Annotated in this window: 446 protein-coding genes, 4 tRNA genes, 2 rRNA genes, 2 pseudogenes and 2 riboswitches (2 of these 456 cut by a window edge); of the genes and pseudogenes, 152 read left to right on the top strand and 302 right to left on the bottom strand. The window is 71.4% G+C overall.

Translation table 11 applies throughout. The annotated features are described in order from the left end of the window. Positions 1-64: the start of an IS110 family RNA-guided transposase gene (locus BAY60_RS16230; protein ID WP_112281755.1), read on the bottom strand. The gene continues 1163 nt to the left of window position 1, outside the view; 64 of the gene's 1227 nt are visible here — the first part of the coding sequence; it begins with the start codon at positions 62-64; the stop codon falls past the left edge of the window. Positions 65-313: 249 nt separating this feature from the next. Here BAY60_RS16230 and BAY60_RS16225 point away from each other — a divergent pair, with 249 nt between their 5' ends. The 5 genes from BAY60_RS16225 to BAY60_RS16205 all read left to right on the top strand — a co-directional run bounded on the left by BAY60_RS16225 (position 314) and on the right by BAY60_RS16205 (position 6599). After that, positions 314-1099 (top strand): MOSC domain-containing protein, encoded by a 786-nt coding sequence (locus BAY60_RS16225; RefSeq protein ID WP_112281754.1) that lies wholly within the window; start codon positions 314-316, stop codon positions 1097-1099. Beyond that, complete coding sequence (locus BAY60_RS16220) at positions 1096-2046, top strand: PDR/VanB family oxidoreductase (protein ID WP_112281753.1); 951 nt, start codon at positions 1096-1098, stop codon at positions 2044-2046. Before BAY60_RS16225 ends, BAY60_RS16220 begins: the two co-directional genes overlap by 4 nt. Before the next feature lie 41 nt (positions 2047-2087). Beyond that, a complete protein-coding gene (locus BAY60_RS16215) occupies positions 2088-2771 on the top strand; it encodes an IclR family transcriptional regulator (protein WP_112281752.1) in 684 nt (227 codons plus the stop codon). A 143-nt stretch (positions 2772-2914) separates the two neighbouring features. Then, positions 2915-5218: a cytochrome P450/oxidoreductase gene (locus BAY60_RS16210; protein ID WP_112281751.1), complete on the top strand. Its 2304-nt coding sequence runs from the start codon at positions 2915-2917 to the stop codon at positions 5216-5218. A gap of 16 nt (positions 5219-5234) precedes the next feature. Then, a complete protein-coding gene (locus BAY60_RS16205; RefSeq protein ID WP_112281750.1) occupies positions 5235-6599 on the top strand; it encodes an MFS transporter in 1365 nt (454 codons plus the stop codon). A 33-nt stretch (positions 6600-6632) separates the two neighbouring features. Here BAY60_RS16205 and BAY60_RS16200 read toward each other — a convergent pair whose 3' ends face one another. After that, positions 6633-8732, bottom strand: coding sequence for an acyltransferase family protein (locus BAY60_RS16200; protein WP_112281749.1), 2100 nt, complete (start codon positions 8730-8732; stop codon positions 6633-6635). A 222-nt stretch (positions 8733-8954) separates the two neighbouring features. Between BAY60_RS16200 and BAY60_RS16195 the strand changes: the two genes are divergently transcribed. After that, positions 8955-10667, top strand: a complete 1713-nt coding sequence (locus BAY60_RS16195; protein ID WP_112281748.1) for an IlvD/Edd family dehydratase — start codon at positions 8955-8957, stop codon at positions 10665-10667. Positions 10668-10718: 51 nt separating this feature from the next. On the opposite strand, the gene BAY60_RS16190 is transcribed toward BAY60_RS16195, so the two are convergent. Continuing rightward, entirely contained in the window at positions 10719-11711 is a 993-nt protein-coding gene (locus tag BAY60_RS16190; protein WP_146771017.1) for a hypothetical protein, read from the bottom strand. Beyond that, positions 11711-12082 (bottom strand): hypothetical protein, encoded by a 372-nt coding sequence (locus BAY60_RS16185; protein ID WP_112281746.1) that lies wholly within the window; start codon positions 12080-12082, stop codon positions 11711-11713. Before BAY60_RS16185 ends, BAY60_RS16190 begins: the two co-directional genes overlap by 1 nt. Before the next feature lie 262 nt (positions 12083-12344). On the opposite strand from BAY60_RS16185, the gene BAY60_RS16180 reads away from it, so the two are divergent. After that, positions 12345-13478: an acyltransferase family protein gene (locus BAY60_RS16180; protein ID WP_146771016.1), complete on the top strand. Its 1134-nt coding sequence runs from the start codon at positions 12345-12347 to the stop codon at positions 13476-13478. 11 nt (positions 13479-13489) lie between these two features. Here BAY60_RS16180 and BAY60_RS16175 read toward each other — a convergent pair whose 3' ends face one another. After that, positions 13490-14488 (bottom strand): YihY/virulence factor BrkB family protein, encoded by a 999-nt coding sequence (locus tag BAY60_RS16175; protein ID WP_112281744.1) that lies wholly within the window; start codon positions 14486-14488, stop codon positions 13490-13492. Positions 14489-14626: 138 nt separating this feature from the next. Between BAY60_RS16175 and BAY60_RS38330 the strand changes: the two genes are divergently transcribed. Both BAY60_RS38330 and BAY60_RS16165 read left to right on the top strand, forming a co-directional pair. After that, on the top strand, positions 14627-14755 hold the full coding sequence (locus BAY60_RS38330) for a hypothetical protein (protein ID WP_281272724.1): 129 nt from the start codon (positions 14627-14629) through the stop codon (positions 14753-14755). Continuing rightward, the gene (locus tag BAY60_RS16165) at positions 14752-15369 is read left to right on the top strand and encodes a maleylpyruvate isomerase family mycothiol-dependent enzyme (RefSeq protein WP_245992531.1); all 618 of its coding nucleotides are present in this window, start codon (positions 14752-14754) and stop codon (positions 15367-15369) included. The genes BAY60_RS38330 and BAY60_RS16165 overlap by 4 nt, the downstream gene beginning before the upstream one ends. Before the next feature lie 25 nt (positions 15370-15394). Here BAY60_RS16165 and BAY60_RS16160 read toward each other — a convergent pair whose 3' ends face one another. From BAY60_RS16160 to BAY60_RS16145, 4 genes are all read right to left on the bottom strand, one after another. Then, positions 15395-15838 (bottom strand): SRPBCC family protein, encoded by a 444-nt coding sequence (locus BAY60_RS16160; RefSeq protein ID WP_112281742.1) that lies wholly within the window; start codon positions 15836-15838, stop codon positions 15395-15397. Positions 15839-15916: 78 nt separating this feature from the next. Next, entirely contained in the window at positions 15917-16270 is a 354-nt protein-coding gene (locus tag BAY60_RS16155) for an ArsR/SmtB family transcription factor (RefSeq protein ID WP_112281741.1), read from the bottom strand. Next, positions 16267-16719, bottom strand: coding sequence for an SRPBCC domain-containing protein (locus BAY60_RS16150; protein ID WP_112281740.1), 453 nt, complete (start codon positions 16717-16719; stop codon positions 16267-16269). Before BAY60_RS16150 ends, BAY60_RS16155 begins: the two co-directional genes overlap by 4 nt. 85 nt (positions 16720-16804) lie before the next feature. Further along, entirely contained in the window at positions 16805-17989 is a 1185-nt protein-coding gene (locus tag BAY60_RS16145; protein ID WP_112281739.1) for an ROK family transcriptional regulator, read from the bottom strand. 191 nt (positions 17990-18180) lie between these two features. Between BAY60_RS16145 and BAY60_RS16140 the strand changes: the two genes are divergently transcribed. The 5 genes from BAY60_RS16140 to BAY60_RS16120 all read left to right on the top strand — a co-directional run bounded on the left by BAY60_RS16140 (position 18181) and on the right by BAY60_RS16120 (position 25753). Beyond that, complete coding sequence (locus BAY60_RS16140) at positions 18181-19140, top strand: sugar phosphate isomerase/epimerase family protein (protein ID WP_112281738.1); 960 nt, start codon at positions 18181-18183, stop codon at positions 19138-19140. Positions 19141-19275: 135 nt separating this feature from the next. Then, complete coding sequence (locus BAY60_RS16135; protein WP_112281737.1) at positions 19276-22605, top strand: PQQ-dependent sugar dehydrogenase; 3330 nt, start codon at positions 19276-19278, stop codon at positions 22603-22605. A gap of 70 nt (positions 22606-22675) precedes the next feature. After that, the gene (locus tag BAY60_RS16130) at positions 22676-23440 is read left to right on the top strand and encodes an IclR family transcriptional regulator (RefSeq protein ID WP_112281736.1); all 765 of its coding nucleotides are present in this window, start codon (positions 22676-22678) and stop codon (positions 23438-23440) included. Between the two features lie 135 nt (positions 23441-23575). Then, positions 23576-24523 carry a PDR/VanB family oxidoreductase gene (locus tag BAY60_RS16125; RefSeq protein ID WP_245992653.1) on the top strand — a complete coding sequence of 316 codons (948 nt, stop codon included), beginning with the start codon at positions 23576-23578 and terminating at the stop codon, positions 24521-24523. A gap of 21 nt (positions 24524-24544) precedes the next feature. Beyond that, entirely contained in the window at positions 24545-25753 is a 1209-nt protein-coding gene (locus BAY60_RS16120) for a cytochrome P450 (RefSeq protein WP_112281734.1), read from the top strand. Position 25754: 1 nt separating this feature from the next. On the opposite strand, the gene BAY60_RS37905 is transcribed toward BAY60_RS16120, so the two are convergent. Continuing rightward, positions 25755-26171 carry a hypothetical protein gene (locus BAY60_RS37905; protein WP_245992530.1) on the bottom strand — a complete coding sequence of 139 codons (417 nt, stop codon included), beginning with the start codon at positions 26169-26171 and terminating at the stop codon, positions 25755-25757. 254 nt (positions 26172-26425) lie between these two features. On the opposite strand from BAY60_RS37905, the gene BAY60_RS16110 reads away from it, so the two are divergent. Then, positions 26426-28057: a serine/threonine-protein kinase gene (locus BAY60_RS16110; RefSeq protein WP_112281733.1), complete on the top strand. Its 1632-nt coding sequence runs from the start codon at positions 26426-26428 to the stop codon at positions 28055-28057. A 20-nt stretch (positions 28058-28077) separates the two neighbouring features. Here the strand turns inward: BAY60_RS16110 and BAY60_RS16105 are convergent, their stop codons facing one another. After that, positions 28078-28383, bottom strand: coding sequence for a J domain-containing protein (locus tag BAY60_RS16105; protein ID WP_112282417.1), 306 nt, complete (start codon positions 28381-28383; stop codon positions 28078-28080). A gap of 157 nt (positions 28384-28540) precedes the next feature. Next, positions 28541-28864 (bottom strand): hypothetical protein, encoded by a 324-nt coding sequence (locus BAY60_RS16100; protein WP_146771015.1) that lies wholly within the window; start codon positions 28862-28864, stop codon positions 28541-28543. Between the two features lie 178 nt (positions 28865-29042). Here BAY60_RS16100 and BAY60_RS16095 point away from each other — a divergent pair, with 178 nt between their 5' ends. Then, a complete protein-coding gene (locus tag BAY60_RS16095) occupies positions 29043-29456 on the top strand; it encodes a DUF4383 domain-containing protein (RefSeq protein ID WP_112281731.1) in 414 nt (137 codons plus the stop codon). A 125-nt stretch (positions 29457-29581) separates the two neighbouring features. Here the strand turns inward: BAY60_RS16095 and hxlB are convergent, their stop codons facing one another. From hxlB to BAY60_RS16080, 3 genes are read right to left on the bottom strand one after another with little or no spacing between them, the layout of a single operon-like run. Then, positions 29582-30121, bottom strand: coding sequence for a 6-phospho-3-hexuloisomerase (hxlB, locus tag BAY60_RS16090; RefSeq protein ID WP_112281730.1), 540 nt, complete (start codon positions 30119-30121; stop codon positions 29582-29584). Further along, the gene (locus BAY60_RS16085) at positions 30118-30780 is read right to left on the bottom strand and encodes an orotidine 5'-phosphate decarboxylase / HUMPS family protein (protein ID WP_112281729.1); all 663 of its coding nucleotides are present in this window, start codon (positions 30778-30780) and stop codon (positions 30118-30120) included. The genes hxlB and BAY60_RS16085 overlap by 4 nt, the downstream gene beginning before the upstream one ends. Next, the gene (locus tag BAY60_RS16080) at positions 30777-31742 is read right to left on the bottom strand and encodes a sugar kinase (RefSeq protein WP_211330339.1); all 966 of its coding nucleotides are present in this window, start codon (positions 31740-31742) and stop codon (positions 30777-30779) included. Before BAY60_RS16080 ends, BAY60_RS16085 begins: the two co-directional genes overlap by 4 nt. A 35-nt stretch (positions 31743-31777) precedes the next feature. Between BAY60_RS16080 and BAY60_RS16075 the strand changes: the two genes are divergently transcribed. Further along, positions 31778-32539: an IclR family transcriptional regulator gene (locus BAY60_RS16075; RefSeq protein WP_112281727.1), complete on the top strand. Its 762-nt coding sequence runs from the start codon at positions 31778-31780 to the stop codon at positions 32537-32539. Between the two features lie 11 nt (positions 32540-32550). Here BAY60_RS16075 and BAY60_RS16070 read toward each other — a convergent pair whose 3' ends face one another. Continuing rightward, positions 32551-33918, bottom strand: coding sequence for an MFS transporter (locus tag BAY60_RS16070; protein ID WP_112281726.1), 1368 nt, complete (start codon positions 33916-33918; stop codon positions 32551-32553). A gap of 366 nt (positions 33919-34284) precedes the next feature. On the opposite strand from BAY60_RS16070, the gene BAY60_RS16065 reads away from it, so the two are divergent. Together BAY60_RS16065 and BAY60_RS16060 are read left to right on the top strand one after the other, a co-directional pair. Continuing rightward, positions 34285-36657: a molybdopterin cofactor-binding domain-containing protein gene (locus tag BAY60_RS16065; protein ID WP_112281725.1), complete on the top strand. Its 2373-nt coding sequence runs from the start codon at positions 34285-34287 to the stop codon at positions 36655-36657. An 11-nt stretch (positions 36658-36668) separates the two neighbouring features. Continuing rightward, positions 36669-37145, top strand: a complete 477-nt coding sequence (locus BAY60_RS16060; protein ID WP_112281724.1) for a (2Fe-2S)-binding protein — start codon at positions 36669-36671, stop codon at positions 37143-37145. A 40-nt stretch (positions 37146-37185) separates the two neighbouring features. Here the strand turns inward: BAY60_RS16060 and BAY60_RS16055 are convergent, their stop codons facing one another. The 5 genes from BAY60_RS16055 to BAY60_RS16035 all read right to left on the bottom strand — a co-directional run bounded on the left by BAY60_RS16055 (position 37186) and on the right by BAY60_RS16035 (position 44231). Beyond that, complete coding sequence (locus BAY60_RS16055; RefSeq protein WP_112281723.1) at positions 37186-38013, bottom strand: maleylpyruvate isomerase family mycothiol-dependent enzyme; 828 nt, start codon at positions 38011-38013, stop codon at positions 37186-37188. Further along, positions 38010-38723 (bottom strand): mycothiol-dependent nitroreductase Rv2466c family protein, encoded by a 714-nt coding sequence (locus BAY60_RS16050; protein WP_112281722.1) that lies wholly within the window; start codon positions 38721-38723, stop codon positions 38010-38012. The genes BAY60_RS16055 and BAY60_RS16050 overlap by 4 nt, the downstream gene beginning before the upstream one ends. Continuing rightward, on the bottom strand, positions 38720-39322 hold the full coding sequence (locus BAY60_RS16045; RefSeq protein WP_112281721.1) for a TetR/AcrR family transcriptional regulator: 603 nt from the start codon (positions 39320-39322) through the stop codon (positions 38720-38722). Before BAY60_RS16045 ends, BAY60_RS16050 begins: the two co-directional genes overlap by 4 nt. 208 nt (positions 39323-39530) lie before the next feature. Continuing rightward, a 23S ribosomal RNA gene (locus BAY60_RS16040) occupies positions 39531-42523 on the bottom strand. Positions 42524-42683: 160 nt separating this feature from the next. Then, positions 42684-44231 (bottom strand): 16S ribosomal RNA (locus BAY60_RS16035). The 16S and 23S rRNA genes sit together here, the layout of an rRNA operon. A 559-nt stretch (positions 44232-44790) precedes the next feature. On the opposite strand from BAY60_RS16035, the gene BAY60_RS37165 reads away from it, so the two are divergent. Genes BAY60_RS37165 through BAY60_RS37160 form a run of 3 tightly spaced genes read left to right on the top strand, consistent with a single transcriptional unit; the run spans position 44791 to position 46144 of the window. Continuing rightward, positions 44791-45339 carry a hypothetical protein gene (locus BAY60_RS37165; RefSeq protein WP_170160424.1) on the top strand — a complete coding sequence of 183 codons (549 nt, stop codon included), beginning with the start codon at positions 44791-44793 and terminating at the stop codon, positions 45337-45339. A gap of 14 nt (positions 45340-45353) precedes the next feature. Then, the gene (locus tag BAY60_RS16025; protein WP_245992529.1) at positions 45354-45986 is read left to right on the top strand and encodes a class F sortase; all 633 of its coding nucleotides are present in this window, start codon (positions 45354-45356) and stop codon (positions 45984-45986) included. After that, on the top strand, positions 45983-46144 hold the full coding sequence (locus tag BAY60_RS37160; RefSeq protein WP_170160423.1) for a hypothetical protein: 162 nt from the start codon (positions 45983-45985) through the stop codon (positions 46142-46144). The genes BAY60_RS16025 and BAY60_RS37160 overlap by 4 nt, the downstream gene beginning before the upstream one ends. A gap of 20 nt (positions 46145-46164) precedes the next feature. Here the strand turns inward: BAY60_RS37160 and BAY60_RS16020 are convergent, their stop codons facing one another. Continuing rightward, entirely contained in the window at positions 46165-46815 is a 651-nt protein-coding gene (locus BAY60_RS16020; protein ID WP_112281720.1) for a LysE family translocator, read from the bottom strand. 76 nt (positions 46816-46891) lie between these two features. Continuing rightward, positions 46892-48808, bottom strand: a complete 1917-nt coding sequence (locus BAY60_RS16015; RefSeq protein ID WP_170160422.1) for a C69 family dipeptidase — start codon at positions 48806-48808, stop codon at positions 46892-46894. A gap of 268 nt (positions 48809-49076) precedes the next feature. Between BAY60_RS16015 and BAY60_RS16010 the strand changes: the two genes are divergently transcribed. Then, positions 49077-49649, top strand: a complete 573-nt coding sequence (locus BAY60_RS16010; RefSeq protein WP_112281718.1) for a YceI family protein — start codon at positions 49077-49079, stop codon at positions 49647-49649. Here the strand turns inward: BAY60_RS16010 and BAY60_RS16005 are convergent. Both BAY60_RS16005 and BAY60_RS16000 read right to left on the bottom strand, forming a co-directional pair. After that, positions 49646-50659, bottom strand: a complete 1014-nt coding sequence (locus BAY60_RS16005; protein ID WP_112281717.1) for a GlxA family transcriptional regulator — start codon at positions 50657-50659, stop codon at positions 49646-49648. The genes BAY60_RS16010 and BAY60_RS16005 overlap by 4 nt on opposite strands. Positions 50660-50672: 13 nt before the next feature. Further along, positions 50673-51236, bottom strand: coding sequence for an SDR family oxidoreductase (locus tag BAY60_RS16000; RefSeq protein ID WP_112281716.1), 564 nt, complete (start codon positions 51234-51236; stop codon positions 50673-50675). Between the two features lie 150 nt (positions 51237-51386). Between BAY60_RS16000 and BAY60_RS15995 the strand changes: the two genes are divergently transcribed. Next, complete coding sequence (locus tag BAY60_RS15995; protein ID WP_170160421.1) at positions 51387-54104, top strand: helix-turn-helix transcriptional regulator; 2718 nt, start codon at positions 51387-51389, stop codon at positions 54102-54104. 85 nt (positions 54105-54189) lie between these two features. Next, entirely contained in the window at positions 54190-56019 is a 1830-nt protein-coding gene (locus BAY60_RS15990) for a DJ-1/PfpI family protein (protein ID WP_112281714.1), read from the top strand. A gap of 92 nt (positions 56020-56111) precedes the next feature. On the opposite strand, the gene BAY60_RS15985 is transcribed toward BAY60_RS15990, so the two are convergent. Then, on the bottom strand, positions 56112-56660 hold the full coding sequence (locus tag BAY60_RS15985; protein ID WP_112281713.1) for a dihydrofolate reductase family protein: 549 nt from the start codon (positions 56658-56660) through the stop codon (positions 56112-56114). 106 nt (positions 56661-56766) lie between these two features. On the opposite strand from BAY60_RS15985, the gene BAY60_RS15980 reads away from it, so the two are divergent. Then, a complete protein-coding gene (locus BAY60_RS15980) occupies positions 56767-57546 on the top strand; it encodes a LysR family transcriptional regulator (protein ID WP_112281712.1) in 780 nt (259 codons plus the stop codon). Positions 57547-57767: 221 nt separating this feature from the next. Here BAY60_RS15980 and BAY60_RS15975 read toward each other — a convergent pair whose 3' ends face one another. Further along, a complete protein-coding gene (locus BAY60_RS15975; RefSeq protein ID WP_112281711.1) occupies positions 57768-59096 on the bottom strand; it encodes an MFS transporter in 1329 nt (442 codons plus the stop codon). Positions 59097-59323: 227 nt separating this feature from the next. Between BAY60_RS15975 and BAY60_RS15970 the strand changes: the two genes are divergently transcribed. Next, positions 59324-60073 carry a GntR family transcriptional regulator gene (locus BAY60_RS15970; RefSeq protein ID WP_112281710.1) on the top strand — a complete coding sequence of 250 codons (750 nt, stop codon included), beginning with the start codon at positions 59324-59326 and terminating at the stop codon, positions 60071-60073. Positions 60074-60117: 44 nt separating this feature from the next. Here BAY60_RS15970 and BAY60_RS15965 read toward each other — a convergent pair whose 3' ends face one another. From BAY60_RS15965 to BAY60_RS15920, 10 genes are all read right to left on the bottom strand, one after another. Next, positions 60118-61269 carry a thiolase family protein gene (locus tag BAY60_RS15965; protein WP_112281709.1) on the bottom strand — a complete coding sequence of 384 codons (1152 nt, stop codon included), beginning with the start codon at positions 61267-61269 and terminating at the stop codon, positions 60118-60120. Beyond that, positions 61266-61670, bottom strand: a complete 405-nt coding sequence (locus tag BAY60_RS15960; protein ID WP_112281708.1) for a Zn-ribbon domain-containing OB-fold protein — start codon at positions 61668-61670, stop codon at positions 61266-61268. The genes BAY60_RS15965 and BAY60_RS15960 overlap by 4 nt, the downstream gene beginning before the upstream one ends. Positions 61671-61681: 11 nt before the next feature. Further along, positions 61682-62884: a CaiB/BaiF CoA transferase family protein gene (locus tag BAY60_RS15955; RefSeq protein WP_112281707.1), complete on the bottom strand. Its 1203-nt coding sequence runs from the start codon at positions 62882-62884 to the stop codon at positions 61682-61684. Next, entirely contained in the window at positions 62881-64038 is a 1158-nt protein-coding gene (locus BAY60_RS15950; protein ID WP_112281706.1) for a zinc-binding dehydrogenase, read from the bottom strand. The genes BAY60_RS15955 and BAY60_RS15950 overlap by 4 nt, the downstream gene beginning before the upstream one ends. Before the next feature lie 21 nt (positions 64039-64059). Continuing rightward, positions 64060-65562 (bottom strand): aldehyde dehydrogenase, encoded by a 1503-nt coding sequence (locus BAY60_RS15945; RefSeq protein ID WP_112281705.1) that lies wholly within the window; start codon positions 65560-65562, stop codon positions 64060-64062. A 95-nt stretch (positions 65563-65657) separates the two neighbouring features. Beyond that, a complete protein-coding gene (locus BAY60_RS15940; protein WP_112281704.1) occupies positions 65658-67019 on the bottom strand; it encodes an MmgE/PrpD family protein in 1362 nt (453 codons plus the stop codon). An 82-nt stretch (positions 67020-67101) separates the two neighbouring features. Beyond that, on the bottom strand, positions 67102-68595 hold the full coding sequence (locus BAY60_RS15935; RefSeq protein ID WP_112281703.1) for a TRAP transporter large permease: 1494 nt from the start codon (positions 68593-68595) through the stop codon (positions 67102-67104). After that, positions 68570-69085, bottom strand: coding sequence for a TRAP transporter small permease (locus tag BAY60_RS15930; protein ID WP_170160420.1), 516 nt, complete (start codon positions 69083-69085; stop codon positions 68570-68572). Before BAY60_RS15930 ends, BAY60_RS15935 begins: the two co-directional genes overlap by 26 nt. Positions 69086-69102: 17 nt before the next feature. Further along, complete coding sequence (locus BAY60_RS15925) at positions 69103-70365, bottom strand: C4-dicarboxylate TRAP transporter substrate-binding protein (RefSeq protein WP_170160419.1); 1263 nt, start codon at positions 70363-70365, stop codon at positions 69103-69105. Between the two features lie 206 nt (positions 70366-70571). Further along, a complete protein-coding gene (locus BAY60_RS15920; RefSeq protein ID WP_245992526.1) occupies positions 70572-71513 on the bottom strand; it encodes a LysR family transcriptional regulator in 942 nt (313 codons plus the stop codon). Positions 71514-71616: 103 nt separating this feature from the next. On the opposite strand from BAY60_RS15920, the gene BAY60_RS15915 reads away from it, so the two are divergent. From BAY60_RS15915 to BAY60_RS15900, 4 genes are read left to right on the top strand one after another with little or no spacing between them, the layout of a single operon-like run. After that, positions 71617-72783: an acyl-CoA dehydrogenase family protein gene (locus BAY60_RS15915; protein WP_112281700.1), complete on the top strand. Its 1167-nt coding sequence runs from the start codon at positions 71617-71619 to the stop codon at positions 72781-72783. A 23-nt stretch (positions 72784-72806) separates the two neighbouring features. Next, complete coding sequence (locus BAY60_RS15910) at positions 72807-73961, top strand: CaiB/BaiF CoA transferase family protein (RefSeq protein WP_112281699.1); 1155 nt, start codon at positions 72807-72809, stop codon at positions 73959-73961. After that, positions 73958-74785, top strand: a complete 828-nt coding sequence (locus tag BAY60_RS15905) for an HTD2 family dehydratase (RefSeq protein ID WP_112281698.1) — start codon at positions 73958-73960, stop codon at positions 74783-74785. Before BAY60_RS15910 ends, BAY60_RS15905 begins: the two co-directional genes overlap by 4 nt. After that, the gene (locus BAY60_RS15900) at positions 74782-75612 is read left to right on the top strand and encodes an HpcH/HpaI aldolase/citrate lyase family protein (RefSeq protein ID WP_112281697.1); all 831 of its coding nucleotides are present in this window, start codon (positions 74782-74784) and stop codon (positions 75610-75612) included. The genes BAY60_RS15905 and BAY60_RS15900 overlap by 4 nt, the downstream gene beginning before the upstream one ends. Before the next feature lie 38 nt (positions 75613-75650). Here BAY60_RS15900 and BAY60_RS15895 read toward each other — a convergent pair whose 3' ends face one another. Together BAY60_RS15895 and BAY60_RS15890 are read right to left on the bottom strand one after the other, a co-directional pair. Then, entirely contained in the window at positions 75651-76484 is an 834-nt protein-coding gene (locus tag BAY60_RS15895; protein ID WP_112281696.1) for an SDR family NAD(P)-dependent oxidoreductase, read from the bottom strand. Positions 76485-76640: 156 nt separating this feature from the next. Next, positions 76641-77510, bottom strand: a complete 870-nt coding sequence (locus tag BAY60_RS15890; protein ID WP_112281695.1) for a helix-turn-helix transcriptional regulator — start codon at positions 77508-77510, stop codon at positions 76641-76643. 598 nt (positions 77511-78108) lie between these two features. Between BAY60_RS15890 and BAY60_RS15885 the strand changes: the two genes are divergently transcribed. From BAY60_RS15885 to BAY60_RS15865, 5 genes are read left to right on the top strand one after another with little or no spacing between them, the layout of a single operon-like run. Next, entirely contained in the window at positions 78109-79419 is a 1311-nt protein-coding gene (locus tag BAY60_RS15885) for an ABC transporter substrate-binding protein (RefSeq protein WP_112281694.1), read from the top strand. A gap of 18 nt (positions 79420-79437) precedes the next feature. Continuing rightward, entirely contained in the window at positions 79438-80463 is a 1026-nt protein-coding gene (locus tag BAY60_RS15880; RefSeq protein WP_112281693.1) for a carbohydrate ABC transporter permease, read from the top strand. Further along, positions 80460-81290, top strand: a complete 831-nt coding sequence (locus BAY60_RS15875) for a carbohydrate ABC transporter permease (protein WP_112281692.1) — start codon at positions 80460-80462, stop codon at positions 81288-81290. Before BAY60_RS15880 ends, BAY60_RS15875 begins: the two co-directional genes overlap by 4 nt. Continuing rightward, complete coding sequence (locus tag BAY60_RS15870) at positions 81287-82747, top strand: glycoside hydrolase family 1 protein (protein WP_112281691.1); 1461 nt, start codon at positions 81287-81289, stop codon at positions 82745-82747. Before BAY60_RS15875 ends, BAY60_RS15870 begins: the two co-directional genes overlap by 4 nt. Positions 82748-82788: 41 nt before the next feature. Continuing rightward, positions 82789-83769 (top strand): LacI family DNA-binding transcriptional regulator, encoded by a 981-nt coding sequence (locus BAY60_RS15865; protein ID WP_245992525.1) that lies wholly within the window; start codon positions 82789-82791, stop codon positions 83767-83769. A 128-nt stretch (positions 83770-83897) separates the two neighbouring features. On the opposite strand, the gene BAY60_RS15860 is transcribed toward BAY60_RS15865, so the two are convergent. Beyond that, positions 83898-86090 carry a 2Fe-2S iron-sulfur cluster-binding protein gene (locus BAY60_RS15860; RefSeq protein WP_245992523.1) on the bottom strand — a complete coding sequence of 731 codons (2193 nt, stop codon included), beginning with the start codon at positions 86088-86090 and terminating at the stop codon, positions 83898-83900. A gap of 172 nt (positions 86091-86262) precedes the next feature. On the opposite strand from BAY60_RS15860, the gene BAY60_RS15855 reads away from it, so the two are divergent. Continuing rightward, on the top strand, positions 86263-86883 hold the full coding sequence (locus tag BAY60_RS15855) for a TetR/AcrR family transcriptional regulator (RefSeq protein WP_112281688.1): 621 nt from the start codon (positions 86263-86265) through the stop codon (positions 86881-86883). Between the two features lie 26 nt (positions 86884-86909). On the opposite strand, the gene BAY60_RS15850 is transcribed toward BAY60_RS15855, so the two are convergent. Next, positions 86910-87770, bottom strand: a complete 861-nt coding sequence (locus BAY60_RS15850) for a zinc-binding alcohol dehydrogenase family protein (protein WP_211330338.1) — start codon at positions 87768-87770, stop codon at positions 86910-86912. A gap of 69 nt (positions 87771-87839) precedes the next feature. Between BAY60_RS15850 and BAY60_RS15845 the strand changes: the two genes are divergently transcribed. Beyond that, positions 87840-88469, top strand: a complete 630-nt coding sequence (locus BAY60_RS15845; RefSeq protein ID WP_112281687.1) for a TetR/AcrR family transcriptional regulator C-terminal domain-containing protein — start codon at positions 87840-87842, stop codon at positions 88467-88469. Positions 88470-88533: 64 nt separating this feature from the next. On the opposite strand, the gene BAY60_RS15840 is transcribed toward BAY60_RS15845, so the two are convergent. Further along, positions 88534-89436, bottom strand: a complete 903-nt coding sequence (locus BAY60_RS15840) for an MBL fold metallo-hydrolase (protein WP_112281686.1) — start codon at positions 89434-89436, stop codon at positions 88534-88536. A gap of 89 nt (positions 89437-89525) precedes the next feature. Between BAY60_RS15840 and BAY60_RS15835 the strand changes: the two genes are divergently transcribed. The 4 genes and pseudogenes from BAY60_RS15835 to BAY60_RS15825 all read left to right on the top strand — a co-directional run bounded on the left by BAY60_RS15835 (position 89526) and on the right by BAY60_RS15825 (position 93777). After that, positions 89526-90512, top strand: coding sequence for a DUF5937 family protein (locus tag BAY60_RS15835; RefSeq protein WP_112281685.1), 987 nt, complete (start codon positions 89526-89528; stop codon positions 90510-90512). Positions 90513-90554: 42 nt separating this feature from the next. Then, positions 90555-90947, top strand: a pseudogene (locus tag BAY60_RS37900) (AAA family ATPase); the annotation flags it as partial. 1756 nt (positions 90948-92703) lie between these two features. Beyond that, entirely contained in the window at positions 92704-93327 is a 624-nt protein-coding gene (locus BAY60_RS37895; protein WP_245992522.1) for a helix-turn-helix transcriptional regulator, read from the top strand. Between the two features lie 81 nt (positions 93328-93408). Then, entirely contained in the window at positions 93409-93777 is a 369-nt protein-coding gene (locus BAY60_RS15825) for a YciI family protein (RefSeq protein WP_112281684.1), read from the top strand. A 265-nt stretch (positions 93778-94042) separates the two neighbouring features. Here BAY60_RS15825 and BAY60_RS15820 read toward each other — a convergent pair whose 3' ends face one another. After that, positions 94043-94732, bottom strand: coding sequence for an HAD-IA family hydrolase (locus BAY60_RS15820; protein ID WP_112281683.1), 690 nt, complete (start codon positions 94730-94732; stop codon positions 94043-94045). Between the two features lie 262 nt (positions 94733-94994). Here BAY60_RS15820 and BAY60_RS38595 point away from each other — a divergent pair, with 262 nt between their 5' ends. After that, entirely contained in the window at positions 94995-95501 is a 507-nt protein-coding gene (locus tag BAY60_RS38595) for a DUF6281 family protein (RefSeq protein WP_425466471.1), read from the top strand. 43 nt (positions 95502-95544) lie between these two features. On the opposite strand, the gene BAY60_RS15815 is transcribed toward BAY60_RS38595, so the two are convergent. The 13 genes from BAY60_RS15815 to BAY60_RS15755 all read right to left on the bottom strand — a co-directional run bounded on the left by BAY60_RS15815 (position 95545) and on the right by BAY60_RS15755 (position 108160). Further along, positions 95545-96396 (bottom strand): SMP-30/gluconolactonase/LRE family protein, encoded by an 852-nt coding sequence (locus tag BAY60_RS15815; RefSeq protein ID WP_211330336.1) that lies wholly within the window; start codon positions 96394-96396, stop codon positions 95545-95547. 12 nt (positions 96397-96408) lie between these two features. Beyond that, the gene (locus tag BAY60_RS15810) at positions 96409-97437 is read right to left on the bottom strand and encodes a zinc-dependent alcohol dehydrogenase (RefSeq protein WP_211330335.1); all 1029 of its coding nucleotides are present in this window, start codon (positions 97435-97437) and stop codon (positions 96409-96411) included. Next, positions 97422-98459: a galactofuranose ABC transporter, permease protein YjfF gene (gene yjfF, locus BAY60_RS15805; RefSeq protein ID WP_112281682.1), complete on the bottom strand. Its 1038-nt coding sequence runs from the start codon at positions 98457-98459 to the stop codon at positions 97422-97424. The genes BAY60_RS15810 and yjfF overlap by 16 nt, the downstream gene beginning before the upstream one ends. Then, complete coding sequence (locus BAY60_RS15800) at positions 98456-99523, bottom strand: ABC transporter permease (protein WP_112281681.1); 1068 nt, start codon at positions 99521-99523, stop codon at positions 98456-98458. Before BAY60_RS15800 ends, yjfF begins: the two co-directional genes overlap by 4 nt. Then, positions 99520-101028, bottom strand: coding sequence for a sugar ABC transporter ATP-binding protein (locus BAY60_RS15795; protein WP_245992521.1), 1509 nt, complete (start codon positions 101026-101028; stop codon positions 99520-99522). Before BAY60_RS15795 ends, BAY60_RS15800 begins: the two co-directional genes overlap by 4 nt. A 110-nt stretch (positions 101029-101138) precedes the next feature. Further along, positions 101139-102095 carry an ABC transporter substrate-binding protein gene (locus BAY60_RS15790; RefSeq protein WP_112281680.1) on the bottom strand — a complete coding sequence of 319 codons (957 nt, stop codon included), beginning with the start codon at positions 102093-102095 and terminating at the stop codon, positions 101139-101141. Positions 102096-102202: 107 nt separating this feature from the next. Beyond that, the gene (locus tag BAY60_RS15785) at positions 102203-103204 is read right to left on the bottom strand and encodes a LacI family DNA-binding transcriptional regulator (protein ID WP_281272723.1); all 1002 of its coding nucleotides are present in this window, start codon (positions 103202-103204) and stop codon (positions 102203-102205) included. A gap of 429 nt (positions 103205-103633) precedes the next feature. Further along, positions 103634-103969, bottom strand: coding sequence for a ferredoxin (gene fdxA / locus BAY60_RS15780; RefSeq protein ID WP_112281679.1), 336 nt, complete (start codon positions 103967-103969; stop codon positions 103634-103636). A gap of 12 nt (positions 103970-103981) precedes the next feature. After that, the gene (locus BAY60_RS15775) at positions 103982-104278 is read right to left on the bottom strand and encodes an EthD family reductase (protein WP_112281678.1); all 297 of its coding nucleotides are present in this window, start codon (positions 104276-104278) and stop codon (positions 103982-103984) included. Then, positions 104266-105600 carry an FAD-dependent oxidoreductase gene (locus BAY60_RS15770; RefSeq protein WP_112281677.1) on the bottom strand — a complete coding sequence of 445 codons (1335 nt, stop codon included), beginning with the start codon at positions 105598-105600 and terminating at the stop codon, positions 104266-104268. The genes BAY60_RS15775 and BAY60_RS15770 overlap by 13 nt, the downstream gene beginning before the upstream one ends. Beyond that, the gene (locus BAY60_RS15765; RefSeq protein WP_112281676.1) at positions 105597-106838 is read right to left on the bottom strand and encodes a cytochrome P450; all 1242 of its coding nucleotides are present in this window, start codon (positions 106836-106838) and stop codon (positions 105597-105599) included. The genes BAY60_RS15770 and BAY60_RS15765 overlap by 4 nt, the downstream gene beginning before the upstream one ends. Before the next feature lie 102 nt (positions 106839-106940). Next, the gene (locus BAY60_RS15760) at positions 106941-107903 is read right to left on the bottom strand and encodes an AraC family transcriptional regulator (RefSeq protein WP_112281675.1); all 963 of its coding nucleotides are present in this window, start codon (positions 107901-107903) and stop codon (positions 106941-106943) included. Between the two features lie 95 nt (positions 107904-107998). Further along, positions 107999-108160, bottom strand: coding sequence for a hypothetical protein (locus BAY60_RS15755; protein WP_112281674.1), 162 nt, complete (start codon positions 108158-108160; stop codon positions 107999-108001). A gap of 96 nt (positions 108161-108256) precedes the next feature. On the opposite strand from BAY60_RS15755, the gene BAY60_RS15750 reads away from it, so the two are divergent. From BAY60_RS15750 to BAY60_RS15735, 4 genes are all read left to right on the top strand, one after another. Further along, on the top strand, positions 108257-108640 hold the full coding sequence (locus BAY60_RS15750) for a hypothetical protein (RefSeq protein WP_112281673.1): 384 nt from the start codon (positions 108257-108259) through the stop codon (positions 108638-108640). A gap of 9 nt (positions 108641-108649) precedes the next feature. Then, positions 108650-109519 (top strand): methylenetetrahydrofolate reductase, encoded by an 870-nt coding sequence (locus tag BAY60_RS15745; protein ID WP_112281672.1) that lies wholly within the window; start codon positions 108650-108652, stop codon positions 109517-109519. Next, positions 109516-110373, top strand: coding sequence for a formyltetrahydrofolate deformylase (purU, locus tag BAY60_RS15740; protein WP_112281671.1), 858 nt, complete (start codon positions 109516-109518; stop codon positions 110371-110373). The genes BAY60_RS15745 and purU overlap by 4 nt, the downstream gene beginning before the upstream one ends. A 549-nt stretch (positions 110374-110922) precedes the next feature. After that, a complete protein-coding gene (locus BAY60_RS15735) occupies positions 110923-111744 on the top strand; it encodes a histidine phosphatase family protein (protein WP_112281670.1) in 822 nt (273 codons plus the stop codon). 531 nt (positions 111745-112275) lie between these two features. Here BAY60_RS15735 and BAY60_RS15725 read toward each other — a convergent pair. Continuing rightward, positions 112276-112348: transfer RNA gene (locus tag BAY60_RS15725), tRNA-Asn, on the bottom strand. Positions 112349-112508: 160 nt separating this feature from the next. On the opposite strand from BAY60_RS15725, the gene BAY60_RS15720 reads away from it, so the two are divergent. Further along, complete coding sequence (locus BAY60_RS15720) at positions 112509-112760, top strand: hypothetical protein (RefSeq protein ID WP_112281669.1); 252 nt, start codon at positions 112509-112511, stop codon at positions 112758-112760. Between the two features lie 7 nt (positions 112761-112767). On the opposite strand, the gene BAY60_RS15715 is transcribed toward BAY60_RS15720, so the two are convergent. From BAY60_RS15715 to dnaG, 3 genes are read right to left on the bottom strand one after another with little or no spacing between them, the layout of a single operon-like run. Beyond that, positions 112768-113532, bottom strand: coding sequence for a trans-aconitate 2-methyltransferase (locus BAY60_RS15715; RefSeq protein WP_112281668.1), 765 nt, complete (start codon positions 113530-113532; stop codon positions 112768-112770). Between the two features lie 25 nt (positions 113533-113557). Then, the gene (locus BAY60_RS15710; protein WP_112281667.1) at positions 113558-114079 is read right to left on the bottom strand and encodes a hypothetical protein; all 522 of its coding nucleotides are present in this window, start codon (positions 114077-114079) and stop codon (positions 113558-113560) included. Continuing rightward, complete coding sequence (dnaG, locus tag BAY60_RS15705) at positions 114076-116013, bottom strand: DNA primase (RefSeq protein WP_112281666.1); 1938 nt, start codon at positions 116011-116013, stop codon at positions 114076-114078. Before dnaG ends, BAY60_RS15710 begins: the two co-directional genes overlap by 4 nt. A gap of 9 nt (positions 116014-116022) precedes the next feature. Here dnaG and BAY60_RS15700 point away from each other — a divergent pair, with 9 nt between their 5' ends. Next, complete coding sequence (locus BAY60_RS15700; RefSeq protein WP_112281665.1) at positions 116023-116952, top strand: sigma-70 family RNA polymerase sigma factor; 930 nt, start codon at positions 116023-116025, stop codon at positions 116950-116952. Here the strand turns inward: BAY60_RS15700 and BAY60_RS15695 are convergent. The 8 genes from BAY60_RS15695 to BAY60_RS15660 form a co-directional block, all read right to left on the bottom strand. Further along, positions 116930-117526 carry a carboxymuconolactone decarboxylase family protein gene (locus tag BAY60_RS15695; protein WP_112281664.1) on the bottom strand — a complete coding sequence of 199 codons (597 nt, stop codon included), beginning with the start codon at positions 117524-117526 and terminating at the stop codon, positions 116930-116932. The two genes, BAY60_RS15700 and BAY60_RS15695, sit on opposite strands and share 23 nt — an antisense overlap. A gap of 63 nt (positions 117527-117589) precedes the next feature. Next, positions 117590-119377 (bottom strand): glycosyl transferase, encoded by a 1788-nt coding sequence (locus BAY60_RS15690; RefSeq protein WP_245992650.1) that lies wholly within the window; start codon positions 119375-119377, stop codon positions 117590-117592. A 2-nt stretch (positions 119378-119379) separates the two neighbouring features. Next, positions 119380-120495, bottom strand: coding sequence for a serpin family protein (locus tag BAY60_RS15685; RefSeq protein ID WP_112281663.1), 1116 nt, complete (start codon positions 120493-120495; stop codon positions 119380-119382). 49 nt (positions 120496-120544) lie between these two features. After that, entirely contained in the window at positions 120545-121816 is a 1272-nt protein-coding gene (locus BAY60_RS15680) for a deoxyguanosinetriphosphate triphosphohydrolase (RefSeq protein WP_112281662.1), read from the bottom strand. A 168-nt stretch (positions 121817-121984) separates the two neighbouring features. After that, entirely contained in the window at positions 121985-122641 is a 657-nt protein-coding gene (locus tag BAY60_RS15675) for a YdcF family protein (protein ID WP_112282409.1), read from the bottom strand. Between the two features lie 48 nt (positions 122642-122689). Next, positions 122690-124078: a glycine--tRNA ligase gene (locus BAY60_RS15670; protein WP_112281661.1), complete on the bottom strand. Its 1389-nt coding sequence runs from the start codon at positions 124076-124078 to the stop codon at positions 122690-122692. Between the two features lie 90 nt (positions 124079-124168). Further along, entirely contained in the window at positions 124169-124840 is a 672-nt protein-coding gene (locus BAY60_RS15665; protein ID WP_245992519.1) for a class F sortase, read from the bottom strand. 5 nt (positions 124841-124845) lie between these two features. Further along, positions 124846-125928: a hypothetical protein gene (locus BAY60_RS15660; protein ID WP_112281660.1), complete on the bottom strand. Its 1083-nt coding sequence runs from the start codon at positions 125926-125928 to the stop codon at positions 124846-124848. Between the two features lie 196 nt (positions 125929-126124). On the opposite strand from BAY60_RS15660, the gene BAY60_RS15655 reads away from it, so the two are divergent. Then, on the top strand, positions 126125-126523 hold the full coding sequence (locus BAY60_RS15655) for an ArsR/SmtB family transcription factor (protein ID WP_112281659.1): 399 nt from the start codon (positions 126125-126127) through the stop codon (positions 126521-126523). Beyond that, positions 126520-126954: a Fur family transcriptional regulator gene (locus BAY60_RS15650; RefSeq protein ID WP_211330334.1), complete on the top strand. Its 435-nt coding sequence runs from the start codon at positions 126520-126522 to the stop codon at positions 126952-126954. The genes BAY60_RS15655 and BAY60_RS15650 overlap by 4 nt, the downstream gene beginning before the upstream one ends. A gap of 6 nt (positions 126955-126960) precedes the next feature. On the opposite strand, the gene BAY60_RS15645 is transcribed toward BAY60_RS15650, so the two are convergent. From BAY60_RS15645 to BAY60_RS15560, 19 genes are all read right to left on the bottom strand, one after another. Next, complete coding sequence (locus BAY60_RS15645; RefSeq protein WP_112281657.1) at positions 126961-127683, bottom strand: TIGR03943 family putative permease subunit; 723 nt, start codon at positions 127681-127683, stop codon at positions 126961-126963. After that, positions 127680-128705 carry a permease gene (locus BAY60_RS15640; RefSeq protein ID WP_112281656.1) on the bottom strand — a complete coding sequence of 342 codons (1026 nt, stop codon included), beginning with the start codon at positions 128703-128705 and terminating at the stop codon, positions 127680-127682. Before BAY60_RS15640 ends, BAY60_RS15645 begins: the two co-directional genes overlap by 4 nt. Before the next feature lie 37 nt (positions 128706-128742). Beyond that, positions 128743-129156, bottom strand: a complete 414-nt coding sequence (locus BAY60_RS15635; RefSeq protein ID WP_112281655.1) for a hypothetical protein — start codon at positions 129154-129156, stop codon at positions 128743-128745. Further along, positions 129153-129998 (bottom strand): isoprenyl transferase, encoded by an 846-nt coding sequence (locus BAY60_RS15630; RefSeq protein WP_112281654.1) that lies wholly within the window; start codon positions 129996-129998, stop codon positions 129153-129155. Before BAY60_RS15630 ends, BAY60_RS15635 begins: the two co-directional genes overlap by 4 nt. Beyond that, entirely contained in the window at positions 129931-130794 is an 864-nt protein-coding gene (recO, locus tag BAY60_RS15625) for a DNA repair protein RecO (protein ID WP_112281653.1), read from the bottom strand. Before recO ends, BAY60_RS15630 begins: the two co-directional genes overlap by 68 nt. 58 nt (positions 130795-130852) lie before the next feature. Next, positions 130853-131071 (bottom strand): type II toxin-antitoxin system VapC family toxin, encoded by a 219-nt coding sequence (locus BAY60_RS15620; RefSeq protein ID WP_245992646.1) that lies wholly within the window; start codon positions 131069-131071, stop codon positions 130853-130855. 23 nt (positions 131072-131094) lie between these two features. Further along, the gene (locus BAY60_RS38325; RefSeq protein WP_281272722.1) at positions 131095-131226 is read right to left on the bottom strand and encodes a hypothetical protein; all 132 of its coding nucleotides are present in this window, start codon (positions 131224-131226) and stop codon (positions 131095-131097) included. Beyond that, a complete protein-coding gene (locus BAY60_RS15615) occupies positions 131223-131480 on the bottom strand; it encodes a type II toxin-antitoxin system Phd/YefM family antitoxin (protein ID WP_112281652.1) in 258 nt (85 codons plus the stop codon). Before BAY60_RS15615 ends, BAY60_RS38325 begins: the two co-directional genes overlap by 4 nt. A gap of 39 nt (positions 131481-131519) precedes the next feature. Beyond that, positions 131520-132419 (bottom strand): GTPase Era, encoded by a 900-nt coding sequence (gene era, locus BAY60_RS15610; RefSeq protein ID WP_112281651.1) that lies wholly within the window; start codon positions 132417-132419, stop codon positions 131520-131522. Next, on the bottom strand, positions 132416-132751 hold the full coding sequence (locus BAY60_RS15605) for a cytidine deaminase (protein ID WP_112281650.1): 336 nt from the start codon (positions 132749-132751) through the stop codon (positions 132416-132418). The genes era and BAY60_RS15605 overlap by 4 nt, the downstream gene beginning before the upstream one ends. Further along, entirely contained in the window at positions 132744-134072 is a 1329-nt protein-coding gene (locus BAY60_RS15600; RefSeq protein ID WP_112281649.1) for a hemolysin family protein, read from the bottom strand. The genes BAY60_RS15605 and BAY60_RS15600 overlap by 8 nt, the downstream gene beginning before the upstream one ends. Beyond that, entirely contained in the window at positions 134069-134620 is a 552-nt protein-coding gene (gene ybeY, locus BAY60_RS15595; RefSeq protein ID WP_112281648.1) for an rRNA maturation RNase YbeY, read from the bottom strand. Before ybeY ends, BAY60_RS15600 begins: the two co-directional genes overlap by 4 nt. Next, complete coding sequence (locus BAY60_RS15590) at positions 134617-135669, bottom strand: PhoH family protein (RefSeq protein WP_112281647.1); 1053 nt, start codon at positions 135667-135669, stop codon at positions 134617-134619. The genes ybeY and BAY60_RS15590 overlap by 4 nt, the downstream gene beginning before the upstream one ends. A gap of 95 nt (positions 135670-135764) precedes the next feature. Beyond that, positions 135765-136133, bottom strand: coding sequence for a histidine triad nucleotide-binding protein (locus tag BAY60_RS15585; RefSeq protein WP_112281646.1), 369 nt, complete (start codon positions 136131-136133; stop codon positions 135765-135767). A gap of 534 nt (positions 136134-136667) precedes the next feature. Then, complete coding sequence (locus BAY60_RS15580; protein ID WP_112281645.1) at positions 136668-137417, bottom strand: 16S rRNA (uracil(1498)-N(3))-methyltransferase; 750 nt, start codon at positions 137415-137417, stop codon at positions 136668-136670. Beyond that, entirely contained in the window at positions 137414-138574 is a 1161-nt protein-coding gene (gene dnaJ / locus BAY60_RS15575; protein WP_112281644.1) for a molecular chaperone DnaJ, read from the bottom strand. Before dnaJ ends, BAY60_RS15580 begins: the two co-directional genes overlap by 4 nt. 39 nt (positions 138575-138613) lie before the next feature. Beyond that, positions 138614-139639 carry a heat-inducible transcriptional repressor HrcA gene (hrcA, locus tag BAY60_RS15570; protein WP_112281643.1) on the bottom strand — a complete coding sequence of 342 codons (1026 nt, stop codon included), beginning with the start codon at positions 139637-139639 and terminating at the stop codon, positions 138614-138616. A 60-nt stretch (positions 139640-139699) separates the two neighbouring features. Beyond that, positions 139700-141190, bottom strand: a complete 1491-nt coding sequence (locus BAY60_RS15565; protein WP_112281642.1) for a CoA-acylating methylmalonate-semialdehyde dehydrogenase — start codon at positions 141188-141190, stop codon at positions 139700-139702. Beyond that, a complete protein-coding gene (locus tag BAY60_RS15560; RefSeq protein WP_112281641.1) occupies positions 141187-142488 on the bottom strand; it encodes an aspartate aminotransferase family protein in 1302 nt (433 codons plus the stop codon). Before BAY60_RS15560 ends, BAY60_RS15565 begins: the two co-directional genes overlap by 4 nt. Positions 142489-142615: 127 nt before the next feature. On the opposite strand from BAY60_RS15560, the gene BAY60_RS15555 reads away from it, so the two are divergent. The 6 genes from BAY60_RS15555 to BAY60_RS15530 all read left to right on the top strand — a co-directional run bounded on the left by BAY60_RS15555 (position 142616) and on the right by BAY60_RS15530 (position 149652). Then, the gene (locus BAY60_RS15555; RefSeq protein ID WP_112281640.1) at positions 142616-144262 is read left to right on the top strand and encodes a PucR family transcriptional regulator; all 1647 of its coding nucleotides are present in this window, start codon (positions 142616-142618) and stop codon (positions 144260-144262) included. A 36-nt stretch (positions 144263-144298) separates the two neighbouring features. Continuing rightward, complete coding sequence (locus tag BAY60_RS15550; protein ID WP_112281639.1) at positions 144299-144673, top strand: SSI family serine proteinase inhibitor; 375 nt, start codon at positions 144299-144301, stop codon at positions 144671-144673. Positions 144674-144866: 193 nt separating this feature from the next. Beyond that, a complete protein-coding gene (locus BAY60_RS15545) occupies positions 144867-146450 on the top strand; it encodes an NCS1 family nucleobase:cation symporter-1 (protein ID WP_112281638.1) in 1584 nt (527 codons plus the stop codon). Continuing rightward, entirely contained in the window at positions 146401-147243 is an 843-nt protein-coding gene (locus tag BAY60_RS15540) for a nitrilase-related carbon-nitrogen hydrolase (RefSeq protein ID WP_112281637.1), read from the top strand. The genes BAY60_RS15545 and BAY60_RS15540 overlap by 50 nt, the downstream gene beginning before the upstream one ends. 12 nt (positions 147244-147255) lie before the next feature. After that, the gene (gene hydA / locus BAY60_RS15535) at positions 147256-148641 is read left to right on the top strand and encodes a dihydropyrimidinase (protein WP_112281636.1); all 1386 of its coding nucleotides are present in this window, start codon (positions 147256-147258) and stop codon (positions 148639-148641) included. 12 nt (positions 148642-148653) lie between these two features. Further along, the gene (locus BAY60_RS15530) at positions 148654-149652 is read left to right on the top strand and encodes a TIGR03842 family LLM class F420-dependent oxidoreductase (protein WP_112281635.1); all 999 of its coding nucleotides are present in this window, start codon (positions 148654-148656) and stop codon (positions 149650-149652) included. Positions 149653-149864: 212 nt separating this feature from the next. Here BAY60_RS15530 and BAY60_RS15525 read toward each other — a convergent pair whose 3' ends face one another. The 4 genes from BAY60_RS15525 to BAY60_RS15510 form a co-directional block, all read right to left on the bottom strand. Then, positions 149865-151094 carry a serine hydrolase domain-containing protein gene (locus BAY60_RS15525; RefSeq protein ID WP_112281634.1) on the bottom strand — a complete coding sequence of 410 codons (1230 nt, stop codon included), beginning with the start codon at positions 151092-151094 and terminating at the stop codon, positions 149865-149867. A 25-nt stretch (positions 151095-151119) separates the two neighbouring features. Continuing rightward, the gene (locus BAY60_RS15520; RefSeq protein ID WP_112281633.1) at positions 151120-151926 is read right to left on the bottom strand and encodes a siderophore-interacting protein; all 807 of its coding nucleotides are present in this window, start codon (positions 151924-151926) and stop codon (positions 151120-151122) included. Positions 151927-152129: 203 nt separating this feature from the next. Further along, positions 152130-154001: an FtsX-like permease family protein gene (locus tag BAY60_RS15515; protein ID WP_112281632.1), complete on the bottom strand. Its 1872-nt coding sequence runs from the start codon at positions 153999-154001 to the stop codon at positions 152130-152132. A 3-nt stretch (positions 154002-154004) separates the two neighbouring features. Beyond that, a complete protein-coding gene (locus tag BAY60_RS15510; RefSeq protein ID WP_112281631.1) occupies positions 154005-154775 on the bottom strand; it encodes an ABC transporter ATP-binding protein in 771 nt (256 codons plus the stop codon). A 126-nt stretch (positions 154776-154901) separates the two neighbouring features. Between BAY60_RS15510 and BAY60_RS15505 the strand changes: the two genes are divergently transcribed. After that, positions 154902-156614 carry a GMC oxidoreductase gene (locus BAY60_RS15505; protein ID WP_112281630.1) on the top strand — a complete coding sequence of 571 codons (1713 nt, stop codon included), beginning with the start codon at positions 154902-154904 and terminating at the stop codon, positions 156612-156614. 13 nt (positions 156615-156627) lie between these two features. Further along, positions 156628-157263 carry a TetR/AcrR family transcriptional regulator gene (locus tag BAY60_RS15500; protein WP_112281629.1) on the top strand — a complete coding sequence of 212 codons (636 nt, stop codon included), beginning with the start codon at positions 156628-156630 and terminating at the stop codon, positions 157261-157263. Between the two features lie 46 nt (positions 157264-157309). Here BAY60_RS15500 and BAY60_RS15495 read toward each other — a convergent pair whose 3' ends face one another. The 3 genes from BAY60_RS15495 to BAY60_RS15485 form a co-directional block, all read right to left on the bottom strand. Beyond that, positions 157310-158848: a DHA2 family efflux MFS transporter permease subunit gene (locus BAY60_RS15495; protein WP_112281628.1), complete on the bottom strand. Its 1539-nt coding sequence runs from the start codon at positions 158846-158848 to the stop codon at positions 157310-157312. A gap of 137 nt (positions 158849-158985) precedes the next feature. Continuing rightward, a complete protein-coding gene (locus BAY60_RS15490; protein ID WP_112281627.1) occupies positions 158986-159732 on the bottom strand; it encodes an SDR family oxidoreductase in 747 nt (248 codons plus the stop codon). A gap of 89 nt (positions 159733-159821) precedes the next feature. Then, entirely contained in the window at positions 159822-161021 is a 1200-nt protein-coding gene (locus tag BAY60_RS15485) for a S8 family peptidase (RefSeq protein ID WP_112281626.1), read from the bottom strand. Positions 161022-161219: 198 nt separating this feature from the next. Between BAY60_RS15485 and BAY60_RS15480 the strand changes: the two genes are divergently transcribed. Then, positions 161220-162089: a hypothetical protein gene (locus BAY60_RS15480; RefSeq protein ID WP_245992518.1), complete on the top strand. Its 870-nt coding sequence runs from the start codon at positions 161220-161222 to the stop codon at positions 162087-162089. A 23-nt stretch (positions 162090-162112) separates the two neighbouring features. On the opposite strand, the gene BAY60_RS15475 is transcribed toward BAY60_RS15480, so the two are convergent. Then, on the bottom strand, positions 162113-163738 hold the full coding sequence (locus tag BAY60_RS15475; RefSeq protein ID WP_112281624.1) for an acyl-CoA synthetase: 1626 nt from the start codon (positions 163736-163738) through the stop codon (positions 162113-162115). A 92-nt stretch (positions 163739-163830) separates the two neighbouring features. Between BAY60_RS15475 and BAY60_RS15470 the strand changes: the two genes are divergently transcribed. Further along, positions 163831-165510, top strand: a complete 1680-nt coding sequence (locus BAY60_RS15470) for a bifunctional 3'-5' exonuclease/DNA polymerase (protein WP_112281623.1) — start codon at positions 163831-163833, stop codon at positions 165508-165510. Between the two features lie 97 nt (positions 165511-165607). Here the strand turns inward: BAY60_RS15470 and hrpA are convergent, their stop codons facing one another. Both hrpA and BAY60_RS15460 read right to left on the bottom strand, forming a co-directional pair. After that, a complete protein-coding gene (gene hrpA, locus BAY60_RS15465; protein ID WP_112281622.1) occupies positions 165608-169480 on the bottom strand; it encodes an ATP-dependent RNA helicase HrpA in 3873 nt (1290 codons plus the stop codon). A 41-nt stretch (positions 169481-169521) separates the two neighbouring features. Further along, positions 169522-170688 (bottom strand): lactate 2-monooxygenase, encoded by a 1167-nt coding sequence (locus BAY60_RS15460; RefSeq protein ID WP_112281621.1) that lies wholly within the window; start codon positions 170686-170688, stop codon positions 169522-169524. Between the two features lie 100 nt (positions 170689-170788). Between BAY60_RS15460 and BAY60_RS15455 the strand changes: the two genes are divergently transcribed. Together BAY60_RS15455 and BAY60_RS15450 are read left to right on the top strand one after the other, a co-directional pair. Then, positions 170789-171823 carry a DNA polymerase III subunit beta family protein gene (locus BAY60_RS15455; protein ID WP_112281620.1) on the top strand — a complete coding sequence of 345 codons (1035 nt, stop codon included), beginning with the start codon at positions 170789-170791 and terminating at the stop codon, positions 171821-171823. Next, the gene (locus tag BAY60_RS15450; protein WP_245992517.1) at positions 171817-172173 is read left to right on the top strand and encodes a hypothetical protein; all 357 of its coding nucleotides are present in this window, start codon (positions 171817-171819) and stop codon (positions 172171-172173) included. Before BAY60_RS15455 ends, BAY60_RS15450 begins: the two co-directional genes overlap by 7 nt. Positions 172174-172286: 113 nt before the next feature. Here the strand turns inward: BAY60_RS15450 and BAY60_RS37155 are convergent, their stop codons facing one another. The 4 genes from BAY60_RS37155 to BAY60_RS15435 all read right to left on the bottom strand — a co-directional run bounded on the left by BAY60_RS37155 (position 172287) and on the right by BAY60_RS15435 (position 176578). Further along, a complete protein-coding gene (locus tag BAY60_RS37155; RefSeq protein WP_170160417.1) occupies positions 172287-172445 on the bottom strand; it encodes a hypothetical protein in 159 nt (52 codons plus the stop codon). 140 nt (positions 172446-172585) lie between these two features. Then, positions 172586-174361 (bottom strand): GMC family oxidoreductase N-terminal domain-containing protein, encoded by a 1776-nt coding sequence (locus BAY60_RS15445; RefSeq protein ID WP_112281619.1) that lies wholly within the window; start codon positions 174359-174361, stop codon positions 172586-172588. Further along, the gene (locus BAY60_RS15440; RefSeq protein ID WP_112281618.1) at positions 174361-175257 is read right to left on the bottom strand and encodes a hypothetical protein; all 897 of its coding nucleotides are present in this window, start codon (positions 175255-175257) and stop codon (positions 174361-174363) included. Before BAY60_RS15440 ends, BAY60_RS15445 begins: the two co-directional genes overlap by 1 nt. A gap of 121 nt (positions 175258-175378) precedes the next feature. Beyond that, entirely contained in the window at positions 175379-176578 is a 1200-nt protein-coding gene (locus tag BAY60_RS15435) for a PucR family transcriptional regulator (RefSeq protein WP_112281617.1), read from the bottom strand. A gap of 411 nt (positions 176579-176989) precedes the next feature. On the opposite strand from BAY60_RS15435, the gene BAY60_RS15430 reads away from it, so the two are divergent. Then, a complete protein-coding gene (locus tag BAY60_RS15430; protein WP_211330379.1) occupies positions 176990-178234 on the top strand; it encodes a multidrug effflux MFS transporter in 1245 nt (414 codons plus the stop codon). 15 nt (positions 178235-178249) lie between these two features. On the opposite strand, the gene BAY60_RS15425 is transcribed toward BAY60_RS15430, so the two are convergent. Further along, entirely contained in the window at positions 178250-179476 is a 1227-nt protein-coding gene (locus BAY60_RS15425) for an NAD(P)/FAD-dependent oxidoreductase (protein WP_112281615.1), read from the bottom strand. Between the two features lie 186 nt (positions 179477-179662). Here BAY60_RS15425 and BAY60_RS15420 point away from each other — a divergent pair, with 186 nt between their 5' ends. Both BAY60_RS15420 and BAY60_RS15415 read left to right on the top strand, forming a co-directional pair. Further along, entirely contained in the window at positions 179663-179887 is a 225-nt protein-coding gene (locus BAY60_RS15420) for a hypothetical protein (protein ID WP_112281614.1), read from the top strand. 108 nt (positions 179888-179995) lie between these two features. Continuing rightward, the gene (locus tag BAY60_RS15415) at positions 179996-180658 is read left to right on the top strand and encodes an O-methyltransferase (protein WP_112281613.1); all 663 of its coding nucleotides are present in this window, start codon (positions 179996-179998) and stop codon (positions 180656-180658) included. On the opposite strand, the gene BAY60_RS15410 is transcribed toward BAY60_RS15415, so the two are convergent. The 13 genes from BAY60_RS15410 to BAY60_RS15350 form a co-directional block, all read right to left on the bottom strand. Continuing rightward, positions 180622-181677 carry an ABC transporter ATP-binding protein gene (locus BAY60_RS15410; protein WP_112281612.1) on the bottom strand — a complete coding sequence of 352 codons (1056 nt, stop codon included), beginning with the start codon at positions 181675-181677 and terminating at the stop codon, positions 180622-180624. The two genes, BAY60_RS15415 and BAY60_RS15410, sit on opposite strands and share 37 nt — an antisense overlap. Continuing rightward, entirely contained in the window at positions 181674-183200 is a 1527-nt protein-coding gene (locus BAY60_RS15405) for an ABC transporter permease (protein ID WP_245992516.1), read from the bottom strand. Before BAY60_RS15405 ends, BAY60_RS15410 begins: the two co-directional genes overlap by 4 nt. A 41-nt stretch (positions 183201-183241) precedes the next feature. Next, the gene (locus BAY60_RS15400) at positions 183242-184264 is read right to left on the bottom strand and encodes an iron ABC transporter substrate-binding protein (RefSeq protein ID WP_112281610.1); all 1023 of its coding nucleotides are present in this window, start codon (positions 184262-184264) and stop codon (positions 183242-183244) included. Positions 184265-184278: 14 nt separating this feature from the next. Continuing rightward, positions 184279-186741: an AMP-binding protein gene (locus BAY60_RS15395; protein WP_112281609.1), complete on the bottom strand. Its 2463-nt coding sequence runs from the start codon at positions 186739-186741 to the stop codon at positions 184279-184281. A 257-nt stretch (positions 186742-186998) separates the two neighbouring features. Further along, positions 186999-187700 carry a FadR/GntR family transcriptional regulator gene (locus tag BAY60_RS15390; protein WP_112282407.1) on the bottom strand — a complete coding sequence of 234 codons (702 nt, stop codon included), beginning with the start codon at positions 187698-187700 and terminating at the stop codon, positions 186999-187001. A gap of 110 nt (positions 187701-187810) precedes the next feature. Further along, entirely contained in the window at positions 187811-189085 is a 1275-nt protein-coding gene (locus BAY60_RS15385; RefSeq protein ID WP_112281608.1) for a serine hydroxymethyltransferase, read from the bottom strand. Between the two features lies 1 nt (position 189086). Further along, positions 189087-189461, bottom strand: coding sequence for a glycine cleavage system protein GcvH (gene gcvH / locus BAY60_RS15380; RefSeq protein WP_112281607.1), 375 nt, complete (start codon positions 189459-189461; stop codon positions 189087-189089). A 10-nt stretch (positions 189462-189471) separates the two neighbouring features. Then, positions 189472-190554, bottom strand: coding sequence for a glycine cleavage system aminomethyltransferase GcvT (gcvT, locus tag BAY60_RS15375; protein ID WP_112281606.1), 1083 nt, complete (start codon positions 190552-190554; stop codon positions 189472-189474). A gap of 3 nt (positions 190555-190557) precedes the next feature. Continuing rightward, positions 190558-193422, bottom strand: coding sequence for an aminomethyl-transferring glycine dehydrogenase (gcvP, locus tag BAY60_RS15370; protein WP_112281605.1), 2865 nt, complete (start codon positions 193420-193422; stop codon positions 190558-190560). 48 nt (positions 193423-193470) lie between these two features. Beyond that, positions 193471-193570, bottom strand: a riboswitch (glycine riboswitch). 111 nt (positions 193571-193681) lie between these two features. Further along, the gene (locus BAY60_RS15365) at positions 193682-194449 is read right to left on the bottom strand and encodes a 3-oxoacyl-ACP reductase (protein WP_112281604.1); all 768 of its coding nucleotides are present in this window, start codon (positions 194447-194449) and stop codon (positions 193682-193684) included. A 5-nt stretch (positions 194450-194454) separates the two neighbouring features. Next, on the bottom strand, positions 194455-195819 hold the full coding sequence (locus BAY60_RS15360; protein ID WP_112281603.1) for an aldehyde dehydrogenase family protein: 1365 nt from the start codon (positions 195817-195819) through the stop codon (positions 194455-194457). Then, positions 195816-196526: a gamma-glutamyl-gamma-aminobutyrate hydrolase family protein gene (locus BAY60_RS15355; protein WP_112281602.1), complete on the bottom strand. Its 711-nt coding sequence runs from the start codon at positions 196524-196526 to the stop codon at positions 195816-195818. The genes BAY60_RS15360 and BAY60_RS15355 overlap by 4 nt, the downstream gene beginning before the upstream one ends. Next, on the bottom strand, positions 196507-197871 hold the full coding sequence (locus BAY60_RS15350) for a glutamine synthetase family protein (protein WP_211330333.1): 1365 nt from the start codon (positions 197869-197871) through the stop codon (positions 196507-196509). The genes BAY60_RS15355 and BAY60_RS15350 overlap by 20 nt, the downstream gene beginning before the upstream one ends. Before the next feature lie 191 nt (positions 197872-198062). Between BAY60_RS15350 and eat the strand changes: the two genes are divergently transcribed. Then, positions 198063-199502, top strand: coding sequence for an ethanolamine permease (eat, locus tag BAY60_RS15345; protein WP_112281600.1), 1440 nt, complete (start codon positions 198063-198065; stop codon positions 199500-199502). Between the two features lie 63 nt (positions 199503-199565). Further along, positions 199566-199994, top strand: a complete 429-nt coding sequence (locus BAY60_RS15340; RefSeq protein WP_211330332.1) for a DUF6098 family protein — start codon at positions 199566-199568, stop codon at positions 199992-199994. A gap of 14 nt (positions 199995-200008) precedes the next feature. Here BAY60_RS15340 and BAY60_RS15335 read toward each other — a convergent pair whose 3' ends face one another. Both BAY60_RS15335 and BAY60_RS15330 read right to left on the bottom strand, forming a co-directional pair. Continuing rightward, on the bottom strand, positions 200009-200932 hold the full coding sequence (locus tag BAY60_RS15335; RefSeq protein WP_112281599.1) for an NADP-dependent oxidoreductase: 924 nt from the start codon (positions 200930-200932) through the stop codon (positions 200009-200011). 62 nt (positions 200933-200994) lie between these two features. Continuing rightward, the gene (locus BAY60_RS15330) at positions 200995-202170 is read right to left on the bottom strand and encodes a cytochrome P450 (RefSeq protein WP_112281598.1); all 1176 of its coding nucleotides are present in this window, start codon (positions 202168-202170) and stop codon (positions 200995-200997) included. Between the two features lie 88 nt (positions 202171-202258). Here BAY60_RS15330 and BAY60_RS15325 point away from each other — a divergent pair, with 88 nt between their 5' ends. After that, a complete protein-coding gene (locus BAY60_RS15325; RefSeq protein WP_112282405.1) occupies positions 202259-202849 on the top strand; it encodes a TetR/AcrR family transcriptional regulator in 591 nt (196 codons plus the stop codon). A gap of 12 nt (positions 202850-202861) precedes the next feature. Here the strand turns inward: BAY60_RS15325 and BAY60_RS38320 are convergent, their stop codons facing one another. The 20 genes from BAY60_RS38320 to BAY60_RS15225 all read right to left on the bottom strand — a co-directional run bounded on the left by BAY60_RS38320 (position 202862) and on the right by BAY60_RS15225 (position 224224). Continuing rightward, the gene (locus tag BAY60_RS38320) at positions 202862-202996 is read right to left on the bottom strand and encodes a hypothetical protein (protein WP_281272721.1); all 135 of its coding nucleotides are present in this window, start codon (positions 202994-202996) and stop codon (positions 202862-202864) included. A 4-nt stretch (positions 202997-203000) separates the two neighbouring features. Then, positions 203001-204071 carry an NAD(P)-binding domain-containing protein gene (locus BAY60_RS15315; protein WP_112281597.1) on the bottom strand — a complete coding sequence of 357 codons (1071 nt, stop codon included), beginning with the start codon at positions 204069-204071 and terminating at the stop codon, positions 203001-203003. Positions 204072-204219: 148 nt separating this feature from the next. After that, on the bottom strand, positions 204220-204930 hold the full coding sequence (locus tag BAY60_RS15310; protein WP_112281596.1) for an SRPBCC family protein: 711 nt from the start codon (positions 204928-204930) through the stop codon (positions 204220-204222). A gap of 115 nt (positions 204931-205045) precedes the next feature. Then, positions 205046-205900: an FAD binding domain-containing protein gene (locus BAY60_RS15305; protein ID WP_112281595.1), complete on the bottom strand. Its 855-nt coding sequence runs from the start codon at positions 205898-205900 to the stop codon at positions 205046-205048. Beyond that, positions 205897-208338, bottom strand: coding sequence for a xanthine dehydrogenase family protein molybdopterin-binding subunit (locus BAY60_RS15300; protein ID WP_112281594.1), 2442 nt, complete (start codon positions 208336-208338; stop codon positions 205897-205899). Before BAY60_RS15300 ends, BAY60_RS15305 begins: the two co-directional genes overlap by 4 nt. Continuing rightward, positions 208338-208880 (bottom strand): (2Fe-2S)-binding protein, encoded by a 543-nt coding sequence (locus tag BAY60_RS15295; RefSeq protein ID WP_112281593.1) that lies wholly within the window; start codon positions 208878-208880, stop codon positions 208338-208340. The genes BAY60_RS15300 and BAY60_RS15295 overlap by 1 nt, the downstream gene beginning before the upstream one ends. A gap of 255 nt (positions 208881-209135) precedes the next feature. Further along, entirely contained in the window at positions 209136-210260 is a 1125-nt protein-coding gene (locus tag BAY60_RS15290) for an XdhC family protein (protein WP_112281592.1), read from the bottom strand. Then, complete coding sequence (locus tag BAY60_RS15285; protein WP_112281591.1) at positions 210253-211374, bottom strand: vWA domain-containing protein; 1122 nt, start codon at positions 211372-211374, stop codon at positions 210253-210255. Before BAY60_RS15285 ends, BAY60_RS15290 begins: the two co-directional genes overlap by 8 nt. Before the next feature lie 111 nt (positions 211375-211485). After that, positions 211486-212361, bottom strand: a complete 876-nt coding sequence (locus BAY60_RS15280; RefSeq protein WP_112281590.1) for an AAA family ATPase — start codon at positions 212359-212361, stop codon at positions 211486-211488. A 106-nt stretch (positions 212362-212467) separates the two neighbouring features. Beyond that, positions 212468-215869, bottom strand: a complete 3402-nt coding sequence (locus BAY60_RS15275) for a glycosyl hydrolase family 95 catalytic domain-containing protein (RefSeq protein ID WP_112281589.1) — start codon at positions 215867-215869, stop codon at positions 212468-212470. Positions 215870-216026: 157 nt separating this feature from the next. Next, entirely contained in the window at positions 216027-216608 is a 582-nt protein-coding gene (locus BAY60_RS15270; protein WP_112281588.1) for a nucleotidyltransferase family protein, read from the bottom strand. Then, positions 216605-217408 carry an IclR family transcriptional regulator domain-containing protein gene (locus BAY60_RS15265; protein ID WP_112281587.1) on the bottom strand — a complete coding sequence of 268 codons (804 nt, stop codon included), beginning with the start codon at positions 217406-217408 and terminating at the stop codon, positions 216605-216607. The genes BAY60_RS15270 and BAY60_RS15265 overlap by 4 nt, the downstream gene beginning before the upstream one ends. Positions 217409-217413: 5 nt before the next feature. Further along, positions 217414-217800: a 4-carboxymuconolactone decarboxylase gene (pcaC, locus tag BAY60_RS15260; protein ID WP_112281586.1), complete on the bottom strand. Its 387-nt coding sequence runs from the start codon at positions 217798-217800 to the stop codon at positions 217414-217416. Further along, positions 217797-218567, bottom strand: coding sequence for a 3-oxoadipate enol-lactonase (gene pcaD, locus BAY60_RS15255; protein ID WP_112281585.1), 771 nt, complete (start codon positions 218565-218567; stop codon positions 217797-217799). The genes pcaC and pcaD overlap by 4 nt, the downstream gene beginning before the upstream one ends. Then, the gene (pcaB, locus tag BAY60_RS15250) at positions 218564-219901 is read right to left on the bottom strand and encodes a 3-carboxy-cis,cis-muconate cycloisomerase (RefSeq protein ID WP_112281584.1); all 1338 of its coding nucleotides are present in this window, start codon (positions 219899-219901) and stop codon (positions 218564-218566) included. Before pcaB ends, pcaD begins: the two co-directional genes overlap by 4 nt. Positions 219902-219960: 59 nt before the next feature. Further along, entirely contained in the window at positions 219961-220500 is a 540-nt protein-coding gene (pcaG, locus tag BAY60_RS15245; RefSeq protein ID WP_112281583.1) for a protocatechuate 3,4-dioxygenase subunit alpha, read from the bottom strand. Positions 220501-220576: 76 nt separating this feature from the next. After that, positions 220577-221323, bottom strand: coding sequence for a protocatechuate 3,4-dioxygenase subunit beta (gene pcaH, locus BAY60_RS15240; protein ID WP_112281582.1), 747 nt, complete (start codon positions 221321-221323; stop codon positions 220577-220579). A gap of 18 nt (positions 221324-221341) precedes the next feature. After that, on the bottom strand, positions 221342-222517 hold the full coding sequence (locus BAY60_RS15235) for a thiolase family protein (RefSeq protein WP_112281581.1): 1176 nt from the start codon (positions 222515-222517) through the stop codon (positions 221342-221344). A 115-nt stretch (positions 222518-222632) separates the two neighbouring features. Further along, a complete protein-coding gene (locus tag BAY60_RS15230; protein ID WP_112282404.1) occupies positions 222633-223364 on the bottom strand; it encodes a CoA-transferase subunit beta in 732 nt (243 codons plus the stop codon). 41 nt (positions 223365-223405) lie between these two features. After that, positions 223406-224224: a CoA transferase subunit A gene (locus tag BAY60_RS15225; RefSeq protein WP_112282403.1), complete on the bottom strand. Its 819-nt coding sequence runs from the start codon at positions 224222-224224 to the stop codon at positions 223406-223408. A 146-nt stretch (positions 224225-224370) separates the two neighbouring features. Here BAY60_RS15225 and BAY60_RS15220 point away from each other — a divergent pair, with 146 nt between their 5' ends. After that, complete coding sequence (locus BAY60_RS15220) at positions 224371-225348, top strand: 2-hydroxyacid dehydrogenase (RefSeq protein WP_112281580.1); 978 nt, start codon at positions 224371-224373, stop codon at positions 225346-225348. 2 nt (positions 225349-225350) lie between these two features. Beyond that, complete coding sequence (locus tag BAY60_RS15215; RefSeq protein ID WP_112281579.1) at positions 225351-226478, top strand: glycerate kinase; 1128 nt, start codon at positions 225351-225353, stop codon at positions 226476-226478. Between the two features lie 4 nt (positions 226479-226482). Here the strand turns inward: BAY60_RS15215 and BAY60_RS15210 are convergent, their stop codons facing one another. The 5 genes from BAY60_RS15210 to BAY60_RS15190 all read right to left on the bottom strand — a co-directional run bounded on the left by BAY60_RS15210 (position 226483) and on the right by BAY60_RS15190 (position 229764). Beyond that, entirely contained in the window at positions 226483-227667 is a 1185-nt protein-coding gene (locus tag BAY60_RS15210) for a zinc-dependent alcohol dehydrogenase (protein WP_112281578.1), read from the bottom strand. Positions 227668-227826: 159 nt separating this feature from the next. Beyond that, positions 227827-228123, bottom strand: a complete 297-nt coding sequence (locus BAY60_RS15205) for a HesB/IscA family protein (RefSeq protein ID WP_112281577.1) — start codon at positions 228121-228123, stop codon at positions 227827-227829. 90 nt (positions 228124-228213) lie between these two features. Beyond that, the gene (locus tag BAY60_RS15200) at positions 228214-228870 is read right to left on the bottom strand and encodes a UdgX family uracil-DNA binding protein (protein ID WP_245992513.1); all 657 of its coding nucleotides are present in this window, start codon (positions 228868-228870) and stop codon (positions 228214-228216) included. Continuing rightward, positions 228857-229303 carry a hypothetical protein gene (locus tag BAY60_RS15195; protein WP_112281575.1) on the bottom strand — a complete coding sequence of 149 codons (447 nt, stop codon included), beginning with the start codon at positions 229301-229303 and terminating at the stop codon, positions 228857-228859. Before BAY60_RS15195 ends, BAY60_RS15200 begins: the two co-directional genes overlap by 14 nt. Beyond that, on the bottom strand, positions 229300-229764 hold the full coding sequence (locus BAY60_RS15190; protein WP_112281574.1) for a hypothetical protein: 465 nt from the start codon (positions 229762-229764) through the stop codon (positions 229300-229302). Before BAY60_RS15190 ends, BAY60_RS15195 begins: the two co-directional genes overlap by 4 nt. Positions 229765-230154: 390 nt before the next feature. Here BAY60_RS15190 and BAY60_RS15185 point away from each other — a divergent pair, with 390 nt between their 5' ends. The 6 genes from BAY60_RS15185 to BAY60_RS15160 all read left to right on the top strand — a co-directional run bounded on the left by BAY60_RS15185 (position 230155) and on the right by BAY60_RS15160 (position 233380). After that, positions 230155-230499: an STAS domain-containing protein gene (locus BAY60_RS15185; protein WP_112281573.1), complete on the top strand. Its 345-nt coding sequence runs from the start codon at positions 230155-230157 to the stop codon at positions 230497-230499. A 74-nt stretch (positions 230500-230573) separates the two neighbouring features. Continuing rightward, positions 230574-231038, top strand: a complete 465-nt coding sequence (locus BAY60_RS15180) for a GtrA family protein (protein ID WP_112281572.1) — start codon at positions 230574-230576, stop codon at positions 231036-231038. Beyond that, a complete protein-coding gene (locus BAY60_RS15175) occupies positions 231035-231394 on the top strand; it encodes a YidH family protein (RefSeq protein WP_112281571.1) in 360 nt (119 codons plus the stop codon). The genes BAY60_RS15180 and BAY60_RS15175 overlap by 4 nt, the downstream gene beginning before the upstream one ends. Beyond that, on the top strand, positions 231391-231711 hold the full coding sequence (locus BAY60_RS15170) for a DUF202 domain-containing protein (protein ID WP_245992512.1): 321 nt from the start codon (positions 231391-231393) through the stop codon (positions 231709-231711). The genes BAY60_RS15175 and BAY60_RS15170 overlap by 4 nt, the downstream gene beginning before the upstream one ends. 190 nt (positions 231712-231901) lie before the next feature. Then, a complete protein-coding gene (gene shbA, locus BAY60_RS15165) occupies positions 231902-232540 on the top strand; it encodes an RNA polymerase sigma factor ShbA (RefSeq protein ID WP_112281569.1) in 639 nt (212 codons plus the stop codon). 327 nt (positions 232541-232867) lie between these two features. Next, complete coding sequence (locus BAY60_RS15160) at positions 232868-233380, top strand: ANTAR domain-containing protein (protein ID WP_112281568.1); 513 nt, start codon at positions 232868-232870, stop codon at positions 233378-233380. A 78-nt stretch (positions 233381-233458) separates the two neighbouring features. Here BAY60_RS15160 and BAY60_RS15155 read toward each other — a convergent pair whose 3' ends face one another. The 3 genes from BAY60_RS15155 to BAY60_RS15145 form a co-directional block, all read right to left on the bottom strand. Beyond that, on the bottom strand, positions 233459-234439 hold the full coding sequence (locus tag BAY60_RS15155) for a TIGR03557 family F420-dependent LLM class oxidoreductase (protein ID WP_112281567.1): 981 nt from the start codon (positions 234437-234439) through the stop codon (positions 233459-233461). A gap of 13 nt (positions 234440-234452) precedes the next feature. Next, a complete protein-coding gene (locus tag BAY60_RS15150; protein WP_112281566.1) occupies positions 234453-234761 on the bottom strand; it encodes a WhiB family transcriptional regulator in 309 nt (102 codons plus the stop codon). Positions 234762-234833: 72 nt separating this feature from the next. Then, the gene (locus BAY60_RS15145) at positions 234834-235016 is read right to left on the bottom strand and encodes a hypothetical protein (protein WP_112281565.1); all 183 of its coding nucleotides are present in this window, start codon (positions 235014-235016) and stop codon (positions 234834-234836) included. A 100-nt stretch (positions 235017-235116) separates the two neighbouring features. Here BAY60_RS15145 and BAY60_RS15140 point away from each other — a divergent pair, with 100 nt between their 5' ends. Both BAY60_RS15140 and BAY60_RS15135 read left to right on the top strand, forming a co-directional pair. Then, positions 235117-235797: a TetR/AcrR family transcriptional regulator gene (locus BAY60_RS15140; protein WP_170160416.1), complete on the top strand. Its 681-nt coding sequence runs from the start codon at positions 235117-235119 to the stop codon at positions 235795-235797. Beyond that, positions 235772-236953, top strand: coding sequence for a saccharopine dehydrogenase family protein (locus tag BAY60_RS15135; protein ID WP_112281563.1), 1182 nt, complete (start codon positions 235772-235774; stop codon positions 236951-236953). Before BAY60_RS15140 ends, BAY60_RS15135 begins: the two co-directional genes overlap by 26 nt. A gap of 115 nt (positions 236954-237068) precedes the next feature. Here the strand turns inward: BAY60_RS15135 and hemW are convergent, their stop codons facing one another. From hemW to BAY60_RS15115, 4 genes are read right to left on the bottom strand one after another with little or no spacing between them, the layout of a single operon-like run. Then, complete coding sequence (gene hemW / locus BAY60_RS15130) at positions 237069-238256, bottom strand: radical SAM family heme chaperone HemW (RefSeq protein WP_112281562.1); 1188 nt, start codon at positions 238254-238256, stop codon at positions 237069-237071. After that, positions 238253-239170 carry an ArsA family ATPase gene (locus tag BAY60_RS15125; protein WP_112281561.1) on the bottom strand — a complete coding sequence of 306 codons (918 nt, stop codon included), beginning with the start codon at positions 239168-239170 and terminating at the stop codon, positions 238253-238255. The genes hemW and BAY60_RS15125 overlap by 4 nt, the downstream gene beginning before the upstream one ends. After that, entirely contained in the window at positions 239167-239439 is a 273-nt protein-coding gene (locus BAY60_RS15120) for a cory-CC-star protein (protein ID WP_112281560.1), read from the bottom strand. Before BAY60_RS15120 ends, BAY60_RS15125 begins: the two co-directional genes overlap by 4 nt. Then, complete coding sequence (locus tag BAY60_RS15115; protein WP_112281559.1) at positions 239436-241157, bottom strand: carbon starvation CstA family protein; 1722 nt, start codon at positions 241155-241157, stop codon at positions 239436-239438. The genes BAY60_RS15120 and BAY60_RS15115 overlap by 4 nt, the downstream gene beginning before the upstream one ends. Before the next feature lie 88 nt (positions 241158-241245). Between BAY60_RS15115 and BAY60_RS15110 the strand changes: the two genes are divergently transcribed. The 8 genes from BAY60_RS15110 to BAY60_RS15075 all read left to right on the top strand — a co-directional run bounded on the left by BAY60_RS15110 (position 241246) and on the right by BAY60_RS15075 (position 248789). Next, positions 241246-242052, top strand: a complete 807-nt coding sequence (locus BAY60_RS15110; protein WP_112281558.1) for a hypothetical protein — start codon at positions 241246-241248, stop codon at positions 242050-242052. A 314-nt stretch (positions 242053-242366) separates the two neighbouring features. Beyond that, the gene (locus tag BAY60_RS15105) at positions 242367-244049 is read left to right on the top strand and encodes a nitrite/sulfite reductase (RefSeq protein WP_112281557.1); all 1683 of its coding nucleotides are present in this window, start codon (positions 242367-242369) and stop codon (positions 244047-244049) included. After that, positions 244046-244216: an Insertion element protein gene (locus tag BAY60_RS37890; RefSeq protein WP_112281556.1), complete on the top strand. Its 171-nt coding sequence runs from the start codon at positions 244046-244048 to the stop codon at positions 244214-244216. The genes BAY60_RS15105 and BAY60_RS37890 overlap by 4 nt, the downstream gene beginning before the upstream one ends. After that, complete coding sequence (locus BAY60_RS15095) at positions 244213-244917, top strand: phosphoadenylyl-sulfate reductase (protein ID WP_112281555.1); 705 nt, start codon at positions 244213-244215, stop codon at positions 244915-244917. Before BAY60_RS37890 ends, BAY60_RS15095 begins: the two co-directional genes overlap by 4 nt. A gap of 11 nt (positions 244918-244928) precedes the next feature. Then, positions 244929-245867 (top strand): sulfate adenylyltransferase subunit CysD, encoded by a 939-nt coding sequence (gene cysD / locus BAY60_RS15090; RefSeq protein WP_112281554.1) that lies wholly within the window; start codon positions 244929-244931, stop codon positions 245865-245867. A gap of 58 nt (positions 245868-245925) precedes the next feature. Further along, on the top strand, positions 245926-247212 hold the full coding sequence (locus tag BAY60_RS15085) for a sulfate adenylyltransferase subunit 1 (RefSeq protein WP_112281553.1): 1287 nt from the start codon (positions 245926-245928) through the stop codon (positions 247210-247212). Then, positions 247209-247970, top strand: a complete 762-nt coding sequence (locus BAY60_RS15080) for a sirohydrochlorin chelatase (protein WP_112281552.1) — start codon at positions 247209-247211, stop codon at positions 247968-247970. The genes BAY60_RS15085 and BAY60_RS15080 overlap by 4 nt, the downstream gene beginning before the upstream one ends. A 51-nt stretch (positions 247971-248021) precedes the next feature. Continuing rightward, positions 248022-248789 (top strand): enoyl-CoA hydratase family protein, encoded by a 768-nt coding sequence (locus BAY60_RS15075; RefSeq protein ID WP_112281551.1) that lies wholly within the window; start codon positions 248022-248024, stop codon positions 248787-248789. 54 nt (positions 248790-248843) lie between these two features. Here BAY60_RS15075 and BAY60_RS15070 read toward each other — a convergent pair whose 3' ends face one another. Genes BAY60_RS15070 through BAY60_RS15060 form a run of 3 tightly spaced genes read right to left on the bottom strand, consistent with a single transcriptional unit; the run spans position 248844 to position 249850 of the window. Beyond that, the gene (locus BAY60_RS15070) at positions 248844-249215 is read right to left on the bottom strand and encodes a barstar family protein (RefSeq protein WP_112281550.1); all 372 of its coding nucleotides are present in this window, start codon (positions 249213-249215) and stop codon (positions 248844-248846) included. Further along, positions 249212-249634, bottom strand: coding sequence for a guanyl-specific ribonuclease (locus BAY60_RS15065; protein ID WP_112281549.1), 423 nt, complete (start codon positions 249632-249634; stop codon positions 249212-249214). Before BAY60_RS15065 ends, BAY60_RS15070 begins: the two co-directional genes overlap by 4 nt. A gap of 9 nt (positions 249635-249643) precedes the next feature. Then, positions 249644-249850 carry a hypothetical protein gene (locus BAY60_RS15060; RefSeq protein ID WP_112281548.1) on the bottom strand — a complete coding sequence of 69 codons (207 nt, stop codon included), beginning with the start codon at positions 249848-249850 and terminating at the stop codon, positions 249644-249646. A 32-nt stretch (positions 249851-249882) separates the two neighbouring features. Here BAY60_RS15060 and BAY60_RS15055 point away from each other — a divergent pair, with 32 nt between their 5' ends. Both BAY60_RS15055 and BAY60_RS15050 read left to right on the top strand, forming a co-directional pair. After that, complete coding sequence (locus tag BAY60_RS15055; protein ID WP_112281547.1) at positions 249883-250848, top strand: zinc-binding dehydrogenase; 966 nt, start codon at positions 249883-249885, stop codon at positions 250846-250848. Between the two features lie 111 nt (positions 250849-250959). Continuing rightward, positions 250960-251967 (top strand): alpha/beta hydrolase, encoded by a 1008-nt coding sequence (locus BAY60_RS15050; RefSeq protein ID WP_112281546.1) that lies wholly within the window; start codon positions 250960-250962, stop codon positions 251965-251967. Between the two features lie 14 nt (positions 251968-251981). On the opposite strand, the gene BAY60_RS15045 is transcribed toward BAY60_RS15050, so the two are convergent. Next, positions 251982-253034 carry an NAD(P)H-dependent flavin oxidoreductase gene (locus tag BAY60_RS15045; RefSeq protein ID WP_112281545.1) on the bottom strand — a complete coding sequence of 351 codons (1053 nt, stop codon included), beginning with the start codon at positions 253032-253034 and terminating at the stop codon, positions 251982-251984. A gap of 147 nt (positions 253035-253181) precedes the next feature. On the opposite strand from BAY60_RS15045, the gene BAY60_RS15040 reads away from it, so the two are divergent. Beyond that, positions 253182-253628, top strand: coding sequence for a pyridoxamine 5'-phosphate oxidase family protein (locus BAY60_RS15040; protein ID WP_112281544.1), 447 nt, complete (start codon positions 253182-253184; stop codon positions 253626-253628). Position 253629: 1 nt separating this feature from the next. Here the strand turns inward: BAY60_RS15040 and BAY60_RS15035 are convergent, their stop codons facing one another. Together BAY60_RS15035 and lepA are read right to left on the bottom strand one after the other, a co-directional pair. Then, positions 253630-254205, bottom strand: a complete 576-nt coding sequence (locus BAY60_RS15035; protein WP_112281543.1) for a Uma2 family endonuclease — start codon at positions 254203-254205, stop codon at positions 253630-253632. A 54-nt stretch (positions 254206-254259) separates the two neighbouring features. Beyond that, a complete protein-coding gene (gene lepA / locus BAY60_RS15030; RefSeq protein WP_112281542.1) occupies positions 254260-256128 on the bottom strand; it encodes a translation elongation factor 4 in 1869 nt (622 codons plus the stop codon). Between the two features lie 114 nt (positions 256129-256242). Here lepA and BAY60_RS15025 point away from each other — a divergent pair, with 114 nt between their 5' ends. Next, positions 256243-256842 carry a class I SAM-dependent methyltransferase gene (locus tag BAY60_RS15025; protein WP_112281541.1) on the top strand — a complete coding sequence of 200 codons (600 nt, stop codon included), beginning with the start codon at positions 256243-256245 and terminating at the stop codon, positions 256840-256842. Between the two features lie 24 nt (positions 256843-256866). Here the strand turns inward: BAY60_RS15025 and BAY60_RS15020 are convergent, their stop codons facing one another. From BAY60_RS15020 to BAY60_RS14995, 6 genes are read right to left on the bottom strand one after another with little or no spacing between them, the layout of a single operon-like run. Beyond that, positions 256867-257886 carry a WXG100 family type VII secretion target gene (locus BAY60_RS15020; RefSeq protein ID WP_112281540.1) on the bottom strand — a complete coding sequence of 340 codons (1020 nt, stop codon included), beginning with the start codon at positions 257884-257886 and terminating at the stop codon, positions 256867-256869. Beyond that, a complete protein-coding gene (locus BAY60_RS15015) occupies positions 257886-258203 on the bottom strand; it encodes a hypothetical protein (RefSeq protein ID WP_112281539.1) in 318 nt (105 codons plus the stop codon). Before BAY60_RS15015 ends, BAY60_RS15020 begins: the two co-directional genes overlap by 1 nt. 3 nt (positions 258204-258206) lie before the next feature. Further along, on the bottom strand, positions 258207-258734 hold the full coding sequence (locus tag BAY60_RS15010) for a YbaB/EbfC family nucleoid-associated protein (RefSeq protein WP_245992510.1): 528 nt from the start codon (positions 258732-258734) through the stop codon (positions 258207-258209). A gap of 24 nt (positions 258735-258758) precedes the next feature. Next, on the bottom strand, positions 258759-259940 hold the full coding sequence (locus BAY60_RS15005; protein WP_112281537.1) for a DUF6346 domain-containing protein: 1182 nt from the start codon (positions 259938-259940) through the stop codon (positions 258759-258761). Then, positions 259924-260304: a VOC family protein gene (locus tag BAY60_RS15000; RefSeq protein WP_112281536.1), complete on the bottom strand. Its 381-nt coding sequence runs from the start codon at positions 260302-260304 to the stop codon at positions 259924-259926. The genes BAY60_RS15005 and BAY60_RS15000 overlap by 17 nt, the downstream gene beginning before the upstream one ends. 12 nt (positions 260305-260316) lie before the next feature. Further along, positions 260317-261174: a DMT family transporter gene (locus BAY60_RS14995; RefSeq protein ID WP_112281535.1), complete on the bottom strand. Its 858-nt coding sequence runs from the start codon at positions 261172-261174 to the stop codon at positions 260317-260319. Positions 261175-261377: 203 nt separating this feature from the next. On the opposite strand from BAY60_RS14995, the gene rpsT reads away from it, so the two are divergent. Further along, positions 261378-261638 carry a 30S ribosomal protein S20 gene (gene rpsT, locus BAY60_RS14990; RefSeq protein WP_112281534.1) on the top strand — a complete coding sequence of 87 codons (261 nt, stop codon included), beginning with the start codon at positions 261378-261380 and terminating at the stop codon, positions 261636-261638. A 75-nt stretch (positions 261639-261713) separates the two neighbouring features. On the opposite strand, the gene holA is transcribed toward rpsT, so the two are convergent. Continuing rightward, positions 261714-262694, bottom strand: coding sequence for a DNA polymerase III subunit delta (holA, locus tag BAY60_RS14985; protein ID WP_112281533.1), 981 nt, complete (start codon positions 262692-262694; stop codon positions 261714-261716). A 179-nt stretch (positions 262695-262873) separates the two neighbouring features. Beyond that, positions 262874-263006: riboswitch (SAM riboswitch) on the top strand. 13 nt (positions 263007-263019) lie between these two features. Between holA and thrC the strand changes: the two genes are divergently transcribed. Then, entirely contained in the window at positions 263020-264282 is a 1263-nt protein-coding gene (gene thrC, locus BAY60_RS14980) for a threonine synthase (RefSeq protein WP_112281532.1), read from the top strand. An 11-nt stretch (positions 264283-264293) separates the two neighbouring features. Here thrC and BAY60_RS14975 read toward each other — a convergent pair whose 3' ends face one another. From BAY60_RS14975 to nadD, 7 genes are all read right to left on the bottom strand, one after another. Then, a complete protein-coding gene (locus tag BAY60_RS14975) occupies positions 264294-266684 on the bottom strand; it encodes a ComEC/Rec2 family competence protein (protein ID WP_425466470.1) in 2391 nt (796 codons plus the stop codon). After that, positions 266681-267508: a ComEA family DNA-binding protein gene (locus tag BAY60_RS14970; protein WP_245992509.1), complete on the bottom strand. Its 828-nt coding sequence runs from the start codon at positions 267506-267508 to the stop codon at positions 266681-266683. The genes BAY60_RS14975 and BAY60_RS14970 overlap by 4 nt, the downstream gene beginning before the upstream one ends. Positions 267509-267606: 98 nt before the next feature. Then, a complete protein-coding gene (locus tag BAY60_RS14965) occupies positions 267607-268452 on the bottom strand; it encodes a DegV family protein (protein WP_112282400.1) in 846 nt (281 codons plus the stop codon). 10 nt (positions 268453-268462) lie between these two features. After that, the gene (octT, locus tag BAY60_RS14960; protein ID WP_112281531.1) at positions 268463-269224 is read right to left on the bottom strand and encodes a diglucosylglycerate octanoyltransferase; all 762 of its coding nucleotides are present in this window, start codon (positions 269222-269224) and stop codon (positions 268463-268465) included. A 2-nt stretch (positions 269225-269226) separates the two neighbouring features. Then, entirely contained in the window at positions 269227-269838 is a 612-nt protein-coding gene (locus tag BAY60_RS14955; protein ID WP_112281530.1) for a histidine phosphatase family protein, read from the bottom strand. Then, positions 269835-270260, bottom strand: coding sequence for a ribosome silencing factor (rsfS, locus tag BAY60_RS14950; protein ID WP_112281529.1), 426 nt, complete (start codon positions 270258-270260; stop codon positions 269835-269837). The genes BAY60_RS14955 and rsfS overlap by 4 nt, the downstream gene beginning before the upstream one ends. Before the next feature lie 187 nt (positions 270261-270447). Then, on the bottom strand, positions 270448-271050 hold the full coding sequence (gene nadD / locus BAY60_RS14945) for a nicotinate-nucleotide adenylyltransferase (RefSeq protein WP_112281528.1): 603 nt from the start codon (positions 271048-271050) through the stop codon (positions 270448-270450). A 394-nt stretch (positions 271051-271444) separates the two neighbouring features. Between nadD and BAY60_RS14940 the strand changes: the two genes are divergently transcribed. Both BAY60_RS14940 and BAY60_RS14935 read left to right on the top strand, forming a co-directional pair. After that, positions 271445-273568, top strand: coding sequence for a RecQ family ATP-dependent DNA helicase (locus BAY60_RS14940; protein WP_112281527.1), 2124 nt, complete (start codon positions 271445-271447; stop codon positions 273566-273568). 90 nt (positions 273569-273658) lie between these two features. Next, positions 273659-274939: an MFS transporter gene (locus BAY60_RS14935; RefSeq protein WP_112281526.1), complete on the top strand. Its 1281-nt coding sequence runs from the start codon at positions 273659-273661 to the stop codon at positions 274937-274939. Between the two features lie 13 nt (positions 274940-274952). Here the strand turns inward: BAY60_RS14935 and proB are convergent, their stop codons facing one another. From proB to BAY60_RS14910, 5 genes are all read right to left on the bottom strand, one after another. Beyond that, entirely contained in the window at positions 274953-276062 is a 1110-nt protein-coding gene (proB, locus tag BAY60_RS14930; protein WP_112281525.1) for a glutamate 5-kinase, read from the bottom strand. After that, on the bottom strand, positions 276055-277509 hold the full coding sequence (gene obgE / locus BAY60_RS14925) for a GTPase ObgE (protein WP_112281524.1): 1455 nt from the start codon (positions 277507-277509) through the stop codon (positions 276055-276057). Before obgE ends, proB begins: the two co-directional genes overlap by 8 nt. 121 nt (positions 277510-277630) lie before the next feature. Beyond that, positions 277631-277888, bottom strand: a complete 258-nt coding sequence (gene rpmA / locus BAY60_RS14920; RefSeq protein ID WP_112281523.1) for a 50S ribosomal protein L27 — start codon at positions 277886-277888, stop codon at positions 277631-277633. Between the two features lie 35 nt (positions 277889-277923). After that, on the bottom strand, positions 277924-278241 hold the full coding sequence (gene rplU, locus BAY60_RS14915) for a 50S ribosomal protein L21 (RefSeq protein ID WP_112281522.1): 318 nt from the start codon (positions 278239-278241) through the stop codon (positions 277924-277926). 151 nt (positions 278242-278392) lie between these two features. Beyond that, on the bottom strand, positions 278393-281590 hold the full coding sequence (locus BAY60_RS14910; protein ID WP_112281521.1) for an Rne/Rng family ribonuclease: 3198 nt from the start codon (positions 281588-281590) through the stop codon (positions 278393-278395). 607 nt (positions 281591-282197) lie between these two features. Here BAY60_RS14910 and BAY60_RS14905 point away from each other — a divergent pair. Then, a pseudogene (locus tag BAY60_RS14905) lies at positions 282198-283625 on the top strand (S8 family peptidase); the annotation flags it as partial. Here the strand turns inward: BAY60_RS14905 and BAY60_RS14900 are convergent. From BAY60_RS14900 to BAY60_RS14880, 5 genes are all read right to left on the bottom strand, one after another. After that, the gene (locus BAY60_RS14900) at positions 283593-284420 is read right to left on the bottom strand and encodes an ABC transporter permease (RefSeq protein ID WP_112281520.1); all 828 of its coding nucleotides are present in this window, start codon (positions 284418-284420) and stop codon (positions 283593-283595) included. The pseudogene BAY60_RS14905 and the gene BAY60_RS14900 overlap by 33 nt on opposite strands. Positions 284421-284422: 2 nt before the next feature. Then, positions 284423-285253, bottom strand: coding sequence for an ABC transporter permease (locus BAY60_RS14895; protein ID WP_112281519.1), 831 nt, complete (start codon positions 285251-285253; stop codon positions 284423-284425). After that, entirely contained in the window at positions 285250-286164 is a 915-nt protein-coding gene (locus BAY60_RS14890) for an ABC transporter ATP-binding protein (protein WP_211330376.1), read from the bottom strand. The genes BAY60_RS14895 and BAY60_RS14890 overlap by 4 nt, the downstream gene beginning before the upstream one ends. 73 nt (positions 286165-286237) lie before the next feature. Then, on the bottom strand, positions 286238-289621 hold the full coding sequence (locus BAY60_RS14885; protein WP_112281517.1) for a phosphodiester glycosidase family protein: 3384 nt from the start codon (positions 289619-289621) through the stop codon (positions 286238-286240). A gap of 94 nt (positions 289622-289715) precedes the next feature. Further along, positions 289716-290429 (bottom strand): FadR/GntR family transcriptional regulator, encoded by a 714-nt coding sequence (locus BAY60_RS14880; RefSeq protein WP_425466469.1) that lies wholly within the window; start codon positions 290427-290429, stop codon positions 289716-289718. Positions 290430-290563: 134 nt separating this feature from the next. Between BAY60_RS14880 and BAY60_RS14875 the strand changes: the two genes are divergently transcribed. Both BAY60_RS14875 and BAY60_RS14870 read left to right on the top strand, forming a co-directional pair. Next, complete coding sequence (locus BAY60_RS14875; RefSeq protein ID WP_112281515.1) at positions 290564-292018, top strand: MFS transporter; 1455 nt, start codon at positions 290564-290566, stop codon at positions 292016-292018. Next, positions 292011-292931, top strand: coding sequence for a dihydrodipicolinate synthase family protein (locus BAY60_RS14870; protein ID WP_211330330.1), 921 nt, complete (start codon positions 292011-292013; stop codon positions 292929-292931). The genes BAY60_RS14875 and BAY60_RS14870 overlap by 8 nt, the downstream gene beginning before the upstream one ends. Positions 292932-292940: 9 nt before the next feature. Here the strand turns inward: BAY60_RS14870 and ndk are convergent, their stop codons facing one another. Together ndk and BAY60_RS14860 are read right to left on the bottom strand one after the other, a co-directional pair. After that, entirely contained in the window at positions 292941-293351 is a 411-nt protein-coding gene (gene ndk, locus BAY60_RS14865; protein ID WP_112281513.1) for a nucleoside-diphosphate kinase, read from the bottom strand. Between the two features lie 80 nt (positions 293352-293431). Continuing rightward, on the bottom strand, positions 293432-294967 hold the full coding sequence (locus tag BAY60_RS14860; protein ID WP_112281512.1) for an alkaline phosphatase D family protein: 1536 nt from the start codon (positions 294965-294967) through the stop codon (positions 293432-293434). Between the two features lie 129 nt (positions 294968-295096). Here BAY60_RS14860 and BAY60_RS14855 point away from each other — a divergent pair, with 129 nt between their 5' ends. Then, positions 295097-297508: a penicillin acylase family protein gene (locus BAY60_RS14855; protein WP_245992506.1), complete on the top strand. Its 2412-nt coding sequence runs from the start codon at positions 295097-295099 to the stop codon at positions 297506-297508. Between the two features lie 89 nt (positions 297509-297597). Here the strand turns inward: BAY60_RS14855 and BAY60_RS14850 are convergent, their stop codons facing one another. The 4 genes from BAY60_RS14850 to BAY60_RS14830 form a co-directional block, all read right to left on the bottom strand. Beyond that, positions 297598-297990: a DUF4233 domain-containing protein gene (locus BAY60_RS14850; protein ID WP_112281511.1), complete on the bottom strand. Its 393-nt coding sequence runs from the start codon at positions 297988-297990 to the stop codon at positions 297598-297600. Further along, positions 297987-299462: a bifunctional tetrahydrofolate synthase/dihydrofolate synthase gene (gene folC / locus BAY60_RS14845; protein WP_112281510.1), complete on the bottom strand. Its 1476-nt coding sequence runs from the start codon at positions 299460-299462 to the stop codon at positions 297987-297989. Before folC ends, BAY60_RS14850 begins: the two co-directional genes overlap by 4 nt. Before the next feature lie 240 nt (positions 299463-299702). Next, the gene (locus BAY60_RS14835) at positions 299703-299897 is read right to left on the bottom strand and encodes a ferredoxin (protein WP_112281509.1); all 195 of its coding nucleotides are present in this window, start codon (positions 299895-299897) and stop codon (positions 299703-299705) included. A 10-nt stretch (positions 299898-299907) separates the two neighbouring features. After that, positions 299908-301089 (bottom strand): cytochrome P450, encoded by a 1182-nt coding sequence (locus BAY60_RS14830; RefSeq protein ID WP_112281508.1) that lies wholly within the window; start codon positions 301087-301089, stop codon positions 299908-299910. Between the two features lie 258 nt (positions 301090-301347). Here BAY60_RS14830 and BAY60_RS14825 point away from each other — a divergent pair, with 258 nt between their 5' ends. After that, complete coding sequence (locus BAY60_RS14825; RefSeq protein ID WP_112281507.1) at positions 301348-302232, top strand: SGNH/GDSL hydrolase family protein; 885 nt, start codon at positions 301348-301350, stop codon at positions 302230-302232. On the opposite strand, the gene BAY60_RS14820 is transcribed toward BAY60_RS14825, so the two are convergent. The 3 genes from BAY60_RS14820 to BAY60_RS14810 all read right to left on the bottom strand — a co-directional run bounded on the left by BAY60_RS14820 (position 302227) and on the right by BAY60_RS14810 (position 305677). After that, the gene (locus tag BAY60_RS14820) at positions 302227-304863 is read right to left on the bottom strand and encodes a valine--tRNA ligase (RefSeq protein ID WP_112281506.1); all 2637 of its coding nucleotides are present in this window, start codon (positions 304861-304863) and stop codon (positions 302227-302229) included. The genes BAY60_RS14825 and BAY60_RS14820 overlap by 6 nt on opposite strands. Positions 304864-304927: 64 nt before the next feature. Next, positions 304928-305275, bottom strand: a complete 348-nt coding sequence (gene trxA, locus BAY60_RS14815; protein WP_112281505.1) for a thioredoxin — start codon at positions 305273-305275, stop codon at positions 304928-304930. Between the two features lie 9 nt (positions 305276-305284). Next, complete coding sequence (locus tag BAY60_RS14810) at positions 305285-305677, bottom strand: MerR family transcriptional regulator (protein WP_112281504.1); 393 nt, start codon at positions 305675-305677, stop codon at positions 305285-305287. Positions 305678-305769: 92 nt separating this feature from the next. Between BAY60_RS14810 and BAY60_RS14805 the strand changes: the two genes are divergently transcribed. From BAY60_RS14805 to BAY60_RS14795, 3 genes are all read left to right on the top strand, one after another. Then, a complete protein-coding gene (locus BAY60_RS14805) occupies positions 305770-306210 on the top strand; it encodes a MarR family winged helix-turn-helix transcriptional regulator (protein WP_112281503.1) in 441 nt (146 codons plus the stop codon). Between the two features lie 98 nt (positions 306211-306308). Beyond that, positions 306309-307466 (top strand): MFS transporter, encoded by a 1158-nt coding sequence (locus tag BAY60_RS14800; protein ID WP_112282398.1) that lies wholly within the window; start codon positions 306309-306311, stop codon positions 307464-307466. Beyond that, on the top strand, positions 307456-309762 hold the full coding sequence (locus BAY60_RS14795; RefSeq protein WP_112282397.1) for an FdhF/YdeP family oxidoreductase: 2307 nt from the start codon (positions 307456-307458) through the stop codon (positions 309760-309762). The genes BAY60_RS14800 and BAY60_RS14795 overlap by 11 nt, the downstream gene beginning before the upstream one ends. Before the next feature lie 68 nt (positions 309763-309830). Here BAY60_RS14795 and BAY60_RS14790 read toward each other — a convergent pair whose 3' ends face one another. From BAY60_RS14790 to BAY60_RS14775, 5 genes are all read right to left on the bottom strand, one after another. Then, a complete protein-coding gene (locus BAY60_RS14790; RefSeq protein ID WP_112281502.1) occupies positions 309831-310505 on the bottom strand; it encodes a GOLPH3/VPS74 family protein in 675 nt (224 codons plus the stop codon). Positions 310506-310659: 154 nt separating this feature from the next. Then, on the bottom strand, positions 310660-311091 hold the full coding sequence (locus BAY60_RS14785) for a VOC family protein (RefSeq protein WP_112281501.1): 432 nt from the start codon (positions 311089-311091) through the stop codon (positions 310660-310662). 5 nt (positions 311092-311096) lie between these two features. Beyond that, positions 311097-313631, bottom strand: a complete 2535-nt coding sequence (locus BAY60_RS14780) for a M14 family zinc carboxypeptidase (RefSeq protein WP_211330328.1) — start codon at positions 313629-313631, stop codon at positions 311097-311099. 81 nt (positions 313632-313712) lie between these two features. Further along, positions 313713-313838: an MFS transporter small subunit gene (locus BAY60_RS38315; RefSeq protein WP_281272719.1), complete on the bottom strand. Its 126-nt coding sequence runs from the start codon at positions 313836-313838 to the stop codon at positions 313713-313715. Further along, positions 313835-315199, bottom strand: a complete 1365-nt coding sequence (locus BAY60_RS14775) for an L-lactate MFS transporter (RefSeq protein WP_112282395.1) — start codon at positions 315197-315199, stop codon at positions 313835-313837. Before BAY60_RS14775 ends, BAY60_RS38315 begins: the two co-directional genes overlap by 4 nt. A 136-nt stretch (positions 315200-315335) precedes the next feature. Here BAY60_RS14775 and fdhD point away from each other — a divergent pair, with 136 nt between their 5' ends. Then, the gene (gene fdhD / locus BAY60_RS14770; protein ID WP_112281500.1) at positions 315336-316163 is read left to right on the top strand and encodes a formate dehydrogenase accessory sulfurtransferase FdhD; all 828 of its coding nucleotides are present in this window, start codon (positions 315336-315338) and stop codon (positions 316161-316163) included. Between the two features lie 56 nt (positions 316164-316219). Beyond that, on the top strand, positions 316220-317182 hold the full coding sequence (locus BAY60_RS14765) for an alpha/beta hydrolase (RefSeq protein WP_425466468.1): 963 nt from the start codon (positions 316220-316222) through the stop codon (positions 317180-317182). A 14-nt stretch (positions 317183-317196) separates the two neighbouring features. On the opposite strand, the gene BAY60_RS14760 is transcribed toward BAY60_RS14765, so the two are convergent. The 8 genes from BAY60_RS14760 to BAY60_RS14725 form a co-directional block, all read right to left on the bottom strand. Continuing rightward, on the bottom strand, positions 317197-318132 hold the full coding sequence (locus tag BAY60_RS14760) for a sensor histidine kinase (RefSeq protein ID WP_112281498.1): 936 nt from the start codon (positions 318130-318132) through the stop codon (positions 317197-317199). Between the two features lie 74 nt (positions 318133-318206). Continuing rightward, entirely contained in the window at positions 318207-318557 is a 351-nt protein-coding gene (locus tag BAY60_RS14755) for a hypothetical protein (RefSeq protein WP_112281497.1), read from the bottom strand. A 28-nt stretch (positions 318558-318585) separates the two neighbouring features. Beyond that, complete coding sequence (clpX, locus tag BAY60_RS14750) at positions 318586-319881, bottom strand: ATP-dependent Clp protease ATP-binding subunit ClpX (protein WP_112281496.1); 1296 nt, start codon at positions 319879-319881, stop codon at positions 318586-318588. 218 nt (positions 319882-320099) lie between these two features. Further along, positions 320100-320729: an ATP-dependent Clp protease proteolytic subunit gene (locus BAY60_RS14745; RefSeq protein WP_112281495.1), complete on the bottom strand. Its 630-nt coding sequence runs from the start codon at positions 320727-320729 to the stop codon at positions 320100-320102. A gap of 28 nt (positions 320730-320757) precedes the next feature. Beyond that, the gene (locus BAY60_RS14740; RefSeq protein WP_112281494.1) at positions 320758-321363 is read right to left on the bottom strand and encodes an ATP-dependent Clp protease proteolytic subunit; all 606 of its coding nucleotides are present in this window, start codon (positions 321361-321363) and stop codon (positions 320758-320760) included. A gap of 110 nt (positions 321364-321473) precedes the next feature. Beyond that, positions 321474-322916, bottom strand: coding sequence for a trigger factor (gene tig / locus BAY60_RS14735; protein ID WP_112281493.1), 1443 nt, complete (start codon positions 322914-322916; stop codon positions 321474-321476). Between the two features lie 206 nt (positions 322917-323122). Next, a complete protein-coding gene (nhaA, locus tag BAY60_RS14730) occupies positions 323123-324535 on the bottom strand; it encodes a Na+/H+ antiporter NhaA (protein WP_112281492.1) in 1413 nt (470 codons plus the stop codon). A 115-nt stretch (positions 324536-324650) separates the two neighbouring features. Further along, positions 324651-324935 carry a DUF3040 domain-containing protein gene (locus BAY60_RS14725; RefSeq protein WP_112281491.1) on the bottom strand — a complete coding sequence of 95 codons (285 nt, stop codon included), beginning with the start codon at positions 324933-324935 and terminating at the stop codon, positions 324651-324653. A 134-nt stretch (positions 324936-325069) separates the two neighbouring features. Between BAY60_RS14725 and BAY60_RS14720 the strand changes: the two genes are divergently transcribed. The 8 genes from BAY60_RS14720 to BAY60_RS14685 all read left to right on the top strand — a co-directional run bounded on the left by BAY60_RS14720 (position 325070) and on the right by BAY60_RS14685 (position 332986). Continuing rightward, complete coding sequence (locus BAY60_RS14720; protein ID WP_112281490.1) at positions 325070-326140, top strand: sensor histidine kinase; 1071 nt, start codon at positions 325070-325072, stop codon at positions 326138-326140. Beyond that, positions 326137-326919 (top strand): LytR/AlgR family response regulator transcription factor, encoded by a 783-nt coding sequence (locus BAY60_RS14715; RefSeq protein ID WP_281272718.1) that lies wholly within the window; start codon positions 326137-326139, stop codon positions 326917-326919. Before BAY60_RS14720 ends, BAY60_RS14715 begins: the two co-directional genes overlap by 4 nt. Positions 326920-326921: 2 nt before the next feature. Further along, entirely contained in the window at positions 326922-327272 is a 351-nt protein-coding gene (locus BAY60_RS14710; RefSeq protein ID WP_112281488.1) for a hypothetical protein, read from the top strand. Continuing rightward, complete coding sequence (locus tag BAY60_RS14705) at positions 327269-329044, top strand: sodium/solute symporter (protein WP_112281487.1); 1776 nt, start codon at positions 327269-327271, stop codon at positions 329042-329044. The genes BAY60_RS14710 and BAY60_RS14705 overlap by 4 nt, the downstream gene beginning before the upstream one ends. A 75-nt stretch (positions 329045-329119) precedes the next feature. Then, on the top strand, positions 329120-329464 hold the full coding sequence (locus BAY60_RS14700) for a DUF485 domain-containing protein (RefSeq protein WP_112281486.1): 345 nt from the start codon (positions 329120-329122) through the stop codon (positions 329462-329464). Then, positions 329461-331068, top strand: a complete 1608-nt coding sequence (locus BAY60_RS14695; RefSeq protein WP_112281485.1) for a solute symporter family protein — start codon at positions 329461-329463, stop codon at positions 331066-331068. Before BAY60_RS14700 ends, BAY60_RS14695 begins: the two co-directional genes overlap by 4 nt. A 113-nt stretch (positions 331069-331181) precedes the next feature. Continuing rightward, entirely contained in the window at positions 331182-331748 is a 567-nt protein-coding gene (locus BAY60_RS14690; RefSeq protein WP_112281484.1) for a hypothetical protein, read from the top strand. A 35-nt stretch (positions 331749-331783) separates the two neighbouring features. Beyond that, positions 331784-332986 (top strand): cysteine desulfurase-like protein, encoded by a 1203-nt coding sequence (locus BAY60_RS14685; RefSeq protein WP_112281483.1) that lies wholly within the window; start codon positions 331784-331786, stop codon positions 332984-332986. A gap of 161 nt (positions 332987-333147) precedes the next feature. On the opposite strand, the gene BAY60_RS14680 is transcribed toward BAY60_RS14685, so the two are convergent. Then, positions 333148-333221, bottom strand: a tRNA-Pro gene (locus BAY60_RS14680). Between the two features lie 80 nt (positions 333222-333301). On the opposite strand from BAY60_RS14680, the gene BAY60_RS14675 reads away from it, so the two are divergent. Beyond that, positions 333302-333375 (top strand) — tRNA-Gly (locus BAY60_RS14675). A 377-nt stretch (positions 333376-333752) separates the two neighbouring features. On the opposite strand, the gene BAY60_RS14670 is transcribed toward BAY60_RS14675, so the two are convergent. The 3 genes from BAY60_RS14670 to BAY60_RS14660 all read right to left on the bottom strand — a co-directional run bounded on the left by BAY60_RS14670 (position 333753) and on the right by BAY60_RS14660 (position 335018). After that, the gene (locus BAY60_RS14670) at positions 333753-334196 is read right to left on the bottom strand and encodes a PIN domain-containing protein (RefSeq protein ID WP_112281482.1); all 444 of its coding nucleotides are present in this window, start codon (positions 334194-334196) and stop codon (positions 333753-333755) included. Next, complete coding sequence (locus BAY60_RS37150; RefSeq protein ID WP_170160415.1) at positions 334193-334423, bottom strand: ribbon-helix-helix domain-containing protein; 231 nt, start codon at positions 334421-334423, stop codon at positions 334193-334195. Before BAY60_RS37150 ends, BAY60_RS14670 begins: the two co-directional genes overlap by 4 nt. Before the next feature lie 235 nt (positions 334424-334658). Then, positions 334659-335018 (bottom strand): hypothetical protein, encoded by a 360-nt coding sequence (locus tag BAY60_RS14660; protein WP_245992503.1) that lies wholly within the window; start codon positions 335016-335018, stop codon positions 334659-334661. Between BAY60_RS14660 and BAY60_RS37885 the strand changes: the two genes are divergently transcribed. The 3 genes from BAY60_RS37885 to BAY60_RS14645 are packed head-to-tail and all read left to right on the top strand — an operon-like array spanning position 334995 to position 336733. Further along, positions 334995-335627 (top strand): type VII secretion target, encoded by a 633-nt coding sequence (locus tag BAY60_RS37885; RefSeq protein WP_245992502.1) that lies wholly within the window; start codon positions 334995-334997, stop codon positions 335625-335627. The two genes, BAY60_RS14660 and BAY60_RS37885, sit on opposite strands and share 24 nt — an antisense overlap. A 1-nt stretch (position 335628) precedes the next feature. Then, entirely contained in the window at positions 335629-336348 is a 720-nt protein-coding gene (locus tag BAY60_RS14650) for a WXG100 family type VII secretion target (RefSeq protein WP_112281478.1), read from the top strand. A gap of 1 nt (position 336349) precedes the next feature. Then, positions 336350-336733, top strand: coding sequence for a hypothetical protein (locus BAY60_RS14645; protein ID WP_112281477.1), 384 nt, complete (start codon positions 336350-336352; stop codon positions 336731-336733). 26 nt (positions 336734-336759) lie between these two features. Here the strand turns inward: BAY60_RS14645 and BAY60_RS14640 are convergent, their stop codons facing one another. Beyond that, on the bottom strand, positions 336760-337368 hold the full coding sequence (locus BAY60_RS14640) for a TetR/AcrR family transcriptional regulator (RefSeq protein ID WP_112281476.1): 609 nt from the start codon (positions 337366-337368) through the stop codon (positions 336760-336762). A gap of 104 nt (positions 337369-337472) precedes the next feature. Between BAY60_RS14640 and BAY60_RS14635 the strand changes: the two genes are divergently transcribed. Further along, complete coding sequence (locus BAY60_RS14635; RefSeq protein WP_112281475.1) at positions 337473-338342, top strand: alpha/beta fold hydrolase; 870 nt, start codon at positions 337473-337475, stop codon at positions 338340-338342. 3 nt (positions 338343-338345) lie between these two features. Here BAY60_RS14635 and BAY60_RS14630 read toward each other — a convergent pair whose 3' ends face one another. Together BAY60_RS14630 and BAY60_RS14625 are read right to left on the bottom strand one after the other, a co-directional pair. Further along, positions 338346-339566 (bottom strand): RNA polymerase sigma factor, encoded by a 1221-nt coding sequence (locus BAY60_RS14630; protein ID WP_112281474.1) that lies wholly within the window; start codon positions 339564-339566, stop codon positions 338346-338348. Then, entirely contained in the window at positions 339563-339934 is a 372-nt protein-coding gene (locus BAY60_RS14625; protein ID WP_112281473.1) for a YciI family protein, read from the bottom strand. Before BAY60_RS14625 ends, BAY60_RS14630 begins: the two co-directional genes overlap by 4 nt. Positions 339935-340025: 91 nt before the next feature. Between BAY60_RS14625 and BAY60_RS14620 the strand changes: the two genes are divergently transcribed. Next, complete coding sequence (locus BAY60_RS14620; protein ID WP_170160414.1) at positions 340026-340601, top strand: DUF4287 domain-containing protein; 576 nt, start codon at positions 340026-340028, stop codon at positions 340599-340601. Positions 340602-340603: 2 nt separating this feature from the next. After that, positions 340604-341011, top strand: a complete 408-nt coding sequence (locus tag BAY60_RS14615) for a VOC family protein (protein WP_211330327.1) — start codon at positions 340604-340606, stop codon at positions 341009-341011. A 25-nt stretch (positions 341012-341036) separates the two neighbouring features. Here BAY60_RS14615 and BAY60_RS14610 read toward each other — a convergent pair whose 3' ends face one another. Next, a complete protein-coding gene (locus tag BAY60_RS14610) occupies positions 341037-341483 on the bottom strand; it encodes a nuclear transport factor 2 family protein (protein ID WP_170160413.1) in 447 nt (148 codons plus the stop codon). Beyond that, the gene (locus BAY60_RS14605) at positions 341480-342364 is read right to left on the bottom strand and encodes a TIGR03619 family F420-dependent LLM class oxidoreductase (protein WP_112281471.1); all 885 of its coding nucleotides are present in this window, start codon (positions 342362-342364) and stop codon (positions 341480-341482) included. The genes BAY60_RS14610 and BAY60_RS14605 overlap by 4 nt, the downstream gene beginning before the upstream one ends. Before the next feature lie 319 nt (positions 342365-342683). Between BAY60_RS14605 and BAY60_RS38590 the strand changes: the two genes are divergently transcribed. Both BAY60_RS38590 and BAY60_RS14595 read left to right on the top strand, forming a co-directional pair. Further along, positions 342684-343448 (top strand): NlpC/P60 family protein, encoded by a 765-nt coding sequence (locus tag BAY60_RS38590; RefSeq protein WP_425466467.1) that lies wholly within the window; start codon positions 342684-342686, stop codon positions 343446-343448. 71 nt (positions 343449-343519) lie between these two features. Further along, positions 343520-344329, top strand: a complete 810-nt coding sequence (locus BAY60_RS14595) for a hypothetical protein (protein WP_112281470.1) — start codon at positions 343520-343522, stop codon at positions 344327-344329. A gap of 15 nt (positions 344330-344344) precedes the next feature. Here the strand turns inward: BAY60_RS14595 and BAY60_RS14590 are convergent, their stop codons facing one another. Continuing rightward, positions 344345-345154, bottom strand: coding sequence for an Fpg/Nei family DNA glycosylase (locus BAY60_RS14590; protein ID WP_112281469.1), 810 nt, complete (start codon positions 345152-345154; stop codon positions 344345-344347). Between the two features lie 6 nt (positions 345155-345160). Next, positions 345161-345634 carry a ribose-5-phosphate isomerase gene (locus BAY60_RS14585; RefSeq protein WP_211330326.1) on the bottom strand — a complete coding sequence of 158 codons (474 nt, stop codon included), beginning with the start codon at positions 345632-345634 and terminating at the stop codon, positions 345161-345163. Between the two features lie 62 nt (positions 345635-345696). On the opposite strand from BAY60_RS14585, the gene BAY60_RS14580 reads away from it, so the two are divergent. Beyond that, entirely contained in the window at positions 345697-346374 is a 678-nt protein-coding gene (locus BAY60_RS14580) for a 2-phosphosulfolactate phosphatase (RefSeq protein WP_112281467.1), read from the top strand. Next, positions 346367-347185: an MBL fold metallo-hydrolase gene (locus BAY60_RS14575; protein ID WP_112281466.1), complete on the top strand. Its 819-nt coding sequence runs from the start codon at positions 346367-346369 to the stop codon at positions 347183-347185. The genes BAY60_RS14580 and BAY60_RS14575 overlap by 8 nt, the downstream gene beginning before the upstream one ends. Positions 347186-347259: 74 nt before the next feature. Here the strand turns inward: BAY60_RS14575 and BAY60_RS14570 are convergent, their stop codons facing one another. Then, positions 347260-347883 carry a mycothiol-dependent nitroreductase Rv2466c family protein gene (locus BAY60_RS14570; protein ID WP_112281465.1) on the bottom strand — a complete coding sequence of 208 codons (624 nt, stop codon included), beginning with the start codon at positions 347881-347883 and terminating at the stop codon, positions 347260-347262. A gap of 157 nt (positions 347884-348040) precedes the next feature. Between BAY60_RS14570 and pepN the strand changes: the two genes are divergently transcribed. Beyond that, positions 348041-350605, top strand: a complete 2565-nt coding sequence (pepN, locus tag BAY60_RS14565; RefSeq protein ID WP_112281464.1) for an aminopeptidase N — start codon at positions 348041-348043, stop codon at positions 350603-350605. 70 nt (positions 350606-350675) lie between these two features. Here pepN and BAY60_RS14560 read toward each other — a convergent pair whose 3' ends face one another. From BAY60_RS14560 to BAY60_RS14545, 3 genes are all read right to left on the bottom strand, one after another. Next, positions 350676-351191, bottom strand: a complete 516-nt coding sequence (locus tag BAY60_RS14560; protein ID WP_112282390.1) for a DUF5130 family protein — start codon at positions 351189-351191, stop codon at positions 350676-350678. Beyond that, on the bottom strand, positions 351178-351417 hold the full coding sequence (gene ctaJ, locus BAY60_RS14555; protein WP_112282391.1) for an aa3-type cytochrome oxidase subunit CtaJ: 240 nt from the start codon (positions 351415-351417) through the stop codon (positions 351178-351180). The genes BAY60_RS14560 and ctaJ overlap by 14 nt, the downstream gene beginning before the upstream one ends. A 717-nt stretch (positions 351418-352134) precedes the next feature. Further along, the gene (locus tag BAY60_RS14545; protein ID WP_245992501.1) at positions 352135-352869 is read right to left on the bottom strand and encodes an HNH endonuclease; all 735 of its coding nucleotides are present in this window, start codon (positions 352867-352869) and stop codon (positions 352135-352137) included. A 287-nt stretch (positions 352870-353156) separates the two neighbouring features. Between BAY60_RS14545 and BAY60_RS14540 the strand changes: the two genes are divergently transcribed. From BAY60_RS14540 to BAY60_RS14530, 3 genes are read left to right on the top strand one after another with little or no spacing between them, the layout of a single operon-like run. Further along, positions 353157-354152 carry a mechanosensitive ion channel family protein gene (locus BAY60_RS14540; RefSeq protein ID WP_112281462.1) on the top strand — a complete coding sequence of 332 codons (996 nt, stop codon included), beginning with the start codon at positions 353157-353159 and terminating at the stop codon, positions 354150-354152. Positions 354153-354195: 43 nt separating this feature from the next. Continuing rightward, positions 354196-354597 (top strand): globin, encoded by a 402-nt coding sequence (locus tag BAY60_RS14535; RefSeq protein WP_112281461.1) that lies wholly within the window; start codon positions 354196-354198, stop codon positions 354595-354597. A 4-nt stretch (positions 354598-354601) separates the two neighbouring features. Further along, positions 354602-356125 (top strand): alpha-amylase family glycosyl hydrolase, encoded by a 1524-nt coding sequence (locus tag BAY60_RS14530; RefSeq protein ID WP_112281460.1) that lies wholly within the window; start codon positions 354602-354604, stop codon positions 356123-356125. Positions 356126-356129: 4 nt separating this feature from the next. Here BAY60_RS14530 and BAY60_RS14525 read toward each other — a convergent pair whose 3' ends face one another. Further along, positions 356130-357551, bottom strand: coding sequence for an LVIVD repeat-containing protein (locus BAY60_RS14525; protein WP_112281459.1), 1422 nt, complete (start codon positions 357549-357551; stop codon positions 356130-356132). 153 nt (positions 357552-357704) lie between these two features. On the opposite strand from BAY60_RS14525, the gene BAY60_RS14520 reads away from it, so the two are divergent. After that, complete coding sequence (locus BAY60_RS14520; protein WP_112282388.1) at positions 357705-358334, top strand: DUF305 domain-containing protein; 630 nt, start codon at positions 357705-357707, stop codon at positions 358332-358334. Positions 358335-358372: 38 nt separating this feature from the next. On the opposite strand, the gene BAY60_RS14515 is transcribed toward BAY60_RS14520, so the two are convergent. From BAY60_RS14515 to BAY60_RS14475, 9 genes are all read right to left on the bottom strand, one after another. Next, complete coding sequence (locus BAY60_RS14515; RefSeq protein ID WP_112281458.1) at positions 358373-358675, bottom strand: hypothetical protein; 303 nt, start codon at positions 358673-358675, stop codon at positions 358373-358375. A gap of 50 nt (positions 358676-358725) precedes the next feature. Beyond that, positions 358726-359367: a DUF8010 domain-containing protein gene (locus BAY60_RS14510; RefSeq protein WP_112281457.1), complete on the bottom strand. Its 642-nt coding sequence runs from the start codon at positions 359365-359367 to the stop codon at positions 358726-358728. After that, positions 359364-359753 carry an acyl-CoA thioesterase gene (locus BAY60_RS14505; protein ID WP_112282387.1) on the bottom strand — a complete coding sequence of 130 codons (390 nt, stop codon included), beginning with the start codon at positions 359751-359753 and terminating at the stop codon, positions 359364-359366. The genes BAY60_RS14510 and BAY60_RS14505 overlap by 4 nt, the downstream gene beginning before the upstream one ends. A gap of 59 nt (positions 359754-359812) precedes the next feature. Further along, positions 359813-364786, bottom strand: coding sequence for an NAD-glutamate dehydrogenase (locus BAY60_RS14500; protein ID WP_112281456.1), 4974 nt, complete (start codon positions 364784-364786; stop codon positions 359813-359815). A 117-nt stretch (positions 364787-364903) separates the two neighbouring features. Beyond that, positions 364904-367069 carry a hypothetical protein gene (locus tag BAY60_RS14495; protein ID WP_112281455.1) on the bottom strand — a complete coding sequence of 722 codons (2166 nt, stop codon included), beginning with the start codon at positions 367067-367069 and terminating at the stop codon, positions 364904-364906. A 124-nt stretch (positions 367070-367193) separates the two neighbouring features. Further along, positions 367194-368870: an energy-dependent translational throttle protein EttA gene (gene ettA, locus BAY60_RS14490; RefSeq protein ID WP_112282386.1), complete on the bottom strand. Its 1677-nt coding sequence runs from the start codon at positions 368868-368870 to the stop codon at positions 367194-367196. 126 nt (positions 368871-368996) lie between these two features. Further along, positions 368997-369473, bottom strand: coding sequence for a single-stranded DNA-binding protein (gene ssb, locus BAY60_RS14485; RefSeq protein ID WP_112281454.1), 477 nt, complete (start codon positions 369471-369473; stop codon positions 368997-368999). A gap of 177 nt (positions 369474-369650) precedes the next feature. Then, positions 369651-371669 (bottom strand): bifunctional copper resistance protein CopD/cytochrome c oxidase assembly protein, encoded by a 2019-nt coding sequence (locus tag BAY60_RS14480; RefSeq protein WP_112281453.1) that lies wholly within the window; start codon positions 371667-371669, stop codon positions 369651-369653. A 34-nt stretch (positions 371670-371703) separates the two neighbouring features. Next, positions 371704-372900: an MFS transporter gene (locus BAY60_RS14475; protein ID WP_112281452.1), complete on the bottom strand. Its 1197-nt coding sequence runs from the start codon at positions 372898-372900 to the stop codon at positions 371704-371706. Positions 372901-372990: 90 nt separating this feature from the next. On the opposite strand from BAY60_RS14475, the gene BAY60_RS14470 reads away from it, so the two are divergent. From BAY60_RS14470 to BAY60_RS14440, 7 genes are all read left to right on the top strand, one after another. Continuing rightward, entirely contained in the window at positions 372991-374073 is a 1083-nt protein-coding gene (locus BAY60_RS14470) for a LacI family DNA-binding transcriptional regulator (protein ID WP_112281451.1), read from the top strand. A gap of 173 nt (positions 374074-374246) precedes the next feature. Further along, a complete protein-coding gene (locus BAY60_RS14465) occupies positions 374247-374654 on the top strand; it encodes a peptidase inhibitor family I36 protein (RefSeq protein WP_112281450.1) in 408 nt (135 codons plus the stop codon). A gap of 285 nt (positions 374655-374939) precedes the next feature. Next, positions 374940-375013, top strand: a tRNA-Arg gene (locus BAY60_RS14460). Between the two features lie 348 nt (positions 375014-375361). Beyond that, positions 375362-375598, top strand: coding sequence for a hypothetical protein (locus BAY60_RS14455; protein WP_112281449.1), 237 nt, complete (start codon positions 375362-375364; stop codon positions 375596-375598). Beyond that, positions 375595-376113, top strand: a complete 519-nt coding sequence (locus tag BAY60_RS14450; protein WP_112281448.1) for a hypothetical protein — start codon at positions 375595-375597, stop codon at positions 376111-376113. The genes BAY60_RS14455 and BAY60_RS14450 overlap by 4 nt, the downstream gene beginning before the upstream one ends. After that, positions 376106-376291 carry a hypothetical protein gene (locus BAY60_RS14445; RefSeq protein WP_112281447.1) on the top strand — a complete coding sequence of 62 codons (186 nt, stop codon included), beginning with the start codon at positions 376106-376108 and terminating at the stop codon, positions 376289-376291. Before BAY60_RS14450 ends, BAY60_RS14445 begins: the two co-directional genes overlap by 8 nt. 78 nt (positions 376292-376369) lie before the next feature. Then, positions 376370-376792: an MFS transporter gene (locus BAY60_RS14440; protein ID WP_112281446.1), complete on the top strand. Its 423-nt coding sequence runs from the start codon at positions 376370-376372 to the stop codon at positions 376790-376792. Between the two features lie 73 nt (positions 376793-376865). Here BAY60_RS14440 and BAY60_RS14435 read toward each other — a convergent pair whose 3' ends face one another. Beyond that, positions 376866-377624 (bottom strand): GntR family transcriptional regulator, encoded by a 759-nt coding sequence (locus BAY60_RS14435; RefSeq protein WP_112281445.1) that lies wholly within the window; start codon positions 377622-377624, stop codon positions 376866-376868. Between the two features lie 170 nt (positions 377625-377794). Here BAY60_RS14435 and BAY60_RS37560 point away from each other — a divergent pair, with 170 nt between their 5' ends. Continuing rightward, on the top strand, positions 377795-378145 hold the full coding sequence (locus tag BAY60_RS37560) for a hypothetical protein (RefSeq protein WP_211330325.1): 351 nt from the start codon (positions 377795-377797) through the stop codon (positions 378143-378145). A gap of 7 nt (positions 378146-378152) precedes the next feature. Next, the gene (locus BAY60_RS37145; protein WP_170160412.1) at positions 378153-378290 is read left to right on the top strand and encodes a hypothetical protein; all 138 of its coding nucleotides are present in this window, start codon (positions 378153-378155) and stop codon (positions 378288-378290) included. Here BAY60_RS37145 and BAY60_RS14425 read toward each other — a convergent pair. From BAY60_RS14425 to BAY60_RS14320, 22 genes are all read right to left on the bottom strand, one after another. Then, positions 378287-378478: a MerR family DNA-binding transcriptional regulator gene (locus BAY60_RS14425; protein WP_112281444.1), complete on the bottom strand. Its 192-nt coding sequence runs from the start codon at positions 378476-378478 to the stop codon at positions 378287-378289. The two genes, BAY60_RS37145 and BAY60_RS14425, sit on opposite strands and share 4 nt — an antisense overlap. Before the next feature lie 264 nt (positions 378479-378742). Continuing rightward, the gene (locus BAY60_RS14420; protein WP_112281443.1) at positions 378743-378988 is read right to left on the bottom strand and encodes a hypothetical protein; all 246 of its coding nucleotides are present in this window, start codon (positions 378986-378988) and stop codon (positions 378743-378745) included. 127 nt (positions 378989-379115) lie between these two features. Further along, complete coding sequence (locus BAY60_RS14415; RefSeq protein WP_112281442.1) at positions 379116-379367, bottom strand: holin; 252 nt, start codon at positions 379365-379367, stop codon at positions 379116-379118. A 2-nt stretch (positions 379368-379369) separates the two neighbouring features. Further along, positions 379370-380719 (bottom strand): N-acetylmuramoyl-L-alanine amidase, encoded by a 1350-nt coding sequence (locus tag BAY60_RS14410; protein WP_245992499.1) that lies wholly within the window; start codon positions 380717-380719, stop codon positions 379370-379372. Then, positions 380716-381147, bottom strand: coding sequence for a hypothetical protein (locus BAY60_RS14405; protein WP_146771013.1), 432 nt, complete (start codon positions 381145-381147; stop codon positions 380716-380718). The genes BAY60_RS14410 and BAY60_RS14405 overlap by 4 nt, the downstream gene beginning before the upstream one ends. Positions 381148-381162: 15 nt before the next feature. Next, a complete protein-coding gene (locus BAY60_RS14400) occupies positions 381163-381609 on the bottom strand; it encodes a hypothetical protein (RefSeq protein ID WP_112281440.1) in 447 nt (148 codons plus the stop codon). Positions 381610-381619: 10 nt separating this feature from the next. Next, positions 381620-385150 carry a hypothetical protein gene (locus BAY60_RS14395; protein WP_112281439.1) on the bottom strand — a complete coding sequence of 1177 codons (3531 nt, stop codon included), beginning with the start codon at positions 385148-385150 and terminating at the stop codon, positions 381620-381622. Beyond that, complete coding sequence (locus BAY60_RS14390; RefSeq protein ID WP_112281438.1) at positions 385150-387732, bottom strand: GumC domain-containing protein; 2583 nt, start codon at positions 387730-387732, stop codon at positions 385150-385152. The genes BAY60_RS14395 and BAY60_RS14390 overlap by 1 nt, the downstream gene beginning before the upstream one ends. Before the next feature lie 129 nt (positions 387733-387861). Then, the gene (locus BAY60_RS14385) at positions 387862-388299 is read right to left on the bottom strand and encodes a hypothetical protein (RefSeq protein ID WP_112281437.1); all 438 of its coding nucleotides are present in this window, start codon (positions 388297-388299) and stop codon (positions 387862-387864) included. A gap of 3 nt (positions 388300-388302) precedes the next feature. Continuing rightward, positions 388303-388710, bottom strand: coding sequence for a hypothetical protein (locus tag BAY60_RS14380; RefSeq protein WP_211330324.1), 408 nt, complete (start codon positions 388708-388710; stop codon positions 388303-388305). Between the two features lie 20 nt (positions 388711-388730). Continuing rightward, entirely contained in the window at positions 388731-389180 is a 450-nt protein-coding gene (locus BAY60_RS14375) for a hypothetical protein (protein ID WP_112281436.1), read from the bottom strand. Further along, positions 389180-389959, bottom strand: coding sequence for a hypothetical protein (locus BAY60_RS14370; protein WP_112281435.1), 780 nt, complete (start codon positions 389957-389959; stop codon positions 389180-389182). Before BAY60_RS14370 ends, BAY60_RS14375 begins: the two co-directional genes overlap by 1 nt. Continuing rightward, positions 389956-390429: a hypothetical protein gene (locus BAY60_RS14365; protein WP_112281434.1), complete on the bottom strand. Its 474-nt coding sequence runs from the start codon at positions 390427-390429 to the stop codon at positions 389956-389958. Before BAY60_RS14365 ends, BAY60_RS14370 begins: the two co-directional genes overlap by 4 nt. A gap of 4 nt (positions 390430-390433) precedes the next feature. Further along, complete coding sequence (locus BAY60_RS14360) at positions 390434-390817, bottom strand: hypothetical protein (protein WP_112281433.1); 384 nt, start codon at positions 390815-390817, stop codon at positions 390434-390436. A 2-nt stretch (positions 390818-390819) separates the two neighbouring features. Next, positions 390820-391863, bottom strand: a complete 1044-nt coding sequence (locus BAY60_RS14355) for a hypothetical protein (RefSeq protein WP_112281432.1) — start codon at positions 391861-391863, stop codon at positions 390820-390822. A 75-nt stretch (positions 391864-391938) separates the two neighbouring features. Continuing rightward, positions 391939-392121: a hypothetical protein gene (locus BAY60_RS14350; protein ID WP_112281431.1), complete on the bottom strand. Its 183-nt coding sequence runs from the start codon at positions 392119-392121 to the stop codon at positions 391939-391941. Between the two features lie 6 nt (positions 392122-392127). Then, the gene (locus BAY60_RS14345) at positions 392128-392490 is read right to left on the bottom strand and encodes an SAP domain-containing protein (RefSeq protein WP_112281430.1); all 363 of its coding nucleotides are present in this window, start codon (positions 392488-392490) and stop codon (positions 392128-392130) included. Beyond that, positions 392490-392903: a hypothetical protein gene (locus BAY60_RS14340; RefSeq protein WP_112281429.1), complete on the bottom strand. Its 414-nt coding sequence runs from the start codon at positions 392901-392903 to the stop codon at positions 392490-392492. The genes BAY60_RS14345 and BAY60_RS14340 overlap by 1 nt, the downstream gene beginning before the upstream one ends. Positions 392904-392991: 88 nt before the next feature. Beyond that, the gene (locus BAY60_RS14335; protein ID WP_170160411.1) at positions 392992-394329 is read right to left on the bottom strand and encodes a phage major capsid protein; all 1338 of its coding nucleotides are present in this window, start codon (positions 394327-394329) and stop codon (positions 392992-392994) included. Beyond that, positions 394326-395117, bottom strand: coding sequence for a head maturation protease, ClpP-related (locus tag BAY60_RS14330; RefSeq protein ID WP_112281427.1), 792 nt, complete (start codon positions 395115-395117; stop codon positions 394326-394328). The genes BAY60_RS14335 and BAY60_RS14330 overlap by 4 nt, the downstream gene beginning before the upstream one ends. Beyond that, complete coding sequence (locus BAY60_RS14325; protein ID WP_146771012.1) at positions 395117-397213, bottom strand: phage portal protein; 2097 nt, start codon at positions 397211-397213, stop codon at positions 395117-395119. Before BAY60_RS14325 ends, BAY60_RS14330 begins: the two co-directional genes overlap by 1 nt. A 20-nt stretch (positions 397214-397233) precedes the next feature. Next, positions 397234-397434, bottom strand: coding sequence for a hypothetical protein (locus tag BAY60_RS14320; RefSeq protein ID WP_146771011.1), 201 nt, complete (start codon positions 397432-397434; stop codon positions 397234-397236). Between the two features lie 98 nt (positions 397435-397532). Between BAY60_RS14320 and BAY60_RS14315 the strand changes: the two genes are divergently transcribed. Then, a complete protein-coding gene (locus BAY60_RS14315; protein WP_112281424.1) occupies positions 397533-397814 on the top strand; it encodes a hypothetical protein in 282 nt (93 codons plus the stop codon). A 70-nt stretch (positions 397815-397884) separates the two neighbouring features. Here BAY60_RS14315 and BAY60_RS14310 read toward each other — a convergent pair whose 3' ends face one another. Continuing rightward, entirely contained in the window at positions 397885-398070 is a 186-nt protein-coding gene (locus BAY60_RS14310; RefSeq protein ID WP_112281423.1) for a hypothetical protein, read from the bottom strand. Positions 398071-398194: 124 nt separating this feature from the next. Between BAY60_RS14310 and BAY60_RS14305 the strand changes: the two genes are divergently transcribed. Continuing rightward, on the top strand, positions 398195-398518 hold the full coding sequence (locus BAY60_RS14305; protein ID WP_112281422.1) for a hypothetical protein: 324 nt from the start codon (positions 398195-398197) through the stop codon (positions 398516-398518). Positions 398519-398591: 73 nt separating this feature from the next. On the opposite strand, the gene BAY60_RS14300 is transcribed toward BAY60_RS14305, so the two are convergent. The 25 genes from BAY60_RS14300 to BAY60_RS14205 all read right to left on the bottom strand — a co-directional run bounded on the left by BAY60_RS14300 (position 398592) and on the right by BAY60_RS14205 (position 412097). Beyond that, entirely contained in the window at positions 398592-399917 is a 1326-nt protein-coding gene (locus BAY60_RS14300; protein ID WP_112281421.1) for a phage terminase large subunit, read from the bottom strand. A gap of 94 nt (positions 399918-400011) precedes the next feature. After that, complete coding sequence (locus BAY60_RS14295) at positions 400012-400644, bottom strand: hypothetical protein (protein ID WP_112281420.1); 633 nt, start codon at positions 400642-400644, stop codon at positions 400012-400014. Further along, entirely contained in the window at positions 400637-400777 is a 141-nt protein-coding gene (locus tag BAY60_RS37140; RefSeq protein WP_170160410.1) for a hypothetical protein, read from the bottom strand. Before BAY60_RS37140 ends, BAY60_RS14295 begins: the two co-directional genes overlap by 8 nt. Then, a complete protein-coding gene (locus BAY60_RS14290; protein ID WP_112281419.1) occupies positions 400774-401067 on the bottom strand; it encodes a hypothetical protein in 294 nt (97 codons plus the stop codon). Before BAY60_RS14290 ends, BAY60_RS37140 begins: the two co-directional genes overlap by 4 nt. After that, complete coding sequence (locus BAY60_RS14285) at positions 401064-401543, bottom strand: hypothetical protein (RefSeq protein ID WP_112281418.1); 480 nt, start codon at positions 401541-401543, stop codon at positions 401064-401066. Before BAY60_RS14285 ends, BAY60_RS14290 begins: the two co-directional genes overlap by 4 nt. Before the next feature lie 241 nt (positions 401544-401784). Continuing rightward, the gene (locus tag BAY60_RS14280; protein WP_112281417.1) at positions 401785-401994 is read right to left on the bottom strand and encodes a hypothetical protein; all 210 of its coding nucleotides are present in this window, start codon (positions 401992-401994) and stop codon (positions 401785-401787) included. Beyond that, entirely contained in the window at positions 401991-402812 is an 822-nt protein-coding gene (locus tag BAY60_RS14275) for a DNA adenine methylase (RefSeq protein ID WP_112281416.1), read from the bottom strand. Before BAY60_RS14275 ends, BAY60_RS14280 begins: the two co-directional genes overlap by 4 nt. Next, positions 402809-403633, bottom strand: coding sequence for a hypothetical protein (locus tag BAY60_RS14270; protein WP_112281415.1), 825 nt, complete (start codon positions 403631-403633; stop codon positions 402809-402811). The genes BAY60_RS14275 and BAY60_RS14270 overlap by 4 nt, the downstream gene beginning before the upstream one ends. Beyond that, complete coding sequence (locus BAY60_RS14265) at positions 403633-403908, bottom strand: hypothetical protein (RefSeq protein WP_112281414.1); 276 nt, start codon at positions 403906-403908, stop codon at positions 403633-403635. Before BAY60_RS14265 ends, BAY60_RS14270 begins: the two co-directional genes overlap by 1 nt. Beyond that, positions 403893-405089: a DNA cytosine methyltransferase gene (locus tag BAY60_RS14260; RefSeq protein ID WP_112281413.1), complete on the bottom strand. Its 1197-nt coding sequence runs from the start codon at positions 405087-405089 to the stop codon at positions 403893-403895. Before BAY60_RS14260 ends, BAY60_RS14265 begins: the two co-directional genes overlap by 16 nt. A gap of 200 nt (positions 405090-405289) precedes the next feature. Beyond that, positions 405290-406174, bottom strand: a complete 885-nt coding sequence (locus tag BAY60_RS37135; RefSeq protein ID WP_170160409.1) for a DUF2303 family protein — start codon at positions 406172-406174, stop codon at positions 405290-405292. After that, positions 406171-406524: a hypothetical protein gene (locus BAY60_RS37130; protein WP_170160408.1), complete on the bottom strand. Its 354-nt coding sequence runs from the start codon at positions 406522-406524 to the stop codon at positions 406171-406173. Before BAY60_RS37130 ends, BAY60_RS37135 begins: the two co-directional genes overlap by 4 nt. After that, positions 406521-406667: a hypothetical protein gene (locus BAY60_RS37125; RefSeq protein WP_170160407.1), complete on the bottom strand. Its 147-nt coding sequence runs from the start codon at positions 406665-406667 to the stop codon at positions 406521-406523. The genes BAY60_RS37130 and BAY60_RS37125 overlap by 4 nt, the downstream gene beginning before the upstream one ends. 4 nt (positions 406668-406671) lie before the next feature. Continuing rightward, on the bottom strand, positions 406672-406980 hold the full coding sequence (locus BAY60_RS37120; RefSeq protein ID WP_170160406.1) for a helix-turn-helix transcriptional regulator: 309 nt from the start codon (positions 406978-406980) through the stop codon (positions 406672-406674). Further along, complete coding sequence (locus BAY60_RS37115; RefSeq protein ID WP_170160405.1) at positions 406977-407336, bottom strand: hypothetical protein; 360 nt, start codon at positions 407334-407336, stop codon at positions 406977-406979. Before BAY60_RS37115 ends, BAY60_RS37120 begins: the two co-directional genes overlap by 4 nt. Next, positions 407333-407548, bottom strand: a complete 216-nt coding sequence (locus BAY60_RS14245) for a hypothetical protein (RefSeq protein WP_112281411.1) — start codon at positions 407546-407548, stop codon at positions 407333-407335. Before BAY60_RS14245 ends, BAY60_RS37115 begins: the two co-directional genes overlap by 4 nt. Next, a complete protein-coding gene (locus BAY60_RS38310; RefSeq protein WP_112281410.1) occupies positions 407545-407946 on the bottom strand; it encodes a response regulator transcription factor in 402 nt (133 codons plus the stop codon). Before BAY60_RS38310 ends, BAY60_RS14245 begins: the two co-directional genes overlap by 4 nt. Continuing rightward, positions 407931-408215: a hypothetical protein gene (locus tag BAY60_RS14235; RefSeq protein ID WP_112281409.1), complete on the bottom strand. Its 285-nt coding sequence runs from the start codon at positions 408213-408215 to the stop codon at positions 407931-407933. The genes BAY60_RS38310 and BAY60_RS14235 overlap by 16 nt, the downstream gene beginning before the upstream one ends. Next, complete coding sequence (locus tag BAY60_RS37110) at positions 408215-408379, bottom strand: hypothetical protein (RefSeq protein WP_170160404.1); 165 nt, start codon at positions 408377-408379, stop codon at positions 408215-408217. The genes BAY60_RS14235 and BAY60_RS37110 overlap by 1 nt, the downstream gene beginning before the upstream one ends. Beyond that, positions 408376-409665 carry a hypothetical protein gene (locus tag BAY60_RS37555; protein ID WP_211330323.1) on the bottom strand — a complete coding sequence of 430 codons (1290 nt, stop codon included), beginning with the start codon at positions 409663-409665 and terminating at the stop codon, positions 408376-408378. The genes BAY60_RS37110 and BAY60_RS37555 overlap by 4 nt, the downstream gene beginning before the upstream one ends. Then, positions 409662-410585, bottom strand: a complete 924-nt coding sequence (locus BAY60_RS14225) for a PD-(D/E)XK nuclease-like domain-containing protein (protein ID WP_112281408.1) — start codon at positions 410583-410585, stop codon at positions 409662-409664. Before BAY60_RS14225 ends, BAY60_RS37555 begins: the two co-directional genes overlap by 4 nt. Further along, on the bottom strand, positions 410582-410953 hold the full coding sequence (locus BAY60_RS14220; RefSeq protein WP_112281407.1) for a hypothetical protein: 372 nt from the start codon (positions 410951-410953) through the stop codon (positions 410582-410584). Before BAY60_RS14220 ends, BAY60_RS14225 begins: the two co-directional genes overlap by 4 nt. Next, positions 410946-411434, bottom strand: a complete 489-nt coding sequence (locus tag BAY60_RS14215; RefSeq protein ID WP_112281406.1) for a hypothetical protein — start codon at positions 411432-411434, stop codon at positions 410946-410948. Before BAY60_RS14215 ends, BAY60_RS14220 begins: the two co-directional genes overlap by 8 nt. Before the next feature lie 70 nt (positions 411435-411504). Beyond that, complete coding sequence (locus BAY60_RS14210; protein ID WP_112281405.1) at positions 411505-411759, bottom strand: excisionase family DNA-binding protein; 255 nt, start codon at positions 411757-411759, stop codon at positions 411505-411507. Continuing rightward, positions 411759-412097: a helix-turn-helix domain-containing protein gene (locus BAY60_RS14205; RefSeq protein WP_112281404.1), complete on the bottom strand. Its 339-nt coding sequence runs from the start codon at positions 412095-412097 to the stop codon at positions 411759-411761. Before BAY60_RS14205 ends, BAY60_RS14210 begins: the two co-directional genes overlap by 1 nt. A gap of 187 nt (positions 412098-412284) precedes the next feature. On the opposite strand from BAY60_RS14205, the gene BAY60_RS14200 reads away from it, so the two are divergent. From BAY60_RS14200 to BAY60_RS14190, 3 genes are read left to right on the top strand one after another with little or no spacing between them, the layout of a single operon-like run. Next, positions 412285-412749, top strand: coding sequence for a hypothetical protein (locus BAY60_RS14200; protein WP_146771010.1), 465 nt, complete (start codon positions 412285-412287; stop codon positions 412747-412749). A gap of 48 nt (positions 412750-412797) precedes the next feature. Further along, the gene (locus tag BAY60_RS14195; RefSeq protein ID WP_112281402.1) at positions 412798-413499 is read left to right on the top strand and encodes a hypothetical protein; all 702 of its coding nucleotides are present in this window, start codon (positions 412798-412800) and stop codon (positions 413497-413499) included. 15 nt (positions 413500-413514) lie between these two features. Then, positions 413515-414747, top strand: coding sequence for a tyrosine-type recombinase/integrase (locus BAY60_RS14190; RefSeq protein WP_112281401.1), 1233 nt, complete (start codon positions 413515-413517; stop codon positions 414745-414747). 295 nt (positions 414748-415042) lie between these two features. Here the strand turns inward: BAY60_RS14190 and BAY60_RS36755 are convergent, their stop codons facing one another. Then, the gene (locus tag BAY60_RS36755; protein WP_146771009.1) at positions 415043-415642 is read right to left on the bottom strand and encodes a hypothetical protein; all 600 of its coding nucleotides are present in this window, start codon (positions 415640-415642) and stop codon (positions 415043-415045) included. Between the two features lie 15 nt (positions 415643-415657). Here BAY60_RS36755 and BAY60_RS37105 point away from each other — a divergent pair, with 15 nt between their 5' ends. From BAY60_RS37105 to BAY60_RS36750, 4 genes are all read left to right on the top strand, one after another. Next, positions 415658-415807, top strand: coding sequence for a hypothetical protein (locus tag BAY60_RS37105; protein ID WP_170160403.1), 150 nt, complete (start codon positions 415658-415660; stop codon positions 415805-415807). 163 nt (positions 415808-415970) lie between these two features. Then, a complete protein-coding gene (locus BAY60_RS14180) occupies positions 415971-416285 on the top strand; it encodes a WXG100 family type VII secretion target (RefSeq protein ID WP_112281399.1) in 315 nt (104 codons plus the stop codon). Then, positions 416285-417529 carry a putative T7SS-secreted protein gene (locus BAY60_RS14175; protein WP_112281398.1) on the top strand — a complete coding sequence of 415 codons (1245 nt, stop codon included), beginning with the start codon at positions 416285-416287 and terminating at the stop codon, positions 417527-417529. Before BAY60_RS14180 ends, BAY60_RS14175 begins: the two co-directional genes overlap by 1 nt. Before the next feature lie 2 nt (positions 417530-417531). Next, positions 417532-417867: a hypothetical protein gene (locus tag BAY60_RS36750; protein WP_146771008.1), complete on the top strand. Its 336-nt coding sequence runs from the start codon at positions 417532-417534 to the stop codon at positions 417865-417867. Between the two features lie 646 nt (positions 417868-418513). Here BAY60_RS36750 and BAY60_RS14170 read toward each other — a convergent pair. From BAY60_RS14170 to BAY60_RS14100, 14 genes are all read right to left on the bottom strand, one after another. Further along, on the bottom strand, positions 418514-418810 hold the full coding sequence (locus BAY60_RS14170; protein ID WP_112281397.1) for a hypothetical protein: 297 nt from the start codon (positions 418808-418810) through the stop codon (positions 418514-418516). Positions 418811-418963: 153 nt separating this feature from the next. Further along, positions 418964-421288, bottom strand: coding sequence for a PQQ-dependent sugar dehydrogenase (locus BAY60_RS14160; protein WP_245992497.1), 2325 nt, complete (start codon positions 421286-421288; stop codon positions 418964-418966). 62 nt (positions 421289-421350) lie between these two features. After that, entirely contained in the window at positions 421351-422244 is an 894-nt protein-coding gene (locus tag BAY60_RS14155; RefSeq protein WP_112281396.1) for a sugar phosphate isomerase/epimerase family protein, read from the bottom strand. Next, positions 422241-423407 carry a dihydrodipicolinate synthase family protein gene (locus tag BAY60_RS14150; protein ID WP_112281395.1) on the bottom strand — a complete coding sequence of 389 codons (1167 nt, stop codon included), beginning with the start codon at positions 423405-423407 and terminating at the stop codon, positions 422241-422243. Before BAY60_RS14150 ends, BAY60_RS14155 begins: the two co-directional genes overlap by 4 nt. Then, positions 423404-424564 carry a Gfo/Idh/MocA family protein gene (locus tag BAY60_RS14145; protein ID WP_245992495.1) on the bottom strand — a complete coding sequence of 387 codons (1161 nt, stop codon included), beginning with the start codon at positions 424562-424564 and terminating at the stop codon, positions 423404-423406. Before BAY60_RS14145 ends, BAY60_RS14150 begins: the two co-directional genes overlap by 4 nt. Positions 424565-424570: 6 nt before the next feature. Then, positions 424571-425320 (bottom strand): ABC transporter ATP-binding protein, encoded by a 750-nt coding sequence (locus BAY60_RS14140; protein WP_112281393.1) that lies wholly within the window; start codon positions 425318-425320, stop codon positions 424571-424573. Then, the gene (locus BAY60_RS14135) at positions 425310-426056 is read right to left on the bottom strand and encodes an ABC transporter ATP-binding protein (protein ID WP_112281392.1); all 747 of its coding nucleotides are present in this window, start codon (positions 426054-426056) and stop codon (positions 425310-425312) included. Before BAY60_RS14135 ends, BAY60_RS14140 begins: the two co-directional genes overlap by 11 nt. Next, positions 426053-427120 carry a branched-chain amino acid ABC transporter permease gene (locus BAY60_RS14130; RefSeq protein ID WP_245992493.1) on the bottom strand — a complete coding sequence of 356 codons (1068 nt, stop codon included), beginning with the start codon at positions 427118-427120 and terminating at the stop codon, positions 426053-426055. Before BAY60_RS14130 ends, BAY60_RS14135 begins: the two co-directional genes overlap by 4 nt. After that, positions 427104-427988, bottom strand: coding sequence for a branched-chain amino acid ABC transporter permease (locus BAY60_RS14125; protein WP_112281391.1), 885 nt, complete (start codon positions 427986-427988; stop codon positions 427104-427106). The genes BAY60_RS14130 and BAY60_RS14125 overlap by 17 nt, the downstream gene beginning before the upstream one ends. A 6-nt stretch (positions 427989-427994) precedes the next feature. After that, positions 427995-429188, bottom strand: coding sequence for an amino acid ABC transporter substrate-binding protein (locus BAY60_RS14120; RefSeq protein WP_112282380.1), 1194 nt, complete (start codon positions 429186-429188; stop codon positions 427995-427997). Positions 429189-429382: 194 nt separating this feature from the next. Beyond that, positions 429383-430111 carry a GntR family transcriptional regulator gene (locus tag BAY60_RS14115; RefSeq protein ID WP_112282379.1) on the bottom strand — a complete coding sequence of 243 codons (729 nt, stop codon included), beginning with the start codon at positions 430109-430111 and terminating at the stop codon, positions 429383-429385. After that, positions 430108-431235: a cation diffusion facilitator family transporter gene (locus tag BAY60_RS14110; RefSeq protein ID WP_112281390.1), complete on the bottom strand. Its 1128-nt coding sequence runs from the start codon at positions 431233-431235 to the stop codon at positions 430108-430110. Before BAY60_RS14110 ends, BAY60_RS14115 begins: the two co-directional genes overlap by 4 nt. A 110-nt stretch (positions 431236-431345) precedes the next feature. Then, positions 431346-432056, bottom strand: a complete 711-nt coding sequence (locus BAY60_RS14105) for a hypothetical protein (RefSeq protein ID WP_146771006.1) — start codon at positions 432054-432056, stop codon at positions 431346-431348. Positions 432057-432061: 5 nt separating this feature from the next. Beyond that, positions 432062-433303 carry an amidohydrolase family protein gene (locus tag BAY60_RS14100; RefSeq protein ID WP_112281388.1) on the bottom strand — a complete coding sequence of 414 codons (1242 nt, stop codon included), beginning with the start codon at positions 433301-433303 and terminating at the stop codon, positions 432062-432064. A gap of 398 nt (positions 433304-433701) precedes the next feature. Between BAY60_RS14100 and BAY60_RS14095 the strand changes: the two genes are divergently transcribed. The 3 genes from BAY60_RS14095 to BAY60_RS14085 all read left to right on the top strand — a co-directional run bounded on the left by BAY60_RS14095 (position 433702) and on the right by BAY60_RS14085 (position 439268). Then, entirely contained in the window at positions 433702-436533 is a 2832-nt protein-coding gene (locus tag BAY60_RS14095) for an ATP-binding protein (RefSeq protein ID WP_281272736.1), read from the top strand. 102 nt (positions 436534-436635) lie between these two features. Next, on the top strand, positions 436636-437622 hold the full coding sequence (locus BAY60_RS14090) for an RNA polymerase sigma factor (protein WP_112281386.1): 987 nt from the start codon (positions 436636-436638) through the stop codon (positions 437620-437622). 320 nt (positions 437623-437942) lie between these two features. Next, positions 437943-439268 carry a cellulose binding domain-containing protein gene (locus BAY60_RS14085; protein WP_112281385.1) on the top strand — a complete coding sequence of 442 codons (1326 nt, stop codon included), beginning with the start codon at positions 437943-437945 and terminating at the stop codon, positions 439266-439268. A gap of 22 nt (positions 439269-439290) precedes the next feature. Here the strand turns inward: BAY60_RS14085 and BAY60_RS14080 are convergent, their stop codons facing one another. The 11 genes from BAY60_RS14080 to BAY60_RS14030 form a co-directional block, all read right to left on the bottom strand. Beyond that, positions 439291-439740 (bottom strand): DUF6010 family protein, encoded by a 450-nt coding sequence (locus tag BAY60_RS14080; protein ID WP_112281384.1) that lies wholly within the window; start codon positions 439738-439740, stop codon positions 439291-439293. Between the two features lie 88 nt (positions 439741-439828). Further along, entirely contained in the window at positions 439829-440698 is an 870-nt protein-coding gene (locus tag BAY60_RS14075; RefSeq protein ID WP_112281383.1) for an SMP-30/gluconolactonase/LRE family protein, read from the bottom strand. 15 nt (positions 440699-440713) lie between these two features. Next, positions 440714-441859, bottom strand: a complete 1146-nt coding sequence (dgoD, locus tag BAY60_RS14070) for a galactonate dehydratase (RefSeq protein WP_112281382.1) — start codon at positions 441857-441859, stop codon at positions 440714-440716. Beyond that, positions 441856-442581, bottom strand: a complete 726-nt coding sequence (locus BAY60_RS14065; protein ID WP_112281381.1) for a FadR/GntR family transcriptional regulator — start codon at positions 442579-442581, stop codon at positions 441856-441858. Before BAY60_RS14065 ends, dgoD begins: the two co-directional genes overlap by 4 nt. A gap of 37 nt (positions 442582-442618) precedes the next feature. Then, positions 442619-443374 carry an SDR family NAD(P)-dependent oxidoreductase gene (locus BAY60_RS14060; protein WP_112281380.1) on the bottom strand — a complete coding sequence of 252 codons (756 nt, stop codon included), beginning with the start codon at positions 443372-443374 and terminating at the stop codon, positions 442619-442621. Next, a complete protein-coding gene (locus tag BAY60_RS14055; RefSeq protein WP_112281379.1) occupies positions 443371-444576 on the bottom strand; it encodes a DUF4380 domain-containing protein in 1206 nt (401 codons plus the stop codon). The genes BAY60_RS14060 and BAY60_RS14055 overlap by 4 nt, the downstream gene beginning before the upstream one ends. Further along, positions 444573-445655 (bottom strand): zinc-dependent alcohol dehydrogenase family protein, encoded by a 1083-nt coding sequence (locus BAY60_RS14050; RefSeq protein ID WP_245992491.1) that lies wholly within the window; start codon positions 445653-445655, stop codon positions 444573-444575. The genes BAY60_RS14055 and BAY60_RS14050 overlap by 4 nt, the downstream gene beginning before the upstream one ends. 17 nt (positions 445656-445672) lie before the next feature. Continuing rightward, a complete protein-coding gene (locus tag BAY60_RS14045) occupies positions 445673-446677 on the bottom strand; it encodes an ABC transporter permease (protein ID WP_112281378.1) in 1005 nt (334 codons plus the stop codon). Positions 446678-446696: 19 nt separating this feature from the next. Next, complete coding sequence (locus BAY60_RS14040) at positions 446697-448208, bottom strand: sugar ABC transporter ATP-binding protein (protein ID WP_245992490.1); 1512 nt, start codon at positions 448206-448208, stop codon at positions 446697-446699. Positions 448209-448265: 57 nt separating this feature from the next. Beyond that, the gene (locus BAY60_RS14035; protein WP_112281377.1) at positions 448266-449258 is read right to left on the bottom strand and encodes a substrate-binding domain-containing protein; all 993 of its coding nucleotides are present in this window, start codon (positions 449256-449258) and stop codon (positions 448266-448268) included. Between the two features lie 95 nt (positions 449259-449353). Beyond that, complete coding sequence (locus BAY60_RS14030; RefSeq protein ID WP_211330322.1) at positions 449354-449785, bottom strand: winged helix-turn-helix transcriptional regulator; 432 nt, start codon at positions 449783-449785, stop codon at positions 449354-449356. A gap of 109 nt (positions 449786-449894) precedes the next feature. On the opposite strand from BAY60_RS14030, the gene BAY60_RS14025 reads away from it, so the two are divergent. After that, complete coding sequence (locus BAY60_RS14025; RefSeq protein ID WP_112281375.1) at positions 449895-451331, top strand: MFS transporter; 1437 nt, start codon at positions 449895-449897, stop codon at positions 451329-451331. A gap of 55 nt (positions 451332-451386) precedes the next feature. On the opposite strand, the gene BAY60_RS14020 is transcribed toward BAY60_RS14025, so the two are convergent. Further along, the gene (locus BAY60_RS14020) at positions 451387-452004 is read right to left on the bottom strand and encodes a DUF4190 domain-containing protein (RefSeq protein ID WP_112281374.1); all 618 of its coding nucleotides are present in this window, start codon (positions 452002-452004) and stop codon (positions 451387-451389) included. Between the two features lie 284 nt (positions 452005-452288). Here BAY60_RS14020 and BAY60_RS14015 point away from each other — a divergent pair, with 284 nt between their 5' ends. Beyond that, on the top strand, positions 452289-452313 hold the 5' end (the start) of the coding sequence (locus tag BAY60_RS14015; RefSeq protein ID WP_112281373.1) for a LacI family DNA-binding transcriptional regulator. The gene runs 1028 nt beyond the window's last position; the window shows 25 of its 1053 coding nt (coding positions 1-25); its start codon is at positions 452289-452291; the stop codon falls past the right edge of the window.

Genomic DNA, 452313 nt, shown 5'->3' with positions numbered 1-452313 from the left:
AGGCGTCCATCAACTCGATGTCGTGATGGTCCTCGGCCCAGTCATCTCCCACGAGCAGCCGCAACGATCCTCCCGCATTCGAAATCGATCACCGTGCGCAGCCAGCGGGAGAACCATCAGCGACCTAATCACGCAGTGCTCACACCACACGGATCGGCACGACATCCCAGCAGCGATCACTTCTCCCGACCTACCCGCAGGGGCACTGTCTTTCGTCAGGACTCGAAGTCCAGGACACCAGAGTGCTCACCTGCCGGCCGGCTACCACCAGGAGTGTGCCGGATGGCTCACTCCCAGAACTGATTAGGACGCCATGACCGGACACGTCGACAGCCTCTACGTGTACCCGATCAAGGGGCTGAGCCCGCAACGACTGGAGTCGGTGCCGCTCGAACCCGGCCGCGGGGTGCCGCACGACCGGACGTTCGCGCTGGCCCGCCCCGAGGGCCGCTACGAGCACGGCATGGCCGCACCGCTGCCGAAGGACCAGTTTTTCATGCTCGCCCGCGACGAACGGCTGGCGGGGCTGGCCACCCGGCTGGACCCGGCCACCGGCGGGCTCACGATCTCCGTGCGCGAGCACCCGGTGCTCACCGCCCGGCTGACCACCGCCGACGGCGCGCGGGCCGTGTCGGCGTTCTTCGCCAGGACCCTCGACTGCGCCGAAGGCCAGGCGCCCCTCCTCGCCCACGCTCCGGGACGGCGCTTCACCGACGTGTCGGTGGTCAGCGACGCGATGATGAACGCCGTCTCCGTCATCAACCTCGCCTCCGTGCGCGATCTGGAACGGCGCGTCGGCGCGCCCGTCGATCCCCTGCGCTTCCGCGCCAACCTCTACGTCGACGGGCTGCCGCCGTTCAGCGAGCTCGACCTCGTCGGCAAGGACATCCGCATCGGAGCCGTGCGCCTGCGGGCGGTGCTCAACACCAAGCGCTGCGCCGCCACGGAGGTCAACCCCACGACGGCCCGCCGCGACCTGAGCGTGCCCCGGCTGCTGATGCGGGAGTACGGGCACGCCGAGATGGGCGTCTACGCCGAGGTGGTCACCGGCGGCGAGATCCGGCCCGGCGACGCGGTGCGGTTCGGGGCGGCGCCGTGAGCGGCACGCTGACCGTCCGGATCGCCGCCAAGCGGATGCTCACGCCCCGGATCCGCGAGTTCACGCTGGCCGCCGCCGACGGCACGGCGCTGCCCGCCTTCACGGCAGGCGCGCACGTCAACGTCGACACGCCCGGCGGCGCCACGCGCAGCTACTCCCTCACCGGCGACCCCCGCCGGCGCGACCGCTACGTCATCGCCGTGGCGCGCGAGGCCGACGGCCGCGGCGGCTCGGCGAGCCTCGTCGACGGCGCCGAGCCCGGCGACCACCTCCGCATCTCCCCGCCGGTCAACACCTTCCCGCTCCACCGCGCCGCCCGCTACCTGCTCGTCGCGGGCGGCGTCGGCATCACGCCACTGCGCGCCATGTACCACGACCTGGTCCGGCGCGGGGCCGACGTGCGCCTGCTGTACCTGACCCGCACACCCGGTGACACGGCCTACCGCGACGAACTGGCCGCGGACGAGGCCGTGCGGCTGCACCACAGCGCGCACGCGGGGCGGCTCGACCTCTGGCCCTATCTCGCCGAACCCGACGACGACGCCCGGATCTACTGCTGCGGCCCGCCGTCGCTGATGGACGAGGTGCACGCGCTGACCATGCACTGGCGGCCCAGCCGCGTCCACTTCGAGGACTTCGCGGGCGTCTCCGGCACCGACGGCACGAGCGAGCCGTTCCGGGCGCTCTGGCGGCCCACCGGCCAGGTGGTCGACGTGCCCGCGACGGCGACCCTGCTGCAGGCGTTGCGGGACACCGGAGTCGAGGTGCCCAGCTCCTGCGAGAGCGGCACGTGCGGCACGTGCAGGCTGCACCGGCACGGCGGTGAGGCCGAGCACCGCGACCTCGTGCTGGAGCCGCACGAGCGGGAGCGTTACCTGATGCCGTGCGTGTCCAGGGCGCCGGGCGGCGCGACCATCGAAGTCGGGCCGGTCGCGCAGGCACAGTAGGGTCGCGGGTGACGATCCGTGCGGACCGGGCGGGAGGGCCGATGAGCACGCTGCAGACGCTCGACCGTGGGCTGCGGGCGCTCGAGCTCATCTCCCACTCCCCCGGCGGCGTCTCCATCGCCGAGCTGTCCCGCCGGCTCGATGTGCACAGGGCGATCTGCTATCGCATCGTCGCCACGCTCGAGCAACACCTGCTGGTCGCCCGCACCGACGACGGGCGGGTGCGGCTGGCCGTCGGGGTGGCCGTGCTCGCCTCCCGGTTCGAGCCGCAGTTCACTGTGGACGCCAAGCCGCTGCTGCACGCGCTCGCCAACGAGACGCACGCGACCGCGTTCATCTCCGCCGCCGAGGGCCAGGACTGCGTGGCGGTGCTGGTCGCCGAACCCGACGACACGGTGCTCACCGTCGGCTACCGCGTGGGCAGCAGGCACCCGCTGACGAAGGGCGCGGCCGGCATCGCGATCCTGGCGACCCGGCCCGAACGGCCCGACGATCCCGAGGCGGTCCGGCAGGCGCGCCGCGACGGCTACAGCCTCACCAGGGGTGAGCTGGAACGCGGCGCCGTCGGGGTGGCCGCGGGCATCCGCGTGCCGACCGCCGTCGGCGCGAGCATGCCCGTGGAGCGTTGTGTCGGCGTCGTCGCCATCGAAGGGCTCGACACCGAACTGGCCGCACGCGCCGTGTGCCGCACCGCGCGGCGGCTGGAGGACCTGCTCAGCGCGTGACCGTGGCCGGGCGGTCTCCCGCTGCCCAGCCAGGTTTTCCCTTGACTCGCACCGGGTCCCGCCATACTCTCAGCGCTGTTCGCTCACAGAACAACTTGTGCGTTATCAGTAAAATCGCAGCTCATCAGCGCGGAGGAGCACGAATGACCAGCGGGGCCTGCCCGATCGACCACTCCGCGGCGGGCGGCCGGCCCGTCTCGGCGAACGCGGCGGCGTTCAACCCGTTCGGCGAGGCCTACCAGGCCGACCCGCCCGAGTCGCTGCGCTGGTCGCGGGACGAGGAGCCGGTGTTCTACAGTCCCGAGATCGGCTACTGGGTCGTCACCCGCTACGACGACGTCAAGGCCGTCTTCCGCGACAACGTGACGTTCTCGCCGTCGATCGCGCTGGAGAAGATCACGCCCGTCTCCGAGGAGGCAACGGCGACGCTGGCCCGCTACGGCTACGCGATGAACCGCACGCTGGTCAACGAGGACGAGCCCGCCCACATGCCGCGGCGGCGCGCGCTGCTCGACCCGTTCACCCCCGCCCGTCTCGCCGAGCACGAGCCGATGGTGCGCAGGCTGGCCAGGGACTACGTCGACCGGTTCGTCGACGCGGGCGAGGCCGACCTGGTCGACGAGATGTTGTGGGAGGTGCCGCTCACCGTCGCCCTGCACTTCCTCGGCGTACCCGAGGAGGACATGGCCACGCTGCGGCAGTACTCGATCGCCCACACCGTCAATACCTGGGGCCGCCCCTCACCGGAGGAGCAGGTCGCGGTCGCCGAGGCGGTGGGCCGGTTCTGGCAGTACGCGGGCGAGGTGCTGGAGAAGATCCGCCGCGACCCGTCCGGGCCCGGCTGGATCCCGTTCAGCATCCGCGCGCAGCGGCAGCAGCCGGAGGTGATCACCGACTCCTACCTGCACTCGATCATGATGGCCGGCATCGTCGCCGCCCACGAGACCACCGCCAACGCCGCTGCCAACGCGATCAAGCTGCTGCTGGAGAACCGTGCGGTGTGGCGGGAACTGTGTGCCGAGCCGAGCCTGATCCCCAACGCCGTCGAGGAGTGCCTGCGCCACTCGGGCTCGGTGGCCGCGTGGCGGCGCCTGGTCACCGAGGACACCACCATCGGCGGCGTGCCCATCCCCCGGGGCGCCAAGCTGCTCATCGTCAACTCCTCGGCCAACCGCGACGAGCGGCACTTCGACAACCCCGACGACTTCGACATCCGCAGGGAGAACACCACCGACCATCTGACATTCGGCTACGGCAGCCACCAGTGCATGGGCAAGAACCTGGCCCGCATGGAACTGCAGGTGTTCCTCGGCGAGCTGACCACCCGCCTCCCGCACCTGGAACTGGTGCCGGGGCAGCGGTTCACCTACCTGCCCAACACCTCCTTCCGCGGACCGGAGCACCTGTGGGTGCGGTGGGACCCGGCGGCCAACCCGGAACGCGCCGATCCGGCCGTCCTGCGACGCCTCACCCCCGTCCGCATCGGAGAGCCGTCGGCGCGCGCCATCACCCGCACGGTCACGGTCCAGTCGGTGGAACCGGCCGCCGACGGCATCGTCACCCTCACCCTCGCCGACCCGTCCGGCCGCCCGCTGCCCGCGTGGTCGCCGGGCGCGCACGTCGATCTCCACCTCGACGGGCTGTCGCGGCAGTACTCGCTGTGCGGCGAGGCCGGCGAGGCCGGCGTCTACCGCATCGCCGTGCTACGCGAACCCGAGAGCCGCGGCGGCTCGCGCTACGTCCACGAACGCCTGCGGCCGGGTGCGCGGCTCAGCATGCGCGGGCCGCGCAACCATTTCCGGCTCGCGACCGGCGCGCGGCACTACGTTCTCGTCGCGGGCGGCATCGGGATCACGCCGATCATCGCGATGGCCGACGCGGTCAGGGCCGCGGGCGCGAGCTACGAGGTGCACTACTGCGGCCGCGACCGGGCCACGATGGCCTTCCTCGACCGGCTGCACCGCGACCACGGCGACCGGCTCCACTTGTACCCGGGCAGTGAGGGCGCCCGGCTCGACGTGTCCACACTGGCCGGTGCCGACGATGGCACCCAGGTGTACGCGTGCGGACCGAAACGTCTGCTCACCGCGCTGGAGCGGCAGGCGCGGTCCTGGCCGGAGGACACCCTCCACATCGAACACTTCACGACCACGCGCCAGGAGCTCGATCCGGCCGTGGAGCACGGCTTCGACGTCGAGCTCGCCGACTCCGGGCTCACCGTGCACGTCGCTCCGGACCAGACGGTGCTGGCCGCGCTGAGGGCCGCCAACATCGACATTCCCAGCGACTGTGAGGAAGGACTCTGCGGCACGTGTGAGGCCCCGGTGCTCGACGGCGAGGTCGACCACCGCGACCGGGTGCTCACCACAGCCGAACGCGCCGCCAACTCGATGATGCTCACCTGTTGTTCCCGGGCCTGCGGCAGCACGCTCACGCTCGGCCTCTGACGCGAAAGGACAGACAATGACGTCTCCGGTGGAACCGGCCGAACACCACACCCCGCGGGCCGGGCAGGCCGGGAATCCCGCGACGGGAGCGGTGCCGCGGACCGGCTTCCGGCGCGTGCTGGCCGGCAGCATGGCGGGCGCCGTGCTGGAGTGGTACGACTTCGCCATCTACGGCATCCTCGCCGCCACCGTGCTGGGCCCGCTGTTCTTCCCCGGCGACAGCGGCATCGTCAAGCTGCTGCTGGCGCTGGCCACCCAGGGGCTGGGCTTCGTGGCCCGCCCGCTCGGGGGCATCGTGTTCGGTCACCTCGGCGACAAGTTCGGCCGCCAGCCCATGCTCGTCACCACCTTCCTGCTGCTGGGTCTGTCCACGGCCTGCATCGGGCTGCTGCCCACCTACGGCCAGATCGGCATCTGGGCCACCGTCCTGCTCGTCGTGCTGCGGATGATCCAGGGCTTCGCCCTCGGCGGCGAGTTCGGCGCCGCGGTGCTCATGGTCAGCGAGTACGGCGAACCGAGGCGACGCGGGTTCTGGGCGGCGTGGCCGCAGGCGGGCGCGCCGCTGGGCACGGTGCTGGCCACCGCGCTCGTCACCGTGGTCGCCTTCCTGTTCCCCGGCGAGGCGTTCGACCAGTGGGGCTGGCGGGTGGTGTTCCTGGTGGCCATCCCGCTGCTGGTGATCGGGTTCTGGATCCGCCGCAGCGTCGAGGAGTCGCCGGTGTTCCAGGCCGCTCAGGCCAGCGCCGAGGCCCGCGCCGCGCGCGCGGAGCGCTCGAGCGTGCTGGAGGCGCTGTCGCGGCCCCGGCCGGTGCTGCACGGGCTGGGCATGCGGCTCGGCGAGAACATCGCCTTCTACATCTACACGGTCTTCGTCATCGCCTACGCCGCCAACTCCTTCGACTACGCCCGCGGGGACGTCATCCTGGCGGTGACGTTCGCCTCGCTGTTCCAGTTCTTCGGGATGCTCGGCGGCGGGGCGTGGTCCGACCGGGTGGGCCGCAAGACCGCGATGCTCGTGCCCGCGGTCGTGCTCGTGGCGTGGGCACCCGCGTTCTTCTGGCTGATCCACCTGGAGACCCTGCCCGGCCTGTGGCTCGGGGTGTGCGTCGGCGCGTTCTTCCACGGCATGCTCGCCGGCACCGAGGCGGCCTGGATCACCGAGCTGTTCCCCACCCGCCACCGCTACGCGGGCGCGTCACTGGTGTTCCAGGGTTCGTCGATCATCGCGGGAGCGCCCGCGCCGCTCATCGCGGTCTGGCTGATCGACAGCTTCGGCGTGGGCACGGTGATCGGCTACCTGGTGCTGACGATGGCCGTGACGGTCGTCGCCGTGGCCACCAGCAAGGAGACCCGCGGAGCGCGGCTGGACGCCCTCGACTGAGCCCGCCCGGAGCCGCCGCACTGGCCACGCGGGTCAGCGCGGCGGCTCGACGGCGACGACGGGCGTGGCGTGCCAGCCGAGCGCCTCGGTCAGCCGGTCGCCCACCGCGCGGGACATGGTCTGCAGGTAGGCGGCGGTCACGTGGTTGTCGTCCAGATAGACCAGCACGTTGCCGATCACCGGAGGGCAGACCTCGGACGTGCAGTAGTAGTCGCTGAAGTCGACGAACGAGACGTTCGGCGGCACGTCCGGCAGCGCCGTGTACGGCGGCTCGGCGGCCAGGTACCGCGCGCGCGGCGGCGCGCACCGGGGCGCGTCGAGCCCGTGCTTCTGCACGCACTCCGAGGGCTCGTAGGAGTAGCGGGGGCTGTCGCGGACCGCCACCACCGGGATCCCCGCCTCGTCCATCGTCCGCCACTGCTCGACGAAGCCCGGCGGCGTCCATTCCTTCAGCCCGGCCCGCACGTCCCTGCTGGCCATGGTGAGCACCGCGTCCGGCCTGGTGGCGACGATCTCCTCCACGACGGCGGAATTCCACGTGGTGCACGCCTCGCGCTCCACCGGGTCGGCATGGTGGGAACGGGCCGTGAACGGGCAGCCGCCGCGGCCCATGGAGATGACCTGCCACCCGCGCTCCTCGACGAGCGGGCGCAGCGCCGCGATGTACTGCTGCGAGTGCGAGTCCCCCGCGACCACCAGCCGCCTGCTCGGCGGCCCGTCCGGGTCGACGGTGCAGATCCGCAGTTCGGCGTGCCGGGGCGAGATCGTGCACTCCTCGTCGGGGAACGTGTCGAACTGGTCGGGCAGCGCCGCGAACGGTGGCAGCACGTTCACCCGTGGGTCGAGCAGCGGCGCCCCGGCCTCGATCGCGTGCGCGCCGGGATGGCCGGGGTCGTCGAGCTCCAGGGCGAAGGATGCGCGCTGGGTGCTCACCAGCTGCCAGGTGCCGGCCGCCACCAGCACGGGCAGCAGCGCGAGCACGGCGAAGCGGTAGGCGCCCCACCGCGTGGTGACGCCGATCCGGGACTCGCGCACCGGCTTCTCCACCAGGTGGTGGGTCGCGGCGGCCAGCAGCAGCGACACGGCGATCACCACGGCGCCGCCGCGCGGGCCGACGGCGGGCTGGTCCCTGCCGATCAGGTAGAACAGCAGCACCGGCCAGTGCCACAGGTACAGCGCGTAGCTGAGGTCGCCCAGGTAGGTCAGCGGGCGCGACGAGAGGAAGCGGTCGGCCCCGGCGCGGCTGCCGGTGGCGCCCGCCAGCAGCACGAGCGCCGCCGAGAGGGTCGGCCAGAGCGCCACGTACCCCGGGAAGACGGTGCCCACCTGGAGCACGAGCCCGCAGGAGACGAGGCCGGCCACGCCCGCCCAGCCGAGCAGCACCCGCAGCGGCCTCGGCAGCCGGATCGCGTCGATCACCAGTGCCAGCAGGCCGCCGAGCGCGAACTCCCACACGCGGGTCAGCGACGAGAAGTACGCCAGCGGCTGGTCGAGCGCCGTCAGCCACACCGAGTAGGCCAGCGACACCGCCAGCGTGGTGCCCAGTGCCGCCAGCAGCGCCGGCCGCAGCCCCCAGCCCGCGCGCCGCGCCACGAGCGCCACGAGTGCCACCAGCAGGGGCCACACGACGTAGAACTGGCCCTGAATCGACAGCGACCAGAAATGCTGGACGACGCTGGCCGTGTCGTGCTGGGCGAAGTAGTCGACCGAGTCGGCGGCGAGCCGCCAGTTCTCCAGGTACAGCGCGGAGGCGACGACCTCGCTGATCGTCTGGAACCACCGGTGTTCGGGCAGCAGCAGCACCCCGGCGCCCATCGTGACCAGCAGCACGGTCAACGCCGCGGGAAACAGCCGCTTGATCATCCGGCCCCACATGGGCCGGAACTCGATCCGCCCACGCGCGCAGGCCCGGAACAGCTGACCGGTGATGAGGAAGCCGGAGAGCAGGAAGAACACGTCCACGCCGCCGGAGACGCGGTCCAGCCACACGTGGTAGGCCACCACGAGTCCGGCGGCGAGCGCACGCAGCCCCTGCTGTTCCGGCCGGAATCGGCGCGGCGACGGCTTCGCGGCGTCCGAGGCAGCTCCGGCATCGGAGCTTTCCGCGCGCGCCCGCGCTCGCAGCAACGTCATCGGTGCCTGCCCTCCCCTTCCAGCACGGCCGTGGAGTATTGCCGAGCCCACGGGCCGGTGCGCACAGGGGTCCACACCACTGTGCCGCCGGCCACCCGGGGCAACGCCCGGCGACCTCCGTGCGTACCGGCGGCCCTGGACCCGGAGTCATCGGATGACCTACCGTCGCGAGCGGTGCGGGGCCGACGGGGCTCTCGCGGGTGCGGCAGAAAGGGAGACGCGATGCGCAGCGCCGCGTGGTTCGGTGCGACAGGCCGTTCCGGCATGATCTACCGGTCCTGGATGCGCAACCAGGGCTTCGGACCCGAGGTGTTCGACGGGCGGCCGGTCATCGGCATCGCCACCAGCGCCTCCGAACTGGCCCCCTGCAACGCGCACCTGCACCGGGTCGCCGAGGCGGTCAAGCGCGGCGTGTGGCAGGCGGGCGGCTTCCCGCTGGAGTTTCCCACCATGGCCACCGGGGAGACGCTGATGCGCCCCACCGCCATGCTCTACCGGAACCTGATGGCGATGGAGGTCGAGGAGCTCATCAGGGCCAATCCGCTCGACGGCGTCGTCCTGCTCTCCGGCTGCGACAAGACCACGCCCGCCATGCTGATGGCCGCCGCGAGCGTCGACGTGCCCGCGATCATGGTGACCGGCGGGCCCATGCTCAACGGCAAGTACCGGGGCCGCGACGTCGGGTCCGGCACGGGGGTGTGGCGGTTCGAGGAGGACCTCAAGACCGGGCGGATCACGCAGGAGGAGTGCTTCTTCGCCGAGGGCTGCATGGCGCGCTCCAACGGGCACTGCATGACCATGGGCACCGCCTCCACCATGGCCTGCATGGCCGAGGCCCTCGGCATGCAGCTGCCCGGCTCGGCCACGTGGCCCGCCGTCGACGCCCGCCGGTTCGAGACGGCACAGCGTGCCGGGCAGCGCATCGTCGGGCTCGTGCACGACGAGGTCCGGCCGTCGGCGATCCTCACCAGGCAGGCGTTCGAGAACGCCATCCGCACCAACGCCGCCATCGGCGGGTCCACCAACGCGATCGTCCACCTGCTCGCGCTGGCGGGCCGCGCGGGCGTCCCGCTCGAGCTCGGCGACTTCGACACCCTCGCCCGGCCCGTGCCCACGCTGCTGGACCTGATGCCCAGCGGGCGGTTCCTCATGGAGGACTTCTGCTCCGCGGGCGGCCTGCCGGTGGTGCTGCGGCGGCTCGCCGAGGCGGGGCTGCTGCACGGCGACCAGCTCACCGTCACCGGCGCGAGCATCGGGGCCAACGTCGCCGACGCCGAGTGCTTCAACGACGAGGTCATCACCCCCGTCGAGCGGCCCTTCCAGCCCGCGGGTGCGGGCACGGCCGTGCTGCGCGGCAACCTGTGCCCCGACGGCGCGGTGATCAAGCAGTCGGCCGCCTCGCCGGAGCTGATGACCCACCGGGGGCGGGCGCTGGTGTTCGACTCCGTCGAGGACTACCACCGCGTGTGCGACGACCCGGAGCTCGACGTCGACGCCGACACCGTGCTCGTCATCCGCGGCGCGGGCCCGATCGGCTACCCCGGCATGCCCGAGGTGTCCAACGTGCCGCTGCCGAAGAAGCTGCTGGAGGCCGGTGTCACCGACATGGTACGGATCTGCGACGGCCGCATGAGCGGCACCGGCTACGGAACCGTGGTGCTGCACACCGCGCCCGAGTCGGCGGTCGGTGGCCCGCTGGCGCTGGTGCGCACGGGCGACTGGATCAGCCTCGACGTGCCGTCCCGGGCACTGACCCTGGAGGTCGGCGAGGAGGAACTGGCCCGCCGCAAGACGCAGTGGCAGCCCGATGCTCCCCGGCACACCAGCGGCTACGCCTGGCTCTACACCCAGCACGTGCTGCAGGCCGACCGGGGCGCGGACTTCGACTTCCTGGTGGGCTGCCGCGGCCACGAGGTGCCCCGCGAGTCGCACTAGCGCCCGGCCCGTGGTGGGTCACCGGCTCGTTCGCGCGCGCCGACCCTTCTCCTAGGACCAGGTGGGGGCCGGTACCCAGTTGCGCCGCACGAACAGCAGGCCCTTTTCCGCGTCCGTGATCAGCCGGGTGACGGCTTCGGTGGCTGCCCAGCAGACGGCGTCGCCGGCGCGGATGAAGGATTCGAAGCATCGGTAGTAGCCGAGGTGGATGTCGTTCAGGTCGAGCCCGAACCCGGTGTCGGTTTCCGACTTCGTGGCGAGGTCGAAGGCCTTCTTGACCCCGCTGACCACGGTCAGGGTGGCGTCTTTGAGCGTCTTCGGGAAGTTGAGGGTCAGGTTCAGCACCTCTTCCAGCGCCGAAAGGAAGAACGCGATCCCTTCGATCGGGTTCGAGGCGACCGACTTGTTCAGCGCGTCCACCAGCTTGCCCATCAGTTCGTTGATGTCACTCCTGGCCTTCATCAGGATGCCCGCATAGGCGACCAGGAACTTGTTCATCTCCGCCAACGCCGGGTCGCGGTGGTTCTCGTACCACTGCTTCAGCTGGACGAATCGGGCGCGGGGCTTGCCCTCGGCCCACTTCTCGTTCAGCGCGAAACCGAGGTTCTCGGTGAGGCTCGTCCACACGTCGGCGGTCTGGTCGGGAACCGTCAGGTCGATCTCCCGCCCGAGGCGCACCTCTTCGAGCAGGTCGAACGTCGCGCCCAGAACCTGCGTGTTCGACACCTCGCCGTGCTCGTTCAGGCTGCCGATCTTCTGGCCGGACAGCACGTCCGCGTGCGCGAAGAACCGGTCGATGCCCAGGTCGCGGAGTACGGACCGCTCGTTGACGATCTCGTACTCGTCCCAGGGCAGCTTGCGCGTGGTCTCCCAGGCCGCGCCGTTGCGGAACTCGGTCACCCGAGGGCCCTGGTTCTCCTCCGGATGAGCCAGATACTCGATCCAGCCCGCCAGCGCGGGCGCGTGCCCACCCGGCCCGGTGAACATCGGGTCAAGGCCCACGACCAGCGGGTGGTCCGGGTTGGGCCCTGGCGCGGCGGCCATCACTTCACCCCACCCTGATCCAGGGTGCGGCCGATCTCGTCGAGCAGGCCCACATGATTCGACTCGGCCTCCAGGTAGAGAGTGTGCGAATTCTGGAGCCGCTCGGACATTCCTTTCAGAAACTCGACGAAGGCGCGTTCCTCGGCAACGAACTGATCCATCTGGGCCAGCCATTCCCGGCCGAACTCACCGAGCAGACCCTGAAACATCCCGGTCACCCCGAACCCCCCGGACAGGGCCTCCTGCTCCCGCAGCGAGCCGATGTTCTGCTCGAGTGCCGTCGCCAGCGCACCGTAGTGCGCGACGGCGGCGTCGACCGCCTCTTTCGCGGTGCTGAAGGCCGCCAGATCGACCTGAAACCCCGAAGCCATCCCGTCCGTCCCCTCGTTGGCCAGCTGTGTGGCTGCGAACGAAGGTAGCAACGGCGGGTCCGCCGAGTAGGCATTTTCCGCTATCCCTGGAAACGCCTTGGCCGTTTTCCTGGGATTGTCGGCCGCCGTGCAGGGCCCCGGCCGACGAGGGCGTTCGTCCGCTGTCGCGGGGACTTTCGGCCGTAGGCGGCACCCGGCGCCGGCGCGCACACTGGGGGACGCACGCCGCCGCGGGCGGCCGGAACGAGAACGGGTTCCCTCCATGACAGCCATGCCCGGGACCGGGGTCGCGCAACGGGTGTCGTCCGTGGACAGCCTGCGCGCGGTGCTGGTCGCCTGGATCATCGGCGGCCACGCACTGCTCGGCTACGCCGCCATCGGCGGCTGGGCCTACGACGAAGTCAACGAGGTGACGTTCGCCCCCGCCGTCGAGCTGGTGCTGATCGCGATCCTGGGACCCTCGGCGCTGTTCATCCTGGGCACGTTCTTCCTCATCTCCGGGCTGTTCACCCCGGCCTCGCTCGCCAAACGCGGCAGGCAGAGCTTTCTGACGCAGCGAACCCTGCGGCTGGGCGTGCCCTGGGTGGCGAGCATCCTCGCGCTCTGGCCCGCCTCACTGTGGCTGGCCTACCACGCCGCGGGACGGCCCGTCGGCTACCCCTGGCTGCTGGTGGGGCGTGAGCGCCTGCTGGACTCCGGCGCGCTGTGGTTCGCGGGCGTGCTGCTGATCTTCTCCGTCGCCTACGCGCTGCTCCCCCGGCGCGGCGGCGCGTCGTCCGTGGTCACCGGGCGCGGGCTGCTGGCGCTGGCCGTGGCGCTGGCGCTCGTGACCTTCGTCGTGCGGCTCGCGGTCACCGCGCGCGGCACCGAGGTGCTCGACCTGCACCTGTGGCAGTGGCCGCAGCTGGCCGCGATGTTCTGGCTCGGCATCGGCCAGGCCCGCACCGGCTTCGCCCAGTGGGTGCCACCTGCGCTGTATCGCCGGTGCGGCCTCGTCGTCGTGGCGACGCTGGCGTCGCTGCCGGTGCTGGCACTCGCGGCCGGCATCACGGACGTGGCGGCCAGCGCCGAGGCGTTCCTCGGCGGCTGGCACTGGCAGGCGCTGCTGCTCGCCACCATCGAGGCGGTCCTCGTGGTGGCCGGGTCGGTGTGGCTGCTCGGCTTCGCGCAGCGCGCCTTCACCACCCCGGGGCCGCTGGCGCGCGCCGCCACGCGCAGCTCGTTCGCCGCGTTCGTGCTGCAGGGCCCCGTGCTGCTCGCGCTGGCCGTGGCGGCGCGCCCGCTGCCCTGGCCTGCCGAGGTGAAGGCTCCGCTGCTGCTGGTGTGCGGCATCGTCGGCTGCTTCGCCCTCGGCAGGCTGCTGGTCACGCGGACGCCGCTGCGCTCGCTGCTGTGACGGGGTCGTGGTCAACCACGCCGCTGAGCCAGAGCAGGGTTGCGTGCCTCGGGCGCCTGCGTGTCGGCGCTGTGGGCGTCGCGCTCGCCCTGTGGCAGCGGCTCACCGGTCGTGGTGTCGGCCGAGGTCTGCCGCTCCGACTCGGCGTTGATCTCGGCGCCGAGCAGCACCAGGTAGCTGGTGAGGTAGAGCCACAGCATCAGCACCACCACGCCCGCCAACGCGCCGTAGGTCTTGTTGTAGTTGCCGAAGAAGCCCACGTAGAGGCTGAACGCGACACTGGCCAGGATCCACAGCACCGTGGCGATGCCCGCACCCGGGCTCACCCAGCGCCACCGCGGCGCTGCCCGGTCGGGCGCCACCCGGTAGACGACGGCCAGCGCGACGGTGAACACGCCGAGCAGCAGCACCCAGCGCACCGCCTCGCCGACGATCCGGCCGGCGATGCCGAGGTTCAGCGCACTGAACACCGCGGGCACCACGGCCACCAGCGCCAGTGTCACCAGTGCGAACACGATGACACCCAGCGTCAGCAGCAGCGCGATGCCGCGCAGCTTGACGAAACCCCGCTCCTCGGTCTCGTCATAGGCGACGTTCACGGCGCTCATCAGGTTGCTGACGCCGCTGGACGCACTCCACAGCGCGGCAAGCAGAGCCACGACCAGGCCCACCGTCAGCGCTCCACCACCCGCGTTCGCCGCGGCGCTGAGCTGGTCGGTGACCAGCGAGCGCGCCGACTCCGGCAGGGCCGACGCCAGGTTCTGGGTCTGGCGCGCGACCTGCTGCGGGTCGGCGATCAGGCCGTAGAGCGTCAGTGCGGCGATCAGCGCCGGGAACAGCGCGAGGAACCCGAAGAAGGCCACGCCTCCCGCGAGGATCGAGAGGTTGTCGGCCTTGCCGTCCTTGACCCCCCTGCGCAGTACCTGCCACCAGCCACGGGGCGGCACCTCGCCGGGGCCACGCGCACGTTGCCCGTACGGGCCGCCCTCCGTCCGTTTCTTCGCGGTCATGGCCCGGGGATTCCCGCTGTACGGGATTCCACACGGCCCCGACCGGATCAGGCGAACGCGGAGACGGTGCGTGCGGTCGCGCTCGGCCACCGCACGCGGGTCCGCCATGGGCCGGCCCCGCGCCGCTATCATCCCGAGGTGCCTCCACGCGCCGAATGCGAGAGCAGTGAGCTGGACCGCCCCCCGGCGCCGGTGTTCGCCGCGTCAGCGCGCCGGGCCCGCGTCGAGCAGGTCCGGCCCGCATACGACGTGGCGAGCCGGTCGTGAGGGACCTCGCCGCGGAGGAGCGGGCGGAGTTCGCCGCGCTGCTCGACACACTGTCGCCGGAACAGTGGGACGCACCCACCCTCTGCGAGGACTGGCGGGTCCGCGACGTCGTGGCCCACGTCATCAGCTACGACGAACTGAGCGTTCGCGGCCTGCTGCGCCGCCTCGCCGGTGGCCGCTTCGCTCTTCCGCGGGTCAACGCGCTGGGTGTCGCCGAGTACGCGACCCGGGAGCCGGACGAGCTGGTGGCACTGCTGCGCGAACACCAGCGGCCGAGCGGACTGCCCTCGGCGTTCGGCGGCCGTATCGCCCTGGTGGACGCGATGATCCACCAGCAGGACATCCGGCGCCCGCTCGGCCTGCCACGCGACATCCCGGCTCGGCGGCTGCGGCCCGCCCTGTCGTTCGCGATGCTGGCGCCGCCTCTGCGGGCGCTGCCGCGTATCCGGGGGCTGCGCCTGGTCGCCACCGACCTCGACTGGACGTGGGGCCGCGGCCCCGAGGTGCGCGGACCGGGCGAGGCGCTGCTGCTGGCCGCCGCCGGACGCCACGGCGTCGCCCGGGAACTCACCGGGCCGGGGCAGCCGGTGCTCGCCCGCCGCGTCGATGGCTGAGCCGGCGCCGAGGTCAGCCGCGACGCTAGTTCCAGTTGTCGATCTTGACGTCGCGGGGATCGGGAGCACCGGTTCCGGTTTCGAGCAGCGACTTCAGGCTCATCAGGAACACCGCCCACTTCGTGCTGCAGTGGTGCATGAACTCCACCGGCTCCTTCCACCCCTGGTGTGTGAAGAGCACGATCGTGTAGTCACCGGCCTGCTCGAGGTCCCAGGCCACTTCGGTGCCGATCCATTCCTCGGGCCCGTCGATCACTTCCCACAGCACGCGCTTGCCGGGGACGGTGTCGAGCACCTTCATGTCGAAACCGCCCGCCCCGAACCGGAACTGGAGCACGCCACCGACCTGGTCGGCCTTGCCGTGGGTGCCGGTCGTGTACCAGCCGGAGAGCCCCTCCACGGTGGTCAGGGCCTCGTAGACCTTGGCCACCGGTGAGGTGATTCCGACTCTGTGCAGGATGTCCACCATGATGACTTCTCTCTCGGGTTGATTGTCGACTGCGTTGGTTCATGGCCGGGGTCGTTCCGGCCCGGGCCGGGAACGACGTCACCGCTGTGGGCCGCGCTCGTCCTTGCCGCGCTGGATGGCCTCGGCGATGCGCTTGATACGCCGGAGCCGGGCATCCCAGGCCGAGCCCACCGAGGACAGCTGAGCGACGGCGCGGGCGAGCTGCGCCTCGTCCACGCGGTACCGCTTCTCCCGTCCCGTGGGTGTGGCGCGCACCAGGCCGACCCGGTCGAGCACGCCGAGATGCTTCGCGATGGCCTGCCGCGTCACGGGCAGCCGCTCGCTGAGGCTGGTGGCCGTGCCGTCGCCGTCGGCCAGAAGCAGGTCGAGCATCCGCCGACGGGTCGGATCACCGACCGCGGACCACAGGTCGTCGTCGACGGCGACGCTCACGGGGCCGCCACCAGCCTGGCGACGTACTCACCGAGCCGGGGCACGAAGGTGTCCCAGCCGACACTGTGCTCGCGGTACTGCTCGGCGAGCTTCGCGGCCTCCCAGCCCATCTCCCGGAACCCGGTCTCGGTGAGCCGGATCGTGGTGCCCGCACCCGACGGCGTGAGCTCGAAGGTCACCAACAGCGAGTTCGCCGCGTCGTCGACCCTGCCCTCGGGATAGGACCAGCGGAAGGCGAACAACCGGGGCGGCTCCACTGTCACCACCGTGATCGGGACGACCTGTGCCCGCTCGCCCCACACCAGCTCGCCGACCGCGCCGGGAGTCGCCTCGACGTCGGCGTCGTCGGTCCACCATCCGGAGATGTGCTCCGGGCTGCTGACGACCTCGAAGACCACCTCGGGTGAGGCGTCGACGTGAATCTCGCGTTCGATGCTGCCGTACTCCATGCCTGCCGCCTTAAGTGCAACGTTTGGTTGCGTGTAACGCTAGCCGACAGCACGCCAACGCGCAACCATCAGTTGCACATCTGTCTCACCCGGCGAGCAGAGCGTCCAGCTCCTGCGGCGACAGCGCGTGGTCGATGACCATCGCGGCGGCGCCGAGCACCCCGGCCTGGTCCCCCGCGCGCGACTGCACGATGCGCAGCTCCTCGGTCGCCAGGGGCAGCGAGCGCCGGTAGACCACCTCGCGCACGCCCGCGATGAGATGCTCGCCCGCCTGCGACAGGGCGCCCCCGACGACGATCACCGACGGGTTGAACAGGCTGACCGCCGCCGCCAGCACCTCGCCGATGTCCCTGCCCGCCTGCCGCAGCGCGCGCAGTGCGTCCACCGAGCCGTTCCTGGCCAGCGCCACCACGTCCACACCGGACTCGACGGGCAGGCCCCGCGCCTTGAGCCGGGCCGCGACCGCCGCGCCGCTCGCCACAGCCTCCAGGCAGCCGAGGTTGCCACACCGGCACGGCACATCCTCGCCATGGGGCGCCTGCACGTGGCCGAGGTCGCCCGCCGCACCCCGGGAACCGCGATGCAGCCTGCCGTCGCTCACCAGCCCGCTGCCGATACCCGTCGCCACCTTGACGAACATCATGTTCGGTGATTCCGGCCAGTGGGTCCGGTGCTCCCCCAACGCCATCAGGTTCACGTCGTTGTCCACAAGCGACACCACACCGAGGCGCTCGTGCAGGTAGGTCCTGACGTCGAACCCGTCCCAGCCCGGCATGATCGGCGGGCGAACCGGCCTTCCGGTGGCGTGCTCGACCGGCCCCGGCAGGCCGACGCCGATGCCCAGCAGCTCCTGCCGTCGGCGGCCCGCCTCCGTCAGCAGCGCGCAGGCGTTGGCGACGACGTCGCCCAGCACCGCCTCCGGGCCGTCGGCGATGTCGATGGCATGCTCGCGTTCCGCGATCACCGAGCCGCCCAGGTCGGCGACGGCGACCGTGACATGGGTGGCGCCGACGTCGGCGGCCAGCACCACGCGGGCCGCCGGGTTGAACGCGAACATGCTCGGCGGACGCCCACCCGTCGAGCCCGCCTTGTCGGCGTAGCGGAGCAGCCCGGCGGCGAGCAGCCGGTCGATCCGGTCGGCGATGGTCGACCGGGCGAGCCCCGTCTCGGCCGAGAGCTCGGCCCTGGTCCGGGGTCTGCCGTCGCGGAGCAACTGGAACAGCGCGCCCCTGCCCGGCACCCCTTCGGCCGGTCCTGCGTTCGCCGTCATCACGCGCCGTTCCCTCTCGTCTCGGCTCCCGGCTTCTGTCGGAAAAAGTCTAGAACCACGTCAATTGTGGTGCCTGGCAACGCAATAGTTGTTTCGCTCTCCGACATCTTTTGCTTGACCCTAGCGCAAAAGTCTTCTTTACTTCTCGATCGATGGGGGATCCGCAATTCTTCATCCGACAAGGGAGTCACATGTCCTCGAATGAGCTCAACAGGCGCGGGTTCCTCCGTGTCGCCGCGGCAGGCACCACGGTCGCGGTCAGCGCGGGCACCCTCGCCGGCGCGCTCGCCACCTCGGCAGGCGCCGCGGAGGCACAGCTCATCCCGCCGGGCAAGATCGGCATTCAGCTGTTCACCATCCGCGACAAGGTATCGCAGCTCGGCTTCCGCCGGGTCTTCGAAGAGCTGTCCAGAATGGGCTACCAGGAGATCGAGTTCGCCGGGTACTCGCAGAACCAGGTCGGCCCGATCACCGTGCCGGAGATCCGGCAGCTGCTCGACGACTTCGGCCTGCGGGCCGTGGGCAGCCACATCGGACTCAACGGCTTCCGCAACAACATGGAGCTGGAGCTCGACCGCGCGGAGATCCTCGGCACGAAACACATCGGCACCGCCAACGAGCCGGTCACCCCGGCCAACCGCACCGTCGCCGGCTACCAGGCGGCCGCCGCGGAGTTCAACGCCTTCGGCGCGGCCGCCGCGGCGCGCGGGCTGCGCTGGTACCACCACAACCACGCCAACGAGTTCGGTTTCGCCAGCGACGACCCGAACGTCCGGCTCTACGACGTGCTCCTCGCCGAGACCGACCCGAAGCTCGTCTACCTGGAGCTGGACATCTACTGGGCCTTCGTCGGCCAGTACCGGTTCCCCGGATTCGACCCGATCGACTACGTCAACGCCCAGCCGCACCGCTACCCGCTGTTCCACGTCAAGGACGGCGACAGCAACACCGCCAACCCCAACGGCTACGACATCGTGGAGTTCGGCGCGGGTGACCTGCCCTACCGCGAGTTCTTCTCGGCGCTGCGCTCGCGCGGCATGCACCACGGCATCTGGGAGCAGGACACCGCTCCCAACACCCAGCCCAACCCGCCCGGCTCGCTCGGCGCCGCCGAGCGCAGCTACCAGGCGCTGCGCAACCTGCGCGCCTGAGAACTTCCGCTCTTCCCCACTTCTGGCCAAACGGGTGGCCGGCCACCCACCTGCTCCCCGCCGTGGCACCGGCACGGGAGCGGCGACCGGCCACCCGCCGAGGACACCTGCCCGGAAACCACGAGAGGCATCCCCATGCCAAGACCCTACCCGCGGCTGCGCGGCGCGGCGGTCACGCTGCTGGCGGCAGCCGCGGCCGCCCTGCCGCTCACCGCGCTCACCGCGGCACCCGCCGCGGCGCAGGCCGCCGACCCGGCCGTCGAATGGTCGAACTACGAAAAGATCACCCTCACCAAGAACGTCGGCGAACCCGTGGACCTCGCCGTGCTGCCCGACAGGCGCGTGCTGCACACCGCCCGCAACGGCGACGTCCGGCTCACCGACCCGGCCACCGGCGTCACCCGCGTGGTCAACTCCCTGCCCGTCTACGCCAACTCCGAGGACGGCCTGCAGACCATCGCGATCGACCCCGAGTTCGCCGAGAACCGGTGGGTCTACGTCTACTACGCACCCCGCACCATGACGGCGCCGTACCCGGAGACGACACCGGCCGGGTCGGCGCCGAACTCGCTGCCCGCCGGAGCCGACGAATCCTACTGGGACCAGTGGAAGGGCTACAACCAGCTGTCCCGGTTCAAGTGGACGGGTGACGCGCTCGACCTCGGCACCGAGCAGGTGATCCTCAAGGTCGAGGTGCAGCGCGGACAGTGCTGCCACGTCGCCGGCGACATCGACTGGGACGCCGACGGCAACCTGTATCTGTCCACAGGAGACAACACGCCCGCGGGAACGCCCGGCGCCAACGGCTACGCGCCCAACAACGACGCGCCCGGCATGAACCCCGGTTTCGACGCGCGCCGCGGCTCGGGCAACACCAACGACCTGCGCGGCAAGATCCTGCGCATCACGGTCGCCGAGGACGGCTCGTACACGGTGCCCGAGGGCAACCTGTTCGCGCCCGGCACCACCGGAACGCGCCCGGAGATCTACGTGATGGGCCTGCGCAACCCGTTCCGGATCGACGTGGACCCGGCCAGCGGCGCCGTGATGTGGGGCGACTACGGCCCCGACGCGGGCACCGCCAACCCGCAGCGCGGCCCGATGGGCTATGTGGAGTGGCAGAGCACCACCCGCGCGATCAACGCGGGCTGGCCGTACTGCCACGGCCCCAACGCCAACTACAACAACTGGGACTTCGCCACGGCCACGCCGCGCGAGTGGTTCGACTGCACCCAGCCCCGCAACACCTCGCGCTGGAACACCGGCCTGACCGACCTGCCGCCCGCGACGGCGCCGCAGCTCTACTACGGCGACCAGGACTCCCACCAGCCGTGGCCGGAGCTGACCGCGTTCGGCGCGGGCACCGGCCAGGGCCCGATGGGCGGGCCGCTGTACCGCTTCGACGCGGAGAACCCCTCGCCGACGAAGTTCCCCTCCCACTGGGACGGCAAGGCGTTCTTCGGCGAGTTCTCGCAGGACTACGTGGCCGCTTTCACCATCCCGGACCCGGACGGCGACGTCACCGCGATCGAGGACGTCCTGCCCAACGCGGCGCTGACCACGCTCGCCCAGCCGCTGTGGGACAACCCGATGGACCTGGAGTTCGGTCCGGACGGCTCGCTCTACGTGCTCGACTACGGTGACGGCTTCTTCCGGCAGAACCCGGACTCCGGGCTCTACCGCGTCGACTACGCCGAGGGCAACAAGACGCCGACCGCGCGGATCTCGGCGACCCCGACGTCGGGCCACTCGCCGCTGGAGGTCAGCTTCTCCGGCGCCGAGTCGAGCGACCCGGAAGGCTCCGCGCTGACCTACGAGTGGGACTTCGACGGCGACGGCACCTTCGACGCCACGGGCGTGCAGGCACAGCACACCTATGTGGACAACGGCCAGTTCGCGGCGCGGCTGCGGGTCACCGACCCCAGCGGCAAGGTGGGACTGAGCTCGGTCGAGATCACCGTGGGCAACACCGCGCCGACGGTCGAGATCTCCGTGCCCGACGGCGGGTTCTTCGACTGGGGCGACGCGATCCCCTACGAGGTGACCGTGACCGACCCGGAGGACGGCACCAGCATCGTCTGCTCACGGGTGTCGTGGACGTTCGGCCTCGGCCACAACCAGCACGCCCACCCGGTGAACAGCGGCACCGGCTGTTCCGGCGGCGTGCCCACACCGGCCGATGCGGGCCACGGCGAGACCGAGAACGTCTTCGGTGTGCTTGGCGTGTCCTACCGCGACGGCGGGGCGAACGGCGTTCCGGGTGCGACGGGCAGCACGCAGGTGGTGCTCAACCCGAAGCTGCTGGAGGCCGAGCACGCCGACGACAGCAGCGGCACCGAGGTCACCGACGACGGCTCGGCGTCGGGGCTGCGCGCGGTGACGTCGCTGGACGCCGGGGACTGGCTGGCCTACGACCCGGTGAACCTGACCGGCATCGGCGGCCTGGCCGTCCGCGCCTCCGGTGAGGGCACCCTGTCACTGCGCTGGAACTCGCCCGGCGCGGAGCCGTTCGCCACGGCGGCCATCCCGGCCGGGACGGGCTGGCAGCACGTGAACCTCGCGCTCGGCGCACCCCCGCAGGGCACGGGCACGCTGTACGTCACCTCGAGTGGCGGGGTGGTGCTGGACTCGCTCACCTTCGCGGGCGACGGCGTCGCCGACGTCACGCCACCCGCGGTGTCGGCCACGCTCAACCCGGCGCAGCCGAACGGCGAGAACGGCTGGTACCGCACCGGCAACGTCACCCTCGCGGTCACGGCCACCGACAACGGCACGGTGTCGAGCAGGCAGTACTCGCTCAACGGCGGCGCGACGTGGACCAACACCAACAACCAGGGCGTGGCCACGATCAGCGCCGAAGGCGACCACACCGTGCTGTACCGGGCGATCGACAACGGCGGCAACGTCTCCGAGCCCGGGCAGGTCGGCGTCCGCATCGACCGCACCGAGCCTGCGGTGACGCTCGGCGGCGTCGAGCAGACCGCCTACGGTGACTCGGCGACGATCACCCCGGCCTTCTCGGCCACCGACGGCCTTTCCGGCGTCGGCTCGGTGTCGGCCACGCTCGACGGCGCACCCGTGACCTCGGGTGCCGAGATCGGGCTGTGGCGGCTGCCCCTCGGCGAGCACACGCTCGTCGTGACCGCGAAGGACAGGGCGGGCAACACCGCCTCGACGTCGGTCACCTTCAGCACGGGCACGTCGTTCGCCGACGTCTCGGCGCTGCTGGGCCGGTTCACCGCGGAGGGGTCCGTCACGAAGGCGAGTGCCGTCACGCTCGACCGGCAGCTGAGTTCGGCGCAGCGGCATGCCGAGGCGGGCCGCATCGCCGACGCGGCCGACGCGCTGCAGCGGTTCGCGGCCCAGGCGGCCGACCCGAAGCGGGTGGTCACCGCCGAGGCACGCGAGGTGCTGGTGCGCGACGCGGAGGCACTGATCGCCGCGCTCTCCGCGCCGGCCGGATAACCGAACCCTTCCCCCGCACGCCCCGCGCAGCCGGGTCGTGCGGGGGAAGTTCCATGTCAGAATCCCTGTCATGGCCACGTCCGCGCCGACGCGAGACTCCGTGCTGACCCGGGCGGTCCGCATCTTCGACACGTTCACCCCGGACGATCCGGTGCTGACCGTCTCGGAGATCGCGCGCCGCTCGGGCCTGCATCTGGCCACCGCCTCGCGGCTCGTGGCCGAACTCGTCGAGCACGGGCTGCTGGCCCGTGACGACGACCGGCGGGTGCGCATGGGCGTGCGGATGTGGGAGCTGGCCCTGCGGGCCTCCCCCGCGCTGACCCTGCGGGACACGGCGATGCCGTTCCTGGAGGACGCGCACTACGTCGTCAAGCACCATGTGCAGCTCGGCGTGCTCGACGGCACCGAGGTGATCTTCCTGGAGCGGCTGTCGGCGCCGGGTGCCGTCATCAACTACACCCGCATCGCGGGCAGGCTCCCGTTGCACGTGTCGTCGTCGGGCCTGGTGCTGCTGGCCTTCGGCGGGCCCGCCCTGCAGGAGCACGTGCTGAGCGGGCCGTTGCCCGCCTACACCGACAACACGATCACGACCCCCGCCCGGCTCCGCGCGGAACTGGCCGAGGTCCGCAAGCAGGGCTTCGCCTGGTGTCCCGGCTACGTGCACCCGGACGCGCTCGGCATCGCCGTGCCCGTGCGCGGCGCACGCGGGGCCGTCGTGGCCGCCGTGTCGGCGATCGTGCCCAACCACCCGGACAACCGCGCGGTGATCGGCGTGCTCACCGCCGCGGCCCGCGGCATCGGCCGCAGCCTCACCGGCCCGCCTCTCACTCACTGAGAACCCCCTCGCGACGTGCCTGTGCGCGTTCGCATGCTGACGGCACCCGAACGCAAGGAGGCGTCAGTGCCGTCAACGGCGTCAGCGACATCAGTGGCATCAGGGGCCGGCATCGAATCCCGTCCCGCGAGCGGCATCGCCGCGGCCGTCGAAACCGTCGAGGTGTCGGCGAAACGCCGCCGCGCCGACGGCGTGGTGGAGCTGCTCCTGAGCCGGCCCTCGGGTGCCCGGCTGCCGGACTGGACCCCCGGCTCGCACGTCGACCTCGTGCTGCCGAATGGGCTGACCAGGCAGTACTCACTGTGTGGCGACCGCTGGGACGCCCACACCTACCGCATCGCGGTGCTGCGCGAACCGGACGGCCGGGGCGGGTCGGCGTTCGTGCACGACGAGCTCCGCCCCGGCGACCGCGTCGGACTCGGCGGGCCGAGGAACCACTTCCCGCTCGTGCCCTCCGAGGCCTATCTGTTCATCGCGGGCGGGATCGGAATCACCCCGCTGCTGCCGATGATTCACCAGGCCGACCTGCTCGGCGCCGACTGGCGGCTGCTCTACGGCGGCAGGCGGCTGGCGACGATGGCCTTCCGCGACGAGCTCGAGCGCCACGGCGAGCGCGTGCACGTGGCGCCCGAGGACACCCACGGCCTGCTGGATCTGCGCGCCTGGCTCGGCGAGCCACGCACGGGAGTGCGGGTGTACTGCTGCGGTCCCGCTCCGCTGCTGACCGCCGTGGAGCGGGCCTGCCGGCACTGGCCCGCCCACACGCTGCACACCGAGCGGTTCACCGCCACCGAGCCGCCCGCGCCCGCCCGCGACGAGCCGTTCGAGGTCGAGCTGCGCCGTTCCGGCACGACCGTGACCGTCACGCCGGACGTCTCCGTGCTGCACGCGGTGCGGCAGGCGGGCGTCGAGGCGCTCTCGTCCTGCCGTCAGGGCACCTGCGGGACCTGCGAGACCACGGTGCTCGGCGGCCTGCCCGACCACCGCGACGCGATCCTCGCCGACCACGAGCGCGAGGCGGGTGACTGCATGTTCATCTGCGTGTCCCGCTCCCGCACCGACCGGCTGGTGCTCGACCTCTAGCAGCCGACGAAAGGACACGTGATGACCGAGACACTCCACCGCGCGGGAACGCTGCCGGTGAACGACGCCGACCCGTTCGCCCCCGAGCACCTGGAGACGCCCGAACCGCTGCACGCGGCGCTGCGGGACGCCGGGCCCGTGGTGTACCTGGCACGCTATGACGTCTACGCGCTGGCCCGGTACGAGCAGGTGCACGCGGCGCTGGTGAACTGGCAGGACTTCCAGTCCGGGGCGGGCGTGGGGCTGAGCAACTTCCGCTACGAGAAGCCGTGGCGGCCGCCGAGCCTGCTGCTGGAGGCCGACCCTCCCCGGCACGACGCGCCCCGCAGGGTGCTCGCGGCCATCCTCGGGCCTCGCGCGCTGCGGCGGCTGCGGCAGACCTGGTTCGCCGAGGCTGAGGCCCTGGTGGAGCGCGTGCTCGGCGAGCGGGAGCTGGACGGGGTGCCCGCGCTGGCCGAGGCGTTCCCGTTGCGCGTGTTCCCCGACGCCGTGGGGCTGCAGCGGGAGGGCAGGCAGAACCTGCTGCCGTACGGCAACTTCGCGTTCAACGCCTTCGGCCCGGCCAACAGCCTGGTGACCGACGCCGCGCCGCACGTGCCGGAGTGGGCGGCCTGGGTGGACGCGCAGTGCGCCAGGGATCGGCTCGGCCCGGACGGGTTCGGCGGGCGCATCTGGGCCGCCGCCGACCGGGGTGAGCTGACCCACGAGCAGGCGCCGCTGGTGGTCCGCTCGCTGCTCACCGCGGGCGTCGACACGACCGTGCACGGGCTGGCCGCCGTGCTGCACGCCTTCGCCACCCACCCCGGGCAGTGGCAGCGGGTCCGGGACAACCCCGCGGCGGCCAGGGTGGCCTTCGACGAGGCGGTGCGCTGGGCCTCGCCCGTACAGACGTTCTTCCGCACCGCCACCACCGACACCCTCGTCGGCGGCACCACCATCCCGGAGGGCCGCAAGATCCTGATGTTCCTCGCCGCCGCCAACCGCGACCCCCGGCGGTGGGAACGGCCGGACACCTTCGACCTCGGCCGCGACCCGTCCGGCCACGTCGGCTTCGGCATGGGCCTGCACCAGTGCGTCGGCCAGCATGTCGCCCGGCTGGAGGCCGAAGCCCTGCTGACCGCGCTGGCCCGCCGCGTTCGCCGCCTCGAACTCACCGGCGAGCCGGTTCGGCAGCACAACAACACACTGCGGGCACTGCGGTCACTCCCGCTGCGCCTGCACCCGGCCTGAGTTACGGCCTGCGCAGCGCCTTGATGACGAGGTGGCCGATCACGAGGTAGACCAGGGCGGCCAGCCCGTAGTTCATCACCACGCCGAGCACGGCGTCCTCCGGCGTGAACACGTCGCCCATGCCGAGCACGAACGTCTTCGCCAGGGTGTACACGGTGGACACGAAGCCGTTGCCCTGGTTGGCGTCCAGCACGACGAACAGCACGTGCAGCGCGAAGATCGTGACGACCAGTCCCACCACGACCCAGACGATGCTGGCGACGGTGCTGGCGCCGTCGCCCCGCCGCCGCTCCGGCGGGTAGCCGTACCCCTGTCCCTGCGGCGGCTGCCCCGGATACGGCGGCTGCTGCGCGGGGTAGGGCGGCTGCCCCGGATGCGGCGAGTAGGGGTCCGACTGGTGATACGGCCCGTAAGTCATGGCCGCGAATTCTGACAACCGCGTTGGTCAATCACAACCCTTGGCCCGGCATTTCTACCCACAGCATGACCGCGAGCCGGCGAGGCGAACGTGAGGATCCTTGCAGGAGTGGCTCTACCAGCGCTTTTCGCCGTCCACATCGGCCGGCCCGAGACATGGCCAACACCGGAGCAACCCTCGCGCGGCCGGGTTGTGCGGCATGCCCGCACCGCGAGGACTTAACCTGACCGGGTGACACACGGGACGAGAACGCGGTGAGCGAGATCGGCGACCTGCTGGCGGGCCGCTACCGGCTGCGGCGCCGCCTGGGCAGTGGTGCGATGGGCGTGGTGTGGAAGGCCATCGACCAGCGGCTGCAGCGCCCCGTCGCGGTCAAGCAGCTGCTGCAGCAGCCCGGCCTGACCCCGGAGCGTGCCGAAGAGGCGCGTCAGCGGGCGATGCGCGAAGGGCGCATCGCCGCCCGGCTGCACCACGCGAACGCGATCGCCGTGCACGACGTCGACGAGCACGACGGCCTGCCGTTGCTGGTGATGGAGTACTTCCCGGCGCGCAGCCTCGCCGAGATCCTCGTCGAGGACGGGCTGCTGACACCCATGGACACGGCGACGGTCGGCGCGCAGGTCGCCGCGGCGCTGGCGGAGGCCCACGACGCGGGCATCGTGCACCGCGACGTCAAGCCCGGCAACATCCTCATCTCCTCCGACAGCGTCGTGAAGATCGGCGACTTCGGCATCTCGCACGCCACCGGCGACGTGTCGGTGACGCAGTCCGGGGTCGTCGCGGGGACCCCCGCCTACTTCGCTCCCGAGATCGCGCGCGGCCGCCCGCCCGCGCCCAGCTCCGACGTGTTCTCGCTCGGCGCCACCCTCTACGCCGCACTGGAGGGCGTGCCGCCGTTCGGCGAGGACGAGGACAACTCGCTGGCGGTGCTGCACCGCGTCGCGGCAGGTGAGGTCGCTCCGCCCCAGCACGCGGGCCCGCTGACCGAGCTGCTGCTGGCCATGCTGGCGCCCGACCCCGCCCAGCGGCCGACGGCCCGGCAGGCCGAACGTGCACTGCGCGCGGTGGCAGGCGGGGAACCCGCGCTGGTGGCGGCGGGCGCACTGGCCGAGGCCGAGACGGAACCGGCTGCCGGCGTGGGCGCGCAGACCGTGCCCGTGCGCCCGTTGCCGGACGCCTCCGGCACCCGGCTCGACGTGCGTCCGGTCCCCGACGTGCCCGCCGCTGTCTCCGCGCCGACCGGCACCGCGACGCCGCCGCCCCACCGGCGGTGGGGCTGGCTGGCCATGGGCATCGTCCTGCTGCTCGCGGCCGTGGGTGGCATCATCGCCGCGACGAGCTCCGGCGGCGACAACGCGGCCCCGCCGTTGACGTCCACCCCGAACAGCACTCGCCCGGTCACACCCGCGGACCTGCGGTCGGTGGTGTCGGACTACTACGCGCTGCTGCCCGAGCGGCCCGGCAGGGCGTGGGAACACCTCGGCCCGGGTCTGCGGGCACAGGGACGCGAGGCGTTCACGCGGTACTGGCGCACGGTCGCGTCCGTCACGGTGGTCTCGGCGCCGCGTAACACCGGGGACCGCACCGTCCAGATCGGCGTGGAACTGGTCATGAAGGACGGTGCCAGGGTCACCGAGACCCACCAGCTCGGGCTCGTCGATGCCGACGGCCGCCCGCTCATCGACTCCGACACGGTGCTGCACCGCGAGCGCACCGAGCCCGCGCCCCCGCCGCCTCCACCTGGCAGCGACGAGAAGGCCGACGAGCCCAAGGACCGCAAGGACGACGGCCAGGGCGACGACGAAGGCCCGGGCCGGGGCGATGACGAGGGCAAGGGCAACGGCGACAACAAGGACGAGAAAGGCAACAAGGGCAAAGGAAACTGATCGTCGGGAGCCGGCGCGCGTCACGCGGGCCCGTGGTAGCGCACCGGCCCGGCGACCAGATCCGGGCCGCGCGGGCGGGCAGGCCGGACGGCGACCGGGACGTCGGTGCCGGTCCGGGCGGGCTCCCGCGGGCTCTCGCGCCTGCGCCGCTGTCGCAGCACCCGATACGCGGCGACCACGGCGGCGAGCCGCTCCGGCTCGGCCCCACCGGCGTCGGGATGTGCCGTGCGAACCAGCCGGTGATAGGCGTCGGTGATCTCCTCGTCGCCTGCCTGCGGCGACACGCCCAGCACCCCGTACGGATCGTCCTCGCGTGCAGGTCCCATGCCGGGCACCCCCGGTCCTCTCTGCGTGTCTTCCCGCGTGTTGCCCGCACCCGTGCCCGCCGGGGCGCCCTGTCCCACCGGGTGTGCGTCACGAGACGCGGTCGGCCGGATGTCGAGCCGCCGCGGCGTTCCCGGGAGGGCGCCGCCGGCAGGCGGGTCAGGTGTGCCGGGCCGTCGGCCGGGCATCGTGGTCTCCGAGCCCGGCGACCGGAGGTGAGCGTTGCCGAGCCGGGTGCGTCCGTGACGGACCGGCCAGGGCCGGAAGTCCGCGCGTCGCCGGGGCGGGTGGATCGCCCGGACGGGACCGCCGCGCCGGGGACGCCGCTGTGCCGAGCCCGGTCGCCGGAGGCAGGGCGGCCGGGCACTCCCGGCCGAAGCTCGCCGCCACGATGGCGTCGAACTCGGCGCGCACCCACTGCCGGTCCGCGCACACCAGGTCGGCGAACGCGGCGTCGGTCCGCAGAGGAACGAGGTGTCGCATCGCGATCACACTCCCGCTACCCAACCGCCTTTCCCTCGCAACGAGCTCTACTTTTTTGTAGTCTCCGATGGAGATTTGGTCAATACCCAAGTGGAGGGTTCATGTGAGCCGGGATACCGGTTCGTGCTATACATCGAGGTGAGATCGGCCGTCGCCGAACGATCCCGAAGGAGGTCACGTGACCCGCGCTCTCGCTCCCGACCGTGCGCGGGCCCGCAGGCTCCGCACGACCGCGGGACTGACCGCGCTCGTGCTGCTCGCCGCGGGCCTTCTCGGCCTGCTCGCCCTGCTGGTGCCGTGGCTGCCCGGCTTCTCGCTGCTGCAGAGTGTGCTCTACGTGGCCGCGGGTGCGTGGGGGTGGAACCTCGCGCGCAGCACCCCGGGCGCACAGCGCTTCCTGATCGCCACCGGTTGTGGCGCGCTCGTGCTGTGGCTGCTCGGCGTGTTCGTTCCGGGCCCCGGCGCCGAGAACCTGCTCGGGCTCGACGGCGTGGACAACCTCCTGCACCTGGGCCTGGGCATCGCGTTGCTGCTCATCGGCAGCGGCGCCTTCAGCTCCGCCCGCGACGACGAGCCGACCCCGAACCCCTGAGCCGCGGCGCCGATCCCGTGGTGGTTCCCCAATGTGGCATTGGTGCCGTTGAACGGACCCAATGCCGCATTGGGGAAGTTGAGCGCTACGAATGCCACATTGGGGAGATCGACGGGGTGTGGCGCCTACTCGGTGTTGGCGTGCCGGGCCAGCGCCTCGTCGCCACCCGGAGCCAGGCGCAGGCACACGACGTCGAGCAACACGTGTGTGGCCTGGTCGAACAGGCTCGACAGCGGCTGCACGCTCGCCGCCTCCCCTGCCCGGCGATGCTTGGTCGCGGCGGGCACCACCAGCGTGTGCACGGCCTGCTCCGCGAGCGGCGACCCGGCCGCGGTGGTCACGGCCAGCACGCCGGCACCGGCACGCCGTGCCTGCTCGGCGACGCGCACGGTCGCCGCCGTCGTCCCCGAACCGGAGACGGCGACGAGCGTGTCGCCGCCGGCGACGGCCGGCGTCGTCGTCTCCCCCACCACATGTACCGTCCACCCGAGATGCATCAGCCGCATGGCGAACGCCTTCGCCATGAAGCCCGACCGTCCCTCGCCCGTGACGAACACCCGCCGCGCCCCGGCGAGTCGGCTCGTGAGCCCCGCGAGCTGCTCTTCGTCCACTGTGGTCAGTACTCCGCGGAGCTCGCCGAGCACGGTGTCCACGAGGTCGTTCATCTGGCATTCCTTCCTGTCGGATCCGTCGAGTCCGGCTGACGACGGGCCGCGTCGAGTGCGGCCACGGCGGCCGCAGGGTCGGCGGCGCGGGTGACGGCCGAGCCGACGATCAAGCGCAGCCCGTCGTACCCGCGCAGGGCGGGCACGTCGGCCACACCCAGCCCTCCGGCGACGGCCAGCCGCCTGCCCCGCGCCCAGGTACCGAGCTGTCCGAGCGGGCCCGCGGCGGCGGCCTGGTCGTCCTTGCCGACGTGCGCGGCGAGGACGACGTCCGCCCCGGTGCGGGCGGCGACATCCGCTCGCTGCCGCTCACCCAGCAGCATCAGGTCCACCACCGCCTCCCGGCCGCGCTCGGCGGCGAGCCTCGTCGCCGCCTCGACCGTGGCCGGGGACGCCACCCCGAGCACCGTCGCCGCGCGGGCGCCCGCGTCGAAGGCGAGTCCGAACTCGTACTCGGCGTCGTCGGCGGTCTTGAGGTCGGCGAGCACCCAGGCCTGCTCGCCCACCGCTGCGGCGACCGCCTCGACCGCGGCCATGCCGTACCGCTTGACCAGAGACGTACCCACCTCGACGCCGTCCACCGCGGCGGCGACGGCGGCGGCGATCGCGACCGCGCGCTCCAGCTCCATCCGGTCGAGGGCGATCTGCAGTTCGATCATCGCGGCACTCCTTCGCCGACGAGCGCGGCCAGCGCGGCCCGGTCGGGCAGGCCGTCCTGGTCGCCGGTACTGGTGGTGGCCAGCGCGCCGACCGCGCTCGCCCTGGCGAGCCACGCCTCCCGCGGTTCGCCGTCGAGGCTCGCGCTGATGAGGCCCGCGGCGAAGCCGTCGCCCGCGCCGACGGTGTCGACGGCCTCCACCGCGAACGGCGGGCAGCTCCATCGCTCACCGTCGGCGGTGTACAGCTCGGCCCCCTGGGCGCCGCGCTTGACCGCGACGAGCCGGACACCGCGCTCCAGATACCACGCGGCGATCCCCTCCGGCTCTCGCCTGCCGGTCAGCACCTCCCCCTCGGCGACGCCCGGCAGCACCCAGTCGGCCCGCAGCGCCAGGTCGTTGACGGCGCGGACCATCGTGCGGCGGTCCGGCCACAGGGCGGGCCGCAGGTTCGGGTCCACGCTCACGGTGGCGCCCACGCCTCTGGCCACCGTCACGGCCCGGTGCGCGAACGCGCGCAGCTCCGCCGACAGGGCGAGCGGGATTCCGGTGGCGTGCAGATGCCGCGCGCCCGCCACACGGGCGTCGGCGGCGGCCGACGGCGCGAGCCTGCTGCCCGCCGAGTGCGCGCGGAAGTAGACGACCCTCGGTTCGCCGCCCGGCGCACTGCTCTTGATCTGGAAGGCGGTCGGCGCGGCTGGGTCCACGGTGACCAGCGAGGCGTCGATGCCGTGCCGCGCCAGTTCCGCCAGGGCGTAGTGCCCGAACGGGTCGTCGCCGACCCGGCCGATCCAGCCGGTGCGGTGCCCGAGCCTGGCGAGCCCGACCGCGACGTTGTACTCGGCGCCCGCCAGCGCCCGCCGGTACTGCTCCACCTGCTCCAGCGGCCCGGCCTGGCCCGCCACGAACATGGCCATCACCTCGCCGAACGTCACCGCGTCCAGGGCGTGGTCCGGCTCGTTCACACCGCCTCCTTCCGGCATTCGGATAGGCTTTTCATATGACGGATGGCGAGCTGGACACGGTCGGGAAGGCGTCGCGGCTGCTGGTGCACCTGGGCACGGTGCCCGAAGGAGCGACCCTGTCCGAGCTGTCGCGGGCCACCGGCTTCCCGATGTCGTCGGCACACCGGCTGCTCGCCTCCCTGCGCAGGCAGGACTTCGTCACCTTCGACGCCGAGTCCAAGCGCTACTCCCTCGGGCTGCGGCTGTTCCAGCTCGGCGCCGCCGTGTCGTCGGCGCGCGGCTTCACCGGCATCGCCCTTCCGGTGATGAAGCAGCTGTCGGAAACGACCGGTGAGGCGACGCTGATGTCGGTGCGCGACGGCCACCACCAGCTCTACATCCATCACGTCGAGGCCCGGCACAACGTGGGCGTCAAGGGCGAGACGGGCAAGCTGGGCCCGCTGCACTGCACCTCGATGGGCAAGGTGCTGATCGCCTTCGCCGACTACGACACCCGCGAGGAGCTGATCGAGAACGTCGAGCTGAAGCCGTTCACGCCTCGGACGATCGTCGACCGCGCCACGTTCCGGCATGAGATCGGGCGCGTGCGGGCGCAGGGCTTCGCGGTGGCCGACGAGGAGCACGAGACCGGCATCCGCGCGATCGGCGTGCCGGTGCTCGGCCCGCTGGGCACCGTGGTCGCGGCGCTGTCGGTGCCCTCGCCCGCCTACCGGACCACCCTGGCCGCGGCCATGCAGTTCCTGCCGCCGCTGCGCGAGGCGGCGGAGCGGCTGACGGTGCTGCTGCCGCATCCCTGACCGGGGCCGGCTCACCGCACCTCCCCCGGCACGGCGTCGGTCTCGGCGTCGAGGTCGCGGCCCCGGGTCTCGGGGGTGACGAACGTGGTGAGCAGGGTGATGACGGTCAGCACGACGACGTAGAGGGCCAGCGGCACCCAGCTGTCATGGAACGCGCTGAGCAGCACGGCGCCGACGAGCGGCGCCAGCCCGCCCGCCACCACGGCGGAGAACTCGCGTGCCACCGACACGCCCGCGTAGCGGTGTGCGGCGCCGAACAGCTCGGGCAGCAGGGCGCCCTGCGCGCCGAACATGCCCCACACGCCCACACCGAGGCAGACCGACAGCACGGCCACGGTCGCGACGACGTGCCCGGTGCTCATCACCCACCACGCGGGCACGGCCAGCACCAGCTGCAGCACGGCGAACCCCCGGTAGACCGGCAGGCGGCCGAAGCGGTCGGTGAGCAGCCCGGCGACCGGCACGGTCACCGCGCCCACGGCGGCGGCGAACACGAGCGAGATGGCCCCGATCGGGCCGGGCGAGTCGACCTCGCTCAGCGCCACCGTGACGACGTAGCTGACGGCGAGCGTCTGGTAGATCGACGACCCGCCGTTCTCGGCCATGCGCAGGCCGATGCCGATCAGCAGGCTGCGGCGCGACCTCCGCAGCAGCGTGCGCAGCGGCTTGTCCTCCACCTTCTCGCGAGCCTCCAGCGTGCGAAACGACGGTGACTCCCTCATGCCGAGCCGCATCCAGATCGCGACACCGATGAGCACGACGCTGAGCAGGAACGGCACCCGCCACAGCCAGCCGTGCACGATGTCCTCGCTGGGGATGAGCAGCAGGAAGAACACGAGCGCGGCGGTGACCATCCCCAGCTGGATGCCCAGGAAGGGCAGGGAGGCGAAGAACCCGCGCCTGCGCCGCGGCGCGTACTCGGTCATCAGGGTCGCGGCGCCGGCCTGCTCGGCGCCCGCGCCGAAGCCCTGCACCATGCGCAGCAGCACCAGCAGCAACGGCGCCCACACGCCCGCGCTGTCGTAGGTGGGCAGCACGCCGATGAGCGCGCTGGCGCAGCCCATGAGCAGGATGGTGATGAGCAGGACCTGCTTGCGGCCGATCCGGTCGCCGAGCGAGCCGAAGAACAGCCCGCCGAGCGGGCGCACGGCGAAGCCGATGAAGTAGGTGGCGAACGCGAGGATGCGCCCCACCGCGGGGTCGGCGTCGGTGAAGAACAGCTCGCTGAAGATGAGCGCCGAGGCGAGGCTGTACAGGGCGAAGTCGTAGTACTCCAGCGCGCTGCCCAGCGAGCTCGCCCACGCGGCGCGGCGCAGGTCGGTCTCGGTGACGGGCTCCGGGCGGGCGGGCCCGGGAGGGGATTCGGTCTCGGCGGGCATGGTCCGCGACCTCCGTTGGTCGACACGTGCGGTTGGCGGGCCGAACCGTAGCCGCCGGCATCTACTCTCCGGAAGCAGCTTCCATTATTCGGAAGATCAATTGACCCAATGTTGCGCGGCAAAACCGGCAAAGTTAGCACCACACCCGTTTGAGTGCACGGCGAGATTGCGTAGAACGCTCGACCGGGTGACAGGTGTGGCACCGTGCACAACCGGCCCCCAGGATTACTGGGCGCTCTGCCCTCGATATGCCGGTTGACCAGCACCATCATGGGCCGGGTATCGCCTGCCGGACATGGCCGTCCGGCGGGTCTCGATCGCCGGACCCGGGCCGCTCCCTCCCCGGGTCATTGGAGAGGACAGTTGATGGAACAGCGTCGTTCACCCCGATCCGGGCCGTCCGGATCGGACAGCCCGCCGGACCCGGCCGGCCCGGACCTCGGCCGCCGCCGCTTTCTCGGTTACCTGCTCGCGGCGCCCACCCTGGCCGCCGCCGCCCACCTCGGCGGGTCGCTCGCCGCGCCCCGCCACGCGGGCGCCGCCATCCCGTCCGCGCCGGAGGTGCAGGAGGTCTTCGACCTCAACGATCTGCTCACGCTGGCGACCAAGCCGACCGCCAACCTCATCGCGGTGGTGCTCAACCCGGACGGCACGGCCTCCTTCGACATGCCCAGGGCCGAGAGCGGCCAGGGGGTGACCACGATGGCGGCCATGCTGATCGCCGAGGAGCTGGAGCTTCCCCTCGACAAGATCAATGTGACGCTGGCCGACGCGCGCCCCGAGCTGGTGTTCAACCAGTTCACGGCGGGCTCGAACACCGCGATCTCGATGTACAACCCGATCCGCGTTGCCGCCGCGATCGCCCGCAAGCAGCTGCTCAAGGCGGCGGCGATCCAGCTCGGCGACACGGTCACCGCGCTCACCCCGCACCTCGGCTTCATCGAGGCCGCCGACGGCCGCCGCATCGGCTACGGCGAGCTGGCCGAGCTGGCGGCGGCGCAGAAGACCGAGCAGGTCGAGGTGGAGCTGAAGGAGCGTTCGCAGTTCCGGATCGTCGGGACACCGCAGAACCGCATCGACGCGCTGGACGCGGTGACCGGGCGCAAGACGTTCGCGATGGACCTCGACGTGCCCGGCGCGCTGCCGACGATGATCTGCCGCCCGCCGACGATCAAGGGCACCCCCGCGTCGGTGGCCAACCTCGACGCCGTGCGGCAGCTGCCGGGCGTCACCGACGTCGTGCCCATCGCCACCGGCGTGGCCGTGCGCGCGAGGACGTTCGGCCAGTGCATCGACGCCGTCAACGCGCTCGACGTGGCATGGAACCCGGGCACCGTGGACGGCGAGTCGGACGACACCGTGCTCGCCAAGCTCAAGGAGGCCGAGCTGCCGCTGGCGGTGCCCCCGCTCAAACCGCTGACGGGCGTCGTCGAGGGCGAGTTCACCTTCTACTGGCGCAACAACGCCGCGCTGGAGCCGAACACGGCGGTCGCCGACGTGCGCGCCGACCGGGCCGAGATCTGGGCTCCGTTGCAGTCACCGATCCTCTGCCAGGAGCAGGTGGCCGCCCAGCTGGGGCTGCCACTGAACGCGGTGACGGTGCACGTCATGCAGGCGGGCGGCGCGTTCGGGCGACGGATGTTCAACGACGTCGTGCTGGAGGCCACGGAGGCCTCGAAGAAGATGGGCAAGCCGGTGAAGCTCATGTGGCACCGCACCGACGAGTGCAGGCAGGGCCGCATGCACCCGATGTGCACCTCGCGCATCCGCGCCACCTACGCCGCGGGCAACGTGCTGACCTTCGAGCAGCGGCACACCAGCGTCGCCACCGACTACACGCAGGGCTTCGGCGAGATCATCACCTCGCTCGGCGCCAAGATTCCCCCGCTGGGGCAGGGCAACGAGCTCGGCTTCTCGGTGCCGGTGTTCCACCTCACGGTCAACGTGCCGTACAACTTCGGCGCCGTCACCCAGCTGCTCAACGAGGTCTACACCTACGACACGTTCCCGACCAGCAGCGTGCGCAACCTGGTGAACCCGGACGTGCGCACCGCGCAGGAGCTGATCGTCGACCAGCTCGCGGCGAAGATGGGCAAGGACCCGTACACCTTCCGCAGGGAGTTCGTCGACGACGACCGCGTGCGCGCCGTGCTGGACAAGGCCGCCGAGGTCGGCCAGTGGGGCCGCGAGATGGAGCCCGGCACGGCGCAGGCGATCACCGTGCACAAGGAGTACAAGGGCGCCACCGCCACGCTGATCGAGATCGACTGCAGGCCCGAGACGGTCAACCGCAGGGTCCGCAACGCGGTGACCGGCCCGCGCGTCACCAAGGCCGTCATGGCCGTCGACACCGGGCTGCCGATCAACCCGCGCGGGCTGGAAGCGCAGATGCAAGGCGGCATCATGGACGGCATCGCCCAGACGCTGACGTCGAGCCTGCACCTGCGCGACGGCACGTTGCTGGAAGGCAGCTGGGACGACTACTTCTACACGCGGCACTGGAACGCTCCGCTGGAAACCACGATCATCGTCATGCCACCGACCACGGGCGAGCCGGGCGGCGCCGGCGAGTTCGGCGTGCCGTCGGCGATGGCGGCGGTGGCCTGCGCCTACGCCAGGGCCACCGGAACCATCCCGACCAGCTTCCCCATCAACCACGGCACGCTCTCCTTCACCCCGAAGGCCACCGTGCCGCCGCTGCCGCCGTCGCCGACCAACGGCCTCGAGTTCGCGTTCTGAGGAGCAATCCCGTGCCCACACACACTCTCACCGTCAACGGCAAACAGGTCACGGTGGACGTCGAGGACGACGTCCGGTTGCTCTGGGTGCTGCGCGACCTGCTCGGCATCACCGGCCCGAAGTACGGCTGCGGCATCAACGTGTGCAAGGCCTGCACGTGCCACATCAACGGCAAGGCGTTCAACCCCTGCTCGGTGCGGGTGGCCGACGTCAAGCCCGACGACGAGATCACCACGATCGAAGGCCTGCCCGCCACGGTCGGCGCGGACCTGCACCCCATGCAGCAGGCGTGGCTCGAGCGCGACGTGGCGCAGTGCGGGTACTGCCAGCCCGGCCAGATCATGGCGGCCGTCGCCAAGGTCCGCCAGGCCAGGGAGGCGGGCCACGAGGTCGGCGACGCCGACATCGACGAGATCCGCAACATCTGCCGCTGCGGCACCTACGCCCGCATCCGCGAGGCGATCAAGGACGGCGCGAAGAACATGTGAAGTCCCGGACGCCGGGGCCGCATCCGGCCCCGGCGTCCGGTCAGATCGTGAAGGCCAGGTGCCGCACGATACGCTCCCCGAGCGCGGTGTCGCCTTGGATGTCCACAGCGGAGAGACTCTCCTCGGCGGTGACGCGGCCACCGGCCAGGCGCGCGAAGAGCCCGGAGCTCAGCCGCAGCGTGGCCGTGGCGGGGCCGGGCAGCTCCGGCACCACGGAGGCCCGGCCGTCGACGGCGACGTGCACCGTGCGCCGCAGCGGCCCGGTCAGCTCCAGGGTGACGCGGGAGCCGTCCGGCGCGGCGGCCCGCTTGCCGATGACGAAACCGAGCGACTCGGCGAACTCGTCGAACGCCTGCTCGACGCACGGCCCGGCCTCGTGGCCGGGCAGGCAGGCCACGTCGCGGATGTCCTGCTCGTGCAGCCAGGTGTCGAACAAGCGGATGCGCATGAACCGCCCGTAGGTGCGCTGCCCCACCGGGGTCCACGACGGCGCGTCGAAGTCGTCCTGGGTCATGGTCTCCAGCGCGGCCCGCCGCCGGGCGACGACGTCGCGGAACCGGGCGAGCATCCGCTGCGGACTCCAGTCCCGCATGGACAGTACCCAGCGCTCGTTGAAGGCCGCGATCTCGTTGCGCACGTGGGGCAGTTCGGTGACGTCGACGCCGGGTTCCGGGGGCTGCTCGCCCAGCAACGAGGCCTCCGTGCCGATCACGTGTGCCACGATGTCGCGCACGCTCCAGCCGGGCAGCCTGCTCGGCTCGTTCCACGCCGCCTCGGGCAGTGAGGCGAGCAGCGCGTCCAGCGACTCCCACTGCGCGGCGAGCGCGCCGGTGATGACGTCCTTGTCGAAGCCGGTTGTCGTGGTCACGAGGTGGCCTCCTCCTGTTCGGTGCGGAAGTCGATGATCTGTCCCCTGTCGACGCTGACCCAGTCCCTGCCGCGCAGGTACGGCGCCAGTGCGTCCGCGATGACCTGCTCGTCGCGCGCCGCCTTGGGCCGCTGCAGCTCGTAGACGTGCGGGAACTCGAGCATGCCGGTGACCAGGTCCCACAGCCGCACGGCGGCCTCGCCAGAGGGCGGGTCGACCAGCACGGGCCCGAACAGGCACTGGCCGCCGGGGAAGAACAGGGTGGGCACGCCGAAGCCGCCTGCGTCGAGGACACGCTGATGGTCGGCCCGGATGTCGTCGTGCGTCGTGGGGTCGTCCAGTGCTTGGTCCAGCAGTGACTCCTCGGCGCCGATCTCGGTGAGCAGGCGCCGTGCCGTGCCGGGTTCGTGCGGCTTGCCGCCGTCGACGTGCAGCTCCCGCCCCACCCTGGCGTACCAGGCGTCGAGCAGGGCTGGGTCGCGGCGGCGCAGCAGCGCGGCGACGCGCAGCTGCGACCAGCCGTACGACCACGCGCGTTCCCACGGATGCTTCTTGCCCTCGAACCGGTTGACCTCCTCCAGGCTGAAGAACCGCCAGTTGACCGTCAGCCCGGTGTGCGCGCGGACCTCCCGGATCCAGCACGAGGTGTGGTAGGCGAACGGGCACATGGGGTCGAAGTGGAAGTCGACCTCGGTGGGTTTGCCGGTCATGCCACCCCTTCCCGCAGATGCACGTCGATGTGCTCGCGCAGTGCCGCCGAGATGCTCGCCGCGGACAGGTTCGCGACCTTGGCCAGCAGGATCTGCCCCTGGGCGAGCGCGAGCAGGGAGTGCGCGAGCCGGTCGGGGTCCACGCCTTCACGCAGTGCGCCGTCGGCGCGCGCCTGGTGGCAGACCACGGCGAACTCGCGTTCCCACCGGGCGAACGTCGATGCCAGGTGCTCGCGCAGTTCGTCATCCACAGTAGACAACTCGGCGGCGAGGTTGCCGAAGGGACAGCCGACGATGCGCCCGTACTTCGACTCGAACCGAGTCTGGATCGCGCCCACCGCGTCGGCCACGCCGCGCAGCCGCTCGGCCGCCGACGCGCCCGGGGCCGCGGAAAGCTGGGCGAACAGGCCGTCGGTGTGCAGGTCGATGACGGCCTTGGCCAGCTCGGCCTTGGAGGGGAAGAAGTAGTAGAAGCTGCCCTTGCGGACGTCCGCGGCCGCGCACAGCTCGTCGACGCTCACCGCACCGTAGCTGCGGGACAGGAACAGCCGGGCCGACGCACGCACGATCCGCTCGCGGGAGTCGCTGGTCCGGCCCATGACGGCACACCGTAGCCGATAGTTGACCAGTCAGTCAACTCCCAGCCACGTCGCCGCAAGCTCCCCAATGTGGCATTCGCTCCACTGGATGGAGCCAATGCGGCATTCGCTCCATCCAGTGGAACAAATGTGGCATTGGGGAGCTTCTGGCGAGTGGTGAGGTGTGCTGCTTGAGAACCCCACGGTGGACGCCGCGCACCGACGCGGTGAAGGCAAGCCCTCGGCCTGTTAGTACCGGTCGGCTCCACACGTTGCCGTGCTTCCACCTCCGGCCTATCAACCCAGTTGTCTGCTGGGGGCCTTACCCGGTTGTCCCGGTGGGAGACCTCATCTTGGGGCGAGCTTCCCGCTTAGATGCCTTCAGCGGTTATCCCATCCGAACGTGGCCAACCAGCAGTGCTCCTGGCGGAACAACTGGCGCACCAGAGGTTCGTCCGCCCCGGTCCTCTCGTACTAGGGGCGGCCCCCCTCAGGTCTCCGGCGCGTGCGGCGGATAGGGACCGAACTGTCTCACGACGTTCTAAACCCAGCTCGCGTGCCGCTTTAATGGGCGAACAGCCCAACCCTTGGGACCTACTCCAGCCCCAGGATGCGACGAGCCGACATCGAGGTGCCAAACCATGCCGTCGATATGGACTCTTGGGCAAGATCAGCCTGTTATCCCCGGGGTACCTTTTATCCGTTGAGCGACGGCGCTTCCACCTGCCACCGCCGGATCACTAGTCCCTGCTTTCGCACCTGCTCGACCCGTCAGTCTCGCAGTCAAGCCCCCTTGTGCACTTACACTCGACGCCTGATTTCCAACCAGGCTGAGGGAACCTTTGGGCGCCTCCGTTACCCTTTGGGAGGCAACCGCCCCAGTTGAACTGCCCACCAGGCACTGTTCCTGATCCGGGTCACGGACCGAGGTTAGGCACCCAAGACGGCCAGAGTGGTATTTCACCAATGGCTCCACCAGGACTGGCGTCCCGGCTTCACAGCCTCCCACCTATCCTACACAAGCCGCCCCAAGCACCAATACCAAGCTGCAGTAAAGGTCCCGGGGTCTTTCCGTCCTGCCGCACGTAGCGAGCATCTTTACTCGCACTGCAATTTCGCCGGGTCCGCGGTCGAGACAGCGACCAAGTCGTTACGCCATTCGTGCAGGTCGGAACTTACCCGACAAGGAATTTCGCTACCTTAGGATGGTTATAGTTACCACCGCCGTTTACCGGCGCTTAGGTTTCCAGCTTCGCCCCGAGGGGCTAACCGGTCCCCTTAACGTTCCGGCACCGGGCAGGCGTCAGTCCGTATACCTCGTCTTGCGACTTCGCACGGACCTGTGTTTTTAGTAAACAGTCGCTTGGCCTGATTCTCTGCGACCGGCCGGAGCTCCCGCCGCGTGGGCGTTCACCCCGCCCGGCTCCCCTTCTCCCGAAGTTACGGGGACATTTTGCCGAGTTCCTTGACCGCGGTTTGCCCGCTCGCCTCGGTATTCTCTACCTGACCACCTGTGTCGGTTTGGGGTACGGGCCGCCGTAGCGCTCACTAGAGGCTTTTCTCGTCAGTACGGGATCACCCACTTGGCCTCGTCGGCTCGGCATCCGGTCTCAGGCTCGTGGTGCACGGATTTTCCTGCGCACCGCCCTACACCGTTACCCCGGGACAACCAACGCCCGGGCTGGGCTACCCCTCTGCGTCACCCCATCGCTGCACGCGCGCTGCGGCGGGTACGGGAATATCAACCCGTTGTCCATCGGCTACGCCTGTCGGCCTCGCCTTAGGTCCCGACTTACCCTGGGCGGATGAGCCTGGCCCAGGAACCCTTGGTCATCCGGCGGAGGAGATTCTCACTCCTCTTTCGCTACTCATGCCTCCATTCTCACTCGCACGGCGTCCACGACTGGGTTGCCCCGCCGCTTCTGCCGCCGCGCGACGCTCCCCTACCGACCCACGCGTGCGCGTGAGTCCCACGGCTTCGGCGGTGTGCTTGAGCCCCGCTACATTGTCGGCGCCGAGCCACTCGACCAGTGAGCTATTACGCACTCTTTCAAGGATGGCTGCTTCTAAGCCAACCTCCTGGCTGTCTCTGCAGCTTGACATCCTTTCCCACTAAGCACACACTTCGGGGCCTTAGCCGGCGATCTGGGCTGTTTCCCTCTCGACCACGAAGCTTATCCCCCGCAGTCTCACTGCCGGCGCTGCCGCTTCCCGGCATTCGGAGTTTGGCTGACTTCGGTAAGCCGGTGAGCCCCCTCGGCCATCCAGTAGCTCTACCTCCGGGAAGTGAACGCGCGACGCTGCACCTAAATGCATTTCGGGGAGAACCAGCTATCACCGAGTTTGATTGGCCTTTCACCCCTACCCGCAGGTCATCCCCCAGGTTTTCAACCCTGGTGGGTTCGGGCCTCCACTCGGTCTTACCCGAGCTTCACCCTGCCCACGGGTAGATCACCCGGCTTCGGGTCTTACGCCCGCGACTGCCGACGCCCAGTTGGGACTCGCTTTCGCTACGGCTACCCCGCACGGGTTAACCTCGCCACGGACGTAAACTCGGAGGCTCATTCTTCAAAAGGCACGCCATCACCCGTGACGGGCTCTGACGGTTTGTAGGCACACGGTTTCAGGTGCTCTTTCACTCCCCTCCCGGGGTACTTTTCACCTTTCCCTCACGGTACTCATCCGCTATCGGTCACCAGGGAGTATTCAGGCTTGGGAGGTGGTCCTCCGTGATTCACGCGGGATTCCACGTGCCCCGCGCTACTTGGGAAGCACATCCGGGAGTCGCCTCGATTTCGCCTACCGGGGTGTCACCGTCTGCGCCGGCCCTTTCCAGAGACCTTCGGCTATCTCGGCGATTTCTCACTCCCCGCCGGAGCGGTGGCTCCGGCCGGATGGTCCCGCTACCCCGGCCACGCAACGCCCACCGGCTTGGCACGTGACCGGTTTGGCCTCTTCCCCGTTCGCTCGCCACTACTGGGGGAATCGCGGTTGCTTTCTCTTCCTGCGGCTACTGAGATGTTTCACTTCGCCGCGTTTCCACCCACTGCCCTATGTGTTCGCGGCAGGGGCGACCGGACATGATTCCGGCCGGGTTTCCCCATTCGGAGATCCTCGGATCACTGCCTGGTTGCCGGCTCCCCGAGGCTTATCGCAGGCTCCCACGTCCTTCGTCGGCTCCTGGTGCCAAGGCATCCACCATGTGCCCTTCATCGCTTGCCTTGCGCGATGTCGATGCTCGCGGCGTCCACTGTGCAGTTCTCAAGCTCCGGAGCTCCACGGCGCGTACGTGGCGCCCTCAGAGCCCAACAGCGTGTCGCCTCTGCCCCTGCCGCCCGGCGGCATCGTGCCTTGTTGTTCTTCGAGCGGAAACGCTCCTTAGAAAGGAGGTGATCCAGCCGCACCTTCCGGTACGGCTACCTTGTTACGACTTCGTCCCAATCGCCGACCCCACCTTCGCCGGCTCCCTCCCCGTGCGGGGTTGGGCCACCGTCTTCGGGTGTTGCCGACTTTCAGGACGTGACGGGCGGTGTGTACAAGGCCCGGGAACGTATTCACCGCAGCGTTGCTGATCTGCGATTACTAGCGACTCCGACTTCACGCAGTCGAGTTGCAGACTGCGATCCGAACTGAGATCGGTTTTCCGGGATTCGCTCCACCTCGCGGTATCGCAGCCCTTTGTACCGACCATTGTAGCATGTGTGAAGCCCTGGACATCAGGGGCATGATGACTTGACGTCATCCCCACCTTCCTCCGAGTTGGCCCCGGCAGTCTCCCACGAGTCCCCGGCATGACCCGCTGGCAACATGGGACAGGGGTTGCGCTCGTTGCGGGACTTAACCCAACATCTCACGACACGAGCTGACGACAGCCATGCACCACCTGTGCCGGGCGCCCGAAGGCAGCCCGTGTCTCCACGGGTTTTCCCGGCATGTCAAGCCCAGGTAAGGTTCTTCGCGTTGCATCGAATTAATCCACATGCTCCGCCGCTTGTGCGGGCCCCCGTCAATTCCTTTGAGTTTTAGCCTTGCGGCCGTACTCCCCAGGCGGGGCGCTTAATGCGTTGGCTTCGGCACGGAGCCTGTGAGTAGGCCCCACACCTAGCGCCCACCGTTTACGGCGTGGACTACCAGGGTATCTAATCCTGTTCGCTCCCCACGCTTTCGCTCCTCAGCGTCAGGATCGGTCCAGGGAGCCGCCTTCGCCACTGGTGTTCCTCCCGATATCTGCGCATTCCACCGCTACACCGGGAATTCCGCTCCCCCCTACCGTCCTCAAGCCTGCCCGTATCGACTGCGGGTCCAGGGTTGAGCCCTGGATTTTCACAGCCGACGCGACAGGCCGCCTACGAGCTCTTTACGCCCAATGATTCCGGACAACGCTCGCACCCTACGTGTTACCGCGGCTGCTGGCACGTAGTTGGCCGGTGCCTCTTCTCCGCCTAGCGTCACCCCGAAGGGCTTCGTCGGCGGCGAAAGAGGTTTACAACCCGAAGGCCGTCATCCCTCACGCGGCGTCGCTGCGTCAGGCTTACGCCCATTGCGCAAGATTCCCCACTGCTGCCTCCCGTAGGAGTCTGGGCCGTGTCTCAGTCCCAGTGTGGCCGATCACCCTCTCAGGCCGGCTACCCGTCGTCGCCTTGGTGAGCCGTTACCTCACCAACAAGCTGATGGGCCGCGAGCCCGTCTCCGGCCGGCGCCGCTCCTCGCGGAACGAAACCTTTGCATCCCGGTGGATGTCCGCCGGAATGGTCATCCGGTATCAGCCCCGGTTTCCCAGGGTTGTCCCGGTGCCGGAGGTTGATTGCTCACGTGTTACTCACCCGTTCGCCGCTCGGCTCTCTCCCCGGAGGAAGAGTCCTCGCTCGACTTGCATGTGTTAGGCGCGCCGCCAGCGTTCGTCCTGAGCCAGGATCAAACTCTCCGTTCAGGCGTTACAGGAGTCCGCCAGGCATAGGCATTACGGGGTTTCGACACGCTGTTGAGTTCTCAAGGTGCCACGCGTGCCCTCAGGCCAGCGGGCCCTCAGGGCACGCACCGAGATGTCAACATGTCAGACGGTCCAGGTCTTCCCGGCTCCCGTCTCGCGGGTCCGTCAGCCGAACCGCCACCAGAATAACGCACCGTTCCTTGCGCTTTCACACCCCTCCCCCTGTGGCCGCACGGCCGGACGGCGGCCTCGTCGTCCGCGGCCCAGGCGGTCAGCTTCGCCGCTCGGCCGCGGAGAAGCCGGGATCCAGGCCCATGGTGGTGTGGAAGCTGCGGACCTCCGCACACACCGCGTCGGGATCTCACCGGTGGATACCACCTGCGCGCCCGCTCACACCGGCGCACGGCGCGGCCGTGGATGAGCGGTCCTTCATGTCCGCTTCATCCGGACGACCGGGCCCGGCTGTGAGGCTTCCCCTTGCCGGGGTCCACGTTGGCGTTCCCCGGCCGGCGAGCCGGTGTGGCCCGCCGACGGACTCACCCGGAAAGGACTGTCCACCATGGTGACTCACAGCGCGAGGATCGTGGCGGCGGCGCTGCTGGCAGGCGGAGTCCTGCTCGGCGCGGCGGCACCGGCCCTGGCTCACCCGCTGCTGCCCGCACCCGCGAGCGTGCAGGACGACGACGGCGGGCGCGACGACGATGGCGGGCGCGACGACGACCACCGCGATGACGACGGGCGCGACGACGGCAGGCACGACGACGACCCCCAGGACGACGGGCGTGACGACGGGGCTGACGACGGGGCTGACGACGGGACCGCCGACGGGCGGGCGGCGCCCGGTGCCGCGAGCCCCGCCCACGGCGACGACAGGGACGACGACACCGACGACGGCCGTCCGGCACGGCAGCCTGCTCCGGCCGCACCGGTCGCCGCGGATGACGACGACAGCGGCCCGGCACCCAGCGGCGGTGTCGAGACCGGGCTGGGTGCAACGGCCGACGACAGCGACCTGGCACTGCCGATCGGCGTCGCGGGCGGCGCCGCCGCACTGGCGGCGGGTGGAGCGCTGCTCGCGCGCAAGCGCCTCAGCGGCGACCGCGGCTGAGGCAGGCCCCTCTCGTGCCCGGATCACCCCGGTGCGGCGGCCGTCCCCTCGGGCGGGCGGCCGCCGCCCTGTGCCTGCTGTTCGCCACGGTCCTCGCCGGCTGCGAGCCGGTGGCCACTCCCCCGGCGCCGGATCCACCACCGCCGGCGCCGTCCGGGTCCCCGTCCTCGGCCACGCCGTCAGGCGAGGCGCAGGCCGCCGCACCGGTGCGCGTGCGCATTCCCGCGATCCGGGTCGACGCACCGGTCGGCCCGCTCGACGTCGACGCGCGGAACGTGCTGCCGCCACCGGACACCAACGACGGCACCGGGTGGTGGCGCGCCGGTCCCGAACCGGGGGAACGCGGGCCCGCGGTGATCGCCGGCCACGTCGACTCCTACCGGGGACCGGCCGTCTTCTACCGGCTGCGCGAGCTGCGTGCCGGGCACCTCGTCCACGTCGACCGCGCGGACGGCAGCACCGTGACCTTCGCCGTCACGCAGGTGGAACGGCACGCCAAGGACGCCTTCCCCACCGGCCGGGTCTACGGCGACACGTCCGGGCCGGAGCTCCGGTTGATCACGTGCGGCGGCGAGTTCGACAGCCGGGACCGGCGCTACCTCGACAACGTGATCGTCTACGCGCGAGTCCAGGACGGCACTCCGTGAGCGCCGGGCAGGCCGGGGCGGACGACCGCAGGCCCGTAACCGGCCGGATCACCCTGGACCTCGCCCTGCGCGACGTCCTCTTCCTGGCTGGCCTGCACGATGTGCTCGTGTCCGATGGCATCAACCCGGCCAGCTGCACCGCGCTCGCCGAGGCGTGACCGCGGCCGGCCCGAGACGCTCAGCGGGCGTCCGTGGCCATCCGGATGCCGAGGGCGACGAGCACGGTACCGCTGATCGCGTCCAGCCGGCGGCGGATCGCCGGCCTGCGGAACCACGCGCCTGCCCGCCCGACCACGGCCGCGAGCGTGAGATAGACGGCGATCTCGATGCCCACCTGCAGCAACGCGAGCACCGCGGTGGTGGCGAACAGCGGCCGGTCGGCGGGTACGAACTGCGGGTAGAAGGCGACCATGAACGCGGCGGCCTTCAGGTTCGCCAGCATCACCACGGCGCCCTCACCGAACGCCTTCGCCCAGCCCCGGCGGGACACCGTGCCCGGCGGTTCCTCGGGTTCGGCCGCCACACCGGCGCGGCGGCTGCGCCACGCCGACCGCCACATCCGCACGCCGAGATAGAGCAGGAAGCCCGCACCGACGACGCGCAGGACCAGGAACGCGACCTCGGACGCGGCCACCAGGGCTGCCAGCCCCGCCGCGGCGCACAACGCCCACAGATACAGGCCGGCCTCCAGCCCGAGCACGGTCGGCACCGCACCCGAGAACCCTCGCAGCGCCGCCCGGCGCAGGATCAACGCCATCGCCGGGCCGGGAGAGGCCGAGATCAGCACGACCGCGGCGACGAAGGCGGGCAGGGAGGCGACGAGGTCCATCACCGGATCCTGCCCGCACCGGCCGTGAGCCTCAAGGACATGGCGAGCAGCTCGCCTGTTGCGGTGCGCCGTCCGGTCACCGCCTGCCGTCGGCGCGGCGCTGGGCCTCGCGCCAGGCGGCCTCGGCGAACGCGCGCCAGTCGCGGTGCGGGTCGTAGCGCCCGCGCACGGCCGCCATGGCGTCCAGGAACTCACGTTTCGACATGGTGCGCCGATCCGGCGACAACTGCCCGGCCAGGTCCCGGTAGGAGCCGTGCTCGCGTGGGTAGTCGTCCAGGCCCTTCCGGTAGCAGAACACGATCGCGTCGGCGGGGCCGCTGAGCCCGGTCCCGCGGTTCATGCTCTGGCTCTCCGGCCGCGCCGTCTCGCCCGGCAGGTCACGTCCTGCGGGCATGCGGACACCGAACCGCTGGCGGGTCTGCCGCTCCACCGCGTTCACCAGTCGCTCGCCGAGGTCGAGGCCGCCGAGCAGCCGCCTGCCGACGTAGCCGGTGAGGAACTCGCGCGCCTCGGCGTCCCTGCCCGCCTCGAACAGCCGGCGTGCTCGGCCGGCGACCGCGTGCTGCTCGTCCAGCAGCCGGCGCTCGAACCGTTCGAGCTCCGCCGTGACGGGCTTGAGGAACGTCTCGGGGTGCTCGCACGTGTGGTACATGAGCCGCTTGAACGTGCGGGTCGCGTAGCGGGTGGCCTCCAGCGGGGCGTAGTCGGCCGCGACGTGCGTGGCCGCGGCGCCGCTGGTCAGGTAGCGGTGCTGCTTGTACTCCGGCGGCACGTCCTCCGCGCCCACGTAGACCGGGACGTACGGCGTGGTCACCGCGCCGGTCACGGCCGTCCACAGGGCGTTGAGGCCGGGGTGCTCGACGGTGTTCAGCCGCGCCACCTGCCCATACCCCGAGCGGTCGTGCGACCACCGCGGATCCCGGACGTAGGCCAGCATGTCCTCCAGCGACACCGGGCCGAGGTTCTCGCGCAGCTCCCTCTCCAACTGGGCCTGGACGTTGTTGCCCCACGGGTGGGTGGGAGTCACCTGCCGCTCGTTGGGCTGCCAGCCCGCGTACACCTCCTGCGGGTCGAAGACCTCATGCTCGCTCGGGTCGAACCAGCCCCGCTCGACGGCGAAGTCGATGAAGTGCTCCGAGGCCAGGTACTCGCCGGGGCGGTCCTGGTAGTCGAGCGGGAAGGGGTTGAGATAGCCGGGGTAGGAAACGCGGGTCTCGTTCGGCCCGAGCCGCTCCGCGGCCCACAGGCCCTGGCTGCCGCCGTAGTTGACGAGGACCCAGCCCTCGTTCTTGTCCGCGAACAGGTGCGAGTTGCCGCCGTAGGTGGAGTAGCCGTACCTGTCGATCAGCGAGCCGACGATCTGCACGGCCTCCCGCGCGGTCCGGGCACGTTCCATCGCGATCCGCGACAGGTCGCTGTAGTTCGGCCCGTGCTGCGGGTTCGCGGTCATCGCCAGCAGCCGCTCGCTCGTCGGCGACCAGATGTCGCGGGCGGCGACGCCGTGCTCGTTGAGCCCGCCGTTGGTGAGCGGCGCGGGAAAACCCTCGAACTCCGAGTAGTTGGAGGTGATGTAGCGGCTGGTCTGCCGTGCCTGCGGGATCTCGGTCAGCCTGCCGGGGTAGGAGGCGTCCTCGGTGACGCCGACCGTGGTGGTCGCGCCCTCCGGAAACTGCCGGCGCGGCACGATCTCGAGCCAGTGGCTGGAAGGCTCGTGCCCGAATCCGCCGAGCAGGACCGATCCGTCCTCGGTCAGGTTCTTCCCCACGTAGAAGCCGATGCTCTTCGTCGGACCATCCCGCTCCGGCAGTGCCGGCGCCGACGGCCGCGCCCCGGACTCACCCGGCTCGGCCGCACCGGTGGGGACGACGAGCATGGCCGCCGCCACCGTGACCAGCAGAACACCCTTGACGCCGCGCGCGAACACTCCCCAGCCTCCCGTCGTTCTCGACCGCGGCGCAACGTACTCGCGCTCACCTCGTGCGGTCAAGGTCACCGGGTCACCTCTGTACACTGTGGACATCAAACCGACGTACCGAGGAACCTGGCTCACCACCGGCGGCAGGGCCGTTCGATACGGACACGTGCCCCAGAAACCCGGACCGATCCGCCGGGCACGCTGGACGGCGCCGGCCGCGGTGCCCATCGTCATCTCCCAGGCGCAGGCTCGCCGAGAAGGCCGCCAGGCCTGCGCGACGGCGCACACGCCGCAACAGGCCCGGATGCCTCACCGGCGCCGGCCCCATACGGGAAGGAAACCAACCATGACCGGCACGGTGCTGACGATCGACGCTCTCGACATCCGGGTTCCGGTGGGCACGTGGACCATCGACACCGCGCACAGCTGTGTCTCGTTCTCGGTCCGTCACCTGATGACCAGGGTCCGCGGAACGTTCGACGAGTTCACCGGCCAGGTGACCACTGCCGAGGACCCGGCGGGCTGCTCCGCCACCGCGACGATCGCCATGGGCTCGGTCAACACCGGCAACCGCATGCGGGACGACGACCTGCGGTCGGGCGCCTTCTTCGACGTCGACCGTCATCCGGAGATGACCTTCGAGGGCTCCGGTCTCACCGCGGCGGACGGCGGGCTCGTGGTGCCGGGGACGCTGACGATCCGGGGCATCGCCCGTGCCGTCGCCCTGGAGGCCGAGTTCCTCGGCTTCGACGAGACCGGGCTGCAGGGCGAGTCACGGATCGGGTTCTCCGCCGCCACGACGATCCGCCGCTCGGACTACGGCGTGGGCGCCGCTGCCGCCGAGGGCCAGAAGATCGTCGTGAGTGACAGGGTCGACATCCGGCTGGACGTCCAGGCCGTGCTCCAATCCCGCTCCTAGCCCGGGTGGCCCCCATCGCCCGCTGCGGGGGCGGCAATGGCCATCGCCTCCGCCCGCCGGGTGCGAAACGCCCTCGGGTTGGTGCCGTAGCGGGCGAAGAACGCCTGGCGAAGGCTCTCGGCGGAACCGAACCCGCATCGGCGGGCGATCCGGGACACGGTCAGATCGCTCGTGGTGATGAGATGAGCCGCGATCTCGAGCCGGATGCGCCGGACAGCACGGCCGGGAGACTCGCCGAGATGTGCCCGGAACAGGCGGTTCAGCTGACGCGTGCTGAGGCCCACCAGAGCGGCCAGCGCGTCGGCGTGCAGATCCTGCTCCGGATGGGCGAGCGCGTAGTCGAGCACGGTGCGCACGGCGGCGTGCGCGGAACGGCGAGCGTGGGTGAAGGCACTGATCTGCGCCTGGCTTCCCGGCCGCTGCAGATAGGTCACCATCCCCATGGCGACGGCGCGCGCGAGTTCGCAACCGTGATCCTCCTCGATGAAGGCCAAGGTCAGGTCCAGCGACGCGGTGACGCCGCCGGAAGTGGCGAACCTGCCGTCCCGCAGGAAGATCGGGTCCGCGTCCACCCTCACCGCGGGATACGTCCTGGCCAGGTCCGCGGCGTAGTGCCAGTGCGTGGTCACGCGGCGCCCGTCCAGCAGCCCCGTGCCGGCCAGCACTGTCGCACCGGTACAGACCGACGCGACACGGCGTGCCCGCTCGGCGAGCCGCCGCACCTGGCGGACGAGTTCGGGATTCCGCGCGGCCGCGACATGACCCTGCCCACCGGAGACGATCAGCGTGTCCGTGGTGCGCAGCTGTGGCAGCGCCAGATGGACACTGAGCAGCAGGCCGCCCTCGGCCGCGATGGCCTTTCCGTCCACAGTCGCCAGCAGCACCCGGTACGGCCGTGCCGCGCCGAGCTCGTTGGCCATGCGCAGCGCGGTGGTCACACAGGCGATGTCGACCAGTTCCGCGCCGTCGTACCCGACGACCACGACGCTGCGTGGCGCCGTTGCGTCCATGGTGCTCCTCCGATCACGGTGCCGGCACCCGCAACGTCTCGCCCGTGGCGAGAGCCGCGTCGTCCGAGCACAGCCACACGATGGTGTCGGCGACCTGCCCTGCGTGAGCGTGGGCCGCGGCCGACACGGCGTTGATCCGGACGTTCGACATCGCCAGGTCGGGCGCCGCTGTGCGCGTCAGCGCGATCACGGCGGGCTGCAGTGCCACGTCCGGGGCCACGTTCACGATCCGCCCGCCACCCGCGCGCCACATCGACGGGATCTGGTACCGCATCGCGAGCGCGATGTCGTGGGCGGACCCGTTGTTGAGGGCGGCGTCGAGGTGCCCGAACGCGCCGAGCGTCTGCTCGACAAGCCGCCGCACCGACACCGGGCTGGCGAGGTCCGTCGGGACCGCCACCGCGTGTCCGCCCTCCGCCGTGATCTCCGCGGCCAGCGCGTCGAGGGCCCCCGCGTCACGGGAGGCGAGGACGACACTGGCTCCGGCCCGGCTCAGCGCGTGGGCCGCCGCCGCGGCGAGCGCACCACCCACGCCGGTGATGATGGCGGTGCGCTCGCTCAGGACTCCGCTGATCATGATGGCCTCGCCGTCGCTCGTCGTGCGGCCTCGTCGTAACGGGACCGACGCTAGAAGCTCCGGCGGATCGTCCGCATCCGCAAAGTCGCCGGTCCTGCCCGCCTGTCGGTGTCGTTGCCACCGGCCCCCGCGCTTTCTATGCTCGGCGGTGTGCTGGGGCGGGACACCGAGGTCGCGATGCTCGCCTCCATGCTGCGAAACGCCGCCCAGGGGCGGGGTGGTGCGATCGTGCTGCACGGCGAGCCCGGTATCGGCAAGACCGCGCTGCTGAGCCAGGCCGAGCAGCAGGCAACCGGGTTCCGGCTGCTGCGCGCGACGGGTGTCGCCGCGGAAGCCGACCTGGCCTACGCGACGCTGCACCAGCTCCTGCTCCCCGTTCTCGGGATGGTCGAGCAGCTGCCGGGTCCGCAGGCGCAGGCCCTGGACATCGTGTTCGGGCGCGCACACGGCGCCGCGCCCGATCCCTTCCTGGTGGGGCTGTCGACGCTGTCGCTGCTGTCCGTGCTGGCCGGGGAGAGCCCCGTGCTCTGCGTCGTCGACGACGCCCACTGGGCGGACCAGCCGACGCTCACGGTCCTGGCGTTCGTCGCCCGCCGCCTCGCCGACGAGCCGGTCGCGCTGGCACTGGCCGCTCGCGCCGACGAGGGCCACGGCACCGACCTGCCCGGGGTGCGCCGCATCCCGCTGGTGGGCCTCGGCCCGGAGGCGGCCACGGCACTGCTGGCCCAGCACACAGGCGAGCGGCGCCTCACCGACAGCGAGCGACACCAGCTGCTGGCCGTGACCGGCGGCAACCCGCTCGCCCTGATCGAGCTCGCCGGAGCCCGGCTGCCTCCGGAGGGGACGCCGGAGCCGGTGGCCGCCACGGACGAGCTGCGGCGCTCGTTCCTCGCCAAGGTCCGGGCGCGGCACGCGGAGTCGCTGCCACTGCTGCAGCTGATCGCCGCCGACGGCTCCGGCAGGGCCGACGTCATCGAGAAGGCGGCGGCGTCGCTGGGCATCGCGACCGGCCCGCTGCGCCGCGCGGAGTTAGACGACCTGCTGACGTACGAGGGGGCGCGGCTGGTCTTCCGGCACGCGCTGATCCGCTCGGCGATCTATCACAGCGCCACGTTCGACCGGCGTGGCGCGCTCCACCGCGCACTGGCGTCGGCCTTCGACACCCCGGCCGATCAGCATCGCCGCGCGTGGCACCTCGGGCAGGCCGCCGTCGGGCACGACGAGCAGGCGGCCGAGGAGCTCGAACGCTCGGCGGAACAGGCGGCCGCACGCGGCGGTCCGGCGGCGGCGATGGCGGCGCTGTGCCGGGCGGCCGAGCTCACCGCGGACGGTCCGCGCCGGGGACGCCGGCTGCGGAACGCCGCGATCGCCGCGGTGCAGGGCGGGTTCACCGGGACCGCCACGGATCTGCTCGACCAGGCCGAGCGCGAGCCGGACCTCGCCGAGCTCGACCGCGTCGCCGTGGCCGCCATGCGCGCGACCGTCGCCGAGTTCGCGGGCTCGCCCGACGATGCGATGGACCTCATCGAGGAATGGGTTCCGCGCGCGCTGCGGATCGACCGGCGGCTCTTCGCACCGACCATCGCGATGTACGCCGACCTGGGCCTGCGGACCAACCGGCCCCGGGCCTGGGCCGACCTCGCCCGCTGGCTGGCCGAGATCACGCTGGGCGCGGACACGCCGGAAGACGTGATGCTGCGGCTGCTGCACCGGCTCTGCCTGGTGCGCTCCGGCCGGGAGCCGGGGCCGGACGTGCCGGACGGCACGGCGGCCGAGTCGCTGACCCATCCGGTGACGATGACGATGGCGGGCGCGACCGTCCGCGGGCTGGGCGACTACGAATTGAGCAGGCGGCTGTACCGCCAGGCCGGGCACGTGGCGCGCAGCCGCGGATCGCTCGGCGCGCTGGCCTGGAACCTCGAGTACCAGGCGGTCGACGAGATCGGGCGCGGCAGGCTCGGACTCGCCGAAGCCTACGCGGTGGAGGGATCCCAGTTCGCCGCCGAGGTCGGTCAGCCGAACACCGCGTGCAGGCACCGGGGGCTGCTGGCGTTGTGCGCGGCCATCCGGAACCGGCCCGATGCCCGCGACCAGGCGGACGCCGTGGTGGCCGAGGCCGGTGAGCGCGGGCTGGCCGACGCGATGTCCTACGCCAGGCGGGCGTTCGGGCTCCTCGACCTGGCCGCGGGCAGGGCCCGCGAGGCCGTGCAGCACCTGGAGATGGTCGGCGACTGGGACGCCGACGAGCCCGCGGATCTGGCCATGGAGGTGCTGCCCGACCTGGTGGAGGCGCTCGCTCGCAGCGGCGAGCGCGACAGGGCCGCAGTGGCGGCCCGGCGCTACGGCCAGTGGGTCGCGCACAACCCCGCACCGGAGGTCGGTGCGCTGCTGGCCCGCTGCCGGGCGCTGGTCCGCGCCGACGACGGCGCCGAGGCGCAGTACGCCGAGAGCCTGCGCCTGCATGCGCTCGCCGATGCCCCGCTGGAGGCCGCGCGGACCGAGCTGCTGTTCGGTGAGCAGCTACGCAGGGACCGGCGACGGTCGGAGGCGCAGCGGCGGCTGCGCAGCGCGGCCGAGCAGTTCCGCCGGCTCGGTGCGTCCGCCTGGGCGGACCGGGCACTGGGCGAGCTGCGCGCCACCGGGGAGTCGCCGGGGGCCGCGGAGCAGGGACGGCTGAGCGGGCTCACGCCGCAGGAGCTTCGGATCGCGCTGGCCGTGGGCGAGGGGCTGACCAGCCGCGAGATCGCCGGGCAGCTGTTTCTGAGCCCGCGCACGGTGGACTACCACCTGCGCAAGGTCTTTCAGAAGGTGGGCATCACGTCCCGGGGTGAGCTCATGCGGCTGGTCCTCACCGAGCGGGCGGGCTGAAACGACCGGCGACTTCGCTGATTCGCCCGGCAACCACGGGTTCCTAGTGTTCCTCGCACCACGTCGTTCACGTGAGGAGCCCACCATGACAACCCACGTTTCACGCCCGAGCAGGAAGCGGCTCGCGGCTCGCTGTGCCGGGCACTACCTCGAGATGGTGGCGGCGATGGTCGCCGGGATGTTCCTGCTCGCCGTGCCGTGGTCGTGGGCCTGGCCCGCCTACTCCGGCAACACCGTGGTGCACACCCTGGTGATGGCGGCGAACATGACCATCGGCATGGCCGCCTGGATGCGGGTGCGGAGGCACAGCTGGCCCCGCATCGCCGAGATGAGCGCGGCGATGGTCGCGCCGTTCGTCCTGCTGCTCCTTCCCTACTGGTTCGGCGTCCTGCCGGGTGGCCTGCTGTCCTCACTCGGGCACGGGCTGATGTTCGTGTCGATGGCGCTGGCCATGTGGTGGCGGCGCGACGAGTACGCACACCACCACCGGCCGGCCATCCCGCGGCGCGTGCTCCGCGGGGCGGTCGTCGTCCTGGCCGCGCTGCTGGTGCCGGGTGCGGTGTCCGCCGTGAACACCGTCGGCAAGTTCGGTGACCGGTACGAGGCACGCCCGGACCAGGTGGCGATCGAACCGGCGCCGCGCTCCGCCGGGCACGACCCGGCCAAGCCGACCGTGGCGCTGCTGGCCGCGAGCTCGGGCACCAACGCGGCCGACCTGCTCGGACCGTACGAGACCCTGGCGAGCACCGGGAGGATGAACACCTACGTCGTGTCCGCGGGCGCCAGGACGGTCCCGCTGACCGGTGGTCTGGATCTCGTGCCGGACCTGACGTTCGACGCGCTCGCGCGGCTGCTGCGCGGGCACGGCGACCGGCTCGACGCGGTGGTGATCCCGGCCCTGCAGGAGCCGGACGCCGCCGAGCAGGACTCGATCACCGCGTGGCTGCGGCAGCAGGCCGCCGCCGGTGCGCTGACCGTCAGCGTCTGCAACGGGGCGCGCACGCTCGCGGCGACCGGGCTGCTGGACGGCCGGTCCGCGACGTCGCACTGGTGGCGGCTGCCCGGGCTGCGCGACGACTTCGGCGACGTCGACTGGGTCAGCGGGCGCCGCTACGTCGAGGACGGCACCACGATCACCACCGCCGGAGTGCTGTCCGGAATCGACGGGAGCCTGCGCATCCTCGAGCGTCTGGTCGGCGCCGATGTCGCCGCCGAGGCGGCGCGCCACGTCGGTTGGCGTCACTACTCCCCCGGTGCGGCCGGGCCGATCCCGGTGTCCTCGTGGGAGCCGCAGGATCTCGCCGTCGTCGCACTCAACTCGTCCTACCAGACCGGCCCTTCCACCATCGGCGTGCGGCTGACGGAGGGCGTCGGCGAGCTGGAGCTGGCATCGGCCTTCGTCCCCTACACCGAGCAGTCGATGATCGGCCGGACGGTCGCGGTCGGCGACGGCCCGATCCGCTCGGAACACGGCCTGACGTTCGTGCCCCGCTCGACGCCGGGGGCGGCCGCAGGCGAGCTCGACCGGCTCCTCGTGCCGGGCCACGCCGCCGCGCGAAACCGCGCCGCGGGCACCGAGCCGGCCGAAGGAACCCCGGCGCCGGTGTACCTCCACGTCGCCGACGAGTTCCCGTTCGACCCCGTGCTGCGGGACATCGCACGGACCTACGACGTGCCCACGGCCCGCTTCGCCGCCAAGACACTGGAGTACCCGGTGCTCGACGTGGAGCTGAGCGGCAGCGGCTGGCCCTGGCAGGAGACGATCGTCGCGCTGCTGCTGGCGCTCCTCGGCGCCGCCGCGGCCACCGTCACCGGAGTCCTCCTCCGGCGGCGTCGCGCCCGGTCCCGGCCGGGACAGGACGCGCAACCCCTGCCGTCGCCGGGCACGGGCCGGGAGCTGATCGCGAGTCCGTGAGTGTGCGAGGCGCGGTCCCCGAGCCGGCGTGGCTCGGGGACCGCGGCAGGAGTTGGCAGCATCACCGGGGGCGACCTGTCATCACGGGGCCTTCACTCCACTGCGGACCTCACCTGGTAGCGCATCAGGACCGGTCCGGACCCGAACGCTCGGGACTCGATGTGATCGAGCTTGGCGTGGCTGCCGTCCTCGAACAGCTTCTGCCCCGAGGGCGGCACCACCGGGTAGACGATCAGCGTCAGCTCGTCGATCAGTCCCTTCGCCAGCAGGCCGTTCACCAGCCGACCACTCCCGTTGATCATGATGTCTCCGGGAACCCGTTCCTTCAGCTTGGCGACCTGGCCGGCGACGTCGGCATCGATCACCGTGGTGTTGTGCCACGGCGCGTCGTCGCTGGAGGAGACGACGTACTTCGGCATCGTGTTGATTCTGTCCGCGAAACCGGTCTCATCGGTGCGGCCCGGCCAGGCCGCCGCGAAGGCGTCATACGTCGTGCGGCCCAGCAACAGGGCCTCGCTTCCCCGCAGCTCGGCCAGCTTGAAATCCGCGATGTCGCCGCCGAAGTAGTCCAGTGACCAGTTCTCGGGCGCCTCGATGACTCCGTTGAGAGCCATGAACTCCGACACCACCAGCTTCCCCATGTCGCATCACCTCCGTCGTTGGGTGTTCCTTGCCGCGGGTGACGCTATGGGCGGCAGCAACGATAAGTCCAAGACCGGCTTTTTCTGCACGTGAGAAGATCTCCTTATGGAACTACGTCAGCTCGGCTACTTCGTCGCGGTCGCGGAGGAAGGTCACTTCACCCGGGCCGCCGAGCGGGCCCGCGTGGCCCAGCCGGCGATCAGCCAGCAGATCCGGCGCCTCGAAAGCGAACTGGGCGAACGGCTGTTTCGCCGCGAAGGCCGGTCGATCTCGCTGACCGCTGCGGGCGAAACCCTGCTCCCCCACGCCCGGGCCATGCTCAACCAGGCGGCCGACGCCAAGGAGTCGATCGCCGCGCTCTCCGGCCTGCTCACCGGCAGCCTCGCCATCGGCCTCATCCAGGACCTGCCCGACCGGCGCGTCCTCGAACTGATCGGCGCGTTCCATCGCCGGCATCCGCGCATCCGGCTCACACTGCTCGAGGAGGAGACCGACGCCCTGCTCGACGCACTGGCCGGCGGCGAACTCGACGTGGCCGTGGTGGGCCAGGGCCTCGCGGACGCGCCGCTACCCGACGACATGAGCCCGCACGTCATCGCGTCCGAGGGAGTCGGCGTCGCCGTGCACCCCGAGCACCCCCTCGCGGCCCGCAGGTCGCTCACGCTCGCGTCGCTGCGCGACCAGCCGATCGTCACGGCCCCACGCACCAGCAAGCTGCGCACGAACTTCGAGTTCGCCTGCCAGCAAGCCGGATTCACCCCTAACGTCGTCGCCGAGACCCGCGATCTGAGCCTGATCCGCCAGCTCGTGCTCCAGCGCATCGGCGTCGCGGTACTGCCCGACTCCGCCTTCACCAAGGCACCACGGTCACCCGCATCCGCCTGACCAGACCGGTCATGCAACGTCGCGTCGTCATCGCCGCCCAGCACAGGCATCTGGGACCCGCGGGCCGGGCCTTCCTGGCCATGGCCCACACCCAGCTACCACCCGTCTGAGCCGTCGCCCGGCCGAGAGCCGGCGGCGTGGATGCGGCAGGTGAGCAGTCGACGACCGTGCCGGGTGATCCAAGCCGCCGCGTGGCCATGTCCGGCCGGAGAGCGCCCGCGCTACGAGATCGTCGCGGTCTCCTCGTCGGTCCGGGATCGCGCGGCCGGGCTCTCGCCATCGAGGAGGCTCGACCCTGCCGTCTCCGGCAGGTACCGCCACAACACGCCGGTGGCCAGTAGCGCCACCACGACGACGTAGAACGCGGGGGCCACAGCCAGCCCTAGCCCCGCCGCGAGCGCCGCCGCGACGAGCGGACCCGGCCCGCCGACGAGCGCCTGCGCCAGGTTGAAGCCGATCGCGCTGCCGCTGACCCGGGTCTGCGCCGGGAACAGCTCGACGAGCAGCACCCCGAGCATCACGTTGACGAGCGCTTCGAAGATGGCAAACAAAACGATCCCCGACAGCGACACCGCGAGGTTGCCCGATCCGATGAGCAGGAAACACGGCACCGCGACCAGCGCCAGACCGAACCCGCCGATCAGCGTCGTGCGCCTGCGGCCGATGCGGTCCCCGATCATCCCGGCGAACGGGCACAGCAGCGAGTACACGGCCAGGCCGACGATGGCGATCGCCAGCGCCGTCTGCTTGTCCAGTCCGACGACCGTGGTCAGGTGGGTCACGACGTACGTCGCGAGGTAGTAGAAGCCCAGCCCCGCAATCGCGGTGACGGCGAAGACCAGCGCGACCCGGATCAGGCTGTGCCTGGCGAGCCTGCGCAAGGGGTCGCCTGCGACCTGGTCGGTCCGCTCGAGCTCCCGATAGACAGGCGTGTCGTCGAGCTTGAGCCGCAGGTAGAGGCCGACCAGGGCGAGCGGCGCCGCCAGCAGGAACGGCATCCGCCAGCCCCACGTGGTGAGCTGTTCCTCGGACAGACTCGCCGTGATTCCCAGTGCCGCGATGCCCGCCGTCAGCACCCCGAGGGCCGCGGTCGCCGAGATGACGCTGCTCCAGAGCCCGCGCTTCGACCGGGGAGCGTATTCGATCAGGTACGTCGCCGCGCCGGCATACTCACCGCCTGCCGAGAAGCCCTGAAGACAACGGAGCAGGACCAGCACGATCGGCGCGAGCACGCCGATCGAGGCATAAGACGGCACGCACGCGATCAGAGCCGTCGAGAGGCCCATCAGCAGCACCGAGAAAGTCAACGCGGGCCTGCGCCCCGTCCGGTCCGCGAACCGCCCGAGCACGAATCCGCCGAGAGGGCGCATCACGAACGCGACACCGAACACCGCGAGCGCGGCCAGCAGGGAGGTGGTCGGATTGCCTGACGGGAAGTAGAGCCGGCCGATGACGACGGCGAAGAAGCCGTAGATGGCGAAGTCGAACCATTCCAGCAGGTTGCCGGCGGCCGCGGCCAGCACGACCGACCGGGTTGAGGTGGATTTCATCGTCGAAGACCCTTCCGCCGCGCCTTTCGTCAGCCCTCGCAGCGGCCATAATTTGTGCGTACAAAATGTGAAACGGAGGCTACGGGCTCGCTCAGTGGGTGTCAACACACGCACGCAACGAGAGACGACATGCGAGACAACAGGCTGACGACGATGAGGTAGATTGGTCCGTACAAAGACTGCCCGCCCCCCGGTACCATCGGACACACCGCGATCGGAAGAGCACCGTGAAAGACGAACCCGCCGCCAGGACCGTGCGTGCCCCCGCCTACCGCCAGCTCGCCGACCGGCTCCGCGCCGACATCGAGACCGGCGTCTACGCCGAGGGACGCAAGATGCCCACGGAACAGGACCTGCAGACCCAGCACGGAGTCAGCAGGCACACCGTCCGGCAGGCGCTGCAGAAGCTGCTGTCGGACGGGCTGATCTATCGCGTGCAGGGCAGCGGCACCTACGTCAGCGGCAGGCAGTCGTCCGGCAGGTACCTGCGTTCGATCGGCTCGCTCGACGAGATCGTCGTGTGGCCGGACACCGAGACCGAGGTCGTCGAGCCCTTCCGCACCGAGGTCGAGCCTTCGATCGCCGCCCGGCTCGAGCTGCCCTACATCGAGGTCAGCCGTGCTCTGGTCCGGCGGATGTTCCAGCGGGTGCCGTTCGTCCTCACCCGTCACTACGTGGCGCCGGAGCTCGGCGACAAGCTGCGCGACAACGGGATACCGGCTCGGGGCGAGGGGACCGTGATCGGCTCCGCCGAGCCGTTCCTGGCCCGGCCGGTGGCCGGGGCGCGCCAGGACATCACCGCGATGAACGCGCCCGCCGAGGAAGCCGAGCTCATCGGCTGCCAGCCCGGTGACGCGATCCTGCTCATCGAACGCCTCTACTACGACACGGCGGGCCAGTTCGTGGAGTTCACGGCGTCGCATTTCAACCCGAGGCGCTACGCGTACCGGATGGAGCTGCGCCGCCGAAGCGAGTGAGGGTGAGGCGGTGGCCCTCGGGGCGGCGGGCCACCACCTTTCCCTCACGTGGTCAGGATGACCGTCGTGACCGACGCACCGTCGGTGCCGCTGACCGAGCCGCCCTTGCAGTAGGCCAGCCCGGTGGTGGCGCCCTCGACCTGCCGTCCGCCTGCCCTGCCGGTCAACTGCCAGAACAGTTCGCACACCTGCGCGGCCCCGGTCGCGCCGACCGGGTGACCCCGGGAGAGCAGGCCACCGCTCGGATTCACCGGCAGCGCGCCGCCCAGACTGGTGTAGCCGGCCTCGGTGAGCCGCGCCCCCTCGCCGCGCGGAAGCACGCCGAGGCCTTCCAACCGGACGATCTCGGCGATCGTGAAGCAGTCGTGCATCTCGACGACGTCGATCTCGTCGGCGGCGACACCGGCGATGCGGTAGGCCTCCGCGCCGGCCCTGCGGGAGATGTCCTCCTCGTTGACGTCGCCGAGGCCCGCCTGCACGGTTCCACTGACCAGCGCGCATGCCGCGACCCTCGGCGCGGACCTGATCCCGAGCCTGCGCAGCCCGGCGCGACTGGCGACCACCACCGCGGCGGCACCGTCGCTGATCGGTGAGCAGTCGAGCAGCCCGAGCGGCTCGGCGATCGGGCGAGCGCCGAGCACCTCGCCGAGGGAGACCGGTTTCTGGTACTGCGCATACGGGTTGGCGACGGAATGCGCGTGGTTCTTCACCGCGACGGCCGCGATCTGTTCACGCGTCGCCCCGTAGTCGGCCATGTACCGGCGCGCACTCAGGGCGTGTCCGGCCGCGAAGAGGAAGCCGATCGAAGCGTCGAGGTCGTTCGGATCCGGCTGGACTCCACCCTTGACCCGGTCGGTCATCTTCTCGACACCGACCACGAGCACCAGGTCGTACAGGCCCGCGCCGACAGCGATCCACGCCTCCCGCAGCGCCGTCGCGCCGCTGGAGCAGTAGTTCTCGTGGTTGCTGACCGGCTTGCCCGCCAGCCCGATCCGGGCACCGATCCGCTGGCCCGCGACAGGACCTCCGAAAACGTGGCCCACATACAATGCCTCGACGTCGGCGGCCCGGACGCCCGCGTCGCGCATCGCCGCGGTCGCGGCCTGCGCCCCCATCGTCTCCAGTGTCGTCTCGGCGGGGTGCTTGCCGAAGCGGATCATGCCCGCTCCGGCCACGTGCACGGGGTCCAGGATCATGCCGGTTCTCCTCCGGTTCGAAAGACGAACATCCGTTTCGGCTCGGGCTGGCCGGGGTCCTCGCGCGCGTCCAGCGCGACCGGTGCTCCGATCCGCACATCACCGTCACGCACGCTCTCGATCCTGGACATCACCCGGACACCGTCGTCCGGAAGATCGACGTAGCCGAGGACATAGGGGGTGCTCAGTCCCGGCGGGGCCTGCCGCACCACGGTGTAGGAGTAGATCCGTCCCTGCCGGGAGAGTTCGACGGGGTCGCCCAGGCTGGGCTCACCACACGACGGGCAGACCTCCCGCGGAGGAAAGGCCTTGCGACCGCAGGATCCGCAGTGCGACCCCAGCAGCGTCGGAGGTTCGGCTCGGAAGACGTCCGGCCGAAACGAGTTGTCTGACATCGACATGTGCCTTCCGGTCAGATGATCGCGGACTCGCGCCAGCGCTCGAGCTCGTCCGGCCGCGCACCGGCCAGCTCGCGCAGGACCACGTCGTTGTCGGCGCCCAGCTGCGGTGCGGAGCCGGGCCGGGCCTGCTCGTAGTCCTCGAGCAGCGCCGGGGTGCGGATCATCCTGCGCCGGCCGGCGTAGGGGTCGGCGATGCTCAGGAACATGCCCCGCGCGGCGAGGTGCGGGCACGCGTAAAGTTCCTCCACGGTCTGCACCTCGCCCGCTGGCAGTCCGGCCTCGGCGAACCGGGTCACGACCTCGCGCCGCGTGCGGGTCCGCGTCCACTGCTCGGCCTCCGGCCGGATGACGGAGGCGAAGTTCTCCGCCCTGGACAGCACGGAGTCGAGCTTGGGATGCTCCAGCAGGTCCTCCCGCTCGATGGCCGTGCACATCCGTCGCCACATCTCGTCGGTGGGGATGATGAGCGCGACATGCCCGTCGCTCGCCTCGAGCGCGCCGAGCGGCGCGTAGCGGTCGACCCCGCGTCGCCGCTCCTGGTGAGTGAAGTCCCAGAGCATCAGTTCCCGTTCGAGCAGCGACGCGGTGGAGTCGTACATGCTCTGGTCGACGAACGTTCCGCGCCCGGTCGCCGCCCGGCCGTGCACGGCGGCGAGTATCGACACGGCGGCGTGCACGGCGGTGAACACGTCCGCGAAGCCCGTCACCGTCGGCAGCGGTGGGCCGTCCGGCTCCCCCGTGACCGCCATGACGCCGCTCATGGCCTGGATGGCCGTGTCGAAGGCGGGCCGGTCCGCGTATTCGGCACGGTAGCGGGCAGAACGTCCGTAGCCGCTGATCGCGCAGTAGATCAGCCGCTCGTTGAGCGCCCGCAACGCCTCGAAACCGACGCCGAGCCGGTCCACCGCGCCCGGCCGGAGGTTCTCCACCACGATGTCGGCACGCGCGGCCAGCCTGCGGTACAGCTCGCGCCCCTGCTCACTCGTCAGGTCGAGCGTGACCGAGCGCTTGTTCCTGTTGTAGCTGAGGAAACCTCCGCTGAGCCTGCCGTCCTCCGCCTCGATCAGCGGATCGTAGGAGCGCCGCGGGTCGCCGGTTCGCGGCCGTTCGATCTTGATGACCTCCGCGCCGAGATCGGCCAGCATCATCGCGCAGTAGGGCGCGGCGATGTACTGGCCCATCTCCAGCACGACGAGCCCGTCGAGTGGTCTCATGCGGACACTCCGGCCGGGGTGGCGTGGGGAACGAGGACCGGCTTGATGTCCTCCTGTGCCCGCATGCGCGCGAGCGCGTCGGTGGCGTTGTCGAGGGTGTACCTGTGGGGCACGAGCGCACCGAAGTCGTAGCGATCGCGCGTGTTCCGCACGAACTGCAGGGCCTTGTAGTACTCGGCGATGTGTCCCGACCAGGTCCCCATGATCGTGAGCTGCTGCCGGGTGATGAAGCCCGGCCGTACCGGGACCTCCTTGCCCGGCCCGTCGATCTGGCCGGTCACCATGTAGCGTCCGCCCTCTCTGATCATGCCGAGCCCCTCGGTGAAGGCGGTTCGCGCCCCGGAGAACTCGAAGACCACATCTGCTCCGCGCCCACCGAGCAGGTCCCGTACCGCATCGATCCGGTCCTGCGGCTCCGGCGCTGCGGAGAGGGAGACCACATCGGTGGCCCCGAAGCTGGTCGCGATCTTGAGCCGGTCGTCGGGTGCCCCGATGGTGACGATCCTGCCGGCGCCGAGGTGGTCGGCGAGTGCCGTCGCGAACAGGCCGAGCGGCCCCGCACCCTGGATCACGACGGTGTCCCACGGGTTGAGTCTGCCGATCCGGTCGAACGAGTGCACCACCGTTCGCAGGGCACAGCTGGCCGCCGAGGCCCATTCGGTGCGCACCTCCTCCGGTACCTTCACCCGGCCGGAATTCGGGAAGACGTAGCAGTACTCCGCGAATCCGCCCACGAGGTACGGGGGTTTCGCGCACGAGGTGAACATGTAGTACTGCCGGTTGGTGCACAGCGTGGGCTGGTTGTCCAGCCTGCAGTGCTCGCACTGGTTGCACGAGGCGTGGGTGAAGCAGATCCGGTCACCGGGATGCAGCGGCGCCCCGAAGGTGTCCCGTTCCGCACCGGGACCGATTCGCACGACGCTGCCGACCATCTCGTGGCCGGGAATGACCGGAAGCGTCAGGGCCTGGCTGCCCGCGAGCGAGCCGTCCCAGAGATGCAGATCGGACCCGCAGACGGTGGCGGCCTCGATACGCACGAGCAGCGCGCCCGGCTCGAGCTCGGCGGGCACCGGAAGTTCGCGGATTTCCAGTGGCGCCCCGTGCTCGGTGAGCACGGCCGCACGGCAGGTCTCCGGGATACTGGTGGTCGACATGGTGTTGCGCCTCCCTTGGCGTCAGCCGAGTGTGAACGGGTCGCGGCTCGCGCCGGTGAGCTCGACCCAGACGGATTTGGTCTGCAGGTACGCGTCCAGCCCTTCGAGGCCGTTCTCCCGGCCGATACCGCTCTGCCGGTAGCCGCCGTAGGGCACGTTGTAGGCGAGGACGCGATACGAGTTGATCCACACCGATCCCGCGTTCAGCACGTGCGCCACGCGGTGCGCGCGTTGCACGTCCCGAGTCCACACCGCGGCGGCGAGCCCGTAGGTCGTGTCGTTGGCGATCCGCACGGCCTCGTCCTCGGTGTCGAAGGGAATCACGGACAGCACGGGCCCGAAGATCTCCTCGCGTGCCACGCGCATGTCGTTGCGGACGCCGGTCAGGATCGTGGGCTCGAAGAAGTAGCCCTGGCGCAGTCCCTCCGACTCGGGCCGGGTGCCGCCGCACACGAGGGTCGCCCCATCGCGGACTCCGATGTCGACATAGGACCTCACCTTGTCAAGCTGCTCGGCGAAGGCGATCGGCCCGACCTCGGTGGCCGTGTCGAGTGGGTCACCGAGCCGGATCGTCGCGATCCGCTCCGCCAGCCGGGAGACCAGCTGGTCGTGGAGCTCCCTGGCGACGAGCAACCTGCTGCCCGCGATGCAGGTCTGGCCGGTGGCGGCGAAGATGCCGGCCAGGACGCCGTTCATGGCGGCGTCGAAGTCACAGTCGGCGAAGACGATGTTGGGCGATTTCCCGCCGAGTTCCAGTGTCACGTCGGCGATGTGGTCCGCGGCGGACTTCATGACGGCCGTGCCCGTCGCGGTGGACCCGGTGAAGGTCACCTTGACCACCCCGGGATCGGCGGCGAGCGCCGCGCCGGTCTCTCCCGCCCCTGTGACGACGTTGAAGACACCGTCGGGGAACCCGGCCTCGGCCACGAGCTCCGCGAACTTGAGCGTCGACATGGGAGTCTGCTCGGCGGGCTTGGCCACGAACGTGCACCCCGCGGCGAGTGCGGGCGCCAGTTTGCTCGCGAGCAGGTACAGCGGGCTGTTCCACGGCAGGATCGCGGCCACGACACCGACCGGCTCCCGCCGGGTGTAGGTGAAGAAGTTGGTGTTCGGCGACGGGATCGTGGAGCCCTGGATCTTGTCGGCGGCGCCGGCGAAGTACTCGTAGGTGGCGGGCAGGCCGGCCATCTGACCCCGGGTCTCGCGGATGACCTTGCCGTTGTCCGTGGTCTCGATGCTCGCCAGGTCCTCGGCGTGCTCGCCGATCAGCTGCGCGAGGCGACGGATCAGGTTGCCGCGCGCGGTCGCCGACATCGTGCCCCAGGGTCCGTGCAGCGCGTCCTCCGCCGCCTGCACGGCCTTGCGCACGTCGGCGGCACCCGCCAACGGTGCGCGGGCCCAGACCTGGCCGGTATACGGGTCCACCGTCTCGAACGTCTCGCCCGCTTCGGCGTCGACCCACTTGCCACCGATGTACATCTGCCGGTACGCCGGCTCCGTGGCGGTCATCGCGCTGCGCGTCATGGCGGCATCCCACCCTCCTGCGGCATGGCCGCGTGTCCTGATATCTCTCAATTTGTACGTACAATTTGTCACGCTAGGCTGCTGCTGCGGCGAAGTCAACGTCCCGGTGCCGGCACGGCCGGGTCCAGGACGGCCCCGAGCAGCCCCGTGAGATCGGGAGCCGAGCGCAGCTCGCCCACCACCGCGAACAGGGACTCCAGCCGCTCGGGGGTCCAGGGCGTCTCCGGCCTCAGCCGTCGCGCGTTGTCCCGTACCGCGGTGGAATCCCAGCTCAGTTCCTTCGCCGAGTCGTCGATCGCGAGCTCGTACGCTCGGCCGTCGTGTGTCGTGAGGCTCGCCGACGCGGTCTTGGGCGGCCGTGCCGGCTCGGGAACGACCTCGATGCGCTCGACGAGCCCGGTGATGACGGGATCGTCGAAGCGGCGCAGGCCCTGGTAGTCGATGTGCCCGTGCGCGAGCGCCGTGGCGACGCAGAACCGCACGCTCATCAGCGTCTGCGCCACCTCCCGGAAGGGGCCCGCGAACCCGACACCCGGATAGGTCGCCTCCCGCTCGTTCATCCGCACGACGACGGTGCGCACGTCGGCCGCCGTGATGCCGCCCTCGGCGGCCAGCCTCGCGGCCACGAGCGCGGGCACCTGGTTGAACGCGCAGATCGGGTATGGCTTGAACGTCACGTCCAGGATCCGCCAGCGCCTGCCCAGCTCGGCAGCCAGCGCATCGGCATCCGGCGCCGCCCCCTGAACGAAACAGTCGAGGAAACCGGCCTGCCCCTCGATGGCGCGGGCCGAGCCACAGGCACCCGCCCGCGCCAGCTGCGCGGCCAGCACACCGGCCGACGCGGCCGCGCCGCTCTGGTAGTGCCACTCGTCGGTACCGGCAGCGAAGGTCTCGCTGCTGCCGCCCGCGAACGCGGCCGCCAGTCCGAGCGCCGACGTCATACGGTCCGCGTCGAGGCCGAACGCCCTGCCCGCGGCCGCGGCCGCGGCGAGCGGGCCGAACACGCCCGTCGCCCGGAACGGCGGCGTGGTGAGCTCGGTCAACGGGTCCGAGATCGCCGTGCCCACCTCGTAGCCGGCGATCACCGCGGCCAGGAAGGTCGCGCCGTCCCCGCCGGCGCTTTCGGTCGCTGCGAGGGCCGCCGGGATCGTGGCGACGCCCGGATGGAATGTGCCATGCGTGTCCTCCTGAGCGCGCGCGTGGAGCAGGACGCTGTTGGCGAAGGCCGCGAGCTGGGCCGGTGCGCGATCCCCGGAGGCCAGCAGGTGGGCACCACCGGCGCCCTTGACGTCGAGGGCCTGCCGCGCGATCTCCCCGAAGCCGGCCGCGTCCCCGGCCCCGCCCACCACGAGGCCGTGGATGAGGCAGTCCTGCGCTCGCGCCCGGACGGCCTCCGGCACTGCCGCAACGTCGACCCCCGCCGCGAACTCCGCCAGCCGCTCACACACCGTGCTCATGACGCACCGCCCATCACCGTTCTCCTTTGCGTCTCGGAGGGCAACCGAACACCCCACACCCGATATTCGTCCGTATCTTTCGTCAGGTCACCAGGATCTCGACGAGCTGAGGGAAGAACACCAGCACAAGCAGCACCGCCAGCGCCACCGGCAGCACCCACACAGCGGCCGTGAAGACGTCCTTCAGCCGGATCGAGACGTCGCCCCGGACCTCGGGATCCTGGGCGAGCCGGTGCACCACATAGGACAGGATCCCCACCGGCGGAGTCACCATGGACAGCTCGGCGAGCAGTACGACGAACACCCCGAACCACAGGGGGCTCACGGCGTACCCCTCGGCGATCGGCAGCAGGACCGGGACCGTCAGCAGGATCATCGCGATCGGGTCGAGGAAAGCACCCATCACCAGGTAGACCAGGATCAGCAGCAACAGGAACTCGATCCTCGTGATCCCGAGCTCGTCGAATGTGGACACCAGCCAGCCCGGCAGGCCGCTCAGGGCGATGAACCGGCCCATGAAGGCCGTGCCGAGGAGCAGGAACATGATCTGGCCGACCCCGGAGACGGTCATCCTGAGCGCGGAGCTCAGCGCTCGCCCCAGTTCGCGCGGGCGCAGGGTGACCGCCGCGATGAGCACCGCGCCCAGCGCGCCGAACGCCCCCGCCTCGGTGGCGGTGAACACGCCTGCCAGCAGGCCGCCCACCACCAGACCCGACAACAGCGGCACAGGCGCCATTCCCGCCACCGACGAGAACCGTTCGGACCAGCTCGCCGTGCCCGATCGCGCGCGGGGCGCGAGCCGTGGCCGCACCACCGCGACGGCGACCAGCAGGCCCGCGGACGCCACCGCCACGAGCAGGCCGGGAATCACGCCGGCCAGCAACTGCGGCCCGACCGCCACCTGGGCGACGCCGGCGTAGACGACCAGCAGCACGCTGGGTGGGATCAGCTGCCCGCTCATTCCGGCCAGGAGAACCGAGCCCAGCGCGAGGCGCTTGTCGTAGCCGGCGCGCAGCATCTCCGGGATGCCGATACGCCCGAGCGCGTGCGTGATGCCGACCGTGGAGCCACTCGCCGCGGCGAGTCCGGCTCCCGCCACGTTGGTCGTCACCGCGAGGCCGCCCGGCAACCAGCCGAGCCACAGCCCGGCGCCACGGTACAGGCGGGTCGTAGCCCCCGAGCTCCACAGCATCAGGCCCATGAAGACGAACATCGGCAGCACACTGAGCGACCAGCTCGCCACACTGCTGAACGGAACGTCCATGAGGGTGCGCTGTAGCGGGATCTCGCCCGCCAGCGCGTAGATCCCGGCGATCGCGGGCACGGCCATCGCGACGGCCACGGGCACCTTGAGAAACAGCAGGACGAGCATCATCAGCAGCGCCGCGGCGCCCTTGGCCTCGTTGCCGAACGGCTGGAACATCGCCCAGCCCAGGACGATCAGCACGAGCAGACCGGCCGCGGGCACCGCCCAGTACCAGCCGGAACCCGGGGCGGCGCCGCCGCTGCCCGCGTTCGGGCTCGCCGCGTCCCGTGCCGCGACCCGCGCGTCAAGAGTCTCGTTCGGCACGGTCATCACCCGCCTTCCGGCTCGTGAACGTGCGCAGCAGGTCGTCGGCCACCTGCAGCGCGAGCACCGCCATGGCCACCGGAACCACCAGGCGCGTTGGTGCGATGTCGGTGCCGCTGGCCCCGGTCGTCTCACCGTCGGCCAGCCGCTCGAGCGCGCTGAACAGGCCGTACCAGAAGACCGTCACCGCGAACGCGAGCAGCAGGCATTCCGAGAAGACCGTGCAGGCCTTCCGTACGCCGGGTGGCATGCGGTCGACCACGAGCGGAACGTCGATGTGATCGCCCCTGCGCTTGGCCAGGGAGAAGCCCGCGAACGCGATGGGGACCATCAGCCAGAAGCTGACGTATTCGATCGTGCCGGGGATCGTCTGCCCGAGCAGCGACCGCAGGGCCACGTCCGCGACCACGAGAAGCATCATCCCCGCCACCGCGACGGACCCGGCGAACGCCAGCCCGTGCACGCATCGCCCCACGGACCGGGACAGGGTGTTCATCACGATCACTCCGGAGTTCACTGTGGACGATGAGGAGCGAGGATCCGCTCGCGGATGCGCTCGATCCACGGACCCAGGTCGATCTCGGTGTCGCCGCCCCGCGCCCATTCGGCCCAGGTGGTGCCCCGCGGTTCGTAGCCGAGCTCGCCGGTGACGATGCCCAGCCAGCGGTCGTGCGCCGCGGAGTAGGCGTCGAGGAACTCGCCGGGCGCCGAGACTCCCTCGGGCGCACGCCGCTGCGCCGTGCCGAGGACCCTCTGGTGGAACTTCTCCAGGGCGCCCCGCATCGATTCGTCGGGCTCGTGGAACTGAACGCCCCGCTTCTGGCCCTGGACGACGAACTCCCGCATGCCTTCGATCCAGCCGCGGTGCCAGGACTCGAGGTACACGGTGGACTGGTCGAAGAGCACCTGGCGGACGATGAGCGGCAGCCTCTCCCAGGTCGTCTTGCCGACCATCAGCCCGCCGCTGGACCACCCACTGAGGCCCAGCTCCGTGTAATGCTTGCCGACATCCCACAGCCCCGTCGCCACCATGTCGGGTCCGGAACCGACGTAGCAGTCGATGATGCCGCGCTGGAACCCCTCGTAGATCTCGCCGCCCGCAAGCGAGACGGAGGTCATGCCGAGCGCCTCGATCTCCTTGGCCCAGTTGGGGCCGCCCACCCGGCCGCGCATGCCCCGCGCCTCACGCAGGGACGTGACGGGCTTGGTGCACAACAGGTTGTAGGAGACGTGGCCGGTGAAGCGGGGCAGCAACGGAACAAGCCCCAGCCGGTCGTACTCGGCCAGCATCTCCGGCTGGTTGAACGACCAGTCGAGCACGGCGGCGGTGGACTGCAGCGCCCCGACCACGGGGCGGGACGAGGACTGGAACGCGAGATCCGACGTCCAGACGTCGATCGGGAAGTCGGACGGCGTGTATCCCGGGACGACCAGTGACACGTCCACGATGCCGTCGGCGAGCGCCTTGGTGGTGTCCGCGGGCTCGACAAGGCTGTCAAGGTAGAAGAACTCGAAGCTGACCTTGCCGTCGCTGGCCTTCTCGACAGCGGCGCCGTACTCCTCGAGCGCCCTCGTCTGGTAGTGGCCGGGACCGTACAGCGTGGGCACGCGCAGGACGATGGGGTCGAGCTCGGCGAAGCTCGTCGCCGAGGCGTTGCCCCCGCCGCTTGCCGAGCTGATGCACGCGCTGGCGCCCAGCACGGACGCACACAGCGCCGCGACAAGCCGCCCTCGTCTCCCCCGTGGTCGTTGTCCGGGCGCTGAGGCCTTGGTCATCGCTGCACCTTCAATCGTCGTTGATCGTATTGCACAGTTACGCCTTGTCATCCGTACCAATTCACAGCCACGGCCGCACGCACCGTAGATATCAGCCAAAGAGGAGCCAGAGCGGCCGCAAATTTGTACGTACGTTTCGACGGATCGTAAGCGCGTTCGCCGGGGAGGTCAACCGGCGGAGCGGATTCGGACGCGTTGCCCGCGAGCTACGGCAGCTGCGCTGACGGCCAGCGGCCTTCCCGCACCGCGGCACGGACCTGGCTCACCAGTTCGCGGGCGACGGCGTCGGCCGCCGGCGACACCCGGCCGGCCCGGGGAGTGCCGAGCACGATCGAGCGCCACACCTCGGGCGCGCACAACGGCGCGGCGCTGAGCGTGCCCTGGGCGATGTCCGCGGCGATGCCGACACCGGGCAGGACGGTCCAGCCGTGACCGCTTCTCACCAGCTGCTTCTGCAGCGCCATGGAGTTCGTCTGCACGGCCGCGTGCAGCGGGGTCTCAGCACGGTGTGCCGCCTGATCGAGCAGGCTGCGCAGACCGTGCCCGGGCGCGGGCATCACGACAGCGTGCTCGGCCAGCTCCCGCAGCCCGACCGGCGTGTCGGGGCGCAGCTTCGCGGACAGGGGCGCGACGGCCCACAGTCGCTCGCTGACGAGCGGCCGCACGTTCAGCGATGGGGTGCTGGTGAGGTTGTACAGCAGGCTCACCTCGAGGTCGCCGTCATCGAGCCAGCGCTGGAGATGGCCGGAGTAGGCGGTGAGCAGCCGCAGCTCGATTCCCGGGTGGTGCCGGGCGAGCCCGGCGACCAGCGGGGCGGCCAGCAGGTCGGCCGTGCTCTCGAGCAGACCGACGGCGACGATCCCGGTGAGCTCCCCCTTCGCCGGCGCGAGCTCGGCCCGGGCCCGGTCGAGCTCGGTCAGTGCGCGGCGAGCCCGCTCGACCAACGTGGCCCCCGGCGCGGTGAGGCGCATGCCATGCCGGGTCCGCTCGAACAGTGGCACGCCCAGCTCCTGCTCCAGCGCACGGATCTGCCGGGTCACCGCGGGCTGCACGAGGTGCAGCAGCTCCGCGGCCCGGGTCACGCTGCCCACCTCCGCGACCGTGACCAGGGCCTTGAGCTGCTTGACGTCCACGTCCGCTCCCGCCATCTCACCGGAACATGCTGATATAGCAAAACAGCATTTTACATTTCGAGAAATCAAAGCCGATGATGTCGAGGACAAGGTCCGGGACCGGAGAGGAACGCAGGGCATGGACGGGCTCACCGAGGAGGAAAGCGCCATCGTCTCGCTGGTGGGCGAGTTCGTCGACAGGGAGGTCAGGCCGGTCGCGCGGGAACTGGAGCACGCCGACACCTATCCCGAGAAGCTCATCACGCAGATGAAGGCGATGGGCATTTTCGGCATGGCCATTCCCGAGCCGTGGGGCGAGGCGCACGTGTCCACTCCGTGCTACGCGGCGGTCACCGAGGAGCTGGCCCGCGGCTGGATGAGCCTGGCAGGCGCGATGGGCGGGCACACCGTGGTGGCCAAGCTCCTGCTCGCCTTCGGCACCCGCGCCCAGCAGGACGCCTACCTGCCCAGGATGGCCACGGGCGAGATCCGGGCCACGATGGCGCTCACCGAGCCCGGCGGTGGGTCGGACCTGCAGGCCCTGCGCACCACGGCCCGCCGCGACGGCGACCACTACCGCGTCACCGGTTCCAAGACCTGGATCACCAACGCCCGCCGTTCGCAGCTCATCGCGCTGCTGTGCAAGACCGACCCCACCGCCACCCCGGCCCACAGCGGCATCAGCATCCTGCTCGTCGACACCACCCAGCGACCGCCGGGCTTTCAGGTGTCACGGGATCTGCCCAAACTCGGCTACAAGGGCGTCGAGAGCTGCGAGCTCAGCTTCGACGACGTCGTCGTGCCCGCCTCCGCGCTGCTCGGCGAGCACGAGGGGCAGGGTTTCGCCCAGATGATGCGCGGGCTGGAGATCGGCCGCATCCAGGTCGCCGGCCGCGCGCTGGGCGTCGGGCGGGCCGCGCTGGAGGACTCCCTGCGCTACGCCCAGGAGCGCGAGAGCTTCGGCAAGCCCATCTGGCAGCACCAATCCATCGGCAACTACCTCGCCGACATGGCCACCAGCCTGGAAGCCGCCCGCCAGCTCGTACACCACGCCGCCCGCCGCTACGACTCCGGACAGCGAGCCGACCTCGAGGCCGGCATGGCCAAGCTGTTCGCCTCCGAGACCGCCATGACGATCGCGCTCAACGCCGTACGCATCCACGGCGGCTACGGCTACTCCACCGAGTTCGACGTCGAACGCTACTTCCGCGACGCCCCACTGATGATCGTCGGCGAGGGCACCAACGAGATCCAGCGCGACGTCATCACCCGCCAGCTCGTCAAGCGGCACCGCCTCACGTCCTGACCACCGCAGCAAGGGAGGCCACCATGCCCCACCCCTTCGACGGCATCACGGTCGTCGCGCTCGAACAGGCCGTCGCCGCTCCCTTCGCCACCCGCCAGCTCGCCGACCTCGGCGCGCGGGTCATCAAGATCGAGCGTCCCGGCGTCGGCGACTTCGCCCGCGGCTACGACACCACCGTCCACGGGCAGTCCAGCTACTTCGTCTGGCTCAACCGCGGCAAGCAGAGTGTCGAGCTCGATCTGAAGAACCCGCGGGAGCGCGGGCTGCTCGATGCGCTGATCGACCGCGCGGACGTGCTCGTGCAGAACCTCGTGCCCGGCGCCGTCGAGCGTCTCGGCCTGGACGCGGACACGCTGCGCGCGACGCGGCCGCGCCTGGTGCACTGCTCGATCTCCGGCTACGGCCCCGACGGCCCCTACCGCACGCGGAAGGCCTACGACCTGCTCGTGCAATGCGAGACGGGCCTGGTGATGTCGACGGGCACCCCGGACGCGCCCGCCAAGGCAGGGATCTCGATCGCCGACATCGCCACCGGCATGTACGCCTACTGCGGCATCCTCACCGCGCTCTACGACCGCGAACGGACCGGGCGCGGAGCAAGCCTGCACGTCGCCATGATCGACGCGCTGGCCGAGTGGATGAGCCAGCCGGCGTACTTCTCCCGCTACGGCGGAGAACCCGCGCGGCGCAGCGGAGCACGGCATCCGTCGATCTCCCCGTACGGCCCCTACCGCACCGGCGACGGCGACGTGTTCCTCGGGGTCCAGAACGACCGCGAATGGCAGGCGCTGTGCCGGGAGGTGCTCGGCAGGCCCGGCCTGGCGGACGACCCCCGCTTCCGCACCAACACCGACCGCGTCGCCAACGACGGTGAGCTCACCCCGATCGTCGAGGGCGCGTTCGCCGGGCACAGCGCCGAGCAGGTGGCGCGACGACTGGAGGACGCGGGAATCGCCAACGCCCGGCTGCGCACGCCCGAACAGCTCACCCGGCACCCGCAGCTGCACGCCCGCGACCGCTGGCGTCCGGTCGAGACCCCGGGAGGGACGATGAGTTCGCTCCTGCCTCCGGTCGTCGCGGCCGGGTACGAGCCGGCGATGGGCGCGGTGCCTGCGCTCGGCGCCCACAACGAGACGATCAGGGCCGAGTTCGCCGCGTGGAAGGATGTGCCCGCATGAGTGAGGTCGTGGAGCGCACGGAGTTGCTGCTGCCGGAGCCCGCGCTGGCGCTGGGCGCCCTGCTGGAGGTGCCGGTGCCGGATCTCGAGCGGGGTGAGGGGCTGCCGTTGCTGTGGCACTGGGTGTACCTGCTCGACCGGCCGCGGCAGAGCGACCTGGGCGCCGACGGTCATCCCGTGCGCGGCGGAGTGCCCGCACCGCCCGCGCAGGGCCGCCGCCGCATGTGGGCCGGGGGCCGTGTGCGCACCCCCGGGGTCCTGCGCTGCGGCGAACCGGCCACCAGGCGTTCGGAGGTGGCCTCGGTCCGGGACAAGCACGGCCGCTCCGGGCGGCTCACGTTCGTGACCGTGCGCCACCGCATCGAGCAGCACGGCCGGGTGGTGGTCGAGGAGGAACAGGACATCGTCTACCGCGACGCCGCATCCGCCACGCCCGCACCGGCCACGGCCGACGAGGCCGCCGTGAGCCCACCCGGAGGCGACGAGTGGGCGCTCGACATCACCCCCACGCTGCTGTTCCGGTTCTCCGCCCTGACCTACAACGCCCACCGCATCCACTACGACCGCGACTACGCCACGCAGGTCGAGGGCTATCCCGGACTGCTCACCCACGGGCCGCTGCAGGCGCTCGCGATGGCCGAGGCCGCCCGCGCCACCGGGCACACCGGCGGTGCCGCCTTCGAGTACCGACTCACCGCCCCGCTGTTCGACCACCAGGGCCTGATCGCCCGGGCGCAGCCCGGGAACGGGACGAGCACGACCGCCGTCCGCGACCTCCACGGACGCCGGACCGCCCACGGCACCCTCTCCAGGTTCGACCGATGACCGAGACGATCGCGACAGCGCGCAGCTTCCTGTTCGTCCCCGGCGACCGGCCCGAGCGCTTCGCCAAGGCCGCGGCCAGCGGCGCGGACGTCGTCGTGCTCGACCTGGAGGACGCCGTCGCCCCCGCGGACAAGCCCGCTGCCCGCGAGCACGTCCGCGCGTGGCTCGATCGGGGCAACCAGGCGGCCGTGCGCGTCAACGCCCACGGCACGCCCTGGTACGACGACGACCTCGCTGTGGTCGGCGGGGGCGCTGTCGCCGTCATGGTGCCCAAGGCCGGCGATCCGGCCACGCTCGAGACGCTCGCCCGATCCCTGCGCGGCGGTACCGGGATCGTCCCGCTCATCGAGACCGCGGCGGGTGTCGTCGGCGCCACCGCCGTGTGCGCGGCGACGGGCGTGATCCGGCCCGCGTTCGGCAGCGTCGACCTCGCCGCCCAGCTCGGCGTGGACCACCGGTCGTTCGACGCCCTCGCCGCGGCCCGCTCGGCACTGGTCCTGGCGGCCGCCGCCACCGGCCGTGCCGCCCCGATCGACGGGGTCACCACCACGCTCACCGACGACACGGCGCTGCAGTCCGACATCGGCAGAGCCGCCGCGCTGGGCTTCACCGCCAAACTCTGCATCCACCCCAGGCAGGTTTCCGCCGTCAACACCGGCTTCTCCCCGACCGCCGAGGACATCGCCTGGGCGCGGGCCGTCGTCGAGGGCGCCGAGGACGGTTCGGTCACCGTCCACAACGGCCAGATGGTCGACCGGCCGGTGCTGCTGCGCGCGCACGCCATCCTCGCCCGCGCACGCCGCGAGGACGGGGCCCGGCAGGGCTGACCGCGGCTCGGGCCACCCTGCCGGGCTCGGACCGGTCCTCAGCTCTCGTGGGCGGTGGCGAGGGACTTCTCCCGCCACGGCTCGGTGTCGTCGGCGAGCTGGGCGGTCTTGACCTGCCAGCGGTCGATGGCGTCACGGCCGAGCAGCAGGTGGGTGGGCAGCTTGTCTGCGCACGTGACCTCGTGGATCAGTGCCGCGCCCTTGACCGGGTCGCCCAGCTGGGTGTGGTTGGCGTCGTCCACCCAGTCCAGCGTCACGTGCGCCGGGGTGCCGTCGTAGTCGGCGATCCGGCCGGCAGGCAGCGACAGCGAACTGCGGTCGAGGAAGTCGGTGCGGAACACGCCCGGTTCCACGACCATGCTCTGGATGCCGAACGGAGCCAGCTCCGCCGACAGCGCTTCGCTGATCCCGGCCACCGCGAACTTCGACGCGCTGTACATGCTCACCCCCGGCTCGCCCTCGAACCCGGACCGCGAGCCGATGTGGACGAGCTTGCCGCCGCCCGCGGCTCGCATGTGCGGCAGCACCGCGCGCGTCACGTTCACCAGCCCGAAGACGTTGAGGTCGAACAGCGACCGCGCCTCGGCGTCGCTCAGTTCCTCCAGCGCGCCCAGCAAACCGCGGCCCGCGTTGTTGACGAGCACGTCGATCCGCCCGAAACGCTCCACAACGGACTCGACGGCCGGGCCGATCGCGCCCGTGTCGGTGACGTCCAGTGCGACGGGCAGCACCCGCTCGGCCGAGCGGAGGTCCTCCGGCAGCCGCTCGGGATCGCGCACCGCCGCCGCCACCGCATCGCCACCGGCCAGGGCCGCCCTCGCGATCTCGGCTCCCAGGCCACGGGACGCGCCGGTGATCAACCACGTTGCCATTGCTCAGTCACTCCTTCTGTCGTGGCTTGTCGCCGTACCCCGAACTCAACCAGCTCGGCACGGCGATCGGGGCGCCGAAAGCGGCCACGGGTGTCCGGGGACAAACTGGGCCACCCAACGACAACCGGTGCGGCGATGGGGCCGCGAAGGACGTGCTCACCGCGCGTGCGGTGCGCCCTCGCGCTGGGCCTCGCTCTTCCAGTCGGCCAGCAGCCTGATCGACGTGTGCGAGGCGGTGCCCGGCTCGGTGCTGTAGACGAACAGGGTCTGGTCGGGGTCCCCGGCCGGATGCAGCGCCTGGTACTGCACGGTCAGGTCCCCCACGAGCGGATGGTGGTAACCCTTGGTGCCGGTCGTCCGCCGGTGCACCTTGTGATCCGACCACCACTTCCGGAACTGTTCCGAATGGATGGACAACTCCCCGATCAGCGCCGAGAGCTGTGGATCGTCCGGATAGCGCCCGGCATCCAACCGCAGCATCGCCACCGTGTCCGCCGCGACCGCCTCCCAGTCCTGGTAGAGCGCCCGGGCGTGCGGGTCGAAGAACACGAAGCGCGCCTGGTTGCGCTCCGCCGCGGGCAACGCCCGGAACTCCGTGATGAGCGCACCCGCGAGCCGGTTGTGCGCCAGGACATCGAGCCGCCTCCCCAGTACGAACGCCGGCGAGTACGACTCGTCCAGCAGCTCCATCAGCCGCAGCGTCGCCGGATCCACCCGCTGCGGCCGCGCCCGGCGCTTCCGCTGCGCGGGCCCCGGCCTGCCCAGGTCCATCAGGTGCTGGCGCTCGGCGTCGGTCAACCGCAACGCGGTCGCCAGCGCGTCCAGCACCTCCGCCGACGCGCTCCGGCTCCGGCCCTGCTCGAGCCGCGTGTAGTAGTCGACGCTCACCCCGGCCAGCTGGGCAAGCTCCTCCCGGCGAAGGCCGGGAACCCGGCGCCGGGGCGACTCCCCGTCCAGCCCCAGCTCCTCCGGGCTCACCCGGCCCCGGCACCTCCGCAGAAACTCCGCCAGTTCCGCACCCTTCATGGCCCCGATTGTCCCCCGCTCGCACACCAGGACCAGCAACGAAGGTGGCACACTCTGGCCCCCTTCGCGGCCGCGGATCACGTGCCTCGTCACCGGCGGACGGTCCCACCCCCGGCTTCGTGGCGCTGACCGGTAGCCGGCCACCACACGCAAGGCGATCGGCGTTCTCGCAGCTCACGGCCGCTCCGGCGGTGATGGGCACCGCCGGACCAGGCGCCCGCGACAGGGCTGTCCAAGACCGGGATCCACGCCTTCACCAGCCAGCCGTTCCAGAACTGTCGCGACCCGGGTTGTGAGAGCGCTCCCACGGCCACGAGTGCCCCAAGTGCCCGTCTTCCCCGGCCGGGCGGCCTGCGCTTGCTGGCCCGCAGCGTGCTCAGCCTGCGCCGAAACCCTTGACCCTCCGGCAATGCCGACGTCCGCCCTGGTCCAGCCAGGTAACTGATAGGTCTCGTCACCTTGACGCCGTGAACGACCGCGGTCCATAGTGTCACCCACGAGAGTGGAAGCGCTCTCACCAGTCCGGCGGGTGCCGGGAGGCGAACTGCCGACGCCCGCCATACCCAACGATGTGTGAAAATGGCGGGAGTGTTACACCGTGCGTAAGTTCTCCCGAGAGTCGACCAACCGGTTCGCCCTCTCCTGGCGCAGGGCCATCGCCCTCGGCGCCGTCGCGACCCTTGTCACCGGCATGTCCTCCGCATGTGGCGGCGGCGGTGACGACGAGCAGACCGCGCTCGGCAAGAACGACACCCTGACGATCACGACGTTCAGCAATTTCGGCTACACCGACCTCATCAAGGAGTGGAACGCCGATCCCAACCGGCCGTTCAAGGTCGAGCAGACCGTCGTATCCGAGTGGGACACCTGGAAGCAGAACCTCACCATCAACCTCCAAGCGGGCACCGGTCTGACCGACATCGTCGCGATCGAGGGTGACGCGATGCCGCAGTTCCTCGCACCGGGCGCGTCCGACCAGTTCGTCGACCTCAGCGACCCGTCGCTCGACGACCGCTGGGTCGAGTACAAGTACAAGGCCGGCCAGACCGCCGACGGCAAGCAGATCGGCTACCCGACCGACGCGGGCCCCGAGGCCATCTGCTACCGGGCGGACCTCTTCCGGAAGGCCGGCCTTCCCACCCAGCGCGACGAGGTCGCGAAGCTCTTCGACACCTGGGACGAGTACTTCAAGACCGGCCAGGAGTTCGTCGACAAGGTGCCCGGCACGAAGTGGTACGACTCGAGCGGTTCGATCGCCCAGGCAATGCTGAACCAGACGCGGTACCCCTTCCAGACCAAGGACAACACGGTCAACGTCGACAACCCGGAACTGAAGGAGGTCTACGACACCGTCACCACGCACGCCCAGAAGCTCTCGACGAAGGTCGTGCAGTGGGGCGACGACTGGACGGCCAACTTCACCAACGACGGCTTCGCCACGATGCCGTGTCCCGGCTGGATGTTCGCCAACATCAAGGACTCGGCCCCGAACGTCAAGGGCTGGGACATCGCCGACGCGTTCCCGGGCGGCGGCGGAAACTGGGGCGGCTCCTTCCTGGCCGTGCCGACGCAGTCGCAGCACCCTGCCGAGGCCAAGCGGTTCGCCAACTGGCTGACCGACGCCGACCAGCAGGTCGCCGCGTTCGAGGCGGCCGGCAACTACCCGGCCAACACCGCGGCCCAGCAGGAGCTGTCCTCGCGCAACGCCAAGGACCCGTACTTCAACAACGCTCCGACCGCGAAGATCCTGGAAAACCGCGCGGAAGCCGTCGAGCCCGATCTGCCGTACAAGGGTGACAAGTACTCCGACATCCTCGGCCTGCTGCAGACGGCGATCCAGCGAGTCGACGAAGGCGATTCGCCCGAGTCGTCCTGGAAGACGTTCACCAACGCCGTCGGCCGACTCTGACCAAGGTAAGCATCTCTCGTGACTGACAAGGTTTCGGCCACCGTCGGCGCCGCCGGCCATCCGGCGGCGCCGGCGGTGGCCCCCACTCCGCAGCCAAGCGAGAACGGGCGCAGCGCGAGCCGGGTGCCGCTCCGCCGGCGGCTCGACCGGTGGGATCGGAAGGTCTCGCCGTATCTGTACGTCCTGCCGTTCTTCCTCGTGTTCGGGCTCATCGGGTTCTTCCCGATGGCCTACACCGGATACCTGTCGTTCTTCTCGTGGCCGCGCTTCAGCGCGGAACACGGCGAATCGGTCGGCTGGGCGAACTACATTCATGTGCTGCAGGATCCGGTCTTCGCCAAGGCGCTCGTCAACACGCTCGGGATCTTCCTGCTGTCGTCGTCGACGCAGATCATCGTGGCGACGGTCATCGCCGCGCTGCTCAACACCGGCCTCCGCGGCCGGACCTGGTGGCGGATGGGCGTCATCCTGCCGTTCGTGGTCGCCCCCGCGGCGGCCGCGCTGATCTTCGGCTCGCTGTTCGCCGACAACGCGGGCCTGCTCAACGAGATGCTGAACGCCGTCGGACTATCCGGCGTCGACTGGCACGCCAACCGGCCCGCGAGCTGGCTGGCCATCGCCACGATGGTCAACTGGCGCTGGACCGGCTACAACACGCTCATCCTGCTCGCGGCCATGGTCGCCATCCCCCGCGCCCTCTACGAGGCCTCCGTGATCGACGGCGCCGGTCCGGTGCGGCAGTTCTTCAGCGTCACGCTGCCGTCGATCCGGCCGACGATGCTGTTCGTCATCATCACCTCGACGATCGGTGGCCTGCAGATCTTCACCGAGCCGCGGCTGTTCGACACCAACCTGCAGCACCAGGGCGGCGCCGACTACCAGTACCTGACTCTCACGATGTACATCTTCAACACGGCCAACAGCAGCACCGACCCGTACCCGAGGGCCGCGGCGGCGTCCTGGATCCTCGTCCTGATCATCGTGGCGTTCGCTCTGCTCAACTTCCTCGTCACCCGCGCCGTGCACCGGAGGAACCAGATATGACACGCCGGCCCGGTTTCCTCGTATACGGCCTGCTGGCCGCCTTCCTCGCCGGCTCGGCCTTCCCGTTGTACTGGTCGTTCGTGATCGGCTCCGTCACGCGGCAGCGCACGGTCCAGACACCGCTGCCGCTCGTTCCCGGAGGTCATTTCCTCGAGAACGCCGGCAAGGTGTTCGACCGGATCGACTTCTGGTCCGCCCTGGCGAACTCGGTCATCATCTCGGGGGTCTCCGCCCTGTCGGTGGTGCTGTTCTGCACGCTCGCCGGGTACGCCTTCGCCAAGCTGCGGTTCCGCGGCAGCAACGCGTTGCTGGTCGTCGTCATCATCACGATGGCCGTGCCTCCCCAGCTGGCGTTGATCCCGCTGCTGCGTCAGTTCAGCAACCTCGGCCTGACCGGCACGCATTTCGCTGTCGCGTTGCCATGGCTGGTCACCGCGTTCGGGGTGTTCTTCATGCGGCAGTACCTCGTCGACGCGATTCCTGACGAGTTGCTCGAGGCGGCGCGGGTCGACGGCTGCTCGATGATCCGCACCTTCTGGACCGTGGCCGTACCCGCCGCGCGCCCGGCGATGGCGATCCTCGCCTTGTTCACCTTCATGCAGGCCTGGACCGACTTCATGTGGCCGTTGGTCATCCTGCAGGGCTCGGACGTGCAGACCCTGCAGACCGCCCTCGACCAGCTCAAGATCGCCTCGGGGCAGGGCTACTCCGACATGGCGCTGCTCCAGGCGGGCACCATCCTGGCCACCGTCCCCCTTCTTCTTCTGTTCATCGCAACCGGCCGGCAGCTCGTGTCCGGCATCATGCAAGGAGCCGTCAAAGGATGACCACGCAGACCTCCACCACGACGTCCGAGACCGTGACGTTCCCGGACCGTTTCCTGTGGGGCGCGGCCACGGCGGCGTACCAGATCGAGGGTGCCGTCGACGAGGACGGCCGTACGCCGTCCATCTGGGACTCCTACGTCAGGATTCCCGGCGCCGTTCTCAACGGCGACACAGGCGACGTGGCCTGCGATCACTACCACCGCATGCCCGAGGACGTCGCGCTGATGAAGCGGCTCAACCTGGCGTCGTACCGCTTCTCCACCGCCTGGCCGCGGGTTCGGCCCGACGGCGGCGACGTCAACCAGAAGGGCGTCGACTTCTACGACGCTCTGGTCGACGAGCTGCTCTCGGCCGGTATCGAGCCGTGGGTGACGCTCTATCACTGGGATCTCCCCCAGGCCCTGGAGGACCAGGGCGGGTGGCTCAACCGCGACACGGCGCAGCGCTTCGTCGAGTACGCGTTGACGATGTACGACGCGCTCGGCGACCGGGTCCGGCACTGGACCACGCTGAACGAGCCGTACTGCTCTTCCCTGCTCGGGTACACCTCCGGCCGGAAGGCACCCGGACGGCAGGAGGGCGTGGCCGGCCTCGTCGCCGCCCACCACCTGCTGCTCGCCCACGGCATGACGGTCGACGAGCTGCGTCGCCGTGGCGCCACTCCCGGTAACGACCGGCAGGTGGGCATCACACTGAACCTGACCACCGTCGATCCGTTCGACGCCGCCGAGCCTGCCGATCGGGAAGCGGCACGGCGTGTCGACGGGTTCTTCAACCGGCTCTTCCTCGATCCCCTGTTCAAGGGCCGGTACCCCGAAGACCTCGCCGACGACACCAAGGGCCTGACCTACCGGGACCGGCCCTGGCAGGACTGTGTCCGCGACAGCGACCTGAACCTGATCAGCACGCCGCTGGACACCCTCGGCATCAACTACTACAACCCGCAGGCCGCGAGCGGGCGCTCCCACGACGACCTCCTCGGCGCCGGCGTCCCGCACGCACCGCGCCCGGCCGCTCCGCCCTTCCCGGGCGGCGGCGACATCGTGTTCCCGCGCCGCGGGCTGCCGACGACGGCGATGGACTGGGAGGTGCAGCCGGAGGCCCTCACGCGGCTGCTCCTGCGAGTGCATGACGACTACGCCGTGCCGCCGATCTACATCACCGAGAACGGTGCAGCCTACGACGACCTGGTGACACCGGAGGGCGCGGTCCACGACGCCGACCGGACCCGTTACCTCGATCTCCATCTGCGCGCGGTCCACGACGCGATCGGCAAGGGCGTCGACGTCCGCGGCTACTTCGTCTGGTCCCTGCTCGACAACTTCGAGTGGGCGTTCGGCTATCTTCGCAGGTTCGGCATCATTCATGTCGACTACGACACCCAGGTCCGCACCGTGAAGGACAGTGGTCTGTGGTATGCCGGAGTCGCCGCCACCAACCAACTGCCGGAGGCCTGACAATCGACGACGTCATCAAGGGTTCGCCGACCCTCGAGGCCGTGGCCCGGCTGGCCGGAGTCAGCCGGGCCACAGCCTCGCGCGCCATCAACGGTGGCTCCCGGGTCAGCGCACGCGCCCAGCAGGCGGTCAACGACGCCGTCCGGCAGCTGGGCTACACCCCGAACTCGGCGGCCCGCTCCCTGGTCACTCGGCGTACCGACTCGGTGGCGCTCATCGTGCCCGAACCCGACGAGCGTGTCTTCTCCGATCCGTTCTTCGCCCGCACGCTCCACGTCGTCACCAACGTCCTCTCAGAGCGCGACCTGCAGGTCGTGCTGCTGATCGCACGCCCGAACGACGACAAGCAACGGATACTGCGCTACCTGCACCGGCGAACCGTCGACGGCGCCATCGTCGTGTCCCACCACCGCGACGACGGGCTGTCCGACGAGGTCGCCACCCTCAAGCTGCCGAGCACGTTCGTCGGCCGCCCATGGACCAGCGCGGACCAGGTGTCGTGGGTCAGCACCGACAACATCGACGGCAGCCACAAGGCCACCCGCCTGCTCATCGAGCGTGGCTGTCGCCGGATCGGCACCATCGCGGGCCCCGCCGACATGACCGTCGGGCAGGACCGCCTCGTCGGCTGGCGGCGTGCGCTGGCCGAGGCCGAGCTCCCCGACGACGCCGTCGTGCACAGCGACTTCACCGAAGCAGGCGGCATCGAGGCGGGCAGAAGTATCATGCGGGCCCATCCCGATCTCGACGGCCTCGTCGTCGCATCGGACCTGATGGCGGCCGGTGCGCTGCGCGCGCTCGCGGCGGCGGGCAAGCGGGTGCCCGACGACGTCGCCGTGACCGGCTACGACGATCTCGGCATCAGCGAGCACACGGACCCTCCCCTCACAACCCTGCGCAACCCGATCACCGAGATGGCTGACCAGGCCGCCCGGCTGCTGCTCGAGCAGCTGGACGGCAGCGCCACTGCCCCGAGGCGGGTGATCTTCACGCCCACCCTCGTCCGGAGGCTCAGCGCGTGATGGCGGAAACGTGCCGGTCCGCTGACGTCACGCGTTGTGGCTGGTCCCAGCTCGTAGGCGGACGTGAAGCGGCACGGCGCCACCGGCAGCGGCCCGCTCTTCCCAGGCCGGTGATCACGGGCCGGTGATCACGGGCCGGTGATGTCGAGCGTGACCCTTGACAGTGGACAGCCCACGCACGTCAGCACGTAGCCGTCGGCTTTGTGCTGCGGCGTGAGGCAGTTCGGCTCGGGCTGCGCGACCTCACCGGCACGGAGCTTCACCATGCACTCACCACAGTTGCCGATGGTGCAGGAGTAAGGCATCGGCAACCCCGCCGCGAGTCCCGCGTCGAGGAGTGTCTGGCCGGGCTCGACCGTCACCACGCCGACCGGGCGCCCTTCCTCCACGATGGTCATCTCCTGCGGTGCGGTCGTCCCGGTCCCTGCGTCCACACCGCTGGTGAAGTGCTCGTCATGAACGCGTGGGGCGGGGATTCCGAGGTCCGCCACGACGCCACGGACGACCTCCATCAGCGGCTCGGGACCGCACACGTAGTAGTGGGCGTCACGGGACGGCGACAGACCCGTGACCCAGCGCCGGATCCCGGTCGCGTCGAGCCGCCCGTCCCGGCGGGTCAGCACATGGGTGACCGACAGCAGGCCCGGATTGTCCTTCTCCAGTCTGGCCAGCTCGTCGGCGAAGATGATCTCGTCCTCGCTGCGGCTGCTGTACAGGAGCGCGATCCGGCCGTGGCCCGTTCGCTCGGCGAGCCACGCGCGGATCATGCTCATCATCGGCGTCACGCCGCTGCCCGCGGCGATCATCACCATTTCGGCAGGAAGGTGGCGTCCGGTATGGAAGGAGCCGGAGGGGCCCCGGACCGCGAGCCGGTCTCCCGCGCGGAGTGTGCGGTGCACGTGGGTGGAGAACCGCCCGCCCTGCACGTGCTTGACGGTGACCTCCAGCCGGGCGGCCCCGGGCGGCGACGAGGCCGAGTAGGCTCGCCGCACCGGCCGGCCGCCGACATCGGCGACGAGCGTGAAGTACTGGCCAGGCACGAAGTCGAACGGACGCCGGTGGTCTCCGGCGTCCTCCAGCACGAGGGTGACCGCGCTTGGCGTCTGCCTGCGGACCTCGGCGATCCGGACTTCTCGCACGGGGTTTCCCGTCGTGCGGTCGGGGGAAGTGTGCCGGAGCAGACGGCGCAAGATCCCACGGCGCTCATGGCTTGCGACGTGCTCGATGCCCTCGTAGCCCTCCTTGCGCAGTGTCCGGCCGTAGACACGGTTCATGACCAGCCGCAACAACCGCGTCAGTCCCGGGATCGCCCCGACGACCTTCAGCAGGGACCCGGGCGGACCACCCTGGGCGCCGGACGAGTTCGCGGCGAGATGCTCACCCGCCAGCGCCATCAGATCCGGCACCGCGCCGGGGACGAGATGCGCGCCCGGGGTCCACAACTGTGCGCGGGCCACGGCGTCGTTGCCGGTCACCTCGGCGTGCTCGACGTCGATGAGCAGCGCCGCATGCGGGGGCATCCCGCGCAGCGCCATCGTCTCCAGCAGCGCTGGATCGTCGGTGATCGAGCCGCGGCCACGGACGTGCAGGACGCCACTGCGCCCCGGGACCAGCGCCGCGAACGAGAGCCGGTCGTCCTGCAGCAGGTTGTGCAGCGTGTCGGCGCGCTTGTTGCCCTTCCGGTCCGGGATGACGAGCGTGCGGCTGTCCAGGATCCGCGCTACCGCCTGCTGGTCTCCACGCGGACTCGTGTCACTCCCGCCGGAGGAGTCCCATGTGGACAGGGCGAGAAACGGCGCCGAGGCCAGGAACTGGGCGACACCAGGGCGCCCCAGGGGACCATCGCCCGCAACCTCGGCGGCCGGCCGCGGCGGGGTGGGTGGCTGCCACAAACGCGACCGGAGAACGGCTTGTGCGCAATGCACGTACGCCTCGTGGATGTCGACGGTCGTCTCCGCGCCGTCGTCCGGGACGACCGCGCCGTTGACGCGCAGGATCTCCCCCAAACCCGGCAGCAGGAAGAAGAGCGACACCGGGCCACGCGGGTCGCCGGGCTCAGGCAGGGAGAACGAGATCCGCGTTGGTGAGTGGACGCGCGCGAACCCGCGCATACCGCCGATGAAGGTCGTCCTGCTGGCGCCGTCGGCGTGCCGGTAGCCGAAGGCCGCTATCGGGCACTGAGCGAGGACAGCCTGGCAGCCGCTGTCGAGGGCGCTGATCTGCTTGAGCATGATCATGGCCGGCGGCCGCCCCACGGTCCTCTCGACCTCGTCCACCGTGGTCAGCCGGTGTGGAGTGTTCGACTGGTTCTCGTGCTGCACGAGGGATCCTTCCAGCGGGAGCGGACTGTCGAGGGTTCCCGAGCGTCGTCGGTACACCGTGCGCCTCGCACCCGCCTGACGGACGAGCTTGTTTGCGCAGGTCATTCCACTATTGTGAGCAAAAGCTCAACTCTCTGGCTACTCGCTTTTCCTGCTTGAGGAGGATCTCCCGATGCCCTCGGCCGACCGCCGTCTCCAGCCACGTCGCAAGCCCCGTCAGGTGCGCGCCGAGCTCACCCGGGAGCGCATCCTCACCGCCGCTGCTCACGTTTTCGCCGAGCACGGCTACGCCGCCGGCACGACCAACCGCATCGCCGAACGCGCCAGGGTGTCCATCGGCTCGCTGTACCAGTACTTCCCGAACAAGGACTCGATCCTCGCCGAACTGCTGGTGCTGCACATCGACCGCGGCAGATGGACGCAGGCCGACCAGCTCGACCTCTCCCCCGGAAGCCTGGAGCCGACAGTGCGGGCCCTGGTCCGCGATGCGATCGACAACCACGGCGACGATCCGCAGCTGCTGCGGATCATGATCGAGGAGGCGCCGTTCTCACAGAACCTGCGCGACACGATCGACCGGCACGGGCGGGCTCGCGTCGCTCAGGTGCGCGATCTCCTCGCCCGGCACCCGGACGTCCACGTACGCGACCTCGACACCGCGGCGGACCTGATCGTGTTCACCGTGGAGACGAACACACACAAGTTCATGGCCGGGCCGCGGGCCCGCCCGATCGAGACGTTCGAGAACGAACTGGTGGCTATGGTGACCCGGTACCTGCGCGGCGATGCCTGACCGCCCAGCGGGCCGCCTTCGTCAGCTCACCGAACCACCCCCGCGGTAGGCCCGCCTTGTCCGGCCTGACGGGGGCGGCGGCCAGTTCGGCCTGCACTGCCGCTGATCCGGATGCGCCGGGCGCGCAGCAACGCCGCGGGCAGTGCCGCCTCGGGTCCCGCGAGCGAGCCGATCTGCACGTAGTCGATGGCTGCGCTGTCGTTGTCCGTGCGGGCCGCTCCCAGCGCGGCGAAAACGGCCTCGGCGACGGGACCCCACACGAAGTCGAGCACCAGGGTGGGCGGCGACTCGGCGAGGACCGGGTCGAGGGCGGCCGCCCGGGCGTCGGGCGTGGCGTCGGCCAGCGCAACGGTGACGGCACCGAGGTCTCGCAGCCGCTCGAGCGCCTCGTGGTCGCGCCCGGCCGCGATGACCCGTTTCGCGCCGAGGGACAGCGCCGCACGCACGGCCAGGCCGCCCGACATGCCCGTCGCGCCGAGTACCAGCACGGTGCCGAGCTCCCCGGCCTCGTCGCGACGGGCGGTGAGCGGCATCCACCCAGCCATGGCGGCGTTCATGCCGGCGGCGACCGCGAGTGGATCGGCACCGGTGGGCACCTCCACCTCGAACGGTGTGACCAGCCGCTCGGCCGTCGTGCCCCACGGCGACCGCGCGAGGCCGGTGTAGACCAGCCGCCCGTCATCGGTTCGAGCGACGGCGTCGACGCCCGGCACCAGGGGATACACCTGGTCACTGGCGTAGTGGCGGCCGGAGGCCAGCCCGCGGACCACGTGGTGCACACCCGCACCCACGAGTCGCAGCGGCGCCTGCCCCGGCCGCCCTTCCGGTTCCGGGAAGGCCGCACAGACAGGGACGGCTTCCGGTGAGTTGACGACTGCAGCACGCACGACACCCTCCTGAACAAAGTTCAATTCACCTGTCACCCACCGTGCCTGAACTTTGTTAAGGTCTCAACCGTGGCGAAGGGAATCACGCGAGAGCGCATCGTGGCGGCGGCACTCGACCTGCTCGACGACAAGGGCATGGACGGGCTCACCGTCCGCGCGCTGGCTTCCCGGCTCGGCGTGGGCGCACCCGCGCTGTACTGGCACGTCCGCAACAAGCAGGAACTGCTCGACGAGATGAGCACGGTCGTGTTGCGCCGCGTCGCCGACGCGCTCGCGGCGATCACTCCGGGCTCGGACTGGCGTGAGGACGTCGCCAACTACGCCCGCGTACTGCGCGCGGAATACCTTCGCCACCGCGATGGCGCGCGCATCTTCAGCGGCACCCGCGTCTCCGACCCCGAGGTGGTGAAAGCGAAGGAGCCCTGGCTCGCCCGGTTGACGGGGGCTGGGTTCTCGCTGACCGAGGCGGACGACACCATCGACGTGGTCACCGCGTTCGTGGTCGGCTTCGTCATCGAAGAACAGGAACGCGGCCAGTCAGGCGCCCCCGAGCGTTACTCCGTCATCGAGCGCGACGCCTGGCTGGGCGAGAGCGCCGAACTGGTCAAGGCCGCAGGCCACGTCCGCGACGACGGCGACGACAGGTTCGAACGACAGCTCGGCGTCGTGCTCGCCGGGCTCGCGGCCCGGCTGCAGTGACGACCGAGCAGCAGGCGACCGGCACGAGCGAACCGCCCATGCCGTCGGGTCGTCGCAGTGCACGTCAGGCTCGGAGGAACGGCGTGTTGAGGTGTGCCGTGGCCAGCCACGTCGGGCGGCACCCGGCCTCGTCGAGCATCGCCCGCCTGGTCCGGCGGGCGGTGTCCTGGTCGGCCTCGAACCGGTAGGCCACGCCGGGGTCGGCGAGCTGCACCGCGTGGACAAGGACGTCACCGGTGATCACGACCTGCCTGCCGTGTCCACGGACGACAACCGACTGATGCCCCGGCGTGTGGCCGGGCGTCGGCAACACCGAGACGCCGTCACCGCGATGGCCAGCCACGCACACCCTTCCGTCCACAGTGTTCAGTTGCCCCGTGGCCAGAAGGGGATCGATCACGGCGGTGTGCACGACGCTGTCGCCGCCCAGGGCGTCGATCTCGGTCCGCTGGATGACGTAGCGGGCGTTGGGGAAGTTCGGCACGCCGCCGGGCGAGACCGACCAGCCGAAGTGGTCCTCGTGGAGGTGGGTGAGGACGACGAGCCGGACGTCGCGCCGGTCGATGCCGGCCTGCGCGAGCCGTTCGAGGAGGTGGCCGGGCACCGGAGCCCACGACGACGCCGGGCTGTCCGCAGGCCCGATCCCGGCGTCCACGAGCGCGTACCCGCCGCGTGGCAGGTGGATCGCGAAGCAACGGAAAGCGAGGTTCCAGGTGTCGTCGGGCCCGAAGGCCTCCGGGTCGATCCGCGCCGCGCGGGCCCAGTCGTCGTCGGTGGCACCGGAGAACGCGGCGCCGGCGGGCAGGAAGAAGGGGCCCGACGCGTCGAGCAGCGCGGTGATCCGCCACGGCCCGGCCTGCATGGCCGCGGAGCCCGCGAAGGTCGTGGTGGCGGCGGCGGTGCCGGCTCCGGCGACGGTCAGCCCGGCGGCCACGCCACCGATGAGAAAGCTGCGCCTGCTGGTCATGGGTGGGTCTCCCCTCGTTCTGCGACACTGCGGGACAGTCGAGCAGGGGGTGACCGCCCGGTGCGAGCCATTCGAGGGATGTCGAATCCATGCTGACCGTGTGGGTCGACGCGGAACGGCTGGTCAACTCCCGGTTCGCCCTGTCCCGGCTCGCGGAGCTGTCCTGCGCGCTGGAGGTCCTCGCCCACCCCGGCCGGGCCCCGTTCGCCCGCGGCTGGGTCGATGCCACCCGCCCCCGCCTCGACATCGAGGCCGTGGCCCTCGTGCACGCACTCGTGGAGCACGACTCCCCTTACGTGCCGGACTTCCTGGTACCGCTGCCCGTCGCCTACGAGTCGTCCCTCGACGCCGAGCTGGACGCCGTCGCGGCCACCGCGCCGGAGACCGTGCGGGCCCAGCTGGCCCGGGCCTTCCCCGAGAAACCGCCGTCCGCGATCACCCGCGTGCGTGACCGCGGCGGGTACCGCGCGGTCGCCGAACTGGCGGCGGCACAGCTGCGCCACTGCTGGGACGTGACGCTCGCCGACTCGTGGCCTGCCCTGCGCCGGGTGCTGGACGAGGACGTCCGGCACCGCGCCACCGAGGCCGCTCGGTCGGGCTTCGCGACCATCCTGGCCGGTCTCCACCCGGACCTGCGCTGGGACGGCACCCACCTGGCTCGGGACGCCGCGTTCGAGCTGGCCCTGGATCCGGTGCCCGGCCTGGTGCTGACGCCGTCGGTGTTCCTGCCGTCGGCGGCCGTGTGGAACGCCGCGCCAGGCGAGGTGCTGCTCGGCTACCCGGCCCGCGGGCGCGGCGCGGCCTGGTCGTCGCCGTCGCCCGTGCTCGGTCCGGCCCCGGCGCTGGGCGCCCGGCGGGTGGCGCTCCTGGCGGATCTGCACACCCCGAGGTCGACCTCCGAGCTGGCGACGCGCCACCGCCTCAGCCCGGCCACCGTGTCCTACCACCTGACGCGCCTGTGCGCCGACGGCCTGGTCACCCGCCGCCAGGACGGCCACAGCGTCCTCTACTCGGCCACGGAGGGCGCCCGTTGCCTGCTCGAGACTCTTCACTCGGTCCGGGAAGCCGCGACGTAGGGCGGATTCGGCGTCCCCGCCCATCTAAGGTGACCGCATGTCGTGGTGGGGAGGGACGTCGAGCTGGCGCGGATTCAGCGCCTGCTGACGGAGGCGCGCGACGCGCGCGGCGGCGTACTGGGGCTGCGGGGCGCAGCGGGTATCGGGAAGTCGGTGCTTCTCGACCACGCTGTGTCGATCGCCGAAGCCGAGGGGATACAGGTGGTCCGCGGGGCAGGGGTCGAGTCCGACTCCGAACTGGCCTACGGCGGTCTGCACCAGCTCTTGTTTCCGCACCTGGATCGGCTGGACGCCCTGCCCGCTCCCCAGGCGAGGGCACTGCGGTGTGCTTTCGGTCTCGCCGAGGGAGACGAAGCCAACCGGTTCCTGATCTCCGCGGGCACCCTGTCGTTGCTCGCCGATCTGGCCGAGGACGCGCCGCTGCTGTGCGTGGTCGACGACCTGCAATGGCTCGACCAGGGCTCCGTGGAGGCGCTGTTGTTCGCGGCCCGCCGCTTCGTGGCCGACCCGATCGCGGTGCTGTTCGCGGTACGCGAGACGTCGGTGCCGTTCGTGATCGCGGGCGTCGAGGTCGTGGAGCTGTCCGGCCTCGCCGCGCCCGATGCCGCCCGGCTGCTCGACGACCACGCACCGGAACTCGCCGAACGGGTGCGGGCGAGGGTTCTCGCGGAGTCCGGCGGCGATCCCCTGGCGATCATCGAGCTCGGGTCGTCGCGGCTCGCGGCCCGCGATGTCGACGAGTCCGACCCGGCCGAGCAGGTCGGCCCGCTGCCGGTGGCCCGCCGCGTGCAGGAGGCGTTTCGCCACCAGATCGTGGACCTTCCCGACTCTGCCCAGCGCGCGCTTCTGGTGGCGGCGGCCGACCCGGCTGCGCCCCTTGCGACGGTCCTGCACGTGATCGAATCCCTCGGTGGCGCCGCAGGCGACCTGGCGCCCGCCGAACGTGACCGGCTGGTCCGGATCGACAGCCGGATCACGTTCCGCCATCCCCTGGTCCGGGCCGCCGCCTACCAGGACGCGCCGCTGCACCGGCGGATCGAGGTACATCGCGCGTACGCCGAGGCGCTGCACGCGGACGCCGATGCCGACCGCCGGGCCTGGCACCTCGCTGCCGCCACCACCAAACCCGACGAGGCGGTGGCCGCCGAACTCGAAGGCGTGGCGGAGCGGGCCTGGCACCGAGGCGGAGCGATGGCCGTGTGCGCTGCCTACGAGCGCGCCGGTCGACTCAGTGCCGACCGGGAGCTGAAGGCCCGGCGTATCGCCCGGGCGAGCCAGGCCGCGTTCGACGCGGGCAAGGCCGACCGCGCCGCCCGGCTGGCGGCCGAAGCGCTCGCGCTCACCGCCGACATCGGCGTGCGGGCCGATGCCATCTACACCCGCGGCGCCGTGGAGTACGAACGCACCTCGCCGCGGGCCGACGCGGAGCTGACGCTCGAGGCCGCCGCGTTGGTGCGCGACGCCGATCCGGAGCGCGCCGCGCTCACGCTCTACGAGGCCGCGCACGCCGCCCGGCACGGGGCGGCGCACGACGTCCTGCAGCGTGCGGCGGATCTGATGCGCGGGCTCACCCCGCCGGAGCACTGGGCGCCCGTTGTCGCCGCCCTCCTCGGGTGGGCGGAGCTTTTCGCCGGACGGCCGGAGCTGGCCGTGGGCCCGATGCGCGAGCTGCACGCCGCCGCCCGCGGCGGCGGGCACGACCTGATGCAGCGCATCACCGCCGGGTTCGGTGGGCTCATGATCGCCGACGACGACGGCGTCATCGCCGGGACCGAGGACATGCTGGCCGTGGTACGGGCTACCGGGGCGCTGGGGTGGCTCCCGTACACCCTGAACGTGCTCGCCGTGGCGCGGCTGTTGCGCGGCGAGTTCGCGGACGCCCGCGCGTGTGTGGCGGAAGGCGTCTCCGTGAGCGACGAACTCGGGAACACGACCGAGAGCCTGGCCCACCGGTCGGTCGAGGTGTGGTTGCACGCCGTGTCGGGTGACGAGGCACGCTGCCGGGCTCTTGCCGAGGAGGTGCTCCCGCGAGCCCGGGCCCGGCACCGGGTCAATGCCGAGATCGCGGCGTGGGGTCTCGGGATGCTCGACCTCTCCGCCCGGCGGTTCGGGGACGCGTTCGACCGGCTCGAACAGGTGTCCCGGGGACCTGCCGGCCGCGATCTCCTGGTGCGGGGCGGTGCCGGATCTGGTGGAAGCAGCCGTGCGCGGCGGCATGCCGGATCGCGCCCACGGACCACTGGCGGCCTTGCGGCACTGGGCCGAACACGTCGACCGCCCGGTCGCCACCGGGCTCGTCCTGCGGTGCCGGGCCTTGCTGGCCGACGATGGCGACGCCGACGCGCTGTACGCCGAGGCGCTGCGGCTCCACGAGCGGCACGGCGGCCCCTACGAGCGGGCCCGCACCCAGCTGGTCTACGGCGAGTGGCTGCGGCGCCGTCGCCGCCGGGCCGAGGCCCGCGGTCATCTCGCGGCGGCGGTGTCCGCGTTCGAGCGCCTCGGCGCGCAGCTCTGGGCCGAGCGTGCGCGCGGCGAGCTGGCCGCCTTCGGCGAACGGGGCGGCGAGCCTCAGCGCAGCGGCCCGCTCACCCTGTTGACCCCGCAGGAGCTGCAGGTCGTACGGCTGGCCGCCCACGGTCACACCAACAAGGAGATCGCCGCACAGCTCTTCCTCAGCCCACGGACCGTCGGCCACCACCTCTACAAGGCGTACCCGAAGCTCGGCGTCACCGGGCGCGCCGAGCTGGCTGACCTGGTTCTCACGGCCGACGCCGGTCATCGCCGGTCATCGGCTCCCGGACACCAGTCACGATGACTGATGCGCCACCGGGGAGCCCCCGCCTAACGTTTCCGACATCAAGGCAGCGGCCCTCGGCCGCACGACAAGGAGACGACAATGACGAAGTACTTCCTGAGCCTCCCGCACGACTCCACCGAGGAGCCGACGATGGAGAACATGGACCCCGCGGAGCTGCAGGAGATCATGGCCGCGGTCGGTGCGTTCAACACCGCTGTTCAGGAGGCGGGTGCGTTCGTCACCGCCGGAGGCCTGCAGCCACCCTCGACCGCGACGACGGTGGACTACTCCGGAGACAGCCCCGTCCTCACACCCGGCCCGTTCGTCGAGGCCGACGAGTACCTCGGCGGCTTCTGGATCATCGAAGCCGAAAACGACGACGTCGCGATCGAATGGACCAAGCAGGCCTCGAAGGCGCTGCGATGCAGGATCGAGGTACGCGCCCTCCAGGAGGAACCCGCGGCCTGACCCGCGGTTGACGGTGACACGGCCTCGCTCACCGAGCTTTCGGTAGTCGTGTCCGGGTCCGCGCACTGCGGGAGGCACCGCCGGGCCGAATGGTCAGTCTTCCCAGCCGCAGGTGTTGGCGCGGATTCGGTATCTGCACCGGCGCCAACACATCGGCCTTCCCCTCGGCGTGAAGCACGAACCGCGGCACATGCGGGCGCGTGGGACCGGTGCGACGTCACGTGGTCGTCGCTCGGCGGCCTCGTCGACAACCCGGGCTGGGTGCCTACGCGAAACCCGACGTCGCGGCGGCGAGTTCCCGCAGCGTGGTGAAATGGTGGTCCGGAGTGGTCAGCTTCCGGGGCTCGGGCGTGGCACCGAAACCGCTCCGCCCATGGCGGCGTTCGATCCAGCAGGTGCGGTAGCCGAGCTCGGCGGCGATGCCGATGTCGTGGTACTGGCTCTGGGCGACGTGCAGGCAGTCGTCGCGGGTGTAGCCGTGCACGCTCTGCCGCCCGAGACAGTAGGCGAACATCTGTGGATCCGGCTTGTTGACGCCGACGTCCTCGGCGGTGACCGTGTCGTCGAAGGGTGAGCCGAGCGTGGTGTTCATCCGCGCCAGCGCCCAGTTGTCGGTGTTGGTGAGGGCGACGAGGCGGAAGCGGCGGCCCAGGTCGCGCAGTGCCTGCGGTGCGTCGGGAAAGGCGGGCCAGCGTGGGATCGACTCCCGGAGCCCGGCGTGTTCGGGGAGGTCGAGTTCCTCGGCCATGCGGCCGTAGATGGGTGCCAGCATCTGCGTGAAGGGCAGCTCCGGGGTCAGGCTTGCCTGGGCGGCCTCGGCCCGGGCGAAGGACTCCAGCAACGCGGTGTCGTCGACGCGGGTGAGCGGGCGGAGGCAGTCCAGTATTCCGGTCTCGAAGTCGATGAGGGTTCCGACCACGTCGAAGGTCAGGACCCGGATGCCGTCGAAGGGCATGGCTGCTCCCCAGGGTCACGGCGAGTGTGCCGAAAAAGATGTTCGGTTGTATACCGACCGGTATGGTTACATCGGGCGTCGTGCTCTGTCAACCGGCCGCGAGACGCAATGGCTCCGGCTGGACGCCATTGGCGAGCCCTGGGCATCGGTGACGTGAACGGACGTCCGGTCGCTACGGACTGCGCCAGGCCCGAACCGGGGTGGCCGAGGTTTACCTGTCTGGTGTTGACCGACTCCCTCACCGATCTGGGAATTCGAGTCGGTGCAACCGCAGCAGCCTCCGGAGCCGTCGTGGTGTCGAAAGCCGTACGCTCATCTTTGTGGAGGTCTGGCCGTGGCCATCACACTGCGAGGCACCGCCCTACTGGTAGCTGGGTCGTTTCTGGCGGTCCTTACCGGCTGTACCAGAACGACCAGTGGGGCCGCAGCCTGCCCGGCAAGAATCGTCTACCAGGGGCAATCGTATCTGCCTTGGACCTTGAGAAACGCCGGCTCGGGGGAGATCGGGGTGATACCTTCGTCGCGTTTGCATCCACTGGGGACGGCGAGAGTTCCGGAATGCGATGACGTAGACAGCGATCCTCGCCGCGGTACCGGCGAAACCAGTGCCGGGACGCCAGTCGAGGTGGCACGAATAGCCGGTGTAGATCCCGACGTAGCAGTGGCTACCTCTGGTGAGCGCATCTTCGTCAACCGTTCGGCTCCGCCTCCTGTCACGCTGGACGAAGCGAGCTGGATTCGGTGGGCAACACCGGATTCACCCGGCTGAACCCAGGCGGCGCCCACCGCCGGCAACGCCGTGCCCTCCGCGTTCAGCGCGGGCTGAACGGCAGGGTCGGCAGGCCGCGTACCCCGGGGACGGTGGTGAACAGCGCTCCGGCATCCGGCTGGCGCCAGGTGATGCCCAGCCGGGAGGTCGTGAGGTAGAGCCGGTCCAGCGCCGGGCCGCCGAAGGCGCAGGCCGTGACCTGGCTGACCGGCAGCTCCAGCACCCCGTCGAGTGCGCCTGCCGGGCTGTACCGGCGAACCGCGGAGCCACCCCAGAGCGCGACCCACAGGTATCCTTCGGCGTCGACGGTCAGCCCGTCCGGCACTCCTGGCGGGTCGACGGTGACCACCCTGCGCCGCCCGGTGAGCCCGCGTTCGCGGTCGTAGTCGAAGGCGTCGATGCCGCCGGTCGGCGTGTCCACGTAGTACGCCGTGCCGCCGTCGGGACTGAACGCGAAGCCGTTCGAGACGGTCACCCCCGTCAATACACAGTGTATGGACCGGTCGGGATCCAGCCGGTAGAGCGCACCGGCGCCGGCTCGCTCGTCGTAGGCCATCGAACCGCAGTAGAACCGCCCGTCGGGGTCGCATCCGCCCTCGTTCATCCGCACCGTCGAGTCCGTCCATACCGGAGGGAGGGTCCGCACGGGGCCGCCCACGCGATCGGCGAGGGCGAACCCGCGTTCCACCGCGAGCACGACCCCGCCGCCTCCGGCCGGACGCAAGGCGGCGGCCACGTCGCCGACGTGCCAGCGGTCGGGACTTCGCAGGGTCAGCACGTCTCCGGCGAGCATGTCCACCCACGCGAGTGTCTCCAGGCCGGGCAGCCACACAGGTCCCTCGCCGTGTTCGGCGACCGGCGCGTCCGCGACCCTTTCCACCTCGGCATCACCCATGGCTACCTCTCACTAGGGTGCGAGCAGCACCTTGACCGCCTTGCCGCGCTCCTGCTCGAGAATACGGAACGCCTCGTGGGCCTCGTCCAGGCCGACCTCGTGCGTCACGAGCAAGCCCGGGTCGATCGCGCCGGAGGCCAGGGCGCGCACCGCGTGCGTCCACGCGCGTGGCGGCGCGCCGAAGACGGTGTGCACGCTCACCTCACGCAGCACCAGCGAAGCCGGGTCGAGCGGGCGGTCGTCGTCGGCGGCGATCCCGGTCAGCGCGAGCAGCCCGCCCCTGCGAACCAACTCGGCCGCCATGCTCGCGGTGCCGGGTGCACCGGCGGCCTCGATCACCGCGTCGAACCGGCCGGCCAGTCGGCGCACGTCGGCAGGCGAGACCAGGGACGTGGCACCGCACTGCTCGGCCAGCCGGGCACGGTCCGGACTCGTGTGCACCACCAGGACCTCGGCGGCGCCCGCGGCACGCAGGAACTGCACCGCCAGCAGGCCAAGAGTGCCAGCACCCACCACAGCGCAGCGTTCGCCCGGCTGCACCGCCAGCTTCAGGCAGGCGGCGGCAACGCACGCGGCCGGCTCCAGCCCCGCGGCCGCCCGCAGGTCCGCTCCCGCCGGAAGGCGGTGCAGCAGGTCGGCAGGCACCACCAGGTGGTCCGACCATGCGCCGGGCAGGGTGAACCCGGTCTCGTCGTAGGGACCCTCGCAGAGGTTGGTGTCCCCGCGACGGCAGGAGGCGCAGGTGCGGCACGGCCGGATGCCCTCGCCGACGACGGCGGCGCCGATCAGGGACTCGGGGGTGTCCTCGCCCACGGCCACCACGGTGCCGGACCACTCGTGCCCCGGCACCACCGGATAGCGCACGTAGGCAGCCGGCCGGGTTCCGTTCAGCAGTTCCCGGTCGGAACCGCAGATTCCCGACCACGCGACCCTGACCAGTGCCTCGCCGGGGCCGGGCTCACCCGGCCCTCCGGGCCGCACCACCAACTCACCGGGAGCATCGATCCACACCGACCGCCCGCCGTTCACCTGGCCCGCCACACGATCAGCCGCTGCAGCAGGATGAACAGCAGCAACATCACCCCGATCGCGATCCTGGTCCACCACGAGCTCAGCGTGCCCTCGAAGATGATCAGCGTCTGGATGAGCCCGAGCACGAAAACACCCAGCACGGTGCCGAGAACGAATCCGAACCCGCCCATGAGCACGGTGCCCCCGATCACCACCGCCGCGATCGCGTCCAGTTCGAGACCCACGGCGTTCAGCGAGTTGCCGGAGAGCGTGTAGAAGGTCAGCAGCACACCGCCGAGCGCGGCGCAGAAGCCGCTGATCGTGTACACCGTCACCCGGGTGCGTGCCACGGGAAGGCCCATCAGGAACGCCGACCGCTTGTTGCCCCCGATCGCGTACACGGTGCGGCCGAGCCGGGTGTAGTGCAGGAGGTATGCCGCCACCAGCACGACACACACCGCGATCGTCGCGCTGATCGACAGGTGCAGGCCGCCGGGCAGCGGAACCGGGGTCTGCGCGATCGCGGTGAACACCCCGTCGTCCATGGAGATCGACTCGGTGCTCAGGGTGTAGGCCAGCCCCCTGGCCAGGAACATCCCCGCCAGCGTGACGACGAACGGCTGGATCTCGAAGTAGTGGATCACCGATCCCATGCCGAGCCCGAGCAGCGCGCCGGTCGCCAGCACGATCGGGATCACCAGCACGGCAGGCAGCCCAGCCTGTTCGGTGAGCACCGCGCACATCACGGTGGCCAGCGCGACCACGGAACCGACCGAGAGGTCGATGCCACCGGTGAGGATCACGAACGTCATGCCGACGGCGACGACGAGCAGGAACGCGTTGTCCACGAGGATGTTCAACAGCACCTGGCCGTCGCTGAACGCGTCGTAGCGGCCGACGCCGAAGACGTACGCGGCCAGCAGGATGGCCACGGTCGCCGCGATCGGCAGGTAGCGCGGATCAAGCGGGGACAGCCGGGATCGCCGCTGCCCCGGGGTGGTGCCGCGTCGCGACGCCGCTTCGGTGCCCGGAGACGTGGTGGGCGTGCTCATGCGGTCACCTCGGCTTCAGTCGCGGCGTCCCGCTGGGACCGCCCCGCCGTGGGTGCCGGTGGGCGACGTCGGCGCGAGAGCCGTGCCCGGAACGCGGGCGACTGGATGAGGCACACCGCCGTGACCACCAGTGCCTTGAACAGCAGCGTCGACTCCGGCGGGATGCCGAGGGTGTAGACGGTGGTGGTGAGCGTCTGGATCAGCAGCGCACCGAGCACCGTTCCTCCGAGGGAGAACCGGCCGCCGGAGAGCAGCGTGCCGCCGAGCACCACCGCGAGGATGGCGTCCAGTTCGATCCAGAGCCCCGCGTTGTTGCCGTCGGCGCTCGACACGTTCGAACTGATCATCAGGCCGGCGAGCCCCGCGCACAGAGCACACCAGGCGTAGACCACGACGAGGATCCGGCGGGACCGGATCCCGGCGAGCCGGCTGGCCTCGGGGTTGCCACCCACCGACTCGACGAGCATGCCGAGAGCGGACCGGCGTACCAGCAGCGCGGCCGCGGCGACCATGCCCAGTGCGACGATGATGGACGCGGGAAGGCCGAACCAGTAGCCACCGCCGAGCAGCCGGTACGGCCCCGAGTTGACGGTGATGATCTGCCCGCCGGTGACCAGCTGCGCGAGGCCCCGCCCGGCGACCATCAGGATGAGGGTGGCGATGATGGGCTGGATCCCGATCACCGAGACCAGGAAGCCGTTCCACAGGCCCAGTACGAGCGCGACGCCCAGTGCGATGCCGAGCGCGGCCAGCACACCGGCCACGCTGTTCTGCTCGGGCAGTTCGCTGATCCACAGGCAGGCGACGGCACCGCTGATGGCCACGACCGAGCCGACGGAGAGATCGATGCCCCGGGTGGCGACCACCAGCGTCATGCCGAGCGCCACTAGGATCAGCGGCGCGCCGAAGCGGAGGATGTCGATCAGGCTGCCGTAGAGGTGGCCGTCGCGCACCTGGATGCTGAAGAAGGACGGGGTCAGCGCCACGTTCAGCGCCAGGAGCACGGCCATCACCGCGGCGGGCCAGAACAGCCGGTGCCGGGCGAGGCTGCGAAGGACTGTCATGCCGCCTCCCCCTTCGCGATGGTGTGCAGGACCATGTCCGGGGTGAGCCCCTCGTTCGGCATCCGGTCCACCACGGCGCGGTCGCGCAGCACGGCCACCTGATGGCTGACCCGGAGCACCTCCTCCAGTTCGGCGGAGACGAACAGCACCGCCATGCCGTCCTCGGCGAGCTCGGCGATGAGTTTCTGGATCTCGGCCTTCGCACCGATGTCGATACCGCGGGTCGGCTCGTCGAGGATCAGCAGCCGCGGCTCGGTGAGCAACCACCTGGCCAGCAGCACCTTCTGCTGGTTCCCGCCGCTGAGATTGCCGACCAGCGCTTCCGGATCGGCGGGCCGGATCCGGAGCCGGTCGATGAAGCTCCGGGCGAGCTCCTCCTGGCGTCGCCGAGGCAGCGGCCGTGCCCACCCCCGCCGCGCTTGCAGCGCGAGCACGATGTTCTCCCGCACGGTCAGGTCCTCGACCAGACCGTCCGCCTTGCGGTTCTCCGGACAGAACGCCACGCCACGAGCGATCGCGGCCCGGGGAGAGCGCAGGTGCACGGTGCTCTCCCCGAGCCGCAGCGAGCCCTGATCCGCCCTGTCCGCACCGAAGAGCAGCCTGACCAGCTCAGTGCGTCCGGAGCCGAGCAGCCCGGCGAGGCCGACGACCTCGCCTTCGCGGATGTCGAGCGTGAAGGGCTCGATGTTGCCCTTGCGGCCGAGATCGACGGTGGCCGCGAACACGGGCGCCTGCCCCGCGCCGGACCGCCGGCGTGGGGGTTCCAGCTCGTCCAACGTGGCCAGCTCCCTGCCGATCATCGCGCGGACCAGATCGACCGGGGTGATCTCACTGGCCCGGTACTCCCCGACCAGCTTTCCGTTGCGCAGCACCGTCATCCGGTCGGAAATGGCGAAGACCTGCTCGATGAAGTGCGAGACGAACAGGATCGCCATCCCCTGGTCACGCAGCGTGCGGACGACGCCGAACAGCGTGGCCACCTCGTCGGCGTCGAGGCTCGATGTCGGTTCGTCGAGCACCAGCACCCGCGCCGACACGTCGACGGCACGCGCGATCGCGACGAGTTGCTGTACCGCGATCGAACAGGACCCGAGTTCCCTGCCCGGATCGATGTCCAGGTCCAGCCTGCGCAACAACTCCGCGCTGCGGTTCTTCATCGCCGTCCAGTGGATCCGGCCGAGTCGGCGCGGCTCCCTGCCGATGAAGATGTTCTCCGCCACCGAGAGATTCGGGCACAGGTTCACCTCCTGGTACACGGTGCTGATGCCGGCCTGCTGTGCCTGCAGCGGCCCGGCGAAGCGGACCGCGGAGCCGTTCAGCGAGATGTTCCCCGCATCCACGTGGTAGGCGCCGGTGAGCACTTTGATCAGGGTGGACTTACCGGCCCCGTTCTCCCCCATCAGCGCGTGTACCTCGCCGGGGAACATCCGGAAGGCCACGTCGTCGAGGGCGACGACACCGGGGAACTCCTTGCGGATACCGGTCATGCTCAGAATCGGGTCCATGGGCTACGCCGTTCCGGTCGGCTCAGTGAGCGGTTTCGACTGCTGCTGTGCTGCGCGAAGGGACCCACCGGGGGCATCCGGGCACGATCGCGGCGGCGGGTTGACAAGGCTCAGTACTTGCGGTCCGGCAGGGCCTTCTCCGCGGCCTGCTGGTCGAAGGCGGTCTCCTCGACCTCGACCCGCTTGGGCACCTGCTCACCAGCGGCGACCTTCTTCACGAGGTCCATCAGCTGCGGTCCGAGCAGCGGGTTACACTCCACCACGTAGTTGATCTCTCCGTCGGCGGCGGCTTGCAGCGCGTCCTTCACCCCGTCCACCGACACGATCTTGATGTCCTCACCCGGCTTCAGTCCCGCACCTTCGATCGCCTCGATGGCGCCGAGCGCCATGTCGTCGTTGTGCGCGTAGAGCACGTCGATCTCGCCTGCCGACTTCAGGAAGGCCTCCATGACCTCTTTGCCCTTGGCCCGGGTGAAGTCGCCGGTCTGCGAAGCGACGATCTTGTACTTGGCGTCGTTGCCGATCACCTCGGCGAAGCCCTGCTTGCGGTCGTTGGCCGGCGCCGAGCCGGTGGTGCCCTGCAGTTCGGCGATCCGCACGGTGCCCTCGGCGTCACCGAACTCCTCGGTCACCCAGCGCCCTGCCTTGCGTCCCTCCTCGACGAAGTCCGAGCCGAGGAAGGTCTCGTAGAGGGAGGTGTCCGGCGAGTCGATGGCCCTGTCGGTGAGCACCACGGGGATGTCGGCCCGCTGCGCCTCCTTGAGCACGGTGTCCCAGCCGGACTCGACCACCGGGGAGAAGGCGATGACGTCGACCCGCTGCTGGATGAACGAGCGGATGGCCTTGATCTGGTTCTCCTGCTTCTGCTGGGCGTCGGAGAACTTCAGCTCGATTCCGGCGTCCCGGGCGGCCTGCCGGACCGACTTGGTGTTCGCTGTCCGCCAGCCACTTTCGGCACCCACCTGGGCGAACCCGAGGGTGATGCTGTCACCGCCGCCCGAGCCTCCGGCACTGCCACATCCCGCGGCGACCATGAGTGCGGCGGCACCCGCCGCCAGTGCGGCCATTCTCCTGCGCAACACGGCATTCACTCCTTGATCCACATTGATCCGGATATTTTGTTACCGCTAACATCATTGCCGGGAACCGTTGCCGGGGAGGGTCGTTCGCACGTTCAGACCCGGCGCGGTCCCGTGCTCTCCCGCACGATCAACTCCGCTGGCACGATCGACCGCGAAGCCGGCTTCTCACCCTCGATCTGCCGGGACAACTGGCCGAACGTCGTGCGCCCCAGTGCGATGAAGTCCTGGCGGACCGTGGTCAGCGGCGGCGAGAAGTACGCCGCCTCCGGGACGTCGTCGTAGCCGGCGACGTGCACGTCCCCGGGTACGGAGACGCCCGCTTCGGAGAACGCGCGCAGCACGCCGAGCGCCATCTGGTCGTTGGCGACGAACACCGCCGTCACCCCGCCGTGGTCGAGCAGCTCCCGGCCGGCCTCGTAGCCGGAGCGTGGACTCCAGTCGCCGCGCGACACCGGCGGCAGCTCCGCTCCCCATTCGGTCAGCGTCGTCCGCCATGCGCGTTCGCGGGCTGTCGCATCCAGCCAGTCCTCGGGGCCCGCGACATGCCACACGGTCTCGTGCCCGAGGGCGAGCAGGTGCTCGGTGACCCTGCGCGCACCGTCACCCTGATCCACGGCCACCACCGGAACCGGCGCCTGGTCGGTGTCGGCGACAGCCACGAGGGGCAGGTCTCGCGGGATGCCCTCCAGCACCTTGCCGGTCGCGACGTGCGGCGCGATCACCACGATGCCCTCGACGCCCTGCAACCGCAGGTCCTCGACCGCGCCCGCGATGGAGGAGCCGTCCGGCTGGCCGACGCTCGCGATCGAGATCCCGTACCCGGACTCCCGAGCGGCGTTCTCGATGCCGAAGAGCGTGCTCGCCGGGCCGTAGAGCACCGAGTCCAGCGCGACGACGCCGAGCGCTCGCGAGCGGCCGGTCGCCAGCGCCCGTGCGAGCGAGTTCGGCCGGTAGCCCAGTTCCTCGACGGCGGCGAGCACACGACGTCGCGTCTCCGCGCGCACCGAGCCGTTGCCGTTGATGACGCGCGACACCGTCATGTGGGACACCCCCGCCAGCGCGGCGACGTCGGTGAGCGCGGGCTGCCTCGCCACGTCGTCTCCTCTCGTCGCGAGCCTTGAATGTTAGCGATAACACTCCTGGAGTCAAGGGGCCTGAGGAAGTGGGCGCTCGCTGACGGCCGAAGTCTGGGCGCTGCGGGCCCGGCCGATCACCGTCACCCCGACGGGCCTCCCCCAGACCCGCCGCTGCCCCGGCCTCGGACGCGGTTCCCCTCGCATCGGGACACCCGCGAGCCCCGGCACCGAGCGAGGTCGCTCATGCATCGTCGACATCGACGGCACCGCCGGAACCATCACCGCATCAGCGAACGCCTGTCCGTCCCGGCCGTCGAGATCGACGGAGACCTCCTCGCCACCCTGGCACGCTGACGGAGATGCACCCGGCAGGGCAGAAGAACGAGGAGCTCCTGAAGGCCTCCCGCCGCGCCCCTCTCGACCTCGGCTGTCGCGGTTGACGACCGCTCATCCGGCACGGGCCCCTGGTGGGCGTGGAGCAAGGCTCTTGATCCATTCGGGGTCGTTCGCGGTCTTTCCGACGGCGGTTGCGCCGCCGGGAGACCCGAGGTTCTCGAAGAAGGCGCGGCTGGCGTCGATGTGGTCGCGCCACTGGTCGGGCAGGACGGACTCGTGCCGGATGGCCTCCATCGGGCAGGCGGGTTCGCAGGCCCCGCAGTCGATGCACTCGTCGGGATGGATGTACAGCATCCGCTCGCCCTCGTAGATGCAGTCGACAGGGCATTGTTCGACGCAGCTCTTGTCGAGCACGTCCAGGCACGGCTCGGAGATCACGTAGGGCATCTCGTCTCCACGTCAGTCGTGCTGGACGAACAGCGTCACGCCGCCGTCGGCGAAGTTGTCGATGTCGGCGGCCGCGGCCTGCCCCTCCGGTGAGCCGAGCGCTTCGGCGAGCTTCTCCGCTGTGGGGAAGGCAAGCTCGGCAATCAGGTAGTACGGGGGCTCGCCGTCGCCCACTGCCGCGCAGCGGCGCGCGGTAAAGGTCGCCACGCCCGGTACCTTCTCGGCGAGTCGCCGGTGCGTGTTCTCGTAGTAGCTGTCGAACGTCGCGGGATCCTGTGGATGTCCATAGGCGACGGTCAGGATGTGCATAGCCGTGCTCCTTCCGCAATCGCAAGAGAGATCATCGTGTGCCGGTCGCCGACCTTGACCCGTTCGGCACCACGGCGGCGGCCCAGCTCCTGTTCGGCTGCGTCAATCCGCAGCCACCCTGACCAGTCGGTGTGCCGGGCTCCGCGCTCGTCCAGTACCCGGCGCAGCCGCTCCGTGCTGGGATGGGCGGGAGCGGGCAGCCGCGGGAGGTCTTCGAGCACGGCGGCTGCGGTTTCCGCGCCATCGGCCTTGTTCGTACCGATCACACCGCTGGGGCCACGCTTGAGCCAGCCGGCGACGTACAGCCCAGGTGAGACTCGCCCGTGCTCGTGGGAGACCGTGCCGGTGGCGGGGTCGAACGGGAGCCCGTCGACCGGCTCGCTCCGGTAGCCGACGGCGCGGACGACGAGCCCCGCGCCGATGGTGTGCCACTCGCCGGTCGGGGAGATACGGCCGCGCTCCACGGTGTTGCGCTCGGCCACGACCTGCCGGACCCGGTCGTCACCACGCAACGCCACGGGGCTGCGCTGGAACCACAGGTGGACGCCGCGCTCGCCGGCACCACGCTCGCGGGCTGCCCATTCGCGCAGGATCCCCAGGTTCTGTCGCCGGCGGAGATCAAGGTCCTCGTCGTCAGGCCGGTCCAGCGTTCCGTCGTCGTGCACCACCACCCGGGTGTCGTCCAGCTCGCCGAGCTGCCGCAGCTCGGCCGGGGTGAACCTGGCGTCCCGCGGTCCTCTGCGGACCAGGATGTGGATGTCGCGGACGCGACTGGCCGCGAGCGCGGCGAGCACCCGATCGGGAACATCGGTGCCTCGCAGCCGATCGGCCCTCGTGGCAAGGACACGCGCCACGTCCAGTGCGACGTTGCCGGCACCGATCACGACGGCCCCCGGCTGATCCAGCGGAGGCGCGAAGTCCGCCAGATCCGGGTGCCCGCAGTACCAACCGACGAGGCGGCTCGAACCGATGCTGCCGGCGAGACCTTCACCCGGGATGTCCAGTGATCTGTCGAGCGGGCAGCCGGTGGCGTAAACGACGGCGTGGTAGTGCTCGCGGAGCTGTGCCAACGACACGTCCCGGCCGACCGTGACGTTGCCGATGAACCCGGCACCCGTGGCGAACGGCTTCCGCAACACACCGACGACGGACTTCATCCGCACGTGGTCGGGAGCGACGCCGTAACGCACGAGACCGTACGGTGCCGCGAGGCGATCGATGACATCGACCTCCGCGCCGCCATCCAGCAGGCACTGGGCCGTGTACAGGCCCGCGGGACCCGCTCCGACGACCACGACCCTGCCGGTGTCTGACCGCGTCACCAGACCACCCGCAGGGACTCCAGCCCTCGGAAGAAGTAACTGGCGATGTAGGTGGGCTCGTAGTCCTCGGCCAGGCGCAACCCGGGCAGCTGGTCGAACAGCGTCTGCAGGGCCACCCTGATCTCGGCACGAGCAAGCGGTGCGCCGGGGCAGGTGTGCAGGCCCTTGCCGAACGCGACGTGGTCGTGGGTGTTCGGCCGGTCCAGGTCGACGGCGTCCGGGTCCGGGAACACGGTCTCGTCGCGGTTCGCCGATCCGAACAGCAGTAGCAGGACGGCGCCCTGGGGCAGCACGGTGCCTCCGAGCTCGACCTCCCGGGTCGTGATCCGGAACAACCCGCGGTGCGGGGCGTCGCGGCGCAGGGCTTCTTCGGTCACCTTCATGATCGTCCGGTTGGGATCCTCGGCGATCCGGTCGCGGACGGCCGGGTCCTGCAATGCCACGAGTACGGTCGCGGTGATCGCGTCGCGGGTCGTGTCGAAGCCGGCGACCCGTGCGGCACCGCGGATGATGTTGTGGATGTAGTCGTCGGAGAGGCCGGGGAAACCGTTCGCGCCGTGCACGAGCGCGGAGATCATGTCCTCGCGTGGGCGAGCCCTGCGATCGTCGATCTGCTCCTGCAGGTAGCGGGTGTAGTCACCCATCCGGCGCGCGGCGGCGACCCGGTCGCCGACGGGAGCGAGCGGGTTCCACAGCATGGCGACGTCGTCGGTCCACGCCTGGATGCGGTCGGTGTCCTCGGGCGGGAATCCGATCACCGCGTTGATGATCGTCTGCACGTACGGAATGGCGTACTCGCTGACGAGATCGGCGGCGCCACCGGTGAAACCGTCGACGAGTTCGCCCGCACGCTGCTTCATCAGCGGTAACAGCGCGCGGACGCGGGCGCCGCTGACACCGGCGTCGAACAGCGCGCGCATCTGCCGGTGCCGGGGTTCGTCCTCGTTGACGACCATGGTCGTCTCCGGCACGTTGCCGGCCTCCAGCTCGGCGACGACCTCGGGCGGGTTGTCGTAGATCATCGGCAGGGCCGCTGCCGAGGAGAAGGTGTCCGGGTCGTCGAGCACGGTCTTGATGTCGGCGTAACGGCTGACCATGTAGGCGCCGATCGACGGGCTCAACGTGATCGGCCGTTCGCGTGCGGCCCGGTAGAACAGGTGTGGGTCTTCGCGATGCGGACTGACCATGGGATTGAAGTCGAACGCGGCATCGGCGTCGGCTGTGTCGGTGCTGGTCATCAGACCCTCCTTTGCGTCTGGTGTGTCCAGAACGTTAGGAGGGCGACTGACGGAGGGCGATCCGCTGTGCGCGGCCCGGCTGGCCGATTCGCGCAGGCCGGCCTAGTCGGCCCGCAGTGTCTCTGAGGGCGCGCTCCCATAGCGCTCCCGGTACACGGCGGCGAACCGTCCCAGGTGGACGAATCCCCATCGGCCCGCGATCTCGGCGACCGTGTGCCGCGCCGGGTCTGCCGCTCGCAGGTCGTCGTGCACGTGGCGGAGCCGCACCCGACGCAGGTACGCCGTCGGCGACTGCCCCATGTGCCGCAGGAACCCCTCCTGCAGGGCCCGCGCGCTCAGGCCGATGCGCTTGGCCAGGTCGACCACCGTCCACGGCAGTTCCGGGTGGGCATCCAGCAGCTCCACGGCACGACGGACCGACTCGGGAGTGGGTTGCCGCGGACGCGTGGCCAGCCTGTCCCGGTAAGGGTGGTTCACCGCGTGCAGCAACGCGGTGATCACACTCTGTGTCAGGGGGCGGGACACCATGGGCTGGGACAGCGGCCCGTCCGGTTCACGCGCCAGTTCGATCAGCGACTGGACGAGCGTCCACCACTGGTGGCCGGGACCGCGCCGCAGGTCGATCGACCCGCCGAGGCGGACAACCGACGTCACGGGCGCGTCGATGAGCTCCGCCAGCTGCGACTCCAGTGCCCTGCGCTCGATCTTCAGTCCGAACAGGCTGCCGCCGCCCACCCAGCCGTGCAGCGTCGCGGGACTGTCCGGCCAGTAGACGGCGGCCAGCCCAGGCCCGGCGCACACCTCGCCGTAGGCGGTACGGGTATGCAGCAGCCCTCCGAGCGGGACGTTGATCTCGTATCCGGTCTCCAGCTCGCCGGTGGTCAGCCGCACCTCACCGGCGTAGGACAGCAGTCCGGCGGACACCGGCCCCACCTTCGTCGCCGAGAGCGACATGCCGAACCGGGCCGGATCGTGCAGCACCGTGAGCCGGTGCGGGAAATACACCTCCCCGCAGCGGCTGCTCGCCTCATCCGGGTCGGAGGTCCGGATGCGGGTAGCCGACATGACACCTCCACGTGCCCGGTTCACCGTACCCAAGGATGAACGGCCGCGCCGGAATGTCAATCGTGGCGTTCCGCTGTCACGTACGGCGTCGCGGGTCAGCTGTCGACGTCCACGCGGGAGAGCGTCGAGGAGAGCTTCCGGGTCGCCCTCAGCACGCTCGCCACGACGGCGTCCTTGCGCCCACCGAGCACGCGGGAGGTGGGACCCGCGATGGAGATGGCGCCAACCGAACGCGTGATCCCGTTACGGCTGACCATGATCGGCGCGGCGACCGAAGACAGTCCGACCTCGAACTATACGAGCACCTGATCAAGTTCAACCACGACTTCGTCGGGCGCGAGGCGCTGGAGCGCATGGCCGGAGACAACCACCGTCGCAAAGTAACGTTGGAGTGGAACGCCGAGGACTTCGGCCGCGCCTGCGCGTCCTACTTCACCGCCGCCGAGACCCCGGCGAAATTCATCGACCTCCCTCGCGCCAACTACTCCACGTGGCAGTACGACGCCGTGCTGGACGGTCACGGTCGCACCGTCGGAGTCGCGAACTACACCTGCGCAAGCTGGAACGAGCGCGCCATGCTGTCAGTGGCCGTCGTCGAGCCGGAGTTCGCCGAGCCGGGCAAGCAGCTGACCCTGCTCTGGGGCGAGCCCGACGGCGGAGCCAAGAGCACGCCGTGGCTGGAGCCGCACAGCCAGGTGGAGATCCGCGCCACCGTCGTCAAGAGCTACGCAGACTGAGAACGCACTATGTTCCTCACGCCACGCGAAGGTACGACGTCGCGCCTCGACCTCTTGCGCGACTTCTCGCTCGAGATGACCGGCAAGGACGTCAACTCGTTGCACGAAGCCAGCTCTGGGATCCCCACCGGCACCCGGGTCAACGTGACCTACCTTGCCCACGAGGACCTCCGGCTGCGGGTGACGGCTGCCCGGAGTGTGCGCGATCTCGGGCTGGTGCCAGTGCCGCACGTGTCCGCACGCCGCCTGCGCAGCCGTGGGGCGCTCGACGAGTTCCTCGGCGCTCTGCGGGCGGACGGCAACACCGATCGTCTGTTCCTGGTGGCGGGTGACCCGCGGACTCCCGAGGGGCCGTACACCGACACCCTGGCGATCATCGAGTCGGGCGTGCTCGAGGAGAACGGCGTCCGAGAGGTGGGGATCTCAGGGTATCCGGAGGGACACCCCGAGATCCCTGACGACACGCTCTGGCGCTCCCTGGAAGACAAGGTGTTCGCGCTGCACGAGCGCGCCATCGACGCCACGGTGACGACGCAGTTCGGGTTCGACGCCGACACGGTGCTGCACTGGGTGGAGAAGGTGCGGGGTCGCGGTGTCACCGTTCCCGTCAGAGTCGGGGTGCCGGGGCCCGCTGGCGCCAAACGACTACTCACCTACGCCAGCCGGTTCGGAGTCGGCACCAGCGCGGGCATCGCCAAGAAGTACGGGCTCTCACTCACCAACCTGATGAGCAAGACCGGGCCCGACCGCTTCATCAACACGCTGGGTGAGCGTTACAACGAGCAGCGCCACGGTGAGTTGCACCTGCACTTCTACACTTTCGGCGGCATCCAAGCGACCGCCGAGTGGGTTCTGCAGTACAAGGAGTCCACACCATGAGCCCCCAAGCCTGCCTGGTCGTGCATGGCACCGACCGGCCCGGCATCGTCGGTGCCGTCGGAACGGTGCTGCGCAAGCACGACGCCAACATCGTGTCCCTCGACCAGTACTCCGACAACCCGCACGGCGGCGCCTACTTCCAACGCACGATCTTCGGTCACGAGAACCTGACGGCCGTGCTGCCTGCCATCGAGGAGAGCCTCGACGAGGCCTTCGCCGACGGCTTTCAGCTGTCATTCACCCTGCGTGACATCTCCGTGCCCAAGCGGGTGGCGATCTTCGCCTCCAAGTCCGACCACTGCCTGCTGGACCTGCTGTGGCGCCAGCGACGCGGAGAGCTCCCGATCACCATCTCGATGGTCATCTCGAATCACCCCGACCTCGCCGACGAGACTCGCAGCTTCGGCATCCCCTTCTTCCACGTGCCGGTCGCGCGCGAGAACAAGTCAGACGCCGAAAAGGAACAACTCAAACTGGTCGCCGGCAACGTCGACTTTGTCGTGCTGGCTCGCTACATGCAGATCTTGTCGCCAGATTTCATCGACGAGGTCGCGGTGCCGATCATCAACATCCACCACTCGTTCCTGCCGGCCTTCATCGGCGCCGGGCCCTACGCGAAGGCCAAGGCCCGTGGTGTCAAGCTGATCGGCGCGACGGCACACTACGTGACCGAGGACCTCGACGAAGGTCCGATCATCGAGCAGGACGTCGTCCGAGTCACGCATGCGCACACCACGCAGGATCTGCAGCTGCGCGGGGCGGACGTCGAGCGTGCCGTTCTCTCGCGCGCGGTGCTCTGGCACAGCCAGGACCGCGTCATCCGTCACGGGAACCAGACGGTCGTCTTTGCGTGAAGTGGTGAGCGCACACAACATGCCGTCGCCTCATGGGCAACGTCGTCATCGGCAACCCGATGCAGACACCGGCGTCCACGGATCTCGAATCCGGTGTGGACGGTCGGCTTCTGGTCGTCGATCCGTCATCGTGGGAACGCCGTGCTGGCCGACCACGATGGCGGCGTGCGACGGCCTTCGGTCCCGGCCGCCTGTACAGGCCTGGAGGAATGGGCGTTCCGGCCGGGAATCCCCGATGAGGCCGGGCTGGCACGGCCTCGGGCACCGCTGCGAGCACCTGGGGGATGCTCGACCGCGTCTCACACCATTGGTCGACGTACCGGCGGCGGTCCTTGATGATCTCGCGGAACCGGTCGAACTACTTCTTGCCACCTCACGCTCCTTGATCTCGCGGCGTCGAGGTGACGAACGTCGCGGGGACACCGCCGTCACTCGAGCCGGCTGTTCGGCCGAGACGAACGTTCGCGAGGTCCGAACACGGGCCTTTTCGCTCACGCGCCTTGTTTCTACGGTCGCCGTGACGACAACCCTGAAAGGGCAGCATTGAATATGGCGACGATCAGCGAAGACAAGGATCCTAATCCGCCGAACGCTGGGGAGATGGTCGAGATCCGGCTGATCAGGCACGGCCAGACCATCGGCTACCACGCCGATCTGGGACTCACCGACCTTGGACGGCAGCAAGCGGCCGCGAAGGCGGCCGAGCTGGCGGGCACGTTACGACCGGGCGAGCCGGTCCGGATCGTCCACGCCCCCCTGGTCCGTGCCGCGGAAACGGCAGGCGAGATCGCGCGCGGCCTCGTGGCGGCCGGCTTCGGCCTGGCGGGGACAGACCCCACCGTCGACCGACGGTTCGACAACTTCCGGCTGTGGTGCGGCAACAGGGCACTCGACCCGACCGAGGCCTATGCGGTCTATGCCGAGGCACTCGAGGGTGACCGGTCCTCGCGGCCGCCCTGGTTCGACGAGATGGACCAGTTCTGGAAGATCTTGGCCGCGGGAGAGGACCCGATCACTTACTGGCTCACCCAGCCGACCCAGCACTGGGAACCAGCTGCCCTTGCTGTCCGCAGGTTCTGGCACGGCATGGTCGGCTCTGCCCGCGACGCCGTGCCCGGTCTCCGGCTGCTGGTGGCGACCCACTCGGGCTGCATCCGCGCGGTCGCGGCGGCCGCATTCGGCTACGACCCCGGAGAACCGGAGAACACCGAAGACGTTCGCATCGTTCTGCCCGTCGGCGGCGAGCGAGGTCGGCTCACCTACCGAGGCCGGACGGTCGAGGTCGTCGCGCCGACCACCGCGGCCCCTCCTTGGGTTTCCGATGTGACGAGTCACCACCAGGCCGAGGAACCCACACCCGCTCGACTTTGACAGGAGTGCAAGCCTGAGCCGCGCATCGGCGCGGGCACGTCGAGCGGTGAGACGCCATACCCGGTCGTTGATCGCGATCAACGACCGCGCACATCAGCTTCACCTGGCCGCAGCGGGCGCTGAGCCTGGCCGAGGGACTTGGCCTCGAGCTCGTGACGGGCGGTGCCCTGTTCCCGTCGTTCACCGGCGAGCACCTCGACCCGTCCAAGGTGATCAACCGGGTCAGGGAGGCGATGGCCGCTGTCGACTATGACTGGGTGACCTCACACGTGTTCCGCAAGACGGTGGCGACCATGCTCGACGAGGCGGGCTTGCCCACCACCGCAATCGCCGACCAGCTCGACAACACCCGGGCAGTCGCGGAGCGCCATACCGCAAGCCCCGCATCGCCAACCAAGCCAACGCCGACGCACTCGAAGACGTCCTGTGAGAGGACCACCATGATCCCCGAGTCTTTCGCCTCTTTTTCGCCCCTGAGCCGGACGAAGGCCCCTCAGAAGGGCCAGCGCGAGCCGCTGACCTGCGGCGAAGCTCCCCCGGTTGGACTCGAACCAACAACCCTTCGGTTAACAGCCGAATGCTCTGCCAATTGAGCTACAGGGGATCGCTCGGTGTCGGCCGGATCCCTCCAGCCAACGATGTAACACTCTAACCCATCCCCGATCACCGCCGTGCACCACCCCCGGACGTCGGCGCGAGCGCGCGGGGCGGTCCTGCGGGACAATGAAAACACCAGGTCACCAGCGACGAGGAGGCATCAGGGTATGAAGACGTTCCTGCTTGGCGCGGCGGTGGGCTACGTGCTGGGCGCACGGGCGGGGCGTGCGCGCTACGAGCAGATCGTGCGCACCTACCGCAAGATCGCGGACCACCCGGCCGTGCAGGGTGCCGCAGGCGTGGCGAGGGCGAAGGTCGGCGAGAAGGTGGGCGATCGCCTGCCGTTCACCCACCGCGGCGGGGCAGCGCACGGCAGCAACGGCCAGCACTCGAGCGAACCCCGCGCCGCGCAAGCCTGACCAGCGGCTACCCGGCCCGCGCGACGGCGAACACCCGGCGGAAGGGAAACCAGGTGGTGCCGTCGTCGCGCGGCGGGTAGGCCTCGTCGAGCAGCGGGGCCAGTTGTGTACGGAAGCGCTGCCAGGCCTGCTCGTCCAGGGCCGCCTTCACCGGCCGCAGTGCCGTGCCGGTGATCCACTCCAGCACGGCGTTCTCCCCGGTCAGCCGCTGCAGGTAGGTCGTCTCCCACACGTCGACGGCGCAGCCGGCGTCGGCGAGCAGCGTCGCGTACTCCAGCGGCGCGTGCACGGCGTCGTCCTCCCGCAGCACCACGTCCGCCAGCCGCGGCGCCCACTCGGGGCTCTCGGCGAGCGTGCGGGTCAGCACGTGCGAAGGCGCGTCGAAGTTGCCGGGCACCTGCACGGCGAGCCAGGCACCGGGCCGCAGGCGTTCCGCCCAGCGGCGCAGCAGGCCGGCGTGGCCGGGCACCCACTGCAGCACCGCGTTGGACACCACGACGTCAGTGTCCGGACCCGGCTCCCAGTCCCGCACGTCGGCGACCCTGGCGTCCACCCCGGCCTCCCGCGCGGCGGCCACCATGTCGGGTGAGCTGTCGAGCGCCTCCACCGTGGCGTTCGGCCAGCGTTTCCGCAGGGTGAGCGTGAGGTTGCCAGGACCGCAGCCCAGGTCGACCACCCGCTCGGGTGACTCGGCGCCGATCCGGCCGACCAGGTCGTGAAACGGCCGGGCGCGCAGGTCACCGTAGTCGAGGTACTTCGCCGGATCCCACATGTCGCCTCCCAGTACAAGCGTACTGCTAAGGCGTGCCCCCGGCCAGCTTCCGGGCGGCCTCCTCGGCGATCTCGGCGACGACGTCGAGATCGGTGCCGGGGTCGGGCCGCACCTGCAGCACCGAACCATCGGTGCCCGGCACCTTCCGCACCACGAACCACGCTCCCCCGCTCGCGAGGTCCTTGCGGTACCGCGACCGGATGGCACCCTCGACCCGCTGCCGCACCAGATGTGGCAGCTTGCCGGGCCGGGCCAGCACGTACCGGGCCGGTGGCCGGTCCGCGAGCAGCACGGCACGCCCCGCGTACCCGGTCTCCTCGGCCTCCGTCACGGTCAGCGCGTCGCCCTGCCAGACGGCCTTGCTGATCAGGTGCCAGCCGACGCGCCGGGGCCCTTCGGAGCCGGGCAGCCACAGCCCGAGCGCCGTCACGGCGACGTGCCCTCCGGTGCCCACGGCGGCCGCGGCCAGGACGTGCTCGTTCTCGGCCAGCGCCCCGCGCAGTTCGTCCGGCACCGGCTCGCCGAAGAGGCGGCGCAGCCAGCTCATCCGTCCATCCCGCCGATCGCCTGCTCCCGCAACGCCTTGCGGTACTGCTCCAGCGCAACCAGGTCGCCGAACAACGCCCGGTACTCGTCGGCGGCCTCCACCGGCGACAGCCGCTGCAGCTTCGACTTCAGCTCCCCGATCTGCCTGCCCACCAGGTTCTCCTGCACGGCGGCGAGCATCCCGCCGACATAGCGCACGTCGACCTCGCCCTTGGCCTGCAACGGTTCCACGGCCAGCTCGGACAGCAGCGACGCGATCGTCCCCTGTGGAGCGTGCTCGGTCGCCGCGTCGATCAGCGCGGGGCCGGTGAGCCCGGAGCTGGCACCGCCCGCGGCCAGCACCGCCCGGTGCACGGCGACATACGCGGGATGGGTGAACGCGTCCTCGGGCAGCGCGTCGTACTCGGGCCCCGCCAGCGACGGCTCCTGCAGCGCCGCCTTGAGCACCTCGCGCTGCGCCCGCAGCCCGGGATGCCGGGGGTCCGGACGCTCCACATCGGTCTCGCCTGCCGCGGCCGAACCGTTGCGGGAAGGGGCGCGGCGGGCAGCCGCCTTCACCGGCGCGCCCGCGCTCTCGCGCACCCGGCGCACCACCATGGCCTCGTCCTGCCAGCCGACCCACCACGCCAGCTTGGTGGCGTAGCCGTCGCGCTTGGCCCTGTCCTTGATCTGCGCCACCAGCGGCACCGTGCGCTGGAGCGCGGCGACCTGCCCGTCCACCGAGTCGAGGTCGTAGTCGGCGAGCAGGCTGCGGATGGCGAACTCGAACAGCGGGATGCGCCGCGCCACCAGGTCGCGTACCGCCGCGTCGCCCTTGGCCAGGCGCAGCTCGCACGGGTCCATGCCGTCCGGCGCCACCGCGATGTAGGTCTGCCCGGCGAAGGTCTGGTCGCCCTCGAACGCCTTGAGCGCGGCCTTCTGCCCCGCCGCGTCGCCGTCGAAGGTGAAGATCACCTCACCGCGGAACGCGTCGTCGTCCATCATCAGCTGGCGCAGCACCCGCATGTGGTCCTCGCCGAAGGCGGTACCCGACGACGCCACCGCGGTGGGCACCCCGGCCTCGTGCATGGCCATCACGTCGGTGTAGCCCTCGACGACCACCACCTGGTGGCGTCGCGCGATCTCCCGCTTGGCCAGGTCGAGCCCGAACAGCACCTGCGACTTCTTGTAGATCGGGCTCTCGCTGGTGTTGAGGTACTTGGCCTGAATGGGATCGTCGTCGAACAGCCTGCGCGCGCCGAAGCCGACGATGTCGCCGCCCCGGTCCTTGATCGGCCAGACGAGCCGCCGGTGGAACCGGTCGATCGGCCCCTGCCTGCCCTCCTTGGAGATCTGCGACTTGTACAGTTCCGCCAGCTCGAAGCCGTTGTTGAGCAGGTGCTTGGTGAGCTTGTCCCAGCCGCCGGGCGCGAATCCGCAGCCGAACCTCGCCGCGGCGGCCTGGTCGAAACCACGCGCGGTGAGGAATTCGCGCGCGGCCTTGGCCTCCGGGGTGGCCAGCTGCTCGGCGTAGAACGCCTGCGCTGCCTTGTGCACCTCCACCAGCCGCATGCGGGTGCCGCGGTCGCGGCGGACGCTGCCGCCCCCGCCCTCGTAGGTCAGGTGCAGCCCGATCCGGTCGGCGAGCCGCTCCACCGCCTCCACGAACGGCAGGTGCTCGATCTGCATCACGAACTTGATGACGTCGCCGCCCTCGCCGCAGCCGAAGCAGTGGAACGTGCCGTGCGTGGGGCGCACGTTGAGCGACGGCGTCTTCTCCTCGTGGAAGGGGCACAGGCCCTTGAGCGCACCGCCGCCCGCCCTGCGCAAGGCGACGTACTCGCCGACGACGTCGTCGATCCGATTGCGCTCGCGCACCTGCGCGATGTCGCTCTCCCGGATCCTTCCCGCCACGAACCCCACTCTAGGCCACCGCCGTCCGCCGGTTTCGGCCATACTCACGCTATGCCGGTCACCGACGACACGCTCGCCGAGGAGTTCTCGACCCACCGTTCCCACCTGATCGCGGTGGCCTATCGCCTCACCGGATCGCTCGCCGACTCCGAGGACGCCGTGCAGGAGGCGTGGCTGCGGCTGAGCACGCTTCCGGAGGCCAAGCGGGCCGCCATCGCCGAGCCGCGCGCGTGGCTGACCACGGTGGTGAGCCGCCTCTGCCTCGACCGGCTGCGCTCGGCCGCGGCGCGCAGGGAGCGCTACGTCGGTGACTGGCTGCCGGAGCCGATCGTGACCCCGCTGGGCCCCCCGCCCGCCGAGGACCCGTTGGAAACCGTGGTCCGCGACGACGGCGTGCGCATGGCCGCCATGGTGGTGCTCGACACGCTGCCTGCCGAGCAGCGCGTGGCCTTCGTGCTGCACGACGCCTTCTCGGTGCCCTTCGCCGAGATCGCCGGCATCCTCGGCTGCACGGTCCAGGCCGCCCGCCAGCACGCCTCGCGCGGGCGGCGCGCCGTGGCGCAGGCCGAGCCGCCGTCGCGCGCCAGCCTCGACGAGCAGCGCGAGGTGCTGGAGCGGTTCATGACCGCCGTGCTCTCCGGCGACGTGCGCGCCGTCGCCGAGGTGCTGCACCCGGACGCCGTGCTCGTCGGCGACGCCGACGGCAAGGCCAGGACCACGCGCCGGACCATGGTCGGTGCCGACAAGATCGCCCGGTTCTTCCAGGGCCTGCTCCGCGTCTACCGGCCGGGCGCCTTCGCCAGCGCCCAGCCCGTGCTGGTCAACGGCGACCTCGGCGTCTACACGCCCCCGGCACCGGGCGGCGACGGCTACCGCGACCTCGACGCCCACGTGCAGACCCTGGCCCTGCGCGACGGCCGGATCGTGGCGATCTACGACATGGCGAACCCGGACAAGCTCACCCGGCTGCCGGTGTCCTGACCGCGTCGGCGGGTACCGGAACGCGGCAGGCCTCGCCCGAGGTGAAGCCCTGGTCGGTGATGTCCAGGGCGCTGTTGATCCTGGCGCGCATGTTCTCCAGCCCGATCTGGTAGGTGAGCTCGAGCACGCCCTTGGTGCCGAGCTCGCGTTCCAGCTCGGCGACCTGCTCGTCGGTCACCTCGACCGGGCTGGCCGTCATCGCGTCGGCGTAGGCGATGGCGAGCCGCTCCGGCCGCGTGAACAGCGGTGAGGTCGCGTAGTCGTCGATCGCCTTGAGCCGCTCGACGTCCAGCCCCTCGTGCTTCTGCAGCATCGTGCCGAAGTCGACGCACCACGAGCAGCCCAGCCGCACCGCGGTGCGGTAGACGGCGAGCTCGCGCACGCTGACGGGCAGTGTGCGCGAGGCGCGCTCGGCCATCAGCTCGTGCGTGGCCGAGGCCCGCAGCAGCGGCGGGTGGTGCGCCACCACGGTGAACGGTTCGGGTACCGCCCCGTAGCGCCTGCGGGCGAACCGGTAGGCGAGGCGCATGAGCAGGCCGCCGTCCTTGGTGGCGACTCCGGGAATGCGTGGCATGGTGTCCTCCTGCCGATCGTGCCTTCGCCGGATGGACGACGCGGCGGCCGGAAACGTGACCGGTCAGCGGGTGAGCCCCCGCACGTCCCACACCCACGTGTCGCCGACGACCCGGCCCGGGTCACCCAGCAGGGCTTCGACGGTCTCGCGCAGCGCCACCCGCTCCCCCGCGTCGTCCCCGGTGGCCGGCAGCACCACCACGTCGGCGTTCCAGTAGCGCAGGTCGGCCACCACGTTCGCCCTGTCCTCGGGGGTCACCGGGGCCGGTTCGCCCGACTCGGCGACCTCGTCCAGCAGCTCCGACGTGGGCCTGCGCACGGCGCCGTAGGTGCCGTTGCCATCGGCCGTCGGCCCGACGAAATAGCCTTCGGCCAGCGGGAACCCGAACTTCGCCTCGATCTGCCACCGCAGGGCCCTGGCGTCGCCCGCGTCGGGCAGCGGCACCGCCACCACCGTGCCGCCCGCCACGTGGTCGCGCCACAGGCCCTCGGCGAAGAACGCCGGCGTCGGCTCCCGCTGCTCCACCGGCAGCGTCGTCGGCGCGATCGGCACCAGCGCGACGGCGAGCGCCGACCACCAGCACACCTGCGCGGTGTAGCGCCAGTCGCGCGACACCCGCAGGTGCCGCACCCGCTCGGTGGCCAGCGCCAGCAGCACACCGATCACGGGCACGCAGCCGAGCGCGAACCGCGACTCCAGCACCGACTCGTACAGCGGCAGGTCGAACAGCAGCAGCCACGGCCCCGGGATCGACGTGGCGGTGCCGTCGACCACCAGCAGCACACCCATGGAGATCCAGGCGAGCACGAGCATCGCCACCGCGAGTGCCCTGGCCAGCACCACCCGCCACAGCGCCACCGTCACCCCGAGCATGAGCACCACGAGCGGCCAGCCGAAGAACGCGTTCTCCTCGGTGCGGTTGATCGACAGCTCCCTGGCGATCTCGGCGTTGCCTGCCACCGACTCGGTGGCGAACGCGGTGAACGCCGCCGCGTCGTTGCCGAGCAAGCCGTGCTCGATGCCGGTGTAGCTCTGCGGCCCCGCGAACTGCCACCACAGCGGGAACGCCACGAGCGTCAGCGCCACCGCCGCGCCCACCCCGATGCCGATGCCGAGCGGCCGCGCCATGTCCAGCGCGGCCTCGGGCCGTGACAGCGCGTACACGGCGCCGAACACCAGCAGCGTCGTCGCCATGATGAGCAGCGGCTCCTCGCCGAGAAACACCTGGTAGGCGGCGAGCAGGCCGAGCAGGACACCGTTGCGGACGGGGTGCTCGCCCCGCGCCAGCCTGATGAGCCGCAGCACCATCAGCGGCAGCACGAACAGCACCACGAAGTTCGGGTGCGCGTTGGCGTGCGAGATGATCGGCGGCGCGAACGCGCAGACGGCGCCGCCGACGGCCGCGCCAGCCCTGCTGCCGACGACGTGCCGCGACAGCACCCAGTACCAGGCGAACGCGGTGGCGGCGAGCCCGCCGGTGAGGGTGAGCGCCCAGGTGACCGTGGGCCCGAACAGCAGCGTGACCGGCGTCAGCGGCACGCCGATGCCGAGCATGGCCGTGTTGGCCATCAGGTTCACGCCGAGCGGGTGGTTCTGCAGGGTCGTGAACAACGGGTTCTCCAGCTGCACCACCGAGTGCGCGGTGACCGCGAAGAACCATTCCCACATGTTCTGGTCCTGCACGCTGCTGGACAGGTACCCCTGCGACAAATCCATCCACAGTGGACGGTAGAGCAGGAATGCGGCCAGCACGAAACCGGCCAGCACGGCGGCGTCGGCGATACGCCCGCCCGTCAGGCGCCGCGCACGCGGCGGCCGGGCCGTGCGGGTGCGCGGCGCGTCGCTGAGCATCGTCACGGCTCGACGACCCTCGCCACGAAGTAGCAGGCCCCGGTGGCGGCGTGGCGCACCAGCAGCAGGAACGGCCGGTCGACCGCCACCCGCACCGGCTCGCCCAGCGGCATCGCCACCAGCCGGAACGCCACCGCCGTGGCGGCCGCACCCTCCAGGCCGCTCTCGTCGAGCCGCAGCACCGTCTGGTGCAGCACGTCCGACACCGCCAGCCTGGCGTCCGGCGTGAGCGGGGAGAAGTCGGCGCGGGAGGTGAACATCGTGCGCACGCCCAGGTCCTGCAGCACGGTCGTGAGGCCGGAGCGCACGTCCAGCGACAACGTGGGCAGCGACAGCTCGACCCTCGTGCGGGTGCGGGCGGCCAGCAGCTCACGCAACCGTGTCTCGTCCAGTGTGGACTCCTGCTCGGCGAGGTCGCCGTCGGGCAGCAGCACCACGGCCTCCACCCCGCCGACGGCGGGCAGCGACACGACCTGCCAGCCGGGCAGGGCGGCGTGCCCGAGTTCGGTGGTCTGGTGCATCGTCGGCACGGCGCGGTCACCGGAGGGCGCGTGGAACACCGCCTGGTCCGTCTCGGCCTCGGCGAACGGCGAGGTCCAGGCCACCCGCAGGTAGAGGGCGTTGACCAGGCAGGCCACCGTGTCCGGGTGGATGGTGCCCGGGGGCAGCAGCTCGGGGATCAGCTCGCGGGTGGTCTCGGCGACGTCGGCGTTGATGGCCGACCGCGCGCCGTCGGGGTCGGTGCGAAACGGCGCGGACGCCACCGTGCCCGTCGGCCAGCCTGCCAGCTCCGCCGTGAAACCGGGGTTCAGGGTGAGCTCGTCCCACGCCCACAGCGTGTTGGAGACCGCGAGCACCGGCTCCTCGGCGTTACCCGCGGCGCCGAGCACGGCGGCCTTGGCGAGCAGGTCGGCCTGCGCGGAGACGCCGCCCGGGGAGCCGGCGACGAGTGTGGCGGGCTCGTCGGCGGTGGGGCCGCGGCCCGCGCGCGCGGTGAGGCACAGGGCGCTGGCCACGGAGTACGGCGAGAGGCAGGAGTCGCCACCGTGGCCTGCGACGGCGCGGTGCGCGGCGAGCGCGAAGCGCAGGTGGGCCGTTTCCGGGTCGCTGGCGGGCATTCCCCGACGTTACCGCGAGCCGTCCGTCGGCAGGGCGGGACCGGGTGGATTACCGGCGCCCGCCCAGATGCGCGGCGTGCCAGGCGTGGGCCTGCGCGTCGGTGAGCGAGGCGACCTGGTCGACGATCACGCGCAGCCGGTGGGCGTCGTCCCGCGCGGCGTCCCAGGCGGGCCGGAACAGCGGATCCAGGGCCTCGGGCGCCCGCCGGGTGAGCACCTCGACCAGCTCGCCGAGCAGCTCGCGCTGCCGCCGCTGCACGGCGAGCCTGCGCCGGTCGCTCATCACGTACCGCAACGCCAGCCCCTTGAGCAGCGCCACCTCGGCGCCCACCTGCTCGGGCACGGCCAGGTCGGCGCCGTACCGGCACAACGGGCCCTCCCCGTGCACGGCCCTGGTCTCGGTGACCGCCGCCGAGGCGAACCGGCCCACCAGCTCGCTGGTGAGCCGTTTGAGGGCCACCTGGGCGGCGGGCGAGGAGTCGTAGCCGGGATCGGCGACGTCGGCCACGGCGCGCAACGCGAGCAGTTCCTTCGCCGCGGCCTCCAAAGTGGAGACCGAACTGGCGGAGAAGTGCGTGGCCGCCAGTTCGGCGACCGCCGCCCGCTCGTCCGGGTCGCCGAGCACGCTCAGCGCGATCCGCCCGGCGAGCACGCCGTCCTCCACGTCGTGGACGGAGTAGGCCACGTCGTCGGACCAGTCCATGATCTGGGCCTCCAGGCAGCGCCTGCGTGGCGGCGCGCCCTCGCGCATCCAGGTGAACACGTCCAGGTCGTCGGCGTAGACGCCGAACTTCGGGTTGCCCTCCTCGCGTGGCCACGGGTACTTCGTGGCGGCGTCGAGGCAGGCACGGGTGAGGTTCAGGCCGTGCCCGGCGCCGTCGTCGAGCACCTTCGGCTCCAGCCGGGTGAGGATGCGCAGGGTCTGCGCGTTGCCCTCGAAGCCGCCGCACGCCTGGGCCGCGTCGTTGAGCGCTCGCTCGCCGTTGTGCCCGAACGGGGGGTGGCCGATGTCGTGCGCGAGGCCCGCCGTGTCGACGAGGTCGGGATCGGCGCCGAGGTCCTCGGCGATGCCGCGGCCGATCTGGGCGACCTCCAGCGAGTGCGTGAGCCGGGTGCGGGGCACGCCGCTGACCTCGGCGCCCTCCCCTGGGCCGACGACCTGCGTCTTGCCCGCGAGCCGCCGCAGCGCCGCCGAGTGCAGCACGCGGGCGCGGTCGCGGGCGAAGGCGCTACGTCTGTCGCCCGCGGAGCCGGGCAGCGCCGCCTGCTTCGGCGGCTCGGTCAGCCTGCGCGCGCGATCGTGCTCGGTGTAGCCGTCCACCCTGCCCACCCTATGGCGTCGGTGGTTCCCCAATGCGGCATTGGTGGCGTTGAACCGGCACAGCGACGCGGAGCGTCTCCGTTTGGGCGGTGGTGGGAGACGGGCGGGCGCTACGAATGCCGCATTGGGGAAGTTGAACGCTACGAATGTGGCATTGGGGAGCTTGGGTCAACGCAGGCCGGTTCCGCCGATGTAGTCGGCCGGGTTCTTCGACAGCCGGTAGTACAGCAGGGCGGCGGTCTCGCGCAGGATGTAGCGCGCCTGGGTCTCGCGGGTCTGCACGATCGGGCCGCTGTGGGTCGGCGACGCCCACGCCTCCATCCCGGCGTCCTCGGCCATCGTCCTGGCCCGCAACGAGTGCCACGGGTCGCTCACGATCACCACGGAGTTCCAGCCGCCGCCGCGCAGCCGGTCCGCCACCGCCGAGAGCGAACGCAGCGTGTCGTTGCCCTCGCCGACGGCGAGCACACTCTGCGCGGGAACGCCGGACGCGACGAGCCAGTTCTTGCCCGCCTCAGCCTCGGTGTAGGCGTCGCCCTCCCGGCTGCCGCCGGAGGTGACGATGCGCGGAGCCACGCCCTCGTCGAACAGGTCCTTGGCATGGGAGAGCCGCGCCTCGAAGATCTTCGAGGGCGTGCCGTTGTACTGGGCGGCACCGAGCACCACGATCGCGTCGACGGCGGGTCGCTCGTCGGCCCGCGCGACGTGCCACACCCGGAACGCCGTGCCACCCACCACCAGCACGGCGACCAGCACCAGGCCGAAGGCGGCACGGCGAGCCCAGCGCCACGCGCCGGGCCGATGGGGGGCGGGAAGGGTGCTCACGCGGTCCACTTCTACCAAAATCGGGGGCCGGGACGCGGCCGCAGGCTCTCAGCAGCCGAGGAGACGGGCCGCCAGGTACGACTCCAGCTTGTCGATCGCGATGCGCTCCTGGGACATCGAGTCGCGCTCGCGCACGGTGACCGCGTGGTCGTCGAGCGAGTCGAAGTCCACGGTCACGCAGTACGGCGTGCCGATCTCCTCCTGACGCCGGTAACGCTTGCCGATGGAGCCCGCGTCGTCGAAGTCGACGTTCCAGTGCTTGCGCAGCAGCGCCGCGATGTCGCGCGCCTTCGGCGTGAGATCCGCGTTGCGCGACAACGGAAGCACCGCCACCTTGTAGGGCGCGAGCCGCGGGTCGAGCTTGAGCACCGTGCGCTTGTCCACGCCGCCCTTGGCGTTGGGCACCTCGTCCTCGGTGAAGGCGTCGAGCAAGAACGCCATCATCGGACGGCCGACACCGGCCGCCGGCTCGATGACGAACGGCCGGTACCGCTGGCCGGAAGCCTGGTCGAAGTAGGACAGGTCCACGCCCGAGTGGTTGGAGTGCGTGGTGAGGTCGAAGTCGGTGCGGTTGGCGATGCCTTCCAGCTCACCCCACTCCTGCCCCGCGGAGAACTCGAACCGGTACTCGATGTCCACCGTGCGCTTGGCGTAGTGGGACAGCTTCTCCTTCGGGTGCTCGTAGTGGCGCAGGTTCTCCCTCCGGATGCCGAGGTCGACGTACCAGTCGGTGCGCAGGTCGATCCAGTACTGGTGCCACTTCTCGTCCTCGCCGGGCTCGACGAAGAACTCCATCTCCATCTGCTCGAACTCGCGGGTGCGGAAGATGAAGTTGCCCGGCGTGATCTCGTTGCGGAACGACTTGCCGATCTGGCCGATGCCGAACGGCGGCTTCTTGCGTGACGTGGTGAGCACGTTGAGGAAGTTCACGAAGATGCCCTGCGCCGTCTCGGGCCGCAGGTAGTGCAGGCCCTCCTCCGACTCCACCGGGCCGAGGAACGTCTTGAGCATCATGTTGAACTCACGAGGCTCGGTGTACTGGCCGCGGTTGCCGCAGTTCGGGCACGGCACGTCCGAGAGGTCGTCCTCGTTCAGCGGCGTGCCGGTGCGCTCGGCGTACTCCTCGGCGAGCTGGTCGGATCGGAACCGGCGATGGCAGGAAAGGCACTCCACCAGCGGGTCGTGGAAGGCGTTGACGTGGCCGGAGGCCACCCACACCTGACGCGGCAGGATCACCGACGAGTCCAGGCCCACGACGTCGTCGCGGTTCTGCACCATGGCCTTCCACCACTGGCGCTTGATGTTGTCCTTCAGCTCGACACCGAGCGGTCCGTAGTCCCACGCCGACCGGGTACCGCCGTAGATCTCCCCCGACGGGAAGACGAAGCCACGACGCTTGCACAAGCTGACGACGGTCTCAATGGTGTTGGCGGGCACTCCACGCTCCGGGGGATGCGGAATCGGCTATGACTGTGAGCTACCAGCGTATCCGGCGTGCCCCGGTCTGCTTTCCCGGGGAGTGACCCTTCACGGACGGGTGACGAGCGCCGCCGTGACGATCCGGTTGTCCTCGTAGCCGTCGGTGCCGCCGACGTAGTCGCCGCCACACGTCACCAGCACGAGCCGATGGGGCCCGTCCTGCGCGAACAGCCGTTGCGCGTGGGCGGGCAGCCGGGTCTTGTGCACCGTGAGCACGTCGGTGACGCGGTACACCCAGCGCCCGCCGCGCGCGTCGACGACGGTGACGCTCTGTCCACGCCGCGCCCGCCACAGCTCCTCGAACGGACCAGTCCGCCCCGCCCAGTTCACGTGTCCCGCCAGCAGCGCGGCCCCGCGTGCGGCGCCGAGCTTGGCGCCCCACCAGGTGGCCTCCTCCAGCCCGTCGGGAATGGGCAGGGTGCCGTCGGCGGTCACCTCGCGCCGCACCAGCTGCGCCGTGCCGCCCTCCGGCAGCCGGACCGTGCCGGGCGGCTGCGCGGCCGGGCGCCGGGTCACCTCCGGTGGCCGCGCGATGACGCTCCCGGCCCGGTCCGCCGGAACCAGGGACATGCTCGGTGTCGGCTGCGCGCTCGCGACGACGGTCCGCGACGGCGGTGGGGAGCCGGGCTCGTCCTCCCGCTGCAGCAGCAGGACCCCGCCGGCCACGGTGGCGGTGACGGAGAGCCCCCCGAGCGCCGCCACCACACGCTGACGCCGCACGAGCGCTAGTCCGTCCCGCCGGAGGCCACCGGCCTGCGCCGGGCCACGACAGCCACGAGCACGGCGGCCGCGCCGAGCAGGAGACCGCCGCCGAGCAGCCCGGCACCCCACGCGGAGGCCGGGCCCGGCTCCGCGGAGGGGTGCGCACCGGCCGGGATCCTCACCGGAACCGGCGGCGTCGTGGTGGTGGGGACGTCGGCGCGCCCCCGGTCCTGCGCGACCGGCGTGAAGCCCTGCGGCACCGAGCAGCTGACACCGCCGAGCACCAGCGTGGTCAGCACGTCACGGATGTCGTTGCCGTCGGCGTCCTTGACGTGGGTGACGATCTCGACCCGCCAGCCCGCGGCGGTGGTGTGGTCGCCGTCGCGCCAGCGGTCCTGCCGCAGCAGCTGGTCGTAGGCGGTGATCCGGCTGACGACGACGTCGGAGACGGTCCGGTCCGGATCGGCGTCCGGCACGTCGCCGGGCGGGCCGAACGGCAGGTTCAGCCGGGTCAGCCGGGTGCCCGCCGCGGGCAGGTCCGCGGGACGCAGCTCACCACCGGCGTCGAGCAGCCAGAGCCGGTCCGCCGTGGTCTCGCCGGTGAGCCGGTCGGGCCCGGCGCACGTGACGGTGCTCTCGGCGCCCTGGAAAGCGAGGACGGTGGCGTCGCTCGCCAGGTCGCGCAGCGCGTAGTTGGCCTTCGCGGTGGCGGTGGGCACCGTGTCGTCGCGCAGGGTCGCGGTGACCGCGTGGGGCGTGCTGGGCACGCCGGCGGGGAACGGGCTCCGGCCCGCGGCGAACGTGCCGAGGTTGAGCCGGTAGTGCGGCCCCGCCGCGTCGCGCTCGCCGGGCGTGCCGGGCAGCAGCGCGCGGCTCTGCGCGAGCGTGGACGTCCCGGGCAGCAGCGGTGAACGCTGGGTCTCGCTGATCACCGAGCCACCCCGGTGGTCGGGACCGATCGCCAGCGCGGCGATGTTGGCATAGGCCACGGGGCCGTCCCGCTCGTCGACGGGTGCGCGGCTCTCCTGCGCGCTCGCGGTGGTGGGCACGGCCAGCAGTGCGAGCACCGCGGCGCAGGTGGCCAGCTTCGGCAGCGAACGGATCATGGTCCCCTCAGCGGTGTGACGCGACAGCTTTTCACTTTTGCTCACGACGCGGGGCACCGCGGGGCGGAATGACCAAACTCACTCGAATGGAGCAGCGCCGGGCGGCGTGATCGCGAAACCGGGATCACCGCAGTCGGCGCACTAGGATGGTAGGACACGGTTCGCTCACGCTTCCCGACCAAGGCTGGAGATCGACATGCCGACGGCGAGTTCCGACGCGTCGCCCTCGGGGCTGGCGGGCGAGGCGGAGAGCCACGAGCACTCCCCCGCCCCGCAGCCGCGGCCGGTGGCCCCGCCACCTCCCGCGTCCACCCTCGCCGACGCCGGGGAGCTGCTGCGCGCGCTCGCCGCACCGGTACGCATCGCCATCGTGCTGCAGCTTCGCTCCGGCGACCGCTGCGTGCACGAGCTGGTCGACGCCCTCGACGTCGCCCAGCCGCTGATCAGCCAGCACCTGCGGGTGCTGAAGGCCGCCGGTGTGGTACATGGTGAGCGGCGCGGCCGCGAGGTGGCCTACCGGCTCGTGGACGACCACCTGGCGCATATCGTCGTCGACGCCGTCGCACACGTGCAGGAGGAGGACGCCCAGCCATGAGCGCATCAGCGACCCGGGGCCGTGCGCCCATGCCGGGCCGGAGGGCCACCCGGCAACGGGCCGCCGTCGTCGAGCTGCTGGCCGAGATCGACGACTTCCGGTCGGCGCAGGAACTGCACGACGAGCTGCGCCGCCGTGGCGAGGGCGTCGGCCTGACCACGGTCTACCGGACGCTGCAGTCGCTGGCCGAGGCCGACGAGGTGGACGTGCTGCGCACCAGCACCGGGGAGGCGCTCTACCGGCGCTGCTCCGAGCATCATCACCACCACCTGGTGTGCCGCCGCTGCGGCTACACCGTCGAGGTCGAGGGTCCCGCCGTGGAGCGCTGGGCGGAGCGCATCGCCACCGGCAACGGCTTCTCCGACATCAGCCACACCGTGGAGATCCTCGGCACCTGCGCCACCTGCACCAAGAACGGCGCGGCAGGCTGAACCGGCTCAGTACTCGTAGGGGTCACGCGGCTGCGGGATCTCGCGCAGCGTCGCCACGTCGAGCTGCGGTGTGTAGCTGAACTCGGACCTGCCCTTGCCGGGCACCCACTGCCCTGTCACGCGCACCCACGTGTCGTCGGGCAACGGGTCGGCCTGCCCGCCGATGAGCTGGACGCGCACGGGAAACGCGTCGGCGGCGCAGCAGCCGATCACCATGCGGGCCAGCAGCGTCCGCCCGCGGGAGTGCACCACGAAACCGGTGAGCGACACGGTGCGGCCCCGCAGCGAGTCCGTGGAGTCCCAGCCCGCCCTGCTGACGAAGTCGGCCACCGCCAGCGGCACGACCTGCCCCGCGGGCAGCGGCGGGAACGTCGCCTGGCCGGACGGTGCGTACCCGGCGGGCGCGCTCGCGCTGGTGCGCGTCACGGAGTCCGAGCCGAGCGCGGGCGGGGCCACGAGGAAGACCGCCAGCACGGGCACCAGCAGCAGCCATGTGGACCGGGTCGAGTGGTCGTGCTCGTGGTCGGGGCCACCGCTCCCCTTGTGGCGCCCCGCGAGCACGTCCCGGCCGATCGCGACCACGCCGAGCAGCACCATCACCGCTCCGCCGCCGATGATCCACGGCTGCTGGCTCGGCTTGACATAACGCAGGTAGTCGCCGGTGATCGCGATCTTGAGCAGCGCCCCGCCGAGCAGGACGAGCAGGATGTTCTGCGTCTCGCGCCTCATCGCACCCCGCCGAGGAAGATCAGTCCGGCCACGACGGCGCAGCCGGTGGCCACGACGAACGTCGCCGGGGCGAAGCGGATCGCGAACGACCGGCCGAACGTCCCCGCCTGGAGGGCGAACAGCTTGGCGTCGATGGCGGGCCCGACGACGAGGAACACCAGCCTCGGCAGCAGCGGCAGCGCCGACAGCGACGCGGCGACGAACGCGTCGGCCTCGCTGCACAGCGACAGCACCACCGCCAGCACGGCCATCACGACGATGCCGAGCACGATCTGCTCGCCCAGCGCGCCGAACCACTCGTCCGGCACGAGCACGCCCAGTGCGGCGGACACGAGCGCACCGAGCACCAGGAACCCGCCCGCGTCCACCAGGTCGCCGCGGGCGGTCTCGGCGAACGTGCGCCACCGGTCGCGGCCGCCCTCGGCGTCCGGCAGCCTGCGCAGCGCGCGTTCGGCGATCCACTCGAGCTTGCCCCAGCGGATCCACAACCAGCCCATGACCATCGCCGTGGCCAGCGAGCCGGCGAAGCGCGCCAGCACCATGCCCGGCTCCCCGGGGAAGGCGACGGCGGTCGCGACGAGCACCACGGGATTCACGGCGGGCGCGGCGAGCAGGAAGGTCAGCGCGGCGGCAGGGGCCACGCCCTGGCCGATGAGCCTGCGGGCCACCGGCACCGACGCGCACTCGCATCCGGCCAGCGCGATGCCCGACACCCCGGCCACACCGACGGCGGCGCTCTCGTTGCGCGGCAGCACCCTGCGCAGGACGCGGGCGGGCACGAACGCCGCGATGGCACCGCTGATGAGCACCCCGAGCACGAGGAAGGGCAGCGCCTGCACGCACACGGCCACGAACACCGTGGCACCGGTGCGCAACGCGGGCACGTCGAGCACCGCCCGCAGCCACGACTGGCCGGCGATCGCCAGCAGCAGCACGACGCACAGCACCTCGACCGAGGTGATGCGGCCCTTGCGCGGGCGTCCGGGCGCCTCACCTGCCGCGCTGTCGGAAACGGTTGCCATTTGCGTGATGATGCCACGGCGGCGCGCGCCGCCGGGCTCAGCCCGTCCGCAGCAGGTCGCCCCGCACCTGCGACGCCGTGGACACCACGAGCATCAGCAACGTGCCCAGCGGCGTGGTGTCCAGGCCGTGCGCCGGGAACGCGTAGCGCAGCGTCAGGTCCATGCCGCGTTCGGTGCGCACGACGCCGAGCGTGCCGAACAGCCCCTGGCCCGCGCGCTCGGCGACGGCGGAGGACAGGTCCGGGTCGTCGGGCAGGTCCCACGCCACGACGCACGTCAGGCTCAGCACCACCAGCCCCTCGGCCAGCGTCATCGCCTGCACCACGCACGGCACCTCGCCGTGCGAGAACGTGAGCGTGCCGTCGTCGTCGACGTTCACCTCGAGATAGGTCTCCAGCGCCTGCTGCGCCGAGGCGAGCAGTTCCGCCGTGTCGGCGGCCTCCGAGGTCATGCCGTGCCTCCCTCCTTCATGCCGCCCGCGGCATCGATGGCGGCGCCGAAGCGCCGGTCGCGCTTGGCGAACTCCACGCACGCCGCCCACAGCTGCCGCCGGTCGAAGTCGGGGAACAGCGTGTCCTGGAACACGAACTCGGCGTAGGCGGACTGCCACAGCATGAAGTTCGACGTGCGCAGCTCGCCGGAGGGCCGCAGGAACAGGTCCACGTCGGGCATCTCCGGCTGGTACAGGTACCTGGCGATGGTGCGCTCGTCCACCTTGTCGGGGTTGATCCTGCCCTCGGCGGCGAGGCGGGCGATGCGCCGGGCCGCGTCGCCGATCTCGGCCCTGCCGCCGTAGTTGACGCACATGGTCATGTTGAGCAGCGTGTTGTGCTTGGTCTTCTCCTCGGCGTCCTGCAGCTCCTTGATGACGCTGCGCCAGAGCTTCGGCCTGCGGCCGGCCCAGCGGATGCGCACGCCGATGGAGCCGAGGTAGTCGACCTGGCGGCGGATCGTGTCGCGGTTGAAGCCCATCAGGAAGCGCACCTCGTCGGGGCTGCGCTTCCAGTTCTCCGTCGAGAAGGCGTACACCGAGAGCCACTTGATGCCGAGCTCGACCGCGCCGCTGGCGACGTCGATCATCACGGCCTCGCCGCGCTTGTGTCCCTCGATGCGGGGCAGCCCGCGCTGGTTGGCCCAGCGGCCGTTGCCGTCCATGACCAGCGCGACGTGGTTGGGCACCAGTTCCGCGGGCAACTCGGGCGGACGCGCACCGGACGGGTGCGGGTCAGGCGCCCTGACCTGTCCCGGCAACGCCCTCGCTGCTGTCGCGGCCTCGCGTGCCCTGCGCCGCACCTGCTACCTCCGTATCGCCGGAAACCCCGTCCGACCCTAGCCTGCCGGTGATCGGAGCCTCGCGGGCACGGCGCTCGACGAAGGGCAGCGAGCGCAGCTGCCGTTCCAGATGCCACTGCAGATGCGCGGCCACCAGGCCACTGACGTCGCGCCGCACGGCGAACGTGGTGTCCTCGGCCGTCGTCCAGTCGCCGTGCAGGAGCGCGGCGAGCAGCACGACGACCTCGGGCGCGGGGTGCACCGACCCGGGCACGCGGCAGCGCCCGCACAGCGAGCCGCCCGCCTGCACGTTGAACGCCGGATGCGGGCCGGGCTCGCCGCAGCGGGCGCACTCGGTGATGGCGGGTGCCCAGCCGGCGAAGGCCATCGCGCGCAGCAGAAAGGCGTCCAGCACGAGCGAGGCGTCGCGCTGCCCTTCGGCCAGCGCCCGCAGCGCGCCGGTGACCAGCAGGTACAACTTCAGCGCCGGCTCGCCCTCCTCGGCGGTGAGCCGGTCGGCGGTCTCGGTGATGGCGCTGGCGGCGGTGTAGCGCTGGTAGTCGCCCACGATGGGCAGCGCGAACGCGTCCACGGTCTCCACCTGCGTGATCACGTCGAGCGTGCGGCCGGTGTAGAACTGCGCGTCGACGTGCCCGAACGGCTCCAGCCGCGCGCCGAAGCGGGAGGTGGTGCGGCGCACGCCCTTGGCGACGGCGCGCACCTTGCCGTGCCGCCGGGTCAGCAGCGTGATGATGCGGTCGGCCTCGCCGAGCTTGTGCACCCGCAGCACCACGCCGGTGTCCCGATACAGACTCACGTCTCCATGGTCCCACGCGGTTGACCCGCGCAGGCCCCACGCCACGGGCCTGCCTCGGTCAGACGACGTGGACCGGCACGTCGTACTTCCTGATCTCCGGATCTCGAGTCATGAGGGTGAGGCCCGCGCACCGCGCCTGTACGACGAGCATCCGGTCGAACGGGTCCCGGTGGATGAGCGGAAGGCGGCCGGCGGCGATCGCGTGCTCGGCGCTGATCGGCAACTCGCCGAACCCGGCGCCACGAATACGTTCGGGCAGGTCCGCGGGCTGGCTGATCTTGCCCAGCGCCTGCTTGATCGCTATTTCCCACAGTGTCGCGCCACTGCATAGACGTCCGGCTCGTCATCGATGAGCCGCTTGTCCTGTTCATCCAGGGTCGGTTCGTCCACCAGCCACCAGAGCACGACGTGAGTGTCGAGCAGCAGCCTCATGTGGCCATGCCGAAATCACGAGCGACCTCGTCATTGACCTGCGCCGAGTCCCAGTCGGGTTCGAGCACCAGTTCGTCCCGCAAAGAGCCCCGGGCAGTGCGATGCACCGTCCGGGAAAGCGGCACCACCTTGGCCACAGGATGTCCGGCACGGCTGAGGATGATCTCCTCACCACGCTCGACCCGGTCGACGATCCGCGACAGCTGCGTCTTGGCGTCGTGGATGTTGAACCGTGCTGCCGTCTCCTCGGACATGACCAACCCCCTTAGCTAAGAGGCTAGCCCAGCTCGGGGTCAGAAGCCGAGCTTGCGGAGCTGCTTCGGGTCGCGCTGCCAGTCCTTGGCCACCTTGACGTGCAGGTCGAGATACACCTTGGAGCCGAGCAGCGCCTCGATGTGCCTGCGGGCGTTGGCGCCGACCTCCTTGAGCCTGCCGCCCTTGTGGCCGAGCACGATGCCCTTCTGGCTGGTCCGCTCGACATACAGCAGCGCATAGATGTCGAGGAGGTCGTCGCGGCCCTCGCGGGGCATCATCTCCTCGATGGTCACGGCGATCGAGTGCGGCAGCTCGTCGCGCACGCCCTCCAGCGCGGCCTCCCTGATCAGCTCGGCGATCAGGGTCTGCTCCGGCTCGTCGGTGAGATCGCCGTCGGGGTACAGCTGCGGTCCCTCGGGCAGCTGGGCGACGAGCACGTCGGCCAGCGTGCCCACCTGGAAGCCGTCGACGGCCGACACCGGCACGAGGTCGGCGAAGTCCATGACCTCCTGCAGGGCCACGAGCTGCTCGGCGACCCGTTCGCGCGGCACCAGGTCGGTCTTGGTGACGACGCCGATCACCGGCGTGCGGCGCGCGATCTTGCGCAGCTCGTTGGCGATGAACCGGTCGCCAGGGCCGATCTTCTCGTCGGCGGGCACGCAGAACCCGACGACGTCCACTTCGGACCACGTCTCGCGCACCACGTCGTTGAGCCGTTGGCCGAGCAGTGTCCTCGGCCGGTGCAGCCCTGGCGTGTCGACGATGATGAGCTGGGCGTCCTCGCGGTGCACGATGCCCCGGATGGCGTGCCGGGTGGTCTGTGGCTTGCTCGACGTGATGGCGATCTTGGTGCCGACGAGCGCGTTGGTCAGTGTCGACTTGCCGGCATTGGGCCTGCCGACGAAGCACGCGAACCCCGAACGGTGCTCCTGGCTCACTCCACGATCTCCTGCACCGCACCCGACGGGTCGGCGCGCAGGATCGGCGCGTGCTCCGTGAGGTCGCGCACGGCCTGCACGGACGCTCCGGCGACGAGCGGGTCGGCGGTCACCACGGCCGCCGCCTCCAGTCCCTCGGCCCCGCTCGACACGGCCGCGGCCACCGCGGCCTGGACGGCCGTCAGCTTCAGCGACGGCAGGTCGATGGTCGCCGCGGCGTAGGTCCGCCCGTCGGTGTCGCGGACGGCGGCGCCCTCGGCGGCCTGGATCCGGGCCCTGGTCGAGCGGGCCAGGATGATGAGCTTTTCGTCCTCGGGGTCGAGGTCAGGCATGTTCGACGCTCCTATCGCGTTCGTCGGTACCGTTCGGCCGGGGCGGGACGCGGTCGGTGTCGGCCGCGCGCACCACCACCGTGGTGATGCGCATGCGGCCACGGCGGTCCTTGCCGCCCTCCGCACGCAGGCGGAGACCCTCGATCTCCGCCTCGGCGCCGGGCAGCGGGACCCGGCCCAGCCGCTGGGCCAGCAGCCCGCCCACGGTCTCCACATCATGATCGGACAGGTCGACGCCGAACAGCTCACCGAGGTCGTCGATCCCGAGCCGGGCCGACACGCGCACCACATGGTCCTCGAGGTGCTCGACGGGCGGGCGCTCGCCGGTGTCGGACTCGTCGGTGATCTCGCCGACGATCTCCTCCAGGATGTCCTCGATGGTGAGCAACCCGGCGGTGCCACCGTACTCGTCCACCGCGATGGCCATGTGATGGCGCGACACCTGCATCTCCTTGAGCAGGCTGTCGAGGCGCTTGGAGTCGGGCACGAACTCGGCCGGGCTCATCAGCTCGCCCACCTGCCGCGCGGTGCCGCCCTCGGCCATCGACGCGCGCACCAGGTCCTTCAGGTTCACCACGCCCACGATGTCGTCCACGGACTCGCCGATGACGGGCAGGCGGGTGAAGCCGGTGCGCATCGACAGCGCCAGCGCCTGGCGCACGGTCTTGCTCTGCTCGATCCAGATGATCTCGGTGCGTGGCACCATGACCTCGCGGGCGACCGTGTCGCCCAGTTCGAACACGGAGTGGATCATCTCGCGCTCGTCGGTGCCCACGACGCCGCGCTCACCGGCGAGGTCAACCAGCTCCCGCAGCTCGGCCTCGGTGGTGAACGGTCCCTCGCGAAAGCCCTTCCCCGGCGTGATCGCGTTGCCGAGCACGATCAGCAGTCTGCTCAGCGGGCCCAGCACCGTACCGAGTACGCGCACCGGCCCGGCGACGATCAACCCGACGCGGTAGGGGTGCTGCCTGCCGATCGTGCGCGGGCCCACGCCCACCAGCACGTAGCTGGTGAGCACCATGATGAGCCCGGCGACGACGACGGCCAGCCACACCGGGTCGAACCAGCGCACGCTCACCACGGTCACCAGCACGGTGGCGGTGACCTCGCAGCCCATCCGCAACAGCAGCAGCAGGTTGATGTGCCTGCTGCGCTCGGACAGCACGGCGACGAGCTGGCGGGAGCCGACCCTGCCCAGGCGCACCATGCCCTCGGCGCGGGCCGACGACGCCGTGCTCACCGCGGCGTCGGCCGCCGCGAAGACCCCGCCGAGCAGCACCAGCAACGCGGCGCTGATCAGCAGTACGGCCGAACTGGTCACGACGGCTCCGGTCCCGGCCCTCCGTCGAGACCGGCGGCGCCGAGCAGCCGGTCGTCGTTGGTGCGCTGGGCATCCCTGCGCTGCGCGGCCACCATGGCGGAGCGGAAGTCGGCGAGGATGCGTTTCTGCAGCGCGAACATCTCGCGCTCCTCCTCCGGCTCGGCGTGGTCGTAGCCGAGCAGGTGCAGCACACCGTGCACGGTGAGCAGGTGCAGCTCGTCCATCAGCGAGTGGCCCGCGGTGCGCGCCTGGTCCTTGGCGAAGGCCGGGCACAGCAGGATGTCACCGAGCAGCGCGGGCGAGGCCTCGGCGGCGTCGGGCCTGCGCGTGGAGTCGAGCTCGTCCATGGGGAAGGCCATCACGTCGGTGGGGCCGGGCAGATCCATCCACCGCTCGTGGAAGTCCTCCATGACGTCGAGCGTGACGAGCAGGATCGACAGCTCGGCGAGCGGGCTGACCTCCATGCGGTCGAGCGCGAACCGCGCGGCCGACACGATGGAGGCCTCGTCGACCTTCACGCCCGACTCGTTGGCGACCTCGATGCTCACCGCCGGCCCCCGACAGCGCGCCCGCCGTTGCCGGAGCCTGCGGCATCCTGGGTGGCCTGCCACTTCTCGTAGGCGTCCACGATGTCGCCGACCAGCTTGTGCCGCACCACGTCGTGGCTGGTGAGGGTGGCAAAGTGCAGGTCGTCGACGCCCTCGAGGATCTCGCGCACGATGCGCAGCCCGCTGCGCTGCCCGCTGGGCAGGTCGACCTGCGTGATGTCGCCGGTGACCACGACCTTCGAGCCGAATCCAAGCCGGGTGAGGAACATCTTCATCTGCTCGGGCGTGGTGTTCTGCGCCTCGTCGAGGATGATGAACGCGTCGTTGAGCGTGCGCCCGCGCATGTAGGCCAGCGGGGCGATCTCGATGGTGCCCGCCTGCATGAGCCGGGGGATCGACTCGGGGTCGACCATGTCGTGCAGCGCGTCGTACAGCGGCCGCAGGTACGGGTCGATCTTCTCGTACAGCGTGCCCGGCAGGTAGCCGAGCCGCTCGCCCGCCTCGACGGCGGGGCGGGTGAGGATGATCCGGTTGACCTGCTTGGCCTGCAGCGCCTGCACGGCCTTGGCCATGGCCAGGTAGGTCTTGCCGGTGCCCGCGGGTCCGATGCCGAACACGACGGTGTGCTTGTCGATCGCGTCGACATAGCGCTTCTGGTTCAGCGTCTTGGGCCGGATGGTGCGGCCCCTGCGGGACAGGATGTCCATGCTGAGCACTTCGGCGGGCGATTCGGAGCCCCCCGCGGACAGCATCGACACCGTGCGGCGGACGGTGTCGGGACCGACCTGCTGACCGCGGCCGGCGAGCGTGGCCAGTTCGGCGAACACGCGTTCGGCGAACGCCACCTCGGCCGGCGTACCGGTGAGGGTGACCTCGTTGCCCCTGACGTGCACATCGGCATCGAGCAGCTCTTCGGCAGCGCGGAGGTTCTCGTCACGCGAGCCGAGGAGCACGAGCGCGGCGGCGTCGGGGATCGGGAACTTCGACTGCGCCGACTGCGCGCCCTGCGATGCGGCTTCTGTCGGTTGCTGCGGAACGGTTCCGGCCACGTGGCCTCTGGCCTGCTTTCTGCACGTAGGTGCCAAGTCGCGGTTGGTTTCGGTGGAGTCGATGCTAGCGGCATCGACTCGTCAGGGCAGGTAGATTACCCGGCCTCGCCGGTATAACGCCCGAAGAAGCCGAGCTGTTCCCCGCCGAGGACGTGCGCGTGCACGTGGAACACCGTCTGACCTGCGTGGACGTCGGTGTTGAACACCACGCGGTAACCGTTCTCGGTGAGGCCCTCCAGCTCGGCGACCTTGTGCGCGGAGGTGATGACGTCGGCGAGCAGCCGCGGGTCGGCCGCGGCCAGCTCGGCCACGTTGCGGTAGCGCTGCTTCGGCACCACGAGCACGTGCGTCTTGGCCTGTGGCTTGATGTCCCGGAACGCGAGCGTGGTGTCGGTCTCGTACACGATGTCGGCAGGGATTTCCCTGGCGATGATCCGCTCGAACAGCGTGTCCGCGTCGTTCATGGCCCCGACCTTAGCGACCAAGGCTCCCCAATGCGGCATTGGTGGCGTTGAACTTCCCCAATGCGGCATTGGTGGCGTTGAGCGCTACGAATGCCACATTGGGGAACTCGCCGCAGAACGGCTCCGCCGCCGACTAGAGCGCCGCGGGGCGGTCCGGGGGGCCTGGGGGGTGTCCCCCCAGAAAACACAGCGGAACCGCCGAGAGGGAGCAAGCTCGCTTGCGACTAAAGCGCCGCGGGGCGGTCCGGGGGGCCTGGGGGGTGTCCCCCCAGAAAACACAGCGGAACCGCCGAGAGGGAGCAAGCGCGCTTGCGACTAAAGCGCCGCGGGGCGGTGAAGCCTGGGGGTCGCTCCACGCGCCGCCGCGGCTCCGCCGGACCGAGGGGGGAGGTGTCCGGCGGGGTCGTGGGCACACGCACACGTGTGTGTCCAATCGTTAACAAGCGTAACGGCGTCCCCCGGTCGGCGCCAGGATTTCGCCCCGAAAACCGGCCGAATCGGCCGCGGGCTCCCTACCGCGGACCTCCGTTCGGGCTACCGCCACCGGGCAGTCAGGGCACCGAGCGCGCCCAGCGCCACCGCACCTGCCGTGGACGTACGCAATACGGTTTGTCCAAGGCGGACGGTCGTGGCACCCGCGGCGGCGAAAGCGGCGAACTCCTCGGCGGTGATGCCACCTTCGGGGCCGACGACGAGCACCAGCTCGCCACGCTCGGGAAGATCCACTTCCGTGATCACCGGCCCCGTCGCGTCGAGTACCAGCGCCCGGTCGGCCTTGGCCAGCACCTCCGCCAGCTGCGTGGTGGTCACCGGTTCACCGACGTCGGGAAGCCGGCCGCGCCGGGCCTGCTTGGCGGCGGCGCGGGCGGTGGCCCGCCACTTGCCGAGTGCCTTGGCGCCGCGCGGGCCCTCGTCCCAGCGGGCGATGCTGCGCGCAGCCCGCCACGGGAGCACGGCGTCGGCCCCGGCCTCGGTGGCGAGTTCCACCGCCAGCTCGCCCCGGTCGCCCTTGGCGAGCGCCTGGGCGATCGTGACGCGCAGCACGGGCTCGGGTTCGTGGCGGCGGGCCCGGATACGCACGTCGAGCCGCGCGTCCCGGCCCGGGTGCACGGCCTCGACCTCGCACTCGGCGAGGCCCCCGGCACCGTCGGACAACGTCAGCAGCTCGCCGGGCCGGGTGCGCCGCACGGTGACCGCGTGGTGTGCCTCCTCGCCGTCGAGCACGGCGCGCTCCCCGGAGGGCAGCGCCGCCACCAGGAACACCGGAGGCGTGCTGGCGGTCACCGGCTCTTGGCGCGCAGTTTCGAGAACAGGCCGCCGTGCTTGCTGCCGTTGCCCGCGAGCGTGGGCGCTTCCTCGCCGCGCAGCTGGGCGAGCTCCCGCAGCAGGGTGGACTGCTCGTCGTCGAGCTTGGTCGGCACGACCACCTCGATGTGCACGTGCAGGTCGCCCCGGCCGTCGACCCGGCCGGAGGAGCGCAGGCGCGGCATGCCCTTGCCGGTGAGCACCAGTTCGGTGGCGGGCTGCGTGCCGGGTTCGATCTCCAGCTCCTGCTCGCCGTCGATGAGGGTCTCCAGCGGCACGACGGCGCCGAGCGCGGCGCTGGTCATCGGGATCCGCAGGTGGCAGTGCAGGTCGTTGCCCTCCCGCACGAACACCTCGTGGGGCTGCTCGTCCACCTCGACGTACAGGTCGCCCGCGGGTCCGCCGCCGGGCCCGACCTCGCCCTGGCCGGAGAGGCGGATGCGCATGCCGTCGCCGACGCCGGGCGGGATCTTGGCGGTCACGTCCCGGCGCGCGCGCACGCGGCCGTCGCCGCCGCACTGCTGGCACGGGTCGGTGATGACCTCGCCGAAGCCCCGGCACACCGGGCACGGCCGCGCCGTGACCACCTGGCCGAGGAACGAGCGCTGCACCGACTGGATCTCGCCCTGCCCGCCGCACGTGTCGCAGGTCTTGACGGTGCCGCCCTCGGCGGTGCCTCCGCCCCGGCACCGGTCGCACAGGATCGCGGTGTCCACCGTGATGTCCTTGTCGATGCCGGTGGCGCACTCCTCCAGCGTGAGGCTGAGCCGGATCAGCGCGTCGGAGCCGGGCTGCACCCGGCTGCGCGGCCCGCGTCCCCGGCCGCCCCCGGTCGCGGCACCGAAGAAGGCGTCCATGATGTCGCCGAGGCCCCCGAAGCCGGCGAACGGATCGCCGCCGCCCCGCGCGCCCGCGCCGTTGTCCAGCGGGTCGCCGCCGAGGTCGACGATCTTGCGCTTCTGCGGGTCGGAAAGAACCTCGTAGGCGGTGGTGACCTCGCTGAACTGGTGCTGCGCGTCCTCGGAAGGGTTCACGTCCGGGTGCAGCTCGCGTGCGAGCTTGCGGTAGGCGCGCTTGATCTCCTGGTCGCTCGCGTTCTTCGGAACGCCCAGGATGCCGTAGTAGTCCCTCGCCACCGTCTTCGCCGTCCTCCTCGTAGGCCTGTCTGTCGCCGGCTACTTGCCGGACAGGATCTGACCGACGTAGTTGGCCACCGCGCGCACCGCGGCGATCGTCCCCGGATAGTCCATCCTGGTCGGGCCGACCACGCCCATGCCCCCCAACAGGAGATCGTCCGCGCCGTACCCGATGGACACGACCGACGTGCTCCGCATCTGCTCGTCCTCATTCTCCTCGCCGATGCGCACCGCGATGGCACCGGGGTTGCGGGCCGCGGCCAGCAGTTTGAGCACCACGACCTGCTCCTCCAGCGCCTCCAACACCTGCCGCAGCGAGCCGGGGAAGTCGGCGACGTTGCGGGTCAGGTTGGCGGTGCCGCCGAGCACCAGCCGTTCCTCCGGGTGCTCGACCAGCGACTCGACCAGCACCGTACAGACCCGGGTCATCATGTCGCGCAACTCGGGGGGTGCCTCGTCGGGCAGTTCGGCGACCTTGGCCGCCGCGTCGGAGAGCCGGTGGCCCGCGAGGGCGGCGTTGAGCTGGTCACGCAGCCTGGACACACCGTCCTCGGACATCACGTCGCCGAGGTCGACCGTGCGCTGGTCGACCCTGCCGGTGTCGGTGATGAGCACCAGCATCAGCCGGGCCGAGGTGAGCGGGACCACCTCGAGGTGGCGCACCGTGGAGTTGGTCAGCGTCGGGTACTGCACCACCGCCACCTGGCGGGTGAGCTGTGCGAGCAGCCGCACCGAGCGGCGCAGCACGTCGTCGAGGTCGACGGCCCCTTCCAGGAAGCCTCGGATGGCCTTGCGCTCGGCGGCCGAGAGCGGCTTGATCTCCGAGAGCCGGTCGACGAAGAGCCGGTAGCCCTTGTCGGTGGGGATCCGGCCCGCGCTGGTGTGCGGCTGCGTGATGTAGCCGTCCTCCTCGAGCGCGGCCATGTCGTTGCGCACGGTGGCACTTGACACGCCGAGATTGTGCCGGTCGACGAGTGCCTTCGATCCCACCGGTTCCTGGTTCGACACGTAGTCGGCAACAATGGCCCGCAGCACCTCGAAACGGCGCTCGTCCGCGCTGGCCACCGGCACCTCCTCTCGTCGCCTTCGTGACAACGAGTTTACGGTGCGCCGGGTGCCCTGCGGTCACATGTTGCGCGGGAAGCCCAGGTTGACGCCGCCATGGGACGGGTCCAGCCAGCGCGAGGTGACGACCTTGGTCCGGGTGAAGAAGTGGAAGCCCTCCGGGCCGTAGGCGTGGCTGTCGCCGAACAGCGAGTCCTTCCAGCCGCCGAACGAGTAGTAGCCGACCGGAACCGGGATGGGCACGTTGACGCCCACCATGCCGACCTCGATCTCGTTCTGGAACCGCCGCGCCGCGCCGCCGTCGTTGGTGAAGATCGCGGTGCCGTTGCCGTAGGGGTTGGCGTTGACCAGCTCCAGCGCCTCGTCGTAGCTGCTCACGCGCACCACCGACAGCACGGGGCCGAAGATCTCGTCGCTGTGCACCGACATGCCGGGGCGGACGTGGTCGAACAGGGTCGGGCCGAGCCAGAACCCGCCGCCGCCCACGTCGAGCCGCCTGCCGTCGACGACCAGTTCGGCGCCCTCGGCCACCCCGGCGTCGAGGTAGGAGGCCACCCGCTCGCGATGGGCGGCCGTCACCAGCGGGCCCATCTCGGAGCCGGGGTCGCGCCCGTCGCCCACCCGCAGCGCCTGCATGCGCTCTGTGACCTTGCTCACCAGCTCGTCGCCGACCGGGTCGACGGCCACCACCACCGACACCGCCATGCACCGCTCCCCCGCCGAGCCGAACCCGGCGGACACGGCCGCGTCGGCCGCGAGGTCCAGGTCCGCGTCGGGCAGCACCACCATGTGGTTCTTGGCCCCGCCCAGCGCCTGCACGCGTTTGCCCTCCGCCGTGCCGGTCTCGTAGACGTGGCGCGCCACCGGCGTGGAGCCGACGAACGAGATCGCCTTGACGGTGGGGTGCCTCAGCAGCCCGTCGACGGCCACGGCGTCCCCGTGCAGCACGTTGAGCACGCCGTCGGGAAGTCCCGCCTCGGCGAACAGCTCCGCGATGAGGTTCGCCGCGGAGGGGTCCTTCTCGCTGGGCTTGAGCACGACCGTGTTGCCGCAGGCGAGGGCGTTGGGCACGAACCACAGCGGCACCATGGCCGGGAAGTTGAACGGCGAGATCACGCCGACCACGCCGAGCGGCTGCGCGATCGAGTACACGTCCACCCCGCGGGAGGCGTTCTCGCTGAAGCCGCCCTTGAGCAGCTGCGGCGCCCCGCACGCGTACTCGACGTTCTCGATGGCGCGCTGCACCTCGCCCGCGGCGTCGGAGAGCACCTTGCCGTGCTCGTCGGTGATGACGCGCGCCAGCTCGTCCCTGCGCGCGACGAGCAGCTCCCGGAAGGCGAACAGCACGCGGGTGCGCCCCGCCAGGGACGTGTCCCGCCAGCCGGGGAACGCCGCCGCGGCCGCCTCGACGGCCTCGGCGAGCTGCCCGGCACCGGCGAGGTCCACGCGGGCGCGGACCTCGCCGGTGGCGGGATCGAACACCTCCCCGGTCCGTTCGGGTTCCCCCGTCCACGGCTTGCCGCCGATCCAGTGGCTGATCCGCCTGGTCACGAGTGCTCCCCCTCCGCCACGGCGACGGCCGCGCCCAGGATGCCCAGCGCCTCGTCGGCCTCCTCGCGGGTCAGCGTCATCGGCGGCGCCAGCCGGATCACGTTGTTGTGCAGGCCGCCCTTGCCCACCAGCAGGCCGCGGGCCTTGGTCTCCTCCAGCACGGTCGTGGCGGCGTGCGGGCTCGGCGTCGTGCCTCCCGGCTCCACCAGCTCGACGCCGATCATGAGGCCCTTGCCGCGCACGTCGCCGACCACGCCGTGCGCGTCGCCGATGTCGCGCAGCCCGGAGAGCAGGTGCTCGCCGAGCTTGGCGGCGTTGCCCTGCAGGTCGTTGTCGAGCAGGTAGTCGAGCGTGGCCTTCGCTCCCGCGGTGGCCACGGGGTTGCCGCCGAAGGTGGAGATCGAGTTGGCGCGCAGGCAGTCCATGATCTCGCCGCGGGCGATGACGCCGCCGATGGCCAGTCCGTTGCCGATGCCCTTGGCGAAGGTCATCACGTCGGCCGTCACGCCGTGCGCCTCGATGCCCCAGAAGTGCTCGCCGGTGCGGCCCCAGCCGGTCTGCACCTCGTCGGAGATGAGCAGGATGCCGTGTTCGTCGAGGATCTCCTTGAAGGCGGCGAACAACCCGTCCGGCGGGGTGGCGAAGCCGCCGACGCCCTGGATCGGCTCGGCGATCAGCGCGGCGACGTCGCCGGAGGTGGTGGTGGCGAGCACGTCGCGCAGGTCGTCGGCGCAGGCGGCGACGTAGTCGGCGTCGGAGTACCCGGCGAACGGGCCGCGGTAGCGGTAGCCGCCGTGCACGTAGCTGACCTTCACCGGCGACAGCGCGCTGGCCGACCAGCCACGGTTGCCGGTGACGCCGACCGTGCCGAACGCCCTGCCGTGGTAGGAGTTGCGCAGCGCCAGGACCTGGTTGCTGCGCCGGTACTGCGTGGCCAGCATCAGCGCGGTCTCGTTGGCCTCGGTGCCGGAGTTGGTGAAGAACACCTTGGCGTCGGCGATGCCGGACAGCTCGGCGATCTGCTCGGCGAGCTCCACCTGCTTGCGGATGAGGTACAGGGTCGACGTGTGCAGCACGCCGGTGTCGAGCTGCGCCCGGATGGCGTCGGAGATCTCGGCGACGTCGTAGCCGATGGCGTTGGTGAGGATGCCCGCGAAGAAGTCGAGGTAGGTGCGGCCCTGCGCGTCGGTGACGTGGCGGCCCTGCGCGCGCACGATCTCGATGGGCTCGGTGTAGTAGAGAGCAAGCCAGTCGGGGAGCACGGCCCGGTGCCGGGCAAGCAGGTCGGCGTCCGTCATGGCTTCGAGTCTCGACGCGCGCGTGGCGGCGGCGCCACGGACAATATGTACTGACTCCCGCTTCCGGCCGTACAGTCTGCTTTTCGGGCAGGACACGACTGACAGACCACAGGGCGCAGGAGTGCGGATGTATCCGACCGTCGCGGACGTGCTGGCGTTGCCGGTGGTGCGCGGCGGCGGCCCGAGGGTGGTCGCGGGCGCCGAGGGGCTCGACGGCCGGGTGCGCTGGGTCCACGTCGCCGAGGTGGCCGACATCGCGCATCTGCTCAAGGGCGGCGAGCTGGTCCTGACCACCGGCATCGCGCTGCCCGACGACGATGAGGCGCTCGCCCGCTACGTCGAGGAGCTGGCCGGGGTCGGGGTCACCGGCCTCGTCGTGGAACTGGTGCGGCACTGGAGCCGCGAGGTGCCCCGCGCGCTCGCCGAGGCCGCGGCCAAGCATGGGCTGCCGCTCATCACGCTGTCCCGCGAGACGCGGTACGTGGCGGTGACGGAGGCCGTCAACGGCCTCATCGTCGACGCGCAGGTGGCGGAGCTGCGGGCGGCCGAGCAGGTGCACGAGACGTTCACCGCGCTGACCGTGTCGGGCGCCGAACCCGACACGGTGCTGCGCGAGGTCACCCGGCTGACCGGGCAGCCGGTGCTGCTGGAGACGCTGTCGCACGAGGTGCTGGCCTACGACGCCGGCAGCGCCGACGCCGGGGAGCTGCTGCGGGACTGGCAGGCGCGCTCACGTGCGGTGCGCACCGGCGAGCGCACCGGCTACGACCCGGCCTCCGGCTGGCTGGTGACGATCGTCGGGGCCCGCGGTCACGACTGGGGCAGGCTGATCCTGGTGTGCGGGGAGCCGCCGCCGCACCGGCACCGGGTGGTGGCCGAGCGGGCGGCGTCGGCGCTGGCGGTGCACCACCTGCTCGCCGCCGACGGCGAGGGGCTGGAGCGGCAGGCGCATCGGGCGGTGCTCGCCGAGCTGCTGGCCTCCCCGGTGACGGCACCCGAGCTGGCGGCGCGGGCCTCCGCGCTGCACGTGCCCCTGACCGGGCGCAGGCTGGTCGGCGCGGCGATCCGGCCGCGGCTCACCGGCGTGGCCGACCCGCCGGGCGCCGCGTCGGCTCAGCCGGTGCTGCGGGACCTGGCCGAGGCGACCGCGCTGGCCACCCGGCGGGCGAGGGTGAGCGCGCTCGTCGGCTGCGTGGACGACACGAGCGTGCGGGCGCTGCTGTCGCTGTCGCCGCAGGCGAACCCCCGGGCCGTGCTGCGCAGGCTCGCCGCGGAGATCCGGCAGGCGCGAGGGTCGGTGCCGGTGGTGATCGCGGTGGGCACGGCCGTCACGAGCGCGGCCGACGCGGGCCGCAGCCTCACCGAGGCAGGGCACGTGGCCGCGGCCGCGCTGCGGCAGGACGGCGAGCCCGCCGACGGCTACCACCGGCTGGCCGACGTCCGGCTGCGCGGGCTGCTGCACCTGCTCGGCGACGACGAGCGGGTGGCCGCGTTCGCGGCGCGGGAACTGGGGCCGCTGCTGGCGCGGGACGCCGCGTCCGGCACCCGGCTGGTGCAGGCGCTGCGCCACTTCTGCGAACACGGCGGCAACAAGTCGGCGGCCGCGGCGGCGGCGCACACGTCGCGGACCGCGTACTACCAGCAGCTCGCGCGGATCGAGCAGGTGCTGGGCGTCCAACTGGAGGACCCGGAGTCGATGCTGTCCCTCCATGTCGCACTGCTCGTGCACGACGTCGTCGCCCGATCGAACGACACCGACCACCCGATGGAGTAACACAGGTGCCCCCGCCGGTGTGCCGATATCCGAAGCATGCCCATGTTCGCTGCCGGATCGCTCGCCGCCTGCACGCTCACGATGCTGTGCGCAGGCGGGCCCGCCCCCACTCCCGAGTCGTCTCTGACCCTCACGCTGGAGACCGCGAACGGCGCGGCCCGCGCGGTGCACCTGGTCTGCGAGCCCCCGATGGGCACGCACCCGCACCCGGGCGGCGCCTGCGCGGCGATCGAGTCGGCCGGCGGTGACCTCGAGCGGCTGCCCGCCGACAACCAGCCCTGCCCGATGATCTACGCGCCGGTGCAGGCCAGGGCACACGGGCACTGGAAGGGCGAGCCCGTCGACTTCCACACCGAGTACTCCAACGAATGCTTCGCCGACGGCGAGTCCGGCGGTGTCTTCGGCTTCTGAGCCGCGGTTCCCTTCACCGGCCCCGGGGCGCGATCCGTCGCCTCGGGGCCGTTTCGGGTTACCCCATCGCCCGCGCAAGCGCTACCGAACCCCGTTCGCCCGGGCGCGCAATCGACACACTGTCCCCGGCCGGGTGTAACGGTGAACACTCTGCCAGTCCCCGGAGCCTGCCCGGTGCGAGCAGGATGCCGCAATGGAGCCGACCACCGCACAGCTTCGTCACCCGGACGGCCGGGTGGAACTTCGCGATGCGTCGTCACTGCACGGCAGCCGGTTCTTCAACGACGAACTCGCCCCGGTGCCCGTCGAGCGACGAACCTGGAGCAGCTACAACTACTTCGCCCTCTGGAACGGAATGGCGCTCAACCTTCCGTCCTATCTGCTCGCCTCCGGCCTGATCGCCATCGGCATGAACTGGGCGCAGGCGTTTCTCACGATCGCGCTGGGCAACATCATCGTGCTGCTGCCGATGCTGCTCAACAGCCACGCCGGCACCAAGTACGGCATCCCGTTCCCCGTGTTCGCGCGCGCGTTCTTCGGCATCCGCGGGGCGAACCTGGCGGCACTGCTGCGCGGGCTCGTCGCGTGTGGCTGGTTCGGCATCCAGACCTGGGTCGGCGGGCAGGCGATGTTCGTCATCCTCGGCAAGCTGCTCGGTGACGGCTGGAGCAACGCGACCGTCGTCTACGACCAGCCGTGGACGCTCTGGCTGTGCTTCGCGGTGTTCTGGGTGCTGCAGATGGTCATCATCTGGCGCGGCATGGAGGCCATCCGCCGGCTGGAGAGCTGGGCCGCGCCACTGGTCACGGTCGGCTTCCTCATCCTGCTGGTCTGGATCCTCATCGAGGCGGGCGGGCTGGGCCCGATCTTCTCCCAGCCGTCGCAGCTGGGCTGGGGCGCCGACTTCTGGAAGGTGTTCGCGCCCTCGCTCATGGGCATGATCGCGTTCTGGGCCACGCTGTCGCTCAACATGCCGGACTTCACGCGGTTTGGCCAGGGCCAGCGCAAGCAGGTGTGGGGCCAGATCCTCGGCCTGCCGACCACGATGTCGTTCATCGCGATCATGTCGATCATGATCACCTCGGGCAGCATGGTGGTCTACGGCGAGGCGATCTGGGACCCGGTGCAGCTGGCCAGCCGCTTCGACTCACCGGTGGTCGTGGTCGCCGCCCTGCTCGGGCTCGTCCTCGCGACCATCACCACCAACCTGGCCGCCAACGTCGTGAGCCCGTCCTACGACTTCTCCAACGCGCTGCCCAAGCGCATCAGTTTCCGCGTGGGCGGGCTCATCACCGGCGTCATCGGGATCGTGATCCAGCCGTGGCGGCTGATCTCCGATCCCAACATCTACATCTTCGCCTGGCTCAACTTCTACGGCGGCGTGCTGGCCGCCGTCGCGGGAGTGCTCGTGGCGGGCTACTGGGTGCAGGTCCGCACCCGGCTCGCGCTGGCCGAGTTGTTCACCGAGCACGGCCGCTACTGGTTCACCGGCGGCTGGAACTGGCGGGCGCTGGTGGCCACGGCCGCGGGCGCGCTGCTCGCCGTCGGCGGCGCGTACTCCAACCCGGGCCAGGGCCCGTTCCCCGCCGACGGGCTGATCCCGGTGTTCAAGGCGTTCTACGACTACAGCTGGGTCGCCGGCCTGGTGGCGGCGTTCCTGGTCTACCTGGCGCTGACGCTGCCCGGCTCGCGCGGGCAGGCGTTCGGAATCGACGAGGAGGAGACACATGAGCGAACGGGTACGGGCAGGCTTGGTGCAACAGCGGTGGACGGGTGACAAGGACTCGATGATCGCGGCGTCCGTGGACGCCATCGCCTCGGCGGCCTCCCAGGGCGCGCAGGTGGTGTGCCTGCAGGAGCTGTTCTACGGCCCGTACTTCTGTCAGGTGCAGGACACGGAGTACTACTCCTACACCGAGGGCATCCCGGACGGGCCGACGACGAAGCTGATGCAGGAGGTCGCCGAGCGGCACGGCGTGGTGCTCGTGGTGCCGATGTACGAGCAGGAGCAGCCGGGCGTGCTCTACAACACCGCCGCCGTGATCGATGCCGACGGCCGCTACCTCGGCAAGTACCGCAAGAACCACATCCCGCAGGTGAAGGGATTCTGGGAGAAGTTCTACTTCCGGCCCGGCAACATGGGCTATCCCGTGTTCGACACGGCGGTGGGCCGCATCGGCGTCTACATCTGCTACGACCGGCACTTCCCGGAGGGCTGGCGGGCGTTCGGGCTGGCCGGGGCGAAAATCGTGTTCAACCCGTCGGCCACGAGCCGTGGCCTGTCGCAGTACCTGTGGCGGCTGGAGCAGCCCGCGGCGGCGGTGGCCAACGAGTACTACGTGGGCGCCATCAACCGGGTCGGTGTGGAACCGTTGGGCGACAACGACTTCTACGGCCAGACCTACTTCGTCGACCCGCGCGGCGAGCTGGTGGGCGAGGCGGCCTCGGACACCGAGGACGAGGTGGTGGTGCGCGACCTCGACATGGACAAGCTCGCCGAGGTGCGCGAGCTATGGGCGTTCTACCGTGACCGCAGGCCCGACTCGTACGAGTCGCTGGTGAAACCCTGAGGGGGTGCTGAGATGCGGACTCTGATCAGGGGCGGCACGGTGCTCAGCTCCACCGGCGCCGCCACCGCCGACGTGCTCGTGGACGGCGAGACGATCGCCGCCGTGGCCGCGCCCGGCGTGTTCACCGAGGCCGACACGGTGCTCGACGCCACCGGCAGGTACGTGCTGCCCGGCGGGATCGACGCGCACACGCACATGGAGATGCCCTTCGGCGGCACGTTCTCCGCGGATACGTTCGAGACCGGCACGAGGGCCGCGGCGTGGGGCGGCACGACCACGATCATCGACTTCGCCGTACAGGCCAAGGGCACCTCACTGCTGTCCACGCTGGACAAGTGGCACGAGAAGGCCGAGGGTGACTGCGCCATCGACTACGGCTTTCACATGATCGTGTCCGACGTCAACGACGGCACGCTCAAGGAGATGGAGTCCTGTGTGGACTCCGGGGTGAGCAGCTTCAAGATGTTCATGGCCTACCCGGGCGTGTTCTACTCCACCGACGGCGAGATCCTGCGCGCCATGCACAAGGCCACCGAGACGGGTGCGACGATCATGATGCACGCCGAGAACGGCATCGCGATCGACCAGCTCGTGGCGCGGGCACTCGCCGAGGGCAAGGGCGAACCGGTGCAGCACGGGCTGACCAGGCCACCTGAGCTGGAGGGCGAGGCGACGTCGCGGGCCATCACGCTGGCCAAGGTCACCGGCGCGCCGCTCTACATCGTGCACCTGTCGGCGGCGCAGGCGCTCGCGGCGGTGGCACAGGCACGCGACGAGGGCCAGAACGTCTTCGCCGAGACCTGCCCGCAGTACCTGTATCTGTCCATCGAGGACCTGGCAAAGCCGGACTTCGAGGGCGCGAAGTACGTCGCTTCTCCCCCGCTGCGGGAGAAGCACCACCAGGCCGACCTGTGGCGGGGCCTGCGCACGAACGACCTGTCGGTGGTCTCGACCGACCACTGCCCGTTCTGCTTCAAGGACCAGAAGGAGCTCGGCCGCGGCGACTTCTCCAAGATCCCGAACGGGATGCCGGGCGTGGAGCACCGGATGGACCTGCTGCACCAGGGTGTGGTGGCCGGGGAGATCTCCCTCGCCCGCTGGGTGGAGGCGTGCTCCACCACCCCGGCGCGCATGTTCGGGCTGTATCCGCGCAAGGGCGTGCTCGCCCCGGGTTCCGATGCCGACATCGTCATCTACGACCCGGCCGCCGAGCAGACCCTCTCGGCCGCCACCCACCACATGGCCGTCGACTACTCGGCCTACGAGGGCATGACGATCACCGGCAAGGTCGACACGGTGCTCTCGCGGGGCCGGGTGGTGGTGGACGGCGGCGAGTACCACGGCAGCGCGGGCCACGGCCGGTTCCTGTCCCGCGACCTGTGCCAGTACCTCGGCTAGCGGGAGCCTGTCATGGATTTCGGTGTGGTGCTGCAGACCGGTCCGCCCGCGCGCGACGTGGTGCGGCTGGCGAGGCTCGCCGAGGACGCCGGCTTCGGCTACGGCTGGACGTTCGACTCGGTGGTGCTGTGGCAGGAGCCGTTCGTCATCTACTCGCGGATGCTGGAGCACACGTCGGCGATGCGGGTGGGTCCGATGGTGACCAGCCCCGGCACGCGGGACTGGTCGGTGCTGGCGTCGCTGTTCGCCACGCTCAACGACATGTACGGCAACCGCACGGTGTGTGGCATCGGACGTGGCGACTCCGCGCATCGCGTCGTCGGCAAGCCACCGTCCACCCTGGCCACGCTGCGCCGGTGCATGCACGTGGTGAAGGAACTGGCCGAGGGCCGCGAAGTCGTGCACAACGACGTGCCGGTGCGTATCCCGTGGGTGCGGGAGGGCAGGCTGGAGATGTGGATGGCGGGCTACGGGCCGAAGGCGCTGCGCCTGGCCGGTGAGCAGGCCGACGGGTTCATCCTGCAGTGCGCGGACCCGGCGATCGCGCGGTGGACGATCGGCACGGTGCGCGAGGCGGCGAGGGCGGCGGGCCGTGACCCGGCGGGCATCACGGTGTGCGTCGCGGCGCCCGCCTACGTCGGCGACGACCTGCCGCATCAGCGCGACCAGCTGCGCTGGTTCGGCGGGATGGTCGGCAATCACGTCGCGGACCTGGTGGCCCGCTACGGCGAGTCGGGCCCGGTGCCGCGGGAGCTGACCGACTACATCGCGGGCAGGCAGGGCTACGACTACGCCCACCACGGCAAGGCTGGAAACCCGTCGACCGACTTCGTGCCGGACGAGATCGTCGACCGGTTCTGCCTGGTCGGACCCGCCGCCGCCCACGTGCACCGGCTGGAGGAGCTGGCCGAGCTGGGCGTCGACCAGTTCGCCGTCTACCTCATGCACGACCAGCGCGAGCGCACGCTCGCCGCCTACGGCGAGGAGATCGTCACCAAGCTGGCCGCCTGACCCCGGGCGAGTCGTCAGGCGGCGGCGCCGAAGGTGCCCTTGGGTACGCGCCTGGTACCCAAGGGCACCTTCGGCTCGCGCGCCACCGGCAACCACCCGGAACCGTCCGGAACCGTCCCACGGAACCGCCCGGAACCGCCCACGGCGAGCCCAAGGGCACCCTCGGTACACCATCTGTACCCAAGGGCACCCTCGGCTCGCGCGATCGGCCGCTACACCAGCGCCTGGTAGACGAGCTGGCGGAGCTGCTGGCGCAGCGGGTGGGTGCTGGACGGCAGCAGCTGGGTGAAGAACAGCACCGTCAGCTCTTCGGCGGGGTCGACCCAGAACGCCGTGCTGGCGGCACCACCCCACGCGTACTCGCCCACACTGGACAGAGTCTTCGCCTTCACCGGGTCGCGCAGCACCGAGAAACCGAGACCGAACCCGAAGCCGTCGAAGGGAATCTCGGCGAACAGCGGACGGCCGAACGCCTCCAGGTCGACATCGTCCGGCAGGTGGTTGCTGGTCATCAGGCGCACCGTGCGCGGGCTCAGCAGGCGCACGCCGTCCAGCTCGCCACCGCGCAGCAGGAACTGCGTGAACCGGTGGTAGTCGGCCGCCGTCGACGCCAGTCCCGCCCCGCCCTGCAGGCACGCGGGCCGCTGCGTGATGCTGCTGCCGAAGGCGTCGTTGCGCACCGCCCTGCGCGTGCCCGGCTCCGGCACGTAGAGCGCCGCCAGCGACTCGAGCGCCTCGCCCTCGACGTGGAACGTGGTGTCGGTCATCCCGAGCGGTGTGAAGATGCGCTGGGCGAAGAACTCGTCGAGCGGCATCCCGGAGGCCACCTCGACCAGCCTGCCGAGCACGTCGGTGGCCACCGAGTAGTTCCATTCGGCGCCGGGCTGGAACACCAGCGGAAGCTCGGCCCACGCCTCGCTGCATTCGGCGAGGGTCTTGCCGGGCGGGGTGCTCCACTCGAACCCCGCCGCCCGGTACTGCGCATCCACCGGGTGCGCGTGGTGGAACCCGTAGGTCAGGCCCGCCGTGTGGGTCAGCAGGTGCCACACCCGGATCGGTTCCGTCGCCGGCTCGGTCACCGGCCGCAGTGACGAGCCCTTCACATAGACCCGTGGGGCGCGGAACTCGGGCAGCCAGTGGTGAATCGGGTCGGTGAGGTCGAAGACGCCCTCCTCGACCAGCATCATCGCCGCGACCGACGTGACGGGCTTGGTCATGGAGAAGATCCGCCACCGCGTGTCCGTCTCGACCGGCAGCCCGGCCTCGATATCGCGGTGGCCGTAGCGCGACACGTGGGCGATCACGCCGCGCCGGGTGACGACGGTCAGCCAGCCCGGCAGCAGGCCGTCGTCGACGTAGCGGGCCATGCGGCGGTCGATGCGGGCGAGCCGGCCGGCGTCGAACCCGAGCTCGGCAGGGTCGGTCTCGGCTTTGAGGTCCATGGCCGAGGTTCTACCGCATGAACCACTACTCCATGAAGCTTCGCTTCTCCTCGCGCCACGCCTCGTCGGTGCGGCCCTGCCGCCAGTAGCCGGAGATCGACAGCCACTCCTTGGCCACGCCGCGCTCGCTGAGCAGGTGCCTGCGCAGGTCGCGGACGAATCCCGCCTCGCCGTGCACGAACGCGTGCACGGTGCCGGGAGGGAACTCCAGGTGCCGCACGGCGGCCACGATGTCGTCACCCGCGCGGCGGTGCAGCCAGCGGATCTGGGCGTCGCCCTTCGTGGCCAGCGGCTGTTCCTCGGAGGCGTCCTCCACCAGCAGCACCGCCCGCACCGGCGCACCCGCCGGCACCGCCTCCAGCGACGCGGCGATCGCGGGCAGCGCGCTCTCGTCGCCGACGAGCAGGTGCCAGTCGGCGTCCGGGCTCGGCGCGTACGCCCCGCCGGGACCGAGCAGCATCACCTCGTCGCCGGGCTCGAGCCGGGCCGCCCACGGCCCCGCGAGACCCGCGTCGCCGTGGTGCACGAAGTCGATGACCAGCTCGCCCGCGGCCGCGTCGAAGTAACGCACCGTGTAGCTGCGCTGGCGCGGCCAGTGCTCGCGCGGCAGCTCGGCCTTGATGGTCTGCATGTCGAACGGCTCGGGGTACTCGACGCCCGGCACCGGGAACAGCACCTTGACGTAGGCGTCGGTGAACCCGTTCGGCGTGAAGGCGGCGAGCCCGTCTCCCCCGGCGACGACCCGGATCATGTGCGGCGTGATGCGCTCGGTGCGGAGCACGCGCAGCCGGATGACCGGCTTGCCTGCGCTGCGTTCGCGTCGCTCGGCCATTCGTGGCTCCTCACTACACCGGACGGGCTTCAACTAAGGCTAACCTAAGATCGATCCGGGTGCACGGCGCGGCCCCACTCACTGGGCGCCGGGCACGGCCACGGGAAGACCTCGATCCGCGCGCGCCGCGAGGAACTGGTCCAGCGCCCCGGCGTTCGGCCTGCGCACTGAACTCGTCCGACTCCCGTGTCGTCACGACCCCCTTACTCCGCCGCACCGGCGAGCGACACCGGCCGCGCCCTGGTCGCCGACCACGCCGTCCACACGCTGGTCGCACCGACCACCAGCAGCGCACCGGCCACGACGACGCCGAGCAGCGTCCACGGCACGACGATCGTCGACTGCCCGGCGATCCGCTCGGTCGCCGCGCCGATGCCGACCCAGGTGCCCGCCCCCGCCAGCCCGCCGAGCACCAGCCCGATCGCCGCCACCGCCCACGACTCCAGCAGAGCCAGCCGCACCACCTGCCCCCGTGTCAGCCCGCTCATCCGGGCCACCGCGAACTCCCTGCGCCGCTCCGCCGCGGCGATCACCACGGCGTTCACCACGGCGATCAGCGCGTACAACCCGGCCAGCCCGAGGATCACGGTCATGATCCCGGTGCTCACCTGCTGCTGCCTGCTCGCCGACTGGTCGATCCACTCCTCCAGCGTGCGCACCTCACCGAACTCGCCGAGCGCTCCGCGCACGGCGCCGGCGTCGGCGCCGGGGGCCAGCCGCACGATCGTCTCCGACGGTGCCCGCGCCGCGACGGCGGCCGGGACGGCGTCCACGGGCAGCAGCATCGAGCCACCGGCGAAGGTCATCGGCAGCACCGCCACCACCCGCAACGGCACGTCCCGGTCCCCGATCCGCGCGTCGACGGTGGTGCCGAGCGGGAAGCCGCTGTCCGCGGTGACCGCCACCGTGTTCCCGCGCAGCCGGGTGAGCGACCCGGCGACCGGCTCGGCGCGATGCGTCCGCGCGTAGGCGGCCGGGTCCACCACGAGGGCGTCGACGTTGTCGGCCTCGGTCTCGTACTCGCCGTCGCCCTCGTAGGTCGTGGTGGTGGTCCGCACGGGCAGGCGCAACTGCGGCGCGGCCACGTCGACGCCGGGCACCGAGGCGGCTCCGGTCTGCCCCTGCGCGGTGACGACGAGGTCGCCGCGCAGGTCCCGGCGCTGCTCGACCTGGCCGGCCTCGCCGATCGACAGCAGCGTGCCGGACTGGCCGAGCAGCAGCGCCACGAGCACGATCAGCGGTGCGGCCGTGGAGGCGCTGCGCCGGACACCGTCCCACAGGTTCGCCTGGGCGAGGCCGCCCAGCGTGCTGCCGCGCAGCGCGACGCCGAACACGCGGCCGATCAGCGGCACCACCAGCGGGCTCAGCGCGCTCAGCGCCACAGCGGCGGTGAGCGCGGCGTTGACCGCGAGCGGGATGGCACCTTCCGGCCCCGCGAACGACGACACGATCACCAGGCTCACCGATCCGGCGAGGAACAGGATGCCGAAGAACCAGCGGAGGCCGGTCATCACGCGCGCGGCCTCGCCGGTGTCGCGCAGCGCCTCGAGCGGGCGCACCTTCGCCGCCCGCCGGGAGGCCGCCAGCACACCGCTCACGGCGACGCCCAGCCCGATCCCGGCGGACACCGCGAGGATCCAGCCCTGCCACCGTGGGGCGAACTCGGCGGGCACGAAACCCAGATCACGCAGCAGCCATGACTGCGCGCGCATCACGAGCAGCCCGAGCGGGACGCCGAGCGCGGTGCCGAGCAACCCCAGCAGCGTCGCCTCGGACAGCAGCAGCCTGCGCACCTGGCCGCGCGCGGCGCCGGTGAGCCGCAGCAGCGCGAGGTCACGCCTGCGCTGGGCGACGGTGAAGGCGAACGTGCTGCTGACGATGAACACCGCCAGAAACGCCGAGATGCCGAGCGTGATGCCCAGCAGGGCGATCGCCTCGACGTAACCGCCGACCGCGGCCGAGACGAGGATCAGCAGCGACGACTGCACGAGCGCGACACCGAGGCAGACGGTGAGCGTGGCGCCGATGAACAGCTGCCAGCGCTCGCGGAAGGTGCTCCAGGACAGGCGCAGCATCGCTTACGCCTCCAGCCGGGCGAGCCGCTCGGCGACCTCGGCCGCGGTCGGCGCGGCGGCGTGGTCGACGATGCGGCCGTCGGAAAGGAACATCACGGAGTCGGCGCTCGCGGCGGCAGCCGGGTCGTGGGTGACCATCACGATCGTCTGCCCCGCCCGGTCGACCATCTCGCGCAGGAGGCGCAGCACCTGGCGGGCGGAGGCGGAGTCGAGCGCGCCGGTCGGCTCGTCGGCGAAGAGCACGCTCGGCCTGGTCACCATCGCCCTGGCGATCGCGACCCGCTGCTGCTGGCCGCCGGAAAGCTCGCGGGGCCGGTGCCTGCGGCGCTCGTCGAGCCCGACGCTCGCCAGCACCTGGCGCACCTGCCTGGCGGGCACCCGCTGCCCGGCGAGCTTGAGCGGTAGCGCGACGTTCTGCTCGGCGGTCAGCGAGCCGATGAGGTTGAAGCTCTGGAAGACGAAGCCGATGCGGCTGCGCCGCAGCCGGGTGAGCGCCGCGTCGTCGGCGGCGGTGATGTCGTCGCCGGTGAGCAGTACCTGGCCGCCGCTCACCCGCTCCAGCCCGGCCGCGCAGTGCAGCAGGGTGGACTTGCCCGAGCCGGACGGGCCCATGACGGCGGTCCAGGAACCCTCGGCGAACGCGACGCTGACGCCGTCGAGCGCCCGGACCAGATCGTGCTTGGTGCCGTAGTGCCTGCTCACGTCACGAAGCTCGACGGCGGCGGGCCCGCCGCCCGCACGGCGGCCGAGCTCGGTGGAAAGGGGTGCTGTCATGGCTTTCATCCCACCCGGAAACGAGGCCCGGCACAGCGGTGCGGACACCCGAGCCCGCGGTGGGGTTCGCCCTACCCTCGGGTGACGCCTCTTGACACCTTGCCAACAAGGGCGCACCGTGTGCGCATGACGCGGTTCGACTACGACGTCCTGGTCATCGGCTCCGGCTTCGGCGGCAGTGTCAGCGCCCTGCGGCTGACGGAGAAGGGCTACCGCGTCGGCGTGCTGGAGGCCGGCCGCCGCTTCGCCGACCACGAGTTCGCGACGACGTCGTGGCGCGTGCGCGACTACCTCTTCGCGCCCCTGCTCGGCTGCACCGGCATCCTGCGCATCACGCCGCTGCCGGACGTGCTGGTGCTCACCGGCGCGGGTGTCGGCGGCGGTTCGCTCGGCTACGCCAACACCCTGTACGAGCCGCCGGACACCTTCTTCGCCGACCGCCAGTGGTCACACATCACCGACTGGAAGTCGGAGCTGGCGCCCTACTACGACCAGGCCAAGCGCATGCTCGGCGTGACCCGCTACCCCCTCACGACGCCGGCCGACGAGGTGATGCGCGAGGTCGCCGAGGACATGGGCATCGGCCGCACCTACCGCCCCACGCCGGTCGGGGTGTTCTTCGGCGCCGAAGGCCAGGCACCCGGAACCGAGGTGCCCGACCCGTTCTTCGGCGGCGCCGGACCCGCCCGGCGCACCTGCACCCACTGCGGCGCGTGCATGACCGGCTGCCGCCACGGCGCGAAGAACACCACCGTGAAGAACTACCTGCACCTCGCCGAGCAGGCGGGCGCGCGGGTACACCCGCTCACCACGGTCACCGAGGTCCGCCCGCGCCCCGGCGGCGGGTACACCGTGAGCGCCGTCCACACCTCCCGCCCATGGCGCCGCGGCACGTTCACCGCCGAGCAGGTGATCTTCTCGGCCGCGGCGCTCGGCACCCAGCGGTTGCTGCACCGCATGCGCGACCGGGGAGTGCTGCCCCATCTCTCGCCGCGGCTGGGACTGCTGGCCAGGACCAACTCCGAGGCCATCCTGGCCGCGCGCACCACGCGCGCGGGCGCCGAGTACCACCGCGGCGTGTCCATCACCTCCTCCATCCACCCCGACGAGGTGACCCATGTGGAGTCGGTGCGCTACGGCAAGGGCAGCAACCTGCTCGGCCTGCTCGGCGCCGTGCTCACCGACCCGGTACCGGGCACACCCCGGTGGGTGGCCGGGCTGCGCCAGATGTGGAAGCACCGGCGGGCACTGCCCGCGTTGCACGATCCACGGCACTGGTCGGAACAGACCATCGCGCTGCTGGTGATGCAGACGCTGGACAACTCGGTCACCACCTACACCCGGCGCGGGCTGCTGGGCAGGCGGCGGCTGCGCACCCGGCAGGGCGTCGGCGAGCCCAACCCGACCTGGATCCCGGCCGGGCACGACGTCGCCCGCCGGGTGGCGGACAAGATCGGCGGCACCGCGGGCGGCGGCTGGAACGACCTCGCCAACATCCCGCTCACCGGGCACTTCATCGGCGGCTGCGCCATCGGCGACTCGCCGGAGACCGGCGTGGTGGACCCGTACCAGCGGGTGTACGGCCACCCCGGGCTGCACGTCGTGGACGGCTCGGCCATCACGGCCAACCTCGGCGTCAACCCGTCACTGACCATCACGGCCCAGGCCGAGCGCGCCATGGCCCTGTGGCCCAACAGGGGTGAGCGCGACCCCCGGCCCCCGCTCGGGGCGGGCTACCGGCGGGTCACCCCGGTGGCGCCGAAGAACCCCGTGGTGCCCGACGCCGCGCCCGGCGCGCTGCGGTTGCCCCTCTTCCCGGCGGAGCGGGAGTCCTCGTGAGAAACTGCACGTCATGACCACGGACTCGGCGCCACGGTGGCGACGGCTGGAGCCGGACGAGCGCAAGGAGCAGATCTTCGTCTGCGCGGCCGAGCTCTTCGGCGAGCGCCCCTACGCCGAGGTGTCCACATCAGACATCGCAGCCAGGGCCGGAGTCGCGCGAGGGCTCATCAATCACTACTTCGGCACGAAGCGGGAGCTGTACCTGGCCGTGGTCCAGCGGGCGCTGACGGTGCCGCAGGTGGCCGTCGAGCGCCTGCCGAAGGGCTCGCTGGAGGAGCGCACCGACGCCGCCGTGGACTGGTTCCTCGACATGGTCGTCCGGCAGGAGAAGATGTGGCTCGCGGCGATCACGCCGGAGGGCATCGGCCGCGACGCCGAGGTCGAGCGCATCGTCGACGAGACCGACCGCGCCGCCGCCGACCGCGTGCTGGAGGCGATGGGCTTCCCGCGCGAGGAGGACTCCACGCTCGCCGAGCAGCGCAACGCGCTCGTGCGGGCCTACGGCGGCATGGTCAAGGCCGCGGGGCGGGAGTGGCTGGTGCGGGGCACGCTCGACCGCAAGCAGGTCCACACACTACTGAGCACCCAGTTGCGCACGCTCGTCGCCGAGGTGCTGCCCGCCGCCGTGCGCACGCCCGCCCACTGACCACTGTGCCGGCCGCCCACGCAGGTGTGTCGGCCACCCAGGCCGGTCAGTGGGCCAGCACGGGCGGCGCCTGCGTCTCGTCGCCGTCCTCCTTGGGCACCGGCGGCTTCTTCGGCAGGAACAGCGCGGGGATGACGCAGGCTCCCACGAGCACCAGCGACCACACGAACGTCGAGGCGAAGGAGTCGGCCGCCAGCACCGCGGCCGCGTCGTGCGTGCGCGGATCGTGCAGCGCCGCCGTGGCGGCGAGCTGACCCTGGCTCGTCGGCACGCCGAACTTCCCGGCGAGCAGCCCGGCCAGGATGATCGACATGACCGCGGCGCCGACGGCGCCCGACGTCTGCTGGATGATGTTGAGCGCGCTGGAGGCGTGCGCCACGTCCTTTTTGGTCAGCGTCTGCAGCGCGGCCGACATGATCGGCATCATCGTGCAGCCCATGCCAAGGCCGAGCACGAACAACGAGGTCAGCAGCGCCCAGTACGGCGTGTCCGCCGCGACCTGGGAGAAGATGACGAGCCCGCCGACGATCAGCAGCAGGCCCGGCAGCACCACCTTGCCCGCGCCGACGCGGTCGGCGAGCCTGCCCGCGAAGGGCATGGCGACCATCGCACCGAGACCCTGCGGCGCGAGCAACAGGCCCGCCGCGAGCGCCGATTCGCCCCGCACCAGCAGGAAGTACGTCGGCAGCAGCAGCATTGCCCCGAAGAACGCCACCGCGAACAGCGACATGGTGGCCGCCGCGATGGAGAAGGTCCGGTCGCGGAACAGCCGCAGCTCCACCAGCGGGTTGGCGATGCGCAACGCCCGCGCCACGAACCCGGCGATGAGCACGATGCCGGCGAGCATCGGCAGCCACACGCTGGTGGCGGTGATGCCGCCCGCGTTGGGGATGTCGGACACGCCGTAGATCAGCAGCGCCAGGCCCGGCGAGAGCATGAGCATGCCGGGGAAGTCGAAGCGGTGCGTCGGCTGCGGCTCGTCCCTCGGCAGGACCCGCCACGCCGCGAACAGCGCGACAGCGCCGATCGGCACGTTGATGTAGAAGATCCAGCGCCAGCTCACCGAGTCGACGAGCCAGCCGCCGAGGATCGGGCCCGCGATGGGACCGAGCAGCATCGGCACGCCGAGCACCGCCATCACCCTGCCGACCCGCTGCGGGCCCGCCGCCTTGGTGAGGATCGTCATCGCCGCGGGCATCAGCATGCCGCCGCCGAGCCCCTGCACCACCCGGAAGGCGATGAGCGACTCGATGTTCCACGCCAGGCCCGCGACCATCGAGCCGACGAGGAAGAGCACGATCGCGAGCAGGTAGAGCCGTTTGGTTCCGAACCGGTCGGAGGCCCAGCCCGTCACCGGGATGACCGTCGCCAGCGCCAGCATGTAGCCGGTGGCGACCCACTGGATCGTGTCGAACGACGTCCGGAACTCGATGGTCAGCTGCTGCAGGGCGACGTTGACCACCGTCGTGTCGAGAATCGCCATGATGGCGCCGAGCACGACGACGCCCGCGACCTTCAGCACTCCCCGGTCGAGCTTGTCCTTCGCCGGAAGCTCGTCGGCCCCGGCCGCATGCGAAGTTGTCATGAAGCCATGTCCCCGTGAAGAACGCACGCGGAAATGCGCGTGCGTGAAAATGGATGTCCCCCTTGAAGTACGCATTGTCAGCGTACCGGGCACGGAATTACGGCTCCAACAATTCCGCTGTGTGCGGCATCACGTGGTTACGCCAATCGGCGCAGCAGGCGCGCGGGCAGCAGGCGCACGATCACACTCAGTGGCGCCCACGGCAGGCCCGGCACGTACGCGCGGGCCGGCTCGCGCTCGATCGCCTTCACCATCGCCCGGGCTCCGGCCTCGGCGCCGGCCATGAGCGGCGTGCGGCCCGCTCGGCCGGTCATCTCCGACTCGATGTAGCCGGGCAGCAGGGTGGTGACCGTGATCGGCGTGCGCAGCGTGTCGGCGCGGATGCCGTCGGCGAGCGCCGCCGCGCCCGCCTTGGACGCGGCGTACGCGGTGAGGTTGCGGGGCATTCCGCGCAGCGCGCTGAACGACGACACGAGCACGAGGTGCCCGGCGTTCTGCTCGCGGAAGATCTCCATCGCCGCCTCGCACTGGGCGAGCGCGGCGACGAGGTTGGTCTCGACCGTCTGCCTGTTCGCCCGGAAGTAGCCGGTGCCCACCGGCTGTCCCTTGCCGAGGCCCGCGTTGACGACCACGCGGTCGAGCGTGCCCAGCTCGGCGCGGAACTCGCCGAACACCGTGAAGACCCGGTCGTGGTCGTTGACGTCGAGTTCACGGGTGAGCACCCGGATGCCGGGATGCCGCTCGGTGAGCTCGGCGGCGAGCGCGTCGAGCCGGTCGGTGCGGCGGGCGCACAGGGCGAGGTTGCGACCCTCGGCGGCGAACCGCCGGGCCATGCCCTCGCCGAGGCCCGAGCTCGCGCCGGTGATCAGGATGTTCGTCCGCATGGGCGACACCCTACCGTCCGGTAACAAGCCGGTGGCCCGGCGCGCGCCGCGCCGGGCCACCGTGTTCCTCCAGGGAGTGGAGGGGCCTGTCACTCCCCCGTGTAGAGCAGCCGGTTGGGCGTGCCCGGGCTCGGGTTGGTGATCTTGTCCGGCGTGGCCTTCTCGACCAGTGCCGACTCCACGTCCGCGGGCGCGGCCTCCGGGTTGGCGGAGAGGTACAGCGCCGCGGCGCCCACGACGTGCGGCGTGGCCATCGAGGTGCCGCTGATGGTGTTCTCGCCGCCGTCGTTCCACGCCGAGGTGATGTCCACGCCCGGGGCGTAGAGGTCGACGACCTCGCCGTAGTTGGAGAAGTCGGCCTGCGCGTCGGCGTCGTCGCTGGCGGCGACCGTGATCGCCTCGGTCACCCTGGCGGGCGAGGTGTTGCCGGCGTCCTGGCCCTCGTTGCCCGCCGCGACGCCGAACGTGACACCCGCACCGATGGCGCCGCGCACGGCGTTGTCGAGCGCCTCGTCGACGGTGCCGCCGAGGCTCATGTTCGCCACGGACGGGCCGCTGGCGTTCTGCGCCACCCAGTCGATGCCGGCGACGACCTGCTCGGTGGTGCCGCTGCCGTTGGCGTCGAGCACCCGCACCGGCACGATCTGCACACCCTTCGCGACGCCGTACTCCTCGCCGCCGATGGTGCCCGCGACGTGCGTGCCGTGCCCGTTCTCGTCGGCCGGGTCCTCGTCGTTGTCGATGAAGTCGTACCCGCCGTTCACCCGGCCGCCGAAGGTGCTGTGGTCGGCGGTGACGCCGGTGTCGATGACGTAGGCGGTGACGTTGTCGGCCTTGCCCGCGAAGTTGTAGGCGTCGTCGAGCGGCAGGTCGCGCTGGTCGATGCGGTCGAGCCCCCAGGACGGCGGCGCGTCCTGCACGTCGGCCGCGTGCACCCGCTGGTTCTGCACCACGTAGGCCACGTCGGTGTCGGCGGCCAGCCGCTTGGCCTGTGCCTCGCTGGCGCGGATCGAGAAGCCGTCGAGCGCGCTGCCGAAGGTGCGGCCCAGGCTCACGCCGTAGTCACCGACCAGGTCCTTGGCCAGGGACGTGACCTGCGCGGTGAGGCTGCTCTGCTTCAGCACCACGATGTAGCTGTCCTGGACCGCGTTCGGCGTGTTCGCCGAGAGAATCCGTCCCTCGGCCTGCGCGGCCTGTGCGGGCCCCAGTCCGGCCGCGACCACGCCCGTGACACCGGCCACCACGGCACCGGCGGTGAGGCCCTTGCGAAGTTTCCCCGAGTTGCCCATCGGCATCCTTCCTCGTCCCCAGTGTTGACGTGTCAGTCATGCAACGGGACCGGGATGCAGTTGGGCAATGATTCACAGTTACCAGTTGTAGGCCATTTGGCCTAACATAGAGTAGACCGAACGGGGTCTTGCTCACGCTCGGCAGCCATCGCACGCGCGTTACACAGTACTGCTAACGTTGTCCATATCGTTATGGGCATGCGTCGTCGGGGGGCGAGCCTGGACATGAGCGGCACCGCGTTTTCGGCCGCGCTGCGGCAAGCCATTTCCGGCAGCGGGCTCGGTCTCGACCGCATTCAGGCACGGTTGCAGGAACGTGGCATTTCCGTGAGCGTCACCGCGCTCAGTTACTGGCAGTCGGGAAAACGCCAGCCGGAACGGCAGAGCTCCATTTCGGCGGTGCGCGTGCTGGAGGAGATCCTGGAGGTGCCCGCGGGGGCACTGCTCAGCCTGCTGGCACCGCCCCGCCCCCGCGGCACGTCGTCGCGCAGGAGGGCCGACGGCGCCGAGCAGCCGCTGACGCTGGACAGCGGCCCCGCGGCGGCCCTGGTGGGCCTGCACGACCGCTGCACCGTGGGCGACGGCGGCACGGTGCACACGGTCACCGCCAAGGCCGTCTTCCGCGCCGGAGCCGACGGCGCGGACCGCTGGCTGCTCACCTACCCGCACAACGGCGCGCCCCCGCCCGCCGTGCGGGCCCTGCGCAACTGCTCGCTCGGCCGGGTCGAGGCCGACACCGAACGGGGCGTCGTGCTGGCGGAGCTGTTGTTCGGCCGGTGCCTCGGCAGCGGCGAGACCCACCTGGCCGAATACTCGCTGACCTACGACCATTCCGGCGCGCAGGACGAGGCGAGAACCCATTGCCGGCAGTTCCGGCAACCCATTCCGGAATATCTGCTGGAAGTGCATTTCGAGCCCGATTCGGTACCGCAGCGGTGCTGGCAGTACGCGCGCGCGGAGGATTCCCCGCAGCCCGAGACCCGCGAACTGCGCATCGGCGAGGACGGCACCGCCCACGCCGTCGCGGTGGACTTCGGACCCGGCAGGTTCGGTATCGGCTGGGGCTGACCCGGCCCCTACGAAGGTCGCGATCAGGACAGCTTGTTGCGCAGGACCTTGCCGGTGGCGTTGCGCGGCAGCTCGTCCAGGAACTCGACGTCGCGGGGCACCTTGTAGCGGGCGAGGTTGGCCTTGACGTGCTCGCGGACCGTGTCGGCGTCGAGCGTCGCACCCGGCGCGGGCACGACGAACGCCTTGAGCCGCTGCCCGAACTCCTGGTCGGCGACCCCGATGACGGCGGCCTCCAGCACATCGTCGCGCTCGACGATGAGGTTCTCCACCTCGATCGGGTAGACGTTCTCGCCGCCCGAGACGATCATCTCGTCGTCGCGGCCGTCGATGAACAGCAGGCCATCGGCGTCGAAGTGGCCGACGTCGCCGGTGGAGAGCAGGCCGTCGATGATGTCCTTGTGCCGCCCGTCGGTGTAGCCCTCGAAGGCCAGGCCGCTGCCGACGAACACCCGGCCGGTGACGTGCGGCTCGGTGATCTGGCGTCCGTGCTCGTCGTAGAGCCGCACCCGGCAGCCGACCGGGGGCCTGCCCACCGTGCCAGGGGCCTTGCGCCAGTCCTCGGGTGTGGCGACGGTGGCCACGGCGACCTCGGTGGAGCCGTAGAGGTTGTGGATGACGTCGCCGAAGAGCTCCGTGGCGCGGTTGCCGGTGTCGGGAGCCAGTGCCGAGCCCGCGACGAAGATGATCCGCAGGCTCGAGGTGTCATACGCACCGATGACCTCGGGGCCGAGGTCGATGATCCGCTGGAGCATGGTGGGCACCAGCACCAGCGCGGTGCAGCGGTGCTCGGCCACCCCGCGCAGTGTCTCCTTGGGGTCGAACCGGCGGCGCAGCACGACCGTGCAGCCCAGCGCGAGCGACAGGATGAACTGCGAGATGCCGGTGCCGTGGAACAGCGGCGCGCCCATGAACGTCGCCTCGCCGACCCGCAGCGGGATCCGGTCGAGGAACTGCGCCGAGTCGAGCGCGGAGATCTTGGGCCGGGGCGCGCCTTTCGGAGTACCGGTGGTGCCGCTGGTGAGCAGCACGAGCCCGCCGGGCTTCTCGGGCGCGGGCAGCGGCCGGTCGTCGGTGCCCGCGATGATCTCGTCGAGCACCGGGATGTCCCGCTCGGCGAGGTCGGACTCGGTCCAGGCCAGGTAGCGGTCGGCGCCGTCGACGCCGGCGAGCAGGTCGGTGAACTCCTCGTCGTAGACGAGCACCTCGACCTTCTCGCGTGCGGCGACATCGGTGAGCTGCGGCTTGGCGAACCCGGTGTTCAGCAGCAGCAGCGGCGCGCCCAGCTTGCCCGCGGCGAGCATGGTCAGCACCAGCCCCCGGTGGTCGCGGCACAGCACGGCGATGGCCGAGCCGGGCCGGACGCCGCGCTCGAACCAGGCGCGCGCCAGCGCGTCGGACTGCCGGTCGAGCTGGCCGAAGGTGAGCGGTCCGCGCTCGTCCACGATGCCGATCGCGTCCGGGTCCCTGTGCGCGGCGATGCGGACCGACCCGGCGAGCGGACCGTAGCGACGGGTGGCGACCAGCGAGCGGATGCCCTCGTCGAGGCGCGGGAACGGGACGAGCCCCGCCCGCCACAGCACCTCCACGCTCCGGGCCTTCTCCGACACACGACTCGCCAGCTCGGCCACTGCGGGCGGCCTCCTCATCCGGCACCTCCTTGCGCTCGCACGCTGAACCTACCGGCTAGTAGCCTGGGCGTCGACCGTAGCCTGTCGGTGTCACCAGGACAATCACCGGTGTGTACCTGATCGTGGCCCGCGAGGCGGACGACGTCTACGCCGTACGCTCGCCCGGCGCGGCGCTCGACGCGCCGGAGCGCCTCCCGGCCGCGGACCTGGCCCGGCACGCCGCGCGCTGGGAGCGGGAACTGAGCCCGCGCTGGGTGTTCACCTCGGTCGAGCAGGACTACCCGGCGCTGCTGGACGCCGGGGTGCGCGTGCGCCGGTGTCACGATCTGGCGCTGGTCGAGGGGCTGCTGCTGGCCCACGAGCAGCGGCATGAGGCGTCGCGCTGGCTCGCCGCCGCCTACGCCAGGGCCCGCGGGCTCGACCCGCCCGCCATCGCCGAGCCCGGCCATCCCGATCTCGACGAGCAGCCGACGTTGTTCGACCCGCGCGGCTCCGGGCTGCCGCCCGGCGTTGCCGCCGCGGACGCCGCCGAGGTGGTGCTCGCCGAGCAGCAGCGGCGGATCGCACGGCTGGCGCATCCGGACCGGATGCGGCTGCTGGCCGCCGCCGAGTCGGCCAGCGCGCTCGCGGCGGCGGAGATGTCGGCCGACGGGCTGCCCTGGCGCGCCGACGTCCACGACGCCCTGCTGACCGACCTGCTCGGCGAGCGGGTCCCCGCGGGGCAGCGGCCCGCGAAGCTGGCGGCCCTGGCCGAGCGGGTACAGCAGGCCTTCGGGGGCAGGCCGCTCACCATCGACCACCCGGGCAGCGTCGTGCGTGCCTTCGGCCGCGAGGGCATCTCGATTCCGTCCGCCCGCGCACACGTGCTGCGCGAGATCGACCACCCCGCCGTCGAGCCCCTGCTGGAGTACAAGGAGCTGGCGCGGCTGCACTCCGCGCACGGCTGGACGTGGCTCGACCACTGGGTGCGCGACGACCGCTTCCGGCCGGTGTTCGTCGTCGGCGGCGTGGTGTCCGGCCGGTGGGCGAGCCGGGGCGGCGCGGCGCTGCAGATTCCGCGCGTGCTGCGCGCGTGCGTGCGCGCCGACCCGGGCTGGAAGCTCGTCGTGGCCGACGCCGCGCAGCTGGAGCCGCGCATCCTCACCGCGCTGGCCGGGGACCGCAGGCTCGCCGACGTGTGCGCGGCGGCGGACCTGTACACCAGCCTGGCCGAGGCGATGTTTCCCGGCGCGACCCCGGACGGCGACAACCGTGGCCGTGCCAAGATCGCGATGCTCTCGGCGATGTACGGCGGCACGGCGGGCGAGGCGGCGTCACTCATGGCGCTGCTGCGCCAGCGGTTCCCCGACGCGGTGTCCTATGTGGAGCGCGCCGCGCTGGCGGGCGAGCGCGGCGAGACCGTGCGCTCGCGGCTGGGCCGGACCTCTCCCCCGCCGTCGGCGGCGTGGCGGGCACTGACCGGCGGCGGCGCCGACGAGGACAGGGCGCGCCGGGCGGCCAGGGACTGGGGCCGGTTCACGCGCAACTTCGTCGTGCAGGCCAGCGCCGCCGACTGGACGGCGGTGCTGCTGGCCACGCTGCGGCAGCGCCTGCCCGAGCCCGCGCACCTGGTGTTCTTCCAGCACGACGAGGTGCTGGTGCACTCGCCCGCCGAGCTGGCGGACCAGGTGAGCGCCTGCCTGGAGGAGGCGGTACGGGAGACGACGGCACTGGTGTTCGGCCCGGCCTGCCCGGTGCGCTTCCCGATGCCCGCCGCCGTGGTCGACTGCTACGCCGACGCCAAAGCCTGACCCGGAGCCGAGCTCCCCAATGTGGCATTCGTAGCGCTCAACTTCCCCAATGCGGCATTCGTAGCGTTCAACGCCACCAATGCCGCATTGGGGAGCTTCAGGCGGCGGCGTCGAGGGCTCGCAGGACGCGCTTCACCGACACCGGGTACGCGGTGCGCAGCGTCTGCGCGAAGAAGCTCACCCGCAGCTCCTCGATCATCCACCGCACCTCCGCCAGCTCCGGGCTCGGCGCCGTCCTCGGCGGCAGCTCCGCGAGCGCGGCCTGGTACTCCTGCCACAGCCACTGCACCTCGCGCAGCCGCTCGACATCGCGCGCCGGGTCGGTCGGCAGCTTCTCCAGCCTCCGCTCGATCGCGCGCACGTACCGCACGACGTCGGGCAGCCGGTCGAACCCGGTTCCGGTGACGAAGCCCGCGTGCACCAGCCCGTCGAGCTGCGCGCGGACGTCGGCCAGCGACTCGGCGAGCGCGCCGCCCCGCATCTCCGCCAGCCGCGCCTCGACGTCGTGGCTCGCGGCGAGCACGTTCTCCACCTCGCGCAGCACGGCGAGCACCGTGCCGTTGAGGCCGGCCCGCACCTTCTCCAACAGCGCAGCGAATCCGGACTCGTCCCACACCGGGCCGCCCGCGTCGGCCACCAGCTTGTCCACGGCGCAGTCGACGCAGTCCTCCAGCAGTGCGGCGACGCTGCCGTGCGGGTTGCGCGTCAGCACCAGCTTCGACCGGTTGCCCAGGTTGCGGTTGAGGTGCTTCATCGGCGAGGGCAGGTTCAGCCGCAGCAGCCTGCGCGTGCCCTCCCACATGGCCGTGCGCTGCTGCCCGGGCGTGTCGAGCATCCGCACGGCCACGCTGTCGCCCTCGTCCACCAACGCCGGGTAGGCCTTCACCTCGTGGCCGCGCCTGCGCGCCTGGAACACCTGCGGCAGCTCACCGAACGACGGCGTCCGCAGGCCCCCGCGCTCGATGTCGTCGGCCGCCGCCGAGATGGTCTTGCGCAGGCGCTCGCTCAGCCGCTCGCGCAGCGCGTCCAGATCCTTGCCCTCCGCGAGCCTGCGGCCCCGCTCGTCGACGATGCGGAAGGTGGGTTTGAGATGGCCGGGGACCGAGTCCCACTGCCACGCGTCCGGCGGGACGGCCACGCCGCGCAGGCGTTCCAGCTCGGCGGCCAGCGCCCCGGTGAGCGGCTCGGAGGAGGGCTCCAGCGCGGCGAGCGCCTGCCGTGCGGTGTCCGGCGCCGGGACGAGGTTGCGGCGCAGCGCCTTCGGCAGCGACTTGATGAGCGCGGTGACCAGTTCCTCGCGCAGTCCCGGCACCTGCCACTCGAAACCGTCGGTGCGCACCTGGTTGAGCACCGGGAGTGGGATGTGGACGGTGACGCCGTCCGCCTCGGTGCCGGGCTCGAACTGGTAGGTGAGGTCGAACGTCAGGTTGCCCTGGGCCCAGGTGTCCGGGTAGTCGCCCTCCCGCACGTCGTCTGCGGTGGCGTTGACGAGCATGGCCTTCTCGAAGTTGAGCAGGTCCGGCTCGCTGCGCCGCTTCTTCTTCCACCAGGTGTCGAAGTGCCGGGCCGAGACCACCTCGGAGCCGACCCGCTCGTCGTAGAAGGCGAACAACGTCTCGTCGTCGACGAGGATGTCCCGCCGCCGCGCGCGGTTCTCCAGGTCCTCCACCTCGCCCAGCAGGGCGCGGTTCTCGGCGAAGAAGCGGTGGTTGGTGTCCCAGTCGCCCTCCACCAGCGCGTGCCGGATGAACAGCTCCCGTGCCAGCTCGGGATCGATGCGGCCGTAGTTGACCTTGCGGCCGGTGACGAGCGGCAAGCCGTACAGCGTCACCCGCTCGTTGGCCATCACCGCGCCCTGCTTGCGTTCCCAGTGCGGCTCCGAGTAGGTGCGTTTCACCAGGTGCTCCGCGAGGGGTTCCACCCACTCCGGCTCGATGCGGGCGTTGACGCGCGCCCACAGCCTGGAGGTCTCCACCAGCTCGGCCGAGGCGACCCAGCGCGGCTGCTTCCGGAACAGCGCCGAGCCGGGAAACACCGAGAACCGGGTGCCCCGCGCGCCGAGGTAGTCGCCCTTGGCCGGGTCCTTGAGCCCGATGTGCGAGAGCAGCCCCGCCAGCAGCGACGTGTGGATGCGCTGCGGGTCGCCGGGCACGGTGTTGAGCGTGATGTCGAGCTGCTTGGCGAGCTGGCGCAGCTGGCTGAAGATGTCCTGCCATTCGCGCACCCGCAGGTAGTTCAGGTACTCCGCGCGGCACAGCCTGCGGAACTGGTTGCCCGACAGCGCCTTCTGCCGCTCGCGCAGGTAGTTCCACAGGTTGAGGTAGGCGAGGAAGTCGGAGTTGGGGTCGGCGAAGCGCGCGTGCTGCTGCCTGGCCGCCTCCTGCTTGTCGGCAGGCCGCTCGCGGGGATCCTGAATGGACAGTGCGGCGGCGATGACCATCACCTCGCGCACGCAGCCGTTGCGCGCGGCCTCCACGATCATCCGGCCGAGGCGTGGATCGACCGGCAGCTGTGCGAGCTGCCTGCCGACGGGCGTCAGCTGCTTTTTCGCCGGGTCCAGTGCGCCCAGCTCCTGCAGCAGCTGCACGCCCGCGGTGACCTGGCGCCGGTCCGGCGGCTCGACGAACGGGAAGGCGGCGATGTCACCGAGCCCCAGTGAGGTCATCTGCAGGATCACCGACGCCAGGTTGGTGCGCAGGATCTCCGGATCGGTGAACTCCGGGCGGTTCTCGAAGTCCTCTTCGGAGTAGAGCCGGATGCAGACACCGTCGGATGTGCGCCCGCAGCGGCCCTTGCGCTGGTTGGCCGAGGCCTGCGAGACGGGCTCGATGGGCAGCCGCTGCACCTTGGTGCGGTGGCTGTAGCGGGAGATGCGGGCCGTGCCGGGGTCGACGACGTACTTGATGCCGGGCACGGTCAGCGACGTCTCGGCGACGTTGGTGGCCAGCACGATGCGCCGTCCGCTGTGCCGCTGGAACACGCGGTGCTGGTCGGCCGCCGACAGCCGCGCGTACAGCGGCAGGATCTCCGTGTTCGGCAGCTCCAGCGCGCTCAGCGCCTCGCTCGCGTCGCGGATCTCGCGTTCGCCGGACAGGAACACGAGGATGTCGCCGGGCCCCTCGGCCATCAGTTCCCGTGCCGCGTCGATGATCGCCTGCACCTGGTCGCGGTCGGGGTCGGCATCCGGGTCGTCGGGGTCGACGATCGGCCGGTACCGCACCTCGACCGGGTACGTCCGGCCGGACACCTCCACGATCGGCGCGTCCGAGAAGTGCCGGGAGAAGCGCTCCGGGTCGATCGTCGCCGAGGTGATGATCACCTTCAGGTCGGGCCTGCGGGGCAGCAACTGCTTGAGGTAGCCGAGCAGGAAGTCGATGTTGAGGCTGCGCTCGTGGGCCTCGTCGATGATGATCGTGTCGTACTGGCGCAGCATCCGGTCCTGCTGGATCTCGGCGAGCAGGATGCCGTCGGTCATCAGCTTGACGAGCGTGTCGTCGCCCGAGGTGTCGGTGAACCGGACCTTGTAGCCCACGCAGGCGCCCAGCTCGGTGCCGAGCTCGCTCGCGATGCGCTCCGCGACCGTGCGGGCTGCGAGCCTGCGCGGCTGGGTGTGCCCGATCTGCCCGCGCACGCCGAGCCCCAGCTCGAGGCAGATCTTGGGCAGCTGGGTGGTCTTGCCGGAGCCGGTCTCCCCCGCCACGATCACGACCTGGTGGTCGCGGATCGCCGCCGCGAGGTCGTCCCGGCTCTGGCTCACCGGCAGCTCGGGCGGGTACGTGATCTTCGGCACGGATTCCCTGCGGCGCCGCACGCGCTGTTCGGCGGCCTCGACGTCGGCGGCGATACGCGCCGTGATCTGCTCGGCGTTGCGGGCCTTGCGGGCGCCGTCGAGACGGCGGCGCAGCCGATGCGCGTCGCGCAGCATCAGCTCGGGCAGCCGCGACCGCAGCTCGTGGACGGGAGTGGACATACGGCACCCAGCTTAGCCGGGACGCCGCGCATGCCGTCCGCTCAACCGGCCCGTCGCAGCGTGGCCGCGCCCAACTCGGCGACCGTGCGGTGACCGGAAAGGCCCATCGTGAGGTCGAAGTCGGCGAGCACGCTGCGCAGCACGTGTCGCACCCCGTCCTCGCCGCCGTGCGCCAGCCCGTAGACGTACGGCCTGCCGAGCAGCACGGCCCGCGCCCCGAGCGCCAGCGCCTTGAGCACGTCCGCGCCGGTGCGCACGCCGGAGTCGAACAGCACCTCGATCCGGTCGCCGACGGCGGTGGCGATCTCCGGCAGCGCGTCCAGCGCCGCGATCGCGCCGTCCACCTGCCGCCCGCCGTGGTTGGACACCACGATGCCGTCCATCCCGGCGGCCACCGCGCGCCGCGCGTCGTCGACGTGCTGGATGCCCTTGAGCACGATCGGGCCGTCCCAGTGCTCGCGCAGGAACGGCAGCGCGTCCCACGCGCGGTCGGTGCCGGTGACCATGGAGATCCAGCGCAGCACCGCCGACGGCGTGTCCTCCTCGGGGCTCGTGTCGAGCCTGCTGCGAAACACCGGGTCGCTGAACGGCACCGCCATGCCCTCGCCGTGCAGAAACGGCAGGTACCCGGCGTCGAGGTCGCACGGCCGCCATGCCAGCGTCCACGTGTCGAGCGTCACCACGAGCACCGAGTAGCCCGCACGCTTGGCGCGGCACAGGATGCTGCCGCACACGTCCGGATCGTTCGGCCAGTACAGCTGGAACCACCTCGGCCCGCTGCCCGAGGCGGCGGCGACGTCCTCGATGCTCGTGGAGGACGCCGTGGACAGCACCATGGGCAGTCCCAGCCCGGCGGCGGCACGGGCGGTGGCCGGCTCGGCGTCGGCGTGCACGATGGACTGCACGCCGACGGGCGCGAGCAGCACCGGCGCGGGCATCGTGGTGCCGAGCACGCTGGTGGACAGGTCGCGTTCGGTCGCGTCGGTGAGCATCCGCGGCACGATCCTCCAGCGGTCGAACGCCTCCCGGTTGGCGCGTGCGGTGGCGCCCGAACCCGCCGCGCCCGCCACGTACCAGAACGGCTCCGGCGCCAGCAGCTCCGCGGCCGAGGCCTCCAGGCGCGTCGGGTCGGTCGAGAACGCGGGCTTCGTCCCGCCGTAGCCCTGCAGGTAGATCTCGTTCTGGTAGGAACCGAACCGTTCGGCCACAGGCACCTCCGTGCTCGTCCCCCGGCGTTGGTGTCGGCGGGCATCCTACGCGCAGCCGCGGTGTTGACCTTCACGTCGGTTGAACGCCCAGTATCGCCGTATGCACAGCATCAGCGCGTTCGCGCGCCTCACCGGGCTCACCCCGAGTGCCCTGCGCTTCTACGACGACTGCGCGGTGCTGACGCCGGCGCGGGTGGATCCGTCGACCGGCTACCGCCACTACAGCGACGAGCAGGTGCCCAGGGCGGTCCAGCTGCGCAGGCTCCGCGCGGCGGGACTGCCGCTGGCCGAGGTCGCCGCGGTGCTCGACGGCGACCCGGCCGGGGCGCGGGCCGTGCTCGACACCCACGCGCACAGGCTGCGCGTCGACGCCGAGGCGGCGCAGGCCGCACTGGAGGCGGCGAGGGCCGCGCTGCCGGGCGGCGGCGGGCACACCGAGGTCCGCGTCGGCGGCGCCGAGCTGGCGGGCGCCGTGCGCCAGGTGGCGCCGTCGGCGGCGCGCACCGGCGAGTTCCCGGCACTGCGGTGCGTGCTCGTCGAGCTGTCCGGCACGCGGGTGCGCCTCGTGGCCACCGACCGCTACCGGCTCGCCGTGCGCGAGCTGACACCGCACGCGGTCAGCGGCGGGCCGGCGAGCCTGCTGGTGCCCGTGCCCGCGCTGGTGGAGACGTCCGCGTGGGCGGCCCGGCACGCCGAGGTGACCCTGCGGACCGGCGACGGTGAGTCCGTCCTGCTCGCGGGCGGCGAGCGGCGGACGCTGCCGGTGTCGGACGCCGAGTTTCCCGCCTACCGCGAGGTGCTCGCGGGCCTGGAGGGGCCACGGCGGCGCGTGCTTACCGGCCGCGCGGAACTGGCGGCCGCGCTCGACGCCGAGGACGGCTCGGCCGTGGTGCTGAGAGCGCAGCCGGACACGCTGGGCGTCGGGGCCACCACGCTGCCCGCCGTGTGCTCGGAATCGCTGCGGATCGCCTTCGACCCCGCCGTGCTCGGGCCCGCGCTCGAGGCGAGCGTCGGGCCGGACGTGCTGCTGGAGATCGCCACCGCCGAGACACCGGTGCTGGTGCGCTCCGCGGACCAGGGCAGCTTCACCACGCTCGTGATGCCGGTCCAGGACCCGGAGGTGCGGCGGTGCTGAACCCGGACAACCCCGTCGTGCGCCTGTGCGGCGAGGGCATGGCGGCCGAGGCACAGGGCCGGCCGGCCGAGGCCCGCACGCTGTTCGAGCGGGCGTGGCAGGCGGCCACCGACGACTACGAGGCCTGCGTCGCCGCGCACTACCTGGCCCGCCACCAGCCGACGCCCGAGGACACGCTGCACTGGAACCAGGTGTGCCTGGAGCGGGCCGACCGGGTCGCCGGGTTCCACGCCTCGCTGCACGCGACGCTGGCCCGCGCGCACGGCGGGCCGACCTGCGCTCGCTGCGCCTGTTGCTGCCCGCCTACTACGGCGACCTGGGCACCGACGCCGACCAGGAGCGGCTGGTGACCGCGGCCAGGATGCTGCACGCCGAACGGCGGCTGCCGCCGCGGGAACAGCACGCGCTCGGCGAGCTGATCTCGTCGGGGTCCACAGTGGAACCGGGCTGAGCGGCTGCGCGCTCAGCCCCGCTCGCCCTGCTCACCGCCCTGCGGCTCACCCGACAACAGCAACAGGAAGGCGACGAAGCCGGCCAGCAGCCACCACGCGTCGGACAGCATGATCGCGGCGAGGATGCCGAGCGGGGCGGCCGCGATCGCCAGGACGCGGAACAGTTCCATCACCGGCTCCTTCGCACCGCGGGCGCGGACCGGGGCGGCCGCTGGGCGGCCGGCCCCTGGTTCCAGTGTCCCGCGCTCGCGGTGCGAACGCCGCCCCGGCGGGCGTCGAATGGGTTACGGCTCGCGGTTCGCCGTCCGGATCACAGCCCGAGCTCGCCCAGCCGGACGCTGATCCGCGGGTCGGTGGACACCACGGGCGACTCCGCCCGCACCCACGGGTCTCCTCCGAAGTGCAGCTGGAAGATCTTCTCCGCCGTCCGCGTCGCCAGCGCCTGCGTGGTGAGCGTCGGGTTCGGACCGCCGAGGCCGTTGGCGAGCGCGGAGTTGTCCGCGATGAACAGGCCCTTGACGGCCCTGGACTCGGCGTTGGGGTCCAGCACGGAGTTCTGCTCGGACTCGCCCATCCGCATCGACGACTGGACGTGCAGGATCAGCGGCGCCCAGTCGATGCGGAAGACCTTCTTCGCGCCCGCGCCGCGCAGCAGCTGCGCCGCCTTGCCCGCCATGAACTCGCGGTTGCGGGTGGTGCGGGCCGTGCGGCTGCGGTGCCGGAAGGTGACCTTGGGGATCGGGCCGTTCTCGTCGGCGGGCAGCGCCGAGGTGACCACCCTGTTGTCGGCCTCCACGTCGTCGTCGGTGATGACGAGCACGCACAGCAGCCGGTCGAGCCCGCCTGCCACGAGTTCCTTGAGCTCGGGGCCCATGACGCGGCCTGCCGGGCCGTCCCACGGGCCCGAGGGGCCCCGGCCGTTGGCGTACTGGCCGCGGATACCGCTGTCGGACAGCGTTGTGGCGAAGGCGTTGAGCGCGGGCGGCAGGCCGACGTTCTCCAGCCCGCCGTAGGGAGGGAAGTCCAGCCGTGCCGAGGACCCGACGCCCTTCGGGTTGCCGGTGTAGTCGTCGAAGGAGCCGATCACCCAGTCGAAGAAGTGGTCGGTGTAGCCGCGGCCGACCCAGTCGTTGGGGTTGGGCAGGCCGCTGTTGAACCACAGTCTCGGGTTCTCGGTGCAGCCTCCTGCCATCACCACGACCTTCGCGTCCTCGCGGTGTTCGGCGCCGGAGACGTTGTCGCGCCAGGTGACCCCGCTGGCACGCAGCGCGCCTGCCCTGCGCTCGGTGTGGATGCGGGTGACGTAGGCGTCGGTGATGAGCTCGACCGGCCTCCCGCCCGGTGCCCACACGTCGGCGGTCAGCGCCATCGGCACGTAGCTGTTGTCGGTGGAGCGCTTGGCGAACTGGTTGCGCGGTGCGCCGACGGGTCGCATGCAGCCCTGGAAGCAGTACCCGCAGAACGTGCAGCCGGTCGCGTTCGGGTAGGTCAGCAGGTTGGTGTCGGTGGTGCGGCCCGCGTTGCCGCCGGGCTGCAGGATGGCGTTCTCCTGCGGCCGGTAGGACGGCCCGTGGGTGGTCTTCGTGGTCTGCACGGGCAGGCCGAGCGTCTCGCAGCCGCGGAAGAACACCGCCTCCTTGGTGCCCATGGCGGCCGTCATCACCGGTGCCGTGGCCTCCACCCACTCGAAGTACGGCACCAGTTCGCCGTAGGAGAACGGGAACCGGTGGTTGATGTCGTACTCGGCGCGATCGGGCTTGTCGTAGTCGTTGAACACGCCGGGGTAGGCGCGCGGGTAGTTGCCGTAGAAGTGCTGCGTGGTGCCACCGACGCCGGAGAGCTGCCACACGAACGAGTTCTGCGACCACTCCCGGAACCACGCGGGCTTCGAGCGGTCGGTCGGGCCGAGCCGGAAGTAGCCGGACAGCGGGTTGTTGGCGTCGTTTTCGAAGCTCGTCCACTGCTCGCGCGGCCTGGCGTGCCGGGGCCCGGCCTCCAGCACGAGCACGTCGAGCCCCCGGGCGGCCAGTTCCTTGGCGACCACGGGGCCGCCGCCCCCGGCGCCGATGACGATGACGTCGCGCATCAGTCGTGCACCTCCGTGCGGCCCTGGTAGTAGCCGATGAAGTCGTCCCAGCCCTCGACGGGGCCGTCGGGCTGGTAGCCGGTCAGCTGCCAGCCGACAGGGCGGCCGGTGAGCTGCCGGGTGCCGCGGTCGAACACCGCGTACTCGGTGTAGGAGCCGAAGCTGGCGAACTCGATGAGCGCGCCGCCGACGAACTTCAGCAGCCCGGACACCGAGGCCTTGAGCGGCTCGGGGAACTGCACGTCGAGCAGCGCCACCAGGTCCGAGTCGGGACCTTCGAGCAGTTCGAACGCCCTGGCCTTCTCGGCGTAGTTCAGCCGCGCGAACGGCGAGAGGAACGGGCCGTTGACGGCGAGCGGGTTCACCTGGGTGGCGAGCAGGTTGAGCAGGCCGGAGATGGGAAACGACAGGGGCAGCGTGGCGTCGTTCTCGAGCAGGGCGGCGAGCGCCTTGTCGAGGGTGGCCAGCTCGCCGGGCAGCAGGTCGGTGCCCGGCAGCTCGATGCCGGTGTCGGCGAGGCCGGTCGCCAGCGCCGCACCGGCGGGCCTGGCCAGCTGGTCGGGGAACGGCACGAAGTTGTCCAGGGCCTCGATGAGGAAGTCGGTGGTGCGGGCCTCCATGGCCCCGGGGGTGTCGCTGGGCGTCCCCTGGGCGGCCGAGTAGGGGTCGGGGCCGGGCAGGGCGAACACCGACAGGCCGTTGAGCGTGTCGCGGGCCAGCTCGGCGAGCACGGGCCGCAGCAGGGCGACCAGCCCGGGGAGGGCGTCGGTCTGGGCGTTCGCGGCCGGCGCCGCGAGCGCACCCCGGGACAGCAGCCCGCCGGCGCCGACCGCGCCGAGCAGGCCCAGGCGGGCGAGGAACGCTCGCCTGCCGAGGGCGACGGTGGAGTTCGACATTGAACCTCCGCGCATGGTGGGAGCTGTTGTGTGATGCCAGCCACATATTCCTAGCAGCCGAACGGCCTAACCGCACTGGTCCGAATGCCCAATATGCGCGGTTCGGGATTGTGCCGAGCGGTCACCCGCCTGCCGCGCCGCCCTGCTCGCTCTGCTCGTGGGCGATGAGCGCCAGTGCCAGCGCGAGCCCGGCACGGTGCTCGTAGAGGGAGGTGCCGAGCAGGCTCTCGAGCCTGCGCAGCCGGTTGAGCACGGTGTTGCGGTGGCAGTACAGCCGGGACGCGGTGGCCGCGGCCGAGCGGTTGGTCTCCAGCCAGGCGGCGAGGGTGGAGAGCAGCACGTCGCGCTCGGCGACGGGCAGCCGCAGCAGCGGGCCCAGCACGCCGTGCCGGAGGCGGTCGGCCAGCTCCGGCGAGCGGGCGACGAGCGCCTCGGGCAGGTGCTCGTCGAGCACGGCGAGGCCGGTGCCGCCCTGCGGCAGCGTGCGCAGCGCCAGCAGCGCCAGGTCGTGGGCCGCACCCACCTCGGCCAGCCCCTGGACGGCCGGGCTCACGCCGACGCGGGAGCGCACACCCCCGCGCAGCAGGTCGAGCACGGCGGCCAGCGGCCGCTTCTCCAGCGCGACCAGGCCCACCGTGGTCTGGTCCCTCGGCTGCCACACCGAGCGCACGCCGTACCCGGCGAGTGTGTCCTGCGGCATCGCGAGGCCGGGGGTGCCGTCGGCGGCGAGGCTCGCCACGAACACCACGTAGTCGCTGTCGGCGGGCACGCCCAGTTCGGCGGCGGCCTGCTCGGCGAAGCCGGCCTCCCTGCCCCGGCCGCGCAGCAGGTCGCCGACCAGGGTGTGCCGCCGGTGGTCGTCGAGCCGGCGCAGCTGCAGCTCCGTCTCCCGGTAGCCCTGCGCGACCCGGGACGAGGCCTCGTCGACCACAGTCCATACCGTGGTGGCCACGTCGAGCAGCCGGTCGCGGTCGACGTCGGTGTCCTCCTTGGCCATGCGCACGAGCCCCCGCCACACCACGCGCCCGCCGAGGCGGAACGACCGCAGCACCGAGTCGAGCGGCACGCGCTGCTCGGCGCGCCGGGACCCGGTGGTGATGGCGGCGTCGAACGGGTCGTCACCGCACGGCACGGTGTCGCCGAGAATCTGCAGCACGCGCTGGAGGTTGGTCCGGCACGAGCGGCGCAGCTCGGGCAGGGTCACCAGTGCCGCGTCGTGGTAGCCGGGGTTCTCGGCAAGGATGTCGGCGACCAGCTCATCGGTGAGCGGCTCCAGGCGCGTGATGAGCGCACGCGCCAGTTGCTCGGCGAGATCGGCCACGCTGACTCCTCGGTCTTTTCGACCGCAACACCGTAGCCAGCGACGTTCGGCGTGGCTTGGTCAACCCGCCGCACGCGCGTAAACCGGCACGTCGGCCCATTCGGCGGACTGCATTCGCCTCGCGCTCCTCACCCTGGTGGTGACGGAGCCCCCGGCCAGGGGGAGGGCACCGGGGGCTCCGTGGTGGCCGGCCCTGGTGGTGGCCGGCCGGTCTCTCCGGTCCACTGCCGAGCGACCGAATGTTCTAAAGAGTGAATCAATCGTTTCGATTTTTCAAGAGCCTGTCCGGGCACCTGTGCGGAAAAGGTGTCGCGCAGACCACGGCCCGTGCCGGAATATTTAGTACGGCTACGCAAGTCGGTCGAGGGGGTAGTTCGACGACGGCGACGCCGAGCGGGAGGCAGCGTGAGTGTGGACACGGCAACGGAGAGAACCGGCACGGTCGAGACCACCCTGACCCGCTCCCGCAAGGCCCGCTTCGCCCTCATCCTCGGCGGCCTGACCGCGTTCGGCCCCCTGTCGGTCGACATGTACCTGCCCGCGCTGCCCGCGATGACGACCGGCCTGCGCACCGACGACGCCACGCTGCAGCTGACGCTGGCCGGGTTCATCGTCGGCCTCGCGGTGGGCCAGCTCGTCGCGGGCCCGCTGTCCGACGCGCACGGCAGGCGCAAGCCGCTGCTGGTCGGTGTCGGGCTGTTCATCGTGGCCTCGGCCCTGTGCGCGCTCAGCCCGTCCGCCGAGCTGCTGATCGTGGCCAGGGTGCTGCAGGCCTTCGGAGCGGCGACGGGCATGGTGATCGCCCGCGCCACCGTGCGCGACCTGTTCTCCGGCATCGCCATGACGCGGTTCTTCTCGATGCTCATGCTGGTCACCGGCCTCGCCCCGATCCTGGCGCCGGTGCTCGGCGGGCAGGTGCTGACGCTGACGTCGTGGCGCGGCATCTTCGGCGCGCTGACGGTGTTCGGCGCGCTGCTGCTCGTGGTCGCCGCGTTCGCGCTGCCCGAGTCGCTGCCCGCCTCCGCGCGCAGGCCGGCCAGGGTCGGCGCCGTCGCCCGCACCTATCTCGGCCTGCTGCGCGACCGGCTGTTCCTCGGCTACGCGCTGGCGTGCGGGCTGGCCTTCGCGGCGATGTTCACCTACATCTCGGGCTCGTCCTTCGTGCTCCAGGGCGTCTACGGGCTCACCCCGCAGCAGTACTCGCTGGTGTTCGGTGGGGGCGCTCTGGGACTGGTGCTGGCGGGCCAGGTCAACGGCCGCATCGTCGGCCGGTTCCGCGAGCGCTCGCTGTTGCTCACCGGCCTGACCGCCGGGACACTCGGCTCGCTCGGCCTGCTCGCCGCCGCGACGCTGGACCTGGGCCTCGCCGGGTTGCTGCCGCCGCTGTTCGTCACCGTCTCCAGCCTCGGCCTCGTGATGCCCAACGCGACGTCGCTCGCGCTCGCCGACCACCCGCAGACCGCGGGCGCGGCGTCGGCGCTGCTCGGCGTCCTGCAGTTCATCATCGGCGGTGTGGCCTCGCCGCTCGTCGGGTTCGCGGGCGAGTCGAGCGCCGTGCCGATGGCCGCGATCATGGCGAGCTTCGGGCTGCTGGCCCTGCTCAGCTACGGCACGCTGGCCCGGCGGCGGGTCGCGCTCGCCGCCCGGCTCGCCTGAGGACCCCTGCGCGGATCAGCCCGCGAGCGCGCCGAGGTCGGCCTTGCGCAGGTCGTCCGGTGAGACGGCCCTGCGGTTGTCGACGAGCGCCTGCAGGGCGTCGCCGTCGTCCCAGGAGTTGACGTTCATCGCGGCGGCGACGCGGTCGTCGCGCAGCCAGAACGCGATGAACGTGCGGTCGGCGAGGTCACCGCGCACCACGAGCTCGTCGGTGTCCGGGTCGGCCAGCCCCCGGTACTCGCAGCCCAGGTCGTACTGGTCGGTGAAGAAGTACGGGCCGGACAGGTATGGGTCGTTCTCCCCGAGCAGGTTGCCCGCCACGTGCCCGCCCTGCTCCTTGGCGTTGGCCCAGTGCTCCACCCGCACCCGCCTGCCGAGCCGGGGATGGAAGTGCGCGGCGATGTCACCGGCCGCGTAGACGTCCGGGGCGGCTGTGCGCAGGCCCGCGTCGACGCCGACGCCGCCGTCGTCGGCCAGCTCCAGCCCGGCCCCGTGCGCCAGCTCCACCCTCGGCGCCGCGCCGACGGCCACCAGCACCACGTCGGCGGTCAGGTCGTCGCCACCCTCCAGCCGCACGGTCACCGCGCCGCCACCGGCGTCGGTGAACCCGGCGACCCGCTCCCCCAGCCGCCACCGCACCCCGTGCTCGGCGTGCAGGTCGTGAAACACCGAGGCCACGGTGTCGCCCAGCACGCCGTGCAACGGGAGCCGCACCTGGTCGACCACGGTGACCTCGGCGCCGTGCGCGCGGGCGGCCGCGGCGGCCTCCGTGCCGATCCACCCGGCGCCGACGACCACCACCCTGGCGGCGTCCCGGAACGACGCCCGCAACGCCAGCGCGTCGTCGAGAGTGCGCAGCGTGCGCAGGGCGGGCAGGTCGCCGCCCGGCACGGGCAGCGAACGCGGGCGCGAACCCGTGGCCAGCAGCAGCCGGTCGTAGCGGTGTTCGTCGCCGCGGTCGTCGAGCACGAGCCGGGCGCCGAGCTCCAGGTGCGTCGCCGTCACGCCGGTGCGCAGGTCGACGTCCCGCTCGGCGTAGAAGCCCTCCGGGTGAACCCAGTCGGGCTCGTCGGTCTCGCCCGCCAGTACCGCCTTCGACAGCGCGGGCAACTCGTACGGGCGCCGCTGCTCGGAGCCCAGCACCAGCACCTCGCCCGCGTAGCCGCGCTCCCGCAGTGCGCCCGCCGCCGTCGCCCCGGCCAGGCCGCTGCCGACGATGACGATCCGCTTCGGCTCGGTCATCACCAACCCCTTCGCTCCGCTGTGCTCTGCGTCACCTCACGCTACCGGCGAAGGGCGCCCAGGGCAGCACCGCCGATAACGGAAGTGTCCTTTTTCGGTGTTTCCGCGTCATGCCCCCGCGAGCCTGCCCGTTTCACAGTCGCACGCACGGTTCCAGCACACGGCAACAGACGAGGGGCGATCAACGTGGCAGTGCGCAACGAATGGGCCGTCACCTGCCGAGACCTCGCGGGCAGGAAACGCGAGCTCACCGTGTTCGTCAGCAGCGAGCGCGTGGTGCTCATCGCACCACCGGGTGAGGCGGCGGTGCTGGCACCACTCGACGTCGGCCGCCTGCGCGCGGCCCTGCGCGACGCGGTCGTCCAGGTCGCCGAATCGGCACGGGAACCGGAGCCGGACGACGACGCCTGACCCCGCGAGTCCTGCGCTCAGACCCGCGAGTCCTGCGCTCAGGCACACGAGTTCTGCGTTCCCGCCCGCGAGTCCTGCGCGCAGGCCCCTCGCGCCTAGGCTCGGGGTATGGATCAGCAGACCTGGGACGCGGTCGACGACTACTTCAGCACGCACCTGGTGCCCCCGGACGCCGCGCTCGACGCGGCGCTGGAGACCAGCGACGACGCGGGGCTGCCCGCCATCGCCGTCGCCCCCAATCAGGGCAAGTTCCTCCACCTGCTCGCGCGCCTGACGGGAGCCCGACGCATCCTCGAGATCGGCACCCTCGGCGGCTACAGCACCATCTGGCTGGCCAGGGCGCTGCCGGCGCAGGGCAGCCTCGTCACCCTCGAAGCCGACCCGCGGCACGCCGACGTCGCCAGGAAGAACCTCGACCGCGCCGGGCTGTCCGGCGTGGTGGACGTCCGGCAGGGGCGCGCACTCGACCTGCTGCCTGCCCTGCGCGACGAGGCACCGTTCGACCTCGTGTTCATCGACGCCGACAAACCGTCCAATCCGGAGTACTTCGCCTGGTCACTGGAACTGACCAGGCTCGGCGGTGTCATCGTCGTCGACAACGTGGTGCGGGGCGGCGCCGTGGCCGACGGCACCACCCGGGACGAGTCCGTCCGCGGCATCCGGCGGATGACCGAACTGATGGCCGCCGAGCCCAGGGTCGAGGCCACCGCACTGCAGACCGTGGGAGCCAAGGGCTACGACGGGCTCGCCATCGCGGTCGTCACCGGCTGATCGGCGGCCGGAAAGAACCGCGCCGGCCCGCGCACGCTCACCCGCACGTCGTCGCCGCGCCCCGCGGGCAGCGGGCCCTGCACGCGCGAACGCACAGCCGGCCCGTCCGCCAGGCGCAGCAACACGGTGGCGTCGTGCCCGTGGAAGAGCACGTCCGTGACCGTCGCGGGCACCCCCTCGCCGCTCGCGCCGCCGAGGTGCACCTGCTCCGGGCGCACCAGCACGGTGCCGCGACCGCCGCCGTCGACCGCGACCGGCCCGAGCGGCGTGTCGGCGATCCCCGCCTCCGGCGCCGCCTCGAACACCATCGCGTCACCAACGAACAGCGCGACTCCGAGATCCGCGGGCCTGCCGTAGACCTCCTGCGGCGAGCCGAGCTGCGCCACCACACCGTCGCGCAGCACCGCCACCAGGTCCGCGACGCCGAGTGCCTCCTCCTGGTCGTGGGTCACCAGCAACGCCGTCGCCCCGCTCGCCCGCAACGCGGACCGCACGTCGGCACGCAGCTCCTCGCGCAGCCCCGCGTCGAGCGAGGAGAACGGCTCGTCCATCAGCACCACACCGGGTCGCGGCGCGAGCGCCCTCGCCAGCGCCACGCGCTGCTGCTGGCCGCCGGAGAGCTGGCCCGGCATGCGGTCGCCGTAGCCCGCCAGCCCCACCAGCTCCAGCAGCTCGGCCACCGTCCCGTTGCGACGCTGCCCACGCGACAGTCCGAACCCGACATTGCGCGCGACGGTCAGGTGCGGAAACAGCGCACCCTCCTGCGGCACCAGCCCGATCCCGCGCCGCTCCGGCGGCACGTGCACGTCCCGCGCCGACAGCACCGTGTCGCCGAGCGCCACCCGGCCGTCCCGCAGCGGGTGCAGCCCGGCGAGCACCCGCAGCAACGTCGTCTTGCCGCACCCGGACGGGCCCAGCACGGCGACGAGGTTTCCCTCGGGTACCGCGAGATCGAGCCCCCGCAGCACGGGCTCGGCCCCGTACCCGGCGACGACGTTGTCGACGACAAGCCTGCTCATCGGCTCGCTTCCTCTCCCCGGCGAGTGCGTGCACTTCCCGTGCGCAGGAACTGATCCAGAGCCAGCGCGGGCACGGCGGCCACCACCAGCAGCACGGCCGCATACGGCGCCGCGGCCGCGAACGCCCCGATCTCGGTGTTGCTCCACAGCTCGGTCGCCAGCGTGTCGGTACCCGTGGGCCGCAGCAGCAGCGTCGCGGGCAGCTCCTTGGCGCAGGTGAGAAACACCAGCGCCGCCCCGGCCAGCACCCCGGGCGCGGCCAGGGGCATGGTCACCAGCAGCCGGGTGGCCGCGCGGCCCTTGCCGAGCGAGCGCGACACGTCCTCCAGCACCGGGGGCGCGGCGGCCACCGCGGTCCGCACCGCGCCGACGGCCAGCGGCAGGAACAGCACCGCGTAGGCGAAGGCCAGCATCGGCGTCCGCTGGTACAGCTGCGGCGCCACCCGGATGCCGAAGAACACCAGCGCCAGGCCCACCGTGATGCCCGGCAGCGCGTGCCCGGCGAAGCTCGCCAGCTCCACCCCCCTGGCCAGCCGCCCCTGGTGCCGCGCGGCGAGCACACCCACCGGGATGGCCAGCGCCACCGTGAGCAGCGCGCCAAGGCCGGACACGGTCACCGTGCCCCAGGCGGCCGACGCCAGGTCGCCGAGGTCGGCGCCGGCCGAGCGCCCGGCGAGCAGCCAGCGCAGCAGGCTGTACACCGGCACGCCCAGCGAGGCCGTCAGCAAGGCCAGCACGCCCAGGGCGGCGGGCACGCGGACCCGGCCCAGTGGCACCACCGCAGCCTGGCGGGCAGCACCGCGCGCTCCGCGCACCGCCGCCACACCCCGCGCGCGCCGCTCCCCGACGGTCAGGACCAGCGCCAGCGCCACGAGCACACAGCCGAGGATCGCCGCCGGGGTGCGGTCGAACGTCGCCTGGTAGCTGGTGAAGATTCCGGTGGTGAAGGCGTCGTAGCGCAGCAGCGACACGGCGCCGAAGTCGCTGAGCACGTACAGCGCGACGAGCAGCCCGCCTGCCGTCGCCGCCGGCCGGACCTGGCGCAGGGTCACCAGCGCGAAGGTGCGCGGCGCCGACCGGCCGAGCGTGCGCGCGACCTCCTCCAGCGCCGGGTCGGCCGTGCGCAGCGCCGCGGCCACCGGCAGCAGCACGTACGGAAACGACACGAGGGTCAGCACGCCGAACGCTCCCCAGAACCCGGAGAGCCCTGGCCACTGCGCGATCCACGTGAACGCGGCCACATAGGACGGTACGGCCAGCGGCAGCACCAGCAGCACGGCGGCGGCCCGCCTGCCCGGCAGGTCGCTGCGCACCACCAGCCATGCCGCCGCCACACCCAGCACCACGCACGCCGCGGCCACCGCCAGCGCGAGCGAGATGCTGCGCAGCGCCAGATCGAGCGTGCGTTGCTGCCACAGCACCTGCCACACCCGCTCCGTGCCGCCGCCGAAGGCCCGCACGACGAGGTAGGCAAGCGGGGTCAGCGCCGCCACCGCGGCCGCGATCGCGGCCGCGGTGAGCACCGGCGCCGAGGAACGGGCGCGGGCGGGTGCCGTCGCGGTGGTCAGGACAGGCCCACTTCCTGCAACAGTCCCAGGGTCTGCTGCAGCGACGACAGCGACGACAGGTCGAGGTCGGGCGACTGGATCTCCCGCAGCGGCGGCAGGTCGTGCTTGGTGGAGCTGACGCCCGGCGTCACCGGGTACTCGGCAGTCTCGTCGGCGAAGTAGCGCTGCGCCTGCTCCGAGAGCAGGAACCGCACGGCCTTCACGGCGGCGTCGTGGGAGTCGTTGCCCGCGAGCACCCCCGCGCCCGCGACGTTCACCAGCGCCAGCGGGTCGTCGCCGCCGACGAAATGCAGGCGCGCGTTGACGGCGTCGTCGCCCTGCTCGGCGACGCGCTCGTACCAGTAGTAGTGGTTGATGAGGCCGAGCGCGATCTGCCCGCTGTCGACGGCGTCGAGCACGGCGAGGTTGTTCTTGTACCGCTGCGGATCGTTCGCGGCGAAGCGGGTGAGCCAGTCACGGGCACCGTCCTCGCCGCGCAGCACGCGCAGCCCCGTGACCGACGCCTGCCAGGACGCGTTGGTCGGCGCGAAGCCGACCTTGCCGCGCCACTTCGGGTCGAGCACGTCGTCGGCACCCTGCGGCAGTTCGTTCTGCGACACCTGCGCCGGGTCGTAGGCCACCACCCTGGCCCGGGCCGAGGTCGCCACCCACGTGCCGTCGTCGGCGCGGTACTTGGCGGGCACGGCGTCGAGCACGTCCTGCGGCAGCTTCGCGAGCCTGCCCTGCTCGCCGAGCGCGCCCAGCGCACCGGCGTCCTGGGAGAAGAACACGTCGGCCTGGCTACCGTCACCCTCCTCCAGGATCTGGGCCGCCATCTCGGCGCTGCCGCCGTAGCGGACCTCCACCGGCATGCCGGTCTCCTTCTCCAGCCGCTCCAGGAGCCCGCCGACGAGGCCCTCGTGGCGGCCGGAGTACACGACGAGCGTGTCGGCGCCCGCCTGGTCTCCGCCGCAGGCGGCCAGCGGCAGCACGAGTGCGGCGACGAGCGCGCCGATCCCGGCACGGTGACGGAACAACACGGATCCTCCTCGGTTCACAACAACGTTCTCGCCGCGCGGACACTCCGTCCGGCGAGCGCCTGCACGGCCACCCCGGCGGCGAGGCACACCCCCACGACCACCGCCGGCGGCAGGTGGCCCGCCAGTTCGGGATAGAGCGCGTAGTGGGTCAGGTAGATGGCCAGCGACGCGCCCGCGACGGCGGCGAGCGGGCGCACCAGGGCCGCGGGCACCGGCAGGTGCCGCACGGTGAGCAGGAGCAGCAGCCCGCCCACCACGATCGCGTCGCGGAGCTGGTCGCCGAAGTAGCCGGGTACCAGCAGCAGCGCCAGCGCGGCCACGAGCCACCGCTGCGGCCGGGTCGCCGCGCGGTGCGCGAGCCAGCCGAGCGCGAAGAACCACAGCGCGCCGTGGGCGCTCATGGCGTGGTCGAAGGGCTGGCCGAGGCCGTCGAGCGCGAGGTTGAGCGTCAGTCCGGCGCCGAGCACGGCCAGTGCCACGCCGAACGGGTGCTCCCGCTCCAGCCTGCGCACCGCCGGGACGCAGAACAGCAGGCCGAACACGAGCAGCAGCTGCACCAGCACCTCGATGAACCAGTAGCCGCGGGCCATCGGCCCCGGCGTGTAGTTGCTGACGAGCAGTACGTTCGCCCAGCCGACGTCGTTGGTGGTGACCAGCCGCAGCAGCAGCCACAGCACCGAAGGCACCGCGATCCTCGCGGCGCCGCGCAGGATGCGGGCGCCCGCGTCGCCGGGCGTGCCCGCCGCGAGGCCGAACCACGCGAAGCTCCAGCCCGCGAGCACCAGCAGCAGGTGGGCGCCACCCATGACGCGGAACGCGCCGATGTGGGTGCCGACGACGAGCGTGATGGCCAGCGCGCGGAGCACGACGACGGCCTCCAGCCTGCGCACCCGACCGGAGCCCCGTGGGGTGAGCCGCTCCAGCTCGCGGACGGTCAGCGACGGCCAGTCCGGCGGCAGGTGCCCGAGCACGCGGCCCAGCTCGGCCGAGGCGCGGACGTAGGTCAGCGAGTCGCCGCCGAGCGCCACGAACGTCGCGTCGTCGTCGACGTCGGTGAGGCCGAACAGGGCTCCGAACACGTCCCGGACCCCGGCAGCCGGGCGCTGCACCCGCTGGTAGTCGATCTTGCCGCTGGCCAGCCGGGGCAGCTCGCGGACCTGGCGGACGGCGACCCGGTCGGGCGGCAGCCCGAGCCGCGCGCACACGAGTTCCCTGGCGGTGGCGGCGTCGCCGGTCACCGCGAGGGCGAGGCCGGTGTCGTCGCCCGCGCAGGCCGCCGCGTGGCCGTGCTCGGCGAGCAGCCGCTCCACCTGGCCGAGGTCGATGCGCAGCCCGAAGATCTTGACGAAGCGGCTGGTGCGGCCGACCACCTGGTACAACCCGTCCGGGGTGCGCCGCGCGAGGTCACCGGTGGCCAGCTCGTGGATGGTCCGGCCGAGCGCGAGGTCGGCAGGGGATTCGGCGTAGCCGAGCATGACGTTGGGACCGCGGTAGATCAGCTCCCCCTCGTCGGCGCCGCCACGGAGGTCGAACGCACCGCCCGGGATCGGGATGCCGACACAGTCCGGATGGGATCGGGCCAGCTCGGGCGGCAGGTAGGCCATGCGGGCGGTCGCCTCGGTCTGGCCGTACATGACGAACAGCCGCCAGCCGTGCCGCCTGCCCAGCTCCGCCACCGCGCGTACCCGCCCGGGTTCCAGCCGCCCGCCCGCCTGGGTGACGTAGCGCAGGCTCGGCAGCGCGCCGCCGTCGAATCCGGAGGCGGCGAGCAGGTCGAAGGTGTAGGGCACGCCGTGCAGGCTGGTCGCCCGCCAGGTGCGGGCCAGCTCCCAGAAGCCCTCCGCCACCACGGACTCACTGGTGAGCAGCAACGCCGCGCCGCGCAGCAGGTTGCTGTTCACCACCGACAGCCCGTAGCAGTAGTGCACCGGCAGGGAGGCCAGCGCCCTGTCGGTGTCGCGGATGTCGAGGTATGCGGCGATGGCGGCGGCGTTGGCCTGCACGTTCTCCACCGAGAGCCGCACGAGCTTGGGCGAGCCGGTGGAGCCCGAGGTGGACAGCAGCAGCGCCAGGTCGGGGTGCAGGTCGTGGCGGGTGCCGGGCCGCCGCTCGGCCAGCCGCCAGGTGCCGTCGTGCCCGGTGGCGACGACGTCGGGGTCGTAGGTGGCGGTGAGCGAGGCGATCCGCGCGTCGTCTCCGGCGGCGGTGAGCAGCACCGGATGCCCCGCCGACAGCGCGGCGAGGTAGACGACGAGGGGTTCGATGTCGTTGCCGGCGGCCAGCAGCACCAGCCTGCGGACGGGCCCGAGCCGCTCGGCGGTGGCGGCCACGCGGCGGGACAGTTCGGCGTAGGTGAGGGTGGTCCCGTCGGGGCCGACGAGCGCAAGGCGGTCACCGTGCCGGTGCAGCTCCCTGGCGAACGGCACGCCCTGCGCGGGTGGCCGGAGCGCCTCGGGGGCAGCGACGTCCAGTGTCACGGCAGTGGTCACCTTCGCCTCGGGTCGACCACCCCCAGCGCGTCGACGCTCACTAAACCCAGCCAAACCTCACTTAGGAAAGGCTTGGCTGAGCATAACCCGGGGCAATGTGGTCACCAAGGCGATGAACGCAACAATTCGGACAGTCACCACCCAGCTCCCCAATGCCACATTCGTAGCGTTCAACGCCACCAATGCGGCATTCGTAGCGCTGGGCGCTACCAATGCCGCATTGGGGAGCTTGGGGCGCGGCGGGGTTACTGGAGGAAGCCGCGCAGCAGGGAAGCGGTGCCCTCGACGTGCTCGGCCATCGCGGCCCTGGCCGCGGGCGGGTCGCCCGCCAGGATGGCGTCGACGATGGCCTCGTGCTGGGCGTTCGAGTGATCGAGATTCGGCTCCAGCAGGGGAATCTCGTCGAGCAGCGCGTTGGCGCGCATGCGCACGTCGGCGAGCGCGGACGTCAGCGACGCCGAGCCGGTGACCTCCGCGATCGCCAGGTGCAGCCGGGAGTCCCTGCGCCGGTAGTCGGCCACGCTCGCGGCACACGCCTCGCCCAGCGTCCGGCTCAGATGCTGCCGGTCGGCAGGCGAGAGCGACCGCGCCGCGGCCAGCTCGGCCGCGCCCGTCTCCAGCACGTGCCGCAGCGCGAGGGTGTCCTCGAGCGCGACGGCCGTACGGGCCCGGTCCGGCGCGGGCGGATCCGGAAGGTGCTCGGTGACGAACGTGCCGCCGTAGCGGCCCCGCCGCGACTCGACGTACCCGGCATCGGCGAGTGCGCGGATCGCCTCCCGCAGGGTGACCCTGCTGATGCCGAGCCGCTCGGCCAGCTCCCGCTCCGCGGGCAGCCGCTCACCGGCGCCGACGACGCCGAGCCGCACCGCCTGCAGCAGCCGCTCCACGGTCTCCTCGAAGGCGTTGCCCGCCCGCACCGGCCGGAACAACGCCTCCCCCGCGCTCACCCCGCGAGCCTCGGCGACGGCGAGGGGGTCGCCGTCCCGCTCCGGCTGAGCGCTCACCGTGCCTCCTCGCGCGTCGGTTGTCCTGCACCGCGAGTGTAGGCCGAGACCCGTTACCTGGTCCGGGACGCGTACAGCGGGTGCTTCTTGGCGAGCAGCTCCACGCGCGAGGCCAGGTCACGCTTGGTCGCGTCGTCGAAGTCCGACCGCAGCGCGAGCGCGATGATGTCGGCGACCTCGGCGAAGTCGTCGGCGGTGAAGCCGCGCGTGGCCAGGGCCGGGGTGCCGATCCGCAGCCCGGAGGTCACCATCGGCGGGCGCGGGTCGAACGGCACCGCGTTGCGGTTGACCGTGATGCCGATGGAGTGCAGCCGGTCCTCGGCCTGCCTGCCGTCCAGACTGGACTCGACCAGATCGACCAGCACGAGGTGGACATCGGTCCCGCCGGTGAGCACCCGGATTCCGGCCGAAGCGCAGTCCGGATGGGACAGTCGTGCGGCGAGCGTCTTGGCGCCGTCGAGCACCCGCTGCTGGCGCTCGCGGAACTCCTCGCCCGCGGCGATCCTGAGCGCCACGGCCTTGCCCGCGATGACGTGTTCCAGCGGCCCGCCCTGTTGGCCGGGGAACACCGCGGAGTTGATCTTCTTGGCGTACTCGGCACGGGAGAGGACGATGCCGCCGCGCGGACCGCCGAGCGTCTTGTGCGTCGTGGTGGTCACCACGTCGGCGTGCGGAACCGGGTTGGGGTGCAGTCCGGCCGCGACCAGGCCCGCGAAGTGGGCCATGTCGACCATGAGCTTGGCGCCCACCGAGTCGGCGATGCGGCGGAACTCGGCGAAGTCCAGCTGCCGCGGGTAGGCCGACCAGCCTGCGATGATGAGCTTGGGCTTGTGCTCGGCGGCAAGGCGCTCGACCTCGGCCATGTCGATGCGGCCGGTCGCGCCGTCGACGTGGTAGGCGACGACGTTGTACAGCTTGCCCGAGAAGTTGAGCCGCATGCCGTGCGTGAGGTGCCCGCCGTGGGCCAGGTCGAGGCCGAGGATCGTGTCGCCGGGCTCCAGCAGCGCGACCATCGCGGCGGCGTTGGCCTGCGCGCCCGAATGGGGCTGCACGTTCGCGTGCTCGGCACCGAAGAGCTGCTTGGCCCGCTCGATGGCGAGGTTCTCGACGACGTCGACGTGCTCGCAGCCGCCGTAGTAACGCTTGCCGGGATAGCCCTCGGCGTACTTGTTGGTCAGCACGGAGCCCTGCGCCTCCAGCACCCCGACCGGGGCGAAGTTCTCCGAGGCGATCATCTCCAGCGTCGCCTGCTGGCGGTGCAGTTCGGCGGAGACGGCCTCGGCCACCTCCGGGTCGACAGTGGACAGGTCGGCGTCGAACGAACTCATGTCAGTCCTCCTGGATCAGCGCGGCATAGGCGGTGGCGTCCAGCAGCTCCGGCACGGCATCGGTGCGCACGCGGAACAGCCAGCCCGTGTCGTAGGGATCGGAGTTGAGCTTCTCTGGATTGTCCACTGCGGACTCGTTGACCTCGGTGACCTCCCCGGTGACCGGCGAGTACAGCTCGCTGACGGACTTCGTGGACTCGACCTCGCCACAGGTCTCGCCCGCGGTGACGGTGTCGCCCACGGCGGGCAGCTGCACGAACACGACATCGCCGAGCGACTCCGCGGCGAAGGCGGTGATGCCCACCGTGGCCACGCCGTCGGCGAGGCTGACCCACTCGTGTTCCTTGGTGTAGCTCAGATGCTCCGGGATGCTCATGGACGTCCTTTCAGGACCGGCGCTGGTAGAAGGGCAGGGCGACGACCTCGACCGGCTCGTGGCGGCCGCGGATGTCGGCGGCCAGCTCGGTGCCGGGCTCGGCGAGGTCACGGGCAACGTAGGCCATCGCGATCGGGTAGCCGAGGGTGGGTGACAGCGCGCCGCTGGTGACCTCGCCGACGGGCTGGTCGCCGCGCAGCACCGCGTAGCCGTGGCGCGCGGCCCTGCGGCCCGCGCCCCGCAGGCCGACGAGCACCCGCTCCGGGTCGCGGCGCTTGTCGAGCGCGGCGCGGCCGACGAAGTCGCCGGGCTTGTCGAACTTCACGACGCGGCCGAGGTTCGCCGCGAACGGCGACAGCTCGGCGGAGAGCTCGTTGCCGTACAACGGCATCCCGGCCTCCAGGCGCAGCGTGTCGCGGCAGGCGAGGCCCGCGGGCAGCAGGCCGTGCGGCCGGCCCGCCTCGGTGAGCAACCGCCACACCTCGGGAGCGCGCTCGGCGGGCACGTACAGCTCGAAGCCGTCCTCGCCGGTGTAGCCGGTGCGGGCCAGCAGGATCTCCTGCCCGCCGACGGTGGCGGGCGTGCCCGCGTAATACTTCAGCGCCGCCAGATCGGCCTCGGCGACGGCACCCACGATCTCGGCCGAGGCCGGGCCCTGCACCGCGATCAGCGCGGTGTCCGGGGACCGGTCGGCGACCTGGGCGTCGAACGACGCGGCCCGCTCGGTGAGCTCGGCGAGCACGGCCGGCGCGTTGCCGGCGTTGGCCACCACGAGGTAGCGCTCGTCGGCCAGGCGGTACACCACCAGGTCGTCGACCACGCCACCCTCGGGGTTGCACATCATCGTGTACCGCGCCCGGCCGGGTGTGACGGCCGACAGCTTGCCGACCAGCGCGTAGTCGAGCGCGTCGGCGGCCTGCGGTCCGGTGACCTCGATCTCGCCCATGTGCGACAGGTCGAACAGCCCGGCGGCCTCACGCACGGCCCGGTGTTCGGCGAGCTCGCTGCTGTAGCGCACCGGCATCGTCCAGCCCGCGAAGTCGGTGAACGAGGCCCCGAGGCCCTCGTGGACCTCGTGCAGTGGAGTCTTCATGTTTCAGCCTTCGTAGGACGCGACGGGCGGGCAGGAGCACACGAGGTTGCGGTCGCCGTAGGCGCCCTCGATCCGCCGCACCGGCGACCAGTACTTGCCTTTCACCACCGTCTTCGACGGGTACACGGCGAGTGCCCGATCGTAGGGCAGGTCCCACTCCCCCGCGAGCTGCTCCGCGGTGTGCGGCGCGTTGCGCAGCGGGCTGCGCTCCAGTTCCCAGCGGCCCGCGGCCACCTCGTCGATCTCGCGGCGGATGGCGATCATCGCGTCGCAGAACCGGTCGATCTCGGCCAGGTCCTCGCTCTCGGTCGGCTCGACCATGAGCGTGCCCGCCACGGGGAACGACATCGTGGGTGCGTGGAAGCCGTAGTCGATGAGCCGCTTGGCGACGTCCTCCACGGTCACGCCGGTCTGCTTGGTGAGCCCGCGCAGGTCGAGGATGCACTCGTGCGCGACCAGGCCGTTCTGTCCGGTGTAGAGCACGGGGTAGTGCGGGCCGAGCCGGGAGGCCACGTAGTTGGCGGCCAGCACCGCCACCTGAGTGGCCCGAGTGAGTCCGGGCGCGCCCATCATCCGCACGTAGGCCCACGAGATCGGCAGGATCGACGCCGAGCCGTAGGGTGCGCCGGAGATGGGGCCCACGCCGGTGTCCGGACCCGCCTCGGGCGCCAGCGGATGGTTGGGCAGGTACGGCGCGAGGTGTGCGCGCACGGCCACCGGTCCGACACCGGGGCCGCCGCCGCCGTGCGGGATGCAGAACGTCTTGTGCAGGTTGAGGTGCGAGACGTCGCCACCGAACTCGCCGGGCTTGGCCAGCCCGAGCAGGGCGTTGAGGTTGGCGCCGTCGACGTAGACCTGACCGCCCGCGTCGTGCACGATCGTCGCCAGCTCGGGGAACTCGGTCTCGTAGACACCGTGGGTGGACGGGTAGGTGACCATGATCGCCGCCAGCGTGTCGCGGTGAGTGTCCACCTTGGACCTCAGGTCGGCGAGGTCGATGTTGCCCTCGCCGGTGCAGGCCACCACGACCACCCGCATCCCGGCGAGCACCGCGGAGGCGGCGTTGGTGCCGTGGGCCGACGACGGGATCAGGCACACGTCGCGCTCGGGCCGGCCGTTGGCGCGGTGGTAGGCACGGATGGCCAGCAGCCCGGCCAGCTCGCCCTGGCTGCCCGCGTTGGGCTGCAGGGACACGCTGTCGTAGCCGGTGACCTCGGCGAGCCACCTGCTCAGCTGTTCCACCAGTTCCCGGTAGCCCACCGCGTCCTCGGCGGGCGCGAACGGGTGCAGCCCCGCGAACTCGGGCCAGCTGATCGGCTCCATCTCGGTGGTGGCGTTGAGCTTCATGGTGCAGGAGCCGAGCGGGATCATGCCCCGGTCGAGCGCGTAGTCGGAGTCCGCGAGGCGCCGCAGGTAGCGCAGCATCGACGTCTCGGAGCGGTGGGTGTGGAACACCTCGTGCGTGAGGTACTCGCTCGTGCGTGCCAGCCCGTCGGGCAGCGCCGTGCGCGACCCGGCGCCGCTGTCGACGCCGAACGCGCGCAGCACGCCGCCGACGGCGGCGGGGGTGGTGGCCTCGTCGCAGGCGATGCGCACGTGGTCGGCGTCGGCGAGGCCGAGGTTGATGCCCTGCTCCCGCGCGGCGGCCACCACGTCGGCGGCACGGCCGGGCACGCGGGCCAGGACGGTGTCGAATAAGCCGGGGTGAACGACGTCGACACCGCCCTCGCGCAGCGCGCCGGCGAGCCCGGCGGCGTGACCGTGCACGCGCTGGGCGATGGCCTTCAGCCCGTCCGGGCCGTGGTAGACGGCGTACATCGAGGCGATCACGGCCAGCAGCACCTGCGCGGTGCAGATGTTGCTGGTCGCCTTCTCCCGCCGGATGTGCTGCTCGCGGGTCTGCAACGCGAGCCGGTACGCGGGCGCGCCCGCCGTGTCGATCGACACGCCGACGAGGCGGCCTGGCAGCGAGCGCTCCAGCCCGGAACGCACGGCCAGGTAGCCCGCGTGCGGGCCGCCGTAGCCCAGTGGAACGCCGAAGCGCTGGCTGCTGCCCGCGGCCAGGTCGGCCCCGAACTCTCCTGGCGGGGTCACCAGCGTCATCGCCAGCAGGTCGGCCGCCATGCAGTACAGCGCCTTGGCCTGCGTGGCCGCCTCGCCGATGCGCCGGTAGAAGTCCGGCTCGCGCAACACGCCCGAGGCGCCGGGGTACTGCACGACCACACCGAAGAACTCCTCCGGCAGGCCCTGCGACAGGTCGCGCACGTCCACGTCGAGGCCCACGGCCTCGGCGCGCGTGCGCACGACGGCGATGGTCTGCGGCAGGCACTCGGCGTCGAGCACCACGGTCGAGGACTTCGACTTCGCGACCCTGCGCATGAGCAGCACGGCCTCGGCCACGGCGGTCGGCTCGTCGAGCAGCGAGGCGTTGGCGGTGGTCAGGCCGGTGAGGTCGGCGACCATCGTCTGGAAGTTGAGCAGCGCCTCGAGCCTGCCCTGGGAGATCTCCGGCTGGTACGGGGTGTAGGCGGTGTACCAGGCCGGGTTCTCCAGCACGTTGCGGCGGATCACGGCCGGGGTGAGGGTGTCGTGGTAGCCGAGCCCGATCATCTGGGCCATCGGCCGGTTGCGGGAGGCGAGCGCGCGCAGCTCGGCGATGGCCTCCTCCTCGGAGGCGGCGGGCAGCAGGTTCAGCTCCCCGCCGGAGCGGATCGCCGAGGGCACGGCGGCCGCGAGGAGGGCGTCGAGGCTGCCATACCCGCACTCGGCGAGCATCTTGGCCTGCTCGGACTCGCCCGGACCGATGTGCCGGGACGCGAAGGATGCGGCAAAGGCCGGGGGCCCGGAGGACGTGGACGACACGGACATCTGGGAGCTCCTTTCTCACGCACGGCGGACGCACCCCGCCGTACCGGGAACTCCCCCTCTGTCATGGGCACCTGAGAGTTTCACCGTGCGTGAGCACGGCTTTCACCTTGGGTGAGACCTCGTCGGTCTGCTTTCCAGAGTGGCCTCGCCGTGGGCGGTAATCGGTACCTGAGAGATTCTGGGGAGTTTGCTCCTTCGGTGCCCCGCCGACATCGCGGGGGCTCTCCCGCCCCGGCTCGAACAGCCGCAGTATTCAAGTTTATAGGGGAGTAACGTACGCGCCAGAGATGCCGCCGTCCACCAGGAACTGCGAAGCCGTGATGAACGACGCGTCGTCGCTGGCGAGGAACGCCACCGCGGCCGCGATCTCCTCGGGTTCGGCGAACCGGCCCATCGGCACGTGCACCAACCTGCGCTGAGCCCGCTCCGGGTCCTTCGCGAACAGCTCCTGCAGCAGCGGGGTGTTCACCGGTCCGGGGCACAGCGCGTTCACCCGGATGCCCTCGCGCGCGAACTGCACCCCGAGCTCACGGCTCATCGACAGCACGCCGCCTTTCGACGCCGTGTAGGAGATCTGCGAGGTCGCCGCTCCCATCACCGCCACGAACGACGCCGTGTTGATGATCGAGCCGCGGCCCTGCCGCCGCATGTGCGGGATCGCGTACTTGCAGCACAGATACACCGAGGTGAGGTTCACCTCCTGCACCTTGCGCCAGGCGTCGAGGCCGGTGTCCAGGATCGAGTCGTCCTCCGGCGGGGAGATGCCCGCGTTGTTGAACGCGACGTCCAGCGACCCGAAGCGGTCCACCGCGGCCTGGAACAGCGCCTCGACCTCCCCCTCGCTGGTGACGTCGGCCTGCACGAACTCGCCGCCGACCTCCTCGGCCACCGCCTTGCCCGCGGCGACGTCCACGTCGCCGATGACGACGCGCGCTCCCTCGCTCGCCATCCGCCTGGCCGAGGCCAGCCCGATGCCGCTGCCGCCGCCGGTGATCACGGCGACCCTGCCGTCCAACCGCTTGCCCACAGGTTTCAGCTCCCCTCCGTGCTGATGAACACGTTCTTCGTCTCGGTGAACGCCTCCACGGCGTCCGGGCCGAGCTCCCGGCCGAGGCCGGACTGCTTGAACCCGCCGAACGGCGTCCAGTACCGCACCGACGCGTGCGAGTTGACCGACAGGTTGCCCGCCTCGACTCCCCGCGAGACGCGCAGCGCCCTGCCGACGTCGGACGTCCAGATCGACCCGGACAGCCCGTAGGCCGTGTCGTTGGCCATCGCGACGGCCTCGGCCTCGTCGGCGAACGGCACCACGGCCACGATGGGGCCGAACACCTCCTCGGTCAGCAGCGGGTCACTCGCCGACGAGGGCGTCACCACGGTCGGCGGGAACCAGAAGCCCGGCCCCTCCGGTGCGCTGCCCCGGAAGGCCACCGGGGTGTCGTCGGGCAGGTAGGAGGCGACGCGCTGCCGATGCTCGGCCGAGATCAGGGGCCCCATCTCGGTGGCCTCCTGCCCGGGATCGCCGACGACCACGCCCTTCACCGCGGGTTCGAGCAGCTCGAGGAACCGGTCGTACACCGACGCCTGCACGAGGATGCGCGAGCGGGCGCAGCAGTCCTGGCCCGCGTTGTCGAACACGCCGTACGGCGCGGTGGCGGCCGCGCGCTCGAGGTCGGCGTCGGCGAAGACGATGTTGGCGTTCTTGCCGCCCAGCTCCAGCGTCACGCGCTTCACCTGCGCGGCGCAGCCCGCCATGATCTGCTTGCCGACCTCGGTGGAGCCGGTGAACACGACCTTGCGCACGGCGGGATGCTCGACGAACCGCTGCCCGACCACCGAGCCCTTGCCGGGCAGCACCTGGAACACGTCCTCCGGGATGCCCGCCTCGCGGGCCAGCTCGGCCAGGCGCAGGGCCGTCAGCGGCGTCAGCTCGGCGGGCTTGAGCACCACGGTGTTGCCCGCGGCCAGCGCGGGCGCGAAACCCCAGCCCGCGATGGGCATCGGGAAGTTCCACGGCACGATGACGCCCACCACGCCCAGCGGCTCGGCGAAGGTGACGTTGACGCCGCCGGGCACGGGAATCTGCTTGCCGGTCAGCCGCTCCGGCGCCGCCGCGTAGTAGTGCAGCACGTCGCGCACGTTGCCCGCCTCCCAGCGGGCGTTGCCGATCGTGTGCCCGGAGTTGGCGACCTCCAGCCGCGCCAGGTTCTCGATGTCGGCGTCGACGGCGTCGGCGAACCGGCGCAGCAGCCGCGCCCGGTCGCCCGGTGCGACGTCGCGCCAGGCGGGCAGTGCCGCCTCGGCGCGGGCGATGGCCGCGTCGGTCTCCTCCGCCGACGTCAGCTCCACCGTCCGGATCTCCTGCTCGGTGGCCGGGTTGATGACCGCGTGACTCACCTGGCTGCCTCCCTCACCAGTGCCGCGAACAGCCGCACGTCGTCTCCGTCCTGCTCGGGGTGCCACTGCACGCCCACCACGAACGGCTCCCCCGGCCGCTCCACCGCCTCGACGGTGCCGTCGCCCGCCCAGCCGACCGGCCGCAGACCCTCGCCGAGGGTGTCGACGGCCTGGTGGTGGTAGCACTGGCACTTCGCCTCCGCGCCGAGGATCGCGCCCACCCTGCTGCCGGGATCGAGCCGCACCACGGTGGTGCCGTAGGCCCCGGGCGCGGGCTGGTGCTCGCCGCCGCCGGTGCGCTCGGGCAGGTGCTGCACGAGGGTGCCGCCGAAGGCCACGTTGAGCAGCTCCATACCCCGGCACACGCCGAGCACCGGCGTGCCCGCGTCGAGCGCGGCCCGCAGCAGCGCCAGCTCGGTGGCGTCGCGTTCGGGCCTGCTCACCGTCGCCGGATGCGGCGCCGCACCGTACCGGGCCGGGTCGACGTCGGCGCCGCCCGCCAGCACGAGCGCGTCCACAGCGGACACCGCCGCGCCCTGCGCGTCCCCGCCGGGAGGCAGGAGCACCGGAATCCCTCCCGCCTTGACCACACAGTCCACATAGGTCCGCGGGAGCAACGCGGCCTCGGTGTCCCACACCCCCCAGCGGGCTCGCTCGGAGTAGGTCGAGATGCCGACGACGGGCCGGTCAGAGCCGTTCGAAGCCACGGAGGCGCTCCCAGTCGGTCACGGCCGCGTCGTAGGCGGCCTGCTCGATGCGCGCGGCGTTGAGGTAGTGCTCCACGACGTCGTCACCGAAGGCGGTGCGGGCGACCTTGCTCTCGGCCAGCAGCGCGGCGGCGTCGCGCAGCGTGCTGGGCACGGTCGGCTTGCCCGACTCGTAGGCGTTGCCGGTGTGCTCCGGCTCCAGCGGCAGCTCGTTGTCGATGCCGTGCAGGCCGGCCGCGACGAGCGCCGCCACCGCGAGATAGGGGTTGACGTCGCCGCCGGGCACCCGGTTCTCCACGCGCAGCGACTCGCCGTGGCCGACCACGCGCAGCGCACATGTGCGGTTGTCGTGGCCCCACGCCACGGCGGTGGGCGCGAAGCTGCCGCGCACGTACCGCTTGTAGGAGTTGATGTTGGGCGCGAAAAAGCAGGTCAGCTCTCGCAGGCACGCCAGCTGTCCGGCGAGGAAGTGCTCCATCAGCCGCGAGAATCCGCCCGGTCGGTCGCCTGCCAGCACCGCGTCGCCCTCCGCGGTACGCAGGCTGATGTGGATGTGGCAGGAGTTGCCCTCGCGCTCGTTGTACTTGGCCATGAACGTGAGGCTCTTGCCCTCCTGCGCGGCGATCTCCTTCGCCCCGGTCTTGTACAGACTGTGGTTGTCGCACGTGGACAGCGCGTCGGTGTAGCGGAAGGCGATCTCGTGCTGGCCGGGGTTGCACTCGCCCTTGGCCGACTCGACGTAGAGCCCGGCGCCCGCCATGTCGTTGCGGATGCGCCGCAGCAACGGCTCGATGCGCCCCGTGCCGAGCATCGAGTAGTCCACGTTGTACTGGTTGGCGGGTGTCAGGTCGCGGTAGCCGCGCTGCCAGGCCTGCTCGTAGGTGTCGTCGAAGACGATGAACTCCAGCTCCGTGCCGACGAACGCGGTGAGGCCGCGCTCGGCGAGCCGGTCGAGCTGGCGGCGCAGCACCTGACGCGGCGACACCGTCACCTCGCCGCCACCCACCCACTCGACGTCGCACAGCACGAGCGCGGTGCCCTCGTGCCACGGCACCAGCCGCAGCGTCGCCAGGTCGGGCCGCAGCACGCAGTCGCCGTAGCCGCGCTCCCAGGACGAGATCGCGAAGCCGTCCACGGTGTTCATCTCGACGTCGACGGCGAGCAGGTAGTTGCAGGCCTCGGTGGCGTGGCCGACCACCTCGTCCAGGAAGTACCGGGCGGCACAGCGCTTGCCCTGCAGCCTGCCCTGCATGTCGGTCATCGCCACGAGCACGGTGTCGACCGTGCCCTGCTCCACCAGTTCCCGCAGCGCCTCGAGGGTGAGCATGCCTTCACGGTTCCGCATCCTGACACCCTTCCGCACCGCCGAGGCGAACTCAAAGGATCAATACAGATCCATTAAGAGTACTTGTACCGGCCATACCAGATCGGCGTCAACCCTTGACAAGGCTAACGGGTTGGCCCACTCTCGGCTCACTCAAAGGACTGACGCGAGACCCATTGGGCGATTGCCACCCAGCAGCGAGGAGGCGCAGGATGCCCGAGCACGTCGAGTACAGCGAGGTCGACCCGAGTTATCTCCAGCACCGGCAGCTCAAGCGGGGTGCCGCGGGCTGGCTGCTGCTGGCCGGGCTGGGCGTCTCGTACGTCATCTCCGGTGACTTCGCGGGCTGGAACTTCGGCCTCGGCGAGGGCGGCTGGGGCGGGCTGCTCATCGCCACGGTGCTGATGGCGATCATGTACGGCTGCATGGTCTTCGGGCTGGCCGAGATGTCCTCGGCCATGCCCGTCGCGGGCGCGGGGTACGGTTTCGCGCGCCGCGCGCTGGGCCCGCTCGGCGGGTTCGCCACCGGCATCGCGATCCTCATCGAGTACGCGATCGCCCCCGCCGCGATCGCGATCTTCATCGGCGGCTACACCGAGACCCTCGGGCTGTTCGGGCTCACCAACAGCTGGCCGGTCTTCCTCGCCTGCTACGTGATCTTCATCGGCATCCACCTCTACGGCGTCGGCGAGGCGCTGCGGGTGATGTTCGCGATCACCGCCGTCGCGGTGGTGGCGCTGGTGGCGTTCGTCGTGGGCATGATCCCGAAGTTCTCCGTCGACAAGCTCTTCGACATCGTGCCCGACGCCTCGGCGGCCGGGGCCAGCTCGTTCCTGCCGTTCGGCATCGGCGGCGCGATGGCCGCGCTGGTGTACGGCATCTGGTTCTTCCTCGCCATCGAGGGCGTGCCGCTGGCCGCCGAGGAGGCACGGGACCCGAAGCGCGACATGCCGCGCGGCATCATCGCCGGGATGGGCGCGCTCGTGGTGTTCGCGGCGCTGATCCTCGTCATCGCGCCCGGCGCGGCGGGCTCCAGCGCCATCGCGACGTCGGACAACCCGCTGCCCGAAGCGGTGCGCGCGGCCTACGGCGGCGACAACTTCCTCGCCCAGTTCATCAACTACGTCGGGCTCGCCGGGCTCGTCGCGAGCTTCTTCTCGATCATCTACGCGTACTCGCGGCAGCTGTTCGCCCTGTCGCGCGCCAGCTACCTGCCGCGGTGGCTGTCGCGCACCGGCAAGCGCAAGACGCCGTACCTGGCGCTGATCGTGCCCGGCACGGTGGGATTCGTGCTCGCCGCGGCCACGCAGGACGGCGCGCTGCTCATCAACATCGCGGTGTTCGGCGCCACGGTGTCCTACGTGCTGCTGAACCTGTCGCACATCGTGCTGCGGGTCCGGGAGCCGGACCTGCCGCGGCCGTACCGCACGCCGGGCGGGGTCGTCACGACGTCGGTCGCGCTGGTGCTGGCGCTGGCCGCCGTCGTCGCGACGTTCGTGGTGGACGAGATCGCCGCCGCCATCACGGCGGGCATCTTCGTGGCCGCGCTGGCGTACTTCTGGTTCTACAGCCGCCACCGCCTGGTGGCCGCCGCGCCCGAGGAGGAGTTCGCCGTCATCGAGCGCGCCGAGCACGAACTCGACCGCAACTGAAGGGGCACGCCCCTCACCAAGCGACTGGGGTTTGGCGCGCGGCGGCGAGGGAATTCGTGCGGCATGGCCGCGGAGATGTTCACGGTGCACACCCTCGCCGAGCTGGGCGAGCTGGTGACGCTGGGCGTCGCGCCGTACCTGCGCTACTCCCCGGGGCCGGAGGCCGACAGCATGCACGCCAGCACCGACCACGAGAGCGGGCTGGTGATGCCCGGGGTGTCGGTGAACCCGCTCGCGGCGCCGGGCTGGTGGACGCTGCCGCTGGAGGACTGGCTGGCCCGCCGCGTGTGCCAGTACCTGCGGGAGCTGCGGGAGGGCGCGCGGCCCTGGCTGCTGTCCGGCCGCCCGGTGGACTTCGGGCCGGACAACGAGCCGCTGATCGTGGACCCGCGGCCGGTGGCGTGGGTCAGCCCCGACCTGGTGGCCGAGGCGCACGAGCGCTACCACTCCCGCCTCAACGCCGGCACGGCCATCCACGACCAGCGGCGCTGACCGCGGCCGCCGGGTCAGCCGACGGTGAGGACCAGCTTGCCGCGGGTGCGGCCGGACTGGCTCTGCCGCCATGCCTCGGCGGCCTCGGCCAGCGGCAGTGTCGTCTCGACAGGCACGGTCAGCGCGCCCTCGTCGGCCAGGCGCCCCAGCTCCGTCAGATCGGCCACGCTCGGGCGGACCCACACGTACTGACCACCGGACTCGGCCACCTGCGGGTCGGTGATCGACGCGATCCGGGAGGCGTCCCGGACGAGCTCCCGGGAGACCTCCACGGCATCTCCGCCGACGAAGTCCAGCGCGGCGTCCACCCCACCGGGCGCCAGCTCCCGCACCCGGGCGGCCAGCCCGTCGCCGTAGGTCACCGGCTCGGCGCCCAGCTCCCGCAGGAAGTCGTGGTTGCGCTCGCTCGCGGTGCCGAGCACGCGCGCGCCCGCGGCGACGGCGAGCTGCGTGGCCAGTGAGCCGACGCCCCCGGCGGCCGCGTGCACGAGGACGGTGTCGTCCTTGCCGACCTGCACCCGCCGCAGCGACTGGTGGGCGGTGAGCCCGGCCAGCGGCAACCCGGCCGCCTGCGGCCAGTCCAGCGCGGCGGGCTTGTGCGCGAGCAGGCGGACGTTGGCCGCGACCAGCTCCGCGTACGCGCCCAGCTCGACCTGGTCCTTGCGGATGTAGCCGATCACCTCGTCGCCCACCGCGAACTCGTCGACGTCCAGGCCGACGGCCTCGACGACACCGGAGATGTCCCAGCCGGGGATGAGCGGAAAGCGGACCTCCATCACGGCGTCCAGGTAGCCCGCGCCGATCTTCCAGTCCACCGGGTTGACGCCCGCGGCCTTCACCCGCACCAGTACCTCGCCCGGCGCCACCTTCGGGTCGGGATGCTCGCCGAGGCGCAGCTCGTCCGGACCACCGTAGCGCTGCATCACGATCGCCTTCATACCTCGCGCAACAGCCCGGCTCGGCCCTGGCATTCCCACGCCCGGATGCGATGCGACGGCGCTCACCACCGGATCGGCAGCTCCGCCAGCCCGCCCGTCAGCGTGTCGGGACGCACGGTCAGCTCCTCGGCGTCCACGGCGAGACGCAGGGTGGGAAAGCGCTCGACGAGCCGGGCGAACACGGTCCGCAGTTCGAGCCGCGCGAGCGGCGCGCCGAGGCAGTACCGGGCGCCGTGCCCGAACGTCAGGTGTGCCCCCGCGGCACGGGTGACGTCGACGCGGCCGGGGTCGGGAAAGACCGCGGGGTCGTGGTTGGCCGCGCCGGTGTGCAGCAGCACGAGGTCGCCCGCGCGGACGGTGACGCCCCCGATGTCGAGTTCCGTGCGCGCGTACCGGGGAATCCCGGCCCCGCCGCGGTGCGGGGCCCGCAGCAGCTCCTCCACCGCGTCCGGCACCAGGTCCGGGTCGTCGGCGAGCGCCTGCCACTGACGTCGGTCGGCCAGCAGCGCCAGTGCCCCGAGCCCGATCTGCACCACCGTGGTCTCGTGCCCGGCGAAGAGCAACGCCATCGACAACATCGCGGCCTCGGCATCCGAGACGCCTTCGGTCGCGCACAGGCGGGAGATCACGTCGTCACCCGGGTCGTCGCGCTTGCGGGCGACCAGCCGCTGCCCGTAGGCGAACAGCTCGCCAAGACCGTGCTCCGACCGCGCACGGTCCCGGGTGTTGGCGGCCTCGGCCGTCCATGCGCGGAACCGATCGCGGTCCTCGTAGGGCACGCCGAGCAGCTCGCAGATCACCAGGATCGGCAGGGGGACGGCCACGGCGGCGTGCAGGTCGGCGGGAGGTCCCTGCTCGGCCATCTCCTCCAGCAGGCGGCAGGCCAGTGCGTCGATCCGGGGGCGCAGAGCCCGCAGGCGTCCGGGCGTGAAGTGCGGCTGGAGCAGCGCGCGCATCCGGGCATGGTCGGCGTGCTCGGTGTCGGCGTTGCCCATCGGGCCGCCGAACAGCGCCGACTCGCCGACCCGCGCCGCGGCCTCCGGCTCGGGATGGGCCCGCCCGAGCCGGTCGTCGTCCAGCAGGCGGCGTACCGCGGCATGCCCGGTGACCAGCCATGCCTCGTCGCCGACCGCCGTGCGGACCCGGTGCGGTGTGCCCTGTGACCGCAACCTGCGCAGCTCGGGCGCGAGGTGCAGCGGATGCGCCTGCTCGAACGGCAGCTGGATCGGATCGCTCATGGCGGCTCGATTCTGTCAAAGACAAATTGTATAAGATTGATTGAACATAGCAGAAGTATAGTCTCGGTTGAACAACGAGGAGGTGGTGATGGCCGCGGATCGGCAGACCGCGCGCCGCCTGCCGCGCGCCGAGCGGCGAGAGCAGATCCTCGCGGCGGCCACCCGCGCCTTCGCCCGCACCGGCTACGCCGCGACCGGCCTCGACGACGTGGCCGCCGAGGCCGGGATCACCCACGTGATCCTCTACCGGCATTTCGCGTCGAAGGCCGACCTCTACCGCTGCGTGCTCGATCGCGCCTGCACCCGTCTGGCCGACGCCGTCGGCACCGGCAGCTACGACGAGACGTCCGTTCCCGCACTGCTGCGGGCGGCCTCCGCCGACCCGGACGGATTCCGGCTGCTGTTCCGCCACGCCGCCCGCGAACCGGAGTTCCGCGACGTCGTCGACGGCATCCGCGCAGCGTCGACGGACATCGCGCACCGCCACCTCACGGAGACCATCCCCGAGACGGCGTGGCAGGACTGGGCGGCACGCCTGGTGCCCGTCGTGGCGTGGGAAGCCGTGATCGCGTGGCTCGACGCGGGCAGGCCCGACCCCGACCGCGCCGCCGAGCGCATCGGCGGCGCCATCGAGGGCGTGATCCGCGCGGCCGCGTCCGCCCGCTCGGACGGCGGGTGAGCGGGGCTCACGTCAGTCGAGACAGAACTCGTTGCCCTCGATGTCCGGCCTCACGATGCACGACTCGTCGTAGCCATTGGCAGGCAGCAGGTGCGCCCGCACGTCGCCGCGCCCTGCCGCCCGGGGCGGCAGCGACCGTAGCGGCACGGCCCTACGCGGCGGCCGGGGACAGCAGGCCGAGCAGCTCGTGCACGGCGCTGCGCCCGGCGCGGTTGGCGCCAATCGTGCTCGCCGACGGCCCGTAGCCCACGAGGTGCAGGCGTGGCTCGCGCACCGCCCGCGTGCCGGACATCCGGATGCCGCCACCGGGCTCGCGCAGCCGCAGCGGCGCCAGATGGTCGAGGGCGGCACGGAAGCCGGTCGCCCACAGGATCACGTCGGCGCGCTGCTCGGTGCCGTCGGCCCACACGACGCCGCGCGGCGTGATGCGGGTGAACATCGGTTCGCGGTCGAGGACCCCGGTCTCCCTTGCCGCCCGGACCTCCGGGGTGAGCATCAGGCCGGTGACGCCGACGACGCTGCGTGGCGGTTTGCCCTCGCGCACCCTGCGGTCCACCTCGGCCACGACCTGGCGCCCGTATTCCGGGGTGAACTCGCGGTCGAGGAACTCCGGCGGCCTGCGGGTCACCCACGTCGTGCCGCGGGCCACCGGCGCGATCTCGAGCAGGTGCTGCACGGCCGACGTGCCGCCGCCGACCACCACGACGTGCTTGCCGCGGAACTCCTCGGCGCCGCTGTAGTCGGCGGTGTGCAGCTGCCTGCCCGCGAACGTCTCCTGGCCCGGGTAGTACGGCCAGAACGGGCGGTCCCACGTGCCCGTCGCGTTGATGACGCCCCGCGCGAGCCAGGTCTCCGTGGCGCTCTCGACGAGGAAGCGGTGGTCGTCGGCGTAGCGCACCGACAACACGTCCACGGGCCGGTGCACCGGCAGGTCGAACACGCGCTCGTAGCGGTCGAAGTACTCGGACACGACCTCCGACGCAGGCCGGGTGGTGTCCTGCTCGCCAAGGGCCAGTCCTGGCAGATCGTGGATGCCGTGCACCCTGCCCAGCTTCAACGACGGCCAGCGGTACTGCCACGCCCCGCCCGCGCGCTTGCCGTGGTCGAGCACGACGAAACCCGAGCCGTTGGCCAGACCGGCCCTGCGCAGGAAGTACGCGGCAGAAAGCCCCGCCTGCCCCGCGCCGATGACGGCGACGTCCGTGACGTGATCAGCCCGCATACCGGGTACAACCGCGACCGCGGCACGGTGCTTCCGTCCCGCCGCAAGCTCCCCAATGCGGCATTGGTCACGTTCAACGCCACCAATGCGGCATTCGTGGCGTTGAGCGCTACGAATGTGGCATTGGGGAGCTCGATCGGCTCCGGGGTCAGCGGCGGCGAAGGGCTCGCACGATCGCGATGACGGCGAACAGCGCCGCCAGGCCCGCCACCACGGGTGCGAGGCGCTTGGCCACGGAGGCGCCCGCGTAGTCGAACAGGTCGATCGCCTCGGCCTCCCTGGCCTGCTGCGGCGCCTCGCCTGCGGGCTTGACGCTCTCCAGCTTCGGCTTCTCCGCCTCCGCCTGCGGCGCGGCGGCACCGGCGCCGCTGGCGGTGGCAGGCTGCTCGGCCTGCCCCGGCGTGGTGTCCTTGCCCGCACCGCCGAGCATGTCGGCGAGGTTCGCGGCGAACGTGTCGAGGATCTTGCCGCCCACCTCGGAGATCATGCCGCGGCCGAACTGGGCGGGCCTGCCGGTGACGTTGAGGTCGGTACCCACCGTGCCCTTGGTGGAGTCACCGTCGGCCGCGAGGGTCACGGTGACCGTGGCCGCGGCGGTGCCCGCTCCCCTGGCGTCCTTGCCGGAGGCCTTGATGACGAGCTTGCGCTCGCTCTCGTTCTTCTCCAGGAACTCCCCGGAGCCCTTGTAGAGCAGGGAGACCGGCCCCAGCTTGACCTTCACCGTGCCCTTGAACGTGTCCCCCTCCACGGAGCTGAGCGTGGCGCCCGGCATGCACGGCGCCACCCGTTCCGGGTCGAGCACGGCCTTCCACACCTCGTCGATGGGCGCGGGAACGGTGAATTCGTGGTCGAGCCGCACGGGCCGACCTCCTTTCTGCGTACGCGACGAGCCTGCGCGGAGACGCAGCCGCCCCGGTGGCGCCGTGGCCTTCGCGGCCCGGCGCCACCGGGGTACTCGGCTACGTCGGCTCTCCCTAGCCTGCCATGGCCGCCTGGATCGCGCGGCCGGTGAGGACCCTGGCGAGGTGCTGCCGGTACTCGACGTCGGCGTTGCCGTCGACCGTCGGGTTGGTGCCCTCGGCCGCGTGCTCGGCGGCTGCCCGGATGGACTCGGCGGTGGCCGGACGCCCGACGAGCGCCTCCTCCACCGCACGAGCCCGCACCGGCACCGAGGACATGTTCGTCAGCCCCACCCTGGCCTCGGCGATGGTGCCGCCGTCGGTGCGGACGGTGGCCGCCACCGCGACCATCGACCACGCCTGCGCGACCCGGTTGAACTTCTCGTAGTGCGCGTGCCAGCCGGTGTGCTTGGGCACCCGCACCTCCACGAGGATCTCGTCCGGCCGCAGCGCGGTCGTGAAGAAGTCCTCGAAGAAGTCGGCGGCGGGCACGGTGCGCCTGCCGTCCGGGCCCGCGACCACCATCTCGGTGTCCAGCGCGAGCGCGGGCGCCAGCAGGTCACCGGCCGGATCGGCGTGGGCGATGGAGCCGCCGAACGTGCCGCGGTGGCGCACCTGCGGGTCGGCGACCGTGTCGGTGGCCTTCGCCAGCAGCGCGGCGTGCTCGGCGATCAGCGGGTCACGCTGCACGTCGTAGTGCGTGGTCATGGACCCGATCACCAGCGCGTCACCGTCGTCGCGCACGCCCCGCAACTCCGGGATGCGGTTGAGATCGATGAGCGAGGTGGGCGCGGCCAGCCGCATACGCAGCACCGGCAGCAGGCTCTGCCCTCCTGCGATGATCTTCGCGTCCTCGCCCGCCTCGGCGAGCGCCCGCACCGCGTCGTCCACGGTGGACGGCGCTACGTAGTCGAACGGAGCGGGGATCACTGCGCACCTCCGTGTGTCGCGTCGATCGAACCGAGACCGCCACCGGCCTCGGCACCGGGGCCACCCGCGGCCTTCTCACCGCTGTGGACCGCCTTCCACACCCGCATGGGGCTCAGCGGCATCTCGATGTCGTTCACCCCGAAGTGCCGCACGGCGTCCACCACGGCGTTGACGACCGCCGGGGTCGAGGCGATGGTGCCCGCCTCGCCGACGCCCTTGACGCCCAGCGGGTTCGTCGTCGACGGCGTCTCGGTGCGGTCGGTGGTGAACGAGGGCAGGTCGGCCGCCGAGGGCAGCAGGTAGTCGGCGAACGTGCCCGAGGTGAGGGTGCCGCTCTCGTCGAACACCGCCTCCTCGAACAGCGCCTGCGCGATGCCCTGCGCGAGCCCGCCGTGCATCTGGCCTTCCACGATGATCGGGTTGACCACCTTGCCGACGTCGTCCACGCACACGTACTTGCGCAGCCGCACCCGGCCGGTCTCGGTGTCCACCTCGGCGGCGCACAGGTGCGTGCCGTGGGGGAACGAGAAGTTCTCCGGGTCGTAGACGGCCTCGGAGTCCAGCGAGGGCTCCACGCCGTCGGGCAGGTCGTGCGCCATGAACGCCGCGAAGGCCACGTCGCCGATGCCGGTGGACTTGTCGGTGCCCTTGACCGTGAACTTGCCGCCGGAGAACTCCAGGTCGTCCTCGGAGCACTCCATCATGTGCGCGGCGATCTTCTTGGCCTTCTCGATGACCTTCTCCGCGGCCTTCACCACCGCGATGCCGCCGACCGCCAGCGAACGCGAGCCGTAGGTGTCGAGGCCCTTGTGCGAGGACTGCGTGTCACCGTGCAGCACCTCGATGTCCTCGAACGGCACGCCCAGCTGGTCGGACACGATCTGGCTCCACGCCGTCTCGTGGCCCTGGCCGTGCGCCGACGACCCGGTGATGACCTCGACCTTGCCGGTGGGCAGCATCCGGATCGCCGCGTGCTCCCAACCGCCCGCGCCGTAGTCGAGCGAGCCGAGCACCCGTGACGGGGCGAGGCCGCACATTTCGGTGAACGTCGAGATGCCGATGCCCAGCTGCACCGGGTCGTTCCGCTCGCGGCGCTCGGCCTGCTCCCGGCGCAGCCCCTCGTAGTCGAAGAGCTGCATGGCCTTCTCGGTGGCCGCCTCGTAGTTGCCCGAGTCGTAGGTCAGCGTGGAGACCGTGGTGTACGGGAACTCGTCGTGCTTGATCCAGTTCTTCTCGCGCAGCTCCATCGGGTCCATGCCGAGCTCGGCGGCGAGCTCGTCCATCATCCGCTCGATGCCGAAGGTGGCCTCCGGCCTGCCCGCGCCGCGGTAGGCGTCGGTGAGCGTGGTGTTGGTGAACACGTTGGTGCACGCGAAGTGGTAGGCCGGGATCTTGTAGATCGCGTTGAACATGAACGCGCCGAGGATCGGCACGCCCGGACCGACCAGGCCGAGGTAGGCGCCCATGTCGGCCATCAGCTCGACCTTGAGCCCGGTCACCGTGCCGTCGCGCTTGGCGGCGATGGTGAGGTCCTGGATCTGGTCACGGCCGTGGTGCGCGGCGGCCATGGTCTCCGAGCGGGACTCGGTCCACTTCACCGGCCTGCCGAGCTTCTGCGCCACGAGCAGCGACATGATCTCCTCGGGCAGCACGGCGATCTTGCCGCCGAACCCGCCGCCCACGTCCGGGGCGATCACGCGGATCTTGTGCTCCGGGATGCCGAGCGTCAGCGCCGACATGGTCTTGAGGATGTGCGGGATCTGCGTGGCCGACCACATCGTCAGCTGCGGTGCGGTGGGGTCGACCACGCACGAGCGCGGTTCCATGAACGCCGGCACGAGCCGCTGTTGCCGGAACCGCCGCTTGAGCACGACCTCGGCCTCGTTGATGGCCTGCTCGACGTCGCCGCCCGAGCCCGCCTCGCCGGAGTCGAACTTCCACAGCGCGTTGCGGTTGGTGCCGAGCTCCTCGTGCACGAGCGGCGCGTCCTCGGCGAGCGCGTTCTCCAGCCCGAGCACCACGGGCAGGTCCTCGTAGTCGACGTCGATCTCGGCGAGCGCGTCCTCGGCCTCGCCAGCGCTGCGGGCCACGACCACGGCGACGCCCTCACCGGCGAAGTTCACCTTGCCCTGCGCCAGCACCGGCCTGCGCGGCGACTTCATGTCCGGCGTGATCGGCCAGGCGCACGGCATGCCGATGGCGCCCTCGGGGTCGAGGTCGTCGCCGGTGTAGACGGCGATGACGCCCGGCATCTCCTTGGCCGCGGAGGTGTCGATGTTGACGATCTTCGCGTGGGCCGCGGTGCTGCGCAGCACCGCGAGGTGCACCATGCCGGGCAGCGTGATGTTGTCGGTCCACCGGGTGCGGCCCGCGATGAGCCGTGCGTCTTCCTTGCGCAGCCTGCCCTTGCCGACCTCCGGCTCCATCGTGGCGGTCATTACTCGCCACCCCCGCCGACGCTCGACGCGGCGCGGCTGCCCGCGTCACCTGCCACGCGCTCGGCCTCAGGGCCCGCACCGGGGCGCATGTGGTCGGCGGCGTCGCGCACGGCCCGCACGATGTTCTGGTAGCCGGTGCAGCGGCAGAGGTTGCCCTCCAGCCCCTCGCGCACGGCCTGCTCGTCCGGGCTGGGGTTGTCGGCGAGCAGGTCGATCGACTGCATGATCATGCCCGGCGTGCAGAAACCGCACTGCAACGCATGGTTGTCGTGGAACGCCTGCTGGACGGGGTGGAGCTGGCCGTCGCGGGCGAGGCCCTCGATCGTGGTGACCTCGCACCCGTCGGCCTGCACGGCCAGCACCGAGCACGACTTCACACTGTGGCCGTCGAGGTGCACGGTGCACGCTCCGCAGTTACTGGTGTCGCAGCCCACCACGGTGCCGACCTTGCCGACCTGCTCGCGCAGGTAGTGCACGAGCAGAGTCCGGGGCTCGACATCGTCGGTGTAGGTGGTGCCGTCGACTGTGACGGTGATGCGCATTGGGCCTCCTGTGGTGGCTCGGCCCGCCACGCGAGCGGGCCGTGGGGAACGGCCTAGGCCGATCACCGTCGCCGGTGATCGGCCTCACAGCGGAAGCCTGCTACTTCGGCGGTCGCGGGACAACCCCCCTTCTGGAGAGGTGGCCCGCCTCCTTCCGCATTCGCGGCAGCAGGTCCGTGTCATGATCCGAATCCGCGGAGAAGCTCCCCCAATCGGTACCGACCTTTTCAACGGAGCGGCACAATCCTGTCGAAACTAGCGTTCCTGCTCGCCGTGGATGCGGCCGTCGAGATCGGCCAGCCGCCGCCCGCCACCGCCCCAGCGCAGGGCGATGATCTCCGCGGCGATCGACACCGCCGTCTCCTCCGGGGTGCGGGCGCCGAGGTCCAGTCCGATCGGTGAGGCGAGCCGCTTGAGCTCGGCGTCGGTGAGCCCGGCCTCCCGCAGCCGTGCCATGCGGTCGTCGTGGGTACGCCGCGAGCCCATGGCGCCGATGTAGCCGACGTCGAGCCGCAGCGCGACCTCCAGCAACGGCACGTCGAACTTGGGGTCGTGGGTCAGCACGGCGACGGCGGTGCGGCGGTCGACGCGGCCCGCCTCCGCCTCGGCCTTCAGGTAGCGGTGCGGCCAGTCCACGACCACCTCGTGGGCCTCGGGAAACCGGGTCTTGGTGGCGAACACCGGGCGCGCGTCGCACACGGTCACCTCGTAGCCGAGGAACGCGCCCATCCTGGCCATCGCGGCGGCGAAGTCGATGGCACCGAACACGAGCATCCTCGGTGGCGGCTCGAAGGTGTTGACGAACACCGACATGCCCTCGCCGCGGCGCTGGCCGTCGGGGCCGTAGTGCAGGGTGCCCGACCGGCCGCCGGCCAGCAGCCCGCGTGCGTCGTCGAGCACCGCGTCGTCGATCCGATCCGAGCCCAGCGACCCGCCGGCCCGCTCCGGCCAGACCAGCATGCGCCTGCCCAGCAACGCGGGGTCGGGGTGCTCGATCGTGGTGACCACGGCGACCGGCCTGCCGTCGCGCACGGAGTCCATCAGCTCGGGCAGCTCCGGCATCGACTCGCGGTCGACGTGCTCGACGTAGATGTCGATGATCCCGCCACACGTCAGGCCGACGGCGAACGCGTCGTCGTCGCTGACGCCGTAGCGCTGCAGCACCGGGGCGCGGTCGGCGACCACCTGCTGCGCCAGCTCGTACACCGCGCCCTCGACGCAGCCGCCGGAGACGCTGCCGGTCACCTCGCCGTCGGCTCCCACGAGCATCGCGGCCCCCGGTGCGCGCGGCGCCGAGGAGAACGTCGCCACCACGGTGCCCACGCCCACCGTCTCACCCTGGGACCACCGGCGGTACAGCTCGTCCAGCACGTCATGCATCACGGATCTCCTGGAGAAGTCGTTCCAACGTGGCCAGGCTGTGCCCGGCCAGCAGCCGATCCACGTGCGGGAGCGCGGCGGCGATGCCGGACTGCACCGGAGCGTAGCCGTCCCTGCCCGCGTGCGGGTTCACCCAGAGCACCCGGTGCGCGAGCCTGCGCATCCGCGCCACCTGGTCGCCGAGCAGGCTCGCGTCCCCGCGTTCCCAGCCGTCGGAGAAGACCACCACCACAGCCCTGCGGGCCAGCCCGCGCTGCCCCCAGCGGTCGAGGAAGACCCGCAGCGTCTCGCCGAGCCGGGTGCCGCCCGCGAAGTCGGCCACCGCCTCGCCCGCCGCGAGCATCGCGCGCTCGGGGTCACGCTGGCGCAGCTGCCGCGAGACGCGGGTGAGCCGGGTGCCCAGGGTGAACACCTCCACGCTCGACGGCGCCGAGCGCACCACGACGTGGGCGAAGCGCAGCAGCGAGTCGGCGTAGGGCTTCATCGAACCGGAGACGTCGATCAGCAGCACCACGCGCCGTGCCCGTGGCCCGTGCCGGGAGTAGGCGAGCCGCGTGGGTTCGCCGCCACCGGCCAGCATCGCGCGCAGCGTGCGGGCGGGGTCGAGCCTGCCGCGCCGGGCCGGGCGGTAGCGCAGGGAGCGGCGTCGCGGCGGTGCGGGCCGCAGCGCCGCCATCAGCTCCCGCAGGTGCGCCCGTTCGGCGGGGCTGAGCTCGCCGAGGTCGCGCTGGCGCAGCACCTCGGCGTCGCTCGCGGCCACGCTGAGCTGTTCCCCGGCCTGCTCCTCCGCCTCGCCGTCGCCCTGCTGCTGGGTGACGAGGGCGGCGATGCGCGGCTGCGCAGGGCGCTGCACCGGGTTGCGCGCCCTGCGCGGCGGTTCCGCGCTGAACCATGCGGCGAAGGCCTGGTCGTAGCGCGGCAGGTCGTCCGGGTCGCCGCACAACGTCAGCCTGCCCGCCCAGTAGAGCTGGCTCGGGTCGGCGACGTCGAGACTCTCCACCGCGGCGAGGTAGGCCTGCACGCGGTGCGCCTCACACGGCAGCCCGGCCTCGCGCAGCGCCGCCGGGAACCCGACGAGGCCGGGCAGCGGATCGGTCGAGGCCGGTGCGGTCATGTCTTCCATTGTGCCCCTGGAGCGCGCTCCAGCCGCCCTCCGGACGCCGGAGCGACCCGGGCCGGGGCGCACGAGCGCAGAACTCGCGGGCCTGAGCGCAGGACTCGCGGGTCAGGCGAGCAGGGCATCCAGGCGGGCGCGCACCCGGTCGAGGTCCTCGCTGTACTTGAGCACCGCGCCCAGCGTGGTGGCCGCCGCGGCGGCGTCGAGCTCGTCGCGGCCGAGCGCCCGCAACGCCTGCGCCCAGTCCAGCGCCTCGGCGACACCGGGCGGCTTGAGCAGCTCCATGGCCCGCAGGCGCTGCACCGCCTCGGCGACCTGGGTGGCCAGCCGCTCCCCGATCCCGGGGATGCGGCTGCGCAGGATCGCCACCTCCCTGCTGAGGTCGGGATGCTCCAGCCAGTGGTAGAGGCAGCGGCGCTTGAGCGCGTCGTGCACCTCGCGGGTGCGGTTGGAGGTGAGGATGACCAGCGGCGGCACCTCGGCACGCACCTCGCCGTATTCCGGGATGGACACGGCGTTCTCGTCGAGCAGCTGCAACAGGAACGCCTCGAACTCGTCGTCGGCGCGGTCGATCTCGTCGACGAGCAGCACGCACGGTGCGGAGTTGAGCGCACGCAGCAGCGGCCGGGCCAGCAGGAACCGCTCGGTGTAGAGCGACTGCTCGGCGGTGTCCACGTCGAGCCGCCCGCCCTCGGCCGCCTCCAGCGCCCGCAGGTGCAGCAACTGGCGGGGGAAGTCCCATTCGTACAGCGCCTGCGCGGCGTCGATGCCCTCGTGGCACTGCAGGCGGATCAGCGGCATCCCCAGCGACTCGGCCAGCGCCATCGCGAGCGAGGTCTTGCCCGTGCCGGGCTCGCCCTCGCAGAACAGCGGCCTGCGCATCCGCAGGGCGAGAAACGCGGCCGTGGCGACGCCCTCATCGGCCAGGTACCCGGTGCCCTCCAGCACCTGCGCGAGCTTCTCGGGCGACCCTGCCGGGTCCATGCTCTCAGCTGTCACGCCTGCCAGCGTAAGGGCTGACGGGCGCGGTGACGATCGCGGCGGCGGGTCCCGGGAGCCCATGCGCCCGGCACCCGCCGCCGGTCGTACCTCAGCCGAAGACCCGGTCCTGCCAGCCGGCGACCTCGTCCGCGCTCAGCAGGCGCGACAGGATCGCCATCCGGTCGACGGCGCCGGTGAGCCGCTGGCCGCCGTTCTGGTCCGCGCCGAACCGCAGTTCCCGGGTGGCGCAGCCGTTGATGCCGGCATCGGGCACCCGCGCCGTGGCGGCTCGCTCGCCGTCGACGTACACGGCCAGATCACCGGCGTCGCTCATCGTCACCACGAGATCCACGAACCGCCCCGTGGGCAGGGTCGCCGCGGTGGTGACGTTGGTGCCCGACCCGAGGAAGCGCACCGCGTTCGACGGCGTCAGGTCGATGAGCACCCCATCGGTGCCGGGGTCGCCGCTGGGCTGCCAGTCGAACAACCTGCGGTAGCTGCCGGAGGTGTCGGCTCGGACCTCCGCGGCGAACGTGGCCTCGCGCAGGAACCCCAGCGTCGTCGGCGCGGTGCGCAGGTAGGACTGCCCGTCCAGCCGCAGCGCACTACCCGTCGGGCCGGACGGCTCGTAGGCCGTGGTGCCCTGCACCGTCGCGTCCCGCCCGGAGCCGGATGCGTCCACAATGGAGCTTCCGGAGGCCGGATCCCACGCCGCGAGCGGCGTGTCCGCATCCGGCGCGGGGCACGGCGGCAGCGGCTCGATCGCCACGCTGCGGGCGGCCGCCACCTGCCAGCCGTCGCCCTGCAACACCGCCCGCAGCCGCCGGGTGTCCTCGGCACCCGCGCGCGGCGTCACCTCGAACGCGTACGACCTGCTCTGCCCCGCGTGCACGGGCGCAACCGCGTGCCGGGCGGGCGTGGCGGTCCAGCCCTCCGGCAGGCCGAGGGTCAGCGCGGCGGCAGGGACGGTGCGGTCGGCCGCGCCGACGGTCACCTCCACCGGGAACGCCGTGCCGTCCTCGGCCCGCTCGGGTGCCGACAGCGACAGCGTCGCCAGCGAGACGGCCACGTACGTGCGCCCGCGCTCGGCGTCGAACGTGATCCGCTCGCCGTCGCGCGCCACGTCGATCGTGCGCCCCGTCGCGGCGTCGACGACCCGGAAGCGGCCGCCGAACAGGTCACTGCGCACGGTCAGCTCGCCGGAACGGCCTGCCTCCAGTGCGATGCGCGTGGGCGTGCCTGCCGTCCAGTCGATGTCGACGGTGACGTCTTCCCTGGCCTTGAGCCCCCGCACCGAGCCGCTGTCCCAGAAGCCGGGCACGGCGGGCAGCACGTCGACGACACCGGTGTGGCTCTGCAGCAGCATTTCCGCGACCCCGGCCGTGGCGCCGAAATTGCCGTCGATCTGGAACGGCGGGTGGGTGTCCCACAGGTTGTCCAGCGTGCTGTTCTTCAGCAGCTCGGCCAGCATCGTGTGCGCGTGGTCGCCGTCGAGCAGCCGTGCCCAGAAGTTGATCTTCCAGGCCTTGCTCCAGCCGGTGCCGCCGTCGCCGCGCGCGGTGAGCGACGTGCGCGCGGCCTCGGTGAGGGCCGGATCGTCGTGCGGCGTGAGCTGCCTGCCCGGGTGCAGCGCGAACAGGTGCGAGACGTGGCGGTGCTGGTTGCCCGGGTCGTCCCAGTCCTCCTTCCACTCCTGCAGCTGGCCCCACGAGCCGATGCGCAGGCCGGGGTCCAGCTCGGCCAGCGTCCGCTCCAGCTCGGCGGTGAACGTCCCGGTGTCGCCGAGCGTGCGCGCGGCCTCGGCGGTGTTGGTCAGCAGGTCCCACACGATCTGCTGCGACATCGAGGCTCCCGCGGAGAAGTCGCCGTGTTCCGGCGAGTAGCTGGGGCTCACCACCAGTCTGCCGTCGCGCGGATCGCGCACCAGTTCGTCGATCCAGAACTGCGACAGCGCCTTCAGCATCGGGTAGGCGCGCTCGCGCAGGAAGCGCTCGTCGCGCGTGAACAGGTAGTGCTCGTAGTAGTGCTGAGCCAGCCAGGCGCCCGACTCGGGGAACCAGAACGAGGTCGCCCAGTCGTGCACGCCGGTGAAGCCGTAGGGGTTGGTCTCGTTGTGCACCACCCAGCCCCGGTTGCCGAACATCTCCCGCGCCGTCACCTCACCGGCGGGCACCATCGAGTCGACGTAGTCGAACAGCGGTGCGGTGGTCTCCGAGAGGTTGGTGGTCTCGGCGGGCCAGTAGTTCATCTGCAGGTTGATGTTGACGTGGTAGTCGGCGCTCCAGGGTGGGCTGGTCGAGTTGTTCCACACGCCCTGCAGGTTCGCCGGGAGCGAGCCACCACGCGACGAGGCGATGAGGAGATACCGGCCGTACTGGAAGTACAGCACCTCCAGCGCCTTGCGGGTGGCGGCGGGGGTGGTGCCGCTGCGATAGGCGGCGAGCAGCTCGTCGGTCGGCAGGTCCGGCATGTGCTGGCCGATGTCGAGGCGGACGCGGTCGAACAGCTCGTGGTAGTCGGCGAGATGCGCGGACCGCAGCGCGCCGAGGCCCTTGGCCACGGCGGCGTCCACCCGCCTGGTCACCGCCCCGTGCGGATCCGTGCCGGTGCGGTAGTCCGGGTACGTGGGGGCGTAGTCGGTGCCCGCACCGAGCACGAGTGTCACCGCGTCGGCACCGCTGACCGTCACGGAGCCGTCGGCGTTGTCGGTCCGCGCGCCGCCCTCGTTGAGCACCTGCAACTGCGACTCGAACCGCAGACCGTTGTCGTGCAGGGCACCGGAGAAGGTGATCCGGCCTTCGTGTGCGCGCACGCGCTTGCTGCGGTTGCCCGGAGCGGTGACCGAGGTGGTGAAGCCGATCTGGCCCGGCCGGTCCGCGGTGAGCCGGGCGACGAGCACGCCGTCGGCGGCGGAGGCGAAGTACTCGCGGGTGTGGCGCACGCCGTCGGCCGTGTAGGAGACCCCGGCGACCGCGTCGGCGATGTCGAGGTACCGGCGGTAGCCGGTGACCTCGCCGGACCGGTCCAGCTGCGCGAGCCGCACGTCGCCGAAGATCTGGTAGGCGCCGAAGCCGCGCTTGGGCTGGCCGAGCCTGTCCGCGACCCAGCTGGGCGCGACGCGCTTCTCGTCGGCGATGCGCTGCTGCACCTGCTCGAGCGCTCCGGGCCTCGGCGAGGCCCAGTTGCCGAAGTCGTAGCCCTGCGCGGAGCCGGGGCCTCCCGTCCACAGCGTTTTCTCGTTGAACTGCAGCAACTCGGTGTCCACGCCGCCGAACGCACTCGCGCCGAGTGCTCCGTTGCCGATGGGCAGCGACTGCGACTCCCAGTCGGTGGCGGGCCGGTCGTACCAGAGGGTCATGCCCGGCGACGTGGAAGGCGGCGCCGTCGCCGGTGCGTCGCTCTCCGCCGCCGAGGCGGTGTGCAGGGCAGGCAGCCCCACGGCGAGCGCGGCGAGCGACAGGCTCGCGATCAGTGCGCGGGCGGCTCTGCCCCGCGCGGGTCGTCCGATCATTGGGTCTCCTCGATGTCCGGTGGGTGGGTCGAGAGACGTGCCGACGAAGGCCGTCTGGGTGGCCTGAGTCACAGCGCACGCTATACATCGGACGTATCAAGGTCAACGGTTGACAAAGGGGGCCCGAATCGGGCATAAGGGAAGAGAAAGACCCGATCTATTTCGGCGGCTGCGGGAGATCGGCGGGGGTGTCGACGTCGGTGCCCGCGCCGATGTCGCCGCACTCGACGAGGCGGACGTCGTCGCGTCCGGACAGCCAGCGGCGGGCGCCCCGGTCGCCCTCGGCGGTCGCGGCGATCGCCGCCCACCAGCGACGGCCGAACAGCACCGGATGGCCGGGCACGCCGTCGTAGGCGGCGCGGGCGACGGCGTCGGGTGCGGCCAGCGCACCCAGGCGGGCAACGACCTCGGCGCCCACACCGGGCAGGTCCACCAGGTGCACCAGTGCCGCGTCCGGCGCGGGAGTGAGCCCGGCGAGCGCGCCGAGCCCGGCGCGCAGCGAGGCTCCCATGCCCTCGGCCCAGCCGGACGCCTCCACCACCAGCACGCCGCCGGGCACGAGCGGCCGCGCCTGCTCGGCGCGGGCCCCGAGCACCACCACCACGGGCTCGCAGCCGCCCTCGGCGAGCACGCGGGCGGCCCGGGCGACCAGCGCCTCGCCGTCGAGCCGCACCAGGGCCTTCGGGGTGCCGAACCGGCGCCCCTCCCCGGCCGCCAGCAGCAGCCCGGCCGCGCTCACGAGACCCGCGCGGAGGAGGTCATGGCCAGCTCGCCCTCGATGGCCTTGGCCGTGGCCAGCAGCGGCGGCAACAGCTCCGCCCGCACCGACTCGGCCGGGGTGCGGCTGGCGTGCGTGGACAGGTTGATCGCCGCCACCACCGACCCGTCCGGACCGTGAATGGGTGCCGCCACCGAGCGCAGCCCCTCCTCCAGCTCCTGGTCCACCAGCGCCCAGCCCTGTTCCCGCACGCGCGCCAGCTCGGCCCGCAGCGCCGACGGCGAGGTGAGGGTCCGGCTGGTCAGCTGAGCGAAGTCGGCCTGCTCCAGGTAGCGCTCCAGCTCCGGTGCGCCGAGCCCGGCGAGCAGCACGTGGCCCATCGAGGTCGCGTGCGCCGGGAACCGCGTGCCGACGTTGATCGTCACGGCCATGATCCGCGACACGGCCACCCTCGCGACGTAGACGATGTCGGTGCCCTCCAGCACCGACACCGAACTCGACTCGTGCACCTGCGCCGACAGCCGCTCCATGTGCGGCTGCGCCACCTCGGGCAGCGACAGGCTCGACAGGTAGGCGTAGCCCAGTTCCAGCACCCGCGCGGTGAGCGAGAAGTACTTGCCGTCGGTGCGCACGTAGCCGAGGTCGGCCAGCGTTAGCAGGAACCGGCGCGCCGCGGCCCGGGTGAGGCCCGTGGCCTTGGCGACGTCGCTCAGCGTGAGAGCGGGCGAGCCCGCGTCGAAGGCCTTGATGACGGCCAGTCCCCGCTCCAGGGACTGCACGTGGTGCGCGGCGCGTGCGGGCTCGTCGGCTGCGTTCTCCATGCCGGTCAGGCCTCTGTCTCGCCCATCTCGGCGAGCGTGCGCGCGGCGATGGCGAACGCCTCGTTCGCCGCGGGCACTCCCGCGTAGACCCCGGTGTGCAGCAGCACCTCGGCGATCTCGCCGGGCGTGAGCCCGTTGCCGATCGCGGCCCGGACGTGCATGGCGATCTCGCCGTGGCACTTCAGTGCGGTGAGCGCGGCGAGGGTCACGCAGCTGCGGGTCCTGCGGTCCAGCCCTTCGCGGGTCCACACCGAACCCCACGCGGAGCGCGTGATGTAGTCCTGGAACGGCTGGGTGAACTCGGTGGTGTTCGCGACGGCGCGGTCGACGTGCTCGTCGCCGAGCACCTCGCGCCGGACCTGCATGCCGCGCTCGTAGAACTCGTCGCTCATCGGTCCGCCTTCAGGTGCTCGACGATCAGGTCGTTGAACCGGGCCGCCTGCTCGACGTTGCCCAGGTGCGCGGCGTGGGGCACCACCTCGAGGCGGGCGCCGGGGATCGCCTCGGCGATGGGCCTGCCGTGCTCCTCCGGCGGGGTCGCCGGGTCGTCGGCGCCGGAGATCACCAGCGTCGGCGCGCTGATCTTGGGCAGGTCGCCGAGCAGGTCCATCGAACCGATCGCCGCGCAGCACGCGGCGTAGCCCTCGGCCGGGGTGGCGGCCGTCATGTGGTGGTACTCGCGGGACAGCTGCGGGTGGGTGGCGCGCCACTCGGCGGTGAACCAGCGCTCGATGCTGGAGTCGGCGATGGCCGGCATGCCCTCGGTGCGGGCCAGCTGGGCGCGCTCCTCCCACATCGCCGGGGTGCCGAGCTTGGCCGACGTGCAGCACAGCACGAGCCTGCCGATCCGGTCGGGGACGTTGACGCCCAGCCACATGGCGGTCATGCCGCCCAGCGAAAGCCCGACGACGTGTGCGCGTTCCACGCCGAGCGTGTCCAGCAGCTCCACGACGTCGCCGCCGAGGTCGGCGAGCGAGCACGGCGTCTCGGGCACCGGCGTCCTGCCGTGCCCGCGGTGGTCGTAGCGCACCACGCGGAATCCGGCCGAGGTCAGGGGCTCGACCTGCGGGTCCCACATGCTCAGGTTGCTGCCGATCGACCCGGAGAGCACCACGACCTCACCGTCGGCCGGCCCCTCGACCACGTGGTTGACCTTCACGGCTGCTCCTTTCCCTTGCGATGCGCTGCCAGCGCGCGCTCGACGAACACCTTGGCGCTGCCAAGGTAACCGGCCGGGTCCAGCAGCTCCTCGGCCCGTTGCCGGCTCAGGTGCTCGCCGAGCAGCGGATCGGCCGCGAGCAGCTCCGCCAGCGGTTGCTGCTCGGCCACGGCCCGCCTGGTGCACGCGGTGACCGCGTCGTGGGCGGCGAGCCTGCCCACGGCCGGGGCCAGCTCGGTGGTGACCCGCTCGGCGAGCAGCACTCCGCCGCCCGCGTCGAGGTTGGCGCGCATGCGCACGGAGTCCACTCGCAGCCGCTCGACGCTCGTGCGCAGCCAGTGTGCCGCCGAGCCGGTGGTGCGCAGCAGCTCACTCAGTGGCCGCCACTCGGCGTGCCACGCGCCCGCCGCGCGCTGGTGCTCCTGCTCCATCGCGGCGAGCAGGTCGGCCACCAGGCCGGGCGCCTGCTTGGCACCCGCCAGCGCCGACACGGCCGCCACCGGGTTGCGCTTGTGCGGCATGGTCGACGAGCCGCCGCTGCCGGCCGGGCCCTGCTCGTGCAGCTCGCCGACGTCGGTCTGCGCGAGCAGCACGATCGACCGGGCGATCCCGGCGATCGCGCCCGCCGCCTCCCCCAGCGCACCCGCGAGCTCGGCCACCGGGGTGCGGTCGGTGTGCCACGGCAGCACCGGCTCGGCAAGGCCCAGCCGGTGCGCGAGCGCGGCGAGCACCTCAGGGCCCTGCTCACCGAGGGAGGCGAGTGTGCCCACCGCGCCGCCCAGCTGCGCGGGCAGCCGCAGCGACTCCAGCCGCCGGGTCGCGGTGTCCAGGGCCGTCAGCCAGCCCGCCGCCGTGAACCCGAACGTCACCGGCAGCGCATGCTGCAGCAGCGTCCGTCCAACCTGGACGGTCTCGGCGTGCTCGGCGGCGAGCGTGGCCACGGCGTCGGCGCAGGCCCGCAGATCGGCGAGCAGCGGGCGCAGCGCCCGCGTGGCCACGAGCATGGCGGCGGTGTCGACGACGTCCTGGCTCGTGGCGCCGCGATGGACGTGCCGGGCCGCCTCGCCGCCCACCCGCTCGGTGAGCGCGCGGACGAGCGGACCGGCCGGGTTGCCGATGCCGGTGGCCCGCCGCCCCAGCTCGGCGACGTCGTAGTGCTCGCTCCGGCAGGCGGCGGCGATGGCCTCGGCGTGCTCCCGCTCGACGAGCCCGGCGTCCGCCTGCGCCGCGGCGAGCGCGGCCTCGAAGTCGAGCATGGCGCGCAGCCAGGCCGTGTCGCCGGTCTCGTCGCGGACGGCACCCGCGGCGAGCACGGGATCGAAGAGGCTAGACATCAACGAACGTCACCGGCCCCGCCACCGACCGCACGGGACCGGCGCACTCTCGAACGTGGTCAGACATCAAAGAACACTGTCTCGCCCTCGCCTTGAAGTCGCACGTCGAAGCGGTAGCCGTCCCCGGTCCTGGTGGCGATGAGGGTGTCCCTGCGCTCCTCCGGCACGGACGCGAGCACCTCGTCGGCCGCGTTGGCGTCGGCGTTCTCCGGGAAGTAGATGCGGGTGACCACCCGGTGCAGCATGCCGCGCGCGAACACCGACACGTCGATGTGCGGAGCCTCGCCGGGCAGCGGTCCCGGCACCTGCGTGAGGATGCCGTACTCGCCGTCGTCGTTGGTCGGGCAGCGGCCGAAGCCCCGGAAGCCCGGCTGGGCGCCGCGCGGGTCGTCGGGGTGGTCGAACCGGCCGTGCGGGTCGGCCTGCCACGTCTCGATCAGGGCGTCGGGCACGGGTGTGCCCGCACCGTCGGTGACGACGCCCCGGATCCACACCGCGCCCGGGGTTGCCTCGTCGACGACGGCCGGCCCGTCCTCCCAGGTCAGCCCGATCGACAGGTAGGGACCGACCGTCTGTGAAGGGGTGCTTCCGAGGCTCATTCGTCGTCGTCCTCCTCTGTGTTCTGCGGGGCACCCGCACCCGGTCGGACTCCATGAGCGAAGAGCAAATTGTGGCTCACTCGTCCTCCTCGTCGTTCTCGAACGGCGTCGCATCCCGCCCTCGCAGCACGATGTCGAACTCGAAGCCCAGCGCCCACTCGGGCATGGTGCGGCTGTGGTCGTAGCGCGAGATCATGCGCTGCCGCGCCTTCTCGTCGGGCACCGAGTTGAAGATCGGGTCCTGGAAGAACAGCGGGTCGTCGGGGAAGTACATCTGGGTGACCAGCCGCTGCGTGAATGCCGTGCCGAACACCGAGAAGTGGATGTGCGCGGGCCGCCAGGCGTTGTCGTGGTTCTTCCACGGGTAGGCGCCCGGCTTGATGGTGACGAACTCGTAGCGGCCCTCGTTGTCGGTGATGGTGCGGCCGACGCCGGTGAAGTTCGGGTCGATCGGCGAGGGCCAGTTGTCCCACTTGTGCCGGTACCGCCCGCCCGCGTTGGCCTGCCAGATCTCCACCAGCGAGTTCGGCACCGGCCTTCCGTCGCCGTCGAGCAGCCTGCCGTGCACGATGATCCGCTGTCCCTGCGGCTCACCGGCGTGCTGGCGGGTCAGGTCGTGGTCGAGCTCGCCGAGGCGGCCCGGGCCCAGCAGCGGGCCGGTGACCTCGGTGAGCTTGTGCGGCAGCAGCACCAGCGGCTGCTGGGGGTGGCGCAGGCTGGTCGACTTGTAGCCCGGCGAGTCCAGCGGCGGGTGGGTGCCCTCCGGGTCCCGCCGGTAGCTCGGCAGCGCGAGTCCCGACTCCGACGACGACACTGTGGTCATGCGGTCCCTCCTGTGTTGTTACGCCTCCAGCACGACGGCCAGGCCCTGACCGACGCCGATGCAGATGGCGGCGAGGCCCCAGCCTCCGCCGCGGCGGCGCAGCTCGTGGGCGAGCGCGCCGAGGATGCGCCCTCCGGACGCGCCGAGCGGGTGCCCGATCGCGATCGCCCCGCCGTTGACGTTGACGATCTCCGGGTCCAGCTTCGGCCAGTCGGCAAGGCACGCGAGCGACTGCGCGGCGAACGCCTCGTTGAGCTCGACGGCGGCCAGGTCCTCCCAGCCGATGCCCGCCCGCTGCAGGGCGATCTCGGCCGCGCGCACCGGCCCGATGCCGAACACGTCCGGGTCGACCCCGGCCGCTCCGCGGCCCGCGATCCTGGCCAGCGGCGTCGCGCCGACGCGCTCGGCGCCCGCGCTGTCGGCCAGCAGCACGGCCGAGGCGCCGTCGTTGAGCGGGGACGAGTTGCCCGCCGTGACCGTCCCCTGTGGACGGAAGGCCGGCTTGAGCTTGGCCAGCTTCTCCATGCTGGAGTCGGCGCGGATGCCCTCGTCACGCTCCAGCTCGGTGCCCGGCACGGGCACCACGTGGCTGTCGTAGAAGCCCTCGTCCCAGGCCCTGGCGGCGTTGCGGTGGCTGCGCAGGGCGAACTCGTCCTGCTGCTCGCGGCCGATGCCGTAGCGCTCGGCGAGCAGTTCGGTGCTCTCGCCGAGCGACACGGTCCACTGCTCGGGCATCCGCGGGTTGACCATGCGCCAGCCGAGCGTGGTCGAGTACATCGTCTCGTGGCCGTTGGGGAAGGCCTTGCCCGGCTTGGGCAGTACCCACGGCGCGCGGCTCATCGACTCCACGCCGCCCGCGACGGCCACCGACGCGTCGCCGACCGCGATGAGCCGGCTTGCCTGCATCACGGCGTCCAGGCCGGACCCGCAGAGCCGGTTGACGGTGCTGCCGGGCACGCTCGTCGGCCAGCCCGCCAGCAGCGCGGCCATGCGGGCGACGTTGCGGTTGTCCTCGCCCGCACCGTTGGCGTCGCCGAGCACGACCTCGTCGACGCCAGCGGGGTCGACGTCGCCGCGCGCGGCGAGCTCCCGCAGCATGTGTGCGGCGAGGTCGTCGGGGCGCACCCCGGACAGCGCACCCCCATACCGCCCGAACGGCGTACGCACCGCGTCGAGCACGAACACCTCGTTCACGCTGCGTCACCCCCCGAGCGGGTCACCACAGCTCCCCAATGTGGCATTGGGTGCGTTGAGCGGAGCGAATGCCGCATTGGGGAGGTTGAGTGGAGCGAATGCCGCATTGGGGAGATCACTTGCTCGCCTCCTTGAGCGCACGCAGGGTGGACAGCTCGGCCTCGGTCGGCGCGTCGGTGCGGGACAGCTCGGGCGAGACCTTCAGATCCCAGCCGGTGGCCTCACGCACCTGTTCCACCTCGACACCGGGATGCAGCTGGGACAGCATCAGCTCGGAGGTGTCCGGATCGGGACGCAGGATGCCCAGGTCGGTGATCACCAGCGTCGGGCCGGCGCCACGCAACCCGAGCCGCTCGCGGTCGCCCTTGCCGGAACCGTGGCCGACGGAGGTGACGAAGTCGACCCTGTCCACGAAGCTGCGCCTGCTCTGCCGGACCACGACGTAGACCTCGTGGCAGGACGCGGCGATCTCGGGGGCGCCGCCCGCGCCGGGCAGCCGCACCTTCGGGTTGGCGTAGTCGTCGCCGATGACGGTGGTGTTGATGTTGCCGAACTTGTCCAGCTGGGCCGCGCCGAGGAAGCCGACATCGATGCGGCCCGGCTGCAGCCAGTAGTTGAACACCTCGGGCACGCTGATCACCGCGTCCGCGGTCTCGGCGAGGATGCCGTCGCCGATCGAGGCGGGCAGCCGGTCCGGCTTGGAGCCGAGCGTGCCGGACTCGTAGACGAGCACCAGGTCGGGGGCGTGCGTGCGGCGCGCGACGTTGGCGGCGGTGGAGGGCAGCCCGATGCCGACGAAGCAGCGCTGCCCGTTGGACAGCGCCCGCGCGGCGGCGATCGACATCATCTCGTCGGAGGTGTAGGTCAGCTCGGCGTCAGTGGTCGCGGTCACTTGGCACCCTCCATGGTGAACACCTTCTCGCGAAGCCAGTCCTCGAACGAGTCCCTCTTTCGCCCAATGGAATCCCACTTCTCGTAGTAGGCGTTGTCGCGCTCGTAGTAGCCCTGGGCGTACGACGGGTGGGCCCCGTGGGGAACCTCGGCCACGCACGTCACCGCCCAGCTGGGCAGGACCAGCTGGCCGGGCACGGGCTCGAGCTCGTCGACGACCTCCTCGACGGTGACCAGGCTGCGCCGCGCCGCGAGCACCGCCTCCTTCTGCACGCCGACGAGGCCCCAGATCTGCACGTTGCCCGCGCGGTCCGCGCGCTGGGCGTGGATGATCGAGACGTCCGGGTTGAGTGCGGGCACCGCCGCGAGCTGCTCGCCGGTGAACGGGCAGGTGATCTGCTTGATCGTGTCGGTGTGCCTGGGCAGGTCGGTGCCGCTGTAGCCGCGCAGCACGGCGAACGGAAGACCCGACGCGCCCGCCACATAGCGATTGGCCATGCCTGCGTGGCTGTGCTCCTCGATCTCCAGCGGCACCGGGTGGCCGTTCTGCACGGCGTCGCGGAAGCGATGCAGCGAGCCGACCCCCGGGTTGCCGCCCCAGGAGAAGATCAGCTTGCGCGCGCAGCCCGCGCCGATCAGCTGGTCGTAGACGATGTCCGGCGTCATCCGCACCAGCGTGAGGTCCCTGCGCCGCTGCCGGATGATCTCCTGCCCGGCCGCGTGCGGGATCAGGTGCGTGAACCCTTCCAGGGCGACCATGTCGCCGTCGTGAACGAGCCTGCCGACCCCCTCGGCCAGCGAGACGATCTCTGCCACGTTGCCCACCTCGTTCGCATTACGCACAAACGTTCTCCATAAGAACATATCGGCACCGGGGACGGTCGTCAATCTCCGGCCCTGCGAGCCCCGCGGGACGGTTAAGGTGCCTGTGACTTCTCAACGGCGACCTCAGGGAGCGGCGAATGGCGGGCGCACGGCCTCGGATCGTGGTGACCAGGGAGATTCCGGAAGCGGCGCGGGAGGTCCTGCACGCGGCCGGGGACGTGTGGTGGCCCCAGCCCGACCGCATGCTGCCCACCGAGGAGCTGCACGCGGCGGTCGCGGGTGCCGACGCGGTGGTCAGCACGCTGCAGGACCGCATCGACGGCGCGTTCGCCGACGCCGCGGGCCCCCAGCTCAAGGTCGTGTCGACGGTCGCCGTCGGCTACGACAACGCCGACGTGCCCGCGCTCACCGACCGCGGCATCGTCTTCACCAACACGCCGGGCGTGCTCACCGACGCCACCGCGGACCTGGCGTTCGGGCTGCTGCTGTCGGTCACCCGCAGGCTCGGCGAGGGCGAGCGGCTGCTCCGTTCGCGCACGCCGTGGTCGTTCCACCTCGGCTTCATGCTCGGTTCGGGACTGCAGGGCAAGACGCTCGGCATCGTCGGCCTCGGCCAGATCGGGCAGGCCATGGCCCGCCGCGCGCTCGCCTTCGGCATGGAGATCGTCTACAGCGGACGGCGGCGGGCCGACGCGGCCGTCGAGCGGGAACTGCGCGCACGGTACGTGCCGTTTCCCGAACTGCTGGCAGGCAGCGACGTCGTGTCACTGCACTGCCCGCTGACGCCGGAGACACGGCACCTCATCGACGCGGACGCGCTCGCGACGATGAAGCCCTCGGCGTACCTGGTGAACACCACCCGGGGTCCCGTGGTGGACGAGGGGGCGCTCGCCGACGCGCTGGCGCGCGGCGTCATCGCCGGAGCGGGGCTGGACGTGTTCGAGAAGGAGCCCGAGGTGCATCCCGGGCTGCTGGAGCTGGACAACGTCGCGCTCGCGCCGCACCTGGGCTCGGCCACGGTGGAGACGCGCACCGAGATGGCCCTGCTGGCCGCCCGCAACGCCGTCGCCGTGCTCACCGGCGCCGAGCCACTCACCCCGGTGAAGGGACGCTGAGCATGCGCGTCGTCGTCGCACCCGACAAGTTCAAGGGCAGCCTCACCGCCGTCGAGGCGGCCGAGGCCATCGCCGAGGGCGTGCGCGCGGCCGCGCCCGGCGCCGAGGTGACGCTGTGCCCGGTGGCCGACGGCGGGGAGGGCACGCTCGACGTGCTGCTCGCCGCCGGGGGCAAACGCGTGGACCTGCGCGTGAGCGGCCCGCTGTCCCAGCAGGTCGACGCCTGGTACGTGGTGCTCGACGGCACGGCCTATCTGGAGTCGGCGCGCGCCTGCGGCATCGAGTACGTCACGCCGTCACCGGAGACCGCGCTGGCCGCGCACACCTACGGGGTCGGCGAGCTGATGGCCCACGCGCTGGCCGGAGGCGCGTCGCGGATCGTGCTCACCGTCGGCGGCACCGCGAGCACCGACGGCGGCTCGGGCATGCTGCGTGCGCTCGGCGCGGTGCTGCGCGACGACGCCGGCGCCGAGCCCGCGCTCGGGGGTGGCCCGCTGGGCACGGTCGCGAGCGTCGATCTCACCGCCGTGCGCGAGCGGCTGGGCGGGGCGGCGGTACGTGTGGCCACCGACGTGACCAACCCGCTGCTGGGACCCGAGGGCGCCGCCGCCGTCTTCGGCCCGCAGAAGGGCGCGGGCCCGGCGCAGGTGCGGCAGCTGGAGGCGTCGCTGCGGGCCTGGGCCGGTGCGCTGGAACGCGCCGGGGGCGCTCCCGTCGGCGACGTGCCCAGCGCCGGCGCGGGCGGCGGGGTGTCCGGCGGGGCGATGTCCGCGCTGGCGGCCCGGGCCGAATCGGGGTTCGAGCTGGTCGTGGAGCTGACCGGCGTCGCAGGCGCACTGCCGGGGGCGGAGCTGGCGATCACCGGCGAGGGTTCCCTCGACCGGCAGAGCCTGGCCGGGAAGGCCCCCGCCGGCATCGCGGCGATGGCGGGCCGTGCCGGGGTGCCGGTGCTGGCGGTGGCCGGCCGCGTCGCCTTGCGTGACGACGAGCTGGCCGGAGCCGGAATCGCCGGGAGCAGGGCGCTCATCGACCACGCCCGCTCGCTGGACGAGGCCCGGCGCGACGCCTATCCCCTGCTGCGCGAGCAGACCACCGAGCTCGTGCGCGACTGGCTCGCGCGGCGGACGTGAGGTGTCACGGCTTCAGCACGACCTTGATGGCGCCGTCCTGCTTCTTCTGGAAGATGTCGTAGCCGTGCGGCGCCTCGTCGAGCGGGATCTGGTGCGTCGCCAGGTCCTCCACGCCGAGCGGGTCGCCGTCGCCGGTCAGCAGCGGCATGACGTCGTCGGTCCAGGCCCGCACGTTGGCCTGGCCCATGCGCAGCTGGATCTGCTTGTCGAACAGGTCCATCATCGGCATCGGGTCGACCATGCCACCGTACACACCGGACAGTGAGATCGTGCCGCCCCTGCGCACGATGTCGATCGCAAGGTGCAGGGCGCTCAGCCGGTCCACCCCGGCCTTCTCGGTGACCTTGGCGGCGATCTGCGGGGGCAGCATGCTCGCGAACTGCTGCGCGAGCTGGCCGAACGGGGCGCCATGGGCTTCCATGCCCACCGCGTCGATGACCGAGTCGGTGCCCCTGCCGTCGGTGCGGTCCCTGATCACCTCGGCGAGCCGCTTGTGCCCGCGCAGGTCGATCGTGTCGATGCCGTGCCGTTGCGCCATCTCCAGCCGCTCCGGCACCAGATCGACGCCGATGACCTGCCCCGCGCCGCGGTAACGGGCGATGCGGGCCGACATCTGCCCGATGGGGCCAAGACCGAGGACGGTGACGCTGCCGCCCTCGGGGATGCCCGCGTACTCGACGGCCTGCCACGCCGTGGGCACCACGTCCGACAGGTACAGGAACCGTTCGTCCGGCGGCCCCTCGGGAACCTTGACCGGGCCGAAGTGGGCCTGCGGCACGCGCAGGTACTCGGCCTGCCCGCCGGGCACCTGGCCGTACAGCCTGGTGTAGCCGAACAGCGCCGCACCCTTGTCGTGCTCGCTGACCTGGGTCGTCTCACACTGGGTGTAGAGCCTCTGGTCGCAGTAGAAGCAGTGGCCGCACGCGATGTTGAAGGGCACGACGACCCGGTCGCCCGGCGAGAGACCGGTGACGGCGCTGCCGACCTCCTCGACGATGCCCATCGGCTCGTGCCCGAGGATGTCGCCCCTGCTCATGAACGAGCCGAGCACCTCGTACAGGTGCAGGTCGGATCCGCAGATGCCGCTCGAGGTCACCCTGATCACGGCGTCCGTGGGCTCGCGGACCTTCGGGTCCGGGACGCTCTCCACGCGGACGTCGCGTTTTCCTTGCCAAGTCACGGCTTTCATCCAGAACTCCTTCTCGCTCGATCTGCGAGGCGGATACCCGGGTGAAACACCGTCAAACGACTATATTGTCCACTGAGGACAGACATGTGGGGGCGGAAGCCGCCACCGGTGGCCACGTGCATCGCCGCAACGCCACCGATGACCGGCGTCCAGCTGCCCTCAGCCCTCCGGCTGCTGCATCACCGCAAAGTTGAGCTGGCCCTGGTCGTCCTGCTGGACGTCGAGCACCTTGTCGTCGAGGAACGAAGCCGCTTGTGGCTCAAGGAAAACCCGTGCGCCACCCTCGGTGCCGAGCACCTGGTCGCCGTCCTCGGGCGCCGGGGCGATCGACAGCGCGAGCTGCGCTCCCGCATCGGTCTGCTCCTGCACCGCGAACCGCAGCCCCGCTGCCTCCTGGCCGTCCTGGGAGGTCAGAGCGCTGATCGCCTCAGCAGCAGCGTCAGTCATGGCAAGCATGTTCGGCGTTTCCCTTCGATTGCGTACAGCTGCCACCCCCCACCGTAGGGGTGCCGGGGCCGAAGCGCTCCCCGGGCCACGCCGATGGGGTCACATTGCCGTGGCGACCACACACAGATCCGACACCAGATCGGCGTAGGCCTGCTTACGGTTCTCCTCGGGCGCCCGCAGCACCGCGGACGGGTGCACGGTCGCGAGCACGCGGGGTGGCGAGGCGGGAAAGTCCAGGGCATCGAGCAGCTCACCCCGGTGGGCGCTCACCTTGAACTCCGGGCCCAGCAGCGACTGCGCGGCGGTCGCGCCGAGGCACACCACCACCTCCGGTGTCACGGCCTCCAGCTCGGCCACCAGCCACGGACGGCAGGCCACGATCTGCGAACGGGCGGGCTTCTTGTGAATGCGCCGCTGGCTCTTCTCGTCGCGCGTCCAGCGGAAGTGCTTGACCGCGTTGGTGACGTACACGGTCCCCCTGTCGATGCCCGCCTCCTCCAGCGCGCGATCGAGCAGCCCGCCCGCGGGCCCGACGAACGGCTCGCCCGTGCGGTCCTCGCGGTCTCCGGGCACCTCACCCACCATGACCAGCCGCGCGTCCTGCGGTCCCGCGCCGAACACCGTCTGGGTCGCGTCCCGGTGCAGGTCACAGCCGCGGCAGTCACGCGCGGCCTCACGCAGGCCGGGCAGCCGCCGGTCGGGCGGCAGGTAGTTCTCGGCGCCTTCCTGGGTGACCACGGCTTCAGCCCCGGGCATCGTCCAGCGTGTTGGCCCACCGCAGCGCATGGGCCACGGCGTCGAGCCTGGCCAGCGGGTCGGGGTCGGACGAGACCAGGCTCACGTGGAAGCGGGCGTCGTCGGCGTCGGCGTTGAGGGTGGCCAGCACGGCCCGCAGCGTCGCGCGCAGCGCGGGCTGGAGCTGGTCGATGCCGACATCGCGGTCGTCGGCGTCGAGCAGCTCGACGGCATAGAGGTCGCCCTCGTTGTCGGCGTACTCGCTCCTGCGCCGCAGGATCCGCACGATCATGGCGACGAGTTCCAGCAGGACCGGCTCGAAGAGGTGCCGTTGCGGCCCGTTGGCACCGACCATCCGGGTGACCAGCGGCGCCAGCGCGTCCATGTCCCCGGTCCTTGCCACGCTCAGCAGCGTCTCGGCCAGCCCCCGGACGCGCACGTCGCCGGCGCTCACTCGTCCTCGCTCTCGGGCACGCGGATGGCGTCGGCGACCGAGCCGCCCGCCTCGTCGGCGTTCTGCCCCCTGCGGACGGCCGGCGTGTCGGGCGGCACCACCTCGTCGTTCGGCGGCTCAGGCTCGACGTCCTCGGTCCGGTGGTCGATCGAGTCGTCCAGCTCGGGCGCCGGAGTCGCCGCGATCGGCCGCTCGGGCACCGCGGGTTCGGTGACGTCCGGCTCCTCCTGCTCCACCTTCTGCTCCAGGCTCTCGCCCTGTTGCTGCTCGAACGGCGTGTTGCCGTACCCGTCGGCCTGCGACCAGTGCTCGGGCGGTTCGACGCCCTCCTCGAGAGGGTCGACCCGGAGCCGGTCCTCGTCCAGATCCTCCGCGCTGTTCAGCGCCGCCGGATCGGTCTCGGCGGTGTCCGGCAGGCCAACGTCCTGCGGTGGCGTCACGTTGTCGTAGCCGTCGCTCATGGCCTCTCCCTCCCAACAGCTCGGCTACGGCTGTACCCGGGGCGATCGACGGACAAACGCCACCGGTATGGGCGACAAGACACGCAGCGGCCCCTGGCCAGGGTGGCCAAACGGGGTCGAACACGGTGAGAACTCCGTGTTAAGCCAGCACAGCGCGGCTTGCCAAGCACGGTCGGGGTTCCTACGGTGGGAAGCGCGGTTGAACCCACAGCCGTCATCCCAGGGGCGGGCCTACCCCCCTGCACTGGCTTGTCCGGCCGCAGCCGTCGGCATTCGAGAACAGCACATGTGGGTCCGCCCGTTTCCCATCCGATGAACGGAGGGACGGCAGTGCGAAGCACTCAAACAGACATCCGCACAACCCAGCAGGCCCCGGTGGACAACCACGGCATGCGTATCGACAGTGAGGCCGGTGACAGCGGTGTCGTGCTGGCGCACGTCGTCGGGGAGGTAGACCTGCTCTCCGCGCCCCGGCTTCGGGAATGGGTGCAGCAGCAGGTGACGCCACCCGGCGCATTGGTGCTCGACCTCGACCGCGTCGGCTTTCTCGGCTCCGCCGGGCTGTCCGTGCTCGCCGAGCTCGCCGAGCAGTCGTCGCAGCGGCAGCTCACCTGGGCGATCGTGGCGACCAGCCGGGTGGTTCTGCGGCCACTGGAAGTCACCGGCCTCGTCGACCAGATGCCGGTGTTCTCGTCGGTGTCCGACGCGCTGGCAGCCGTGACCAGGTCCTCCTGACGGTCACCCGTATCACACGATTCATATAGTTTCCTAACTTCACGATTTCGTGAAACGGCAGTAGTGTTCAGGACATGACATCGGTGCCTGCGGCGCACTGGATCGCCCGGATGGCCTCGCTGCCACGCAGGCATCGCGAGCTGGGCAGGCACGCCCTGCTCTACCTGGTGGCAGGCGGGGCGACCACCCTCCTGCAGGCGCTGCTCTACCTGACCGCCCGCGCACCGCTCGGTGCCTACGCCGCCAACCTGGTGGCCATCGGGATCACCACGGTCGCCAACACCGAGTTCCACCGCCTGGTGACCTTCGCGGGTGCCGAGGCCGCCGCCGCCCGCAGGCACCTGCAGACGGTCGCGACCTTCGCCTTCTACGCCTGCGCGGGCTCGACCGTGCTGCTGGTGCTGCACAGCACGGTCGAGCACCCGTCGCCCACGCTGGAGACCGCGCTGCTGGTGGCCACCACCGTGGCCGGTGGCGTCGCCCGGTTCCTGGTCCTGCGCACCTGGGTGTTCCGGCGCCGGGTCAAGATGACGGGGTGACCACACGCGACGAGGAGGGCCACGTCACCGAGACCGAGCCCGACTACCGGTTCACCCTCGCCAACGAGCGCACGTTCCTGGCCTGGATCCGCACCGCACTCGGCCTGGTCGCCGGTGGCGTTGCCGTGCACCAGCTGGTGCCGGACCTGGCCACCGCGGGCGCGCGCACCGCGCTCGCCACGCTCAGCATCACCCTCGCGGCGGTGCTCGCCGGAGCCGCCTACCCGCGCTGGCGGCAGGTCCAGCGCGCGATGCGGCGGGGCGCCGCCCTGCCCCGCAGCGGGCTGCTGCTCGTCCTCGCCGCCGGGGTGCTCGTGCTCACCGTCTTCGCGGCCGTGCTCGTGGTGACCGGATGACCGGGCAAGAGGGCGCCATGAGCGACGGCCTGCAGCCGGAACGCACCGGGCTGGCCTGGCAGCGCAGCGCGCTCGCGGCGGGCGCCTGCGCCCTGCTGCTGTTGCACGCCGCCTCCCGCCACGGCTGGGGGCTGCTCTCGCTGCCCGGCGCGCTGTGCGCGGCCACGGCCGCCGTGCTGGCCGTCGGTGGCGGCAGGCGCGAACAGCACCTGCGGCACGAGAGCGAGCCCGCCCCGGTGAGCCACCTGCTCGTCCTGGCCGTCGCCGCCCTCGTTCTGGCGACCGCCGCGACGAGCCTGGTCACCTTCCTGCTGTAGCGCTACGCACGTTCGTGCGAACGGGGCAACTTTTGTTGATATCTGGATTACCCGACCGGATGCACCTAGGATTACGCTCGGTGGTCACGAGCAGGCTGGCTCCCCCGCACCTCCCGTTCGCGGACCCCGTGCCCTTACGCCGTCCTGGACCTCGACGGCGACCGCAGTGTTCATGGTCTGGGAGCCGGCTATGGAGAGCGTCGCCTCAACTCTCGCGCGCACCCCTGCTCAGGAGCAGGACGCGCCCGCACGCAACGATCCGCTGGACAAGGCGGAACTCGATCCGATAGTGCACGCGGCGGCCGACGGCGACAGCTTCGCCGTCTCGGCTCTGCTGGGCGTCATCACCCCCGTCGTGACCCGGTACTGCCGCGCGCGGCTGGGCAGGCGGGACCTGTCCTACGTCTCCGCCGACGACGTCGCACAGGAGACCTGCGTGGCGGTGCTGCGCGCCCTGCCGAACTACCAGGACCGCGGCGGCTCCTTCCTGTACCTGGTGCACGCGATCGCGTCCAACAAGGTCTCCGACGCCTTCCGGCTGGTGTCGCGGGAGCGCTCGGAGCCGACGGCCGACGTGCCCGAGCCCGCGCTCGGCGACAACGAGCCCGAGCGGATGGCGCTCAACACCGATCTCGGCCACCGGCTGAACAACCTGCTCGGCTGCCTGCCCGCGACCCAGCGGGAGATCGTCATCCTGCGCATCGTCGTCGGCCTCTCGGCGAAGGAGACCGCCGAGGCGCTGGGCATCTCCTCGGCCAACGTCCGCACCTCCCAGCACCGGGCGCTCAACAAGCTGCGGGCCCTGCTCGACAGGGAGGCCGAGCGCTAGCACCACCGGGGCGGGCGGCCACCCGGACCCGATGTCCGGCGTGCGCACGCGATCTTTAAAGTTGTCCCGAAGCGGTTGAGCACACAGCCGCAGCGCGCCGGGTGACGGGCCACCACCGGTCACGGCACCCGGCGTTCGCGCGAACGCGAGGCGCTGCGAGCTGAGCCGCCCGGTGCCAACCCGGCCGGTTGCCCGACCGACTCCTGGCTGCCCTCGTGTCCGCGCTTGTCTCGCGACTTCTCGACCGAGGGAGCCAACCATGACGCCACGACACACCCTGCCCGCCCCGTCCTGCGCGCCGGCGCGCTGAGCGAGGCGGTCAGACGGGTGGGAGACACCACGGGCCACCACCGGCCGGACGTGGCCGGGGACGAAGATCTGCGGGAGCAGATCGCCAGCCTGCAGGAGGAGCTGAACGGCCTGCGCCGCGCCCTGCGCACGCGCGCCACGATCGAGCAGGCGATGGGAGTTCTCGTCGTCGTGCACCAGTGCTCACCCCAGCAGGCGTTCCGGGTGCTCGTCCGGCTCTCGCAGCAGCACAACATCAAGCTGCACCGGATCGCCCAGGTGCTCGTCCGGCTCGCCGCGAGGGTCGAGCCAGAACAGATCGAGCCGCTGCTGCGCAGGGCCGTCAGCAGCGGGTCCGTGCCACTCGACGGCGAACCACCCGAGCCGGACACCGAACCCGACCGGGCCGTGCTCGAGCACGCCCGCGCGCTCGCGGAGAGCGGTGAGGACGACGAGCTCGACAAGCGCCTGACCACGCTGTACGAACTGCTGGTCGACCGCGGCTGGGTGCCGCCCTACGACGTGCTGGCGAGCTTGCGCGTCCGCATCTGAGCGACGATCCACACGTGCCGAACGGCCCGTTACCGGCTGGTGTGGCCGGTAACGGGCCGTTCGGCAACCGGCGTGGGGTCAGGAAGCGGCCTCGCGCAGCGCGGGCAGCAGCTCCCCCTTCGCGGCCTCGAGGAACGGGTCCTGGACGTCGCCGCCGATCTGCACCAGGGCGAGATCGGTGAACCCGGCCTCCCAGAACGGCCGTGCGGCCTCGACCACCTTGTCCGGGTCGGCGCCACACGGGATGGCGCCCGCCACGTCGTCCTCGGTGACGAACTGGGTGGCCGCCGCGAACCCGGCCGTGCCGGGCAGCTCGGCGTTGACCTTCCAACCGCCTGCGAACCAGCGGAACTGGTCGTGGGCCCTGGCCACGGCGGCCTTGGTGTCGGTGTCCCAGGACACGGGCAGCTGCGCGATCTTGCGGGACGTCTCCTGCCCCGCCTCCGAGCGCTCGGTGTCCCACTGGCGGCACAGCTCGCCCTGCGGCTCGACGGCGATCATGGCGTCGCTGACCGGCGCGAACCGGCGCACCGACTGCTCGCCCGACACGGCGACGCCGATCGGCGTCCGCTGCTCGGGCAGGTCCCACACCTTGGCCGAGTCGACGCGGAAGTGCTCGCCCGCGAAGTTCGTGTATCCGCCGTCGAAGAGGTCGTTGATGATCTGCAGCGCCTCACCGAGCATCTCGTGCCGCACGTTCGCCGGAGGCCAGCCCTCGCCGATGACGTGCTCGTTGAGGTTCTCCCCCGCACCGAGACCGAGCAGGAAGCGCCCCTGGGACAGCAGCTGGACGGTCGCCGCCTTCTGCGCCACCACGGCCGGGTGGTAGCGCATCGTCGGGCAGGTGACGAACGACATCAGCTCGGTCCGCTCGGTGACCTGCGCGACCGCGCCCAGCACGCTCCACGCGTAAGGCGCGTGTCCCTGCGAGTCCAGCCACGGTGAGTGGTGGTCACTCATCACCTGGAAGTCGAACCCGGACTGCTCCGCCCCCTCGGCACAGCGGACCAGCTCGCGCGGCCCGGCCTGTTCGGTCAGCAGTGTGTATCCGAAGCGCACAAGGCCTCCTGACTCAGCTCGCCGCCGGCTCGGGCTGCATCAGCTTCTTTCGGCGCGCGATCGCGTCGCGCCGCTCGGACTCGTCGAGACCGCCCCAGACGCCGAACGGCTCCTGGACGGTCAGCGCGTGATGCCTGCACTCCACGATCACCGGGCAGGTCCGGCAGATCTCCTTGGCGCGGGCGATCCGGTCGGCTCGCGCGAACCCGCGTTCTCCGTCAGGATGGAAGAAGACGGAGCTGTCCAGGTTGCGGCAGTTGCCGTGTCGCTGCCATTCCCAGACCTCGGCGACGGGCGTGGGCAGGCGGGACGTCTCGGCCATTGGTGATCACCTCCGTGAGCGTGCGAACCGCGAAGTCGCTGGCGAATACCCCGGTCATCGGCAACTCACACCTCACGAGCCGGGCCGGTAGTCGTCCTCGTCGTCCACGGGCACGGGAGCCGCCTGCTCGGCCGCGTCCGCGGGATCGGCGTCCAGCGGCACCGGGGTGTCCGCCGGCTCGGCCTCGCCTGCCCGCACGGGCTGCCGCTGCTCGTCCACGTCCGCATCGGGTGCCAGGTCGCGCTTACCGTCCATGTCCGGCCAGTTACCCCACCTGCGCCGATCTCAATCCGGGCTCGCGACGGACTTTTATAGTTACCGCGGGTATCCGTTACTTGGGGTACGATCCGGCCCTGTGAGTGGCAGGCCCGACGGACGAGCGGAACGGTGGCGCGCCCACCGGGCCGCCCGCCGTGCCGCGTTCGTCGACGCGGCGTTCCGTGCGCTCGACCGGCACGGCCCCGACGCGGGCATGGCCGAGATCGCCCGCGAGGCCGGGGTGTCCAAGCCCCGGCTGTACCGGCACTTCGCCGACAAGGCCGAGCTGCACGCCGCGGTGGCCGAACGCACGTCAGCGCTGGTGTGCGACCGGCTCAGGGGCGCCATGCACGACTCCGCATCCCCTGCCGCGCGCCTGCGGGCGGCGATCCGCGCCTACGTCGGCGTGCTCGCCGAGCATCCCGGAGTCTTCCGCTTCGTGCGCGCCGGACGGCTCGGCGGGCAGCCCGGTGCCGACTGCGAGGCCGCGGCCGGAGTCGTCGCGACGTTGCTGCGCGGGCAACTGCACGCCTTCGGCATCGACTCACCCGCGGCCGCGCCCTGGGCGCACGGTCTCGTCGGCGCCGTCGAAGCCGCCGGAGCGTGGTGGCTGGACCAGGACGACATGCCGCAGGAGGCGTTCGTCGAGCACCTCACCGTGCTCGTCGGCGGCGCCGTGAACGCCGCGCTGCGCTCCGTGGGCGTCCCGCCCGAGGGCCGCGAGCCGACGCGGCAGACCAGAGAGGACGACCATGACCACAGCCGATCGCCCGCATGACATCGTGCTGTTCGGCGCCACCGGGTTCACCGGTGCGCTGACCGCGGAGTACCTGGCGCGGCGCGCGCCGGACGGATGCCGGTGGGCGCTGGCCGGCCGCAGCAAGGCCAAGCTCGAGGCGCTGCGCGACCGCCTCGCCGCGCTCAACCCGGCATGCGCGTCGCTGCCCCTGCTGCACGCCGACGTCACCGACCGTGACTCGCTGCACGAGGTCGCCGCCGCCACCCGGGTCGTGATCACCACCGTCGGCCCGTACCTGGAGTACGGCGAGGGCCTCGTGGCCGCGTGCGCCGAGAACGGCACCGACTACGTCGACCTCACCGGCGAGCCGGAGTTCGCCGACCGGATGTACCTGGCACACCACGAGACGGCGCGGCGCACCGGCGCGCGGATCGTCCACGCGTGCGGCTTCGACTCGATTCCCTACGACCTCGGCGTGTACCACACGGTCCGGCAGCTGCCGGAGCACGCGCCGATCACGGTCACCGGACGGCTGCGGGTGCGGGCGGAGTTCTCCGGCGGCACCTACTCGTCCGCGCTGACCGTGTTCTCCCGGGCGCGGACCATGGCGCGGATCGCGAGGCGGCGCAGGCAGGCTGAGCCGTGGCCGAAGGACCGCCGCATCCACATCCCGTCCGGGCCGCCGAAACGCGACCCCGAGGGCGGCGGCTGGCTGGTGCCGCTGCCGACGATCGATCCGCAGATCGTCGCCCGCTCCGCCGCGGCACTGGAGCGCTATGGGCCGGAGTTCACCTACCACCACACGGCGTCGGTCAAGCGGCTGCCGACCATCGCCGTCGCCGGTCTGGGCCTCGGCGTGCTGGCGTTGCTGGCGCAGGTGCCGCCCGCCAGGCAGGCGCTGGGCAGGCTGCGCAAGACGGGCGAGGGGCCGAGCGAGCAGCGGCGCGCGCGCTCGTGGTTCTCGGTCCGGTTCACCGGCGAGGGCGGCGGCCAGCGCGTGGTCACCGAGTTCGCCGGCGGCGACCCCGGCTACGACGAGACCGCGAAGATGCTCGCCGAGTCTGCCCTGTGCCTGGCGTTCGACGACCTGCCGCCGACGTCGGGCCAGGTCACGACGGCGGTCGCCATGGGCGATCCACTGCTCACCCGCCTCACCGACGCGGGCCTGCGCATCAGGACCCTGGAGCCGTCCTGACCGGCAGCCGCGGCAAGCTCCCCAATGTGGCATTCGCTCCACTGGATGGAGCGAATGCCACATTCGCTCCGTTGAGTGGAACAAATGTGGCATTGGGGAGCTTTGGGCGCGGGCGTCAGGCGGCGAGGCGGCGCACGACGGCATCGGCGAGCAGGCGGCCCCGGTCGGTGAGCACGGCACGCCCGGCTCCGAGGGCGGCGCGGTCCAGCAGGCCGTCGTCGGCGGCGGCGCGGGCCTCGCGGGCGCCGTCGGTGTCGAGGGCGGCCAGCGGCAGGCCCTCGGCGAGGCGCAGTTCCAGCATCACCCGCTCCAGGTGCCGGTCGGCGTCGGTGAGCGCCTCGTGCCCCGCGACCGGAAGGCCTCCCTCGGCCAGCTGCGCGCTGTAGCGGGCGGGATGCTTGACGTTCCACCAGCGAACACCGCCCACGTGGCTGTGCGCGCCCGGCCCGGCGCCCCACCAGTCGCCACCACGCCAGTAGCCGAGGTTGTGCGCGCACCGCGCACCGGGTGAGGCGGCCCAGTTGGACACCTCGTACCAGTGCAGCCCCGCCTCCGACAGCGTCGCGTCGAGCAGCTCGTACCGCGCCGCCAGCACGTCGTCGTCCGGTGCGGGCAGCTCGCCCCTGCGCACCCGCCGCGCCAGCGCGGTGCCGTCCTCCACGATCAGCGCGTACGCCGACACGTGGTCCACCCCGGCCTCCAGCACGGCGGCCAGCGACGCCCGCAGGTCCTCGTCGCGCTCCCCCGGCGTGCCGTAGATCAGATCGAGGTTGACGTGCTCGAAGCCGGCCGCCCGCGCCTCCACGGCCGCGGTCACGGGGCGGCCCGGCGTGTGCACGCGGTCCAGCACCCGCAGCACGTGCGGCGCCGCCGACTGCATGCCCAGCGACACGCGGGTGTACCCGGCGGCGCGGATCCCGGCGAAGAACTCCGGCGACGTCGACTCCGGGTTCGACTCGGTGGTCACCTCCGCGCCGTCGGCGAGGCCGAACGCCTGCCGCACGGCGTCCAGGACGGCGGCGAGCCCGTCCACGCCGAGCAACGACGGCGTGCCGCCGCCGACGAACACGGTGTCCGCCGCGGGCGGCGTGCCCAGCAGACCCGCGGCGAGGTCCAGCTCGCGGCGCAGGCCCTCCAGCCACGACGCCGGGGACGCCGCCGAGCCCAGCTCCCCCGCGGTGTAGGTGTTGAAGTCGCAGTACCCGCACCGGGTGGCGCAGAAGGGGACGTGCACGTACACGCCGAACGGCCTTGCGCCGAGTCCGCGCAGCGCGGAGCCGGGCAGCGTGAACTGGGGGGTCACAGCTCCAGTGTCCCACCCAGCTCGGCGAGCTCCTCGACGCCGGTGAGCAGGCCGGGCAGCAGCGGCACGTGCAGCACGCCACCGTGGGCGAAACGCGCGTCCACCTCCGCGAGAATCTGCTGCTGCTCGGCGCGGCGGGACGCGAGCACTCCGGTCTCGGTCCCGGGGACCACGCGGTTCACCACGACGGTGCCCAGCCGCAGGCCCGCCTCGGTCAGCGTGTCCGCGGCCCGCAGGGTCTCGGCGAGCGGCAGCCGCTCCGGCACCAGCACCAGGTGCACGAGGGCGTCGGTCCGCAGCCGCTCGCGCATCCGCTCCAGCCGGGCCCGCCGCGCGTGCAGGCGCTCCAGCAGCGGGTCGGACTCCTCGCGCCTGTCCCCGAGCATCCCGGCGACCAGCCGGTCCACGCCGCGGGCCTGCTCCCGCTGCCGCGCGAGCCCCTCGATCCAGGGCGTCAGCAGCGTGGGCAGCGACAGCAGCCGCACCATGTGCCCGGTCGGCGCGCTGTCGACCACCAGCCGGTCCCACCGGGTGCCGACCTGCTCGACCAGCTCGGTGAGCCGGTCGAGCAGGGCCGACTCGACCGTGCCGGGGCTGTCGGCGGCTCTGGCCAGGTGCCGCCGCACCGCGGGCATGATCTCGGCGGGCACCGCGTGCCGCGCGTCCTCGGCCACCTCGGCGATCCGGCGGCGGGCCTGCTCCTCCCCGCTGATCTCGGCGGCGTGCAGGCCCGGCGCCACCTGCCGCGGCTCCCCGGACAGCGAGGTGCGCAGCGCGTCGCCCAGCGAATGCGCCGGGTCGGTGGACACGACCAGCGTGCGGTGCCCCTCACCCGCCTGCCGCAGGGCGAAGGCGGCGGCCAGCGTCGTCTTGCCGACACCGCCCTTGCCGCCGAGGAACCGGACGGCCGTCAACAACACACCCCGGCGTCACCGAAGCTCTCCTGCCCCATCCGCCGATGCCAGGCGTGCACGTCGGCGACCAGGTACGGGATGGCCTCCAGCGTCTCGTAGGCCACCGGGTTGTCGACACCGAGCGACTCGAGCAGGACGAGGGCGCGCAGGGTGTCCTGCTGCCTGCGCGCCTCCCGCCGCACGCCCTGCCGCCAGCGGGCGACGAACAGCTGGTCGTGGCCGCGCTCGAGGCGCCGCCACGCCGCCGCCAGCCGGGAGGTGAGGCTCACCGCTCGTGTTCCGGCTCCGGCTCGGGCTCACCGGCCAGCGCCGCCAGCCTGCCCTTGCGCAGCGCGAGAGCCGCCTCGACGATCAGCCACAGCGCCAGCACGAAGATGATCGCGTCGAGCGGCGCGAGCACCCACTGCTGCTCCTCGATGAAGTTGCCGAGGTTGACCACGAGCGCCCAGCTGGTCATCGCCAGCAGGAACACCAGGGGGATCAGCACGGCGACCGGGTTGCGGCGCCTGCGGGTGACCCACACGGCGATCACGGCGAGCGCCAGCCCCGCGGTGAGCTGGTTGGTGGTGCCGAACAGCTGCCACAGCACGCCGAAGGTGTAGCCCGCCTCGCCGCCGCCCGGCAGCAGGGCCATCACCAGCGGGATCAGCACGGCGAGCGCCGTGGCGATGGTGACGTTGCGGGAGATCACGCGCGCACCGGCGATCTCGGCGATCTCCTGCACGATGTAGCGCTGCAGCCGGACGCCGGTGTCCATGGTGGTGGCGGCGAAGCTGATCACCACGATCGCCGCGAAGATCACCGCGATGGAGTTGGAGATGCCCAGGTTCTCCGCGAAGCTCGCGACGCCACCGACGAAGTTGCCCGCCGCGCCGTCGGAGGCGGTGGCGAAGCTGGCGTAGAGCTCGTTCCACTCCACCTGCGTGGCCGCGATGCCCGCCGTGCAGGCCAGGATGGAGCCCACGGCCAGCGAGCCCTCGCCGACCGCGCCCATGTAGCCGACGTAGCGGGCGTCGGTCTCCTTGTCGAGCTGTTTCGACGTCGTGCCCGACGACACCAGGCTGTGGAACCCGGAGATCGCGCCGCAGGCGATGGTGATGAACAGGAACGGGAACCAGTGCGGCGAGCCCTCCGGGGTGTCGTTGAAGGCCGGAGCGACGATCTGGTCCATCCCGACGATGACGCCGAGGCCGATGACGCCGAGCGCGATGAACAGCTGGTGGGAGTTGATGTAGTCGCGGGGCTGCAGCAGCACCCACACCGGCAGCCGCGAAGCGATGAAGGTGTAGGCGAAGAGCAGGATCACCCAGATGTTGCGCTCGGTGAACAGGCCGTCCTCGGCGGCGATGCCCGCCAGCGAGATCGGCAGCAGCTGGCCGAGCAGGATCGACGCGTACAGCAGGATCACGCCGACGATCGACGGGATCAGCGCCGCGCTGCGCGTGCGGTAGATGTACTGCCCGATGCCGATGGCCAGCGGGATCTCCAGCAGGATCGGCAGCACGGCCTCGGGGTTGGCCACGAACAGGTTGCCGATGACCACCGCGAACACGGCGTTGACCAGCGTGAGCAGGAAGAAGATGATCAGCAGGAACAGCGCGCGGGCCCGCTTGTTGATCACGTCCTTGGCCAGCGAGCCGATGCTGCGGGCCCGGTGCCGCACCGACACGGCGAGCGCGCCGAAGTCGTGCACACCCGCGGCGAAGATCGTGCCGAGCACGACCCATGCCAGCGCGGGCCCCCAGCCCCAGAACACGGCGATGGCGGGGCCGACGATCGGCGCGGCGCCCGCCACCGAGGTGAAGTGGTGCCCGAAGAGGACGTGCTTGTTGGTGGGCATGAAGTCCACGCCGTCGCGCATGCTGTGCGCGGGGGTGACGAACGCGGGGTCGAGGGCGTAGACCTTCGTGGCGAGATAGGAGGAGTAATACCGGTAGCCCAGGAAGAACAGCACGGCTACGACCAGGGCTACGACGATGGCGGGCATGTCGCTCACTCCACGGGGCACCATTGACGGGGGCTTCTGACGAGGTGGCACCGTAACAGCCGGGGAATTTTCTGATAAGGCCTGAGTAATGAACGAGCTGGTTCCGTTATGGCGGCGCGCCATCACCGCGGAGGTCTGCTGGCTGGACGAGGCGGGGGAGCCCGCCGCGCTGGCGGTGACGCCCCTGCTCGCGGGCAGCACGCCGTGCGTGGCCGTGCCCTACGCCCGCGCGGCGGAGGTCGCGAGCCTGCGCCGCGCGTCGCGCGTGGCCTTCGCCGTGACCGACTCCCGGTCGCTGCGGCCCGGCCGCCCCGGCGCGCTGTGGTCCGGCTCCGTGGAGGTCGCCGACGACACCTCGGGCGACTTCTTCGCCACGGAGCTGCTGCGGCAGGAGCTGGCGAAGTACCCGCCGTCGCGCACGCTGGCCGACAGCCCGCTGCTGTGCAGGGAGAACTGGTGGTGGCTGCCGCGCATCGTCGTCCGCCTCACCGGGGCGGCGGCGGGGCCGGAGCTGCCCGCGCGCACCAACCCGGCGCGGCACGCCCTGCTCGTCCGCGAGCGGGACGCGGAGCTGGCGGTCGACGTCGTGGACGTCGACGACCTCACGCGGCGGCGGGTGCCGCTGCGCAGGCTGGACGGCGGGACCGTGCGGGGTGACGGCGCGCCGGGCCTGCTGCTCGGCTACGACTACTCCATCCCGGACCTGGAGCGCTGGGAGCCGTGGTCGGCGCGGGGGACGGTGCTCGGCGAGGAGCTGGCCGTCACGGCGCGCGCCGGCGAGCCCGGCGCCGAGCTGGCCCCCCTGCGGCTGCTGCAGCGGATCCGCAGGCAGCGGCTGCTTGCCAGCCGGTGCAAGCAGGGCATCCTGGACGCGGAGCGGGCGAGCGCCGGGTGAGCCGTCCGCGCGGGGCGGAAAAGCGCAGGTGACGTTGCTCCCACGATGCGGACGGCGCTGGACCATATTTTGAGCAGCATGGCACCCTGAGAGGCGTGACTTCTGCAGGTGTGTCCCTCGTGGTGCGGCGCCACGTCGACTACCTGCGCGTCTCCAGCAGTCTCTGCCGGCGCTGACCGTAGCGCGCCCTTGATCTGTGATGACGGACACCGGCGCCGGGCCTGCCGCGAACTGCTCCCACCACTGGCTCGACCAGGGCGTTCCGGCGCGCGTGGCGCCTTCACCTGAGCACCAGCCCTGGAGGACGAGGACAGATGGCCCCGAACGCAGGCCGCCCCGCACGGACCAAGCAGCGCCGCGGTGAGGGTCAGTGGGCCCTGGGCTACCGCGAGCCGCTGAACCCGAACGAGCGCTCGAAGAAGGACGACCACCCGCTGAACGTCCGCGCGCGGATCGAAAACATCTACGCCCACCGCGGCTTCGACTCGATCGACCCCGGTGACCTGCGCGGACGGTTCCGCTGGTACGGGCTCTACACCCAGCGCAAGCCCGGCATCGACGGCGGTCGCACGGCCACCCTCGAGCCCGAGGAGCTCGACGACAGCTACTTCATGCTGCGCGTGCGCCTCGACGGCGGCGCCCTCACCACCGACCAGCTCGCGCTGCTCGGCGAGATCTCGCAGACCTACGCGCGCGACAGCGCCGACATCACCGACCGGCAGAACATCCAGTACCACTGGATCCGGGTCGAGGACATGCCGACGATCTGGGCCAAACTGGAGGCCGCGGGCATGACCACCATGGAGGCCTGCGGTGACAGCCCGCGCGTGATCCTCGGCTCCCCCGTGGCCGGCATCGCGCGCGAGGAGATCATCGACGGCACGCCCGCGATCGACGAGATCAGGCGCCGCTACGTCGGCGATCCGCAGTTCGCCAACCTGCCGCGGAAGTTCAAGACCGCGATCTCCGGGCAGGCCGACGTGGCGCACGAGATCCACGACGTCGCGTTCGTCGGCGTCGAGCACCCCGAGCACGGACCCGGCTTCGACGTGTGGGTCGGCGGCGGTCTTTCGACCAACCCGATGCTCGGCCAGCGGCTGGGCGCCTGGGTGCCCCGCGACGAGGTGCCCGAGGTCTGGGCGGGCGTGGTCAGCGTCTTCCGCGACTACGGCTACCGCAGGCTGCGCTCGCGTGCCCGCATCAAGTTCCTGGTCAAGGACTGGGGTGCGGAGAAGTTCCGCGAGGTGCTGGAGACCGAGTACCTCAAGCGGCCGCTGCTGGACGGCCCCGCGCCCGAGGTGCCCGCCGAGCCGATCGACCACGTCGGCGTGCACGAGCAGGTCGACGGCAGGTTCTACGTCGGCGGCGCCCCCGTGGCCGGCCGCTCGTCCGGCTCGATGCTGCTCGCGGTGGCCAAGGCCGCCGAGCGTGCCGGGTCCGGGCGGGTGCGGCTGACGCCGCAGCAGAAGCTGGTGGTGCTCGACGTGCCGGAGGGCGAGGTCGAGGCGCTCAAGGCCGAGCTCGCCGAGGCCGGGCTGCAGACCGACCCGTCGCCGTGGCGCCGGAGCGTGATGGCGTGCACCGGCATCGAGTTCTGCAAGCTCGCGATCGTGGAGACCAAGGCCAGGGCGCAGGAACTGGTCGCCGACCTGGAGCGCAGGCTTGCCGACATCCAGGGCGACATCGACACCCCGGTGAGCGTCCACCTCAACGGCTGCCCCAACTCGTGCGCCCGCATCCAGGTCGCCGATATCGGACTCAAAGGACAAATCGTCACCGATGACGACGGCAACCAGGTCGAGGGCTTCCAGGTGCATCTCGGCGGTGGGCTCGGACTCGACGCGGGCTTCGGTCGTAAGCTGCGCGGGCACAAGGTCACCAGTGCGGAGCTGACGGACTATGTGGAACGAGTGGTGCGCACCTATCTCGACCAGCGGAAACCGGGCGAGCGGTTCGCCCAGTGGGTGACGCGTGCCGACGAGGCCGACCTGAAATGACCGAGCCCGCGCCCTCGCAGCCCTCCCGCGCCACGCCGTTCTACTGTCCGTACTGTGGCGACGAGGATCTCCGACCGGAAGAGAACGGAGCCTGGCTCTGTTCGTCCTGTCGAAGGGTGTTCTCGGTGAGATTCATCGGTCTGCAGATACCGGAGGTAACTCGATGACCGTGGCGGCGTCGACTGACGAACTGAAGGCACTGGCGGAGCGGGCATCCGAGGAGCTCGCCGACGCCACGGCCGAACAGGCACTGCGCTGGGCGGTGGAGCAGTTCGGGGACGATCTGATCGTCGCGTCGAACATGCAGGACGCGGTGCTCATCGACCTCGCCACCAAGGTGAAGTCCGATGTGGATGTGCTGTTCCTCGAGACCGGCTACCACTTCGCCGAGACCATCGGCACCCGCGACGCGGTGGCCACCGTCTACCCCGACATCACCATCGTGAACGCGATGCCGGAACAGAGTGTCGCGGAGCAGGACGCGGAGTACGGGCCGAAGCTGCACGACCGGGATCCCAACCTGTGCTGCCACCTGCGTAAGGTGGTCCCGCTCCGCAACACGCTCGCGAACTACTCGTGCTGGGTCACGGGTGTCCGCAGGGTCGACGCGCCCACCAGGGCCAACACGCCGATCGTGACCTGGGACGACCGCAACGGCCTCGTGAAGGTCAACCCGATCGCGGCGTGGACCGACGACGAGTTCAACAACTACATCGACGAGCACGGGATCCTGCAGAACCCCCTGGTGAGCGAGGGCTACCCCTCGATCGGCTGCGCCCCGTGCACGGCGAAGGTGGCCCCCGGCGCGGACCCGCGCAGCGGCCGCTGGGCCGGACAGTCCAAGACCGAATGCGGCCTGCACGGCTGAGGAAGGACGTCATGACCGCAGTGTCCGAAAGCGCAGTGCCCGTCGAAGCCACCGACGCGGCGCGGGACAATCTCAAAGCCCTGGAGTCCGAGGCCATCCACATCTTCCGCGAGGTCGCGGGAGAGTTCGACCGGCCGGTGATCCTGTTCTCCGGAGGGAAGGACTCCACGCTGCTGCTGCACCTGGCGATCAAGGCCTTCTGGCCCGCACCGGTGCCGTTCCCGCTGCTGCACGTGGACACCGGGCACAACTTCGACGAGGTCATCCAGTTCCGCGACCAGGTCGTCGAGCAGCACGGGCTGCGGCTGATCGTCGCGCACGTGCAGGACTGGATCGACGACGGGCGGCTCACCGAACGGCCCGACGGCACCCGCAACCCCCTGCAGACCCAGCCGCTGCTCGACACGATCACCGAGCACAAGTTCGACGCCGTGTTCGGCGGCGGGCGCAGGGACGAGGAGCGGGCCAGGGCGAAGGAGCGCATCTTCAGCCTCCGCAACGCCTTCGGCCAGTGGGACCCGCGCAGGCAGCGGCCGGAGCTGTGGAACCTCTACAACGGCAGGCACCGCCCCGGCGAGCACGTGCGCGTCTTCCCGCTGTCGAACTGGACCGAGGCCGACGTCTGGAACTACATCGCGCGCGAGGGCGTGGAGCTGCCCTCGATCTACTACGCCCACCGGCGCAAGGTGTACCGCAGGGACGGCATGTGGCTCACCGAGGGACCGTGGGGCGGCCCGCGGGACGGTGAGGTCGTCGAGGAGCTGATGGTGCGCTACCGCACCGTCGGTGACGGCTCGTGCACCGGCGCGGTCGAGTCCACCGCCACCACGGTGGAGGAAGTGATCGCCGAGGTGCAGGCCAGCAGGCTGACCGAGCGCGGCGCCACCAGGGCGGACGACCGGCTCTCCGAAGCCGCCATGGAGGACCGCAAGCGGGAGGGGTACTTCTGATGGCAGCGACGGCATGCACGGCAGCCTCGAACGTCAGCGCGCCGAGGGAGGGAAAGTGATGTCCAGCCTGCTGAGGCTCGCGACGGCCGGGAGCGTGGACGACGGCAAGTCGACGCTGGTCGGGCGGCTGCTGTACGACACCAAGTCGGTGCTGGCCGACCAGCTCGACGCGGTGCAGCGCGCCAGCGTCGACCGCGGGCTGTCCACACCGGACCTGTCGCTGCTGGTGGACGGCCTGCGCTCGGAGCGGGAGCAGGGCATCACCATCGACGTCGCCTACCGCTACTTCGCCACCCCCCGGCGCAGCTTCGTGCTCGCCGACACGCCGGGTCACGTGCAGTACACCCGCAACACCGTCACCGGCGCGTCCACCGCGCAGCTTGCGGTGCTGCTCGTCGACGCCCGCAAGGGTGTGGTGGAGCAGACCAGGCGGCACGCTGCCGTGCTCGCGCTGCTCGGTGTCCCGCGGCTGGTGCTCGCCGTGAACAAGGTGGACCTCATCGGCTACGACGAGGCGGCGTTCACGGTGATCGCCAAGGAGTTCACCGCGCACGCGGCGTCGCTGGGCTACCCGGACGGCTCGGTGCTGTCGATCCCGGTGTCGGCGCTGCACGGAGACAATGTGGCCACGAGCTCGGAGAACACGCCCTGGTACACCGGGCCGACGCTGCTGGAGCACCTGGAGAACGTGCCCGTGGCGCCGGACCCGCACGAGGCGCCGTTCCGGTTCCCCGTGCAGTACGTGATCCGGCCGCGCACCCCGGAGCACCCGGACTACCGCGGCTACGCGGGCCAGATCGCCTCCGGCACCGTCCGGCCGGGAGATCAGGTCGTGGTGCTGCCGCAGGGCCTGCGCTCGACCGTGGAGAGCGTGGACACCGCGGACGGCACGCTGGACGAGGCGGGCGCGGGCAGCTCGGTGACCGTGATGCTGGCCGACGACCTCGACATCGCCAGGGGTGACCTCATCGCCTCGGCCTCCGACCGGCCGGAGGTCACCGACGAGGTCACGGCGGCGCTGTGCTGGCTGTCGAGCAAGCCGCTGCAGGCGGGCACGCGGGTGCTCGTCAAGCACGGCGCGCGGACGGTGCAGGGGCTGATCGAGGAGATCGCGTCGCGCTTCGACGAGCAGACGCTGTCCACTGTCGACGGTCCCGACGTGCTGGAGCTCAACGACATCGGCAGCGTCCGGCTGCGGCTGTCGGAGGAGATCCCGGTGGACGACTACTCGCAGAGCCCGCGCACCGGCGCGTTCCTGGTGATCGACCCGAAGGACGGCGACACCCTGGCCGCGGGCCTGGTGGGCGACCGGTTCTCCACGCTGGGAGCTCCGGAGAAGGCATGACGCCGGCACCCGCCGCCGCGCCACCGCTCGTGGCCGTCGCCCACGGCAGCCGCGACCCCCGGTCGGCGGCGACCGTGCGCGCACTGGTCGAGACGATCCGCACGCGGCGGCCGGGGCTGGACGTGCGGGCGGCCTTTCTGGACCTGTCCGAGCCGTCGGTGCCCGACGCGCTCGAGGCCCTGCACACGGAGGGGCACCGGCACGTCGTGGCGGTGCCCCTCCTGCTGGGCCGTGCCTACCACGCGCGCGTGGACCTGCCCGCACTGATCGACGACGTGACCCGGCGCCTGCCGCGGCTGCGGGTGCCCGTGGCGGACGTGCTGGGCGCCGACCCGCAGCTGGAGGAGCTGGCGCTGGGCCGGCTCGCCGGCACCGGAGCCGACCTGACCGATCCCGCGCTGGGAGTGGTGCTGGCCGCGGTCGGGTCGTCGCATTCGGCGGCCAACGACGTCGTGGCCCGGATCGCCCAGCGCTGGCAGGCCCGCCACGGCTGCCTGGTGAGCGCGGCCTTCGCCAGTGCCGCCAAGCCCGACGTCCCCGCCGCGGTCGCCAGGCTGCGGGCGCTGGGGGCACGCCGGTTCGCGGTCGCGTCGTGGTTCCTCGCGCCGGGTCTGCTGCCCGACCGCATCCAGGCGCTCGCCGAGGAGGCGGCACCGGGCGCCCTCGTCGCGGAGCCGCTGGGCGCCGAGGCGCGCGTGGCCGAGGTCGTGCTGCGCCGCTACGCCGAGGCTCTCGGCGCGGCGGCGCGCACCGCTTGAGCCGCCGCACATCGGGCACCGCCCCGGGCGGCGATGTGCGAGGGTGTTGGCATGGCTGACGAACTGGTGCACTACGACGTGGCTGGCGGGGTCGCCACCCTCACCCTGGACTCACCGCACAACCGCAACGCGCTGTCCGCGCAGTTGCGCAGGGAGCTGCGCGACGGCCTCGAGCGCGCGATCGGCGACGACGCGGTGCGCGTGATCGTGCTCACCCACACCGGCCCGGTGTTCTGCGCGGGGATGGATCTCAAGGAGGCCCGCGGCGCCGGCGCGCAGGACCAGGGGGTCAACGAGTTCCCCGCGATCCTGGAACGCATCTGGACCAGCCCGAAGCCGGTCGTGGCCAGGCTGGCGGGTCCCGCGCGTGCGGGCGGCGTCGGTATCGTCGCCGCCGCCGACATCGCCGTCGCGGCGCGGGAGGCGACCTTCGCCTTCACCGAGGTGCGCATCGGCGTGATTCCCGCCATCATCTCGGTGACCGTGCTGCCCCGGCTGACGCCGAGGGCCGCGCACGAACTCTTCCTCACCGGCGACACCTTCGACGCCGAGCGCGCGGCGGCCGTCGGCCTGATCAACTCGGCCGTTCCCGCCGAGGCCCTGGACGCGGAGGTCGAGCGGTACGTCACGTCGCTGGCGCTGGGCGGGCCCGCCGCGCTGGCCGCCACCAAGGATCTGCTGCAGGGCGAGACGGGCCGCGGCATGGCCGAGACGTTCCAGTCGATGCTGGCCACCTCCGCCCGCTTCTTCGCCAGCGAGGAGGGCCAGGAGGGCATCACCGCCTTCGCCGAGAAGCGCAAGCCCAACTGGGTGCCGTAGCACGCGGCCCTGCCGTCCCGCCCGCCGCTCCGAACGAGCCCGCGGGCGGGCGGCTCAGTCGGCGAGGACGACCGTGAGAGTGCGGCTGTTGGCGCGTTCCCCGCCTGACGCGAGCGCGCGCTGCGCGTCGGAGAGGGTGCCGTGCACGGCGAGGTAGGCGCCGGGGTCGGCCTTCTTGAGCACGTCGGAGGCCACCCAGATCAGCACGTGCTCGCCCGAGGGCAGCCACGACAGGTCGGTGAGGCAGTCGTAGAGCGCGTCGAGGTTGCGACCGAAGTAGTCCGGGAAGGACAGTGCCGCGGCGATCGCGTCGAGCGTGCCCAGCTTGTCGGGCCGGGTGCTGCCGTCGAGCACGTGTGCGAACGCACCACGGGCCCTGGCCTGTTGCGTGGCCGTGGCCACGTCCGGACGCTGTTGCACGTTCATCGGCGCGGGTCCACGACGACGAAGGAGGCGTAGTGGTCGCCGGTGTAGTACAACTCACGCTCCTCGCCGGTGACCAGCCTGCGGGGGCCCCGGTCGGCGCTGCCCGGCGTCGGGACCGTGTACTCCCGGTAGTAACCGGATGGCTTCTCTGGCAACAACTTCTCCCTATTGCCGAATACGGTGCCGTCTCTGTCGGGATACGGGAACGGCCCGCCCCGCTCGATGAGCCGCCAGGTCTGGTCCACCTCCTCCGGCAGACTCGACAGCGGCACGACTTCGAGGCCCGAACCCGCGCCCGGCAGGCTACCCCGGTGCTCGGCCGGGTCGTTAACCGCTACGACTTCCTGGACCAGCCAGCCACCGATCACGAGGACGAGGAGGCCGATCAGCGCCGCGCTGATGCGCCTGCGGGAGAGCATGTCCGGCGCCTACGACCGTCTGCCCGCGCGGCGGGCGCCCCGGCGCATCCGGCCTGCCCGGTCGGCCACGAAGTCCACGACCCGGTGGATCAGCCAGGCGAGCCCCAGGCACAGCGGCACCAGAACCGCCATGACCAGCACGAACTGCACGGGGAACCACTGCTGCGCGAGCCACAGCTCGAAACCGTCCCACCAGCGGGCCACTCCGTCGAACACATCGGAAAGCCTACGCCAGGTAGGTTGACGCCATGTTCGCCGTCTACGCCAAAGAAGCCAATCCTGACGATCCGCTGGCCTCGCTCGTCGTCGGCGAGCGACCGGACCCCGACGTGCCCGACGGCTGGGTGCGGGTGTCGGTCAAGGCGGCCAGCCTGAACATGCACGACGTGTGGACGCTGCGCGGAGTGGGGATCAAGGCCGAGCAGTTCCCGATGATCCTGGGCTGTGACGGTGCCGGGGTCCTCGACGACGGCACCGAGGTGGTCCTGCACTCGGTGGTCAACGACGAGTCGTGGCACGGGGACGACACGCTCGATCCGAAGCGGACCCTGCTCACCGAGAAACACCAGGGGACGTTCGCCGACTCGGTCGTCGTCCCCGCGCGCAACGTGCTGCCGAAGCCGGCCGGGCTCTCCTTCGCCGAGGCCGCCACGATGGGCACGGCCTGGCTCACCGCCTACCGGATGCTGTTCGTCAAGTCCGGGCTGCGGCCGGGGCAGACGATGCTCGTGCAGGGCGCCTCCGGCGGCGTCGCGACGGCGCTCGTGCAGCTCGGCAGGGCCGCGGGAATGCGGGTGTGGGTCACCGGCCGCAGCGAGGAGAAGCGGGCGCTGGCCGAGCAGCTCGGCGCGCACCAGAGCTTCGAGCCAGGCACCCGGCTGCCGGAACGGGTGGACGCGGTGTTCGAGACCGTCGGCAAGGCGACCTGGTCACACTCGGTGAAGTCGCTGAAGCCGGGCGGGATCATCGTGGTCTCCGGCTCCACCAGCGGTCCCGACGCGAACGCGGAGCTGCAGCGAGTGTTCTTCCTGCAGCTGCGGGTGGTCGGTTCCACGATGGGCACCCGCGACGAGCTGCAGAACCTGCTCTCCTACGTCTCGCTGGCCGGTATCCGGCCGCAGATCGGCGCCGAACTGCCGCTGGCGGAGGCCCAGCGCGGCTTCGAGGACATGATGAAAGGCGCCACCGCGGGAAAGATCGTGTTCACGCACTGATCGACAAACAAGGCTCTGACCAGCGAAGACGCGTTGTTGACACCGTGCCGATATGGGTTCGTAGCCCGGCAGCGGCACGTGAATGTCGTATTTGTTGGTTAACCTGGTCACATGATCGCAGCGCAGCGGCAGGCTTCGCCGACGGCGGAGCCTGAGGTATCCGGCCCGGAGGTCCGGGTCGGATACCGGCGCTTCGCCGGGTTCCGCACGCGGGTGCTGGAGGTCGGGCCGCGTCCCGCGGACGCCTCCACCGGCGGGCGTCGCCGCAGGCGCCGCAACGAAGCTCAGCCGTCCTCGCCCCGGATGGTGCTGCTGCACGGCTACTGCGACAGCGCCGACACGTGGCGTCCCGTGCTCGCCGAACTGGCCGAGGCGGGCCATGCGGCCGTGGCCGTGGACCTGCCCGGCTTCGGCGAGGCGACGCCGCTGCGGCCCGGGGCGATCCTGCCGCAGCTGGACGCCTTCGCGGCGGCGCTGGTCCGGGAGCAGGCCGCGCTCGGCACCGTGGTGCTCGTCGGCAACTCGCTCGGCGGCACGATGAGCCTGCGGGTCGCGCAGGACGCCCAGCAGCGCGTCGGCGGTGTCGTGTCCATCGCGGCCCCTGGCTTCGTCGACTCGTGGCTGATCAGGACCGTCGCCCGGTATCCGCTGCCGTTGCGGCTGTGTGCCTCGCTGCCGCTGCCCGTCCCGGGTTTCGTGGTGCGCACGGTGGCCCAGCAGGTGGTGCCCCGGTTGCTCTACGCGGACGCGAGCGCGGCCGAGGCGAGGCACGTGCGCCGGTTCACCGAGCAGTTCCCCGACTACCGGTCCGCCACCAGCAGGCTGGAGGACGCCCGCCAGCTGGTCGCCGAACTGGCCGCCGCCTACCAGCTCGACCGGATCAGCGCGCCGCTGCTCATCGTCGCCTGCGGCAAGGACCGGCTGGTCAGCGCCGCCTCCGGCAAGCAGCTGCACTCGCTGGTGCCGCACAGCAGGCTGCTGGTGCGCGAGGACTGGGGTCACTGTCCCCAGCTGGACGACCCGCCCGCCATCGCCGAGCTGCTCACGTACTTCGCGGCCGGGGCACACCGCCGGCGTGGTGAGCAGCCGCGCACACCGAGCGCGGTGGCCAGCGCCTGAGGCTCCAGGTCCGCTCAGCCGAACCGATGTGCGTTCTTCCCCAGGGCCAGCCGTGCCTGCTCCCGCAGCCTGCCGATGATCGCGGCCGCGGGTCCGTCACCGGCAAGCGGATAGGTCTGGCCCGCCCAGATCGACATGGCCTCCGGGTCACCCGCCTCACCCGCCGCCGCCCTGATCGGCTTGCTCATGTGGTGCAGCTGCGGGTAGGCGGCGGGAGCCTCCGCGGAGTGCTCGAGCAGGAAGCGGTTCACCAGGCCCCGCGCGGGACGCCCGCTGAAGGCGCGCGTGAACGCGGTCGGCCTGCCTGCCGCCGCGAGCGCGCGCCGCTGCGTCTCGTGGGTGCCCGCCTCGTCGGCGCGCAGGAACGCGGTTCCCAGCTGCGCGGCCACGGCCCCGGCGACCAGCACCGCCGCCACGTCGGCGCCGTGCACGAGCCCGCCTGCGGCCACCAGGGGCAGGTCGGTGACCGCGCCCACGAGCCGCAGCGCGGCGAGCAGGCCGTGCAGCTGGCCGCCTGCCGGATCGGCGGGGTCGTCGGTGAACAGGCCGCGATGGCCGCCCGCCTCGAAACCCTGCACGCACAGCCCGTCCGCACCGGCTTCCGTGGCCTGCCGGGCCTCCTCGGGGCCGGTCACCGTTATCAGCACCGCGCTGCCCGCCTCGTGCAGCCGCTCGATGTCGGCCGCGACCGGCACGCCGAACGTGAACGACACGACGGGGATCCGCCGCGCCACGAGCAGGTCCAGCTTGGCGGAGTAGGCGTCGTCGTCCCACTTCGGAGAGCCGGGTTCCACGCCGTAGCGCTGCGCGTCCGGACGCAGCCGCTCGGTGTAGGGCCGCAGGTCCGCGGTGGAGCGCACGCCGGGCACGAAGAGGTTCACGCCGAAGCGCTCGCCCGTCAGCTCGCGCGTCCGGTCGATCTGGCCGGCCAGCGACGCCGCGCTCAGGTACCCACCGGCGAGGAAGCCGAACGCTCCCGCCCTGGCCGCCTCGGCGACCAGCGCCGGTGTCGAGGGGCCGCCGGCCATCGGAGCGACGATCACGGGCACGCGCAAGCTGTCGAACATGAGGCACAGCGTACGAACCGCCACGCACGGCACACGATGCGGTCACAGCCGACGTCTGACGGCCGGGCGCGGAGCGGCTGCCGGGGGCTGATCCGGGCAGGCCGGTCTCGCCCGGCCGCTGTCGTACGGGGCGGCTACGGTGGGTCCATGCCTGCTGATCTCGAGCTTGTCCGGCGGCTGGCGCCCGCCGAGCACGGTCTGGCGACGGTCACCGTCGCGCGGCCCGACGGCACCGTGCACGCCTCGGTCGTCAACGCGGGCGTCATGCCCGACCCGGTGTCCGGCGATGAGGGCGTCGCGTTCGTCGCCCGGGGCGGCACCCGCAAGCTGGACCTGCTGCGCGGCAACGGCCACGCCACCGTCGTGTTCCGGCGCGGCTGGGAGTGGGTGGCGGTGCAGGGTGCGGTGCGGCTGATCGGGCCGGACGATCCCGACCCGGGGTTTCTCGCCGACGGCCTGCCGAAGCTGCTGCGGGAGGTGTTCACCGCCGCGGGCGGCACCCACGACGACTGGGCGGAGTACGACCGGGTGATGGCGGCCGAGCGCAGGGCCGCCGTGTTCGTCAGGGCCGGCCGGATCACCGGAAACGCCTGACTCAGCGCCCGGCGAGCCTGCCCAGCAGGTCGTTCGGCACGATCCGTACCGGGAACGGGCGCCGCGCGTCGAACGGCTCGCTGCCGGCCACCTTCGCCACCTGCTGGTACCGGCCGTCCGGGTCGAGTTCGAACACCCGTAGCGAGGGGCCGTCCGGGTCGATCACCCAGTAGGAGGTGACTCCGAGCCGCTCGTACACGGCCTTCTTGGTGTGCACGTCGTGAATCGCCGTGTTGGGTGAGAGCACCTCCACCGCCAGGACCGGCGCCACCGGCAGGTACCGCTCTGTGAAGTCCTCGTCGCGGCCCACCAGCACGTCCGGCTGAAGCTCGGTCTTGTCATCGACACGCACCGCGAACGGCGCCGCCAGAACATCCAACTCGGCCGGACAAGCCGCCTCGAGCAAACCGCCAAGGCGCAGGATGATCTTCTGATGTCTGCGACCGGGCGCGGGACTCACGACGAGCACTCCGTCGATGAGCTCGTGACGGCGACCGTCATCGGGCAGGTCCTCCAGATCGAACACGGTGAAGGGCCCCGACCCGGCAGGCGGCTGCTCGCACGTCATGGCCGTCATGTTGCCCCCCTTTCGTCAGCATGACCAGAGGAGCATATCAAATGACGTAGCGGACTACTTCTTGCTCTTGCCCTTGCCGGAATCACCCGAGGACTCGTCCGTGGACAGCGCCGCGACGAAGGCCTCCTGGGGCACCTCGACCCGGCCCACGGTCTTCATCCGCCGCTTGCCTTCCTTCTGCTTCTCCAGCAGCTTGCGCTTGCGCGAGATGTCACCGCCGTAGCACTTGGCGAGAACGTCCTTGCGGATGGCGCGGATGGTCTCGCGGGCGATGATCCGCGAGCCGATCGCCGCCTGGATCGGCACCTCGAACTGCTGCCGCGGGATGAGCTCCCGCAGCCGAGTCGCCATCTTGTTGCCGTAGGCGTAGGCGGCGTCCTTGTGCACGATGGCGGAGAACGCGTCCACGGCCTCGCCCTGCAGCAGGATGTCGACCTTGACCAGGTCGGCCACCTGCTCGCCCGCCTCCTCGTAGTCCAGGGAGGCGTAGCCGCGGGTGCGCGACTTGAGCGAGTCGAAGAAGTCGAAGATGATCTCGGCGAGCGGCAGCTGGTAGCGCAGCTCCACGCGCTCCTCGGACAGGTAGTCCATGCCGAGCAGCTGGCCGCGCTTGCTCTGGCACAGCTCCATGATCGCGCCGATGAACTCCGACGGCGCGATCACGGTGACCTTGCTGACCGGTTCGTGCACCTCGGCGATCTTGCCGCCCGTCGGCCAGTCCGAGGGGTTGGTGACGACGTGCTCGGTGCCGTCCTCCATGTAGACCTGGTAGACGACGTTGGGCGCCGTGGCGATCAGGTCGAGGCCGAACTCGCGCTCCAGCCGGTCGCGGGTGATCTCGAGGTGCAGCAGGCCGAGGAACCCGCAGCGGAAGCCGAAGCCGAGCGCCACGGACGTCTCCGGCTCGTAGGACAGCGCGGCGTCGTTGAGCCGCAGCTTGTCCAGGGCCTCACGCAGGTCGGGGTAGTCCGAGCCGTCCACCGGATACAGCCCGGAGAACACCATGGGCTGCGGCTCGCGGTAGCCGGCCAGCGCCGTGGTGGCGCCCCGCCGCTCCCAGGTCACCGTGTCGCCGACCTTCGACTGGCGGACGTCCTTCACCCCGGTGATGAGGTAGCCGACCTCGCCCACCCCGAGCCCCTTGCTGGGCTTGGGCTCCGGCGAGATGATGCCGACCTCCAGCAGCTCGTGCGTGGCGTTGGTGGACATCATGCGGATGCGCTCGCGCGGCATGATCTTGCCGTCGAACACGCGGATGTAGGTGACCACGCCCCGGTACGTGTCGTACACGGAGTCGAAGATCAGGGCCCGCGCCGGCGCGTCGGCGTCACCCTCCGGCGGTGGCACCTGGCGCACCACCTGGTCGAGCAGTTCGGTCACGCCCTCGCCCGTCTTGGCCGACACGCGCAGCACGTCGGACGGGTCGCAGCCGATGATGTTGGCCAGCTCGGCGGCGTACTTGTCCGGCTCCGCGGCGGGCAGATCGATCTTGTTCAGCACCGGGATGATGTGCAGGTCCTTGTCGAGGGCGAGGTACAGGTTCGCCAGTGTCTGTGCCTCGATCCCCTGCGCGGCGTCGACCAGCAGGATCGCGCCCTCGCAAGCCTCCAGTGCCCGGGACACCTCGTAGGTGAAGTCGACGTGCCCCGGGGTGTCGATCAGGTGCAGCACGTGGTCCTGGCCGTCGACCCGCCACGGCAGCCGCACGTTCTGGGCCTTGATCGTGATGCCGCGCTCGCGCTCGATGTCCATCCGGTCGAGGTACTGGTCCCGCATGGACCGCGCCTCGACCACGCCGGTCAGCTGCAACATGCGGTCGGCCAGGGTCGACTTGCCGTGGTCGATGTGGGCGATGATGCAGAAGTTGCGGATGAACTCCGGCGGCGTGAAGGTCGTGTCGGCGGACGGACGTGTCTGTGTCACTCGTTACCTCAGGTCATCGGGCGGGTGGCACTGTCCATGTTCCCATGCCCCGGCCGGGACATTTCCGGGTCATCCCCGATGCGGCACCTGCGCGGGCTGTGTTGACCTCGAAGTATGAGCTCTCGAATCGGTGACGTGCTCGACCGGACCTTCGGGCACCCCCGCGGGGTGCTGGGCAGGCTCGGCGGCGCGGTGATGGCCCACGGCAACGCGGCGACGGAACGGCATGTCGTGCGGGTGGCGAGTCCCGGCAAGGACGAGACGGTACTGGTGGTCGGCCCCGGACCCGGGGTCGGGCTCGCCGAGGCCGCCGCGAGCGCGCGCCTGGTGATCGGGGTCGATCCGTCCGAGGAGATGCTGCAGGCGTGCCGCAGGCGGTGCGGCGAGCAGGTGGCGGCGGGGTCGGTGCGGCTTGCCGTCGGCACCGCCGAGGCGACCGGCCAGGCGCCCGAGAGCGTCGACGTCGTGCTCACCGTGAACAACGTGCAGCTGTGGCGGGACCGCGCCGCCGCGCTCGCCGAGCTGTTCCGGGTGCTGCGCCCTGGCGGGCGGCTCCTCCTGTCCTCACACGAGAAGTGGCTGCCGGTGACCCGCCACGAGCTGGTGGGCGAGCTGGAGGCGGCCGGGTTCACCGACGTGCAGTCGTGGGTGTGGGACCCCCCGGGAGCGATGGCGTCGCGGGCGGCCCAGCTCCGGGCTCGTCGCCCGGACTGACCGCCCACGACGGCGCACGCTCGCCTACTTCGGCTCGTCCGCGAGCTTGTCCTTCGCGTCCTGGTAGTTCTCGTCGGCGTTGGCCTGTTCCTTGGCCGCCTCGTAGGCGCTGATCCGGCCGTAGTTGGCTGCCGAGAAGGTGTCGGAGAAGCCGTCCTTGGTGATCTTGGCCATGGCGTCGTCGACCTTGCCGACGACGTTGCCCACCCCGTCCGGAAGGGCGTTCTTGAGCGCACCGGTCCAGCCGTCCGCGGCACCCTGCACCTGCCTGAACATCTGGCCGTTGCGCCCCGCGATCTGGCCGAGCGACTTGGCCGTGTCGCCGAACTTCCGCGACGCCTTGGCAAGCGCCTGCACGGCGCCGCGCAGCCTGCCGAACTTGTTCAGGATGGTGGCGAGCTTCATCAGCAGCTTGGAGATCTTGCCCGCGATCTTGCCCGCCGTGGCCGCACCGCGGGCCACAGCCCAGCCCGTGAAGGCGGCGATCGAGGCACCGAAACTGCACCAGCTCGTGGCCAGCGCCGCCGCCGCGGCGATGATGATCTCGGACACCACCTGGGCGATGAGGTCACGGATGATGCCGCGCACCGTGGCGACCAGGACGCCGGAACCCTGCACGGCGTTCGACACGGCCGTGGAGGCGCCCTCCAGCGACCGGATCTGCTGCACGATCTGATCGGCGGTGGTGCGGTACTGCTCGGCCGCATCTCCCGTCCAGCTCGTGATCTCCGACGACAACGCCTTCTCGTACTCGTCGGCGATCTGCGCCACGTCGGAGCGGATCTGCTCGCCCCAGACCGCGGCGACCCTGTTGATGGCTGCGGGATCGCCCGCGAGGTCGTCGAGCGGCTCCTTCAGGAAGTCCAGGTGCTCGATGAGCCAGCCGATGCCGGCACTGAGCAGACCGCCGAGCGGATTGGCCACCAGCCCCAGCACGTCGAGACCGAGGGCGACCCCGTCCATGGCCCAGTCGCTCGGGTTGTCCAGGTCCTTCACCGCCGTCGCGACGGTGTCGACGATTCCCGCGCCCGCTGTGTCCACCATCAGTTGCCCCCGAACTTCTCGAGCAGCTCGCGGATCTCCTGCTCGACCTTCGCGTACTGCTGTCCCGCGGCCTTCACGCCCTCGCCGAAGTCGCTGAGGCCGGTGCCCATCTCCTTGATGGCATCGGAGGTCTGGGTGATCTCGTCGCGGGCGCCGCCACTGAACATCTGGCCGATGATTCCGTACGTCTCGATGCCCAGGTCGACGCCGGCGCCCGTCTCCCCCACCTTCGTCAACCGGTCGCCGAGCCGGTCCACCGTCGCCGCGTGCGTCGCGAGATCCTCCGGTGTGGACTCGAACCCTTTGCCGTCACCCATGGCTCACCTCAGAATCGAGCCGCCGAACGGCTCGTCGTCGTCGTTGTCGTCGGGACGGGGGCGCTGTGGCCGCGCCTGCGGCGGCGTCTGCGGCCGTGCGGGAGGCGGCGGAGCGGCGGGCGGGTTGTGCCCCTGTGCGGTGTGCGGGCCAGTGTCCTGCTCGGACTCGGGTTCGTCCGGCAGTGCCGTGCCGATCTGGTCGCGCAGGAACTCCATCGCGTCCGATTCGCCCACCAGCGGCATGATCGCGTTCTGCGTCTGTGCTGCGGCGTCGGCGTGGGCGGCCTGGATGGTCTGGGTGATGGCGGTGGCCAGTCGCTGCGGGCCCAGCTCCAGCGCCCGCTGCGTCAGATCGAGCTTCTCCAGCCGTCCGCCGGGCGCGAGCACGACCGACACGGAGCCGTCCGGGCTCGTCGCCTGTGCCCGCAGCGTCTTGATCTGCTCCTGGGCTTCCTCAGCCCGGCGCTGGATGTCCCCGACGCGCCGCGTGTAGTCGGCCAGCCACTGCTCGCCCATACCGCCTGCCGTCACGTTGCCCCCTTACCTTGTCGCGGCCTACGACGCCGAGCGGCCTGCCGCGGTTCCCGCCTGGGTGGAATTGCTGTCGCGATGCAGCTCGAGCAGCCGGGAGAGCCGCTGGTACCTCGACTCGGTGGTGCTGAGCACGATCACGCCGAGGCAGGCGAGCAGCACCGCGTCCCGCAGGCAGGCAAGCCACACGGGCAGCGGAGCGGCCTCGGGCGCCGCCTCGATGGCGCGCATTGTCGCCCACCCGGCGAGCCCGAGCAACACCAACCCTGGCACGACAGCCAGGACCCGGCTCGTGGACCGGTTCGCGGCCATGGCCTGCATCCGCTCCGCGACACGCTGCTCCACCGGCTCGCGGCCCTGCAGGTTGCGGCCGACGTAGGCGGGCCCGTACTTGACGACCTTGGCGGCATCCTGGCGGACCACGGGCGCCAGCGCGAACAGCAGCACAGCAAGGACCAGGCCGAGGATCACGGCTGCCGCCGGAGGCGGATCGACGAGCAGTGCGCGCTCGACCTGCGGCCACGGAGAGGTGAACCGCTCGGCTCGTTCGGCGTCGAAGCGAGGCACGGTCGACAGGGGCGCCAGGACGACGACGAGGAGGCACCACACGCCGAGCAGCCGCAGACGCCGTGCGATGCGAGGCGCCGGAACCGCCTCCACCTCGGTCCTGCTGACCTTCCAGTCCTTGTCGCCGCGATCCTTCGAGCGGGTGCCGGGCCGCGTGGCGTCCCCGCGCTCCGGACGGAGCACGCGATACGTGGCGTACAGGGCGCCGATGCCCAGTGCCAGCGCCAGGAAGCCGAACAGGAGCACGGCGGGCAACTCGAGCTCGGCGAACCGGGCGCTGCCGTTGCGGCCCACGACGGGTCCCTCGCCGCGGCCCTCGCCGATGTCCAGGTAGACCGGCACCGGTGTGCCCATGTCGGCGGGGCCGAGCTGGCCTGCGGGGAACTCGCGGGTCTCGGTGTCGCCATCGGACCAGCGGACCTGCGCCGTGCACGTGTACACCGTGCCGATGCCCGAGAGGCTGACCGGGCCGTGCTCCGTACAGCTGCGCACCGAGGCGGTGCCGACGCGTTCCACCTCGGGACCGCCCCCGTACGTCACCCGCGCGACCGTCGCCGTCAGCAGCAGGGTGAGCACGAGCACGAGCCACAACACCACGGCGCGGGCGATGCGCCCGCCGAGGCTAGCCGGCGCGGACATCGACCCGGAGCGGGTGGTCGGCGGGCACCTCCACCAGCACGATGCGCGTGCCGTCGGGGTCGGAGATCCAGGCCTCGTCGAGCCCCCAGGGCTCACGCTGCGGTCCCCGGTCCGGCTCGACGCCCCTGTCACGCAGTTCGGCGACGGTCGCGGCGAGGTCGCGCACCTGCAGCCACAGGGCGGCGTCCGGGGTCGCGCCCGTGGTCCCGCGCCCGACGACCTCCAGCAGGCCTCCGCCGAGGAAGAACACCGTGCCGCCGGGGAACTCGCGGTAGATCGCCAGCCCCAGTGTGTCGCGGTAGAACGCGACCGTGGCCTCGTGGTCCCGTGGATGCAGCAGTATCCGGCTGCTCAGCACGTCCATGGGTCTACGTTCTCATGCGAGCGCGATGGCCGTGATCCCCGCCACCACGACGAGCGACCCGGTGATGCGCCGCACCGGGTCGGCCTCGCCGAGCAGCCACCAGCCCGCGAGACTGCCGAGGACGATGCTCAGCTCCCTGGCGGGCGCGACGAGGCTCACCGGAGCCATCCGCATCGCGAACAGCACGAGCAGGTACGCCACCGGGGACAGCACGCCGACGAGCACGACCTCCTTCCGGTGGTCCCGCCACAGGGCGCGCGTCTGCCCGCCGCGCAGGGCGTACGGAGCGAGCAGGAGACTCTGCAGCAGCGCGCCCGTTCCGAAGTAGACCACCGGCGGCACGGACAGCGTGGTGACGGAGTAGGCGTCCCACAGGGTGTAGGCGGCAATGGTGGCGCCGGTGAGCAGCCCGTAGCCGATGCCCGCCCTGCGGGCGCGCCGGTCGGCCCCCGAGGGCCGGCCGCTGATCAACAGGACGCCGGCGACGACGAGCAGTGCGCCGGCGAGGCCGAGCGCCCCGGGCCGCTCGCCCAGCACCAGCACGGCGGCGAGCACCGACAACAGCGGGCCGCTGCCCCTGGCCAGTGGGTAGACCACCGAGAGGTCGCCCACCGCGTAGCCGCGCTGGAGCACGACGCCGTAGCAGACATGGCACACGGCCGTGACCGCCGCCGCGAGCAGCCACGTCCACTGTGGACGTGCATCGGTGGTGACGAGCGAGACGGCCACGACCGGCAGCAGCACGGCGGCCGAGACCGAGTAGTACAGGAAGACGAACCGGGCGCCCGCGCGGACCCGTTTGGCGACGAGGTTCCAGGCCGCGTGCACCACGGCCGCGACGAGGACGAGCGCGAGGGCGGTGCCGTTCACGACGGCCCATTCTGCGCGTGGACGGGCAGCGGCAGGCGCGGCGGACCACGTCGTGCGCCCCGCCGCGGGCACGGACCAGCGGCGTTGCTATCCTTTCTGGCTGTTGCCGTGTGGCATTCCGCCAGGGAGGAAACCCGGCCCTCAGCGGCCGGAGCCACGGGAACGCGGCAGCGACTCACACCGAACGATGAAGGAGCGCCAGCGTGGCCAACATCAAGTCCCAGATGAAGCGCATCAAGACGAACGAGAAGGCGCGCCAGCGCAACCAGGCGGTGAAGTCGTCGGTGAAGACCGCGATCCGCAAGTTCCGTGAGGCTGCCGCGGCCGGTGACAAGGACAAGGCCATCGAGCTGCAGCGCGCCGCGGGCCGCGCACTGGACAAGGCGGCGAGCAAGGGCGTGATCCACAAGAACCAGGCCGCGAACAAGAAGTCCGCGATGGCCCGGCGCGTCAACCAGCTCTGACGCACTCGCTGTCGACGAGGCCCCGGTGACCGGCGTCACCGGGGCCTCGTCGCGTCCGGCGTGTCCAGGGGTGCCTCAGCGACGCTCGCGAGCGGCCACGATGTCGAGCACAGCGCGTTCGACCGCGTAGTCCGGATCGGCCGCGGCGCCCTTGACCTCGGCGTTCACTCGCGCGACCACGCGCATGGCCTCGGCGAGCGCGCCTGCGCTCCAGCCCCGCGACTGGCCCTGCGCCTTGCGGATCTTCCACGGCGGCATGCCCAGCTCACCCGCCATCTGGTTGGGGTTGCCGCGGCCCGCCGCCGACACACGGGCGATGGTGCGCACGGCGTCGGCGAGCGCGTCGGCGACGAGCACCTGCGGCACTCCGATCTGCTGCGCCCAGCGCACGGACTCCAGCGCGGCGGCGCGGTCGCCCGCGACGGCCTTCTCGGCGACCATGAACCCGTTCACGTCGGCGCGACCCCGGTGATAGCGGCGCACGGCCTGCTCGTCGATGCTGCCGCCCGAGTCGGCCACGAGCTGCGCCGCGGCGGCCGCCAGTTCGCGCAGGTCGGAGCCGACGGCATCGATGAGGGCGAGCACTCCCGCCGCGTCGATCCGGCCACCGGCCCTGCGCACCTCGTTGCGGACGAACGCCTCGCGCTCGGCGGGCTTGGTGATCTTGGCGCACTCGGTGACGACCGCACCAACCTTCTTCAGCGCCGTCGGCAGCGACTTGGCGGCCTTGCTCCGGCCTCCGCCGCTGTGCAGGACCACCAGCACGATGCCGTCGGCGGGCTGGGCCACGTAGCCGAGCACGGCGTCGGCGATCTCGGCCGAGCACTCCTGGGCCGCCTCCAGCACGATCACCCGTCCCTCACTGAACAGTGACGGGCTGACCAGCTCGGCGAACACTGGAGGGGTCAGCTCCGACACCCGCGTGCGGGTCAGGTCGGCCGTGGGGTCGGCGAGCCGGGCGGCGTCGAGCGCGCCTCGTACGGCTCGCTCGACGAGCAGTTCCTCCTCGCCGAGCACCAGGTGCAGCGGGGGTGGTGTGGTGGCTGGCGCGGTCACGCGTCGATCCTGCCACGGTGCACCGACAGCAGCGCCGACACCGCTGCCCGGCGGCCCGCGGCGGCCCGTTCCCGGGGTGCGCAGGGTGATGTAACCCGCATCGCGGTGGCCCGAACTGATCTCGGTGCCGTAAGGTAGGGCCCAGTGCCGCGCCGATGGCCCGGACGACAACCGAATACCGCTCATCCAGAGGGGCAGAGGGAACGGCCCGTTGAAGCCCCGGCAACCGGCGACAGCCTGTCATCTCGATACCGCGAGGTAGCTGTCGACCACGGTGCCAATTCCGACCCGTGATCGCGGGACAGATGAGGAAAGGAACCTCGCGATGACCGCAGCCCTCGAAACGACCACCACGCGCACCGTGGACCTCGGCCCCGCCGTCGAGCTGGTCTCCAAGGAGGAGGGCCACCGCCAGCCGCTGGCCCCCGAGTTCGTCTCCGCGGAGGACTTCTCGCCGCTCGAGGTGGCCTACGACTTCGGCCGGGTGCGCCGGGAGGACATCGAGTCCGGGCCCCGCAACATCTGGCGCTACAAGAAGCTGCTGCCGGTGCCCACCAACGTCGAGGAGATCCCCAACACCGAGCCGGGCTGTACGCGGCTGGTGCGTGCCGACCGGCTGGCCAAGGCCCTCGGGGTCAGGCGCATCTGGGTCAAGGACGACACCGGCAACCCCACCCACTCCTTCAAGGACCGCGTGGTCGCCGTGGCGCTGGCCGCCGCCCGCGAGTTCGGGTTCGACACGCTCGCCTGCCCCTCCACCGGCAACCTCGCGAACGCCGTCGCCGCCGCGGCGGCCCGCGCGGGCTGGCGTTCGGTGGTGCTGATCCCGTCGTCGCTGGAACGCGCGAAGGTGCTGACCACCGCCGTGTACGACGGGGCGCTGATCGCGGTCGACGGCAACTACGACGACGTCAACCGGCTGGCGACGCAGCTCGCCGCCGAGCACGAGAGCTGGGCGTTCGTCAACGTCAACGTCCGCCCCTACTACTCCGAGGGCTCCAAGACGCTGGGCTTCGAGGTCGCCGAGCAGCTCGGCTGGCGACTGCCGGAGCAGATCGTGGTGCCGATCGCGTCGGGCTCGCAGCTGACCAAGGTCGACAAGGGCTTCCGGGAGCTCGGCGAGCTGGGCCTGGTCGAGCAGAGCCCGTACCGGGTGTTCGGAGCGCAGGCCACCGGATGCTCGCCGGTGTCGGCCGCCTTCCGCGCGGGGCACGACGTCGTGCAGCCGGTGAAGCCGGACACGATCGCCCGCTCGCTGGCCATCGGCAACCCGGCCGACGGGCCGTACGTGCTCGACACGGTCAACCGCACCGGCGGCGCCATCGAGGACGTCAGCGACGAGGAGGTCGTCGAGGGCATCCGGCTGCTCGCGCGCACGGAGGGCATCTTCACCGAGACCGCGGGCGGTGTCACCGTGGCGACCGCGAAGAAGCTCATCGACACGGGCAAGCTCGACCCCGACGCCGAGACGGTGCTGCTCATCACGGGCGACGGCCTGAAGACCCTCGACGCGATCGAGGGCAAGGTCGGCCCCAAGGCCACCGTGGCGCCCTCGGCCGACGCGGTCCGGGAGATCCTCGGCGACTGAGCGCCGGCCGTTCACGGCGACCGTCCTCTCCGGACCACGGCCGGGGCCGCGCCGTCCGGGACCACCGCCGTGTCCCCGCCGAGGTCGGTGCGTGCGACGAGCGCACCGCCACCGGACAGCCAGCGCAGCGTCACCGGGCTGGGATGGCCGTAGGTGTTGTCGCGGCCGACGCTGACGAGCGCCACCCTCGGGGTGACCGCGCCGAGGAACTGCGGGAGCGTGAACCGGCTGCCGTGATGTGGCACCTTGAGGATCTCCGCACGCAGGTCCGCGCCGCTCGCGAGCAGATCGCCCTGCGCGGCCAGCTCGACGTCCCCGGTCAGCAGTACCCGTCCGGCGGGCGTGGCCGCGCGCAGCACCACCGAGGTGTTGTTGATGGCGGTGCCGTCGTCGGACTCGCTCCCGGCCCGGGGGACGTAGCGGGGACCGAGCACGGCGAGGCGCAACGCGGGCCAGCCCAGCCGCCGCCCGGCGGAGAGCTCCACGAGCGGCACGCCCCGCTGCGCCGCCTCGGCCGCGACCAGCCGCCACGCCCAGCCGGGCGTGCGTCCCGGCCCGACGGCGACCGCGCCCACGGCCCTGTCCTCGAACACCGACGCCAGCCCGCCGATGTGGTCGGCGTGCAGGTGGCTGAGCACCACCACCGGTACGCGGTCGACGTCGAGCCGGTCGAGGCAGCGATCGACCGGCCCCGGCTCGGGCCCGGTGTCGACCACCACGGCACGACCCGGCTCGCCGGTGGCGAGCACGAGCGCGTCGCCCTGGCCGACGTCGCAGGCGACCACCGCCCACCCCTGTGGCGGCCAGGACGGCGCCACCACCCGCACCGGCACGACAATCACGAGCAGCCCGGCCAGTGCGACGGCAAGGGCGACGCGCGCCTGCCGATGCCGGAGCGCGAGCACCACCAGCAGGGCGACACCCGCCGCGAGCACGCCACCCCACCAGCCACTCGGCCACGGGAGCACCGCGCCGGGGACGGCGGAGGCCTCCCGTGCCACCAGGATCAGCCAGCTCACCCCGGGACCGGCCAGGTGCGCCAGGAGTTCGGCACCGCCAGGCCACACCACCGCGAGCGCGGCGGCCAGCACCCCGAGCACCGTCACCGGGGCGACCACGGGCGCCGCCAGGAGGTTCGCCACCACCGACACCACGCTGACCTGCCCCGCCAGGCCGGCGATGAGCGGCGCCGTCACGAGGAAAGCCGCGAGCGGCACGGCCAGCCCGTCGGCCACGCCCGCAGGCAGCCCCCTGCGGGTCATCGCCTCGCTCCAGCGCGGCGCCAGCAGCACCAGGCCTGCCGTCGCGACGACCGACAGCGCGAACCCCATGCTCACGGCCATCGCCGGATCCCACAGCACCAGCGCGCACACGGCCGTCGCGAGCGCGGGCATCGCCGAGCCGCGCCGCCCGAGAACCAGCGCCAGCAGGCCCACGCCGCCCATCACCCCGGCGCGGAGCACGCTCGGCTCGTAGCCGACCAGCACCACGAAGCCCACGAGGACCACACCGGCCGCCGTGGCCGACGACCGTGGCCCGCAGCGCAGCGCGCGGGCCACGAGCAGCACCGCCCCGCAGACGATCGCCACGTTCGCGCCGCTGACCGCCGTGAGATGGGACAGGCCGGCGTCGGTGAACTCCTGCTCCACTCTGGCGGGCAGGGCGCTGGTGTCGCCGACGACCAGCCCGGGAAGCAGCCCCGCCGGTTCCTCGGCCAGTATGCCGGACACCGCACGCAGGCCGGCGCGGACCGACTCGGCCGCCCGTTGCCACCACGACGCGGGGCCGACGTTCCGCGGCGGCCCGCGCACATACGTGACCGCCACCGTCAGGTCCCCGTCCCCGGGCGGCACCAGGGAGCCGCCCGCCGTCGCCTCCTGACCCGGCAGCAGACGTGACCAGCCCGCGAACGGCGCGATGAGCACGACCCGGCCGGTGGAGGCGACCGGCTGTCCACCGACCGTCGCGTCGCGGACCCGGGCGGGCACCAGCACGAGCCGCGCCCCGTCGGGCCGGTCGGCGTACCCGGCGGACCGCAACGGCCGGGGACGTTCCTCGACCGTCACCCGCAGGATCGCGTCCCTGCCCTCCCCCGCGTGCGCGCGCAGCGGGTCGTGCTGGGCCGCGGCGATCCGCAGGGTCAGCGGCCCGGCCACGGCCAGCGCGCACACCAGCAGCGCACCGGCCGCCGCCCACCGCCGTGGCGGGTCCCGGCGGCCGGGCGCCCACCGCCGCAACGCGATCGCGGCACCGAGCGTCCCGGCCACCGCGCACAGCAGGCAGGCCGGCCAGCCCCACAGCAGTCCCAACAGGGCCGCCGTCCAGGTCAGCACGGCCGCGGGCACGAGCCGCAGGTCCTGACGCACCCGGCGCGGGCCGCCGGGCTCGCCGAGCAGGGTCACCGCACGCTCACCTGGTCGCGCAACTGCTCGAAGCGCTTCTCCCCGATCCCGTCGATCTCGCGAAGCTGTTCGACGGCGGTGAACCGGCCGTGCTCGGCCCGCCAGTCCAGGATGCGCTGGGCCGTGACCTCGCCGACGCCGGACAGCTCCTCCAGCTGCGCCTGGTCGGCGGCATTCAGGTCGACCAGCTCGGCACCCGGCTCGCCGGAGGTGGCCCCGGCGGCCGTGGGTGCGCCGGGCGCCTGCATCCCGGGTGGTGCGGGGATGCCGACGTAGAGCTGCTCACCGTCGGACAACCGCCGTGCGAGGTTGACCGTGAGCAGGTCGGCACCGCGCCTGGCTCCGCCCGCGGCGTCGATCGCGTCGGCGACCCGGGAGCCCGGGGGCACGGTGACCAGCCCGGGCTCGGCCACCTTGCCGACAACACTCACCACGAGCGGCTCGGCATCGGCAGCCGTGCTGGGCTCCGCGCCGCTGTCGTTCGCGGGGGCCGGGGAGGCGTGCGCGACCGGTAGCGGCGGCGGGCGCTCCGGCTCCGGTCGCCCACCGGTCAGCCACGCGGTCAGCCCGGCGACCGCGGCGACGCCGAGCAGCACCGCCACCACCGCGAACCGCCTGCGACGCGACGGCGAGCCCGTGGCAGGGCCCTGCGGTAGCCACCGCTCGACCAGCCTGCCGGCCGGGCCGGGCGCGGCGTCCGGACGGCCCGCACCGCCCTCCTCGCGGGCGACCCGGGCAGCCAGCTGCTCGAGCCGCACGCGCGAGGTCGCCGGATCGGGACGAGTGCCCTCGTCCTCGGAACTGGGTTCTGGTTGCTCGAACACACTTTCGACGCTAGGCAGGCGGGCAGCGCCGGGGCAGCCCTGATCGCGCGACCTGTGGACAAGCGGGGGGTTGTGGACAACCGGACGACCGGGCCGGGTCAGGCCGGGCGCTGCACAACCACGCCGAGCGTGCCGGGGCCGGTGTGGGCGCCGATCACCGCGCCCAGCTCGGACACCACACAGCCCCGGGAGCGAGGCAGCCGCTCCTCCAGCCGGGTCGCCAGCTCGGCGGCGCGCTCGGGGGAGGCGAGGTGGTGCACGGCCAGCTCGATCTCGGCGTCTCCCGCTGCCGCCACGGCCAGGTCGACCAACCGGGCCATCGCCTTGTTCATGGTGCGCACCTTCTCCAGCGGCCGGATCTCGCCGCCGTCCATGTGCAGCACGGGTTTGACGGCGAGCGCTGTGCCGAGCAACGCGGCCGCGGGCCCGATCCGCCCGCCCCGGCGCAGGTATTCCAGGGTCTCCACCACGAACAGCGTCTCGGAGCGCTCCGCCGCGGCCACGGCCGCGGCCTCCACCTCCTCGCCGGACGCCCCCTCGGCCGCCGCGGCGGCGGCGTGCAGGGCCGCGAACCCGAGGCCCATCGCGGTGCTGCGCGAGTCGACCACCCGCACGAGGTCGGGGCCCACCTCCTGCGCGGCCAGCACGGCCGACTCCCAGGTGCCCGACAGCCGCTTCGACAGATGCACCGAGACGACCGTGTCGGCGCCCTCGTCGAGCGCGGCGCGAAACGCCGCGGCGAAGGCGGACGGGGTGGGCCGCGAGGTGGTGACGATCTTGCGCTGGCCGAGCGCCGCGGCCAGCGCGGCCGGGCCGACGTCCACGCCGTCGAGCGCGGCCACGCCGTCGATGAGCACATGCAGGGGCACGACCCGGATCTCGTGCCGCTCGGCGAATCCCTCCGGGAGGTGGGCGGTGGAGTCCGTGACGACGGCGACGGGCACGCCGCCCACCCTACGTCGCCGCGGTGCCGGGCAGCGGGGTCGGCGCGCCCGGCCGGGTCAGCAGCGGCGCGATCAGCCCGGCCATGGCCTCACCGACCGCGGCGTGGCCCGCCCAGCCCCAGTGCATGCCGTCGGCGTTGCCGTGCCCGCCGAGCACGTGCCCGCCGACCACGGACGGCAGGTCGAGCAGCGGCACGCCCGCGCCGGCGGCCCACGCGGCGATCCGGCGCTCGGTCTCCGCGCGCGCGGCGTGCACGTAGCCGTAGGACGGCGCCCGGTGCACCGAGGGCAACCAGCCCACGATCGGCAGCGAGGGCCGTAGCACCCGCAGCGCGTCCACCGACGTCCGCAGGTAGCGGGCGGTGAGCCGGGGCGGCAGGACGGCAGGCCGCCCGCGCAGCGCGACGGACAGCCTGGGCTGCGCAGCGAGATAGGCCCTGCGGGTGACGCGCCGCAGCCCGTCCGGGCGCAGGTAGCGCAGACCGGTGCGAAGGTAGGTCGGCAGCGGCGACGGCAGCGTGTCCATGCTGCCCACGGCCAGCACCACGACGTCGGCCGTGTGCAGGTCCGCCCACACGCGCGGGTCGCCGGTCAGCGACCACCACACATCCCGGGCCGTCCAGCCGATGCCGGCCACGAGGTCGGCGCTGCCGCCGAGCGCGCGTGCGGCGACGTTGGGCCACAGGCGTGGTTCGTCGGCGGGGCAGCCGCCTTCGGGGCCGTGAAAGCTCAGCGAGTCGCCGAAGACCAGCAGGCGCGGTCCCGTGGTCATGCCTACCCGGTCATTCCGGCGTTGTAGGCGTGCAGCCGCCAGGCACCGTCGCGCCTGCGCAGCTCCACCCAGTGGCAGTTCGAGATGCCGCCGAGCGACGGCCACAGCGCCACCGGCAGGTCCAGCAGCCGCGCGGTGAGCGCAAGGATGAGCCCGCCGTGCGCGGCGAGCAGCACGGTCTCGTAGTCGTCCTTGTCGCGCAGCAGGTCGGCGACTACCTCGGCGGCGCGGTCGGCGACGTCCACCCTCGACTCACCGCCCGGGGGAGCCCAGGTGGCATCCGTGCGCCAGCGGTGCCGCTCCCCCGGTGCGACGGCGTCCACCTCGGCGCCCGTCAGACCCTGCCACTCGCCGAGGTGCGTCTCGCGCAACCGCTTGTCGATGCGCAGCGGGACGCCGATGGCCTCGGTGAGCACGGTCGCGGTGTCGGTGGCCCTGCGCAGATCCGAGGCGATGACGAGGCCCGGGTCGAAACGCGCCAGCGCGGGCGCGGCGAAGCGCGCCTGGTTCCAGCCGACCTCGGTGAGGGCCGAGTCGAGATGGCCCTGCATGCGACCGGCCGCGTTGTAGTCGGTCTCCCCGTGCCGCCAGAGCACCAGCCGCCACAGGCTCACGGCTCGTCCGGCCCCTCGGCTGGATCGGTCCGCTCGGCCTGCTCGGCGCCGTCGCCCGGGGCAGGAAGGCCCGCGACCTCGATGCGCGGGCAGTCCTTCCACAGCCTTTCCAGCCCGTAGAAGGAACGCTCCTCGTCGTGCTGGACGTGCACGACGACGTCGACGTAGTCGAGCAGCACCCAGCGGCCCTCCCTGGCACCCTCCCTGCGCACCGGCTTGTGGCCGGACAGGCGCAGCTTCTCCTCGACGTTGTCGACGATGGCGCCCACCTGCCGCTCGTTGGGTGCCGAGGCGATGACGAACGCGTCGGTGATGACAAGGCGGTCCGAGACGTCGAGCACGACCACGTCGGTCGCCTTCTTGTCCGCCGCCGCGTGCGCGGCCGCGGTCGCGAGGTCTCGTGCTTCGGCCGTCGCTGTCACGGTGCTCCTTCGGGGTCGAACGGGTGCCCGCAGCAGCCTACCCGGACCGCCCCGCCACCGGCCTGGGAGCGCGGGGAGTCATCCGTTCCCGCCATCGTCACCCCGGCAGCGAGCCGAAGGGCACCGCGGGCACGCCTGGTGTACCCGAGGGCACCTTCGGCCCGCCCCGGCACGGTTCCTCAGCCGGTCACCGGCTCCCGGCGTCCGCCCGGTAGAGCCTGCGCTTGTCGATGTAGCGAACCACGCCGTCGGGTACCAGGTACCAGACGGGTTCGCCGTGCCGGACGCGCTCGCGCACGCCGGTGGACGAGATCGCCATCGCGGTCACCTCGACGAGGCTGACCTTGCCCTTGGGCAGGTGGTGGTCGTTCAGGTGGTAGCCGGGCCGGGTGACGCCGATGAAGTGGGCGTAGGTGAACAGCTCGTCGGCGTCGCGCCAGGTCAGGATCTGTTCCAGCGCGTCGGCGCCGGTGATGAAGAACAGTTCGTCGCCGGGATAGTCGGTGTGCAGGTCGCGCAGGGTGTCCACGGTGTAGGTCTGGCCGCCGCGGTCGATGTCCACCCTGCTCACCGAGAAGACGGGGTTGGACGCCGTGGCGATCACCGTCATCAGGTAGCGGTCCTCGGCCTTCGAGACGATCCGGTCGGCCTTCTGCCACGGCTGGCCGGTGGGCACGAAGATGACCTCGTCGAGCGAGAACCGGTTCTGAACCTCGCTGGCGGCGACGAGGTGCCCGTGGTGCACGGGGTCGAACGTTCCCCCCATCACCCCAATGCGGCGTGGCGACATGGGAAACCACCCTATACGGGCTGGTGAGCGCCCGATGGCGGGCAGCCGGACATGCGATGCCCGCCACAGCGCGCACGGCAGTGGGCGGCCTCGCACGTCGTGCCGCCGGGACCGGTCCGATCCGCTCCCCGCACGGGACCGGCCTCGGCGGCACGCGTCGTACACCGGCGATCTGGGGGCGCTCGCCGGGCGCCGGGCACACCCCGCGAGTGCCGGCACGTCTGCGAGACGCGGGTCTCACCCGTCCGTGACGGCACTCCTGATAGTGATCTGCGTCACATTCCATGCTCCGATGGTCGCTCCGGTTCCGTTCGCACCGGCCTCGGGCAGACATCGTCGTCCCCGTGCGGTAGAGGTGGTGCGAGCACGGCCACGAGCACAGCGGAGGAAACCGGTGACCACCACGCCCAGCCTCGACACCGCGGCCCTGCGCGCCCGCGCGCAGACGCTGCTGCAGGCGCTGGCAGGCGGCGACGCCACCCTGCGCGACGACCAGTGGACCGCGATCGAGGCACTCGTCGCCCAGCAGCGGCGGGTTCTCGTGGTGCAGCGCACCGGCTGGGGGAAGTCCGCGGTGTACTTCCTGGCCACGGCGCTGCTGCGTGAGCGCGGGGCGGGCCCGACGGTGATCATCTCGCCGCTGCTGGCGCTCATGCGCAACCAGATCGCCGCCGCCGCCCGCGCGGGCATTCACGCGGCGACGATGAACTCGGCCAATCCGCAGGAATGGGAGGACGTCCAGGCCGCGATCGCGGCAGGCGAGGTCGACGTGCTGCTCGTCAGCCCGGAGCGCCTCAACAACCCGGACTTCCGCGACACCGTCCTGCCGAAGCTGGCCGCCTCCGCCGGGCTGCTCGTGGTGGACGAGGCGCACTGCATCTCCGACTGGGGGCACGACTTCCGGCCCGACTACCGGCGCCTGCGCACCCTGCTCGGCGACCTGCCGGAGGGCGTTCCCGTGCTGGCCACCACCGCCACGGCCAACGACCGAGTGGCCACCGACGTCGCCGAGCAGCTCGGTATCGGCCGCAGCAGCGACACTCTCGTGCTGCGCGGGCCGCTGGACCGCGAAAGCCTGCGCCTGGCCGTGGTCCGCCTGCCCACCGAGACCGCGCGCCTTGCCTGGCTGGCCGAGCACCTGGACGAGCTGCCCGGCTCCGGCATCGTCTACACGCTCACGGTCGCGGCCGCCTACGACGTGGCGGCACTGCTGGCCGAACGGGGGCATCCGGTGGTGGCCTACACCGGCAAGACCGACCCGGCCGACCGCCAGGCCGCCGAGGACGACCTGCTCGCCAACCGGGTCAAGGCGCTGGTGGCCACCTCGGCGCTGGGCATGGGCTTCGACAAGCCCGACCTGGGCTTCGTCGTCCACCTGGGCGCGCCGTCGTCGCCGATCGCGTACTACCAGCAGGTCGGCCGCGCGGGCCGCGGCGTGCGCCGGGCCGAGGTCGTGCTGCTGCCCGGGCCGGAGGACGTGGAGATCTGGAACTACTTCGGCTCGCTGGCCTTTCCCGACGAGCAGCGGGTCACCCAGGTGCTCAACACCCTCGCCTACACCGACCGCCCGCTGTCGACGGCGGCGATCGAACCGTCCGTGGAGCTGTCGCGCTCCCGGCTGGAGATGGTGCTCAAGGTGCTCGACGTCGACGGCGCCGTGCGCCGGGTGCGGGGCGGCTGGGTGGCGACTGGGCAGGAATGGCGGTACGACGCCGAGCGCTACGAGCGCGTCCGCAGGGCCAGAGCCGAGGAGCAGCGGGCGATGCTCGACTACCTGGCCACGCGCGACTGCCGCATGGAGTTCCTGCTCCGGCAGCTGGACGACCCGCACGCCGCGCCGTGCGGGCGCTGCGACAACTGCACCGGCCGGTCGTGGTCGGCGACGGTGTCCGACCAGGTCGCCGAGGCCACCACCGCTCGGTTGAACCGGCCCGGTGTCGAGCTCGCGGCCCGCAAGCAGTGGCCGACCGGGATGGCGACGCTCGACGTGCCGCTGTCCGGGCGGATCGGCAAGGACGAGCAGGCCGCCACCGGCCGGGTGGTCGGCAGGCTCACCGACGTCGGCTGGGGTGCCCGGCTGCGGGAGCTGGTCGGCTCGCAGGCCGCGGACGTCCCGGTGCCGGACGCGGTGTTCCAGGCCTGTGTGTCCGTGCTCGCGGCGTGGGACTGGGCGGAGCGGCCGGTGGCGGTGGCGGGTGTCGCCTCCCACACCCGCCCCCAGCTGGTGCGCAGCCTGACCGAGCGCCTGGCAGGCACGGGCCGGCTGGACTTCGTCGGGATGGTCGAGGCCGACGGGCCGCCGCCACGGCGGGCCAACAGCGCGCAACGGCTGGCCGATCTGTGGCGCAGGATCACGGTGCCCGCCGAGGTGGCCGAGGCCGCCGCCGCGCTGCGGGGCCCGCTCCTGCTCGTCGACGACCTGGTCGACACGGGCTGGACCATGACGGTCGCGGCGAAGCGCCTTCGCGAGGCCGGAGCCCCTGCGGTGCTGCCGTTCGCGCTCGCGTCCACGGCCTGAGCGCAGCGTCGCGACCCTGTTGGAGACTTTCGCGCCACCCGATCGTGTGGCAAAGTGCCCACCCACACGACGGCGACGTGGAGGATCGTCATGGTCGAGTCGAACGTTACCGCCCCCGCCCGGCACCGGCTCCCGGTCCGCAAACTGTTCGCGGCGAGCGTTGGCAACGCCCTCGAATGGTTCGACTGGACCATCTACGCCACCTTCAGCATCTACTTCGCCAGCGCGTTCTTTCCCGGCGAGCTCGCCCAGATCAACACGTTCGCCACCTATGCGCTGGCGTTCTTCTTCCGGCCGCTGGGCGGCATGCTCATCGGCCGGTTCGCCGATCTGCGCGGGCGCAAACCGGCGATGATCTTCACGATCGTGCTGATGGCAGGTGGCTCGGTGATGATCGGCGTGCTGCCCAGCTACGAGCAGATCGGCTGGCTCGCACCGCTGTTGCTGCTGCTGGCACGCATCGCGCAGGGGCTCTCACTCGGCGGTGAGGTGTCCAATGCCTCCGCCTACCTGGGCGAGATCGCGCCGCCGAAGCGGCGCGGCCGCTACTCGTCGTTCTTCTACATCTCCACCGGCAGCGCGGTGTTGCTGGCCTCGGTACTGGGTTTCACGCTGGCCCGCACCATGGACGAGGCGCAACTGCAGGCGTGGGGCTGGCGCATCCCGTTCCTGCTCGGTGGCGTGCTCGGGCTCATCGGGCTGTGGCTGCGGCGCAACCTGGCCGAGACCGAACAGTTCGAGGACAACAAGGCCACGGCCCGCCGCGTGCGCCGCCCGCTGCTCACGACGCTGCGCAAGCACCCGAAGGCGGTCGGCCAGCTCGTCGGGTTCACGATGCTGTCGACACTGTGCTACTACACCTTCTTCAGCGCGCTGACGCCGTTCGCCGTGGAGACACGCGGTGCCGACGACGGTGACGTGTTCCTGGCGCTGTCGATCGCGACCGCGCTGTTCGTGGCGCTGCAGTACCCGATGGGCGCGGCCTCCGACCGGTTCGGCCGCAAGCCGCAACTGATGATCTGGTCGGCGGCCATGGCGATTCTCATCGTCCCGCTGTCCACACTCGTGCGGCCCGGGTTCGTCAACCTGCTCGTGGTCTTCTGCGTGGGCCTCGGCCTGTACACGGCCATGACGTCGATCGCACCGGCGATCATGAGTGAGCTGTTCCCCACCGCGCTGCGCGGGCTCGGCATCGGCGCCTGGTACAACCTCACGGTCGCGACGTTCGGCGGCACGGCGCCACTGGTCATCACCGCGCTGTCCGACGCGGGCGCGCCGCTGGTGTTCTTCTGGTACGTGGCGGCGGGCTCGGCCATCGCCTTCTTCGTGATCTGGCGGCTGCCCGAGACCAGCGGCACCGAGCTGCGCTGACGCCCGCGGCGGGCTACCGGCGCAGCGGCACCAGATCGTCGGCGTGCACGACCTCCCTGCGCTGCTCGGCGGGCAGCTCGTGGGTGGAGCGGCCGATCAGGTCCGGCAGCTCGCCGACGTCGAAGGCCACCACTCCCCTGGCCACCACCTGCTGGGCCGGATCGACCAGGTCGACCACGTCACCGGCCTGGAAGTCGCCGTCCACCCCGGTGATGCCCGCGGCCAGCAGCGACCGCCTGCGCCGCACCACCGCGGCCACGGCACCGTCGTCGAGGTGCAGGCGCCCGCTGGTGCCCGCCGCATAGCCGAGCCAGAAGCGCCGGGCCGACAGGCGCGCGTCCGAGGCGTGGAAGGCCGTGCCGGTGCCCGCCGCGCCCAGCGCCTCGCGCGCCTCGGCCGCGGCGGCGATGAGCGCGGGAATGCCTGCCGCGGCGGCGGTGCGCGCCGCGGCGACCTTCGACATCATGCCGCCTGTGCCGAGCCCGGAGCTGGACTTGCCCACCGAAAGGCCGTCCAGATCGGACTGTCCGGTGATCTCGGTGATCTTGCGGGTGCCGCCCCCGCGCGGGTCGCCGTCGTACAGAGCATCCACATCGGACAGCAGCACGAGGCCGTCGGCGTGGATGAGGTGCGCGACCAGCGCGGCGAGCCGGTCGTTGTCGCCGAACCGGATCTCCTCGGTGGCCACGGTGTCGTTCTCGTTGACCACCGGCACCGCGCCCAGTGCCAGCAGCCGCGAGAACGTCCGTTCGGCGTTGCGGTAGTGCGCCCTGCGCACCACGTCGTCGGAGGTGAGCAGCACCTGGCCGACCGTGAGCGAGTACCGGCCGAACGACTCCGCGTAGGCGTGCGCGAGCGCGAGCTGGCCGACGCTGGCCGCGGCCTGCTGCGTGGCGAGGTCACGCGGCCTGCTGCCGAGGGCGAGCGGCGCGAGTCCCGCGCCGATGGCCCCCGAGGACACCAGCACCAGCTGGGTGTCGCGGGCGACCCGGTCGGCGATCGCGTCGACCAGCGCATCCAGGCGCGCGGTGTCCAGGCCGTCACCGGCCGTGGTCAGCGCGGACGAGCCGACCTTGACGACCAGCCGCCGGGCGGCGGAGATCGCCCGACGTGCCTCACTCACCGGCGTCCTCGCCCTCCTCGGGCACGCCCTCCCTGCGGATGCGGCGGGCTTCCTTGCGCTGCGCGGCGCTGACGCGCCCGTGGTCCTCGAGCCGGGCGTCGGTGCCACGGCCGGTCATGCGCACGGCCACCCCGGCAGGCGTGGAGGGCTCCCACTCGAAGGTGTGGTCGCCGATGGTCACGGGGCTGCCCGGCTCCGCGCCCATCCGGGCCAGCTCCTCCTCGACGCCGAGCCGGTTGAGCCGGTCGCCGAGGTAGCCGACGGCCTCGTCGTTGCCGAAGTCGGTCTGCCGTACCCAGCGCTCGGGGCGCGGACCGCGCACGATGTAGCCGCCCGGCTCGTCGGGGTCGGGCTCCACCGAGAAGCCCGCGTCGTCCACGGCCGGTGGCGCGAGCACGATCTGCGTGGGCGTCGGCGGCGGTTGCGCGGCACGGTACTGCTCGACGATCTCGCCGAGCGCGAAGCCGAGCTCGCGCAGCCCGTGCCGCGACACCGTGGAGATCTCGAACACGCGCAGGCCCCGCGCCTCGAACTCGGGGCGCACCAGCTCGGCCAGCTCGGCGGCGTCCGGCACGTCGACCTTGTTGAGCACCACGACCCGCGGCCGATCGGCGAGGTCCCCGCCCAGCGCGGGCGTGTACCGGGCCAGTTCGGACTCCAGTGCATCCACATCGGACACCGGGTCCCGGCCGGGCTCGAAGGTCGCACAGTCGACAACGTGCACGAGCACCGCGCAGCGCTCGATGTGACGCAGGAAGTCCAGCCCCAGGCCCTTGCCCTCGCTCGCACCGGGAATCAGTCCCGGCACGTCGGCCATGGTGAAGACGGTGTCGCCCGCGGTCACCACGCCGAGGTTGGGCACGAGTGTGGTGAACGGGTAGTCGGCGATCTTCGGCTTGGCCGCGGACAGCACCGAGATCAGCGACGACTTGCCCGCCGAGGGGAAGCCGAGCAGGCCGACGTCGGCGACGGACCGCAGTTCCAGTACGAGATCGCGCTTCTCCCCCTCCTCGCCGAGCAGCGCGAAGCCGGGAGCCTTGCGTGCGCGGGAGGCGAGCGCCGCGTTGCCGAGCCCGCCGCGGCCGCCCTTGGCGGCGACGAACGTCGTGCCCGCGCCGACCAGGTCGGCCAGTACCTCACCGTCGGGAGTCAGCACGACGGTGCCCTCGGGGACCTTCAGTTCCAGGCTCTCGCCCGCGGCGCCGTTGCGGTTGCTGCCCTGCCCGGGTTTGCCGTTACCGCCGCGGGCGTGCGGGCGGAAATGGAAGTCGAGCAGCGTGTGGACACCGGGGTCGACGACGAGCAGCACGTCACCGCCGTTGCCGCCGTTGCCGCCGTCCGGGCCGCCGAGCGGCTTGAACTTCTCGCGGTGCACGGAGGCACAGCCGTTCCCACCGTTGCCCGCGGCCAGATGGATGACCGCGCGGTCGACGAACCGGGACGTCATGGTGCCTCGCTTGCTGCTCGTGCCGATCTGGACAGTTCCGTCATGACAAAACGAGGGGCGGGGCCGGATGTGTTCCGGACCCGCCCCTCGTTCGGGACTCGTGCGTGGCGATCGGGCCGGATCAGGCCTCGACCGGCACGATGTTGACCATCTTGCGGCCACGCTTCGTGCCGAACTCGACCGAGCCGGCGGAGAGCGCGAACAGGGTGTCGTCGCCGCCACGGCCGACGTTCACGCCGGGGTGGAACTTGGTGCCGCGCTGGCGAACCAGGATCTCGCCGGCCTTCACGACCTGACCGCCGAACCGCTTGACACCGAGGTACTTCGGGTTGGAGTCACGGCCGTTGCGAGAGCTGGACGCGCCCTTCTTGTGTGCCATCGCTGGTCACTCTCCTTACAGAAAAAGCAACAGCCTTACTTGTTGTTGATGCCGGTGACCTCGATGCGGGTCAGCTGCTGGCGGTGACCCTGCCTCTTGTGGTAACCGGTCTTGTTCTTGAACTTGTGAATCCGGATCTTGGGGCCCTTGGTCTGCTCGACGACCTTGCCGGTGACCGAGACCTTCGCCAGCGCGTCGGCGTCCGTGGTGACCTCGCCACCGTCGACGTACAGCACGGCGGGGAAGGTGTGCTCGGTGCCCGGCTCGCCCTCGAGCTTCTCGACCTCGACGACATCGCCAACGGCGACCTTGTACTGCTTGCCGCCGGTCTTGACGACTGCATACGCCGACACGGAAGTCTCCTGCTTGCTCGACTGTGGGTGGGGGCTCACGCGACCAGCCCGCTCTCGGCGGTCCGGCAATCGCGCACAGCGACCCGCTCCAGCAGCGGGCCGCTGTACAGCTTACGGGGCGCCGGGATCAACCACTGAACCGGGGTGGCCATCAGCTGTTCTCCTGAGCGTGCACCGGCGGCCCCGCGGGCCGCGAGGCGGCCCTGCGGCGCGGGCGCCGCGTGGTGGTGCGGGTGGCGGGCGCGGGCACGGCCTGCGTGTCCGCCTGCGACTCCTCGGGCTGCGGCTCGGCGCGGTCCTGCTGCGCGGCGGCAGGTGCCTCCTCGCCGGTGGCCTCGGGCTGCGCGGGCTGCTCCGCCGCACCGGACTCGACGGGTTCGGGTGCCCGCGCGTGCCCGTTCACCGGCTGCGCCGGTTCCTGCGCGGCGGGCTCCTCCTGCTGCCGGTCCCGCGGCTGCTGCTCGGCGGCCTGGGGCTGCTCGACCTGGGACGTCTCCGCCTCGACGGCATCCGGCGTGGCCTTCTTGTCCTTCTTGTCCGCCTTGTCCGTCTTGGGCTTCTTCGCCTTGGGGCCGTCGCCCTGCGACCTCGCCGTCTCCGGCCGGTCGGCCGCGGATTCCTCGGCCTTCGGAGTGACCTTGGAGGCGTTGGCCATCGCCTGGACCGCCGAGACCACCGACTCCCGCTGCCCGGGCGTCGGGCCGCTCTGCGCCGGCTCGGCGGAGCGGGCCGTGTCCTGGTCCTCGGTGTTCTTGTTGCGGCCACGGGAACGCCGCGAACCACCACCGCCCCCGTTGCCACCGCCGCCGTGCTGCTGGCCGCCGTTGTGACCGTTGCCACGGTGAGGCTCACTGCCGACGAGCACGCCGCGGCCCTTGCAGTGCTCGCATGTGGTGGAGAAGGCCTCCAGCAGGCCGGTACCGACCCGCTTGCGGGTCATCTGCACCAGACCCAGCGAGGTGACCTCCGCCACCTGGTGCCGGGTGCGGTCCCGGCCGAGGCACTCGGTGAGCCTGCGCAGGACCAGCTCCCGGTTGGACTCCAGCACCATGTCGATGAAGTCGATGACGATGATGCCGCCGATGTCGCGCAGCCGGAGCTGGCGCACGATCTCCTCGGCCGACTCCAGGTTGTTGCGGGTGACCGTCTCCTCGAGATTGCCCCCCGAGCCGGTGAACTTGCCGGTGTTGACGTCGATCACCGTCATCGCCTCGGTGCGGTCGATGACGAGGTAACCGCCGGAGGGCAGCCACACCTTGCGGTCGAGGGCCTTGGTGAGCTGCTCGTCGATGCGGTAGTCGGCGAAGACGTCGCCGGTGCCGACGTAGCGCTTGAGCCGGTCGGTGAGATCGGGCGCGACGTGCTCCACGTAGGCGTGGATCGTCTCCCACGCGGTGTCGCCCTGCACCTCCAGCTTGACGAAGTCCTCGGTGAACAGGTCGCGCACGACCTTGACCAGCAGGTCCGGCTCCTCGTAGAGCAGCACGGGGGCACTGGACTTCTTGCCCTGGCCCGTCGCGGAGTCGGCCTTCTCCTTGATGACCTCCCACTGGGCCTTGAGCCTGCGCACGTCGCGGCCCAGTTCCTCCTCGCTGATGCCCTCGGAGGCGGTGCGGATGATCACGCCCGCGTCCTCGGGGACGATGCGCTTGAGGATGTCCTTGAGCCTGCGCCGCTCGTTCTCCGGCAGCTTGCGGGAGATGCCGGTGGCGCCGCCCGCGGGCACGTACACCAGGAACCGGCCGGGCAGTGAGATCTGTGTGGTGAGCCGGGCGCCCTTGTGGCCGACCGGGTCCTTGGTGACCTGCACCAGCACGTTGTCGCCGGTGGAGAGCGCCTGCTCGATCTTGCGGGCCTTGCCCTCCAGTCCCGCGGCGTCCCAGTCGACCTCACCGGCGTAGAGCACCGCGTTGCGACCGCGGCCGATGTCGATGAAGGCCGCCTCCATCGACGGCAGCACGTTCTGCACCCTGCCGAGGTAGACGTTGCCGACGATCGAGCCGCTGCCGGAGGAGGTGACGAAGTGCTCGACGAGCACGCCGTCCTCCAGCACGCCGATCTGGGTGGAGTCGCCGCGCTCGGCGACCACCATCGTGCGCTCCACGGACTCGCGCCGGGCCAGGAACTCCGCCTCGGACAGGATCGGGGCACGCCTGCGGCCCGCCTCCCTGCCGTCGCGGCGCCGCTGGCGCTTGGCCTCGAGCCGGGTGGATCCCCGCACGCTGCGCACGCCGTCGCGGGCATCGCCCTTGGTGTCGGCCTTGCTGTCCGACTTGCCTTCGGACTTGGCGTCGCGCACGTGCACGACCGTGTTCGGCGGGTCGTCCGGCGACGTGCCCTCGCCGCCGGAGTCGTCGTCGCCACCGCCCTTGCGCCTGCGGCGACGGCGCCGCCGCCTGGTGGCGCCGTCGGAGTCGCCGTCGTCGGAGTCGGCGCCGTCCTCGCCCTTCGCGGCCTGCTCGTCCTTCTCCTCGGCCTTGCGCTCCTCGGCCTTGCCCTCGCTCGCGGCGGTCTCGGCCTGCTGAGCGCCCTGGGTGTCCTGACCGTCCTGGTCCTGCCCCGTCTGGTTGTCGTCGCCGCCCTTGCCGCGGCCGCGGCCGCGACGCCCGCGACGGCGGCGCCTGCGGCCACCGCCCTCGGTGTCGTCGGTGTCGTCGGCGCCGGTGTCAGCGGTGTCGGTGTCGGCATCGCCGACCTCTCCGCTGGAGCGCTGTTCGGCGGGCTCCCCGGCCTGCTCGGCCTTGCCAGGGGCGGTCTTCGGCGCCGGGCCCTGCTCGACCGGCTCCGGCGGCAGGAACACCGGCGACGGCGCCGCGAACACGGGTGTGCGCACCGTCCGCGACGTGGCAGGCGCGGGGGGCTCGGCGGGCGGGGCCTGCTCTGCGGCCTGCGGGGCCGGTGGTACCGCGGGGGGAACGGCCGGCGCGGCGGCCCGCTCCGGCGCGGCGGCCGGCGTCTCCGGCGCGGCCTGCCCGGTCTCGGCGGCGGCCTCGGATGTGGCCGGAGTCTCCCCGGCGCCGGGCGTGTCGCCCCCGGCGGGTGCGGGCTCGGTGGCGGGGGTGGCGGTCACCGCGGCAGGCGTCGCCTCCGCGGCCTCGGCCACGGCCTCGTCCAGCACCCCGAGGGCGCCGGCGACACGCAGAGCGGTGTCCTTGGGCACGCTCGACTGCACGCTGCGGGCCGGCTCGCCCAGCTCCGCCAGCTTCGCCATCACCTCCCGGCTGCTGGAGCCGACCAGTTTCGCCAGAGCGTGGACCCTGATCCGGGCCGGCAGGTCGGCCAGCGCGCCTGCAGTGGATGTGGCGGTAGTCCCGCCCGTGTTCTCGGCGGGTGTCTCCGCGTTCGACATATGTCTCCTTCGCCCCCGGGCGCGTCTACCTGCCCGCGCCGGCCGAGGATCCTCCCTCTCGTGGCCGGAACCGGCTGATAGGACGCGGCCGCACAGGGGCCGTTTCCTGTTTTGTACCGCCGTGGTGGGGTCACCGCCGACGGGAATCCTTGCCTCTCATGCCACTGAGCTGGTCCGGGTGTCCCCCGGCACACCGCCAGTGGCGGGTCCCGCGGCGACGTCCTGACCGACCTCGGGCGCCTCGGCGCCTCCCTGGTCGTCGAGCCGCCCGGCACAGGGGGTGCTCGCGGCGGCGACGACCGAGCTCTTTCAGCACGTCACCGGGCCACCGCGCCGCCGCCCCCCGCCCTTTCGGCGGTGACAACGGCCCAGCAGCCGTCACCCAGTATCCCACACTGCCACCGCGCCGCCGCGTCCTTGGGGCCCCGGCGGCGGTGAAGACACCGGCCGGGGGAACTTTCGCCGACCGCTTGTCCGGCCCCGACCAGGTGGTTACCGTGCGCTCAGTGCTTGCTTTCCGGATCCGCGACCCGATCGCGGGTCGGCGCGGGTCCGAAGCGGGTGCTCACGCGGGGAGAAACCGGCGTCTGCGGTCGACGGAGGTCCTGTGCTGAGGCGTGGGAGTGTGCTGCTCACCTGCGCGGTCCTCGTGTTCGCCGGTCAGGCGGCGGCAGCGGGCGGCGCGGCCGCCGAGCCGGGCGACGAGTGCACCGGATCCGGTGACGCGCTGCGCTACCTGGTCCTGTTCGACCCCGGCACCTCCCGGGCCGCGGCGCGCCAGGAGATCGCCGCCGCGTGTGGTCGTCCGACCGTCTACTACCCCGAGATCGCGGTGGCCGTGGCCACCTCGCGCAGTCCGGCGTTCGCCGAGCGCATCGGCGCGGACCGCACGGTCAGCGCCCAGCGCCTGCGCGGCGACGAGCCCACCGGGCGGACCCAGCGCCAGGACCCGGACCGGCAGGCCCCGCAGACGGCTCTCGGCTCCGGCGACCTCTCCGCCGCGCAGTGGGACATGCGGGCGATCGGCGCCGACGTGGCCAGGGCCGTCGAGCCGGGCAGCCGGACGGTGGTGGTCGGGGTGCTCGACTCCGGTGTCGACGCCGGGCACCCGGACCTGTCCCGCGCCGTGGACCCGCGCCTGTCGGCGAGTTGCCTGTCCGGCGCGCCCGAGCGGTCGGCCGCGTCCTGGGCACCGACGACCTCGGAGCACGGCACCCACGTGGCGGGCATCATCGCCGCCGCCGACGACGGGCAGGGCATCACCGGCGTCGCGCCGGGCGTGCGGCTGGCGTCGGTGAAGGTCGTCGACGACCAGGGCTACGTCGAGCCGCAGGCCGCCGTGTGCGGGTTCATGTGGGCCGCCCGGCACGGGATACCCATCACCAACAGCAGCTTCTTCGTCACCCCCGGCACGATGCCGTGCGCGCCGAGCGACGGATACGACGTCGTGCGCGAGGCGGTGGCCCGCGCGGTCGGCTACGCCGAGTCCGCAGGCACGCTCAACGTGGCCGCCGCCACCAACGAGGCGGTGCACCTCACCGCGTCACCCGAGAGCGGGGCGGCGGACGACACGTCGCGGGGCACGTGCGAGGCACTGCCCGCGGGCCTGCGCGACACGGTCGCCGTGTCCGCGGTCGGCAGGGACCGCGTGAAGGCCGGCTACAGCTCCTACGGGCTCGGCGTGATCGACCTGGCCGCACCCGGCGGCACCGACGGTGACTGCGTGCTGTCGACCGTGCCCGGTGGGTACGCGCCGCTGTGCGGGACGTCGATGGCCGCACCGCACGTCACCGGCGTCGCCGCCCTGCTGGCCTCCCGCGAGCCCGGCGCCTCCCCCGAACGTCTCCGCGACGTGCTCGCCGAACAGGCGCAGGCGATCGCCTGCCCCGGCGACTACGACCTCACCGGCAACGGCTCGCAGGACGCCTACTGCGCGGGGTACGAGGGCTACAACGGCTTCTACGGCCGGGGCATGGTCGACGCGCTCGCCGCCGTGTCCGGCTCACCGGAGCAGGAGGCGAGCGAGCCTGCGCGACGTGGCGTAGACGCCGAGCAGAGCCAGCGCGACCAGGTAGCCGACGTGCCCGAGCATCGACGGGTCGAGCACCCCGGCGGACAGTCCGCGCAGGAGCTCGACCCCGTGGTAGAGCGGAACGCACTGAACGACGTACTGCAGGGGCTCGGGGTAGACCGACAGCGGGTAGAAGGTCGTTGAGAACAGGAACATCGGCATCACGGCGAGCTGGATGAAGTCGAACTGCGACGGCGAGCGCAGAAACGTCGCGCACGCCATGCCCACCGCGGCGAACGCCAGCGACACCAGCAGCGCCGCGGGCACCAGCAGCACCGCCCACGGCGACGTCACCAGGCCCATCACGCCCATGACGCCGAAGAACGCCAGGCCGTACAGGCCACCCCGCAGCACGGCCCAGCCGATCTCGCCGACGGCGATGTCGAGCGGCCCCACCGGTGTGGCCAGCATGGCGTCGTAGGTCTTCTGGTACCGGAACTTGAAGAACACGCCGAACGTCGCGTCGAACACCGCGCCGTTCATCGCCGAGGCGGCCAGCAGGGCCGGAGCGACGAAGGCCACGTAGCTCATCAGCTGCCCACCGGGCCCGGCGACGTCGCCGACGAGCTTTCCGAAGCCGATCTGGAAGGCCAGCAGGTAGAACAGCGGCTCGAAGACACCGGAGACGAACACCAGCCACGCGCGCGAGTAGGCCAGCGCCGAGCGCTCGATGAGCGCCCTGGCGCGGCCCGAGTACAGCGAGGGCGGCAGGATGCGCAGGAGCAGTCCCCGGCGGGGCCGGGTGTCGAGGGTGGTCATCGCTACACCACCAGCCGTTTGTAGAAGTAGTGCCGTGCGGCCAGGCCGCCCGCGGCGAACAGCGCCGCCAGGTAGGCGACGTGACCCAGCGCGGCCAGCGGCTCCAGCCCGCCGAGCGCGGCGCCGCGCGCGAGCTCGTTGCCGTGCCACAGCGGCGAGATCCAGGCCAGCCAGCGTGCCCCGGGCGGGATCTGGGTGATCGGGAAGAACGTGCCCGCGAACAGCACCATCGGCATGACGAGGAACCGGAAGATCGCGGCGAAGCGCGTGCCCTCGTCGTAGGTGGTGGCGGCGACGGCCATCATCGGCGCCGCACACGCCACCCCGGTGGCCACCGCGACGAGCACCGCGAGTGCCACGCCCGGTCCCAGCCACGCGCCGAACGCCCACGCGATCAGGGCGTACACGGTGCCCGCCAGTGCCAGCCGCAGCCCGACCCAGATGAGCTGACCGCCGAGCAGCTGGCCGGGCGTCACGGGTGTGGAGGTGACGGCCAGGTAGTCCTTCTGCCACTTGAAGCCGGACAGCACGGGGTAGGTGGACTCGCCGATGGCGTTCTGCACCGAGCCTGCCACCAGGAGCGCGGGCGCGACATAGTGTAGATAGGACAGTCCGCCGGTCGCGGCGCCCGGCTCCACCTGCGATCCGAATCCGATGCCCATGGCGACGAGAAACAGCAGCGGCTGCAGCCCGGAGGAGTACAGATTGGATGTCCAATAGCGACGGTACCAGGTCCAGTGCCCCTCGACCCGCAGCCAGGCCGCGCGCCAGGACCCGACGACCCGTGCGTGATCCCGCGCCCGCGGCCGTGCCGTCAGCGCCCGCTCGCTCATTCGACGAGGCTCCTGCCCGTCAGCCGCAGGAAGACGTCCTCAAGGGTGCTGCGCCGCACCAGGCTCGACGCCGGGCGCAGGCCCCTGGCGTGTGCCTGTTCCAGCGCCGCCTCGCCCGCCGCCGTGTAGAGCAGCAGCCGGTCGGGCAGCACCTCCACCCGCTCGGCGAGGTCGGTCACTCGCTCCACGGCGGGCTCCTGCTCGCCCGGAGGGAACCGCAGCTCCAGCACCTCCCTGGTCGAGTAACGGGCGATCAGCTCCGACGGCGAGCCCTCGGCGGCGATGCGCCCGCCGTCCATCACGACCAGCCGGTCGCACAGCTGCTCCGCCTCGTCCATGTAGTGCGTGGTGATGATGAGCGTCACGCCGGTGGTCTTGAGCCGGAACAGCCGGTCCCACAGCAGGTGCCGTGCCTGCGGGTCGAGCCCGGTGGTCGGCTCGTCGAGCAGCAGCAGGTCCGGGTCGTTGACGAGCGAGCGGGCGATGGTGAGCCTGCGCTTCATGCCGCCGGACAGCGAGTCCACCTCGTCGTCGGCGCGGTCGGTGAGCTGCGCGAACTCCATCAGCTCCTCGGCCTTCGCGCGCACCCGCGCGCGGGAGAGGCCGAAGTAACGGCCGTAGACGTGCAGGTTCTGCCGCACGGTGAGCTCGGTGTCGAGGTTGTCCTGCTGGGGCACCACACCCAGCCGCGCGCGGATGCGCGGGCCCTCGCGGTCGGGATCCATGCCGAGGACCTTCAGCTCCCCGTCCGAACGCGGCGAGACGGACGCGATCATCCGCATGGTGGAGGACTTGCCCGCGCCGTTGGGCCCGAGAAAGCCGAAGGCCTCGCCTCGCCGCACGTGGACATCGATCCCCCGGACGGCCTCGAACTCGCCGAAGCGCTTCGCCAGCGCCTTGGCCTCCACCATCACATCGTCGTCCACCCCATGCACAGTGCCATGGGCCACCGACAGAAATCGACCGGATTACCGCGCGGCCGCGCTACCGCACCGTCGTGCGCAGGGTGCGGCTGACGCCGTTGACCGTCACGGTCAGCTCGGCGACCCCGGGCCGCATCGCGGTGAGCGTGCCCGTCGCCGGGTCGAACGACGCCACGGCACCGGCGGGCGGCCTCGCCGCGTGCGGGGTCACCACATGGGTCCTGACCCCGCCGCGCCAGTCCGCGCTCACCGGGTAGCCGACCGGGATCACCCGCCCGGCCTGCGTCACCACGGCCGACACCGGCGCGGTGCCGCCCCGCCGCAGCGTGCCGGGTCCGGTCAGCGCCAGCTCGTCCACGTGCGCCCTCGTCTCGATGCGCACGGGCTCGGCACGCTGCCGCGGATCGATGCGCACCAGGCTCCAGCCGGTGAACCCGCCGTCCCCGGGCGCGGCGGCGGGCGCCTTGCCCGCGTTGCCGTTCACCAGATACGGCACGCCGTCGACACGGGAGACACCGAACACCCCGGCGTGGGACGTGAGCGCGGCGGCGGGCTTGCCCGAGCGCTGCTCGAAGCCGGTGAGCCAGTCGCGGACCAGCTCCGCCTCCTTGCGGTCGCCCAGCTGGGAGTTGCCCGCGGCGCCGGGATCGTCGACGGGATGGTGCATGGCGAGCACGACACCGTGCACGGAGTCGTCGGCCGCGGCGGAGTCCAGGGCCTCCCGCAGCATCCGCACCTGGTCGAATCCCCCCGCCCTCAGGCTGCCGCGCGAGGAGTCGAGCAGCACGAGCCGGATGCCGCGCACGTCGACGACCCGGTGGGTCGCGCCGAACTCGGCCCGGAACTCGGCGAGCCCGTCGCCGGCCTCCGCCTCGTGGTTGCCGGGCACGTAGTACCACGGCACCCTGCCCTCCAGCTCGTCGGCGATGACGGCGCGGGCGAGGTCGAAGTCGGCCGCGGTGCCGCGATCGGTGAAGTCGCCGTTGATGAGCACGAGATCCGGCCGCGCGGCGACGGCCTCGCGCAGGGAGCGCCGTGCCTGCGCCACGAGCGGCCCCTCCGGGGCGTCGGCGGTGAACTGGGCATCGCTGACGACGGCGATCCGCAGGCCCCGCCCGGCTGCCGTGCCGTCGGTGACGACGGCCGGATCGCGCGGCGCCGGATCGGCGGGCGGTTGGGCCGAGGTGGCCACGCGCGCGGTGAGGTCGTCGAAGACGAGCCTGCCCTCGTACTGCTGGCCGGGGACGTTCTCCACGGCGTAGAACCGGCGCAGCCGCTGGCCGTCCGGCAGCCCGGCGGGCAGGGCGGTCTCGACGTAGCGCCAGCCGGTCCAGTCCACGCTCGGCTCCAGCGTCAGCACGGTCGCCACGTTGGCGGCATCGCGGAGCTCGGCGCGCAGCCAGGCGCCCTTGCCGTCGCCGTTGACCCACAGGCCGAGCCTCTGCGTGCCGTCCGGGAGGGCGATCGGCTCGGCCGGGTTGACGTAGGCGGCGCGGGTGGCGGTGGTGCCGGTGAGCCGGTAGTCGAGCGCGAGCCCCCGGCCGCCGTCGCGTCCCTCACCTTCGGACAGGGCCGCGCCGACCACGGCAGGGTAGACGGTCGCCTGCCACCCTGCGGCGCCGTCCAGCGGGTCCAGCACGCGTGGCTCGCTGCCCACGGTGACCACGAGGTGCGTGGTGTGGCCCGCCGCGGTGGCGGCGACCACGCTCGCTCCCGATCCGGCCAGCGCGGTGACGGCGAAGTGGTCGCCCCGCGGCTCGACGCGGACGATGCCGGGGTCGTAGTCGAGCTTGACGTCGTCGGCCTCCAGCCAGGTGCCGTAGCCGTCGGCGTCGTATCCGTACACCTGGAAGCTGCCGGTGGCGCCCGCGCCGGACAGCGCGACCTGCTCGGTGCTGGTGCCGAGCCGCACGGGGGCGCCGAGCACGGTCAGCGTGGCGCTGCCGGTGACGCCCCGCGCGGTGGCGAACACGCGGGCCTGCTCGTGCCTGCCGGTGTGCTGTGGATGGGGATGGGCGGTGAACACGCCGTCGGTGACGCTGCCCCTCGGGCGGCCCCGGGTGAACCAGGTGGGACGGGCCCGCACGGCGGCGCCGGTCTCGTCGTGCCCCCTGGCGACGAGGGTGCGGGACAGCCCCGCCAGTACCCGGGTGGCGTCGGCGGTGTCCTGCGCGGGGGCGACCGCAAGGCCGGTGAGCCGCCCGCTGCCGTGCGGCATGGTGAAGCCGAGGCCGTTGGGCACCAGCCGCTCGCCGCCGTCGGACGGTGCGTTGCGCACACGCGCGCTTTGCTCCCCCTGCTCCCTGGCCAGCAGGGTCGAGGAGCCGCCACCGTCCAGGTTGAGCGCGTCGTCGGCGCCGAGCGCCTTGAGATGCCGGGCCAGTTCCAGCTCGGTCATGCCTCTGCTGTCGGCCTGCCGTCCGTCCACCGTGGCCAGCCACATGCGGGTGCCGTCCGCGGAGAACCCGACGGCAGTGCGCGGATGCGCGGTCACCGCGTCGACGGGCTGGATCCTGCCGTCGCGGACGAGGACCTTGTTGCCGCCCACGGCGACGGCGATGTCGCCCGCGTCGGTGCGCGGGGCATAGTCGACGGTCACGGCGTCGCCGGGCCGCAGCCCGGCGAGCCGGTCGGCGCCGCCGTCGCGGGCCAGCACCACGGTGGCGCCGCCCGGGATCGGACCGTCGGCGGGCCGGTCGCGCACCGCGGTGACGACGCCGTCGCGCAGCTCCAGTTCGACGACCGTGCGGGCGCCGGTGACGGCCGTGGACCGCGAGGCGCTGCCCCACAGCGGGGTGTAGACGCCGATGCCGTCGGCGGGCAGCCTGGCGCCGTTGAAGTTGGTCGCGGCCACGCGCTCACCGCCGGGCAGTGTCAGCGAGGCGGAGAGGAAGATCTCGGCGAGGCGGGCCTTGCCCTCGGCGGTGACGGCGGCGGTGAGGTTGTGCCCCGACGCCGGTGCGGTCTGCAGCCGTCCGCCGGAGACGCCCACGCCCAGCGGTGCGCCGGTGGCGCTGATGTCGAAGAAGTCGCCGTTGACCGCGGCGACCGCTCCGGCGCGCCCGGCCTGCTCGGACAAGGGGGTGCGTGCGGACACCGTGCCCGGGCTGAGGTAGGCGGGCACGGCGCCACCGGTGAGGTCCACGGTGAGGGTGTCGCCACGGATCCAGCCCTGCGGGTCGAACCGGTCGAACTCGGTGAGGGTGATGCCGGGCGCCACGGGGGCGGTGGCGGTGTCGGTGACGATCCCGTCGGCGGTGTCCTGCGCGGCGGCCGCGAGGGTGCGGGGCGCCTCCCCTGCCGAGGACGCGGCCGGGGCGGCCTCGGCAGGTGGCGGGCCGAGCGGCGCGTCGAGCGGATCGGCGGCGGCGACGGGCGCGGCCAGCGTGGCCGCCGAGGCCGCCACCGTGGCGAGCACGGCGGCGATACGGGATCTTCTCACCATTCACCCCAGGCAGGTCGGTTCGCGGTCGGCGCTCACTCAAGCCGATCAAGGCGGCCGGCAGTTGAACGCCACGCGAACCCGCGCGGGCGGGACGTCAGCGGGTGGTGACGCGGGCCCGGATGCCGCGGAAGTGCTCGTTCATCGCGGAGCGGACGGCGGCCTCGTCCCTGGCGCGCAACGCCTCGAGGATGGCGCGGTGCCAGCTGGCCGTGGCCTCGGGGGTGTCGTCCGCGCGCGGCAGTTGCGCATCGAGCGCGTGGAACACCTTCCAGAACACCTGGAGCAGGTCGAGCACCAGGTCGTTGCCCAGCGGCCGGTACAGCGTCTCGTGGAAGCGCCAGTCCTGCTCGGGGGCGTAGCGGCCCTGGCGCGCCTGCCGCTCCATCGCGGACACGGCGTCCTCCAGCGCGGCGAGGTCGATCCGGTCGTAGGCGGCGAGCACGCGACCCACGAGGCCGGTCTCGAGCACCTCCCGTACCTCGAGGAGATTGCGGATGTCGGCGTAGTCTCCGCGCACGGACAGCGCACCGCGGAAGGCGAGCCCGGCCTCCAGCGCCGAGAGCGGCACCGAGCCGACATAGGTGCCGTAGCCGTGCCGGATGTCGACGATGCCCACGGCCTCCAGCGCCTTCATGGCCTCGCGCAGGGGGTGCCTGCTGACCTCGAGTGCCTCCATGAGCTCGAACTCGGTGGGCAGCGGGGAACCCGGGGTGAGCCCGCGGTCGACGATCAACCGCTTGATGGACTCCTGCAGGGCGCGCTGGTTGGCACGCGCGCCGGTGGGCCTGCCTGTCGCCGGGGTTGCCACAGCCGTCGAGTCTAGATGTTCAGCCACGGGTCACCGGGTCCCCGAGCCGTACTTGCATCGCGCGTCCTCCCCCGCTACCGTTCCCCGCTGACATAGGACATCCTATGTCCTCGGAGTGAGAAAGGTCCACGGCCATGGCAACGTCGCCGCCCGACAGTCCCCGGTCGTTCCGTCAGCTCAGCGGGCCCCAGCGCAAGGCCTTCCTCGCCGCCTGGCTGGGCTACCTGCTCGACGGCTTCGACTTCATCCTGATCACGCTCATCCTCACCGAGATCGCCGCCGACTTCCAGCTCGACCTCACCAAGGCGGCGACGCTCGTCTCGGCCGCGTTCGTCTCGCGCTGGCTCGGCGGGCTGGTGCTGGGCGCGATCGGCGACCGGTTCGGCCGCAAGCCCGCCATGATCCTCGCCATCCTCGCGTTCTCGATCGGCAGTGGCCTGTGCGGCTTCGCGTGGGACTACTGGTCGCTGTTCGTCTTCCGCGCCGTCGTCGGCCTCGGCATGGCGGGCGAGTACGGCTCGAGCGCGACCTACGTGATGGAGTCCTGGCCCTCGTCGATGCGCAACCGCGCGACCGGCTTCCTGCTCTCGGCCTACCCGATCGGCACCGTGCTCGCCGCGCTGGCCTACGAGGTGGTCGTGCCGCAGCTGGGCTGGCGGTGGCTGTTCTACGTCGGCATCGTGCCCATCGCGCTCACCCTGTACCTGCGCCGCGCGCTGCCCGAGGCCGCCGAGTGGAAGGCCGAGGTCGAGGGGCGCGAGGACGTGACGACCTCGTCGGTCCTCTTCACGGCGCGGCGGCGGCTGCCCAACGCGGCACTGGCCGTGCTGCTGTCCACGGCGCTGGTGTTCGTCTTCACCGGCACCGGCGGCGCCGCGACGCCGTATCTCATCGCCGTGACGGTGCTGTGCCTCGCCGCGTTCGCGGTGCAGGTCGCCGGGCGGCTGTGGCCGGTGATGATCGCGATCATGCTCACGGTCTTCTGCGCGTTCCTGTACTCGTGGCCGATCCAGTCGCTGCTGCCGACCTACCTCAAGACCGACCTCGGCTACGACGCCGGGCAGGTGTCCCACGCGCTGACGTGGGCCGGGCTGGGCTACGCGGCGGGCTCCTGTCTCGCGGGCGTGCTCGGCGACCGGCTCGGCACCCGCCGCGCCTACGTGCTGGGCCTGTTCGTCTCGCTGGCGTTCGTCTTCCCGGTGTTCGCGCTGCCCGCGGGCAACATCGTGCTGCTGTGGGTCCTGCTGTTCGTCATGCAGGCCACCAGCCAGGGCATCTCGGGCCTGCTGCCCAAGTACATCGGCGACCACTTCCCCACCCGGCTGCGCGCCGCCGGGCTCGGGTTCTCCTACAACGTCGGCGCGCTCGGCGGCGCGGTCGCGCCGCTGGCGGGCGCGGCCATCGCGGAGGACATCGGCAGCCTCGGCACCGCGCTCACCGTCCTGGCGGGCTCGCTCACCGTCGTGGTCGCGCTGATCATCGGGCTCGACCTGCCCGCGCGCATCGGCCGCGCGCTCGGCGCGGACTCCGGCGCTCCCGCCTTCCTCCCCCGCGAAAGGAAACCCGCCAGTGAGTCATCCGGTGCCTGATGTTCTCGCCCTGCACGGCGTCGTGCCCCCGCTCGTCACCCCGCTGGACGAGCACGGCGACGTGGATCGCCGCTCGCTCGAACGGCTGCTCGGCTTCCAGCTGGAAGCCGGGGTGGACGGAGTGTTCGTCGGCGGTTCCAGCGGGGAGATCGCGCTGCTGGACGGCCGGCAGCGGCGCGCGGTCGTGGAGGTGGCGGCGGGCACGGTCGCCGGTGCGGTGCCGGTGCTGGCCGGTGTGGTGGACACCGGCACGCGCAGGGTGATCGAGCACGCGCGCGACGCCGCGCGGCTCCGTGCCGACGCGGTGGTGGTGACCGCACCGTTCTACGTCCAGCCGCACGCGAGCGAGATCGTGGCGCATTTCCGGCACGTGCACGCGGCCGTGGACGTGCCCGTGGTGGCCTACGACATCCCGAGCGCGGTCGGCGCGCGCCTCACCCCCGGGGTGGTCGGCGAGCTGGCCGAGGCCAAGGCGGTGGTGGCGCTCAAGGACTCCAGCGGTGACCTCGCGTCGTTCCGGGAGATCCTGCGCCAGGCCGACCTGCCCGCGCTGACCGGCTCCGAGCTGCTCGCCGACACCGCGCTCGGACTGGGCGCGGCGGGACTCGTGCCGGGCCTGGGCAATGTGGACCCGCACGGTTACGTGCGGCTGTACCGGGCGATGCGCGACGGCGACGCCGGGGCCGCGCGGGCGGAACAGGACCGGCTGGCCGCGCTGTTCCGCATCGTCTCCGTCGCCGATCCCGGCCGGATCGGGTTCACCGCGGGCGCGCTCGGCGGGTTCAAGGCGGCGCTGGCACTGCGCGGCGTGCTCGCCTGCCCGGCGACCAACCTGCCGCTGCTGCCGCTGAACGAGACCGAGACGCGCACCATCGCGGCACACCTCGCCGAGGCCGGGCTCGGCGAGGTGTGACGCGGGGACTCACAGGTCGGGGAACCAGAGCTTCAGCTCGCGCTCGGCCGACTCGGGCGAGTCGGAGCCGTGCACGAGGTTGAACTGGGTCTCCAGGGCGAAGTCGCCGCGGATCGTGCCCGGCGTCGCCTTGTCGACCGGGTCGGTGCCCCCGGCCAGCTGACGGAACGCCGTGATGGCCCTCGGGCCCTCGACGGCGATCGCGACGACGGGGCCGGAGGTGATGAACTCCAGCAGCTCGCCGAAGAACGGCTTCTCCTTGTGCTCGGCGTAGTGCTCCTCGGCCACCGAGCGCTCGACGTTGCGCAGGTCCATCGCGGCGAGCGTGAGCCCCTTGCGCTCGATGCGCGAGATCACCTCGCCGACGAGGCCCCGCTTGACGCCGTCGGGCTTGACCAGAACCAGGGTGCGCTCACTCACGGGATGTCTGCTCCTTCGCGTGTCACTCGCCGTCGTCTCATGGCGCGGGAATTGCCAGGGCGAGGTTAGCCCAGGCGCACTCAGCGCTCGGGCCGCAGGGTGGTCGACCAGAGCGAGGCGCCCGTGCCGTCGCGCAGGTCGACGGTCAGCGCCCCGCTGGCGCCGTCCACGGTGAGCTCGCCGAAATGCTGGTAGCCCTCCAGCGGCGAGGTGTTGGCCCGGGGCGGCGCGTGCACGAACTCCGCCTTCGGGCCGAACGTCGGATCGAGCGTGTTGGGGCCGAACGCGCCCGCGTGCAGCGGGCCGGAGACGAACTCCCAGAACGGCTCGAAGTCGCCGAAGGCGGCGCGGTCGGGCGAGTAGTGGTGCGCCGCCGTGTAGTGCACGTCGGCGGTCAGCCACACGACGTTGCGCACGCGCCTGCGGGCGATCTCACGCAGCACCCAGGCGAGCTCGCTCTCGCGCCCACCGGGCGCGCCGGGCAGGCCGTTGGCCACGCCCTCGATGTCGTCGCCGTCCGGCACGATGAGCCCGATCGGCAGGTCGGCCTGGATGATCTTCCACGTGGCGGTGCTGCGGCTCAGCCCGCGCACCAGCCAGGCGGCCTGCCGCTGCCCGAGCACCGAGCCCGGCGCGGCCCGGTCGGCGGTGTTGGCGTCCTTGTAGCTGCGCATGTCGAGCACGAAGATCTCGACGCTGCCGTAACGGAAGCTGCGGTGGACGCGCCCGTCGACAGCGGCCTTGGCGTCGATCGGCTGCCACTCGTGGAACGCCTGGAACGCCCTGCGGGCCAGCACGTCCACCCGCTTCTCCGTGTACTGGGGCAGGTCGAGGATCTCGCCGGGGTACCAGTTGTTGACCACCTCGTGGTCGTCCCACTGCACGTAGCTGGGCACGGCGGCGGCGAAGGCGCGCACGTTCTCGTCGAGCAGGTTGTAGGCGAACTGGCCGCGGTACTCCTCCAGCGTCTCGGCGACCTTCGCCTTCTCCGGCGTGACGAGGTTGCGCCAGACGCGGCCGTCGGGCAGGGCCACGGTCTCGGCCAGCGGCCCGTCGGCGTAGACGGTGTCGCCGTTGTGCAGGAACAGGTCGGGCCGGCGGGCGGCCATCGCCGCGTAGGCGGTCATGCCGCCGATGTCGGGGTTGATGCCCCAGCCCTGGCCCGCCACGTCGCCCGACCACACCAGGCGCACGTCGCCGCCGGGGCGGGGCGCGGTGCGGAACCGGCCGGTCAGCGGCTCGCTGGCGGCGCGGCCGTCGAGGTCCTCGGCGGTGACCCGGTAGTGCACCTCGGTGCCCGGGGGAAGGCCGGGCACGCGCACCTTGCCGGTGCCGCCGGTCCGCGGCGTCAGCAGCGGGCCGCGCAGCCGGCGCACCCGGCGAAACGACGGGTCGGCCGACACCTCGACCAGCATCCGGGACGGCCGGTCGGCGCGGGTCCACACGATGGCCGAGTGAGCGTCGACGTCACCGGACTGGATGCCGTGGGTGAGCACGGGTCTGCCGGAGCGGGCGAAGGCGGGGGCGGCGCCGAGCACACCGGAGGCGAGCACGCCGGTGCCCAGCAGGCCGGCCTTGAGCACGCCGCGGCGGCGCAGGGGAGTCTGTTCGGTCATGCGGAACTTCTATCCGCCGGTAACGGCCACCCGGCCAACTGTGGTCGACCACATCGTGAACTCCGGACGAGCCGCAGACCCTGCCGTTCGGCGGTGCCGGGCAACACGCGGCGGTTCTAGCGTGGCGCCGTGACGAGGAAACGGAACCGACTGACAGTCGCACTCGCGGCGCTCGCCGTCGCGCTCACCACCACGCCCGCCGTCTCCGTCTCCGCCGCCGACCGGGCGGGGCACGGAACCGGCGCCACGGCCGTGATCCGCTACACCGAGCACGGCATCCCGCACATCGTCGCCCGCGGCTTCGCCGGGATCGGCTACGGCTACGGCTACGCCGCCGCCCGCGACAACCTCTGCGAGCTGGCGAACACCTATCTCACCGTGTCCGCCGAGCGCTCCCTGCATCTGGGCCCGGGAGGGTCGGGCAACAGCGCACTGAGCGCGGCACGCGACAACCTCACCAGCGACCTGCATTTCCAGCGCATCAACGACTCCGGCATCGTGGAGCGGCTGCTCGCCAGGCCCGCACCGGCCGGACCGCGCGCGGAGGTGCGCGAGATCGTCGCCGGGTACGTGCGCGGCTACAACCGCCACCTCGCCGAGACCGGCCCATCCGGCGTCACCGACCCCGCCTGCCGTGGCGCGGCGTGGCTGCGGCCGATCACGGAGCTCGACGTCTACCGCCACTTCTACGCGATCAGCAGTGTCGCGGGGCAGGGCGCGCTGACCAACGGCATCGCCGCCGCCCAGCCTCCGGCACCCGGCGTGCCCTCTTCGGGGCCGGCGGCGGACGCCGCCACGGCACACCGCTTCGCCGAGGGCCTTTCCGGCGCGCTCGGCTCCGCCGACCTGGGCAGCAACGGCATCGCCATCGGCGCCGACGGCACGGCGAAGGGCAGCAGCGTGCTGCTCGGCAACCCCCACTACCCGTGGCACGGCGGCCGCCGGTTCTGGCAGTCGCAGCTGACCATTCCCGGGCGGTTCAACGTCTCCGGCGCGAGCCTGCTCGGCATTCCGCTGGTGCAGATCGGCCACACCGCCGACGCGGCGTGGACGCACACCGTGGCGACCCCGCGCACGTTCGGCCTGTACGAGCTGCGCCTGGTCCCCGGAGACCCGACGAGCTACCTCGTCGACGGCCGCCGGGAGCGCATGACCGCCAGTGAGGTACGGGTGCGGGTGAAGCAGCCGGACGGCACGCTGCGGACGGTGAAGCGCACGTTCTACGGCACCAGGTACGGGCCCATGCTCACCGAGGCCCCCGGTATGCCGCTGCCCTGGACCGCCACGTCCGGCTACGCGGTGCGCGACGCCAACGTCACCAACCTTCGGGGCCTCAACACGTGGTTCGAGCTGAACCGGGCCCGTGGCACCCACGACATCGTGCGCGTGCTGTCCGACACGCAGGGCGTGCCGTGGGTCAACACGGTCGCCACCGACCGCGCGGGCAACGCGCTCTACGCCGACATCCAGGTGGTGCCCCACGTCACCGACGAGCTGGCCGAGGACTGCGGCACCGCGCTGGGCAAGCAGGTGTTCCCCGCGACCGGCGTGCCGGTGCTCGACGGATCCCGCGAGGCGTGCGCGTGGGGCAGCGATCCCGGCGCCATCGAGCCGGGCCTGTTCGCGCCGTCGCGGTTACCGGTCCTGCACCGCCGCGACTACGCCCTCAACTCCAACGACAGCGCGTGGCTGACCAACCTTTCCGCCCCCATCACCGGCTATCCGCGCATCGTCGGCGACGTCGGCACCGAGCGCTCGGCCCGCACCCGTGAGGCACTCGTCAGCGTCGAGCAGGCGCTGTCCGGCAGGGGATTCACGACCGCGTCGATGCGGCGGCTGCTGTTCGGCGACCGCAGCAGGCTCGCGGTGCTGGCGGCGGCCGACGCCGCGCGGATGTGCGCGTCGCTCCCCGACGGCCGGGCGCCGTCGTCGAACGGGCCCGTGGAGGTGGGTTCCGCCTGCCGCACGCTGGCGCGGTGGGACCGCACCTACACCGTGGGCAGCAGGGGCTCGCTGCTGTTCGAACGCTTCACCGCCGGGCTGGGCGGTGTGCCCGGAGGGCCGTGGCGGGTGCCGTTCGACCCGGCCGACCCGGTCGGCACCCCGCGAGGGCTCGACACCCGCAGGCCCGAGGTGCGGCGTGCGTTCGGCGACGCGGTCGCCGAGCTCCGGGCGGCGGACATCCCGTTCGGCGCGCGCCTCGGCGACCACCAGTACGTGGTGCGCGCAGGCGAGCGGATCCCGGTGCACGGCGCGCCGCACGCGCTGGGTGTGCTGAACATGCTGGTGCCGGTGTGGGATCCGCAGCGGGGCAACACCGAGGTGGTGCACGGCTCCAGCTACATCCAGGTGGTCGGCTTCGGCCGCGGCGCCTGCCCGGACGCCTCGACGCTGCTCACCTACTCGCAGTCGGCCGATCCGACCTCGCCGCACCACGCCGACCAGACCCGGCTGTTCTCGCGGGGCGAGTGGGTACGCGGCCGGTTCTGCGAGCGGGACATCCTCGCCTCCCCCGCGCTGCGGGTGGTGCGACTGCCCTGACGCGCGCGTTCGGCCGACCGCCCGCGAGCCGAAGGTCACCTTGGGTACCTGGTGTGTACCCAAGGTGCCCCTCGGCTCGGCGAGGGCACCTACTGTTGCTGGCTGGGCAGGCGGCCCTGCGCCATCCGGCGGGCCACGTCGCGGCGCAGCCACATCAGCCACAGCCACACGGCCAGGAACAGCACGCCGATGATCGCCACCGACGGCAGGGCGATGACGAACGCGAGGAGCCCGGCGTGCAGGGCGAGGATCACCCAGATGCTCCACGGTTGGCGCAGCACCGCGCAGCACAGCAGGAGCGCGACGGCGATGCCGATGATCACCCAGCCCTGCGCACTGGTGAGGCCGCTGCCGAGCTGCGCGACCACCGGCAGCGCGAGCGCCACCACGATCGCCTCCAGCACCAGCGTGCCCGCCTGTACGCCGCGGAAGGACTTCATCGGGTCCTTGGCGGGCGGGGCGGGGGTCTGCTCGTCGGTCATGCCGGCTCCTTGCCGAACAGCGTGCGGGCCTCGCCCGCGGTGACCACGGAACCCGTGATGAGCACGCCGCCGCCTGCCAGCGGCTCCTCGGGATCGTCGGGCTGCTCCACCAGCGCGACCGCGGTCTCGATGGCGGTGTCGAGCACCGGCTCGACGGTCACCCGCTCCTCTCCGAACACCAGGGTGGCCAGCTCGGCGAGCTCGGCGACGGGCATGGCCCGCGGCGAGTGGCTCGACGTCACCACGACCTCGGAGACCACGGGCTCCAGCGCCTCCAGGATGCCGCGCGCGTCCTTGTCGCGCAGCACGCCGACCACCGCGGCGAGCCTGCGGAAGGCGAACTCCTCGTCGATGGTCCTGGCGAGCGCGGCGGCGCCGTGCGGGTTGTGCGCCGCGTCGAGGAGCACGGCGGGCGCGGCGCGCACCCGCTCCAGCCTGCCGGGCGTGACGATCTCGGCGAACGCCTCGCGCACCGCGTCCTGCACCAGCTGGCGGTCCTTGCCCGCGCCGAAGAACGCCTCGACGGTGGCCAGTGCGAGGGCGGCGTTGGCCGCCTGGTGCGCGCCGTGCAGCGGGAGGAACACCTCGTCGTAGACGCCGCCAAGCCCCTGCAGCCGGAGCAGCTGCCCGCCCACGGCGATGGTGCGGTCGAGCACGCCGAACTCGCTGCCCGCCCTGGCGACGGTGGCGTCGACCTCGACGGCGCGCTCCAGCAGGACGCGTTCCACCTCGGGCTCCTGCTCCGCCAGGATCGCGACGGCACCGGGCTTGATGATCCCGGCCTTCTCGCCCGCGATGCTCGTCAGATCGCCGCCGAGGTACTCGACGTGGTCGAGCCCGATCGGCGTGATGACGGCGACCTGGCCGTCGGCGACGTTCGTCGCGTCCCAGCTGCCGCCCATGCCGGTCTCCAGCACGGCGACCTCCACCGGCGCGTCGGCGAACGCCGCGAACGCCATGCCGGTGAGCACCTCGAACTTGCTCATCCTCGGCTCGTCCGGCCCGGCGGCGTTGTCGACCATGGTCACGAACGGCGCGATGTCGCGGTAGGTGTCGACGTACTTCTCGGCCGAGATCGGCGCCCCGTCGATGCTGATGCGCTCGGTGACCAGCTGCAGGTGCGGGCTGGTGTAGCGGCCGACGCGCAGGCCCATGCGGGTCAGCAGCGCCTCGATCATCCGCGCCGTGGAGCTCTTGCCGTTGGTTCCGGCCACGTGCAGCACGGGGTAGGTCTTCTGCGGATCGCCCAGCAGGTTCGCCAGCGCGCTGATCCGGGTGAGCGACGGCGCGATCTTGGTCTCCGGCCAGCGCTCGTCGAGCTCGGCCTCCACCACGCGTAGCTCGTAGCGGGCCTGCTCGGCGATCGCGGCCTCGTCCACCGGCTCCGGTTCCGGCTCGTCCGGCAACGGGCCTGCGATGAAGTTGTCCCCCTCGCTCAGCTCGGGGGGAAACTCCTGGTCGTCGGACGACACGCACAACTCCCAACACACCTCGGCTATCCGGCCGAGTCTACGTCCGCGCTGGCCAGCCTCCGTCCGTACCCTTCGACGACAACGACCACGACCACCCGCCGCTGCTGCGCCACATGCCTCGCGCACGGAACTGCCCGCCGGCCGTTACGACGTCATCTCCTGCCTCGCCTCGCTGCACCACCTGCCGTTCGAGACGGTGACGGCGCTGCTGCCCGGCACCACGGTTCTGGCGCTGCCTGCTCAGCTGTCGCGCCAGCTGAGCGCCCCGGACGGGCAGAGCTCCACGGCCTCGCGGGCCGCGTCGGCGTCGGCGCCCTGCGGGGTGCCGTCGAGCACCACGACGGTGCCGTCGTCGTCGTTCTGGTCGAACACGGCGGGCGCGGTGAGCGCGCACATGCCCGCGGCGATGCAGACCTCGGGGTCGGCCTCGATCATCCGTTCCTCCTCACCAGGTCACCGGAAGCCGGTGCACGCCGTAGATCGCCATGTCGCCGCGCAGCGGCACGTCCTCCGGCGGCACGGCCAGCCGCAGCGACGGGAAGCGCTCGGCCAGCGCGGCGAAGCCCACCCGCAGCTCGATGCGGGCCAGCTGCTGACCGAGACACTGGTGCACGCCGTGCCCGAACGCAAGGTGGCCGCTCGCGTCGTGGGCGAGGTCGAGCGTGTCCGCCCCGGCGAACCGCGCGGGGTCGCGGTTGGCGGCGGGCAGCGACACGGCGACCGACTCCCCCGCCGTGATCGTCTCGCCGCCCAGCTCCACGTCCTCGACGGCGGTGCGGGTGGTGCCGAACTGCACGACGGTGAGGTAGCGCAGCAGTTCCTCGACGGCGGCGTCCACGGAGACCCGGCCCTCGCGCAGCGCGTCGAACTGCGCCGGGTGGCGCAGCAGCGCGAACGTGCCGAGGCCGAGCATGTTCGCCGTCGTCTCGTGGCCCGCGACCAGCAGCAGGAAGGCGATGCCGGTGATCTCGGCCCCGGTCAGCTCGCCGCCCGCGACGAGCCCGCCGAGCAGGTCGTCGGAGGGCCGCGCACGCTTGGCCTCGATCAACCCGCTCAGGTAACCGGTGAGCGAGTTCATCGCGGTGCCGGCCTGCTCGTCGGTGGCGTCGAGCCGCAGCAGCTCCGCGGTGTCGCGCTGGAACCGCTCCCGGTCGGCGTAGGGCACGCCGAGCAGCTCACAGATCACCAGCGACGGGACGGGCAGGGCGAACGCGGGCACCAGGTCGGCGGGCGGTCCGCTGCGCCGCATGGCGTCGAGGTGCTCGGTGACGATCTGCCGGATCCGGGGCAGCAACCGGTTGATCCGCCGCACGGTGAACTGGCCGGTGAGCAGGCGCCGGTAGCGCGTGTGCTCGGGCGGGTCCATGACGATGAAGAAGCCGGGGCTCGCGGGCTTGCCCGCCTGCAACTCGTCGACGCTGGGGCGCGGGACGACGACGCGGCGCAGCTCCTGCCTGCTGCTGAACCGGGCGTCGGCGAGCACGGCCCTGGCGAGCTCGTGCGAGGTGACCAGCCAGCCCCGGTGCCCGTCGGCGAACGTCATGCGGCGCAGCGGTCGCGGGTCGCTCAGCAGCTCGGCGGGCGGGTCGAAGGCGTCGGTGCGGGTGGTGGGCAGGAGATCGGTCATGAGTAGCCCCCTGTGCCGGAAAACTGACATTAACTATCAAACAAGACCTACTGTCAGAAGACAACCGTTGAAGGTTCCAGGACCGCACCTCCCGCACCCCGGGCCCGCCGAGCCGAAGGGCACCCTCGGTACGTGGTGCGTACCCAAGGGGCCCTTCGGCTCGGCCACGGCGGACAACGCCACCCGATCGCCGACTACCGGCGAGCGCGGGCGACGGCTAGGAAGGAAAGGGCCACACCGTGGGGAAACGGGGGAACCATGCCCAGCCGCCGTCGCCTGCTCATCGTCGTCGTCTCGGTCCTCTCGACGCTGCTGGCGGCCACGGCCACCGCGAGCGCCTCGGCGACGGAGACCGTGCGCCCCCGGCACTACGTGGCGCTCGGCGACTCCTACACCTCGGGACCGCTGATCCCGTTGCAACGGCTGAACCCGTTCGGCTGCTTCCGCTCCACCGCCAACTACCCGTCGCTGGTGGCCCGCACGGTCGGCCCGGCGAGGTTCACCGACGTCAGCTGCGCCGGCGCCGACACCACCCACATGACCCGCGCGCAGCAGGTGACGCTCGGGCGCAACGCCCCGCAGTTCGACGCGCTGCGGGCGGACACCGACCTGGTGACGCTCGGCATCGGCGGCAACGACCACGGCGTGTTCGGCCGCATCGTCGGCACCTGCCCCGAGCTGCGCGACTCCGACCCCACGGGCGCACCGTGCCAGGAGCACTTCACCGTCGACGGCGTCGACACCATCAAGGCCGCGATCGCCGGCACGGAACGCAACGTGGCCGCGGTGCTGGCCGGAATCCACGAGCGGTCACCACGGGCCACCGTGCTCGTGATCGGCTACCCGAGGATCGCGCCGCCCACCGGAACGTGCCCGGACGTGCTGCCCTTCGCCGACGGCGACTACGTGTGGCTCAACAGCGTCGAGGAGACGCTCAACGCCGCGCTGGAGAAGGCCGTCGCCGAGGACGGTGGGGCGACGTTCGTCGACATGTATCCCGCCTCCCTCGGCCACGACGCGTGCGCGGGCCGGGCCGCGTGGATCCAGGGCAAGAACACCGACCCCCTCGCCGCGGCCTCGTACCACCCGCGGCGCTCCGGGATGGCCGGCGTCGCCGCGGAGGTCCTCAGCCACCTGTCATGAGGGCAGCGCGTCCAGCCGGGCCGTGATGCGCTCGATGTCGGCGGCGGCGGTGTCGCGGCGCACGCGGATCTTGTCGACCACATCGGCGGGGGCCTTGGCGAGGAAGCCCTCGTTGCCGAGCTTGGCCTCGGTCTGCTTGAGCTCCTTCTCGGCCACCGCGAGATCCTTCTGCAGGCGCTTGCGCTCGGCGGCGACGTCGATCGTGCCGGAGGTGTCCACCTCCACGGTCACCGTCCCGGAGCCGAGCGCCACCTCCAGCGACGCCGTCGCGGAGAAGGCGTCGCCGGGCTCGCTGAGCCGCGCCAGCGCACGCACCGCGTCCTCGTGCCCGGCGAGCGGGGAGAACCCGGCACCGCCCAGCCGCGTCGCCACGCGCTGCCCGGGCTTGAGCCCCTGGTCGGAGCGGAACCGGCGGATCTCGGTCACCAGCTTCTGCACGTCGGCGATCCGGCCGTCGGCCACCGGGTCGGCCTCCGGCAGCGTCACCACACCCCCGGGCCACTGCGCCACGACGAGCGACTCTCCCCCACTGCCGGTGAGCGTGGTCCACAGCCGCTCGGTGATGAACGGGATGAACGGGTGCAGCAGCCGCAGCACGGTGTCGAGCGCGTGGCCGAGCACCGCGCGGGTGTTCTCGGCGTGCTCGCCGGCGAGCTGGACCTTCGCCAGCTCCAGGTACCAGTCGCACAGCTCGTCCCAGGTGAAGTGGTAGAGCAGGTTGGTGGCCTTGGCGAACTGGAAGTCCTCCAGCAGCTCGTCCACTTCGGACACCACGGCGCCCAGCCTGCCGAGGATCCAGCGGTCGGACTCGGTCAGCTCGGCCGCCGGGGGCAGCGGCCGGTGCACCGTGGCTCCGTTGCTCATGGCGAACCGGGCGGCGTTCCAGAGCTTCGTGCAGAAGTTGCGCGAGCCCGCCGCCCATTCCTCGGCGAGCGCCATGTCCGCGCCCGGATTGGCGCCGCGGGCGAGCGTGAACCGCATGGCGTCGGCGCCGAAGCGGTCCATCCAGTCGAGCGGGTCGATCGCGTTGCCGCGCGACTTCGACATCTTCTTACCGCTGGCGTCGCGGATCAGCCCGTGCAGGAAGACGTGGTCGAACGGCTGCACTCCGCCACGGGCGTACACGCCGAACATCATCATCCTGGCGACCCAGAAGAACAGGATGTCGTAGCCGGTGACCAGCACGCTCGTCGGGTAGAACTTCGCCAGGTCGGCGGTCTCGTCCGGCCAGCCCATCGTCGAGAACGGCCACAGGCCCGAGGAGAACCACGTGTCGAGCACGTCCGGATCCCGGGTCCAGCCTTCACCCGAGGGCGGCTCCTCGTCCGGGCCGACGCACACCACCTCGCCGTTCGGGCCGTACCACACGGGGATGCGGTGCCCCCACCACAGCTGGCGCGAGATCGTCCAGTCGTGCATGTTGTCGACCCACTCGAAGTAGCGCTTGGCCAGCTCCGGCGGATGGATCGTGGTGCGGCCGTCGCGCACGGCGTCGCCCGCGGCGCGGGCCAGCGGCTCGACCTTGACCCACCACTGCAGCGACAGCCTCGGCTCGACGACCGTGTCGCACCGCGAGCAGTGCCCGACGGCGTGCACGTACGGCCGCTTCTCCGCGACGATGCGGCCCTGCTCGCGCAACGCGGCGACGACGGCGGGCCTTGCCTCGAACCGGTCCATGCCCTCGAACGGTCCCGGCGCGGTGATCACGGCCCGCTCGTCCATGATGGACGGCATGGGCAGGTTGTGCCGCCTGCCGATCTCGAAGTCGTTCGGGTCGTGCGCGGGCGTCACCTTGACGGCGCCGGTACCGAACTCGGGATCGACGTGCCTGTCCGCGACGATCGGGATACGGCGGCCGGTGAGCGGGAGCTCCACCTCGGTGCCGACGAGGTGTGCGTAGCGCTCGTCGTCGGGGTGCACGGCCACGGCCGTGTCGCCGAGCATCGTCTCGGCGCGGGTGGTGGCCACGACGACGGCAGCGCCGTCACCGTCGCCGTAGCGGATGGACACCAGCTCGCCCTCGTCGTCGGAGTGGTCGACCTCGATGTCCGACAGCGCGGTGTGGCAGCGCGGGCACCAGTTGATGATCCGCTCGGCACGGTAGATGAGGCCGTCGTCGTAGAGCCTCTTGAACATGGTCTGGACGGCACGGGAGAGCCCCTCGTCCATGGTGAACCGCTCGCGCGACCAGTCGACGCCGTCGCCGAGCCGCCTCATCTGGCCGAGGATCCTGCCGCCGTACTCGGCCTTCCACTCCCACACGCGCTCGACGAAACACTCGCGGCCGAGGTCGTGGCGGGACAGCCCCTCGTTCGCCAGCTCCCGCTCGACGACGTTCTGCGTGGCGATGCCGGCGTGGTCCATGCCGGGCAGCCAGAGGACCTCGTAGCCCTGCATCCGCCTGCGCCGGGTGAGCGCGTCCATGAGGGTGTGGTCGAGCGCGTGGCCCATGTGCAGGCTGCCGGTGACGTTCGGCGGCGGCAGCACGACGGTGAACGGTGGCTTGTCCGACGCCGCGTCGGCGGTGAAGTAGCCCGCGTCTACCCAGCGCTGGTACAGGGCGGGCTCCTCGTCCGCCGGGTTCCAGGCGTTGGGCAGGTCGGTGTGCTGCTGGGGCGCGTTCTCCGTCACAACTGACAAGTCTACGAACCTGCTCACCGGGCTCGTCACCGAGTCTGACGAGCCCGGGGGCGGTTCAGCCGAGCGCGGCGTCCAGCTCGGCGAGCAACCGCGCCTTGGGCCGGGAGCCGACGATCGAGCGCACCGGCTCGCCGCCGCGGAACAGCAGCAGGGTCGGCAGCGACATGACGCCGTAGTCGCGGGTGCTGACGGGACTGTCGTCGGCGTTGATCTTGCGGACGAGCAGCGAGCCCTCCCGCTCGCGGGCGATCTCGGCGAGCACGGGGGCGATCACGTGGCAGGGCGGGCACCACTGGGCCCAGAAGTCGACCAGCACGGGCAGGTCCTGCTCGCGGACGTCGCGGGCGAAGGTCTCGTCGGTCACCGCGAGCACTTCGGCGGCGGTGGTGTCGGGCTGGGTCATCGGGACTCCTCACTGGGGATGGGCGGGCATGACGCGGCACGGATCGGGTTGCCGCTCGAGTGCGGCGGCGAGCTTGGCGACCAGGCCCGCCCGGACGGCACTCAGGCGGTCGAGACAGGCGTCGACCTCGGCGATCTTGCGTTCGTAGACCTCGATCGAGTCGGCACACGAGTCCCCCGCCTCGTGCCCGGAGCGCAGGCACTCGACGAACGGCCGGGTCTCGTCGAGGCTCAGCCCGGTGGCCTGCAGGGCCAGGATCTCGCTGACAAGCCGCAGGTCCGCCTCGTCGTAGTCGCGGTAGCCGTTGGCCGCGCGCCGGGAGGTCAGCAACCCCTGGGACTCGTAGAACCGCAGCGCCCGTGGTGTGGTCCCGGCTCGCCGGGCGAGCTCACCGATTCGCATGAATCCGAGCGTAAAGATTGACGTCGGCGTCAAGGCAACAGCGACAACCCGTGGGAATGCACAGGCAGAACTGCACAGGTTAGGCTGTGTATATGACCGACGTTCCCACCGAGGTGGCCGAGCTGGCCGGGCAGCTGCGCGGCACGATCGGCCAGCTGCGCAGGCGGCTGCGCCAGGTCGACAACGCCGAGGTGCTGACCCCCACCCAGGCCGCCGTGCTGGCCAGGCTCAACCGGGAGGGCCCCGCGACCCAGAGCGCGCTCGCCGCCGCCGAGCGCGTGCGGCAGCAGTCCATGGCCGCCACGCTCTCCGCCCTCGACGAGCTCGGCTACCTGCAGCGCACCCGGGATCCGGCCGACGGCCGCCGCACCGTCGTCGCGCTGTCCGACCTGGGCCGCAAGACCGTGCTCGGCATCCACCAGCACCGCGACGAGTGGCTGGCGTCCGCGCTGACCACCGGGTTCAGCGCACGCGAACGCGCGGTCCTCGCCGAAGCGGTGCCCCTGCTCCAGCGCCTCGCCCAGCAACCGTGACCCCGAGGAGGACCACCACGCGCCGCTCCCGCATCTTCTCCGCCCGCCTGCTCACCCCGCTCGTCGCCAGCGCGGTGCTGAACCCCATCAACTCCACCATGATCGCGGTGGCGCTCGTGCCGATCGGACACACCTTCGGCGCGAGCCCCGCCGAGACGGCCTGGCTCGTCACCGGCCTCTACCTCGCCACCGCCATCGGCCAGCCGCTGGCGGGCATCCTCGTCGATCGCTGGGGGCCACGGCGGGTGCTGCTCGCGGGCGCCCTCACCGTGGCCGTCGCGGGTGTCGCGGGGACGCTGGCGCTCTCGCTCGACTGGCTCATCGGCGTCCGGGTGCTGCTCGGCTTCGGCACGTGCGCGGGCTTTCCGGCGGCGATGGCGGTGCTGCGCAAGCACGCCGACGCCCACGGCGCGGGGGTGCCCGCCGGGGTGATCGCGGTTCTGTCCATCTCGGCGCAGACGGTCATGGTGATCGGGCCGACGCTCGGCGGCGGGCTCATCGGGCTGTTCGGCTGGCCCGCGATCTTCGCCGTGAACATCCCGCTGGCCGTCGGCGCGATGCTGTTCGCCTGGCTCTGGGTACCGCGCGACGGGGGCGGCACGGGTCCCCGGCGCAGGCTCCAGGCCCGCGCCGTGCTCACCGACGGCGCGATCCTGCGCACCTATCTGCGGCAGGGGCTGGCTTTCCTGGCGATCTACGCGGTGCTGTTCGGCTACGTGCAGTGGCTGCAGACCGACCGCGGCCTCTCGGAGACGACCTCCGGGCTGCTGCTGCTGCCGATGTCGCTGGTCGCCGTCACGGCCGCCGCGCTGTCCGGGCGTGCGAGCGGCCTGCGGGCCCGGCTCGCGCTGTCCGTCGCCGCGCTCGGCACGGGCTCGGTGCTCCTGCTGCTCGTGGACGCCGGGACGGCGCTGTGGTTGCTCGTGGTGATCGCCGCGGCGTTCGGGCTGGCCCAGGGGCTGACGAGTGTGACCAACCAGACAGCGCTCTACGGCCAGGCCGACGCGGCCCGGATGGGCACCGCCAGCGGCTTCTTCCGCAGCGCCCAGTACGTCGGCGCGATGGGAGCATCCGCCCTGATCGCGGCGTGTTTCGGCGCCGCTCCGACGGCCGAGGGCCTGCACCGGCTGGCGCTGAGCCTGCTCGGGGTGGCGGTGGCCCTGCTGGCCGTCACGCTCGCCGACCGGCGGCTGCGCGTGGCCCCGGTCATCGCGGAGGACGCGGCGGCGGCACAGAATGGCGCCCGTGGCACGTAACGCACCGCACGACGACATCGACGAGGGCCGGCTCGAGGTCGGCAAGCCCAAGGAGTGGGCGGCCGGGCTGCCTGGCGTGGCGGTGTCGCTGCGCCGGAGCTGGGAACAGATGGGCGCCGGGCGCACCGTGCGCACGCTGCGCCTGCTCAACCAGCGCGACGGCTACGACTGCCCGGGGTGCGCGTGGCCGGAGCCCAGGGAGGCCGACGGCGAGCACCGCAAGCTCGCCGAGTTCTGCGAGAACGGCGCCAAGGCCGTCGCCGAGGAGGCGACCACCCGCCGGGTCGGTCCCGAGTTCTTCGCCCGCCACTCCGTCGCCGAGCTCGCCGAGCGGTCGGACTACTGGCTCGGCCAGCAGGGCAGGCTGACTCACCCGATGGTGTTGCGCGAGGGCGCGACACACTACGAGCCGGTCTCCTGGGACGAGGCGCTGCGGCTGACCGCGGACGCGCTGCGCGGCCTGTCCGACCCGAACCAGGCCATCTTCTACACCTCCGGCCGCACCAGCAACGAGGCCGCGTTCGCCTACCAGCTGCTGGTGCGCTCCTTCGGCACCAACAACCTGCCGGACTGCAGCAACATGTGCCACGAGTCCTCGGGCGCGGCGCTGACGGAGTCCACCGGCATCGGCAAGGGCACGGTGAGCCTTGCCGACGTGCACCACGCCGACCTGATCGTCGTGATCGGGCAGAACCCGGGCACCAACCATCCGCGGATGCTGTCCGCGCTGGAGCGGGCGAAGGCGGGCGGGGCGCGGGTCGTCGCGGTGAACCCGCTGCCCGAGGCCGGGCTGATGCGTTTCAAGAACCCGCAGAACGTGCGCGGCGTGCTGGGCAAGGGCAGCCCGCTGGCCGACGAGTTCTGCCAGATCCGCCTCGGCGGTGACCTGGCCCTGTTCCAGGCGATCGGCCACCTGCTGCTCACGTGGGACGACGCCGCGCCGGGCACGGTGCTCGACCACGACTTCATCGGCTCCTCGACCCACGACTTCGCCGACTACGCCAAGCAGCTGCGCGAGCTCGACTGGGCCGAGGTGGAGCAGGCCACGGGGGTCAGCAGGGAGCAGATCGCCCGCATCGCGAGCATGATCGCCTCCTCCGAGCGCACCGTGTACTGCTGGGCGATGGGACTGACGCAGCACCGGCACGCGGTGCCGACGATCCGGGAGGTCGCCAACGTCGCGCTGCTGCGCGGCATGATCGGCAAGCCCGGCGCGGGCCTGTGCCCGGTGCGCGGTCACTCCAACGTGCAGGGCGACCGGACGATGGGCATCTGGGAGAAGATGCCGGAGGAGTTCCTCGCCGCGCTGGAAGCCGAGTTCGGCATCGACGTACCCCGCGAGCACGGGTGGGACGTGGTGGACTCGATCCGCGCGATGCGCGAGGGCCGGGGCCGGGTGTTCTTCGCCCTGGGCGGCAATTTCGCCTCCGCCACGCCCGACACCGCCGCCACCGAGCGAGCGCTGCGCTCGTGCGAGCTGACCGTGCACGTCTCCACCAAGCTCAACCGCTCGCACGCCGTCACCGGCCGCACGGCGCTGATCCTGCCCACGCTGGGCCGCACCGAGCGGGACGTGCAGGCCTCCGGCGAGCAGTTCGTGACGGTGGAGGACTCCATGTCGGCGGTGCACGCCTCCCGCGGGCGGATCGCACCGGCGAGCGAGCACCTGCTGTCCGAGGTCGCGATCCTGTGCCGCCTGGCGCGGGAGCTGTTCGGCGAGGCGCACCCGGTGCCGTGGCGGGAGTTCGAGGCAGGCTACGACGCGATCCGCGACCGCATCGCGCGCGTGGTGCCCGGCTGCGAGGACTACAACGCGCGGGTGCGCGAGCCCGACGGGTTCGTGCTGCCCAACCCGCCGCGTGACGCGCGGGAGTTCACCGGCACGCTCACCGGCAAGGCGATGTTCTCGGTGAACGACCTGGAGTACCCGCGGGTGCCCGAGGGCCGGTTGCTGCTGCAGACGTTGCGCAGCCACGACCAGTACAACACCACGATCTACGGGCTCTCCGACCGTTACCGGGGCGTCGAGGACGGCCGCAGGGTCGTGTTCGTGAACCCGGCGGACCTGGCCGCGCTCGGGGTCGCCGACGGCACGCTGGTGGACCTGGTGTCCGAGGCGGACGACGGCGACCGCAGGGCCGAGCGCTTCCGCGTGGTGTCCTACCCGACGGCGCCGGGCTGCGCCGCCGCCTACTTCCCGGAGGCCAACGCCCTGGTGCCGCTGGACGCGGTGGCCAGGACGTCGAACACGCCGGCGTCGAAGGCGATCGTGGTGCGCCTGGAGCCGACGGCCTGACCGCCACCGCCACGACCGTCCATTGTGGCCGGATCGCCCCCGGCACCTCACGTGCGTGACGGCTCCGCCTAACTCGTGCCTGCGACGATCGTGGGCACGAACACGGCGACCATCACCGCCGCGGTGATCTCCTCCACCGCCTTGCGCATGGCCTGTCCCGCCCAGTTGCCCTCGGCGATCTCCTTGGCCCTGCGCTCGACCATCCTCGGGTCGTCGGAGGTCACCACGTCGGTGACCACACCCATTCCGGCGAGCAGGGCGATGAGGGCACCGGTGCGCTCGCCGGGTTCCTGCCCCTCGACGAGCACGCGGCGCAGGTCGGCGCGCGTGGCCTCCTCGTGCTGGGAGTCCTCGGCGGGCCAGCGGGTCACCGGGAACAGACCGAGCACCTTGCCCTTCTCCTGCCGGAGGATGCCGCGCTCGGCGAGGCCGCCGAGCAGGCGCTTGGACAGCTCGTTGCCGGACAGCGGGCCGATGGCGTCCTTCGGCTTCTTGCCCTCCACTGTGGACAGCTTGCCGAGTGCGTCGTCGAGTGCGGGCTCGCCCGTCGGCGTGGCGTCGCGCACCACCAGCCTGCCCGGCTTGCCCTCGTCGGCCTCGGTGGTGACGTCGACCCGGCCGCGGATGGCCAGCTCGATGAGCAGCGCGCCGGCCAGCGAGTACTCGAGGTTCGAGACCCCGCCGACCGGTTTGCCCTCCTCGTTGTCGAACACCAGCAACAGCAGGTCCTCAGCGATCAGCATGGACCCGAGCCTAGGCGGGCCGCCCTCACCTCGCAGGCGGATCACCCCGAGCTCCCCAATGCCACATTTGTTCCACTCAGCGGAGCGAATGCGGCATTCGCTCCATCCAGCGGAGCGAATGCCGCATTGGGGAGCTTGTCGCGTGGCTGGTTGGTTACGTCGCGAAGATCTGGGACTCGTCGCGGAAGGCCTTGAACTCCAAGGCGTTGCCTGCCGGGTCGTGGAAGAACATGGTCCACTGCTCCCCCGGCTCCCCGGCGAAGCGCTGGTAGGGCTCGATGACGAACTCGGTGCCCGCCTCGCGCAGCCTGCCCGCCAGCTCGTGGAACGCCTCGATCGAGAGGATCAGCCCGAAGTGCGGCACCGGCACCGCGTGGCCGTCCACGGGGTTGTGGCCCGCCGTGGGCCGGTGACCAGGCACGACGTGGGTCACCAGCTGGTGGCCGTGGGCGTTCCAGTCCACCCAGGCCGTGTCGGAGCGACCCTCCGGAAAGCCCAGCACGCCGCCGTAGAAGGCGCGCGCGGCGTCCAGGTCGTCGACGGGAATGGCCAGGTGGAAGCCGGGACGGCTGGTCGTCGTGGTCATGCCCCTCAGCGTACTGTCGACCAGTACAGGGCCCTGGCGACCTGCGCGAACAGTCCCTTCGGGTGGGCGCGGAACAGCGGCTCGGTGCCGAAGAGCACCGTCCGCGCGCCCGCGTCCGCGACGCCCGACACCACCGCCGCCTCGCCGGCCGCCTGCGCCGGGCCGTTACCGCCGGCACTGGGTAGCCAGTGCCCGGCCACCAGCGGGTCCTTCGCGGCGTAACGCTGCTCCGCGGACACGCCCGCACCGAGGTCGGTGAACCATAGCGGGGAGTACACGAAGGTGTGACCCGGAGACCCGGCGCCGACCGGCCCGGCGCCGTTGGTGACCGTGACGACGCCGTTGGCGTCGCCCCTGCCCGCGACGGCGGTCACCGGCAGCAGTCCGGTGGCGGCGTTGAACGCGGCACCCGTGGAGCCGCGCGTGACCACCCCGCCGCGGGTCAGGAACTCGGCGAGCCGGGACTTGGCGTCCGGGGTGAGCTGGCCGTGGTTCAGGCCCGACGACACGTAGAGGACGTCGATGCCGTCGAGGGAGAAGCCGTCGTTGAGGGCCTGGGTGGAAACGGGGTGCACCGTGAAGCCCAGCTCGCGCAGGACCGCGAGCTCGTCGGCCGACGCCGCGGCGGCCACGACCGGGCCGTGCAGTGGTGTGCCGGGGCCACCGGCGGGCGCGCGGGTGAACCGGACGCCGTAGCGCTGCGCCAGCTCGATCGCCTGCCTGCGCGCCACGGCGGGCACGACGACGGTGCCGTCGGAGCGGCGGCTCAGCGGCACCCCCTCGGCCAGCAGCGCGTTGACCGCCTGCACGTCCTTGCCGTCGGTGAGGGTGAGCGCGAGCGGGTGGCCCGCGGGCCCGGACACCGCGCCCGTCGGCGAGGCCGCCACCACCGGTGTGGTGCGCACCGTCGGAGCCTCGGCGTGGGAGATGTCCACCGACGCGCCCCACAGCAGCCGGTGGCTCCAGCCGGAGATGTCGTACATCTGCGGCACGTCGGCGGAGATGTCCTTGCCGTCGGCGAGGATCACGTTCGCCAGCCCGCGCTTGGGCTGGTGCATGTCCACGACGTACGAGCCCGCCGGGTACGTGCGGCCCGCGAGGCGGAACGGGTGCTCGGCCCGCCGCACGCGCACGTCGTTGGCGACGAGGTGGTCCACCAGCCGGGCGGCGGCGGGCGCCGAGCGCTGCGCCGTGCCCGCCGGGATGACGTAGGCACGCGGGAACTCGACCTGGTAGCGGTCCTCCTCGCCGAAGCCGGGCACGTAGCCGTCCGGGATGTCGCGCTGCGGCTCGCCTGCCCACCCGCGGCGGAACAGCTCGATCTGGTCGGCGATCAGTTCCCGGCGGTGGGCATCGGTGTAGGCGACGCCCGCCGTGATCGTCGCCGCGGCCACGTCGGTGTTGACGGCGGAGCGGCGGCGCAGCTCCTCCACCGGCTGCCCGGTGTACTCGCCGCGGTTGACGCGCAGCGGAACCTCGACCGTGTGCCCCACCGCGCCGTGGTAGACCGCGTACATCGGCGTGAAGATCGGCGGCCAGTCGTCCCAGTCGCCCGGCGCGTAGTCGCGGAACGGGATGTCGGCGCGAGTCGTCTCCGGGTGGCCGAGCTCCCCGATGGCCTTCTCCATGCCGAGCGCGTTGGCGTAGGCGTGCTTGATGTAGAGGTCGTACTCGTAGTTCTGGCCGTGTGGCGGCGTGGCGGGCTCGATGAGCGTGGTGCCCGTGTAGCCGTGCTCGTCGAGCATGACGAGCGGCTGCGTGTCGATCAGCACGTCGCGCACGGCCCTCGACTCCGGCTGGCTCGACGTGATGTGGTCGCGGTTGACGTCGAAGCCGGCACCGTTGGCGCGGGTGCCCGCGACGCGGCCGTCCGGGTTGTTGGTGACGGTGACGTGGATCCGCGTGCGCCGGAGCAGGCCGATCTCGTCGGGGTCGGTCGTCGTGGCGAGGTCGGCGATGACGCGCATCGCGCCGTCGGTGCCCTCCCACTCGTCACCGTGGATGTTGGCGTTGATCCACACCGGCGCCTTGTACTGGCGGGCCAGGCGCGGGTCCCGCGCCGCGGCCACGGGGTTGTTCTCGATCAGCTCCCGCCACCGGTCCTGTTGCCGCGCCTGCGCGGGCGACTCGGGTGCCGTCACCGTCACGAGGTAGAGGTCGCGGCCCTGCGTGGTCTGGCCGATCACCTCGGCCGAGACACGGTCGCTGCGCTGCTGCAGCGCGTTGAGCTTCGGCGCCAGCGCGTGGTAGGGCAGCAGCCCCAGCTTGATCGCCTTGTCACCCGGGTCCTCGGGAAAGACCCGCAACCGGGTCTGCCGGGGATAGCCCTCCTGACCGCCGCTGCGGCGGTTCTCGCCCGCCACGGCGGCCAGTGCGCGGGCGGGCGCGCCGGTGGCCGCGACCGTGTTGCGCTCGGCGCCGTTACCGGGGTCCCGGTGCGCCGAGGGCTGCCGCGCCTGGGCGGGAGCTGTCAGCGAGGGCAGCAACAGCGCCACCGCGAGAACGACCAGTACCCGACGAGCAGAACGTGATGCCGCCACCCGAACCTCCCAGCCCCAGACACAGGGTGAGAAGTCTTCCCGCCTGATCACGGCTTGGCAAGGTCCAGGCGGTGGAACGCGTCAGCCTCCGAAGAGCTGCGCGACCTTGCGGACCAGTTCCACCACGCCGTAGAGGAACGGCAGCCCGACCCACAGCCAGACCAGGATCAGCAGCGGCGTCCTGCGCGCCGGCTCGGTCTCGTTCACCGTGCCTCCTTCTCCGGGACGGCCGAGCCGTCCCCGGCCGGTTCGTGGAACCTGGGGTGGACCGGCCGCACCAGTTCGTTGGCGACGAACCCGGCGATCAGCAGGGCCATCATGATGTAGAGCGACGTGGTGTAGAGGGCGGGTCCCTGCTTGCCGGCGGCCTCCTGGCTGTCGGCGATGGCGTTGACGATGAGCGGCCCGAGGATGCCTGCCGTCGACCACGCGGTGAGCAGCCTGCCGTGGATGGCACCCACCTGGTAGGTGCCGAAGAGGTCCTTGAGGTAGGCGGGCACGGTGGCGAACCCGCCGCCGTAGAAGGACAGGATCACCATCGCCGCCAGCACGAAGACGATCTTCGACGTGTCGCCGGTCAATGCGATGACGAGGTACAGCCCCGCGCCGACGCCGAGGTAGATCCGGTAGATGTTGCGCCGCCCGATGAGGTCGGAGGTCGACGACCACACGAACCGGCCGAGCATGTTGGTCAGCGACAGCAGCCCGACGAAGCCCGCCGCGGCCGCCGCGCCCACCGGCGTGGCCGTGTCCCGGAAGAACTCGGTGATCATCGGCGAGGCCTTCTCCAGGATGCCGATGCCCGCCGTGACGTTGAAGCACAGGATCACCCAGAGCAGCCAGAACTGCGGGGTCCGGATCGCGTTGCGCGCCGACACGCTCGCCGTGGTGATCATCTTGTTGCCGTTGCCTGCCGTCGGCTGCCAGCCACGCGGCCGCCAGCCCTCGGGTGGCACCCGCACGAGCAACACGCCCATCGACATGAACACCGCGTAGACGAGGCCGTGCACGAGGAACGTGGTGGCGATGCCGCCGGTGGTGCTGCCGAACGACTCCAGCATCTGGTTGGACCAGGGCGAGGCGATGAGCGCACCCCCGCCGAACCCCATGATGGCGATGCCGGTGGCCATGCCCGGCCGGTCGGGGAACCACTTGATGAGCGTCGACACCGGTGAGATGTAGCCGATCCCGAGGCCGACGCCGCCGACCACCCCGTAGCCGAGGACCACCAGCCAGTACTGCGAGGCGGCCACGCCGAGCGCGGAGATGAGAAACCCCGACGAGAAGCAGGTCATCGAGACGAACATCGCCCAGCGGGGCCCGTTGCGCTCCACGAGCGTGCCGCCGAAGGCCGCCGAAAGGCCCAGCATGACGATCCCGAGTTGGAACGGCAGCGCACTCTGGGTACCGGAAAGGCCGAGGGTCTCCTCCAGGGGCGGCTTGAAGACGCTCCAGGCGTAGACCTGGCCGATCGCGAGGTGCACGGACAGCGCCGCGGGCGGGATCAGCCACCGGCTCCAGTTCGGTGGTGCGATGCTGTGGGAGCGATCGAGAAAACCGAGTGCCACGGCGGCACCTCCGTACACTGGATACTGTCGAATGTATGCGGGCGGTAACGTCGTGGCAATGTCTTACTAGACGCTCGCGTAGGTGGCAACTGGTTGTCGAACGTTTTGCCGCAGAGCGGAAGAGGAGTGATGTCCGATGGGGCGAGTCACCGTACGCAGGCCGGTGCGCAAGCTCACCGCGTCGGGACAGCGGCGCAGGCCGGACGCGCTGGCCGCCGAGGAGCCGCTGGAGCTGCGGGTCTCCGGCAAACCGCTCGCCGTCACCATGCGCACTCCTGGCCACGACGTGGAGCTGGCCCACGGCTTCCTGCTCTCCGAGGGGGTCATCGGCTCGCCGGCCGACATCGCGTCCGCGCGATACTGCGACAGCGTCGACGACCAGGGCCGCAACACCTACAACGTGCTCGACCTCGCCCTGGCCGAGGGAGTGCCGGAGCCGGACACCGGCGTCGAGCGCAACTTCTACACCACGTCGTCCTGCGGGGTCTGCGGCAAGGCCGCACTGGACGCCGTGAAGCTGCGCACGCGCTTCGATCCGTCCGGCTCGCCACTGTCGGTCACCCCGCACACACTGGCCGGGCTGCCCGATGCCCTGCGCGAGCAGCAGCGGGTGTTCGCCACCACCGGGGGCCTGCACGCGGCCGGGCTGTTCACCGCGGACGGCTCGCTGCTGGCCGTGCGGGAGGACGTCGGCAGGCACAACGCCGTCGACAAGGTCCTCGGCTGGGCGCTGCTGCAGGACCGGCTGCCCCTGCACGACTGCGGCCTGCTTGTCTCCGGCCGCGCCTCCTTCGAGCTGGTTCAGAAAGCCGCCATGGCGGGTATCCCGCTGCTGGCCGCGGTGTCGGCGCCGTCGTCGCTCGCGGTCGAACTGGCGGAGGAGAACGGCATGACACTGGTCGGGTTCCTGCGAGGCGAGAGCATGAACCTCTACACCGGCGACAAGCGGATCCACCAGAGCTGAGTTCACGAAAGAACCACTCCTCCGGGCGTTGGCGCGAGGCAGCCCAGCGCACGACGATGATGTCACGTGACGTGAACGGTTGGGGACTCGACGTGTCGGAATCGCAGCAGGAGGAGCCGGGGCGGCCGGGCAGACGCGCGGTGCTGCTGGCCGGGGCCGCGTCCGGAATGGCCGCGGCAGCCTTCACCGCCGGTGAGCTGGGCGGGGCCTCGTGGTCGGACTGGTCGTCGTCGCTGCTGCGGCGTTCGGCGGGCACCGCCTATGCCGCGCCGCTCACCGGGCCGGGTGTCACCAGGATCGAGCGCGTGCACTCGCACGCACGGGGTCGCGACGTCACCCTGGTGCTGATCCTGCCCACCGCGCACCCGCCGCGGGGCATGCCCATGTCGCTGCTGCTGCACGGCCTGCACGGATCGGCGCGCGGCGCCGCGCCCGGCGGCCTGCTGCGCAGGCTCGGCACCCAGGTGACGGCCGGCGCCGTGCCGCCGTACGGGTTCGTCGCCGTCGACGGCGGCAACAGCTACTGGCACGAGCACCACCGCGGCGACGACCCGATGGGCATGCTGCTGGAGGAGGTGCCTCGCTGGTTGCGTGAGCGCGGCCTCGGGGGCAGGGCGGGCAGACCGTTCGCCTGCACGGGCACGTCGATGGGCGGCTTCGGCGCCCTGCTCTACGCGCGCCGGCGCAACGAGCGCCGCGACCCGCTCGCGGCCGTGGCCGCCATCTCGCCGGCGCTCATGACCTCCTGGGAGGAGATGCGCAAGCGCAACGCCTTCCACAACGAGGCCGACTGGGCCTCCATGGACCCGCTCCGGCACATCCACGCCACCCGCAACGTACCCACGGCGGTGTGGTGTGGCACGGAGGACCCGTTCATCACCGGCACCCGGCGGTTCATCAGGCGAGCCCAGCCGGAGATCGGGCACATCGCGCCCGGCGGGCACGACGGCGAGTTCTTCCGCAGCACGGTGCCCGGTCTGGTCGGCTTCCTCGGACGGCACGTGCGCCGCGGCCGGTGACGGCCCGGGAGCGCTCAGCGCAGCCGGAAGAACGCGCGGGTGGTGGTGCCCGCGGGAGAGGTGTGCGTGCGGACCAGGTCGGCGAGATGGTGCACCAGCAGCAGGCCCCGCCCGCCCTGCTGCGTGGGATGCGCCGGCCTCCGCCCGGCCAGCGGGTCGGTGAGGTGGCCGGCGTCGCTGACCTCGCACACCACCGCCTCGTCGTCGCGCCACGTGCGCAGGGTGCCGGACCCGCCGCCGTGCAGCACGCTGTTGCCGCACAGCTCCCCCACGACCAGTGCCAGCTCGTCGAGCCGGTCGTCGCTCACGCCGTGGGCGGCGGCACGGTCCACGGCGAAATGCCGGGCACGCGACAGCGTCGTGGCGTCGAACCGCATCGTTTCCACAGCAGGCGGCGCCTCCAGCAGTGTGTTGCACCGGGCGAGCACGTCATACGGGGCGTAGCGGGTGCTGCGCCGCGGGCCGTCGCCGTCCAGCAGCACCGGGTGCGTCGCCTCGGCGTCGGCCAGCACGGCGGCGTCCAGCCTGCCGGCGTCGTACGGACACAGGATCGCGCCGTCCCAGCCCGCGAACGACTCGTTGATCAACGCCTCGTGCTGCACGCACGCCGGGTACTCCTGTTCGGTGCGTCCCGGCCAGATCGGCTCGCCGATGATCCGGACGTGCCCGTCATGCTGGTCCGCGAACGCGCGGAGCACACCCGCGATGATCCGCCCGGGATTACGGCCGGCCTCGCTCATGTCGATCAGCCGCACCGCGCCGGCCGCGTCACCGAGGGCCGCCTCGATCCGGCGCAGGTTCGGCTCGGGAACGGCGACCGCGACAGGCTCGTCCCGGTCGAGCCCTTCCAGCACGAACGGCACCGTGCCCGCCAGGTAACTCTGCTCATCCCGATAGAAGAGCGCAGGGTGCGAGAAGCCCGCTGACTGCGTCTCGCTGATCGCTGTCACCTAATGCGTCCCTCTTCGCTTGACGCGCATGATCTCCGCACGGAATATCCACCCGACCGGATGGCCAAACCCGATTATTCGAGAATCCGGCCTACGACCGCGAGTGACCAGAAGCCGACTGCCACCGCACAGGCCAGCACGGTCAGCCAGCCGAGCAGGTGCCGGTCCCCGCGTGCGGACCGCCCTCGAAACGCAGCGTAACCACCGAGGCCGAACAGTGCCAGGGGCAGCAGCGGTAACGGGGAGAGCCTCACCACCGTGGCCAGGACACACACGAAGGAGAGGACGGCCAGCGTGGCGACGAAGACCACGTGCAGCCGCGGATGGCGCAGCCGCGCGGCCTCGACGATCCGGCTCGCGACATCGGCGGGCTTGGTGGGCGGGTCAGGCGGGACGGCAGGTCTGTCGTCCGACGGCGAGCTCATCGACGGCCGTCCCGGTCACGAGGGCGGCTCAGGCCGACTTCTCACCACGCTCGCCGCGCTGCCTGCGCGACGGCTGGCGGGACACGATCGTCGGGTTGACGTTCTCGCGGACCGTCTGCTCGGTGATGACCACCTTCGCCACGTCGTCGCGGCTGGGGATGTCGTACATAACCGGCTGGAGGACCTCCTCCATGATGGCCCGCAGACCACGCGCGCCGGTGCCACGCAGCAGCGCCTGGTCGGCGATCGCCTCCAGCGCGGTCTTGGTGAACTCCAGCTCGACGTTGTCCATCTCGAAGAGCTTCTTGTACTGCTTGGTCAGCGCGTTGCGCGGCTCGGTGAGGATCTTCACCAGCGACGGCTTGTCGAGGTTGGTCACGCTGGCCACGACCGGGAGCCTGCCGATGAACTCCGGGATCAGGCCGAACTTGATCAGGTCCTCCGGCATGGTGTCGGAGAAGATGTCGCTCTCCTCGATCTCGCGCTTGGTGCGGATCTCCGCGCCGAAGCCGAGGCCACGCTTGCCGATGCGGTCGTTGATGATCTTCTCGAGCCCCGCGAAGGCACCCGCGACGATGAACAGGACGTTCGTCGTGTCGATCTGGATGAACTCCTGGTGCGGGTGCTTGCGCCCGCCCTGCGGCGGCACGCTGGCGGTGGTGCCCTCCAGGATCTTCAGCAGCGCCTGCTGGACGCCCTCGCCGGAGACGTCCCTGGTGATCGACGGGTTCTCCGACTTGCGGGCGATCTTGTCGACCTCGTCGATGTAGATGATCCCCGTCTCGGCCCGCTTGACGTCGTAGTCGGCCGCCTGGATGAGCTTCAGCAGGATGTTCTCGACGTCCTCGCCGACGTAGCCCGCCTCGGTGAGCGCCGTCGCGTCGGCGATGGCGAACGGCACGTTCAGCAGCTTCGCCAGCGTCTGCGCGAGGTAGGTCTTGCCACAGCCGGTGGGGCCGAGCATGAGGATGTTGGACTTGGCGAGCTCGACCGCCTCGTCCTTGGAGTCCTTCGGCCCGGGCTTGCCCTCCGACTGAATGCGCTTGTAGTGGTTGTACACCGCGACGGCCAGCGTCCGCTTCGCGTCGTCCTGGCCGATGATGTACTGCTCGAGGAAGTCGTGGATCTCGGCCGGCTTGGGCAGCTCGTCGAGCTTGACGTCACCGGCCTCGGCGAGCTCTTCCTCGATGATCTCGTTGCAGAGGTCGATGCACTCGTCGCAGATGTAGACGCCGGGTCCGGCGATGAGCTTCTTCACCTGTTTCTGGCTCTTCCCGCAGAAAGAGCACTTCAGCAGGTCTCCGCCGTCGCCGATCCGTGCCATGACCGCTGACCTCGTCCCCTCCGGTGCGATGCCGCACCTGACTCGTCTCGCCCGCCCCCGCCACGGGGACGCGGCGCGTGCGCTGCCACTGACGGTACCCGCCCAGCGCGCCCGGCGGGAGGACCATCAGGAATTCGCCGGCGCGCGGAAGGCCACGATAGCCCCGGAAGCGGGTGCGTGTCGCCCGGCGACACGCACCCGCCCGGGAATCGCGGGACTCAGCTGTCCCCGGACGCCTTGCGGTACTGCAACACCTGGTCGATGATGCCGTACTCGACGGCCTCCTCGGGCATGAGAATCTTGTCGCGCTCGATGTCGGAGCGCACCTGCTCCGGCGTGCGGTTCGTGTGCTTGGCCAGCACCGTCTCCATCAGGCGCCGCACGCGCTGGATCTCGTTCGCCTGGATCTCCAGGTCCGACACCTGGCCGTAGGTGCCCTCGGTGGCGGGCTGGTGGATCAGCACGCGGGCGTTCGGCAGCGCGAGGCGCTTGCCCTTCGTGCCCGCCGCCAGCAGCACGGCCGCGGCCGACGCGGCCTGGCCGAGGCATACCGTCTGGATGTCCGGACGCACGTACTGCATCGTGTCGTAGATCGCCATCAGCGCGGTGAACGAGCCACCGGGCGAGTTGATGTAGATCGTGATGTCGCGGTCGGGGTCCTCGTGCTCGAGGTGCAGCAGCTGGGCCATCACGTCGTTGGCCGACGCGTCGTCCACCTGAACGCCGAGCATGATCTGGCGCTCCTCGTACAGCTTGTTGTACGGGTTGGACTCCTTGACCCCGTAGCTGGTGCGCTCCACATAGGAGGGAAGCACGTACCGGGACTGCGGAAGATGCGGGCTGCTCATGGTTGTTCTCCTCCTCGCCAGTGCCCGGTCAGTTCGCGCTCGGGCGCGGGTTCTCGCGGGTCAGCACCTGGTCGACGAAGCCGTAGTCCTTGGCCTCGTCGGCGGTGAACCAGCGGTCGCGGTCGCCGTCGGCGATGATCTGCTCGACGGTCTGTCCGGTCTGCTCCGCCGTGATCCTCGCCAGCTCCTGCTTCCACTTGCCGAAGACCTCGGCCTGGATGGCGATGTCCGACGCGGTGCCGCCGACACCCGCGGACGGCTGGTGCATCAGGATCCGCGCGTGCTGCAGCGCGTAGCGCTTGCCCGGCGTGCCCGAGGACAGGAGGAACTGCCCCATCGAGGCCGCCAGCCCCATGGCATAGGTCGCCACGTCCGGCTCGATCAGCTGCATCGTGTCGTAGATCGCGAACCCGGCGGTGACCGAGCCGCCCGGCGAGTTGATGTAGAAGCGGATGTCCGACTGCGAGTCCTCCGCGGCCAGCAGCAACAGCTGCGCGGTGATGCGGTTGGCGACCTCGTCGTTGACCTCGGAGCCGAGCACCACGATGCGTTCCTGGAGCAGCCGCTCGTACACCGAGTCGGTCAGGTTGAGCCCCGCGGTGCTGGTACGCCCCTCGGGCATGTGCTGCGTCACGTCTGCCTGCCTTTTCGAAAGTCTCGGATCTTGCAATCGACCCTAACGAACTCGGGCGGCGCCGAATGCCTGACACCGCCCGAGTTCGCTCAGAGCATGAGAAGAGGAGATCACTTCTCCGAGTTCTGCGCCGTCTCCCGCGACTGCGCCGCCTCGTCCGTGACCTCGGTCTCAGCGCCCTCACCGGTCTCGTCCTGGGGGGTGCCCTCGGCCTCGGCCGCGGAACCCTCGTCCTCGGGGCCGAAGAGCTCCTCGAGGTCAACGGGCGAGCCCGACGCGTCGGTCACGGTGGCCTTGCGCACCACCGTGGCGAGTGCCTTGCCCCGCCGCACGTCGGCGAAGATGGCGCCGAGCTGGCCGGACTGCTGGGCCCGCTGCACGTACTCGTCGGGGCTGACGCCGAACCGCTGCGCCTGGTAGATGATGCGCTCGGTGAGCTCGCTGTCGCTCACCTGCACCTCCTGGTTGTCGGCGATGGTGTCCAGCAGCAGCTGGGTCCGCACCGACTTCTCCGCCTCCTGGCGGACCTCGTTCTCCCACTCCTCGGCGTTCTCGCCCTGCTCCTCCAGTGAGCGCTTGAAGGCGTCCTCGTCGTGGTCGAACGGGTGGATCGCGTCGTGCTTGCGGTTGGAGATCTCGGCCTCGAGCACCTTCTCGGGCAGCGGCACCTCGACGCGCTCGAGCAGCTCGTCGAGCACCTTGTCGCGGGCCTCGACGCCCTGCTGCATCCGCTTCATCCGGGTCAGCCGCTCGCGCAGGTCGGCCCTCAGCTCGTCGATGGTGTCGAACTCGCTGGCCATCTGCGCGAACTCGTCGTCGGCCTCGGGCAGCTCGCGCTGCTTGATGGAGTTGACCGTGACGGTCACCTCCGCGTCCTTGCCCGCGTACTCTCCCGCGACGAGCTTGGTGGTGAAGGTCCTGGTCTCACCCTCACCCGCACCGATGATCGCCTCGTCGATGCCGTCCACGAGCTGGCCGGAGCCGATCTCGTAGGACAGCCCCGTGGTGGAGGCGTCGGGGACCTCCTCGCCATCCACGGTCGCCGAGAGGTCGATGGAGACGAAGTCGCCGTTCTCGGCGGGGCGGTCGACGCCGGTCAGCGTGCCGAAGCGCGCGCGCAGCTCGTCGAGCTGCTCGTCGACCTCGGCGTCGGTGAGCTCGATGTCGCCCACGCTCACCGAGAGATCGGTCAGGTCGGGCAGGTCGATGTCCGGGCGGACGTCGACCTCGGCGCTGAACTCCAGCACCTCCCGGTCCTCCAGCTTGGTGACCTCGAAGTCGGGCTGGCCGAGCGTGCGGACGTCGCCGCTGCGCACCGCCTCCAGGTACTTGGCAGGGATGGCCTCGTTGACGACCTCGTCGAGCACCGGGGCACGGCCGATCCGGCTCTCGAGAACGCGGGCGGGGGCCTTGCCGGGCCGGAAGCCGGGGATCCGGACCTGCTGAGCGATCTTGCGATAGGCGCGGTCGAAGTTCGGTTTGAGCTCGTCGAACGGCACCTCGACATTGATCTTCACGCGCGTCGGGCTCAGCTGCTCGACGGTGCTCTTCAACGTTTTCTCCTCGCCGGGACAGTGTCGGTATCTGGATTCGGTCCGCCGGACCGCAGCTCGAGGCGGGGACCGAAGTCCGAGTCTAGGCCAGTGACGTGCCCGCTCGACCCCGGGTCCCCGCCCGGTCGCGGCCGCCACGGCGGCCGGTGTCACCCGGGTGGGTCTGCGGGCGGGCGGTCCACGACCGCGCCGGCGGAGCCCGGGCGTCAGGTCCCGCGCCGGGTTTCGGTCTCCTGGCCGGACGGCTCGTCCGCCGCCTCGCCGACGGGCGGGCCCGACCCGTTGCCGGTGTCCCCGCCGGTGGGCCGGCCCGGGTCGGCGTCGGGGTCGTAGTCCTCTTCGTACACGTCGGGGATGCCGTCGGCGTCGGCGTCGCGGGTCTCCTTCTCGTGGACCTGCCGGTAGACGCGGTTGCGCAGCCGCAGGATCACTGTGGCGACGAGCGCGGAGATGACCGAGCCCGTGAGCACGGCGAGCTTGACGTGCTCGTCGCGTTCCGTGCCCGCGCCGAAGGAGAGGTCGCCGACCAGCAACGACACCGTGAAGCCGATGCCGCCCAGCACCGCGAGGCCGAAGACGTCGACCCAGGCGATGTCGCCGTCCAGCTCGGCCTTGGTGAACTTGCCCATCAGGTAGGTCGCGCCGAAGATGCCGATCGCCTTGCCGAGGAACAGGCCCGCCACGATGCCGAGCGCCACCGGGTCGGCCAGCGCGCGGCCGAGCCCGTCGAGCCCGCCGAAGGCGACGCCCGCGGCCAGCAGGGCGAAGATCGGCACCGCGACACCCGAGGACACCGGCCGCCAGCGGTGCTCGAAGTGCTCGGCGAGGCCGACGCGCTCGCCGCGCCTGCGCAGCGCGGGGACCGCGAAGCCCAGCAGCACCCCGGCGACGGTGGCGTGCACTCCGGACGCGTGCACGAGGGCCCACGCGACGACACCGAGCGGGATGAGCACCCACCACGACCGCACGCGCCGCTGCACCAGCAGCGTGAACAGCCCGAGCGGCACCAGGGCGAGCAGCAGGGGCATTACCGAAAGCTCGTCGGTGTAGAAGACCGCGATGATGAGGATGGCGACCAGGTCGTCCACCACGGCGAGCGTGAGCAGGAACATGCGCAGCGCCGACGGCAGGAACCGGCCGATCACGGCGAGCACCGCCACCGCGAAGGCGATGTCGGTGGCGGTGGGGATCGCCCAGCCGCGTAGCGCCGACGGGTCGCCCAGATTGATCACCGTGTAGATCGCCGCGGGCATGACCACGCCACCCAGCGCGGCGACGACGGGCACGGCGGCGCGGCGGGGGTCGCGCAGGTCACCGGCGACGAACTCGCGTTTGAGCTCCAGTCCGACCACGAAGAAGAAGATGGCGAGCAGCCCGTCGGCCGCCCACTCCGAGATGGAGAGGTCGAGATGCAGGGCGTGCGGGCCGATGGTCAGCTCGCGCATCGACTCGTAGGCGCCCGACCACGGGGAGTTGGCCCAGACGAGGGCCACCACGGCACCGATCAGCAGCAGCATCCCGCCGACGGTCTCCTGCCGGAGGATGTCGGCGACCTGTTTCCACTCACCCCAGGACGATCTGCGAAAGAGCCGGAATTTCTCGGGAGTCGCAGTGCCCATGTCTGGAGTGGTCCCTCCCGCCTCGACGAGTGCTCCGGTCGGTTGAGTACCTCGGAAGTTTACCGGCAAGCTCCCGTGCTGATCGCGGTTCGTGATCGACTTCGCCCTCCGGCGCTCACTTGAGCTTGCGCAGCCACAGCCGCCAGATGAGGGCCGTGGGCACCACCACGGCCAGCACGATGCCGATGATCCCGAGCACGACGGAGGCCAGTTCGGCACCGACGGCGATCACCGCGAGCCCGATCACGAACGACGCCAGCATCGCGGCCACGGCGAGGGCGGCGCGGGGAAGCCCGAGCGGGCTCAGCTTCGCGAGCCGCTGCGCCAGCCGCGGGTCGTCCTCGGCGAGCCGGCGTTCGATCTCAGCCAGCTGCCGTTGCTCTTCGTCACGAAGCGCCATACCGGCATCACCAAGAACATTATGGGCCCGGCAGCGCCCGTTCGCCTAGTGTGAGTCCGCCCGGTTCATCCGCTTTGTCATCCTCGCCGGTCCCGGCCTTCACGGTGGGTGCGCGGTCCGGATACATTCCGGGCATGTCGGTACCGGCCGAGGAAGGCCAGGCCAGAGGCCCGCTGTGGTCGCGCAGGCTGCGCGACCCGGCCGCCGTGCTGGAAACGGCGCGGCACGTCGCCGAGGACCTGGCCGACGGCCTGGCCGGTCCCCGCGCCCGCGCCGCGGCCAGGGGGATCCGGCGGCTGCTCGCGGCCGACGGCGTGGGACTGGCCGACCTCTCCGGCGCGCTCGTGACGGCCGGGACGCTGCCGCGCGACGTGGACGCGGCGGCCATGGTCGAGGAGGTCCTGCACACCGAGAGCCGCTGCCGCCGCGCCGAGGTGGTGGCCGTGCCCCTGGTGGTGCACGACGAGCTGGCCGGCGCGCTCGTGGTGGCCGGCAGCACCCGCATGACCGCGCTGCACGAGGTGGCGGCCCTGCTCGTGGAGGCGCTGGAGCGGAGCAGGCTGGAGGAGTCGGCGGAACAGGCGGCCGAGGCGGAGCTGCGGGCGCTGCGGGCGGAGATCTCGCCGCATTTCGTCTACAACGCCCTGACGGTGATCGCGAGCCTGGTGCGCTCCGAGCCCGACCGCTCCCGTGAGCTGATGCTCGACTTCGCCGACTACATCCGCTACAGCCTGGCCAGCCACGGTGAGTACACGACCGTGGCCGACGAGTTCCACGCCATCGAGACCTATCTGGCGCTGCAGCGGGCCGTGCTGGGCGACCGGCTGCGGGTGCAGATCCGCGTCGCGCCGGAGGTGCTGGCGGTGGCGATCCCGTTCCTGGTGTTGCAGCCGATCGTGGAGAACGCCGTCCGGCACGGCATCGAGAGCCAGGCGGGCGGCGGCACGGTGCAGGTGCTCGGGGAGGCCGAGGGTGCCGACTGCGTGCTCAGCGTGGAGGACGACGGCGCGGGCATGGCACCGGAGAAGGCCGCGGCGTTGCTCGCGGGCGACGGCGCGTCCACGAGCATGGGTCTGGCGAACGTGGACCGGCGCCTGCGTAACGTGTACGGGCCATGGTTCGGCTTGGTCGTGGAGACGGCGGAAGGCGAGGGCACGCGCGTGATCGTCCGAGTGCCGAGGTTCCAGCCGGGGGTGGTCCCGTGAGGGACGCGGGGCTGCGGGTCCTGGCGGTCGACGACGTGCCCGCCGCGCTCGACGACCTGTGCGGGATGCTGCGCGAGGCGCCCGAGGTCGCCGACGTCACCGGAGCGGGCGACCCGCTGAGCGCGCTGAAGCTGATCCAGAACGGCGACTTCGACGCCGTGTTCCTGGACATCGCGATGCCCGGCCTCGACGGGCTGGAGCTCGGTTCGCTGCTGAACAAGCTGGCCTCGCCGCCGGTGCTGGTGTTCGTCACCGCCTACGACCAGCACGCCGTCGCCGCGTTCGGGCTCGGCGCCGTGGACTACCTGCTCAAGCCCGTGCGTCCCGAGCGGCTCGCGGACGCGCTGGCCAGGATCACCCGCATCGCGCCCTCGGAGCAGCCCGCCGGGCAGCCTGCCCGGCCTGCCGCGCCGCCGGACGCGATGGCGGCGCTGCCGGTCGAATCGGCGGGCCGCACGCGGTACGTGCGGCGCAGCGACGTCCGCTTCGTCGAGGCGCACGGCGACTACGTGCGCCTGCACGCCGGCTCGGGCGTGCACCTGGTGCGGATGCCGATCTCGCGGCTGGAGGAGTACTGGGAGAGCGCGGGGTTCGTGCGCACCCACCGGGGGTTCCTCGTGGCGCTCGGCGCGGTGCGGGAGCTGCGCAGCGACTCGGCGGGCGGGCTGCTCGCCCACACCGACCTCGGCGACGTCCCGGTGAGCAGGCGGCACGCGCGCGAGCTCCGGGAGCAGCTGTTGCGGGCGGCGCAGCGTGGCGAGTTCGAGCAGCAGGCGTGAGCGTGAGCACACAGCGCAGGGTCGCCGTCACCAGCCCGCAGACTCGGCTGGCGCACGCCCGCAGGCGCTACCGCGGCCCGTGGCGGCCGACCACATTGGACCCGGCCGAGGCGCCGCGCGCGTTCGCCCTGTACCGGGTGCAGCTGCGCAACGCGGTTCTGGCGCTGGTTCTGCTGTGCACACTCCTCGTCGGGCTGCCGCTGCTGCTCGCGGCGCTGCCGCAGCTCGACCGGCTGCGGCTGCTCGGCATCCCGGTGTCGTGGCTGGCGATCGTCGTGGTGCCGTTCCCGGCGATGGTGCTGCTGGCGTTCTGGCACCTGCGGCGGGTGGAACAGGCCGAGGACCGCGAATGATCGTGGCGTTCGCCGTCGCGCCGGTGGTGCTGGTGACGCTGCTGATCGGGCTGCGCGGTGTCGCGGCGATGCGCACCACCTCGGACTTCCTCGTGGCCTCCCGCCGGGTGTCGCCGTTGCTCAACTCCGCGGCGGTGTCCGGCGAGTACCTGTCGGCGGCGTCGTTTCTCGGCGTGGCGGGACTGGTGGTCAAGGACGGGGTCGGCTCGCTGTGGTACCCGGTGGGCTTCACCGCGGGCTACATCGCGATGCTGGCGCTGGTCGCCGCGCCGATGCGCCGCTCGGGTGCGCTGACCGTGCCCGACTTCGCCGAGGCGCGGCTGGCCTCCCCCGCCCTGCGCCGCCTGGCGGCGGTGGTGGTGCTGGTGATCGGCGCGCTGTACCTGGTGCCGCAGTTCCGCACGGCGGGGCTGGTGCTCAGCGTCGTCAGCGGCACGCCGTACTGGGTCGGCGTCGCGATCTCCGGCGCGGCGGTGAGCGCCACCCTCGCACTCGGCGGCATGCGCGCGGCCACGTACGTGCAGGCGTTCCAGTTCGTGTTCAAGCTGGTGCTGTTCATCGTCCCGGCGATCTGGCTGCTGATCCAGGCCGGGCCCGCCGTGCGCGACGCCGCCGTGCACCCGGTGGAGTTCACCCAGTTCGACCGGGACACCGAGGTGGTGTTCCGGGTGGGCGCGACCCTGGACGTGCCCGGCGGCGCGGAGGTGGTGGAGGCCGGCGGGTCGAGAAGGGCGCTGCCCGAGGGAGAGTGGCAGGTGCCCGCGGGCGCCACCGTCGAGTTCGCCGAGGGCAGCCGCGTGCCCACGCTGCGCGGGGAGATCCCGCCGGGCGGTTCCGGCTGGGAACGGCCGCTGCTCAACCTCCACGACGAGGGCCATCCCCTGCTGGGGACCTGGGCCGTGCTGATCGCCACCATGCTCGGCACCATGGGGCTGCCGCACGTGATCATGCGGTTCCACACCAGCCCGGACGGCCGCGCCGCCCGGCGCACCGCCGCGCTCACCGTCGGGCTGCTCGGCATCTTCTATCTCTTCCCCGGCATCTACGGGGTCCTGGGCAGGGTCCTCGTGCCACACCTGTACCTGTCCAGAGCCACCGACAGCGCGGTGGTGGCCCTGCCGGCGCAGGTCGACGACGGCACCGTGGGCTCGTTGTTCACCGGCCTGCTCACGGCCGGTGCGTTCGCCGCGTTCCTGGCGACCTCGCTCGGACTGCTGCTCGTGGTGTCGGGCGCGATCTCGCACGACCTGGTACCCGGCGGGCTACGGCAGCTGCGCGTCGCCGTGGTGGGCGCGGCGGTGACGGTGGTGCTGCTGGCGCTGCCTGCCGCGCGGTTCGACGCGGGCACGCTGGTGACCTGGGGTTTCACCGTGGCGGCCTCGACGTTCTGCCCGCTGCTGGTGCTCGGCATCTGGTGGTCGCGACTGACCGCGCCCGGTGCGCTGGCCGGGGTCGCGGCCGGCCTGGTGAGCTCGGCGGGGGCGTTCCTGGTCACCGTCGCCGATCCCCCCGTGCACGGCTGGCTGGCGATCCTGCTGGTGCAGCCCGCGCCGTGGTCGGTGCCGCTGGCGTTCGCGGTGATGGTCGTGGTCTCCCTGTTCGGCAGGCCCAAGCCGTGGGCGACCGCCGCCATGCTGCGGCTGCACCTGCACGAGCACCGCAGCTCACCGTTCGCGGATCGTTCGGGCGGCGGGCGTGACCTGGGCCACTCGTCGTGGTCGGCGCGCCGCTCGTCGGCCGTTCGTCGCATCACACGCCGGTTGGTCCGCTGACGATTCCGGCGTTTCGGCCTCCGTCCCTAGGGTGACGCGCAGCACTCCCCCCGTGCCTGTGACGAGGAGGTCACCGTGAGTACCACCGAGCCGTCGACCCATCCGCCCGGGCCGGACACCTGGGCGGAGGTCCACGACAGCGCGGAGTTCCGGCAGCTGCGCAAACGCCTGCGGGGCTTCGTGTTCCCCATGACCGTGCTCTTCCTCGCCTGGTACCTGCTGTACGTGGTACTGGCGGACTACGCGCACGGGTTCATGTCCACCAAGGTCATCGGCAACATCAACATCGGCCTCATCTTCGGGCTGCTGCAGTTCGTGTCCACGTTCGCCATCACCTGGCTGTACGTGCGCTACGCCAACCGCAAGCTCGACCCGATCGCGGACAAGATCCGTGAGGACATCGAAGGGGAGGCGCGATGAGCACGCTGGCGCAGGGTGTCGAGGGCGGCAGCCCCGTCCTCAACATCAGCATCTTCGCGATCTTCGTCGTGGCGACGCTCGTCATCGTCTTCCGGGCGTCCCGCAACACGAAGACCGCTTCCGACTACTACGCGGCAGGGCGTGCGTTCTCCGGGCCGCAGAACGGCACCGCCATCGCGGGCGACTACCTGTCGGCGGCGTCGTTCCTCGGCATCGCGGGCGCGATCGCCGTCTACGGCTACGACGGATTCCTCTACTCGATCGGGTTCCTCGTCGCCTGGCTGGTGGCGCTGCTGCTCGTGGCTGAGCTGCTGCGCAACACCGGCAAGTTCACGATGGGCGACGTCCTGGCCTTCCGCATGCGGCAGCGCCCCGTGCGCGCCGCGGCGGCGACGTCCACACTGGCCGTGTCGTTCTTCTACCTGCTGGCGCAGATGGCGGGCGCGGGCGGCCTGGTGTCGCTGCTGCTCGGCATCGACGCCGACGCGGGCCAGGCCGTCGTCATCGCCGTGGTCGGCATCGTGATGATCACCTACGTGCTGGTCGGCGGCATGAAGGGCACCACCTGGGTGCAGATCATCAAGGCAGGCCTGCTGATCGCGGGCGCCTTCGCGATGACCGTGTGGGTGCTGGGCCGCTACGGGCTCAACCTCTCGGAGCTGCTCGGTTCGGCGTCATCGGCGGCGGGTGGCAACGACGCGCTGCTCAACCCGGGCGAGCGCTATGGCGTCAGCGGCACCACCCAGCTCGACTTCCTGTCGCTGGGCGTCGCACTGGTGCTCGGCACCGCGGGCCTGCCGCACGTGCTCATGCGCTTCTACACGGTGCCCACGGCCAAGGAGGCCCGCCGCTCCGTCGTGTGGGCCATCGTCCTCATCGGACTGTTCTACCTGTTCACCCTGGTGCTGGGCTACGGTGCCGCGGCCATCGTCGGCTCCGACGCGATCAGCAACGCGCCGGGCGGGGAGAACTCGGCCGCGCCGCTGCTGGCCGAGGCGCTCGGCGGGCCGGTGCTGCTCGGCTTCATCGCGGCGGTGGCGTTTGCGACCATCCTCGCCGTGGTGGCCGGGCTGACGATCACCGCGTCGGCGTCGTTCGCGCACGACGTCTACGCCAACGTGATCAAGAAGGGCAAGGTGGACAGCAAGAACACCGAGGTGCGCGTCGCCCGGATCACCGCGTGCGTGATCGGTGCCGTGGCGATCGTCGGCGGCATCCTGGCCAAGGACCAGAACGTGGCGTTCCTGGTGGCCCTCGCCTTCGCGGTCGCGGCGTCGGCGAACCTGCCGACGATCCTGTACTCGCTGTTCTGGAAGCGGTTCAACACCTCGGGCGCGCTGTGGTCGATCTACGGCGGGCTGTCGGTGACGATCGTGCTCATCGTCTTCTCCCCCGCCGTGTCGGGCGGCGAGAAGGCGATGATCCCGGGCGTGGACTTCCACTGGTTCCCGCTGCAGAACCCGGGCCTGGTGTCGATTCCGGTGTCGTTCTTCCTGGGCTGGCTGGGCACGGTCCTGTCGAAGGAGCACCTGGAGGACAAGCACAAGGAGATGGAGGTGCGCTCGCTCACGGGAGCCGGGGCGGAGAAGGCCTCGGCACACTGAGTCCGCTCCCGCCCGAGGGGCCCCGGTCACGGCGATCGGGGCCCCTCGTCGTGGGCGGCGTTTCCCCGGCTCGGCGCGGTGGTAACCCACCCGAGTGAGCCGAGGAGGTCGTTATGTCGACTGGAGCAATCGTCACCATCGTGGTGCTGGCAGTCGTCCTCGTCGTGCTGCTGGCGCTCGTCGCGTGGCAGCACCGCAGGCGCACGCACCTGCGGGAACGGTTCGGGCCTGAGTACGACCGCGCGGTGGAGGACACCGGCTCGCGCCGCCACGCCGAGCGGGAGCTGGCACGCCGCGAGGCCGAGCACGAGGGTCTGGAGATCCGCCCGCTCACGGCCGAGTCGCGGGAGCGCTACCGGCAGAGCTGGGAGCTGGTGCAGCAGCAGTTCGTCGACCGGCCCGCCGAGGCGGTGGTGGACGCCGACCGGCTGCTGACGGCGCTGCTGGCCGAGCGCGGCTACCCGACCGGCGACCACGAGGAGCAGGCCGCCGCCCTGTCGGTGACCCACGCGCGCACGCTGCAGGACTATCGCGCGGCCCACGACGTCGTGCGACGGCACGGCAACGGGCAGGCGTCCACCGAGGACCTGCGCGAGGCGATGGTGCGCTACCGCGGGATCGTCGACGAGCTGCTGCGGGAGGAGCCCGAGCACGCGGGTCCCCGGCACCGGAAGAGCTGACGCGCACCGTCGGGGCCGGCGGCATACTCGACCGCATGGCCTACGACGTGACGGAGATCAGGAAACAGTTCCCGGCCCTCGACGAGCGCGTGGCCCATTTCGACGGACCCGGCGGATCCCAGGTGCCCGCGGCGGTGGCCGACGCGGTGGCGCGGACGTTGTGCTCCGGCGTCGCGAACCGGGGCGCCGTCACGGCGGCGGAGCGCAGGGCGGACGCGATCGTGGCCGACGCGCGGGCGGCAGCCGCCGATCTGGTGGGCGGCGTGCCGGAGGGCATCGTCTTCGGCCGCAGCATGACCCAGCTGACCTACGACTTCTCGCGGGCGCTCGCCAAGCAGTGGGAGCCCGGTGACGAGATCGTGGTGACGCGGCTGGACCACGACGCGAACATCCGGCCATGGGTGCAGGCCGCGCAGGCGCGTGGGGTGCGGGTGCGCTGGGCCGAGTTCGACCCCGCCACCGGTGAGCTGCCGGTGGAGGCGGTGCGTGACCTGCTGGGCGAGCGCACCCGGCTGGTGGCGGTGACGGCGGCCTCGAACCTGCTCGGCACCAGGCCCGACGTCCCGGCCATCACCGCGGCCGCGCACCAGGCAGGCGCGCTCTGTTACGTCGACGGCGTGCATCTGACCGCGCACACGCCGGTGGACGTCGGCGAGCTGGGCGCGGACTTCTACGCGTGCTCGCCGTACAAGTTCCTGGGCCCGCACCTCGGCCTGGTCGCCGCGAGCCCCGAGCTGCTGGAGACGGTGCGCCCGGACAAGCTGCTGCCCTCCACCGACGCCGTACCGGAACGTTTCGAGCTGGGCACGTTGCCGTACGAGCTGCTCGCGGGCACCACGGCGGCCGTCGACTTCCTGGCGGGCCTGGTGCCGGGCCCGGGTTCCCGGCGGGAGCGGCTGGGCGTGTCGATGCGGGCGCTGGAGGAGCACGAGGAGGGCCTGGCGCGGCGCCTGGAGGCGGGCCTGCGGGAGGTCGGGGGCGTGGTGCTCTACGGCGCGCCCCGCAGCCGCACCCCGACGGTGCTGTTCGCGGTGGAGGGCGTGCCGTCGCCGGCGGTGTACGCCAAGCTCGCCGAGCGTGGCATCAACGCCCCGGCGGGCAGCTTCTACGCGCTGGAGTGCTCGCGGTGGCTGGGCCTTGGCGACACGGGAGCCGTCCGGGCGGGCATCGCCCCGTACACGACGGAATCCGAAGTAGACGCCCTGGTGCGGGAGGTCGCGGCGCTCGCAGCCGCCTGACGCGCGCGCCGGCCACCGGCGTGTGGCCGTGCCGAAGGTGCCCTTGGGTACCTGGTGTGTACCCAAGGTGCCCTTCGGCTCGCCGCCGACAGCCCTCGCGCTGTCCCGCCAGCCGGCCACTCCCCCGAGGCCGGTGAAGTGGCCGGTCAGGGCCATCCGAGTCGGGGCGACAGGATTTGAACCTGCGACCCTTCGCTCCCAAAGCGAATGCGCTACCAAGCTGCGCCACGCCCCGTCTCACGCCACGCCGAGGTGGTGTGCGACCACCTTAGCGTGCCCCGGTACACTACCGGTGCGGCTGGTCACCAGTCGTACGCGGGCGTAGCTCAATGGTAGAGCCCCAGTCTTCCAAACTGGCTACGCGGGTTCGATTCCCGTCGCCCGCTCCACGACGTCCACGCACGTCAGAGGCGGTCTCCGGACGGCGGTTCCCGAGCATCGGGAGCCGCCCTTCGCCGTCTCGTGCCATGAGCGTGCCATTGACTCGCCTGCTGATCATCGTCGGACGCGCCTCCTTTCACCTGCGTGCCGCGGTGGAAGTTCCCGTAGCCGGCGAGTTGAGGACCGACAGCCGGTCCAGCTGAATCCGGTCGTTCTCGACCTTGTGAAGCCAGTCCTCAGTACGCCCGACCAGCTCACCAGCACGCGCTGCGAGAGTCCCGGCGACGCCGATACCAGGAGATCCGCTCGCGATGGTCAGCCGCGCTGTAGCACCCCCATATGTTTGCTTACAGCACACGGAAAACAATTCCGGGTCGCCCACAAATCATGCTTCGAGGTCGTCGGGAAGTAGACGGAATGCTGTGTGAACTCCGGCGATTGGTTGAGCAGTCCGAAAATGGCGGCGATCCAGCGTCAGTATCGCATCCGTGCTGTAGCGGGCGGCCAGTACGACGTTGGCGGCGTCGGTGAGTCCTAGTTCGAGAGAACGGTAACGTGAGCGGACGGCCTTGGCTTCGACAAGAAGGTCAGCGGTGATCTCTGCGATCTCGTAGTCGCGCTTGCGCGTTCTCGTGGCGAGGTTGTCAGAGACTGCCATCGCTGTGTCTTCCCCGAAATGCTTGGCGACCAGGTAATCCAGCTCGGCCAGCACCATGGGGGAGATCACGAGCAGACTCGCCCGCGCAATAGCTGTGCGGGCGGCATTGTGCTCCTTGTCATCGCGGTCGATGGCGGCCAGTAGTCCGGACGTGTCGGCGATGACGATCACGCAGTGCGTCCGAAGCCTTCGTCAAGCAGGTCGTCAACCCGGCTGGCTAGCTGGCCACCGCCGTGAACGGCAGGCAAATCGCACTCACCAATCGGCTCGCGATACCGAGCCAACACCAAATCAACGCCTTCCCGTAGCAGGTCGGCCTCGCTCCGGCCCAGCTTGCGGCTCGCGTCTTTGAGTCCGCTGAGCTGGTGATCTTGAAGGTACACGGCAGTCTGGCGCATGCACCTATTGTAAACGTATAGGTGAACGGCGTCGACCATGCGGTCCCGGTCACAGCGTCTCAGCCGCAGGTCAGGCAGTTGATCCAGCGTGCCCGCGCAGTCTTCCAAACTGGCTACGCGGGTTCGATTCCCGTCGCCCGCTCCACGACGTCCACGCACGTCAGAGGCGGTCTCCGGACGGCGGTTCCCGAGCATCGGGAGCCGCCGTTCGCCGTCTCGTGCCACGAACGGACCACTACCGGGCCGACGGCACCTCCGCCGCGAACGCCTCGCTGGGATTGGTGACGATCACCGAGGCGCCGTCAGGCGAGGTCTGCGCACCGGTCAGCCGGGGCAGACTCCCCAGCACGAACGGGAACGCGGAGAGCGGCATCAGCACGAAACCGGCGACGGCCACACCAGCCAGCCACGGCATGCCATCGGTGACCCCGGCCACGATCAGCGCGCCCGCGAACGCCGCCAGGCCACCGAAGAACAGAACCGACGCGACGGTCAGCCACCACGCCCTCGTCCGGGTGCATTTCCGGCACAGTGGCCACCCCTTGACGTCGGCGACGCGCACGTTCCTGCGGTGCTGATCGAGGCGTTCGGCCATCCCGAGAACGCCTCGGCCACCGACCTGCAGGAACCGGTTGCCTTTGATCTTCACCTTCGACTGGAGAACGAAGTCCTTCTGTCGGACCGCAGGCAGGCCGTGTCGCGAACAATGGCGCGGCAAGCTGCCCGGCCGGCCCACGAACTCGGCAGGCAACGTGACGACGCCATCGTGATGCGGCACTGGAGAACTCCTGTCACCATGACGGAACTCGGACGGAACCGAATTCTAGCCGCGCCCGTCCGATGTCCGGAGTTGATCGCTTCGGATGACGGAAAACGGGGAGGGACCATGGGGGGCTTCATTGCCGAGCCGCGGGTCATCTCGGCCTTCGGCGAAGAGCTGGACGGGCTCGTCGCCGAGGCGAACGCGGCGAAGGGCTACGCGGAGGACCACCTGAACCTCAGCGGCGGTGACGCCGGGATCTTCCAGACCATCGTGGGCGCGGTGACCGACGCGAGGAACGCGCTCACCGAGAACTACGAGCGGCTGGCAGGCATCGCGCAGGCCGCGGCATCCGAAGTGGACAAGGCGGCGATGATGTACGGCAACACCGACAAGGCCGAGGCCGAGCGCATGGACAGCACCTACCCCGAGGCGGGTGCGTGACATGGCCGACTCCCCTTCTTCCCAGCTGACGCCGCCGACCTCGTCGGACCCGGTCCCCGACCTGCTCGAAAGCGTCATCGGCGTCAGCCAGTACATCAGCGTGTCCTATTGGGTCGGTGAGGCGATCGGGCTGGTGACCGGCGTCAATCCCGGCGAATGGGTGGCCGAGAAGTTCGCGGGCGACTTCGAGGCCGTCCAGAAGGCCGGCATCGCCTGCGAGAACCTCGGTGCCTTCAACAGCGACTTCGCCAACGTCATCACGAGTGGCCTGACCACCGTGCGCGAGGGCTGGACCGGCAACGCCGCCGACACGGCAGTCGAGTACTTCACCCGTGTCGCCAACGCGATCGCGGACCAGGAAAGCACGCTGAACGCCATGGGACGGGAGCTCAAGCAGGCCGCCGTCGGCATGTACGAGACGGCGAACGCGGTCAAGGGCTTCATGGAGACGCTCTTCGACTACCTGATCGCGATCGGGATCGAACTCGCGGCCGCCGCCGCGAGCAGCTGGACCATCATCGGACCGATCCTGTCCGGAGCCGCCGCCGCGGTGACGATCAGCAAGGCGATCGGCACCTGGGGCAAGGTGCTCGACGCCCACACCGCCGCGTGGAACTCCGCGCAGGCCCTCGTCGGCGTCATGGCCGGCTATCTGAGCACGCTCAAGGACAACGACCTGCAGGCGTTGCCCGCGGGCAACTACGACCACCCTGGAGTCTGAGTTGAGCGGCAGCGAGCAGGAACCGACCCTCGACATCGCGCGCGGCGACGTGGCGCTGTCGAAGCACGTGAAGAACTCGCTCGGGGTGTTGCGCGACAAGGTCGACGACCCGGAGTTCGCCCGGCTCGTCGACGACGTCACGTCGGGACGGCGGAGCCTGCGCGACATGGTGCACACGCCCGCGTTCGCCCGCGTCCTGAATCCGCTCGCCGAACAGGGCGCCGAGACCTACCGCAATCTCTCGGAGGAGGAACGGGAGGAGCTCGCCAGGCAGGGCGAGGAGCAGTTCGAGCAGGTGCGCGCGGACGCCGAGACCCCGACGGCGGCACGGGGCGATGACGACGGCGACGACGAGGACTTCAGCGACCGCACCTGGATGCGCTGACACGGTTCCGGGCGAGACCCCCTCTCTCAGCGGGCCAGCAGGCCACGCGCCACCACATCGGTCGCCGTGTGCAGCAGGTCGCGTAGCTCGGATTCGGTGCGGCGCAGGCTGTCCGGCCGCCAGCCGAGGCTGATCACGCCGTTCCAGGACGCCCACAGGATCGTGGCCACCTGCTCGGGGTCGACCTCCCGCAGCGCACCGGCGGCGATGCCGCGTCGCAGCGCGTCCACGAGCCGCCGGTTCTGCTCGTCGACCGAGCGCGCCAGCCGTTCCGCGAGCTCCTGGCCCGCCGCGTACTGACCGGGTGCGCTCGGAAACGCCAGCATCCGGAAGTACTCCGGGTAGGCCAGGTAGAAGCCCAGGTACTCCTCCGCCGCGGCATACAACTGCTCGACCGGCGACCGGTCGGCCGTGTACGCGCGGTCCATGTGGTCGCGGTCGGCGCCCAGCGCCCGCTCCACCACGGCGGCGTGCAGTCCCGCCTTGGAGCCGAAGTGGTTGTAGATCGAGCCGACCGCCACCCCCGCCCGCGAGGCGATCTCGTCCACCGTCGTCTCGTCGACACCACGGGCCGCGAAGGTCTCCTCCGCCGCATGCAGCAGGGCGTCGATCGTGCGCCGCTTCCGCGGATCCATACCGGCCATTGTTGCCATCGTTGCAAGAACCGCCCGTGCCCGCTACCGTGCCCGGCATACTTTTTGCAACGGTTGCAATAGTTGGCCAACGGAGGTCGTGACCGATGAACGACTGGCGAGACACACGCCTCGGTGAGCCGCGCGAGGTGCGGCTGCCCTCCGGCACCGTGCGCTACCACGACCGTGGCAGCGGCCCGATCATCGTGTTCGCCCACGGCTACCTGGTGAACGCGAACCTGTGGCGCAAGGTCGTTCCGGCGCTGGCGCAGGACTTCCGGTGCATCGCACCCGACCTGCCTCTCGGGTCGCACACCGTGCCGATGCGCCGCGACGCCGACCTGTCGCCGCCGGGCATCGCCCGTGTGCTCGCGGACCTGCTCGAGGCGCTCGACCTGCGGGACGTGACGCTGGTCGGCAACGACTCCGGCGGCGCCTACAGCCAGCTCGTGGCGGTGCACCACCCCGAGCGGCTGGGCAGGCTCGTGCTCAGCTCGTGCGAGACGCCGGAGGACACCTGGCCGCCGACACCAGGCGGTTTCGGGCTGCTGAAGGCGACCGCAGCCAACCCGCTGACCTACCGCGCGCTCTACCAGGTGCTGCGGGTTCCGCGCACGTGGCGCTGGCACAACACCTACGGCTGGCTGGCGAAGTACCCGATCGAGGCCGAGGCGATGAACAGCTACGTGCGGCCGGTGATCGACCGGGCGGACATCCGGGTCGACGGCCGCAAGGCCATCGGCGCGGTGTCCGAGCGCTACGTCCAGGACGCGGCACATCGGCTCGTCCGCGAGGCCCCGGTGCCGATCCACTTCGTCTGGGCCGCCGAGGATCGCGTGTTCCCCCTCGACCACGCGCGGCGCTACGCAGCCGATCTCGACGCGAAACTGCACACCGTCGCCGACTCCTACACCTACGTCAGCGAGGACCAGCCGGAGGCCACTGCGAGGCTCATCGCCTCCTGCGCCACCGCCTGACGGCTACTCGCCCAGCGCCACCGCACGCGAGCGGAGGTAGCGCTGCTCCGGCACGCTGAGGGTGCGCCGCGCCGCACGCAGGTAGGCCTCGCGCGCGGCCGTGCGGTCACCCACCAGCTCGAGCAGGTGAGCCCGCACCGCGTCCACACGGTGATGCCCGGCGAGCGCCTCCTCGGCCTCCACCTCGCGCAGCAACCGCAGCCCCTCCTCCGCGCCGTGCACCATGGCCACGGCGACGACCCGGTTGAGCGTGACCATCGGGCCCGGCGCGGTCAGGCGCAGCAGGTCGTACAGGGCCAGGATCTGCGGCCAGTCCGTGTCTTCGGCCCGCGGCGCCTCGGCGTGCACGGCGGCGATGGCCGCCTGCAGCTGGTAGGGCCCCACCGGGCCGGACGCCAGCGTCCGCTCCACCAGTGCGAGCCCCTCGTCGATGGCGTTCCGGTCCCACCGGCCGCGGTCCTGCTCGGCGAGCGGCACGAGCGCGCCGTCGTCGCGGGTCCGCGCCGCCCGGCGCGCGTCGGTGAGCAGCATGAGCGCGAGCAGGCCCGCCGCCTCGCCGTCCTCGGGTACCGCCGCGTGCAGTTGCCGCGCGAGCCGGACGGCCTCGGCGACGAGGTCGGTCCGCACCAGCTCGGCCCCCGAGCTCGCCGTGTACCCCTCGTTGAACACGAGATAGAGCACCTGGAGCACACCGGCGATCCGCCGCGGCCGGTCCTCGGCCGAGGGCAACCGGAACCGCGCGCCGCTCGCCGTGATCCGCTGCTTGGCCCGGCTGATGCGCTGGCCGATGGTCGCCTCGGGTACCAGGTAGGCCCGCGCGATCTCGGCCGTGGTCAGGCCACCGACCGCCCGCAGCGTCAACGCCACCTGCGAGGCCGGTGTCAGCGACGGGTGGCAGCAGAGCAGCAGCAGCGTCAGCGAGTCGTCCGCGGACGGCTGCTGCTCGCCCGGCGGCGGTTCCCGCTGCGCGGTGCCGGCCTCCCGGCGCCGCCGTGCGGCGTCGCTGCGCACCATCTCGATGAGCCGCCGGGAGGCGACCGTGACCAGCCACCCGCGCGGGTTCTCCGGCACGCCCTCGTCCGGCCACTGCTGCGCGGCCGCCAGCAGCGCCTCCTGCACGGCGTCCTCGCTGCTGTCGAAGTCACCGTAACGCCGGACGAGCCGGGTGAGCACCTGCGGCGCCAGCTCCCGCAGCAGGCCCTCGACCGCCGCGCCCCCACTCACATCTCCAGCCCGCTGAACGTGCGGACGGGCCGCACCTCGATCACACCCGCCTCCGCCTCCGGAATCCGGGCGGCGATCTCGGTGGCGCGCTCGAGGCTGCCGCACTCGACGAGGTAGAAGCCCGCCAGCTGCTCCTTGGTCTCGGCGAACGGGCCGTCGGTGGCCGAGATCTGCCCGCCGCGCACGGTCACCTGCCGGGCGAGTGACGGATCGGCCAGCGACTCCGACACGATCATCTCCCCCGACGCCGCCAGCTCCTCGTTCAGTGCCGCGTAGGCCCGCAGGCCCTGCGCCTGCTCGGCCTCGGGCAACTGCTCCCACAGTCGCCGCGCGTCCGGGTTCGTGTAGATCAGCACCAGGTACTTCACGCGTGCCTCCAAAGTTTTCCGGCTTCTTCTCACCCGCGATGTCGAAACCGGCGCCGCAGCTTCTACCTCGTCGTGAACCGAGGAGGACATGATGATCGCAGCCGAACGGGATCCCGCGCAGCGCCGTCCGGGACTTCGCCGGGCCACCGGCCGGGACTACGCCGCATGGTTCGCCGTGCTCGACGAGTGGGGCGCGCCGGGCCGCCCGTTCCGGGAGATCGCAGGCTGGCTGCGCGCCGAGCACGGCATGAGTGCCTGGTGGGCGCAGAAGCTGATCGTTGAGTACGAGCAGGCCAGAGGACTGCGCCCGGCGGGCGTGCGGCCGGACGGCACGTTCACCGTCGGCAGCAGCGCGACGATGAGCGTGCCGGTGGAGCGGCTCTACGCCGCGGTCGTGCGCCCCGGAACGCGCGAACGCTGGCTGCCCGGCATCGCCCTGCGGGAGCGGACCGCGCGGCCGCACCGGTCGGTGCGCTTCGACTGGGCCGCCGACGGCAGCCGGGTCAGCGTCACGTTCGAGGCCGTCGGCGCGGGCCGGAGCCGCGTCGCGGTGGAACACGAGCACCTGCCGGACCCCGCCACCGCCGAGCGTCTCAAGGCGTTCTGGCGGGAGCGCCTGAGCGCCCTGCGGACCGACCTGGAAGACCAGAAGAGACAGGAGAGCTGACCATGACGCAGCAGACCGACAAGACCAACAAGACCGACACCGCCATCGGCATGATCCGCACCGTGGGCGTTCCGGTGAGCGACCAGGACCGGGCGCTGGCCTTCTACACCGGCGCGCTCGGCTTCGAGCCGGTCGTCGACGTGCCGATGGCGCAGCTGGGCGGGCGCTGGATCGAGGTGCGCCCGCCCGGCTCGCCGGTCAGCGTCGCGTTGAGCCCGGCACCCGGACGCGGAGCGGCCGGCGTGGACACGGGCATCCGGTTCACCACCGCCGACGCGACGGCGTTGCACGCGCGGCTGTCGGAGCAGGACGTGGACGTCGACGAGCTGCTGCGGTGGGAGGGCGTGCCGCCGATGTTCGGCTTCCGCGACCCGGACGGCAACGTGCTCTACGTCGTCGAGGACCGGTGACGCGCTGACCGGGCGGGCGAGACGGCTAGGTGGTGACCTGCCGCGCCGTGGCCATGGCCCGCTCGGTCTCCCAGAACGCCCGCATCGACACGATCCGGCCGTCCTCGCCGACCTTGTAGACGAACACGCCGTCGGTGTCGACGCGGTAGCCGCCGGGCAGGTAGGTGGTGATCGTGCCGACGTTGGCCACCTCGTCACCCGCGGCGTGGGAGTCGCGGATGACGAACTCGAACCGTTCGACGTTGGCGATGGTCTTGTCCCAGAACGCGGAGATCCCCTCGCTGCCGTGGTGGCCCTTGCCCTCCTCGTCGAACATCGAAGGGCCCACCGGGTCCTCGATGACACCGTCGGGATGGAACAGCGCGAGCCAGCCCGGCTTGTCCCCCGCGATCACCGCGTTCATCGACCGCCAGGCCGCCTGCCGCGCGGGCGGCTGCTCCGCGGCCGGGTCCCAGCACACCGTCACGCTCACGATCGGCCCTCCTCGAACCTGGTGATGATCTCGTCGGCGAACCTGGCGATCGAGTCCTTCTTGACGCTCACCGGGGCGTCGAAGCCGTGGCCGTCGAACACCCAGGGCACGGTGATCACGTCGGTGACGCCGACGTCGGCCTGCTCGCGGTAGCCGTCGAGCCCGAACCGGTCGACGCACACGGCCTGGATCTCGAACGGCTCGGCCTCGCGCCCGTACTCGGCGCGCAGGTCGCGCAGCCGCTGGATCGTCGAGCGCAGGTCGTCGAACTTCATCATCGCCGACGCCCAGCCGTCGCCCACCCGCACGGCCCTGCGCAACGCCACCTCGGTGTGCCCGCCGATGTAGAACGGCACGCGCTCGCGGGGCGCGGGGCTCATCCGCAGCTTGCCGAAGTCGAAGAACCGGCCGTGGTACTCGACCATGCCGCCGCCCAGGATGAGCCGCAGCACCTCGATGGCCTCGTCCACCCGCTTGCCGCGCTGCTCGTACGGCGCGCCGCACCACCGGAACTCCTCCGGCGACCAGCCCACGCCGAGCCCGAGCCCGAACCGGTCACCGGTGAGGGCGGCGACCGAGCCCACCTGCCGGGCCAGCAGCACCGGGTTGCGGGAACCGAGCTTGAGCACCGAGGTGTAGAAGCGGATCCGGCTGGTCACCGCGCCCATGGCGGCCGAAGCGACCAGCGGGTCGGCCCACGGGGTCTCCTCGTCCCAGAACCGGCTCCCGTCCGGCGTGTACGGATAGTCGGCGGTCACCGTCTCCGAGTAGAACAGCGAGTCGGGCAGCGCGATCGCGTCGAAGCCGCACTCCTCCGCCGCGGCGGCGAGCTCGGTGAGCTGGTCGAGCGGGCTGAGCGCGACGGACAGGGTGAACTTCATGGCGCCGAACTATAACGTGTTCTAGTTTTTCTGGCCAGGGCCACGTCGGCGGTGACGGAGACCACCCCGCCAGGGTGATGCGCACCACCGAATAGCACACATCGCATTCCGGCCGGGTGGCGCCTTTGTCGAGGTCGGTGCCGCTCAATGCGTTAAACGTCATTCTTCGATTTGTCGACGAAATCACGTCACCCACTGCACACGGCTTTCCTACCAGGCGATTCACGTGCTTACCGTTCAGCTACCGCACCGGCGAGAAAGGCCGGGCGGGAGTCGGGGGAACACATTTGGTCATTGCCACACAACCGGGAGGAACAAAGTGCCCGCGACATCCTGGAGACGGTCGGCCGTTGTGCTCGCCGCAGGCACCACGGCGTTGCTCGGCTTCGCCGGGACCGGCTCCGCGATCATGCCCACCCAGCAGAGCATCGAGTCCGAGCCCGGCTCGGTGAAGGTGGGCACCCAGCTGACGTTCACCGGCACGCTGACCGGCATGGGCGACCGGCCGCTGTCCGGCGAGAAGGTCGCCCTCGAACGCCGGGGCGACGCCGACCAGCCGTGGTCGGTCGCCAGGACGACCACCACCAACGCAGAGGGCGTCGCCTCGATCGCCGCCACGATCGACCGCAGCGGCCAGTGGCGCCTGCGCTTCACCGGCGACCAGGTGTACGACCCGGCGGCGTCCAGGGCACTGACGGTGCAGGCCTGGAAGCCGAAGCCCGCGCCGAAACCGGCAGGCCAGCGCGTGGTCGGCTCCGCCGCCGACCAGGCGGGCGAGCCGTACTCCTACGGCGCGAACGGCCCGGACAGCTTCGACTGCTCGGGCCTGACGCAGTACGCGCACAAGCTCGCCGGGATCGAGCTGCCGCGCACCTCCAGCCAGCAGCGCGCCGCGGTCCGCGAGGTCGCCAAGAGCGACAAGCGGCCCGGTGACCTGGTGTTCTTCCACAACAGCGACGGCAGCGTCTACCACGTGGGCATCTACGCGGGCGGCAACCAGCTCTGGGCCGCTCCCGAGTCCGGTGACGTCGTGCGCAAGCAGGACATCTGGACCGGCGCGTACACGGTCGGCCGCGCCTGGTGAGGCGTCGCGGGAACTGCTGGGATACCGTCCGCGTTGTCCGGTTTAGTCGAACCAACAACCGGGAGTGACCCATGGGTACCGCGATCGTCGTGATCGTGCTCCTGCTGATCGTCGTCGGCGGCGGCTTCTACCTGATCCGGTCGCAGGCCGAGGCGAAACGGCGGCAACTCGAGGACGCCAAGAGTGAGGCACGCCGGTGGCTGGAGCGCCTCGGCGGGCAGGTGCTGAACCTGACGGGCACCGACCTGGCATCCCAGCAGGCTCTCGCCGACGCCTCCGAGCGGTACAACGCGGCAGGCTCGCAAATGGAGCAGGCCCAGACCGCCGAACAGGCACGCCTGGTCAAGGAGACGGCTCTGGAGGGCCTCTACTACGTGCGCGCGGCGCGCGAGGCCATGGGCATGGACCCCGGCCCGCCGCTGCCCGAGGACAGTGAGCGGGAGCGCGCGGGCAAGGTCACCGAGCACCGCGCGGTGGACGTCGAGGGCCACCACTACGAGGCCTCTCCGGAGCCGAGTTCCCACACGCCGCACTACTACCCGGGCGGCCGCGTCGCCGGGCGGCCGGTCCCCCGCGGCTGGTACAGCGAGCCGTGGTGGAAGCCCGCCCTGGTGGCCGGCGCCTGGGGCTTCGGCTCCATGCTGCTGTTCAGCGCGATGTTCTCCGGCATGGCGGGCATCGCCTCGGCCGACGCCTGGCAGGACGGCTACGACGCAGGCCAGGAGGACGCCATGGAGGGCGGCGACGCCGGTGACGCCGGTGGTGATGCCGGCGACGCGGGTGGTGACGCCGGAGGGGACTTCGGCGGCGGTGACTTCGGCGGTGGTGATTTCGGAGGTGGCTTCGGCGACTTCGGAGGCGGCGACTTCGGCGGCTTCTAGCCCGAGCCTCGCCGGTCAGGCCGGCTGGCAGGCCGGACACCAGTACAGGTTCCGGCCTGCCAGTTCCGTCTGGGCCACCGGCGTGCCGCACACCAGGCACGGTTGCCCGGCGCGGCGGTAGACGTAGACCTCGCCGCCGTGGCGGTCCTTCCGGGGCGCCCTGCCGGTGACCTCGGGCAGGTGCTCGTCGGCCACCGTGTCGATCCGCCCGCTGCGCACCCCCGCGCGCATCAGGGCCACGAGGTCGTCCCAGACGTCCTTCCACAGCGCCGCGTCGAGCGAGCGGCCCGGCAGCATCGGCGCGATCCCGTGCCGGAACAGCACCTCGGCGCGGTAGACGTTGCCGACACCGGCGATCACCGACTGGTCCATCAGCAGCGCGGCCAGTGAGGTCCGGGACCGCGAGATCCGCCGCCACGCCTGCTCGGGCTGCGCGTCGGAACGCAGCGGATCGGGCCCGAGCCGGTCCTTGATCGCGTCGGTCTCCACGGCCGACAGCAGCTCGCACCGGGTGGGCCCACGCAGATCGGTCCAATGTGTCCGGCCGGTGAGCCGCATGCGCACCTGCCCGAAGGGCGGTTCTTCGGGCAGCCGGGCCTCGGTGAAGGTGCCGTAGAGTCCAAGATGGACGTGAACGATTCCGTGTGGACCGTAGTCGTGGAACAGGTGCTTGCCGTAGGCCTCGGCGCGGACGAACGTCCTGCCGTCGAGCGCCGCGGCCTCACCGGCGAAACGCCCCTGCGGACTGGACACCCGCACCGGCGCGCCCGCGTAACGCCGCTGGTGCAGCCGGGCGAGCCGATGCAGGGTGTGCCCCTCGGGCATGCGGTCTCAGGCCTGGGGCAGCGCGGGCGGCGTGCCGGTGCGCTCGTAGTCCATCATCTGCCGGACGCGCCGCGCGTGCCGCTCGTCCGTGTCAGGAGGGGTAGCCAGGAACGCCTCGACGATCGCCGTGGCCTCCTCGTTGCTGTGCATCCGCGCGCCCACACCGATGAGCTGCGCGTGGTTGTGCTCACGGGTGAGCTTGGCGGTCTCGATGCTCCACGCCAGCCCGGCCCGCGCACCCGGCACCTTGTTGGCGGCGATCTGCTCGCCGTTGCCGGAGCCGCCGATCACGATGCCGAGGCTGCCCTCGTCGGCGACCACGCGGCGCGCGGTCTCGATGCAGAAGGCGGGATAGTCGTCAGCCGCGTCGTAGACGTGCGGGCCGATGTCGGTCACCTCGTGCCCCTGCTCGCGCAGGTGGGCGACAAGGTGGTTCTTCAGCTCGAAACCCGCATGGTCGGAACCCAGATACACACGCACAGGCAGGGAGTGTGCCATCCCGCCTGTTCGTGGCCGCGCCGGAGGGGGCATCCTGACGTGCCGTGACGGTGTTCGCACAATCCGGCTACGGGCTGCGGCTCGACTGGGGCACCGAGGGCCTCGCCGCCCTGTCCGGTGACTGCCGGGTGCTCGTGGTGGTCGACGTGCTGTCGTTCTCCACCCGGGTCGATCTGCTGCTCGCCGAGGGCCGCCGGGTGCGGCCGGTGCGCTGGGCGGAGCCGGACCCGCCGCCCGGGGACGCCGTGCCACTGCGGTCACCGAACGGAGCCACGCTGTCGGCGCAGGCGTCGGCCACGGGCGCTCACGTGCTCACCGCCTGCCTGCGCAATGCCGCGGCGGTGGCGCGAGCCGTCGCGCAGCTCGCCGGCGAGGCTCCCATCGGCATCGTCGCGGGCGGCGAGCGATGGGGCGTGGACCTGGCGGCGCGGCCCGGGGCCGAAGGGCCGCTGCGTCCCTGTGCCGAGGACCACCTCGGCGCAGGGGCGGTCGTCGCCGCGTTGCTCGACCTCGGCGCGGGCGACGCCTCGCCCGAGGCCTCGCTGGCCGCGCTGACGTTCCGGGCCGCGGGTGAGCGCATCGGCGCGCTGGTCGCGGAGTGCGTGTCGGGCCGGGAGCTGCGCGCGCACGGCGAGCGGCACGTCGTCAAGCACGCCGGTGCGGTCGGGGTCTCGGCCGTGGTACCCGTGCTGGGCGGCGACGGGGTGTACCGGCATGGGTGAGGGCCGCTGGATCGAGGTCGGCGACGGGGTGCTCGTACGCCGCTATGCCGAGCTCGACCTGTCCGTCGGCCTCGTCGTGGGCGCGCGGCGCTGCCTGGTGGTCGACACGCGCGGCGGCGCCGCGCAGGGCGCCGAGCTGGCCGCCGCGGTCCGCACGGTGACGCCGCTGCCGTGGAGCGTGGCGCTGACCCACGCGCACTTCGACCACAGCTTCGGCACGGCGGCGTTCCTGCCGTGCGACGTGTGGGCTCACCCGGGCTGCCGCGCCGCGCTGGCCGACGACGGTCCGGGCGATCGGCGGCGCTGGGCGCAGCGCTACCGCGCCGAGGGCAAACCCGCGATCGCCGCGGACCTGGAGGGCACCGAGATCGTGCTGCCCGGCCGGCTCGTCGGCGGCCACGCGGAGCTGGCGCTCGGCGGGCGCACCGTCGTCCTGGCACACGCGGGACCGGCGCACACCGGACACGACCTGCTGGTCCACGTTCCCGACGCGGGCGTGACGTTCGCCGGGGATCTCGTCGAGCACGCACCCGGTGGGTCGTTCACCACCGAGTCCTTCGGCCCGGACAGCAGCCTGGCGACCTGGCCTGCCGCCCTGGACGACCTGCTCGCGCTCGGCGGGCGAGTCATCGTGCCCGGCCACGGGGAACCGGTGGACGCCGCGTTCGTCGCCGCGCAGCGCGAGCCGCTCGCGCGGCTGGCGCAGCTGCGCGAGCGGGTCGAGGAGGGTGGCCTGACCCGCGAGGAAGCATTGGCCCGCTCACCGTTTCCCGCCGACGTCACCGAGGCGGCGCTGGAGCCGCATCGCTAGCCGGGCGCGAGCCCACGGTGACCTTGGGTACGTGTCGTGTACCGAAGGTCACCTTGGGCTCGACGCCGGGCAGCTCAGCTGAAGTTCAGCTCGCCGGTCCTCGTGCGCTTGAGCTCGAAGAAGTCCGGGTAACTCGCCATCGCCACGGCGCCGTCGAAGAGCTTCAGCGCGTCCTCGCCGCGCGGAATCGACGACAGGACGGGGCCGAAGAAGGCGACACCGTTGACGTGGATGGTCGGCGTGCCGACGTCCATGCCCACCGGGTCCATGCCCTCGTGGTGGCTCTTGCGCAGCGCCTCGTCGTACTCGGCCGACGTCGCCGCCTCCAGCAGCTCGGGCGGCGCCGACACCTCGGCCAGCGCCTCCTTGAGCACCACGTCGACGTCCTTGTTGTCCTGGTTGTGGTAGCGCACACCGAACGCGGTGTAGAAGTCCCGCAGCACGCTCTCCCCCTGCCGCTGCGCGAGCGCGACGGCCACGCGGACCGGACCCCACGCCTTCTCCAGCAGGCTCCGGTACTCCTCCGGCAGGTCGCGGCCCTCGTTGAGCACGGCGAGACTCATCACCCGGAAGTTGAGGTCGAGGTCACGGTGCCGCTCGACCTCGAGAATCCACCGGGACGTGATCCAGGCGAACGGGCAAACCGGATCGAAGTAGAAGTCGACCCTCGTCGTGCCTGTGGTCTGGCCTGTCGTCATGACGTCTCCTGATTGGTGTGCGACAGCTGTGGGTAGGTGAGCCTTTTACGCGCAACAGCAACGGCGCGCCGCTTGTTCCCTGATCCCCGCGGCGCGCCCGCGCATGATTGGATTGCGCCAAGCAGACCAACCGATCCCGACCAGCACAGAGGTGTCCGTGGCCGCCCCGAACCTGACCCGTGACCAAGCCAAGCAGCGCGCCGAACTGCTCGATGTCGAGTCCTACGACATCGAGCTCGACCTCACCGACGGCCACGGCCGCCCCGGCGAGAGCACGTTCGACTCGCGCACGACCATCCGGTTCGCCGCACGGCGGCCGGGCGAGGCTTCCTGGGTGGACATCGTCGCGGCGGGAGTGCGCTCGGCCACGCTCAACGGCGCCTCGCTCGACGTGTCCGGCTACGTGGAGGACGACGGCCTGGCGCTGCCGGAGCTGGCCTCCGCCAACGAGCTCGTCGTGCACGCCGACTGCCGCTACATGAACACCGGCGAGGGGCTGCACCGCTTCGTCGACCCGGTGGACGGCGGCGTCTACCTCTACACGCAGTTCGAGACCGCCGACGCGAAGCGCATGTTCGCCTGCTTCGACCAGCCGGACCTGAAGGCGACCTACCGGCTCACGGTCGTCGCGCCGCGCGACTGGAAGGTGGTGTCCAACGCACTCGTCGAGTCGCGTGAGGACACCCCGGAAGGCGCGGTGCGCACGGTGTTCGCCGTCTCCGAGCGCATCTCGACCTACCTCGTGGCGCTCATCGCCGGGCCGTACGCGGAATGGCGCGACGAGTACACCGACGAGCACAAGACCATCCCGCTAGGGATCTACTGCCGCGCCTCGCTCGCGGAGTACATGGACGCCGACCGGCTGTTCACCGAGACGAAGCAGGGGTTTGGTTTCTACCACGAGAACTTCGGCGTCACCTACCCGTTCTCCAAGTACGACCAGCTGTTCGTACCCGAGTTCAACGCGGGCGCGATGGAGAACGCGGGCGCCGTGACGTTCCTGGAGGACTACGTCTTCCGCAGCCGCGTCACCCGCTACGCCTACGAGCGGCGCGCGGAAACGCTGCTCCACGAGATGGCGCACATGTGGTTCGGCAACCTCGTCACCATGCGCTGGTGGGACGACCTGTGGCTCAACGAGTCGTTCGCGACGTTCGCGAGTGTGCTCGCGCAGGCCGAGGCCACGGAGTACACCGGCGCCTGGACCAGCTTCGCCAACATCGAGAAGTCGTGGGCCTACCGGCAGGACCAGCTGCCGTCCACGCACCCGATCGCGGCCGACATCGTGGACCTGCACGCCGTCGAGGTCAACTTCGACGGCATCACCTACGCCAAGGGCGCGAGCGTGCTCAAACAGCTCGTCGCCTACGTCGGGCTCGACAACTTCCTGTCCGGCCTGAAGGTGTACTTCCGCAAGCACGCCTGGGAGAACGCGACACTGGCCGACCTGCTCGCCGCGCTGGAGGAGGCATCCGGCCGGGACCTGTCCTGGTGGAGCGCGCAGTGGCTGGAGACCACGGGGCTGAACTCGCTGCGCCCGCGGTTCGAGGTGGACGGCGAGGGGCGGTTCTCGTCGTTCGCCGTGCTGCAGAGCGGCGCCAAACCGGGCGCGGGCGAGCTGCGCACCCACCGCATCGCCGTCGGCGTCTACGACGACGACGGCGCGGGCAAGCTCGTGCGGACCCACCGCGTGGAGCTGGACGTCGACGGCGAGCGCACGGAGGTGCCCGACCTGGTGGGCGTCCGCGCGGGCAAGCTGGTGCTGGTCAACGACGACGACCTCACCTACTGCACGATGCGGCTCGACAGCGACTCGCTGGTGACGCTCATCGACCGGATCGCCGACATCACCGAGCCGCTGCCGCGCACGCTGTGCTGGTCGGCGGCGTGGGAGATGACCCGCGAGGCGGAGCTGAAGGCCCGCGACTTCACGACACTGGTGCTGCGCGGCATCCACGCCGAGACCGAGGTGGGCGTGGTGCAGCGGCTGCTGCTGCAGGCGCAGACCGCGCTGAACTCCTACGCGGGGCAGAAGTGGGCCCACGCGGAAGGCTGGCCCGCGTTCGCCACGCGGCTGCTCACGCTCGCCCGCGAGGCGGAGCCGGGCTCCGACCACCAGCTGGCGTTCGTCAACGCGCTCACCGGCGCCGTGCTCGACGACGCGACGCTGGACGTGCTGGCGGGCTGGCTCGACGGCTCGGCACCGCTGGAGGGTCTCACGGTCGACACGGATTTGCGCTGGAGGCTGCTGCACGCGCTCGTCGCGCACGGCAGGGCCTCCGACGCCGAGATCGACGCCGAGCAGGCGCGGGACGACACCGCGACCGGGCGCAGGCACGCCGAGCGGGCCCGCGCGCTGCGGCCGACGGCGGAGGCCAAGGCGCAGGCCTGGCAGCGGGCCGTCCACGACGACGAGCTGCCGAACGCGGTGAACGAGGCGATCATCTCGGGCTTCTCGCACCCGGCACAGAAGCACCTGCTCGACGACTACGTCGGCGCGTACTTCGACGTGATCGACGACGTGTGGGCGCGCCGCTCCAGCGAGCGCGCGCAGCCGACCGCGGTCGGGCTCTACCCGTCCTGGTCGGTGACGAAGGAGGGTGTCGCGGCAGCGGACACCTGGCTGGAGGGCGAGCATCCGCCCGCCCTGCGCCGGCTGGTCTCCGAGGGCCGGGCCGGCATCCTGCGGGCCCTCGCGGCTCGCGAGTTCGACGAGAGCTGACCGGCTTTCCGGCATCCGGCCCGGCTGCCTGCGCGGACGCAGGGAGCCGGGCCGGGTGCGGAGGCCTGGGTCAGTCGGCGTGGGGGTCGCGGCCCGCCTGGTCGGACATCATCCGCAGGCCGCTGATGAGCCCGCCGATCAGGTCGCCCTCCTTGAACGAGGCGACCATGCTCATCACGGCGAGCTTGGCGCCCCGGTCGGGCAGCCGCTGCATCGCCTCGGAGCCGGTGACGACCTCGACCACGCGCTCGCCCGGCGACACGGCGATCAGCACGACCTCGTCGCCGCGCGGGCCGAGTGTGTCGTGCAACGATTCCGCACCCGCTCGGCTGTCGTCACCGAGCTCTCCGAGGTAGATACTGAACTCGAGGCCGGTGTCCCGGCTGGCCAGCGTCAGAGCCTCGTCGAGCCGCGCCAGCTGTGCGGTGGTGAATGGGCCGGATGGAGCAGGCGGCTCGTACATCTGCGCCACCGACACACGGCCACTTGCGGTCACCGCGGCACCCGGCTGGAGCTCCGTGCCCTCCAGCCCGGTCGACTTGCCCTCCTGGACCTCCTGCACCTGGGTCAGCTCACCAGCTCCCACGGGCACCTCCCCGAACCTTCGATGCACCTGCCGGCTCGCCGTCGGCCTGCGGCTCGCCCGCACCGTCCCGGCTGCCGGTCCACCACATGGGCGGGTACTCCCACGCCTGCCCCGGCCGGTACCTCGGCCTGCCCGCGAACTTCGAACGCAGGGTCAGCAGAGCGCACACGGCGTAGATGGCGAGCGGGATCGCCGCGAAGACCAAGGTCGTCTCGAGGATGCTCACGGCCGCAGGGTATCCGACGGCGCGCCGGTCCACCGCAGGAGCCGGGTGAAAGCGCTCGCCGTTCATCGCGTGAAACGCGCCGTCCGCCGCTTGCCACGTCCCTACTCCCACGTTGGGCTGAAGCGGCGTTCGCGAAAGGTTGCAACTCAACGTACGGGCGGCGGCACCGGGCGCCACGGCCTTGTCCGCCTCCTGAAATCCTCGTACGTTTTTCACCTGTACGGGCCTTGCGCCTCACCCTCCCCATCCCCGACAGCTCACACACCGGTCATAGGAGGACTTCTCATGCCCATCGCCCTGACCCCCGCCCAGGCGAACGACAACACCGTTTCGTCACCCTTCGACGTGTCGATCGAGCGAGGCACCCGCGTTACTCGGGGTACACGCGTCACGTGCGGCACTCGGGTGACGGCCGGCACGCGCGTTACTCGGGGTACTCGCGTCACCCGTGGCACCCGCGTGACCGCCGGTACCCGCGTCACGCGTGGTACCCGAGTCACCCGCGGCACCCGCGTCACGGCTGGCACGAGGGTCACGATGGGCACCCGTGTGACGCGCGGCACCCGCGTGACGCGTGGTACCCGAGTCACCTGCGGCACCCGCGTGACCGCCTGAGACGCGACCGAGCGCCGAAGGCGACCCGAACGACTGACAAACGACGTCACCGGCAGAAGGTGACGCCACACACCACCACCATCCGGCACGCCCCCGCCCGCGCTACGCGGCGGGGGCGCCGAGGTATTGCCTCCAGAGCGGATCGGCCTCGCCGGAGTGCGCGAGCAGCCGCCAGTGCGGGCCGTGCGGCGCGCGCGGCACCACCCGCAGCCGCCAGCCGATCTCCGACAGCAGCTTGTCGGCCTTGCGGTGATTGCACTTGGCGCAGCAGGCCACGCAGTTCTGCCACGAGTGCGCGCCACCCCGGCTGCGCGGCACCACGTGGTCGATCGTCTCGGCGCGGCCGCCGCAGTAGGCGCAGCGGTAGTGATCGCGATGCATGAGCCCGGCCCGCGTGAGCGGCACCTGCGCCCGGTAGGGTACGCGCACGTACGTGCTCAACCTGATCACCGACGGCACCTCGACCGCCATGGTCGCGGCGTGCAGCGTCAGCCCGGCGGGATCCTCGTGCACGACCTCCGCCTTGCCACAGATCAGCAGCACGATGGCGCGCCGCAACGGCAGCGCCGTCAGCGGCTCGAATGTGGCGTTGAGCAACAGCACGCGGCGTTTGCCCCAGCCGGGCGTCGCCATCCCCGATCCCGGGTCCCGTGAGCGCCGCTGGCTGTGCGTGCGGGTGATCCGGCCACCCCGGCTCGGCGGGCCTGCGGGCTGGGGTCCGCTCAACAGCGTCCCGCCCGGACTGACGCCCGTCGGCGCGCACAGCTTGGCCTCCGGCGCCTGCCCGGCCGGATGCCGGGCTCGGACGCCATGGGGGCTCGGTTGTCGGTCTGGCACGCGACCACCTCCACCGGTGCAGCCCTAGGCTGTAGTCCAAGCGGATGCGCGGATCGACGGATTCGCCGATGGGCCGCGACCGCCTCGGCGGCACCTCGTGCCCGCACGCACCTCGTTGAACACGGCTAGTTGACCACAGATCGCACCCGGAACGCACGTCGCTTAAGCAACGTGTCATCTCCAAGTACGGTTGCTGGGGGACTCGACGTGGTCAACCTGCCTTACCGAGTGTCCCCAGGCGCATCGGCAGTGGTCGGCGTCACAGCATGGAAAGGAGTACCCGGCGAGTGAAGCAGTTGCTCAGCGACCCTCCGGACTGCATCAACGAGGCGGGCACGTGGTGCCAGCAGATCTGGCGCATCACCGGCAACGAATGGCTCGCCGGCTCCGCGGACTGGCTGGTGGCCAAGCCGCTGCGCATCCTGCTGATCGTCGTCGCGGCCGTGCTCGCGCGGTACCTGATCCGCAAGCTGATCGACCGGCTGACGCGCACCCCGGCCAACGGCGAGGGCGACGGTGACGGCCGGATCCCCGCCCTGCTGCGCCCGCTGCGCGAACGCGCCCCCGAGGTGCTCGGACCCGCGGTCATCGAGCGCCGAAGACAGCGCGCCAAGACCATCGGCTCGGTGCTCCGATCCCTCACCACCGCCGTCGTGTACGGCCTCGCCGTGGTGCTCATCCTCGGCGAGCTCGGCATCAACCTCGCGCCGATCCTGGCCTCGGCGGGCATCGTCGGCGTCGCCCTCGGCTTCGGCGCGCAGAACCTCGTCCGCGACTTCCTTTCGGGCATCTTCATGATGCTGGAGGACCAGTACGGCGTCGGCGACATCGTCGACGTCGGGGAGGCCGTCGGCGAGGTGGAGTCGGTGGGCCTGCGCATCACCACGCTGCGCGACATCAACGGCACCGTCTGGTACGTCCGCAACGGCGAGGTGCTGCGGGTCGGCAACTCCAGCCAGGGCTACGCCGTGGCGGTCGTGGACATCCCGCTCAGCTACAACACCGACGTCGCCAAGGCCACCGCCGTGCTGCAGGACGTGGCCAGCAACGCCGTCTCCGGCCCCGACCTGGCGCCCGACGTGCTCGAACCGCCCCAGGTGCTCGGTGTGGAGAACGTCACCCCCGAGAGCATGCAGCTCCGGCTCACCGTCAAGGTGCGGCCCGGCCGCCAGTGGGCCGTGCAGCGCGCACTGCGCGCGGACGTGATGCAGGCCCTGGAGCGCGCCGGTTTCCAGCCGCCGCTGGGCCGCTTCTTCACCACGCCACCGGGCAACGGGGCGTGAGAACCGGCCCCGGCCGGACAGGCAGAATGGAGACGTGGCAGACGTGAGCAGTGAGCCGGAAGCCGTGGATCCGCGGAGCTTCTACGACGCGGTCGGCGGCGAGGCGACGTTTCGCAAGCTCGTCGCGCGTTTCTACGCCGAGGTCGCCGAGGACGAGGTGCTCCGCCCGCTGTACCCGGAAGAGGACCTCGGCCCCGCCGAGGAACGGCTGCGGCTGTTCCTCATGCAGTACTGGGGCGGCCCGCACACCTACTCCGACCAGCGCGGCCATCCGCGGCTGCGCATGCGCCACGCGCCGTTCAAGATCGGCCCCATCGAGCGCGACGCCTGGCTGCGCGCCATGCGGGTCGCCGTGGACGAGAGCGGAATCCCCGAGCCGCACCGCTCGCAGCTGTGGCAGTACCTGGAGATGGCCGCGCATTCGATGATGAACAGCTGGGTGTGACCCGGTGACCAGAGCGGTCGCGGCGAGGCGGGAGCCCCGGGGCGGAGTTCCCTGGTGGCGCAATGCGGTGATCTACGAGGTGTTCGTGCGCTCGTTCGCCGACTTCGACGGCGACGGCATCGGCGACCTCGAAGGCGTCCGCGGCAGGCTCGGCTACCTGGAGCTGCTGGGCGTGGACGCGCTGTGGCTGACACCGTTCTACCTTTCCCCCATGGTCGCCGACGGCTACGACGTCGCGGGCCCGCGCGCGGTCGACCCTGTGCTCGGCAACCTCGACACGGTGACCGCGCTCGTCGCCGAGGCGCACGCCTGTGGCCTGCGCGTGCTGTTCGACGTGGTGCCCAACCACACCAGTGACAAGCACCCGTGGTTCGCCGACGCGCTCGCCGCGGCGCCGGGCAGCCCGGAGCGGGAGCGCTATCACTTCCGCGACGGCGCCGGGCGGCACGGCGAGCTTCCACCCAACAACTGGGTCGCCGTCGACGGCGGCCCCGCCTGGACCCGGGTGCCCGACGGGCAGTGGTACCTGCACGTCCACGGGCCCGCCCAGCCGGATCTCAACTGGGCCAACCACGAGGTGCGGGCCGACTTCGAGCACACGCTGCGGTTCTGGCTCGACCGCGGTGCCGACGGCGTGCGCATCACGGGCGCGCACGCCATGGCCAAGCCCGCGGACCTGCCCGACATGGGCCCGCACGGCCTGCCCGATCCACGCTTCGACGACGACGGCGTCCACGAGATCCACCAGCTGGTGCGCAAGGTGCTCGACGAGTACCCGCACGCGGTGGCGCTCGGAGAGGTCCCGGTGAGCGGCGAGGAACGGTTCGCCCGCTATCTGCGGCCGAACGAGCTGCACCTGGCCGTGGAGCACCGGCTGGCGCGCACGCCGTTCGACGCCGACGCCCTGCAGGCCTGCATCGAGCGGGCACTGGCCACCGTGGCGCCGGTGGGCGCGCCGCCCACGTGGGCGGCGGCCGGGCACGACGTGACCAGGCAGGCCTCGCGTTACGGCGGCGGTGAACGCGGTCGCAGGCGGGCGCGCGCGATGGCGCTGGTGCTGCTCGGCCTTCCCGGGGCCGTGTGTCTCTACAACGGCGAGGAACTCGGCCTCGACGACACCGGCCCGCCCGGTCGCGGCTCGCGGGTGCCGTTGCCGTGGGAAGGCGACGAGCCGCCGTTCGGGTTCTCGATCCACCCCGGCACCTGGCTGCCGATACCGCCGGACTGGGCACCACTGACGGTCGAGGCCCAGCTCGAGGACGAGACCTCGACGCTGTCGCTGTACCGGAAGGCGCTGGAGTTGCGCCGGGAGCATCCGGCGTTCGCCGGCGACGAGCTGGAGTGGTACGGCGCGCCCCCCGGCTGCTTCGCCTACCGGCGCAGCCCGGGCGGGCTGGTGTGCGCGCTCAACACCTCGGCCGCACCCGTGCCGGTGCCACGCGGCGACGTCCTGCTCTCCAGCGCTCCCCTCGTGGAGGGGAGGCTGCCCGCCGACGCCGCCGCGTGGCTGGCACTACCTCACGCGTGAACCGTCACCGCCCGTATCGCGGCTGGGTCTGGGCGTTGAACTCGTCGTAGCGGACCCACTTGGCCGGCGCGGTGCGCCAGTCACGGATCGCGAGGACGTCCAGGCCCTTCTGGATGTCGGACGAGTAGATGTAGCCGTTGTAGTAGTACGCCGACCACGTTCCGCCGATGACCCGCTCGGTGTCGGAGAGCGGACCGCGCTCCCAGTAGCCGATCTCCTTCGGGTTGGCGGAGTCGGTGAAGTCCCACACCGACACGCCGCCCTGGTACCAGGACTGGACCATGATGTCGCGGCCCTTGACCGGGATCAGCGACCCGTTGTGGGCCACGCAGTTCTCGGTCTCGGCCTGGTGCCGCGGGATCTTGAAGTAGCTCCGGAACTCCAGGCTGCGGTTGTCCCCGCGGCCGCGGATGTCGTAGATGCCGTCGGCGCCGCGCTTCGACCCGAAGGTCGCGTTGCAGGTCGGCAGGCCACCGCCGCCGAGTTCGTCGGTGTAGATGACCTTCGTGCCCGCGTTGTTGAACGTGGCCGAGTGCCAGAACGCGAAGTTCACGTTGTCCTGCACCTGGTCGATGATGCGCGGGTTGAGCTTGTCGGACAGATCGAACAGCACGCCGTCACCCATGCACGCCCCGGCCATGAGGTTCTTCTGCGGGTACGCGGTGAGGTCGTGGCAGCCGGTGGTCGCCGAGCGGCGCGTGCCGTCCGGGTTCTCGCCACCGGGGTTGCCGCCGTCCGGGAACAGCACCGGCGTCGCCACGACGGCGGCCCGCTCCGGGTGCTTCACCGGCACCTCGACGATGGAGATCTTGTCGTGTGGCGGCTGGCAGTTCGGCAGGTCCTCCGCGGGCGAGTACGACGACACGTACAGCAGCACCGAGCCGCGCTTGCGGTCCGGCACCATCGTGTGCGTGTGCGAACCACAGTCGGTGCGCACCGACGCGACGTACTCGGGGTTGGCCAGGTCGCTGATGTCGAAGACCTTGATGCCCTCCCACGAGTTCGGGTCGGCGGAGGTCGACGGCTCGCTGACGCACGAGTCGTTGGTGCGTGCGTAGTCGGTGGACAGGAAGAGCAGGTCCCCGGAGACGGACACGTCGTTCTGGCCACCGGGGCACAGCACCTGGCTGACGATCCGCGGCTTGTGCGGCTTGTTGATGTCGTAGATGACGAAGCCGTCGTAGTTGCCGACGATCGCGTGGTTGTCGGTGAACGCGATGTCGGTGCCGAACGCGGCCTGGGTGTCGAACGGCGGCTGCTTCGGCAGGTGCGCCACCTGGCTCATGTTGCGGCTGTGTGAGATCTCGTCCACGCCCGGGATGCTGTTCTGGGCGGTGGCGCTCGTCGCGGTACTCGCCAGCAGCCCGGCGGCCAGCGCGCTCGTGGCGATGATCGCCCCCAGCCCACGGCGTCTGCGAACCTTCACTGCGGTTCTCCTCTCGACCGGCAAGGGTGCCGACCATTCTTGCCGGGCCGGTATGCACCCGATAGCGACGAATGGATGGTTTTGCTTGGCTTCGTCGCCGTTTCGCCGCCGCGAGGTTGACTTCCGGTGGCCGCAGACTGTTCGCTGGGCGCCATGGGAACGCGGCTGGCGGCGGGTGTGGCCGCGCTGGTGGTGGTGGTGCTGGCTGCGGGCTGTGTGGCCGAGGAACCGCCGCCCGCGCAGGACTCTCCGGGGGTGATCGTGCCGGGGCGCCCCGGTGAGCAGGCGAGCGTCGTCCCGCCGGAGAAGGCGGGCGAGCACCAGCAGGTGACGAAGCCCAGCGAGGCCGACGTCCGCTACATGACGATGATGATCCCGCACCACGAGCAGGCCATCACGATGACGGACCTGGTGCCTGCCCGTGCGCGCAGCGAGCGGGTGAAGGCCATCGCGAGCCGCATCGCCGCGTCGCAGGACGCCGAGATCGCCGCGATGACGACCTGGCTGGAGCAGCACGGCCACGCCGGGCACACCGCTCACCAGCACGGGCTGATGCCCGGCATGGCCACTCCTGAGCAGCTCGACGCGTTGCGCGCCGCGAAGGGCGCCGAGTTCGACCGGCAGTTCCTGCGCCTGATGATCACCCACCACGAGGGCGCGCTGACGATGGCCCGCGACCAGCTCGCCCACGGGCTGGAACCACAGGCGGTCGCCATGGCGCAGGAGGTGCTGACCGGCCAGGTCGACGAGATCGAGCACATGCGGGCGATGCTCGGCACCTGAGCGGCGGGCGCCGGCGCGAAACGCGAGGCAGCGGCCGCTCAGCCGCCGAGGTCGCCACCGTCGGCGCCGAAGTCCTGGCCGCCGTCCCCCGCGTCGTCGTCGGTGTGGGCGGCGTTCTCGGCGGCCAGGAAGCCCGCATACGTGGCGAGCGGCAGGTACGGCGCCGCCTCGCGGGCGAGGTCGCGGGCCCGGCCGAAGCGGCGGGCCTGCTCGCGGTAGGTGACCTCCCCGGCGGGTGTCTCCTGGCCTGCGGGCCGGTCGGTGCGCCACGGTGCGGGCTCGGCGCGGATGCCGTCGAGCCACTCGGCGGTGGGGTCGTCTCCGCGCTCGGCGTCGGTCATACGCCCACGATGCCAGGCCGGGCGGGCCCGGACCAGTGCGGTCGCCTGGTTCAGAGCAACAGCGGCAGCAGGGCGTGCCTGCGGCGCAGCACGGCACCGTATCGGGCGTCGAGTCGCATCCACGAGTCGGTGGCCGTCACGCGCACCACGTCGTCGGCGAGTGCGGCGTCGACGAAGCCCATGCCCGACAACGCGAAGAGGCAGCGCATGGGCACCTTGACCTCCAGCGTGCCCGCCGACACCGTGAGCACGGTCTGGTCCATCAGGGAGGCCGGTGGCGTGCCGTGCGGGCCGACGTTCTCCCGGGCCAGCGCCACCCCGCGGTCGGCGAGGTCGGAGACGACGGCGGCGGGCAGCTGGTCCACCGGCTGCCAGCCCGTGGTGGTGGCGGGTGGCAGCTCGGAGCGCCACAGCAGGTCCCGGGACGGGCCCGGGTCCATCACCTCGCCCGGCGTCACCGTGAGCGCGGCCAGCAGCTCGCTGCCGGACACGGTGACGTCACCCGGCTCCACCGCGCCCTCGACGGCCCGCGTGACGAGCACGTCGAACGGCGTGGCCACCCAGGCCTCCAGCACCCCGGGGGCGCGCAGGCGCAGGCGCACGACGGCGTTCGAGTCGAGCCGCACGGCCCTGGCGATGAACGCGCCGAGACTGTCCCGGTCGGCGGCGTCGGGAATGCGCAGCTCGGTCATGCCGGCGGCCCGCCCGGGATGCGCGTGCGCAGGAACTCGCGTTCGGTCGCGGTCAGCCTGCGGGGCCGGGAGCCGCCGACGTCGTAGGGAGCCAGCGTCGTCCGCGCCGTCACCGCGACCGGATCCGATCCGGACGGTCCGTTGTGGACGGTGTAGCTGAGCGTGAACGACGCATGCCTCAGCTCGCTCAGCGTGATCTCCACGCGCACGTCCCTCCCGTCGACCACGACCGGCGACCGGTAGTCGACCGACAGCCGCACCACGACGATACCCTTCGCGAACTCCGCGAGGCCGTCCCCCGGCGCCTCGCCGAACAGCAGCGGAACCCGCGCCTCCTCCAGCAGGGTCACCATGTTGGCGTGGTTGACGTGGCCGAAGGCGTCCATGTCCGACCAGCGCGGCCGGACATGGACGACGTACTCGCCGTCACCGGTTCCGTTCACGCTCACCGCACCGTGCTGCGGATCTGCCGGGCCGCCACCGAGAGCGTGGCCAGGTCGAGCCTGCCCGCGCGCTCGATCTCGTCGAGCGTCACCCTCGCCCTGGCCAGCCGGGAGGAGTTGACCTGCTCCCACTGCGCGATCTTGTCGTCCGGCTCGTCCTCCGGGTCGCTGTGCCGCAGCGCGTCCAGCGTGATCGCCCGCAGCGAGGAGTACAGGTCGTCGCGCAGCGCCAGCCGGGCCAGCGCGTGCCAGCGGTTGTCGCGTTCCAGCCGGTTGACCGACGTGAGCATGCGCTCCATGCCCAGGTGCTCGGACATCGCATAGTACAGCTCGGCCGTCTCCATCGGGCTGCGCTCGGTGTCGAGCCCGACCTCCTGCTCGGCCAGCTCCGCCACCTCGATGATGTCGAGCAGGCAGTAGCTGAACAGCAGCAGCGACACCCGGTGTGCCAGCTCCGGCGGCACGCCCTGGGCGGCCAGCTCCGCCGCCTGCCGCTGCGCGGCCTCGGCCTCGGTGCCGCGCAGCAACCCGCCGAGCTCGGGCAGCAACTGGGCGACGGTGCCGCCGAAACGGCTGATCTCCGCGCCCACGGCCAGCGGCTGGGGGCGGTTGGTCAAGAACCAGCGGGCGGCGCGGTCGAGCAGCCTGCGCGTCTCCAGGAACATCCGGTCGGCGATGTCGGTGGACACCACGTTGTCCAGCTCCGCGATGCTGCGCCACAGCGACGGCAGGTCGTAGACGCCGGTGACCACGGCGTAGGCACGCACGGCGTCGGTGGCGGTGGCGTTGAGCTCCTCGGCGAGCCGGAAGGCGTACGACACGCCCGCGCCGTCGACGACCTCGTTCACCAGCAACGTGGTGGTGATCTGCCTGCGCAGCGGGTGGCCACCGAGCACGTCGCCGAAGCGTTGCCGCAGGGGCGTCGGGAAGTACTCGGGCAGGCGGCGGGCGAAGACGTCGGCGTCGGGCAGCTCGCTGGCCAGCAGCTCGTCCTTCAGGTCCAGCTTGACGTGGGCGAGCAACGTCGCCAGCTCCGGTGAGGTGAGCCCGGCCCCGTCCTTCTCCAGCTGCGCGAACTCACCGTCGCCCGGCAGCGCCTCCAGCTCGCGGTCGAGGGCGCCCTTGGCCTCCAGTGCCGCCACCAGCCGCCGGTGCACCGAGAGCATCGACTCGGCGTGGGCCCTGCTGATGCCGAGCACCGCGTTCTGCCGGTAGTTGTCGGTGAGCACCAGCTCGCCGACCTCCTCGGTCATCTGCTCCAGCAGGTCGTTGCGCTCGGCCGAGTCCAGCTCACCGGAGGCGACGAGCTGGTCGAGCATGATCTTGATGTTGACTTCGTGGTCGGAGCAGTCGACGCCGGCGGAGTTGTCGAGCGCGTCGGTGTTGACCTTGCCGCCGTGCCGGGCGAACTCGATGCGGCCGCGCTGGGTGAGCCCCAGGTTGCCGCCCTCGCCGATCACCTTCACCCGCAGGTGGCGGCCGTTGACCCGCACCGCGTCATTGGCCTTGTCCCCCGCGTCGGCGTGGCTCTCGGCCTCCGCCTTGACGTAGGTGCCGATGCCGCCGTTCCACAGCAGGTCCACCGGGGCGAGCAGGATGGCGTGCACCAGTTCCGCGGGCGAGAGGCTCGACACGCCCTCGGCGATGCCCAGCGCCTCACGCACCTGCGGCGTGATGGGGATCGTCTTGGCGCTGCGCGGGTAGATGCCGCCGCCCTCGCTGATCAGGGAGCGGTCGTAGTCGTCCCACGACGAGCGAGGGAGGTCGAAGAGCCGCTTGCGCTCCCGGTACGACGATGCCGCATCGGGGTTGGGGTCGAGGAACACGTGCAGGTGGTTGAACGCCGCCACCAGCCGGATGTGCTCGGAGAGCAGCATGCCGTTGCCGAAGACGTCACCGCCCATGTCCCCGATGCCGGCCACCGTGAAGTCCTCGCGCTGGGTGTCCACGCCCAGTTCGCGGAAATGCCGTTTGACGCTCTCCCACGCACCCTTGGCGGTGATGCCCATCGCCTTGTGGTCGTAGCCCTTGGATCCGCCGGAGGCGAACGCGTCGCCGAGCCAGAAGCCGTAGCCCGCGGCCACCTCGTTGGCGATGTCGGAGAAGGTCGCGGTGCCCTTGTCGGCGGCCACGACGAGGTAGTTGTCGTCGCCGTCGTAGCGCACGACGCCCCGCGCGGGCACGGTCTGGCCGCCCACGAGGTTGTCGGTGAGGTCGAGCAGGCCGGAGATGAACATCCGGTAGCAGGCGATGCCTTCGTTGAGGTGCGCCTCGCGGTCGAGGCCGGGGTCGCCGGTGGGCTCGGGCGGACGCTTGACCACGAAGCCGCCCTTGGCGCCGACCGGCACGATCACCGCGTTCTTCACCGCCTGCGCCTTGACCAGGCCCAGCACCTCGGTGCGGAAGTCTTCCCTGCGGTCCGACCAGCGCAGGCCGCCCCTGGCGACCGATCCGAACCGCAGGTGCACGCCCTCCACGCGCGGCGAGTACACGAAGATCTCGAACGCCGGACGCGGCTCGGGCAGGTCGGGCACGCGCTGCGGGTCGAGCTTGAACGCCAGGTACGGGCGGGGACGGCCATCGGCGTCGGTGACCCAGTAGTTCGTGCGCAGCGTCGCGACGATCACCGACATGAGCCTGCGCAGGATGCGGTCCTCGTCGAGGCTGGTGACCGCGTCGACCATGCTGTTGATCTCCGCGACCTGCGCGTCGGCGCGCTGGGCGCGCTGCCCGTCCTCACGAGCGAGGTCGAAGCGGGTCTCGAACAGCTGCACCAGGGCCGTGGCGATGTCGGTGTGCTTGAGCACCGTGCTCTCGATGTACTCCTGCGAGTACGGGCTGCCCGCCTGGCGCAGGTAGCGGGAGTAGGCGCGCAGCACGGCCGCCTGCCGCCAGGTGAGTCCGGCGCGCAGCACGAGCCCGTTGAAGCCGTCGACCTCGCAGTCGCCGCGCCATGCGGCGGCGAAGGCCTCCTGGAACCGCTCCCGCAGGTCGCGCTCGGCACGGTGGCCCAGCTCCTCGAGCGTCTTCGGGTCGATGCGGAGCCCGAAGTCGTAGATCCAGGAGCCGCCGCCGTCCTCACGGCGCAGCTCGTACGGCCGCTCGTCGACGACCTCGACGCCCATGCGCTGCAGCAGGGGCAGCACCTTCGACAGGGTCACGCCCTCGCCGAGCAGGTACAGCTTGAACCGCCGCTCCCCCGGTGCCGCGCCCTCGGGCAGGTAGAACGACATGCGCACGTCGCCGGGACCGGACAGCGACTCCAGCTTGCGCAGGTCGGCCAGCGCCACCGAGGCGGCGAAGTCCTCCTTGTAGGACTCGGGGAACATCGCGGCGAAGCGCTGCCCCTGCTCGGTGGCCGACTCCTCGCCCGCGAAGGTCACGGCCTTGCCGTCGCCCGCACGCTCGCGGCGCTCGGCGAGGATGGCCTCCACCATCAGGTCGTCCCAGCTGCGCATGGCCTCGTTGAGCCGCTCCTGGATGCGGAGCGTGTCCGGCTCGATCATGCTGCCCGGATCGGTGTGCACGGTGAAGTGCACCTGGGCGAGCAGCGTCTCGCCGAGCCGGGTGCTGTACTCGAGGTGCGTGCCCTCCAGCTCCTCCAGCAGCACCTCCTGCATCGCCAGCCGCGAGCGGGTGGTGTAGCGGTCGCGCGGCAGGAACACCAGGCAGGAGTAGAAGCGCCCGTAGGGGTCCCTGCGCAGGAACAGGCGCAACCTGCGCCGGTTGGCGAGGGTGATGGCACCCGTAGCCGTGGCATAGAGCGAGTCGACGTCGGCGGAGAACAGGTCGGCGCGCGGCCAGTTCTGCAGCACCTCCAGCATCCGCTGGCCCGAGTAGGACTCCATGAGGAACCCGGCGCGGTGGATCACGTCGCGCACGCGGTGCTCGATCACCGGGATGTCGAGCACGTCCTCGTGCAGCGCCGATGTGGTGAACATGCCGAGGAAGCGGTGCTCGCCCACCACCTTGCCGTCGTCGTCGAAGATCTTGACGCCGATGTAGTACGGGTAGATCGGCCTGTGCACAGTGGACGGTGCGCTGGCCTGCGTGAGCACGAGCAGCGTCGGGGCGAGCGCCTGGGCGCCCGCGTCGGGGCCCGCGGTGAGGCTGCGGGCGGCGAGGCTGTCCTGCCGCAGGACGCCCAGCCCGGAGGCCAGCACGCCGCGCAGGGCGGGCTCGTCGCCGTCGTGGTCGTGCACGACCTCGTAGCGCCGGTAGCCGAGGAAGGTGAGGTGCCCGGCCGCCAGCCAGCGCAGCAGCTGCGCCCCCTCGCCGACCTCGTCGGCGGGCAGCGGCGGCGGGGACGCGTCGAGCTCGTCGGCGATGGCCCTGGCCGTCTCGATCATCTTCTCGGTGTCTTCGACGACCTCCCGCACGTCGCCGAGCACCGCGGTCAGCCGGTTGTCGAGCTCCCGTGCGCGGTCGCGGTCGCCGATCGGGTCGATCTCCAGATACATCCACGATTCGGCGGCCGAACCCTGCGGCAGGGCGGCCACGTCGGCGTCGGTGTGCACCTCCCGCAGCGTTCCCGTGACGTCGCGCGTCACCACGACGATCGGGTGCACGATGCGCTGCACCTGGACCCCGCTGCGCGAGAGCTCGGCGGCGACGGAGTCGACCAGGTAGGGCATGTCGTCGGTGACCAGCTGCACGACGGTGGCTTCCCGTGCCCAGCCGTCCTCGGCCGCGGTGGGGTTGAACAGGCGCACCGCGGGCCTGCCGGGCACCCGCTGCTGGGCGAGCTGCAGATGCGAGCGCACGGCCCCGACCAGATCGACGGGGTCGTCGCCGATGATCTCCTCGGCGGGAATGAGCCGGTAGTACAGCCGGATCAGCTCGGCGATGTCCGGCGCCTGCCGGGCGGCCGTGTCGATCAGCTCGTCGCGAACCTGTTCCGGGCTCCTCGGTCGCTGTCCCGGATAGCCGTCCTCAGCCCCCCTTGCGGGCCGGGTCGAGACTCCGATCGAGCTCATGTCAGGCAACTCAACTCTCCACTCCCTGGCCTTGACACCACGTCGTGCCGATCCAGGTTTACCTTACTGTGACAGAGCAAGACGCCCGTTTCGGCTCAGCCTTCAGTGTCCCGGCGCTCAGACATCGTTGCGGTTGCGGCCGTTCACGGTGTGCGACCCCGCGGGCTCGTCGTGGTCGACCCCGAGCTGCTTGACCAGCGCCGAGGCGCTGGACGTCCCGGCCTGATGCTCGGCGAGCGCCCTGGCGAGCAGCTCGGCAAGTCCGGCGTCGGCGGGCGGCTCGTCCGAGGGCAGGTCGTGGTGCACGGGGTCGGGTTCGGGGGCGGAGCTGCTGGGCTCGAACGACGACGAGTGGTCGGAGGCCAGGTCCTCCAGCGGCGCCAGCGACGGCGGAAGGCGCAGTTTCGGCAGCCAGCCGTAGCCGTCCGAGGACATCCCGGTCTCGTCGTCGTGCCGCGACGCGGGCGGGGCGCTCTCGGTCGTCGCCGGGGAGCCCGCGCCCGGTTCCACGGCACCGAACTCGGGCGCGCGGGGACGCTCCTCACGCCGGCCGCCCTCGTCGCTCTCGGCGGCGCGCCTGCGGCCACCGCCGCTGCCGGGCGAGATGCCGAGCCGGTCGAGCACCGACCGCGCCGCCACGGACCCGTGCTCGGAGTCGTGCCGCGTGCTGGCGCGGCTCGCCCGCTCCTCGGCCCGCCACGACAACGGCTCCGGCTCCGGGCGCGGTGCCGGAGCGGGTTCCGGCTCCGGTTCGGGCTCCTGCTCCCGTTGAGCCTCCGGAGCGGGCTCGGCCTCGGCCATCGGCTCGTAGGCAGGCTCGCGCTCGGCCTCCTGCCAGGGAGCCTGCTGCCGGTGGGACGCAGGCTCGCGGGCGTCGTCGGTGGGTTCCGGCTCCTCCGGTTCGGCGGCGAGCCGCAGCATCGGCAGCACGACCCTCGGCCGCGACTCCAGTGCGGGCTGCGCCGGCGGGCTGGTCGCGACCGCGAAGCTGGGCCGTGGGGACTGCGTCTCCTGCGGTTCGGGCTCGGGCCGACGCTCCCGCCGGGACTCCACCGCGCGCGGCGGCTCGGGCTCGGGCTCGCGCCGTGGCTCGGGCGGCGGTGCGGGCAGTGCCGCCGGGGCCGACGGTGACGCCGACGCGACGACGTCGGCCAGATCGACCGGCGCCTGCTCGCCCGAGCCGAACTCCCCGGTCAGCAGTGCGCGGGCCTGGCTGCGGGCCCTGGCGTGCCGGTGCTCGGCCGCGCGGGCGCTGTGCAGGCACTGGATGGCCTCGACCGGCTGGCCGATGCGTTCCTCGACGTGCGCGAGTTCCAGCCACAGCCGCGCCGCGAGCGCATGCAGGTCGTACCGGGTGGCGCTGTGCACGGCGTCGCGCAACATCCGGGCGGCGGTCTCGGCAGCGCCGTCGCGCAGGTGCACCCGGGTGGCGATGGCCAGCCGCAGCCACGCCGCGGGCGCGACACCCGCGGCCCGCTCCGGCGCGGCCAGCACCGGTTCGGCGATCTCCAGCGCGAGTTCGGTGTCGCCGCGGTCGAGCAGCGCGCAGACCAGTTCCAGCACGAGCCGGACCCGGGCGAGGCCGCCGTCGACACCCTGGTCGCCAAGGTGATCGAGAAAGCCGATGCCGGTGCGGGCGGCGTCCGCGGCTCCGACCAGGTCGCCGTGCCTGCGCCGGTGACCGGACACGCTCACCCTGATCAGCGCCCTCGCCAGCAGAATGGCGTCGTCGTCGAGGCCGTCGGCGGCGGTGACGAGCCGGTCGCCCTCCATGAGCACGCGGTCCAGCTCGGCCTTGCGGCCCAGCGTGCCAAGGCAGCCAACGAGATGGCACAACGCCTCGGCCCGTTGCAGGGCCGACAGCCCGCCCACCGTCAGCACCGGACGCAGGGCGGCCAGCCCCGTCAACGGCGCCCCGACGCTGCGCGCGCACACAGCCAGGTCCGTCCGCAACTGGGCGGCAACGACGTCCAGACCCGCGTCCTCGGCCGCCCGCAGCGCCGCCACCGCCCTGCCCACGGTCGGCGCCCGATGCCCGAGCCGTACCTGCGCGTGCACGACCAGGCTCTCCGCGCGGACCCACAGCTCGTTGGAACCCGCGGCCTCCGCCAGTGCGGCCGCGCGCTCGCCGAGCACGTGCACCAGCTCGGGCGCGCGCAGCCCCAGCCGGTCGGCCTCGGCGACGAGGTGCTCCACGGAACGCAGTCCGCCGTCGGCGCTGTGACGGACGGCGGGACGGTGGCCGTTGGCCGCGCTTCGGCTGGTGTGCTTACTGGCTACCACGGGGACTCCGCTCAGTGTTGGCTCCGGCGTGCTCGCTCAGTGCTCGGTCCTGTGCTGCGCGATCGCGCGGGTCCGCCCGCGGCTCACGCGTTGTCCGCGCGTGCACCTGCGGGCGGCACCCCGGTCAGTCGCGGGTGAGCTTCCGGTGCGTCACCCGGTGCGGCCTTGCGGCCTCCTGGCCCATCCGCTCCACCTTGTTCTTCTCGTAGCCCTCGAAGTTGCCCTCGAACCAGAACCACTTGGCGGGGTTCTCCTCGTCGCCCTCCCACGCGAGGATGTGCGTGGCGACGCGGTCGAGGAACCACCGGTCGTGCGAGATGACCACCGCGCAGCCGGGGAACTGTTCGAGCGCGTTCTCCAGCGAGCCCAGCGTCTCGACGTCCAGGTCGTTCGTCGGCTCGTCCAGCAGGATGAGGTTGCCACCCTGTTTCAACGTCATCGCGAGGTTGAGCCTGTTGCGCTCGCCCCCGGACAGTACCCCGGCCGGCTTCTGCTGGTCGGGACCCTTGAACCCGAACGCGCTGACGTAGGCGCGCGACGGCATCTCCGTCTGGCCGACGTTGATGTAGTCGAGCCCGTCGGAGACGACCTGCCACACCGTCTTGTCCGGGTCGATCCCCGCCCGCTGCTGGTCCACATAGGACAGCTTGACGGTGTCGCCGATCCGCACCCTGCCGGAGTCCGGCTCCTCCAGGCCCACGATCGTCTTGAACAGCGTCGTCTTGCCGACGCCGTTCGGGCCGATCACGCCGACGATGCCGTTGCGCGGCAGCGTGAACGACAGGTCGTCGATCAGCAGCCGGTCCTCGAAGCCCTTGCTCAGGTGCTCGACCTCGACCACCACGTTGCCCAGCCGCGGCCCCGGCGGGATCTGGATCTCCTCGAAGTCGAGCTTGCGGTTCTTCTCCGCCTCGGCCGCCATCTGCTCGTAACGTTCCAGCCGGGAGCGCGACTTGGTCTGCCGGGCCTTGGCGTTGGAGCGAACCCACTCGAGTTCGTTCTGCAGCCGCTTGGCCAGCTTGGCGTCCTTCTTGCCCTGGACCTCCAGCCGCTCCCGCTTCTTCTCCAGGTAGGTGGAGTAGTTGCCCTCGTAGCCGATGACCCGGCCCCGGTCGAGCTCCATGATCCACTGCGCCACGTTGTCGAGGAAGTACCTGTCGTGGGTGACGGCGAGCACGGCGCCCGGATAGCCGGCGAGGAACTGCTCGAGCCACAGCACGCTCTCCGCGTCCAGGTGGTTGGTGGGCTCGTCGAGCAGCAGCAGGTCCGGCTTCGACAGCAGCAGCTTGCACAGCGCCACCCGGCGGCGCTCACCACCGGAGAGGTGGGTCACCTCCTCCTCGCCAGGGGGGCAGCGCAGGGCGTCCATGGCCTGTTCGAGCTGCGAGTCGAGCTCCCAGGCGTCCGCATGGTCGAGTTCCTCCTGGAGCTTGCCCATCTCCTCCATCAGCGCGTCGCTGTAGTCGGTGGCAAGCTGCTCGGCGATCTCGTTGAACCGGTCGAGCTTGACCTTGATCTCGCCGAGGCCCTCCTCGACGTTGCCGCGCACCGTCTTCTCCTCGTTCAGCGGCGGCTCCTGCAGCAGGATGCCCACGCTCGCGCCGGGCTGCAGGAAGGCCTCGCCGTTGCTGGGCTGCTCGAGTCCGGCCATGATCTTGAGGACGGTCGACTTGCCAGCACCGTTCGGGCCCACCACGCCGATCTTCGCGCCGGGGTAGAACGCGGTGCTGACGTCGTCGAGGATGACCTTGTCCCCGACGGTCTTACGCACCTTCTTCATGGTGTAGATGAACTCGGCCATGCTGCGATCGTAGAGCGGACCTCCCAGCTCGCTGACGCCGGTCACCGTCCCGCCACCGACCGTAGGCCGTTTTCTCGCAGGGTGATCGCCCCCGTACCCTGCGCAGTTCGCCGCGCCACCTGCGGTTCATGCCGCGGGCGCCCGCTCCCGGTCGACGGCGTCGTCGCCCAGCGCGGCCGGGCGAGGCTCGGCTCCGCCGGGCCCGCCGGGCCCGCCGGGCGCGCCGGGTTCCCGTTGTCGTCCCAGGCGGCGCACCGTCGCCGTGCACCACGAGAGGTTGGGCCCGATGGCCAGCGCCTCCAGCTCGGGCACCGAGCGCTGCTGCCCCTCCACCTCGAACTCGCTGGTGTAGAGCCTGCCGTTGACGATCACCGGATCGCCCTTGGCCAGCGACGCCCCGACCGTGCCCGCGATGCGCCGCCAGCACGTCACCTTGACCGCGAAGTGCCTGCCGTCGCGCCACGCGCCCGCATCCTTGTCGAAACGCCGCTCGTTGCTGCGCAGCCAGAAGCTGACCACCTCGTCACCGGTCGCGGTGGTGCGCTTGCTCAGGTCGCTGCACACGTTGCCGACCACCGTCACCAGCGTCTCGCCGATTGCCATGCCCGATCACCCTTCGCCGTGAGTTGCGTCGCGTCGGTTCCTCGTCCGGCTCCAGGCTGCCCGGCGCAGCGCACCCGTGGGAGCGCTCGCCGTAATCTGTGGACAACCACCGCCGATGTGCACAACCACCCCGGCCACGGCCGGAAACTGTCGGTGGTCGCTGGTAGGGGCTGCGCGCTATCGGCGTTCGCCGTGCTCGGCAAGGCGCTTGAGCATGGCGTTGTAGGCGGCCAGGTCCGCATCGCCGGTGGCGTCCTCGCGACGGTCGCGGCGGCGGGCCTCGCGCTCGTCGGCCCTCGCCCACTGCATCAGCAGCGCGAGCATCACCAGCAGCACCGGCAGCTCGCCCGACGCCCACGCGATGCCGCCGCCAAGCCGCTGGTCGGTGAGCAGGTCGCCCACCCACGGCAGGTCGAGGCTGCGGTAGAACGACTCGCCGATCACGGTCTGCATGTTCATCAGCGTCACGCCGAAGAACGCGTGGAACGGCATCGAGGCGAAGACGAGACCGAGCCTGCCCAGCGGCGGCAGCCTGCGCGGGGCCGGGTCCACCCCGATCACCGGCCAGTAGAAGACGTAACCCACGAGCAGGAAGTGCGCGTTCATCGCAAGGTGTGCCCAGTGGTAGTTCAGCGCGGCGTCGAACAGCCCGGAGTAGTACAGACCGTAGAACGAGCCCACGAAGAGGAAGAGCGCGACGATCGGGTGGGTGAGTGCCCGCGACACCGGGGAGTGCACGAACGCCAGCAGCCACTCGCGCGGCCCGTCAGGAGCGTTCCGGCCCGCGGCGGGCAACGCCCTCAGCGCCAGCGTCACCGGACCGCCGAGCACGAACAGCACGGGCGCCACCATGGCCAGCAACATGTGGTTGACCATGTGCATGCTGAACATCGCGGGCGCGTAGCGGCCGATCCCGGACGACGTGGCGATCAGCAGGACGGCGCAGGCGGAGAGCCAGGCCACGGTGCGCCCGACCGGCCAGGCGTCCCCACGGGCGCGCAGGCGCCGTACCCCGGCCAGGTACAGCACGGCCAGCACGATCGCCGCCGTGCCGTAGATCAGGTCGAACCGCCAGTCGGTCAGCAGCCGCAGCGGCGTGGGAGCGCCGTGCAGCACGTAACCGAGCAGCAGTTCGGTGTTGGACGGCTGGGCATAGATCTCCTGCGGCGGCGGGGTGCGGGCCAGTGCCGTGGCCAGGCCGATGGTGACGAACATGATGAGCACCTCGACGGCGGCCAGCCGGACGAGCTGGCCGCCCCCTGCGCCCTCCACCAGGCCGCGGATGCTGCGCCTGCGGTGCTGGTGCCCGAACACCCCGAGCACCGCCAGCGCGACGACCTTGGCGAGCACGAGCAGCCCGTAGTCGGTGCTGAGCAGCTGGCCGGGCGCCACGCGCACGAGTGCGTTGATGACGCCGGAGGCGGCCATGACGATCCAGCAGACCAGCGCGATCCGCGAGAACCGCGTCGCCGCGAGGGTCAGGTGCTCGCCCCGGCGGCGGGCGTGCGCGAGCAGGGCGATGAGCCCGCCGACCCACACGGCCGCGCCGAGCAGGTGGTACAGCAGGCTGTTGGTGGCCAGGTCGTGGGCGCCGCCGCTGGCGGAGTGACCGGTGGCGGCGATGGGCAGCACGCCGCCCAGCGCGACGAAGAACAGCGCCGTCGTCCATCCCCACGACAGCACGACCCGGCAGCCCAGGGTGAGCACGCAGGCGATCAGCGCGGTGAGCAGCCAGGCCTTGGGCTGCTCGATCGCCTCGACGAAGCTCAGCAGCACGTCCGGCCGGATGACCTCGGTGACCGGGCGTCCCGCGCCGTCGGCGGCGGTGAACAGCACGGAGGCGATCGCGAAGCCGAACCACGCCCAGGCGGCGTGCCCGGCCGTGCGCAGGGCGGCGTAGCCGTCGGCGGCCAGCGTCCCGGACTTCTGTGGCGGCACGAGGAACGCGGCGAACAGCAACGAGCCGATGCAGACGGCGGCCGCCGCGTCGGCGCCGACGCGCACCACGGTGATGCCGTAGCGGGTCACGTCGCCGGGGTCGGTCAACCCGGCGACGGCGTAGGCGACGCCGCCGGTGACGGCGACGAGACCGACCGCCACCACGGCGGCGAGCAGCACGCCGACCGCCAGCAACGGTCCGAGGGCCGCCTTGCGGCGGGAAACGACGTCAGTGCTGGGGCCGGCCTCGGTGGACACGCTACGAGGGTAAGCCGGTGGCGCGGCCGCGTGGTCAGCGGACCGCGCGGCCTGCCGTCCGGCTCGCCCGCTCCCGCGCCACCGCCCGTCCCGCGGCGATCGCGGCAGGGGCGATGGCCGCCGCGATGAACCCCACCACGACGAACGACGCCGACAGCGACGTCAGGTGCGCGATGCCGCCGATCATCGGAGGCCCCGCGAGGAAGCCGGTGTAGGCGATCGCGGTGACGAAGGCCACCTCCCGTTCGCCACCGCTGTCGTCCGGGCGCTTGCCCGCTTCCCCGGCCAGGCCCAGCGCGACGGGAAAGCACGTCGCCAGCCCCGCGCCCGCGAGCACGAAACCGGCGTAGCTGACGGCGGGAACGCCCGCGATGGCGGAGGTCACCAGCCCGGCACCAGCGCATCCGGCACCGGTGACGAGCACGGCCGTGTGGCCGAACCGGGCCTGTGTCCACGACCCCGCGAGCCTGGCCAGCGCCATCGCCAGCGAGAACCCGGCGTAGGCGAGGGCGGCCGCGCCCTCGCTCGCTCCCTGTTCGGTCGCCAGCAGCAGCGCCGACCAGTCGGAGCTCGCGCCCTCGGCGATGGCCGAGCACAGCGCGATGGCGGCGAGCAGCCACAGCGCGGGGCGCCGCAGGAGCGCGCCGACGCGGCCGTCGGTGTTCCCGGCCGCGTGGCCGGTCGCCGGGGCGACGCCCGGCAGGCTGCGAACCACGGCGACGAGCGTCACGACGCCCGCGAGCGCCGCGACGCCGAGGTGCTGCGCCGGCGACCATTCGTGTGCGGCAGCGAGGGCGGCCGCACCCGAGCCGGCGAGCGCGCCGAAGCTGAAGCCCGCGTGGAACAGCGGCATGATCGGCTTGCGCTCACTGCGTTCCACCGCGACGCCCGCGATGTTCATCGCGACGTCGAGGACTCCCGCGGACACGCCCAGCGCGAAGAGCGCGGCGGCCAGCCACGACAGCGACTGCGCGGCACCGATGAGCGGCAGGATCGCGCACACGGCCAGCGCCGAGCCGCCGACCACAGCGCGGGCACCGAAACGTTCGACGACGCGGCCCGAGACGACGGCGGCGGCGAGCATGCCGACGCTCGCCCCGAGCAGAGCGAGGCCGAACGGGCCTGGCCCGATGCCGACCTGGTCGCTCAGCGCCGGGGTCCGCGGCGCCCAGGAGCCGAGGGTGGCGCCGTTGAGCGCGAAGATCATGATCACCGAAAGCCGCTGCTTCACATGTCCCCCTTGATGGTGGAAACCGTGTGCTCAGCATGTCTTAAGCGCTTAAGATGAGGCAAGGGGTTATCCGGCGCCTAGACTGCGCGGATGAGCAGGACGCGGCGCAGGCAACCGACCCTTGACGACGTCGCCGACGCCGTCGGCGTGTCCCGCGCCACCGTGTCCAACGCCTACAACCGGCCCGACCAGCTGTCGGCCGAGCTGCGCCGCGAGGTGTTGCGCGCGGCGAAACGGCTCGGCTACCCGGGCCCGAATCCGGTGGCCCGCAGCCTCGCCACTCAGCGCGCAGGCGCGATCGCCGTGATGCTGGACACGGGACTGTCCGCCGCGTTCTCCGACCCGGCGCTGTCCATCACGCTCGACGCGATGTCGGCCGAGATGGACCCCGAGGGTCATGCCCTGCTCCTGCTGCCCGGCGGCGACGACGGCGGCCCGAAGGCCGAGCGGGTGCTGGCCGCGCAGGCCGATCTCGCGGTGGCGTACTCATTGGCCGACGGAGCACCCGCGTTGCGGGCCGTGCGCGACCGCGGGATGCCGCTCGTGGTGATCGACCAGCCCGTGGTGCCGGGCTCGGCCAGGGTCGCCACCGACGACCGCGGCGGGGCGGTTGCCGCCGCGCGGCACCTGCTGGAGTTGGGGCATCGGCGCTTCGGTGTGCTGTCGGCACAGTGCCTTTCGGAGCCGAGGGGTGGCCCCATGACGACGGAAGAGGCGATGGGCAGCCGGTTCCGCGACAACCGGGAGCGGCTGGCCGGTTACGTGGACACTCTCGCCGAGGCGGGGGTGCCTGCCACGAGCGTCCCCGTGTGGGAGACCTCCGGCACCTCGCGGGAGCAGGCGATGCAGGCGGCGGAGGCGTTGCTGGACACCGACCCCCGGCCGACCGCCCTGCTGTGCATGTCCGACGAACTGGCGCTGGGCGCGCTCGCGGCGGCGAGGCGGCACGGCCTGCGGGTGCCGGACGAGTTGTCCGTGGTGGGCTTCGACGACACCCCGCCCGCGGGGTGGGCCGAGCCCGCGCTGACCACCGTCCGCCAGGATCTCGTTCGCAAGGGCAGGCTCGCCGGTGAACTCGCACGGGAGCTGCTGGCGGGCCGGAAACCACCTCCACCGGTCACCCTTCCGGTGGAACTGGTGGTGCGCGCATCGAGCGGCCAGGCGCCCACATAACGGTCAGGACACCTTTTCGCAACCGGATCGGCCATCGTGTGGACAACTGACGGTCTCACCGCGGTTGTCCACAGATCCACACATTCCACGCTGACATTGTCGCCCCGCCCCGAGATCGTGGAGTCAGCACATTCCACGGCGAACAGCTCACGCGATTTCATTGAGGGGGAATCATGTCTCGCCACATTCTCACCCTGCGCTCCCGCCTGTTCCGCGCGCTGGCGCTGGCGACCACAGGGCTGGCGTGCGCCGCGGGCACGGCACACGCCGCGTCCGGGGAGCCGCCCCGGCCCGTCCCGCCCGAGTTCGCCTGCCAGCAGGGCGAGTTCTGCGTCTGGCCAGGCGAGTCCTACCAAGGGCAGATCACAAGGATGGACCTGCGCAACACCAACCCCGACGAGTGCGTCCCGCTTCCGGGTGGCGTGGAGGCCCGTTCGTTCGCCCATCGCATCGACCGGCACGTGACCGTTTACCAGGACGCCGAATGCGCGACCGAGGGCGATTTCAGCACATTCCCGGGGCCGGGCACCTTCGTGCCACAGGCGCCGTATGTCGTGAGGGCCATCCAGATCTGGAACTGAGGCCGAGGCGCTTTCATCAGACAAACCGCGCTCGCCTGGCGCGGGGAAACTCGGCACGCCGGCAACGCTCACGGCTGGGGAACGCGTGGCCGCACCGGCGTGCTGAGCGGGTGCCGTGACCCCGACCACGGCCCCGCCGTGGGTGCGCTGTCCTCGACCGGCAGCGCACCCACGGTCACCGGGCCGGGTGAGGGATGAAACGATTGGCCGGGCTCGAACGATCAGGTCTGTAGTGCTGGCTAAGCTGGGGTTACGTAGCGCGTGGTCCTGCCGGGCCAGCACTGGGCCCTCGTAGCTCAGCTGGATAGAGCAAGAGCCTTCTAATCTCTAGGTCGCAGGTTCGAGTCCTGCCGGGGGCACAAACCTGCTGGTGGTGTGCGGTCACGCCGCACACCACCGAGGACGACCAAGACCCAATGGTCCATTAACGGTCCACTTTGGCGCCGTCACCGCGGGCGCCATCGCCGGCTCGATCGCTCATGGCGGCAGACCTTTCGGCGCGTCGTTGCGTGGCCGGTCTACGTGGTGTTCGCCACGTACGTTCTCGCCGCCGTCGGCAACCGAGCCGCCACGGCACAAGATCCCGCCGCCGGACCCGTGCTCCTCGCCGCCGTCCTCGTCACTGTCGTGCTGACGCTCGACGCCGTGCGGCGGCGCCAAGTCACTGGCCGCCCTACCCGGGCGCGAGCGAAGGCGAGGCACGCACGATGACCGCCACGCACACCGCGCCGGACACCCAGCTGCGCGAGGGCCTCGCCCGCTTCCAGCAGATGCTCATCGACGCCCGCGAGGAACACGCCGAGCTGCACGCCATGTGGCAGCAGCCCGACGACGCCGGCTACGCCCGTGGGATGGAGGCCGCGCTGGCGTGGCTCCATGCGACCACACGCGGACAGTTCGGGCTCACCACCGAGCAGCAGCATGACGAGGCGGTGAATCTGTGACCAAGCTCGGCGTCTCCGGGTTCATCGTTGTCACCTTCCTCGCCGCGCTCGGTGCGCTCCTGATACCGCGCCCGGCAGCACCGGAACCCCACGCGCCAGCCGCAGCCCTGCAAGGCTGCGATTGGCAGGCCGAGTGGCACGGCACTCTCGGCGAGCTCGGCGAGGATCCCGCCGCCTGGTCACTGGCCGACAGCGCCGAGCTGGAGGGCAACGCAGGGGTCGCCTGGATGGACACTCTCACCGTGCTCGTCAGCCGCGACGTGCCCTGCCGCTACCTCGGCGATGTCATCCGGCACGAATGGATGCACCTGCAGCAGGGCCGGATGCATGGCGGGTGGGGCGCATACGAGCACTACGGTGCGCGGCTGGAGATCGTCGCCGACTGTGGCTCGTGGCTCCTCGGGTCCGCCTACACGCCATACCGCGACGACGCTCGCACCGTGGCGTTCGGCTGCACCATGCAGGATCTCGCCGACGCCCGCGAACTCATCCGGTTCCGGAGCACCGATGGCTGAGCGCGAGAGCGACAGCGTGCCCGTCCGCGTCGCCGACGGCGTGCTCCGGGTCGCTGTCGAAGCCGTGATGCTCGTGATCGTGCCGACGGTGGTCGTCGGCTACTGGTGGCAGCGCGCGCTCGACGAGCTGGCCAAGCCGCCACGCGACCACGGCGACCCGACCGACCGCGCCATGTAACGACCTGGCCTCAACCCTGAACGGACCGCAACACATCTCGCGGCCCGCACGAACCGACCACAGACAGAGAGGACCGCCATGACCGACCCCCAACCGAGCCCTCACTCGCACACCGCGCCACCCGAACAGCCGACCAAGGCCCCCCGATTCGGCGGGCTCGCCTGGGCCGCGCTCATCTGCGGCATCGTCGGCGTCGTCGGCTCGCCGATCATCATTTTCAACAACATCACCGCGATCGCCGCGGGCGTCGGCCTCGTGCTCGGGATCATCGCCCTGTTCGGCACCAAGAAGGTGCTCGCCATCATCGGCGTCGTGGTGTGCATCGCCGGCATCGTGATCACGGTCCTGGTGCAGCAGGCCGCGGTCAACGAGCTCGACGAGGAGCTGCGCTACCAACAGGAGTGCGTCGACCCGGACGTCCTCGTAGAGGAGGGCATGAGCGATTGGTGCCTGGAACAGATCGGCGACGCGATCAAGGAACTGGAGGAGAACGGGCCGTAGCGGCGTTCGCTACGGTCGCGATGCCCGACAGAGGGCCCCAGCACGGCGTGCGTGCTGGGGCCCTCTGCTTGTTCTACTCCGCTGCCCACTCGTAGGTGAGCCGGTAGCGGTCCGCGGGCAGCGTCATGTCGTTCATCTCCAGCGGCAGCCCGTCCTGGCGGTAGGCGATCCGGGTCACCGTGATGACGGGCACGCCCTCGGCCAGCTGCAGCGTGGACGCCTCCTCCGGGGAGGGCATCCGCGAGCCGACGTCTTCGACGTAGTGCCCGATGGCGTGACCGGCCTCCTCGAGCCGGGCGTAGGCGCCGCCGGGCCCGGTGTCTACCTCCTCGATCACGGTGCCGCGCGTCAGCTCCCTGGGCAGGCGCGACACCGCGAGTTGCACCACGAGCCCGTTGGCTCGCATCACCCGATCCCTCACGGTCACCTCGGTGCCCGGCTCGATGCCGAGCAGCCCGGCGACGCGCTCGTCAGCCGGCTCAAACCGGATCTTCACCGACGACGAGGGAGTGAACCCCTTCGCCGCGGCATCGGCCATGAACGCGCCCTTGTTCTCGGCGCGCGCAGCTCGCGACAGCCGGGACCGCGCGAGCCGCTCGATCTGCGTAGGCGGCCGGACGAACACACCGACGCCACGGACGGCGTCAACGCGGCCCTCGGCGCGCAGGAGGTCGATCGCGTCGCGGATCGTGGGGCGCGAGACGCCGTAGTTGTCGACGAGCTCACGCTCGCTGGGCAGGCGCGCTCCTGGCTCGTATTCGCCCGCGACGATCCGTTCGCGGAGGTCTGCGGCCACCTGCCGGAAGGCAGGGACGCCACTCGATCGGTCCATCCTGCTAATTCTCCACATGTCAGCTTGTCTTGACCAGTTCCCCCCGGCTGTGTCAGTGTGCTACTGGTAAAGATATCTTAACCAGTGCGAGGGGAGGTCGGCATGAGCTGGTGGAACCGCGCCGACGGCACCACAGTCGACGCCGACGGCGATGGCCCGGAGGACGACACGTGATCGAGCGCGACCGCGAGCTGCTCGCCCGCCTCCAGCGTTTCAACGCCGCCCTTGGCCCTGCCGTCATGGAGATGATCCACCACCAGGACGGCGGCGAGTTACCGGCCGACGGGCTGCGCGAGCTGGCTCGGCAGTACCGCGCGCTCGCGGACGCCCTCGACGAGCGCGCGGCCGAGCGTGAGGCGGACGCACGCACGGTCGAGTCGGGCCCGCACGAGCCTTGTGTGGAGCACGGCGGGGCCCACTGCGACACCTGCGAGCAACCGTGGCCGTGCGCGGCAGCGCGACCGATGCCGATGGTGCGGCCGGTCACGGAGCCGATCACGTTGCGGCGATTGCGGCGCTGACCAGTCCGTGAGCAGCGACGCACCGACGCAACTACTGCCGCGCCTGGACGACACTCAGCCGATATGGCCCGCGTTCGACCCGGACGACGACCCCCGGCTCGCGCTGCTTCTGCGAGTGCTGGCAGGCCTGCGCGGCCTGCCCTAGCGGTTGCGCTCCTTCAGCAGCTCGCGGATGCGGCGGCGCACCAGGTCGACGTCCCACCGGTAGTGACCACCGAGCGTCACATCCGTCGGCTCCAGCAGCCCGTCCTCGACGTAGCGCTGAATGGTACGCCGACTCACTGACAGCTCGCGTGCCAGCTCACCCGTGGACACGAGCCGCTTCTTGATCACCGCGCGATTGTCTCGATTGACGCACTTGTCGCGCACCGTGCGTGACGCGTTAGTCGCGATGATCGCGTTTTTCGCACTCTGCGCGAATGTCGCGTTCGCTCGAACGGCGGTACGCGTCTCCGCAGGTCACGCCTACCGTTGTGGCCGCGCGCACGTGCCGGCGCGTGTACCACCCTCCAGAAGGCGGCTCCGGCGCTGCCTACCTCCCCCGGGCGCCGGAGCCGTCTCCCAAGCTCAGGAGGTTCCAATGCGCGATCGCGAGTGCTAGCCGTACCGCCGTCGCCCGTCCCGGTGTCGAGCCCAGGGCGGCGGCTGGTAGTCCGGGTGGTCCGGCCGTCGGCCGCGGTGGTCGGGCGCCCGGCCCGGCAGCCGCCACGTCGGGTCGTACTGCGACTCCAGCTCCCATGCGTCGAGGCCGCCCTCCTCGCCCAGAACCCGTTCCGCGTCATCCGGCCGCAGGAAGAACCGCTGTTCACCTGTGGTTTTGTGGGTGCACCGCAGATACCGCATGCCGTTCATTCGAACGCGTGTTCTATACGCTGTCAAGGTGCGGACACAGCGAAGGGCCCCGCGCTCGCCGCCGCAGCGGGGAACGCGGGGCCGCTGCCCGAGCGCTGACTACGCGGGTGGCCGGCGCCTACTGCTCGACGTCGACGTCAACGACGTTGCGCAGCTGCCGCGGGCTGTGCCGCGCCCACCAGCCCGCGCCGAAGGTGATGCCGCCGAGCACACCGCCGCTGACGAGCGGCTCGACGATGCCCTCGACGAGGTCGGGCACCTCACCGCCGAACACGTACTGCCCGAGCAGCGCGAGCACCACGCCGGTGACCGTGGCCGCCGCGGCGGACGCCTTGACCTTGACCTCGACGGGTGCGTGCTTCTTCGCCATGTTCAGACCTCCTCGCTGCCACCGGCGACCGTGACGTCGACCTGCACGATGTTCTCCCGGATCGCGTCCGCGACGGCCTGCTTCAGCTCGGCCGCCGACGAGCCGCCCCCGGCCGCGACGGCGTCGGCCAGCTTGTCGAGCGCCGCCCGCAGCCCGGCCATCTCCTGCCGGATGGCGCCCGAGTTCTGGTAGGCGCCGAGGGCGTACTCGTGGGTGTGAATGATCGAGCCCCGCAGGTTCATGTCGGGCTGATCGCCGCGCTGCGTCGGCTCGTGCCGCTCGCGCTCGAAGTACTGCTCCAAGCCGTCGACGACGTCTGCTTTGCTCACGGTGCTTCCTCCTCCTGGTGCGGCTCCTCCGCCGCCCGGCTGGGCGGCGAGCTTGTTGATGGCGGGGATGGCGGCGTAGGCGTGCTGGCCCGGGCACGCCGTGGCCTTGAGGTCGCGGTGGCCACCGTTGAGCCGCGCGTGCCGCCACCAGCCTTGTGCCTTGCCGTGCCGCAGCAGCCACGCCGCGGCGGCGATCTGAGCCTGTGTCGGCCGGTGCGTCTCGTAGTTGCCGATGAAGCAGATCGCGCGGGCGCGGTCGTTTCGGCCGCCCGTGTGGGAGCCCTGGCGGCCGACGCCGTGCCCCTCGTAGATCCGGCCCGAGGGCGGGATCAGGAATGTGTAGGAAATGCCGCCGCCGAACCGGTCCTCGCCGATGCCCTCCAGTGTGCGCATCGCGCGCTCCTCGTCGTCGTCGACACCGTCCCGGTCGGCGTCGATCCACTGGATGTCGGGGGCGAGCGTCACCGAGTGGTGCAGCCACACCTCCTCGGCGGGCAGCGGCGCCGCGGTGAACCCGTTGTCGTGGCGGGCGCCCCAGCGGGCGCGCGGGATGATCTGCACAGTGGTCTCCCCGAGGGTTTCGATGATGGATCGCCGCGCGAGCACGTCGGCGGAGTAGTCGCGGCCGGTGGTGTAGTAGTCCACGCCCCGGCCCTCGGCAAGCGCCTGCCGCACCCGGCTCGGCCCGGCGTTGTAGGCGGCCACCGCGGCCGGCCAGCCGCCGAGCGCCCGCCGGTTCGCGGCCAACAGCGACGCCGCGTCCACGGCCTGGCGGCGCACGTCGGCCAGGTAGGCGGGACCGACAGGCCAGTAGCGGTCGTCGCGCTGCCACACGCCCCAGCCGTGGCCCCCATCGCCGCGGACGTTGCGCAGGTTCGTCTCCCGCGACCCCACCGCGTACAGCAGCCCGACGGGCAGCCCGTGGTCGACCTCGACGGCGTCGACGAACGGCCACTCGACACGGGCGCGCCGGACCTGGTCGGCGAGTGTTGTGCGGTCAACACGGGACGCGGACACGATCACCCTCCGATGGTGAGGCTCAGAATTCCGAACACGACAGCAACGAGCGCGGTCACAGCGATGCCCACCAGCGTCACCCGCTGGCTGGTTGTCCACTTGCGATCGTCACGGTCTTGCATCCGCTGGTCGCGGATTGCCTGCAGCTCGCGGCCGAACCGGTCCTCGAGGTCGCGCTGCGCCCGCTCTTGCTCGTCCGCACGCCGCGTGAGCACGGCGATCGTCGGCAGTTGATCGCGGACCTCCTTTGCCAGCCCGGCGAGGCTGACGTTCATCGCCGCGATCTCCTCGTGCAGCGACGACCGTAACGACTCGGTCGCCGTGTTGGCCTTCTCGACCTGTGTGACAAGCATGCGCAGCAGCGTGTCGGTGGGCGAGTCTCCTGGCACGGTCACAATTTCCACCTCCGCGCTGTCCGTGTCGACGATCAACATGGGCATCATCACCGCTCACACCGGGTGCATGATCGCGGTGATGTAGCCGTTGCGGAAATCGACGTCCAGATCGGACACTTGGCCCTGCATCTTGACGACGATGTCGCCTGTTGGCACGCCTTCGACCCGCAGGCCGGTGCCGAATCCGTCGGCGTCGCCAGCCACGCGGACCACGCAGAACGGGGGCTCCCCGTCGTTGAGGGTGGTGAAGGTCGCCCCGCCGTCGATGGAGATCGCGAGCCGCGGCTGCCCGGACCGGTAGTTCGCCGAGTTGCCGAACAGGTTCCCGAACCCCGAGGCCACGATCGCGACCCGGATACCCGGGTCGTCGAACTGGATCGTCTCGGTGCCCCAGTCCTCCCACGAGTTGATCGCCGCGAAGGTGTTCTTGTCGGTCAGCACCGCCGACCCGGAGCGCCACGTGACGTCCGGCGCGTCGACCTTGGTGCCTGCCAGCGGCATGAGTTCCTCCTCAGATCCCGAAGTACGCGGGGTTGCGCAACGCCACCGCGTCGCCCGCGCTGTGCGACTTGGTGACCCCGTTGACCGAGCGCGCGACGGTGAACCGCTGCGGGCTCGACACGATCAGGTCGTCGAAGCGCACGGCGGGGTTGGCGTTGGTGTTGCCGGTCGTCGACATCGCCGCCGCGCCGAGGTCACCGGCCGCGGCGAGCACCGGGATGGTGGTGGTCTGGTAGAACGCGGAGGCCTCGCCGGCGGAGACGCGCCAGAACTTGACCCGCACCTGCTCACCGATCGTGCGCAGCCGCACCCGGAATTGCTCGCCGGCCGCGTAGCTGCCGTACTCGGCGCCGTAGAGGAACGTTGCCGCGCCGCCGACCACCTCGTACAGGGCGATCCCGACGATGCCCGTGTGCTTGAACTCGACCTGCGCCGCGAGGTAGGTGCTGACGGCGAAGCGGCGCGCCAGCAGTTGCGCGGTGATCCAGTTGCCGGTGGCGACCTGGCTGGTCGCGATGGTCGCCGCGATCTCGCCGTCGGCTACCGACACCCCGAGCAGCGCTTCGCGGCGCACGTTCACCGTGGACAGCGTCATCGACCCGTACCCGGAGCCGACCGCGAAGTCCGCCGCGGCGCCGCCCGAGGTCGCCCACGGCGGCCCGACGTCCGGCGTGCCCCACCCGGAGGCCACCGTGCGCCCGAACGCATCCTGCGCGCACGGCTCGATCGCGGACACGGTCAGCGCCTCACCGCCGAGCAGCACGTCGAACGGGAACTCGGCCGGGTCCTCGGTCCACAGGTAGCCGCGGGTCGTGGACACCAACAGCGTGGTGTCGTCGCTGTCGACGTCGGTGGCCAGCTCGGAGCCGAGCGTGCCCGCCCGGTCGCTGCCGTAGACCGCGACGTCGTAGCCGCCCGCCGCGGTGGTCTTGAAGTCGAACCGGTGCTCGAACGTCATGATCGTCTCGTCGTAGCCGCGCAGCAGCTGCGACACGTTCTCCGGTTTGACCCAGGTCGGCATGTTGGTGGCGGCGATGCGCTGGCCGAGCTGCAGGCCGAGGACGGTGTCGATGTAGCCGGTGCGGCGGGCCAGGTTCACTACCAGCGACGGGTAGCGCTCCTCGTCGACGGTGCCGAGGTGCAGCCGCCACGAGGCCTGATCGGCGACTTGGCCGTCGTTGTACAGGCTGAGGGTGACCGACTCGTCGTAGAGGCCGACGCCCTGCGGGTCGTCGCGCGGGTCGCTGACGTTCAGCGGCCCCGACGTTTGCACCGAGCGGCGAGACGAGCCGTCGCGGCGCTGCACGGTGACGTCGTTGCGGATGTAGCGATCGTCCTGCTTCGGGCGGGGCACCTCCGAGAAGTCGGCCGCCGCGTAGTCGAGAGTGAGCGCCGGTGTCTGGTTGCACAGCGCCTCGCGGGTGATGTACTCGAACCCGAGGAACTCCCGCGCCTCGGCGAGGATCCCGCCGTCGGTGGCCGCGGCCTCCTCCAGCAGATCCACCACGTTGCCATCCGGCTGGAACCACAGGAACGGTGTGGCGTCCGGGTCGCCGATGAACCGGATCGGCACGCCGTGCTCCTGGCACAGTCGGATGATCCGGTAGCCGGCCGTCTCGCGCGCCCAGCCGATGAACGCGTTCCGGGTGAGGTTGCCGGGGTGAATGCCCTGGATCGGCAGCGTCGCCAGCTCCTGCGACGTCTGCGTCGTGCGCACGGTGACGTGCCCCACCGCGGTGCCGTCGGCGTCGCCGAGCTTGCTGATGTAAGCCCTGATCGGCTTGCCAAACCGGTGGCCCAGCAGCGTGTCCGGCGCGATGCCCGCCGACACGTTCTTCAACGCGACACCGGCCTTGAGGTCGGGCTGCTCCCACACGATGACGTACCAGTCGATGTTGGCGCCGCTCTGCACCAGCTGGAACCCGGCGAGCACGTTCTTGCCGTTGAGGCCGTACGGGTAGATGCCGCTGGAGTCGATCAGCGAGCCGCCCTCGCCGTAGATCCGCAGCTGCAGGTGCCCGGTGGAGGCCTTCGCCACGAGCGCCCACTCGGCGGTCGTGCCCGTGGTGGCGACGTTGAGGATCTCCACGTCCGAGGCGATCCCGTTCTCGGGCAGGTGCAGCAGGCACAGGGCCTGCATGAATCCGGTGTCCTGCGCGCCGACGATGTCGCCGAACGCGGTGGTCACGCCGAATTCGGCGATGGGCTTGGAGCCGTAGAAGCCGTTGTAGGCGGCGAACTCGGTGTCGCGGATGGGGAAGCCGTCGCGGATGCCGAGTTTCATCGGCGGCTTGCCCTCGAACCCCGAGGCGATCGTGGTCGCCGAGTCCTCGTCTTCGCACGGCCAGTAGGCGTCGGGCAGCGCGCCGGGGAACAGGTAGTCCTGCGTCCAGCTCTTGCGCATCGGCGAGTCGACCGGCTTGTCGCCCTGCCGCAGCCGCCGGATCACGCCCGAGGCGGTGACGGGCACCCACCGGTCCGTGCCGCTGCGGTCCCAGTCCGGGGACCAGTCCGCGATCTCCCCGCAGTGCCGGGTGGCGGTGTTGACGAACTCGGCCGCCCCGGCGAGCTGCCAGGTGACGCCCTCGTCGTCGAGCAGGGTGCGGTCGAAGGTGTCGTAGCCGCCGAAGTTGAGCGCGGCGACCCGCGAGCCGAACCCGTCGTACAGCTCGAACCCGTGCAGCAGCCCAGTGTAGGACGCGGTCCCGGCGGCGTAGGGCTGCCCGGCGTGGGTGGAGCCGATGACCAGGTCGGCGCTGGAGTTGAAGATCCCGACGGTGCCCGCGGTGGTGACGGTGCCGCCGAGCTGTGTCCAGGGCCCGGCGATCGTGTCGGCCGTGTAGAAGCGCACGTCGTGCCCGCCGGCGCCGTTGTTGACGTCGATCGCGACACGCAGCGCCAGGCGCCCGGCGTCGGCCGGGACGGGCTCGGTGGACAGGTAGGACAGCTGGCCGCTGGCCGCACCGTTGGTGCTGATACGGAACCGCAGGTAGCCGTCGTAGCGGATGGCGAACACCCACGAGCGTTGGTTGGTGCCGACGCCGGTGTCGTGCCACTTCGACGCCAGCGTGACGAACTTCGGGGCGCCCGGGCTGGCCAGGGTGTAGCTGTAGGTTTCCCACCGCCACCGGTCCGGCTCGGCGTCGATGCGCACGTCCATGTCGCCGGTGGTGTCGAGGTGCACGGCGTCCGGGGTTTCGACGCGCGCGCCGGGTGCCGGGTCGACTGCTCCGGCGAGGCTGAGCGCGACCTGCTCGCCGCCGGATGGCGGGATCTTCACGCGCACCGGGGTGTTCGGGCCGATCTTGCCGAACAGCGGCGAGGCCGGGTTGTGCGGCGAGTAGGTGTTGGACAGGTTGCCGAGCTTGAACGTGGCCGAGCTGGGCGACGCGGTGGACTGTTCGTCGGTGCGGCCTCGCACGATGCGGATGCCGTCGTCGTAGCGGACGCCGTCGCCCTTCGGCGCGTTGCCCACGGTGTTCCACTGGCCGTCGTAGAACAGCTGCGTCGTGACGTTGATCGGGGTCTGCGGGAACACCATCAGCGTTGCCCCAATGCCTCGTTGACGTCGCCGCCGTACTCGACGCGCACGTTCTCGCGCATGTCCTCCATCAGCGCGCGGATGAATGCGCCCGCGCTGGCCGGCACGGAGATGATCACGTTCACCGGCGGCGCGCCCCCACCGCGCAGCATCTGGCGGGTCTCGCCCGCGGGCTTGACCATCGACCCGGTCGGCAGGTTCACGAGCTCGGGGCCCTGCTCACCGACGAGCACCATGTTCCCGCGCGGCCCGCCCTCTTGGGCGTGCCCGGCGCCGTAGATGCCGCCCGAGGCCAGGCCGCCGCCGCCCTGGTACCACTCCCCCGCCGCGTTCTGCGTGCCGATCCGGGTGCCGGTGGAGCTGAAATGCGTGACCACGTTGTGGGTGGTGGTGACGGTCCTCGGGATGCCGTTGATCATCCGGATGATTACGCCGAGCTTGCGGCGCGCGCCGTCGGTGTTGGCGTGGAAGTTGGCGCCGTAGTTGCCGCGGTAGTCCTCGGCCGAGCCGCGCAGCCGGTTGACCCGGCCGCGGATGTCGTCGGCCTGCTTCGCGGTGATGGCGCCCTGCGCGACCCACGCCTGCAGCCGCGACTCGAACTCCTCGAACGACAGGTCACCGTTGAGGGCGGCCTGCTCGGCCTTGGACACGGCCTCGGCCAGCGCGAACGACGCCTCCCGCGCCTGCGGGCTGTTCTCCCCGTACTGGCGCACGGCGTCGTTGTAGGACTTCTGCGCCTCGTCGACCTGCCGCAGCGCCTGGTTCAGCGCGAACACCGGGTCGGTCGCGGCCTGCGTGGCTTCGAGGTAGGAGTCGAGCGCCTGCCGTGCGTAGTCGGTGGCCTGCCCGGTCGCCTCGAACGACCCCGCCGTCTCCTCCAGGTAGCCGTTGAACTCGGGCAGCTTGCCGCGCAGATCCTCGATCGAGATGCCGGTTTGCTGCGCGATCTGCTGCAGCGCGCGGAACGCCTCCGACCGCCCGGCCGTCTCGGCCAGCCGCACCAGCGACTGATCGAGCCCGTCGAGGCGCTCCTTGGCGACGTCGAGCCCGGACTCCATGCCGACCAGGTCGCCCACGCCGTCGGTGATCTGCTCGAGCAGGTTGTCGTCGGCGACCGAGAACGCATCCTTGATCTGTTGGAGGTCCTGGCCGAGTATCCGGGCCGCCTCGCCGGACACCTTGCCGGAGTCGGCGAACCGGTCCAGCCCGGTCGTCATCGCGTCGACCTGCACGTTCAGCGCCTGCGACTCCTGCAGGATGCTCGCGATGCCCAACGCCAGCCCGATCGCACCGGCCTTGAGCAGGCCCATCTTGCGGGTGGTGCCGGTGGTCTTGTCGCCGAGGCTGGTGATGCTGTCGCCGACGCTGGAGATCACGGACCGGGCGGCGCCGATGCCCTTCATCACCGTGGACATGGTCAGCCACATCCCGATCAGGGTGCCCAGCTCGCCCGACATCGGCTCGATCACGTCGAGCACGTGGTCAAGCAGCCCGAGCGCGACACCGAGTGCGTCGCCCAGCACCGGCAGCGCCCCGCCGGACATGTCGTTGAGCACGCCGACGATGCGGGTCACCGCGTCGACGACCTCGTCGCCGTGCTCGGCCCACATGTCGGTGAGGTTGCCGATGATCCCGCCGGCCTCTGGCAGGACGCCCTTGATGAGGGCGCCGAGGTGTTCCATGCCCTGCCCGGCTTCCTCGCTGTGCTCGGACATCTCGGTGAGCATCAGCGACACCCCGGTCCCGGTGTCCTTGAGGAAGGTCTGCAGCCCGTCGAACACGGGCTCGGCGCGCTGGACTGAGCGCACCATGCCGGGCATGGCGTTCTCGGCGAACCCGACCACACCCTGGGTCAGTGAGTCGACCAGCGGCACGCTGTCGCCGAAGGCGTTGCGCATCTGCGGGCGCAGCCGCTCGAACCCGGCGCCGATCGTGGACGTGGCCTGCATGTAGGCGTCGGCCAGGGGTGCCGCGTCCTCGGCGAGGTCCTCCTTGATCGTGCGGCCGAGCCCGATCACCGAAGCCTTGACGTCCTCGTTTTCGCTCACCGCGACCGCGCCGAGCCCGATGAAGGCCGTGCCGACGACACCGAGCGAGGCCGCCGCAGCCGCCCCCGCCACGGGCATCGACGCCAGCGTCCCGAGCCACGCCAGCCCGACACCGCGCCCGCCGGACTGCGCCCGCTTGCTGACCTCGTCGATGGCCTCGCCGAGCTCGTCGTGTTCCTCGGCGGCCTCGCGGGCGGCGTCGGCGGCGGCCCGTTCAGCACGATCGAGGTTGGTCGCCGCGGTCGCCGCGTCCCGGGAGGCGGCAGCCGCCTTGCGGCGCGCCACCTCCAGCCGGTGCTCGGCGTCGATCAGCTGCGAGCCCTTGGCGTTGCCGCTGTCGCGCAGCTCGTTGAGCTTGGCCTCGGCGATGCGGACCTTCTCGGCCGCGTCGGCCTCGGCGTCCCGGGCAGCCTGCACCTTGAGCGATGCCTTTTCGACCTCGGTGCTGTAGTCCTTGACGCCCTTCGTCGCGGACGCGAGCGCAGCGTTGGACTGGTTCTTGCCCGTGACGACGATCTCGACCTCATTGGCCACCCGGTGTCACCTCCCTCCGTCCGAGCCGTTCGATGGCCAGCAGCCGCATAAGCCCCGCGTCCGCCGCATACACTTCTTCGGGCAGTTTCCCGAATCGTTCACAAATCGACAGTATTTGTTCGGCCTCGATCAGCTCGCGAGGCTTTCCGACAATTCTTCCATGGGAATCGATGCCTCCGCCGATGGATCGCCAGAGGGTGAGCTGTCTTTTAAATCGCCGTCCACCACGATCGAGTTCGCGCGAATCCACGCGCGCACCAGAACCCAAAAGAACTCGGGCTCCTGGGCACGAATCGACTCGACCGTGACCGGCATGGGCTGACCGTCGTCATCCTCCAGGTTCCAATCGAGGATGCATTCGATCATCCGCCGGTGCATTCTGTCGATACGTTCCTGCGCTTGCTCGCGGCTGACGTGACCGGCTTTGATGTCCTTTTCCCACCCGGTCAGATCGTCGAACAGATACGCGTCCTCGACGGTCATTTTCCGGATGCGCACCTCGAAGCCGTCGTAATCCGACTCGGAGAACGACAGCTTGAGGACGGTGCGCTTCGGCGTGAACCCCACGGGTCAGCTCCAGGTCGGCACGGTGCCGTCGGCGAGCACCCCGGGCGCCGTCCACGTCAGCTCGCCGGTGTCGGCGCGGGTGAGCGCGTAGTCGGTGAACACGCACTCGTTGTTGAGGGTCTGCCCCGACACCTCCAGCGCCACCGTCCGCTGCACCGACGTCGACGGCACGGTCTTGAGCGTCTGGTGCGACTTGCCCGCCGCGTCGTTGAACACGCCGTTGAGGTCGATCGAGAAGTCCGCGAGCAACAGCAGCCGCTCGATCGCGGACTTGTCCACACCGGTCACGTCCTGCACCGCCCGCGGCGTCGCGAAGCTGAAGTTCCGCACGTCGTTGCGGATGTCCTGCGCGGCGCCTGCACCGTCGTCGACGGAGAGCACGCTCCACGCGAGGCCCGACTCCTTGGCCATGGTCTGCTCCTTTCCGGGCGTCAGCCCTGGTTGATCACTTCCGCGAGCTTGGTCTGGTGCTCGGCGAAGTCCTCGACCCAGTCCTCGGGCCGGGTGTGCTGGCGAATAAGGCCGGTGCTGCCGCGGTGGTCGCCGCCGCGCACCACGAACAGCTCCTGCCGGTCGACGCGCACCCTGTGCTGTGCCGCGGCGAAACAGGCCTGGCCCGGCTCGAAGGTGAACACGGTCATGCCGCTGTCGTCGCGGTGCTCGCTGAACGCGCGACCGCTGCTCTTGCGGATGTAGTCGGCCTGGAACTGGCCGAGGTCGGTGCGCTCGTCCACTGTGGTGCGCCAGCCGCGCAGGTGGTGCCCGCAGCCCGCCTCGGCGCACGTGGCCTGCCGCCAGTGCGTCTCCTCCGGGGCGATGATCGAGTAGGTTTTCATCGCCTGCATCGGCATCTTCGGGTCGACGCGGTTGATCGGTCGCATCAGTAGGTCACCTCCACGTCGTTCTTCGCGATGAACACCGCGAACTCGAGGTTCGAGAAGCCGCCCGTGGTGGTGGTGACCACGCGCAGGTAGCGCTCCACCGCCTGGTCGCGGGCGGTGGCGATGCGCTCGGCCGTCGGCCCGGCGGTGAGCGCGGTGAACGCGCCGCCGACCACGTCGGTCCACGGGTCGACAGCACCGTCGTCGGCCGACTCCTGCAGCTTGATCGTGGCGTCGGTGCCGGTGAACGCGAACACGTGCAGGTAGGCCTGCAGCCCGAACGCGGTCGCGGCGCCGTAGTCCTGGCCGGCGCCGTCCGTGGCGGCCGCGTCGGTGCGGATGCCGTCGGTGGCGCGGGTCGCCCACTCCAGCCCGTAGGCGTTGCCGAGGGCCTGCACGGCGATGGTGAGCGACCCGTCGTCACCGCGGGTGGGGTCGTAGTTGATCTGCTTGCCGACCAGGCAGGCGCCCGGCTTGCCGAGGGCGGTGCCGCGGCAGTAGGTGACGATCTGGTCGGCGGTGGGCAGGCCGGACAGGATCGCGTGGGCGCGGTCCTCGGTGTTCGGCGGGTTGTCGGCCGCGGTCTCGGGGTTGAACCACGCCGAGAACTCGAGACTGCCGTCGCGCAGGCCGCCGATGCGCTCGAACGCGGACTTGTCGATGCCGGTGACGGGCAGCGTGGCGGGGCCGCCGCCGATCCGGCCGAGCGACCCGATATCGCCGGACAGGTTGTGGCCCGCCACGTACAACGCGTCGCCGAGGCCGCTCTGCTTGCTCATGGGTTCTGGCTCCAGAGGTCGTTGATGACGAGGGGCAGGGTGATCGTCATGACGCGGTAGTTCTTGCCGTCCTGGCTGAGGTAGCCCGCCTGCGCGAACAGCCCGCCCGGGCTGTACTGGCCGAGCAGATCCACCTCGGCCACCCGACCACCCAGGTCGAAATCGCCGCTGTAGGCGAGGAACAGCGCGTTCACCGCCTGCATCACACGCGGGTCGATCCCGTCCTCGGGCTGGGCGATGAAGCCCTGGAAGATCCGCACGATCAACGTGACGAGCCCGGCCGTCGACGCCAGCCCCGACCGCTGCGGCAGCGGCTCGATCCGCTGCGCCCACACCGCCAGGAACAGCTCGTGCCCGGGTGCCTTCTTCGGCTCGTGCCCGGCGGTGCCGGTGAAGATGCCCAGCCGCATCGCGTGCGAGCGCACCGCCTCGACCAGCTCGACGAACCGCCGCTCGGTCATCACCGCCACTACGTCACCCCCTCATCCTCGGCAGGAACTGCTGCAGCGTGGCCTCGGCGATCTCGACCTTGCGCAGCTCCAGCTCGTGCCGGGCCCGCCGGAAGCTGAAATAGCCCTTGAACCGGGTCGTCTTGTTGCGGGAGCCGACGCCCTCCAGCCACGGCCCGTAGATGATGTCCCGGTCGTGAATCACCCGGTCCGCGCCGACGACGTCCTTCACGATCTGCGTCTCGTAGTACGGGGTCGGGTGCCGGATCGAGGCGTCGAGGTTGCGCTGCACCAGCGACAGCCCCTGGTCGGCGATGTCGTCGACGACCTTGTCCATGTAGTCGCGGAGCGCGAGCTGCGCGCGGCCGTCGAACAGCGGCCCGTCGCTGCTGACCGTGATGTCCGCCATCGTCACACCACCCCCAGCCGCACACGGCGGGCGTGCGCCTCGTACACCCGCTGGCGCAGGTCCTTAAGCCCGCCGGCGCGGGCCTCGCGGGCGTTCTCCCCGGACCCGGCGATGCGGGCGTAGGCAGCGCGTTGCTGCTCGACGCCGTTCATCGCCTCGGCGACGTTGAGGTCGTGCACGAGCGCGGGCGGCACCCACCGGGCCAGCGTGGCGCCGTTGCTGTGGGCGGCGGCCGTGGTGCCGAGCGCGCCGCGCTCCACGGTCAGCCGCCGGGCGGCGAACACCGTCGACCCGGTGTGCGCGGCCAGCACCGACCCGTCCCAGCCGCGGCGCACGATCAGGTTGTTCCCGGCGACGTCCTCGACGAGCATGCGCTCGGCGTCGAGCAGGATCACGTCCTCGACGGCGAACGCCGTGCCGTCGACGACCGCGACGAGGGTGTCCGACATGGACTCGTCGAGGTCGGCCTGCAGCGTCTGGCCCGTGCTGAGCATGCTCGTGCCGGTGACGAGCATGCGCTCCGAGTCGACGCGCAGCACGGCGCCGACGCCGACCGGGCTGTCCACGTCCACCGTCGCCGACGACGAGTCCAGCGGAGCGGCGAGCGCCCCGGCCGGGGCCTCGTCGTTGCCGTAGCCCCACAGCCCGGTGATGCCGACGTCGCGCTGCCGGGTCGAGCCCTGCCCGAAGCTCGCGGACGAGTCGAGATCCAGCTCCAGATAGGTGTAGGGCGGCCCGCTGTAGGGGCGCAGGAAGTATTCCGTGGACGGGATGACGACGCCACCGGAGGTGACCGAGGTGGCCGAGATCAGGTCGCGGTAGTTCGGGCTGTCCAGCCACAGCCGGTACGAGCGGCCGAGCTGGTCATCAGGCCAGTCGAAGTAGCGGGTCCCGGTCCACGGGTAGAAGATGCGGTGGCACAGGCGGTCCACCGCGCGGGCGCCGGCGGCGAGCTGCTGGTCGATCAGCAGGTTCGCGCGGGCGCCGTCGGTGATGTCGAGGCCGCGCTTGACGTCCTCACGTGTGGCGTAAACAGCTTCGCCCATCCTGTGCCCTTGCTTTCTTGGCCGTGCCACCGTGGCGGCAGGGAGTGGAGCGTGTTCAGTTGTGGACCGGGCCGGTCAGCAGCTGCCGATGTAGAGGCCGTCTGGTCGCCAGCCGTCGAACGGGCAGTACAGCTCGCCGTCCGGCCCGGTCCGTAGCGGCTCACCATCGTTGGGGCACGCCTGCGGGGGTGTCTCGCGCTCGGCGCGGGCCCCGTCGGCGGCCTCGGTGTAGATGTCGAGCAGCTGCTCCCACGACACGGCGACCTACTCCTCGCCGCTGTCGCCGTGTTCTTCGTCGTGTGCGACGAGCCGTTCCACGAGCGCGTCACGGTCGCCCTGGGCCGACAGCTCGCGCCGCTTGAGCTCGGCCTGCAGGTCGCGGTACTCCCACGTGTCGTAGTCCGGGGCCTCGTGCTCGCCGACGAGCACGGATTCGGCCGCCTGCTCGCGCAGCCGGTCGACGTCCTCCTGCGTCGCGGGCGTCCTGTCCTCGTAGGACGGTCCACCGTGGCGCGTGATCTTCGGCATCTCGGTGCCCTCCTCCACGTAGTCCGTGCTGCTGCACTGCGGGCACCGCGCCGCACCCACGCTGTACGCGCAGGTGCAGGCGCGGCAGATCCACAACATCAGGCCGACACCGCGGGCAGGTTCGCCGGCGCGCGCTGGACGTTGAGGTCGTGGGTGATCGCGGTGACCAGGCCGGTCGCCGTCGAGCTGCACCGGACGTGGGTGTGCCCGGCGGGCAGCTGCGACGCGAGCACCGGGATCACCGCCACACCGGCGGCGATCGTGACGGCCGCAGCAGCAGCCTGCTCCTCCTCGGTCCATGCGGTCGAGCCGTTCGCGTTGGCGTTCGCCGCGTAGTGGTCGACGACCGCGAGGTCCGCCGCGCCGGTACCGGCCGCGTCCGATGCGGACTGCACCGTGTAGGTGTCGGCCCCGACGCCGACGAACGCGACAGCGCTCGAGTCGACGAGGCTGATCCACACGCCATCCGCTGTCGGCGCGACGTTGAAGGCCCTTCCGAGTCCTTCCATCATTGCTGTTTCCGCCTTCCTTGCGGGGGTTTAGTGCCGGGCTGGAATGGGCCCCGGCCGGGGCGTTACTGCCGACCGGGGCTGGCGTGCGTCAGGCGCGCGCGGCGATCTTGACGAACGGGGAGAGGGTGTTGCTGCCCTTCTTCGGAGTGATCGCGTTCTGGATCCACGGGCGACCGTCGCCGCGCTGGATGATGCGCACCGCCGTCTGGTCGGTGTCGAACTCGACGTGCTCGCTGGTGGCCATCTGCATCTGCTGCCGGTCACCGATGAGGTAGTAGGACAGGTCGACGAAGTTGATGTCGCCCGAGTCGCCGACGGTCTCGGCCTTCTCGGTGAAGAACACCGGGCGGCCGAGGATGCTCATCGGCGGCCCCGACACGCCGTTGTTGATCCACACCGGGGCGGTGCCGGCGGTGTCGCCCGCCTGCCGGAAGCTCATCGTGGCCAGCGCGGGGAACGTGTCGATGTGCGCGATCCACACGGCAGAGCCCAGCGAGGACGGCAGCATCCGCGAGTACATCTTCGCGATGTTCTCCCACAGGATCGTGTCCGCGGGCTGGGCTGACTCCTTGGCCACCTCGACGGCGGCCTTGGCCTTGAGGAACCCGAGCGGCTCGCCGGCGCCCGTGCCGGAGAAGTAGGCGTTGTCCTCGGTGAACGCGAGCGCCTCGGGCCACTTCTGCGACAGGAACGCCGAGAACGACAGCAGGCTGTCGGAGAACAGCTCGTTGGGCACGATCGAGTAGCCGGTGAGCTTCTTGGCGTCGAGCACGACCCGGCCGAACTTGGCCGAGGACTTCTGCAGCTGCCCGGCCTCCTCGGTCCAGTAGGCGATCATCCCGCCGAACAGGGAGGTGGAGTTGTTGCTCGACTCCAGCGTGGGGAACGGCACGCGTGCCGTCTCCATCGGCACCACCGTCGCGCGAGGGCGCACGATGGACTTCTCGAGCGACACCTGCAGCAGCGTCGCCCGCAGCGACTCGGGCACCAGGAACCCGCCGTCGGCGGGGATGGTGCTGGAGTATTCGTTGCGGATCTTCGCCCGCTTGGCCTGCGCCTCGGGCGAGTGGTTGTTGAACCAGATCGTGCGCAGGTACTCCTCGCGGTCGGCGAACTCCTTGTCCAGCGCGGCGCCGAGCGCCTTCGGGTTGTAGCCAGCGCCCCGGTCGGGCGCGGTGTTGCCCGGGGCGAGGTCGGGGCGCCTGATCTCGGCGTCGGCGTTGTCCCGCAGGAACTCGGCGGTCACCCGCTCGACCTCCTCGCGGACCTGCTCGTTGAATTCGCGCTCGCGCTTATTGAACGCGGCGGCGTAGTTCTTGACGAGCTCGCCGATGCCCCCGTTCTCGAAGATGGCCTTGACCTTGGCCGGGTCGTTGAGGGTCTCCTCCAGCTCGTCGGGAGCCGTGGGGATGGCTGGTGCAGTCACTTGAACGCCTCCTTCAGAGCGTTGCTGAACTTCTCCGGGTCGAAGGCCGACGCCGGGGGCTGGGGGGCCGGGTTGGACGGTGGCGCGTCCGGTTCGGGCGCGGCGACGCGGCCGGCGAACTGGAACGCCGACAGGTCGTAGGCCGCGGGTTCGGGCGGGTCGTCGTCGCGGCGGCGCTGGCGCTGCACGATCTCGTCGGCGAGCCCAGCGTCGACAGCCTCCTGCGGGCTGTACCAGGTTTCGGCGCGCATCGCGGTGCGCCAGCCCTCGGCGTCGCTGCCGGTGCGCTCGGCGTACAGCCCGGCGATCGTGTCCGAGATGACGTTGAGGGTGTCGGCCATCTCCGTCATGTCCTGCGCGTTGCCGTAGCAGAACCCCGAGGCCTCGTGGATCATCATCTGCGACGCGAGCTGCATGCGGACCTTGTCCCCGGCCATCGCGATGAACGACGCGGCCGACGCGGCGAGCCCGTCCACGGTGACCGTGACCTCGCCGTCGATCTCGGCGAGCAGGTTGTAGATCGCGTACCCGTCGAACACGTCCCCGCCCGGGCTGTTGATCCGCACGTGCAGGTCGCCGCGGTGCCCGGCGAGCTGGTCGGCGACGTCCTGTGCGGACACGCCGAGGAACCAGATCTCGTCGTAGATGACCAGCTCGGGCGTGCCGTCCGTGACGTTGAGGTACTCGAACCGCCGCCCGGGCCGCTGCTGCGCCTTCGGGCGGGGTTTCGAGTCGCGGGCCTTGAGGAAGGCCTCCACCCGCGCGGTGATCTTCGGGTCCAGGTCCATCACTCCTCGCCTTCCCTGGTCTGCGCGGGGCGCCAGATCCCGACGATGGTTCCGCGGCAGCGCCACCGGCCGAGGCAGTCGATGTAGCCGCCGGTCGGGTAGAGCCGGTCGACGGCGGTCATGTCGGCGCTGTTCGCGATCCACCGGCCGTGCACGGCACGGCACGGTGCGCACGTGTTCGTGTCCAGCACCTCGGACGCGTACAGCGCCACGTCCGGGACGGACCGGAGCGTGGCCTTGCGGGCCTGGTTCTGCGCGTCGGTCATCGCCGCGGCGAGCATCTCGCGCGACCCGGCGTCGGACAGGTCGTCGAGGTGCTGCCGCACCCGCTCGATCACCTCGTCGTCGGGCAGGCCGGGCCGGATTCGGGCGGCCTCGCGGGCGGCCGAGCTGCCGTAGCGGTCGGCGTCGAGCGCGGCGGCCTCGCGCGCCATGGCGTCGAGGTCGGCGTCGGGCGGGGTGACCGGTTGAATGTCGGCGCCCTGCTGGTCGGCCTCGATGACGACGTGGTCGGCGGCCTTGGCGGCGAGGTCGCGCATGGCGTCGTGCAGGCGCTGCGCGGCGTCGCTGGAGTCGACGCGGATGTCGACGAGCGGGGTGTTGTCGTCGCCGCGCAGGATCGCGCGCAGAGCCTCGATGAGCTGGTCGATCCAGTCCTGCACGACGGTGCCGACCCAGGTCGCCATGATCCCGGCGACGGCGTGTTCCCAGTCGGCCTGTACGGGTTCGAGGTCGACGGCCTCGACGGCGTCGACGTCGGTGGCCGGCACGCCGTCGGGCGGCTCGGGCAGGTCGGCGTTGCGCACGTGCCGGTGCGGGTGCGGGTGGCGGTTCCGCGGTGGCTCCGGGGGCGTCGGGGTGGGCGCGGGCTCGGGTGCGGGCGGTTCGGGCGCGCCACCGGGGGCGGGCTCGGGCGGTGCCGGGGCGGGCTGCGGCTCGGGCTTCTCCCACACGAGCGCGTCGGGCAGTTCGAGCGCCTCCTGCACGGACTCGCCGGTGAACCCGGCGTCGATGTAGGTCTTGGCGGTGTTGGCCTTCGACTCGCGCGCGGCGTTCTCGGCGGCCTCGTCCTCGGGGACCGGGGAGTCGTAGTCGAACTCGTACTTCGCCGCGGTGTCCTTGCCGTACAGCGGCAGCAGACTGTGGTTGAGCACGTCGCGCCACCGGTCGAGCCGGGGCACCACGAGCCAGCGCGCGAAGATCTCCTCGCCGACCTCACCGTTCGAGCGGTTGACGTCCTCGGTGATGCCGAGCATGCCCTTGGGGAACCCGAACGCCTCCATGATCGCGTCGCGGCTGACGCCGCGCAGCTCGGCGAACTGCATGTCCCGCTGGGTGTACTTGCGGTCCTTCCACACGCCCTCTTCGAGGATCGCGACGCGGTGGGCTTTGGACACGCCCTTGTGCTGCTCGTTCCACCGCATGCGCAGCCGCTGGAAGTCCTCGTCCTGCAGCGACCGCGGGATCTCGATGATGCCGCCCGGCTCGGCGCTGTTGAGGAAGAAGTTCTTGTTCCACTCGGCCGCGGCCTTCGACCCGTAGATGTCGGTGAGCACCGCCTGCACCGGGCCCATCCCGCGGTACGGGTCGGCCGGGTTCGGCCGCCGGTTGAAGATCACCTCGTGCAGCTCGAGCGGCACCTGCTCGCCGTCCGGCGACTGATACACCCACCCGGCGAGGTACTTCGTGGGGTGCGGCACCGGGACGAGCCGGTCGGGGCGCACGGGCCACAGCTCCAGCGGCCGGGCGAAACCGCGCACGTAGCTGACGACCCAGGGGGCTTCGCCGGTGAGGTCGTGGTGCTGCTGGCTGGTCTCGAACAGCAGCATGCGGGTGAAGTGCGGGTTCGGCCGGTTGATCAGGTCGAGCGCGGAGTGCCGGGTCACCTCGGTGCGGTCTTCCTCCCTGCCCGAGGCGGCCTTGCGGTAGAGCTTCCACTCGGTGCGGGCGACGCTGGGGGCGATGCGGTCGACGATGCCGAACACGGTGCCGTTGTTGGCCATCGCTTCGAGCTGGCCGAGCTTGCCGAGGTTGCCGAACCACGGGATGCGGGACTGGACGCGGGACGCGAGCGGCACCGGGGCGTCGTTGCGCACGCGGGGCGCGGTGAGCGGCCTCACTGTCGGCCGCCGTCGGTCGGGGGTTCGACCATGCGCCACTCGGCGAGCAGCAGCGCCCCCGCCGTGCCGAGCAGGCCTGTGGTGACGCCGTGGTACCAGGCGGCGCCGACAGCGCAGCCCAGCGCGCTGAGCGACAGGGTGGCGGGCGCGAGTCGGTTCGCGACAGGCCGGAGCAGGCGCGCGAGCCGTGTGATCACGATGGCAGGATACATGCCAACCTGCGTATCTACGTAGTTACGCAGATAGGCAGGTCAGCGTGTCGCATTGGGCGACACCACCTCAGAGAGGAACGCGCATGGCGCAGGAGATCCAGGCCGTCGAGCTCACCGTCACCACGGACGCGAGCGGCTACTTCACGCACGCCTTCGACGCCGACATCGACATGGTCGTCGCGGGGGCGAACGCCCCGCTGGCGGGGCCGGATCAGGGGCTGGTCAGCGTGGCCGCGCAGGTCACCGGCGCCCGCTCGGTGGAGGGTCGGGCGTGGGTCACCTCGGCCAGCCCGGATGACTGGTCGGTGCGGGCCGCAGTGTCGAAGCAGGTCACGGTGACGCTGCTCGGCATCCGCAACGTCTGATCGCCGCAGTAGCGCCCGGCCCCAGGACCAGCGGGGCCGGGCGTTCTGCTGTCTGGCGGCGTGTCGTCGGCTACTGCTCGCGGGCGGGCTCGGGGCGGCGCGGTAGTTCGGCGCCGTCCTCGCCGAGGTACCAGCGGATGAACGCCGTGACGAGTTCGGACCCGGTGGTGCCGGCGTTGTAGGCGGCGGCGACGAACCGGGCGCGTGTGTGTTCGTCGATGCGGACGGTGAGTTTCGGGTTTCCCTGCGTTGGCACCGCTGGATCTTACCACAGTGGGTACCCACCCAATTTTTCTTCACATTACCTCTTGAGGGTGGGTACCCACCCTGCTATTCTATTTACAACAGCGCAGCACAGATAACTACACAGAGGAGCAGAGATGAACTTGCAGCTCACCGCCCCGGTCATCACCCTCGGCGACTACCAGGTTCGCAAGGTCAAGGGCACCTGCTGGGACGGCCAGTACGTCGCCTACCGCACGAGCGACCAGGACATCATCAGCGTCCACGGCAGCAAGCCCGCCGCGTTCGCGAAGATCGCCGACCTGGACTGCGGGATCGAGAAGGCCACCCCGGTGGCCGAGCGACTGGCCAAGCTGGCCACCGTCCCCGCCGAGACGCTCACCGCCTACCTCGCGACCCTCGACCCCTACAGCGACTGGCGCACCGTCCGCGACATCAAGGCCGAGCTGGCCCGACGCTAAACCCCCGGCGACCCCCGCCGGGGGTTTCGTCGTTTAAGCGGGGCTGAGAGTAACCGTCGAAGCCGCTGGTCAGCTACAGCCAGCGCACGTTCGGCTTCGGCTGCAGGTCCCGCTCGGCGACCACATAGCGCATCGCATCGCAGCCGTGGTCGTTCTCCTTCACCGGCTGTTCCTTGGGTGGCTTCCCGTCCTGCACGTCCCACACGTAGCCGGGGATCTCCTCCTCGGTGCACGTCGGTAGCTCGCGTGCGTCGAGGTCGGCGTCACGCTCGACGAGCGAGTCCCGCATCAGCATCAATCGCGGCTTGCCGTCGCCTGCGCGGCGGAACCGGGTCGCCACAGCCTCGATGCCGGGGGTGACGTCCTTTTTCGCGGCGACGGTGGACATGCCGAGGTGGCGTTCGAGCGTGGCCCGGTCTTCGGCGTCGTGGTCGCACACGATCGCGCGGGGCTTCGGCTCCTTCCACCGGCCGCCGGGCGCGACGAGCTTGAGGATCTGCCGCGCGTGGTCCTCGACCAGGCGACGGGTGTGGTAGATCTCCCGGTATCGCCACAGCCTGCCGTCGGGGTCCTCGGCCCAGAACTGGCAGACGAACGGGTTGGTGTAGCCGAAGTCGACGACCCACCAACGCGGCCACGAGTCGGGAATCGGGCGGCGGTCGACGAGGTGGATGGCCTCGTCCCACTCCTCCCAGATGATGCCTTCGGCGGACACCCACAGCCCGTCGCGGAGGCGCAGCTTGCGCACCCCGGTGAGGGCGTCGAGCCGTTCCAAGTACGCGCGGCCGCGTTCGGTGGGCTGGCCGTGCTCGTCGAAGTACACCGGGTTGTCCTCGTGCTTGGACCACAGGATCTTCGTCGAGCCGGTGTCGGCGCGCTTCTTGAGCCAGTGGTTCGCGTGTGACGGGTTGGTGTCGGCGATCAACTGCTGGAACGACACCTTGCCGTTGCGCAGACGGGACGAGCAGGCTTCCCAGTCCTCCTTGCCGAGCTCGATCGCTTCCTGGACGTAGATCACGTCGTACTCGCTGGACATGATCTTGGTGGGTTTGTCCATGCCACCGACGTTGATGATCGAGCCGTTCGTGTAGCGCCACGCGGCGGCCTCTTTCTGGCTGCCGCCGTACCACGACACGTGCCCGGCCTGGATGGACTCCGCGGCCACGTGCTGCTCGTAGGTGACCAGGCCCGTCGAGGTCAGGGATACGGCGGTCTTGCGGACCATGAGGCCGCGCATGCCGGGGTTGAGCAGGGCCATGAGGTGCAGCTTTTCGAGGCATGCGCGGGACTTGCCGGTGCCGGCCGGGCCTGAGAGGAGGACTTCGGGGTCGCGGCTGTGGAGGAGGGTGAGGGCGGCGCCGCGGGGTCGGTAGACGTGCTCGATGACGGGCGCGGTCACAGGCGCTTTCTCCAGGGTCGGTGCCACCAGCAGTGCAGGGCGAGCAGTACGCCGAACGCGACCCAGGCGGCGGCCATGACGATCAAGGGCCCGGTCATGGCCACACCTGCCTGAGCAGGCGGCGCCACCATGGGCGGGGTTGGGGCTGCGTGGCCGCGGTGATGGCGCTCCGGAACGGCGAGCCGTGGGGGACGATCCGCGTGCGCGTGGCCATGGCTGCTGTCCACGTGTCGCGGAGCTGGGCGAGCTGCTCGTCGGTGAGGTTGTCGTCGGCGACGAGCAGCTCACCGGCTGGCTGGATCGTGCAGCCGCAGTGTGGGAGGCCCGAGGGGCAGGCCGCTGCGTGCTCGGCGAGCTGGTGCGGGGTGGATTCCTCGTCGGTGTCGACCTCGATGACGGGGGCGCCGAAGAACGTGCCGAGGGCGCCGTCACGTGGGGGCGGTGGTGACGGGTCGGCGTGTGCTTGGAGGGCGGCGATCTGGGCGCGGGTGAGTTTGACCGGCGGCGGGGGCAGTGGCGCGCTGGTGACCAGTCGGTGCACCGCCTCGACGTCGACGGGGGTGTCGGTGGCGGCGTCGGCGCGTGCGGTGTGCCAGTCGCGCTGGCAGGCCTCGCGGCAGAAGTCGGTCGAGGGGCTGTCGCCGAGGGGGCCGCCGCACTGCAGGCAGCCGAGCGCGCGGTCGATCGCGTCGACGATGTCGGTCACGGCCGCCGACTTCTCATCCACGAGGACCCCTCCAAAGCTGACTCAGCCGCGCCGACTCCTCGGCGCGCTTGCGGGCCTTGTGCGACTGGCGCGCGTAGTAGACGCTCGCCAGGGCGCACAGCACGGTCACGATCGTCGCGATGGTGGTGATCATGTCGCCTCTGGGGTGGGTGAGCCCTCGAACGGCCAGGGGTGGCGGCGGGGCACGGTGATCGTGGTGCGCTCGACGTCGACCGGGTGGCCGTGCTCGTCACGGATGCAGCGCGGCCGGCCGGTGTCGTCGAGCACGTACTGCTCGAACGTGACCGTGGTGGCGTCGAGGACGATGCTGCTCGCCATCGGCACGGTGGTGGGGTCTACGCCGTGCTGGCGGGTCCAGTCGCAGAGGGCGAGCCGGTCGCGCTCGGACAGCCCGGTGGTGATGGTGTGGTGGGTGGTGGTCACGTCAGCTCCTTGGGGTTGATGCCCTCGACGAGGTACTTGACCTGCACGTTGCCCTCGACCTGCGCCTTGGTGGGCACGTCGATGCCGCGCAGCCGGGCGAGGCGTTCCTCGATCTTGAGGATGGTCTCGACGGCGCGCAGCTTCGGCATGTCGTCGAGCACCGGCGGGCCGTCGTCGCTGAGCCGCACGACCCTGCCCTGCGACACCGCGAGATGGTCCCGGCCGAGCACCGCGAGCGCCTGGCGGCGCAGTTCGTCGAGCCGCTGCTCCTGCTCGGCCCGGTACTCGGCGACAGACTGGGCGGGGATCTGCCGCAACGCCTCGGCGTAGATCTGGTGCGCGCGCTGCTTGGACACAGGCGGGTCGAGCGCGGCACCGATGGCCTCGAAGTCCATGCCGTCGCGGCGCATCCGCAGCACGGCGTCCTTGCGGGCCTCGCTGGCCTCCTTCGCCTCCGACGAGCGCGTGTCTCCCATGTCAAGCTCCTCTGGTCAAGGTCAGGTTCTCATGGGGTGTGCTGGTCAGCGGGATGTCAGCCTCCGTGTGGTCCGTGGATTTGTGCTCGGCGTCGGTCGGGTCGTGTCCAGGGTTTGCAGTGGTAGCAGGGGCGGGCGGGTGTGCTGTCGCGGTTGATCCAACCGTCGTGGCAGCGGGGGTCGTGGGGTTCGGGTTCGTCGATGGGTTCGCCGGTGCGGTCGCGGCGGGGGTGGTCGCGGGTCATGTGGGTCTCCTCGGCGGTGCGGGGAGCGGGTAGCGGTGGAGGACGTCGGCGACGAGGCGCACGGCCTGGTCGCGCAGGGTGCCGCCGTGGCCGTCGAGCGCCTCGACCTCGTCCCAGTTGCCGATCGGGTCCCAGTGCGCGGCGAGCTCGTCCACCACCGCGCGGGCGGCGTCGCAGGGTGCGCAGTCGCGCTCGTGGACGGTCACGATGCCTCCACATCGAACAGGCACGGCTCGGCGGCACGGTTGCGCCACAGAACCTCGGTGCGTTCCTGGCGGGTGCCGCCCTGTCCGGTGGTGGTGTCGATGCGCGTGCTGTACCAGCCGTCGTACAGCTCGGCGTAGAGCGGGCTGTCGTAGCCGGAGAGCACCACGGAGGCACGGCAGTCGGCGAGCGCCGCGGCGAGTTCCCGGTGCTCGTCCCTGCCCTTCATCTCGTGCCGGTAGCCGCCGGAAACGCGGGTGCTGCCGAGGTAAGGCGGGTCGACGTAGAGCAGCACGTCCGGGCTGCGGCCGTAGCGTTCGATGATGTCCAGCGCGGGCTGGCACTCCAGCGACACGCCGGCGAGTCGCTCGGCTGCTGGAAACATGCGCCCGACGTAGGCCTCGAGGTATCCCGGCATGGAGGTGTTTGAGCCGGCGGGGTCGATGTAGTGGCGCCAGCCGGTGCGGCGCAGGGTGCCGGAGCGGGACTGCGAGAGGCGGACCCAGACACGTCGGGCGCGCTCGACGTCGTCCGGGACCTCGAGGCCCAGCGCGTAGGCCTCGAGGAACTCGGCGCGTGCGTGCGGCGTGAGTGCACAGACCCGGGCCAGCTCGTCGGGCTGCTCGCGCAGCACGCGCCAGAACGTCATCAGGTCGCCGTCGAGGTCGTTGACGGTCTCCATGCGCGACCGCGGCTTGGCCAGCAGCACGGCGAGGGACCCCGCGTATGGCTCGACGTAGTGCTCGTGCGGCGGGAACGTCGCCACGATCTGTTCGGCGAGCCTGGTTTTGCCGCCGAAGTAGGCGAACGGCGGTTTCACGATGCCTCCGTTCGTGCTCGCGGCCGGTGGTCGCAGCGTTGGCTGGTTGGGCCCAGGTGCTTGCCGTCGGGGTGCCAGCGCCAGCCTTCGCCGTCGCACAGGCGGCAGCGGGCGATGGCGAGCTGCGCGCGCCGGTGCCGCTCGGGCTGGTCGGCGTCCCAGGCTTCGGCGGCGCGGCGGGCGTCGGCGCATTGGCCGCACGGCGGCGGGTGTTCGTCGTGCCGGTGGCGCGTGCAGCGGTCAGCCGGGCGCTGGCCGTCGAGGGGGTTCGAGGGGGCGGGGGGCGTGCCCGCGCGTTCGGTAGGTGACGGCCCCTCCCCAAGGTGACCACCAGAAGTACGGGACGGGTCGGGTCGGGACGGGACGGGGGGGTTGTGACTCACGGTGGGACTGTCGCGGGATTCCGTTTGTGAGTCCCGCTGTGTGTCTCCCTTGGTGTCCCGTTGGGACACTCCGAGGGACATGGCACGTTTCGCGCGCTGCTCCGCCTTCCGCTGCCGCCACGCCTCACGATCGGCCTCGACGGTGGCCCGGGTCGGGTTGTAGTCGGGCCAGTCGTGGAACACGTAGCCCTGCTCACCCTCGACCTCTGCGCGCTCCCACAGGCCGACGGCGACGAGCCGCTTGGCGTAGCGGTGGCGCGGGTCCCATGTCTCGACCTGCTCGTCGGGCACGAACCCGTCGGCGACGTTGACCGCGACGTTGTCGGCGCACCACGTGCCGGCCAGCTCCCAGAGGCCGACCGCAGGCAGGCGGTCCTTGCCGAGCTTGCGGACCTTCGGGTGGCGCCAAAACGAGTCGTCGGACTTGAACCAGGTCATCAGGCAGGCACCTTTCGTGCTTGGTGGTGCGCCGCGAGTCCGAGGCGGTCTCGGATGCGGCCGGTGGTGTAGGTGGTCATACGGGTGTGGACGGCGATTTCGAGGTCGGTCCAGCCCGCGGCCCACAGGTCGGTGACGAGGCGTTCGCGGTCCTTGGTGAGCAGCAGCTCGGCGGGCAGCTGCCCGGCCCAGCACAGGTCGCAGACGCGCCGGTAGGACGGTGTGGTGGTGTCCGGGCGCGGCGGTGTCGGCCGCGCGCTCACGCGGTAGCCCACGTCGCACCTCCCCCAATGCCGACGAATGGGAGCAGGTACGCGAGACCGGCGGCGCCTTGCTGGGGCACCACGCCGTTGCCGAGCACCCTGAGTTGCTCGCTGCGGGACAGGCCGGGCACGTCGGTGACGTAGCCGTCGAGCAGGCCCATCATCCACTCGACGAACCGCGGGCTCAGGACGCGGGCGCCTCGGGTTCCCACAGTGTGAGGGGCGGGGGCCGGCCGTCCGAGGATGCGCTCCCACGGTCGGATCGCGGGTTCGTACGGTCCCCAATCGATCGGGCCGCGTCCGTCAGCGTCGTGCCGTGACCCCAGGCTGGGTTCGATCCGCTCGATGATTCCGCGTCGGTCGCTGTCGGCGTCGGCAGCAGCGCTACCGCGCTGGGCAGCATCAAGTCGCCCGAGCTGCCACGCTGGCCCGGTCCTCCGTTCGTGCCGTCCGTCGCCCGGGGTGTCGGTAGCAGCGCACCAGGTAGGCAGGTCGCATCGCCCCTCTGATTCCGTCCCTTGTGGTCGCGGGCGGTCGGTGTCGGCAGCACCTTCACGAGCGCCGTCGCGAGATCGTCCCCGCCGGATGCTGGCCGGTTCGCTCGCGCGTAGTCCGGGCCAGCGTGGGAGAGCTTCGCCTCGGGTGTCGGCAGCAACGACGAACACGCGGAAGCGGCCGTGCGGGGCGCCGACGTCGGCAGCGCGTAGGCCGTGCCACGCCGCGTCATACCCGAGCTCGGCCAGGTCGCCGAGAACGGCACCGAGTGCCCGCACATGAGGCTCGTCTCCAGGGTCTCCCAGACACCACGGGCACGGTTCCACGTCGCTATCGGCTGGGGCACTGAGCAGTCCTCTCACGTTCTCGATCACCACGAGCCGGGGCCGCAGCACGGCGATGGCGTGCGCCATGTGCGACCACAGGCCGGAGCGGGTGCCAGGTCGCAACCCGGCGCGGCGGCCGGCCGCCGACACGTCCTGGCAGGGGAAGCCGCCGCCGAGCACGTCGACCGGCTCGACGGTGTCCCAGTCGACGGCGGTGATGTCGCCGAGGTTCAGCACGCCGGGGTGGTGGTGGGCGAGCACCCGGCACGCGGCGGGCTCGATCTCGGAGTACCAGGCGAGGGTTCCGCCGAGCACCGAGAGCACGGCCTGCGTCAGCCCGCCGTAGCCTTCGAACAGTCCCCCGTATCGCATGCTGCCCTCCCCGTGGGTGCGTTGGTGTTGTGGTGCCGGGTGGCCGCGCAACATCGGGAGAAGCGCGGCCACCCGGGGTGTGGTTCGGTCGGCGCAGGTGCGGCACCCCCGTCGGTCATAGGGGCTCGTGGCCGTCCTTTCGATTCCGTGCTCCCGCGACTCCATGCAACGCGGGCGGGGACGTTCACGCCGACCGAGGTCTACGGGCGCAGCGAGCCGGGCGCCTGGCCGAGCATCACCGGCACGACGAAGTCGCCGTCGGTGGCCGCCAGCTCGTTGGCCAGCGTCTGCCGGATGTCGGCGAACGCGTTACGCCGCGCCAGGTCCGGGCGGTGCAGCCGGTAGCCGATGGACAGCTGGCCGTCGCTGACGGAGTACCGCAGGCGGGCCGGGATGTTCACCGGCGGCAGGCCGAGGAACGGCGACAGGGCGACCGTGAACCGGCGCGGCACCTCGATCTGCCCGGACTTCGTGGTGGTCTTGGTCTCCTCGTTGTAGGTCAGCTGCAGGTCGGTGGTGGTGAGGTTGACGGCCGATGAGAATTCGGCCTTCTTGTGCGCCTTGAATGAGCTGGCGACCTCGAGGAAGTCGGCCGGGTCCGGGTCGACGATCGTGGCGGCGCGGTCCTCGAGGAACTCGGCGAAGTCGAACTGGTTGAACCAGCGCCCGTCGGTGGCGAGCCACGCCTGCCATTCGGGGTCGTCGAGCAGGCGCAGCTCGGCGCTGTGGTCGCGCCAGCCGGGCCGGTTGTAGTCGGCGTGGTCGTTGAACACCGCGGTGAAGCGCGAGCGGGACTCCTCGCCCCACACGGTGGTGTGGTCGTCGGCGAGGCGCTGCACGTAGGCGGCGAAGTCGCCGACGTCGTAGAGCACGACGGCGCCGCGGTTGCGGGTCGGCTCGGGCAGGAACTCCTCGAGGTTCGTGACGTCGATGCGCTCGTCGTGGCGGCGCGTGCGCACGACCAGCGGGCCGTTCATCCTGACGTCGTAGGGCTGGGGCGGGGTGGCGGCCTCGGCGCGGCGCGTGAGGTCTTCGATCAGCGCGCCGTCCCCGGCGGTGACGGCGTCGAGCGTGGTCTCGATCATGGGTGGGTTGTCTCCTTCGGGGTGCTGCCGTAGTAGTCGAGCTCGTCCTGGTTCGGGTCGGTGCGCTGCAGGTCGCCGAGTTCGGTGGCGTAGAAGATCGACGCGGGCTGGTCGAACACCGGGGCCTGCTTCTTCACGTCCCCGGCGATGAGGAGGGCCTCGGTGCCCTTCTCCTTCTTGAACTGCAGGGTGAGCTGCAGCTTGCCGGGCTTGCCGGTTTGGGTGACGCCCTTGACGACGTCGCGCAGCGCCTCGGACAGCTCGCGGTGGGTCTTGCCCTTGGCCAGTTCGAGCAGGAACGCCGCGAAGTCGCGCGGCGGGCGCTGCTCCCCTGTGGACTGATCGGTCACTTCTTTCCTTTCTGGTTGCGCCGGTTTTCCTCGGCGATGCGGCGGATTTCGGCTGGGTCGGGTTCGGGGATCGGTTCGGAGTCGACATCGCGCCGTAGCGCCTCAACCGCCTTGCGCACGTCGCGGCGGCTGGCCTTGCCCATCGGGTCACCTCCTCTCTGCGATGCCGGGCAGCGGCGCGTCGGCTGACGCCGGGTCCGTGGCCTGCGTGGTGTGCAGGGGCACGACGATCTGTGCGTCGAGGCGGACGCCGATGGCGCGGGCGTAGGCGATGACGTGGTGCAGCAGCGGGATACGCCGCCCGGTTTCCCATGTGGACACGGTTTCGCGGGCGGTGCCGATGCGGGCGGCGACCTGGGTGGCGGTGAGCCCCTGGTGGTGGCGTAGCTCGACCAGCGCCGCGATGAAGGTACGGGCGTCGTCGGGGCTGGCGAGCGTGCCCTTACCGCGGCTCACGCGTGCACCTCCTCGGGCAGCGGCGGCAGCTGCACGTCGATGATCGGGCGTGGTGTCAGCTCGCCGTAGTCGTCGGTGAAGTGCCCGAACGTGCCGTCGTGGTTCCAGAACGCCGAGCACGTGTCGCAGGTGTAGCCGTCGGCGTCGGACTCGGTTTCGTTCCAGCAACGCGTGCAGAGCGGGGCTTGCCAGTCCAACTCGGGCGGTTCGGTGTGCCCGGCGGCTTCGCGGCGGCGTTTCGAGCAGTGGCACATGCACTGGCGGGGCCGCCACTCGCATTGGAGATCGTGCTCGCCGCGCTCCACTTCGGCCTGGTGCTCGGTCTCCAGCCGGGCGAAGTAGTCGTCGAGGATCATCGGGCATCACCGCCAGGCCGCTGGAGTTTGCCGCAGTAGCAGCGGCCGTCGCGGGACTCGGCCACGCCGCGGCGGCACAGCCAGTCCTGCCGTGTCTCCCGCAGACGGCAGGACCTGAGCACCCAGCCGACAAGGTTGGTCCAGCACATGCCGGGCAGCCGGTTCAACGCGTAGGCCAGCCTCCAGCGGGCCTTCGCGACGCAGCGCTTCACCGTGCACCGCCGAGGAGGCCGTTCTGCCAGGCGACGTTCACCGCCGCCGACCGATCACCCACGCCGAGCTTCGCGAGCAACCGCTGCACGTGGGTCTTCACCGTGTCGGTGGAGACGAACAGCCGCTCGGCGATCTCGCCGTTCGTGTGCCCGGCGGCGATGCCTTGCAGCACCTCGACCTCGCGCTCGGAAAGGCCGAGCCTGCGTCGTGCGCTGACGAGTGCCTCAGCAGTCGCCGGAACAAGCGCGTAAGACACGACCCCGCCGAGCTCGGTGGGCCGCAGCTCGATGCCCGCCATGCGACACCAGGTCTGTAGGCGGGGTAGGACGCGGTCGTCGACGGCCACGAACGTGGTCGTGCGCCCGGCTGGCGGTTCGGTGTTCACAGGCGCGGCCATCTGAGGTTCTCCAATGCAACTTCGCGGTGGTTGGCCTGCTCGTCGAGCGGGACGAGCCGGGTGGGTTCGGCGATCGGGATGAGGTCGGGGCAGGGGCCCGACCGCTGCTGCTCGCGGTCGGGCCCCTCGTCGCTGCCGGGTTCGAGTGCATGCGGGCGGATGCGGTCGAGCACCCACCACACGACCGCAGCGATGACACCGGCGGCGAGGAGGTAGGCGATCGTCGCGGCGACGCCGACGAGCTGGTCGAGCAGCGTGGGTTCGGGCATCACAGCCACCCCGCAACCAGCTCGGCCAGCTTGAGCACGATCACCGGGCCCAGCAGCGCGGCCAGCGGCAGGCCGACGATGACCCCGGCTGCGGCCCACGCTCGGGTGCAGCCGGGCCGGTTGTCGTCGTCGGGTGCGTCGGTCTCGGCGATGCGGACGTTCACGACCCACTGCCTTGTGGTGCCTGAGCCATGACGGCGTCGACGGCGCGCTCGGGCTCGTCGGAACGGATGCACCTGTCGAGTGCCTCGATCACCCGCGAGGCCTCGTCCTTGGTGAGGTCGTTGGCCGATGCGACCCGCTCCCCCACCACCCCGGACAGGAACAGCATCCGGTCCTCGCGGCCGTCGATCTTGAGGCCGTTGCACATGGCGTGCAGCTTCTTGAGCTGCACTGTGCTGGCCTTCGCCTCGCCACCGCGGGGTTTCGTGTCCGCAACCGGCGCGGCGTCGGGTTCCGGCATCGGCTCCGGCTCGGGTTCGGAGGGCGCGGCCTCAGCGGCCTCCGGTGCGGGCGCCTGCTCCGGCTCGGGCCGGGGTTCGGCAGGCTGCTCGGCCGGGGCGTCCTGCGGCACGCCGTTGAGCCGCCCGTGCGTGCTGGCCGCCACGTAGTCCGGTGACGGCGGTTGCTGGAGGTCGGCCATCACCTCCGAGGTGGTGACCCGCACCGGCGGGAACTCCTCGTCCTTGTCCAGCTCGCCCCGCTGGATCGAGGTGTAGGTGACCGACAGCTGCGCCATGTCGTGGCTGTTCCAGCGCGACGACGGCCGGTCGAGCCTGCGCTCCAGCTGGTCGACGGTGACCCCGATGGCCTCGAACCCGGCGATCGCATCCGCCACCCGCTGCGCCAGCGGCTTCCCGCCGCCCTCCTCCAGCGTGCGCGTGCAGATCTCCTGCGCCTCCTCGGTGAACCACATCGGCAGCACAGAGAAGATGCACTCGCGCACCCGGCGGGCACCGGCGTTAGCGTTGTTCTCGTAGATGTCGCGCATGTCGGTGAGCTTCACCGGCCCGTCGCGCTTGTCCCGCTTGTGCGGCACGATGAAGATCGTCGCGGTGCGGGCGTTGGTCTGGACGTCCCACGCCCAGGCCTGCATCTCGGACTGGCCGTGCTCGTCGTCACGGCGCAACTCACTGACGCCGTACTGGATGTTCCCCCAGCAGCGCGCCAGCTCCCGCGCCAGGTAGACGCTCGCGCCCTGCACGGTGCTACCGCCGCGGGAGAACCGGAAGAACGCCCGCTCGGCCAGCCGCTTCATCTTGCACGCCTCGCGCATGTCGGCGATGGCCTGCGAGGTGTTGCGGGGGTTCTGGCGGGCCACAAGGATGGCGGCCTGCACCTCGGCGATCGCACGGGACTGCTCGATCGCAGTTCCCTGCCCGAGCCGGTGCTCGGACGGCAGCCGCATCGGCTCAGCACCACTGCGGACGGTGTCCAATTCGGACGTCATTTGATGTGCTCCTTGAGGATGTCGAACTCGCCCGCCTCGCGGCGCTGTTCGAGGTCGCGCTCGGTGTAGGCGGGCAGCGGCAGATAGGCGATGTCGTCGGTGTAGCCGGGCCAGTGGCCGGTTTCGACGCAGCGGGCGTAGACGCGGCGGGCGTGCTGGTTGAGCACCTGTCCCCACTGCATCGAGGACACGGTCGGCTCGACCACCGTCACCACGTACGGGGGTTCCTTCTCCTGCACCACGAGCAAGCAGGCGACGTCGCGGGCCAGGCCGAGCGCGAGGATGCCCTCGCGGTACCAGTCGAGCTGCTGGTTGTAGCCGTGGTCGGCGATCGCGCGTTCGATCTTCGACGGGGCCGCCGACGCGGCGGTCTTGTAGTCGGTGAGGATCATCCGCCGGTCGGTCGGGTGCGGCAGGTGATCCAGCCGAGCCCGGCACGCCACGCCCGTGATCCGATCCGTCCAGAACAAGGACTGCTCCGTCCGACCGCGCTCGGGGCTCAGCAGCCGCGACGCGGTCGGGTGCTCGCGCAGCTTGGCGGCCATCTCCTCGACCACGGCCCACTCGTCTTCCTTGAGCACGGCCATGCCCTCGGCGCGCGCCTCGGCGATGAACTCCTTGGCGGCCTTGGTCGACGCGGCGCCGTTGCTGGCGAGCAGCTTGTCGTGGATCACGGCGACCCCGGGCCCGGCGCCGAGCACGAGCTTGTGCGCGGCGTGCCCGAGGTCGAACTCGCGCTTCGGCGGAGCCGGGTTGTCCCGCCGCCACTTGAACTTCGCCGGGCACGACGGCGGCAGCAGCAGCCGCGCCCCCGTGGACGACAGCGACTTACCCGGGACCGGGTCCGCGTGGTAGACGGCGTCCGGCAGGTCATAGACGCCGGGCTCGGTGATCTCGACGCGCTCGGCGGTGGCGGTCACGACGCACCGCCCGGCTTGGTCAGCGGCTCGTACGCGGGCACCTTCGGCGGCGCGGGCTGCCCCGCCATCCGCTCAGCCGACGCCCGCACCGACAGGCACACCGCCGGGCCAAAGTCCAACGTCACCCGGCAGCTGTCGCGGTCGTTGCTGATGACGTAGACGATGCCGGTAGCGTCCGCTGCGGCGACCAGGTCTTCCATCGCGCCGCGCCCGTCCTCGACCCGGCTCGGCACCATGCTGTTCAGATACGCCAACGCCAGTCGCACGGTCTCGGCGATCTCGGGCCGGTTCCGGATCAACGCCGCCAGCGCCTCCAACCCCTCCGCCTGCTGCAGGTGCAGCGGGGTCTCCGTGGTGGTCTCACTCATCGGTGGCGACCTCCCCGGCCTCGTCGGCGGCCTGCCGGGGAACGTCGAGCACGCCGGAGACCCGGTGCCCGTGCCCCGTCATCCGCTCCAGCAGCGACGCCATGCGCGGGCTGTACTCAATCTGCACCGGGCCCTCCGTCCAGTCCCGGGCGATCGCGTGCGGCAGGCACGGGCGGCACACGGCCTGGACGTCCTCGCCCCACACCCGGAAATCGACCTCGTACCCGACGAGGGAGCAGAACCCGCACGGCTTGTGATCCATCTGCGCGTCGAGCGCCCAGTCGACGAACCGATCGCGCAGGGCCTCGACGACATGGCGATCGGCGCGGAAGTCCTCGATCACGGGGATGATCTCGGTGTCCGCCTCGCGCAGCTCGCGTTCGCGGTTCTCGTCGCCGATGCGCTGGATCAGCTCCATCGCGGGCTGGCCGGTGCGGTGAGCACCACCGCCGCGGCTCTTGGGTACCTTCGTCATGGTCACCGGTAGCTCCTCTCTGGTTGGTGCCGGTGGCGATGGGCTCGTTCCGTGCGGCATCACGGGGCGAGCCCCCTTACTTCGCGGGGGTCGTGGCTGCGCGGCCGAGGAAGGCCTGCAGCTCGGTGTCGGGCACGACGTAGTGGCGCCCGGCGCGGATGTGGCCGAGCTGGCCGGAGTGGATGAGGTCTAGTGCGGCGTCGTACGGGATGCCGAGCTGCTTGGCGACTTCCCGGGGCCGCCACGCAGTGCGCGGCGGGTTCTTCCGCTCCCGCTCCAGCCGAGCGAGGCGGGCAGAGATGTCCTTGAGCAGGTCGGTGATCTCGGACATCAGGCCACCGCCGCGTTGATGCGCTTCGGCGCCTTTCGCTCCTGCTCGTTGTCCTGTCGGCGCGGGGGCGCCTTGGGGCCTTGCGGCTGCTGCGGGGGTTCGGCGGGCTTCTCGGCGGCTGTGTCGGCGAGAAGATCCGCGATCACCAGCCGCGCCCGTCCTGGCGGGTTGAGCGCGTCGAGCAGCCGATACGCGCGGTTCAGCTTGATCGGATCGCGGCCGGCGACTGCGTTCCGCAGGGTTCCGTAGGGGATGTCGGTTCGAACCGAGACGTCCTCGACCGACAGCCCCAGCTCCGCGATCCGGTGCTTCACCCGCTCACTGTTCAGCTTGGGCATGAGCCAAGTCTGCACGATTCTGCATGTCGGAGTCAAGCAGAAACATGCAGACTTACGCAGACTACTTGCTTGTCTGCACTACTCTGCATTAGTCTGCATGAACATGGCACACCGACCCTGCCGGACCAGGGCCAAACACTGGAGAAGGAGCTACCGAAGACATGGCACACAACAGGTGGTGTTCTGCATGTCTCTGCGGCATTCTGCACGGGTGGCTATCCGGAGGTTGCGAACAGCGGACTACTCGGACCAGGCGCGCGACCGACTCGCCAGCGCCGTCACCGACGCCCGCGAGGCCGACGGCTACCAATCGCGCCCAGCCTTCGCCCGCGCCGCGAACATCAGCCTCCGCGTCCTGGCGGCCGTCGAAAACGCCGAGCCCACCGTCGGAGAGAAGACGCTCCGAGCAATCGGCCGCACGCTGTCCAACTGGACACCCGACACACCCAGGACCGTCCTCGAAGGGGGCCCGATCCCCCCACTTCCTGACGCTCCCCCACCGCGCGAGCCCGAACGAACAGAAGACGAGGTCATCGCTGCCATCCGCAGGTCGGCCCCCAAGGCCATTCAGGACGACCTCATCAAGGAGTACCTGTTCCGCCGGGAGCAGTACCGGCGTGACCACCCTGATATCTCCGCTGCTGAGGGTTAACACGAATGGACGCTGAAATCCCAGTTCAGGCGAGGCAAACTGCGACAAATGCGCACGACCCTGATCGTCGGGGTGCTGGCCATCGTGGGGTTGCTGGGGGTCATCGCGTACCTCGTACACGACAGACGCAGACGGCGCCGCGAACTGGACGACCTGTGGTTCTACGTCCAAGAGATGAGCAGCAGTCCACCCCAACCACCACACCCACCGCGGCCCCGCAGCCGACGCCACCTCCGCAGCCTCCCCGCCATCGCACCGCTCGCAGCAGCAGCCGACTGGGTCGAGGAGAACAAGGCCGCATCCATCGCCATCCTCGCGACCACAGGCGCGGTCCTCGCGCTGCTCTGGATGCTGCCCAGCGGCACGCCCCCCGAGGAGCGGCCGACGATCGCGCTGCCACCGCCAGCACCCCCGAGCGCCACGGCGCAACCGCACCAGCCGACGCCGGAGCCAACCCGACCCAGCTCCCCGGCGACACCGGCGCGTCCTGCCCCGAGGCCGCAGTCGGAACCCGGCGCCGCGCTGCCGGTCGAGGTGACCGCCGCGCAGCAGCCGCCGGCGCCGACACCGGAACCGCGGCCAGGCACATCGCCCCCGCCGGACGCGCCGAGGGAACCACACCCGCCGCCTGCGCGCCCCGAGGAACCCGACCCGGACCCGGACGAGCCACCGAGCCAGCCGGAACCCGAGCAGGACAGCTGTCTGCTGCACGCCAACGTGCAACCGCTCATCGAGGTGTGCCTGCTGTAGCCGCTGGCGGTCGACGTGCCTAGACCCCGCACGCCGATCGGCACCTTCGGCGAGATCCGGGTGACCGAGCTGCCGAACGGCAAGTTCGAGGCGCGTGCTCGGTTCCGGCTGCGCAACGGCCGGATGCGGCGACTGCGCCGCAGCGGCAAGAGCGCGAAGGCCGCAGAGCGTGCGCTCAAGTCGGCGGCGGCCCGGCTCGCCGACGAGGTCGCCGGCCAGGCCATCAACGGCGACACCCGGTTCGGGCACGTCATGGACCTGTGGCTGGCCGACTTCGAGAAGAAGGTGACGCGCGGCGAGCGCGCCCCGAAATCGCTCGAGGACTACCGCGACAGCGCCGACAACCACCTTCGGCCGCGCATGGGCGAGCTGACGTGCCGCGAGGCGGACAACGCCGGGCTGTGCGACGAGGTGCTCAAAAACATCCGGGACAGGGTCGGCTACGCCGCGGCGAAGCGCAGTAAGACCGTGCTGTCCGGCATCTGCGGCTATGCGGTGCGGCATGGCGCGATGGACGCCAACCCTGCACGGTCTGTCGAGGCGCTCGAGCAGGGCGAGAAGAAGCCGATCCGCGCGCTCGAGCCCGAGCAGCGTCGCGACTTCCTCGACAAGCTACGGGCGTGGGTGGACCGCGAGAAGCCGAGCGGCACGGGCAGGCTCGGGCCGCGGGCGCGTGCCTGGGCGGACCTGCCCGACGTCGTCGAGGCGATGCTGGCCACCGGCGTGCGGATCGGCGAGGTGCTCGCGATCGTCGGCGACGACGTCGATCCGGCCGCGCGCACGGTCGTGGCCGACCATCACCTGATCCGCGAGAAGGGCGTCGGCATCCGGCGCGTGCCGCTGCGCAAGGGGCGCCGACAGGGCCTGACGCTGCGCGTGCCGAGCTGGTCGGTGCCGATGTGGCGGCGGCGCAAGCTGGAGTCGGGCGGCGGCCCGCTGTTCCGCACATGGAACGGGGAGTGGCCGGATCCGACCAACGTGGGCAAGCGGATCTCGACGGCGTGCGACGCGATCGGCTACGAGTGGGTGACCTCGCACATCTTCCGGCACACGGTGGCGACGCACCTCGGCGATCGCGGCGTGAGCGACGAGGACATCGGCAACCAGCTCGGCAACACGCGCGACGTGGTCGAGGGCCACTACCGGCGAAAGAAGGTGGACAACGAGACGATCGCGGACTCGCTCGAGTCGATGTTCGATGAGCCGTCCGAGGGGGACGACGACGGGGACGCCGAGGAGGTGGGGTGATCGGAACGGTGGTCCGTTTACGGTCCACAAACAACCCGAATAACCGGAACTAACGCGGTCAACTTTGGTACTGTGCAACGACATTCGCGACTAAGGAGAGTAACCAGAATGGGTTTCGCCGAATCTCTAGGTCGCAGGTTCGAGTCCTGCCGGGGGCACGTACAGCATCCGCACGAGCGACTGCCTCGTGAGCTGCGGGTTCGTGGGGTGGTGGCGTGGGGTGGGTGACGGTTGTTGCCCGCTGAGCGGCTGCGGTAGGTCGTCGGCGGCAGGGTGACTTGGTCGATGTTGTCGATCAGTTGCACCGTGAGGTTCCCGGTGCGAGCAGGCGTCGAAGGTGCGCCCTAGGCGCCTCGGCGAGATTGAGCGTCAGGTACGGCAGCACGTCGAGTAGGGCGATGTCGTCGGTGTGCGGTGCGCCGGGGCCGACCTCGTCGTCAGCATCGAGCTGGGCGATCGACGCGAGCGCTGCCTTCTTTTGTGTCTCCAGCTCGTCGTAGGTGCCGTTCGACACCCAGTCCGGTCGCCGTTCCCCGATCGGCCACCGCTTCTCCTGATCCGGGTACGAAGCAGCGTGGGCCCGGCTGTCGAACGCCGCGCTGACGTTCGCAGAGACCCGGCAGTCCTGAAGAAGGTCGCCGACGACTTCGCGCGGTCGAAGAAGTAAACACCCCTGAAGGAGAGCATATGAACGCCTATCGGCCCTCGTTCGCCGAGCACGAGTCCGGAAGGCGACGCGCAGCGATCCGCAGAAGGACTGCGTGATGGTGGCTCGCCGCGGCGACTGGGTCGAGATCCGTGACGACAAGAACGCCTTTGGCATGATGACGGCCATCGGCTCGTCTTCACGGCCGAGGAGTTCGACGGCTACCTTCACGGCTTCCGTGCCGGCCACACTGGTGGAGCATTTTTGGAGGTTGTGCGCGGGGCGGACGGCAGGTTCGCCTTCCGGCGACGCGGCGAGGCAGGCGTCGAGCTGGTGTTCACCGAGTCCGAGGTCGACGCCTTCCACGACGGCGTGGTCAAGTACGAGTTCGACGCTCAGGCCTACGCTGCCTGATCCAGCAGAACGGGGTCCCTTCGAGTCACGTCTTCGGTGAGCCGAAGGGACCCGCCCGCTTGGGCGTGCGGCGCAGGTAACATCTCGCCGAGCCGCCCCATCACACAGAGTCGTCGCCCTAGACTCGACGGTGACTGACGCTGGTCGAGGTGAGCGGGGAGGCATGGACGGACGAGGCTGGCACGTCGAAGTCAAGGCGCTCGAACAGGCGGCACGCGGGATCAGCGAGAGTGTTCGGGACCAGGACAGCTTCGAACTGCGCGAGCTGTGTGGCGACACGTCGTTGTACGGCCATGGCGGCTTGCACGCGGCGCTGATGAACTTCTGCACCCGGTGGAGTGAGGGGCTGGACTACCTCAACGACGACGCGCAGGACATCGCGGACAGCCTCGGCCGGGTAGCGCAGAAGTACCGGGAGACCGACCAGGCCGCCGCTCGAACACTCCCGGATCCCGCTGTCCAGGCGGTTGACGACTGATGGCCGAACTCGGCGAAACCGAGGACCCGGCCGCGCTGGTCGAGGGCAAGCCCGAGGCGATCGAGGAGAACGCACGCGTGCTGCGGGCCCGGGCCGACCGGGCGACCTGGGCTGGCGAAGGGCTCAAGAGCATTGATACCGGCGCATGGTCCGGTGAGGCGGCCAACGCCTTCCACGACGAGTACAGCTACGAGCCGATCAAGTGGATCAAAGCCGGTGACGCGCTCACCGCCGCCGCGGACGCACTCGACGGCTACGCCGCGACGCTGCGCTGGGCCCAGAGCCAAGCGGCCGAAGCGATCCGGCTCTGGAACGAAGGCAACGCGGCAACCCAGCAGGCCAAGCAGCAACACGAAGCCGCGGTCGCGCAGGCCACCGCCCAGAACCAGGCCAACGCCGCCGCCGGCAACCCGACCTGCCTCTCGCCCGGACCGTTCGTCGATCCCGGCGAAGCCACCCGGCAAACGGCCCGCGAGGTCCTCAACAGGGCACGACAGCAGCTCACCGAAGCAGGCGACCAGGCCGTGGCGATCCTCGACGCCGAAGCCGACACCGCGCCAGAGAACAAGTCCTGGGGTGAACACGCGCTCGACTTCGGTGCCGGCATGTGGAACAGCGTCAGCACCACCGCCTCCGCCGGAGCCGACCTCCTGCTGGCCGTCGCCGACCCCGGCAACCCCGACCACGCCCAGCTCACCGACATCGCCTCCGCTGCCTGGCACAACATCACCAACCCGGTCGACACCGCGAAGAACCTCGTCGCCTGGGACGAATGGGAAAAAGGCAACACCGGCCGCGCTCTCGGCGAGATCGGCGGCAACATCCTCGTCGGCGGCGCCGCTGGACGGATGCTAAAAGGTGGCAGGCCCGCCGACGGTGGCCACGCTGAGCCTGCGTCCCCGAACCGACGTCCGGAAACACCGGAAGAGAAGACGAAAGCGGTCCACGATGCCGTGCTGACTCCGGATGGCCGGGTTCCCGGCGTCGAGGACAGCAAGGGCGTCTACTTGATCCCGGAAGCGGATCTAAACCAGTTACGGCGGCAGTTGCACGACAGACTGGGCGAGCCAACCAAGACGATTGAAACCCCAAAAGGGCAGCTGGAGTACTGGCAAATATCCGACGACCCGAAATCGACTGTCACCTATCGCTCGTACAGTAACTCAGGCGGCGCTACAATCGACCTCAACGAAGTTCAGGGCTTGGATGCCAAACGCTTCCACATCAGCAAGGGTGAGGCTTAACAGTGTCTGGGAAAAACCGGGATGAAGATCTCGACTACTACACGAAGTATGCGACCGACGACTGGGTTCCTCTGCACAACGTCGCCGTCGCCGTCAACGGCCACCTCGGCAAAGGTGCGACATTCGATCAGATCGTCGAGGCTACGGTCGACTTTGTCGGTGAACTTGTTGATCGAGGGATCCGGCCCGGAGATTTGATCACCGACTACCCTGACTTCGTACCTTGGAGCGGAGAAAAGAGCACCCTACTCGACCGGCTGCGTAATGAAATGCGCACACACGGCGACTTTCCGTATCCTGGGGATGTGTGTTGGCTACACAAGCCGACTGCGCCATGAGCACTCGCGCGGTGCGCTAGCGAGGAGCATACTTTCCCAAGTCCGCTCAGTACAGCTTGCCACGGTTACGCCCGGGGCCTTTGCCAATTCTCCACCGACTCTTGCTGTGACCTCGGAAGGTTTCTCCTTGCAGGATCTTTGCCTGCGTCGAGTCCCCACAGAAATCCACGCGCGTCGCTGGCCCTTGCGTATGACACGTGGAGTGCGCCCAAGCGTCGCCAAGCCGGGTAATGCGCATCCCCGGTAAGTACGATTTCGCGCAGCTTACGCACGTCCCTGCAGTTGTCGACTTGATTATCCTGGGCTCGGGCTGGGTGGGCGGGAACGCGGTCTGACGCCGCCGGCTTATGTGCCGGTTCCGAAATGCCACGAGCGCGCCTGAGCTGCGCCCGCCACTTCCGGCTCCCTCGCGCAAGGTACGAGCTCGTCGATCATCTGATCGAGCAGCCGGAGCGGAGCGTGTCCGGTCTTGTCGGCAGGCCCGTAAGCGTGTTTCCAGAACGTCGAGCTCAGCCTTGACCGCAGCGAGCGACCGGCGTCTCCGCCGTACCGACGGTGGCTGTGACCGTACCCGGTCCATGGCCAAGGTATCGCGAGGACACCGACCGTCGTTTCACTTCGCGTGGTCCGGTTTCAGCGTTGAAGTTCAGCGACGGATTGCGGAAGGTTCAATCGTCTCGTGTGTCGTGATGCCCTGGTGGCGGACGTACCGGAGCGCTTCCTTGTCGTCGGAGATCCACCAGGAACCGACGTACTCGCTGCGTCTCGTGATCAGAAAGCAGGTCTGTGCCTCTCCGAGGTGTTTGAGCGGCTGCTCTTCGGCACCGCAGCCGCGATCGACGCCTATGTGGCGTGCGAGCGGCTCATCGGCAACGGCGGGCCCTACTCGCTGCTGCAGCGGCTGCATGATCGAGCGCGACCGCGGAATGCTCGCGTCGCGCACACCGTGCGTGACGCGAGCCTTCCGGGAAGTTGACGTCGACCGGCTGTGCGAGCTTCTCGCCGCCGACGTGCGCATGGTCGGCGACGGTGGCGGCAAGGCGCCGCAATGGGCCAGCCGGCACCGGCCGGACACCACTCCCCTCGCCCCGGCGGATCAGCGGTGGTGGAACCGCCGGTACTGGTGCTGGATGGTGTCGGCGTCGAGCGCCTTGTCGACGAACATCAGCGAGTCCATCCGGCAGTTGCACGGATTGCGTTCCGCGTTGTTCTGCGGGAAGCTGCCGCCGATCTTGATGCCCCGCGGGTTGGTCGGCGACGTGCCCGAGCCGTCGACCCGCCACGGGTCGCCGGGCACCGTGTAGAAGCCGGGCAGCTTCTTGCCGTTGCGGTACAGCGCCATCGTGCCGTTCGCGTAGTCGAACGTGGCCGCGAGATGCACCCACTGCCCCTGCGGCAGCAGCTCGCGCCAGTCCTGCTGGGCCGCGAACGTCTGCGACGAACCGCCGTCGATCCGGCGCCCCAGCGCCACCAGGCGCAGCTCACCGTTGACGTTGATGACCTCGAGCAGCGCACGCACGTTGTGCCCTTCGGAGTCACCACTGAGGACACCGGCGAGCCCGACCGCGTTGTAGAGGTCGTCCGGGTTGGCCGTCGTGGTGTTGGGGCTCGGGTTCGTGCCCGTCATCTTGAACCAGCCCATCACCGTGATGCCCCTGACGCCGTTGAACGCCTTCAGCGCCTCGTACCCGTCCGCGTCGCCGGCCCAGACCCCGGCCTTCCAGTCGTCGTTGCCGGGCCCCGCTGGGTTGACCTGCCGGGTCTGCAACGCGTTGTTGCTGTCGGGGAAGGCGCCGTCGGCGACCCGCATGTTCTCGCCGCCGTTGACCAGCTCCAGCAACGTCCGCGACGAGCCCTGGTCGAGCTCCCTGGCATCGCCCGCGGGCGAGAACGGGTGCTCGAAGTCGAAGTGCGCGACGAGGTTGCGCTCGACCTGCCTGGTGACCTCGGACGGGTTGCCCCACTTGGTGCCCACGACCTTCCAGACCTTGCCGTTGGCCTTGGCCAGCAGGTACAGCTCGCCCTCGGCGTCGATGCCGAACCGCAGGTCGACCCGGCCGTCGCCGACGAAGTCGGTCATCCGCATCCGCTTGCCGCTGGCGTCGAACAGCTGCATCTCGTGGATGGTCGCGGGCTGTTCGCCCTGCCGCATCTCGCGGACGTCGCTGTAGAACACGCGCCCGTCGACGAGATCACCGAAGACGTACTTGCCCCGCAGCACCGGGAGCTGGTCGCCCCGGTACACCTGGCCACCGGAGATCGCGTGCCCGCTGTCGGAGTTGCACGGCCAGCCCGCGGGCGTGTTGTGGTCGAACTGCGCCACCGGGTACACGTAGCCGTACTGCTCGTCGTCCTCCGGCAGCGGGTACAGCACGCACTGCTGGGCGGGGTCGAACCGGAAGGTGCCCTCCCGCGCGGCCCAGCCGAGGTTGTCACCCTTGCGCACCTCGTACACGGCCTCGATGGCGCGCTGGCCGATGTGGCCGAGATACATCGCGTTGCGGCCGCCACGGTCCCACGCGAACCGGTGCGGGTCCCGCATTCCGTAGGCGTAGATCTCCCCCAGCGCGCCTTCCTCGCCGACGAACGGGTTCGACGCGGGAATGCCGTACTGGCCGTTGGGCCCGTCGGTGCCGGCCGGGTCGATCCGCAGGATCTTGCCCGCCGGGTTGTCTAGCTCCTGCGTGAACGTGTCGTTGAGCCCCGTGCCGCCGTCACCGACCGCGAGGTAGAGCAGGCCGTAGTCCTCGTCGCCGGGCTCGGCGGTCGGGTTGAAGTCGATCTGCTGGATGGCGTGGATCTGGGTGGTGAAGCCGAACCGGAAGATCTCGCGCTGGGTTCCGGAGAACTCGTCGGCGGACGGGTCGTCGGCGGTCCACTCGGTCACCACGCTCTGCACGAACGCGTTGGGCTGGTTGGGATAGGTCGGCGGCTTGGTCGCGATCGCGTCGCGGTCCTCGGTGTGGACGGTGTAGAACTTGCCGTTGTCCGCGAACTCGGGGTGGAACGTGACGAAGCCGAAGCCGCTGCCGAGTCCGCGGCCGGAGAAGTAGTCGCCGAATCGCTCCTTGATGTCGAGATAGGTGTGCTGGGTGCCGTTCTCGATGAGGTACATCGGGCCGTTGAGGTCGGGGACGTACATGCGGCCGGAGCCGTCGGGGACCTCGCCGATGTAGTTGATGCGGTTGTGCCGCATCAGCCGGACGTCGGTCGGAGCCGGCGTCGGCTCCGACTCGGGAAGCTGTGCGTACTCCTCGAGGACGAGCCCGAGCCGCGAGGGCACCGGGTCCTCGGGAACCGGGTCGGTGATCGGTTCGTCCGGCGCGGTCTGCGCCCCGGCCATCGTCGGTGGTGCCAGCAGAGTGCCCGCGAGCATCGTGGCCGCGACCACGGGCACCCACCATCTGCGCTTACCCAACATGTGAACGTCATCCCTCCTTTGGGAATTGGTTCGGGCACTGCCGCCAACCGGGCAGCACCGCGCTAGAGGTGTGGTTGCACGAGCTCGACGTACCGGCGCGCCAGGGTGGCGAGCACATCGGCACCGGGCGCGGCCCACACGTCGGCGTTGAAGATCTCGACCTCCACGTCGCCGCTGTAGCCGGTGGCCGCGACGGCGCGGGTGAGTGAGGTGAAGTCGATGTGCCCGTCGCCCATCATCCCTCGGGAGAGCAGGCTGTCCGCAGGCAGCGGCGTGATCCACTCGCACACCTGGTAGGAGGTGATCCGCTCGCCCGCGCGCGCGATCTGGCCGAGCACCCCGGGCTCCCACCACACGTGAAAGGTGTCGACGACGACGCCGACGACGTCCGGCGGGTGCTGCTCGGCGATGTCGAGTGCCTGCGCCAGGGTCGAGATGACCCCGCGGTCGGCGGCGAAGATCGGGTGCATCGGCTCGATGCCGAGCCGCACGCCCCGTTCGCGGGCGGGTTCGACGAGCGCGGCGACGGCTTCGGCGACGCGCTCCCGCGCACCCCTGATGTCGCGGTCGCCCTCGGGCAGCCCGCCGGGCACGAGGACCAGCGTCGGGCAGCCGAGCGCCGCGGCCTCGTCGAGCGCGGCCACGTTGTCGGCGTGGGCCGCGCAGCGGGCGGCGGGCTCGGCCGCGGTGAAGAACCCGCCGCGACACAGCGACGACACGCGCAGCCCGGCGTCGCGGATCATCGCCACGGCCTCGGCCAGCCCGGCCTCGGCGAGCGGCTCCCGCCAGACGCCGATGGAGCCGAGCCCGGCCGCCACGCAGCCGTCGACAGCCTCGCGCAGCGACCACTTCGCCGTGGTGCGCTGGTTCAGCGACAACCGGGCCAGGCGTGGGTCGCCGGGCCCGGGGGTGCCTACCCTGGCGGGCAGCCCCGAGGGAACGTCGACGGCTGTCATCGCGCCGCCCCCGCCGTGTCGAGCAGCAGCCGCATGCGGTGCGCGGCGAACTCCGGATCCGGCAGCAGACGGGCGTCGTTGGCCAGCTCGAACACACGTGCCAGATGGGGCACGCTGCGCGCCGACTGCAGGCCGCCGACCATCGTGAAACCGCGCTGGTGCCCGCACAGCCACGCCATGAACGCGATCCCGGTCTTGTAGTAGAACGTGGGCGCGCCGAACACGTGCCTGGCGAGGGGCAGCGTGCTCGCCATCTCCTCGTCGTAGCGGGCGAGGTCGCCGTCGTCGAGTGCGGTCAGCGCCGCCGACGCCGCGGGCGCGATCGCGGAGAACGCGCCCAGCAGCGCATCCGAGTGGTGCTCGCCGTCACCCCGGATCAGCTCCGGGTAGTTGAAGTCGTCGCCGGTGTAGAGGCGGACGCCCTCGGGCAGCGCGGCGCGCAGCCCGCGCTCGTGCCCGGCGGACAGCAACGACACCTTGACCCCGTCGATCTTCGCGGCGTGGTCGCGGACGAGGCCGAGGAAGGTCTCCGTCGCGGTGGGCACGTCGGCGGATCCCCAGTACCCGGCAAGCTGCGGGTCGAACATCTCGCCGAGCCAGTGCAGGATCACCGGCTCGGCCACCTGCCGCAGGATCGCGTCGTAGACGTACCGGTAGTCCTCGGCGGAGCGGGCGATCCGGGCCAGCTGCCGCGAGGCCATCACGATCACCTGCGAGCCGCACGACTCGACGTAGCCGACCTGCTCGGTGTAGGCCGCGAGCACGTCGTCGAGCGTCGCGGCGTCGTCGCGGTGGTCGGTGCCCGCGCCGGAGGCGATGCGGGCGCCACACGTCCTGGCCTGCTCGGCGCTGCGCCGCACCAGCTCCCGCACGGCCGCCCAGTCGAGGCCCATGTTGCGCTGCGCGGTGTCCATCGCCTCGGCGACCCCGAGCCCGTAGCGGAACAGCTCCGCGCGGAAGGCCAGTGTGGACTCCCAGTCGAGCGCGGCCGGCGCGCCGGGGGTGTTGTCCCCGAGCGGATCGGCCACCACGTGCGCCGCGGCAAACGCCACCCGCTCCGCGTAGGGCTGGGGGTGCTCCTTCCACTGCCGCGGCTCACGCAGCGCCACCTCGGCCCAGCCGCCGTCGGCGCGGGGCAGCGCGATCGTCGTGCCGCCCGTCACGAGGCACCGTCCTCGTCGGCGGGAAGCTCGACCCGGCGGCCCTCGGCCGACGACACCAGCCCGGCGTCGACGAGGCGCAGCCCGCGCACGCCCGCGGCGAAGTCGTAGGGATGCGGCCTGCCGTGGTGCACGTCCAGCAGGAACCGTTCCCACTGCGCCCGGAACCCGTTGGAGAACACGTCGTTGTCGGGGACCTCGTCCCACTGGGCGCGGAAGTCCTGGCTGGTCGGCAGGTCGGGGTCCCACACCGGCTTCGGGGTCCGCACCCTCGGCTGTACGCGGCAGCCGAACAGCCCGGCCACCGCCGAGCCGTGCGTGCCGTCCACCTGGAACTCCACCAGCTCCTTGCGTTCGACGCGGACCGCCCACGAGGAGTTGATCTGGGCGATGACGCCGTCGTCGAGCTCGAAGATCGCATACGCCGCGTCGTCGGCGGTGGCGTCGTAGCGCTCGCCGTTCTCGTCCCAGCGCTCAGGGATGTGCGTGACGGCCCTGGCCATCACCGAGTGCACGCGCCCGAACAGGTTCTCCAGCACGTAGTTCCAGTGGCAGAACATGTCCAGCACCATGCCGCCGCCGTCCTCGGCGCGGTAGTTCCAGCTCGGCCGCTGCGCAGGGAGCAGGTCTCCCTCGAACACCCAGTAGCCGAACTCGCCCCGCACGGACAGGATGCGGCCGAAGAAGCCCGCGTCGACGAGCCGCTTGAGCTTGCGCAGCCCGGGCAGGTAGAGCTTGTCGTGCACGACGCCGTTGACGATGCCGTGCGCCTTGGCGGCCTCGACCAGTTCGAGGCCCTCCTCCACCGACGTGCCCACCGGCTTCTCGGTGTAGACGTGCTTGCCCGCCACGACGGCCTTGAGGATCGCCTTCTTGCGCTCGCTGGTGACCTGCGCGTCGAAGTAGATCGGGGCGGAGTCCTCCGCGAGGAGGGTGTCCAGATCGGTGCTCCACTCGGCGATGTCGTGCTGCCGCGCGAGCGCGGCCAGCTTGTCGGCGTTGCGGCCCACCAGAACCGGCTCCACCTGAATCCGGTCACCGTCGGGCAGGGCGATGCCGCCGTCGTCGCGGATCGCGAGCACGGAGCGCAGCAAGTGCTGCCGGTAGCCCATGCGGCCGGTGACGCCGTTCATGAGAATCCGGTACGGATGTGTCGTCATGCGTTTTCAGCTCCCCGCTGTCGAAGTACCGCTGCCGAGATAGAGCTCACCGAGCTTCGGGTCGGCGAGCAGGTCCGGGGCCGGACCCGAGATGTGCACGCGGCCGAGGTCGAGCACGCAACCCAGGTCGGCGGTCTCCAGCGCGCGGCGCGCGTTCTGCTCCACCAGCAGCACCGCCGTTCCGGCGTCGCGCATGCGCACGACCTGCTCGAACACGGTGGCGGTCGCTTTCGGGTCGAGGCCCATCGACGGCTCGTCCAGCAGCACCACCCGGGGGCTGACCATCAGCGACCGGGCGAACTCGACCTGCTTCTGCTGCCCGCCGGACAGTGCGCCGGCGAGTGCGCCCCAGCGCTCGGCGACCACCGGGAACAGCGTCTTCACGAAGTCCACGCGCTCGGCGATCTCCGCCCTGTCCCTGATGGTGTACGCGCCGAGCAGCACGTTCTCGGACACGGTCATCTCCTTGAACACGCTGTGCCCCTGCAGCACGTGCGACAGGCCGGCACGCAGCATCTGCTGCGGCCCGAGCCGCGTGACGTCCCTGCCGCACACGGTGATCCGGCCGGAGCGTGGCGTCAGCATGCCGCTGGCGACCTTGAGCACAGTGGACTTTCCGGCGCCGTTCGGCCCGACGAGACACACCACGCTCGCCGGGGGCACGCGGACCGTCAGCCCCCGCAACACCAGGGCGGCACGGCCGTAACCGGCCTCGATGTCGGTGAGCTCCAGGAGGTATTCGCCCTCAGCTGCCAAGGTAGGCCTCCAGCACTCGCGGGTCGGCCCGCACCTCGTCCGGGCTGCCCTCGGCGATCGGTGCGCCACGGTCGAACACGACCACGTGGTCGGACAGGCTCATCACCAGGTCCATGTTGTGCTCGACGATGAGGAACGTCTTGCCCTCGGCGTTGAGGGCGCGCACCAGGTTCGCGATCCGGTCCAGCAGCGCGGGGTTCACCCCGCCCGCCGGCTCGTCGAGCATGATCGTCTCGGGGTCGGTCATGAGCACCCCGGCCAGTTCGAGCAGCTTCTGCTGGCCGTAGGACAGATCGCGCGCCTCGGCGTGTTCCAGGTGGTCGATACCGACGCGCATCAGCAGTTCCCTGGCGCGTTCGATGTCGCCGCGCTGGCGCGCCGACCGCAGCCAGCCCGGCAGCGTCGGCGACCGGACCGAGGCCAGCAGGTTCTCCAGTACGGTCATCCGCGGGAACACCCGGCACAGCTGGAAGCTGCGCCCGATGCCCGCGCGGGCGATGCGGTGCGGTGGCCTTCCCGTGATGTCCTCGCCGCGGTAGCTCACGCTGCCCGCGTCCGGCTTGATCATGCCGGTGACGCAGTTGAAGAAGGTCGTCTTGCCGGAGCCGTTGGGCCCGATCAGCGCGTTCACCTTGCCGTGGTGGAAGGCGACCGTCGCGTTGTCGACGGCGTGGACGCCGCCGAAGGACTTCGCCAGGCCGGTGGTCTCCAGCCCCCGGGTGATGGTGGTGGTCATCCGCGCACCTCCTGCTGTTCCCGCTGCACGGTCAGCTCCTCCGCGGTCAGCTCCCTGATGGAGGCGGCCTTCGGGCGGAAACGGTTCACGAGGTTGCCCAGCGCCGGGATGATCCCGTCGGGCATGAACAGCACGACCAGCGCCAGCAGCGCGCCCATCGCGATCAGATGCGCCTGGGTGTCGCCGTACTGCGCCTTGAAGAACTCCATGGCGTAGCCGACGATCACCGCGCCGAGCAGTGGTCCGAACAGGCTCCGGATGCCGCCGAGCAGGCTCATCAGCACCATGTAGGAGCCGACGAGGATCGAGAACTGGAAGATCGGATCGAGGTAGCCGAACCACAGCGCGTACATCCCGCCGCCGATGGCGGTGAAGAACGCCGACACGACGAACACCACGAGCTTGTAGGCGAACGTCGGCACGCCGAGCGACTGGGCCTTGTCCTCGTCCTCCCTGATCGCCTTGAGCCCCATGCCGAAGCGCGAGCGGTCGATCGCCCACCAGCACAGCAGCAGCACCGCCAGCAGTGCGGCATGCAGGTAGAAGAACCGCTCGTGCTGCTCGGGCCGCAGCACGTCGTCGCCGAACGGGCGCGGCACGCGCAGGCCGTTGGAGCCTCCCGTGAACGAGCCCCAGCTCTGGAACACCAGCAGCAGGATGAGGACCAGCGCGATCGAGACGATCACGAACGACGCTCCGCGCACCCGCAGGCTCGCGATCCCGATCGGCACGGCGAGCGCGGCGACGATGAGCCCCCCGAGCGCCAGCGCGAGCCAGGGGTTGACGTCGGCGCGCAGGATCAGCAGCGCCGTGGCGTAGCCGCCGAGGCCGGAGTAGGCCGCGTGCCCGAGCGAGATGTAGCCGGTGAAGCCGCCCACGAAGTTCCACGACGTGGCGAGCACCGCGTAGCTCGCGATCACCACGCCGACCGACAGGATGAACGAGTCGGGGGCCAGGCTCGGGAACGCGGCCACCAGCGCGACGAGCGCGACCAGGCCCACCACCCGCGCCGTGCGCACGGCCGTGCGCCCGCGGCCGGGACGGGGGTCAGAAACGCTGTGCAAGGCGACCTCCGAAGAATCCCTGTGGGCGCAGCATCAACGTCGCGAACAGCGCGACGTAGAACAGCGTCTGCGCCCAGGTGGTGCCCAGCGGGATCTGCAGCAGGCTCTGCGACAGCCCGAGCGCCATGGCCGCGATCGCCGCACCGGGGATGCTGCCGAGACCGCCGACCACGATGATCGCCATGAGCGGCCCGATCCAGTGCCAGTGCAGTGACGGGTAGATCGTCGAGTCCAGTGACAGGGCCGTCCCGCCGATGGCGGCGGTCGCCAGGCCCAGCCCGAAGCCGTACCCGGCCACGCGGTCGGTGTTGATGCCCACCAGCCGCGCGGCGTCCGGGTGCTGGATGGTGGCGCGCAGCGCCTGGCCGAACCGGGTCGTCTTCAGCAGCACGTACAGCGCGGCCAGCGAGGCGGCCGCGAGCCCGAACGCGATCAGCTTCACCACGGCGATGCTGGCGCCGAAGAACTCGAAGTGCGTGCCCGAGTAGGGCAGCTGGATGCGCCGGTGGGTGCCGGTGAAGACGAACCCGAGCAGGCCCTCGATGAGCAACGCGATGGAGAACGTCAGCAGGACGCTCATCATCGTCAGCGTGGCCGGCCGCAGCCGCGCGATCAGCAGGCGTTGCATGACCACGCCGGCGACGAAGAACAACGGCACCGTGATCACCAGCGACAGCAGCGGGTCGAGGCCCGTCTGCCGCTCGAAGAACCACGCGATGTACGCGGCGAGGATGAGCAACGCCGAGTGGGCGATCATCACGACGCGCATCACTCCGAAGTAGAGCGTCAGGCCCGCCGCCAGCAGGGCGTAGAGCCCGCCGAGCAGGACGCCGAGCACAAGGCTCTGCAGGGTCAGAGACGCTGTCACGAATCCTCACCACTTCGGCTTCGGGTAGATGAAGTCGGCTTCCTTGGAGTCCTCGGGAAGCACGATGCGGATCTTGCCGTCGACGTACTGCTGGATCAGGTGCGCGCTCTGCGGCCTGCCCGCCTCGTCCCAGCTCAGCGGCCCGACCACCGTGTCGACCTCGTTGTTGCGCAACCAGTCGACGAGCTTGCCCTGGCACTCCGGTTCCGGGTCGGCGCAGCCGACGGCCTCCACGGCCGCGGCGACGACCTGCCCGGTGGTCCACGCGTTGGCCTCGTCCTCACCCGGCGGGTTGCCGTTGAGCTTGGTGTAGAAGTCGACGAACTCGCGGTTGGTGGGGAAGGCCGCTTCCGGCGTGTAACCCGTGGGCGAGAGGATGCCCTCGGTCTGCTTGCCGATCGCCTCCGGGAACTCCGGATTGGTCGGCGCGGTCGAGAACGCGGCCAGCTTCGGCTGGTAGTTGAGCTGGCGCAGCGCGACGATCAGGTTCACCGCGTCCTGGTACTGGGTCCCGCCGACGACGATGTCCGCGCGTGAGTCCGCGATCTTGGCCGCGATGGAGCCGAAGTCGGTCGTGTTGGGCGGGTAGACCTCGTCGACGACCGTGCGGATGCCGGCCTCCTCCAGCTTGTCCTTGAGGCCGTACGCGGTGCCCTGCGCGAACGGATCGTCCATCGCGGCGTAGGCGGCCGTCTTCGGCCGCTGGTTCGCCGGCATCGAGATGATCTTCTCCGCGAGATGGTTGTAGTGGTCGTCGGCCACCGCGGGTGCGGCATAGAAGAGGTTCTCGAAGCCCTGGGTGAAGACCTCCTCGGCCGCGCCGGCCGGTTCCACGAACAGGAAGCCGTAGTCCTCGGCGACCTGCGCGGCCGGCACCACCAGCCGGGTGGAGAACGGGCCGAACACGAGGTCGACACCGTCCTGATTGATCAGTTTCTCGTAGTCCGCCGCCACACGGTCGGCGTTCGACTGGTCGTCCAGGATGGTCAGCTCGACCTGCCTGCCGAGCAGCCCGCCGTTCGAGTTCACGTACTCCGCCCAGGCGTCGTACCCGCGGCGCACTCCCTTGCCCGGCTCGGAGAAGTCGCCGGTCAGCGGCAGCGAGATGCCGATCCGGATGGGGTCCTGACCGTCCCCGCCTCCCCCTCCTTCGGAACTGGTGCCGAGGCAGCCGGTCAGGACAAGGGCCGCAGTGGTCACGAGCGCTCCGGCCCGGAGCTTCTGCGCATTCTTCATGATTCACCCGCCGTTGGGTTCCCGGTGTAAGCGCTTTCGGAAGCGCTTTCAGCAGAGCATAGAGAGCGACTCCGGCGGCGGCAAGCCTCGATCGGAAGAGCCCTCGCGAATCGCGTGCAGCCAGGAGCGCCCGGGCACGGGTGCCGGTGCGGCGGTCGTCAGTGGTCGCGGCGCACGGGTGCGTCGGCCAGCACGACGCCCGCCGCGGTGCGCGCCGGGTGGTCCGCGCGAGAGATCAGGCCGTCCAGGACGCGGGTGCGACCGGCCTCGATCTGCTCCACCGCGATGGCGCGGGCGCCCGCGGCGTCCCGCGCGAGCAACGCGTCGAGCAGCGCGTGGTGCTCGTGCACCAGCTCCGCGGCGCTGTCGCGGTGGGCGAGGCTGATGACGAGCAGTCGCTGCATCTCCTCCAGCAGCACCCGCAACGTGCCTGCCAGGCGCTCGTTGCCGCTGGCACGCGCGATGCGGACGTGGAACTCCCTGTTGTCCTGCAGGAACTGTTCATAGCTCGCCGGGTCGCCATGCACGTAGGTCTGGTGTGCCAGCGGGTGCAGTGCCGCGAGCTCCTCCTCGGGTGCGCGCCGCGCGGCCAGTTCCACCGCGGCGGGCTCCAGCAGCAAGCGCATCTCGAACAGGTCGCGTACACCGGAGAGCGTGATGGGGGCGACGCGGTAGCCCTGCCGCGGCCGTACCTCGACGAAGCCGTCCTGCACCAGCCTGCGCAGCGCTTCCCGCACCGGCGAGCGGCCGAACCCCGTCGAGGCGGTGAGGGCGACCTCGCGCAGCTCCTCCCCCGGAGCCAGCGCGCTGGTCAGGATGAGGTGCTTGAGGTGCCGGTAGGCGCTTTCGGTCGCGCTCCGCGGCGCGCCCGCCTCCGCGGTCGTCACGAGCCGTCCGTCTCGCTCGCCGGGCCGGACCACGCACCCTGCCGGGCACGGTAGGCAGCCCGGGCCGCCGGGCCTGCGTGATGGCCGGACAGCTCGTGCAGGTCGTGCGGTCGCTCGCCGTCGACGACGGGATGCAGGTGCACCACCACGGCCTCCAGGTGCGGCGTGGCGTGCAGCAGCTCGTGTTCCACCCGGTCCGCCACCCGGTGCCCCTCCAGGACGGTGAGCTCGCCGGGCACGGCGATGTCGGCGTCACCCTCCAGCCGGTGGCCGGACCAGCGCACGCGCAGGCGGTCCACGGCGAGCACGCCGTCGACCGAGGCGGCGGTCGCGGTCATGGCGTCGACGACCCCGGGCTCGACGCCGTCCATCAGGCGCCGGAACACCGTGCGCATCGTGCTGACCAGGATCCCGAGCACCAGCAGACCGATCAGCAGACCGACGATGGCGTCCGCCCTGCCGAAGCCGAGCCACACTCCGAGAACACCGGCGACGACGGCCAGCGAGCTCCAGCCGTCGGCACGCGCGTGCTGCCCCTCGGCGATCAGCGCGGCCGAGCCGATCCGGCGCCCGGTGCGGATACGGTAGGCGGCCACGAGTTCGTTGCCGGCGAAACCGACGAGGCCCGCCGCGAACACCCACGCCAGGTTGGTCAGGGGACGCGGGTTGAGCAGCGCGTCGACCGACTCCCAGAGGATCAGCACCACCGAAGCCGCGATGACGAGCGCGATGAACACGCCCGCCAGGTCCTCGGCCCTGCGGTACCCGTAGCTGTAGCGCTCGGTCGCGGCCCTCCGGCCGAGCCGGAACGCGACGACCAGCGGGATCGTCGTCACCGCGTGCCCGAGGTTGTGCACCGTGTCGGCGAGCAGGGCAACCGACCCGGACAGTGCGACGATCACCAGCTGCAGGGCGGCGGTCACCACCATCCCGCCGAGGCTGATCCAGGCGGCCCGGATGCCCTGGCCGCTCGTCTCCTCCGCCGTCTGAATGGACGCGCCAGGGTCGTGCGAATGCGGCACGACGAGATGCCCGAGCCGGGCCAGCACGCCGCGCCCGTGCCCATGCCCGTGGCCGTGGCCACGGCCCTGCGTGGTGGAACGGTCCGGGACGTGCCCGCTCATCGAGTCGGATCCCCTCCGCGGTGCTCACCGCACGACGTAATGTCCCCCGTGATGTTTCACGAGGGACATTACGGTGGCGGTGGTGCCCGGTCAACCCGAAGCCGCCCGGGTCACAACGCCTGGGACGGCGCCGCGGCCCGAGCCGCGGCCGGTGCACCGCTCTCCGCACCGCCGGTCACCAGCGCCCAGGCGCACCCGGCGAAGCCGATCAGCACGATCCCCCAGGTGACGACCGTCGCGGCGAGCGAGCCGGAAGCCCACGACGGCACCACCGCGACCGGCCCGGCGACCAGGGCGACGCCCGCCCAGCGCGGAGCCGACCGGCCGCGCAGGATGGCGGCACCGAGCAGCACCAACCCGAGCAGACCGGCCACGAATGCCCAGCCGAACACGGCGGACGGGCCGGACGCGGCCGTCTCCAGCAGCCGCAGAGTGGCGTCGACGTCGAGGCCGCTGCTCACCGCGACGTAGGCCAGCTGGCCTGGATCCGCGACGAGCGGAACCGCCACCAGGAAGCCGAGCAGGAGACCGGCCAGCCCGAGCCCGCGAGCCCCGGCGCGGGCGACCCGGGCAACGGCGAGAATCGCCGGGATCCAGACGAGGGTGGCGACCGGGGCCATCCAGGCGTCCAGTGTGAACGCGTCGACGTCGGCGGCGATCGCCGTCACCGTCGCGCGATCGTCGGCGGAGGCCAGCTCCCGGTGCCACAGAAGGCCGAGGATCACCAGTGCGGGCGCGAGGACGGCAGACGCGGCCATCGCGAGGCGCGCGGCGGGCGGCAGGTCCGTCCCGGTGCGCGCATCGAGCGGGGTCCTGGTCATGATGGTCACCTTTCGTCGGAGTTGGACAGGGCGGGCACGGCGGCACCGCGGGCGTAGACAGCGCGGACACGGTGCACTGTGGACAGATCGGTCAGCGGGTCGCCGTCGACGGCGAGCAGGTCGGCGTCGTAGCCGGGCGCGACCCTGCCCTTGCGGTGCGCCAGCCCGAGGACGCTCGCGGCTCGCGAGGTGACCGTCCGCAGTGCCTGGGCCGGCGTCGGCCCGTGTTCGGTCAGCTGGACCACGGCGAACGGCAGCACGTCGTGCGGTTTCGGCGGCGCGATGCCGGCGTCGGTGCCGAGCACCACCGGCGCACCCGCGTCGATCAGCCTGCGCAGGTTCTCCCGCAGCAGCGGCAGGGCGGCCCGCAACGGTGGGGGCACCCGGCTGGCGTCGTTGCCGGCGAAGCCGAGGGTGGCGCCGACGTCGACCCTGCGTTCGGCGATGGCCGCGACCAGATCCTCCGGAGCGGGAACGACCCCGGCCTCACCCTGGAACGAGGCGTGTTCCAGGCCGTCCACCCCCGCCGCGACAGCGTCGGCGATGGCGCCGACGCTGTGCGCGTGCGCGGTGACCGGCAGGCTGAACCGGTGGGCCTGCTCCACAATGGAGCGCAGCTCCGCCGGGGAGAACTGCGGCCGGTGTGCCTGGCTGCCGGGCGTGAGATGCCCGCCGCTGGCCATCACCTTGATGACGTCCACCCCGCGCTCGGCGTGCTCGCGCACCGCCGCGCGGACGCCGTCCACCCCCGAGGCGGCGCCGCCGAGGAAATGGCAGTGCCCGCCGGGGGTGGTGATGGGCGGGCCCGCCGCGACGATCGTCGGCAGCGGGCCGGGGTGCCCGGCCTCCCGGAGCGCGAGCGCGAGATAGTCGCGATCGCCGAGATCCCGCAGCGTGGTGACGCCCGCGGCCAGCGCGACGCGCGCGGCGCGGGCCATCGCGATGAGGACGGCGGCGTCGTCGCGCTCGGCGAGCGCGGCGACCACGTCGGGACCCGCGTCGAAACAGAGGTGCACGTGGGTGTCGATCAGCCCGGGCAGCAGTGTCGCGCCGGGCAGGTCGACGACGTCGGTGTGCTCGGCGACCGGGAAGCGTGCGGCGTGGTCGACGGCCACGATGGTGCTGCCGTCGACGACCACGACCGGGTCCTCGATGAGGGTGGAGCTGACGCCGTCGAAGAGACGGCTCGGGCGCAGCACGGTCAGCCTGCGCCGCTCGGTGGTCAGTGCTGGGGTCACGGTTGTCATGCGGGCAGCGTGCGCGGGCGGCGGTGCCCGCGGCGTCCGTGGGAGTACTCAGTGCCGGTACTCATTCCGGCGGCGCCGCCTCACGCGCACCGTGCGTGAGTACCGGCGCTGAGTAGTTCGCCGGATTCGCTGACCGGCCGGACCGGCGACGCTTCGCGATGCCGACGTTCGCCCGCTCCGTGAGGAGATCGCCATGACCCGCCCGCCCTGGTACGAGGTGTACTCCGCCGCCTGCCTGTCCCTGCTGTGGGTCGGCTTCTGGCCGCCCGCCGTGTCGTTGCTCCGGCACCGGGCGCCCGTTCCCGAGAACGGCGAGCCCAGTCGCGTGGAGGTCACAAAACCCGCATTCCGGAATAGAGTGATCGGGAACGGCGGCGCATGGGGCGCCGCCGACGGCCCTGAGGCGGCCTCCGACGCGGCACGACGCCACCACCCTCGTCGGGCGCGAGCAGGAATGTGACCTGCTCCGCGCCCGGCTGGACGCCGCCCATGCCGGGCACGGTCAGGTGGTCCTGGTGGCGGGCGAGCCGGGCATCGGCAAGACCCGGCTCGCCGAGGAGGCCGCCCGGATGGCCGGCTCCCTCGGCATGGCCTGCGCGTGGGGACGCGCCGTCGACGACGACGGCAGCCCGCCGTTCTGGCCGTTCCGGCTGATCGTCCGTGCGCTGGCGGCGGGCTCCGCCGATCCGTGGCCGCAGCCTCCGCCGACGGAGCATCTGCCTGCCGAGATCAAGGCGCAGGAACGGTTCCTGTTGTTCGAGGCGGTCACCGTGCACCTGACGACCACCGCCGCCGGCACGGGGCTGCTCGTGGTGCTGGACGACCTACAGTGGGCGGACGCGTCGTCGCTGCGGCTGCTGGTGCATCTGGTCCGCGCGATCGACACCGCCAGGATCGCGATGGTCGTCACCTATCGCGACACCGAGATCGGGCACCGGCAGGCGGTGAAGCAGGCACTCGGCGAGCTGGCACGCGAGTCGCCGGTCACCCGCCTGCGGCTGGTCGGCCTGACCGAGACGCAAGTGGCCGCGCAGCTTGCCGCGGCGACGGGAGCGCCCCTGCCCGGGGACGTGGTGGCCACGGTGAGCAGGCGCAGCCAGGGCAACCCGTTCTTCGTCGGCGAGCTGGCCGGTGTGCTGCGCGGGGAGGGCGGAGGGCAGGACCCGGCCCTGGCGCTGCCGGACGGTGTCCGGGACGCGGTGCGCGCGCGGCTCGCGCGACTCGGCGCGGGTACGCGGCCGGTGGTGGATGCCGCCGCGGTCCTCGGCTCGGCCGCCGACGTGGCGGGGCTCGCGCACGTCGCGGACATGGACCACGCTGGTGTGCTCGCCGCACTGGACGACGCGGCGGCCGTGGGCGTGCTGCGGGCCGACGGCACGGAGTTCGCGCACGACCTGGTGCGGGAGGCGGCCAGGGCCGACGTGGCCCGCGCGGTCCGGCTGGACGCGCACCGCAGGCTGGCGGAGTACCTGCAGCGGCAGCCGGACGCCGAGGCGCGCGCCGCCGAGCTGGCGCACCACTGGCTGGAGTCGCTGCCGCTCGGCGACGCCGGGCAGGCGGCGGCGTGGGCGGAGCGCGCGGGGCGCGCGGCGTCGGCCCAGTGCGCCTGGGAGGAGGCGGCCGGGATGTTCGGCCGGGCGGCGGCGGTGACCGGCGACCCGGCCCAGCGCTGCGAACTGCACATCGCCCGTGCCGCCGCGCACCTGCACGCCTATCAGATGAGTCACGCCCGCGACGCCGTGCTGGAGGCGGTCGGCCTTGCCCGCGGTCTCGGGGACGGCCCGTTGCTGGCGCGTGCGGTGCTCGTGCTGGAGGGCATGAACGACCTGACCTGGGTCCCCGAGGAACGCGTGCTGTGCGAGGAGGCCCTTGCGCTGTTGCCGGAGGAGGACTCGAGCCTGCGCGCCCGGCTGCTGGCTCAGCTGTCGGTGGACATCCTGATGTCGGCGTACGTGCTGCCCGGCGCTTCCGAACGATCGGAGGGCCTGTCCAGGGCCGCACTGGCCATGGCCGAACGCCTCGGCGACCGCGTCGCGCTGCGCAGCGCGCTCAACGCGCGCCAGATCGCCTGCTGCGGCCCGGACGGCGTCCGCGAGCGGCTCGCGCTCGGCGACCGCTTCGTCACGCAGGGGGCCGCCGACAACGACGACATGGCTGAGATGTGGGGCCGGCTGTGGCGGTTCGACGCGCTGATGCAGCTGGGTGACCTGGACGGCGCCGAACGCGAGCTCGGCCCGCTGGCCTCGGTCGTGCGGCGGCTGCGGCTCCCGCTGGCGGCGTGGCACCTGGCCTGCACCCAGGGAGCGCTCGCCCTGGCCCGCGGCCGGCTCGACACCGCGCGGTCACACATCGACCACGCGCTCGCGCTCGCCCGGCGCGGCGGTCACCTCGGCGGGCTGCTGCCGTCCCAGGGAGCGCTTGCGGTGCTGGGCATGCTGACCGGGTTCGCCGACGACGAGCAGGCTCACCCGCTCAGCGGCTGGGAGCACGTTCCGACGCTGCACGGCATGCTGGCGCTGGTGCACTGGTATGCCGGGCGCGAGGACGACGCGCGACGCGAGTACGCCCTGGCCCCCGACGTCGACAGGTTGCCCGGTTTCCTCCTCATGTCGGCCGTGGCCGGGTCGATCGAGCTCGCCGACGCCTTCGGCGACCGCGCCATGCTGGAGGCCGCCTACGACGCGCTCGCGCCCTACGCCGACCTGTTCTGCTGCGGCGGCGCGGGGGTGATCGCCCCGACGGGGTCCGCGCACGGCGCGCTCGGCGTCGCGGCCTCGGCGCTGGGCCGGGCCGACGACGCGGTGCGGCACCTGCGGAAGGCGATCGAGGTCAACGACCGCGTGGGCGCGCCGCCGTTCGCCGCCATCGCCCGGTTCGATCTCGCGAGGGCGCTCGCCCGGCGGCGCCGCCCCGGCGACCGGGACGAGGCCGCGGCGCTGGCGCGGCAGGCCGCCGCGACCGCACGGCAGCTGGGGATGGCCCCGCTGCTGGGCCGCGCCGAGCAGCTGACCCGGACGCTGGCCGGCGACGTCCCCGGTCCGCTCACCCGCAGGGAACGGCAGATCGCGGCGCTCGTCGCCGACGGGCTCACCAACCGGCAGATCGGGGCCGCCGTGCACATCTCCGAACGCACGGCGGAAAACCACGTGCAGCACATCCTCACCAAGCTGGGGTTCACCACCCGCGCGCAGATCGCGGCGTGGGCCGTCCGCGACCGCGACGCCGACTGAACACAGGCCGGCCGCGTCGATTCGGCGCCTCCGTGTTCGTCGTATCTGTAGGCGGGCCGTCGCTCGAGGCCGTCCGCGCACGACCATCGAAGGGACCCGGCCATGACCGACGACTCCGAGGCCGGCCCCGGCCTGCCCACCGAGCCCCCGACCGACGACGGCGAGCGGTTGCGCCTGCTCCTCACGTGCTGCCATCCGGCGCTCACGCGTGACGCCAGGGTGGCGCTGACGCTGCGGTTGCTGTGCGGCCTTTCCACGCCGGAGGTGGCGCACGTGCTGCTGGTGCCCGAGCCGGTCCTGGCCGCGCGGATCGCCGACGCGACGCGGTGGACCGGCACCGCCGCGATGCCGCTGCCCATGCCGCCGGAGGCCGAACTCCCGGAACACGTCGGCGCGGCCACGGAGGTCCTGCACCACGTGTTCACCACCGGCCACGTCGCACCCGCCGGGGACACCCTGATCCGCGAGGATCTGGTGGACAGCGCCATCGACCTGACCCGCCTGCTGCACCGGCTGCTGCCCCGCCAAGGCGAGGTGACCGGCCTGCTGGCGCTGATGCTGCTGACCGATGCCCGCCGCGAGGCGCGGCTGTCGCCAACCGGCGAGGTGGTGTCGCTGGCCGAGCAGGACCGGTCACGATGGGACGGCAGGCGGATCGCGGAAGGCATGGCGCTGCTGGCCGAGTCGCTGCGGCAGAACCCGACGGGCTACGCCGTGCAGGCCGGGATCGCCGCCGTGCACGCCGAGGCGGCCAGCTGGGAGGACACCGACTGGGCCGAGATCGCGGCGCTCTACGACGTGCTGCACGGCCTGTCGCCGTCGCCGGTGGTGGAGCTCAACCGCGCGGTCGCCATCGGCTTCCGGGACGGCCCTCAGGCGGGTCTTGCCGCCCTCGCGCCGCTGCTCGACGCTCCCGCGCTGGCGACGTATCCCTATCTCAGCGCGGCTCGCGCCGACTTCCTGCGCAGGCTCGGCCGCAGGGACGAGGCGGCCACGGCGTACGAGGAGGCGCTGGCGATGACGGGCAACGAGGTGGAGCGCGCATTCCTCGCCAGGCGGCTCGACGAGGTGCGCCCCCACCCGCGCTGAACCGGCACAGGGGCGAACGACTCTGGTCACCCCGCCGCCGCGGGCGCACGCTGGCGGCGGCGCCGAGACCCCCCGCTCGGCCGCCAGCTGGTGGGCCGGCGCCCGGCGCCGGCCCACCAGCCGTGACGGTGACCGCGCCGAGGGCGGACAGGTGGGCTTGATCGCGGCCCGTGCCGCGGTGGCTGCGCCGGGTGATACGGCGCAGACGGGACCGCTAGCGCCGCCACACCTGGGAGTGGTCCAGACCTTGTGCTGCTCTTGTGGTCTAGACCATAATCGACGCGACCGGACCCTCCCCTGCGACCCCTGCGAGGACGCCGATGTCCAGACGCCGACACCGCTTCCTGCCCCTGCTGTTCGCACTCCTGGCGGCCACACTCGGCCTCGCCGTGGCCCCGGCCTCCGCCGCGGCGGCCCCCACCGCCACGTTCACCGTCGTGTCCGACTGGGGCACCGGCTTCGAAGGCAAGGTCACCGTCACCAACGGTGGCACCAGCACGTTGTCCGACTGGGCGGTCGAGTTCGACCTGCCCGCCGGGCACTCCATCACCAGCTCCTGGGACGCCCAGCGCAGCGGCGACGGCCGGCACTACGTGTTCCGTAACCCCGGCTGGGCATCGTCACTCGCGCCCGGTGCCAGCGCGTCATTCGGTTTCAACGGCAGCCCTGGCGGGCTCACCGGAATCCAGAACTGCACGCTCAACGGCAACCCGTGCGACGGCGGCTCCGGGGAGCCGGGTGACCCCGGCGATCCCGGTGACCCGGGAACGCCCGTCGACGGGCGGGGCGCGCCCTACCTCTATCTCGGCTGGGGCAATCCCCCGTCGCCTGCGACGGTCATGAACGCCACCGGCGTCCGCTGGTTCACGATGGCGTTCGTGCTCTCCAGCGGCGGCTGCAACCCCGCCTGGGACGGCACCCGCCCGCTGCTCGGCGGTGTCGACGCGCAGGCCATCGCGCAGATCCGTGCGGCAGGCGGCGACATCGTGCCGTCCTTCGGCGGCTGGAGCGGCAACAAGCTCGGCCCCAACTGCGCCACCGCCGAGGCGCTGGCCGCTGCCTACCAGCAGGTCATCGACGCCTACGACCTCAAGGCCATCGACATCGACATCGAGAACACCGACGAGTTCGAGAACGAGGTCGTCCAGGACCGCATTCTCAACGCGCTGAAGATCGTCGAGCGGGACAACCCCGGCATCGAAACGATCATCACGTTCGGCACCACGACGACCGGTCCCAACTGGTGGGGCAACCGGCTGATCGAACGGGCACACGCCCTCGACGCGGGCATCGACGTCTTCACGATCATGCCGTTCAACTTCGGCGGCAGCGACATGTACGCGAGCACGGTGAGCGCGGCCGAGGGCCTCAAGGCCAAGCTGGCGGCCACGTTCGGCTGGTCCGAGAGCACCGCGTACGCGCACGTCGGCATCTCCGGCATGAACGGCCTTTCCGACCAGCGAGAGGTCACCGACGTGTCCACCTGGACGCGCATCCGCGACTGGGCGAGCTCGCACGGCATCGGCAGGCTCGCCTTCTGGTCGGTCAACCGCGACCGCGGCTGCGCCGGTGGCGGTGTCGCGGCGCACTGCAGCGGCATCGCCCAGCCCGACTGGGAGTTCACCCGGATCACGGCCGGGTTCTGACCACTCCCGTCCCACGCCGAAGTCAGGCGCCGGCCGGGGAGTCCTCCGGTCGGCGCCTCCCACGGTGTGCGCGGCCGCTGACGAGGCCACGCAGCGACGCCGGCATCGCGCGCACCGACGGACCGCCGGCGAAGCACCAGATGGCGATCACCGGGTCGCAGATCGCGCAGCCGAGCGACGAGTGCTCGGCGAACGGGACGATCGGGTTGCCGTTGAGGTGATGGACGACGTCCCACGCGGTGTGCAGCAGCCAGGCGATGCCGATGTAGGTCCAGGAGTCGAGCCCGCGGTACGCGACGTAGGTCAGCACGGCGGTGAAGGCGAACTCCCAGGGCCCGAGGCCACCGCCGCTGAGGTAGGCGGCGCCGGCGCCGGCGACCACGACCGCGTTGACGCGGCGGCGATGCCGCTCGGGGAGCAACGAGTTCGCCGCGACGTACGCGGCACCGATGAGCAGCGCGAGAACGATCATGGACCGACCCTAGAGCGCCGCCACTACGTCGAGTAGTAGCTCGCTCGCCAGTTCTCCACGGATTCTCGCCATGGAGCGAGGACCGGCGTCACCCACCGGCGACGGTGGCCACGCAGGCGGGCACGCCGAGCTGGTCCAGTGGCGTGCTCAGCACCGCACCGTCGCTGTCGCCGGGATCGTCCAGGCCGATCCTGGCCGAGGTGACCACCAGCCGGTCACCGGTCAGGCAGACGCTGGTCGGCTGGACGGCCGGCACCGGGACCACCCGGTCCAGCGTTCCGTCGGGCGCGAACCGGCACACCCTTCCGGCGCCCCACACGGCCGACCACAGGAAGCCCTCGGCATCAACGGTCATCCCGTCCGGGCTTCCACTGCTCAGCGTGGCGAACTCGGTGGGCCCGCCGAGCTCGCCCGTGTCCTCGTCCACGGCATAGCGGTGGATCACCCCGCGGGCACTGTCGGCGAGATACATCGTCGCGCCGTCCGCGGAGAACGCGGGCCCGTTGGGGACGGTGAGCCCCTCCAGCGCCCTGTGCAGGCTCCCGTCCGCATCGAGGCGATACAGCGAGCCCGCGCCCGGGGCTCCGTCATAAGCCATCGACCCCGCCCAGAACCGCCCGTGCGGATCGGCCACCGCGTCGTTCATCCGCATCCGGAACGCGGCGCCCTCCTCCGGCCTCGCGATCCACCGCAGCCGGCCGTCGTCGCCGAGCACACCGACGCCAGTGCCTGCCGCCGCGATCCAGCCGCCGCCGGCCAGCGGCGCGACCGCGCCGAGCGGCTCGGGCAACTCGGCCACCATCCGGGGAGCGTGGTCGGCGTCGTCCGGCAGCTCGAACAACCGTCCACTGAGGATGTCGACGAAGAGGAGCCGGTGCTGCCAGTACCGCAGGCCCTCGCCCAGCTCGAACCGCTCTCCCGGCCAGGCACTCCAGACCGGGTCCGCATCCGTGGTCACTCCATCCCCTCCTGCTCACCACTCCGCGAACGAGCCGTCGGCGTGCCGCCACAGCGGAGGCCGCCAGCGGTGCGGTTCGCGCGCCGCCTTGCGCACGGCCGTCTCGTCGATCGTCACACCGAGACCGGGCGCCTGCCAGAGTTCGATGACGCCACGCGGAAAGGCGAACGGCGAGCGATCGAGTACGTAGTCGAGCAGCTCCGCGCCGACGTTGTAGTGGATGCCGATGCTCTGCTCCTGGATGAGGAAGTTCGGTGTCGCGAAGGCCACCTGGAGACTGGCCGCCAGTGCCACCGGCCCGAGTGGGCAGTGGGGCGCAAGCAGCGCGTCGAACGTCTCGGCGAGCGCGGCGATCCTGCGCACCTCGGAGATGCCTCCCGCGTGCGAGAGGTCCGGTTGCACGACCGAAACTCCCGCCTGCAACGCCGGCAGGAAGTCGGTCCGCGAATAGAGCCGTTCGCCACACGCGATCGGCACCGGGCTCGCCGACACGACGTCACCGAGGCGATGCGGGAACTCCGGCAGCACCGGCTCCTCGGCGAACAGCGGGTGCAGCGGCGCCAGCTCGGGCAGCACCCTGCGCGCCGCGGCGACACCGAAGCGGCCGTGGAAGTCCACCGCCACGTCCCGGGTGTCACCGATGGCCTCCCGCACGGCGGCAAGCCGGGACACGATGCCGTCGACCTCGGCACGCGTCGGCATGCGACCCAGCTGCCCGGCCGCGTTCATCTTCACCGCTGTCAGCCCGGACTCGACCTGCTCCGCGGCGGCGTCGGCGACCGCCGAGGGCTCGTCACCACCGATCCAGCCGTATACCCGCACCTCGTCCCGCACGGCGCCGCCGAGCAGCTGATGCACCGGAACGTCGAGGGCCTTGCCGAGAATGTCCCACAGCGCCTGGTCCAGACCGGCAACGGCGCTGGACAGCACCGGTCCGCCCCGGTAAAAGGCCGCCTTGGTGAGGACCTGCCATAGATCTTCGACCCGGCGTGGATCCCGCCCCAGCAGCAGATCCGACAGCTCGTCGACCGCGGCCCGGACAGTGTCCGCCCTGCCCTCCACCACCGGCTCTCCCCAGCCGACGATGCCCTCGTCGGTCTCCACCCGGCAGAACAGCCATCGCGGCGGCACCAGGAACGTGTCAACGGAGGTGATCTTCACTCGGTGTGTGTCGCTTTCTCTTCGTCGGTGCCGATGACATCGGCCACGTCATGGGCCGCCTTGTCGAGCAAGGAGGCAACGGCGGCGGCCGCCGCCCGCGGATCGCCATCGCGGACGGCCTCCAGTACGGCGGCGTGGCTGGGCACCGGGTCGTCCGCACTGGCCTCGTGCACGAGCGCGTCCCGCAACCGCAGGGCGGGCTCGATGAACACGTCCATCCTGGCGAGCATCTCGTTGTGCGTGGCGCGCAGGAGCGCGCGGTGCCAGCGCAGGTCGGCCGCCACCTCGGCCTGTGCCCCAGCGCCCACGGCCCCGGCCATGTCCGCCAGTGCCGCGTCCAGCTCGGCGAGATCGGCGTCGTCCCTGCGCAGCGCGGCCATCGACGCCGCGGCCGGTTCGACCACCGAGCGCACCTCCGCGAGGTCGCGCAACACGGCCGCGGTGTCCCCCGCCTCGCTGCGCCACCGGATCACGTCGCTGTCGAGCAGGTTCCAGTGCTCGCGGGCACGCACGTAGGTGCCGCGCTTCTGCCTCGCCTCGACGAGCCCCTTGGCCGCCAGCACCTTCATCGCCTCGCGCAGGGCCGTCATGCTCACGTCCAGGTCGCGCCCGAGTGCGACAAGATCGATCACGTCGCCCTGCGCGATCTCGCCGGACACGATGCGCGCGCCCAGCGTGGCCACGGTCTGCCCGTGCACACCTCGGCCGCTGTAGGCGCTCATAGCCGGGTCCTCCCTCGCTCCCCTGATGTCCTCGTCGTCACGAGGACATCTTGCAGACACTCCAGCCACCATCGACGGTGAGCGCGGCACCGGTGATGAACGAGGCGTCGGGGCCGGCCAGGAACGCGATGGCCGCCGCGACCTCGTCGGGCCGGCCCAACCTTTTCACGGCCGTCTCCTCGGCACTGCGCCGGCGGTCGGCCTCGCCGATGCCGTCCCACGCCGCCGTGAGCACGGGCCCTGGCAGTACGGCGTTGACCCGTAATCTCGTGCCGTACTCCACAGCGAGCTGACGGGCCAGTCCGGTCAGGCCGGCCTTGCTCGCGGCGTAGGCCGGCCTGCCGGGCAGCCCGAAGAGCGCGTGTACGGACGAGGTGAGCACCACCGAACCCGTGCCGTCGCGGGACAGATCCGGTAGGCAGGCGCGGAAACCGAGAAAGGTTCCGGTGAGGTTCACCGACAGCTGCCGCTGCCACGACTCCAGGCTCGTCTCGTGCGCGGGCAGCACGTCCACGGTGTAGGCGTTGCTCACCAGCACGTCCACCGGTCCCAGCTCGGCACGGCAGCGTCGCAGCACCTCGGCCCAGTCCGGCTCCGAGCCGACGTCGCCGCGCACCGCGACGGCGCTGCCGCCCTCGGCGGTGATCTGTTCGGCTACCGCGTGCGCACCCGCGGCGATGTCGAACACCGCGACGGCGGCACCTTCCGTGGCCAGCCGGCGTGCCGTCGCCGCACCGATGCCCTGCGCGGCGCCGGTGACCAGCGCGACCTTCCCTGCGAGCCTGCCGTTCATCGCTCCACCTCCAGCCGGCGGCGGGCAACGCCGGCCCGATGTCGCTCCCCCGTGTCGTCGAGGAGTTCCAGCACCGGATCCGCGGAGCCGGACACCGGCAGATCCAGCGACACAGGCCTGCCCGCACGCGCCTCGACGGTGGTCCCGCACGTGGCGAGCGTGCCATCGCGGTACGCGACGAACTCGCCCGTCAGCCTGGACGCGTCGATCCGGGGTGGTCGGGCCCAGTGCCCGCACGGCGTGACGTCGTGGACGGGCCCCTCCCCTGGTGTGACGGCACAGTCGAGGCTCAGGGTGGTGCGTTGTCCCGGCGCCAGCGTCGTCAGCCGGCCGAGCACCTCACACTCGACGATGCGCGCGGGTGGGTCGAGATCGCCGAGCGCGGCGAGCGGCGTCGGCAGCGGATGCTCCAGCCAGACCTCGGCGCGCGACCCGGCGTCGGGGTACTCCGCCCCGGCCTCGACGGGGAAGCGCTGGGTCAGCGTCGTGCCGTCGCCGACGTGGGCCAGCCAACCCGTTGCGGCGGGAAAGCCGAGCTTGCCGACGACATCCTGGTGGGGGACGTACACCCGGTCGCCGTCGAGTTCACACCACCGCGGGAACCCGGTGCCGGACAGCAGCGGGTTCACCGACGGCGGACTCGCGAGGTAGGTGCCGCCCGGACCGTCGGCGGCGAGCTGGGTCACGTTCCACAGGGCCCAGCGCACGGTCCGCTCACTCGTGTTGACGGCGGTCAGGCGCAGCCGGTAACCGCATTGGCCGGGCCGCAGCTCGAACCGCCGGGAGAGCCGCAACCCGGTGCGCGGGTCGGCTCCGCTGGTGAGCGTCACGGCGGCCAGATCAGGCGTCTGCTCCGGCTCGGCGGTGTAGGGACCGGAGTCGAGCACCGGATCGGGCGGGCCTGCCCACTGGGCATCGCTGTCCCAGCCCTGCGGCGCGGGCCAGGTCTTGTCGCCGCCGTAGTTGGCCCAGTCGCCGAGGCTTCCCGCGTGGGGCCGTGGCTCGTGACCGGGCCGGGGCGTCAGCTCCGCGGTGAGCAGCCTGTCGTTGCGCCACAGAAGCTCCCGGGCGTCGCCTCCGGACACTCGGCGCAGGGACAGCAGCCTGCCGCCGAGGGCGGGCACGAGACCGAGCCGCAGCACACCGTTGTCCAGCCACAGCACGTCCCCTCCGGTGCGCTCGATCCGCGCCGCCGGGGTCATGGTCCCGGCTCCCCCGGCACCAGCACGACCTTGCCGTCGCTCGCACCCGCCGCCAGTGCGTACGCCTTGTCAGCCTCTGCCAGCGCGAACCGGTCACTGACCACGCTCTCCGGGCGCAGGCCCCAGCGCGCGAGGTTTGTGGCAAGCTCGGCCATCGCGGTCAGCGACGTGACCCAGGACGCGTAGAGGGTGAGCTGTTTGTGCAGCAGAGCATCCGAGACCTCGGTCTCCAGCGTGCCACCCTCGCCGACGAGCGAGACCCGGCCCCACTCCGCGGCACCCGCGATGGCGGTGGCGCGTCCCGCCCGCGAACCGGAGCAGTCGATCGTCGTGGCGGCCCCCGGCGCACGCAGCGCGTCGGCGGCCAGCTTGGCGGTGGACTCCGCGTCCGGACCGGGTTCGAGGGTCGCGTCGAAGACGCCCAGCCCGGCTGCCCACTCCCGGCGCTGCGCGGACGGCTCGACACCCACCACCCTGCGGGCGCCCATCCCCTTTCCGATCATTCCCGCCGCGAGCCCGACCGGGCCGAGACCGACCACGAGCAGGTCGCCGTCACCGCTGACCGCGATCCGGCGCAGGCCCTCGTAGGCGGTGCCGAACCCACAGGCGATGAGTGCACCATCTACAAAGGACAGTTCATCGGGGAGAGCGACGCAGGTGGATTCCTCGGCGAGCAGGTAGTTCGCGTGCCCGCCGTCGCGCTGCCAGCCGTAGGCCTGCCGCTGTGCGGCGCCACAACTGATGAAGTAGCCGCGACGGCAGTTGTCGCACAGCCCGCACCCGGCGATGTGGTAGACGATCACCCGGTCGCCGATGCCGAATCGACGACAGCCCGGTCCTGCCGCGACGATCCGGCCTGCCGGCTCGTGGCCGGCCACCACACCCCGGTAGGCGGGTCCTTCGACACCACGATGCCCCTTGTGCTCGTGGTAGATGTAGCCGATGTCGGATCCGCAGATGCCGGAGGCGCCGACCTCGATGAGCACCTGGCCCGCGCCGGGCGCCGGTATCGGTAGCTCGCGCAGCACCGCGGTCGAGTCGCCGGGCAGGTACACCCCCCGCATCATCTCGCCACTCAACCCGTTCTCCTCTCCCCTCACGTCTCCCGCGTGGCGCGGGCTCGCTTGCTCAGCACGACGTTGACCAGCACCGCCACGACGATGATCACGCCGCGCACGACGTTCTGCAGGAACGAGTTCACTCCCAGCAGCACCAGCCCGTTGCCGATGACGGTGATGAACGCGACGCCGAGCAGGGTGCCCAGCATCGTTCCCCGGCCACCGGCGAGCGCGGTGCCGCCGATGACGACGGCGGCGATCACGTCGAACTCCAGCCCCGACGCCGCGCCACCATTGCCGGAGCCGAGCCGGGCGGCCAGCAGGACACCGGTGACGGCCGAGAGCAGGCCCGTGGTCGCGAACAGCAGCACCCGCACCCTGGCCAGGTTGATCCCCGCCATCCGGGCGGCAGGCGCGTTGCCGCCGATCGCGTACACCGAACGACCGTAGCCGGTGTAGCGCGCGATGTAGGCGAAGACGAAGAACAGCACCACCATCACGATGGCAGGCGTCGGAATGCCGAGCACATCGCCGCCGAGCACCTCGAACAGACCGCTTCGCGGCAGCACCACGGGCAGCGCGTCGGTGAGGTACAGACCCAGCCCTCCGAGCGCGCTCCAGATGCCGAGCGTGGCGATGAAGGACGGCACCTCGAAGCGGGCCCGCAGCCAGCCTGCCAGCCCGCCCCATGCCGTGCCCGCCAGCAGAGTGAGCAGGATGGCAGGGCCGATACCGAGACCCCATTCGGCGGCACCCATCGCGACGAGCACCGACGAGAAGGCCACGGCCGGGCCGATGCTGATGTCGATCTCGCCGGCGATGATCACGAGCGTGACGCCCCATGCGGCAATGCCGACGGTCGCCGCGTCCCGGAGCATACCGAGCTGGTTGTCCAGGGTCAGGAAGCCGGCCGCCGTGCTGCCCAGTGCCACGTACAGCACCAGGATCGCCGCGATGAGGCCGATCTCGTTGAGCGAGCGCCCTCCGGCGAACCGGCCCACGCTGCGACGTTGTTGCTCCGGCGCGGTCTGGATAACGGTCATGGTGTCCTCTTCGCCTCTCTCAGGCCGCCATCGCGGCGGAAAGCACGGAATCGGTGGTGAGCTCGGGACCGGCCAGCTCGCTCGCGACGCGCCCGTCGCGCAGCGCCAGTACGCGGTCACAGACGAGCGGAAGCTCCTCCAGCTCGCCCGAGACGAACACGATGCCGGCACCGCTGTCGGCCAGCTGCCGCACAAGGCGGTAGATCTCGGCCTTCGCCTGCACGTCCACCCCGCGAGTCGGCTCGTCCAGCAGCAGGATCCGGCTCCCTGCGTGCAGCCACCGGCCGATGACCGCCTTCTGCTGGTTGCCCCCGCTGAGGTTGACGATCGGTGTCCGAGCCGAGGCCGCGGCGATCGACAGCCGCTCGATGAGCCGTTCGGCGGCGCGGCGTACCCTGCCGGGCCGCACCGTGGGACCGGAACTGACAGTGTCCATTCTGGACATGACGAGGTTCTCGTCGACGCCGAGCAGCGGCACGATTCCCTCGTCCTTGCGGTCCTCGGGCGTCATCCCGACGCCGAGCCGCTTCATCACCGCCGCGCTCGGCCTGCTGATGAGCCGCCCCTCGACGCTGATGGTGCCGGATGACGCGGGACCGAACCCGGCGATCGCGCGCAACACCTCGGTGCGGCCCGAACCCATCAGTCCACCGAGGCCGACGATCTCGCCGGGGTGGACGTCGAACGACACGTCGAGCACCTTCGGCGGCACCGCGAGACCACGCACGGCAAGCAGCGGCACGCCCGTACGGTCAACCTTCCGCTCGGGGGGTCGCTCGGCGGCACCGGCCGTCTCACCGAGCATCAGCGACACGATGTGCGCGGTGTCGGCGGCCGCGACCTCGACGGTATCGACGATACGACCGTCCCGCATGACCGTGGCGGTGTGCGCGATGCGACGGATTTCCTCCAGCCGGTGGCTGACGTAGAGCACGGCCACCCCCGCCGAGGCGATGCGGGTGACGGCGTCGAGCACGACGTCGACCTCGGCCGCGGCGAGAGCGCTCGTCGGCTCGTCCAGGATGAGCAACCGTGGCTGCTCTCGCACGGCACGGCTGATCTCCACGAGCTGGCGCAGCGCCAGCGACAGCGACCCGACGGGTGCACCCGGGTCGATGTCGAGACCCAGCCGCGCGAACACCTCGGCCGCGCCCGCGCGCATCGCCGGGTAGTCGACGGCCCCGCCCTTCCGTGGCCAGCGCCCCAGGTACATGTTCTCGGCGACACTGAGGCCCGGCACGAGGCTGAGCTCCTGGTGAACGGTGCTGACACCCAGTTCGGCCGCACGGCGCACGCCGCCGGCGCCGAGGCGCCCGCCCGCGACGACGACGCTGCCCGCATCCGCCCGTTCCACTCCGGACAGCACGCGGATGAGCGTCGACTTCCCTGCTCCGTTGCGTCCGAGCAGGGCGCGAATCTCGCCACCGCGGATGGTCATGCTGGCGTCGGTGAGAGCCCGCACGCCGGGGTAGTGCCTGGTGACGCCGTCCACTTCGACGACGCTCGTGCCGCTGGCGACATCGGCAGCCACGGTTTCTCCTTCACTGGTCGGCATCCTCGGGGCCACGGGCGGAAAAGACCCGGCTGCTCACGGCACTCCGTCGGGGTGGGTCCGCAGCCACTCGGTGCCGTGCCGGGGCGTCGAGTAGAGCTCGATCGGCGCCGCGACAACGGTGTAGTCGCTGAGTTGTCCGCTCCGCGCTCGCTGGGCCGCCCTGGCGGCGAGCTTGCCGACAGCGATTCCCGAGATGTCGACAACGCCCTTGAGCACGTCCTCGTCGGCGAGCGCCCTGGCAGCCTCGGTGGACATGTCGCTGCCGAACACGACCGTCTGGCCGACCTTGTTCCTCGCGCGCACCGCGCGGACGGCGCCCATCGTGGCACCACCGGCCTCGCCGTAGAAGGCGTCGATGTCGGGGTGCGCGGTGAGGATGCGCTCCGCGACGTCGACCGCCTCGTCGATCGTCGCTCCCTCCTGGTTGGCGACGATCCTCGCGCCGGGCAACTCTGCCCGCAGGGCCTTCTCGAAGCCGAGCCTGCGCTGGATACACACCTCGACGAACTCGCAGTTGACGACGGCGATGCGGGGAGCTCGCTCGCCGGCCGAGCGGAAGTACTCGGCGGCGCGTTCGCCGAGCAGGGCGCCGAAGCGCACCGGGTCGCCCAGCACGTAGGCGGCGACGTACTTGCGCGCGCTCTCCTCGGCGATGCAGGTGTTGTAGCAGATGACGGGAATGCCGGAGTCGTGTGCGAGCTCGATCGCGGGGACCGAAGCGGTCGCCGAGGCAGGCGACAAGATCAGCGCGTCGACCTTGGCCGCGCTCACCTGGTCGATGAACGTGCTTTCCTTCGACGCGTCGCCCTGGGCGTTGAGCTGCAGCAGCTGCGGAGAGTGCCCGATCGCCTCGGCCTCCGCCTGCATACCGGCCCGGACTCCTGCGTAGAAGCCCTGGGCGTCCAGGTAGACCACACCGAACCGGCCGTTCTCCCCGACCTTGCCACCGCACGCGGCCACGAGCCCGAGCAGTGCGACGGCGGCCAGTGCCCGCGCGGTACGGCCGCGACGCCCCGTTGCGCCCATCCCTGCCTCCTCGTCGACGTCGGTCCGCGCCCGGCGTCGAGCCGGGCCGTGGCCCACAGTCTCACCTCGCATCGACGAGGAGTCAACATTAATTACTAATTAATCTTCTCGCGGGCTTCGTGGTCGTACCGCGTCCGTGCCGCGGCGATCTCGCTCTGATGCTCCTCCGTCCAGTCGACGAGGGCCTGGATGGTCTTGTGCAGCGACCCCCCGAGCGGCGTGAGCGCGTAGTCCACGCGCGGCGGCACCACCGGATGCACGGTGCGCCGCACCAGGCCGTCGCGTTCCAGCTGGCGCAGCGTCGTGGTGAGCATGCGCTGGCTGATGCCGTCGATCTCTCGGCGCAGCTGGGTGAAACGCATCGTGTGCCGGTCGAGCAGTGCGATCACCAGCAAGGACCACTTGTCCGCGATCCGGTCCAGGATCTGGCGGACCTCACAGTCCTCCCGGGTGTCCCACTGCAGAACGCCGTAGTCGTCCTCGGTGCGGCAGCAGTAACTCGGTGAGTTCGAAGTGCCTTCTTCCACAGTTGCCCATGTTGCCGCAGGATACGAACGGTTACAAGAAGGAACCGACAGGCCGAGCGGTAACTGTCCGGCCTGATTCGAGCTGGGGTTGAGGAGCCGATCCGTGTCCATGACGCAAGCCTCGCCGCCACGCGGCGGCAACGACCGGTTGAGCGGGCGTGCCTGGGGCGTGCTGTTCGTGCTGTGTGGTGCCATCTTCCTGGAGGGCATCGACATCGCCATGCTCAACGTGGCCTTGCCGTCGATCCGGGCCGACCTCGGCCTGTCCACGGCGACGCTGAGCGGCGTGGTGAGTGCCTACGTGCTCGGCTACGGCGGCTTCATGCTGCTCGGCGGGCGGGCGGCGGACCTGTTCGGCCGCCGCCGCATGTTCCTCGCCTGGCTCGTGGTGTTCCTGCTGTTCTCCGGCCTCGGCGGGTTCGCGACCGAGGGCTGGATGCTGCTCGTCGCCCGGTTCGTGAGCGGGGTCGCGGCCGCGTTCATGACCCCGGCCGGACTGTCGCTCATCACCACGAGCTTCGCCGAGGGCCCGCAGCGCAACAAGGCGCTGCTGGTCTACGCGGGCACGGGTGCGGCGGGGTTCACGCTGGGCCTGGTGATCGGCGGCCTGCTGGCCGCCGTGGACTGGCGCTGGGTGTTCTTCGCGCCTGTGCTGCTCGCGGCGGTGATCCTCGTCGCCGCCCTCGCGCTCATCGACGATCCGGGCAGACCCGAGCGCACCGGGCTGCGCATCGACCTGGCAGGCGGGGTCACCGTGACCGCGGCGATGCTGCTGCTCGCCTACGGCGTGGTCCGGCTGGAGCATCCGGCCGAGGGCTGGGGCGTCACGCTCGCCTCGCTGTCGGCCGGGTTCGGCCTGCTGGCCGTGTTCACCCTCATCGAGCGCCGCTCGGCGGCGCCGTTGGTGCGGCTCGGCATCCTGCGGCACGGCCCACTCGTGCGCGCCAACATCGGCGCGTTGCTGTTCGCGGGCTCGTTCTTCGGCTTCCAGTTCCTCGTGACGCTGTACCTGCAGGAACTGCGCGGCTGGTCGTCCGTGGAGACCGGGCTGGCCATGCTGGTGGCCGGCATCGACGCGGTGCTGGCGCCGACCCTGACACCACGCCTGGTCCGGCGGTTCGGGACAGTACGGGTGATCTTCGGCGGGCTGGCCTTCGCCGCGCTCGCCTACGCACTGTTCCTTCCGGTCGGTCTTGATTGGACCTACGCGGCGATGTTCCCGACGATGCTGCTGGTGGGCATCGCGTTCGCGCTCGCGTACGGTCCGCTGACGATCGCCGCCACCGACGGCGTCGCGGCCCGCGAGCAGGGTCTGGCGAGTGGCCTGTTCAACACCGCCATCCAGTTCGGCGCCGCCCTCGGTCTCTCGACCGTGGCCGCCGTGAACGCGGCCCTGCTGGAGCCGGGTGTGACGCCGGAGGGCGCGCTCGCGGCGTTCCGCGGCGCCCTCGTCGTGCCGCTGGTCGCGGCGGTGCTCGCCGCGGCGGTCACCGCCGCCGGGCTGCGCACTCGCGTCCCGGCGGCGGCTCCCGCGGTCGCGCCCTGACGCGAAAGGGCGCCTGCCTCGCCCGCGTGCGCACGCGGGCGAGGCAGGCGTGTCGTCAGTCGCCGAAGCCGTCGCAGGAGGCGGTGGCGAACGGGCCGGACGCGGTTGCGGTCTTGGCGTCCTTGCCGTCGAGGACCACCTTGCAGGTGAGCTCGCCGCCGTCGGCGCCGGTGGTGACCGTCAGCGAACCACCCTTGAACAGCCCCTGCGTCCGCAGGTCCTTCGACCACGGCAGGCTCGTCACGTCCTCCTGGTTGGTGGACATGCTGCCGTCGCCGAAGGTCGTGTACGTGACCGTGGCCGACGGGGCGTCGCCGGTGACCTCGTAGTGCACCGTGACGGTCCGGTTCGCCTCCTCCTGGAGGTCGCTCGCCGCCTTGCCGAACGCCACGGCCCACAGGATGCACACCAGCAGCCCGATGGCCGACAGCACCATCCCCGCGATAGCGAGTCCCTTGTTGGTGGCCTGGCCGTTGCGGGTCCGCAGGAAGCCGAGGATGGAGAAGATCAGCCCGAGGATCACGAGCGGCCAGGCGACCACGCCGATGATCGGGATCGGCGAGAAGACGAGGCCGATCAGCCCGAGCACGAAACCGGCCGTGCCGAGGCCGTTCCTGGCGGCAGGCGGCTGCGCCGGCGGGGCGGGCTGCGGGTACGGGTGCGATGTGGACATCAGTGTCGAACTTCCTTTGTCGTTGTTGAAAGCCGAACTGTCCATCGTCAGCGGCGGACGCCCCGTCACCGCAGACACCGACTCGTTACGCCTCGGAGTCACACCGGTGACGGAGGCAACTGTTGACCAACAACACTGTTGTCCAGTGCATGATTCTCTCGACGCTCCCCCGCACGCCGTGACCGTCTTGAAACGAACACTCCCTTGACCGGACCGAAACCGCGGTTTAACGTGCCTCTAATCGTTTAGCCTAACCGTTTAGCCTAATCGTTTAGGAGGTACGGGTGGCGAAGAAGCCGACCTTGCGGG

Source organism: Prauserella muralis (assembly GCF_003202285.1).
Classification (GTDB): Bacteria; Actinomycetota; Actinomycetes; order Mycobacteriales; family Pseudonocardiaceae; genus Prauserella_B; species Prauserella_B muralis.
Note: the sequence above shows the minus strand (reverse complement) of the source record. Positions and strands in the feature narration are given on the sequence as shown.

Excerpts from the sequence above, each read along its gene's own strand:
- BAY60_RS16225 (WP_112281754.1), top strand. The coding sequence starts at position 314 with ATGACCGGACACGTCGACAGCCTCTACGTGTACCCGATCAAGGGGCTG.
- BAY60_RS16215 (WP_112281752.1), top strand. The coding sequence starts at position 2,088 with ATGAGCACGCTGCAGACGCTCGACCGTGGGCTGCGGGCGCTCGAGCTC.
- BAY60_RS16210 (WP_112281751.1), top strand. The coding sequence starts at position 2,915 with ATGACCAGCGGGGCCTGCCCGATCGACCACTCCGCGGCGGGCGGCCGG.
- BAY60_RS16205 (WP_112281750.1), top strand. The coding sequence starts at position 5,235 with ATGACGTCTCCGGTGGAACCGGCCGAACACCACACCCCGCGGGCCGGG.
- BAY60_RS16200 (WP_112281749.1), bottom strand. The coding sequence starts at position 8,732 with ATGACGTTGCTGCGAGCGCGGGCGCGCGCGGAAAGCTCCGATGCCGGA.
- BAY60_RS16195 (WP_112281748.1), top strand. The coding sequence starts at position 8,955 with ATGCGCAGCGCCGCGTGGTTCGGTGCGACAGGCCGTTCCGGCATGATC.
- BAY60_RS16190 (WP_146771017.1), bottom strand. The coding sequence starts at position 11,711 with ATGGCCGCCGCGCCAGGGCCCAACCCGGACCACCCGCTGGTCGTGGGC.
- BAY60_RS16185 (WP_112281746.1), bottom strand. The coding sequence starts at position 12,082 with ATGGCTTCGGGGTTTCAGGTCGATCTGGCGGCCTTCAGCACCGCGAAA.
- BAY60_RS16180 (WP_146771016.1), top strand. The coding sequence starts at position 12,345 with ATGACAGCCATGCCCGGGACCGGGGTCGCGCAACGGGTGTCGTCCGTG.
- BAY60_RS16175 (WP_112281744.1), bottom strand. The coding sequence starts at position 14,488 with ATGACCGCGAAGAAACGGACGGAGGGCGGCCCGTACGGGCAACGTGCG.
- BAY60_RS16160 (WP_112281742.1), bottom strand. The coding sequence starts at position 15,838 with ATGGTGGACATCCTGCACAGAGTCGGAATCACCTCACCGGTGGCCAAG.
- BAY60_RS16150 (WP_112281740.1), bottom strand. The coding sequence starts at position 16,719 with ATGGAGTACGGCAGCATCGAACGCGAGATTCACGTCGACGCCTCACCC.
- BAY60_RS16145 (WP_112281739.1), bottom strand. The coding sequence starts at position 17,989 with ATGACGGCGAACGCAGGACCGGCCGAAGGGGTGCCGGGCAGGGGCGCG.
- BAY60_RS16140 (WP_112281738.1), top strand. The coding sequence starts at position 18,181 with ATGTCCTCGAATGAGCTCAACAGGCGCGGGTTCCTCCGTGTCGCCGCG.
- BAY60_RS16135 (WP_112281737.1), top strand. The coding sequence starts at position 19,276 with ATGCCAAGACCCTACCCGCGGCTGCGCGGCGCGGCGGTCACGCTGCTG.
- BAY60_RS16130 (WP_112281736.1), top strand. The coding sequence starts at position 22,676 with ATGGCCACGTCCGCGCCGACGCGAGACTCCGTGCTGACCCGGGCGGTC.
- BAY60_RS16120 (WP_112281734.1), top strand. The coding sequence starts at position 24,545 with ATGACCGAGACACTCCACCGCGCGGGAACGCTGCCGGTGAACGACGCC.
- BAY60_RS37905 (WP_245992530.1), bottom strand. The coding sequence starts at position 26,171 with ATGACTTACGGGCCGTATCACCAGTCGGACCCCTACTCGCCGCATCCG.
- BAY60_RS16105 (WP_112282417.1), bottom strand. The coding sequence starts at position 28,383 with ATGGGACCTGCACGCGAGGACGATCCGTACGGGGTGCTGGGCGTGTCG.
- BAY60_RS16100 (WP_146771015.1), bottom strand. The coding sequence starts at position 28,864 with ATGCGACACCTCGTTCCTCTGCGGACCGACGCCGCGTTCGCCGACCTG.
- hxlB (WP_112281730.1), bottom strand. The coding sequence starts at position 30,121 with ATGAACGACCTCGTGGACACCGTGCTCGGCGAGCTCCGCGGAGTACTG.
- BAY60_RS16085 (WP_112281729.1), bottom strand. The coding sequence starts at position 30,780 with ATGATCGAACTGCAGATCGCCCTCGACCGGATGGAGCTGGAGCGCGCG.
- BAY60_RS16075 (WP_112281727.1), top strand. The coding sequence starts at position 31,778 with ATGACGGATGGCGAGCTGGACACGGTCGGGAAGGCGTCGCGGCTGCTG.
- BAY60_RS16070 (WP_112281726.1), bottom strand. The coding sequence starts at position 33,918 with ATGCCCGCCGAGACCGAATCCCCTCCCGGGCCCGCCCGCCCGGAGCCC.
- BAY60_RS16065 (WP_112281725.1), top strand. The coding sequence starts at position 34,285 with ATGGAACAGCGTCGTTCACCCCGATCCGGGCCGTCCGGATCGGACAGC.
- BAY60_RS16050 (WP_112281722.1), bottom strand. The coding sequence starts at position 38,723 with ATGACCGGCAAACCCACCGAGGTCGACTTCCACTTCGACCCCATGTGC.
- BAY60_RS16045 (WP_112281721.1), bottom strand. The coding sequence starts at position 39,322 with ATGGGCCGGACCAGCGACTCCCGCGAGCGGATCGTGCGTGCGTCGGCC.
- BAY60_RS37165 (WP_170160424.1), top strand. The coding sequence starts at position 44,791 with ATGGTGACTCACAGCGCGAGGATCGTGGCGGCGGCGCTGCTGGCAGGC.
- BAY60_RS16020 (WP_112281720.1), bottom strand. The coding sequence starts at position 46,815 with ATGGACCTCGTCGCCTCCCTGCCCGCCTTCGTCGCCGCGGTCGTGCTG.
- BAY60_RS16010 (WP_112281718.1), top strand. The coding sequence starts at position 49,077 with ATGACCGGCACGGTGCTGACGATCGACGCTCTCGACATCCGGGTTCCG.
- BAY60_RS16005 (WP_112281717.1), bottom strand. The coding sequence starts at position 50,659 with ATGGACGCAACGGCGCCACGCAGCGTCGTGGTCGTCGGGTACGACGGC.
- BAY60_RS16000 (WP_112281716.1), bottom strand. The coding sequence starts at position 51,236 with ATGATCAGCGGAGTCCTGAGCGAGCGCACCGCCATCATCACCGGCGTG.
- BAY60_RS15990 (WP_112281714.1), top strand. The coding sequence starts at position 54,190 with ATGACAACCCACGTTTCACGCCCGAGCAGGAAGCGGCTCGCGGCTCGC.
- BAY60_RS15985 (WP_112281713.1), bottom strand. The coding sequence starts at position 56,660 with ATGGGGAAGCTGGTGGTGTCGGAGTTCATGGCTCTCAACGGAGTCATC.
- BAY60_RS15980 (WP_112281712.1), top strand. The coding sequence starts at position 56,767 with ATGGAACTACGTCAGCTCGGCTACTTCGTCGCGGTCGCGGAGGAAGGT.
- BAY60_RS15975 (WP_112281711.1), bottom strand. The coding sequence starts at position 59,096 with ATGAAATCCACCTCAACCCGGTCGGTCGTGCTGGCCGCGGCCGCCGGC.
- BAY60_RS15965 (WP_112281709.1), bottom strand. The coding sequence starts at position 61,269 with ATGATCCTGGACCCCGTGCACGTGGCCGGAGCGGGCATGATCCGCTTC.
- BAY60_RS15960 (WP_112281708.1), bottom strand. The coding sequence starts at position 61,670 with ATGTCGATGTCAGACAACTCGTTTCGGCCGGACGTCTTCCGAGCCGAA.
- BAY60_RS15955 (WP_112281707.1), bottom strand. The coding sequence starts at position 62,884 with ATGAGACCACTCGACGGGCTCGTCGTGCTGGAGATGGGCCAGTACATC.
- BAY60_RS15950 (WP_112281706.1), bottom strand. The coding sequence starts at position 64,038 with ATGTCGACCACCAGTATCCCGGAGACCTGCCGTGCGGCCGTGCTCACC.
- BAY60_RS15945 (WP_112281705.1), bottom strand. The coding sequence starts at position 65,562 with ATGACGCGCAGCGCGATGACCGCCACGGAGCCGGCGTACCGGCAGATG.
- BAY60_RS15940 (WP_112281704.1), bottom strand. The coding sequence starts at position 67,019 with ATGAGCACGGTGTGTGAGCGGCTGGCGGAGTTCGCGGCGGGGGTCGAC.
- BAY60_RS15935 (WP_112281703.1), bottom strand. The coding sequence starts at position 68,595 with ATGACCGTGCCGAACGAGACTCTTGACGCGCGGGTCGCGGCACGGGAC.
- BAY60_RS15930 (WP_170160420.1), bottom strand. The coding sequence starts at position 69,085 with ATGAACACCCTGTCCCGGTCCGTGGGGCGATGCGTGCACGGGCTGGCG.
- BAY60_RS15925 (WP_170160419.1), bottom strand. The coding sequence starts at position 70,365 with ATGACCAAGGCCTCAGCGCCCGGACAACGACCACGGGGGAGACGAGGG.
- BAY60_RS15920 (WP_245992526.1), bottom strand. The coding sequence starts at position 71,513 with ATGGCGGGAGCGGACGTGGACGTCAAGCAGCTCAAGGCCCTGGTCACG.
- BAY60_RS15915 (WP_112281700.1), top strand. The coding sequence starts at position 71,617 with ATGGACGGGCTCACCGAGGAGGAAAGCGCCATCGTCTCGCTGGTGGGC.
- BAY60_RS15910 (WP_112281699.1), top strand. The coding sequence starts at position 72,807 with ATGCCCCACCCCTTCGACGGCATCACGGTCGTCGCGCTCGAACAGGCC.
- BAY60_RS15905 (WP_112281698.1), top strand. The coding sequence starts at position 73,958 with ATGAGTGAGGTCGTGGAGCGCACGGAGTTGCTGCTGCCGGAGCCCGCG.
- BAY60_RS15900 (WP_112281697.1), top strand. The coding sequence starts at position 74,782 with ATGACCGAGACGATCGCGACAGCGCGCAGCTTCCTGTTCGTCCCCGGC.
- BAY60_RS15895 (WP_112281696.1), bottom strand. The coding sequence starts at position 76,484 with ATGGCAACGTGGTTGATCACCGGCGCGTCCCGTGGCCTGGGAGCCGAG.
- BAY60_RS15890 (WP_112281695.1), bottom strand. The coding sequence starts at position 77,510 with ATGAAGGGTGCGGAACTGGCGGAGTTTCTGCGGAGGTGCCGGGGCCGG.
- BAY60_RS15875 (WP_112281692.1), top strand. The coding sequence starts at position 80,460 with ATGACACGCCGGCCCGGTTTCCTCGTATACGGCCTGCTGGCCGCCTTC.
- BAY60_RS15870 (WP_112281691.1), top strand. The coding sequence starts at position 81,287 with ATGACCACGCAGACCTCCACCACGACGTCCGAGACCGTGACGTTCCCG.
- BAY60_RS15855 (WP_112281688.1), top strand. The coding sequence starts at position 86,263 with ATGCCCTCGGCCGACCGCCGTCTCCAGCCACGTCGCAAGCCCCGTCAG.
- BAY60_RS15840 (WP_112281686.1), bottom strand. The coding sequence starts at position 89,436 with ATGACCAGCAGGCGCAGCTTTCTCATCGGTGGCGTGGCCGCCGGGCTG.
- BAY60_RS15835 (WP_112281685.1), top strand. The coding sequence starts at position 89,526 with ATGCTGACCGTGTGGGTCGACGCGGAACGGCTGGTCAACTCCCGGTTC.
- BAY60_RS15825 (WP_112281684.1), top strand. The coding sequence starts at position 93,409 with ATGACGAAGTACTTCCTGAGCCTCCCGCACGACTCCACCGAGGAGCCG.
- BAY60_RS15820 (WP_112281683.1), bottom strand. The coding sequence starts at position 94,732 with ATGCCCTTCGACGGCATCCGGGTCCTGACCTTCGACGTGGTCGGAACC.
- BAY60_RS15815 (WP_211330336.1), bottom strand. The coding sequence starts at position 96,396 with ATGGGTGATGCCGAGGTGGAAAGGGTCGCGGACGCGCCGGTCGCCGAA.
- yjfF (WP_112281682.1), bottom strand. The coding sequence starts at position 98,459 with ATGAGCACGCCCACCACGTCTCCGGGCACCGAAGCGGCGTCGCGACGC.
- BAY60_RS15800 (WP_112281681.1), bottom strand. The coding sequence starts at position 99,523 with ATGACAGTCCTTCGCAGCCTCGCCCGGCACCGGCTGTTCTGGCCCGCC.
- BAY60_RS15795 (WP_245992521.1), bottom strand. The coding sequence starts at position 101,028 with ATGGACCCGATTCTGAGCATGACCGGTATCCGCAAGGAGTTCCCCGGT.
- BAY60_RS15790 (WP_112281680.1), bottom strand. The coding sequence starts at position 102,095 with ATGGCCGCACTGGCGGCGGGTGCCGCCGCACTCATGGTCGCCGCGGGA.
- fdxA (WP_112281679.1), bottom strand. The coding sequence starts at position 103,969 with ATGCCCTACGTGATCTCCGAGCCGTGCCTGGACGTGCTCGACAAGAGC.
- BAY60_RS15775 (WP_112281678.1), bottom strand. The coding sequence starts at position 104,278 with ATGCACATCCTGACCGTCGCCTATGGACATCCACAGGATCCCGCGACG.
- BAY60_RS15765 (WP_112281676.1), bottom strand. The coding sequence starts at position 106,838 with ATGACCAGCACCGACACAGCCGACGCCGATGCCGCGTTCGACTTCAAT.
- BAY60_RS15760 (WP_112281675.1), bottom strand. The coding sequence starts at position 107,903 with ATGTCGGCTACCCGCATCCGGACCTCCGACCCGGATGAGGCGAGCAGC.
- BAY60_RS15755 (WP_112281674.1), bottom strand. The coding sequence starts at position 108,160 with ATGGTCAGCCGTAACGGGATCACGCGTTCGGTTGGCGCCATCTCCATC.
- BAY60_RS15750 (WP_112281673.1), top strand. The coding sequence starts at position 108,257 with ATGGCCGGAGACAACCACCGTCGCAAAGTAACGTTGGAGTGGAACGCC.
- BAY60_RS15745 (WP_112281672.1), top strand. The coding sequence starts at position 108,650 with ATGTTCCTCACGCCACGCGAAGGTACGACGTCGCGCCTCGACCTCTTG.
- purU (WP_112281671.1), top strand. The coding sequence starts at position 109,516 with ATGAGCCCCCAAGCCTGCCTGGTCGTGCATGGCACCGACCGGCCCGGC.
- BAY60_RS15735 (WP_112281670.1), top strand. The coding sequence starts at position 110,923 with ATGGCGACGATCAGCGAAGACAAGGATCCTAATCCGCCGAACGCTGGG.
- BAY60_RS15720 (WP_112281669.1), top strand. The coding sequence starts at position 112,509 with ATGAAGACGTTCCTGCTTGGCGCGGCGGTGGGCTACGTGCTGGGCGCA.
- BAY60_RS15715 (WP_112281668.1), bottom strand. The coding sequence starts at position 113,532 with ATGTGGGATCCGGCGAAGTACCTCGACTACGGTGACCTGCGCGCCCGG.
- BAY60_RS15710 (WP_112281667.1), bottom strand. The coding sequence starts at position 114,079 with ATGAGCTGGCTGCGCCGCCTCTTCGGCGAGCCGGTGCCGGACGAACTG.
- dnaG (WP_112281666.1), bottom strand. The coding sequence starts at position 116,013 with ATGGCCGAAACCGGCGGACGGCGGTGGCCTAGAGTGGGGTTCGTGGCG.
- BAY60_RS15700 (WP_112281665.1), top strand. The coding sequence starts at position 116,023 with ATGCCGGTCACCGACGACACGCTCGCCGAGGAGTTCTCGACCCACCGT.
- BAY60_RS15695 (WP_112281664.1), bottom strand. The coding sequence starts at position 117,526 with ATGCCACGCATTCCCGGAGTCGCCACCAAGGACGGCGGCCTGCTCATG.
- BAY60_RS15690 (WP_245992650.1), bottom strand. The coding sequence starts at position 119,377 with ATGCTCAGCGACGCGCCGCGCACCCGCACGGCCCGGCCGCCGCGTGCG.
- BAY60_RS15685 (WP_112281663.1), bottom strand. The coding sequence starts at position 120,495 with ATGCCCGCCAGCGACCCGGAAACGGCCCACCTGCGCTTCGCGCTCGCC.
- BAY60_RS15660 (WP_112281660.1), bottom strand. The coding sequence starts at position 125,928 with ATGATCCGTTCGCTGCCGAAGCTGGCCACCTGCGCCGCGGTGCTCGCA.
- BAY60_RS15655 (WP_112281659.1), top strand. The coding sequence starts at position 126,125 with ATGCCGACGGCGAGTTCCGACGCGTCGCCCTCGGGGCTGGCGGGCGAG.
- BAY60_RS15650 (WP_211330334.1), top strand. The coding sequence starts at position 126,520 with ATGAGCGCATCAGCGACCCGGGGCCGTGCGCCCATGCCGGGCCGGAGG.
- BAY60_RS15645 (WP_112281657.1), bottom strand. The coding sequence starts at position 127,683 with ATGAGGCGCGAGACGCAGAACATCCTGCTCGTCCTGCTCGGCGGGGCG.
- BAY60_RS15640 (WP_112281656.1), bottom strand. The coding sequence starts at position 128,705 with ATGGCAACCGTTTCCGACAGCGCGGCAGGTGAGGCGCCCGGACGCCCG.
- BAY60_RS15635 (WP_112281655.1), bottom strand. The coding sequence starts at position 129,156 with ATGACCTCGGAGGCCGCCGACACGGCGGAACTGCTCGCCTCGGCGCAG.
- BAY60_RS38325 (WP_281272722.1), bottom strand. The coding sequence starts at position 131,226 with ATGAGGCTGCTGCTCGACACTCACGTCGTGCTCTGGTGGCTGGTGGAC.
- BAY60_RS15615 (WP_112281652.1), bottom strand. The coding sequence starts at position 131,480 with ATGTCCGAGGAGACGGCAGCACGGTTCAACATCCACGACGCCAAGACG.
- BAY60_RS15605 (WP_112281650.1), bottom strand. The coding sequence starts at position 132,751 with ATGCCTGACCTCGACCCCGAGGACGAAAAGCTCATCATCCTGGCCCGC.
- BAY60_RS15585 (WP_112281646.1), bottom strand. The coding sequence starts at position 136,133 with ATGAACGACGCGGACACGCTGTTCGAGCGGATCATCGCCAGGGAAATC.
- BAY60_RS15560 (WP_112281641.1), bottom strand. The coding sequence starts at position 142,488 with ATGACGGACGCCGACCTGCTTGCCCGGCACCGGGCCGTGCTCCCCGAC.
- BAY60_RS15555 (WP_112281640.1), top strand. The coding sequence starts at position 142,616 with ATGTATCCGACCGTCGCGGACGTGCTGGCGTTGCCGGTGGTGCGCGGC.
- BAY60_RS15550 (WP_112281639.1), top strand. The coding sequence starts at position 144,299 with ATGCCCATGTTCGCTGCCGGATCGCTCGCCGCCTGCACGCTCACGATG.
- BAY60_RS15545 (WP_112281638.1), top strand. The coding sequence starts at position 144,867 with ATGGAGCCGACCACCGCACAGCTTCGTCACCCGGACGGCCGGGTGGAA.
- BAY60_RS15540 (WP_112281637.1), top strand. The coding sequence starts at position 146,401 with ATGAGCGAACGGGTACGGGCAGGCTTGGTGCAACAGCGGTGGACGGGT.
- hydA (WP_112281636.1), top strand. The coding sequence starts at position 147,256 with ATGCGGACTCTGATCAGGGGCGGCACGGTGCTCAGCTCCACCGGCGCC.
- BAY60_RS15530 (WP_112281635.1), top strand. The coding sequence starts at position 148,654 with ATGGATTTCGGTGTGGTGCTGCAGACCGGTCCGCCCGCGCGCGACGTG.
- BAY60_RS15525 (WP_112281634.1), bottom strand. The coding sequence starts at position 151,094 with ATGGACCTCAAAGCCGAGACCGACCCTGCCGAGCTCGGGTTCGACGCC.
- BAY60_RS15520 (WP_112281633.1), bottom strand. The coding sequence starts at position 151,926 with ATGGCCGAGCGACGCGAACGCAGCGCAGGCAAGCCGGTCATCCGGCTG.
- BAY60_RS15515 (WP_112281632.1), bottom strand. The coding sequence starts at position 154,001 with ATGCTGCGCCTGTCCTGGAGCACCTTCCGCGAGCGCTGGCAGCTGTTC.
- BAY60_RS15510 (WP_112281631.1), bottom strand. The coding sequence starts at position 154,775 with ATGACAGCACCCCTTTCCACCGAGCTCGGCCGCCGTGCGGGCGGCGGG.
- BAY60_RS15505 (WP_112281630.1), top strand. The coding sequence starts at position 154,902 with ATGACGCGGTTCGACTACGACGTCCTGGTCATCGGCTCCGGCTTCGGC.
- BAY60_RS15500 (WP_112281629.1), top strand. The coding sequence starts at position 156,628 with ATGACCACGGACTCGGCGCCACGGTGGCGACGGCTGGAGCCGGACGAG.
- BAY60_RS15495 (WP_112281628.1), bottom strand. The coding sequence starts at position 158,848 with ATGACAACTTCGCATGCGGCCGGGGCCGACGAGCTTCCGGCGAAGGAC.
- BAY60_RS15490 (WP_112281627.1), bottom strand. The coding sequence starts at position 159,732 with ATGCGGACGAACATCCTGATCACCGGCGCGAGCTCGGGCCTCGGCGAG.
- BAY60_RS15485 (WP_112281626.1), bottom strand. The coding sequence starts at position 161,021 with ATGGGCAACTCGGGGAAACTTCGCAAGGGCCTCACCGCCGGTGCCGTG.
- BAY60_RS15480 (WP_245992518.1), top strand. The coding sequence starts at position 161,220 with ATGCGTCGTCGGGGGGCGAGCCTGGACATGAGCGGCACCGCGTTTTCG.
- BAY60_RS15475 (WP_112281624.1), bottom strand. The coding sequence starts at position 163,738 with ATGAGGAGGCCGCCCGCAGTGGCCGAGCTGGCGAGTCGTGTGTCGGAG.
- hrpA (WP_112281622.1), bottom strand. The coding sequence starts at position 169,480 with ATGTCCACTCCCGTCCACGAGCTGCGGTCGCGGCTGCCCGAGCTGATG.
- BAY60_RS15455 (WP_112281620.1), top strand. The coding sequence starts at position 170,789 with ATGCACAGCATCAGCGCGTTCGCGCGCCTCACCGGGCTCACCCCGAGT.
- BAY60_RS37155 (WP_170160417.1), bottom strand. The coding sequence starts at position 172,445 with ATGGAACTGTTCCGCGTCCTGGCGATCGCGGCCGCCCCGCTCGGCATC.
- BAY60_RS15445 (WP_112281619.1), bottom strand. The coding sequence starts at position 174,361 with ATGCGCGACGTCATCGTCATCGGCGCCGGGGGCGGCGGCCCCGTGGTC.
- BAY60_RS15440 (WP_112281618.1), bottom strand. The coding sequence starts at position 175,257 with ATGTCGAACTCCACCGTCGCCCTCGGCAGGCGAGCGTTCCTCGCCCGC.
- BAY60_RS15425 (WP_112281615.1), bottom strand. The coding sequence starts at position 179,476 with ATGACCGAGCCGAAGCGGATCGTCATCGTCGGCAGCGGCCTGGCCGGG.
- BAY60_RS15415 (WP_112281613.1), top strand. The coding sequence starts at position 179,996 with ATGGATCAGCAGACCTGGGACGCGGTCGACGACTACTTCAGCACGCAC.
- BAY60_RS15410 (WP_112281612.1), bottom strand. The coding sequence starts at position 181,677 with ATGAGCAGGCTTGTCGTCGACAACGTCGTCGCCGGGTACGGGGCCGAG.
- BAY60_RS15385 (WP_112281608.1), bottom strand. The coding sequence starts at position 189,085 with ATGAGTTCGTTCGACGCCGACCTGTCCACTGTCGACCCGGAGGTGGCC.
- gcvH (WP_112281607.1), bottom strand. The coding sequence starts at position 189,461 with ATGAGCATCCCGGAGCATCTGAGCTACACCAAGGAACACGAGTGGGTC.
- gcvT (WP_112281606.1), bottom strand. The coding sequence starts at position 190,554 with ATGAAGACTCCACTGCACGAGGTCCACGAGGGCCTCGGGGCCTCGTTC.
- gcvP (WP_112281605.1), bottom strand. The coding sequence starts at position 193,422 with ATGTCCGTGTCGTCCACGTCCTCCGGGCCCCCGGCCTTTGCCGCATCC.
- BAY60_RS15350 (WP_211330333.1), bottom strand. The coding sequence starts at position 197,871 with ATGCGGAACCGTGAAGGCATGCTCACCCTCGAGGCGCTGCGGGAACTG.
- eat (WP_112281600.1), top strand. The coding sequence starts at position 198,063 with ATGCCCGAGCACGTCGAGTACAGCGAGGTCGACCCGAGTTATCTCCAG.
- BAY60_RS15340 (WP_211330332.1), top strand. The coding sequence starts at position 199,566 with ATGGCCGCGGAGATGTTCACGGTGCACACCCTCGCCGAGCTGGGCGAG.
- BAY60_RS15335 (WP_112281599.1), bottom strand. The coding sequence starts at position 200,932 with ATGAAGGCGATCGTGATGCAGCGCTACGGTGGTCCGGACGAGCTGCGC.
- BAY60_RS15330 (WP_112281598.1), bottom strand. The coding sequence starts at position 202,170 with ATGAGCGATCCGATCCAGCTGCCGTTCGAGCAGGCGCATCCGCTGCAC.
- BAY60_RS15325 (WP_112282405.1), top strand. The coding sequence starts at position 202,259 with ATGGCCGCGGATCGGCAGACCGCGCGCCGCCTGCCGCGCGCCGAGCGG.
- BAY60_RS15315 (WP_112281597.1), bottom strand. The coding sequence starts at position 204,071 with ATGCGGGCTGATCACGTCACGGACGTCGCCGTCATCGGCGCGGGGCAG.
- BAY60_RS15300 (WP_112281594.1), bottom strand. The coding sequence starts at position 208,338 with ATGACCGCCACGATGGAGCCGGAGGTCGGCAAGGGCAGGCTGCGCAAG.
- BAY60_RS15295 (WP_112281593.1), bottom strand. The coding sequence starts at position 208,880 with ATGCGCATCACCGTCACAGTCGACGGCACCACCTACACCGACGATGTC.
- BAY60_RS15290 (WP_112281592.1), bottom strand. The coding sequence starts at position 210,260 with ATGCATGACGTGCTGGACGAGCTGTACCGCCGGTGGTCCCAGGGTGAG.
- BAY60_RS15285 (WP_112281591.1), bottom strand. The coding sequence starts at position 211,374 with ATGACCGCACCGGCCTCGACCGATCCGCTGCCCGGCCTCGTCGGGTTC.
- BAY60_RS15280 (WP_112281590.1), bottom strand. The coding sequence starts at position 212,361 with ATGGACCCGGCAGGGTCGCCCGAGAAGCTCGCGCAGGTGCTGGAGGGC.
- BAY60_RS15275 (WP_112281589.1), bottom strand. The coding sequence starts at position 215,869 with ATGATCGGACGACCCGCGCGGGGCAGAGCCGCCCGCGCACTGATCGCG.
- BAY60_RS15265 (WP_112281587.1), bottom strand. The coding sequence starts at position 217,408 with ATGGAGAACGCAGCCGACGAGCCCGCACGCGCCGCGCACCACGTGCAG.
- pcaC (WP_112281586.1), bottom strand. The coding sequence starts at position 217,800 with ATGAGCGACGAGTTCTACGAGCGCGGCATGCAGGTCCGGCGCGAGGTG.
- pcaB (WP_112281584.1), bottom strand. The coding sequence starts at position 219,901 with ATGTCTAGCCTCTTCGATCCCGTGCTCGCCGCGGGTGCCGTCCGCGAC.
- pcaG (WP_112281583.1), bottom strand. The coding sequence starts at position 220,500 with ATGAGCCTCGGAAGCACCCCTTCACAGACGGTCGGTCCCTACCTGTCG.
- pcaH (WP_112281582.1), bottom strand. The coding sequence starts at position 221,323 with ATGACCACAGTGTCGTCGTCGGAGTCGGGACTCGCGCTGCCGAGCTAC.
- BAY60_RS15230 (WP_112282404.1), bottom strand. The coding sequence starts at position 223,364 with ATGATGTCGATCGCCGCCGCGCGGGCGCTGTCCAACGGGCAGCGCTGC.
- BAY60_RS15220 (WP_112281580.1), top strand. The coding sequence starts at position 224,371 with ATGGCGGGCGCACGGCCTCGGATCGTGGTGACCAGGGAGATTCCGGAA.
- BAY60_RS15215 (WP_112281579.1), top strand. The coding sequence starts at position 225,351 with ATGCGCGTCGTCGTCGCACCCGACAAGTTCAAGGGCAGCCTCACCGCC.
- BAY60_RS15210 (WP_112281578.1), bottom strand. The coding sequence starts at position 227,667 with ATGAAAGCCGTGACTTGGCAAGGAAAACGCGACGTCCGCGTGGAGAGC.
- BAY60_RS15205 (WP_112281577.1), bottom strand. The coding sequence starts at position 228,123 with ATGCTTGCCATGACTGACGCTGCTGCTGAGGCGATCAGCGCTCTGACC.
- BAY60_RS15200 (WP_245992513.1), bottom strand. The coding sequence starts at position 228,870 with ATGCCCGGGGCTGAAGCCGTGGTCACCCAGGAAGGCGCCGAGAACTAC.
- BAY60_RS15190 (WP_112281574.1), bottom strand. The coding sequence starts at position 229,764 with ATGAGCGACGGCTACGACAACGTGACGCCACCGCAGGACGTTGGCCTG.
- BAY60_RS15185 (WP_112281573.1), top strand. The coding sequence starts at position 230,155 with ATGCGTATCGACAGTGAGGCCGGTGACAGCGGTGTCGTGCTGGCGCAC.
- BAY60_RS15180 (WP_112281572.1), top strand. The coding sequence starts at position 230,574 with ATGACATCGGTGCCTGCGGCGCACTGGATCGCCCGGATGGCCTCGCTG.
- BAY60_RS15170 (WP_245992512.1), top strand. The coding sequence starts at position 231,391 with ATGACCGGGCAAGAGGGCGCCATGAGCGACGGCCTGCAGCCGGAACGC.
- shbA (WP_112281569.1), top strand. The coding sequence starts at position 231,902 with ATGGAGAGCGTCGCCTCAACTCTCGCGCGCACCCCTGCTCAGGAGCAG.
- BAY60_RS15150 (WP_112281566.1), bottom strand. The coding sequence starts at position 234,761 with ATGGCCGAGACGTCCCGCCTGCCCACGCCCGTCGCCGAGGTCTGGGAA.
- BAY60_RS15145 (WP_112281565.1), bottom strand. The coding sequence starts at position 235,016 with ATGGACGGTAAGCGCGACCTGGCACCCGATGCGGACGTGGACGAGCAG.
- BAY60_RS15135 (WP_112281563.1), top strand. The coding sequence starts at position 235,772 with ATGACCACAGCCGATCGCCCGCATGACATCGTGCTGTTCGGCGCCACC.
- BAY60_RS15115 (WP_112281559.1), bottom strand. The coding sequence starts at position 241,157 with ATGCCCGCCATCGTCGTAGCCCTGGTCGTAGCCGTGCTGTTCTTCCTG.
- BAY60_RS15110 (WP_112281558.1), top strand. The coding sequence starts at position 241,246 with ATGAACGAGCTGGTTCCGTTATGGCGGCGCGCCATCACCGCGGAGGTC.
- BAY60_RS15105 (WP_112281557.1), top strand. The coding sequence starts at position 242,367 with ATGGCCCCGAACGCAGGCCGCCCCGCACGGACCAAGCAGCGCCGCGGT.
- BAY60_RS37890 (WP_112281556.1), top strand. The coding sequence starts at position 244,046 with ATGACCGAGCCCGCGCCCTCGCAGCCCTCCCGCGCCACGCCGTTCTAC.
- BAY60_RS15095 (WP_112281555.1), top strand. The coding sequence starts at position 244,213 with ATGACCGTGGCGGCGTCGACTGACGAACTGAAGGCACTGGCGGAGCGG.
- cysD (WP_112281554.1), top strand. The coding sequence starts at position 244,929 with ATGACCGCAGTGTCCGAAAGCGCAGTGCCCGTCGAAGCCACCGACGCG.
- BAY60_RS15085 (WP_112281553.1), top strand. The coding sequence starts at position 245,926 with ATGTCCAGCCTGCTGAGGCTCGCGACGGCCGGGAGCGTGGACGACGGC.
- BAY60_RS15080 (WP_112281552.1), top strand. The coding sequence starts at position 247,209 with ATGACGCCGGCACCCGCCGCCGCGCCACCGCTCGTGGCCGTCGCCCAC.
- BAY60_RS15075 (WP_112281551.1), top strand. The coding sequence starts at position 248,022 with ATGGCTGACGAACTGGTGCACTACGACGTGGCTGGCGGGGTCGCCACC.
- BAY60_RS15070 (WP_112281550.1), bottom strand. The coding sequence starts at position 249,215 with ATGAACGTGCAACAGCGTCCGGACGTGGCCACGGCCACGCAACAGGCC.
- BAY60_RS15065 (WP_112281549.1), bottom strand. The coding sequence starts at position 249,634 with ATGCTCTCCCGCAGGCGCATCAGCGCGGCGCTGATCGGCCTCCTCGTC.
- BAY60_RS15055 (WP_112281547.1), top strand. The coding sequence starts at position 249,883 with ATGTTCGCCGTCTACGCCAAAGAAGCCAATCCTGACGATCCGCTGGCC.
- BAY60_RS15050 (WP_112281546.1), top strand. The coding sequence starts at position 250,960 with ATGATCGCAGCGCAGCGGCAGGCTTCGCCGACGGCGGAGCCTGAGGTA.
- BAY60_RS15045 (WP_112281545.1), bottom strand. The coding sequence starts at position 253,034 with ATGTTCGACAGCTTGCGCGTGCCCGTGATCGTCGCTCCGATGGCCGGC.
- BAY60_RS15040 (WP_112281544.1), top strand. The coding sequence starts at position 253,182 with ATGCCTGCTGATCTCGAGCTTGTCCGGCGGCTGGCGCCCGCCGAGCAC.
- BAY60_RS15035 (WP_112281543.1), bottom strand. The coding sequence starts at position 254,205 with ATGACGGCCATGACGTGCGAGCAGCCGCCTGCCGGGTCGGGGCCCTTC.
- BAY60_RS15025 (WP_112281541.1), top strand. The coding sequence starts at position 256,243 with ATGAGCTCTCGAATCGGTGACGTGCTCGACCGGACCTTCGGGCACCCC.
- BAY60_RS15020 (WP_112281540.1), bottom strand. The coding sequence starts at position 257,886 with ATGGTGGACACAGCGGGCGCGGGAATCGTCGACACCGTCGCGACGGCG.
- BAY60_RS15015 (WP_112281539.1), bottom strand. The coding sequence starts at position 258,203 with ATGGGTGACGGCAAAGGGTTCGAGTCCACACCGGAGGATCTCGCGACG.
- BAY60_RS15005 (WP_112281537.1), bottom strand. The coding sequence starts at position 259,940 with ATGTCCGCGCCGGCTAGCCTCGGCGGGCGCATCGCCCGCGCCGTGGTG.
- BAY60_RS15000 (WP_112281536.1), bottom strand. The coding sequence starts at position 260,304 with ATGGACGTGCTGAGCAGCCGGATACTGCTGCATCCACGGGACCACGAG.
- thrC (WP_112281532.1), top strand. The coding sequence starts at position 263,020 with ATGACCGCAGCCCTCGAAACGACCACCACGCGCACCGTGGACCTCGGC.
- octT (WP_112281531.1), bottom strand. The coding sequence starts at position 269,224 with ATGACCACGGGACCGCGCCTGCTGGTCTTCGGCGACTCGCTGAGCTTT.
- nadD (WP_112281528.1), bottom strand. The coding sequence starts at position 271,050 with ATGTCGCCACGCCGCATTGGGGTGATGGGGGGAACGTTCGACCCCGTG.
- BAY60_RS14935 (WP_112281526.1), top strand. The coding sequence starts at position 273,659 with ATGGTCGAGTCGAACGTTACCGCCCCCGCCCGGCACCGGCTCCCGGTC.
- obgE (WP_112281524.1), bottom strand. The coding sequence starts at position 277,509 with ATGACGTCCCGGTTCGTCGACCGCGCGGTCATCCATCTGGCCGCGGGC.
- rpmA (WP_112281523.1), bottom strand. The coding sequence starts at position 277,888 with ATGGCACACAAGAAGGGCGCGTCCAGCTCTCGCAACGGCCGTGACTCC.
- BAY60_RS14910 (WP_112281521.1), bottom strand. The coding sequence starts at position 281,590 with ATGTCGAACGCGGAGACACCCGCCGAGAACACGGGCGGGACTACCGCC.
- BAY60_RS14900 (WP_112281520.1), bottom strand. The coding sequence starts at position 284,420 with ATGACCACCCTCGACACCCGGCCCCGCCGGGGACTGCTCCTGCGCATC.
- BAY60_RS14895 (WP_112281519.1), bottom strand. The coding sequence starts at position 285,253 with ATGAGCGAGCGGGCGCTGACGGCACGGCCGCGGGCGCGGGATCACGCA.
- BAY60_RS14890 (WP_211330376.1), bottom strand. The coding sequence starts at position 286,164 with ATGGTGGAGGCCAAGGCGCTGGCGAAGCGCTTCGGCGAGTTCGAGGCC.
- BAY60_RS14885 (WP_112281517.1), bottom strand. The coding sequence starts at position 289,621 with ATGGTGAGAAGATCCCGTATCGCCGCCGTGCTCGCCACGGTGGCGGCC.
- BAY60_RS14875 (WP_112281515.1), top strand. The coding sequence starts at position 290,564 with ATGGCAACGTCGCCGCCCGACAGTCCCCGGTCGTTCCGTCAGCTCAGC.
- BAY60_RS14860 (WP_112281512.1), bottom strand. The coding sequence starts at position 294,967 with ATGACCGAACAGACTCCCCTGCGCCGCCGCGGCGTGCTCAAGGCCGGC.
- BAY60_RS14850 (WP_112281511.1), bottom strand. The coding sequence starts at position 297,990 with ATGACCGACGAGCAGACCCCCGCCCCGCCCGCCAAGGACCCGATGAAG.
- BAY60_RS14835 (WP_112281509.1), bottom strand. The coding sequence starts at position 299,897 with ATGATCGAGGCCGACCCCGAGGTCTGCATCGCCGCGGGCATGTGCGCG.
- BAY60_RS14830 (WP_112281508.1), bottom strand. The coding sequence starts at position 301,089 with ATGACCGATCTCCTGCCCACCACCCGCACCGACGCCTTCGACCCGCCC.
- BAY60_RS14825 (WP_112281507.1), top strand. The coding sequence starts at position 301,348 with ATGCCCAGCCGCCGTCGCCTGCTCATCGTCGTCGTCTCGGTCCTCTCG.
- trxA (WP_112281505.1), bottom strand. The coding sequence starts at position 305,275 with ATGACCCAGCCCGACACCACCGCCGCCGAAGTGCTCGCGGTGACCGAC.
- BAY60_RS14810 (WP_112281504.1), bottom strand. The coding sequence starts at position 305,677 with ATGCGAATCGGTGAGCTCGCCCGGCGAGCCGGGACCACACCACGGGCG.
- BAY60_RS14805 (WP_112281503.1), top strand. The coding sequence starts at position 305,770 with ATGACCGACGTTCCCACCGAGGTGGCCGAGCTGGCCGGGCAGCTGCGC.
- BAY60_RS14800 (WP_112282398.1), top strand. The coding sequence starts at position 306,309 with ATGATCGCGGTGGCGCTCGTGCCGATCGGACACACCTTCGGCGCGAGC.
- BAY60_RS14790 (WP_112281502.1), bottom strand. The coding sequence starts at position 310,505 with ATGCTGATCGCTGAGGACCTGCTGTTGCTGGTGTTCGACAACGAGGAG.
- BAY60_RS14785 (WP_112281501.1), bottom strand. The coding sequence starts at position 311,091 with ATGACCACGACGACCAGCCGTCCCGGCTTCCACCTGGCCATTCCCGTC.
- fdhD (WP_112281500.1), top strand. The coding sequence starts at position 315,336 with ATGGGGCGAGTCACCGTACGCAGGCCGGTGCGCAAGCTCACCGCGTCG.
- BAY60_RS14765 (WP_425466468.1), top strand. The coding sequence starts at position 316,220 with ATGATGTCACGTGACGTGAACGGTTGGGGACTCGACGTGTCGGAATCG.
- BAY60_RS14755 (WP_112281497.1), bottom strand. The coding sequence starts at position 318,557 with ATGAGCTCGCCGTCGGACGACAGACCTGCCGTCCCGCCTGACCCGCCC.
- clpX (WP_112281496.1), bottom strand. The coding sequence starts at position 319,881 with ATGGCACGGATCGGCGACGGCGGAGACCTGCTGAAGTGCTCTTTCTGC.
- BAY60_RS14745 (WP_112281495.1), bottom strand. The coding sequence starts at position 320,729 with ATGAGCAGCCCGCATCTTCCGCAGTCCCGGTACGTGCTTCCCTCCTAT.
- nhaA (WP_112281492.1), bottom strand. The coding sequence starts at position 324,535 with ATGGGCACTGCGACTCCCGAGAAATTCCGGCTCTTTCGCAGATCGTCC.
- BAY60_RS14725 (WP_112281491.1), bottom strand. The coding sequence starts at position 324,935 with ATGGCGCTTCGTGACGAAGAGCAACGGCAGCTGGCTGAGATCGAACGC.
- BAY60_RS14720 (WP_112281490.1), top strand. The coding sequence starts at position 325,070 with ATGTCGGTACCGGCCGAGGAAGGCCAGGCCAGAGGCCCGCTGTGGTCG.
- BAY60_RS14705 (WP_112281487.1), top strand. The coding sequence starts at position 327,269 with ATGATCGTGGCGTTCGCCGTCGCGCCGGTGGTGCTGGTGACGCTGCTG.
- BAY60_RS14695 (WP_112281485.1), top strand. The coding sequence starts at position 329,461 with ATGAGCACGCTGGCGCAGGGTGTCGAGGGCGGCAGCCCCGTCCTCAAC.
- BAY60_RS14690 (WP_112281484.1), top strand. The coding sequence starts at position 331,182 with ATGTCGACTGGAGCAATCGTCACCATCGTGGTGCTGGCAGTCGTCCTC.
- BAY60_RS14685 (WP_112281483.1), top strand. The coding sequence starts at position 331,784 with ATGGCCTACGACGTGACGGAGATCAGGAAACAGTTCCCGGCCCTCGAC.
- BAY60_RS37150 (WP_170160415.1), bottom strand. The coding sequence starts at position 334,423 with ATGCGCCAGACTGCCGTGTACCTTCAAGATCACCAGCTCAGCGGACTC.
- BAY60_RS14660 (WP_245992503.1), bottom strand. The coding sequence starts at position 335,018 with ATGGCCGAACGCCTCGATCAGCACCGCAGGAACGTGCGCGTCGCCGAC.
- BAY60_RS14650 (WP_112281478.1), top strand. The coding sequence starts at position 335,629 with ATGGCCGACTCCCCTTCTTCCCAGCTGACGCCGCCGACCTCGTCGGAC.
- BAY60_RS14640 (WP_112281476.1), bottom strand. The coding sequence starts at position 337,368 with ATGGATCCGCGGAAGCGGCGCACGATCGACGCCCTGCTGCATGCGGCG.
- BAY60_RS14635 (WP_112281475.1), top strand. The coding sequence starts at position 337,473 with ATGAACGACTGGCGAGACACACGCCTCGGTGAGCCGCGCGAGGTGCGG.
- BAY60_RS14620 (WP_170160414.1), top strand. The coding sequence starts at position 340,026 with ATGATCGCAGCCGAACGGGATCCCGCGCAGCGCCGTCCGGGACTTCGC.
- BAY60_RS14615 (WP_211330327.1), top strand. The coding sequence starts at position 340,604 with ATGACGCAGCAGACCGACAAGACCAACAAGACCGACACCGCCATCGGC.
- BAY60_RS14605 (WP_112281471.1), bottom strand. The coding sequence starts at position 342,364 with ATGAAGTTCACCCTGTCCGTCGCGCTCAGCCCGCTCGACCAGCTCACC.
- BAY60_RS14595 (WP_112281470.1), top strand. The coding sequence starts at position 343,520 with ATGGGTACCGCGATCGTCGTGATCGTGCTCCTGCTGATCGTCGTCGGC.
- BAY60_RS14590 (WP_112281469.1), bottom strand. The coding sequence starts at position 345,154 with ATGCCCGAGGGGCACACCCTGCATCGGCTCGCCCGGCTGCACCAGCGG.
- BAY60_RS14575 (WP_112281466.1), top strand. The coding sequence starts at position 346,367 with ATGGGTGAGGGCCGCTGGATCGAGGTCGGCGACGGGGTGCTCGTACGC.
- BAY60_RS14570 (WP_112281465.1), bottom strand. The coding sequence starts at position 347,883 with ATGACGACAGGCCAGACCACAGGCACGACGAGGGTCGACTTCTACTTC.
- BAY60_RS14520 (WP_112282388.1), top strand. The coding sequence starts at position 357,705 with ATGGGAACGCGGCTGGCGGCGGGTGTGGCCGCGCTGGTGGTGGTGGTG.
- BAY60_RS14515 (WP_112281458.1), bottom strand. The coding sequence starts at position 358,675 with ATGACCGACGCCGAGCGCGGAGACGACCCCACCGCCGAGTGGCTCGAC.
- BAY60_RS14510 (WP_112281457.1), bottom strand. The coding sequence starts at position 359,367 with ATGACCGAGCTGCGCATTCCCGACGCCGCCGACCGGGACAGTCTCGGC.
- BAY60_RS14505 (WP_112282387.1), bottom strand. The coding sequence starts at position 359,753 with ATGGACGCCTTCGGCCACGTCAACCACGCCAACATGGTGACCCTGCTG.
- BAY60_RS14500 (WP_112281456.1), bottom strand. The coding sequence starts at position 364,786 with ATGAGCTCGATCGGAGTCTCGACCCGGCCCGCAAGGGGGGCTGAGGAC.
- ettA (WP_112282386.1), bottom strand. The coding sequence starts at position 368,870 with ATGGCCGAGTTCATCTACACCATGAAGAAGGTGCGTAAGACCGTCGGG.
- ssb (WP_112281454.1), bottom strand. The coding sequence starts at position 369,473 with ATGGCAATCGGCGAGACGCTGGTGACGGTGGTCGGCAACGTGTGCAGC.
- BAY60_RS14470 (WP_112281451.1), top strand. The coding sequence starts at position 372,991 with ATGAGCAGGACGCGGCGCAGGCAACCGACCCTTGACGACGTCGCCGAC.
- BAY60_RS14465 (WP_112281450.1), top strand. The coding sequence starts at position 374,247 with ATGTCTCGCCACATTCTCACCCTGCGCTCCCGCCTGTTCCGCGCGCTG.
- BAY60_RS14455 (WP_112281449.1), top strand. The coding sequence starts at position 375,362 with ATGACCGCCACGCACACCGCGCCGGACACCCAGCTGCGCGAGGGCCTC.
- BAY60_RS14445 (WP_112281447.1), top strand. The coding sequence starts at position 376,106 with ATGGCTGAGCGCGAGAGCGACAGCGTGCCCGTCCGCGTCGCCGACGGC.
- BAY60_RS14440 (WP_112281446.1), top strand. The coding sequence starts at position 376,370 with ATGACCGACCCCCAACCGAGCCCTCACTCGCACACCGCGCCACCCGAA.
- BAY60_RS14435 (WP_112281445.1), bottom strand. The coding sequence starts at position 377,624 with ATGGACCGATCGAGTGGCGTCCCTGCCTTCCGGCAGGTGGCCGCAGAC.
- BAY60_RS14420 (WP_112281443.1), bottom strand. The coding sequence starts at position 378,988 with ATGCGGTATCTGCGGTGCACCCACAAAACCACAGGTGAACAGCGGTTC.
- BAY60_RS14415 (WP_112281442.1), bottom strand. The coding sequence starts at position 379,367 with ATGGCGAAGAAGCACGCACCCGTCGAGGTCAAGGTCAAGGCGTCCGCC.
- BAY60_RS14405 (WP_146771013.1), bottom strand. The coding sequence starts at position 381,147 with ATGTTGATCGTCGACACGGACAGCGCGGAGGTGGAAATTGTGACCGTG.
- BAY60_RS14400 (WP_112281440.1), bottom strand. The coding sequence starts at position 381,609 with ATGCCGCTGGCAGGCACCAAGGTCGACGCGCCGGACGTCACGTGGCGC.
- BAY60_RS14395 (WP_112281439.1), bottom strand. The coding sequence starts at position 385,150 with ATGGTGTTCCCGCAGACCCCGATCAACGTCACGACGCAGCTGTTCTAC.
- BAY60_RS14380 (WP_211330324.1), bottom strand. The coding sequence starts at position 388,710 with ATGGCCAAGGAGTCGGGCCTCGCGTGGAGCGTGCTCTCCGTCGACGAC.
- BAY60_RS14375 (WP_112281436.1), bottom strand. The coding sequence starts at position 389,180 with ATGCGACCGATCAACCGCGTCGACCCGAAGATGCCGATGCAGGCGATG.
- BAY60_RS14370 (WP_112281435.1), bottom strand. The coding sequence starts at position 389,959 with ATGAGCAAGCAGAGCGGCCTCGGCGACGCGTTGTACGTGGCGGGCCAC.
- BAY60_RS14360 (WP_112281433.1), bottom strand. The coding sequence starts at position 390,817 with ATGGCGGACATCACGGTCAGCAGCGACGGGCCGCTGTTCGACGGCCGC.
- BAY60_RS14355 (WP_112281432.1), bottom strand. The coding sequence starts at position 391,863 with ATGGGCGAAGCTGTTTACGCCACACGTGAGGACGTCAAGCGCGGCCTC.
- BAY60_RS14345 (WP_112281430.1), bottom strand. The coding sequence starts at position 392,490 with ATGTTGTGGATCTGCCGCGCCTGCACCTGCGCGTACAGCGTGGGTGCG.
- BAY60_RS14340 (WP_112281429.1), bottom strand. The coding sequence starts at position 392,903 with ATGATGGAAGGACTCGGAAGGGCCTTCAACGTCGCGCCGACAGCGGAT.
- BAY60_RS14330 (WP_112281427.1), bottom strand. The coding sequence starts at position 395,117 with ATGGACCTGGACCCGAAGATCACCGCGCGGGTGGAGGCCTTCCTCAAG.
- BAY60_RS14315 (WP_112281424.1), top strand. The coding sequence starts at position 397,533 with ATGGCGCAGGAGATCCAGGCCGTCGAGCTCACCGTCACCACGGACGCG.
- BAY60_RS14305 (WP_112281422.1), top strand. The coding sequence starts at position 398,195 with ATGAACTTGCAGCTCACCGCCCCGGTCATCACCCTCGGCGACTACCAG.
- BAY60_RS37140 (WP_170160410.1), bottom strand. The coding sequence starts at position 400,777 with ATGATCACCACCATCGCGACGATCGTGACCGTGCTGTGCGCCCTGGCG.
- BAY60_RS14285 (WP_112281418.1), bottom strand. The coding sequence starts at position 401,543 with ATGGGAGACACGCGCTCGTCGGAGGCGAAGGAGGCCAGCGAGGCCCGC.
- BAY60_RS14270 (WP_112281415.1), bottom strand. The coding sequence starts at position 403,633 with ATGACCTGGTTCAAGTCCGACGACTCGTTTTGGCGCCACCCGAAGGTC.
- BAY60_RS14260 (WP_112281413.1), bottom strand. The coding sequence starts at position 405,089 with ATGCGATACGGGGGACTGTTCGAAGGCTACGGCGGGCTGACGCAGGCC.
- BAY60_RS37135 (WP_170160409.1), bottom strand. The coding sequence starts at position 406,174 with ATGATCGAGACCACGCTCGACGCCGTCACCGCCGGGGACGGCGCGCTG.
- BAY60_RS37125 (WP_170160407.1), bottom strand. The coding sequence starts at position 406,667 with ATGGGCAAGGCCAGCCGCCGCGACGTGCGCAAGGCGGTTGAGGCGCTA.
- BAY60_RS37115 (WP_170160405.1), bottom strand. The coding sequence starts at position 407,336 with ATGATCCTCGACGACTACTTCGCCCGGCTGGAGACCGAGCACCAGGCC.
- BAY60_RS38310 (WP_112281410.1), bottom strand. The coding sequence starts at position 407,946 with ATGGCCGCGCCTGTGAACACCGAACCGCCAGCCGGGCGCACGACCACG.
- BAY60_RS14235 (WP_112281409.1), bottom strand. The coding sequence starts at position 408,215 with ATGCCCGAACCCACGCTGCTCGACCAGCTCGTCGGCGTCGCCGCGACG.
- BAY60_RS37555 (WP_211330323.1), bottom strand. The coding sequence starts at position 409,665 with ATGACGTCCGAATTGGACACCGTCCGCAGTGGTGCTGAGCCGATGCGG.
- BAY60_RS14220 (WP_112281407.1), bottom strand. The coding sequence starts at position 410,953 with ATGAGTGAGACCACCACGGAGACCCCGCTGCACCTGCAGCAGGCGGAG.
- BAY60_RS14210 (WP_112281405.1), bottom strand. The coding sequence starts at position 411,759 with ATGTCCGAGATCACCGACCTGCTCAAGGACATCTCTGCCCGCCTCGCT.
- BAY60_RS14205 (WP_112281404.1), bottom strand. The coding sequence starts at position 412,097 with ATGCCCAAGCTGAACAGTGAGCGGGTGAAGCACCGGATCGCGGAGCTG.
- BAY60_RS14200 (WP_146771010.1), top strand. The coding sequence starts at position 412,285 with ATGTCTCTGCGGCATTCTGCACGGGTGGCTATCCGGAGGTTGCGAACA.
- BAY60_RS14195 (WP_112281402.1), top strand. The coding sequence starts at position 412,798 with ATGCGCACGACCCTGATCGTCGGGGTGCTGGCCATCGTGGGGTTGCTG.
- BAY60_RS14180 (WP_112281399.1), top strand. The coding sequence starts at position 415,971 with ATGGACGGACGAGGCTGGCACGTCGAAGTCAAGGCGCTCGAACAGGCG.
- BAY60_RS14175 (WP_112281398.1), top strand. The coding sequence starts at position 416,285 with ATGGCCGAACTCGGCGAAACCGAGGACCCGGCCGCGCTGGTCGAGGGC.
- BAY60_RS14160 (WP_245992497.1), bottom strand. The coding sequence starts at position 421,288 with ATGTTGGGTAAGCGCAGATGGTGGGTGCCCGTGGTCGCGGCCACGATG.
- BAY60_RS14155 (WP_112281396.1), bottom strand. The coding sequence starts at position 422,244 with ATGACAGCCGTCGACGTTCCCTCGGGGCTGCCCGCCAGGGTAGGCACC.
- BAY60_RS14145 (WP_245992495.1), bottom strand. The coding sequence starts at position 424,564 with ATGACGACACATCCGTACCGGATTCTCATGAACGGCGTCACCGGCCGC.
- BAY60_RS14135 (WP_112281392.1), bottom strand. The coding sequence starts at position 426,056 with ATGACCACCACCATCACCCGGGGGCTGGAGACCACCGGCCTGGCGAAG.
- BAY60_RS14110 (WP_112281390.1), bottom strand. The coding sequence starts at position 431,235 with ATGAGCGGGCACGTCCCGGACCGTTCCACCACGCAGGGCCGTGGCCAC.
- BAY60_RS14105 (WP_146771006.1), bottom strand. The coding sequence starts at position 432,056 with ATGACCAGGACCCCGCTCGATGCGCGCACCGGGACGGACCTGCCGCCC.
- BAY60_RS14100 (WP_112281388.1), bottom strand. The coding sequence starts at position 433,303 with ATGACAACCGTGACCCCAGCACTGACCACCGAGCGGCGCAGGCTGACC.
- BAY60_RS14090 (WP_112281386.1), top strand. The coding sequence starts at position 436,636 with ATGACCGACGACTCCGAGGCCGGCCCCGGCCTGCCCACCGAGCCCCCG.
- BAY60_RS14085 (WP_112281385.1), top strand. The coding sequence starts at position 437,943 with ATGTCCAGACGCCGACACCGCTTCCTGCCCCTGCTGTTCGCACTCCTG.
- BAY60_RS14080 (WP_112281384.1), bottom strand. The coding sequence starts at position 439,740 with ATGATCGTTCTCGCGCTGCTCATCGGTGCCGCGTACGTCGCGGCGAAC.
- BAY60_RS14065 (WP_112281381.1), bottom strand. The coding sequence starts at position 442,581 with ATGAGCGCCTACAGCGGCCGAGGTGTGCACGGGCAGACCGTGGCCACG.
- BAY60_RS14060 (WP_112281380.1), bottom strand. The coding sequence starts at position 443,374 with ATGAACGGCAGGCTCGCAGGGAAGGTCGCGCTGGTCACCGGCGCCGCG.
- BAY60_RS14055 (WP_112281379.1), bottom strand. The coding sequence starts at position 444,576 with ATGACCCCGGCGGCGCGGATCGAGCGCACCGGAGGGGACGTGCTGTGG.
- BAY60_RS14045 (WP_112281378.1), bottom strand. The coding sequence starts at position 446,677 with ATGACCGTTATCCAGACCGCGCCGGAGCAACAACGTCGCAGCGTGGGC.
- BAY60_RS14035 (WP_112281377.1), bottom strand. The coding sequence starts at position 449,258 with ATGGGCGCAACGGGGCGTCGCGGCCGTACCGCGCGGGCACTGGCCGCC.
- BAY60_RS14025 (WP_112281375.1), top strand. The coding sequence starts at position 449,895 with ATGACGCAAGCCTCGCCGCCACGCGGCGGCAACGACCGGTTGAGCGGG.
- BAY60_RS14020 (WP_112281374.1), bottom strand. The coding sequence starts at position 452,004 with ATGTCCACATCGCACCCGTACCCGCAGCCCGCCCCGCCGGCGCAGCCG.